We start from the raw sequence: 451647 nt of genomic DNA on the forward strand, positions 1-451647 counted from the left end.
ATCGACGCGCCGTTGGGGACGCGGCCGGAGGTGGGCGTGTTGACGGTGACGCTGGAACCGCTCTTGCCCTGGGCGGACACGCCGCCCACCACCACATTGCCCTGGGCCAAGGCGTAGATTTCACCGTTGGCCGCCTTCAGTTGGGTGAGCAGCAAGGTGCCGCCGCGCAGGCTCTTGGCGTCGCCTAGCGAGGATACGGTGACGTCTATGGTCTGGCCGCGCCCATAGCCCGGCGGCAGGCTGGCGCTAACCATCACCGCCGCCACGTTCTTGACCTTGGTATCGGTGCGTTCCGGCATTTTCAGGCCGAACTGCTTGAGCATATTGGCCACGGATTGGCCGGAGAATTTGACCTGGGAGTTGTCGCCGGTGCCGTCCAGACCCACCACGATGCCGTAGCCGATCAACTGGTTTTCGCGGATACCCTCCACCGTCACCAGATTGCGCAAGGGCTGCGCCGTCGCCAGCGTCGCCGCCAGCAGCAGCGTCCATCCCGTTATTTGCTTGATAAAACCGTGCATGATCCGCCCTGAATGATTCTGTGATTGCGCATACTCGCCCCGAGGGCCGCATACGCGAACGGCGGACGCCTGTCAGCGCCCGCCTGTTGTCCCGCCCGGACTCCTCGCCGCCCCGCCGCTCAGAACGGCATCAGCGGGCTGGCGAAGAACTTCATCAACCAGCCAGGCTCGTTGGCGTCCGACAAGGCTCCGCGCCCGGAATAGCCGATGCGGGCGTTGGCGATGCGCAGCGAGGACACGCGGTTGTCGGTGTCTATGTCTTCCACCCGCACATAGCCGGCCAGACGCAGGAATTCCTCGCCCTGGTTCAGCACCAGCTGCTTTTCGCCCTTCACCTCCAGCAGACCGTTGCCCAGCACCTTGTGCACGACTACGGTCAGTGCGCCGGACAACATGTTCTGCTGGGTGGAAGTGGACGAGCCGTTGAAGTCGCGGCCGGCGTCCACGCCCACTTGCGCGCGGAAGGTGGTATTGCCCAGCAGCGACGGCGCGATGTTGGCGCCGGATTTCTTGCCGAAGCTGGTGCCGGCCTTCTTGCTGGCCTGAGTGGTTTCTTCCAACACCACGGTCAGCACGTCGCCGGGACGGAAAGCCCGGCTGTCCGAAGTCAGCGATTGCGCGCCCGCCACGGTAAACACGCCGCCGCCCTTGCCGCGCTGCGGCTGCTGCAGCAGTTCCGGCAAAGCGAATTCCTGCGTGGTCTGCGGCGGAATCGGCTGCACGCAGCCGGCCAGCAGCAACGCGGACAAACTCAGGGCCAGCAGCTTCATCGTGCCGACTGTGCCAGGTACTGCATCATATTGTCGGCGGCGCTCAACACCTTGGTGTTCATCTCGTAAGTGCGCTGCGCGGCGATCATGTCCACCATTTCCTCCACCACTTGGACGTTGGAGCCCTCCAGCGAACCCTGCTTGAGCTTGCCCAAGGAGCCGGAGCCCGGCGCGTCGGTGGTGGCTTCGCCGCTGGCGGCTGTTTTCTGGAACAGGTTGTCGCCCAGCGCCAACAAGCCGGCCGGATTGACGAAGCTGGCCAGTTCGATCTGGCCGGCCGTTTCCAATGTGCTGCCGCTGCCGCGGGTGTAGCTGACCGCTCCGGTTTCGCTAATGGTCACCGAGGAGGCATCGGCCGGGATGGTGATGGACGGCTCCAGCGGCAGGCCCTGCGGGGTGACGATGGCGCCCTGGTCGTTGCGCTGCAGTTGGCCGGCGCGGGTGTAGCCGGTTTCGCCGTTGCTCATTTTCACTTGCAAAAAGCCCTGGCCGACGATGGCCAGATCCAAGGACTGATTGGTAGTAGTCAGCGTGCCCGAGGTAAACACTTTCTGAGTGCCCACCAAGCGGGTACCGTTACCCAACTGCACGCCCAGCGGCGCAGTGTTGTCTTGGTCGGTCTTGCCGCCCGGCTGACGGTCCACTTGGTAGAACAGGTCCTCGAACACCATGCGGTCGCGCTTGAAGCCGACGGTGTTGACGTTGGCGAGGTTGTTGGCGATGGCGGTCAGACGCGCGTCCTGCGCCTGGATGCCGGTCTTGCTCACCCACATTGCTGGATTCATGTTTCGATTCCCCGATGGTTTGCGCCGTCGGCCTTGGCCGCGACGCTGTTATTGGAATGCCGGATCAGGCGCGCACCAGACGGTTGCCCGCCTCCACCATGTCGCTGGCGGAGTTGAACAAGCGCATCTGCATTTCAAAATTGCGGTTCAGCGTCATGGTGGCCACCATCTCCTCCACCGCGGACACATTGCTGCGCTCCAGATGCTCGCCCTGCACCTTGACGGTATCGTCGGCGGCCAGCACGCCGCCCTGGCGGCTGACCACCAGGCCGTTGGCGTCCTTGGCGATGTCCTGCGGCAGCGGCTTGACCAGCTTGAGCTTGTCTATGGGCTGCATTTCGCTTTCGCCGGCTGCCAATACCGAGATCACGCCGTCGCTGCCCACATGCAACTTGACGTAGTCCGGCGGCAAGGTGATCTGCCCGCCGTCGCCCAGCACCGGATGGCCGTTGACGCTCAGCTTGCCGTCCACGTCCACCACCATGGCGCCGGCCCGGGTGTAGGCCTCGTTGCCGTCCGGCCCCTGCACGGCGAAGAAACCGTCGCCCTTCACCGCCACGTCCAGATCGCGCCCCGTCTCCACCACCGCGCCGCTGCGCACATCCACCGCATTGGCGCCGTTCTGGCTCAGATGACGGGCGTCGTAGCCGTAGCCGGGCACCGTCTGACTAGTGCTGACGCCGATGTCGGCGCGGAAACCGCCGGTTTCGGCGTTGGCGATATTGTTGGCGTGAATCTGCTGCGCCTTGAGCATGCGGTCGGCGCCGCTCATCGCGGTGTAGATCAGTGCGTCCATTTATCCTTGCTCCGCCTTACACCGCCTGCATCAGCGCCTGGATGGTTTGGTTTTCGGTGGAAATCACCTTGGTATTAGCCTGGTAATTGCGTTGCGCGGTCATCAGGTCCACCAGTTCGGAGGTCATGTCCACATTGGACTGCTCCAGGGTGAAGGCCAGCAAATTGCCGGACAGGCCTGCGCCCGGACGCGAGTACACCGCGGTGCCGGAGCCGGCGGTTTCCACCCAGCTGGTCTGCGAGGTGGCTTGCAGCGCGGATTCGTTAGGGAAGTTGGCGATGGCCAAGGTGCCCACTACCTGCTTCTGGCCGTTGCTGTAAGCCGCCACCACGTCGCCGTTGTCGTTCAGGCTGGTGCCGGTCATCGAGCCGGACGCGTAGCCGTTGCTGGCGTTCAGGGTCTGGCTACTTTCGCCGGCAAACTGGGTGGTGCCGGTGTAATCGAGGTTCACTGCCAGCGGGGATGCGCCGGGAGGCGTGCCCAGGTTCAGCGCCACCGGCGCGGTGGGGCTGGTCAGCTTGCCGTCGGTGTCGAATGTGAGCGTTGCAGTGGTGGGCTGATCCTTGCCGTCCAGCGTGTAGTGCACGGTGATGGTGTTCGGCCCGGTCTTGCAAAAGTACTGGGTCAGGTTGAGCTTGTTGCCCAGGGAGTCGTAAACCGTGGACACCGCCGAACTGTTGAAGGTGTTCTGCGACTTGTCGAACGGCATGGTCTGCACACTCCAACCGGCCGACATATTACCGACGTATTGCAGCTTGTCGCTGGCCTTGGCCGGTATGTTGCCGTTGGGGATCTTGATGTCGCCAAAGGCGCCCAGCGCGTTGCCGTCGGCCTTGCCGTAGCCCTGCACGCGACGGTTGAATCCATCCACCAGGTAACCATCCTTGTCCGCGGTGAAGATGCCGACTCGCGAATAAGCCATGCCGCCGTTCAGGTCGCGGCTGACGAAGAAGCCGCGGCCGTCGATGGCGGCGTCCAACGGGCGGCCGGTGCGCACGGTGTTGCCGTTGCGCGCCATGTTTTGACTGTGGCCGACCACTTCCACCCCCATCGGCTGCGCGCCGGCGTAGGCCGCGGAAAAACTGGTGCGGCTGGACTTGAAGCCGTAGGTGCCGGTGTTGGCGATGTTGTTACTGATATTGCCCAGTTGGTTGTTGACGGCGTTGATGCCGGACAAAGCAATGTCGAAACTCATGGTCGCTCCAAAGTTTTAGGTGTCTTGAATCGGCGCTTCAGGCCTGGGTCTTGCCCAGCAAACGAGTAATGGCGGAAACGGGGAACTCGCCCAGGCCGGCCAGCGTCAGCGTAGGCTCGCCGCCGTTGATGGGCAGGCGCACGCCGGACACGGTAGCCTGCATTTCAAGCCCGGCCTTGGACTTGGACGCGGTACGCACTTCCAGCTTGTAATCGCCTTCCACCAGGCCGTGCTTGCTTGGGTCCACGTTGAAATCGAACTCGCCGGCTGGGCGCTTGCCCAGCTCGATCACGGTCTCCTTGCCGCTGGCGTCGGTCAGCACCAGCGACACCTGCTGTTCTTCGCCGGACAGGGTCACGCGGCCGGACAAGGCGTCCTTGCCGCTCAGGTGCGCCTGATCAGCCTGCACCAGCACCTGGCGCCCCACTTGCGAGCCCAGCGACACGCCCTGCAGCTCGCGCAACATCAGCGCGTTGCCCTGCAATTGCTTGAGCATGTCGGCGGAGCTCTTCATCTGGCTCATCTGCGCCAGTTGGCTGACGAATTGCGAAGCGTCGGTGGGGTCCAGCGGGTTCTGGTTCTGAATCTGAGCCAGCAGCAGCTTCATGAACATATCGTCCATGCCGGGGTTTTGCCCGGCGGCCGGCGCCACGCCCGGAGGATTGGCGCCGTTGGAGGCGGCGGATTGGCTCTGCTGTCCGTTTTGCGCGGCGTTCACGCTCATGCGTTGTCTCCCAGTTTCAGCAGATCCTGCTGCATGCCCTTGACTCGGGCCAGCACTTCCACATTGGTCTGGAACGCGCGAGAGGCCGACAGCATGTCGGTCATCTCCTCCACCGCGTTCACATTGGAATAGAAAACATTGCCGTCGGCGTCGGCCAGCGGATTGCCCGGCTCGTGCGCCTTGCGCACCGGCTCCTGGTTCTGCACCACGTCCAACACCCCCACGCTGGCGCCTCGCCAGCCGTCGAAGCCGTCGCCGCCGCGGTACTGAGTGGCGAACACCGGCTTGCGGGAACGATATGCGGCCTGCTCGCTGCCGGCGGCGGTGTCTGCGTTGGCCAGGTTGCTGGCCACCGTGTTGAGACGCACCGTCTGCGCCGTCATGGCGGAGCCGGCGATGCGGGAAATATCGCGAAAGGACATGGCTTACTGACCTGCTATCACTTTGGCCAGCCCGCGGAACTTCATGTTCAGGAAGGCGAGGCTGGTCTGGAATTCGGAAACGTTCTGCGCGAACTCGGCCTGCTCCACGCCCAGCTCCACGGTATTGCCGTCGCGCGCGGGATGGTTGGGCAGCCGGTATTGCAATTCACCGGACGGCGAATCCAGCGGAAACGCCGCGTCGTCCGCCGAAGCGGCCAAGGCTGTTTTGAAGTCGATGTCTCGCGCCTGATAGCCGGGCGTGTTCTCGTTGGCGATGTTGGACGCCAGAATGCGGGTACGCTCCGCCCTTAACTGCAAGGCAGCAGGGTGGACGCTCAATGCCTTATCAAGGTGGAAACCCATTGCCTAGACCCATGCGGTTCTCTACCATGTTTAAACATCGGCTATCTAATTCACATTAAATGGCCGCTCGATTGAAAAGCGATACTAATAACCGCACCCTCTCGCGTATACGGGATAATTACCAAGTCATCTTTAATGGGAATTTTCACACCCTATCGGCATCAAGCCGCGCCGCTATTGGCTGCGCTGCTCATTCTGTCCAGCGTTCCGGCGCTGGCAACCCCCTATCCGGCCGCCGCCGCAGTGGAGCAGACCGCGCGCGCGCTGCTGCTGAAAAAACTGGAAAAAGCCGGCCTGGAAGCGGCCCGCGTCAACATCAAAGCGCTGCCGCCGCGCGGCTTCAACGCCCCGCCCTGCCCCGAACCGGTGCGCGTCGCCGCGCTGGATGAACGCGCGCCCAGCCGCATGCGGCTGCAGGCGCGCTGCGACGCCGCCGGCTGGGACGCGGAATTCATCGTCCGCGCAGACATCAGCGCCCGCGTGGCGGTGGCGGCGCGCGACATCCCGGCGCGCAGCCTGCTGGACGCAGGCGATTTAGAATGGCAGGAGCGCCCGGTGCTGGACCCTGCCGACATGGTAGGCGCCAAGACCAAGCTGGAGGGCTTAAGCAACCGCACCGCGCTGCGCCAGGGCCAGCCGCTGCGGCTCAAGGCGCTGGAAGCCAGCCTGCTGGTCAAGCGCGGCGAGGAAGTGCGCATCGTGGCGCGCCATAGCGGCATCGAGGTAGTCGCCGCCGGCGAGGCGCTGGGCAACGGCCGCCAGGGCGAAATCATCCGCGTGCGCAACAGCGCCACCGGCAAGGTGATCCGCGCCCGCGCCAGCCAGCCGGGCGAGGTCAACCCGGTGGACTAAATACGCAAAAAGCCCCAAACAGGGGCTTTTTCTTGCGAGGGCGAACACCCCTGGAAACGGCTTACGATCTTGCAGGAATCGTCAGCCCGCGCCGCACCGCCGGCCGCGCCAGAAAGGCTTCCAGTACGCGCGTTACCTGCGGGAAGTCCGCAATCGACACCAATGCTCCGGCCTCGTAAAAACCAATCAGATTGCGCACCCAGGGGAAGATGGCGATGTCGGCGATGCCGTACTCCTCGCCCATCACCCACTGGCGGCCGCTCAAGCGTTGATCCAGCACCGCCAGCAGGCGGCGTGCCTCGTTCACGTAACGGTCGCGCGGGCGTTTGTCTTCGTAATCCTTGCCGGCGAACTTATGGAAGAAGCCCACCTGACCGAACATCGGACCAATGCCGCCCATCTGGAACATCAGCCACTGTATGGCCTCGTAGCGCGCAGCGGGATCGGACGGCAACAGCCGGCCGCTTTTCTCCGCCAGATACAACAGGATGGCGCCGGATTCGAACAAGGCCAGCGGCTTGCCGCCTGGGCCGGACGGATCGAGAATGGCGGGAATCTTGTTATTGGGGTTCAGCGACAGGAATTCCGGCGACAACTGATCGTTGCTGTCGAAGCTGACCAGGTGCGCCTCGTACGGCAGACCGGTTTCTTCCAGCATGATGGACGCCTTGACCCCGTTGGGCGTGGTCAGCGAATACAGTTGGATGCGATCCGGATATTGCGCGGGCCATTTGCGGGTAATGGGAAAGGCGGATAGATCACTCATAAGCGCTCCATGAGTTTGCGGGTGGGTTGCGCGACCATGATAAGCCCGGTTTTTGCATTTGTCTTAAATCAGCCGCCAATCAATGGCGAGATGTTATTGACGTAATAGCTGGATACACTGTTAAGCCGTGCCCATGGCCAACGCCGCCCAGCAATAAGACATTCATTCAAAAATAAATTTCCCTTCTAAATGATGTGGAATGTATTAGTTTGAAATGAGGTTGGCGTGCTCCACTGGCACTCCTGGATGGCAATTACAATGGAGGCAGCCATGCCCTTTTTTTCCGGAAAACTCAAGGAACAGCTCAACGAGCTGACCGGCCAATTGGACGGCCTGCGCGGCATGCTGTCCGCCATCGACCGCTCGATGGCGATGATACAGTTCACTCCCGACGGCATCGTCACCAACGTCAATGAAAACTTCCTACGCACCATGGGCTACCGGCGCGAAGAAGTCATCGGCAAGCATCACCGCATCTTCTGCGATAAAAACCATGTTTCCAGCGCCGCCTACGCCGAGTTCTGGCAAAAACTGAAGCGCGGCGAGCCGGTCAACGGCCGCTTCAGCCGCTACGCCAAGAACGGCGATGAAATCTGGCTGGAAGCCAGTTACACCCCGGTACTGTCCAGCGACGGCCAGGTCTGCGGCGTGGTCAAGGTGGCATCCGACATCTCCGAGCAAGTGCATCAGGAGCAGAGCGATCAGGCCATCCGCCTGGCGATCAGCCGCTCGATGGCGCAGATCGAATTCGATCTGGACGGCAATATCCAGGACGCCAACGAAAACTTCCTCAACACCTTCGGTTATACCCTGGCCGAAATCCGCGGCAAGCATCACCGCATGCTCTGCGAGGCCGACTACGCCGCCAGCCCAGACTACGCGGAGTTCTGGCGCCAGTTGCGCCAGGGCAAGTTTTTCCAGGGCCAGTTCAAGCGCCTGAGCAAGAACGGGCAAACCATCTGGCTGGAAGCCACCTACAACCCAGTGTACGACCTGAACGGCAAGCCGGTGCGGGTGGTCAAGTTCGCCCAGGACATCAGCCGCCGGGTGCAGCAATTGCAGACCCAGGCGGAAAACGCCCAGTCGGCGGTGGAAGTCTCGGTCAATACCGAGCAGCTGTCGGTCAAGGGCAGCGCGGTGCTGGAACAGGCCGCAAGCGAAATCACCAAGGTGGCGTCCAGCGTGGAAAGCTCCTCCATCATCATCACCAAGCTGGGCGACAGCTCCGGTCAGATCGGCACCATCATCAGCACCATCAGCGAGATCGCCGACCAGACCAATCTGCTGGCGCTCAACGCGGCGATCGAGGCGGCTCGCGCAGGCGAGATGGGCCGCGGCTTCGCGGTGGTGGCCGATGAGGTGCGCAAGCTGGCCGAACGCACCAGCCAGTCCACCGGCGAGATTTCCGGCATCGTGCGCAGCATCCAGGAAGACTCCAAGTCCGCCATCTCTTCGATGCAGCAGGTGCGCGGCCTGGCCGACACCAGTTTGCAACTGTCCGAGCAGGCGCGCGACTCCATCGCCGAGATCCGCGCCGGCGCCAAGGAAGTGGTGCAAGTGGTGCGCGACGTGTCGGAGCTATTGCAGCAACGCGCTTGAACCACGTCGGCGGGCTAGGAAAGCCTTGATCCAAATCATGTCCGCGCCGGCCCCGGCGCGGCGATACTGAGACGCCCACACCTTTCCCGAGTCCGCGATGAAACACCCCCACCCCGCGGCGATGCTGGCTCAGGCGCCGCATCGCGCCGCCTTCCTGCCCGGCATGCTGTTCGCCATTCTGCTGCTGGCCGCCTGGAGCGCCGAACTCGCCAGCCGCTTGCTCGGCGTCCACGCCGCGCTGGCGGTGCCCTCTTCGCTTGCCCACGGTTTCCTGATGCTGTTCGGTTTCTTCCCACTGTTCATGACCGGCTTTCTATTCACAGCCGGCCCGCGCTGGCTGGGCGTGGAACCTCCTGGCCGCCTCATCTTTGTCGGCGTGCCGGCGTTGATGGTGACCGGACTGCTGCTGTGGCTGGCCGGACTATGGCTGGGCATCGCCTGGACGCTGACCGGCCACGCGCTGTACACCCTGGGTTTCAGCGGGCTAACGCTGACTTTCGCCTGCCTGCTGCTGGCTAGCCCGCAGCCGGACCGCCGTCACGCCTGCGCGGTGCTGGCCGCCCTACTCTGCGGCGTGCTGGCGCTGCTGGCCGGCACTTACTGGCTGATCTTTCAGGATGGCCAAGCCTGGCTGTGGATGCGCAACCTTGCCTTGTGGGGCTTTCTATTGCCCGTGTTCCTGACCGTCTGCCACCGCATGCTGCCGTTCTTCTCAGCCAACGCGCTGCCCCAGTATCAGCCCTGGCGGCCGGGCTGGCTGCTGGCCGCCATGCTAACCGGCTCGCTGGGCCATGGCCTGCTGGACGGTTTCAGCCTGCCCAGTTGGCCGCTGGACGCGGCGCTGGCCGTACTGTTCGCCTATGTCAGCTGGCGCTGGCGGCTGGCGGCCGCGCTGCGGGTGCGGCTGCTGGGCATGCTGCACCTGGCTTTCGCCTGGCTGCCAATCGGTTTCGGCCTGTACGCGCTCAACGGCTGGCTGGCTTCCCCGCGTCTGGCGCTGGCGGCGCTGCACGCCGTCACCGTAGGCTTCTTCCTGACCATGATGATCGCCTTTGTGTCGCGAGTGACGCTGGGTCACTCCGGCCAGCCTTTGCAAGCCGGCCCCGGCTTGTGGCGACTATACCTGGCCGCACACTGGCTGGCGCTGACTCGGGTAGCCACGGAAATGCTGCCCGGCGTCTGGTCCGGCTGGCTGTACGGGGCGGCGGCCATGGGCTGGCTGCTGACGCTGGCGGCCTGGGGCCGCGCTTTCATGCCCAGCTACTGGCGACGGCGAGCCGACGGCAAACCGGGTTGATCCTCTGAACTAGCCTTGTCCGCGCCGACGCAAATACTCCGGCACTTCATCGGCCGGCATCGGCCAGCCCAGCAGATAGCCTTGTACATAATCCACTCCCAGGCGCAGCATCAACTGCAAATCCGTCTCTTCTCCGATGCCTTCCGCCACAACTTGGATATTGCGATCCTTGGCCAGCCGGATGGTGGACTCGAGGATCTCTCTCGCCACGCTATCGCCGGCGGCGCCGGCCACCAGCGCGCGGTCTATCTTGATCGCGCTTACCGGCAGCTCGCGCAGGTATTCCAAACCGTTGTAACCGCAGCCCACATCATCCAAGGAAACGCGAAAGCCGGCCATTCGCAGCCGTATCACGTTTTCCAGTGCCTGATAGATGTTTTTGAGCCGCTGGGTTTCAGTCAGCTCCAGCGTCAGCAAGGCCGGCGCCATGCCCAATTCTTCCGCCGCCTCAGCCAGGCTGGACGGTAGTTCAGGGTTACAGAACTGGCTGGCGGTGAGGTTGATCGAGACCCTCAAACCGGACAAGGCCACTTGTCCGCTCCAACGGCGATAATCCTCCGCCGCGGAGCGGAAGATGGCAAAGAACAAGTCCTCGTCCAGGCCGTAATGCTCAAGGCCGGGCAAGAACGCAGACGGCTCCAGCAGGCCCAACTCGGGATGATGCCAGCGCGCTAGCGCCTCCACTCCCATGACTCTCAACAAACCCGGATCCGCCTGCGGCTGATACCAGGGCAGGATTTCTCCACGCCGCAGCGCCCGCTCCAACTCCTGCCGGTCAAACCTCGACGTAGCGCCGTCCCACGCCGGCCGTCGCGCCACCGTCTGCCACAACTTGCATAGCTGTTCCATGGACAAAGGCGTGTTCAAACTGCCTATCACCGGCAGATTGTGAAACGCCGCCACGCGATAAGCACCCATCAGCATGTCCTTGGACAGCGAACTGTTGAACACGATGGGCGGCACCGCTTGCAAGCCGGCCAGATGGCGCAGCAGCAGGATGCCGTCCATCCCCGGCATGTTGAGATCGCTGATCATCAAATCATAGCGATGCAGCTTAAGCTGTTCGAGCGCGCCGGTGCCGTCGCACGCCTCATCGATGCGCTCGATTCCCACTTGACGTAAAGCCTGGCTCAGGGCGCAGCGCTGCACATCGTGATCATCCACGATCAAGACCCGCATCGGCGCCGGGCCAGGTTTGGTGCTTATAGATTCCATGGCATGTTCTCTGTCCCAGTTGGAGCGCTATTCTCCTCAGCCGGCTCAAACTAAAGAAATAGGAAGATGCTGAATTTGCCGTGAAATTTTCAGACATCGATTTTTTACTATTATCAAAAGCGCATCAAACTTTGCCGCATGGCGCTGCGCTTTTGTTCTATATCACCATTGGGGGCCACCGAGGCGAAACTTCATCCCAATCAATCAAATAGCGCGGTAAACAACAAATTTCGCCTGGATTGACCCGAATTGAATGATCGCCACCGGCGCCGCCGGCGGACCGCTATGCCGATCCGCCTCCCGCGCCGTTTTCCGGCAAAGTCAAGCAGGAGATCCGGCAATGAGAAGCAACCTTCCCGTGGATGGCACCGAGGTGTTCTTGCTACCCCACCGCCCCATCGTCACCAAGACCGATCTAAAAGGCCAGATCACTTACGCCAATCGCGCCTTCATCGACATCAGCGGTTTCAGCGAAGAAGAACTGATTGGGCAGCCGCACAATATCGTGCGTCACCCGGACATGCCGCAAGCCGCCTTCGACGACCTTTGGAGCACCATCAAGTCGGGCCGCCCATGGAAGGGACTGGTCAAGAATCGCACCAAGCAAGGGCATTTCTACTGGGTGGAAGCCTACGTCACGCCGATCTGCGAAGGCGGCCGGCCGGTGGGTTATATGTCGGTGCGCAGCGCGCCGTCCAAACAGCAGACCGCCGACGCCGAACAACTTTATGCCCGTGTCCGCGAGCGCCGCCAAGCGTTTCCGGACACCCGTCACGCCGCCCCTCCGGCAACGGCCTGGCTTTTACTGTGCGCGCAATTGCCCGCTACGGCGCTGATCCTGGGCGGCGCGGCTAGCGACGGCGCCTTGCGCCTGACGCTGCTGGCGCTGGCGGCGACATGGGCCTTGACCGCCTCTTATCTGGCCGGGCGCTGGTTGGCGCGGCCGATAGACGCGGCGCGGCGCGCGCTGATGCGGTTGGCCGAGGGCGACTTCAGCGCCCAGATACCGGCCTCCGGCCCGCGCGAACCCCGCGCAGTGCTGGAGGAGATGGAAACCCTGCGCATCCATTTGCGCGCCATTCTCGCCGACGTCGTCGCCGGCGCGGAGGATGTCAGCGAGGCCGCCACCGCCACCCACGCCGAAGCCGAATCGTTGAACATCCGCGGCGAAACCACCTTGGAGGGCATCACCCGTGTGGCGGCCGCCTTGCAGCAGCTGTCCGTTTCGGTCAACGAGATTTCGCAGTCCACCCGCACCGGCGCCGAGTTCGCAGACCAGGCGACCGAACTGGCCAGCCAGGGCGAAGCCCAGATGAGCGACACCCGTCAGGCGGCTCAGGCGGTGGTCAGCGAGGTGTCCTGCACCCGCGACATCATCATCAAGCTGGAGCAATCGGTGGAATCGATCAATACCGTCACCGGCGTGATCAAGGACATCGCCAACCAAACCAATCTATTGGCCTTGAACGCGGCGATAGAAGCGGCGCGCGCCGGCGAGCAAGGCCGCGGTTTCGCCGTGGTGGCCGACGAAGTTCGCAAACTGGCGGAACGCACCGCCGGCAACACGCTGGAGATCGAACAATCGGTGTCCTTCCTGCGCGAACGCTCGCAGGAGGCGCTGGAGGAGGTGAAGGCGGCGGTGAACAAAGTCCACACCGCGGAGGAAACCATACAAGCGGCCGCCCAAGGGCTGGAAGCAATCCGCAACGCCAACGAAAAAGTGGCGGAATCCTCCTCCAGCGTGGCCAATATGCTGCGGCAGCAGTCGTCCGCCTCCACCGAGGTGGCCCAAAGCATGGAAACCATGAGCACGCTGACCGAACAGAACAGCCACAGCATCGCCGCCACCCTGCAGGTGGCGCAGAAGCTGCACACCACCGCCAGCGATCTGCGTCGCCTGGTCAGCCAATTCGAAAAACATATGTGACCGGCATCAACCATGCGACCGAATGGCATGTTTACGGAAAATTTCCATGCAAACAAGTTTTATTACACAAACCGTGAAAAATTAAGGAACTACTTGATACCCATTCTTTCATAACCGTTATTCGTCGCGACTCTATTGCACTGCACCATGACACCCGTCGCGACGAAGACGGCGCAGGCAGGCGGCCCATGCCGCCCGCCCGCGCTCCCTAAAAGCCTGTTCAAAGTTTCGTGAGCAAGAGCGAGACAAGGCCTTGTAACTGAAAAAACGGAATGCACATTAGGGTATATGAACATTCTAAATCGACTTTCAACGCCGCATCGCCAAAGCACAGCGGACGTTGAACAGGTCCTAAACCGTAGTCCAAACAAAACAAGGAGGTGATCGTCCAGTAAAACCGCGCCCAACGCGACGCACCGCCGCTAGAGCGGCGTCGAGTCCGGCGCAGGAACCGCCCGGCCGCAAGCCCGGCCTTCCATTCAGAGCCGCACACATGATCCAGCCCACGCCGCAACGCGGCCTCCGGGCAAAATCAACGGCTCTCAGATGCAGTGTCTCGTTCGGCGAGGCTCCTATGCAAACACAGGTCACTGATCTGACGACGTCGAGAGACGCCCAAGGTTAGGACAGGCTTTATCGGATTAAGGTATAGCCCAAAGTGACTTCCCGCATGCAGTTGGGATACGTTGCATAGTGCCAAAACTTAGACGCGGAGATAGCTTTTCTGCACTCTCTCTTCTGGTTTCCGCCCCCATTGTGACAACTGTTTGTGGTTATAAAACAGCTAACGGGGAATACCTCAAAATGTCTTTTGCAAGCATTACTCTGCCTACCGCTCAGGCAAACGAAGTCAATCTGAAAGAAACCGTCGCCTCCTACATGAGCGACTCGCTGATCACCCTCAGCCGCGACATGAAAGTCAGCGAAGCGCGCGAGCACATGCTCAAACAGCTGCGCGACGAAGACATTCCCGCCCAGATTTTCGTCATCGACGGCAGCCGCTTCCTGCATGGTCAGCTATCGGTCAAGCGCCTGCTGACCGAAACGGACCTGACTCTGCCGGTTTCCGCGCTGATGGGCCCCACCTCCTTTGTCGTCGAGCCTAATCAACAGCGCCGCGACATCGTGCCAGAACTGATAGACAAGGGCGTGGATCTCGCACCGGTTGTCAGCGGCGGCAAACTGCTGGGCGCCCTGTACGAAAAGGAAATCGCCGCACTGATCCGCGACGAAGGCACCGACGACGCTCAACGCCAGGGCGCCAGCCTGCCGCTGGAAACCTCCTATCTGGAAAGCTCCCCGTGGAGCCTGTGGAAAAAGCGCCTGCCCTGGCTGCTGCTGCTGTTCTTCGCGGAAGCCTACACCAGCACTATCCTGAAAGTGTTTGAAGAGCAGCTGGAAGCCGCCATCGCGCTGGCCTTCTTCATTCCGCTGCTGATCGGCACCGGCGGCAACAGCGGCACTCAGATCACCTCCACCCTGGTGCGCGCGATGGCGATGGGCGAAGTCAGCCTGCGCAACATCGGCACGGTATTGCGCAAAGAGGTGACCACATCCTTCATGATTGCGCTGGCCATCGGCGTGGTGGCCTGGATACGGGCCTGGATGCTGGGCGTGGGCGACGAAGTGGCCTTGGTGGTGTGTCTGACGCTGATCGCCATCACCATCTGGAGCGCCATCGTGTCCTCCATCATCCCAATGCTGCTGAAGAAAATGCGCATCGACCCGGCTGTGGTGTCGGCCCCCTTCATCGCCACCTTCATCGACGGCACCGGTCTGGTGATTTACTTCAACATCGCCATGCTGGTGATTTCCGACCTGGCCTAAGCGCCCCCTTTCCGGCGCGCCATCGCGCGCCGCCGCAAGCCGCGCCCGCCAAGCCCATCCCTGGATGCGGACTTGCCGGGCGCGCGCCACATGTGCATGGGACTTTTGAACAGGCGCTTAGGCCAGTTTGTCCTCTTCTTGGTTTTTATCACGCCGCCGCCAAGTTGTTTTCAGCGACCCGCCATGCTAATGTCCTGATAAATTTAAATAATCAAGGCATACGCCGGCACCTCCTTTCATAGCAACGCCACTTAAACGGCCTCTTTCATGACCCATTCAAACCGTAAACGCTTCGCCGCCGCGCTGGCGCTGGCTGCCGCGCTGCCGCTGACGGCCCACGCCGAAACCTTCGACCTGGGCGCCATCCTCAAGGACGGCATCAAGAAAGCTCTGCAAAAAGACCCCGCCGCGGACGGAGCCGCCGCCCCAATGGCTCCCGGCATCTACGACGGCTCCGACAAACAGTTCGAGCGCACGCTGACCATCCGCCCCAACGGCAAGTTTGAACTGGAAGTCATGCAAAAAGGCAAACCCGGCCAACTGCGCTCCGGCTCCGGCAGCGGACAGTTACAGGCCAACGGCGGGCAGTGGCGCTATAGCGAAGGCATCTGCACGATGAACATCCTGCCCCAGACCTCCGCGGTGCAAGTGCAGATGGACCGGTGCGCCAGCGCCTTCGGCGACGTGCCCTTCGACGGCGTTTATCGTCTGGCCAAGGCGGCCGGCGGCGCCCAAGCCGGCGCCGGCAAGAACAAGGCCCTGGCGGCGCAGCTGAGCTGCCACAATCTCAATCTGAGTGACAACGGCGTCGCCAAACTGCTGGCCGCCGCCACCGGCTCAACGCCCAACCAGGTATGGGAACATGAGCTGGCCTTGCCCAGCGGCTATGACTACGGCGATTTGCCGATTCGCTCTGCGCAGTTGTCCGAGGCGGACGGCGGCTTCCTGGCCTTGTTCGTGGACGGCGACGCCGCCGCCATCAAGAGCGCGATCAAGAAAACCCAGCGCAAAAGCAGCAGCGCGGCGATGTTGAGCAAGGTGGGGGAAAGCTATCCCTTCCCGGGAAAACCCAACGGCCTGCCCTATGTGCTGTGCCGGAGCAAGGCGGTTCAACACGGGCTGTATTGACGCTTGCTCCAAACGACAATGGCCCCGGCAAACGCCGGGGCCATTGTCGTCAATCAACCCGTCTAAAGCTCAACCGCAAGCGCCTACGTGACCGCAGGCGGTGCAAAACTCGCAGCCATCCTTCTTGATCAAGGCGTGATTGCCGCACTCCGGGCAGGGCTTGCCCGGCACCTGTTTCAAGGCGGCGCTGGCTTCCGGACTGAACAAATCGCTCTGCTCCGGCACCATCACCCCCATCTCTTCCAGCGGCACGCCTTCCTCGGTCAACACTCCCAGCATCGCGTAGCGGTGGATGATCAACTGCGCCAGATAGGCGACGGTGGACGGCCAGCTCTGCGACTTCTCCGCCCCGGGAATGCGGGCGAAGAAATCGCCCTGCGGCTCAGCGTAGCTCAGCAGCTTGCGCAGCTTGAGACCGATCCAGGCCGGATCTATCACCCGCATGTCCAGGCTCAGCATCTTGCACAAGCCGTCCAGCTCTCGCGGATAAGCGCCGGCCAGCCACATCGAATACGGCCGGCGCTGGCCGTTGGGCAGCACCAGTTCTTTAATGAAGAGCACGAAGTCGTCGCCGGTTTGCGGGTTGCTGACGTCCACCGACCAGCTCATGGTGCCGTCGGTTCCGGATTTAGGCTCCTTGCGCGCGAACAGCGCGTCCATCACCGGCGTCGGCTCGTTTTGATCCGCCGGCAACGCCCCTAGTTGCTCAACGCGGTGGCGCACCACCTTGCCCAGGGCCGCCGAGGCCGAGGTGGCGTAAACGGTGCGCTCGCCCAGATCGAACACATAGCGTTTGTCGCCGTTGGTGTGCGACAGCGCGTCCAGCTTGGCGGCCAGCCAGCCGTGGTCGCGGCAGCGCATGTCCATGGACAGGGTCTTGGCCACCGCGCCCAGCCCGCGCTGTTCCTCGGTAGCGTTGACCCAGCATTCAAACGGCGACACTCGACCGTTCTCCACATGACCCACCACCACGGCGAAGTCTCCGGCGTCCCCTTCCACCATGAAGGTCCAGGACGGGTTGCCTTCCTTCAGCTTGGGCCGGTTAGGCCACTTCAAGCTGGACAAGGCCGGCGTCGGCGCGGTGTTGAGCACCACGCGGCGGTCCGGATCGCCGTCGCCGCTGCCGGACAAGTCCTGCGGCGTGGCGGCGCTGGGCTTGGCCGGCTCCACCGACAACACCGACCCCAGCACGCTGTTGGGCCGGTAGGTGGTAATCCCTTTCAGTCCAGCGCGCCAGGCTTCCAGATACAGGCTTTCGAAATCGTCGAACGGATAATCGCCCGGCACGTTCACCGTCTTGGAGATGGCGGTGTCGATATAGGGCGCCACCGCCGCCACCATGCGCATATGGTCCAGCGCGCTCATTTCCAGCGCGGAGACGAAGTAGTCCGGCAGGGCGTTGGTGTCCCCGCCCTGCATCCGGTAGACGCGGTAGGCGTGGTCTTCCACCAGATATTCCTGCTGGCTGCCGTCGGCCATGCGCTTCTTGCGGGTGTAGAACCAGGAGAACGGCGGCTCAATGCCGTTGGAGGCGTTGTCTGCGAAGGCCAGCGAAATGGTTCCGGTGGGCGCGATGGACAAGAGGTGCGAGTTGCGAATGCCGTGCTTGCGGATGCGCGCCTTGATCGCCTCCGGCAAACGGCTGGCGCAATGCGGCGCGGCCAGGTAGGCGTCGGCGTCGAACAGCGGGAAACCGCCCTTCTCGATGGCGAGATCCACGGAGGCGTCGTAGGCGGCGTCGCGCATCGCCTCGGAAATGCGGCTGGCGAAGCGGCGGCCCTCCTCGCTGTCATAGCGTATCTTCAGCATGATCAGCGCGTCGCCCAGGCCGGTGAAGCCCAGGCCGACGCGGCGCTTGGCCTGGGCCTCGCGCTGCTGCTCCTCCAGCGGCCACACGGTCAAGTCCAGTACATTGTCCAGCATGCGCACCGACATGCGCACCACTTTCTCGAAGCTCTTGAAATCAAAGCTGGGCTTATCGCCAAACGGCTGGCGCACATGGCGGCACAAATTGATGGAGCCCAGGTCGCAGCAGCCGTAATCCGGCAGCGGCTGCTCGCCGCAGGGGTTGGTGGATTCAATCACCTCGCAATAGGACAGATTGTTGTCCTGGTTGATGCGGGTCATGAACAGCACGCCCGGCTCGGCGTGGTCGTAGGTGGAGGCCATGATCTGCCGCCACAGTTCACGCGCCGGCACGGCGCGGTAGACCCACAGGCCGTCCTCGCGCTGGTAGCTGCCGGGGAAGGCGTCGGACGAGGGCTCCACCGCGTGGGTCAATTCCCAGGCGGCGTCCGCTTCCACGGCGCGCATGAAGTCGTCGGACACGCCCACCGAGATGTTGAAATTGCGCAAATCGCCCTGGTCCTTGGCGTGGATGAATTCCTCCACGTCCGGGTGAGAAATATCCAGCACCCCCATCTGCGCGCCGCGACGCGCGCCGGCGGACTCCACCGTCTCGCAGCTGCGGTCGAACACCCGCATATAGGACACCGGGCCGGACGCGCGGCTGTTGGTGCCCTTGACCCGCGCGCCCTTGGGGCGGATGCGCGAGAAGTTGTAGCCGACGCCGCCGCCGCGGCGCATGGTTTCCGCGGCCTGCAGCAGCGCCTCGTAAATGCCCACCTTGCCGTTTTCGGTTTCGGACACTGAATCGCCCACCGGCTGCACAAAGCAATTGATCAAGGTGGCGCGCAAATCGGTGCCGGCGGCGGAATTGATGCGACCGCCGGGAATAAAGCCGTTTTCCAGCGCTTGATAGAATAGCGGCTCGAAACGCGCCGGGTCGCTTTCCAGCGCCGCCAGCGCCTTGGCCACGCGCAGGCGCACTTCGCTCACGCTCTGTTCGCCGTTCTTGGCGTATTTTTCCAGCAATACCTCGCGGGAGATATCCTGCTCGGTCATGGCGGCGATGTTTTCCTGCTTCATGGTTCCCGGTTCCTCTTGAATTGCGGCCTGCGGCGGCCAGGGCGGCCCCCTTCCAGCATGCAATGGACCGTGTGGGCCGCAAAAGGTTTCGACACGTCCAATACGCAATATCTGGAAAAGAAAAACGGCGTATTACACTATATGTAGTTACGCCGTTCGTTGACACATATCAAGCGCTATTCCACCTCGCCGCCGTTTTTCCCTATTGTCATGGGCAAAAACACGACGCGCGGCCGTCGCCTCACGGCGTCTTCAGTTTCACCTCCAGCGGCACGCCGTCGCGGCCGGCGGAGACCTTGACCGGCTCGCCCAACTGGATACGTTCCTGCAGCGCCGGATCGGTCTTGACCATAGCCGCGCGCGCATTGGCGGCGCGTTGCTTGGCCAATTGCTGCAGGCTGGCATCGGTGATGTTCTGCGCGGCGATCAACTCGTCCCGCAGCAGCTTGCCCAAGGCCGCTCCGGACGGTCCGCCCGGCTTCAGCGTGTGGCCCAGCAGCTTGAAGCGGCCGATCTGCTTGCCGTACACCGATTTCACCGCGGACAGGATTTCGCCGTCCTGCATGTCCGGCTGCGGCAGCGGCTCGCCGGCGCCCAGCTGATGACCGGCGGCGGCGAAGATCGCCAGATCGGTTTGCGCGCGCGCCATCTCCTTGCGGTCCGCGTTGGCATTGTAGCCGCCGCTGATCGACAGCATCAGCTTGGGTCGCTTCACCATCAGCCCGGCCACTTTGACCAGCTTCTCGCGCTCCGGCGGCGTCACATTGGCCTCGCCGGCCACGAAGCGGATATCGTCGAAACCCTCGCCGCCCAGCAAGGCGCCCAGCGCGCGGAACGGCGCGGTCACCACCTTGGTCACCACGTTGACGATGGCTTTCCAGATGATCTTGCCGTAGCTGAACTGCGGATCGTCCAGGCTGCCGGCCACCGGCAAGTCCAGATCGATGCGTTTATCGCTGTCCTCCAAAATAGCCACCGCCAGCCGCAACGGCAGCCGCGGGCCCTTGTACTCGCTGTCCGGCAGCTCGTCGCCCAATTGCAGGGAATCAATCACCACCCGGTTCTCGCCCTTGAGCTGGCGTTGCTCCAGCAGGTAGCGCAGATCCACCGACAAGCGGCCGTCCTTGACCTGCCAGCCGGCGAAGTTCATCGAATACGGGTTCAGCGTGCCCATGGATATATTGCGGAAGGCCAGCGTGATGTCGGTGTTGTCGGTGGGCGCCAGCGGCGACAGCGCGCCGCGCACCTTGACGTCGCCAAACTGGTCCACATCGCCGTCCAGCGTGATGTTGCCGCGCCGATTGGCGCGGGTGGACAGGTTCTGGATGGAGCCTCGCAGATTGTGCATATCGGTGGCGAAGTCCGGTTTCATGCCGTGGTCGGCGAACTGCACCCGGCCGCCCTGCACGTGAATGGACTTGACCTCCACCAACGGCAGCGGCCCCGGCTTAGCCTTGGGCGCGGCCGGCTTGGCGCCCCCTTGGCCGGCAAACAGCCGGGCCACGTTGAGCTCGCGTTTCTCGTCCAGCACTAGTCGCCCCGCCGGCGCTTGCAGCCGCACATCGTTAATCGCCACTTTCAGCGGCATGCCTTGGGCGCTGAGGCCGCGTACTTGCAGGTCGCGCCAGCCCAGCAAGGGCAATTTCTCGCCCGGCTCGTACACCGCCAGCCGCGCCACGCCGGCTGAGCCACCGACACGCCAGCCGCGCACGCCGACATCCAAGTTCAAATCCGCCGACAGCGCGCCGCCGCCAAAACGCAGCGGCGTGCCGCTCAAGGCGTACGGCGCCAGCGGCGCCAGTTGCACCCCGTCGGCGCGCAGCTTGCCCTTGAGCGCGCCGGCGGCGGCGTCGATATCGGCCTTGGCCGCCAACTTGCCGCCATTGAGCTTGCCGGCCAGGTCCACCGCCAGCTTCTGGCCGTCGCCCACCTCCACGGTGCCGCCCAGGCCGGACAAGGCCGCATTCACCGGCTTGGGCAGGCCGCGGTCGGTCCAGCTCAGCAGGCTGTCCCGCAACTCCATTTCCGGGTAGGAGAATTTCCAGGCCGGCGCCGTCTCCCCCTGGGCGCGCGCCGCAGCGGGGGTCGGTTTGGAACGGCCGGCGGACTCGAACAAGCGGGCCAGATTGATCTGGCCGGCGCGGTCGCGCTCCACCTTGGCCTCAAGGCCGCTCAGCGTCAGCTTGCCCGGCTCGATGCGGCGGCCTTGTTGCAACAACTGGCTGGACGCCAGTTCCGCGCTGGCCAGGCTCAAAACCGGTTCCGCGCCTTGCGCGCCCAGCTTAAGCTCGTCCAGCCGCGCCAGCATGCCCGTCAGCGCGAAGCCATGGTCCGGCGACAAGGCGAAGCGGCCAGACAACAGCGGCAGCTTGGCCTCCAGCGCCAGCGGCTGGCGGAAACCCTGATCAGCGTAACTCACGCGCCAGTTGCGCAGCTTGATCGCCTCGATGTTCACCAACCACGGCAGCGGCGCTTCCGCCGGCTGAGGCTTGGCGACGGCCGGCGCGGCCGGAATCGCCTTCTGCCAATCCACCGTTCCGTCGCTGTCGCGCCCGGCCATCGCCAGCCCCTGGTCCAGCTCGATGGACTGCACTTTCAACATTGAACGCGCCAAGTCCAGCGCGCCGCCTTCGACGCGGACTTCCGGAATCGTCAGTTCGCTGCGGCCGCCCGGCGCTTTCAACGCGAAACGCAGCAGGCTGGCGCGGAACGGCGACACCGTCAGCTCCGGCGTTTTGCCGGACATCTCAAAATGGTAGCGCGCCGACACCGACAAGCGCCCTTCCGGCGCGGCGGTGTTGAAATGCGGCTGCACATAAGGCCAGATCGAGGCCAGCGGTAGCTCCGCCATCTGCGCCTCGCCGTCGGACTTCAGCGGCTGCAGATTGATGCTGCCCTTCCAGTTGAAGCGGGTGCCGTCGGTCAAAGCCGCCTGCATCGTGTAGCTGCCGTTTTCCGGCAGCGTGGACAGGTCCACCAGCGATAGATTGAGCGGCACCATGGTAAAGCGCTCGTCGCCGCCCAGCCGGTCCGACAACTGCGCCTGGCCGTTGCGGATGTTCAAGGCCTTAATCAACAGCCGCGGCAGCTTGTCCGATCCGCCTTCGGGCTTGGCCGGCCCGGCGGCGTCGGCGACGAAACTGGCCCAGTTCCACTGACCGGCGCGGTTGCGCGCCAAGGCCAGTCGCGGTTCATCCAGAGAAAACTCCTGCGCCTGCCAGCGGCCGATCAACAGCATGGACGGGTCCAGGTTCAGATACGCCCGCTTCACCGCGAACAGAGGCCGGCCGTCGCCCTCGCTCAGCTTGAGATCCCTCACCTCCAGAGACATGTCCCAAGGCGTGATCTTCACCTCGCCCATGCTCAGCGTGCGGCCTATGCTCTGCGCCCATTTGGCGGCCGCGTCGCTGATCATGCCCGGCGCCAGCCAGCCCAGGAATCCCCAGAGCAAGCCCAGCAACACAATGGGGACCGCCGCCCAGCGCAGCCAGCGGCGGCGCGGTCTCGGCAATGGCGAGTTGGAATCTGAAGCGGGTTTTATCTGTTCGGTATCGTTTTCCATATCGTCTAATTCTAATACTCATAAAGAGGTCTTAACAGTCCCCGTGGCAGATTTCCCTGTTGCCGCAAACCAACAGCTGGCCGACATTCAGTCAATAATCATTGCGAATGTCCACACGCCGGTACTAGCATGCATTCGTTCAAAATATTGAACATTTCGAACCAAGAACGATCAATCCCATTCAAAACGGCATTGGCCGTTTTATCAAATCAGAGAGGAGCACCCGGATTGCCGATCCATCAATGGGCCCGATTCCAGCCCCGTCCCGCCTGCCCGCGCAGCCCCGGCTGCCGCACACTGGACCGTAGATTATTTTTAGTACAAGCGCAGCGGCCGCATACCTTGCGGCACGACGCCCAGCGCGACAGCAGCTCGGGCGCGCACACATGACAACAGAGGGTTTATGAATAACGCAGAACAAATCAACAAATGGTTGGACGACAATCGCATCACCGAAGTGGAATGCCTGATCCCGGACATGACCGGGCTCGCCCGCGGCAAAATCGTGCCGCGCCATAAATACAATCCGGCCGAAGGCCTGCGCCTGCCGGAAGCAGTGCTCTCCATGACCGTGACCGGGGACTACCCGGACCAGGACTTCACCTCCATCGCAGATCCCGACATGCGGCTGATTCCGGACGCCAGCACCCTGCGCCCGGTGCCGTGGAACCTGGAACCCACCGCCCAGATCATCCACGACTGCGCCTTCTTCGACGGCCGCCCGGTGGACCTGGCGCCGCGCAACGTGCTCAAGCGCATCCTCAAACTGTACGAAGACGAAGGCCTCAAGGCCGTGGTGGCGCCGGAAATGGAGTTCTATCTGGTGGAAATCCAGCCGGACGAAGACATCCCGCTGCGCCCGCCGGTAGGCCGCACCAAACGCACCGAAGCGGGCATGCAGAGTTTCTCCATCGACGCCGTCAACGAATACGACGGCATCTTCGACGTAATGTACGACTGGTGCGAGGCCCAGGGCCTGGCGCTGGACACCCTGATCCACGAAATGGGCACCGCCCAGATGGAAATCAATCTGGACCACGGCGACCCGCTGGCGCTGGCGGACCAGGTCTTCCTGTTCAAGCGCACCGTGCGCGAAGTGGCGATCCGCAACAATATGTACGCCACCTTCATGGCCAAGCCTATGCAGGGCCAGCCCGGCAGCGCCATGCACCTGCACCAGAGCGTGGTGGACAAGGACAGCGGAAAAAACATCTTCAGCCTGAAGGACGGCCAGCCCTCGCAGAAATTCTTCCATTTCATCGGCGGTCTGCAAAACTATCTACCGCCGGCCATGCCCTTCTTCGCGCCCTATGTGAACTCCTACCGCCGGCTGAGCCGCTACACCTCGGCGCCGATCAACTTGTCCTGGGGCTACGACAACCGCACCTGCGGCCTGCGCGTGCCGCACTCGGACCCTCAGGCGCGGCGGGTGGAAAACCGTCTGGCCGGCGTCGACGTCAACCCCTATCTGGCCATCGCCGCCAGCCTGGCTTGCGGTTACCTGGGCATGAAACAGGGCTTGATGCCGTCCGAACCGCTGACCGGCAGCGCCTACGAGCAGCCTCACCAACTTCCGCGCCACCTGGACGACGCCATCGACATGCTGCTCAAGTGCGAACCGCTGACCAATCTGTTCGGCGAACACTTCATCCGCACCTACAGCGCCATCAAGGAAGCCGAGTACCGGGAGTACTTCGACGTGATCAGCCCGTGGGAGCGTCGCTTCCTGCTGCTGCACGTTTGATCGGCGCTTAGCACGCTTCTTAGAGCCTGTTCTAAAGTCTCGCGAGCAAAGGCGAGACAAGGCGAAAACCGCTGAGAAAGCGGAATGGTCAAATGGTACATGAGCATTTCGAAGCGGCACTCACCGTGTCACGCCTCACGAAGCGCAGCAGATTATGAACAGACTCTTAGGCGCAGAACGCTCGCCGCCGGCCTCTCTTCCAGGCTGGCGGCTTTTCCGCCCCGGCGTCATCAAACTGTGCATTGACAATCCCCAGCCCAGAATATTCAATATGGTTAACCTAGGCCGATAGAGCATTCCATGCACCCAAGCCACCAGCCAGACCCCGTCCGCCCAGCGCCTCGCGCCGGGCTGAGCCTGAGCGAAGCCCTGCGCCAGGTTCAGCGCGACGCCTCCCCCGACAACGACCGCGACTACTGTCGCGCCTTGCACGACTTCGTGCGCGGCCATGTGCGCTTCGGCTTCACCAGCCAGTTTGAAACCGTCACGCCGGAGCGCACGCTGGCCTTGGGACGCGGCCATTGCAACGCTCAGGGCGACTTGCTGCGCGCGCTGCTGACCACCGCCGGCATCCCAGCGCGGCTGCGCTTCGTGCGGCTGGACAAGCGCATCCTCCGCCACGCCGTGCCCGCCCCGGTCTACCTGTGCCTGCCGGAACACCTGTTCCACGGCCTGGTACAAGCGCGGCTGGACGGCCGATGGCTTCACAGCGACAGCTATCTGTTCGATCCCGACGGCTTCGAGCGTCAATACGCGCGCCTGCTCGCCTCCGGCCTGCCGCGCGGCTACGGCCTGCGCCTGGGCGCGGACTACCGTTGGAACGCGGACGCCGACAGTTTCTCCCAAGCCAGCGCCGACGATCTTCACGACGACGACCCGGTCTACGACAGCCTGGCCATCGCGCTGCAGGAAGAAGCCGGCAACAACACCCTGCTGGGTCTGCATTTCAACCAATGGCTGAAACTGGCGCCGCCGCCGCTGCGCCGCCGCGGCGAGCGCTATCTGAACAGCCGGCTGCATCCCGCCGGATAAACGCCGGTGGGCTGTACAAGTCGCCAACGCCGCCTCTATGATGAGGCCCTTCCCTAACAATCAGAACCGCGCCATGATCCGTCGCCTGACTCCCCTGGTGCTCGCCGCCCTGCTCGCCCTGCCCGCCGCCAGCCAGGCGGACGGCCGCTACGACTACCGTCGGTCCCACCCGCCGCGCCAAAGCAGCGAGCACCTGAGCGACAGCGATTTCAACGCCTATAACATCGTTTGCCACCAAGCCGGCCAGGTCGTTGTCAACATCCCCGCCGCCAAGAACATTACCCTGCTGCGCGAGGACGACGATGTCCGAGAAATCCGCTACTTCCCCGGCAGCGACATCCTGAACGAGCAAAAACTGCTGGTACCGCGCAGCCTGGCCTGCCAGCTGCGCCGCAACTGAAGCCGGCCACAAGCGGCGTTCAAGCCCCCGGCTTGCTCGCCCATGTGGCGATGAAGGCCGGCAGATAGCCGTCGATGACGAAGCGCGGATTCGGCTGCATCTCCTCGTGGAAACCCGCCAACAAAAAGCCGGCCTCCAACTGGCCGCCTATCAGCTCGGCCAGGCTATGGCCGAACACCAACGCCTCGCCGCCGGCCCGCTTGGCCGCCAGCGTTTCCGGCTCCAGATCGCGCAGATCGGAATACGGCGCCGGATATCGCGGCCGGATCAGGCCCTGGCGCGCAAGCTCAGGATCGCGGTCGCCGATGAAGGCCGCCGGGTTGAAAAAGCTGCTCAGCAAGCGTCCGCCCGGGCGCAACACCCGGAAGCACTCGCGCCACACCGGACGCACGTCCGGCACGTAGAGATTGGAAATCGGGTGGAACACGCAGTCGAAGCCGGCGTCGGCGAAGCGCGACAGGTCGCGCATATCGCCCCGTTCCGTCGCCAGCGTCAGCCCTTCGCGCCGCGCCACCAGCCGGTCACGCTCCAATTGCTGCTCGGAGGCGTCGAACACCGTGACCACCGCCCCAGCCGCCGCCAATAACGGACCCTGCTGACCGCCGCCGCTGGCCAGGCACAGAATACGCCAGCCAGCCGCCTGATCCAGCCAGCCGGCCGGCAGCGGGCCAGGCGTCAGCCGCGCCTGATGATCGCCCGCGCGCGCCGCGGCGATGGCGGCGGCGTCCACCGGCTGCGACCACGGGCCGGCCTGCTCGGCCAGGCGGTCCCAGGCGGCCTGGTTATGTGAAAAAACATTGAGGGATGCATGTACCGGCATGGGGAGTCCTGTTCTGTTCAGAGAGAAGGAGACACCCAGCCAAAGCCGCGTCCATAGCGAAACGGACGGCCCCGCGAAGGGGCAAAGACGAAGCGGACGACAAAACGAAACGGCAATGCGGCAAACGGCCCAGGCTGGGCAAACGAGTGACGGGCATTACAGCTTCATTCCGGCGCGCTCCTATCGGGAAAGGGGAAGACTCGCGTCCGCAAACGGACGGGCGCCGGCATGGCCGGCGCAGCCGCCATTCTACGCCAGATCAAATTTAAATGACATAGCAATTCCGTAAACCAGGCCATTCAAGCTTTTCGCTCCCCCACTCCTCGGAGACATGATGAAAGCTTGCCTGGCACTCTGCGCCGCGCTGCTGGCCGCCCCCGCGCTCGCCGCCTATCCCGACGACCTCAAGCTGACTACCTGGAACGCCATGCTGCTGCCGCAGTCGCTCTATCCCAACTACGGCCAGGAACAACGCGCGCGTCTGATCGCCGCCGCGCCCATCCTGCAGCAGCAGGATGTGGCGGTGTTTCAGGAGCTTCAGGACAACAGCAGTTCCGAAGCGCTGCTGCAAGGCCTGAAAACGCGCTTCCCGCACCAAACCCCGGTGATAGGCCGCAGCCAAAGCGGCTGGGACGGCACCGAAGGCTGGGACGGCGCCAGGCCGGAAGACGGCGGCGTCGCCATCGTCAGCCGCTGGCCCATCGTGGAAAAGCGGCAGTATTTGTTCCGCAACGCCGGCTGCAGCTGGGATCAATACGCGCTCAAGGGCTTCGCCTACGCCAAGCTGCAAGTGGGCGGCCAGTACTATCACGTGCTGGGCACTCATCTTCAATCGGAGGACAGCGGCTGCAAAGACCACGCCGCCGTGCGCCAGGCCCAGCTGCGCGAAATTGCCGACTGGCTGCGCGCGCGGCGGCTGCCCAAGGACGAAATGGTATTGATTGCCGGCGATATGAACGTGGACCGCCGCAAGCCGGCGGAATACCGCGCGATGCTGGACATCCTGCAAGCCAATGAACCCCGCTACGCCGGCGTCAGCGACAGCTTCGACACCGCGCGCAACGGTCTGGCGCTGGAACGCTACGGCGCGCGCGGCGGCGACGTACCGGAGTACCTGGACTACGTCCTGACGCTGAAGGCCCACCGCCAGCCGGCGGCCTGGCACAATCTGGCGCTGGACGCGCCGTCGCCGCAGTGGACGGTGCAATCCGTCGGCAAGCACACCTACGCCTATACCGACTACAGCGACCACTACCCGGTGCAGGCCTTCGCCTGGGCCGACGCCGCCACGCCCACCCAGTCATTTACCGACCAGGCCGGCAGCTACCGCCAAGTGGGCTTGCAAAACCTGGGCAACGGCCAATGGCTGCAAAGCGCCGCCGCCAACGACGGCTGGCTGAAGACCGGCCCCGGCAACGCCTCCGCCGCCCGCTTCAATCTATCCAACAACTTCGCCATGCGCGACAACGGCTGCCTGCGCTCCGGCGACTATCTGCGGGTGGAGCGGGCGGACCGGCCCGGCTGGTTCTGGACCTGGTGGGGCGGCCTGGACGCCAATCAATACGCCTATTACACCAAGCAAGGCCCGCTCAATGCCTCCTCGGAGCTGCGCTTGCAGATCCAGGATCGGCCGGACGGCTGCCTGCGGGACGGCGATATTATCAGCTTCAAGGACTGGGCGAGGCAGAACGACTACTACTTGACCGCCTGGAACGGCGGCGCCCACGATGGACAACTGTATTTATGGCAGCCCAATATCGGCCCGCGAGAACGCTTCCGCGTCAGCATCACGCGCCAGCCGCAGCGGCAGGATTGGAAGGCGCAGTTGCTTTATAAAAACAGCAAGCGCTGATTGAGAACCACGGATAGCGGGCGGCTCGCGCCGCCCGCTTTTCACTGCTTACCAGGCCAGGAACAGCAAGGACGCACCCAGCAGCAGGCACAAGGGGGAATAGAAACGAGTGTCGTTGCGGGCGAAGCGGCTATCACGCACGCTCTTGAACAAGCCCACGTAGCGGAATTCGCCGATGCCGCGCAACAGCAATGCGGCCGCCAGCGCCAGCAAGCCCCAGCGCACGGTCTCCATTTGCCAGAAGCGGGTCAGATGACCATGCAGCGCAACCGCCACTGCCGACAAGGCCAGCATGCCGGCCACCGCGAAAGTGCCGCCGCGGGAAGGCTGGAACAAGGGCTTGCCGTCCACCTCGGGCACCGCCGCGCCCATTCCAACGGTGCCGCCCAGGGCCCAGTAGCAATGGATCAGACTGATAATCAGAAAAACAGTAATCAAAAACAGGCTCAGCATAAGCAGGTTCCCTTTCTAATTAAATGTTTATCGGAAGTTCAACCTCCCTTTGATTATAACACAATCCCATCTGCATTGATTTTCAGCCAAAAAACGGCAACGCCCGGCAAAATCGCGCCCATCTCACTGATGGCGCGCTGAGTGAATTCTGCAAGCCGCGATCCGGCTTTTTGACGACAGTAGCGGGGTCAAATCACTCCATGCCTTCCACTTGAAAGCCGACCCCATGCCAAACATCGCCGCCCACAGCGCCACTCGCCCTCTCGCCGCTCCCGCAGCCTTGCCGACTGCCCGCGCCGCCGCCGCTCAGCCACAATTAGGCCTGGGCCGCTGCTTGACCGGCGCCTCGAATCGCTGCGCCGCCGCGCCGGACCGCCCGCAAACCACGCAAGGGCCCGTGCCGCAGCAAGCCCGTTTCCAGTCGCTGCTGTTCCGGGTGGCCAACGGCGTGGTCAACGCCTCCCCGGCGCGCCAGGACCAAGCGGTGGCGCTCTACGGCCTGAGTCACGCTCAAATGCAGCTAGGCGATTTCGTGTGTGGCGAACTGGACATGCAAAACGTCGCCACCATCGCCACTTACAATAAGCAGCTGGACATCGTGCATTACAGCCGCGACTACACCATGTCTTACTTCTCGCCTCGCGAGCTGATCCAGGAATTCAGCCGCCACATCAGCGACGCCGCCGCCGGCAAGCTGGTCAAGCGCGCGCGGCAGCCGGCCGCCCCCATCCTCCAGGCCTGGGCCGACTATCTGGGCGCCCATCACACACGGCTAGACCCGTTTATCCGGCTCAACGCGCTACTGGCCAACGTGCCGCCGGAGGAGCGCTCCGCCGTGGCCACCCGCTTTGTGTTGAAAAACACCAGCGGCGACTGCCGCACGGAAACCACGGTCAACAACCTGTTCCATCTGGTGCATGCCTGCGGCTGCAAAAACGCCGACGACGTCGTCGCCGCGCTCGGCAAGCTCACGCTGGATCGGCACGACCTGCTGGACCTGTCCGAACTTTTCATCAAGCACTTCTTCCGCAACTCCAGCAAACTAGGCCTGGAATTCTTCGCCAAACAAGGCGCGGAAATCGCCTTTGCCTGGAACGACGCCGGCCGCGGCAAGATGGACCTCGAAGCGATACGGCAAAAACCCTGGCAAGAACAGCAGCGCCGCTTCCAGCACAGCTACGAGCCGATCACCTACTCCGAAGTCCGTTCCGTGCTGCGCCAGCCCGAACTATTCGACGGCAAAGTCTCTAAAGTGTATTTCGCCGACGACGGCGTGGAACTGGCCGGCTCCCCCGCCTCCGAGCAATGGGTGGCGCTGACGCGCCCCATCGCCGCGCAGCGCCACTAAACAAGGCCGCATAAGACAACAGCCCCCGGAGCGCAAGCGCCGGGGGCTGTTTTCAGATCAAGCGTTCTCGCCGCTTACTGCGCGTCCGCCTGGATCGCGGTCAGGGCGATGGTGTAGACGATGTCGTCCACCAGCGCGCCGCGCGACAGATCGTTGACCGGCTTGCGCAGGCCTTGCAGCATCGGGCCCACCGACACCACGCCGGCGGAGCGCTGCACCGCCTTGTAAGTGGTGTTGCCGGTGTTCAGGTCCGGGAACACGAAGACATTGGCGCGGCCGGCCACTTCGCTGTCCGGCGCCTTTTGGCGGCCCACGGATTCCACGCTGGCGGCGTCGTACTGCATCGGGCCGTCAATCATCAGATCCGGGCGCTTTTCCTTGGCGATGCGGGTGGCTTCGCGCACTTTCTCCACGTCCGAACCGCTGCCGGAAGTGCCGGTGGAGTAAGAGATCATCGCCACGCGCGGGCTCAGGCCGAAGGCGCGAGCGGAATCGGCGGACTGGATGGCGATATCCGCCAGCTGTTCCGCGTTCGGGTCCGGGTTCACCGCGCAGTCGCCGTACACCAGCACTTGATCCGGCATCAACATGAAGAAGATGCTGGACACGATGCTCGCGCCCGGCGCGGTCTTGATCAGTTGCAGCGCCGGACGGATGGTGTTGGCGGTGGTGTGCACCGCGCCGGACACCAGGCCGTCCACCTCGTTCAGGGCCAGCATCATGGTGCCGATCACCACGCTGTCTTCCAACTGTTCCGCCGCCTGCGGCGCGGTCAGGCCCTTGCTCTTGCGCATTTCCATCATCGGCGCCACATAGCGGCCGGCGGCCTCTTTCGGGGCCAGGATTTCAATGTCGGCCGGCAGGGTTACGCCCTGGGCTTCCGCCACTTGGCGGATGCGTTCCGGTTCGCCGATCAGCACGCAGCGGGCGATGCCCTTTTCATGGCAGATGGCGGCGGCCTGGATGGTGCGCGGCTCGTCGCCTTCCGGCAGTACGATGCGCTTTTGCGAGCGGCGCGCGCTCTCGATCAGACGATGACGGAAGGCCGGCGGCGGCAGGCGCACTTCGCGCGGCTCGCCGATCTTCTGCACCAGCACCGCGGTGTCGATGCGCTCGGCCACGAAGTCTATCATCGCCTGCATGCGCTCGGCGTCTTCCATCGCCACGTGACGGTCCAGATTGGCCAGCATGGTGCTGGTCTCATAGGTGTCGCGCTCGGTGGACAGAATGGTCAGGCCGGCTTGGCGCGCGGACTGGATCAGCGGCAGGATGCTGCCGGACACCGGTTCGCCGCAGGTCAGCAGCAGGCCGGCCAGCGGCACGCCGCGCAGCATGGCCAGCGAGGTGGCCAACACCACGTCGCTGCGGTCGCCCGGCGTCACCACCAGGGTGCCCGGCAGCAGGCGTTCGGCCATCTTCTCCACAGTGCGGGCCGCCACCACGGTTTCGCGCATGCGCGCTTGCTCGATCTGGCCGGCGTGTTCAATCTTCAAGCCCAGCGCGCTGACCACGTCCAACACGCGCGGCGCGTCCAGTTTGGCGTCGTAAGGCACGCAACCCAGCAGCGGCGTGGCGCAGCCCTGCGCCGCCAGCTCGGCGCGCAGGCCGGCCAGATTGCCGCACTCCGCGCCGCGGTTCAGCAGCAGGCCGGCCAGTTTGCCGTTGCCGTCTGCGCCAAACTGACGCTGCACCAGTTGCACGCATTCGGCGATGTCGCGCGCGCCGCGGCCGGCGCCGGACAGCACCAGCAACAGTTCCGCGGACAGGCTGCCGGCCATTTCCGCGTTCAGGCGGATGGCGGTTTGCGCGTCGCTGTCCGGCACCAGGCCTTCAACGATCAGCACATCGTGATTGTCCCGCGCCTGTTCCGCCAGGCGCACCACGTCTTCCATCAAGGTGGCCAGCTCGCCTTCGCGCAGCATGGCTTGAGCGCGGGCAAACGGGATGGACGCCGGCGCGTCGATATTGCACAGCTGACGGGCAAAGTGGCTGGACAGCTCGGCGCCCACGCTGGCGGGCTGCGCGATGGGCTTGACGAAGCCCACCTTGATGCCGTCGCGCTCCAGCGCGTGCACCAGGCCCAGGGTCATGGAGGTCAGCCCGGCGTCCGAACCATAGGAAGCCAGGAAAAACACTCGTTTCGGTTGTTGCGATGTCATGAGTTTTGCTTTCGACGCGCGCGCCGCCGCAAGGCGGCCCGGCGTTCAGAATCAGGCGGCGGCCGACGGAGCGCCGGCCGCGCGATACAGACGCGGCTTGCGCCGCGAGGTCCTATCAGATACCGGCCAGGTCGGCGGTATCCTTGGCGATCATCCACTCTTCGTTGGTGGCCATCACCAGCGCGGTGGTGCTGCCCGGCTGGCTGATCACGCCGGTGTTGCCGCGCACGGCGCGCTCGTTGGCGGCCGCGTCCACGGCGAAGCCCAGCACCTTCATGTGGTTCAGGGTCTTCTCGCGCAGCAGGCTGGAGTTTTCACCGATGCCGCCGGTGAACACCAGGGCGTCGATGCGGTCCAGCGAGGTGGCCAGGCCGCCCAGCAGACGGGCCAGACGGTGAGCGAACATGTCCAGCGCCAGTTGCGCGTCCACATTGCCTTCCGCCGCCGCTTCTTCCAGAGCGCGACAGTCGCTGGACACGCCGGAAATGCCCAGCAGGCCGCTCTGCTTGTTCAGCAGATTGTCGATGCCGTCCAGATCCAGGCCTTCCTTGCGGGCGATGAAGGTCACCGCGGCCGGGTCGATATCGCCGGAACGGGTGCCCATGATCAGGCCTTCCAGCGGGGTCATGCCCATGGTGGTGTCCATGCACTTGCCGTTCTTCACCGCGGAAGCGGAAGCGCCATTGCCCAGGTGGGCGATCAGGATGCCGTGGTTGGCCGGATCCAGCTTCAGCTCGGCCACGGTTTCGCCGGCGATGAAGCGGTGGCTGGTGCCGTGCATGCCGTAGCGGCGCACGCCGTATTCTTTGTAGAAGCGTTGCGGCACGGCGTACATATAGGCCGGCTTGGGCATGGTCTGATGGAAGGCAGTGTCGAACACCACAACCTGCGGCAGCTTGGGGAAGGCTTTCTGCGCGGCGCGGATGCCCACCAAGTGGCCCGGGTTGTGCAGCGGCGCCAGCGCGCAGCATTCTTCGATGCCGGCCAGCACTTCGTCGGTGATCAGCGCGGACGCCTGGAAGCGCTCGCCGCCGTGAACGATGCGGTGGCCGATGGCAACCACGCTGTCCAGCCACTCATGCTCGCCCATGAAACGGGTCAGCGCTTCCATCGCCTCGGCGTGGCTGCCGCCGTTCAGCGACTCCGTCTTCTTGCCTTCCGCGGTTTTGAAAATGATGCGCGAATCCGCCAGGCCCAGGCACTCGGCCAGGCCGGACAGCAGCGGCTCGCTGGAGCCCTTGGGCAGCAGCGCGAACTTCAGCGAGGAACTGCCGCAGTTGATCACCAGAATTTCAGAAGATTTCGTCATAATATATCAGCGATTCATGATAAATAATTCGATAAACAAGCAGCGCCGCTCCGGGCGACGCTGCCAGCCAAAAACCACAGGCCGGAAGGCGATCAAGTCACCTTCAAACCTTTACAGGAAAACAACTCGCGGGCACGTTTGACCTGCTCCGGCGTGGGAATCGGCGTATCCGCCAACTGGTATTCCATGCCCAGCTTCTGCCACTTGTCCATGCCCAACTGATGGAAGGGCAACACCTCAACCCGCTCCACCACACTGCCCAGGCCGGCGACGAAATCCGCCAGCCTGCTAATGTCCTCGTCGCCGTCGGTCAAACCCGGCACCAGCACGTAACGCACCCACATTTTCTTGCCCAGGCGTTGCAGGCGACGGGCAAAGTCCAGCGTCGGCTGCAAGGGCTGGCCGGTCAGCGCGTGATAGCGCTCCGGGTCCGAATGCTTGATGTCCAGCATCACCAGGTCCACCGCGTCGAACCACTCGTCGCTCACCCGCTCGTGCAAAAAGCCCTGAGTATCCAAAGCCGTGTGCAGGCCGAAGCGGCGCTTGGCCTCGCGGAACAGCTCGCCCACGAAACCGTCCTGCATCAGCGGCTCGCCGCCGGACACCGTCACGCCGCCGGCGAACTTCAAAAAGCGCGCGTACGGCTCCAGCTCCGCCATCGCCTGCTCCACCGTGACCTGGCGGCCGTTGTGCAGCTTCCAGGTATCCGGGTTATGGCAGTATAGGCAGCGGAACTGGCAGCCCGAGGTGAAGAAGACAAAGCGCATGCCAGGCCCGTCCACCCCGGCCCCGCTCTCCGTGGAATGCAGGTAACCCACCACGGATTCGGGAGACATGGCGTGTTCTTGCGGGACCGTGTCCACGGCGGTTTGGGTATCTGGCATGCGTTTGTGCTCCTAATGGCCAACAGAGGCCGGCCCTTAAACAGGCCGCCTTTTAAAGCATAGTGCGCGGTTCCGAACGGGGGATATCCCCAAACGCCAGAGCCGAACACAAATGTTATTTTACGAACACATTTTATATTCTAAAACGAAAATATGTGTTTGATACAGGTCAAAAGCGTACATTGTGATGTGCGCACGCCACATCGCCCCGCACACCCTACCCGGCAAACCCTTGATTTACGTGGAGTTCTAGTTAAAACAGTCGTTAGTTTTACCTTGCACTGCAATATTTCCGCTCGTTCGCGAACATCGTCATAACACGTCAACAGCATAAACCGGAACCGGCACAGGCCCATCCGCGGCTGAGCTGGATCAAGGCTGGCCGGGCATCGCCGGCAAACATGGCCCAATTTTGCAAATGTCATTTCCGGCAACTATCATGCCAAAGGGATTCCACACCCTCGGTAAACCGCCATGACCGCACTGCGCCTCGCCCTCAAAAGTGTCATCGAATATCCGCTGCCCGCCTCCAGCCAAACCCATGAAGTGGCCGCCATCGGGCCGGACTTGCTGCTGATCTCCCAGCAGCCCTCCGGCGCGCTGGTCAAAATGCGGGTGGACCCTCACAGCGGCCAGCCGCGCGCCTCCGTCTCCCACGTCATCGACAACCCGTTTTCCGGCCTGCACGGGCTAACCGTCTCCAAAACCCACCCCGGTTGCCTGTGGGTGACGCTGCAATTCCAGTCCGAGCTGTTGCTGATAGACCCGATAGCGTCTGACCTCACCGCGCCGCCAAAAATCCTCAAGCGGGTGCCGCTGCCTCAACCGGCGCGCGGCCCGCATGTGGTGGCGGAAGACGGCGATATCCTGTGGACCTCCTGCAAAGACAGCCGCCACGTTGTGCGCGTAGACAGCCTCAAGCCCGCGGACGCCACCCTCTACCCCTGCCCGCCGCGGCCCATCTTCGTCCAGCTCCACCCGGACAGCGGCGACGTTTACGCCACGCTGGACCAATCCAGCCAGCTCTACCGCATCCCGGCCAACGGCGACGCGCCGGCCGCCATTGAAATCCCCGCCGAACACGGCAACACCCCGGTGGGCATGGTGCCGGGGCCGGACGGCAACCTGTGGTTCGCGCTGCTGGGCAACGCCTCCGGCGGCAACGGCGGCTTCGGCCGCGTGCTGGCCGGTGGCGAGATCGAATGGTTCCAGCTGACCACCGCCCCGGCCGCAGGCGCCGGCTTCATCCACCTGGGTTTCCCGCCTGCCGCCGGCCCGGAGCCGCGGCTCTACCTGCTGGCCTCGTCCATGGCCAGCGCCAACGCCCTCAACGGCGTGGTGCAAGTGAAGATGAACGCGGACTACAGCCGCGTGGAAGCGCAACAAACCATCGCCTTCCCCACCCAGCACAGCATGAGCCACCGCGTGCTCAGCACCGCGCACGGCTTGTACGCCACCGAACTGGGCGCCTGCTGCCTGGCCCATCTGCGCCCGGCGGACAACCGCTATGGCGAAGGCGTCAATGAAATGGCCGACCCCTATTCGCTGTGGGGCTGCGGCATACCAGAGGGAGAAGTGCGTTATCCGGGAGCGCACCGGGAGGAATAGGGTTTGGCGGGGGCGCTTGGGTGTTGAATCCGCAGCGCGGAAGATAGGCGGGGTGAAGCGCAGTGATACCCGCCTCTGCCCGGTTTGAAAGCACACGCGGCGCAGAGTCCGCGTGGGATCGCCTACGGCCCCCCCACCCTACGCCGCCGGCCATCATGGATCAGGACTCGCTCACCAGCAGGTCTTCATAGAAAGCGCCAAACTCGCCGGACGGATCGGCAATCTGAATTTCCAGAATCCACAAACCGGTGTCTGGGCATTGAGCAAAATCGCCCAGGCTGCCGGCCTTGTAGATGGAGTGTGGAAAGTCCGATACCCGGTGGCCCTTGATGTCCAGGTTCAGCCGCCAGCCCATTGCCTCGGCGCGCTCCGCCGCGTACTGGTACAAGGCCGGGCCGGCCAACCGCTCGCGCCGCCACTTGTCCGCCACCTCCCGCCACAGCTGGCGCGCCGCCTCGGCACAGGCCTGCTTGCGCGCATTATCGCCGGTGGTGAAAGTATCGCCGGCGTCGCCCTCGTGGCCGTCCCAGACTATGCCCAGATCAATGAAGAAGATGTCGTCGTCCAGCAGCACATTGTCCGGGTCGATCTGCTGCTTGAAGATTTTCAGCGTGCTGCGGCCAAAGCGGACGATGATGCCGTGCCAGATGCGGTCCATGCCCATGCTTTCCAGCTCAGCCTTGGCCAAATCCTTGGCCTGCTGTTCGGTCATGCCGGGGCGGATCTGCCCGGCGATGCGCCGCACCGCCGCCATGGTTTTGTCGCGGGCGGCGATCATTTTGTCCAGGGAGAAAGCGCTGCCCACCGCTTCCGGAGGGAGAGAGACTGAGGTCATAAGGAATGCCCTATCTTGAGGTAAAGATAAAGAGACGAAATGGGCAGTGGATTATACTGCAACACAGTGGAATCATGACATTCAAATCACAAACCAAATCAGTCCGCCCGCCTCTGCAAAGTTGTGCACGATCTTTTGCCAGCCTTTTGGGCACAGCCCACAAACCCGAAGAAAACCACGTATCCGACGCGCCCCTACTCCCTTCAAGCCTGCCGATGGGTGGCAGGCCCGAGGTCTTAAGCGGCTGCTTGTTCGAGCGCCGCGACGTTAGCGCGGCGCGAGTTCAGCCGCGCCTCGGGCCTGACGGGACCCGGCGGGAAGCCGTAGGCCAGGCTTGCAGGGCGGCCTTTGGGGTGAAGGGGAATTTGGCCGAGCAAATTCCCCTTCCTGCCCGCCGGGCGGAACCGGCCCTAAATCATCATCCGCGCAGCGGATTCAAGCCCACGCTAGCTTGACCCTGCCACCCCACTCGGTAACAATCGCCGGGTGCTGTTATTCGCGGCACCGGGATTGGCGTCCCGTTCGAAACAGGGGGATGAAGGCGCGTCTGCGCCTTCATCCGTACCCGCTTTGCGTCTGTACTTCATGCATGACTGGCGGGTGCGTGGTGGGAGAGTGCCTAGCGCTCGCCGATTCCTTGTTTCTCGGTACGCCAATCCTGTCACGCGCCTGCCTATACCTACCCAACGACTCACAGGCAGGTGGTTTATCTTGTGTCACCGCAGGAGAAACACCATGTCGAAAACCTTTCCCATTCGCCGTCGCTACCGCCAAGCCTCAATGGAAGCGCGCGAAGCCCTGCTCCCCTTCGTGTCCCGACGCCCGGGACGGCCGCAAGCCGATTACTGGCAAATGCCGGCCGCCCATCCGGACTACGCCGCCGACTGCGCCTACGGCCGCGAATGCGGCGCTCACTTCGTCCAATGGCTGAAGGACAACCCCGGCTACCGCGGCCAAAGCCTGCTGGCGCGCATCACCCGCGACATCGACTTCCGCAAGCCGGAGCAGCTCGGCTACCGAGTGGGCTTCTTCAACTATCTGGAAGCCATGCTCACGCTGGCCGCGCGCAAGGTGGACGTGTTCGAGCATGTTGACGAACTGCACCGCCAGCAACAGGCGCAGGTCAAACGCAAAACCATGGAAAACCGCTCGGTGCGGAAGATAGAGAAGAAGTAAGGAAGGACCAAACCCCGGCTTTGGCCGGGGTTTGGTTTGAGAGTGGGGTTATTGTAGATAATGGGTGGTTAGTTCATGCTGCTTATACCCCATTTCTGACATTCCCCTCACTTGACTCACAGTTGCAAACCAGACGTTGATACTACCCAGCACGTACATTTTCTCCTCACGCCACATCTGGTCATTAAACGTTGACCATCACAACTGCCCCTTTCAAAATCCCAACTTGGGCACTCGCAGCAGGAATACCATCAACCACCTTCAAAGTATGCGGCAATGTATATTTATTCGGACCATACTGAAAAACAACAACACCATCTGATGGGAACTTCAAATCTTTCACTCGATAGTTGCCATCATCCAATTTTAGTGCACTCACTGCAGAAGCCGCACCAGTTCTGCCTTTCCCTGTGGCTGCGCCTGCTTTCTTAGCCTTATAGAACTGTTGTTTGCGCTTTTCGAAAACTTCCAACAGAGCAGCGGTCTTTTCCGGAATCATATGATCATTTATTCCGAACTTGACTTCAGACAAAGCTACAAGTGCCTCGCTCGCCGCAGCATCAAACTCTGCATTTATTCTTTCAAGGAGCTTAAGAATCGCGCCATCTGACAGCTTATCCTTCGCATTCAAACTGATTCCAAGTGCTGTTTTGACCAATAGCGCCAAATGATAAGAAAGCCGCCCCACTTTATTTTTTATCGCAATATCTTTACACTTTGCAACAATCACGTGGGATACAAAATACAACCCCGGATGGTGTGCTTCATCGAACACTAATGTTGTAGACTCACTGTTATAATCCCGAAGAATTTGTCCATAATAGAAATGGACTTTGTGTGGTTGCTCAAGAGCTACGGAAACGAAAGACTTGATAAGCAGAGGCGCGGACACCACCTCACTTCGATTAACCGTATCGTCGTCGTCATACTGATGTGGCCGGCGCTCATAAAAAAAACGGTGGCCGTATTTGTTCATCGCACGGAAGAAATCTTCTAATTGGCGATGGTAAGGTTTGATCGTCGCAAACGCCTCTCGTAAAACGATAGATTGACTGTTGGTCGCTTTGATTACGCTACTAGATAGATCAACATCGTCGGTCTCAATGAGCTTAACTGTCAGATACATATCTTGGGTTACATGGTCACGATTATTGAAGAGTACGTGGCTCGTCTGGCAACCATTCACCACTTGGAACCCCGATATCTCAAATCGATCCCCCGACGGAACCACTTTTCGGGCAACAAGAGTGACACCATTGTTTAAGACAGAAAACAGGTTTCGCTGTGATGGACTCTTGATTGTTCCCTCAATATCTTTATTAACAGAGTTTTCAGACCCTAAAAAATCGCGCACATTATCATAGAACAATCCCTTATTGATATTGCCATCTTGATTTTTGAGCAGTTCAATGTAATCTAAACAGCTCGACACCCCCAGATAAGCGGCTGTCGCAGACTCCAATTTCGGAAGCGCAACATGGCGTTGAAACATCAGACTTTTTGTAGTACGATTTAGACTCTCTTTGTAAAGGCTTGCCAGTTCAGTTGCACCGATAACCTTGCTAGTCACCTTTGAAAACCTGTAAGGCAGAGATCTGATTTGCTCTATAAGCGAATTGATCTGAGTACTTAAAAGTGAATTCACTTCACCATCACCAGTGTAGACATAGTGTAGACGCAACTCTGGTGAAGAGCGAAACTTAGCCGCCTTTGAATAAACATGCTCTTTTATTAAAAAAGCATTTTTCAACTCATCCGGCTGACTTTCCAAACTTTCAGTAAAAAACACAAAGACGGTTTGCAAAAACTTCAGATAGTCGCCCAAATCCAAACTCGACGACGTCTTTGCTTGAATAAAACTAAAGCTTGACTCAAATTGCCCCGCAGTAAGTGATTTAGCCGCCTCGGTGGAATATACTAATATATCACTTACAGCGATGGCAACCGCATCCACACCGACGCAATCTCCTGTTCCAACGGATTCAATCTCAAACGAATCATGGTAGTCGTTTGCTAATATTGAATGCGTCGTAAATTTCTCGAAGCTTAGAGACTCAGAGCCACTAAGCGAGTTTTTGTTAGAAAATTCACGAAGCATGCTTGTTAGCGTAATATTATTCAAGATTCCCCCTTAGGATTAATTTCACTATCAGCCGGTACGTAAGGTGCACCACGCAATAAAATATTGACCAGAACCAAAACACGACATCGCCCGGCAGATGTTTTGAACAGCGCACTTCGAAATAGATATGCGCAAACTTCCTGCACTAGGCGTCAGCAAAGATAAAACCTCCCAGTAACACTACTCCCTCCTCGCCTTCTCAATCCCCGCAATATCAATCTTCACCATCCCCATCATCGCGTCGAACACCCGCTTGGCGGCGGCGCGGTCTGGATCAGCCAGCGCCTCGGTCAACACGCGCGGCGTGATTTGCCAGCTTAAGCCCCATTTATCCTTGCACCAGCCGCAGGCGCTAGCCTGGCCTCCATTGCCGACAATGGCCTGCCACAGGCGGTCGGTTTCGGCCTGGTCTTCGGTGGCGACTTGAAAGGAGAAGGCTTCGCTGTGCTGGAAAGTGGAGCCGCCATTGAGCCCCAGGCAAGGGATGCCCAACACGGTGAATTCCACGGTGAGCACATCGCCTTCCTTGCCGGCCGGGTAATCGCCGGGCGCGCGCAGCACCGCGCCAACGCGGCTATCCGGGAAGGTGGCGGCATAGAAGCGCGCGGCGTCTTCGGCGTCGCCGTCGTACCACAGGCAGATAGTGTTTTTGTGCATGGTCCCCTCCTCCGGCGCGCTTAGGCTGTGCAGGCACCCAGAAAGAATGACGTATAAATGAAACCACTTTATAGCACATGGGCATTTTTTGCGGCATTGATCCAAAACAGCCGCGCATAAAAAAAGCCTCCCCTAAGGGAGGCTTGGCGCTGTGCCGGCTGGCCGTCGCGGTGGCCAGCGGCGTTGCGCTTACATGCTGCCGTGGAAGGTGCGGTTGATCACGTCCAGCTGTTGCTCGCGCGTCAGCTTGACGAAGTTCACCGCATAGCCGGACACGCGGATGGTCAGTTGCGGGTACAGCTCCGGGTGTTCCATCGCGTCCATCAGGGTTTCGCGCTTGAACACGTTGACGTTGACGTGGAAACCGCCGGCGTCGGAGAAGCCGTCCAGGCAGTTGGCCAGGTTGGCTACGCGTTCTTCTTCGCTATGGCCCAGTGCGTCCGGGGTGGCGGAGGCGGTCCAGCTGATGCCGTCCAGCGCGGCTTCATACGGCAGCTTGGCTACCGATGCGCCCGCGGCGACAAAGCCTTTCACGTCGCGGCCGTTCATCGGGTTGGCGCCCGGGGCGAACGGTTCGCCGGCGCGGCGGCCGCACGGGGTGTTGCCGGTTTTCTTGCCGTACACCACGTTGGAGGTGATGGTGAGCACGGATTGAGTCGGCATGGCGTTGCGGTAGAAGTGCGGCTGGGCCTTGATCTTCTCCATGAAGGTTTCGGTCAGCCATACCGCGATGCTGTCGGCGCGGTCGTCGTTGTTGCCGTAAGCCGGGTAGTCGCCTTCGATCTTGTAGTCCACCGCCAGGCCCGCTTCGTTGCGGATGATGTGCACTTTGGCGTATTTGATGGCGGACAGGGAGTCGGCGGCCACGGACAGGCCGGCGATGCCGCAAGCCATGGTGCGCAGAATGTCGCGGTCGTGCAGCGCCATTTCGATGCGTTCGTAGGCGTACTTGTCGTGCATGTAGTGGATGCAGTTCAGCGCCTTGACGTAAGTCGCGGCCAGCCAGTCCATCAGCAGGTCGAACTTGGGCATCAGTTCTTCGTAGGTCAGCACGTCGCTCTTGATCGGCTCGAAGCCCTTGGCCACTTGCACGCCGGATTTTTCATCCACGCCGCCGTTGATGGCGTAGAGCATGGCTTTGGCCAGGTTGGCGCGGGCGCCGAAGAACTGCATTTGCTTGCCGATGCGCATCGCGGACACGCAGCAGGCGATGCCGTAGTCGTCGCCCCAGTGCGGACGCATCAGGTCGTCGTTTTCGTACTGGATGGAGCTGGTGTCGATGGACACTTTGGCGCAGAAGTCTTTGAAGCCGCGCGGCAGCTGGGTGGACCACAACACGGTCAGGTTGGGTTCCGGCGCCGGGCCCAGGTTGTACAGGGTGTTGAGGAAGCGGAAGCTGTTCTTGCTCACCAGGGTGCGGCCGTCCTCGCCCATGCCGCCGATGGATTCGGTCACCCAAGTCGGGTCGCCAGAGAACAGTTGGTCGTATTCCGGGGTGCGCAGGAAGCGCACGATGCGCAGCTTGATCACCAGGTCGTCGATCATTTCCTGGGCTTGTTCTTCAGTCAGCGCGCCGGAGGCCAGATCGCGCTCGATGTAGACGTCCAGGAAGGTGGCGACGCGGCCGAAGGACATGGCGGCGCCGTTTTGTTCTTTCACGGCGGCCAGGTAAGCAAAGTAAGTCCACTGCACCGCTTCGCGGGCGTTGACGGCCGGGCGGCTGATGTCGAAGCCGTACTTGGCGGCCATCTGCTTCAGTTCGTCCAGCGCGCGGAATTGTTCCGACAGTTCTTCGCGCAGGCGCAGCACGTCTTCGTTGAAAACGGCGTCGTCCAGCTCATGGAATACTTTTTGGCGTTCGGCGCGCAGGAAGTCGGTGCCGTACAGGGCCACGCGGCGGTAGTCGCCGATGATGCGGCCGCGGCCGTAGGCGTCCGGCAGGCCGGTGATCACGCCGGATTTGCGCGCGGCCATGATGTCCGGGGTGTAGGTGTCGAACACGCCCTGGTTGTGGCTCTTGCGGTAGTGGGTCCACACGTCCTTGATGACCGGGTCCAGCTTGAAGCCAAAGGCTTCCAGGCCGTTCTCAACCATGCGCAGGCCGCCGTTGGGCATGATGGCGCGCTTGAGTGGCGCATCGGTTTGCAGGCCGACGATGACTTCGCTGGCTTGGTCGATGTAGCCGGCGTCATGCGCAGTGATGGAGCTGCCGCGGTCCGCGGATACATCCAGCACGCCACGGGCGCGTTCTTCTTTCAGCAACTCGCTCAGGGTGTCCCACAGCTTTTGGGTGCGCGCGGTAGCGGGCGCCAGGAAGCTGGCGTCGCCTTCATACGGCTTGTAGTTCAGCTGGATGAAGTTGCGGACATCCACCTTGCTTTGCCATTCACCACCGGTGAAATCGCGCCAGGGGTTGGCTTGAGTCGCGTCACGATTCAGAGCATCCATGTGTGCCTCCTAGTAACTATCAGTAAATGTTGAGTACTGAACATATTGTACATTCGGTTTCGAAAAAAATCGTTTGATCAAGATCAACTGCCGCAGACTAAAACGCGGTGGCCGCCACCGCCGCCCTGCTGGCAAAACCTCACAAAAAACACTTTATTTTCAATGCCATGCAAAACCAAATCAATACGCTGGCATTGTAGCCGGCGCATTACATTCGAAAACGAACATCAAACACTGGTTCCGAGCGCCGTCGCGGCCGGTTTTGCGGCTTCGCGCCGCGCCGGCAGGGTGTGGCGCTCCAGCAGGTAAACCACCAGGCCCACGCCCAGCGCGCCGCCGGCGATATTGCCCAAGGTGGCCGGAATCATATTGTGCAGGATGGCGGCGGCGTCCAGGCCTTGCATGCCGTGCAGCAGGGCCAGCGAGAAGAAGGCCATATTGGCGATGCTGTGCTCAAAGCCGGAGAAGAAGAACACGAAGACCAGCAGCAGGATCATCAGCATCTTGGCGGCGTCCCCGGCCATGCGCAGCGGCACCCACACCGCCAGACAGATCACCCAGTTGCACAGCGCGCCCTTCCAGAAGATTTCCCAGCCGCCGGCGTGCACTTTGTGCGCGGCCACGTTGAACAGCAGGTGGTCGGCCGGCAGGCTGCCCATGCCGCCTGCTCCGGCGAACACCGCGGTGAACAACAGCACACCCAGCAGATTGCCCAGGTAGACCATGGCCCAGCTGCGCAGCAGGTTGCACACGCGGCAATCGCCGCTAAGCACGCCCACGCTGAAATACATCACATTGCTGGTGAACAGTTCCAGCTTGCAGACGATGATGCTGACCAGGGCCACGCCAAAGAAGCCGGCCACGGCGATGTAGTAGCCGGGGGAGCCGACGGCGAAGAAGACCTGGCCCAGCTTGAGGCTGACGCTGAGCACGACAGCGATCAGCGCGCCGGCCATGCCGGCGCTCAATAGATAGCGTCCGGGGTGCTGGCGCAGCACGGTCTGTTTGGAGGCGGCTTCAGCCGCGACGTAGGCGAGTGTGGAGGCGTGGTTCATGTTTTTCATTTCGCGAGCTTGGGCAGAGCCGCCTGCGTGCGGGTCAACCTTATTAGGAAGCCTATCAACTGACTATGCCGTCTCTAAGGCTGCCCGGCGGAGAGGCCGGCTCAAGCCCAGTTGCTGCAATGCCTTTGTTGGCTGCCTGGGTGGTTGGTTCCCACGCGAACGGGTGCACGGATTGTTGGTTCACGAAAATTTTATGTTCGGAATGCTTCATTCTTGTTTGATAACCATCAAACCTAGGTCTTTCCGTCGCGCGCTCGGATTCACAACTTTCACACCTCATATTCGCCGCATCCGTTTTGACTACTCAGGACTCAGGTGTGATGCCGCTTTTTCCAGAAAGAGGCCGTCGCCCGCATAACAGGCGCGATAACAAACACAAAAAATACATTGAAAATCATTAGCATAGATACAAAACGAATGTTTGAAAGCCGTAGTCATGTTAGAAAACAACCAAATATTGTTCGTTTTGAAATATTTTTGTTCGTTTTCGAACATATTTTATGCCTTAAATTTCATATTTTCATACTTCCCAGAGCGCCGCCAGCTTTGCTGATATAGTGGCTCCCCTATGGAGGCACAGGCCATTCCGCTGCTTGCAAGCCCCCGCCCCCAAACCCTCCCCTCTAAGCAAAACCCCAACATACCCTTTAATAGTCAATGACTTAAATAAGAAAACACAAACACACCCCCAGTTTGAACAGACAACAGCGAGGCAGCCTACGCGCAAGAGCGGATATGCCATTCCGGTGTTCGAAAACGACAAAGCTAGCTCGAACAAGCTGTTGCAACGGCAATTTTTCGACACAGCCTGCTCGAATCCATTCAGACATGAAAAGCAAAACAACACGAAAGCAAGACAAATCGAAAATTGGCACACTTTTGAATAGATCCGTTTTTCTTGAAACAATCATTCATCAAACACGATTTTGAGCAATTTAATGCCAATAAAACCAAATTATCATGTTATTTGTAAGTCATGGGTTCTAAATAGTATTTGTTCGGATGTTCGTTTTGCTTCAAAATAAAGTTGATTAGAATCAACTGATGTTCTGAAATGTGTAACCACCGCAGTACAACTGCCTATACCATGCACATCAATGAAAGCCGGCAATCACTAATCAGCGGTTCCAGCTACTGACCAAAAGTCTAGCAAGAGATGAAAACGACGCGCCGCCGAACGACGCGCCAAAACGATTACCCCATTTGTCTTTAATGAAGGCCAATATCATGTCTCAAGCCGTTTCCACCCCCCTGCCCAAATCAGGCGCTTCGTCCTCCTGGACCAAGCAAGATACCGTCTGGATGTTGGGCCTGTACGGCACCGCCATTGGCGCCGGCACCCTGTTCCTGCCCATCAACGCCGGCATCGGCGGCCTGTGGCCGTTGATCGTCATGGCGCTGCTGGCCCTGCCGCTGACCTTTTTCGCTCACCGCGGCCTCACCCGTTTCGTGCTGTCCAGCTCCAAGCCGGGCGCGGACATCACTGAAGTAGTGGAAGAGCACTTCGGCGTGGGCGCCGGCAAGCTGATTACCCTGCTGTACTTCTTCGCCATCTACCCCATCTTGTTGGTGTACAGCGTGGCCATCACCAACACCGTGCAGTCCTTCATGGTCAACCAGTTGGGCGTATCCGCTCCGCCGCGCGCCATTCTGTCGCTGATCCTGATTCTGGGTCTGATGGCCATCGTGCGCCTGGGCGAGAAGATGATCGTCAAGGCCATGAGCGTGCTGGTTTACCCCTTTGTCGCCTGCCTGATGCTGCTGGCCCTGTACCTGGTTCCGGAATGGAACGGCGCGGCCATCCAGCAAGCCGGCAGCCTGGGAGACGCCCTGTCCCACGGCGCGTTCTACAAAACGCTGTGGCTGGCCATCCCGGTAATGGTGTTCTCCTTCAACCACTCGCCCATCATTTCTTCCTTCTCCGTTGACCAGCAGAAGCTGCATGGCGACGCCGCGGAACCGGCCGCCGGCCGCGTGCTGATCCGCGCTCACGTCATGATGGTGCTGTCCGTGATGTTCTTCGTGTTCAGCTGTGTATTCAGTCTGTCCCCGGCCGACCTGGCCGCCGCCAAAGCGCAGAACATTTCCATCCTGTCTTACCTGGCCAACCACTTCCGCAACCCGGTGATTGAATGGGTGGCTCCGCTGATCGCCATCGTCGCTATCAGCAAGTCCTTCCTGGGTCACTACCTGGGCGCGAAAGAAGGCTTCAACGGCCTGGTGATCAAGCAGCTGCGCCAGAACGGCAAGTCCATCGAGACCGCCAAGCTGGACCGCTTCACCGCCGTGTTCATGATCATCACCACCTGGGCCGTGGCCACGTTCAACCCCAGCATCCTGGGCATGATCGAAACCCTGGGCGGCCCGGTCATCGCGATGCTGCTGTTCCTGATGCCGATGTACGCCATCGCCAAAGTGCCGTCCATGAAGAAATACTCCGGCGCCGCCAGCAACATCTTCGTGGTTCTGATTGGCCTGATCGCCATCTCCGCCATCTTCTACGATCTGTTCGCCTGATCGCACTCCTCTGACAGCCCGGCCGGTCACGGCCGGCCGGGTTCCTCAGCATCAAGCCAAGAGGTAACCAATCATGTTCAGCATGACTGATATCTACAAAATCGGCGTCGGCCCCTCCAGCTCTCACACCGTCGGCCCGATGAAGGCCGGCCACCAGTTCCTGGGCTCGCTCAAGGAAACCGGCTGCTTCAACCAAGTCACCCATGTCCACGTTGATTGCTACGGCTCGCTGGCCCTGACCGGCAAGGGCCATTGCACCGACCACGCCATCATCCTGGGCCTGGCCGGCAACCTGCCGGACACCGTGGACCCGGAACAAACCCCGGCCTTGATAGCCGATGTGGAAAAAACCCACCAACTGACGCTGGGCCGCACCCATCAGCGCGTGGGCTTCGATATGGACTTCCACACCGCCAACCTGCCGATGCACGAAAACGGCATGCAGATCCACGCCTTTGTTGGCGACGAATGCGTGCTGACCAAGACTTACTATTCGATCGGCGGCGGCTTCATCGTGGACGAGGAGCATTTCAACCAAAGCTCCTGCAGCGACACGCCGGTGCCTTATCACTTCCTCAGCGCGCAGCAGATGATGGATATGTGCGAGGAAACCGGCCTGTCCATTTCCGCGCTGGTGATGGAGAACGAAAAAGCTTTCCATGAGGTCAAGGACGTTCAGCAGCATTTCTCCAAAGTGTGGGATGTGATGAAGACCAGCATTGACCGCGGCATGCGCACCGAGGGCAATCTGCCCGGCCCGATGCGGATTCCGCGCCGCGCGCCGGCGCTGCACCGCATGCTGACCAGCTCCTTGCAAGTGGCCAAGGACCCGATGAGCGTGATGGACTGGGTCAATATGTACGCGATGGCGATGTCGGAAGAAAACGCGGCCGGCGGCCGCGTGGTCACCGCGCCCACCAACGGCGCCTGCGGCATCGTGCCGGCGGTGCTGGCCTACTACAACCACTTCATCCAGCCGCTGGATGAGGACAGTTGCCTGCGCTTCTTCCTGTCTTCCGGCGCCATCGGCTGCCTGTTCAAGCTGAACGCGTCGATCTCCGGCGCGGAAGTGGGCTGTCAGGGCGAGGTGGGCGTGGCTTGTTCCATGGCCGCGGCCGGCCTGACCGAGCTGATGGGCGGCAGCCCGTCCCAAGTGTGCATGGCGGCGGAAATCGCCATGGAACACAACCTGGGCCTGACTTGCGACCCGGTGGGCGGTCAGGTGCAGATTCCCTGCATCGAGCGCAACGCCATCGCCGCGGTCAAGGCCATCAACGCCGCGCGCATGGCCATGCACCGCGTCAGCAGCCCCAAGGTGTCGCTGGACAAGGTGATCGCCGCCATGTACGAAACCGGCAAGGACATGGACGCCAAGTACCGTGAAACCTCCTGCGGCGGCCTGGCCCTGCAGATCGTGACCGAAAACAAGGTTGTGCCAACCCAGGCCATCCGCTGGGTGGACGACGCGGCCTGAGCTTAGGCCTGACGTCAAAAGACAACGCCGCCGGGGCAAACGGGCGGCGTTTTTTTACGCTGCGGCTCAGAACCTGTTTACGATCTGCTGCGCGTCGGCGGGATGGATAGAAATGGGCGTTGAAACCAAGCTCAGTGCTCATGTACCACGTGTACATTCCGCTTTTTCGCTCGTTTTCGCCTTGTCTCGTCTTAGCTCGCGAGATCGTAAACACGTTCTCAAGAAGCCCGCAACTGACGGTGCGCCGCCTCCGCCAACCGCCCCAATTCATCCCGCGCCAAGCCGGCCGACAAGGCATAGGCGAAGCGGCCGTCCCACCAATAAAACACATTCACCGGCCCCTGGCTGGCGAAGCGGAAGCCGGCGTCGCGGCGCGGCTCGGCGGTGGTGGCTACGTACAAGGTCATGCGCTGACCCGCGGCGTTGTGGTACATGAATTGGGCCACCGGCCCCTGCTCTCCCGGCAACAGCCGGCCGCCGATCAACTCATACCCTTGCGCGCTCAGCAGCGGCGGCTTCACCCGGCTTTGCAGGCGCTTGGACAGCCAGGCCACCAACTGGTCCTGATGCTCGGCGTCGATTTCCACCGGCCGTTTCACGTCCGGGCTGTACACCACATGCGCCATCGCCGCCAAGCTGGGCAGGCGCTCCTGGCTGTCCGCCGCGGCCACCCACTGCGCAGCCGGCGCTTGCTGCTGACCACGCAGCAACCAGCCGCCGCCGCCGCCCAGCGCCAGCATCAAAAGGGACGCGGCCGCGCCCTGCCACCATGGCACGCTCCACCCTCGCCGCAGCGGGGCCGGCGGCGGCAGCGCGGCGGCCAGCAGGCGCGGCGGGACGGGCTCTCGCAAGACCGGCTCGAACAAGGCGCCGATGTCGTCTTGCAAGCGACGGTAAGCCCGCAGCCGCTCCCGCGCCTCTGGATGATTTTCCAAATAGGCCTCCACCGCGGCGCGCCGCTCAAGCGGCAAGGCGTCGTCCAGATAAGCCTGCAATTCCTGTTCCGTGACCGTTTCCATCATGTTCCTCCCCCGGCAGCCGGCGCGGCGCCCGCCTCCATCAAACTGCGCAAGCGTTCGCGCCCGCGGCTTAGCCGCGACATCACCGTGCCCAACGGAATGTCCAGCGCCGTGGCGATTTGCTGATAGCTCATGTCCTCTAGCGCCAACAACAGCAGGACGGCGCGTTGCTCCTCCGGCAGCCGGGCCAGATTGGCCGCCAGTTCGCGCAGCGCCAGGCCGCGCTCCTGCGGCGCGTCCACCGTCAGCTCGGCCATGTCCTCCGCCAGCGGCTGCCGCCTGGCGCCGTAACGGCGGAAGTCGTCGATGTGCAGCCGGTGCATGATGCCGAACAGCCAGGGGCGTAAATCGCGGTCGTCCCGCCATTGCCGCCACTTGCGCCAGGCTTGCTCCAGCGTGTCCTGCACCAGATCGTCCGCCGCGCCCTGGTCAAACACCAGGGCGCGGGCATAGCGCCGCAAGCGCGGAATGCTGTCCACCAGCAAGCGGTGGAAGCGCTGTTGGGCAGCCTCGCTCATCCAGCAGCCGGGGCCAGTACCCGGACAATGGCCTTGCGCGTCAAATCCACCTCCGCAATGCCCAGGTCTTCGTTCAACACCCAGGCCTTGGCGCTGGCGCGGCTGAAGCTGATGGCCTGGCGCGGCCCGCTGAAGCCCGTGATTTCGCCCACCGCCTTGAACGCCGGCAAGGACACCACAGTGAGCGAGTTGCTCTTGAGATTGCCGGAATACAGGAAGCGCCCATCCGGCCGCAAGGCGGCGCCGTAAGGCTCCTGCCCCACTTTCACCGTCTTGATCACGGTGCGGCTGGGCACATCCACCCAGGACAGCGTATCCGCGCCGCTATTGGCGGCGAACAGGCTGCGGCCATCGCCGCTGACGGAGATGGCGCGCAGCTTGTCGAAGCCGCCCACCTCGGCGCGGGCCTCCAGCTTGGCCGCGTCCACCAGGGTGATTTTGTCGCCCAGGAAGTTGGTGACGAACACGGTGCCGCCATCCGGCGATACCTTGATGCCCTGGCGCGGCTGAGCGAAACCGGTCAGCACTTTTTCCACCCTCCATTGCGGCAGATTGACCACGGTCAGACTGCCGGCGGCCTGATTATTGACGTAGAGCCGGCTGCCGTCCCGGTTCAGCGCGGTGCCGAACGCCCCCGGCCCTATCGCCAGGCTGGCTTCCCGCGTCCAACTGCCCGCATGCCAGCGCTCCACCACGCCCTTGCTGCTGTCCGAGACGTAGAAGCGCTCCCCGTCCGGGGAAAACACGATATTGCGCGGCGTGACGAAGCCCGGCAGCTCGCGCAACAGCTTGCCGGCGCGCAAGTCATAGGCCAGCAGCGTGCCGCGGGAGCTGTTGCCGGCCAGCGCCAGCGTTTCCGCCGGGTTGACCGCCAGCGTGTTGTTGCGAATTTGAGGATCGAAAGCCGCCGGCTCCTGCGCCCAGGCCAAGGGCATCGACAGCGCCGCCAACAGCAGCGCGGCCCGCGAGTTAACGCGCCACATGCCACACCTCCTTAAAGCCGTCGCCCGCGCGCTCACCCGGCTTGCCGTCCTTGGCGAAGCGGTACAGGGGCTTGCCCTGATACGCCCACTGCGCCTGGCCGTCGTTGCGGCGGATCTGGCTGAAACCCGCCGGCGCGCTGTCGTCGGCCGCCGCCAGCAAAGGCGGCCACAGCGCCGCGCAAGCCTGATTGCACACGCTGCGGCCGCTGCCGGCCGCGTCCTTGTCGAAGACGTACAGCGTCATGCCTTGCGCGTCCACCAACGCGCCGTCGCGCATCGACGCCGCCTCGCCCGCCAACGCTCCCGCACTCAGCGCCATCAGCGCCACCGCCATCCATGTTTTCATCGCAAATCCCTCCCGTTGTAGAACACGCTGCGGCTTCCGGCCCTAATCTCAAGGCCCCGCGCCGCGGCGTTCCGTCTTGACGAAACCGCCGACCATTCGGCGTTCAGTACGGGGTATACGGATGAGCTGCGCAGTTTATTCCCGCCGCGCTGTATTTTTTTGACAGAGCATAAAAAACCGCCGGGAGACCGGCGGTTCTTAGCTGAGGCAAACGCGGATTTAGGCCGGCGCCATCCCCACCCATCCCTGCGGAATCGACTCCAACAGCTTCCGGGTATAGCTCTGCCGCGGCTCGCGGTAGATCTGGTCCGCGTCCGCCTGCTCCACCACTTCGCCCTTATTCATCACCATCACTTGGTCCGAGATGTGTTTCACCACCGCCAGGTCGTGCGAGATGAACAGATAGGACAGGCCGTATTCGTCCTGCAGGTCTTGCAACAGGTTCAGCACTTGCGCCTGCACCGACACGTCCAGCGCCGATACCGATTCGTCGCAGATCAGCACTTCCGGCTTCAAGGTCAGGCAGCGCGCGATGGCGATGCGCTGACGCTGGCCGCCGGAGAATTCGTGCGGGTATTTCTGCAGCGCCCCGGCCGGCATCCCCACCTTGTCCAGCAGTTCCTGCGCCAGCTTGCGCCGTTCGCCGCCGTCGCGGCCGATGCCGTGCAGCTGCATCGGTTCGCTCAGGATCTGCTCCACGGTGAAGCGCGGGTTCAGCGAGGCGTAGGGGTTCTGGAAGATGATCTGGATGCGCCGCTTGTAGGCGTGGAAGGCCTTGGCGTCCATGCCCAGCAGGTCCTGGCCGTGGAACAGCGCCTGGCCGCCGCTGGCCTGATGCAACCGCACCAGGGTCAGGCCGACGGTGGTCTTGCCGGAGCCGGACTCGCCGACGATGCCCAGGGTTTTGCCCTTGGCCAGTTTGAAGGACACGTCCTTGACGGCATGGAACTGACGTTTGCCGAACAGGCCTTCGCGCACGTCGAAGGATTTGCTGAGCCCGCGCACGTCCAGGATGATCTCGTCGTCCGCCTGGTAGCCGCGCTCGCGCTGCGGCGGCTCCACATAGCCGCCCGGTTGCAGGAAGTCGTCGATCACCGCCAGCCGCTGCGGCCGCCGGTCCAGGTGCGGCCGGCAGGCCAGCAGCGCCTTGGTGTAGGCGTCCTGCGGCGCGTCGAAGATTTGCTGCACGCTGCCCTGCTCGCGGATTTCGCCGTGGCGCATCACGATGACTTCGTCGGCGAACTCGCCCACCACGCCCAGGTCGTGGGTGATGAACAGCACCGCCATGTCGTGCTTCTTCTGCAGGTCCGCGATCAGTTGCAGGATCTGCTTCTGGATGGTCACGTCCAGCGCGGTGGTGGGTTCGTCGGCAATCAGCAGCTTGGGTTCGCAGGCGATGGCCATCGCGATCATCACCCGTTGCTGCTGGCCGCCGGACAGCTGGTGCGGGTAGCTGTCCACCTTGCTTTCCGGTTCCGACAGGCCCACTTCGCGCAACAGTTCGATCGCGCGCCGGCGCGCGGCGCGGCGGCCCAGCTTGGCGTGCAGCATCAGGGCTTCCATGATCTGCTCGCCCACGCTGAACACCGGGTTCAGCGAGCTCATCGGCTCCTGGAAGATCATCGCGATGTCCTTGCCGCGCAGCGCGCGCATCTCGGCGCCGCCGGCCTTGAGCAGATCGCGCCCTTGCAGCAGGATCTGGCTGTCCGGGGCGATGTGCGCGTGCTGCGGCGACAGCAGCCGCATGATGGCCATCGAGGTCACCGATTTGCCGGAGCCGGATTCGCCCACCAGCGCTACGGTGCGCTTGGCCGGGATATCGAAGCTGACGCCCTTGAGCGCCTGGAATTCGCCGCCGTTCTCCTGGCGGAACGCCACTTTGAGGTTACGCACCGACAGCAGGGTCTGGTTTTGGGTCATGGTCTGTTCTCCCCCACTCACTTCGCCGCCGCACGCGGGTCCAGCGCGTCGCGCAGCGCATCCACCAACAGGCTGAAGGCGGTGACCAGCAGCGACATGGACAAGGTAACCGCCAGCATTTGCCACCAATAGCCCTGGATCAGCTCGGTGGGCGCTTCCGCCAGCATGGAGCCCAGGCTGACCTGGCGCACGCCCACGCCGAAGCCGAGGAAGGACAAGATGGCTTCGTACTTGATCAGCGCCACGGTGAGCAAGGAAAACTGCACCAGCAACAGGTGGGAGATATTGGGCAGGATGTGGACGAACATTTTGCGGGCGTTGCCGGCGCCGATGGCGTCCGCCGCCTGCACATATTCGCGGCCCTTGAGCTTCAGGTATTCCGCGCGCACCAGGCGGAAGGTGCCGGTCCAGCTGGTCAGCGCCATCACCGCGACGATGGTGGTGATGCCGCGGCCTGAGACGGCGGCGAAGGATAGCAACAGCAGCATGTCCGGCACCGAGGTGAACACGCTGTAGAACCAGCCCAGCGCGTCATCCACCCGGCCGCCGAAGTAGCCTGCCGCCGCGCCCAGCGCGCAGCCCACCAGCAAGGCCGCCACCGCGCCGAACACGCCGACGAAGATGGAGGTGGACGTGCCTTTCAGCGTTTTCTCTATCACGTCGCGGCCGCGCAGATCGGCGCCGAAGGGCAGCGTGGCGCGCTTGGCCGGCGCGGCCTGCGCGTATTCGCCCACATGCTGCCGCGCCTGTTGCAGCTCCTGGCCTATCGGGTCTTCTTCCGGCGTCATGGTGACGATGGCGGCGGACGCCTGGGCGGGCTTGGCCGGCTCCGGCGGCAGCACGTCGTCGGCGGAGGCCTGCACCCAGCTGGGCGGCGCGTAAGGCACAGCGATTTCGTCGGTCCAGCCGCCGCCCACCAGATTGAACCAGCCGCCGACGGCCAGCAGCAGGTAGGCAGCCACGATCCACAGCGACACAAAGCCCACTTTCTTGCGTTTCAGCCTTTGCCAGCCCAGCGCCCACAAGCCGCGCGAGGGGGCGGCCGGCGCTGCGCCGGCGGTATTGTGCAATGTCGTCATCTCCAGCCCTCTCTCACTTGAGCTGCACGCGCGGGTCGATCAGCTTGTAGACCAGATCGCCCAGCAGATTGAACACCATGGTGGCGATGGCGATATAGATGGTGATGGCCTTGATCACCGGGAAATCGCTCTTGTTCACCGCCATCACCACTTCATTGCCCATGCCGGGAATGCCGAAGAAGCTTTCCAGCACCAGCGCGCCGATCAACATATAAGGCAGCGACATCATCACGCTGGTCACCACCGGGATCAGCGCGTTGCGCAGCACATGCTTGAGCATCACCGCGCGTTCGGACAGACCCTTGGCGCGCGCGGTGCGCACGTAGTCCTGGCCGATTTCCTCGACGAAGAAGCTGCGGTAGAAACGGATGTCCGGCCCCAGCGACACCATCAGGCCCATCAGCAGCGGCAGCGGCACGTAGACGAAGAGGTTGACCCAGAAGGAATCCCCCCAGCCGCGCACCGGGAACCAGCCCATTTTGAAGGCCAGGAAATACTGGCCGGCGATGATGTAGACCAGCGCGCTGACCGACATGGCCACGGTGCAGGCGATGGTGACGATGTGGTCGGTCAGGCCGCCGCGGAAATAGGCGACCAGCGCCGCCAGCGGGATGGCGATCAGCAGGTCCACCACCAGCATGGCGCCGGTCAGCGTCAGCGAGGGGCCGACGCGGCTGCCTATGATGTCGGCCACCGGCTGCTGGGTGGACCAGGAGGTGCCGAAGTCCAGCGTCAGCACCTGTTTGACGAAGATCCAGAACTGCTGCGGCAAGCTCTGATCCAGGCCCAGCTGGGCGCGGATATTGGCCAGCACGTCCGGCGTCAGGTGCTTGCCGGCCAGCACCAGCGACGGATCGCCGCCCACCAGGGTGAACAGGGTGAAAACCAGCAGCATGACGCCAAACAGGGTTGGGATCATCTGCAGGATGCGACGGATGATAAAAGCGGACATATTGTTCTCCTCGCCTGCCGCTTACTTCTGCACGTCCAGGAAACGCCAGATGTAGTTGTAGTTGGGATGCAGCTTGGCGCCGCGCACCCAGGGCTGGATCAGCGTGTTGCGGAAACGGATGTCGCTGAAAGCCCAGGGGGTGTCCGCCATCACGATCTTATTCATCGCGTCGTACAGCCGGTTGCGCTCCGGCCCGTCTTCCAGATTGCGAGACTGCTCGTACAGCCGGTCGTAGCGCGCGGACTGGTAGCAGGCGTAGTTGACGCCGCCGGTATTGGGGCCGTACAGCAGCTGAACGAAGTTTTCGCCGTCCGGGAAGTCCGCGCTCCAGGCCGCCCCGTTCATGCCGAACTTGCACTCGCGCTGCGCCTTGATCTGTTCGTTCCACTGCATCACGCGGAAGTCCACGCGCACCTTGATCAGATCAAAGGCCTTTTGCCAGTACTCGTTCCATTGCTTGTCTATGGCGGTGGGGCCGGTCAGGAAGTCCACCACCAGCGGCCCGCCGTTCGGCTGGCGACGATAGCCGTCCGCGCCCTTCTTGTAGCCGAAGCGGTCCAGCAAGGCGTTGGCCAGCGCCGGGTTGTAGGGGAAGGCGCCGCGGAAATCCGGGTTGTGGCCGGCCACATTGGGCGGCACCACGTACTGGACCTTGACCGCCTGGTTGCGGCGGATGTCGCGTATGGTTTCATCGGTATTGAAGGCCATGGTGATGGCGCGGCGCAGCGCGATCTTGTCCTTGCCGTAGCCGCCCACCACCGGGTCTTTCATGCCGAAGGCGTAGAAGGTGATTTCCTCGTCCAGGCTGCGCAGCAAGCGGACGCCCTGGCGTTGGAGGTCCGGCTTCAGTTCGGCCCGCCACGGGTTGCTCGGGTCCATGCGCAGCAGTTGCCGGATCAAGGGTTGGGGGATGCCGACCAGGTCCAGCTCCGCGCTCTTGAACGCCAGCCAGGTGGGCTGTTCCTCCTGGATCACCGACACTTCGATGCGGCCGATCTGCGGATAGCTCTTGCCGTTCATCTCGCGGGCGACGCGCTGGTCTTCCGGGTCGCCGCCCGGCTGGTAGTTGAAGGTCTGCTTGCGGAAATTGGGGTTGGCCACCAGCGAGATATGAGTGCCGGGCTGCCATTTGGCCAGCATATAGGGGCCGGTGCCCACCGGGTGGGCGTTGGTGTTGCTGCCGTAGGCTTCCACCGCCTCGCGCGCCTGGCCTTGGACGAAGGGCGCGGCCAGGATGTATTTCAACGCCGGATACGGCTGGGTCAGCTTCAGTTGCAGGGTGTAGCGATCCAGCGCGCGCACGCCGGCCACCGGCGCGTCGTAGTTGATCTTGCCGCCGGCGGGCTTGGCCCAGGCGTCCAGGCCGACGAATTTGCCGGCCACCAGATCGCTCATCGGCGAGGCCACCGCCGGATCAATCAGGCGCTTGAAGGCGTACACGTAGTCTTCCGCCGTCAGTTCGCGCTTCTTGCCCTTGAAGGCCGGATCCGGCGCGAAGTACACGCCTTTTTTCAGGGTGAAGGTATAGGTTTTGGCGTCGGCGCTGACCGTGGGCATGGCGGTAGCCACATTGGGCACCACCTTGACCGGCCGCGCCAGGTAGTCGAAGGTCAGCAGCGGGTCGAAGATGTGTTCGATGATGGCGCCGGAATAGATGTCCGAGGTTTTGGACGGGTCGAAACCGGTCTCCGGCGCGTTGAAGGCCACATGCAGCACCTTGTTCATGTCCGCGGCCTGCGCCGACATCCCTCCCCACGCCATCAGCGCCAGCAGCGCGCATCGCTTCAGGCTCATGATTTTCTCCTTTGTTGTCGCTCCGGCCTGGCGTCTTGCGCCGGCCGATTATTATGTCGCCGTTCTAGCGGCTCTTAAGAACGTGTTTACGATCTCGCGAGCTAAGGCGAGACAAGGCGAAAACGAGCGAAAAAGCGGAATGTACACGTGGTACATGAGCATTTTGAGCTCGGTTTCAACGCCCATTTCTATCCATCCCGCCGACGCGCAGCAGATCGTAAACAGGTTCTTAACACTCATGAACAAGGTGCGCCGGCCCTGCTTGTTGACAAGCGACGCCGGCGACGCCATCGTAAAAGTCTCCGTTCAAACACCACCCAAGGCGGCCGTTTTATCCACCCGCCTCCCACTTTTCAAGGAGCGCATCATGAAAACAAGGCTAGCGCTGACCCTGCTGGCGGCCAGCCTGCTGACCGGTTGCGCCACCCAGGCGGGTTACGCGCAAAAGGTCTATGGCTGGCAAGGCCGCGACGTCAACGAGATGCTGGCGCAATGGGGCGCGCCCACCAGCCAACTGACCATGCCCAACGGCAATCAGCTCTACACCTACCGCAGCGCCTACAGTCAGGAAATGCCTTATCAGGGCGGCTTCTACAACTACCCGTGGGGCTTTAGCGGCGGCGGTTCGGTGTATTACCGCTGTACCACCAACTTCGTCGCCGACCCCAAAACCCACACCATTCTGTCGGTGAGCTTTGAGGGCAATGATTGCGTGGCGCCCCCTAAAAATTAAACACCGTCCTCGCCAAAAGAAAGAGCCTGCGCAAACGCAGGCTCTCTTCGTTTCAATGTTCGGCCGCCGGCTGGTGCGCCGGCTTGCCGCCCAATAGGCGGCGCACCCGGCTGCGCAGGCCGTCCAGATAGGTGTAGACCACCGGCACCACAATCAGGGTCAGCACCGTGGAGGTCAGCAAGCCGCCGATGATGGCGTGCGCCATCGGCCGGTTGCTTTCCGAACCGTCGCCGGTGCCCAGGGCCAAAGGCAGCATGCCGAAGATCATCGCCAGGCTGGTCATCATGATGGGCCTCAAGCGCACGCGGCCGGCCTCCACGATGGCCTGGTTGCGCTCCATCCCTTCGCGCCGCGCCTGGTTGACGAAGTCCACCAGCAGAATGCCGTTCTTGGCCGCCAGGCCCATCAACATGATGATGCCGATCACCGAGAACATGTTCAGCGTGGAGCCGAACACATAAAGCGAACAGAACACGCCGACGAAAGCCAGCGGCAAAGCCATCATGATGGTGACCGGCAGCGTGAAGCTGCGGAACTGCGCGGCCAGGATCAGATAGATGAAGATCACCCCCAAGGCCAAGGCCTGCACCGCGTAGCCCAGCGATTCCTGCATATCCTTTTGCTGGCCGCCCTGCACCAGCATCACCCCCGGCGGCAGCTTCAGCCCTTCCACCAGCTGATGCACCTCGGCGGAGACGGTGCCGGCGTCGCGGCCTTCGATATTGGCCAGGATGGTGATCTCTCGCATCATGTTGACGCGCTTGATCTGGCGCGGGCTGATGCCCTGCCGGGTTTCTATCAAGGAAGACAGCGGAATCATATTGGCCGCGCCGTTGGCGTCCGGCCGCCCGGCCACGGTCAGCGCGTCCAACAGTTCCTGGCGGCGCTCGGACTTGGGCACCCGCAGCTTGACGTCGTAGTTTTCGCCGTCCGGCGCTTCCCAGGTGGTGACCGCGTTGCCGGCCAGCAGGATGGACAAGGTCTTGCCCACGCGGGCCAGGTCCACGCCCAAGCTGGTGGCGGCGTCGCGCTTGAGCACCAGGTTCAGCGCCGGATCGCCTTCGCTGAGGTTGGATTCAATATCGCGCACGCCGTGGATCTTGCCCAGCCGGCGCATCAGGTCTTCGGACACCGCCGTCAGTTCGCGCAGATCGCTGCCGCGCAAGCCCACTTTGACCGGCTTGCCCTGCTGCTGCTCGTTGGCCACCGATTTGATGGTGACGCCGGCCACCGGCAGCACTCGCGCGCGCGCGTCGGCTATCACCTGGCCCAGCGTGCGCTGGCGGCTGTTCTTGTCGCCGATGTCCACCGTCACCGAGCCGTCGTTCTTGCCGGCGCCAAAGTTGCCTTCGCCCACATTCATCGAGATCGATTTGATTTCGGGAATGCCCTTCACCGCCGCCGCCAGTTCATGGCCCTTGGTGGCGGTGTATTCCAAGGCCGAGCCGGGCGCGGTCTGGTAGCTGATGGTGAATTTACCGCTGTCTCGCTCCGGAATGAACTCGCCGCCGATGCCGGGCACCAGCGCGAAGCTGGCGACGGTCAGCAGCAAGGCCGTGCCCAGCACGGTCTTGCGGTGGCCCAGCGCCCAGCGGATCACGCCGACGTAGCGCTCCGCCAGCCGGTCCAGCGAGCTTTCGAAGGCGTCCAGCATTCGCCCCAGCGGACCGCGGTGCTTGTCGCCGTGGTGGTGCGGGTCGTGCCAGATGGAGGACAGCATCGGGTCCAGCGTGAAGCTGACCAGCATCGATATCAGCACCGCCACCGCCACGGTCAGGCCGAACTGGTGGAAGAACTTGCCGATGATGCCGCCCATGAAGCCCACCGGCAGGAACACCGCCACCACAGTCAGCGTGGTGGCCAGCACCGCCAGGCCGATTTCATTGGTGCCGTCCAGCGCCGCCTGGTAGTGGCTCTTGCCCAGGCCGGCGTGGCGGACGATGTTTTCGCGCACCACGATGGCGTCGTCGATCAACAGGCCGATGGACAGCGACAAGGCCAGCAGGGTCAGCATGTTCAGGGTGAAGCCGAACATCTGGATGGCGAACAGGGTGCCGATCAGCGACACCGGCAGAGTCAGGCCGGTGATCACCGTGCTGCGCCAGCTGCCCAGGAACAGGAAGACGATCAGCACGGTCAGGCCGGCGCCTTCCAGCAGCGTGGACTCCACATTGTGCAGCGATTTTTTCACGTCCTCGGCGGTATCGTAGGTGTAGCGCACCTTGACCCCGGCCGGCATCTGGCTCTTCAGTTCCTCCACCCTGGCCTTGACGCCCTCGGCCACCTCCACCACATTGGCGCCACGCGCGGCGCGCAGGTCCAGCGACACGCCGGGCCGGCCGTCTATCAGCGAGATGCTGGACTGCTCGGCCTCGGTGTCGGCCACGGTGGCGATGTCCTCAAGCCGGATGGGCGCGCCGTTGCGGTAGCCCACCGCCAGCTGCGAGAAGTCCTCGGCCGATTTCAACTTGCCGGCGACGCGAATCGCCCACTCCTTGCTGACCGCCGACACCGAGCCGGCGGGGAAGTCCTGATTGGCTGCGCGCAACGCGTCGGCCACGTCCTGCAAGGACAGGCCGGAGGCTTCCAGCCGCACCGGGTCCACGTCGACGCGGATCTCGCGGCGCACGCCGCCGATCAGCTTGACGTCGCCGACGCCGGCCACCATCTGCAGCCGCTTCTTCAGCACCTTGTCCACCCAGGTGGTCAGTTCGCGCGGCCGGGTCTGGTCCGAGGTCAGCACCAGGGTCAGCATGGGGTTGTCGTTGGGGTCCACCTGGGACACGGTGGGCGCGGAGATCTCGCGCCGGAACTGGCCCTGAATGGCGCCTATCTTGTCCCGCACGTTCTGCACCGCCGACACCGGGTCCACCGACAGCTCGAACTCCACCACCACGGTGGAGTTGCCTTCCATCGAGTAAGAACGGATTTCCTTGATGCCGTTGATGGTGTTGACCGCCTCTTCCACCGGTTTGGAGATTTCGCTTTCCACCACCTCCGGCGAGGCGCCGGGATAGTCGGTGGACACCAGGGCGATGGGGAAGCGGATGTCCGGCATTTCCTCCACCGCCAGCCGCTGCCAGGAAAACAAGCCCAGCACCACCAGCGTCATCATCAGCACGGCGGCGAAATAGGGATTGCGGACACTGATTCGGGTCAGCCACATGCTGCGCCCCTCCGCTTAGAGTTTGCCGCCGGGCAGGGAGACCGGATCGCCGGCCTTCACCCCCACCAGGTCCACGGCGATCACGTGCTCGCCCGGCTTGACGCCGGCCACCGCCGCCAGCCTGTCCGCCTCGGAGCGCAGCAACAGCTCCACCGGCCGCCTCTCCAGCCTGCCCTGGCGCGCCACCAGCACCCAGGGTTGGCCGTCCGGATCGTGGATGGCCGGCAGCGGCAGCACGATCTGGTCGCTGACCTGGCGCAGCACAATGCCGCCCTTGGCGAACTGCCCGGCCTTCAGCTTGTGTTCCGGGTTTTTCACGCGGATGTACAGGGTGAAGCTGCGGGTGCCAGCCACCGCCACCGGGTTGATGCGCACCACTTCGCCTCGCTGAGGCTCGGCCAGGCCGTCCACGCTGAAACCGGCCTGCATGCCGGGCTGAATCTGCGAGATCAGCCGCGCCGGCACGGTGGCGGCGATTTCCAGCACCGATAGATCCGCGATGGCGAACAGCACCGCGTTCTTGCCCGCCACTTCGCCCGGATTGATCTTGCGCTCGTACACCACGCCGTCTATCGGCGCGCGAATCTGGGTGTCCGCCAGCAGCCGGCGCGCCCGCGCCAGTTGGGTGGCCTGAGCCTTGGCCTCGCCCTCCTTCACGCGGTAGTCGCTGTCGAATTCGTCATAGGCGATCTGCGAGATGAAGCCCTTGTGCAGCAGCTCGCGCTGCTTTTCCAGCTTGACCTTGGCCAGGCGCAGCCGCGCCTCGGTATTGGCCACCTGGGCGTTCTGCTCCGCCACCGATTGTGACAGCACTTCGGCGTCCAGCACCGCCAGCACCTGGCCGCGCTTGACCGCCTCGCCCTCGCGCACGCGCACTTCCTTGACCCTGGCCTCCACCTCGGCGGCCACGGTGCCGCTGGTCAAGGCGTTCAGCGATCCGGTGAAGGCTATCGTCGCCGCCAGCACGCGCGGCTTGGCCGCCATCACGTCGGCGGTGGACAACGCCCGCGCCACCGGCGCGGAGGCCGCGGCCTTGCCGGCGGCACCCTCCTTGGGCGGCTCGGACGGTTTGGCGCCGCAAGCCGCCAGCGCCAACGACAAGAGCGGGACTATGACAAATCGTGTGTTCATCTGTGTTGTTCTTTTCTATGGTTGAGCCGCCCGCGACGCGGAGCTCGGACACGCGTGATCGGCCGCCGCGTCAGGCTCGGCGGCCGCGCATCCAGGACGATGAAACGACGCAAGACTCCCCCTTGCGCCGGCGCGGCCGGACCAGGGCCGCTTGGCATCATCCCACAGGCGTCACCGCGGGATATGCCATTGTGTGGTCGTATTGTCTTATTGTTGTGAAGCGTAGGCCGACAAGCCGCAGTCAAGCATTTGGGCGGCCTGACTGCGGCCGCCCGTTATCATGCCACAACACTATCCATTAGACATATGTCATTGCACAAACTGCTCGGATCCCACGATGCCCAGCTTGGTCACCCCCAGACGCTGCGACTCCGCCAGCACCATCGCCACCGGCTCATACCCAGCGTCCTTGTTCGGCTTGATATGAAACTCCGGCTGCGGCGCCCGCGCCGCCGCTTCCGTCAGCTTCTTCTCCAAGGCCTCCCGGTTCGCCAAGCGCTCTCCGTTCCACAAGATCCCGTTGTCCGGCCCAATGTCTATCTGCACCACCACCGGCTTCTCCATCGGCTTCGCCGGACTGCTCACCGGCATGTCCAGCTTCACCGCGTGCGTCTGGATCGGAATCGTGATGATCAGCATGATCAGCAGCACCAGCATCACGTCGATCAGCGGCGTGGTGTTCATTTCCACCATCAGGTCGTCGTCGGACGAGCCTACGTTCATTCCCATCTTCCTGCCCCTTCTAGTTCCGCGGCGGCGGTTCGGTAATAAAAGCGATCTTCACGATCCCCGCCTGCTGCACCGCCAGCACGATCCGGCCTATCGGGCTGTACTTCGCCCCCAGGTCGCCCCGAATGTGCACTTCCGGTTGCGGGTCCTTCTTCGCCTCCTTCACCAGCCGCGCCAGCAGTTCTTCCTGCGTCTTCACCGGCGTGGTGTTCCAGTAGATGGTGTTGCCGGTGTCCACCCCCAGCACGATGTTCTCCGGCTTGGTCTGCGTCGGGATGTTGCTTTCCTTCGGCAAGGCCATCTTCACCGTCTGCGTCACCACCGGCACCGTGATCAGGAAGATGATCAGCAGCACCAGCATCACGTCCACCAGCGGCGTGGTGTTGATCGCGGACATCACCGCGTCTTCGTCGCCCTTGCCGTGGCCTTGGCCGAATCTTGCGTTGCGCCCCTTCATCGTCGCCGCCTCAGCGCGCGTTCAGCAGGCTGGCGTGCAGGCGGCCGGCCACCACTCGCACCATGTCCAGCACCAGCTTGTTGCGACGCACCAGCCAGTTGTATCCCAGCACCGCCGGCACCGCCACGCCCAGGCCGATCGCGGTCATGATCAACGCTTCGCCCACCGGGCCCGCCACTTTGTCGATCGACGCCTGACCCGACATGCCGATCGCCGTCAGCGCGTGGTAGATGCCCCATACCGTGCCGAACAGGCCGACAAACGGCGCGGTGGAGCCGACGGTGGCCACTACCGACAGGCCGTTTTGCATATGGTGACTGGCGGAATCCACCGCGTCGGAGATGGCCATCGACACCCAGGTGTTGAGGTCCACGCGCCCGGCCAGTTCGCCCTTGTGCTCGGCCGCCGCTTCAATGCCGGCTGCCGCCACCGCGCTGAACATGCCTTCGTCGGCCAGTTCGCTGGCGCGCTTTTGCAGTTCCGCGCCGTGCGACGCCAGCAGTTCGCGGCCTTGCTTGAGCAGGCGGCGCTGTTCCAGCAGTTTGACGATGCCCACGTACCAGGTGGCCGCGGACATGATCAGCAGAATGATCAGGGTGCCGCGCGCGACGATGTCGCCTTGCGCCCATAGGGCGTCGATGCCGTACGGGTTGCTGGTCACGTGGGCGGTTTCGGCGGCCAGGGCGTTCAGGCTGCTCAGCAGAGCCACGGCGGTGAAGGCGATGCGGGTGATTTTGCTCATGTTCTGGTTCTCCTAAAGATTGCTTGTTCCGGTCGCGGCGCGCTCGCGCTCATTCGCCGGAATCGAGTTTGAAGCCGAATTCCTGGCTCAACAGGCTGTTGGGTTTGCAGCTGTAGCCTTGCAGCGCGGCGCTGATCGCCGACTGGAAGCCGCTGCGGTAGCGCGGCGGAATGCCGCCGTCGAACGAAATATTGGCGATGTGGCTGAAGCGGCCGTTGTCGCCCACCTGGAAGGCCACGCGCACCACGCCCTGGATCTCGTCCTGCTGCGCCTTGCTCGGGTACTCCGGCGCTTGCAGCTGGCTGCAGTTGGCCTTGGCCGACACCGGGCCCTTGGGCGCTTCCACCGCCGGGGCGGGGGTGGGCGCGGGCTGCGGCGCCGGGTCCGAGGTGGTGGACTGGATGGCGTTGGCCGTGGAGGTGACCGGCGGCGGATTGACCACCGGCGGCACATAGGCCTGCGGCTTGGGCGCGGCGGTGGGCTGCACCACTTTCTCGATCTTGGGCGGAGGGGGCGGCGGAGGCGGCGGCGGTTCGCTGATGACCGCCACTTCCACTTTTTGCTGGATCACTTTGACCACGCCCTGGGCCAGGCCCGACACCAGCGCGTAGATCAACAGTGCATGGAAAACGACCACGCCGACCAAGCCCGCGATGCGGCGCTTGGGCGGGGGACCGCCGATTCCTCTGGCTGTGATGCTCGTCATGTTTGGTACCCGTTATTCAACAACATCCGCATCTTGTAACCTGTTCACCGTCTGCGACGCATCCGGCCTTCTCCGCGGCTTTCGCCGCTTGCGAGGTTTTGAACAGGCTCTTGGACCCGCGCCGTCTTGTGAACGGTCTGGGCGTGGATCACGGACTGGTTGCCACTGTTGCCACATGGCACAAACTGCGTGCCGCTACTCTTCGCTACGACTCCTCAAGCCCGCCCCGCTCCGCTCCGGCCGCCGAAACCAGGTTCGGCCACACCGCGCGGGCCTTGAGCGGGCCCTTGCTGCCGCGGCGCCGGCGGGCTTGACGCCCGCCGGAAACCGCGTTGAATCCCGTTCGCAGCCCCTTGGACCTCACGCGGCGCGCGCGTCTTGCGCCGCGTTCGGCCGCAGGGCTTTGAACAGGTTCGTACGACATCGGCGCATCACATCTTGTAGTTGAACTTGGCGAAATAGGCTCGGCCCACCGGGTCGGTGAAGCGCGGGTCGTAGCCCTGCTGGAAGGTCTTCTGCTGATTGCTGACCGGCGGCTCCTGGTCGAACAGATTGCGCGCGCCCACGGTCAGCGTGAGCTTCTTGTCCCAGACATAGCTGCCGGACAAGTTCCAGGTGGAGTACGGCCGCACGCTGTGCGACGGGTCCTGGTCGGTGTAGCCCGATTTGTAGTCCTGAGCCAACAAGGCGCTCCAGGCCCCTTGAGCCCAGCCCAGGTTCAGGTTGTGCTGCCAGCGGAAGGTGGGCGCGGTGTCGACGAAGACGCCCAGGCTGTTGTGATAAGCCCCGCCCTTCTCTACCTGGTACTGGTACTTGGTCATATAAGTACCGTCCAGACCGATGTTGAAGCTGCCCACCGCGGTGCGCGGCGAAGCCCACGACACTTTGAGATCGATGCCGGAAGCGCTGGTGGTGCCCAGGTTCAGGGTCTGCGACGAGATGTAGTTCAAGTCGTTCTTGGCGTCGCGGCTCATCAGGCCGGCGTACTTGGCGGCGTTGGCCGGATCCAGCAGTACCGCCTCGTCCACCGTGCCTATGGTGTCGTGGATCATGGTCCACCAGAAGTCGGCGCTGGCGGTCAGGTTCTTCACCGGCTCGATCACGATGCCGAAAGACAGGGAGGACGATTTTTCCGGACTCAAACCCTTGTTGCCGCCCGTCATCAGATTGCGCTGCAAGGTGCCGTCGCAGGCCTTGGGGCCGGCGCCGGGCTGGGCCACGCCGTTGGGGCAGTAGGTCGGGTCGTAATAGCCTTGCGCGGAGTTGACCACCTGATTGGGCTGGTTCACATCGTACAGCGACGGCGCGCGGAAGCCGGTGCTGGCCGAACTGCGGAGCATCAGCTGCGGCATGGGCTGGTAACGCAAGGCCACCTTGGGGTTCACCGAACTGCCGAAGTCACTGTAGCGGTCGTAACGCACCGCCAGTTGCGCTTCCAGGTTCTTCACCACCGGAATGTCGGCTTCGGCGAACAAGGCGTTGACGTTGCGCTGGCCGGCCGCGGACTTGGCGGCGTCCAGGCCCAGGCCCACCGCGTCCTGCGACACCTCATAGTTGTAGTCGTGGCTCAGCTTCTCCTTGCGCGCCTCCACGCCGAAGGCCACCGCCATCATGCCGGCCGGCAGCTGCAACACTTCCTTGCTGACCTTGAGGTCGGCGGAATACACCGTGGCCTTGGCGGTGTCGGCGGTGCCGGTGACCGCGACGTTCTTCCAGGCGGCCTGACCAGCGACGGAAGTGTCGGTGGGATCGAAGCTGCCGCTGGTGATGCCGGACTGCAGTTTGCTATTGCTCAGATAGCCGCCCACCACCACGTTCTTGGCGTAGGACTCGGACCAACCCAGACCTGCCTTGTAATCCCAGCCGGCCACCAGACCTTCCAGGTTCAGCATCAAGCGCTGGGCGGTGCCGTCGCCCTCGTTGACGCGGTTGCCCAGCGGGATGGAGCGGCCATACAGCACGTCGCCGTTGGGATAGGTCACGTCGCCCACCGTCAACTGGGTGGGGCCGGGCTGGATGGACGAGGTGTTCTTGTTGCGGGAGATCAGGTACTGCAGGGACAGCTCGTGGTTGTCGCCAATGCGCAGCGCGCCCTTGGCGACGGCGGAGGCCTGCTCGATTTCCGGCTGGATGCCGGCGAACAGCGCGTAGTTCTCCTTGCACATGCCGCCGGAAGACACAGAGTACGGCGGGCTGCACGCCGGATAGCCGATGTTCACCATGGTGCCGTCCGGCTTCTGGATATTCACCGGATAGGCGTAGGTGCTGAGACGGGGTTTCTTGGGAATGGCGAACGAGCGGTCCACCGCGAATACGGGGTTGGCCTTGTGGTAGTTGGCCGCCACGTAGAAGTTGTAGCCGTCCTTGTTCAGATCGCCGATGCCGAAAGAGCCGTTGACCGACTTCTCGTGACCGCCGCCGTGCTTCGGGTCCAGCAGGTCGCCGCCGATGCTGAAACCGGTCAGGCTCTTCTTGGTGATGAAGTTGATCACGCCGCCGATGGCGTCCGTGCCGTAAATCGCCGAGGCGCCGTCGCGCAGCACCTCCACCCGCTCCACCGCGCTGAGCGGAATCGCGTTGAGGTCGACGGCGTAGCCGTCCATAGGCTGATTGGCCAGTCTGCGGCCATCCAGCAAGATCAGCGTGTACTGGCTGCCCAGCCCGCGCAGATTGGCGTAGGACGCGCCGCCGTTGCTGTCGCCCACCGCGGCGCTGGCGCCCTGGGTAGACTGATTGGCCGCCAGGCTGTTGACCACCTGCTCAACGGTGTTGAGGCCTTGCTTGCTCAGGTCTTCGGTTCGGATGATGGTGACGGGGGCGGCCTGCTCCTGCTTGATGGAGCGCTTGATGTTGGAGCCGGTGACTTCCACCCGGTCCAGGGTGGCGCTGTTGTCGTCGGCGTAAGCCAGAGACGCGGCGCCGACACCGAGCATGGCGAGCGCCAGCGCGATTTTCTTCTTGCGACAATTCATGATTCTCCAATCCCTTGTAAGTTCATTTGGCCACTGACCTCGTCGGGTTTATGGCTCTATCGAGAGCATCGTCGTGCTCATTTTTTGATCTGAACCGAAGGCGATCCGAGTGTGCGAATTAATCATGACCAGCGTCAATAAACTTTTCCGCGGCAACCTCCCGCCATCTTCAGAGCGAGTAGGCACTATGTTTGAAGCAATACTTCTTAACGACTCAAAACCATTATTAAACAAGCGTCTAACCGGAAATCGGAATCAATCGCCAGTCAAGACTAAATGCATATTTAGAGCAGTAACCACAAAAAAAAAGCATGCGTAAATCCCATAGTCATGTTGCTTTTTTGCAATTTCGTTAAAACCACCGCAGTGTAAATACTTCTTATTCTTTGTTTTCAATACCTGTTACATGTAAAAACCTTGCACCAGCCATGAGTTATTTGGATGTCGCTATCTAAACCCGGCCCACCCGTCGGGTTGAGCGCAAAAATGCCGAGTTCGACAAGCTACCGCGCCCCGGCCCCCGCATGAGCCAGGCTCATGCAAATCCTTCCGCCGCCCTGCCAGAGCAAGCGGCGCGGCTTAAACGCGGCAGCCGATCCGCCACAGTCCACCCCTGTCCTGATTGCCATTTTCAAAGTTTGTGATTGACCAGCTAAATGATAACGATTATCATTTCTAAAAATTCACCCAGGAGGGATGTCCAATGAATGCCATGCTTGTGGGAGCCGATACCCTCGGCAATATTCCGGATGTGCTGCGCGATTTCGGCATCAACATTCATCGTCACGTCAGCGGCCGCAACAGCTCGCACCAACGCAAGGTGGACCGCCTGCCGGCCGGCACCGACCTCTTGATCCTGTTCACCGATTTTCTCGGGCACAACGTGATGCGCCATTTCCGCGAGCTGGCCTCGGAAAACCAGATCCGCTTCATCGCCTGCCGCCGATCGGTCTGTGCGCTCAAGCAATCGCTCACCGGAGCCGGCCTCAACGACAGCCAATGCGCCGCCTGCCCGCATCAATGCGCGGCGGCCAAGAGCGGCGGCGGCAAGCGCAAGCGCTGAGTTTTTCTTACCACCCTTGAAATTAAAAGCCGGCTTTCGCCGGCTTCTTTTTATCCCGCGCCGCGGGAAAGAAAAAACCGGCCAGAAGGCCGGTTGGTCGCTGTACTTCAAATAAACGACTACTCGCCGCGCCCCGCCCTGCGCGCGGCCTCGCTCAACTGCTTGAGCTGCTGCGAGAAATTGCGGCAATTGCCGCACATGAACAGGTGCACGCGCAGACGCACGTATTCCCACTGACTCAAGGGACGGTCCTGAGAGGCCGAGATCAAACGGCTGGCCTGACGACAACTCAACTTCATACGCTAGCCTCCCGGCTCCAGCGGATCGAAAAACACTCCCGCAAGCTCATGCGGGCGCGATACAGCAATACGGAACAGTTGGTCGCGGTGATCTCCAGATTCTTACAGATCTCCGCAATCTCCATGCCCATCACCTCGCGCATCACGAACACCATCGCGGTGCGGCGCGGCATCACTTCCGAGCACTGTTCGAACACCTCCCAGAACTGGCGCGAGACCAGGGATTGCTCCGGCCCGCTCCAGGCCTTGACCGGCTCGCGCCAGTGGCCGTCGCGGCTGAACAGACCGTCAAAATCGCTATCGTCAGCCTCGTCGTCCAGCGATTCGAACAGTTTTTCCTTGCCCTTGCGGCGCAAGGCGTCAATCAGTTTGAAACGCAGGATGGAGGTCAACCAAGTGCGCAGCGTGGATTTGCCGCTGAAGGAGGCCCTGGATTCCAGCGCCGCCAGCAGCGTTTCCTGCACCGCCTCGTCCGCGGCGTCTTTTTCGCGCAGTTGCGCCAGCGCGTAGCGGAACAGGTAGGGCCGTTCCGCTTCTATGTCTCGGTCTTCTATCATTCGCCATTCGCTTTCTTGCCGCTCACTCGCGGCAGAACTCCACCGCCTGATCCAGCCGCTCCACCGCAATCACGTGCAACCCCTCAATCGGCTGGCGCGGGCGGTTGGCCTGCGGCACGATGGCGCGGGTGAATCCGAGCTTGGCCGCTTCCTTCAAGCGCTCCTGGCCGCGCGCCACCGGGCGCACCTCGCCCGCCAGGCCCACTTCGCCGAACACCACCAGCTTTTCCGGCAACGCCCGGTTGCGCAAGGAGGACACCATGGCCAGGATGATAGCCAAGTCGGCCGCCGGCTCGTTGATCTTGACCCCGCCCACCGCGTTGAGGAACACATCCTGGTCGAAGCAGGCGACGCCGCCGTGGCGGTGCAGCACGGCCAGCAGCATGGCCAGGCGGTTCTGTTCCAGACCCACGGTCAGGCGCTTGGGCTGGAAGCCGTGACAATCGTCCACCAGCGCCTGGATCTCCACCAGCAGCGGGCGGCTGCCCTCCTGGGTGACCAGCACGCAGGAGCCGGCCACGTCGTCCCGGTAGGAAGACAGAAAGATAGCGGAGGGGTTGGACACGCCCTTGAGGCCGCGGTCCGTCATCACGAACACGCCCAACTCGTTGACCGCGCCGAAACGGTTTTTGATCGCGCGTATCATCCGGTAATTGGAGTGGGAATCGCCCTCGAAATACAGCACGGTGTCCACCATATGCTCCAGCACGCGCGGGCCGGCCAGCGAACCTTCCTTGGTGACGTGTCCCACCAGCAAAATGGTGATGCCGGTCTGCTTGGCCATCCGCGTCAGTTGCGCCGCGCATTCGCGCACCTGGGACACCGAACCCGGCGCCGACGTCACTTGGTCGGTATACAGGGTCTGGATGGAGTCGATCACCGCCACTTCCGGCCGCTCGCGCTTCAGTGTTTCCAGGATGGTTTCCAGCCGGATTTCCGCCAGCAGGTTAACGCGCTCGGTGGCCACCGCCAGCCGGGTCGCGCGCAGCGCGATCTGCTGCGGCGATTCCTCTCCGGACACGTAGAGCACCTTGCGGCGCGCGCCAATCTCGGACAGCGCCTGCAGCAATAGCGTGGATTTGCCGATGCCGGGATCGCCACCGATCAAAATCACCGCGCCCCGCACCACGCCGCCGCCCAGCACCCGGTCCAGTTCGTCGATGCCGGACGGGTCCCGCGGCACTTCCTCGGTTTGCACATCGGACAGCTTCTGCACTTGAGTGGCGCTGTCGCTCCAGGACTGGAAACGGGCGTTGGCCACCGGCGCGGCCTGCACCGCCTCGGTCAAGGTGTTCCAGGCGTTGCAATGCGGGCACTGGCCCTGCCATTTGGGCGTTTGACCGCCGCACTCGGCACAACTGAAAACGGTTTTGATTTTTGCCATCAGGACAACGGAAAGAAGTGGACGGGCTCAGCCGTGCGAACCAGGCGCAGGGCTGTTCTTATTGAGTTCATTGATGATGTTGAGCAGGCGTTTCTGCTCCGGCTCCCCGCCGGAGGCCGCCTTGGATTTTTCCCCGCCTTCGCCGGCGGGCTTGTTGCGAATGGCCGCCAGCACCGCTTCCACTTGCGGATCGGTGCGCGCGGCGCGTTCGGCCTCTTCGTTGCTCAGCGGCCTGGGGCCGGAGGGCGAGATATTGGCGCTGGATTTCTCCACCGGCGCGGACGCGGCGCCGTGGCTGCTGGCGGTGGGCGCCGGCATGCCGGCGGGGGTGGACGCTTCCTTGGGCGGTTCCATGGTGTCCAGCTTGTTCTTGGCCATGTACTCGTTCATCTCGCGCCAGCCGGCGTAGATCGCCGCCTTGTCGGCTTCGGGATTGCGCAAATAGCACTCTTCCAGCGAACGGCCGGTCTGACGGCAGGCAGCGCCTATCGCCTTATTGGCGTCCTTGGTCAAGCCGGTGACGTTGCCCACCCAGTTGCAGCCGGTCAACGCCAGCAGCAGCGGCAACCATAGCCATCGCCCTATGCTCATGCCTCGCCCCTTCCCCTCAAGCGCGCCGGGCGCGCAAATCCAGTTCCACGATCTCGCCGCTTCGGCCCTGGCTGGCGGGCCCCAGCCAGTACAGCAAATGCGGCATCAGTTCGGACAGATTGCCGCGTTCGGACTTGTCCTCGCCCGGATGGGTGCGGTTGCGCTGAGGCGAATTCACCGGCCCCGGAATCAGTTGGTTGACGCGCAACTGCGGGTAAACATCCCATTCGTTGGCCGCCACCTGAGTCAGATAGTTGAGGCCGGCCTTGGACGCGCCGAAACCGCCCCAGTACGGCGCAGGGTGCAGCGCGTGGGTTTCGCCCACGAACAGCACCGCCGCGTCCGGCGACTCCTTCAACAGCGGCAGACAAGCGCGGGTCAGCGCGAACGGCGCCACGGTATTGATCCGGTACTGGTCCATCCACTCTTCCACCGTCTGATTGGACAGCGGCGACAGCGCGTAAAAATGGGAAGCGCAATGCAAGATGCCGTCCAGACGGCCCAACTCGCGCTTGATCATCATCGCCAGATTGTTGAAATCGCCCTCCGCCGCTTTCAGCAGGTCCAGCGGCACCGCCGCCGGGTCCGGCCCTCCGGCGGCCGCTATTTCATCGTAGACCTTCTCCAGGCCTTTGACGCTGCGAGCCAGCAACACCACGGTGGCGCCGTGCCGCGCCAAAGTGAGCGCGGCCTCGCGGCCTATGCCCTGGGTGGCGCCGGTGACCAGCACCACGCGGTCCTTGAATGCGTTAGAGGCGATATCTGTCGTCATTTTTTCGCTATCTTGTAATCAGGGCCATCGGCGGCGCGCCTCTGCGGCCGCCGGATGGCTCACAGTCTTCCAATCACCGCGCGGGCGGCTGCGACGCCGCTTCGGACGGCCCCCTCCAAAGTGGCAGGATAATCAGCATGCGTCCAATCTCCCGCCAAATAAAGCGATTGTACCGGGCTTGGCTGCGCCGGTCGCCTCATATCGACCAAACTGGCAAAAGTGGCCCGCCGCTCCGCCAGCACCCGGAAATCAAGCCGCCGGCCGGCGCGCGGATCAAGCCGGCGCACATCGGCCTCCACCAGAGCAGCCAGTTCCTCTTGCGAAAGCGCGTCCAGATGCTCCGGCGCGCTCATCACCGCGGCCACCCAGCCGGTTTCGCCCATCAGCGCGCCGCGGTCGAACAGCCAGTCGCCGACGCCGCCGCTGCAGGCGCACATCGGCGCCGGCAAGCGGACCGCGCCCTCAAACTGCAGATAGACGGTGTAGATGGGCCAATAACGATAAGCATTGGTCAACTGGCGCAGCGTTGGATCCGCCGTCAGTTCCGCCGCGTGATACGGCGCCACCGCCAGCACGGCGGCGTCGAAACGCTCGCCGTCCACGCTCACCCCCGTTGAATCCGCCGCCACGCCGCGCACGCGCCGGCCGGCGCGCAGATCCGCGCCGCGCTCGGCCAGCCACCGCCAGGCGGGCTCAGGGAACAAGGCGGACAAATCCACTCTGGGCAGCAAAAGATCGCTGGCGGCGCGGTCCGCGCCCAGGCTGTCGCGCAGCACCGCGGCCAGCACCCGCATCGACGCCTGTTCCGGCGGCGTGTTGAGGCCGGACAGCACCAGCGGCCGCCAGAATTCTCGGATCAGCGTTTCGGACTGCCCTTGCTGCGTCAGCCATTGCGCCACCGCGCAATCCGGCGCCACCCGCCAGCCCTGTCCTTTCAAACGCTGCAAGGCCAGCGCCAGCCTCGCCTTGTCGCGCCAGCTTATGCCGCGCGCCGTCAGCAGGCCCGCCGCCAGGTGCCAGGGCGCCGGCAGACGCGGACAGCTCAGGCTGATGCCGCCCTGGCGTCGCCAGTTCATCGGCAGGCGCAGCAAGGCCCGGCTCTCGTCCACGCCCACCGCGGCCATCAGCCGCAGGCATTCCCGGTACGCGCCAATCAGAATGTGCTGGCCATTGTCCAGCCGGCTGCCACGCACGCCGATGCGGCGCGCGCGGCCTCCCGGCTCGCGCCCGGCTTCGAACACGGTCAGCTCCGCCCGGCCGGCCAGCTCCACCGCGGCGGCAAGCCCGGCCCAGCCGGCGCCGATCACGGCAACGCGCGGCTTGCTCATCATCGGCTCACGCCCGGTAGCCGAAAGTCCAGGTTTTCCATGCCAGCCACAGTTTGCGGATGGGCGTCAGCGACAGCCGCTGATTGAGCACCTTGGCCGGACCGTCCAGCTTGATTTCCTCCAAGGTGGCGCGATAGATCGCCGCCATCAGCAAGCCGGGGCGCTGCGCCTTGCGGTCCGCGGCGGGCAGCATGTCCCAGGCCTGTCGGTAATACTGCTGCGCGCGCTCTATCTGGAACTCCATCAAGGCCTTGAACGCCGCGCTTTCCTCGTAATGCAAGATGTCCATCGCCGGGCAGTTGAAACGCTGCAGCTCCTCCATCGGCAGATAGATGCGGTCTCGGCGCGCGTCCTCGCCCACGTCGCGGATGATGTTGGTCAGTTGGAAAGCGATGCCCAGCTCGTGCGCGTACTCCAGCGTCTTCTCGTCGCTGTAGCCGAAGATGCGCGCCGCCAGTTGCCCCACCACGCCGGCCACGCGATGGCAGTACAGCAACAGGTCCTGGAAGCGTTGATAGCGCACCATGCTCAGGTCCATCGCCATGCCATCTATGATTTCCTCCAGCTCGCTCTGCGGCAGGCCGAAGGCCCGAGCGTGCGGCTGCAGCGCCTGCATCACCGGGTGTTCCGGCGCGCCCTGGTAGAGCTTGGCGACCTCGCCGCGCCACCAGGCCAGCTTGGCGCTAGCCACGTTGGGGTCGTGGCATTCGTCCACCACGTCGTCCACCTCTCGGCAGAAGGCGTACAGCGCGGTAATCGCGCGGCGGCGCGGCTCCGGCAAGAAACGGAAGCTGTAATAGAAGCTGGAGCCGCTGGCGGCTGCCTTGTCTTCGCAATACTGATCAGGCGTCACGCGCCACTCCTGTTCAAGCGGCGGCCGCGGAGGGCCGCCGTTCTCATAATATTCATCGTCACCGCGCCGCGGTTCTTACGAATGTGTTTACGATCTCGCGAGCAAGGGCGAAACAAGGCGTTGCGGCTGAAAAAGCGGAGTGTACACACGGTACATGAGCATTTTGAAGCCGTACTCACCGTGTAACGCTCCACGACGCGTAGTAGATCGTAAACAGGTTCTTATTTGGCGCGCGCCGCGCGCCACAACATATAGAGCCAGTCGCGCCAGTTCAGCACCGGGCGGCTGCGGAATACGTCGCCGCCGGAGTCGTGCAGTTTTTTCAGGATGCGCTCGCCGCCCAGAATGATCAGCCTCAGTTCCAGCCCCATCCTGCCCTTCAGCACTTTGCCCAGCGGCGCGCCGGCCTGCAACATCTTGCGCGCGCGTTCTATCTGGGCGCGCATCATCGGCTGCCACAGGCCGCCGGCGTCGCGCGCGGCGATCTGCGCCTCGGTCACCCGGAAGCGCTGCAAATCCTCCTGCGGCAGATAAACCCGGCCCTTGCGCCAGTCCAGCTCTACATCCTGTAGAAAATTGATCAGTTGCAGCGCGGTGCAGATGCCGTCCGACATCGCCTGCGAGCGCCTGTCGTTCTCGCCGTAGAGGGCCAGCATCAGCCGGCCCACCGGATTGGCGGAACGGCGGCAGTAATCCGCCAGTTCCGCGTAATCGCGGTAGCGGGTTTTTTCCACATCCTGACGGAAAGCCGCCAACAGGTCGTGAAACGGCTGCAAGTCCAGACCGTGCTCGGCGATGGCCGCCGCCAGATTGCGCATCATGGCGGTGTCCGGCGTGTGCCCGGCGCCGATGCGCTCCAGCTCCGCGCCCAGGCGGTCCAGTTCGGCCAGCCTCAGCTCGGGTGCGTCGTCGCCCTCGTCCGCCACATCGTCGGCGTAGCGCGCGAAATGGTAGATCGCATGCGCGGCGCGGCGCATCCTGCGCGGCAGTAGAATGGAGCCCACCGGGAAATTCTCGTAATGCCCAACCGACATTGGCTTGCTTCCTGTTGTATGGCTGGCGAATCCGGGATTATAACCGAGCGCCCCGGCCCCTCCTATGCCGGCGGCCGCGCCGCCGCCGGAAAATTATCCAAAAAAAATGGCGGAGGCTATTTACACGATCCTGCCGCTGCCATATACTGCGCAGCACTGTGAAACGCAGCCGGTGCGGGGGTATAGCTCAGTTGGGAGAGCGCTTGCATGGCATGCAAGAGGTCAGCGGTTCGATCCCGCTTACCTCCACCAAAAACTGCTTCACAGCAAGACGCCGCCCAGCGCGGCGCATAGCAAAAGCCGATTCCGAGGAATCGGCTTTTTGCATTGTCCCCGTCCTTTTCCCGCTTGCCTTTTTTTGTTGCGGCGCAAATAACTAAAGCAAGCTCACCCCGCCTCCCGTCGCGGAGCCTCCGTATGCCTCGTGCTCGTCTGATCTTCCTGCTGCTGTCGCTATTCGCGTTCGGCGCCGCGGCCGAACCGCGCCCCGCCAGCCTGCGGCTGTGCACCGAAGACATGGATTCCCCGCCATGGCGCAGCCAGAACGGCCCCAACCTGAGCCTGCAGCTGCTAAAGACCTCCGCCCAAAAAACCAAAATCAAGCTGGAAATCCGGGAAATGGCTTGGGTGCGCTGCCTGAGCGAGGTGCAGAACAATCAGATCGACGGCGTGTTCGAGATCAGCTTCAAGCCGGAGCGGCTGCGCATCGGCGTCTATCCGATGAAGGGCGACGCGCCAGACCCGACCTTCCGCATGCATCTGGACGGCTACAGCCTGTACCGGCTGAAAGGCTCTAAACTGGAATGGAATGGCCAGAGCCTCAGCCATCTCGACGGCGCCGTCGGCGCACAGACCGGCTTCTCGGTAATCGCCCAGCTTCAGGCGCTGGGCGCGCCGGTCGACGACAGCTCGCGCAACCCGGAACAGAATCTGAACAAGCTGCTGGCGCGCCGCATCGGCGCCCTGGCCCTGCCCACCTTGACCGGCGACAACCTGCTGGCGAACAACCCGGTCTATAGGGATAGAGTAGAAAAAGTGGGGCCGGATCTGGTCGCCAAGCCTTACTACCTGATTTTTTCCCACAACTTCGCGGATAGCCACCCCAAGCTGACCCGCCAATTCTGGGAAGCCATCGCCCAGACGCGGGAATCCCCTGAATACCGCAAAGCCCTGCAAGACGCGCTGCGCCAGCTCAACCGCTGACGCCGCCATGTTGCGTCTCCGCTATCCCAAATCGGCAAAGCGCCGCCCGCCCGCTTGCCCCTCCGCGCGAATCTTGCGAGCGTAAGCCTGGTTTACGACTCACGCCGCCGGGGGAAACATGACCGCTCGCCTGCCCGTCCATACCGCCGAGCCCGTCCGCGGCGGCCTGATCGCCCTGATCGCCTTCGCCGCCGTCGCGCCGCTAGTGCTAATGACCGCCCCGGCGCTGGCCAGCCAATTGGCCACTCAGTTTGGCCTGGGGCCGGAACGAATCGGCCTCCTGTTCTCCGTGGAGCTGGGCGCGATGAGCCTGGCGACGCTGCCGGCCTACCTATGGCTGCCGCGCGTGGACTGGCGCCGCGCCGCCGCCTGCGCCGGCGGGCTGTTCATCGCCGCCAATCTCGCCTCCTGTTTCGCCTCCACTTACGCCGAGCTTTTGCCGCTGAGGCTGCTCAGCGCGCTGGCCGGCGGCTCCTTGATGATTCTATGCCTGTCCACCGCCGCGGCCAGCCCCAATCCGGACCGCGCCTACGGCCTGTGGGTCTCCGGCCAGTTGGCGCTGGGCGCTTTGGGGCTGGTTCTGTTTCCGGGCTGGTTCGCCCGCTACGGCATCGCCGCCTGTTATCTGAGCTTGGCGGCGTTGATGGCCTTATGCCTGCCGCTGGCTCGCTGGTTTCCGCCCTCCGCGGCCAAGCCAGGCGGGCCAGGCGGCGCGAAAACGCCGCCCTGGCGCCCGGTGGTGATCGGCGCTGCCGCCACCTTATGCTTTTACATCAGCCTGAGCGGCACCTGGACCTTCATCGGCAGCATCGCAGGCCAAGCGGGGCTGACGCCCGAACAAAGCGGTGACTGGCTGGCCCTCGCCACCTTGATGGGCATCGCCGGTTCCGTCTGCGCCGCGGCGATTGGCGGGCGCGGTCAACGCCGCCGCCTGCTGATCGCCGGTTACGGGCTGATGCTGCTGGCGCTGGCGCTGCTGCTGGGCGCGCCGCGCGTCGGGCGCTTCGCGGCGGCGGCGCTCGCCTTCAAATACGCGTGGACCTTCATCCTGCCCTTTATTCTGGCCACGCTGGCCGCGCTGGATCACAGCGGCCGGCTGATGAACACCGTCAACCTGGCCATAGGCGGCGGCCTGGCGCTGGGGCCGTCGCTGGCCGGCGAATTAATGGCGGCCCACGGCCAAAACCCGCAAACCCTGCTGCTCGTCTCCATGGGGCTCGCCGCCTTGTCGCTGGCCCTGTTGCTGACGCTGCGGCCCGCAACGGCAAGGAGCCCGCAATGACCTCCCGCACCGCGTTTTTCTTCGACGAGCTCTGTCTGTGGCACAGCGTCGGTCCTCACGCGCAGATTCTGCCGGTGGGCGGCTGGGTGCAACCGCCTTCCGGCGGCGGCCACGCGGAATCCCCGGACAGCAAACGCCGGCTGAAGAACCTGATGGACGTGTCCGGCCTCAGCGCCCGGCTGCAAGTGCGCAGCGCGCCGCCGCTGGACGAAGACGATCTGCTGCGCGTGCACTCGACCGCCTATCTGCAACGCTTCAAGGCGCTCAGCGACGCCGGCGGCGGCGAGTTGGGGCCGCAAGCGCCAATCGGCCCCGGCAGCTATGAAATCGCCAAGTTGTCCGCCGGCCTGGCCTGGGCCGCGGTAAACGCCGTGCTTGCCGGAGAGGCGGACAAGGCCTATGCCTTGTCGCGTCCGCCCGGCCACCATTGTTCGGCTGACGGCGCGATGGGCTTCTGCTTTCTGGCCAACGCCGCCCTCGCCGCGGAGCTGGCCATCGCCCGCCACGGGCTGAGCCGCGTCGCCATCGTCGACTGGGACGTGCACCACGGCAACGGCACTCAGTCGATTTTTTACCAACGCGGCGACGTGTTGACCCTCTCCCTGCATCAGGACGGCTGCTACCCGCCCGGTTCCGGCGGAGCCGAGGACCGCGGCGAGGGCGACGGCCTGGACGCCAATCTGAATATTCCGCTGCTGCCCGGCGGCGGCCATCAAGCCTATCTGGACGCGATGCGCTTGCTGGTCCTGCCGGCGCTGCGGCGTTTCCGGCCCGAGCTGATCATCGTGGCCTGCGGCTACGACGCCAACGCCGTCGACCCGCTGGCCAGGATGCAAGCGCACAGCGACACCTTCCGCTCCATGACGCGGCAGCTGGCCGACTACGCCGACGCCGAGGCGAACGGACGGCTGGTCCTGCTGCATGAAGGCGGTTATTCCGAAGCCTACGTGCCCTTTTGCGGCCTGGCCGCGCTGGAGGCGCTGTCCGGCGTTCGCACCGAGGTGGAGGATCCGCTGCTGGAGCTGATCGTCGCTCAACAGCCCGGCGCGCCGATGCGCGAGCTGCAAACTCGCCTGCTGGAGACGCAAGCCGAACAACGCGGGTTTTGAGCAAGCCCAATCATCAAGGAGAAGCCCTATGTCCAACATCACCCCCGAATTCATCCAGGTCGGCGCGCTGGCCGACGGCTTCGCGCCCGACAGCCTGGCCCTGCCCCGCTGCGCCGAACTGGACGGCCAAAGCCTGCGGCTGTGCTTCGACGACGACAGCGCCGCGGATTGCCGGCTGGAGCCCGACGGAGACGCTAGCGTCGCCGTTGTCCAGCCGGGGTTGGCCTCGGCGCTGACGGACATGAACGGCTTCCACGCCAGTTCCTTGCGGCCCGGCGTCTATTTCGTCGACTTCCGCCACCAGGGCCCGGCCGCGCAGTCCCTCAGCCTGATCCTGGACTTGGCGCGCGGCCGCTTCACCTTGATCCGGGGCCGGCTGCCCGACGCCGCCGCCACTCGGATCTGCGCCTTCGACCGAGTGGAGCGCCAGCTGGAGCTGACCGGGGTGGAAGTCGAATTCCTCCACGGCGCCGTCAACCAGCCCGCCGCCGCGGTCCCGCCGCACGCGCCCAGCCGCGAACTGATCGGCATGCGCAACCGCTACCGCTACAGCCCCACCGAGTGCTACGAGCACATTTACCTGAATGACGGCCTCTACGCCTGGCACTGTCTGGAGGGCGTGGAGCGCGGCCTGGCCGACGTCGACCGCTGCCACTACTACCAAGTGGCGGAGCGGCTGTATTTATTCGTCTGGCGCGAAAAAATCATTCCCACTCTGGGCGTGATCTTGATCGACCTGGAGCAAATGCGCACCGACGGCAAGATTTTCGGCTATCAGGACGGGAATTTCGGCGCCACCCGCAACTTCCGGGTGGGCGCGCGGGCCAGCGTCGTCAACCACACTCGCGGTTAAAGGCCCGCGCCGGCCTCATTCCCTTTCTAGCCGCGCGTAAGCCAGCGTCGGCACATCCACCGCCGTCGCGCCGCCGTCGGCCGTCAGGCAAGCGCCGCTGACCATCGCGGCCTCGTCGGACAATAGAAAGCGGCAGATCGCGGCGATTTCCTCCGGCGTAGCCGGCCGCCGCAAAGGCACGTCGGCGGTCACCCGCCGATAGGCGGCATCCAGATCTTCGCCATGGGCCGCCATCAGCGGCCGCATCTCCTCGTCCGCCATCGGCGTGCGCACCCAACCCGGACACAGCGCGTTCACCCGCACCGCCGGCCCGTAGTCGCGCGCCAGCGACCGGGCCAGCCCCAGCAAGGCGTGCTTGGCCACGACATAGCCGCAGGCTTGCGGTCCGGCCGCCAGGCCGGCGATGGAGGACATCAACACCATGCCGCCGCCCTGTCGAATCAGGTCCGGCAGGCAGGCGCGGGCGCTGACGAAGGCGGTGTCCAGATTCGCGCGCATGGCGGCGCGCCAGGCTTCGTCGTCGGTCTCCAACGCCGCGCCCATGCCCAGACCGCCGGCGCAAGCCGCCAAGCCGTCCACCCGCCCCCAGCGCGCGCGGATTCGCGCGAGAAAATCATCCCAGACCGCGGAGTCCGCGGCGTCGCCCGCCAAGGCCAGGCCGCCGGTTTCCTCCGCCAGCGCCAACAAAGGCCCGGCCCGCCGCCCCACCAGGGCCACGCGCGCGCCCTCGGCGGCGAAACGCCGCGCGCAGGCCGCGCCGATGCCGGAACCCGCGCCGGTGATCACAATGGTTTTGTCTCGCAAGGACATCGCAGCCTCCTTTGGCCCAATTTGCCGTCAAGCTCGCCGGCGGGACGCGCCGGCGTCATGTTAATATATTCATTTAATCGTCAGGTCATCCCCGCCCTCTTCCCGCGACTTGAATCGAAGGAGCCGCCATGGATCCCACGCAACGCCCCTATCAATATCAATTGCCGCAACGCCTGCTGCGCGCCCGCGAAGCGGTGATGTCCTACTTTCGACCGGTGTTGACCCGCCACGGGCTGTCGGAACAACAATGGCGCGTATTGCGCCTGCTGGCTGAGCGCGGTGAAATGGAAGCCGGCGACATCGCCCAGCGCGCCGGCATCCATCCGCCCAGCCTCAGCGGCATCCTGACGCGCATGGAGCGGGACGATCTGGTGTACCGTCACCGCGCCCGAAGCGACAATCGCCGCTTGATCGTCACGCCCACGCCGCACGCCAAGGCGCTGACCCAGCGCATCATCCCGCTGTCCAACGACTGCTACCGGCGGATCGAGACGCATTTTTCCCCTGCCAAGCTGCAGACCTTGCTGGCGTTGCTGGACGAGTTGGAAAACCTGCCCGCGCCGTAAATGAGAAGCTGTTCACGATCCTGTTTACGCGGCGGGCGAGGGTCCGCCCCTCCGCGAGTCGCCATGGGTAGAGAGGATGGAACGCAGCGATGCCCGCTGATGCCTAGCTCCACCCCGCCTCCTCGGCCAGCAGGGCGCGGCGGCAAGCGGCCAGGCTGGCCAACACCGCCAGGCCTTGCACCCCGCGCAGACCGATGTAACGCCGCAACGGCGGCAGCCGGCAGGCCACCTCGCTGGCGCCGTAAGGCTCCAGATGTATCTGCCAGCCGTCCTGGCCGCCATGCAGCTCGCAACGCTTGAAGTCCAGCGGCGACAGGGCCACGCGCAAATCCGCGTCCGCGCGCAAGCGCTCCAGCAAGGGCGCCAACGCCGCGGCGTCGCCGTCCAGCAAATCAACGACGATGCCGCTGCGGCGCCAGAAGCCGCCGTGGCGCAGGCGAATGCGCGCGCGGCCCGGCGCGCCGGGCACCGACAGCCGGAACTCGCAGGCCACCACATGCGCCAGCCAACCCGCCTCCACCCGCTCCCGCGCAGAAAAGCTCCAGTCTCCGTGCGGAAACCGAAAACGCCGCTCCCCTTCTTCCTCCGCGTCCAAGCTGTCCAGCTCGGGCCAGTCCAGGCTCAACCGCGTCAGCATCGCGCCTGGACGATAGCCGCCCGGCCTGCGCCAAGCTTCAGCCAGCCGCGGCCACACGTTCCAGCTCCCGCCGCAAGGCCTCGTCCTCGTCCAAAGGCTGCGCGTTCAAAATCTGCTCCAGCGGCACCGGCCGAAAAGGGTTGACCTTCTGCACCAGCAAAGTCCACAGCAGCGCGTACACCAGGGTCAGCCCCAGCATCCAGCCAAAGGGCACGTAGATGTCGCGCGCCTGCATGCCGGGCGGGGTGATGAAACAGATGGCCAGCACGATGCCCAGCGCGGAGCCGATCTGCGGCAGCGGAAACCACGGCGAGCGGTAAGCGCGCGGAAAATCCGGCCGCGTCAGCCTCAGCCGCACCACGGACAAGGTCACCAGCAGATAGGCCACGCCCCAGGAACAGACCGCGGCCAGCACCAGGGGCATGATGCGGTCCAGATCGCCCTGAATCAGCCAGGCATGGATACAGGGAATCAGCACCGCGACCGCGATGCCGCACCACGGGGTATTGAAACGCGGATGCAGATAGGCGAAGCAGCGCGGCAAAGCGCCGTCCTGAGCCATGCCGTACAGGATGCGCGGCAGCGCCGCCATCAGGGTGTTGATCGTCGCCGCGCCGGCCAGCAGCAGGCCGACGCCCAGCCAGATTTTGCCGAACGGCCCCATCACCCGCTCGGCGAAGGCCGGCAGCGCCATCGGCGTGTCCAGCAGCCTTGGCCCGTCCGGATGGGCCGGGTCCAGCGGCGTATTGGCCACCTGCCGCACCATGGCCGCGCCGTACAACAGCATGGTGACGGCCACGCCGCTAAGCCCTATCTTCAAAGCCCGCGGAATGGCGCGCCCGGAGTCGCGCAGCTCCGGCGCCAGCGGCGTCACCAATTCCGCGCCGACAAACATGAACATCGCCATGCCCACCAGGCTAAGCAACAAGCCGGGATCGTCCAAACGCAGCGGCGCGCCGAACCAGCCGCCCAGATCCACCGCCGGCGCGCGCAGCAGGCCGGCCACGCCAAACACCGTCAGCGTCGCCCACATGCCGAAGGTCAGCGCCACCTCGGCCTTGCCGAACAGCGTCACTCCCAGCGCGTTGAGCCCGCCGAAAACGATGACCAAGCCCACGCCCACCATCCAGGCGCTGCCGCTTTTCTCCAGCATGGTGTTGAGATGGTCGAAATTCACCAGCGCCATGATGCCAGACAGAATGGTCTCGGCGGTGCCGGCGAACACATGCACCAATAGATAGGCCGACAGGGTGCCGGCGATGGCCAGGCCGCGGCCCAGGCCGGCGCTGATGTAATCGTAAACCGCGCCGGAAGTCGGCAGCATCGCCGCCGCTTCGGCGAAAGTGGTGGCCTGCGCCTGCATCATCAGGTAGGCGATCAGCATCGCCAAGGCGAAAGTGCCGCCGGCCATGCCAAAGCCGCTGGTGGCGGTCAGTATCACCGGGCTGGCCATCACTACGCCCACCGAACTGGCCAACGCCACCGGAAAGCCCACCACGCCGCGGCTCAGGCTGCGGCTCAAACGTTCGCTTACAGACATGGTTCTCCTCCCTCTCCATCCACCGTCGCGCCGGCCGCCGCTCTCTGTTTTCCTGGCGGCGTGCCGGCGCGGCCGGCTGCTCCCCGTCCGGGCCAGCCGTTCAGGCCTCGGCCAGTCCGGCCTCCAAGGCCGTCGCAATCACATCGGCGTGCTCGCGCAGCAACACCAGCGGCGGCGACAGAATGATCTTGCTGCCCACCGGCCGCACCAGCGCGCCGGACCGGCGCGCGATTTCCGCCACCTTGTCGGCGTAACCGCTTTGCGGGTCGATGGGCTCCCGGCTGGCTTTGTCCTTGACCAGGTCCAGAGCCAGCATCAGCCCCTTGCCGCGCACCTCGCCCACCGCCGGATAACGCTCGGCCAGCGGCCGCAGCCGCTCCAGCAGGTAGGCGCCGGTTTCCGCCGCCTTGGCCGGGAGGTCTTCCTCTTGCACGATGCGCAGATTGGCAAGAGCGGCGGCGCAGGCCACCGGGTGGCCGGCGTAGGTGTAGCCGTGCATGATGACGCCGCCGAAATCGCCGTTGGCGGCGAAGGCGTCCGCCACGCGCTGATTGACCACGGTGGCCCCCAGCGGCAGATAACCGGAGGAGATGCCCTTGGCCAGGCACATCATGTCCGGCTTCACCCCCCACAGCCGGCTGCCGAACATGGAACCCGAGCGGCCGAAGCCGGTGACCACCTCGTCGGCGATCAACAGCACGCCGTGGCGGTCGCACACCTCGCGCACCTTCGACCAATAGCTGGCCGGAGGCACGATGACGCCGCCGGCGCCCTGGATGGGCTCGGCGATGAAGGCCGCCACCGTGTCCGGGCTCTGGAACAGGATTTCGCGCTCCAGCATCCGCGCGCAAATCTCGGCCAGTTCCTCCGGGTCCTCTGTGAACGGGTTGCGGTAGAGCCACGGAGTCTCCACGTGGAAGCAACCGGGCAGCAGCGGCTCGTAATTGCGGCGGAACACCGTGTTGCCGTTGACCGAACCGCCGCCGAAGTGAGTGCCGTGGTAACCCTGCTTCAGCGAAATGAACTTGACCCGGTCCGGCTGGCCCTTGAGCCGCCAATACTGACGCGCCAGCTTGAGCGCGGTTTCCACCGCGTCCGAGCCGCCGGAGCTGAACACCACCCGCGCCATGTCCTCCTGCCGCAACATGTCGATCAGCAACGCGGACAGCTCCTCCGCCCGCGGATGGGAGATGCCGTCGAACAGTTGGAAATACTCCAGTTCGTCCAATTGCCGGGCGATCGCCTGCTTGATCTCGGCGCGGTTGTGGCCGACGTTGACGTTCCACAAGCCCGCTACGCCGTCCACCAGCTTGCGCCCTTGGTCGTCGAACACGTGGCAGCCGTCGCCGCGGACGATGCGGATGGGCGACCGCTCTTTCATTGCGTTGGGATGCAGCATCGGGTGCCAGAAACGGGCAGTGTCGTAAGACATGTTTTTCTCCTGAATCTCTAAAGTAGAAACGCGTCCGCGCTCAATGGGCGATGCAGACCGATTTGATCTCGGTGAAACTCTCCACCGCGCCCTTGCCGAATTCGCGGCCGAGGCCGGATTCCTTGTAACCGCCGAAGGGCATGCCCGGGTCCAGCGGAATATGGCTGTTGACCCAGACCGTGCCGGCCTGCAGCCGCGGCACAATGTCCAGCGCCGCCGACAAATCATTGGTCCACACGCTGGCTGCCAGGCCGTAGCGCGTGTCGTTGGCCAGCGCCACCGCCTCGTCCACCTCGTCGAAAGGCATCAGCGCCAGCACCGGGCCGAAAACTTCCTCGCGCGCCACCGGGTTGTCCGGCGCCAGGTCCGTCATCACCGTCGGCTGCACGAAATAGCCGGGCAGGTCGGCGGCCCCGCCGCCCGTCAACACTCGGGCGCCGGCGGCGCGGCCGCGCTCTATCAGCCGGCACACCGCCTGCTGCCGCCGCTGCGACACCAGCGGATTGACCTGAGCCTCCAGATCCATGCCCGGCCCCAAGCGCATGCCGGCCACGGCGGCGGACAGCGCCTCCGCGAACATATTGAATTTGCTGCGATGCACATACAGCCGCGAGGCGGCGGCGCAGACCTGGCCCTGATTGAGAAAACCACCCAACAAAGCGCCCCTCACCGCCTGGTCGATGTCGGCGTCGCCCAGCACCAGCATCGGATTCTTGCCGCCCAGCTCCAAAGCCAGCCGGGTCATATTGTCCAGCGCGGCGTGGCCGACGGCCTTGCCCACTTCGGTGGAGCCGGTAAAGCTGACCTTGCCGATCAGCGGGTGCCCGGCCAGCGCGCGGCCCGCCACTTCGCCGCGCCCGGTCACCACGTTGAACACGCCCGGCGGCACGCCGGCCTCCAGCGCCAGCTCCGCCAGACGCAGCGCGCTCAGCGGCGTCTCGCTGGCCGGTTTCAACACCGCGGTGCAACCGGCCGCCAAGGCCGGCACCGTTTTCCACAAGGCGATCATCAATGGGAAATTCCACGGCGCGATGCCGGCCGCCACGCCCACCGGCTCGCGCCGGGTGAAGGCGGTGAAGCGCGCGCCCGGCGGCGCCGGAATCGACACGTCCAGGGTTTCGCCGGTGATCTTGGTGGCCCAGCCCGCCATATAGCGCACGTATTCGATGGAGCCGCCCACCTCGATGGCCCGGGCCAGATGGATGGATTTGCCCTGGTTCAGCGTTTCCAGCTGCGCCAGCTCCTCGGCATGCGCCTCCAGCAAATCCGCCAGCCTCAGCAACACGCGCTCGCGCTCGGCCGGCCGCAAGCCGGACCAGACGCCCGACTCAAAGGCGCGCCGCGCGCTGGCCACCGCCGCGTCCACATCGGCGGCCTCGCCGTCCGCCACGTTGGCGATCACCGCGCCGCTGGCCGGGTTGCGCACCTCGTTGCGCCGCCCGGACAGCGCCGCTCGCGGCTTGCCGTCTATCCACAGCCCATGTTCCCGCTCTAGAAAGGCCCGCACCGACTCCAGCACCGGCACCAGGTTTTGATCCATCCGCGTCTCCTTTTCAATCAAGCTTGCCGCCGCGTGAGCGCGGCCGGCGATGGCTCAATATACCCAGCGCCGCCGACGCGGCTCATCCCAAATCGGCAAAGCGCGGACCAGCCCTTCGCGTTGCGGCGCAGCATGTCGCCAGATGGAAACATTCATTAAAAACAACGGCTAACCATCCCACGTAAGGCTGGACATTTCGATTTGAATAACATATTAATCATTTTGCGACCCAGAACATGGGACCGAAAACAGGCGGACTCCACCCCCACCCACCGGAGAAAGCAGATGATTGCCGCAGCCCGTTGTTTTGACGACGCCCACCTGCACGCCGAGGCCCTGCCCGGCTGGGAGCAGCTATACAGCCAGATCAGCGGCGGACGTTTCCGCAGCACTTTGAGCCGGGTGCGCACCGCGCGCCTGGACATCTTCCGCGAGAGCTTCAACCAGCGCGTGGTGCAGCAAGGGCGCGCGCCCGGCGGCATGATCCATTTCGCGCTGCCCATCCGCGCGCCGTCGCCGCTGAGCCTGCAAGGCGTCGCCGTGCCCGACAACGCCCTGATGGCGCTGCGCGGCGGCGAGGATTTCGTGTTCCACCTGCCGCCGGGCGCGGATTCGGTTCAGGTGTCGGTGCCCTACGAGGATTTGGCCGAATTGACGCCGGCGCTGTGCCGCCCGCTGCGCGAGGCGCGAGGCAAGACGCCGGTGTTCCCCGCCCGCCCGGCCGCGCTGGCGGCGCTGCGCGCGCTGCTGAACGGCGTGTTCGAACAGGCCTTGCTGGACCCGGCCCTGCTGTCCTACGCCGGCAACCAGAAAGTGATTCAGCATCAGTTGCTGGACCTGCTGCAAGACGCGCTGGCGGACGTTGCGCTGGGCGAGCGCCTCGGCAACCTGACCTTCGCCACTCATTGCGACATCGTCAGGCGCAGCCAGGCGCTGGCGCTGGCCAAGCCGGACGAGCCGGTGACCGTGCTGGAGCTGTGCAGCCGTCTACGCGTCAGCCGCCGCACGCTGCAAAACAGCTTTCAGCTGGTGGCGGATACCACCCCGGTTGATTATCTGCGCTCCATCCGCCTGAACGCGGTGCGCCGCATGCTGCTGAACCCCACGCAAGCCGGCCACGGCGTGCGAGACGCCGCCGGGGCCTGGGGCTTTTACCACTTGGGGCATTTCGCCGGCGATTACCGCAAGCTGTTCGGCGAAGCCCCGTCCCACACCCGCGCCCGCGCCCTGGCCCACCTGGGCGCGCCTCCCGGCGCGCGCGGTCTGGAATCAGCCCACGACGCGACGCACTAGGCCGCGCGGATTCAGGCCTGGCGGCGCGCGCGGTAGTCGCTGGGCGGGCAGCCCGCCAGGCGCTGAAAGAAGCGGGAAAAGTAAGCGGGGTCCTTGAAGCCCAATTCATAGGCGATGGCATGCACCGAGGCGGGGGAATAGATCAACAGACGCTTCGCCTCCTGCAACAGCCTGTCGTGCGCCAGCCGCTTGGACGGCAAGTCCGCCAACCGGCGGCACACGTCGTTGAGCCGCGCCTCGCTGACGCCCAGTTCGGCCGCGTAGCGGTCCAGGCTCCAGTGTTCACGGTAATGCGCCTCGATCAAGCCGTTGAAGCGATGGTAGAGCCGCCACTCGTCGCGACGCGGCCCCCGCCGCGGCCCCGGCAGGCCGGATAGCCGCAACACGTCCACCAATACCAGTTGGGCCAAGGCTTGCCGCGCCAGATCCGCGCCCGGCTCCGGGGCCTCGCTCTCCCGCTGCAACTGCGCCAGCCTCTCGGGTAGCCGCCGCGCCATATCGGCCCATTCCGCCGGCACCTCGCCCAGCTCCACGCAGAACGGCGCGCTCAAGGCATCCGGCCCCGCTTCCTCCAGCCAGCCGCGCGCCAGCTCCTGACGCAAGGTCAGCACATGGCCGTCGGCCTCCGGCCCGGTGATGAAGGCGTGCGGCACCGTGGGCGGGGTCAGAAACAAAAGCGGCGCGCGCGCCTGGTAATGATCCTCCTCCAACTGCAGCCGGATATCGCCGCTGGCAAGGTAGTGCAATTGCAAAAAACGGTCGTGCCTGTGCACCGGCATATTGCGGCCGAAAAAGGCCGCCAGCCGTCCGAAGGATTCGCAATGGATGTCGACGGACTCGTAAGGGCTGTCGTAAGCCTTGCCGATGTCGATATTGGGTATGCGCGCGCCCAGGCCGCGCGGGTTTCTGCTCATCGCCATCCCTCTCTTGTGACATTTTCGCCATAGTCGGCCGTTCTCGCCGCACGTCCTCGACAAAAGGCCGCCGCTCTGGCCTCCGCGCCGGATCGGCAAGCCCGGCCGCCGCCGCCCAAGCGCGGTTTTCCGCGGGCTTCCCCGCAACGCAACATGGATAAACATTGACAGCAGCCCGCCGTCATCGTTATAAACTTTAACATGTTAATGAATATTTGAACAACAGCAACCCGTTCAATAACAAGGAGTTAAGCATGAGCTTTGTCCTAGACGCCGCAACTGAGCGGCCGGCGGCCATCTACGGCGCGGCGCTCAACCACCGCCGTCTGCAGGCGGCGCTGGCGGCGGAGTTCGAACAGGCCCCCTACCAGCGTCCGCCGCAAGCGCCGGTGCTGTTCGTCAAGCCGCGCAACACCGTCAGCGCCTCCGGCGCGCCCATTCCCTTTCCCGCCGATGCCGACGCCGTCTACGCCGGCGGCGCGCTGGGCGTGCGCATCGCCCGCGACGCCTGCCGCGTGAGCCCGGCCGACGCCTTGTCCCATGTCGGCGGTTACGCGGTGGTCAACGAAGTCAGCCTGGCCGAAACCAGTTTCTACCGGCCGGCGATCCAGGCCAAATGCCGCGACGGCTTCTGCCCCATCGGCCCCGAGGCCGGCCCTGGCGCCATCAATCCGCAGCGGGTGCAAGTGCGCACCTACGTCAACGGCGCGCTGGCCGAAACCAACGACAGCGCCGACTGGCTGCGCGGCGTCGCCCAGTTGATCGCCGACGTCAGCCAGTTTCTCACCTTGTACGCCGGCGACCTGCTGATCGTGGCCACGCCGCCGCGCAACGTCCGGCTGCGTCCGGGCGACACCGTGGCGGTGGAAATAGACGGCATCGGCCGCCTGGAAAACATCGTCGCGGCCGAGGAGGATATCCAATGAGACACGCCCGCATCCGTTACCAGGGCCAAACCTGGCGTGCGCAGGCCGACGCCGACGGCGCCATCGTGCTGCCGGACGGCCGCCGCCTGGGCGAAACCGAGGTGGAATGGCTGCCGCCGTGCCAAGGCACGCTGTTCGCGCTGGGCCTCAACTACGCCGACCACGCCGCCGAACTGGACTTCAAACCGCCCAGCGAACCGCTGGTGTTCCTCAAGACGCCCGCCACGCTGACCGGCCACCGCCAACAATCAATGCGGCCGGATAATGTTGAATATATGCACTACGAGTGCGAACTGGTGGCGGTGATAGGCAAGACCGCGCGCAAGGTGAAGCGCGCGCAGGCGATGGACTATGTCGCCGGCTACACCATATGCAACGACTACGCGGTGCGCGACTATCTGGAAAACTACTACCGGCCCAATCTGCGGGTGAAAAACCGCGACGGCCTGACCCCTATCGGCCCATGGCTGGTGGACCGCGACGACGTCCCCGACCCGCATTGCCTGGAGCTGGCCACCTATGTCAACGGCCGCCGCGTCCAGAGCGGCAATACCCGCGACATGGTGTTCGACATCCCCTTCCTGATCGAATACCTGTCCGCCTTCATGACGCTGCAGCCGGGCGACATGATCGCCACCGGCACGCCTCAAGGTCTGTCCGACGTGCGCCCCGGCGACGAAGTCGTCGTGGAAGTCGCGGGCGTCGGCCGGCTGCTCAATCACATCATCAGCGAAACGGACTGGCTTGCGCGCCGGAACGCGGAAAAGGAAACCCCATGATCAAACACTGGATAAACGGCCGCGAAGTGGCCAGCCAAGACAGCTTCGTCAACTACAACCCGGCCACCGGCGAAGCGCTGGGCGAAGTGGCCGCGGGCGGCGCCGAAGAAATCAACCTGGCGGTGGCCGCCGCCAAGGCGGCCTTTCCCAAGTGGGCGGCCACGCCGGCCAAGGAGCGCGCGCGGCTGATGCGCAAGCTGGGCGAGCTGATTCAGCGCGAAGTGCCGCGGCTGGCGGAATTGGAAACCCTGGACACCGGCCTGCCCATCCACCAGACCCGCAATGTGCTGATCCCCCGCGCCTCGCACAACTTCGACTTTTTCGCTGAAGTCTGCACCCGCATGAACGGCCACAGCTATCCGGTGGACGAGCAGATGCTCAACTACACGCTGTACCAGCCGGTGGGCGTGTGCGCGCTGGTATCGCCGTGGAACGTGCCCTTCATGACCGCCACCTGGAAGACCGCGCCCTGCTTGGCGCTGGGCAACACCGCGGTGCTGAAGATGTCCGAACTGTCGCCGCTGACCGCCAACGAGCTGGGCCGGCTGGCGCTGGAGGCCGGCATCCCGCCCGGCGTGTTCAACGTGGTGCAGGGCTACGGCGCCAGCGCCGGCGAAGCCCTGGTCAGCCATCCGGACGTGCGCGCGGTGTCCTTCACCGGCGGCACCGCCACCGGGCGCCGCATCATGCAAAACGCCGGGCTGAAGAAGTACTCGATGGAGCTGGGCGGCAAATCGCCGGTGCTGGTCTTCGACGACGCCGACTTCGATCGCGCGCTGGACGCCGCGCTGTTCACCATCTTCTCCCTCAACGGCGAACGCTGCACCGCCGGCAGCCGCATCTTCGTCCAGAACGGCATCTACGATCGCTTCGTCGCGGAATTCTCCGCCCGCGCTCAGCGCTTGATCGTCGGCGACCCGCAGGACCCCAACACCCAAGTGGGTTCGATGATTACCCGCCAGCATTACGACAAAGTCACCGGCTATATCCGCATCGGCCTGGAGGAAGGCGCTCGGCTGACGGCCGGCGGCCTGGAGCGTCCGGCCGGCTTGCCCGAAGCGCTGGCCGCCGGTCACTTCATCCGCCCCACCGTATTCGCCGACGTCGATAACCGCATGCGCATCGCCCAAGAGGAAATCTTCGGCCCGGTGGCTTGCCTGCTGCGCTTTAGCGACGAAGCCGAGGCACTGCGGCTGGCCAACGACGTCGACTACGGCCTGGCTTCCTACATCTGGACGCAGGACATCGGCAAGGCCCACCGTCTGGCGCGCGGCATCGAGGCCGGCATGGTCTTCGTCAATAGCCAGAACGTGCGAGACCTGCGCCAGCCCTTCGGCGGCGTCAAGGCGTCCGGCGTTGGGCGCGAGGGCGGCGAATACAGCTTCGAAGCCTTCGCCGAGGTGAAAAACGTCTGCGTCTCCATGGGCAGCCACTTCATCCCGCGCTGGGGCGTGGAAACCCGCTGACACGCAAGCCAAGGCCGCCCAGACGGCCGCTTCCGCAAACGGAACGACGCGCGGGCGCAGCGCCCGCGCAACACAAAGGAGAACGCAATGGGAACCCTAGCCCTGGCGGCCAAGATCACGCACGTGCCGTCCATGTATCTGTCGGAACTGCCCGGCCCGCATCAAGGCTGCCGCCAGGCGGCCATAGACGGCCACAAGGAGATCAGCCGCCGCTGCCGCGAACTCGGCGTGGACACCATCGTGGTGTTCGACACCCACTGGCTGGTCAACTCCGGCTACCACGTCAACTGCGCGCCGGCCTTCGAAGGCGTGTACACCAGCAATGAGCTGCCGCACTTCATCAAGAACATGCCCTACGCCTACCCGGGCAATCCCGTTCTGGGCAAGCTGCTGGCCGAAGCCGCCACCGCCGCCGGGGTACATACCCGCGCCCACGACGCCACCACGCTGCCGCTGGAGTACGGCACCCTGGTGCCGATGCGCTATATGAACGCCGACCAGCACTTCAAGGTGGTATCGGTGGCCGCGCTGTGCACGGTGCACGATCTGGCCGACAGCGCGCGGCTGGGCGCGGCGATGCGCGAGGCGGTGGAGCGCGATTACGACGGCCGCGTGGCCTTCTTCGCCAGCGGCTCGCTGTCGCACCGCTTCGCCCAGAACGGCACCGCAGAGCAATACCTGCACAAGGCCTGGAGCCCCTTCCTGGAAAGCATGGACCAAGAAGTCATCTCCATGTGGTTGGACGGCGATTGGAAAACCTTCTGCGACATGCTGCCGGAGTACGCCGAAAAGTGCCACGGCGAGGGCTTCATGCACGACACCGCCATGCTGCTGGGCGCGCTGGGCTGGGACAACTACCGAGGCCGCGCGGAAATCATCACCCCCTACTTCGGCAGCTCCGGCACCGGCCAGATCAACGCGGTGCTGCCGGTGGAACCTCAGGGAGAGCGCCATGCCGCACTTCATCGCTGAGTGCACCGACAATATTCGCGAGCAGGCGGACCTGCCGGAACTGTTCCGTCAGGTGCACGACTGCCTGGCCGCCAGCGGCCTGTTTCCCCTCGCCGGCATCCGCAGCCGCGCCCATTGGCTGGACACCTGGCGCATGGCCGACGGGGAAGCCGACTACGCCTTCGTCCACTGCACCTTGCAGATAGGCAGCGGGCGCACCGAGGCGCAGCGCAGCGCCACCGCCGAGCAGGTGTTCGCGCTGATCCAACGCCACTTCGAACCGCTGTTCGCCCAGCGCTACCTGGCGCTCAGCTTCGAGCTGACCGAACTGTCCGCCACGCTCAACTTCAAGCACAACAATGTGCACCAACGTTTCCGCCAGCCCTCCTGAGGAGCCCGCATGCTGAGCCATGACCAGATCCGCGCCGCCGCGCGCCGCTTGCACGACGCCGAGCGCGAACGCAGGCAGATCCGCCAGCTCTCGCTGGAATATCCCGAGATCACCATAGAGGACGCCTACGCCATCCAGCGCTGCTGGGTGGAAATGAAGCTGGCGGAAGGCCGCAAGCTCAAAGGTCACAAGATAGGCCTGACCTCCCGCGCCATGCAGATGTCCTCGCAGATAGACGAGCCCGACTACGGCTCGCTGCTGGACGATATGTTCTTCAACGACGGCGCCGATATTCCGGTGTCCCGCTTCATTGTGCCGCGGGTGGAAGTGGAGCTGGCCTTCATCCTGGGCCGGCCGCTGTCCGGCCCCGGCGCCACGCTGTTCGACGTCTACGACGCGACCGAGTACGTGATTCCGGCGCTGGAAATCATCGACGCGCGCAGCCAGTCCATAGACCCGGACAGCCAGCGCCCGCGCAAGGTGTTCGACACCATCGCCGACAACGCCGCCAACGCCGGCGTGGTGCTGGGCGGCCGGCCCATCCGCCCGCGCGAGCTGGACCTGCGCTGGGTGGCGGCGCTGATGTACCGCAACGGCGTGATCGAGGAATCCGGCGTCGCCGCCGCGGTGCTCAATCACCCGGCCAACGGCGTGGCCTGGCTGGCCAACAAACTCTCGCCGTTCGACGTCGAACTCAAGGCCGGCCAGGTGATTCTGGCCGGCTCCTTCACCCGGCCTGTGCCGGCGCGCGCCGGCGACACCTTCCACGTCGACTACGGCCCGCTGGGCGCGATCAGTTGCCGCTTCGTCTGACACCCTCTAGAGGAACCGCCATGCAACTCCCCGCCAACCCATTCAAAGCCGCGCTGCGCGAAGGCCGCAGCCAGATCGGCCTGTGGCTGGGCCTGGCCAGCCCCTATAGCGCCGAACTGCTGGCCGGCGCCGGTTTCGACTGGTTGTTGATAGACGGCGAACACGCGCCCAATGAACTGAACGACGTGCTGCTGCAACTGCAGGCTATCGCCCCCTACCCCTGCCACCCCATTGTGCGCGCCGCCAGCAACGACCCGGTGCGCATCAAGCGCTTGCTGGACATCGGCGCGCAAACGCTGATGCTGCCCATGGTGCAAAACGCCGACGAAGCGGCGCGGGCGGTGGCGGCCACCCGCTACCCGCCGCGCGGCATTCGCGGCGTGGGCAGCGCGCTGGCGCGCGCCTCGCGCTGGAACCGCGTGCCGGATTACCTGACGCGGGCCGACAGCGAAATCTGCGTGCTGGTTCAGGTGGAAACCCGGCAGGCTCTGGCCGCGCTGGAAGGCATTGCCGCCACCGACGGCGTGGACGGCGTCTTCATCGGCCCCGCCGACCTGGCCGCCGACATGGGGCATCCGGGCCGGCCGGACCACCCGGACGTGCGCGCGGCGATGGACGACGCCATCCGCCGCATCCGCGCCCAAGGCAAGGCCGCCGGCATCCTGATGGCCGACGAGGCCGAAGCGCGCCGTCTGCTGGAACTGGGCGCCCGCTTCGTCGCCGTCGGCGTCGACACCACCTTGCTGGCGCGCCGCGCCGAAGCGCTGGCCGCGGCCTTCCGCAGCCAAACGCCCGGCCTGCCGCCGTCCCCATCCGCCTACTGACCCACGGCGGGCCGCCCGGCCCGCCACACCCAAAGCGGCGACCACACAAGAACAAGGCGCCGCCCGGAGCCGGCTCCGGCTCCGCCCCCGAGGAGAACAAAGATGAGTCACACCCCCGCTCGCTCAAGCGCGAACGCGCGCAAAGTCGCCTACGCCACCGTGATCGGCACCGCCATCGAATGGTACGACTTCTTCATCTACGCCAGCGCCGCCGGCCTGGTGTTCAATAAGCTGTTCTTCGCTCCGGCCGGCGAGCGCTCCGCCACGCTGATCGCCTTCGCCTCGGTCGGCGTCAGCTTCCTGTTCCGGCCGCTGGGCGCCTTTCTCGCCGGTCACTACGGCGACCGGCTTGGCCGGCGCGCGATGCTGGTGCTGACCCTGGTGCTGATGGGCGCCTCCACCGCGCTGATCGGCCTGCTGCCCACCTATGAGTCCGCCGGCCTGCTGGCGCCGCTCGCGCTGATCCTGCTGCGCATCCTGCAAGGCATCTCCGCCGGCGGCGAATGGGGCGGCGCGGTGTTGATGGCGGTGGAACACGCGCCGCGCGGTCAGCGCGGCCGCTACGGCGCCTTCCCGCAGATAGGCGTGCCGCTGGGCTTGCTGCTGGCTTCCGGCGTGTTCGCGCTGATGAGCGGGGTGATCTCCCCCGGCGACGCCTTCCTGGAATGGGGCTGGCGCGTGCCCTTCCTGTTCAGCGTCGTGTTGCTGTTCATCGGCCAATGGGTGCGCCGCTCGGTGGAGGAAAGCCCTGTCTTCGAGGAGATCAAGGCGCGCAAAGCCGGTTCGCGCACTCCGGTGCTGGATCTGTTCCGCCGCCACGCGTCACTGGTGCTGCTGGCCGCGCTGGTGTTCGCCGGCAACAGCGCCGTCGGTTACATGACCACAGGCGGCTTCATCCAAAACTACACCACCGACCCCGCCGGCGCGCTGCGCATGGAGCGCACCCCGGTGCTGCTGGCCGTTGCCTTCGCTTCCGCCTGCTGGATGGCCTTCACCTGGCTGGCCGGCGTCTGGTCGGACCGCATCGGCCGCCGCCGCATCTACATCATAGGCTTCGGCGTGCAGCTGGCCGGCGTGCTGATGCTGTTCCCGCTGGTCAACAGCGCCGGCTTGCCGGCGGTGCTGCTGGCGCTGTGCCTGTTGTCCGTGGGCACCGGCCTGACCTACGGCGCGCAATCGGCCTTCTACGCGGAGCTGTTCCCCGCCTCGGTGCGCTTTTCCGGCGTGTCCATCTCCTACGCGCTGGGCGCCATTCTCGGCGGCGCCTTCGCGCCGATGATAGCCAAGGCCTTGATCGCCCAAACCGGCTCCACCGCCGCGGTGACCGCTTATCTGAGCTGCATGACGCTGATCGGCCTCGCCGCCGCGTTGCTGCTGCGCGACCGTCGCGACATCCCGCTGGGACCGGAGCACGAAGCCGAACAGGCCGCCTCGCCGATACGCTGGCGCGGATCCGTCTCCGCCGCCATGCGCGCAAATACCATGAAAAGTACCTAAGACAGCTTGGAAGGTGCATTCCAGTGCGTGGCATCGCTATCCATAATGCAAATTCGCTGAAGGTATTCATTATTATCCAGCGCCACCACGCACCCAGGAGACCCGCCATGCGCCACCCCAATCCCTTGCTGGAAACTCTGCTCCCCATCCTGCCCGCCATCGCCTCCAACGCGGAGCGGGCGGAACGCGAACGCACCGTGCCGGCGGAAAACATCGCGCTCTTGAAAAGCATAGGCTTTCACCGCGCCTTCCAGCCCAAGCCTTACGGCGGCCGGGAAATCAGCCTCCCGGAATTCGCGGACTGCGTGGCGGCGCTGGCCGGCGCCTGCGCCAGCACCGCCTGGGCCGCCAGCCTGCTGGCCACCCACAGTCACCAGATCGCGCTGTTCTCCGCCCGGCTGCAAGAGGAGGTCTGGGGCGAGGACCGCGACGCCACCGCCAGTAGCAGCATCGCGCCGCTGGGCCGGGCCGAAACCGCGGACGGCGGCGTGCTGCTCAGCGGAGAAATGGGCTGGAGCAGCGGCTGCGACCACGCCGAGTGGGCGATACTGGGCTTTCGCCGCCCCGGCCCGGACGGCGAGCCGCAATACTGCTTTGGCGTGGTGCCGCGCGCCGATTACCGGATCCGCGACGACTGGCACGCCGCCGGCATGCAAGGCAGCGGCACCAAGACGCTGCTGGTGGACAAGGTCTTCGTGCCGGAACACCGGATAGAAGCGGCCAAGGACATGATGGAAGGCCGCTCCGCCGGCTTCGGCCTGTACCCGGACAGCAAGATCTTCTACGCGCCTTACCGGCCCTACTTCGCCAGCGGCTTCGCCGCCATCAGCCTGGGCGTGGCCGAGCGCATGCTGCAAGTGTTCAAGGAACGCAGCCGCAACCGCATTCGCGCCTACACCGGCGCCCAAGTGGGCGCCGCGCTGCCCGCCTATATGAGGCTGGCCGAATCCACTCACCAGGTGCTGGCCGCGCGCGCCTTGCTGGAAGCCAGCTGGCGCGATCACGCCGAGCACGGCGCGGCCAAGCGCTACCCCACGGCGGAAACGCTGGCCTTCTGGCGCACCAACCAAGCCTACGCGGTGAAGATGTGCATCCAGGCGGTGGACCGTTTGTTCGAATCCATGGGCGGCAACTGTTGGCGGTTGGAAAACGAGGCGCAGCGGCTGTTCCGCGACGCTCATATGACCGGCGCCCACGCCTACACCGACTACGACGTCTGCGCCCAGATCCTGGGACGTTCGCTGCTGGGGCTGGAGCCGGACCCCTCCATGGTCTAAGAACCTGTTCATAATCTGCTGCGCTGCGACGATACCGCGTTAAAAACCGCTTCGAAATGCTCATGTACCACTTGTACATTCCGCTTTCTCAGCCGTTTTCGCCTTGTCTCGCTTTTGCTCGCAAGATTTTGAACAGGCTCTAAGAACGTGTTTACGATCTCGCGAGCAAGACTTTGAACAGGTTCTACCGCCCCTCCCACCCGCGCCTTTCCGGCTCCGCGCCGGGCGGCCTTGAGGACACGCCATGAACGCACCCGCCCCTGCCCACGACGCGCGCGCGCTGCGCCGCGCGCTCGGCAACTTCGCCACCGGCGTCACCGTCGTCACCGCCTCCACACCGGACGGCGAACGCGCCGGCGTCACCGCCAACAGCTTCAACTCCGTCTCGCTGGACCCGCCGCTGGTGCTGTGGAGCCTGGACAAGCGCTCCGCAAGCAACGCGGTGTTCGACCAGGCCGGCCACTTCGCCGTCCACGTGCTGGCCGCCGACCAGATTGAGCTGTCCAACCGCTTCGCCCGCGCCGCCTCGGACAAATTCGCCGGCCTGAAACCGGAAACCGGCCTAGGCGGCGCGCCGCTGCTGGACGGCTGCGCCGCCCGCTTCCATTGCCGGCTACATCAGCGGCTGGACGGCGGCGACCACTGGATTCTGCTGGGTTTGGTCGAGGCCTTCGACGACTGCGGCGCCGCGCCGCTGCTCTACCATCAAGGCATGTACGCCGCCGCGCTGCCGCGCGCTCGGCCGGCCGCTGCCGCGGAACCCCAGCCCGGCTGGCTGGGCGACAACCTGCTCTATCTGCTGACCCAGGCGCTGCAGGCCTACCAGGCCAGTTACCGGCCGCGCCAACTCGCCACCGGCCTGAGCGGAGGCGAAGCACGGCTGCTGCTGGTGCTGGAACAGCAGCCGGGGCTGGATGGCTGCGCATTGCAGCGCGAGGCGGCGATGCCGCCGGAAGCGATAGAACTGGCCGAGGCCGAGTTGCGCCGCAAGGGGTTTCTGACCCGCGACGCCGCCGGCTACCGCCTCAGCGAGGCCGGCCGCGAACAAGCCGCCACGCTGTGGCGCATCGCCGGCCAGCAACAGCGGGAGATCCAGGCCGGGCTGGGCGAACAGGATCTGGCCGCCTGCAAGCGCGTGCTGCGCGCGCTGATCCGCCAAGGCTGAACCTCCCTGCCGGCGCGTCCGCGGCGGTCAAAACCGCGGGCGCGCCCGGTCAAGGCCGCCGCGCGCGGCCGCCCTATGCTGGAGCAGCCGCCCATCCTCAAACAGAAGAAGGGCGGCGCGACAACAAGGGAGACTCCATGCGCGACTACGACTACATCCTCATCGGAGCCGGCTCCGCCGGCTGCGTGCTGACCCACAGGCTGATCGAAGCCGGCAAACGCGTGCTGCTGCTGGAAGACGGCCCGCCGGACAACAGTCCCTACATCCACATGCCGGCGGCCTTCATCAAGGTGCTGGGCAGCGAACGCACCGTCACCTACCGCAGCGAGCCGCAGCCGGAAGCCGCCGGCAGGCGCATCTTCGTGCCCCAGGGACGCACTCTGGGCGGCGGCAGTTCGGTCAACGCCATGGTCTACATCCGCGGCCAGGCCGCCGACTACGACGACTGGGCCGCTCAGGGCTGCGAGGGTTGGGACTGGGCGCGGGTGCTGCCCGCCTTCAAGAAGGCGGAAAGCCATATGCGCTTGTCCGAGCCCTACCACGGCGTGGACGGGCCGCTGAAAGTCAGCGACACCCGCTACCGTCATCCGCTGAGCCTGGCCTTCGTCCAGGGCGCTCAGGAAATCGGCCTGGCCTACAACGACGACTTCAACGGCCGCGAACAGGCCGGCGTCGGCTTCTACCACACCACCACTTTCGACGGACAGCGCGGCAGCACCGCCGCCACCTATCTGGCAGCGATCCGGCAACGGTCCGAACTGGACCTGCGCACCGGTTGCCATGTGCAAAAAATCGGATTCGACGGCCGCCGAGCCTGTCAGGTGGAATGGCGCGACGCCGGCGGCCTCCAGCGCGCGCGCGCCACGGCGGAGATCGTGCTGTGCGCCGGCGCGCTGTCCAGCCCCAAACTGCTGATGCTGTCCGGCATCGGCCCCGCCGCGCAGCTGCGCGAACACGGCGTCGCCGTGCTGCGCGACGCGCCGGAAGTGGGCGCCAACTACCAGGACCATCTGGAAGTGTCGGTCTACGGCCGCGCCCGAGCGCCCATCAGCCTGCTAGGCCAGGACCGCGGCCTGGCCGCGCTGCGCCACGGCCTGCAATGGCAGTTGTTCCGCACCGGTTTGCTGAGCTCCAACGTAGTGGAATCCGGCGGTTTCGTCGACACCGGCGGCGGCGGCCGGCCGGACATTCAGTTTCATGTGCTGCCCACCCTGGTGGGCGACGTGGATCGCGAGCCGCTGCCCGGCCACGGCATTTCCATCAATCCCTGCCTGCTGCGCCCCAAATCGCGCGGCAGCGTCGCGCTGGCCAGCGTCGACGCGGCCGCGCCGCTGCGCTTCGACAGCGGCGCGCTGCGCGAGGCGGAGGATATCGCCGGCCTGCTTCGCGGCGTCAAACTGGCGCGTCGCATTCTGCGGGCGCCGTCGATGCGCCGGCTGATCGCCGAAGAACTGCTGCCCTCGCCGGCGGAGCACGCCGACGACGCGAGGCTGGAGCAGCACATCCGCCAATTCGCCAAAACCGTCTATCACCCGGCCGGCACCTGCCGCATGGGCGGCGACGCCGACGCGGTGGTGGACCCGCGGCTGCGCGTCAAGGGCGTGACCGGTCTGCGGGTTTGCGACGCCTCGGTGATGCCCTCCATCGTCTCCGGCAACACCAATGCGCCGGTGGTGATGATCGCCGAGCGCTGCGCGGAATTCATGCTCTCCGACCAGTAAGCCGCCACCGCAAGCCCCTGTTCCGACAGGGGCGGCCGGCAGCGAAGCCGCCTCCGACACAAACCGTGCTGCGCCGGCTAGATTGAGCCGTGGCTTCGCCTCCCAGACCTTGCCAAAAAATCATTAGAACCTGTTCATAATCTGCTGCGCTGCGGCGATACCGCGTTAAAAACCGCTTCGAAATGCTCATGTACCACTTGACCATTCCGCTTTCTCAGCGGTTTTCGCCTTGTCTCGCTCTTGCTCGCAAGATTTTGAACAGGCTCTTAGAACTTGTTCATGATCTATTCTGATTTCTCAGAACCTGTTTTCGCCTTGGCTCGAGAGAGCGTAAACAGGTTCTTAAGCTTCGCATAAGCTTTGCATTCCATGCTGCACGCATTACCCCATGCAAGGACATTCCTCATGCTGCGCAATACTTCTCAACGCTATGGCGCGGTTTCCCGCGCGCTGCACTGGCTAGGCGCTTTAGGCGTCATTGCCGCGCTGATTTTCATTGAAGCCAAAGGGATTTTCCCCAAGGGCACGCCGCTGCGCGACAGCGTCAAATACGCCCATATTCAGGCCGGACTACTCGTCTTGTTATTGCTGTTTCCTCGCCTGATCTGGCGTGCGGGCAATCCGTCGCCCGCCATCACCCCCCAGCCGGGCCGGCTGGCGACTTTGGCCGCCAAGGCAGGCCACTGGTTACTCTACGCTCTGATGCTGGCATTGCCGCTGCTGGGCATCGCCTTTATCCAAGCCGCCGGCAAGAATATAGACTTCTTTGGTTTTCCTCTGCCCTTGCTGCTCCCCCCCATGCCGGATATCTCGCACGATCTCAAGGAAGCTCACGAATGGCTGGGCAACGCTCTCATGTGGCTGGCCATCCTGCATGCGGCCGCGGCGTTATGGCACCACTTCATCGTCAAGGACAACACTCTGACCCGGCTAATCGGGCCACTGCGCGTCTCCAAATAAAAAGTGCCGGGCGCACGCGCCCGGCACTTCCTCCCGCATCAATCCCTTCCGCTACAAAGGCAACACCAGCTTGAGCCACAAGGCATCGCCCTCCGGCCGGTTTCGCACTTCGAACTCCTTCAGCCACCTCAGCTCCAAGCCGGCCTTGTCGAACTGATAGCGCAGCGCCGGGCCGATGGCGAAAGCCTGGCCGCGAAAGCCGTTGCCCGCCACCGCCTGACCATGCTGGGTATCATCCGTGGTCTGCTTGATGAAATAGCCGTTCAACCCCAGCCGCCAGGCCGGGCCGGCCGCGTAGCTCAGCGAGTAGTCGAAATGGAACTGCTGGCCGGACTGGTAATCGATGTCCCGGTTCTTGCCGTTGAAGGTGTAGCTGATCTTGGACGAGAGCTCCCAGCCGGACGCCGGCAGATAGGAAAAGGCGAACACCGGCCGCAGCGAGTAATGATTGGCCCCCAGGTTCAACATCCGATCGCGATCATAACTGCCGGAGGGCAGCACGATGTCGGCCGCCAGCGCCGTATGCAGCGGCCCGGCGTCGCCCCAGGCCAGCACCGGCCCCAGTACCGCGTCGCCCAGGCCGCTGCGGCGCTCATGCCCACCGCCCGCGTCCAGGCTCAAGCTGGGCAGCGGCGCCAGCGCGAAACCACCCAAACGCCCGCCCCACAGCGTCCGGTCCGACATATACAGCAGCCGCGGCACCAACACGTCGGCCTGCAGTTTGAAGCCCGGCACGGAAGCGTTGCCGGCATCGTCGTTGAAACGCTTAGCCTGATAATGGGTGTAATAGAACACGCCGTACCAACCGGCCGGCGGCAGCGCGCCGGCAAGAAAGCCCTCGGCGCCGGCGCCGATGGTGTCCGCGCCGGACTGGGTGGCCTGAGCCGTTACACAGGCCAACGCCGCCGACAGCCCGGCCAGCGTATTGATCAAAGTCTTGTGCATGATGTTCTCCGTCAGGGAGTGCGGCGTCCCGGCGCAGCGGGACGCGCAATGAGAATGGCGCTCAGGTCGGCGCCCGGTCGGCTTCCGGCACGGCTCCGCTCGGCTTCAGCCGCAGCGGCGCGGTTTCGCGCAGGCCCAAGGACAGCAACGCCGGCAACAGGGCGCCCGCCATGGCGATCCACATCACGATGGACAGGCCGTAGCGGTCCGCGGCGAAGCCGGCCACCGTGGGCGCGACAAAGCCTCCGGCCAGTTCGCCCACTCCCATGATCATGCCCAGCGCGGTGGCGATGCGCCGCGGCGACACCGTTTCCGCCGGAATCGTGGCCATGAACAGGGTGAAGCAGCCCAAGCCGGTGTAGCTGAGAAACACCAGCGGCAGCAGCCAGGCCATGCGATCCACGTTGAGCAACACCAAGGGGCAGCAGGCGGCGATCAAGGAAAACCCCACCATCGCCGGCTTGCGGCCGATGCGGTCGGAAATCGCCGGCACCAGCGCGCCCCACGCCACCCAGGCGAAGCCCAGGCTGCTCATCACCGCTCCCATCGCCTGCGGGCTCATGCCCTTGACCTGAATCAGAAAGGTGGGCGTGAAGGAGATCAGGATGATGAACCAGGTGATGTAGCTGCAGGCGATCAGCACGCACAGCAGAATGTTGCGCTCGCCCAGCAACGAGACGAAGCCGCCGCCCCGGCCTGCCGGCATCGGCGCGGGCGCCGGCTCGCGCACATGCCGCCAAACCAGCCAGGCGATCAGCAGCCCGGGCAGACAGGACAGGTAGAAGGCGGCGCGCCAGCCGTGGGTCTCGGCCAGCGCCACCAGCAGCGGCGGGCCCAGCACAGCGCCCAGCAGGCCCGGCGCCGAGCCGTTGACGATGCCCATATTGAAACCGCGCCTCGCCGGCGTGGACGCCGCCGCCAGCAGCGATTGGGAAATGGGCAGCACCGGCCCTTCCGCCACCCCCATCAGCGCGCGGAACAGCAGCAAGGACAGGAAACCGGCCACCAGGCCGGAAGCGGCGGAAAACAACGAGAACGCCAGCACCGCGGCCACCAGCATCGGCTTTTTCACGCCGCGCCGGTCCGACCAGGCCCCCAGACCCAGGCCGGACAAGGACCAGGTCAGCGCCAAGGCCGACGCCAGCATGCCCAGATGCGCGGGAGTCAAGCGCAGTTCGGCCGCCATGAAGGGAAAGAGAAAGGACAGCGCCAGCCGATCGAAAAACACGAAACCGAAGCTTAGCGCCAGGATGGCCAGCAATTTGTTTTCATAGGAGAGGCGCATGGCGGGCCTCTCTTTCGCCAGCGGCGCGCGCGCGGCCGCCCGGCGGCGAACCGCCCATTTGTGTGTGCATGATGATGTCTCCTCTTTATTAGGTAGGCGTCAGCCATGCCCGGAAGCGCGGCGGACCCGTCCACTCTAACGATGGGGAGAGCGTGAAATTTGCCTAATGAGGACAGTCTTGTTGTCTGGAAAGGACGCGCGCGGCCAAGGCTTCGGCCCGGGTCTGGCTCGGCGTTTCACCGTAGCGGCGTTTATAGCTTCGACAGAAATGGGCAATGTGGTTGAAGCCCCAACGGAAAGCCAGTTCGCTGATCGATAGGTGGCGCAAGGCCGGATCGGCCAGGTCGACCCGGCAACGTTCCAGCCGACGGCCCCACAGATGGCGCGTCACCGATTCGCCTTCCTGTTCGAAGATGCGGGCCAATTGGCGCGCGGACACCCCCACCGCGCGGCTGATGCGTTCGCAGTCCAGATCGTCCTCGGCCAGATGCCGTTCGATATAGGCCTTTGCCCGCCACAGACTGCACAAAGTGGATCGGGAAGCAGGCAAACCCTGACGCGCGCTCCACAAGGAGTGCAGCCATTCCAGCAACTGGCTGGCCAAATGCCGCCGCGCGGCCGCGCCGCCGCTAAGCAAGCGGTGGGCCGCCAAGGCGTCCATGCCTGCGGCGCGTTCAATGCGCACCAGACCGCGCTCGTTCCACACGCCCACCTGCTCCTGGAACAAGGGCCGCGGAATGTCCAGCACGGCCATCGCCATGTCGGCCGGAAAGCCGTGGCCGTAAGGGCGCGCGGTATCGTACAACACCACGTCGCCCGGGCCGTGGCGGGCGCACTCCACGCCCTGATGGCTGAAGCCCTCGCCCTGCAGCATCAGGCAGGCAAAGATGGAGTCCCGGCCGTCCCGGCTCAGGCTATGCCCGCTGCGCGTCACCGCATGCTGGTTGGCGCGTATCGTGGCCATGCGCAGCAAGCCGAAGTCCTGCCAGTCCAGCGAAGCCTCCAGCCGCTCTTCCGGGCGGCGGTCGCACTCCACCCGGACCAGTAAGCGGTCCACCTCGCTCAGCCAAAAATCCAGCTTGTCGCCGTCCGCCGCCTGGCGGGTGGAAAGGTGAATGTCTCCGGTGAAACGCGTATCCATGACAGGCCTCCTCCTAGCGGCCGCCCGGCTGGGCGGCGATGGCTGAAACGGCATCGGCAAATCATGGCACAACATTTAATACATTAAAAATCAAACCCGCGGCCCTCGGCCGGGCCGGGCGCGCCCCTGTCTCGCCTCCGCCACAGCGGCTGAAGCCAGCGCTAGGCCAAGCTGGAGCCCCGAACCACTAGCCGGCCGGTCAGCACCACTTTGCGCGTTGAGCGCTGCGGCTGCTCCAGGCGCTCCAGCAACATCGCCATCGCCGCGCGGCCGATCTCGTCCACCGGCTGCTCTATCACCGTCAGCCCCGGTCCGGCCAGCTCCGTCCAACTGTCGTTGTCGAAACCGGCCAGCGCCAGCTGCCGCGGCAGTTCCAGGCCCAGCGCGCGCACCGCGCGCATCGCGCCCAGCAGCAGCAGGCCGTTGCTGATCACCAGGGCCCGTGGCGCCTCGGCTTCGGCCAGCCAGGCGGACACCGCCTGCTGCGCCGCCTCGGCCGTGGGCGCGACGAAACGCGCCGGCGCGGCCAGCCCGGCCTCCGCCAACGCGGCGGCGAAGCCCGCGTGTCGTTCCGCTCCGGTACTGCTGGTATTGCCGAACAACCCGCCGATGCGGCTATGGCCCTGCTCGCGCAAATGGCTGACCAACAGGCCGGCGGCGGCGGCGTTGTCCAGCACCACCGCGTCGGCCGCGCCGCCGGGCGCGGCCCGGTCGATCAACACCACGGGAAAACCCAGCGCCTCGGCGTCCAGCGTCTCAGCCGTGGCGCGGGTGGCCGCGAAGATCACCCCGGTGACGCGCTCCTCCTGCATCAACCTGAGGTACATCGCCTCCTTGTCCGGGTTCTCGTCGGTGTTGCACAGAATCACCCGCATGCCGGCCTGGTAGGCCACATCCTCCACCGCGCGGCTGACCGCGGTGAAGAAGGGGTTGCGGATATCGGACACGATCAGGCCGATGGTGTCGCTGTGCCGCGAGCGCAGGCGCCGCGCCGACAGATTGGGGCGATAACCGGTGGCGGCTATAGCCGCCTCCACCTTGGCCTTCAACGCCGCGCTGACCGGGCCCTTGGCCAGAGCCCGCGACACGGTGGCCACCGACACGCCGGCCGCCTGCGCCACATCTTTGATGCTGACCGTCATATGAAATCGTTTTCTCTCGCCATAATCGGAATTACGTTTACGCAAGCATACCCCCAAAGCGTAATTTTACAACACTGTCGCTTGAGACAGCACAAAGATGTAGCGCCAGTGCTACGAGCATGTTGACAGTAAAAATGTAATCGTTTTCAATTCACTCAACACACGAACGGCCCCCCTCCGCAAAGACAGCTGGCGGGCGCGAGCCGATCCGCTATACAGAGCCTGTTCGACTCCGCGCCGGCCCCCGGCCGCGCGGCGGAACTCGAAGAGGTTACAAACACCCCGCAGCTACCTGAACCGACAGAAGAGACCGCCATGCACGACACCGGATCGCCCTCCTCCCTGATCCAGCCAGAACTGATCCGGCTGGGCTGTCAGCCCGCCGACAAAGAGGCGGCCATCCGCCTGGCCGGGCAGTTGCTGGCCGACGCCGGCTGCATAGACCCTGCCTACATCGACAGCCTGCTGCGACGCGAAGCGGTGGCCAACACCTTTCTGGGCAACGGCCTGGCCATCCCTCACGGCATGGTGGAAGACCGCCAGTTGATCCGCCGCACCGGCATCGCCATCGTGCAGATTCCGGACGGTCTGGAATGGAACCCCGGCCAGCGCACCCGGCTGCTGTTCGCCATCGCCGCCCAATCCGACGAACACATCACCCTGCTGCGCCGTTTGACCCGGCTGCTGCAAGACGAAGTCCGGCTCGAACAACTATTCAACGCAAGGGACGCCGCCCAGGTGCAGGCCTTGCTGGAAGAGACGCCGCCGGCCGCTGCCGGCGAAGCGGCCGCCGATCTGGCCGAGCGCGCGCAATGGATAGTCGACTACCCCAACGGCCTGCACGCGCGCCCTGCCGCGCAATGGGTGGAGGCCGCGCGCCGCCACGCCGCCCAGCTGCAAGTGCGCCACGGCCAGGACGCCGCCGACGCCAAGAACCTGATCAGCCTGTTGCAACTGGGCCTGCGCCACGGCGACACCGTCACCGTATCCGCCCAAGGCCCCGACGCCGCCGCCGCCCTGACCGGCCTGTTGTCCGCCATGCGAGACGCCTCTGCCCAGGAACAGACCGACGCCGCGCTCGCCGCGCAAAAAGCGCAGCTGCTGGCGGCGCAACAGGGCTGGATTCCGCCCGGCCACCCCTTGTCCATCGCCGGCGTCGCCGCCAGCCCCGGCCTCGCCATCGGCGTGGTGCGCGTGCTGCACGCCGGCCAGCTCAAAGTGCCGGACCGCCCGGTGGCGCTGGGCGAAGGCGGCGACCGCCTGCACGAGGCGCTGAGCGCCACCCGCGCCGAACTGTCCGAGCTGGCCGCGGCCACCGCCAGCAGGCTGGGCAAAACCGAAGCCGGCATTTTCCACGCCCAGGCCGAACTGTTGTCCGACACCGATCTGATCACCCTGGCCTGCCAGCTGATGGTGGGCGGCCACGGCGTGGAATGGGCCTGGCACCAAGCGGTGGAACGCATGGCGGAACGGCTGGCCGCGCTGGGCAACCCGCTGCTGGCGGCGCGCGCAGCCGACCTCCGCGACGTGGGCCGCCGCGTGCTGCGCCAGCTGGACCCGGCGCTGAACAGCGCCACCCTGGCCGACATCGACGGCGACGACTGCATTCTGCTGGCCGCCGATCTCACCCCCTCCGACACCGCCACCCTGGACACCGGCCGCATCCGCGCGCTGGCCACCGCCCAAGGCGGCCCCACTTCGCACACCGCCATCCTGGCCCGCACCCTGGGGCTGCCGGCGCTGGTGGCCGGCGGCCCGGCCTTGCTGGACATCGCCGATGGCACGCCGGCCATCCTGGACGGCGTAGGCGGCCGGCTCTACCTGAACCCCGGCGAGCAGGACCTGGCCTCGGCCCGCGATTGGCTGCAGGCCCAGCTGCGCACCCAGCAGCAACAGGCGGAACAGCGGCAGCGCCCGGCCATCACCCCGGACGGCCACCGCGTTGAAATCGCCGCCAACATCAACCGCCCTGACCAGGTGGCCGCCGCGCTGGACGCCGGCGCCGAGGGCGTGGGCCTGATGCGCACCGAATTCCTGTTTCTGGAGCGCGAACAGTCGCCAAGCGAAGACGAACAGTTTCACACCTACAGCGCCATGCTGGACGCGCTGGACGGACGGCCGCTGATCGTGCGCGCACTGGACATCGGCGGCGACAAACAGGTGGATTACCTGAAGCTGCCGGCCGAAGAAAACCCCTTCCTCGGCATGCGCGGCTCCCGTCTGCTGCTACGCCGCCGCGATCTGCTGGAACCTCAGCTGCGCGCGCTCTACCGCGCCGCCCGCGGCGGCCAGCCGCTGTCCATCATGTTCCCGATGATCACCTCGCTGAAGGAAATCACCCGGCTCAAGGGCTGGTGCGAAGGCATACGCCGCGAGCTGGACGCCCCGGCGGTGCCTCTCGGCATCATGGTGGAAGTGCCCGCCGCGGCCCTGCTGGCCGATCAACTGGCTGAATACGTGGATTTCTTCTCCATCGGCACCAACGACCTCACCCAGTACACGCTGGCGATGGACCGTCAGCACCCGGAACTGGCCGCCGAGGCCGACAGCCTGCATCCCGCCGTGCTGCGCCTGATCCAGCACACCGTGGCCGGCGCCGCCCGTCATCAACGCTGGGTGGGCGTGTGCGGCGGCATCGCCGGCGACCCTTTCGGCGCCGCGCTGCTGACCGGCCTGGGCGTGGCCGAGCTGTCGATGAGCCCGCGCGACGTGGCCGCGGTCAAGGCCAAGCTGTGCGCCAACGGCCACGATCGGCTGCGCGACCTGGCGCAGCAGGCGCTGGCCTGCGACAGCGCCGATGAAGTGCGCATGCTGGCGCGGGAGCTGACATGAGCGCCCGCGTCCACACCGTCACCCTCAATCCGGCGCTGGACCAAACCATCGCCCTGCCCCGGCTGACCCCCGGCGCGGTCAACCTGGCGCAAAGCGCCAGCGGCAACGCCGGCGGCAAGGGCGTCAACGTGGCCAGCTGCCTGGCTGACTGGGGCGCGCCGGTAAGCGTTTTCGGCCTGCTGGGCCGCAACAACAGCGAAGCCTTCGAACAATTGTTCCTGGACAAGCGCATCGCCGACCACATGCTGCGCCTGCCCGGCGACACCCGGGTGAACATCAAGCTGGCCGACCTCTCCAGCGGCGATACCACCGACATCAACCTGCCCGGCATCGCCGCCGGCGAAGCGCAGCTGGAGCAAGTGGGCGCCGAGCTAGCCGCCCGGCTGAACCCCGGCGACGTCGTGGCGCTGTGCGGCAGCTTGCCGCCCGGCCTGCCCGCCAACAGCTATCTGCGGCTGTGCCGATTGCTGCGGCCCCTGGGCGCGCGGCTGCTGCTGGACAGCAGCGGAGAAGCGCTGAGCCAGGCTCTGGACGGAGACGCGCCGCCTCACTGCGTCAAACCCAATCGCCATGAGCTGGAGCTCTGGGCCGGCCGCGCCCTGCCCGACACCGCCGCGGTGCTTGCATGCGCGCGCGAGCTGCTACAACGCGGCGTGGAACAAGTGGTGGTGTCGCTGGGCGCGGACGGCGCGCTGTTCGTCGGCCGCGACCGCTCTCTGCGGGCCTCCTTGCCTGCGCAGCAGCCGCTGAGCACCGTGGGGGCCGGCGACGCCTTGGTGGCCGGCCTGGCCGCGGCGCGGCTGGATGGACTGGAGCTTGAGGCGGAAGCCCGGCTGGCGGTTGCCTTCGCCGCCGCCAAACTGGCGCGCGTCGGCCCCCACCTGCCGCCGCCGGAACAGGTGCGCGCATTGGCGGCTCAAGTCCGGCTGCAAAGCCTGGATTAAGAGGCAGCTTACGATCCGCCTCGCGTAGGTGGATGAGCCGAGGCGACGCGGCATCAGGGGCTTTGCCCACGGCTCCAAACCAATAACACAAGGGAAACAACGCCATGAACCTAATTGCCATCATCGACGCCGGCGAGCGCAGCACCCAGGGCCGGCTGGCCGCGGAAGCGCTACGCCAGGCCGCCCAGCGGCACGGACATGCCCTTAAGCTGGAACTGAACGGCGCGCCGCCGCTGAGCGCGATCGAACTCGCCGCCGCCCAGGCCGCGCTCTTGATCGGCGCCTCCGCCGATCCGCGCCTGGACAGCCTGCCCGCGCTCCGCCTGAGCCTGGACCAGGCCTTGGCCGATCCGGCCGAGGCCGTCCGCCGGGCCGCGGCGCTGAGCGCGCCCCAAACCGACGCCTTGCGCATCGTCGCCGTCACCTCCTGCCCCACCGGCATCGCCCACACCTTCATGGCGGCGGAAGGCCTGAGCCAGGCGGCTCAGGCGCTGGGCCACGCCATCCGCGTGGAAACCCAGGGTTCGGTGGGCGCGCAAAGCGCGCTCAGCGCCGGCGAGATCGCCGAAGCCGACCTGGTGCTGATCGCCGCCGATACCCAGGTGGAACTCAGCCGCTTCAAGGGCAAACGCCTCTTCCAAAGCGGAACCAAGGCCGCCATCAACGACGGCCAGGCGCTGCTGCGCCGCGCCATCGCCGAAGCCGCGCCGCACCAGCCGGACACCGCCGACACTCCACCGGAAAAACCGGCCAGCGAGCGCAACGGCCCGTACAAGCATCTGATGACCGGCGTGTCCTTCATGCTGCCCTTCGTCACCGCCGGCGGCATCATGATCGCGCTGGCCTTCGCCCTGGGCGGCATCTACGCCTTCGACGACGCCCACAAGGGCACGCTGGCCTGGGCGCTGTTCCAGATCGGAGCCAAATCCGCCTTTGCACTGATGGTACCCATCCTCGCCGGCTACATCGCTTACTCCATCGCCAACCGTCCCGGCATCGCGCCCGGCATGGTGGGCGGCATGCTGGCCGCCAGCCTGGGCTCGGGCTTTCTTGGCGGCATCATCGCCGGCTTCATCGCCGGTTACGGCACAGACTGGCTGAATCGAAAAATCCGGCTGGGCCGTAATCTGGACGGTCTTAAACCGGTGCTGATCCTGCCGGTATTGGGGTCGCTGCTGGTGGGCCTGCTGATGATCTACGTGATCGGCGGGCCGGTGGCTGCCTTGCTGGGCATGCTGACCGAGGCGCTGAAAAGCCTGCAAGGCAGCAGCGCGTTGCTGCTGGGCGCCATCATCGGTTCGATGATGGCCTTCGACATGGGCGGCCCGGTCAACAAAGCCGCCTACGCCTTTTCCACCGGCTTGATCGCCAGCCAGGTGTATACGCCGATGGCCGCGGCCATGGCCGCCGGCATGACGCCGCCGCTGGGCATCGCGCTGGCCACCAAGCTGTTCGCCGACCGCTTCACCGCCGACGAACGCGAAGCCGGCAAGGCCGCCGGCGTCTTGGGCCTGGCCTTCATCAGCGAAGGCGCCATTCCTTTCGCCGCGCGCGACCCGCTGCGGGTGATCCCGGCGCTGATGCTGGGCTCCGCCGTGGCCGGCGCCATCTCCATGTTGGCCGGGGCGGAACTGAAGGTGCCGCACGGCGGCGTCTTCGTGCTCCCCATCCCCAACGCCGTCAGCCATCTGGGCTTCTACCTGCTGGCGCTGTTGGCCGGCACCGCCGTCACCGCGGTTGCGCTGCGCGCCTTGAAGAAACCCGCCCAGGCCACCGCGGCCTGAGCCTCTCCCGCTATCTAGCAAACAAGAGCCCCTCCCGGTCATCGCCGGGAGGGGCTTTGCAACTGGGGTTTCAATGGCGTTGCGCCAATGCAAGGCGAATCACGAACCAGCACAGAGACGCCCCCGACTGCGGACGCGCCAACCCGGCCAAAGCGCTCTACACCGAGGCCGAGGCGCGCTCGAACGCCTGATCAATGCGTAGTTCGTCCCCCGGCACCACCATCAGCAAGGCCGCCACGGGACGCTTGCCAAAACCGCCCGGCTTGCCGCCCCGCCCCGCCCCGGCTATACCGACGGAAGGCGCGACTGCGGGAGAAACCATGAGGCGTGTGTTGAGCATGCTGCTGTTTTGCGGGACGGCCTGGGCGGCCCAGCCAGAGGCTTGGCGCATTGTCGGCGACATTCAATTCGCGCCCTACAGCTACCAGAACGAAGCCAACGCCAAGCCTCAAGGGCTGGACGTGGAGATTGTCCAGGCGGTCATGGCCGAGGCCAGAATTCCCTACCAACTGCATCTCTACCCCTGGGAGCGCGTCAAGCAAATGCTGGGCAACGGGGACGTGGACATGGCTTTCCAGTTCGCAGGCACCGCCGAGCGGCGCGCCCAGTACGAACTCGCCGGCCCAATACGCACCGGCCGCACCATCTTCATGGTGTTGAAACAAAACAGCCTGCAAAACTGGAACACTCTGGCCGACCTGGCGCCGCTGACCATAGGGCAGGTCCACGGCTATGCCTACGAGTCCGCCTTCGACAAAGCGCCGCTCAAACGCGACGCCAGCGCCACCAACCCCGAACAACTGCTGCTGATGCTGCTGGCCGGCCGCATTGACCTGATCGTCGGCGACCGCGGCCAACTGCTTTACTACGCACGCCAGCTGCGCGCACTGCCGCATGTGCGCATCCTGCCCAAACCTCTGGTGGAAATGCCGCGCTTCGTCGCCTTCTCCAAAGGCGACAGCCGCGCCGCTCAATTCAACGCCGCGCTGGCCCGGCTGCAGCAAAACGGAAAGCTGCAAACGATTTACAACCACTGGCAGCAATAAGCCGCCGCCTTCGGACGTAAAAAGCCCGGCAGTCTCCCGCGGGAGACAAGCCGGGCCCGACCTTGTCTACAAGCAGCCGGCTGTGCCACCGCCCACATTCAGCCTGGCCGCCGCGTTGCCGCGCAAGGACATCACGTTATCCTTCAAGGACTGCAAGCGACGACCGTTGAACTCGTGCGCCAGCTCGCGCGCCGCGCTGCCCTCCGCCTCCTCCGCCGCCTTGGGCAGATAGGATATTTTGATGTCGGACACGTAATTGGTTTGATTGGCCAATTGCTGGCGGATCACATTGTCGCAAGATGCGCACGGCGCCTGCGAGATATAACCCACCATGCGTCCGCCGCGCGGCACCGCGCCATCCAGAATGTCCTTCTCAAAGGTTTTCAGCGCCTTGAGTTCCGCATCCGTGGCCTGCTGGCCTATGGTGGCGGACAGCTTGCCATTGGGCACGTTCACATTAGTGGCCGCTTTCTCCACGCTGCTCTGCCGCAGGAAGCCGGGATAAGCCCGATGGCCGGCAGAATTGGCCTCGTAAAGCAAATCCGCGGCGTCCTGGCCGGACATTGCGTTATAGACACGAGTGCCGCCGTTGTAGCTGTACTCGAAACGGGCTACCGTGGCCCCGCGCCATTTGGCCGCCAGGTTCTTCAACTTGGACGAGGACGGCGGGTTGGCCTTGGCCGCGCCGCTGACGCCGTTGACGTGGTACTCCATCGCGTTGACCAGTTCGCCCGGCACCAGGCTGTTCTTGTCAGTCACCTTGCTGATGTCCACTGTCGCGCCGGCCAGCGCCGCCTGGGACAGCGCCAACGCCAGAACCGTCCAGGCCGCCGCGCGCGCTTGCTTGAATATACGCATAGTCATAGTCATGTCTTCATTCCTGTTCGCATTGTTCGAACATCATGCTCAAATCCGGCAGAAGCGGCTGAGATAGCCGGACTCCGTGGCCGCGACTTCTTCTTCGGTCAAGGCCGCCTCGGCCCCCAGCTCGGACGCTTCCAAGGTGGAGAAAAACTCCGCCGCCGCCATGCCTTCCATCAGCAGGGCAATCGGCAACAGCAGTTTGGCCAGGCGTTGGAAGCCGCTGCTCTCCTGCTCGGACGGCGGATGCGGCTTCATTTGCTGCTGATAAAGCTGGCGATACCAGCCGCTCAGCTTCTGGTCGGTCATATTGGCGTAGCACAGCTTGCCGCTGCTCTCCGGGTAGAGATTCTTGCCGTCCTTGGCGCAGGGGAAATCAAACAGATAGCCCTTGCGGTCCTGGTAGGCCGCCGCCAGCCGCGCCACGCGGAACTGGGCGGCGGGCTGAAACTGACCGCTTTTGAAACCGGCGGAGTTGAAGCGGGTGCGCCGCACCTCGTTGTGCAGCAAGTTCATCAAGTAATGCTTGTCGTATTCGGACAGGCTGTTCACGCCAGTGGTGGCGCTGCTCAGGTAGCGGTCCAGCACCTCCTTGCGAATGCCGTTCTGCAACTGCTTGGCAGCCGGCACTTTCTGCGTCGCGTCGCGCAGCAACTGCGCCGCCACCGCGAACTTGGCGGCGATGGTGCTGTAGCCATAGCCGAACACATCCAGGCTCTTGTAGAAAATGTCTCCGTCCACCCCGGCCTTGAAGGCATTGGCCAGCACCAGCCTGTCCTCGTCCTGGCGGTAGCCGGCGCGACGACGATTGAGGTCCACGTCCGTGCCCGGCAAGGCTTTGTTCAGGCCCATCTCGCTGGCGAACAGTTTCACCGAATCGTCCAGCGTCAGATTGACGCGGTGGTAGCGGTTGAAATCGCTGAGCGCGTTATTCCACTCTATGGAATTGATGATGGGCGGCTGGGGATTGAGTTCGGAATAAACCGAGCCCGGCGTTTTCAGAAACGCCCCGGCGATCTTGTCGCCGCCGAGATCGGCTTGGCCATGGTTCTTGGTCTTGTGGTACAGCACCGACTTCAACAGCGTGTCGGGCACAAAGGTTTCGGCCATCGCCGGCGGCGTCAGCAGCAAGCCGGCGGCTGCCAGGCCGCATAGCCAGCGCGAACGCCGAACTGAGGTTTGGGTCATCACGGACTCCAATGAGGGTTAGAAACAGGAGGGATACATGTCGTTCTTTCAGAGCCGGTTTACGATCTGCCGCGCGTCGGCGATACGGCCGTGAAAACCGCATCGAAAATACGCGTGCCGCGTATCCGAGCCACGCTGTTGCAGAGGCGGAAACATCAGGCGCGAGCCGGGCTGCCACCCGTCCGCAAAAAATAAGAGAACAATGAAATTCTAATAGATTAGAGCCTAAGCTCAAGGTTCCCCAGTGAATTGCAAAAATCGCTCATCAAGCATAAAGCCAGCCCTCACCTCATGCCGAAGGCAATAAAAAAGCCGCCTCGCGGCGGCCATCGCTTCTCCCTCAACCTCAAACCTCGGGCGCCGCGGCGCGCCACTCCGCTTCCGACAAAAGATACAGACAGTGTCGCCGCAGCGGATGCCCGGCCTCCAAGGCGGGATGATCGAAGTCCCGGCCGCTATCGCGCATGCCCAGCCTCCGCATCACGCCTTGCGACGGCAGATTGGGCAAGGCGGTGAAGGACACGATTTCGTCCAGCCCCAAGATCTCGAAACCAAAAGCCAGCGCCCGGCGCGCCGCCTCGGTGGCGTAGCCCCGGCCCCAGGATGCTCGCCGCAGGCGCCAGCCCGCCTCCACGCAGGGCATGCACGGCAGTTCCGCGCTCGGCACCGCCAACCCGACGAAACCGACAAAGTCGCCGGACGCTTTCTCCTCCAGCGCCCAAAATCCCCAGCCGCGCGCCGCTATCAGCCCGCGTTGGCGCTCCATGCCGTCCGCGCTCTCTTCCTCGCTCAACAGCGCCGGGAAATAACGCATCACCTCAGGATCCCGCCCCATGGCGGCGAAGGGCGCCAGATCCTCGTCCCGCCATTGGCGCAGCAATAAACGCTCCGTCTCCATTTCCATCTCTTTAATCCTTCCCATACAAACTCATTCGCTCCGCGCTCGCCATTATCACGGAACCGTAACCGCCGGCTGAGTAAAATCTGCAAGGCACGCCGTCCGCGTCCCATTAGCATGCGGCGATCAACCTTCACGCGCGTCTACCCATCATGCTCATTCAAACTTCCCGCGCCGCCATCCCCCAAACGACGGCGGCGGACGAACCCGCCCGCTCCAGCGTCGCGCCAAACGCGATGTCGGCGCGGCTCAAGCAAACGGAAAACCGCGCGGACGCCCCCGCCTCCTCGCGCACCGCGCCGCGCGTCAATCCGCTGGACGGCCTCTGCGTGCAGCAGCCGCTGGAAGACCTCAACCCTGAAGCCGCCCGTCAAAGGCTCAAGGACAGCGCGCTGCTTGCCAACTTCCCCTATAGCCGGGACCTGGACAGCCTGCGCGCCACCCAGTGGAGCCCGGACGCAGAACTGGCGCGCCTGCTGGCCAAGGGCGGCAAGCTGGAGTTTCAACCACAGCAGGCGCGCTTGATGGACCCGGAAAGCGGCATGGTGGCCTATGTGTTCCGCAACAAGGCGGCGGGAGAAATCCGCCTGGTTTTCGGCGGCACCACCAGCGGCCGCGGCGTGGGCGGCTTGGCTCAACGCAACCTGAAAAACCTGGCCAGCGTGGCGCGGCAATGGCGCGCCAACATCGGCAACGCCGCTTTCGGCGGCCGCCCCGCCTGCTACGCCCAAGCCGCCCAACTCACCGCCAAGTTGCAAACGCTGGCCGCCGGCCTGCCGCTGATGCGCGGCGGCGAACCCGACTACATCGTCAGCACCGGCGGTCATTCTCTGGGCGGCGGCATGGCCGCCTACGCGGCGATGAAATTGTCCACTCCGCAACGTCCCGTCCACGCAGAATGCTTCAGCAGCGCCCAGTTCGGCCGCGGCCTGCAAAACGAACTGCTGACGCGCCACGGCAACGATCTGGAGCAAGCGCGCGCGGCCTCTGCCCATATCCGTCATTACTGCGTTCAGGGCGATCCAGTGCCGGCGTTGGACGGCCTGCTGCCCGTGCGTCACGTCGGCCAGCTTTACCTGCTGCCGGCAAACCGCCAGGCCGACGACAGCCGCCTGGGCCGCCACGACAAATTCCTGGACCATGTGCAAGACTTCGTCGCCAGCGCCTGGCAAGGACAATCGAGGTTTTACGCCTAGAGCGCCGGATCACGGCTCGGACCTGACCGGGGGATGCGACTTTGCGCCGTTGGCGGCCGATGCCGCCGCCTTGACCCCCTCATCCCCGCTAGGCACAATCGCAAACGCGCCGCCCTAACCGGCAGCGCCCAGATTGGAGTCTGGCCCCGCCGCCTCGGACCCAGCGCCGCAAACGCTTGGTCCGTGCCCTTGCACCATCCGTCATGCCTACAACGGGCAGGCCATGGTGGGAGGGTGCTCGCACCCGCCGGTCCGTGGCGCCGGAACTCCAATCCTGCCATGCGCCTGCCATGAGCCTGCCGCCTCGCCGGCAGCCTTGAATCAACAGGAGAGCGCGCATGTCCGTCAAATACCCAAGCCGTCGCCATTACCGCCCCAACCTCAAACCGGTTCCCTATCAGGAGCTGCCCTTCGCCGCGCGTTTGCCGGGCTGTCCGCGCGTGCATTGCTGGCAAGTGCCGCCAGCCGACGACTATCGCCAGGCCTATCTGCTGGGGCGCGAATACGCCGGCCACTTCATCCAATACGTGCAGGACAATCCCGATGTCCCAAGACACATGCTGCTGGCGCGCATCGCAGGCGATGTCGACTTCTCGGTGGAAGGCCCCGAGCAGGGTTACTGGGCCGGTTTCTTCGCCCTGATCGAACAAGTGCTGATCCTCCCTATCGATATCTTCGGCTACATCGACCGCATCCAGCTTAGGGAGGAAACACTGCACCGGTCGATGAGAAAACAGCCGACAGATATTGAATAACTGCATTTTTTCTCCGGCAAGCCCTGAGCCGGTTTTGGCACAAGCAAGGCCGGCACAGGCCGAATCCGGCCACGCCCCGCCAACACAATCCATTAAAATCAACAGCTTGAGCAAAAAACATCCTGGCACGCGCTTTGCCTAATAAGAACCACTACAAAGCAGCGCACCGCATCGCCGCGCCAAAAAATGCAAACGTCGTATAAATAAAAGGTCGCCGCGCCCCGCCCGGCCCCTATCCACAAAGGAGAAACACCATGCAACGCATCCGAACCTGGCTCTGTCTCGCCGCCCTGGGCGGCGGCCTCTCGCTGCCCGCCCTCGCCGCCGACGTGGTGAGACTGGGCAACCTCAAGTTCGCCCATTACGGCGCCATCAGCTACATGAAGGAAATCGCGCCCAAATACGACCTGAAGATTGAAGAACGCATGTTCGCCAAAGGCATCGACATCATGCCCGCCATCGTGGCCGGCGAAGTGGACGTCGCCGCCAGCGCGGCGGACGCGGCGGTGGCCGGCCGCGCCGGCGGCGCGCCGATTTTCGCGGTGGCCGGCTTCGCCAAGGGCGGCGCGCGCATCGTGGCGGCCAAAGACAGCGGCATCAAGAGCGTCAAGGACCTGAAGGGCAAGAAGGTGGGCGTGGCGCGCGGCGGCGCGCAGGAGTTGCTGCTGGCGGCGGAGCTGGCCAAGTACAAGCTTAGCTGGTCCGACAAGCCGGGCAAGGATGTGCAGGTGATTTACATGCCTTTCGCCGACCTGAACCAGGCTTTGATGGGCAAGCAGATCGACGCGATGAGCCAGTCCGAGCCGCAATCGTCCCAGGCCATCAACAAGGGTTTCGGCGTGGAAGTGCTAAAGCCCTACGACACCCCGCTGGGCGAGCCCATTCGCACCCTGGTGATGACGGAGAAGATGTACAAGGAACGCCGCGGCGTGGCGGAGCGCCTGATCAAATGTTTCGTGGAGGCCACCAACACCTTCATCAAAAATCCCAAGCTGGCGGAAAAATACGTGCGTGAGAACATGTTCAAGAACCAGATCAGCGCCGACGACTTCCAAGACGCCATTTCCAACTCCCCGTACAGCTACGATCTGAGCGTGGCCCACATCCAGACCACCACCGACATGATGCAGCAGTACGGCATCGGCAAGATGGTCAAGCCGCCCAAAGCGGCGGACTGGGTGAAACTGGACTTGCTGAGCAAGGCCAAGCAGGACCTCAAGGTTAATTGACGGCGGCGGGAGCAATCATGCAGCAGACTGTGTTTTCCCGGCTGGGCCAAGCCTGGTCCAGCCTGGCGGTGCCCATCGCCATCGTGTTGATCTGGCAGGCCAGTTCCAGCCTGGGTTGGATCAACCCGCAAATCCTGCCCTCGCCGCTGGCGGTGTTGCAGAAGTGGCTGGCTTACTGGCAGCCGCTGGAAGCCTACGACCCCTCGTCCGGCGCCTACTTGTCCTGGCTGCTGTCCGGCGAACTGATCCACGACGTGGCGGCCAGCCTGTGGCGTGTGGTGCTGGGCTTCGCGCTGGGCGGCGGCCTGGGCTTGCTGCTGGGGCTGTTCATGGGCGTCAGCGACCCGGTGTACCGGGCGTTCAACCCCTTGATCCAGTTCCTGCGGCCGATTCCGCCCATCGCCTGGACCCCGCTGTCCATTCTGTGGTTTGGCCTGGGCAACCCGCCGGCGGTGTTCCTCATCACTATCGGGGCTTTCTTCCCCATCCTGATGAACACCATCTCCGGCGTGCGCAATGTGGACGGCATCTATATCCGCGCCGCGCGCAACCTGGGCGCCAGCCGCGCCACCCTGTTCCGCCGGGTGATCCTGCCTGCAGCAACGCCCTTCATCTTCACCGGCGCGCGCGTGGGCATGGGCACCGCCTTCATCGTAGTGATCGTGGCGGAGATGATCGCCGTGAACAGCGGCGTCGGCTACCGCATCATGGAAGCGCGCGAGTATTTCTGGACCGACAAGGTCATCGCCGGCATGGTCACGATTGGCATTCTCGGGCTGTTGATCGACATGCTGATGCAGGGCTTGAACAACCGCTTGCTGAAGTGGCATCGCGGCATCGACCAATAAGAACCTGTTTACGATCTGCTGCGCGTCGGCGATACGGCGTTGAAAACGAGTTCAAAATGCTCATGTACCACTCGTACATTCCGCTTTTTCGCTCGTTTTCGCCTTGCCTCGCCCTAGCTCGCGGGATCGTAAACACGTTCTAAGAACCGCTAACAACACCCCTGATCCTGCGTTGCGCCTCCTTGTCGTACCACTGGTACGACCTGCGTCGGCGCGCCTTGGCCCAGGTTCGCTGCTCGGTTTTGTTAGCGGCGCCAAACACACCGCCGCGCTGCGCGGCATGGAAGGATGAAGGCATGAGCGCCCAGATCGAAGTGCAACAGGTGCAAAAAGTATTCAAGACGCCGGGCGGCGACGTGATCGCCCTGCGGGACATCCAGCTGGACATCCAGCCCGGCGAGTTCGTCTGCCTGCTGGGCCCCTCCGGCTGCGGCAAATCCACCTTGCTCAATGCCATCGCCGGCTTCGCGCCGCCCAGCGGCGGCGAGATCCTGGTGGCCGGCCAACGCGTCGCCGCGCCGGGACCGGACCGCGGCATGGTATTCCAGGAATACGCGCTGTTCCCGTGGATGACGGTGGAACAGAACATCGGCTTTGGCCTGGAAATCCAGAAGCGCGGTCCGGCCGAGATTCGCGCCGCCGTGGAGCCGCTGCTGGACAAGCTGCACCTGCGCGATTTCCGTCACCGCTTCCCCAAGGACCTGTCCGGCGGCATGCGCCAGCGGGTGGCCATCGCGCGGGTGTTGGCGCTGGATTCGCCGGTGATGCTGATGGACGAACCCTTCGGCGCGCTGGACGCGCTGACGCGGCGTTCCTTGCAGGACGAGTTGCTGCGCATCTGGCAGGAAAGCGGCAAGACCATCATCTTCGTCACCCACAGCATCGAGGAATCCATCTATCTGGCGGACCGGGTGGTGGTGATGACCTACCGCCCCGGCACCATCAAGCGCGACGTGCGGGTGGAGCTGCCGCGCCCGCGCGACCCCAGCGCGCCGGGTTTCAACGACCTGAAGCGGGAGCTGACCCGGCTGGTGATGGAGGAACATTCACGCCATGAAGCCGCGGAACTGCAAGCTGCGGTAGACTGAGGCATCGCCGATTCCCGATCCGCCGCCATGCTCGCACGCGCGTTGCGTTTCCTGCTGAAAAGCCTGCCTTCCCTCGTCTTGCTGGCCTTGGCGCTGGGCGGCGGCTGGGTCTTGGCCAGCCGCATGCTGTTGACCGAAGCGGAGCGCGAGGGCCGGCATCGGGCGGAGATGCACGCCGCCAATCTAGGCGCCACGCTGGAGCAGTACCGCTACCTACCCTATGTGCTGGCGCTGAACCAGGACATCCTCAACCTGCTGGCGGACCCGCGCAACCCGCGGCGGGTGGAGGCGCTGAACCGCTATCTGGAGCAAGTGAACCGGCAGTCGCGCACCTCGGCGCTGTTCATCGTCAACGTGGACGGCATCGCGCTGGCGTCCAGCAACTGGATGTCGCCGTACAGCTTCGTCGGCAACAGCTACGCCTTCCGCCCCTATTTCCAACAAGCGCTGGCCGGCCAGTCCGGCAGTTTTTACGGCATAGGCAGCACCAGCCGCGAGCCAGGTTATTTCCTGTCCTGGCCGGTGTTGTCCGGCCGCCGCGTCGTGGGCGTGGCGGTGGTCAAAGTCAGCTTGGCGCCGCTGGAAGAAGCCTGGCGCAAAGGCGCCGAGCCGGTTCTGGTCAGCGACCGGCACGGCGTGGCCTTTCTCAGCGCCAATCCGGACTGGAAATTCGCCACCTTGCAACCGCTGCCGCCGACAGTCCGTCGCCAGATTGACGCCACTCGTCAATACCTGGGCGCCAAACTGCATCCCTTCGCGCTGCTGCAACCCCACACAGGCTGGCGTCAGCAGGCCTGGCTGGCGCCGGACAGCGAACGCAAACTGCTGGCGGGCCGCTACCTTCAAATCCGCCAGACCTTGCCGCAAACCGGCTGGACACTGACCTTGCTGGTGGACATGCACGGCCGCAACCTCACCCTGCTGGCCATCATGAGCACGCTGCTGGCCAGCGGACTGGGCCTGCTGACGCTGTGGCACTACTGGCGGCTGAGGCTGCGCCGGCTGCGCGAGCAACTGGCGGCGCAACAGGCCCTGCAACAAGCGCACGACCAGTTGGAGCGCAAGGTGGCGGAGCGAACCCGCGACCTGGCGCTGAGCAACACTCAGTTGTCGGCGGAGATCCGCGAGCGCATCCAGACCGAAAACAGCCTGCGCATTACCCGCGGCCAGCTGGCCGAAGCCAGCAAGCTGGCCGCGCTGGGCCAAATGGCCGCCGGGGTGGCGCATGAGATCAACCAGCCTCTGGCGGCGCTGCGCGCCTTCGCCGACAACGCGGTGACCCTGCTGCAACGCGGACGCCCGGACGCCGCCAGCGATAATCTGGGTCAGATTTCCCAACTCGTGGAGCGCATCGCCCACATCACCCGGGATCTGAAAACCTTTGCCCGCCGCCACCGCGGCCCGCTGGGCCAGACCAATCCGCTCTCCGCGCTGCAAGACACGCTAACGCTGCTGCAGCCGGCGCTGCGCGAAGCCCGGGTCGCGCTGGATCTGGACCTTCCTCCGCGCTGCCCTGACATCGCCTGCGACGCCATCGGCCTGGAACAGGTGTTCACCAATCTGCTGGGCAACGCCATAGACGCGATGCGGCCCCAGCCGCAAGGCCGGCTGGAGATCAGCCTGCTGCATAAAGCGGGCATGCTGGAATTCCGTCTGCGCGACCACGGCCCCGGCATCGCCGACGCCGATTTGCCTCACCTGTTCGAGCCCTTCTACAGCACCAAGCCGCGCGGCCAGGGCCTGGGACTGGGGCTGGCCATCGTGCAGGAGATCGTCGAGCAGTCCGGCGGACGCATCGAAGCCGGCAACCATCCGGAAGGCGGCGCCTGCTTCATCATCAACTGGCCTTGCGAGTCCACGCCATGACGCCCACCCTCAGCGCCCCCGTGGGCGTGATTTATGTTGAAGACGACCCGGCCGTGCGCATGGCCACGCTGCAATCGCTGGAGTTGGCCGGCCTGCCGGTGCAATCCTTCGCCGATGCCGAAAGCGCGCTGGCCGCGCTAAGGCGGGACGAGCGCGCGGTGCTGCTCAGCGATGTCCGCCTGCCGGGACTCAGCGGCCTGGAACTGATGGAGCAGGCGCTGAGCCTGGACCGGGAACTGCCGGTCATCCTGGTCACCGGCCACGGCGACATCGCAATGGCGGTGTCGGCCACCCGCGCCGGCGCCTACGACTTCATCGAGAAGCCCTATGCGCCGGGCCGCTTGACCGAGACGGTGCAGCGCGCGCTGGACAAACGCCGGCTAACGCTGGAAAACCGCGAACTGCGCGCCAGCCTGGCGCGCAGCAGCGGGCCGGTATTGATAGGCCGCAGCCCGGCAATGCAGGCGCTGCGCGAAACGCTGGCCAATATCGCCGACACCGACGCCGATGTGCTGATTCACGGCGAAACCGGCACCGGCAAAGAAATGGTGGCGCAGGCGCTGCACGCCTGGAGCCGCCGCCGCGAGCGTCATTTCGTGCCGCTGAACTGCGCCGGCCTGCCGGAATCCATTTTCGAGAGCGAGATTTTCGGCCACGAGGCCGGGGCCTTCACCGGCGCGCTCAAGCGCCGCATCGGCAAGATAGAGTACGCCAGCGGCGGCACCCTCTTCCTCGACGAAATCGAAGGCATGCCGCTGGCCCTGCAAGCGAAACTCTTGCGGGTGCTGCAACAGCGTGTGGTGGAAAGGCTGGGCTCCAACAGCCTGATCCCGGTGGACTGCCGGGTGGTGGCCGCCACCAAGGACGATCTGGCCCTGGCCAGCCGGGAACGGCGCTTCCGCGAAGACCTTTACTACCGGCTCAACGTGGTGTCGCTGCGGCTGCCGCCGCTGCGTGAGCGGCGCGAGGACATTCCGGATTTGTTCCAGTGGTTTGTGGAGCAGGCGGCGGCGCGCTTCGACCGCCCGGCGCCAGACACGCCGCCGGCCTTATTGGGGCGCCTACAAGCACAGACTTGGCCGGGCAATGTGCGCGAGCTGCGCAACGCGGCGGAACGCTATGTGCTGGGCGTGGCGCCGGACGGCGGCAAACCGGCGGCCTACGCGCCCAGCGCGCTGGACGCGAGGGTGGACGCCTACGAGAAACAATTGATCGAACAGGCGCTGCTGCGCACCCAGGGCCAAGTGATGCAGGCGGCCGAACTACTGGGCATTCCACGCAAGACGCTGTACAACAAGTTCGCCAAGCACGGCATAGACCCGGATGGCTACCGCGCCTGAGAACGTGTTCACGATCTGCACTCCGCAGCCGCCTCACACCGCCCGCAGCAGCATGAAATGGCGCAGGCTGTAATAACCCTGTGCCGTCGGCCACGGCAGCGCGCCCAACAGGCTCAGGCCCGCTTCCCAGCGCTGATTGTCCAACAGCGCCTCGGAGACGAACTCGCCGTTCAGATTGCAGAAGAACAGCCGGGACCAATGCGCGTCGCCCCCCAGCGTTTCCGCTCGCAGCGCGGTGGTTGCCTGGCGGAACAGCGCCTCGAACAAAGACTGCTCCAGCCGCTCGGCGGTGCCGCGCAAACCGAAGTTGCCAATGTAGGCCATATATTCTCGGCCGGCGATTTCCCAGCGTCGTTCAGTGACCTGGGCCTCGTCGGCGATGCCCCATAGGCCGGCCAACAGCACGTGCAGCACGTTGGCGCTGAAGTTTTCCAGAGCGTCGTTCAGCCCTTCCTGTCCAGCGCCCAGACCCGCGAAGCTTTCCATCATGCGGATATCGTTGTCCAACAGCACATGGACATCCAGCCGACCATTGTTCTCCCCCGGCGTCCAATGAGCGCCGATAGCCGGCAACTGGCCGTGCGGCAACAACCAGCCGTTAGCTTCCTGACAAGGCAAGCCGTGAGCAGCCAATATTTGCGCCAGCAGCGGCGTAGGGTTCAGGGCGGTTTGGGCTTCCGGAGTGTGGGCAGACAAGATGATCATCCTTTTGATTCTTTGCGAGGCCGGCAGTGTACCACCGCCCGCCTCGATGCCCGCTAGCGAAAACGCGGACAGGTCCCACCTTTTGTGCGCATGAGCGTTTTGAGTGGGCTTTCAACGCCGTATCGCCGCAGCGCAGCAAACTTTGAACCGGCTCTCAAGCATCGCCGCCAGCGGCGAACTGCAAAGCCGCCAGCCGCGCGTACAAGGGAGAGCCGGCCAACAGGCTCTGATGGTTGCCCTCCGCCACGATGCGGCCCTGGTCCAGCACCACGATGCGGTCCGCCTGCTTGACCGTAGCCAGCCGGTGAGCGATCACCAGGGTGGTGCGATTTTGAGCGGCCCGTTCCAGCGCCTGTTGCACCAATTGTTCCGATTCAGCGTCCAAGGCGCTGGTGGCTTCGTCCAGCAGCAACAAAGGCGGATTCTTCAGAATGGCGCGGGCGATGGCGATGCGCTGGCGCTGGCCGCCGGACAAACGCACGCCGCGTTCGCCCAGATAGGTGTCGTAGCCCTGCGGCAGCTTTTCGATGAAGCCGTCCGCGGCGGCAGCGCGGGCCGCGGCCCGCACTTCCTCATCGCTGGCCTCCGGTTTGCCGTAGCGGATGTTCTCCAAGGCGCTGGCGCCGAAAATCACCGAATCCTGCAACACCACGCCCACATGACCGCGCAAATCGGCAAACGACAGTTCGCGCACATCCACGCCACCCAGCAATACCTGTCCCTGCTGAGGATCGTAAAACCGCAGCAAGAGCTGAAACAAGGTGGACTTGCCCGCGCCGGACGGGCCCACCAGCGCCACATGCTCGCCGGGGCGTACGCTAAGCCGGACGCCGCTGAGCGAAGGCTGACCAGGGCGGGACGGGTAGGCGAAATCGACATCGCGCAGCTTTAGGCCGGCGGGCCCGGGCGGCAGAGCCCGCGGCGCGGCCGGCTCCGTCACCGGCGAACGCAGGGACAACAGTTCCATCAGCCGCTCGGTGGCGCCGGCCGCCCGCTGCATATCCCCCCACACTTCCGCCAGCGCGCCGATGGCGCCGGCGGTGACCACCGCGTACAAGATGAATTGCCCCAGCTGGCCGGCGCTCATCGTGCCCTCAAGCACCGCGTGCGCGCCCAGCCATAGAACGAAAACAATGGCGCCGAAGATCAGGAGAATCACCGCCACGGTCAGCCAGGAGCGGGCGCGGATTCGCGCCAGCGCGGCGTCGAAGCTGGTTTCCACCGATTCCCCGAAGCGCCGGCTTTCCCGCGCCTGCTGATTGAAAGCCTGCACCGTCGGAATCGCATTCAGGGTTTCGCCGGCGATGGCGCTGGAATCCGCGATGCGGTCCTGACTGGAGCGGGACAAGGTCCGCACCCTGCGCCCGAAGACCACGATGGGCAAGACCACCAGCAAGAGCGTCACCAGGATGTAAGCGGTCAGGCTGGGGCTGGTGGCCATCAACATGGCCAGGCCGCCCAACATCAGCAAGGCGTTGCGCAGACCCATGGACAGGCTGGTGCCGATCACCGTCTGCACCAGAGTGGTGTCGGTGGTCAGCCGGGACAACACCTCGCCGGTCTGGGTGACTTCAAAGTATTCCGGGCTAACCCGGATCACATGTTGGTACACCGCTCGACGGATGTCGGCGGTGACGCGCTCGCCCAGCCAGGACACGCAATAAAAGCGCAGGGCGGTGGCCAGCGCCAACACCGTCGCCACGCCAAACAGGCCGAGGAAATAGCGGTTGATATCCGCCGCCGCGCGCTGGCTGAAGCCGTGGTCGATCAGGAAGCGAAAAGCCACCGGCAGCAGCAAGGTGGCGGCGGCGGCCACGATCAGGGCCAGCAAGGCCAGCCAGGCGCGCAGCCGGTACGGACGCAAATAGGGCAGCAAGCCGGCCAGCGGGCTCAGCCGCAGCCATGGGGAAGATGCAACGGGCATGAGGAGAGACGCTCCATGAAGCACAGCGCCCTACTCTAGCCTGCCGTTGAGCAAACCGCACCCCCGGACATGAAAAAACCGCCGCGGGCGAAGCCGGCGGCGGCGGGAAAGTCGGGCTTTCCTGGATCAGAACTTGTACTGCATCTGCACGCCCAGCAGGTGGCCGCGGATGGAGCTGTAAGAACCTTGCAGCGTGTCGCCGTTGCCCAACGGGCTCTTGGCGGTGTGATTGATCTCGCGATCGCCGACGCCCATCAGATAGGTGTAGCCGGCGTCCACGGTCAGCTGCTTGCTGGCCTTGTAGCTGGCGCCCAGGCTCAGCCAGACGCGATCGGTGTCCGGAATCAGCGGGTTGCGGTAGCTGGAGTTGCGCACCGGGCTGGTTTCATAACCCACGCCGCTGCGCAGGGTCAGCTGATCGTTGTAATTGTAGTCGGCGCCCACCGAGAACAGCCAGCTGGCCTTCCAGTGATTGTCGATGACGGTATCGGCCAGCGGATTGCCCTTGATCACCAGCTGGTCGAAGCGGCTCCAGTTGGTCCAGCGCGCGGTGGCGCTCAGCGCCCACTTACTGTTCAGGCGGCTGTAGCCGGACAGCAGCAGCGATTCCGGCGTGGTAACGTCGGCACCGCCGGCGTAAGTGCCGTCAATGCGAAACTTCGGCTGCAATGCCGGCGGAACCCCGATCAACGGGGCATTGTTGAAGCCAGATGCCTTGTAATCGCCGCGCGCCTTGTGGTTCAGCTTGGAGCGATAGGACAGGCCGACTCGGTTGTCCTGATTGAACGCGTACATCAGGCCCAGATTGTAGCCGTAGGCCCAGCTGTCGGCGTCGATCTCGCCGGTGGCGCCCTGGAAAAACGCGCCCTGCTTCAGATCGGCCTTGGCGTATTGAGCCGACACGCCGGCGCCGAAGCTCCATTTGTCGTCCAACTTGTAAGCGAAGGACGGGTTGAAGTCCACGGTCATGATGGAACTGGAAATGCCGTGGTTGCGGCCCACCCAGTTATCGTCATAGCTGGCGCCGAGGCCGAAGGGCACGGTGATGCCCAGGCCCAGGCGCGCGCGGTCGTTCAACTGATGCACCAGATAGGCGTTGGGGATCACCTCGGCCTTGGCGCGGCCGTTGTCGCTGCCCTGGCGCGCGGCCGGGAAACCGCCCTTGCCTTCGAACGGCGCGTCGATTTCGGCGTAAGTGAAACCGCCCTGCACCTGGGTGCCTTCAATCAGGGTCATGCCGGCCGGGTTGTAGAATACGGCGGACAGATCGTCGCCCACCATGCCGGCGCCGGCGTGGGCGCGGCCCAAGCCTGTCACGCTCTGCTCGGACAATTGGAAGCCGGCTGCGTGAGCCAGCGGCGCGGCGGCCAGAAGGCCTGCCGCCAGTGCGGGAATAAGGCGAACGGAGGAAGGTGCGAATGCTTTCATTTTTTTATATCTACCCCGGCGGCGGCTGCCGCCTTTGTTATTGGAAACCGCGCTTGCGCGCGGAGGTTATGCTATTTAAATAGATAGCGATCACACAATTTTTAGGGAGTGGAGTCTAAATACTATTTTTTAAAAAAACAAGAAGACCACAACACGCAAAAAGCATAAGCAGACCGCGCCATGCGCTGAATCAAAAGGCTGTGCTAATATTGGCGGCTCCTCATAACCCTGTTGAATAAAGCAACCATGAAACGAATGCTGAGCATGCTGGCGTTGAGCGCGCTGCCCGCCGTGGCCCTGGCCTCGCCGACAGTGGAAATGATCACAAACAAGGGCAATATCGAGATTGCGCTGGACTCGGTCAAAGCGCCCAAGACCGTGGAAAACTTCGTCGCCTACGCCAAGGCCGGCCACTACAACGGCACCGTGTTCCACCGCGTGATCGACGGCTTCATGATCCAGGGCGGTGGCTTCGACACCAAGCTGAATCAAAAGCCCACCCGCGCCGCCATCGCCAACGAGGCGAGCAACGGTCTGAAGAACGGCATCGGCACCATCGCCATGGCCCGCACCGCGGACCCGAATTCCGCCACCGCCCAGTTCTTCATCAACGTGGCCAACAACGACTTCCTCGACTATAAATCCCCGACGCCCCAAGGCGCCGGCTATGCCGTGTTCGGCAAGGTGACCCGCGGCATGGACGTGGTCAACCGCATCGCCAAGACCCGCACCGGCAGCATGAACGGCATGGGCGACGTGCCGTTCGAGCCCATCGTGATCCAGAAAGTCACCATCAAGCCTTAAGCTTTTCTGCCACCTATTTCATACCGGCAGGCCGCTACCCGCCCTGCCCGTCATCAAGGAAACACCATGATCAAACTGACCACCAACTTCGGCGCCATCGTACTGGAACTGTTCGCCGACAAAGCCCCGAAAACCGCCGCCAACTTTGAAGAGTACGTAAAGAGCGGCCATTACGACGGCACCATCTTCCATCGCGTGATCAACGGCTTCATGATCCAGGGCGGCGGCTTCACCGCCGACATGTCGCAAAAGCCGACCAACGCGCCAATCGAGAACGAGGCCAACAACGGCCTGTCCAACAAGACCTACACCGTGGCCATGGCCCGCACCATGGACCCGCACTCGGCATCCGCCCAGTTCTTCATTAACGTGTCCGACAACGACTTCCTGGATTTCAAATCGGAAAGCGCCCAAGGCTGGGGCTACGCCGTGTTTGGACAGGTTGTGGAAGGCCAGGACGTGGTGGACAGCATCAAGGCGGTGCGCACCGGTCGCAGCGGCCCGCATCAGGACGTGCCGGCCGAAGCCGTGGTGATCGAGAAAGCCGAAATCATTTGATTAGCAGACGCCGCGCAACGCGCGGCGCTCCCCGCCCGGCCGGCCGGGCTTCAACTCATCCGCACGCGACATGGCCATTCACTTCATTTCCGACCTGCACCTGGCGGACGACACTCCGGCGCTGAACCGCTTGTTTCTGGACACGCTGCAAGCCTGGCAAGGCCGGATCGACGCGCTCTACATCCTGGGCGATCTGTTCGAATACTGGGTGGGCGACGACGACGATTCGCCGTTTCTGGAAACGCCGCTGGCCGCGATGCGCGCCTTCGCCGCCATCACGCCGCTGTATGTGATGCATGGCAACCGCGACTTCCTGCTGGGCGAGGGCTTCTGTCAACGCAGCGGCGCGCGGCTGCTGAACGATCCCACCTTGATTGAAACCCATGGCCGTCGCTGCCTGCTCAGCCACGGCGACGCGCTGTGCACCGGCGACATCGCCTACCAGCAATTTCGGGCCGTCAGCCGCAACCCTCAGTGGCAGCAGGCGATGCTGGCTCGGCCGCTGGCCGAGCGCCACGCGATCGCTCGCCAAGCGCGTCAGCAAAGCGAAATGGCCAAACGGCAAAACGGGCTGACTGAGATTTCGGACGTCGCCGCCGACGCCGTCGAAGCGCTGCTGGCCGAGCACGACTGGCCAACGCTGATCCACGGCCACACCCACCGCCCTGCAACCCACCGGCATGGAGAGTCCGAGCGCTGGGTGATCCAGGATTGGCATGGCGATCAGGGCGGCTATCTGCGGCTGGACGATGAGGGCATCGTCAGCCTGCCGCTGAGCGCCGCCTAAAAACCTGTTCAAAGTCTGGTCCGCGTCGAGGGACAAGACATTGCAAATGCAAAACGCCCGCCTAATCGGCAGGCGTTTTTCGCATCAGCGCGGCGCCGTCGGCAGCGGCCGCCACTGCGGCCACCAGCCCGGCTCGGTGGCTAATTCAGAATCCACCGCCACGCCGGGCAGCGCCAGCACGCGCCCGTCGGCGTCGCACAGCAGCGGCCAGCGCTCGCGCAAGGGCGGCGCAATGCCGGCCTCCTGCAAAAAACTCTTCACAGGCTTGCGCCCAACTCCTGACGCCAAGCGCTCGCCGCCCTCGCGCGGCCTCAGGATCAAGCCTCGCGCCAATGTGTCCGCCGACAGGCCGCGCGGCCGCCAATCCCAACTCAGCGCCCCGCCCCACTCCGCCGACACGCGCTCCGTCGCCGGGTCCACCGGTCCAAGCGCCACGGCTCCCGGAGCCGGCAGCGCCGACAAGGCGAACAGTCCATCGCGGTAACGGTACAGCAAGCCCCGCGCCAGACTAAGCCGCGGACAACTGCCGGCGCCGGCCTCCAGCGCCTGGCGCTGAAACTCCGCCAGCGCATCCGGCTCCGGGGCCGGCCAACCCAAACCGCGCAACCAGGCCAAGAGCGTCTGGCGCTGCCTAGCCGCGGACAAAGCGCGCCAGCGAATCAAATCCAGACCACCGTCATTGCGACAAACGACCAGATCCTGCGCCGCCACCTCGTCCAACACCGCGGCGGCGTCCGACAGCAAGCCGGCCGAGCGCGTCAGATGACGACGATAATCCGGAACCGCCGCCTCCAGTTGCGGCAGCAAACGCTGGCGTAGAAAATTACGCCGCCAGCGCTCGTCCCGATTGCTCTCGTCCTCAACCCAGCTCAAGCCCTGAGCCCGGACAAAGTCCTCCAGCTGCCGCCTGCGCAAGCCCAGCAAGGGCCGCCACAACCAGGGGCCCTCCGCCTCCAGCTTGCGCAAGGCCGGCATCGCCGCCAAGGCGCGCGCGCCGCCGCCGCGCAGCAATTGCAGCAGCACGGTTTCCGCCTGGTCGTCCAGATGATGCGCCAAGACCACCACGCCGGCGGCGGAGCGCCGGTACGCTTGATAGCGGGCCTCGCGGGCCACCGCCTCCAGGCTATCGCCGCCGCTCAAGACCACACTCACCCGCTCCACCCGCAAAGGCGCGTCCAATGTCGCGCACAAGACGCGACAATGTTCGGCCCAGGCGTCTGCGTTTGGACTCAAACCATGGTGCACGTGCACCGCGCGGATCTCCAACTCGGGACGGCGCGCGCGCGCGCGGCAGAGCAAGGCCAGCAGCGCCACTGAATCCAGGCCTCCGCTCAAACCCACCTCAAAAGCACATTGGCCGGACAATTCGTCCGGCCAATGGCTTAACAGTGATTCAAGCGGGTCAGGCTGCGGCTTCCTTGAAGCGGCCATAACTCATCAGTCTGTCGAAACGGGTTTTCAGCAACTCGTCGATCGGCTTGCTGGTCAAGTCTTTCAACTCTTCCTGCAGCACTCGCTTCAGCGTCGCCATCATTTGAGCGTGATCGCGATGCGCGCCGCCCACCGGCTCGTTGACCACACGATCGATCAAACCCAAGGTCTTCAAACGCGGCGCGGTAATGCCCAGAGCCTCCGCGGCGTCGGACGCGCGTTCGGCGGTCTTCCACAAGATAGAAGCGCAGCCTTCAGGCGAAATCACCGAATAAGTAGCGTATTGCAGCATGTTGACGCAATCGCCCACCGCGATGGCCAAAGCGCCGCCCGAACCGCCCTCGCCTATCACCGTGACGATGACGGGCACGCGCAAGCGGGTCATTTCATAGAGGTTGCGGCCAATGGCTTCGGATTGGCCGCGCTCTTCCGCGCCAATGCCGGGCCACGCGCCGGTAGTGTCCACCAAGGTGATTACCGGGATGCCGAACTTCTCGGCCAGCTTCATCAGGCGCAGGGCCTTTCGATAGCCTTCCGGGTGAGGCATGCCGAAATTGCGGCGGATCTTTTCCTTGGTGTCCCGGCCTTTCTGCTGGCCGATCACCATTACCGACTGGCCGTTGAAACGAGCCAGACCGCCCACGATCGCGGCATCATCGGCAAACGCGCGGTCGCCGTGCAGCTCTTCGAAGTCGGTGAAAATACTCTCTATATAGTCGAGCGCGTAAGGGCGCTGCGGATGGCGCGCCACCATGGCAATTTGAGACGGCGTCAGCTTGGCGTAGAGCGTCTTGGTCAAGTCCTGACTCTTCTTCTGCAAGCGCGCGATCTCCTCGGAGATATCCAGCACCGAATCGTCCTGAACATAGCGAAGTTCTTCTATTTTGTTCTCGAGCTCGGCAATAGGCTGCTCAAAATCGAGAAAGGTCGGCTTCATTCTTAACGTCATCCGATAAATAGCTAATGGCGGCATGATACCTTAGCGACAAAGTCGGCGTCACCTTTCTGTCTGACAAAAACATTAAATTTTGGAGCTTTTATTCGAAATTACCGTTGCTTGCAAAAATTTGCTGACAGACCACTTGCGCAAGCTTAAACCCTGTGTTTTAATTCGCCTCCTCGCTGAAACGCAAACGCAGCAGCGAAAAGGATTCAGGGCGTTTAGCTCAGTTGGTAGAGCGTCTGCCTTACAAGCAGAATGTCGGCGGTTCGACTCCGTCAACGCCCACCAAGGTTTTACGGTTGGAGTGGTAGTTCAGTTGGTTAGAATACCGGCCTGTCACGCCGGGGGTCGCGGGTTCGAGTCCCGTCCACTCCGCCAACAGTATTGAAGCAGTACCCGGATTCGGGCGTTTAGCTCAGTTGGTAGAGCGTCTGCCTTACAAGCAGAATGTCGGCGGTTCGACTCCGTCAACGCCCACCAAGGTTTTACGGTTGGAGTGGTAGTTCAGTTGGTTAGAATACCGGCCTGTCACGCCGGGGGTCGCGGGTTCGAGTCCCGTCCACTCCGCCAGCAGCATTGAAGCAGTACCCGGATTCGGGCGTTTAGCTCAGTTGGTAGAGCGTCTGCCTTACAAGCAGAATGTCGGCGGTTCGACTCCGTCAACGCCCACCAAGGTTTTACGGTTGGAGTGGTAGTTCAGTTGGTTAGAATACCGGCCTGTCACGCCGGGGGTCGCGGGTTCGAGTCCCGTCCACTCCGCCAACAGCATTGAAGCAGTACCCGGATTCGGGCGTTTAGCTCAGTTGGTAGAGCGTCTGCCTTACAAGCAGAATGTCGGCGGTTCGACTCCGTCAACGCCCACCAAGGTTTTACGGTTGGAGTGGTAGTTCAGTTGGTTAGAATACCGGCCTGTCACGCCGGGGGTCGCGGGTTCGAGTCCCGTCCACTCCGCCAACAGCATTGAAGCAGTACCCGGATTCGGGCGTTTAGCTCAGTTGGTAGAGCGTCTGCCTTACAAGCAGAATGTCGGCGGTTCGACTCCGTCAACGCCCACCAAGGTTTTACGGTTGGAGTGGTAGTTCAGTTGGTTAGAATACCGGCCTGTCACGCCGGGGGTCGCGGGTTCGAGTCCCGTCCACTCCGCCAACAGCATTGCATAGCAGTACCCGGAAACGGTGCAACAGTTTCGGGCGGTTAGTCTCAGTTGGTAGAGCACTGCCTTCACACGGCAGGGGTCGCTGGTTCGAGTCCAGTACCGCCCACCAAATTGCTGGAGTGGTAGTTCAGTTGGTTAGAATACCGGCCTGTCACGCCGGGGGTCGCGGGTTCGAGTCCCGTCCACTCCGCCAAGCATTGCGAAGAAGCAGCCTTTAGGCTGCTTTTTTGCATTTTGCGTCGCATATTTCAAGCAAGCATTCGCTTATCTCCCAATTTAGGACAAACAACTACCATTCTATTGCTTATCAGCTTGCAATGCGTCTAGGCTACGGTGATACTTTTGGTTGACTTTCTGCATTCCATATAAAGAGATTCAACTATGCGCAATTTAATCCTGGCGACTGGCTGCTTCGCCAGCACGCTGGCTTTGGCAGGCGATCCCGCCGACAAGGCTATCTGGGAATATACGGTCAAAAACGGCGACAATCTGTGGTCGCTGGCGGCCGAGCATTTGTCGTCTCCCGCTTATGTGCCGAAGCTGCAAGCCAGAAATCGCATCGCCAATCCTTATCGGCTGATCCCCGGCAGCACCTTGCGGGTCCCCTACCCGTGGATCAAGCAAGCGCAATCCGACGCCACGCTGGAAGAAATGTCCGGAGAGTCGGCTGCTGTCGACGCCAAGGGTAAACTGTTGGAACTGGCGGTGGGCAAAAAATACCCCAAAGGCACCCGCTTCACGACCGGAAACGACGCAATGATCAAACTGCGCTTCGTCGACGGCTCTTCGCTGGTGATCAACGCCAACACGGATTTAAGCCTGCAAACCCAGGTCTACTATCCCAGCACCGGGGCAATCCAGTCTCAGATCAAGTTGAACAACGGCAGCACTGGCAATTCGGTGATTCCCAACATACTGATGCCCAGCCGCTACGAGATCCGCACCCCATCGGCGGTGACCACCGTGCGCGGCACCGAATTCCGGGTTAACGCCTCCGGCGGCGAAGATACCTTGGCGGAAGTACTCAAAGGCAGCGTGGAAGTCAAAGGCCGTCGCAGCAAGGTGGACGTGCCCGCCGGCTTCGGCACTCTGTCCAGCCGCAAAAACGGCCCCAGCCAGCCAGAGGAGCTGCCGCCTCCGCCCGACCTATCCACCGTGGCGGAAAACAGCCAATTCAACCCGCCGCCGCTGGAGTGGCAGCGCGACGAGCGCGCAATGTCCTATCGCGTCACGCTGAGCGGCAAGAAACGCTTGGCCGAGCGCCAGTTGCAAACCCCTCGCTACTATCCGCGCCTACCGGGCAACGGCGATTACGTACTGAAAGTCCGAGCCAAGAACCGCTCCGGCCTGGAAGGCTACGACAGCACGCGCAGCTTCAAGCTGCAAGCCTACCCGCTTCCGCCGCTGCTGTTCACGCGCGCGGACGGCGCGCAGCTGCGGGGCAAATCCCTACCCCTGCGGGTGGACGCCAGCCCGGAACGGCCGCTGCGGCTGCAGATTTCGCGCCAACCTGATTTCGCCCAGCCGCTGCTGGAACAGACCTTGACCGAGGCCGAGTTTAAAGCCGAATTGCCTGAGTCCGGCATCTGGTACTGGCGGCTGGCGCGACTGGACTCACAAGGCCAACCGGGACCTTTCTCCGCCGCGCAAAAAGTGGAATCCAAGGGGTGGCTTAGCCGCCTGGACAACACCACGCCGGTACTGGCGGCCCGCCCCTATCCCGTCGCGCGCGCGCGCTACACGCTGACGCTGACCCAGGCCCAAGCCGCAAACGCAAACACGCCCCCGTTCTCTCTGAGCAGCGATCGCCCACAATGGGAGCTGAAAGCGCTGGAAGCCTTGCCTGCCGGGCAATACAAAGCGACTGTCAAGGTGGAAGGTGAACACGGTTACTTGGCGACTGAGGAGCAAGAAATGCTCACTCTCCCCGGAAAACTTCCCTAGAATGGCAACATGCTAACTCACTATCGCGACAAGGTTCTGCGCTTGTTGCCTTTTTTGCTGGCCCTGCTGGCGGCTCTGCTGACCCTCTCCGGTCTTCTGCTGCGGCTGGACTTCTGGCTGTACGACGGGCTGATCCGGCTCAAGTCCAACCATAACCAGACCAGCGACATCGTCGTCGTCGCGGTGGACGAGCGCAGCCTGTCTGAACTGGGGCGCTGGCCTTGGCCGCGCGAGTATCACGCCCAACTGGTGGACAAGCTGGCGCAGGCTAAAGCCGTGGGCTTGGACATCGTCTTGGCTGAGCCCTCGCACAATATGCCGGAGTCGGATCAAGCGCTGGCCGATGCCATTCGCCGCAACGGTAAAGTCATCAGTCCGGTGTTTCCCGAAATGCAGGGCAACCGTCTGACCGAAACCCGCCCCTTGCCAGGCATCGCCGCCGCCAGCGCCGGCCTGGGCCACACCGACTACGAGCTGGACAGCGACGGCGTTATACGCCGCGTCTACCTGAAAGCGGGACTGGGCTCGCCTCATCACCCCAATTTCGCGCAGGCCGTACTGGACCTGGCTCATGGCCGACGCCAATCCGACCAGCAAAAGCTGGGGCTGCCTCACGGCAATCCTGACAGCTGGCTGCGCGAAGACCCTGTAATGGTGCCTTATCTGACAGGCTCCCCGCCATTCCAGCAGGTATCCTATATCGACGCGCTCAATCAACTGCCACCGTCCTTCTTTGCCGGCAAGATCGTCCTGGTGGGCGCCACCGCCACCGGCCTGGGCGACATCCACGCCACGCCTCTGTCGGCCAACAACCGCGGCATGCCGGGTGTGGAAATCAACGCCTTCCTGCTCTACGGCTTACAGCAGGACAACACCCCCGTGCCACTACCTCTGGGATGGAAGGCCCTTATCAACGCGCTGGCCATCTTGCTGCTAGACCTGCTGCTCTGCCGCTACAAACACCGCCAAGGCATTCTGCCGGCCTATCTGCTGGCCTCCTGTGGCGTGCTGGTGCTCAGCGTCTTGCTGCTGACGCTGGCTTCGGTTTTCTGGAGCGGCGTCACCACCGCCATCCTGCTGTGGCTGGCCGGCAGCGTCCGCTTCGTGTCGCGGCAATCCAAGCTTTTGTTGCAAGCCAACACCGACGGCCTCACCGGACTTTACAACCGCCGGCACTTCGACGAGATCCTGGCGCCGACGCTGGACAAACACCGCGCCGCCGGAAAAACCCTGGCGCTCTTGATCCTGGACGTGGACAACTTCAAAGGTTACAACGACCACTACGGCCATTACGCCGGCGATCTGATCCTGCAACGGCTGGCGCAAGAGCTGAACGCCTACTTCAGCACCCGTCGCCACATCGTGGCGCGGCTGGGCGGAGAAGAATTCGGCGTGCTGCTGGAAGAATGCGGCCAGGACCAAGCGGTGGCCGCAGCGGAAGGCTTCCGCGCACGACTGGAAGAGCTGGAGCTGCCTCATTTGAAGAGCCCCCTACGCAAAGTCACTTGCAGCATTGGCGTCGCCGCCCGGGTACCGGAAACGGATGACAACGGCCGCACTTTCTATGAAGACGCCGATAGCGCGCTCTACATCGCCAAACGCTCAGGCCGCAACGCGGTCAGCCCCGCCCCCGATACCTTGACGCCGCAGCACCTGCGCTAACCTCGCTCCGACGGCCTCGCTTCGCCATGCCCGCGGCCTATGCGCCCTCCTAGAATACGTAACGGCCGGACAGGTACAACATCCTCCCCCATAGATCGGTGGCGGGGCCGGAGTAAGCGGCCGCCCCGCCGCTGAAGCCGGCGCCGGTGGCGTAACTGGGCATCCGGTTACCCAGATTGCGTATGCCGCCACTGACGCTGAAGCCCTTGCTCGGCTTCAGGCCGAAATTGATATCCAGCGCGGTGTAGGACCCCACCCTCTCCTTCACGTCCCCGGCATTGCGGTACAGCTGGGAGTACAGGTTCTTGAAAGACGCGTAGCTGCGCGCCGTCAGCCCCAAAGAATAGCTGCCCCGGCTGTAACTCACTTCAAAGACGTTTTTCCAGCGCGGCTGCGCGCCGTAGTCGGCGTACTCCAGCATCGGATCGGTCTCGGTCTGCGATTCCCGGTAGCTGAAGATGCGGCTTTGCGCGTTGCGGAACTTGAGCTTGCCGTAAGCGCCCAGCGACCAGTCGTACTGCACATCAATGTCGACGCCGGAAGTCCGGGTCTTGCCAATATTCATGTACGGCGCGGAAATGTAGTCGATGTCCCCCCTTACGCCGGGAAGATCGACGGGCTTGCGCGCCACGAAGCCGGGAAAACGATCCGGATTGTCCAGCACGTATTGCGGGTCCAGCGACTGCACGGTGTTGGACACCTCGATCCGGTACCAATCCACGGTGGCCGACAGCGCCGGAGTCGGCTGCAGCACCAGGCCCAGCGCGTAGTTCCGCGACTCCTCCGGATTCAGCCCCGGGTTGCCGCCGCTGCGCAGCTGATTGCTGGCCAGGCCGCAGCATTCGCGGGCGATGCCGCGGTCGGCGCACTGCGCGTAGTCGTACACCGAAGTGTAGGCCTGGCGCGACGCGTACAGCTGAGGCAGCGTCGGCGCCTTGAAACCGGTGGTGACGGAGCCCCGCAGCATCGCCGGCTCCCAGGGGCGGAAGGAAAAAGCCAGCTTGGGGTTGAAGGTGTCGCCGAAATCGTTGTAGCGATCGGCGCGCAGCGCCAGCTGGACCTCCAGATTCTTCAACACCGGCAAATTGACTTCGCTGAAAGCGGACAGCACCGAGCGGCTGGCCCGCAGACTCTGCTGGACGGCGAAATTCATGATCTTGCCGGTTTGCAGCAGCGGGTCCGGCTGCGCGTCTATCGACTCATGCGACCACTGCAGACCGGCGGCGAAGCCGGCGGGGCCGGCCGGCAACCTGAACCACTCCTCATTGCTGGCCTTGAATTCAAACGCCGACAAACGCGACGAGGACGTGTTGGCGATGGTGGCCAGATACGGCCGCAGCGCGGCGGCGTCGTTATGCTGCGAGAACGGGTTATAGAGCGGCCCGCCGTCGGTGCCGTTCCGCAACATGGCGAGGAAAGCGTCGTTCAACACCACATTGTTCTGCCTCGCCTCCACCTTGTTCAAGCCCAGGTTCAACGAGCTCTCCAAGTCCCAGTCGCGCCACAAGGCGCGTCCGCCCAGCACCGCGCGATACGTGTCGCTGGTGATCTCGTTGAGCCGCCGGCCGCTCTCCGACAGATTGCGGGTGATCTGCAGATTGTCGGTGGGCTTGAAATCCGGGTAGACCGAGGCCAGGCCGCCGTCCCGCGGATACACCGCCCAGCCCGGGCCGACTATGGTCTGGACGAAGGAATAGCCGCCATCCAGCGGCGTCTCGGTGCGGTTCAGCCCCAGTTCGGCGAAGAACTCCGCGTCGCCGCTCAAACGCCGGGTGTAATGGGCCGTCAAGCCGTAACGGCTGGTGCGCGGCGACAGCTGCGTGCCCAGCTCGTCGACATCGGACACGCACAACGCAGCTCCGCTGGGCCGGGTGGTCAGCCTCCACGGCGGGCAGCCGGGCAAGGGCTTGGCCAGCGCATTGCTTCTGTCGGCGTTGGGCGTGCGGTCGTTCCAATAGCCCCATTGCGCGCCGCTGCGCAGATCCGGCCCGCCCTGAAAACGATAATCATTGCTGCGGGTGGCGTCGTGGTTGCGGCTGAACACCGGCTCGCGGTGGTAGACGTCGAAAGACAGCAGCAGGTTCTGCCCGTCCTGTTCCAGATCGCCGAAGCCGCCGCTCAGATTCAGCCCATGCTCGATGCCGTCTCCATCCAGATTGCCGCCGCCGCGCAAGGTCGCCTCGGCGCCCCGGAAGTTGCGCCGGGTCTTGAAGTTGATCACGCCAGCCACCGCGTCGGAACCGTAAATGGCCGATGCGCCGTCCCGCAGAATCTCCACCGATTCGATCATCGACAGCGGCAAGGTGTTCAGATCGACGAAAGCGTCGGTGCCGCTGATGAACATCGCGTAATTGGGCAAGCGACGGCCGTTCAGCAATACCAGCACATACTTGGAGCTCATGCCGCGCAGGCCGGCGGTGGCCGCGCCGGCGGCAAAGCTGTTGGAGTTGGTGCCGGCCAGCAAGCTGCCCACCGACGGCAGCCGGTCCAGCAACTGGATCACGGTGGACGCGCCGGTCTTGTCGATATCCTCTTTCTTGATCACCTCGACCGCCAGAGCCTTTTCCTTGCCGATGCGCTTGATATTGGAGCCGGTCACCGTCACCCGCTCCAGCGGGACGGCCTCCTCCGCCCAAGCGCCCATGCCCAAGCCCATACCCGCCGCGGCAACCGCCAGATAGCTGCGTTTCATCTCCTTCCCCCCTTAGTAGTGCGCTCGCCGGTCGCGGCGCGCGCCCCTAAGCTGCCGCAGCGGGCGCTACCAAAGAGATTGGCGGCGGTCGCCGGCCCCCTTCCCAAGGCCGGAAAACCACACATCCATTTAAAATCAACATCTTAAATAAATTTCAGCTGTGGCGATAAAAGCACAGGCGCGCCTGCCGACCGCACGATTTCCGATGTCGGCATTATTATTTACATCTTAAGCATGCAATAAGATCATGGCCCAAAGAAAAAGGCCGCCCAAGGCGGCCTTCGCTGCGCGGCAATCCGGCGTCAGGCCGATTTGCGCGCCAGCAGCCAGCCGGCAAAGCCGATCACGCCGACAAAGAACACCGCCACCCAGAACGGCATCGCCATTCCCAGGAAGGTCCAGTCCACGGAGGCGCACTCGCCGCTGCCCTTCAGCACCTTGGAAATCACCTCCGTCAACGGCGAGGACTCCATCAAGAACTCCAGGCCCGGACCGCAGGCCGGCACCTGATCCGCCGGCAGGTGTTGCAGCCACAGTTGGCGCAGCGACACCGACAGGCCGCCCAAAGCGGCCAGAATCGTCAAACCGCCCCAGGCCCTGACGCCGCAACGGCCGGGGTTGACCAAAGCCGCCACCAAGGCGACCACGCCGGCGGCGATCACGCCGATGCGCTGGAAGATGCACAGCGGGCAAGGCTCCAGGCCCAACTGGTATTGCGCGAACAATGCAAAACCCATCGCGCCGGCGCAGGCGGCGGCGATCAGCAGAAAACCTTGTCGGTTGCTCAAGCCCATATCTTCCTCAATGTTTGGCGGTAAAACGTCATGGCGCATGATTGTGCCATACAACATGGAGGATTCAGAACCGCGCCGCGGCTTAAAGTTCCAGGAAACGGCGGATAGCCTCTTTCTGATGCAAAGCATCCTTATAGCCCAAGGCGATCAACTCGCGGGTATAGCCCGGCTCAAACAGCAGATACGTGGCCAAGGCCGTGCCCCGGTGACGGGTGGCGCCGGTGCCCTTCATCAGGAAGCGCAGCAAAGGCGGAAACAGCCGAGTGTGCTTGTAGGCGATGCCCTCCAGCGATTTGCTGGGGTTGAGCATGAAGATGTCCACCTTGCGCAACTGAGTCTGGCGCGCCAGTTCCTCGTGGCTTTGCAATAGCGACACGGTATGGTTGACCCGGGTCAGCCGCTCCATGTCCACCGACATGCTGTCGATGAACACGCTGTTGAGCAGATGACCGAATATCTGCGCCGGCGACGGATAAAAACCGCTGTGGCGGCGTTCTATGGTGTCCGGCCGCTTGCTGGCCAGACCAACCACGAACAGCTTTTCCGCCCCAAGGTGCAACGCCGGCGACAAGGGCGACAACTGGCGCACCGCGCCGTCGCAGTAAAACTTCTCCCCTATGCACACCGAGGGAAAAATCAAGGGGATGGCCGAGGTGGCCATCATGTGCTCGATACCGATGCGCTCGCGCATGCCCAGCCGCTGATAGCGCTCCCACTCCTCCAGGCTGTCCGCGCCCTGGAAAAAGGTGACCGACATCCCTGTGGTGTAACACGAGGCCGTCAGCGCCAGCGCCTTGAGCGCGCCGTGGCGAACGGAATGGTCTATGCCCTCGAACACCATGACCTTGGTCAGCAGCTCGCGCAGCGGGGCGTTGTCTAGAAAGCTTTTGGGGTTGCGCCACAGCCGGCCGCCGGACATCACGGACAGGCCAAAGTGCAAAAAGGTCTTCAGGAAATAGCCGGAACTGGCGTCGTAGACATCCTGAATGTGCAGTTGCTTCCACATCTGCGCCAGCGTGGATACCGCCAGGTGAAAGTTGCCGGCGCCGGAGGCCAGCGCCACCGCGTTGATTGCCCCGGCCGACGTGCCGCAGATGATGGGAAAGGGATTGACGCGCGCATCCGGCAGCAGCCGGGAGATCCCCAGCAACACCCCCACTTGGTAAGCCGCGCGCGCGCCGCCCCCCGACAACACCAGTCCGATATCGGATTGCCTCCCCATCCCGCACCTCGCGTGGCTATGTTGGCGGCGGACCGGTCGCCGCACGGCTTCTTGTTCTATTTAGGGTAGTCAAACGCCGCGGCCAGCGCCAACTTCGCGCGGAGGAAATCCCTTGGACGCGTTCGGAAGCGGCTCAAAGTCTAACGAGCCAGGACGAGGCCAGGCGAAAACCGCCGAGAAAGCGGGATGAACTAGAGGCTCATGGGCGTTTCGAAGGAGCGCCCGCCGCGCCACGTCCCACGAAGCGCAGCGGACTTTTACAAGCCATTAATAGCCGGCCGCCGTCTGCATCGCCCACAGATGCGCCCCCACCAGCGCGCGCCACGGCGCGAAGCCTTGCAGCCACTGCTCTGTTTCGCGCGGCGACACCGCCTCGGCCCTCCCCAGCAGACGCTGCAGGCCTCGCCGCACCGCCACGTCCCCGTGCAGCGAGCCGTCCAGCCAGCCATAGCCGCGCAGCAGCGCGTAGCTGACCGTCCACGGGCCGATGCCGGGCATGGCCAGCAGCCGCGCGGCGATCTCCTCCGGCGCGCCGTCGTCCAGCCAGCCTTGCAAGGGCAGGCCGCCGTCGACCGTCTGCCGGCTCAGTTCCAGCAAGGTCCGGGTTTTGGCGCGAGAGAAGCCGGCCTGCCCCAATTGATCCGGCTCCAGCTCCGCCACCTGCTGCGGCGACGGATGGCATAGCAGGCCGCCGCTGTGACGGTTGCCGACCAACTGCATCAGCCTGCGCCGCAGCGAAATCGCGGCATGCACGCTGATCTGCTGGCCCGTGACCGCCCAAACCAGCGCCTCAAACGGGGTGGTCGTCTGCGGCACGCGCAAACCGGGACGCGCGGCGATCAGCCCCGCCAGCTGGGGATGGCCGCGATGCGCGCACTCGAAATCCGCCACCGGCTGCGCCAAGCCCAGCATGCGGCGCGCCATGGAGGTCAAGGCTGCCGCGTCGCCGGCCTGCGGCGAAACGTCCGCGTCCAGCTCCACCCGCACCGCGTCCGCAGCGAAATCCATGCTAAGGCAGGCCGGCGCGCCGCGCCACAGCAAGCCCTTGCTCAGGCTCAGCGCCGTCACCCGCTCGGATAGCTCCTGCGCGTCGCGGCGGTGGAAGGCCATGAAGTCGTCCCGGCGAAAATCCGCGGGCAAAGACAGGGATAAAGACAGCGAAACGAAATCGGCCGGTTCAGCCATGGATCAGCGCGCCTTGCGAAAAGTCAGATTGATGCGGCGCCGCCCCAGCAACGGGTGCATCCCGTCCGCCACCGGCAGCACCCCGTGGAAACGCATCCGGTCCGCCCCGCCCCACACCAACACGTCACCATGGCGCAACTCAATGCGGCCGGCACGCTCGGCGCGGCTAAGACCGCCGAACAGAAAAATCACCGGCAAACCCAGCGACACGGACACGATGGGCGCGCCAAAATCGCGCTCGTCCTTGTCCTGATGCAAGGACATCTTGGCGCCCGGCGCATAGCAATTGATCAGGCAGGCATCCGGCGCGAAGCCGGGGAAACCGGCTTCGGCCGCGGCCTCCTCGGCCAGAACCCGCAACAAGGCTGGCATCGCCGGCCAAGGCTGCCCGCTGCCGGGGTCACGCTCGGCGTAGCAGTAGCCGCGCGCATCGGACACCCAGCCGTAAGCGCCGCAGCTGGTTGTGGCGACCGACATCGCCCGTCCGCCCGGCGTCTGCATGCCGCGCGGAGGCGCTTGCCGCAGCACCGCCTCCACTTCCGCCAGCAAGGCCGCGTCGATCTCGCAGACGCGGCGATGCAATAAGGCCGCGCCAGGCGATAGGCGCTCCAGCCAGCCGCCCTCTTCCGGCGCGAACAAATCCGCCATCGCCTGCCTTAGAGCCTGTCCAAAGTCTCGCGAGCCAGAGCGAGACAAGGCGCAAACCGCTGAGAAAGCGGAATGATCAAGGGGTACATGAGCGTTTCGAAGCGGTTTTTAACGCAGTATTGCCGATGCGCAGCAGACATTGAGCGGGTTCTCAGGCCTCGCCGGCCACCATCATGCTGCGCAACAGCACCGAGCCCATCTGCCGGCCGCCGCGCTCCAGCACGTCGTTGCCCACCGCGTCTATCTGCATGAACATCTCGCGCAGATTGCCCGCAATGGTGATTTCCTCCACCGGGTGCATGATCACGCCGCGCTCCACCCAGAAGCCGGCCGCGCCGCGCGAGTAATCGCCGGTTACCGTGTTGACGCCTTGGCCCAGCAGTTCGGTCACCAACAGGCCGGTGCCCATAGTCCGCAGCAACTCCTCCAGGCTTTCGCCGGTGGAATGCACAACCAGATTATGCGCGCCGCCGGCGTTGCCGGTGGTCTGCATGCCCAGCTTGCGCGCCGAATAGCTCCCCAGCATATAACCCTGCAGCACGCCCTTGTCCACCAGCCGGCGCGCCACCGTGGCCACGCCCTCGTTGTCGAAGGCGCCGCTGGCCATGCCGCGCAGCAAGAAGGGGTCTTCGTCTATGGTGACATTGGCCGACATCACCGGCTTGCCCAGCGAGTCCAGCAGGAAGGACGATTTGCGGTACAGACTGCCGCCGCTGATGGCGGCCACCAGATGACTGAGCAACGAGGCGGCTATCGGCGCCTCGAACACCACCGGATACTGCCCGGTCTTCACCTTGCGCGCGCCCAGTCGCCGCGCCGCTCGCTGACCGGCCTTGGCGCCGATGGCTTCCGGCGCGTCCAGATCCTCGCGCCGGCGCGCCGACGAATACCAGTAATCGCGCTGCATCGCGCCGCCGTCCTCGGCCACCACCGCAGCGGAAATGCTGTGGCGGCTGCTGGCGTAGCCGGCGATGAATCCGTGGCTGTTGGCGTAAGCGAAGTGGCTGGACTGCGACGAGGCGGTGCCACCCTCGGAGTTTCGGATGCGCGGATCGGCGGCCAGCGCCGCGGCCTCGCAGGACTTGGCCAGTTCGATGGCCTCCTCCACCGGCAGCGACCACGGATGGTACAGGCTGAGGTCCGGAAACTCCGTGGCCATCAACTGGGAGTCCGCCAAGCCGGCGCACGGATCCTCGGCGGTGTAGCGCGCGATGTCCAACGCGGCGCGCACGGTGTCGGCCAAGGCCTCTTCGGAAAAATCGGAAGTGCTGGCGTGGCCTTTCTTCTGGCCCAGGTAGACGGTTACGCCCACGCCCTTGTCCTGGTTGTATTCGATGGTTTCCACCTCGGACAGGCGCACGCTCACGGTCTGGCCCAGTCCTTCGGAAACATCGGCTTCGGCGGCGCTGGCGCCTTCGGCCTTTGCCAGTTCAATGACGCGGGAGGCGATGTCCTCCAGCGCGGCCTGGCTGAAACTGAATGTCTTGTCTTCCATCTAGTGTCTTTCGCAATGGTCGAAACGGCCGGAGGCCTTTTCCGGTATCATACCAGCCTTGAGAAAACCGATTGAGAATTGCCAACGATGACCCATTACCAGAACGACAGCCCGGACGACGGCTACGTCAGCAAATCCCAGCGCAAGCGCGACATGGATGCGCTGCAAGACCTGGGCCGCGAACTGGTGGAGCTGTCCAAGGACACGCTGAAGAAAATGCAGCTGCCGGAAGACCTCCTCACCGCTATTCTGGACTATAAACGCTTTACCGCGCACGGCGCGCTGCGCCGCCAACTGCAATACATCGGCAAGCTGATGCGCGACGTGGACCCGGAGCCGATCCAGCAATACCTGCAAATTCTCAAAGGCGAATCGTCCGAGCACATCGCCTGGCAGCACCTGCTGGAACGCTGGCGCGAACGGTTGATGGAAGACGACAAGATGCTGGCCAGCTTCGTCACCGACTTCCCCGCCGCGGACCCGCAGCAGCTGCGCACGCTGATCCGCAACGCGCGCAAGGAAAAACAGGACAACAAACCGCCCAAGTCCTTCCGCCTGCTCTATCAGGCCGTCAAGGACGTGATTCCGGAACCGGGCAAGCCGCGCCTGCATCAGCAGAACCAAGAGGACGACGAGTGATGCTGAAAGTAGGCCTGGTCTCGATCTCCGACCGCGCCAGCAGCGGCGTGTACGAAGACAAGGGCATTCCGGCGCTGCAGGACTGGCTGGCCGCCGCGCTGGCCAGCCCCTTCGTCGTCGTCGCCCGTCTGATCCCGGACGAGCAGCCGCAAATCGAAGCCGCGCTCAAGACGCTGGTGGACGAGGAAGGCTGCCAACTGGTGCTGACCACCGGCGGCACCGGCCCGGCCGCCCGCGACGTCACCCCCGAGGCCACGCTGGCGGTGGCGGACCGCGAGATGCCCGGCTTCGGCGAGCAGATGCGCCAGATCAGCCTGCGCTTCGTGCCCACCGCCATCCTGTCCCGCCAGGTGGGCGTGATCCGCAAGCAGGCGCTGATTCTCAACCTGCCCGGCCAGCCCAAGGCGATCAAGGAAACGCTGGAAGGCCTGCGCGGCGCCGACGGCCAAGTGGAAACCTCTGGCATCTTCGCCGCCGTCCCCTACTGCATCGACCTGCTGGACGGTCCCTATATCGAAACCCATGAGGCGGTGGTCAAGGCCTTCCGCCCCAAATCGGCTCAGAAAAAGCCGGCCTGAGCCATGGCTTACCAGTCTCCCGCCTGGCTGCGCGGCGGCCATGCCCAAACCATCTGGCCGGCGCTGGCGATCAAGACCCCGCGCCCCGACTACCGCCGCGAGCTGTGGGACACGCCGGATGGCGCCCGCATCGCGCTGGACTTTGTCGCCGGGCGGCCCGGCGCGCCGCTGGTCGTGTTGTTTCACGGGCTGGAAGGCAGCAGCGACAGCCACTACGCGCGCGCGCTCTTGCTGGCGGTTCAGCGGCGCGGCTGGCATGGCGTGGTGCCGCACTTTCGCGGCTGCGGCGGCGTGGACAATCCTCTGCCGCGCGCCTATCACGCCGGCGACAGTGCCGAAGTGCGCTGGATTTTGAGCCGGCTGGCTCAACGCTTCCCGATCTTGGCCGCCGCCGCGGTATCGCTTGGCGGCAGCATGCTGCTCAACTACCTGGCGGACGAAGGCGCGCTGGCGCTGCCGCGCGCGGCGGCGGCGGTGTCCGCGCCGCTGGATCTGGTGGCGGCCAGCACCCAGCTGGACAGGGGCTTGGGCAAACTACTGTACACCCGCATGTTCATGGGCACGCTTAAGCCCAAAGCGCTGAAATCGCTACAGCGCCACCCCGGCCTGTTCGACGGGGGCAAACTCCGCCGCGCACGCACCTTCATTGAATTCGACGACCTGGTCACCGCGCCGATTCACGGCTTCGGCACCGCCCTCAACTACTGGCGCAGCGCCAGCGCCAAGCCTCGGCTGGGCCAGATCGCCCGCCCCACTCTGGTGTTGAACGCGCGCAACGATCCCTTCCTGCCGGAACAGGCGCTGCCGCGTCAGGCCGACGTGGCAGCCAGCGTCACGCTGGAATTCCCGCCCCACGGCGGCCATGTGGGTTTCGCCTCCGGCGCCTTTCCCGGCACACTGGATTGGCTGCCGTCTCGCTTGCTGGAATTCTTCGAGCCGCATCTGGATTGACTGCGCGGCGCTTTCTGCGCATCTTGACGGCATCCACCCATTAAGCGAGGGCGCCGCATGAGCCCAGATTCCGTCAAAACTTCCCTTCTGCGCAAAACCTATTTGCGCATTCTCGCTCCGCTGTTCATCGCCTCCGTACTGGCCTTTCTGGATCGGGTCAATGTCAGCTACGCGGCCTTAACCATGAACGCCGACCTCGGCTTCCACGCCAAAGTATACGGCCTGGCCGCCGGCATTTTCTTCGCCGGCTACGTGCTGTTCGAGGTACCCGGAGCGATTCTGGCCGAGCGCTGGAGCCCTAGCCGCTGGATCGCGCGCATCCTGTTCTCCTGGGGAGCGGTCAGCATATTGCTGAGCCTGGTGCAGAACGAATGGCAGTTCTACCTGCTGCGCTTTATGCTGGGCGTGTGCGAAGCCAGCTTCTACCCGGTGATCTACGCCTCGGTGATCCCGCGCTGGTTCGTCGCGGAAACCCGCGCCCGCGCGATTTCCATCACCTTGAGCTCCCTGCTGGTATCCGCCATCGTCGGCGCGCCGCTTGCCGGCTGGTTGGTCGGTCTTCAGCCCTTCGGCCTGAAAGGTTGGCAAAGCCTGTTCCTGCTGGAGGGCGGCGTCACCATGCTCTACGGCGGTGCTGTCTTGCTGTGGCTGCAGGACGATCCAGCCAAGGCCGCTTGGCTGAATGTGGAGGAAAAGCGCTATTTGATCGACACGCTGCAAGCGGAAAAAGCCGCCACCCGTAAACAACAGCCGGCCACGCTGCGTCAGGCCCTGGCGCAGCCGGCGGTGCTGCGGCTATGTCTGATCTACTTTCTATGGATCACCGGTTTCTGGGGCTTCAGCTTCTGGATGCCCACGGTGATCAAGAACGCCTCCGGCTGGTCGCCGCTGGCCATCGGCCTGGCCTCAGCCGTGCCCATGCTGGCGGCGCTGGCCGCCATGCTGTGGCTGGGTCATTCCTCGTCGCGCCGGGCGGAGAAACGCTGGCACGTGGCGCTGCCGCTCTTGCTCGCCGCCGCCGGTTTCCTGATTGGCGCGCTGAGCGACCATCTCGCCGTGGCGCTGCTCTCCGTCACCATCGTCGCCATCGGCGTCTACAGCCCGATGGGCGTGTGGTGGTCCATTCCCACTACTTTTCTCACCGGCACGCTGGCCGCGGGCGCCATCGGCCTGATCAATTCCGTGGGCAATATCGGCGGTTTCATCGGCCCCTATGCGCTGGGTTTGATTGAGGCCGCCACCGGCAGCCACACCCTGGCTTACCTCTGGCTAAGCGGCCCATTGCTGCTCAGCGCCCTGCTGGTGCTGGGCTTGAAGCCGCAAGCGCAAACAGCGGACAATGCAAACCAAGCCGCCGCTTCCGGCGGACGATAGGACACACTATGCTGACACGGCTCTTCACTCTCGCCTTCTGCTCTCTGCTGCTCACCGGCTGCGCCGGCATGGCCGAGCGTCTGAACGGCTCGCTGGAGCCGCCCGCCGAACGCGGCTACGCCATTCTGTCGTTGACCGGCAAATCCTCCAACCCGGACAGTGCGACGCTCGGCCTGGATATCGCCAACGCCGCTGGTCGCGTCGTGGCCGTCGACCGCGCCAGCCTGCTGACCGACACCGTTTTCGGCGAACCGGGCAAATCCATGGCGGAGGGCAAATTGATGCTGTTCACGCTGGAGCCGGGCCAGTACCGGGTGGAACAGGTCTGGGCCAACTGGCTGGAAGACGGAGCTTGGGGCGTGAGCCGCAAAATGCGCGGCTTCCGCCTGGCCGCTCCGTTTGAAGTGAAGCGCGGCGAGGCGGTCTATTTGGGCAATGTGGACGTGGAAATGAGTTTTTTGCCGGAAGCGCGGCTGCGCGACGAAACCGAACGCGATCTCGCGCACATCCGTCGCATCTGGAAGATCAAGGACGTATCCGGCATCCAGTTACGACCGCTGGGCGAGGCTCGGCCCTGAACCCGCTCACTTCTGCCACAGCTTGGACAGATAAGCCGGCTTCACCACCGCCGCCGACAACGGCGCCGCCTCCAGCACCCGGTAAGCGTTCTGCCGAGTGTCGCGCAGCAACGCGTCGGCGTAGGGCGCGCCGTCCAACTTGCGCAAGGCCGCCACTCGCGGCGCGTTGGCCTTGTCGCTGCGGTGGGTGACCACGCCGATCTCGTTGCTGGCCAATTTGACGAAGCTGCCGGGCGGGTACACGCCCAGCTCCTTTATCAGCAAAGCGGCGTGCTGCGGATCGAAATCGCCCAGCTCGCCACGATACAGGCTGCCGATCACCAGCGCCGGCAAGGCCGGCTGCGGCTGATGTATGCAGGAACACAACACGTCCACCATGTGCAGCAAGGCTGCGTCCGGGTGGATATCCTCGCCGCGCAGCCCCTGCGGGTAGCCGTCGCCGCCGCGCTGCTCCTGATGGGTCTGCACCAATAGATGCCAATGTTCGTCCACCACGCCGGCCTCGCGCAAAATGGCGGAACCGACAATGGGATGGGCGTAGAGATCGTCGCGCTGCGCGGCGTCCGGCGGCGTTTGCTGCCGCGATAGTTGATTCAACAAGCCGGTGATCGCCAAATTCATGCTCAAAGCCGCGCCCACCACTGCTTGCAAACGCGCCTCCTCCATGCCCAAGCGCCGCCCCAACACCGCCATGATCGCCGCTACATGCACGCTATGGGCGCTGCCGATGTCGCGGTAGGGCGTCAGCAGCACGCTGGCCAGCACCCCGTCCGGCTGCTTGCAAGCCAACCGGATCAACGCGTCCGCCATGTCCACCAGCCTCCCGGCCAGGCCCGGCACCGCCAGGCCATGCAAAAGCAGGCCCTCGGCGCGACGAGTCTGGAAACCCAGCTCCATGATGGGATTGGGCTGCACTTGCGCCGCGGCTTCCTTCTCGCGCTGCGCCGCGCGCTCCAGCTGCTCGCGCTCCAAGCGCGCCGCCACCTCCTCGCTGTCGCCGTGCGCCAACGTCACCAGCCGTTCGCGCTGCTCCGGCGTCAGCACGTAATGGCCTTTTTTCAGTAGCAGCAGGCCGTTCTTGGCGTACACGTCAACCGGCAGTTGCTGACCGATGCGCAAGAAGCTGGTAGGCAGCTTCACTTTGGAGGAGTCCGGCATAATCTATATACGTTTCGTTAAGTCATGCTTCAATGGCTGTGAATAATGCCGCATTCCCTCGTCCTAAGGAAGCCCCCGCAAGCCGGCGCGCGCGCCGGCTTGCCAGGCAATGTCAACGGCATTAAGCTGGTTGACCCAATCCGAATCACCTTGTTGGAGAATGCCCTTATGACAAGCAACCGACATATCGACGCTTCGCGTCGGGACTTTCTGAACAGCGCGGTGGGCGTGGGCTTCGCGCTGGCGGTGCAACCCATAGCCGCCAGCGCCATTCTCACGGACGGCGACGGCCTCAACGCCGGGGCGGTGGAAATCCCGACCGGCCCCGCCGTCATGCCGGGCTATATGGCAAAGCCCTCCGCTGCCGGCGGCCCTCTGCCGGTGGTGCTGGTGGTGCAGGAAATCTTCGGCGTGCATGAACACATCCGCGACCTGTGCCGACGGCTGGCCAAATCCGGCTACCTGGCCGTGGCCCCCGAGCTCTATTTCCGCCAGGGCGACCCTAGCAAGGTCGCCAGCATCGGCGAACTGGTCAGCGGCCTGGTCAGCAAGGTGCCGGACAACCAGGTAATGGCGGATCTGGACGCCACCCTGACCTGGGCAAGCGGCCACGGCGGCGACGTCAAGCGCGCGGCCATCACCGGCTTTTGCTGGGGCGGACGCCAGGTATGGCTGTACGCCGCGCATAATCCCGCGCTCAAAGCCGGCGCAGCCTGGTACGGGCGGCTGCAAGGAGAGGCCGGAACGAATACACCGCGCCAGCCGCTGGACATCGCCGCGCAGTTGCATGCCCCGGTGCTCGGGCTTTACGGCGGGCTGGACAAGGGTATTCCTCTGGAGTCGGTGGACAAGATGAAGGCCGCGCTGCGCGCCGCCGGCAAGCCCTCTGAAATCGTGGTTTACCCTGAAGCCGACCACGGTTTCAACGCCGACTACCGTCCAACTTACAACGCGGCCGCCGCCAACGACGGCTGGCGCCGCATGCTGCAATGGTTCAAACAACACGGCGTCTGACACCGGCTAATCTCCCGGCGGCCGTCTGGCGCAAGCCGCCAGCCGCACGCGGATCACCTGATTGAAACGCGCCAGCCAAAAGGGATCGAACTGACGCTCCGAAGCGTTGATCTCTGCGATGGCGCGCATCATCGAATGCCGCAAACCGCGATGCGAGTGCTTCAAAGTCACCGCCTCGAAGGCATCAACCAGAGCCAGAATAAGCGCGCCGCTGCAAATCTCATCGCCGTGCAGGCCATGCGGATAGCCCCTGCCATCCGGCATCTCGTGATGCTGGGCCACCATGCGCGCCGCGTCGGCCCAGGCCGGCATCCGTTCCAACAGGCCCGCCGCCCAGCCCGGGTGCTCCGCCATCTGATGGCGCTCGGACTCGCTCATCCGCCCCACTTTCAACCAGAACGACTCCGGCAGCAGCATCATGCCGATATCGTGCATATACACCGCCGCCTCCAGCTGCCTGTCGTCCACCAGCCCCGGCGCCTGGCGACTAGTCTCCAGCGCCAGTTCCAGATTGCGCTCGGTGCGGCCCTGGAACTGCGGCAAGCGCTGTTCAAACTGCAGGGCTAATATCCGGAAAAACGCCAAATCGCCCTGGCTGAGCTGCGCGGCGGCATCCGTCGGCGTATCCGATTCAATCACATGCAAGGGAATCCCGGTGATCTGCTCCACCAGTTGCTGACAACGCTGCAACAGCTCGCCAACCGGGCATTCCGCCACCTGATTCAGCGCCCGCATCAGCAGGGGCAACTGCAGATCGTCCAACAATTCGTGGTTTTCCAGAGCCTCAAGCGCCAGACCCAAACGGTCCATCACCAGCAGCATGACGTCGCCGATCGAATCCTCATAGCTCACCTCGCCGCTGCGCAGCCTCTCCAACAGGCTTTCCAGCGAATGGACGAAAGGCACCACAAAACGCACCTGGCACATGCTGGCGTCGCCCTTGATGCTGTGCAGCAAACGAAACAGCTGATCGATCTGCGCGGCGTCGGTGTCGCCGAAACCCAGTTGGCAAACCAGATGCTCAACCTGCGGCGCGTAATCGCTCATCACTTCCATGAAATCGTGGAACGCCTCAGGCTCCACGATCTCCAGCGTCAGCTCCTGCTTGCCCATGCCCTCTCCCATTTTCAATGCCCCTTCATTCCAGTATATGCAGCATGCGGCAAAGCGTGCGACAGCGCCCTTTCCAAACCATCACGCGCCGCGCATAATTTGCGCCCTCGGCGCATCGCCCGCCTATCCGCCTTAATATTCCCATGCAAAACCAACTGCAAACGCTGCAACAGCACATCGCCTTCATTATTGAAGTGGACAAACTCAAAACGGTGCTGCGCAAAACCAAGGCCGTTTATGTGGACCGCTACGAGAATTCGGCGGAGCACAGCTGGCAGATCGCCCTCTTCGCTCTCAATCTGCGCGACTTCGCCGCCGAGCCGGTGGACATCGACAAAGTCGTGCGCATGTTGTTGATTCACGACTTGGGCGAGATCGACACCGGAGACACCCTCGTCTACGACGCGGACGGCGCCGCCGAACGCGAAGCGGAAGAGCTGGCAGCGATGCGCCGCATCCTGGGTCTATTGCCCCAGCCAATCGCCGCGGACCTGCTGGCCTTGTGGCAAGAGTTCGAGGCTCGCAAAACCCCTGAAGCGCGCTTCGCCCGCGCGATAGACCGTTTGATGCCCATCTTGCTCAATCTGCAATCCGGCGGCCAGAGTTGGCGTGAAAACGGGGTCAGCAAGCAACAAGTGCTAAGCATGGCGGTGGGCAAAGTGGAGGACGGCTGTCCGCTGGCGGCGGACTGGTTGCGCGCGGAATTGGACCGCGCGGAGCAAGCCGGTTGCTTCGGAGCCTGACTCCAAACCATTAAAAACCGGCAGAAATACCAGGGTATCCTGAAAAAACAGGATAAAAACCCTTTCGGCCATGCAGAAAACGCTTGCCATGTCCCGGAACTATAGGCACTATTCCTGCCGCAGGATGCTCAAGTTGTGGATGTGTTGTTGTCGTAGTGGCATTAAGTCCGTACCTCAGTCGCCATTTCCCTTGAACTTCGTGCCTTTTATTTCAACTGCTCGTTTTGAGGAATTAACAAAATGGCAACCGGTACCGTTAAGTGGTTCAACGACTCCAAAGGTTTTGGCTTTATCACCCCGGATGAAGGCGGCGACGACGTGTTCGCTCACTTCTCCCAGATCAATGCCAAAGGCTTCCGCACCCTGGCTGAAAACCAGCGCGTTAGCTTTGACGTCGTAGACGGCCCGAAAGGCAAACAAGCCTCCAACATCCAGCCCATCTAATCCACGCGATTAGTCAGCTTGATGAAAACCCGGCCTCGTGCCGGGTTTTTTGCATTCACGCTTCAACGCAAGGAATCCCATGCCCGCCTCCGACGATCACGAACACATCATCGCCGCCACCCGCGACTGGCTGGAAAAAGCGGTGATCGGACTCAATCTGTGCCCGTTCGCCAAGAGCGTCTACGTGAAAAACCAGGTGCGCTACGTGGTCAGCGACGCCGCCCAGCCGGATCAGTTGGCGCAAGAGCTCGCCTCCGAACTGCGTCTGCTGGCTGATAGCAGCCCGGACGAAATCGATACCACCTTGCTGATCCACCCGCGCGCGCTGCAGCGTTTCCTGGATTTCAACGACTTTCTCGATATCGCCGACGCCATCGTGGAAGACATGGGGCTGGACGGCGAACTGCAAGTGGCCAGTTTCCACCCCAAGTTCCAGTTTGAAGGCACCGGCGTCAACGACATAGAGAACTTCACCAACCGCGCGCCCTATCCGACCTTGCACCTGCTGCGCGAAGCCAGCATCGGCCGGGCAGTGGAAGCCTTCCCGCAAGCGGAAGCCATCTATGAGAAAAATATCGAAACGCTGAAACAGCTGGGCCTGGACGGCTGGAAGGCGCTGTTCGCCGGCAAAACACCGTAAGCCGCGCATTGCCAAGCACGGCGCGGGCATGGTACACCAACGGGCATTCCACTTCTGGAGCTCCATTTCCATGTCGCTCAGGCCCTTGCTGCCGCTCGCCGCTTTACTTCTGAGCGCCTGCGCTTACACTCCAGTGCAAAAACCCGTCGCCGGCGACGACTTCCGGAGCAATGAACTGGGACAGAGCAGCGCCAACCGCACGGCCAATCTGGCCATGCGCGACAATCTGGCCAGCTTGCAGACCCTGCTGGAAAAGCTGTACAAGCGCAATCCCAAGGAATGGCGCAAGACCGGCGCGGCGGACTACCCGGCCGCAATGCGACAAGTCATGGGCGCAATCCGCAATAACGCCCCGCTGCCGGCCTTGGCCGGGCAGCGCTCCATCGCGGCGATGAGCGCGGCTTTCGACCCGGGTTTTGGCGGCGACCGCGCAGGCGCGCTGATCTACGGCATGGGCTCGATGCTGGTGGACGCCTACGGCGGCCGCACCGAGCTGTTTCTGGTGCACGGACTGGACGCGCAGCAACTGGCCAACGCCTCGCACAACCTGGAAGTGGCGGCCTGGATGCTGAACAACCGCCAGATCAGCGGCGCGCCGGCCTTGCTGTCCAACGAGATCGGCAACGTGCGCAATCTGTCCTTCGAGCGGGAATTCGGCAAGATGATGGCCAGGCTGGACCTGTTGGCGGAATTGTCGGACGAGAAACTGCGCCGCAGCGCCATCGACTTCGGCCAATCCCTGATCGCCGGCCCTTTCCTGCAGTTCCTGCCGGTGAGTGCCGCCGCCCAGGCCGCGGCCCCCTGAGAACTTGTTAAATGTCTGCCGCGCTTCAGCGAGAGGCGTGGAGAGGGCTGACTTAGCCTTGATTCGGACGCTTACCCACCTTGTCGCGGTAAAAGGCGCGAATGCGAGGCATATCGGCGTCGATATCGCCGCTGGGCGTGAAGATGGGACCGAAACCGGCCTCCTTGCGGCTGTAATCCAGATACGCCAAAGCCACCGGCACCTCCGCGCCGCAGGCGATGTGATAAAAGCCCGTCTTCCATTCGGACACCGCCTTGCGCGTGCCCTCCGGCGGAATCGCCACCACTAGCCGGTCCGAACGCCGGTACACCTCCACCATTTGTTGCACCAGCGAATTATTCTGATGCCGTTTGACCGGAATACCGCCCAACCAACGCATCACCGGTCCGATCGGCCCGGCGAACAGTGTGTGCTTGCCCATCCAGTAAATCTTGGCCCGCGCGGCGAAACACACCGCCAGCGTCAACGGAAAATCCCAGTTGCTGGTATGCGGCGCCCCGATCAGCACGTATTTATCCAGCTTGGGAAACTCCCCTCGCAGCTTCCAGCCGCTCAGTTTGAGCATGACGATGGACAAGCAGCGGAACAAAGGCCGGATCACGGGCGTGTCGAAAATGGTGAAATGCATGACGGTCCTGAGCAAGGGCCTTGCCGCAGAACGGAGAACAACAACCAAGGAGGCGCTGCCCAGCGTCGGAGCAAGCGCCAACCACGTGGAAAAACGCCGGAATGTACCTGATAAAACCATCCCGGTAAATCCGGATTGCGAAATACAATCAGCTCACGCAAGTCCATGAATTCAAAAAGCAAGCGCCGCGTCTTCTCACTCCGCCAAGGGCACGATGCGATATACGCAGCGCCGCCCACCCTCGTCCAGCGCGTGCTCCAGCCGCCGCACCTCCGCCCTCGGCCCCAACACCCGCTCAAACAGCGCCAGCTCGGATCGGCACAAGCCCTGGCATTGACGCGCCGCCGCGCAGATCGGGCAATGATTTTCCAGCAAGAGCCAACCGTCTCCATCTTGACGGGCCTCCGCCATATAACCTTCCTGGCTGCGTATTCGCGCCAGCGCGGCCACCCGGTCCGCCAGCGCGTCGGCGCCGGACATAGCCTGCCGGTACTCCTCCTCCGACTGCGCTTCTCGCCGTTGAATCAAACTCTCCAGACCAGCCTCGCCAAACAGCTCCCGCACCTGGGTCAGCAATTGCAGCGTCAGGTCCGCGTGCCGATCCGGAAAGCGGCCATGGCCGCGCTCGGTCAAGCGCCAAACCTGGGCCGGCCGGCCCACGCCCTGAGCCTGGGCCTCCATCCGCGCCAGCCCCTTCTGCTCCAGCGCCAGCAAGTGCTTGCGCGCGCCCATGCTGGTCAGGCCCAACTCCGCCGCCAGCGCCTGCGCCGTTTGCGGTCCCCGCGTTTTCAGCAGATACAGCAAGCGGTCCGCGCCGTTGATCGCCGCCGCCATCAGGCTTCCGCCGCCTCACGGATCACGCCTTGCAGCCAACCGGCGGCCAGGCCGCACGTCAAAGCGCCCAGGACCAGCACCAGCCGGGTGTCCAGAATGGTCAACACGCTGCCCAGCAAAGCCACCAACACATTGGCCACGCAGAAGATCGTGGTCAGCAGGCCCATCACACTGCCCTGCCCCAGGTTGGCGAAGCGCTCCGAACACCAACTGGGCAGGATGGCGTTGTAAATCGCCAGCGGCACGCCCAACAATACAATCAAGCCTATGCCCGGCCAAGGCAGATCCGCCAGCAGGCTCAAACCCAGCAGGCCCAGGGCCACCCAGGCCGCATTGATGCGCGCCAGTTCCAGCGGCGCCCGCTTATGCCCAAGCTTGCCCAGCAAAACGCTGGCCGATGTCATCAAGACGCACATCAACGCCGTCACCACCGCGATGCCGCGGCTGTCCAGCCGCGCGTACTCCACCAGCCACAAAGGGTAAAACTCGTAAAAAGCGTTGACCCCGATAGCGAACGCCAGTTGCATCCAAAACAATCGCGCCAGCAAAGGGTCCGCCGACAGCAGCCGGAAGGAGTGCTGGCCGCGCATCACCTGCAACAAGGACTGATCCTGGTGCATGCGCTCGCCGGTCTCCGGCAGGAAGGCCAGCAGCACCGCCAAGCACAGCAAGATGGCGCCGGCGGCCAGCAGGAAAGGCACCGCCTCTCCCAATGGCAAGGTCAACCCGCCAATCAGCGGCCCCACCAGCCAGCCGGTATACAGCACCGCATTGAGAATGGCGAAGGAGCGCGTGCGATCCAGCTGCGGATGCAGATCCGCGACGATGGCGCGCGCCACCGCCACATTGCCCTCGGTCAGGCCGGTGACAAAACGCGCCAGCACGAACAGCAGGTACCAGCGGCTCCATAAAGCGTAGGCCGTCAACAGATAGCCGGCGAAGGTCAGCAACAAGGTGCCTGTCAACACCCGCCGCCGCCCCAGCCGGTCCGACAACGCTCCAATCAAGGTGCTGCCCAGCAAAATGCCCAGCGGGTTGGCGGCCAAGGCCAGGCCCAGCAGCAGCTTGGGCGGCAGCCCCAGGAAGTGATTGAACGCATCCGGCGCGGAGTTCACGAAGATGGGCGCCAGGATGGGATAAGGCATGGCCACGCCGGCCGTGCTCATCAGCGCCACCAGACAGACAGTTAGCAGAATTAATTTTGGATGGAAAACATTCATGACGCATACCAATGAAACGATGGCCCATGCTAATCCCGCCGCCGCAATAAGTAAACAAATTGGTTTATTTAATATCGTGCCGCGTACTGAAAGTCATCAAGACAGCATATAGAATGCTGTACGTATGGTTACGAAAAGACGCGTAAAAATAGGAACCAGATGGCATTCAAAGCGTCTCAGACTACACAAGACCTACTTCATGTTTTTGGAGACTTCGATGACCTCGATTACCAGCAAACCCGCCGTTAAAGTCATTGCCGCCAGCCTGCTCGCCGTGAGCCTGCTGTCCGGTTGCGCCAACATGTCCAAGCGCCAGCAAAACACCGCCATCGGCGCGGCCGCCGGCGCCGTGCTCGGCTCCGTGCTCACCGGCGGCGACGCCATCGGCACTGTGGGCGGCGCCGCGGTGGGCGGCGTGGTCGGCAATCAGACCGGCAAACGCTAAGCTCGTAACCCCATTCCAAGAGCCAGCCCCGCGCTGGCTCTTTTGTTTTGCCCGCCGCGCCCATATCATCAATACAACAGCACCACGGGCCACGCCATGACCTCCTCCGCACGCATGAATTGGGAACGACTCCTCTCCACCAAACGCTTCAAAGTCATTCAGGGCCACGTCAAGGAAACCCGCACCCCGGCCACCGAAGAAGGCAGCCCGGGCTTGCGCACCGACTTCCACATTGACCACGACCGCGTGGTGTTCTCCAGCGCCTTCCGCCGGCTGGGCCGCAAAACCCAGGTGCACCCGCTGGCGCGCCACGACCATACCCACAACCGGCTAACCCACAGCGTGGAGGTGGCCAGCGTCGGCCGCAGCCTGGGCAATCGTGTCGGCATGATGATGCAGCATGCCCATCTGCTGCCGGACAACTACACTCCGCACGACATCGGCGCCGTGGTGCAAGTGGCCTGCCTGGCCCACGACATCGGCAATCCGCCCTTCGGCCACACCGGCGAATACGCGCTGCGCGACTGGTTTCGCGCCGAACGCAACGCGCACTGGCTGCACGGCCTGGCGCCCGAGGAAATCCGCGATGTGCAGACCTACGAAGGCAACGCCCATGGTCTGCGCATGCTGGCCACGCTGGAAATGTACACCGGCGAAGGCGGCATGCGCCTCACCGCCGCCGCCTTGGGCGCCTTGATCAAATACCCGTGGACCTCGGACGCCGAAGCCGCCCAGGCCCGCGACAAATTCAATATCTACCGCACCGAGCTGCCCTATTTCCAGCGCGTGGCCGCGGAGTTGGGCCTGCTGCCCAAGGGCATCCAGCAATGGAGCCGCCACCCGCTGTCCTACCTGATGGAAGCCGCCGACGACATCTGCTACGCGATTCTGGATCTGGAGGACGCGGTGGAGATCGGCATCCTTGACTTCAAGGAGTTCGAAACCCTGTTCTCCAGCTTTACCGAATACGAACGCATCTGGGACATGCAGGACGTGCGGCAGAAATGCGGCACCTTGCGCGGCATCGCCATCGGCCGCTGTGTCAGTGAAGTAGCGGAGAAATTCATGCTGCACCACGACAGCCTGCTACGCGGCGAATTCCCGGCCAAGGACCTGATCAATCTGTGCGGCGCCCAGGTACAGGACGCGTTGATCCACGCCAAGGAGCTGGCCAGCACCCGCGTCTACCGCCACCGAACCAAGCTGGTGACCGAACTGGCCTCCTACCCGTGCATGGCGGGCATTCTGGACGCGCTGATCCCCGCCGCCCACGCCTACGTCAACAAGGGCGCCGAGTGCCTGAGCCCGCGCGAGCACCTGGCCATGGGTCTGCTGGAACAGCATATCCGCAGTGACGACAGCCTGTATCAGGCCTATATGAAAGTATTGGATTTCGTCGGCGGCATGACCGACAACTACGCCGCCAACCTGGCGCGCGACATCTCCGGCGTGGGTATTTTGTAAGGTCGCCCCGCCGCATTTTCGGCAGTTAAAAAAACAGAAAGACAGGAATGCAGCACACCACCCGTTTTTGCGTCGTCCGCCATGGCGAAACCGACTGGAACCGCGAATATCGATTGCAAGGCCATACCGACATCCCCCTCAACCCCACCGGCCAGGAGCAGGCGGCAACCCTCAGCCGCGCGCTATGGCCGGGGCGCTACGCCTTCGACGCGCTCTACGTCAGCGACCTGACCCGCACCCGCCAAACCGCCGCGCCGCTGCAAACGCGGTTGAGCCTGACCCCCACCTACAGCGCCGAGCTGCGCGAGCGCCACATGGGCGTGTTCCAGGGCCTGACCTACGCCGAGGCGGAACAAACCATACGGGACGACTATCTGCAGCTGAAATCCCGCGATCCGGACTACGACCTCAAAGGAGGGGAAAGCCTCAATGTCTTCATGCGACGCATCCGCGATGGCTTCACCAGCATCGCCCGCAGCCACCTGGGCCAAACCCTGCTGGTGGTCACTCATGGCGGCGTGCTGGAAATGATGTACCGGCTGGCCACCGGCAAACCGATGTCCGAAGCCCGCGATTTCCCCATTCCCAACGCGGCGCTGAACTGGCTGAGCTATTGCGACGGGCGTTGGCAGGTCGAACAATGGGCCGACGAATCCCACTTGCCCGCCGCGCTGGACGAAATCCAATAGCAAAACCGGCCGCGGCCGGCACAAGCCGCCGCGGCCAGCGACAAGCTAAGCCAAGGCCGACAGGGTGCGCGCGATGGTTTCCGCAGACGGCAGCTCCGTCGATCGCCACGCCAGCCGGTGCTTGGCATCCACCAGCAAGACTTCCGTATGGTGCGCGCCCAAATCCGTCCGGCGCTGATTGAACGTAGCCAGCACCAAGTCCAGGGAGGCCAGCTCGGGGCTGGCTGCCCGCCAGCCTGGCTTGGGACGAAACGGCGCCAGCCATCGCCGCAGCTGCTCGGGCGTATCGTTCAATGGGTCAAGACTTAGCGACAATAGCTGCGTCCTCGCCCGCTTCGACTCCGGGATCAAATCCTGCACCTGCCTGAATGTCGCGCCCTGAATCGGGCAAACATTGGAACAGCGGGTAAAAATCAGCTGGATAGCCGTCACGCGACGCTGCAATAAGGCGTAAAACGAACGCCGCTGACCATCGCTGTCCTTCAGCAGGAAATCCGGCAGCGGCAACGGCGGGGAAATCTCCCCATGCGCCAAGGCCAGGTCCCTCGGCGACACGGTGTCGGCAAACGCGGCCGGCCCCGCCAGCCATAAGGGCGCCAGCCCCGCCAAACCCATCGCAAACCGCCTCCGCCCTTGATCCAACGGCTCGACATCTTTCCGCTGCATGCTAATGCTCCTGCAAAAAAAGCCATAAAGCCCGGCACTCCGCCGCGCTCAAGCGGTAGCGCGGCATATCCGTGCTGATCAAGATCGCGGTCGGGTCTTTTCCGGTTCGCAGCATCTCGCAAAAACTCTGCTCGGTATAAGCCCGCTCCGGTCCTCCGCGCCTGGCGCTGGGCTCCGTCAAAAATTTCGCGCCCAAATCAGGACCGAAGCGGCCTTCCGCCCGCGCCTGATCCTGTAGCCGGTGGCAGTTGACGCAACGCACGTACTCGGCGCCCAAGGGACGGTTATGGACATATAGCTGGCCGATCAAAGCGACCTGACCGTAGAACAGCCGGCCGCCGGCCGGCGCCTCCTCGCCGCCGGCCGCGCACGGGATCCCCAACAGGGCCAGCGCGCAGGCGAGCCCTCCCAAGCGCTGTTTAATTGATGGTGATGATCCGGGCCACACTGGGCACCCCCTGCGGGTTCATGGCAAACAGCATGTAGTAACCCGGCAACACCGCGCCGCTATCCGCCGGAATCTGCAGGGAATAACGCGTTTCCCCCGCCAGCGGCGTGATCTGCGACACCGACAAGGCGATGCGACGTTGGTCGTTGTTGACCGTATGGGTCACCGCGGACAGCCGCATCAAGGCGAAGCGGCTCGCCGCCTGCTGCGTTTTGACTTCGATCACGCTCCCCGGCCTGGCCTGAGCTGGCGCGGCGCTGATCACCGGCCGGGCAGCCAGGCTGCCGTCTGCATTCAGCAGATACGGAGGCGTCAATATTTCCGCGTTCAGGTGATTTTGCGGGCAAGCGGCGCCGCACAGGCCGCCGCCTCCGACAAACACGCGCCCATCCTGCAGCAAGATCGCCGTGCTATGGTAGGTGCGCGGCACCTGCATCGGTTTCAAGGGCGAAAATGTCTGCTTCGCCGCGCTCCATAACTCAGGCGTCAACACCGCGTAGGAATCCGTAAACGGCTGCGGTATCGTCTGCCCGCCCACCACCACCACATCGCCATCCGGCAAAACCACCGAATTGGCGAATGCGCGGCGATAGCTCATCCCCGGCAGCGGCTTGACCTTCACTGGAGCCTTGGGGCCGCCGCGGATATCGATCAGATAAGCCGAGTTGCTCGCGTAAGTCATACCTGTGTTCTGCTGATAAGCCGGCGCGCCGCCCAGCTTCAGGATCTGGCCGGCGTCCACCATCACCGCATTCCCGTTGATGCTGTAGGGGTCGTTGCCGCGCGTTCCCGCCGAGACGATGCTCCCGGAACCGCTGGTGCCAATCCAGTTCATCTGCGCGCTGGGTCCGGCATGAAATACCATCCCCCCGCTGCTGGCGAACAGCCACAAATGATTATCGCCGCGGTACACGCTGCCATTGGTGTCCTGCGGATCGGGCCCGATCACATTATTTTCAGGCACGCCGGCAAGAACTTTCCAATGGCCGCCCTCCCACACCTCCCCGGTGCGATTGGGCCGGCTCTTGCTGTTGTAGCCGCCGCTCCAGGAACCGCCCAAAGTCAGCACCCGTCCATCCGACAGCACGGTATTGGCCTCATAGCCCCGCGGGATATTCATATTGCCGCTGGCGCTCCAACGCTTGGCCGCCCAATCGTATATCTGTGTTTTAGGACTACTGGAGCCGCCGTTGATCAACAGATTGCCGTTGGGCAGCATCGACGTGCCCGGGCAGAACAAATTCGAGCCGGTGGTGACCACCGTCAGCGGGAGCGGCGCGTTTTTCGCCGCGTCGAACAACGCGGTATAGGTCTTGCTGTTGCCATTGCCGCTGTCTCCGCTGAAAGCGTCGGGAAAATCCGCGGACCACATCATCAGCTTGTTGTCCGGCAGATTGGCGACCCCCACGGGAGTGACCGGCAAGGGAATCACTCCGCTCCAGGCGGAGGGAAGAGCCGTGCTTTTGGAACCGGGGTAATCGAACATGAACTGGTCGTTCACCTGCGCCTTGCCCTGGCAGGGCCATTGCACCACTTTGGTTCCCTGAGTCGCGACGCCGGAAAAGATGTTCACGCACTGGCCGCTGGATGCGGACACGATATGGTAAGTGCCGACATCCACCGGCTGGATTTTCCACTGGTCATTGGTCACCGCGACGCCTTGGCATGGCCACTGAATCAGCTGAACACCCTGATTGCGACTGGAAGCCGGCACATTCAGGCACATCTGCGACTTCTGCGAGACGATGTGATAGAAACCGTTGGCCAAGGGCACGAACGTCCATTGCTCATTGCTCCCCGCCGAGCAGGGCCACTGAATGATGCCGGCCCCGGACTGGGTCGAACCGCCCCCGACATTCAAGCACTGGCCGCTATTGACCGCCACGATGCCGGTGGTGGCGGCAGCGCCCGCCTCAGAGCAAACCAGCCCTAGCAGCCCGAGCGCGCCGCTCACCAACGTCAGCAAATTGATTCGAAACCTCAACATATATCCCCTTTGGAGTCAGTCACGCTATCAAAACTCTCCCGATTCACCCGACGGCCCTCCCGCCTTTCCCCCGGCATGAACGGCAACAACAGGCACTGCCGCCACTCTGATGCCCGCTTCGAACAAACACAACAAAAATTTACAACTGATAATTTATTTTGTATCAAATGCAGCACACAGTACTGTGGGAAAGCCCTGGGGTCGACATGATATTGAAAATAGAAAGGCTATTTGGAAGTGTTTCTTTATTTTTAATAAATATATTAATTAAAGCCAGGCAACGTACTCCACATCCTTACAAACTCCAGCTCCGAATCCGTCATCCACGGGCTGCCGGCACGACTAATGAATCTGAGGCCAGGTTGGGTGACAAGAAGGCCAACACAGCATCAGGAGTTTTGTTAACAGGTCAAATATTGAGATAAGAGTCCGCACCCTTCCCCCGTCAACCCTGTCCCCGGTAAAACCTTAACGCCGGATATACCGGCAACTAGGACTCGCCCTAAAATAGGGCTAACCCTCTACACAGGAGCGCACCATGACCATGCAAAAAACCGATCAAGAATGGCAACGGCAGCTGACGCCGGAACAATACCGCGTCACCCGCCAGGCCGGCACCGAGCGTCCGTTCAGCGGCGAACACTATACCCGCACAGAGAACGGCAACTACCACTGCGTCTGCTGCGGCACCTTGCTATTCCATAGCGACGCCAAGTACGACCCCGGCTGCGGCTGGCCCAGTTTTTGGGCCGAAGCCGCCGGCGCGCGCATCGCCCGCATCGTCGACCACTCCCACGGCATGACCCGCATCGAAGTGCGCTGCTCGGAATGCGACGCTCACCTGGGCCACGTCTTCCCGGACGGCCCCGAACCCAGCGGCGAGCGCTACTGCATCAACTCGGTGGCGCTGGCGTTCACGCCCAAAGCTTAAAGCTGCCCTGGCTTTGCCGAGGATTGAAAGCCCGGCGCCCTGAGTGGACGACAAGCTCTCCGCCGGCTCCGACCGCCCTAAATCTAAAAAGCAGCGCCGCCACAACCCATGACGACACTGCCTTTTATAAACTCCAAATGCCGGCGCGCCTTGCGCCACCGCCGCTTAGAACCTGTTTCCGATCTGCTGCGTGTCGTGAAGCGTTACACGGTGAGCACGCCTTCAAAATGCCAATGTACTACGCATGCACTCCGCTTTCTCAGCCGTTTTCGCCTTGTCTCGCTCTTGCTCGCGAGATCGTAAACACGTTCTTAGCGCTTGCAGGCGGCCTCTTCGCGTCGGCGCTTGGCTTCTTCCAAGAGGTAGACCTGATAGTCGTCCAGATCGCCGTCAAAATCGCTGACGCCGCCACGCGACACCATCCAGAACTCATCGCAGACCGCGCGCAGCAGCGCGCGATCGTGGCTAACCAGCATCACCGATCCCTCGAACTCGTTCAACGCCACGCTCAAGGCCTCGCGCGTGGCCAGGTCCAGATGGTTGGTCGGTTCGTCCAGCAGCAAGAGATTGGGACGCAGCCAGACTATCATGCACAACACCAGCCGCGCCTTCTCGCCGCCGCTCATGCTGCCCACCGCCTGTTTGACCATGTCGCCGCTGAAATTGAAGGTGCCCAGGAAGTTGCGCAGGCCCTGCTCGCGGCAGTCGTTGGCCGGCGGGCGCAGCTGCGCCGGCGTTTCGCGCGCCAATCGCAGCATGTGCTGCAGCGGGTCGTCTTCCGGCCGCAACACGTCCAACTCCTGCTGCGAGAAATAGCCGATGTTCAAACCCTTGCCGCGGATGATCTCGCCGCCGGTGGCCGCCAACGCCTCGGCCACTGTTTTCACCAGCGTGGACTTGCCCTGGCCGTTGGCGCCCAGGATGCCGATGCGCTGGCCGGCCAGCACCGAGCGGTTGACGCCCTTAACGATCACGATGGGCGACGCGCCTTCCGCCGCCCCCTCCGCCGCCGGATAGCCGAAAGAGGCCTGCGACATGGTCAGCATCGGGTTGGGCAGACTGCTGGGTTCCTTGAACTCGAACTGGAAGTCGGCTTCGGTCAGCACCGGCGCGATCTTCTCCATCCGCTCCAACGCCTTGACGCGGCTTTGCGCCTGTTTGGCCTTGCTGGCCTTGGCCTTGAAGCGGTCGATGAATTTCTGCAGATGCGCCATCTTCTCCTGCTGCTTGGCCAGCACGGCCTGCTGCAGAATCAGTTGCTCGGCGCGCATATCCTCGAACTTGCTGTAATTACCGCCGTAACGCACCAGCTTGCCGTGATCGATGTGCAGGGTGACATTGGTCACCGCGTCCAGAAATTCACGATCATGGCTGATCACCACCATGGTGCCGGCGTATTGCTTGAGCCAGGCCTCCAGCCAGACCAGCGCGTCCAAATCGAGGTGGTTGGTGGGTTCGTCCAGCAGCAACAGGTCGGACGGGCACATCAGCGCGCGCGCCAGTTGCAAGCGCATGCGCCAGCCGCCGGAAAAACTGTTCACCGGCCGCTGCAGCTCGGCCACGCTAAAGCCCAGGCCCAGAATCAGCGCCTGCGCCCGCGCGGGAGCGTCGTGCTCGCCGGCGTCGTTAAGCGCGGTGTAGGCATGCGCCATGCGCATGTAGTCTTCGCCCGCCTCGGCTTCGGCCACTTCGCGCCGTGCCGCCAGCAGCGCGGTATCGCCCTCCACCACGAACTCGGTGGCGGTCTGCGAGGTTTCCGGCATGTCCTGCGCCACCTGCGCCATCCGCCACTGGCTGGGGATGGAGAAATCGCCGCTGTCTTCGTGCAGGCTGCCGTTCAATACCGCGAACAGAGAAGACTTGCCCGCGCCGTTGCGCCCTACCAGGCCCACCTTTTCACCGGGGTTGATATTGACGGTCGCGCCGTCCAGCAAAACTTTGGTGCCGCGACGCAAAGCCACGTTTTTCAGAATGATCATTGGGAATAGCAGTGTTGCAGAATTTTTAGGAAGCAAGAAAACAGCAGCCCGGCGACCACTTGCGTCCCGGCGGAATGCCATGAATGAAACGCGCCCACGGACAAATCGCCGAGGGCACGAGGGGGCAGATTATACGCGGAAGCGCTAGGCGCTGCCGTCAAGGCGCGCCCCCTGCCCGCGACTCACCGTCGCTTAGGAGCCCAGCCTCAGAGCTCCCAGTATTCCTTTTCCCGGCCCTGCGAGCCTGGGTTCAACTGCTCGCGCAGGCTGCGCAGCTTCTCCGGCTCGCCGCGCACGCGGAACCAGCTGCCCTCTTCGTCCGCGCGCTCTTCCAGCACTTGGCAGTGGCTGTAGATGTCGCCGCGCAACTGCTGCGCCGACCACGGCAACAGCAGCTCGCCCTCCTCCAGATCGCGCTGGAAGAAGGCGACGATGAGGGAGCGCAACTCGGCCACTTCCTCGGGGCGGCGCGCGCTCATCACCACGCAGTCCGGGTAGCGCTGCCTCAGTTCGTCCGTCCAGGCGGCCTGCGCCGCCTCGTCGCCGACATGGTCGATCTTGTTGAACACCCGGATGCGCGGCACCTCGTCGGCGCCGATTTCCGCCAACACCTCATCCGTGACCTCCAGCTGACGCTGGAAACCCGGATCGCTGGCGTCGATCACATGCAACAGCAAAGCGGCGTCCAGCGCTTCTTCCAAGGTGGATTTGAACGAGGCTACTAGTCCGTGAGGCAGGTTCTTGATGAAACCCACGGTATCGCTGACCAGCACCCGCGGCACGCTTTCCGGGTAGATGGCGCGCACCGTGGTGTCCAACGTGGCGAACAATTTATTGGCCACCAGCACTTCGCTGCCGGTCAAGGCGCGCATCAGCGTGGACTTGCCGGCGTTGGTATAACCCACCAAGGATACCCCGCCCAGGCCCTGGCCCTGACGCTCCAGCCGGCGCGCGCGCTGGGTCTTGCGTTCCAGTTCCATCGCGACGATTTCGCGTTGCAGTTCGGCGATGCGGTCGCGCACCTTGCGCCGGTCCAGCTCGGTATGCGATTCGCCGGCTCCCCGCCCGCCCATGCCGCTGCGTTGCCGGCCTTGCGGACCCGCCAGCTTGGCCGCCTCGCGCAAGCGCGGCGCCATATAGCCGAGACGGGCGATTTCCACTTGGGCGCGCGCTGCGCGCGAGCGGGCGTTGCGGTGGAATATCTCCAGGATGACCATGGTGCGGTCCATGACCTCGCAGCCGACGGCCAACTCCAGATTTCGCGCTTGCGACGGAGAGATTTCGTGGTCCACCAGCAAGGCGTCGATCTCCACCGTGCTAGCATCCAGCACCGGCGGCGCGTCTTCCAGCTCGTCGTTGCGAAGGCCGCGGTTGACGAACTGGCTGATTTCCTCCAGCTTGCCCACTCCCATATAGGCGGTGCGGTCGAAGCTGTTACGCTTTTGCACAAAGGTCCGCACCACTTGGAAGCCCAGGGTCTTGGCCAGTTCGCTCAGTTCGGTGAGCGAGGCCTCGAACTCGACATCGCTGACATCGGGCAACTGGACCGAGGCCACCAGGGCGTAGCGGGGTTTCTCTTTGACTTCTGTTTGCATGGGCGTATGACTTTAACTTGATAGCGAGCCCAGATAGTACTCGCAAACGGAACTTCCCGCTGCGCCACGCGCGTTGCGGCGACGCCACGCCCCGCTTGACCCGGCCGCGGTCAGCGCCGATACTCCTGCCGCTTCAAGCACCATCGCCGTCAACGCCACCCATGCCATTCACCTCTCTGGGCCTGTCGCCCGCCCTGGCCCAGGCCGCAAGCGATCAAGGCTATCCGGCCCCCACCGCCGTTCAGCTCGCCGCCGTCCCCGCCATTCTGCAAGGACACGACGTGCTGGCCACCGCGCAAACCGGTTCCGGCAAAACCGCGGCCTACTGCCTGCCGCTGTTGCAGCAATGGCTGGCGGGCCGCCAAGCCTCGCCGCGCCAGACGCAAACGCTGATCCTGCTCCCCACCCGGGAGCTGGCGGCGCAAGTGGGCGACGTCCTGCGCCAACTGGCCCAGGGCCTGCCGCGCCGGCCCAAGATCGCCGTGGTCTTCGGCGGCGTTTCCATCAATCCGCAAATGATGGCCCTGCGCGGCGGCGCCGACATCGTGGCGGCCACGCCCGGCCGGCTGCTGGACCTGCTGGCGTACAACGCGCTGCGGCTTTCCTCCGTCGACACCCTGGTGCTGGACGAGGCCGATCGCCTCCTCGATCTCGGCTTCGCCGACGAGCTGGCCGGCGTGCTGGCGCAGCTGCCCCCCTACCGGCAGAACCTGCTGTTTTCCGCCACCTTCCCGCCCGCCGTGCGCACGCTGGCGGAACGACTGCTAAACCAGCCGCAGCGCATCGACATCGCGCCCGACGACACCGCCGCGCCGGACATCCGCCAGCGCGCCATCGAAGTGGACGCCGGCCGGCGCACCATGCTGCTGCGCCATCTGCTGCAAACCCATGGCTGGGAACGGGCGCTGGTCTTCGTGGCCAGCCGGCACAGCGCCGACCGGGTGGCCGGCAAACTGCAGGCCGCCGGCATCCGCGCCGCCGCGCTGCATGGGGACTGCAGCCAGGGACAACGCGGCCAAGTGCTGGCCGATCTCAAATCCGGTCGCCTGCAAGTGCTGGTGGCCACCGACGTGGCCGCGCGCGGCATCGACATCGCCCGCCTGCCGGTGGTGATCAACTACGACCTGCCGCGCTCGCCGGTGGACTACACCCACCGCATCGGCCGCACCGGCCGCGCCGGCGCCAGCGGCGAAGCCATCAGCTTCATCAGCGCCGACTCCGCCGCGCATTTCCAATTGATAGAAAAACGCCAGCGCTTGCGGCTGCCGCGCGAGCGAATCGCCGGCTTCGAGCCCGTCGCCGCCAGCCCCGCCACGGTCTCGAATACGACGACCGACAACGGCGGCGTCAAAGGCAAGCGCAAGAGCAAGAAGGACAAGCTGCGGGAAGCCGCCGCCCAAGCGCAGACAGAACCACGCTAAGCGCGCGCGGCGCCGAGCCCAACGGAGAACTCAAACAACAGGGCCGTTCCAGCTGGAACGGCCCTGTTTTCGCCTGCGGCCTAACTTTACAAAGCTTGCGGATCAATCTCCGCCACGCTCTCGAATACATAGTCCGGCTGATAAGGGAACTGTTCCATGGACTCGCGAGACGACACCCCGGACAACACCAGCGCGGTGCCCATGCCGGCTTCGATGCCGCCAACGATATCGGTGTCCATGCGGTCGCCTATCATCACCGCCTCTTCGGGATGCACGCCCAGCTTGCGGGTGGCCAGCATCATCATCAGCGAATTGGGCTTGCCCACGATGTAAGGCTTCTTGCCGGTGGCGGCCTCGATGGCGGCCAGAAGCGTGCCGGCGGCCGGCTCGTAACCGCCGCCCTCTATCGGGTCGATCATGTCCGGGTTGGTGCCGATGAATTTGGCGCCCTGGTCGATGAAGCGCACCGCCTTCTTGATCTGCTCGAAGCTGAAGGTCTGGGACTTCGCCACCACCACGTAATCCGGGCGGGATTCGGAAATGGAAAAACCAACGTTGTACAACTCGTTGATCAGACCGGCGCCTCCCACCACGTAGGCGGTGGGCATCGCTTTGCGCGTCTGGCTGCGCAGGAACATCGCCGTGGCCATCGCGCTGGTGATGAAGTTGTCCTCCGTCACCCCGTTGATGCCCAGGCTCTCCAGCTTCAGCCTCAGGTCCAGCGGTGTCTGTTCCGCGTTATTGGTCAGGAACAGAAAAGGCGTGCCGGCCTGCGTCAGGCGGTTGACGAAATCGCGCGCGCCCGGAATCAGTTGCTTGCCCCGATAGATCACTCCATCCATGTCGGAAATGATGCTTTTGCTCATACGGTATATCCAAAACACAGGTGCCGATTCCGCCGGCACGGAGGCGGGCCGCGGCTTCATTCGCCGCAACCGCGACAGCATAGCACGGCGGCTCTATCGAGCTTGTTGAAAGTCTAGCGAGCAAGGTCGGGCGTTGCGGCAGAAAAGGCCTCGCCTGCGAAGTCACAATCTCGCGGCGCGCGGCGGGCTATGAACAGGTTCGAAGGTCGGCCGCGCCCATCCATCCCAACGAACAGGTGACATGGCACCAAGCTACCGCTAGCGCGCTCTTTAGCTGTACCATCGACGCCAGATGCACGCCTGCCCGCCGCGCCGAGTTTTCCCGGCGGGCTCCTATCGCAGCAGCGGCCGCCCCCTACGGGTGCGACCTTTTGCCATTCAGGGAGCGCAGCACGTATGAACATCGACACCATCCGCGAGCAGGCCTTCGCCATGCCGCTGACCAACCCCGCTTTCCCCCGCGGCCCCTACCGCTTCACCAACCGCGAATTCTTCATCATCACCTACCGCACCGATCCGGCCAAACTGCGCGAGGTGGTGCCGGAGCCGCTGCAGCCGGCCTCGGACCTGGTGAATTTCGAATTCATCCGCATGCCGGACTCCACCGGCTTCGGCGACTACACCGAAAGCGGCCAGGTGATCCCCGTGCTGCTGGGCGGCGTGGCCGGCAACTACACCCATGCGATGTATCTGAACGACCACCCGCCCATCGCCGGCGGCCGCGAGCTGTGGGGCTTTCCCAAGAAGCTGGCCTGCCCTCGGCTGCAAGTGCGCACCGACACCCTGGTGGGCGAACTGGACTACGGCCCGGTTCGGGTGGCCACCGCCACCATGGGCTATAAGCACCAGACGCTGGACGCCAGCGCGCTGCAGCGCTCCATGGTCAACACCCCCAACTTCCTGCTGAAGATCATTCCGCACGTGGACGGCAGCGCCCGCATTTGCGAACTGGTGCGCTTCTACCTGAAGGACGTGACCGTGCACGGTGCCTGGAGCGGGCCTGCGGCGCTGGCGCTGTTCCCGCACGCGCTGGCGCCGGTGGCGGAACTGCCGGTGCTGGAGATCGTGGAAGCGCGCCATATCATCGCCGACCTGACCCTGGGCCTGGGTGAAGTGGAATTCGATTACCTCAACTAAGAACCTGTCCAATGTCTGCTGCGCTGCGGCGATACGGCGTTAAAAACAAGCTCAAAATGCTCATGTACCACGTGTACATTCCGCTTTTTCGCTCGTTTTCGCCTTGTCTCGCCCTTGCTCGCGAGACTTTGAACAGGCTCTAAGAACCTATTTACGATCTGCTGCGCATCAGCAATACGGCGTTGAAACCCCCTTAGAAAGGGTCATGTACCGCTTGACCATTTCGCTTTCTCAGCCGTTCTCGCCTTGACTCGCGAGATCGTAAACACGTTTAAGAGCCGCTTCGCGGCTCGTCCCCACGCGACAACTCACCACAACAAGGAGAGCAGCATGCAATTGAACGGCAAAGTGGCCTTGATCACCGGCGCGGCCAGCGGCATAGGCAAAGCCATTGCGGAAACTTACGCCCGGGCTGGCGCGGCGGTGGCTATCGCCGACATCAATCTGGCCGCCGCGCAGGCGACGGCGGAGGAGATCAAGGCCGCCGGCGGCAAGGCGGTGGGCGTGGCGATGGACGTGACCAACGAGGAATCCGTCAACACCGGCACCCAAACGGCGGTGGACGCGCTGGGCGGGCTGGACATCCTGATTTCCAACGCCGGCATCCAGATCGTCAACCCGCTGGTGGACTACAAGTTTTCCGACTGGAAGAAAATGCAGGCCATCCACGTGGACGGCGCTTTTCTCACCACCAAGGCCGCGCTGCCGCATATGTACAAAGACAAGCGCGGCGGCACGGTGATCTATATGGGGTCGGTCCACTCTCACGAGGCGTCCAAGCTCAAATCCGCCTACGTCACCGCCAAGCACGCCTTGCTGGGCTTGTGCCGGGTGCTGGCCAAGGAAGGCGCGGAATACAATGTGCGCGCCCACGTGATCTGCCCCGGCTTCGTTCGCACGCCATTGGTGGAGAAACAGATTCCGGAGCAGGCCAAAGAGCTGGGCATCAGCGAGGAGGAAGTGGTCAAGCGCGTGATGCTGGGCAATACCGTGGACGGCGTGTTCACCACCGTGGACGACGTGGCCCAGACCGCGCTGTTTCTGGCCGCCTTCCCCAGCGCGGCGCTGACCGGCCAATCCGTCATCGTCAGCCACGGCTGGTATATGCAATGACGCCGCCGCACAATCCGGCCTGCCCTCAGGCCGGCGGCCTGTACCAAAGCCGCAGCCTGCCGCCCGGCCATCGCTACCAGGTGCTGGCGCTGGTGCTTCAGGGCGGCGGCGCGCTGGGCTCCTACCAGCCCGGCGTCTATCAAGGCCTGGCCGAAGCCGACCTGCATCCTAACTGGGTGGCCGGCATTTCCATAGGCGCGCTCAACGCCGCCATCATCGCCGGCAATCCGCCGGAACGGCGGGTGGAGCAACTGCGCGCCTTCTGGGACACCATCTGCCGGCCGCCGTTTCTGCCGCCCAGCCCGTTCAGCCAACTAGACACCCACCACTGGCCCGCGAGCCTCAACGGGCTGATGGCAAGCTGGGAAGCCTGGCGCGCGCTGACCGAGGGCCAGAACGGTTTCTTCCTGCCGCGCTCTCCCTGGCCGGCCGGCGCGCCCTCTCCCGCCAACTGCAGTTTCTACGACACCGCGCCGCTGAAAAGCACGCTGGAGCGCTTCGCCGATTTCGACCGCATCAACGACAGCGATCAGATGCGGGTATCGGTGGGCGCGGTCAATCTACGCAGCGGCAACTTCGTCTATTTCGACAACACCCGTCAACGTCTGCGCACCGAGCATTTCATGGCCTCCGGCGCGCTGCCTCCCGGTTTCCCGGCGGTGGAGATAGACGGCGAGTACTACTGGGACGGCGGCCTGGTGTCCAATACGCCGCTGAAGCAGATACTGAGCACCGAACCCCGCAAGAACTCCTTGGTGTTCCAGGTGGACCTGTGGAGCGCCAAGGGAAAGCCGCCCACGGACATGAAGGCGATCGCCATGCGGCAGAAGGACATCCAGTACTCCAGCCGCACCCGCCAAATCACCGATACGATGAAGCGGGAGCAGAACTACCGCGGCCTGCTGCGGCAGCTGATGGAGCTGGTGCCGGAGGCGCAGCGCGAGCACCCCGCCTACCGCCACGCCCGCGAGCTGGCCTGCGGCCGGCTGTTGAAAGTGATCCACCTGATCTATCAGGACAAGGAGTACGAGGACCACCACAAGGACTATCAGTTCGGCGCCCAGACCATGCGCGCGCACTGGACCAGCGGCTATCAGGACATCTGCCGCACGCTGAGCCATCCGGACTGGCTGGAGATGCCATCGCCGGACCGGCCCTTCGTCACCCACGACGTGCATCGTTGAGGCGGCGGGGCCTGGCCGGTGCGCGGCGCACCCGGCCGGGCGCGCTCCACCTTTTACGCCGACGCCGCCCGCCGTCCCAGCGCCAGCCAGTCCTGCACCGCCGGCCGCTGCCATTGGCGCTCGGCGTAGGCGGCCAAGCGCGGCGGCAGCACATCGTCGTATTGCAGCCGTTTCAGCATCAGCGCGAGATCGGTATCGGCCAGACACCAGGCGCCAAACAAATCGCCGCCATCGGCCGGCAGCAATGACTCGACTGCGGCGATCAGCTTGTTCGCCGCCTGGCGCGCTTCCGGCGCCAAGGTGCCGGCCGCCGGGCGCAGGAACACCACTTCCGTGTTGCGGTCTTCCCGCAAGGCCATCAGGTCGCTGCGCAGCCACGCTTGCAATTGGCGCGCGCGGGCGCGTTGACGCAGGTCCCGCGGATAAAGCCGGGGACGCTCGGGGTAAGCATCTTCAAGATACTCGGCGATGGCAGAGGATTCGCTGAGTTGAAACTCGCCGTCCTCCAGCATGGGCACGCGGGCGGTCAGCGATTGACGTTGATAAGCCGGGGCCAGATTGGCTTGCGCGGCAAGGCTCAAGGTCTCCAGTTCGAAGGTCAGCCCTTTTTCTTTCAAGGCGACGAAGGCGGACAAAGCGTAGGGGCTGAGGAAACGGGAATCGACATGCAGCAGCATAAGGGCCTCCGAGACGGGAACATAGGATCTCAGATGCTAAAGACATGCGGCGCCGGGCGCCAGCGCCAAAACGCGAACACGGCGTTCCGGCGCGCCGTCCGTCCTGGGCGCCTGCCGACGCCCAGCGGACTTTGAACGGGTTCTCAGCCGAACAGGCCGGTGGACAGATAACGATCGCCGCGGTCGCAGACGATGGAGACGATGATCGCGTTTTCCAGCTGGCTCGACAGGCGCAGCGCCACCGCCAGCGCGCCGCCGGACGAAGGCCCGGCCAGAATGCCCTCCTCGCGCGCCAGCAGCCGCGCCATATCCTCCGCCTCCTGCTGGCTGACATGCTGCAAATCGTCCAGCTGCGAGAAATCGCAGATCTTGGGCACATAGGGGTCTTCCCATTTACGGATGCCGGCAATCTGACTGCCTGGTTCCGGATGCACGCCCACGATCTGGATCGCCGGATTTTGCCGCTTCAGATAGCGGCCGGTGCCCATGATGGTGCCGGTGGTGCCCATGCTGGACACGAAATGGGTGATGCCGCCCCGGGTGTCCTGCCAGATTTCCGGCCCGGTGCTTTCATAATGGGCCAGCGGATTGTCCGGGTTGGAGAACTGGTCCAGGATGCGGCCCTGGCCGGCGGCTTCCATCTTGCGCGCCAGGTCGATGGAACCGGGCATCGACGCCTCCTTGGGCGTCAGGACCACTTCCGCGCCGTAGGCGCGCATCGCCTGCACCCGCTCGGCGCTGGAGTTCTCCGGCATGATGAGGATCATCTTGTACCCCATCATCGCCGCCGCCATCGCCAGCGCAATGCCGGTATTCCCGCTGGTGGGTTCGATCAGGGTATCGCCCGGCTTGATCTCGCCGCGTTCTTCGGCGCGACGGATCATGGATAGGGCCGGCCGGTCCTTGACCGAGCCCGCCGGGTTGTTGCCTTCCAGCTTGACCAGCACGGTGTTGCTGGTGACGCCGGGCAGGCGCTTGAGTCTGACCAGCGGGGTGTGGCCGACGAAATCTTCCAGATGCTTGTACACGACGCGTTCTCCAACGGGGAACGGTCATTATACCGATTGGCTATCAGCAAAGACGGAATCCTTATGTCTAAGCAAATAACCGTTACGCTCCCTCGCGGCGGCGAGGGAGCGGGTCTTGCGCCAGAGGGAGGCCGCCCTCCGGCGCGCGGCGGAGCCTGGGCAGTTGATCAAACCATGGGCGGCTCGATTCTGGTGAGTTCCAGGAACACATTGCGCAAGCGCAACAAGGGCTGGGCTTGTTCAGTCAAATTGGAGCTGACGGTCAGGTCGAACCACAAGCTGCCGCCTTTTTGCTCCGGTTCGTGCGCGGCGAACCAGTCCACGCAGCCCCGGGCTTGCTGGACGACGACCTCAGCCAGCGGCAGACCGCCGCCGCCCTCTTGCAAGGCCACCTCGGTAGGCGGCATCAGGTAGACCGGCAAGCGCACCTTGCTCAACGCATCGTTCAGCCGGTACTCGTAATACACCGTCAGGCTGAGAATGGCGCTGTCGCTGCCGGCATGGCCGAACAAAGCCTGATAGAACAAGCCAAGCTGGCACTCCAGCGACCGGCTCACCGGCTGGTCCGCGCCCTGGGCGTAGATGACAGCCATGTTCACCGGCTGATCCGAATCCACGGTGGGACGCAGCGGCGCGGACAAGGACACCGTAGGCGTCTGATAGACGAACGGCTCCGCCGTCGGCTTGCCCGGCACCAACTCCTCGTTGCGCCGCAGGAAGACCTGAGCGTTGGCGTCCTGGCGCTCCAGGATATCCAGGTCCGGCAATACCACCATGCGCGCGGCGATGCCCTTGCCTTCGGACGCGGCCAGATAGGCGCCGGTGCTCCGATCAAGATAAGTAAAGGAACGGCTCAGGCCTTCTCCCTCCTCCGGCTCGCACTCGTATCGCTCCGGCTCCACCTGCACGAAAGGTTGGCCGGCGCGCTCGGGCAGCGCCTGCGCCAGCGTCAGCGTCACTCGCAACGCGCTCACCTTGCCTCCATCCGGGTTGACGCGCTCCACCGCGTCCTCCTCAATGACGAAGCGTATCGGTTCCGCCTGCGCCAGCAGCCGGCTGTTCGCTTGCAACAAGCCCCCGCCGCCAGCGCTGTCCGCCAGCCACTGCACCATCTCGCCGGCGGACAGCAGCGCCGCCTCGGCGTTCTGGATCTGAGCCGGGTCCTTGCTGTTGATGTCCAGCGGCAGCAAGAAGCGGTTCAGATCCTCCACCACCTTGGGAAAGACCTGGGTCATTTCCGCCAGGTTGTCGAACAGATCCCGGCTGAGCGCCATCGCCCTCAAACCGGATTGTCCGCCCAGATTGAAATCAACCTGGCCGTTGATCGCGTCTTGCTCGAAATGGCGTTGCAGCGCATAGCGCAGCCGATAATTCCAACGACTCAGCGCGGCCAGCGGATTGTAGTCGCCGGGCCGGCTGCAAGCCGGGTCGCCGGCGGTCGTAAGCCGCGCCGCCACGACTTCATCCGCAGGCAGACGGCACGGGCAAGCGATTTCGGCATTGGCCGCCGCCTCCTGCAGGGTCAGAGCCGGCGTTTCCGGGAAGGCGCGCAGCACGATGGGCGTGCTGAAAGCGCCCAACGCCTGGCGCAGCGGCCAGCTCTCGCCGGCGGTGTCCGCCACGAAACTGAGCCAGGACGACGGCTGGTAGCCGCGGATGCCGGCCAGCGCGCCGATCTGGTGTTCAATGTTCTGTCCTTCGAACACCAGGTCCAGGTCCACTTTCTTGGCCTCCAGACCCGCACTGGAGAGCAGGAAGCTCAGCAGGCGAGTATTGCCGCCGCCGTCGCCGGCCAGCTTCAATCCCAACTTGGGCGCGGTCAGAGACAGGTTGCCGCGGCCCATGATGCCGCTGCCGCCCGGCTGGCTCGCAATATTGCCGTATAGCCGCGGCGTCAGTTCCGCGCCCGAGGGTTGGATCGCGGCATTGACCTCCGCCTGGAACTGCAGACCGGCGCGCACCGCGTAGAACTCGCTCAGCGTGCCCAGCATCCTCTGGAAGAAGGCTTCGCGAATCGCGTCCAGTTCCCTCTGGTCCGCGCTCTCGTCGCGGAACACCGGAATCATCGCGCTCTTCAAGGCTTGGGCCAGCGCTTCTTTCGCGTCCAGCAGTCCCTGCATCGCGTTGTTGCCGGTCAGGCTGCGCAAGATCTGCGCCGGCGCGACATAGGCCGGCGACAGCAATTGGTCAATGCGCGCCAACGAGGATTGCAGCCATTGATCCAGATCCACGTCGGTGAAAGCGCGCGGCTCGGCCGGGTCCTGCAGGCTGATCACCTTGCCCGTGCGGTAGGGAATGATGGCCGCGTCCAGCTTGGACGCCAATTGATTGGATACCGGCCTGGGCGCGAACTGCTTGGGTTGGCCCGGATTGAGCAGACGGTAGGAGATGCCCTGCGCGGCGTCCCGTCCCAACTGCACCGCCCACAAGGTCATGCCGGAGCCGCCGGTGAAGGCGTTGCGATCGCTGCCGGTGGCCACTTGGTAACGCGGCCCCTGCGGAGTGGACAGCGCTTGCTCGAAGCGGGCAGCAAACTGCTTGAGATCGCGCTGGGCGCTCGCCGCGGCCTGGTCGCCTTGCAGCGGGCCGGTGGACGGCGACAACAGCGTGCCCGCCTCGGCCACGCCGGACACCGCCGCCAGCGCGCCGCTGACCAACTGTGGTTTGCGGCTCAAGGTCAGGCTGGCGTCCAAGCGGAAGATCTGGTCGTCGTTGATCTGCCCGGACTGCAGCGGCGCGCTCAACTCCAACAGCGGCTGGAAGCCGGCGGCTCGCTCTTGGTGGCTGCCGCTGCTGTTGGGCAGCAAGCTGTTGAGCCAGGCGTAGATGTCCACCGCCCAATTGACCAGCGCAGCCTGCTGCGAGGGCTCCAACAACGCGGCCTCCGGGCAGACGCTGCTGCTCAGCTCGATGCCGAGGCCGTTGGGGTCTTGCAACTGATACAAGACCTTGGCGTAGATGGCGATGGCCTGTTCGATGCGCTGCCGACCGCCGGCGTCCAGCGCCTTGGCCGCGTCCAAATAGGGCTGCTGGTCAAAGGCCAGCGACACCTTGAGCCCCGCCTTGCCGTCTTGCAAGGTGGCGAACAGGTAGTCGTTGGCCACAGACGACCATTGACCGATGCCCAACACGCTGTCGGTATAGCCGGTCAGCTGCGGCGGGAAGTTGTATACGCGCGCCTCGGCCGGCGGCGCGTCCAGGTCGCTGAGGATGCGGTTGCCAAACAAATCCAGCCAGGCCAGTTCGATTTGCAACAGACCGCCCACGCCCAAGTAGGGGCTGCCGCTCACCGCAGGCGAGGCCTGGCGCTGCACCGGCGGATGCCGGTACAAACCGGGATACGGCACGGTGCGGACATAACGCCACGGTTCGTCCTCGTTCGCGGCGCGCGGCGCGCGCACTTTGTCGGCAGGGCCGTTGCCGTCGATATTGCCCGGACCGGTGGCCACGCCGAAATTGCTCTCTTTGAAATCGTCGGTCAGGCTGTTGCGGTAGCCGAGCAAATTGAACAGATTGGCCAGATAGATCCAGCCCCAATCGGCGCCGTCGGCCCTGTCCGGCACCGGCGGCGCGGCCTTGCGCTCCAGTTCGATGCCGGCCACGCCGGCCTGAGTAGTGGCCGACACATCGAACGGCCCCAACTCGACCTCAAGCGCGGTTTGGGCCGGGAACAGGCCGGGCGTGCGCGCATTGGCTGCGGCCAAGCCGGCCAAGGGCGCCTGGAAATAGGCCGAGACATCGTCCAGCGTGGAGAACACAGCGCCGTTGGCGTAGCGCCGGCCCACGGTCACATCGACCTCGGGCAGACGCAAAGCGGTATAGCTGACCAACGGGCCGCTCCAGCTGGCGCGATACGGGTTGGCCTGCTTGATCGCGTCTTCGGTGGTGAAGAAATGCTCGGCGATGCGCGCCAGGTCCCCGCCCGGGGCCGCGCCAGTCGGCGCGACTTGATAAACGCCGCCATGCACGCGCAACACGGCGCCGTCGCGCAACGGCCGCCCGGCGTTAAGCCGGGCCAGACTATCGACCCGGCTGTAATAGCCGGCGGCGACGCCGTCCAGCGTGGCCGCGTCAGCCAACGGCGCGGTCTGTTCCCGCCGCAGCACCGCGGTCGCCACCAGCGCCGCGGCGCTGGCGTCGAAGGACTCATTGGTGGCCAGCACGTTCATCCAGTTGCCCACCGCCTGCCCTTCGCCCTCGTCCGCGGCAAACAGCGCCAGCACCGCCAGTTCGGCTTCGCCGCTGTCGTTGAACACATGGTCCGGCAAACCGGACAGCGTGCCGCCGGCTTGCAAACCCTGGCTGTAGCTGAGGAAAAAGCCCCCCTGACGGGTGATACTGGCTTCCCACAACAGCCGCAGAAAATCGTCCGGCGCGCCGATCAGATTGGGGAAGGCGTTCTCGGTCAGCGCCAGCGCGCGCAAGCCGTTCTGCGCCGGAGGACGGGTCTCGGTGGACAGATTGACCTTGGCGATGCCGGCCAGGCTGGCGGCCGGGTTTTCCATCTGCCAACCGGCCACCTCGCTGCCGGTGGCGGCAGGCCGGTACAGCACCAGCAGTTGGCTCAAGCCCGCGCTCGGCCCCTGCAATTGGCTGAGCACGCGCTCCAGCAACACGATTTCCTTGTCCGGCGCGCCGATGATTTCATACAGCCGCTGGCTGCTGGGATTGTTCGCCAGCGGCTGAGTGCGACGCACACCGAAGGGGATCAGCATGCCAAAGCCATAATTGAGCAAGGGCTGCTCGCTGACGCTGCCGGTGGCGGCGTCGGTGCGCGCCAGCTGCGGCGCGAAACGCGGCAACACGCCTTGCTCCAGCGGGGTGTTGATCAGCGAGTCCGGCAGGCTCCACAAACGCGGTTCGGCCACCTCCGGCGCGCGGGCCTGGCGCGGCAGCGCCACCGGCGCCGCGCACTGCCAGGGCTGGGAGCTGGACAGCGGGAAGCGCGAGGCCTGGGCCTCGGCGTCCAGCAATGGCCGGATCGCCCGCGTATCCGTGCGCAAAGGCTGCCCGGTGGCGGTGGCGCGCACTTTCACATAGCGCAGGTAATCGTCCTGGCTCACTTCGAAACTGGCGCTGGCGCTGCCCGGCGCGCCCAGGCTGAGCCAGGTTTCGGCGGCGCCTCGGCTCAGCGTGAAGCTGAACTTCGCCCCCTGCGCCGGGTCTTGCAGCGCGGGCAGCGGGAAGGCCTGCCCAGTCAACGCGAACAGACCCAGCTGCGCCGGGTAGTCGTAGCCGCCCTGACCGTTGGGCTTGACGAACAGGCCGGGCGATTTCGCCGTCAGGCCGGCGGTGGGCAGCCGCAAACCGTTGAGGTAGTAACGCGAAGCCATCGCGCCCAGGTTCTGGAACGCCAGCGTGCGCAGCGCTTCGTCGATCAACTCGCCCACCTGGAACTGCGCCAGTTCCGGGATGTTCAGATTGGGATCGCTGTCATGATCGAACAAACCGGCGGCCGCGCCGTTGGCGCCGGCCAGCAGATCCAGGCTCACGCCCAAGCGCGCGGAAATGCCGGCCAGAGTGTCTCCAGCGGCCACCGGCTGCGAGAAGGCCGGCAACGCCAGTATCGCCAGCGACGACAACAGGTCCGCGCGCCGCAGCACGTCGCTGCCTTGCAGTAGCGCGTCCAGCGATACGCCCAGCCCGGCGGCAATGCCGGTCAGCGAATCGCCGTCCTGGGTCAGGTAGACCTTATCGCCCAACACGATGCGTTGATTGGCGGCCAGGATGCGCGCCTCGTCGGCGTTGGCCCGCGCCAGTTGCTCGCCGTTGAAGCCGCCGCCAAACAAGGACTGCGCGGCTACTTGTTCGAAGCTGAGGCCGCCCGGCGTTTGCCAGCGCATGCCCTCCACCGTCAACGGCCGGGCCCCCGCCGCCAGCGGATGCTCTTGGTTGGCGACGAACAATTGTCCGGCGCTGAAAGCGTCGTCGCCGGACAGTTGGCCGGTGGAGTTGACCCAATCGACAATCTCGGCCACCGTCTGCGCCGGCTGAATCACCAGCTTGAAGTTGCCCAGTCCATCGCGCAGCGCTTGCAAGGCCTGTCGCGCCAGCAGGCAGAAGTAATCGCCGAAGATGTAGCTGGCGATGGAGGCGCCGGTGCCGGACTGCATCCGGAGGGCCGCGGCCGTCGGCGCGCCGCCGCCTTCCACCTGTACCTGCAGTTGCTGGAAATACTGGCGCAGCAACAGCAGGTAGTCGGTCTGGCTGCTGTTGTATTGGCCGAACACGTAATCGTAGCCGGATGCGCCGGCGTAACTCGGCACATTCAGGCGCACGCCGGGAGGCGCCGGGAAGAACACGCCGTGGGCGTTGGCCGCCGCCGAAGCGGCGAAGCAGATCGTCGCCTGCCGCGCCAAGAAGGCCTCCACCTGATCGGCCGGAATCGGCAGCGGTTGATCCGGATTGGAAAAGTACTGCAGCGCCTGGTTTAGGAAGTCGGCGCTGACCACTTGCTGGTTGAGCTGGTCCGGGCTCATCGCGCCGCTCATGCCGGCGGCCAATACCCATTGCAGCACCCTCACGGCCAGGTCTTCAAAGCCGTCCTCGCCGCCATTGGCGGCCAACCTGGCGTTCAGCGCCGGGCGCTGGCGCGCGCGCGCCAGCGCGGCATGCGCCAGCCGGCCTTGCTCGGACCCGCCGTTGCGGGCCGCCGCCAAGGCGCCGCCGGCCTTGACCGGTTCCGGCGTGGCGAGGAAGAAAGCCGCCACATAGCATGGCAATTGCTCGGCCGCGGTCTTGGCCTGATCGCCGGCCACGGTCAGTACCGGCACGGTCCAACCCGTCAGTTGCAAGAGCTGCCCCGCTTGCAGATTGCCCCAGGCCGGCTGATAGCCGGCGGCGTTGGCGGCCAGCCGCGGGCCGGCTCCGCCGCTCTGCCCCAGCGCGCGGCGCAGCCGACGCGCTTCCAGTTCAGCCGCCGCGTGGCGCGCGGACAAACCGCCGGCCAAGGCCAGCGTCCGCATGCCGTTGCCAGGCAAGGTGCGGCCCCAGGGCGGATTGTTGCCGGCCGGGTTTTTCAGCACAAACGTGGCTTGCACCGAGGCCGAGAACGACAGGCCTATGGTGATGGTGAACAGGCCCAGATTGATCTTGACGTCTACGCTGACCTCCACCGAGGCGTTGGCGCTGATGGGGATGTCCTGATAGGCGATGTAGCTGAGCCGCACGTAGATCTTGATGGCGATATTGACGTCGGCGCGGATGATGGCGAAGTCTATGCTGCCGTACAAGCGGCCCTGCACCCCGGCGGTGCCGATCAGCGAGAAATAATAGCCGTCCTGCAATTGGTCGCGGCCCTGGCTGGGCGTGGCCTCGCGGTAAGGCAGCCAGCGCGCCAGCACGCCTTCGATCACACCGAACACCGTCAGGCTGAACCCGGCGCGCAAAATCCCCAGCTCTATGGATTTGCCCAGACCAAGCTGAGCGCCGAAGCCGAACACCAGCACCGGATTGAACCACCCCCGTTCCGACACCGGCACCAGATTGGTGGTGGCGCTGCTGAGCTTGCCGAAATAAAAGCCGGCCGAACCCAGCACCGGGATGCCCGGCGCCACGATCAGCTCTATGGTGAAGGAACGGGCGAAGTCCTGCCGCCACGGAAAACCGATGTCCACCTGGAAATCGCCGTTGGTGTACAGATTGATGCCAAACTCCGGCAGGGTGATCGTGGCCACCCCGATCTGGAATTTGCGCATCAGATTGGGCAAGGCGATATTGGCGGAATAGCAACCCACGGTTTCCGATACCTGGCGATAAAGTATCTGGAAATCCAGGCCGGCGAAAATCTTGGCCATCGGCCCGGCCAGCGCCACGCGCAGCGCGTACAGCGTGGGGTCGTTGAACACCATGGACAGCTGCAGCAGGTATTCGTCGGCCTCCTCGTCGGCCGCGGCCGCCTCGCGGGCGGTGATCAACTGCTGGCTGCCCTTGGCCGCCGGCGCTTCCTTGTCTTTCTGGGTTTTCAACACGCCGAAGTCGAAGGCGATGAACCAGGAGTTGTCGGGAGCGAACACCGGCTGCCCTTTGCCGCCCACCGGCACCTCCGGCGGGTTAGGCACTTCCAGGCTGCGCAGCTTGGCGATCACGCCTTGCACCGAGGTCTCCTCCACCAGGCCCGGCACGGTGACGTGCTGCCCCAGCGCCAGCAGACGCAGGTCCAGATACTTGTTGCCGCCGCCCGGAGGCGCCGGCGTGGTTTCCGGCTTGGAGGGGTCCCAGCTGAGCGCGTCGCCGGATTGCCAGACGAAACTGCCCTGCACGGTGATTTCCACCTTGGCGTCCTTGACCTGCGGGTCGTATTTCAGCGCCACGCCCTTGAGCGTGAAGAAGCCGAAATCCACCGGACCGATGCCGATATTGAAGCCCACCTGTTTCTTGCTGAAGTTGTACACCAGCTCAAGGCCGCTCAGGCTGAAGGAGTTGAGCACGTTCCAGGGCGCGGCCAGGCCGAACTCGGCGCCGGTGGCCCAAGACACGAAGGTCTCCACCATTTCGCCAATGGACTTGTTGTCCAGTTTGAAGGTGGCGACGGTGTCGCCCTGTTTGTCGGTCGTCACGGTGGCGAGCAGGGTCAGCCAGCGCAAGCTCAATTCCTGTTTGCCGGGAGCGAAGTTATAACTGACCCCCAGCTTGATGTTCCACAGGGTCAGGTCGGCGCCGATCTCGCCATAGGTGCCCGGCACCTGCGGCGGATCGTCGCCCTCGGTGTTCAGCGGAGCCAGCCCCAGCCGCTCGGCGGCCTTCTTGCCCAGATAGCCCAGTTTCAGCCGGCCGGTGACGCTGACGTCGGGCAAGGCGGAAATCGGCACCCAGGCGCTTGCGGTGGCGGCGCTGAATTCAAAGGAAGTGGCTTTCTGCTTGCCCCAGTCCAGTTGCAACGTCAGCTTGCTCACGTCCGGGAACGACAATACGGTGCGCCAATCCCGGCCCAGATACTGTTCCAGCAATTCATTAATGCTGAAAACGGTGTCGTCCTGCTGCTGGATGGAAAATGCCCAATCTCCGCCGCCGGCGTAGCTCGCGCCTATGCCCACCACCAAGGGATGGGCCATGTCCGGCAGCAAGGTGGTGTTGGCGGTGATATTGCCCTGGTTTTCCAGCTTGGCGCGGCTGACCGAGAAGCCGACGTTGTCCAGCTTGAACAGCGGCTTGCCGAAAAACTCGAAAGTCCAGGCAGGCTGGAACACAAGGTTCAGCGACACTTGCAGATTGTCGGCGGCCTGGGCGTAGTTGAACACGAAGCTGTCTATCACCGGCAACGACGGCAAGGTCAGGTCAACGCCGGGCAAGAACAGCGACAGCAGGTCCTCCATGCGGATCACGCCGGACTCCAGCGTACCGCGGAACTGCCAATCCGGATATTGCACGCCCACCGCCACCACGCCGGCCTGCTCGCCGCTGCCAATGATGAAATTGCCGTTGGCGCTGGCCCGTACCTGGCGCGTTTTGACCGGGTCGATCAGCGCCACTTGGGCCTCCACGTTGCTCAAGGCCACTTTGCCGACCAGCGGCACCGGCTTGGCGCTGTTGGCGCGGATGATGAAGCCAAGCGCGGACGCGTCCTCCTCCTTGCTGAGGTAGTACAGGTCCAGCTGACTGAGGCCGAGATCGGCCAGCACGTTCAGCGGCGGCGGCAGCACCGCCACCAGGTTGACCGTCGCCGCCATCTGGAAGGCGCGGTCTATGCTGGGATACGGCGCGTCGAACTTGACGGTGAGCAAGGCCTGTTCGCCGGCCGACGGCGCCAGCAATTGCAGCTCCGCGCCCAGCGGCTGGTAGCGGCCGCCCAGCGCGGCGGTGACCGGGATCTGGCCGTCGGAGCTGGACAGGCGCAGGAAGGGGCCGCTCATCTGTATCCACGGCACGCCGGGCAAGGACCAAGTGCCTTCGGCGGACAGTTCCAGATTCATCCGCAGCTGCTGCTCCGGCGCGTCGAAGATCACCGCGATGCGGTTGCTGATCTGCAGGCTGGCGAAGACGCCGGTCATGCCCTCCAAGCGGATGGAGGCGATGTCGTCTTCCTCGCCCTCGTGCTTGAACTGGGACACCTCCAGCCACAGGCTGGCGCTGAAGCCCTGCAACAGGGCCAGCACCGCCTCGTTGATATTGCCGCCGGCCAGGATGCCCGGCACCAAGTCCAGCCGCTTGGGCGGCTGGATCTCGCCGTCCTCGCCCAGCTTTTCCTTAAGCTCCAGATAAAGCGCGTTCAGCGGATTCTCGGCCGGTTCGTCGCCGCCCTCCTCGCCATCGGCGCGACGCGCCCGCCGCGCGGCCGCGGCTTGCAAGGCGTGCTCGGCCTGGTAAATGTTCATCAGATAGGCGACGGCGACATTGAGCTTGTCTGCGCTGGACGTGGCGTAGAACGCCTTCAGCTCGCTGAAATAACGCGGAATCGGATCGTCCGTCGCGGTCTGGGCGCACAGGCTTTGGATGAAGGCGCCGAGTTGCCGGCAGGGGTTGCCGCTCTGGTTGCCGGTGGGCCAACTGTCCAGCGAGAAATTCAGCTGGTTGGCGGCAGCCGCCAGCTCGTTGATCGGCGGCGAGGCACTGAACAGGCCTCGGTTGACGCTGGGGTACAAGGCCGGCTGCACGCCCAGGCCCTTGCGCGGCAAGGCCAGGAACGGCCGCCCCATATTGATCGCCGCCATCATACTGTTGGCGCCCTCGAACAAGGACAGGGTATTGGTCTTGAACAGGGCGTAGTAGAACAAGGGCTGCGGCACCGGCCCCAACTGGATGAACAGAACCTGATTGGGTTTGCCGACAATCGCGTTGACCGCGGCCTCCACCGCCGCCGTCGAAGTGGGATAGTTGAGCCAGCTGAAACGTTGCACCGCGTTCAGCGAAGCCATATAGCGGCGGCGCGCCTCATGCACCTGCCGCGCAGCCTGCCGCCGGCTGGCGTTTTTCGGGTCCGTGCCGGTCAGCACCACCACCTCGTCGCGGGTCATGTCCCCGCGCAGCAGGCCCGCCACCGCCTGCAACGGCGCCTCGCTTTCCGCGCTACCGAAGCGATTGAGGTTCAACACCACCACCGGCGCGGCCAGCCTGTCGTCGCCGTTGTCCTGGTAATCAAGCAGGCCGCCGCACAACACCGCCGCCGCCGCTTCCGGGCTGCTGTTCACCACGTTTTGAGCGCTGGGCATGATGGCGTAGGACACCACCAGCCGCACTTGCTTGAGCAAGGCGTCGCCGGTCAGATAACGCAGGATCGCCGCGCGCGGATTATCCGCGTAATCCGCCCAGTCCGGCGCCGCATAGCTGGATTCCGGCACATAGGACACCCGGCGGCGGAAACTGGGATTGTTCAGCTCCGGCACTTGCAGCAAATCAATGGCCGGCCGCCTGGCGCCGACGAAATCTATTTTTTCCGCGTAATTGTAGTTATAGGGCTGCAACTGCAGAAAATACTCGACGTTCAGCCCGGTGGCGTAGTTGCCTGCGCTGTCGTCCACCGCTCCGGTGAAGCCGAACAGCGCCTTGTCCGCCGGCGGCGCTTGCGGATAAGCCTTCAGCTCCACCGTGGCCTGGTTCAGCGTGCCGCTGGGCTGATGCTCCAGCTCCGGCAACAGCTCGTACAGTTTGGCCAACGTGTCCTCGCCGCCCTGGTAATAGACTTCGGCCTTGCCGGCGTAGGCGTAAGTCAGCCCCGCCGCGGTCAAGGGGTCGGTCAGCCGCCGCAACAGATTGACCGTGGCGGACTGGTTGCCGAAGCTGCCGCCGGTGCCCACCAATAGACGGATCGCGGCCTGCTGTTCCAGCAGGCTCCGGAACGCGGCGATCTGTTCCTTGTTGATCCGGGCGGAAGTATTGCGGCTGGCCGAGTTGGCATTGTCGAACAGGGAGAAAGGCCACGTCATGATCGCGCCGTCCTTCAAGATTGAGACTGGTGGGTAAGCGCCGTCGGGTCGGCATCGGGGGCGGCGGCCGGAGGCGGCTGGTCCTGGTTGTAAATCGCGTACCATCCCAGGCCGGTGGGCGTCTCCGCATCGGGGTTGCCGAACAGAAAGAACGAGGTGGCGCCGTTGGGCGGAATGCGCAGCAAGCCCAAGAACTTGAGCGCGATCTCGTTGAGCAGCAGCAAATAGCCTTTCTGCTCGGCGTTGTACAACAGCCGGATCGCACCGATGGACAGCTTGATCACGGTTTGCAGGCTGAATAGCTCGCCGCCCGGCCCCGCGCCTGGCAAAGCCATCCCGACATGAGCCTGATAACCGGCGTCGCCGTCGGCCGCGCCGCTATCGTCGGCCCAGGCCAGCAACAAGGTCGTGTTGAGATTGACCTTGGACGCCAGCGCGCCCAAGGTGCCCAGGTTGACGCGCAGCGACAGGCCGTGCCAGGCGCGTTCGGCCACGCCTTGCAGGCCGTAGCTGGTCGCCACCGCCAAAAACCCCTTGGCCGCCGGCGTGCTGTCGGCCGCGCCGGACAAGAGGCCGTTCAATTCCAGTTGGAAATCGCGATACAGCCCCTGCGCTCGCGAGCGGCTAGCCGCCGGATTGAAGGACAGCTCGTTTTCCAGCATTGAGATCACGGTGGGCCCGCCATCCGGACCGCTCAGCGGGAAGGCGATGCGCAGGCCCAGGCCGCTGAAACGCAAACCTTGGCCAGCCACGGGCTCATCGCCGTCGGCACCGAAGGAAAACAGATCGAAAGGCGGCAGTTCCCCCGCCTCGTCCTTGAGCACGGCGAACTGCATGAAACCGGACATGTCCAGCCAGGACACCGCGCTGCCGCCCGCGCTCTCATCGCGCGTGGACAAGGCCGCGGTGGCGATCTCCACACTGGTGAGCACATTGTTGCGCAGCTTGAACAAGGCCGGCTGGGCGGAAGACAAGGAGTACACCGGCGCGCCGCCGTTGGTCTGGAAACCGCCTTGCAGCAACACGGCGTTGTAGATATTGGCTTGCCCCTGATCCTCGACCATGCTATCCACCCGGCTGCCGAACAATTGATTCAGCACCACCTGGGCCACGCTTTCAAAACGCTGCACCGCGGTGTTCTGGAACAAGGCCTTCAAGGTCAGCAGGCGGAATTCATAGGTGGCGTCGGCGTCCTGCGGCGGAATCGCATGCGCCTGCGGCTCGTCTTCGTAGTCCGGATCCAGATAGTAGATCAACCCGAACAAGGAGCTGGAGTCGCTCTGGGTCACGGTCTTGCCGTCGATCTGGCTCAGTTCGACGCCGATATGATGTGCGGCGAAGGCCTCCGGCTGAGTCACCCCCGCCAACAAACCCAGCAACTCCGCCGGCACTTTCTCAATATCCACCCGCAGCAGCAAAACGCCCTGCCAGTTGGGGTCCCGGATGATGCGGCAGAAGTTCTGGAAATAGGGATTGTCCTGCTGCTTCAGCGCGCTGTCGAAGTATTCGCTCAGCCAATCGGCCAGCGGGGTCAACTGCGACGCGTCCGGCAGTCCTTCCGGCCCCAGCGGCGCGGCGAACAGATTCTTCTGCGTCCATTGCGTCGGCCGGGTCACCAATTCAAGCAAGCTGCCGGGCACGCCCTTGACCACCATCACATTGCGATAGTCGCCATAGCGGTTGCCCTTGCCCACCGCCGCCTTGAAGCGCCAGCGATCGATCTCCAACTGGTTGTAGAAGCGGGACGGGCTGGCCGGCGGATCCTCAGGCATCACGCCGCTGGCCTCAACCCCCAACTGGAGGGGATTGGCCACCGGCAGAAACAGGTTGTCGGTCTGGAACGCCGCCTGCAAGGCGCTGGACGGCGCGGTAAAGCCCAGCTGCCATTGCGGCTGCCCGCCCGCCATGATCTGCGCCAGCAGCAGACGACTCCAGCCCCGCTCCGCGACGCGGGCGATGAAGCCTGCCGGCGTGGCCGCGTTGTAGCCGGCGACGTTGCGCGCCAAGTCCAGACCCAGGCTGGCGCGCGCCGAGCGGGACGCCTGGGCGGAGGCGGCGTTGATGCGATTGCGCCGAGTGGGGCTGACGATCTGGCTCTCCAGCAACTCCATCTGGCCGGCCTGCAAATCTTGGTCCCCGGCCCCGGAGCGAAACGCCGCGAACGGCAACAGGGGGAAGCTCAGTTCACCGCTGTTGGGCAAGGCCAAGCCGGGGTCTTTGGGTTCCAGCAGATCGCCGCCGTCCGCTTTGGCCGCGTCCGGCAGGCCGAACAGATCAGCGCCCTTGGGCGCGGCAGCGTAGTGAGCGCTGGCGCCCTCGCCCTTGGCCGTCACCGTGCACCAAGAGGTGCGGAAGTCCCGATTCAGCAGCAAGGCCAACGGGTCCAAGGGCGGCCCCACCGGCGAACTGGGTTCCAGGGGAAAAACCGGCGCATAGGCCGGCTGCCCGCCGCTGGCGCGCAGGTACGCGCCGCCGCTGACGAAGCCGATGTTTTCCGAACCGGACAAACCAGCCAGCAATTGCTGCGGCTGGCCATCCTCCACGCCCTCCACTCGCAGCTCGAAATCCCCCACCGGCGCAAAGCTGTACCCCAGGTACAGCGGCGTCCTGCCGGAGCCGGGATTGACCACCAGGCCCGCCGGCCGCCCCGCCGCCGCGTCCAGCACCGGACGCAGAGCCACTGTCATGCCGTAGACGGTGCGGTAGTAAGACACCAGATCCAGGCTGGCGCCGGCGGAAAACCAAAACACGGTGGGCGTCGCCGGCAAGATATTGTTGGGATTGACAGGGTTGAACTGGGCGGTGAAGGCGAACAGGTCGGTGGGGTTAGGCTCGCCGCCGTTCACCAGCGGCAGATAAGCGCTCAAGTTCTTCACCGGCTGGTCCGAGCCGGCGCTGTCCGCCGCCGTATTGGGCACCAGCAGTTGGAAGCCGCAGGCGAAGTTGCGCGCCAAAGCCAGACGCGCGGTCTTGAAGCCAAAGCGCCAGCTGCCCAGCTCCGTGCCGGCAAAAGCCAAGCTGGCGCTGTAATCATCCTGATACAAAATGGGCGCCATGCCGCCGCTCAAGGTGGCCGCCGGCGCATTGCGGCCGGTCAGCGTCAGCGCGTCGCCGGATTCCGCGACGCTCAGTACCGCGCCGGAGGCGATGGCGACGCCGATGCTGCCGTCGCCGGTCAGGCTCAGATCCAGCCCATTGCTGGTGCGCAAAATGCCGGCAACAGAGGCGAAGGACAAGACCCAGCCCTGTTCCAGCGCTTGCTGCGGCCGCTCCGCCTGCCGTAACCACAGTAGCGCGCGCCCGCCGATGACAGTCGCCAGAATCGCATCCAGCGCCGCGATGAAGACGGCGGCCTTGTCGCCGCTCAGATCCGGCGCGACGGCGCAGTAGACAAAGCTGCCGGCCCAATCCGCATTCTCCAGCGCTTCCGTCAAGGGCACCGGGCCGGCCGGCGCTTGAGCGCCGGCGGCCAGCAGCCAGCCCCACCAGCCGGCGCCCTCCTGGTTTGCCTGATCGATATACAGCCGGCTACCCGCCAGGCGCTCGAATGCGATCATGTTTTTTCTCCTTGATAAGCGCCTATCGTGAACGTCGTCGTCGCGGCCAGCGAGGTACGCCCCTGCGGCAGCGCCTGCATGAAATAGCCGACCGCGTAGCTGGTGTTAATGGTCAGTTTCAGACCGTCCATCGCCAGGTAGCCTGAGTCGTCGTCGCGCGGCACAGGCAGGCTGCGGATAGGATCGCCGCTGTAAGGCACGGTGGAACCCTGCCAGACGCCCACCCAGTTGCCGGCGGCTTTCGGCTGATACGCCGTCAGCACCTTGTACTTGAGCTGCAATACATTGCTGTCCACGTAGACCGTCTGCAGCGACACGCTGTCATAGGCCCAGGCTTGAGGATTGTCCTGCTCGCCGGCGGGCAGGTAGACGCTGGAACACACCGCCTGCGCCGCGCCCGCCACCGCGTAGGCGATGACATAGCCTTTGGGCTCGTAATCGAAGTTCAACACCCGAGTGGAAGTGGAACTATCGCTCAGCAAAGCGGCCTGCCCGACCGGCGCCTTGTCCCATGGCACCTGATTGGCGCTGCTCTCCCAGGCGTACAAGCGGTTGTCGAATGTTTGCGGCTGATTGGCGGTATTGGTGATGTAGTTGGCCAGCACGCCATCCGGCATCGGCACGCCCACCACGGTGATGAAGACCTGGCGACCGGCATCGTTGCTCAGCAGCAGCAAATTCGACATGAGGCCCTGAATGGTGGTTGACCGGAAAAGCCTTCATCGGCCGGCGCGCCCTGTACTCGACAGGCGCGCTGGCCGCTTCAAGCGCGGGCGGATCAGGCCTTGCCGACGGTGAAAGTGGAGGTGGCGGCCAACGAGGTGCGGCCGGATATCTGGTCCACCATGAAGTAGCCGATCGAATAGGTGGTGTTGATGGTCAGCTTGACGCCGGTGAAGTTCACGGTGCCGCTGTCGCCGCCCTGGGTGACGCTGACTTTTTTCAGCGGATCGCCGCTATAAGGCACGGTGGAGCCCTGCCACAAGCCCAGCCAGTTTTTATTGGCCACCGCGTCATAGGACTGCAGCACCTGGTAGCGCGCCTGCACCAGGTTGGTGCCGACATACAGCGTTTTCACCGAGTTGTTGGCATACTGCCAGGCCTGCGGGTTATCCAGCGAACCTTGCGGCACATAGATGGTGGAGCACACCGCATTGGGCGTGGCGGCCACGGCGTAACCCAAGATGTAGCCTTTGTCCTCGAAGGGAAAGTCGACGGGCTGGGTGCTGGTGGAACTGTCGGTGTCAATGGCGGTGAAACCGTCCGGAGACTTGGCCCAAGGCACGATATTGCTGGTGGTCTGCCAAACATAAATGTGGTTGCCATATTTCTTCGGCTGATTGGCGGTATTGGTCACGTAATTGACAATCGCACCGATGGCCGACGGCTCGCCTACGAAATGGATGGTCACGGTGGAGCCATCGTTTGCGGTCAGCAGCAGTTTGGTTTCAGCGTCCTTGAGATCCTTGAGATCGCCCATGTTTTTCAACTCTCTATGGTGCAAGGCAGCCAATGCGGCGCTTGCGATTGATCGGAACCTTAGCTCGCGACCGGGCCGCCGCGCGATTGGATCGCGGGCGGTCAGGCCTGCTTCTTTTGATAGCATCCGACTCAATCCGACTCAAAAAATAAATTATTTGTCATTCATGGTGTTTTTGATCTAGAACTAAGCTGTTCTTGCCTTATCCGCTTATGACATTAAATTTAAAAACACATAAAAATCATTGCCTTAAAAAACAATAAGCAGGCACCTTCGCAACATCGGCCGCCCAAAACAAAACAGCCTCCCGTCAAAAATGACAGGAGGCTGTTTAAGTATCAAACCGCATCAAGAAGCCCGGCCGCTCCACGGCGGACCCGCAGCGTCATTGCTTGATCAGCCAATCCACGTAACGGTCCACGCCCTGCTCGACGCTAAACAATTCGGCGTCGTAGCCGGCGCTGCGCAGCTTGCCAATATCCGCTTGTGTAAAGCTCTGGTACTTACCCTTGAGCGCATCAGGGAAATCGACGTATTCGACAATACCCTGAGCCACCATCTCGTCCAGGCTCAGCCCCGGCTGGCCCTCATGGCGGCGGCAGGCGTTGACAGTGGCCACCGCAACGTCGTTGAACGGCTGCGAACGGCCGGAACCCAGGTTGAAGATGCCGCTCTTTTCCGGGTGATCCAGGAAATATAGGTTGATCTTGGCCACGTCCTCCACCGACACGAAATCGCGGCTTTGCATGCCGTTGCCCCAACCGTCCCAGCCGCCGAACAGCTTGACCTTGCCATGCTCGCGGTACTGGTTGAAATGGTGGAAGGCCACCGAGGCCATGCGGCCCTTGTGCTGCTCGCGCGGACCGTAGACGTTGAAATAACGGAAACCCACCGCCTGCGCGCTCAGACCTTCCTTCATGCGTTGGCGCAGCACTTGGTCGAACAGGAATTTGGAGTAGCCGTAGACATTGAGCGGGCCTTCGTACTGGCGCTCTTCCTTGAACACGGTGCCCTTGCCGTAGGTGGCCGCGCTGGAAGCGTAGAGGAACTGGATTTCCTCGTGCTGACAGTAGTCGAACAGGGCCAGCGTGTACTGATAGTTGTTGTCCATCATGTACTTGCCGTCGTGGTTCATGGTGTCGGAACACGCGCCCTGGTGCAGGATGGCGGACAACTCGCCCTCGAACTCGCCTTCCAGCAATAGGGCCAGGAAGTCGTGCTTGTCCATGTAATGGGCGATTTCGCAATCCACCAGATTGCGGAATTTGTCGCCGCTGGACAGATTATCCACGGCGATGATGTCGGTAACGCCGCGCTCGTTCAGCGCTTTGACCAGGTTGGAACCGATAAAACCGGCGGCGCCGGTAACGACGATAGTCATGTTTTCCTTTCCGCCGCCGGCCATCGCCCACGGCGCGAGAATAGGGGTGCGCGTTTAAAAACCGGCGCCGGGCTCAGCCAGATAGGTCCGCTCGTCCGGCGTATCCACCCGACCCAGCACGGCGTTGCGATGCGGGAAGCGCCCGAAGCGGACGATCACGTCCCGGTGACGATGCGCGTAATCAATGAAACGGGCCATGGCGGCATCCTTCGCCATGGTTTCAAACAAACGCACGGCTTCGTCCTGATCCGCCAGCGACTCGCTATGCTCAAACGGCAGATAAACAAAGGTGCGGGCGATATGGGGCAGTTGCCGGTCCAGGCCCAACGCCACCATGCGGCGGGCCCAAGCCAGCGCCAAGCCATCGGTGGCGAAGGCCTCGGCGGAGCCGCGGAACAGGTTGCGCGGGAATTGATCGGTCAGAATCAGCCAGGCCAGGCCGCGCCGGGCGTCATCGGCGTCCGGCGGCAGTTCGCCTGCGCGCGCCTGCCGCCATGTCTCCAGAAAGCGTTCGCGGATGACGCCGTCGAACACCTCGTCCTTATTGAACCAGGCGCTGCGCGGCACCGACAGGAAGCTGTCGTCGCTGCCGCCGAACCAGAACTCCAGAATGGCATCGGTATAGTTCTGCATGCGTTCTCCTTCAGGATCCAGCCTGACTGGACGGGATCACACGGCGAAAAGTTCGCGCTGGCTGCACACCGCGGTGCCCAGCTTGCCCACCACCACGCCGGCGGCGGCGTTGGCCAAGCTCATCGCCACCGGCAACGGCTGGCCGGCGGCCAGCCCCAGCCCCAGCGTGCCAATCACGGTGTCGCCGGCGCCGGATACGTCGTACACCTCGCGCGCGAAGGTGGGCTGATGCACCACGCCCTCGTCGCGGAACAAGGTCATGCCCTCCTCGCTGCGCGTCACCAGCAAGGCGTCCAGCGACAAAGCCGCGCGCAAGGCCTGCGCCTTGGCGGTCAACTCGCTCTCGGAAGCCCAGCGGCCGGCCACTTGGCGGAATTCGCTGCGGTTCGGCGTCAGCAGCGTGGCGCCGGCGTATTTGCTGTAGTCGTCGCCCTTGGGGTCGATCAACACCGACTTGCCGGCCTGGCGCGCCAGCTCGATCATCTTGCTGACGTGAGTCAGGCCGCCTTTGCCGTAGTCGGACAGAATCACCACATCATGACTGCCCAGGATCTGCTGATACTCTTCCAGCTTGCCCGCCAGGATCTCATGGCTGGGCGCGTCCTCGAAATCAAGACGGATCAGCTGTTGCTGCCTTGCCACCACGCGCAACTTGATGGTGGTGGCGATGCTCGGATCGCGCTTCAGAGAGGTGGAAATGCCGTCCGCCGCCAGCAGACGCTCCAGCGCGGAGGCGGCTTCGTCGTCGCCCACTACGGATAACAGGGTGGCCTGGCCGCCCAGGCCCGCGATATTGCGCGCCACGTTGGCGGCGCCGCCGGCGCGTTCTTCAATGCGCTCGATTTTGGCCACCGGCACCGGCGCTTCCGGCGAAATACGGGTGGCGTCGCCAAACCAGTAACGGTCCAGCATCACATCGCCCACCACCAGAACTTTCGCTTGCGCCAGTTCGGCGGCCAGTTTGGAGCTGTCCAGCCCCAGGTCTTGCATCAGGCCCATGACAATCCTCAGCGGCCGATCGCGAAGTAATCGAAACCCTGCTCGCGCATCCAGGCCGGGTCGTACATATTGCGGCCGTCGAATACCAACGGCTGCTTCAGCGCCCGCTTGACGGCGTCCAGGTCCGGTGCGCGGAACATCTTCCATTCGGTGACGATCAACAAGGCGTCCGCCTGCTGCAACGCCGTCATCATGTCGTCGGCGAAGCTCAGGCCGGCGATGTCGCCCATCACCCGCTGCGCTTCATGGGTCGCCACCGGATCGAAAGCCACCACTTCCGCGCCGCGGCGGCTCAGTTCCGCCGCGATCACGCGGCTGGGCGCTTCGCGCATATCGTCGGTGTTGGGCTTGAAGGCCAGGCCCCACATCGCAAAACGGCGGCCGCTCAGATCCTGGCCGAAACGCGCCAGCACCTTGTCCACCAGGCGCAGCTTCTGCAGATCGTTGGCTTCCTCCACCGCCGTCAGCACACGCAGCTCATGGCCGTTTTCCTTGGCGGTCTGCACCAGGGCCTTGACGTCCTTGGGGAAGCAGGAGCCGCCGTAGCCCACACCCGGATACAGGAAGTGGTAGCCGATGCGCGGATCGGAGCCCATGCCCAGCCGCACCTGCTCGATGTCTGCGCCCAGGCTCTCGGCCAGATTGGCCAGCTCGTTCATAAAGGAGATGCGCGTCGCCAGCATGGCGTTGGCCGCGTACTTGGTCAGCTCCGCGGAGCGCACGTCCATCAGCAACACGCGTTCGTGATTGCGCTGAAACGGCGCGTATAGCCGGCGCATCATCGCAGCCGCGCGTTCGTCGTCCACGCCGATCACCACGCGGTCCGGACGCATGAAGTCGTCTATGGCCGCGCCTTCCTTCAGGAACTCCGGGTTGGACACCACGCTGAATTCCAGCGCTTCGCCACGCTCGGCCAGGGTGTCCGCCACCGCGGCCTTGACCAGGTCCGCGGTGCCCACCGGCACGGTGGACTTGTCGACGATGACTTTATAATCCGTCATGTAACGGCCGATATTGCGCGCGGCGGCTAGCACGTATTGCAGATCGGCGGAGCCGTCCTCGTCCGGCGGGGTGCCGACGGCGATGAACTGCACGTCGCCAAAGGCCACAGACTCGGCGATGTCGGTGGTGAAGCTGAGCCGGCCGGCGGCCACATTGCGCCGCACCATGTCTTCAAGGCCGGGCTCGAAAATCGGAATACCGCCCTGCTTCAGGATGGCGATCTTATTGGGATCCACATCCAGGCAGCACACGTGATAGCCGGTTTCCGCCAGACACGTGCCGGTCACCAAACCGACATACCCCGTACCGATAACTGTGATTTTCATATTTTATTGAGCCTGATAGTGCTGAATGTCTTGGTTGATGGCGCGCAACACGGCCAGCGGGTCGGCGGCGCGGGTGATGGGCCGGCCGATCACAAGATAGTCGGAACCCGCCGCCAACGCGGTCGTCGGGGTCATCACCCGGCGCTGATCGTCGGCAACGCTGTCCGCCAGGCGGATGCCCGGCGTCACCAGTTTGAAATCGCGGCCCAGCGCGGCTTTCAACTCTCCGGCTTCTTGAGCCGAGCACACCACGCCGTCCAGGCCGCAGTCGCGGGTCAGCGTCGCCAGCCGCAGCACATGCTCTTGCGGTGAGGCTGCGATGCCGATTTCGGCCAGATCGGCGGCTTCCATGCTGGTCAGCACCGTCACCGCGATCAACAGCGGCCGTTGGCTGTACGGCACCAGTGCCTCGCGCGCCGCTTCCATCATCCGGCGGCCGCCGGAGGCGTGCACATTGACCATCCAGACGCCGGCTTCCGCCGCCGCCTTGCAGGCATGGGCCACCGTGTTGGGAATATCATGGAACTTCAAATCCAGGAACACCTGAAACCCCCTGGCCGCCAGGCTTTCCACCAAGCTGCGGCCGGAGGACGTGAACAACTCCTTGCCCACCTTGAGCCGGCACTCGCTCGGGTCCAGACGGCTGGCGAAGCGCAAGGCGCTATCCGCGTCGGCAAAGTCCAGGGCCACGACGACAGGCGAAGTCGGCTGCAACTCGCCGGCTGCGATCAAAGGGTTCATGCTTGCTCCATTCTTGCCGCCGACTCTTGCCGGCGGTCTGCATTCAAATCAGCGCAGCCGCTCAGGGCGGCTGCTTAATCTTAAGCCATGTATTGTTACTGCGATTCCGAGCGGTTGGCGGTGAAGCCCTCCCACTCGCCGCAAGCCGGGCAATGCCAAAAGAAGGCGCGCGAGCGGAAGTTGCAGCATTTGCAGCGATGTACGCTCAGACGCTGCGCGTGCTTGAGCACCAGCGCGCGCGCCACTTCCGCGTCCATCCGCCCTTCCGGGCTCAACTCGTCCATCTGCGCCTCGATCAGCCTGTACACGCCGGAAAGGCTGGGGCGGGCATGCACACCCTCTCGCGCCACTTCCAGCGCCTTCTCCTCGCCCTCGTAGGTGGCGATCTTCTGGTACAGCAGATCGGTCAGCTCCAATTGCGGGAAGGTCTTCTGATAGCCTCGCAGCAAGGCGATCCCTTCCAGCGGCTTGTCCATCCGCTCGTAGGCGTCGAACAAGCGCTCCGCGGCCATCGACAGGTATTCATAGTTTTGTTTCTCGATGTTCTGCCAGGCCGCGATCGCCGCTTCCACATGGCCTCCGGCGAACTCGATGTCGCCCAGGATCAGGCTGGCGCGCACGCATTTTCGGTTGGCGGCGAACGCCTCCTCCACGTAGCGGCGCGCCTGCTCGCTATTGGATTTGTACAGTTCGCCCTGAGCCAGTTCGCAATAGAACTGCGCCACTTCATGCTGGAAGGAGTGCGCGTCGCTGCGCAACTCCTTGGCGGTGGCGATGGCCTTGTGCCAATCGCGGTCCTGCTGGTAGATATCCAGCAGCTGGCGGCGCGCAGCCAGGCCCATATTGCCGTCCTGCAGCTTGATCAATATTTCTTCGGCTCGGTCCACCAGGCCGGCCTTGCGAAAATCCTGGGCCAGCTCGAAACGCACCGCGTCGCGGTGCTCGGCCGGCAGATCCGGCGCGTCCAGCATGCGCTGATGCAGGCGGATGGCGCGGTCGTTCTCGCCGCGCTTACGGTACAGTTTGCCCAAGGTGTGCTGCAACTCCAGCGCCGACCCTTGCTGGCGAGCCACTTCGGCCAGGGCCGAGGCCGCGATATCCGTCTTGTCCTCCACCAGCGCGTCCAGGCCGCGGAAAAAGCCGGTCGGCACCGCTTTCGCCTGTTTCAGCACCGTGCGCATGTCCACGCGCGCGGCAAACCAACCCAGGCCGAAAAAGGCCGGAAACAATAGCAACCACCACAAATCCAGTTCCAACAGCAATCCTTTCCGGACAAACAACAACAGCCGCTCCCGGGCGGCATCATCAAGAACGGCGAATGGAATCACAGCGGCGCCTAAACGCGGCGCCGGCTAGCTCCGCCGCTCGCGCTAGGCTTAATCGGCGATCGCGTCGCTGGGGTCGCTGATCACCTTGCTGGCGGGGGGACGGTTGCGTAATTCTTTTTTCAATTGAGACAGCTCTTTTCGGCTACGCAGATAATAGCCGAGCGTGGCGAGCAGACCCACCAGGGCGCCAACCACGAAAAACAACAGCAGAAACACAATCAGCGGCGCGGACCAGGACTGGCCGAAGAACAATTTGAATTCAACCGCATGGCTGTTTTGCACGGTGACCGCGATCAGGAATACCAACAGGGCCAATTCAACGATACGAAGCAGGTAACGCATGATCTCGCTCGATTTGTTTGCCGGAGTGCAAGTTTAAACGATAGCCCGGCGCAACCCAAGCTGGAATTTCAAGCCGCTCAAAGAAAAAGCGCCGCAAAAAGCGGCGCTTTGGATTCGCTAGACAGGGCTCATACGCCTAGGCTTCGCTCTGCTCCAACAGGGACAGGTCGACGCGTTCGCGCAATTCTTTGCCCGCCTTGAAATGCGGCACATATTTCTCAGGAACCGAGACGCTGGTGCCCGACTTGGGGTTGCGGCCAATCCGCGGCGGACGGTAGTTCAAATCGAAACTGCCGAAACCGCGGATTTCAATCCGGTTTCCCTGCGCCAGGTTATTGGCCATCGCATCCAAAATGGTTTTGACGGCCAACTCAGCGTCTTTGTAGACCAACTGAGAATTGCGCTCGGCGAGTCGTTCCGACAGCCTAGCGATCAGCTCAGATTTGGTCATGTCTCAATTACTCGTTGGAGCCGGACAGTTTTGCCTTCAGCAGGGCACCCAGATTGGTGGTGCCAGCGGAAGCGCTGTCAACGGACAGGCTCTTCAGAGCAACGTTGTCTTCCTGAGCGTCTTTAGCCTTGATGGACAGGCTGATATTGCGGGACTTGCGGTCCACGGCAATGATCACGGCTTCCACTTCCTCGCCGTCCTTCAGAACGGAGCGAGCGTCTTCCACGCGGTCGCGGGACAGTTCGGAAGCACGCAGGTAGCCTTCAACATCGGTGTCCAGAGTCACGACGGCGCCTTTGGCGTCAACGGACTTCACTGTGCCCTTAACCAGAGCGCCTTTGTCGTTCATCGCAACGAAGTTGTTGAACGGATCGCCTTCCATCTGCTTGATGCCCAGGGAGATGCGTTCTTTTTCAACGTCGATGGACAGAACAACGGCTTCAACCTCGTCGCCCTTCTTGAACTTGCGCACGGCTTCTTCGCCGGCTTCGTTCCAGGACAGGTCGGACAGGTGAACCAGGCCGTCGATGCCGCCCGGCAGGCCAACGAACACGCCGAAGTCGGTGATGGACTTGATCGCGCCCTTCAGCTTGTCGCCTTTGTGGAAGTTGTCGGCAAACTCGTTCCACGGGTTGGCCAGGCACTGCTTCATGCCCAGGGAGATACGACGACGGTCTTCGTCGATTTCCAGGATCATGACTTCCACTTCGTCGCCAACCTGAACAACCTTGGACGGGTGTACGTTCTTGTTGGTCCAGTCCATTTCGGACACGTGCACCAGGCCTTCGATGCCTTGTTCGATTTCCACGAACGCGCCGTAGTCGGTCAGGTTGGTCACCTTGCCGAACAGACGGGTGCCGGACGGGTAGCGGCGGGACAGGCCCACCCACGGATCTTCGCCCAGTTGCTTCAGACCCAGGGATACGCGGTTCTTCTCTTGGTCGAACTTCAGTACCTTGGCTTCCACTTCGTCGCCCACGGCCAGAACTTCGGACGGGTGCTTCACGCGGCGCCATGCCAGGTCGGTGATGTGCAGCAGGCCATCAATGCCGCCCAGGTCAACGAACGCACCGTAGTCGGTGATGTTCTTGACGATACCCTTGATGATGGCGCCCTCTTTCAGGGTTTCCAGCAGAGCTTTGCGCTCTTCGCCCAGGGTTTCTTCCAGCACGGAACGACGGGACACAACCACGTTGTTGCGCTTGCGATCCAGCTTGATGACCTTGAATTCGATCTGCTTGTTTTCGTACGGGGTGGTGTCTTTCACCGGACGCACGTCAACCAGGGAACCCGGCAGGAAGGCGCGGATGCCGTTGACCATAACGGTCAGGCCGCCTTTGACCTTGCCGCTGATCAGACCGGACAGGATCTTGCCGGTTTCCAGAGCCTCTTCCAGCTCCACCCAAGCGGCCAGGCGCTTGGCTTTTTCGCGGGACAGCTTGGTTTCGCCAAAGCCGTTTTCCAGCGCGTCGATGGCAACGGTAACGAAGTCGCCGATGGCCACTTCGACCACGCCTTGGTCGTTCTTGAATTCTTCAGCCGGGATCAGGGACTCGGACTTGAGGCCTGCGTTCACGGTTACAAAGTTGGAATCAACTGCCACCACTTCGGCAGTGATCACCTCGCCCACGCGCATGTCGTGAAGGGTCAGGCTTTCCTCAAACAGCTGAGCGAAGTTTTCCATGGAGAGGGTAGTCATCAAGCGTACTCTCGGTGCGCGCCTTGCGGCGTGCGGGTTAGGGTTGCACAACCGGGTTTATTGCCTTGCAGCATTTTCACCCGACAAAAAAATCATAGGCCGGAGACCTGTCTTTCCTCGAACCAACGCAGAACCTGTGCGACCGCCTGGTCGATGGTCAGCTCCGTGGTGTCGAGCAAAAAGGCGTCCGGCTCCTGGCGCAGCGGCGCTACCGCCCGGGCGGCATCGCGCGCGTCCCGATCGATAATGTCCTGCAGAATCCGTGGGAGATTAGCAGAATCTCCCTTGCCGATCAACTGCTTATAGCGGCGATCGGCCCGCTCCTCGGCGCTGGCCGTCAAAAACACCTTCAAGGCGGCGGCGGGAAACACCACCGAACCCATGTCGCGGCCGTCCGTCACCAGGCCGGGCAATTGGCAGAAATCGCGCTGGCGCTGCAACAGCGCGGCGCGCACCGCCGGCAGCGCGCCCACCTTGGAGGCACCGATGCCAATTTCCTCACTGCGGATCGCCGCGCTGGCGTCGTTGCTCTCCAGCCACACCGCCCCGTCGGCGAACTCCACCGGCAGCCCCGCGGCGGCGGCGGCCAGGCCAGGCTCGTCGTCCCAGGCTATGTTGTGGCGCTGCGCGAACAAGGCCAGCAGGCGGTAGAGCGAGCCCGAATCCAGATAATGAAAACCCAGCCGCGCGGCGACCAGGGCGGCGACGGTGCCCTTGCCCGAGGCGGACGGGCCGTCGATGGCGATGACAGGTGCGGTCATGTACAGACAATGTCCTTGCAGAAATTCTCGCAGGCCGCCGCGACGGGCAACCAGCCAAACTGGCGATTTTATCTCAAGCCGCGGGCCGGCACAGCAAGATTCTACGGCTTGCGCGCCGTAGCCGCGCGGCAACGCGGGGTTTGCGCAAAGGCCTTGCTGGCGGTTACATTGTCCGACGGGCGCCGCGGCGCCCTCCGCCAATCCCAAAGAACACAAGATCCCGAACCGCCATGGAACAACTGCACCTCGCCCCCGTCCGACGCCTGTCCGGCGCCATCAAGCTGCCCGGCTCCAAAAGCATCTCCAACCGCACCCTACTGCTGGCCGCGCTGGGCAGCGGGAGCACTTTGGTGCGCGACCTGCTGGATTCGGACGATATCCGTCACATGCTGGCGGCGCTGAAACTGCTGGGGGTGGAGATCGAGCAAATAGGCGACAGCCGCGATTTCCGCGTGCAGGGCGTGGGCGGCGAATTTCCGGTCAAAAGCGCGGACCTGTTCCTCGGCAACGCCGGCACCGCTTTCCGCCCGCTGACCGCCGCGCTGGCGCTGATGCAGGGGAATTATCAACTCAGCGGCGTGCCGCGCATGCACGAGCGGCCGATCGGCGATCTGGTGGACGCGCTGCGCGTGGCAGGCGCCCAGATCCAATATCAGGGCCAGCCCGGCTATCCGCCGCTGGCCATCTCTCCGGCGCGGCTGGAAGCCGGCCGCCCGATTCCGGTCAAGGGCAATGTGTCCAGCCAGTTCCTCACCGCCCTGTTGATGGCGCTGCCGCTGACCGGGGAAACCGCGGTCATCGAAGTCAGCGGCGAGCTGATCTCCAAGCCTTATATCGAAATCACCCTCAACCTGATGGCCCGCTTCGGCGTGCGGGTTGAGCGCGACGGCTGGCGGCGCTTCACCATCCCCGGCGGACAGACTTACATCTCCCCGGGCGAAGTTCACGTGGAAGGCGACGCTTCCAGCGCGTCCTACTTCCTCGCCGCCGGCGCGCTGGCGGGTGGCCCGGTACGAGTGGAGGGCGTGGGCGTGGACAGCATTCAGGGCGACGTCAAGTTCGCCGACGCGCTGCGTCTGATGGGCGCCGAAGTCAACATGGGCCCCAACTGGATAGAGGCCAGCGCCAGTCTCCCGCTCAAGGCGATAGACGCCGACTTCAACCACATTCCGGACGCGGCGATGACCTTGGCGGTGGCCGCGCTGGCCGCCGACGGCACCAGCACGCTGCGCAATATCGAGAGCTGGCGCGTCAAGGAAACCGACCGTCTGAGCGCGATGGCCGCCGAGCTGCGCAAAGTGGGCGCCGTAGTGGAGGAAGGCCAGGACTACATCCGCATCACCCCGCCGCCGGCGCTGACGCCCAACGCGGAAATCGACACCTACGACGATCACCGGATGGCGATGTGCTTCTCGCTGATTTCGCTGTTGGGCGCCCCCGTAACCATCAACGACCCCAAGTGCGTGGCCAAGACCTTCCCTGATTATTTTGACGCGCTGGCCGCGCTGCGCGGCCAGGAATAAACGCCGCAGCACCCTGACCCAGCCCCGCCCCAGCGGGGCTTTGTTTTGTTCGTCGCTTGCGCCACGCCCACCGATAAAACACAATATATAGACCAAAAATACAAAAAGTATCTACATCATGGAAAATTTCTTCGCTCTTCGCCGCCACTTCATGAGCCAGTTCGACATTCCCAGCCCGCAGCGACCGCAATGGCAGCCGCAACAATTGGCAATGTGGGAAACCATGCTGGACGAAGAACTGGCGGAGTTCCAACAGGCGCTGGCCGATTACAAACGCCAGGACGGCGACGAAGCGGAGCGCGCTCGGCGAATGGCGGAGTTGCTGGCCGAAGGCGTGGACGTGCTCAATGTGCTCAGCGGACTATTGATGTCGCAAGGCCTGCCGCTGGAGGACATGGCACGGGAAATCCACGCCGCCAATATGCGCAAATGCGTGGACGGCAAGATTGTGCGCCGCGAGGACGGCAAGGTGCTGAAGCCGGACGGCTGGCGGCCAGCCGACAAGGAAGGAGTGATACGCAGGGCGCTGGAGTCCTGAGAATCTGTTTACGATCTGCTGCGCGTTGGCGATACGACGTTGAAAACAACTTCGAAATGCTCATGTACCACTTGTACATTCCGCTTTCTCAGCCGTTTTCGCCTTGTCTCACCTTAGCTCGCGAGATCGTAAACAGGTTCTGAGAGCCCGATAAAGCCCGCTGCGCGTCGGCGGCAACGTCGCTCAGTGATCGCGCCGCGCGAACAACCTGGCGATGCCGTGGTAATGCGGCTGGCCATGGCCGACGTCCAGCGCATACTCCTCCTGATAAGCCAACAGGCTCAGCGCGGAAAACTGACGGCGCAGCTCTCCCGATTGGTAGTAATGCTTGACGTAGGAAGCCGTCTCGCTGGCCACCCGGCCCTGGGCGTCACAACCTGGATCGTCCACCATGAACACCGACACGAACAGATAGCCGCCCGGCTCCAACGCGGCGGTCATCTGGCGCGCCAACGCCTCGCCCTCGTCCGCGCTCAGGTGATCCAGCGAGGTATTGGCCACGATCAGCCGGTAACGCCCCGGCTCCAATTCCAGCCCGGCCAAATCCGCCACCCGCCCCCCCACGTTCAGCCTGCGCCCGTCCGCCGCCTCGCCCAGGCTCGCTATCGCTTCCGCGGAACCGTCCACCGCCGTCATCGCAAAGCCCCGCTGAGCCAGATACAAGGCGTTGCGGCCCTGACCGCAACCCAGGTCCAAGCCAGCCCCACCGCCCGCCACATGATATTTTTCCAGATACTGGACCAAAGACGGAGACGGCTTGTCCCCGTAGAAAGACGTGCTCGAACGATACACGCCGTCGAATCCCGCTGCTGTCATGATGCTGCCCCCGCTCTCGGCTGCCCGCCTGATCAGCCCATCGCGGCCCGAATCTGTCGCTCGGGCTACCTGTACGATAGGCCACCTACCCTTTTGGACAGCATAGACAATGTCCGCAGCAAGAACATCACTGTCAATTTAGTTATTCATCAGATCATTTGCGGCAGCGCATGCAGCGTTTGCGCCGGCAGCATTTCCAGCAGCAGCCAGATCGCCGTCACCGCCAGCATCGCCGCCATGCCGCAATTGAAAGCCCGCAAACGACGGGGCGAAGCCAGGAAACGGCGGGCAGCCACGCCGGAGCCCGCCCACAAGGCAATGCACGGCAGGCCGATGATGAAAGTCAGAGCCGCAAACAGCAGGCCGGCATGCCAGGCGTTCATCTTGGCCGGCAAAAACACCATCGCGATATTGAAGCCCATCAGCCACACCTTGGGATTCAACCAGTTGAACAGCACCCCGCCCCAAAAGCCCATCGGCGCGCCGCCGGCTTCCCCGCTAGCTGGCGCCGAGCGCGCCATGCCCCAAGACAGCCACAACAGGTAGAGACAACCAGCCATCGCCAGGTAAAGCTGCACCGAGGCGATGACGGAGATCAAGCTGCCCAGGAACACCGTCAACAAGCCCACCTGCACCGACAAGCCCAACGACATGCCCAGCAATGCCGGCACCGTGCGGGAAAAGCCATGATTGACCCCGGACGAGGCCAACACCAGATTGTTTGGCCCCGGCGTGATCGACATCACCAACAGATAAGTCACCAACGCAACAAAGTTCATTACGGCTCCAAGCCATAACCAGCAGCCGGACAATCCGGACGCGGTTTGTTTTCAATGGAGGCAATGATAACGCCGGGCCGGCATTGAATACAGATTCAGAAAAATTGAATTGGAACCATAACAGTTTTACAATTTTAAAACTGTTATGGTCGTTTTTACGGAAAATTGTACCGATGGCAATCTTCACATCTGTCAGCGAGGCCTTTGCATGAGCGACGAACCCCTATATCAGCAGCTAGTCAACGAGTGGATCACCCTGATCCAGACCGGCGTGGTGCAGCCCGGCGAACGGCTGCCCTCGGTACGCAAGGCCTGCGAAATGCACAAGGTCAGCCCGTCCACCATCCTGCTGACCTACCGCACCCTGGAGGACCGCGGTCTGATCGAGGCGCGGCCGCAATCCGGTTTCTACGTCAAATCCGCCGCCACCCTGCCCTTGCCGCGCATGCGTCGGCAAAGCGCCGCCCATCACGCCGGCGAAGTGGTGGACCAGATCGAAGCGGTGATGACGGCGCAAACCCGGGAAGATTTCATCGACCTGTCGCTGGCCAGCCCACGCGGCAGCGACTTCTACCCCACCACCCGCTTCAAGCACATCATGGGACGGCTGCTGCGCCAGCATCCGGAGCTGACCACCGATTACCCCTTCCCGCCCGGCTCGGAACGCTTGCGCCGCCAGATTGCCCAACGCGCGGTCGGCTGGGGCTGCGTGCTGGCCGCCGAGGACCTGGTGATCACCAACGGCTGCACCGAGGCTCTGCAACTGGCGCTGCGCGCCTGCTGCAAGCCGGGCGACACCGTGGGGCTGGAATCGCCCACCTATTTCGCGCTGCTGCCCACGCTGAAAAACCTGGGCCTGAGCGTGATCGAGATCCCCACCCATCCGGCCGACGGTCTGTCATTGGACGCGCTGGAATTGCTGTTGTCGGAGAAACGGCTGAACGCCGTCGTGGCCATGCCCACCGTGCACAACCCGCTAGGCTGCACCATGCCGGCCGAAGCCAAACAAAGGCTGGCGGCGCTGGTCAACGAACACCAAGTGCCCTTGATCGAGGACGTGCCGCACGCCGACCTGCACTACGACGGCGCCCCGGACGCGGTCAAGGCCTACGACCGCGACGGCTGGGTTTTGCTGTGCTCCAGCTACAGCAAGACGCTGGCGCCGGGCTTTCGCATCGGCTGGATCGCGCCCGGGCGCTTTTTGCGCGAAGTGACGCGACTGAAGTTCGCCAGCTCGCTGGCCCAGCCGCGGCTATTGGAGGAAACGCTGGCGGAATACCTGGAAACCGGCGGCTACGACCACCACTTGCGGCTGATCCGCCGCCATTTCATGAGCCAGATGGAAAAGCTGCGCGGCACCGTCGCCAGTTGTTTTCCGGCACAGACGAGGGCCACCTCGCCTTCCGGCGGCTGCCTGCTGTGGGTGGAATTGCCCAGCGGAGTGGACACCATGGAACTGTTCCAGACGGCGCTGGCCGAGCGCATCACCGTCGCGCCCGGCACGCTGTACTCGGCCAAGGGCCGCTACCGCAATTGCGTGCGGCTGTCCTGCTGCTATCCGTGGAACCCGGCGTACGAACGCGCCTTGCGGCGCGTCGGGGAATTAGCGGGAGAGATGGCCGACTGAATCAGGCCGGCCGACCATTGCCGCGCGGCTGAGCGCGCACGGCGGCGCGCGAGGAGGAAGGCGCCGAGGACGGAGCGACCGCCGGCGCGTGCTGCGGCGCGGACGCCGGCGGCGCGGCCTGGGTCGGCAACGGGCCGCCTGGCTCGCGGCCGGCCGGTTCACGCGCAACCTGGGTGTCGTCGGCCTTGCCCGGCGACAACCAGCGCACCGCGGACAAGTCCCCGTCCACCTTGGCCTTGGCCACATCCTTGCAAGTTAGGCACACCGGCACGCCCTTGCGCGCCTTCAAAGCTTGATCCACCCGCGCGCCGTACACCACCGAGGATTTCTGCTTCTGCCAGGCCAGCAGCGTTTCGGCCAGCATAGGGAAAGAGGGATCGTCCTGCTTGTAGTGGTTGCGGTAAGCGGTCAGCCACAGTTCGCCGGCGGCGTCCTGATTCAGCAATACGGTCTGATAAGCCACCGTGACCGCGTCGCCTCGGGTAACGGTTTTGGACAAGGACAAGGCGTCGTCGTTTTTCATACGCACGCAGCCATGGCTGCGGAAACCCGGCACCGAGCCGGGCGCGTTGGTGCCGTGGAAACCCAGGCCCAGCTTGGCCTCGCCGAAACGGATGAAGACCGGGCCCAACGGATTCTTGGGTCCCGGCGGCACCACGGTCTGCACTTCCTTGCCGCTGCGGCGCATTTCTTCCTGGATGGAGCGCGGCACATGCCAGGCCGGCGCCTTGTAAATGCCAGTAATGTCGAAGCTGCCGGTGGGGGTCTGGGTCAGCATCTTGCCCACCGCCACCGGATAGATTTTGGACAGCCTGCCGTCCTGGTACTGGAACAGCCGCGCCTGCGGCAGGTTCAGCACCAAGTGCAGGCCCGCGGGGTTGACCTGCACATCAGGCTCGGGAATCACCGCCGCGCCGACGCCCGTCGTCGCGCTCAATCCCAGCATACCCAACAGCCCAAAACATCGCTTCAACATACCGCACCATATTTGAAATCACTATTGTTCGATTCTAACAGAAAGCGGGAAAAAGCAAGATTCTGACTATTACCAAGTCCCTCGTCCCGCCTGGGTCGCCGCTGATATTGTAGGCTTTACGCCAGCATAGCCGGCTTTGACTCAAAGTTCCGGCCAGAGGCTTTCCGCAAAGGAAGGCCGCCGGGCTGGAGGAGGAAACCGGCGCGACGGCCGGCGCCGACAAAAAACCCCTGCGCGCCGCCGGATAATTTGAGAAAATCGCCGCTTTCCGTTTGATTTTCCAAGCAACACCATGACGCACAAACAGACTATCGCTCAGGTCGAATCGCTGGACCACGAAGGCCGGGGAGTCGCCCACGTCGACGGCAAGACCATCTTCATCGATGGCGCGCTGCCGTATGAAACCGTGGTCTACAGCGCCTATCGCAAGAAGTCGTCCTACGAAAACGCCAACACCAGCCAAGTGCTGAAGGAAAGCTTCCTGCGCACGCAGCCGCGCTGTCCGCATTACGGCACCTGCGGCGGCTGTTCGATGCAGCATGTGGAGTTCTCCGCCCAAGTGGCGGTCAAGCAAAGGGTGCTGGAAGACAATCTGGCCCGCATCGGCCGGGTCAAGCCGCAACAGGTGCTGACCCCCATCGCCGGCCCGGCCTGGCACTACCGCCACCGCGCGCGGATGTCGGCGCGGCTGGTGGAGAAGAAGGGCGGCGTGCTGGTGGGTTTCCACGAGAAGCGCTCCACCTACATTACCGATATGCGCGAGTGCCACATCCTGCCGCGCCACATCTCTGACCTGATCGTGCCGCTGCGCGAGATGATCTATAAACTGTCGATCAACAACCGCATGCCCCAGGTGGAGCTGGCGGTGGGCGACAAGGTGGACATCCTGGTGTTCCGCAATATGGAAGCCATCAACGACGCCGACCACGCCTTGTTGCGCGCCTTCTCCGACGCCCACGGCAGCAAGGAGCGGCCGCTGCAAATGTGGTTGCAGCCCAAGGGGCCGGACACCTGTTATCCGGTCTACCCGCTGGACGCGCCCAAGCTGACTTACACCCTGCCGGAATACCGCGTGGAAATGCCCTACTACCCCACCGAGTTCACCCAGGTGAACCCCGAAATCAATGCGGTGATGGTGGCGCGCGCGCTGAAATTCCTGGACCCGCAGCCGGGCGAGCGCATCGCCGACATGTTCTGCGGCATCGGCAACTTCACCCTGCCCATCGCCCGCTCCGGCGCCAGCGTGCACGGCATGGAGGGTAGCCAACCCCTGGTCAAGCGCGCGGTGGAAAACGCCACCCACAACGGTCTGCAGGACAAGGTCAGCTATGAAATGGCCAATTTGTTCGAAGTCACCGAGGAATCCTTCGCCGCGCTCGGCAAGTTCGACAAGATGCTGGTGGACCCGCCGCGCGACGGCGCGGTGCAGCTGTTGAAGGCCATCACCGAGGACACCGCGCCCAAGCGCATCGTCTACGTGTCCTGTAACCCGGCCACGCTGGCGCGCGACGCCAATGTGCTGGTGCACACCAAGGGTTACACGCTGAAGGCGGCCGGCATCATCAATATGTTCCCTCACACCGCCCATGTGGAATCCGTGGCCTGGTTCGAAAAGACCGGCCCGTGCAAGAGCCGCAGCGAAATCGCCGTGATCGAAGCCGCCGAGGAAGCCGAGCGCGAAGCGGTGAAGGCCGCCCAGCGCGCGGAGGCGGCGGCGGAAGCCGCCAAGAAAGAGCGGGAACTGGCGGAAAAGGCCGCGGCCAAGCAAGCGCGCCGCGATTATTATTTCGCCGAGCAAGCGCGCCGCGAAGCGGAACAGCAAGCGCAGTAGCGCGGAATGGAACAAGCCTCCGGCCATGGCCGGGGGCTTTATTTTTGCCGTCGCCGCGCAGCTTGTTTGATCAAACCGGCTGGTTTGCGATGGCGGATAAGCGCACAGTGGCGGGCGAATGCGTTTTACATGGAATCCTCAATAGCTTCATGTCAAAATTCGCCGTTCGCCTAATCAACAATACCAAGCACACACAGCGGGCACGCCCGCCAAACGTCGCCGTTCCTGCCTGAAGGACGGCCCATCAAGGCAATAGATATGCACATACTTCAATTCGTCTTCGGACTGCTGGTTGTCTTCCTGCTGACCCAAGTGGTGGCGCGCGACCGCAAAAACATCAAGATCCGCTACGTGCTGCAACTCATCGTGGTGGAGCTGGCTCTGGCCTATTTCCTGCTTCACTCCAGCTACGGCCTGACCCTGGTGGGCGGCGTGGCCGGCGTGTTCGACAAGCTGATGAGCTACGCCGGCGAAGGCACCAACTTCGTGTTTGGCGGCCTGCTCAATCAGGGCGAGTTCAGCTTCTTCCTCAAGGTGCTGATGCCCATCGTCTACATCTCGGTGCTGATCGGCATCCTGCAACACATCCGCGTGCTGCCCTGGGTGATACGCGGCATAGGCTGGGTGCTGGCCAAGATCAGCGGTATGGGCAAGATCGAATCCTTCAACGCCGTGGGCTCCATGATCGTGGGCCAATCCGAGAACTTCATCGCCTACAAGAACATCATCGGCAGCTTCTCGGAAAAGCGCATGTACACGCTGGCCGCCACCGCGATGTCCACGGTGTCGATGTCCATCGTCGGCTCCTATATGCAGATCATCCAACCGCGCTTCGTGGTCACCGCGCTGATCCTCAACCTGTTCAGCACCTTCGTCATCCTGTCGCTGATCAACCCCTACGACGCCAGCCGCGACGACGACGAGCTGATCAGCGCGGAAGCCGCCCACCGCATGTCCTTCTTCGAAATGCTGGGCGACTACATCATGGCCGGCTTCAAGATCGCCGTGATCGTCGGCGCGATGCTGATCGGCTTCATCGCGCTGATCACCACCGTCAACCACATCTTCGACGCTGTCTTCGGCGTCAACTTCCAGTACGTACTGGGCTATGTGTTCTACCCCTTCGCCTGGCTGATGGGCATCCCGGCCGCCGACATCATGCCGGCCAGCAGCATCATGGCCACCAAATTGGTGACCAATGAATTCGTGGCGATGATGGAATTGAAAAAGCTCACCGCCCAGCTGTCGGAATACACCATCGGCGTGATCTCCATCTTCCTGGTGTCCTTCGCCAACTTCAGCTCCATCGGCATCATCGCCGGCGCGGTCAAGGGCCTGGACGAGGAGCGCGGCAATATGGTGTCCCGCTTCGGCCTGAAACTGGTGTACGGCTCCACCCTGGTCAGCATTCTGTCCGCGCTGATCGGCGGCCTGGTACTGTAAACCCCTCTCCCGCCAACGGGCCCGGCCAATGCCGGGCCTTTTTCATGCAAGCGCCGCGCGAATGCAGTCCATCATGCGCTCGGCCGCCCGGCTCATGATCGCCCCCTCCCGCTCCAAAAGCATCAAGGTCAAGCCCGGCGGACTCACCTCCAAATTCAGCTCCGAGAAGCGCTGAGCGGTCAAGGTGGCTCGCATACCCAGGGAAGACATTGGCACCACCACGTCCATCGCCATCAGCAAACCGCAAAAAAGCACATTGGATGTGCAGCAAGTGATGCGCTCCGGCGGCGGCAATCCCTCCTGCGCAAACAGCGACCGGACAAAGCGCGGATACATCCCGCTGGCGTCTGCGTGCATCCATTCCGCGCCTTGCAGCTCCGACAAACGGCGCGCCTGGCTCAGCGGGCTTTCGCTGCGCACCGCGAAGGTGGTGGCAAATTCGTAAAGCGGGGAGCTCAGCACATGGACGCTCTCCGGCGGATCGACAAAAGCGCCCAGCGCGAAATCCAACTGGCCGCTGCGCAAGCCGTCCAACATTTGCACGGTGTCCAGCTCCAGGAAACTCACCTGCACATCCGGATGGAAGCGTCGAAAAGCAAGAAAGGCCGCCGGCAACAGCTCCAGCCCCGCCAATGGCGTCATCCCTATCCGCAAACTTCTCTCACGCCCAAAACGCAAGCGCTCCATCTCCTGCTGCGCCCGCTCCAGCTCTCGAATCACCAGCCGCGCATACCCCAGCAACAACTGGCCGGCGTCGGTCAGCGCCGCGCCTTGGGCGCTGCGCAGCAACAAGGGCACTCCTTGCTCCATTTCCAACTCGCGCAAGGCCTTGGTGATGGCGGGCTGACTGACGCACAAAACTCGCGCCGCCGCATTGATGCTGCCCTGGTCCGCCACGGCGGCCAAAGCTCGCAATTGATGTTGCTTCAACAGGCTCATGGCAATAACCCCTATTTATAACCATCAAGATTCGTGCTTATACACGCGAGAAAGTTTTGCTTAGGATCGAGTGCATTCCCCACTCAGGAGTTCGTCATGGCTCACGCATCCTCCCGTTTCATCCTCCCGGAAATCCTGCAACACAAAGACGCCTTCATCGACATCCGCCGTCAGATCCACGCCCATCCCGAGCTGGGCTTTGAGGAGCAACGAACCAGCGAACTGGTCGCCGCGCGGCTGCGCGAGTGGGGTTACCAAGTCACAAGCGGCATCGGCAAGACCGGCGTCGTTGGGCAATTGCGCGTTGGCGACGGCCCGCGCTCGCTGGGCATACGCGCGGACATGGATGCGCTGCCCATCCAGGAGGCCACGGGCTTGAGCTACGCCAGCCTCCATGCCGGAAAAATGCACGCCTGCGGCCACGACGGCCATACCGCCATCCTGCTGGCCGCGGCCCATTACCTGGCGCGCAGCCGCAAGTTCAACGGCACGCTAAACCTGATTTTCCAGCCGGCGGAAGAAGGCTTGGGCGGAGCGCTGGGCATGCTGGAGGACGGCCTGTTCCAACGCTTTCCCTGCGACGCCATCTTCGCGCTCCATAATGCTCCAGGCTTGCCCGTGGGCTGCTTCGCGCTGAAAGAAGGCCCCATGGCCGCGTCCTCCGACAGCGTGGACATCCGTCTTTCCGGCAAAGGCGCCCACGGCGCCATGCCTCATTTCGGCCGCGACCCCATCATTGCCGCCGCCGCCATCGCCATGGCCTTGCAAACACTGGTATCACGCGACATACCCGCCTCCGAAGCCGGGGTGGTCAGCATCGGCGCCCTGCATGCCGGCCATGCTCACAACGTGATTCCAGAGCATGCCGACCTGAAACTAAGCGTGCGGGCGCTCAGCCATGACACACGGCACATCTTGCAGCAACGCCTGCACGAGCTGGTTCAGTTGCAAGCCCAGAGTCTGGGGGTTCGCGCCGACATCGACTATCGCCGCATATCTCCGGTGCTGGTGAACACGCCGCGTGAAACCGAGATGCTGGCGGATTTGATTCGCGAGCAGGCCGGCGCGGCGAGCCTGCACCAACCGCCGCAAGGCATGATGGGCAGCGAAGACTTTGCCTGGATGCTGGAAAGAGCGCCCGGCTGCTACGTGCTGCTGGGCAACGGCGTCGACAGCCGCGGCGGCTGCATGGTGCACAACCCCGGCTATGACTTCAACGATGAAGCCTTGCCTATCGGCGCCTCGCTGTGGGCGCGGCTGACCGAAAGTTATCTGCGGGCCGGATAGTCCCCCCTCCGCCGCCGGTCCCTATCGCTCCTGACCGAAACCACCGTAGCACACCCTAACCAGGGAGAAACGCGATGCCAAGACTTCCTCTGCTGCCGGGCCTGGCGGCAAGCTTGTTCCTGCCCGTTGCCTGCGCGGAGCCCTTCCTGATGTCTCGTCTCTACGGCCTGCCTCAATATAACGGCATGCTGAAAAACGGCGGCGTGGCCATGTACGGCTCCATGGATCTGGGCATCAACTATCAGCAGGCCGGCGGCCATCGCAAGTGGCAAGTGCAAAGCGGCGGCGAATGGACCTCCAAGATCGGCATCTTCGGTCGCGAATTGCTGGGCAATGGCTGGAAGGCGGAATTCAATCTGGAGGCCGGCTTCAATGCCGGCACCGGCGAACCGCAATTACCCGGCGTGGTCTTCAACCGCGAATCCTGGCTGGGCCTGGAGGTTCCCGGCCTGGGCGCAGTGCGGCTGGGCCGGCAACTGGCCGCCGGCCTGCCGCTATTCGTCGATGTGTTTGGAGCGGTGGGCACCAATTCCGCCTACTCCTGGGCCGGCATGGGCGCGGTGCAAACCCCCGGCGGCTTGCAGTTCAATGGCGACCTTGGCGCCGGCTCCACCCAAGCGGAGCCCCGGGTCGGGAACGCCATTAAATGGATATCGCCGCGCTGGCGCGGTTTCAACATCGACGTACTGCACGCCGCCGCCGAACACAGCGACCGCCCCGCGCTCTCCAACCGCGGCATGGTGCTGTCGCACATAAGCGGCCCCCGCTATCTGGCCGCCAGTTACAACCAGACCTGGCAGCCGCTGCGCCGCGGCGGCCCGGACAACGTGCGCAACGACTTCTACGGCCTGGGCGCGGTCTACGACAGCGGCAGCCTGGTGCTGTCCAGTTCGTTCAAGCTGGACCTGCCGCGCCGCCGGGAAAACGGCATCGCCAGGGTCTACACCTTGGGCGCCATCGTGCCGTCCCAGCGTCACGTCTACCGCCTCTCCGTCGTCTACCGCGATACCTCCGGCGCGCTCAACGCGCAGCGGCAAGCGATGGACAGCTCCGCCCTAGGCCTGATGCTGGGCTACGACTACGACCTGTCCAAGCGCAGCGCGCTTTACCTGCGCGCCGGCGGCATTCGCAATTACGGCGGCTCCACCCTCATGCTCAACGGCCAGCCGCTTCCCGCCGATCCAGCCGGCAACCCCGTCACCGGCGCCAGCCCTATAGGCTTCTCCATCGGGATGTTTCACAACTACTTTTAGACACGATGTCGTCAGCACGGCCATGCGTAAGCGAATCACACGGCTTGAAAATAAAACACCAAAGGAGAGCAATAGATGAATAAAGCCGAAACCACTCACGGCGCGCCCCCCAATTCCGCCGTTTCAACGCGCGAGCGCGGTCATTCACCGCGCCGCACCATCATTGCCGTCTCGCTGGGCAACTGGCTGGAGTTGTACGACTTTACCGTCTTCAGCTTCTTCGCCGTGCTGATCGGCAAGCTGTTTTTTCCATCCAGCAGCCAGTACGGCTCCTTGCTGATGGCGCTGGCCACCTTTGGCATCGGCTTCGTGATGCGACCGCTGGGCAGCGTGGTGATCGGCCGGCTGGCGGACCGAAAAGGCCGCAAGCCGGCGTTGACATTGACCATCTGGCTCATGGCGGCCGGCACCTCGCTGATAGGCCTGGCGCCCACCTACGCCGACATCGGACCCGCCGCCCCGCTGTTGATCGTCGTCGGCCGCCTGCTGCAGGGCTTTTCCGCCGGCGGCGAAGTCGGCGCCGCCACCAGTTTCTTGATGGAGTCAGGCCCCAGCCGGCGGCGCGGCTTTATGGTGAGTTGGCAAATGGCCAGCCAGGGCGCGGCCGTGCTGGCCGGCGCGCTCAGCGGCGCACTGCTGAACCACTTTCTCAGCCAGGAGGCGTTGGAAAGCTGGGGGTGGCGCTTGCCCTTTCTGTTAGGGCTGTTGATAGCCCCGGTCGGTCTGTACATCCGCCGCCATCTGGATGAAACCCATCACCAGGACGCGGCGCCGCAACAAAGCCTGGGTTCCTTGATCCGCGCCCAGCGCCGCACGCTGCTGCTGGGCGGGCTGCTCATTCTGGGCGGAACCGCCAATATGTATATCGTGGCGCACTATATGCCGTCCTACATGATCAAGGTGCTGGGCCTGCCGCCGGCCAACGCGCTGATCGCCGGCTGCAGCGCCGGCTTAGCCCTCATGCTGCTGTCCCCTCTGGCCGGCCGCTTGGCCGACCGCTTGCGCCGACGCAAACCGCTGCTGCTTGGCGTCAACCTGCTCAGCCTGCTAGCGGTGTGGCCCTGCTTCGCCTTGATCCAGGCCCACCCCGGCCTGCCCAGCGCTCTACTCACCATCGTCCTGCTCACCAGCTTGCTGACGCTCAGCGGCCCGGCGGGCCTCCTGTTGATCATGGAAGCCTTTCCGCGCCGCAATCGGGCCACGGGGCTAGCCATCATCTACGCCAGCGGCGTCACCCTGTTCGGCGGCTTCGCCCAATTCATCGTCACCTGGCTGATCAGCGTCAGCGGCAGCGCGCTGGCGCCTTCCTGGTATCTGATGTTTTGCACCAGTATCAGTTTGCTGGCTCTGCTCGCCTTCCACGAGCATGAGCGGAGGGATTGAACGCCAGCAAAAACCCGGCTTCCACCGGGTTTTTCTCAATCACGCTCACACTTTGGGCCAAGCGATGGGCCGGTAGTCCGGCAATCCGTCCTTGAACGGCGGAATCCGCTCTCCCTCCATCAAGGGGCGCACATAATCGAGAAAGGCCGGCGTCACGCTGAAACCGTCGGCGCCGATGTACTCCGGCGGCAGCCGCTTCTCCTGATCCCCCACCACCGCCAGCGGCACCTCCTCCACATCCCAGCAATAGGGATGGTTCTGGATGCGCTTGATGCCGGCCATCACCCCGCTTTTGCCGGCCAACAGCCACTCCACCGCCCGCTCGCCCATGATATAGGCCTGGCGCACATCCATGCTGGACCCCAAGTGGCCGCCGGCTCGCTGCAAATAATCCACCTGCGCCACATGCGCGGAAATGCCGCGTTCGCGCAACAGCAGCTGGGCGATCCAGTGACCGGCGCCGCCCAATTGCTCATGGCCGTAGACCTCGGACTTCTTGGCTTCGGCGACAAAGCGGCCGTCGGCGTCGGTGATGCCCTCCGCCACAGCGATCGCGCATTGACCGAAGCGCGCCAACCTGTCGTCCACCGCGGCGAGGAAACGCTCGGCGTCGAAAGCCACCTCCGGCAGCAGCAGCAAGTGCGGCGCTTCGCGTTCGTTGCGCGCCGCCGCCGCGCAGGCCGCCGCCAGCCAGCCGGTGTGACGGCCCATGGTTTCCATGATGAACACCCGGCCCCAGCCCATGCTGGTCATATCCAGGCCCACTTCACGCATCGCGCTGGCCAGGAATTTGGCGGAGGAGCCGTAGCCGGGACTGTTGTCTGTGCCCACCAGATCGTTGTCTATGGTTTTGGGAATGCCCACCACCTTGAGCGGGTAGCCCATGTGGCGTTCAAATTCCGCCAGCCGTTCGGCGCAGCCCAACGAGCCGTTGCCGCCGTTGACCAGCAGATAATGGATGTCGTGCCGGGCCAGCACCTCGCGCAGCCGTCTCCAGTCGTCGCCGGCCTCGGCGAAGCTCCCTATCATCCGCCGGCTGACGCCGAAGCTGCCGCCGGGCATGAAGGCCAGTTGGGCGATGGCCTCGTCCGATACCGCGTCGGTATCGCACAAACGGTCCTCCAGCAAGCCGGCCAGACCGTCGAAAGCGCCGTACATCGACAGGCCGCGCTTGCGCGCGGTTTCAATCGCGCCCTGCGCGGAAGCGTTCAACACCGCAGTCGGACCGCCCGACTGCAAATATACGGCACGGGGTTTGGACATCATCGCCACCTGGAGAAATGGAGAATCAAACGGCGCGGCGCGCGGCCGGGCCGGGAATACCACAAACATACCACTGGCCGGAAAGCCCCCTCAAGCGGGACGGCGCCGCCATTCTCCATTTCCTTGACCAACGGCAAATCCACGCGCAAGTTGCCGCCGCGCTACAGACGGCGGGCAGGCCCCGCTTCCTTTGGCGCTGGAAAATTCGACTTCATAATGACTTTCAGGAACTGAATTAATTTTTCTCTTACAAAAACAACTGGATAGACTATTTTTCGGCGACCGCCGCCGACTTACGTCATGACCACCCTGCCCCCAAAGCTTATCGCCGCCATCGACGGCGTCCCCATGGAGTACATCGCCGTCGGCGACGCGACGCCGCCCATCGTGTTGATCAACGATGCCGGCGCGCCGATGGAAAGCTGGTACAAAGTGCTTCCGGGACTGGAAGCGCTCAGCGGCGTGTTCGCCTACAACCGCTGCGGCATCGGCAACAGCGGCAACACTCGCGAAGCTCAGACCAGCGCCGCGATGATGGAAACCTTGCGCGCGCTGCTGTTCAAGGCCGGCCTGACCCCGCCCTATGTGCTGGTGGCCCATGCGCTGGGCGGCCTGATCGCCAATCTGTTCGCCCGCAGCTACGCCGGCGAAGTGGCCGCCACCGTATTGCTGGACGCCGCGGCGCCGGAAGACATCAGCGCGCTGGACGCGCGCCTGGGGCGGCTGGGCCAGTTGATGCGCCGGGCCTTGGACTTGGCTCAGGACCGCGACACCCTGAACGAAACCGGGCACCTCAGACGCAGCGCGGAGCAGATCGCCGAAGCGCCGCCCTTCCCCGACATCCCCCTGTGCGTGATCAGCGGCGGCGCGCCAAGCTTGTCCTGGCTAACCCCCAGAGCGGTGCTGGACGCGCGCGCCGAAGGCCAGCGCCGGCTGGCGGCATTGTCGCCGCGCGGCCGCCACGTCATCGCCGCCCGCAGCGGCCATTTTCCACAGCTCTCCGAGCCAGAGCGGGTTGTCTCCGCGGTGCGCGACGCGCTGGCCGCCATCGCCGCAAGCTGAAAACCGCACCGTGGCCGCCTCTGAGAGCGGTCCGTCAACGCGTCACAAACACTTGAAGTAATAAGCGGTGGGATGCAGACGCCCGTCCGGGCTGACGGCGTAATCCGGGATCTCCCCGCTCTTGCTCCAGCCCAGTTTGCGGTAGACCTCTTCCGCGTCGGAGCCGGCCTCGGTATCCAATACCAACAGGCGGATGCCCTGTTTGTGTGCATGATCTTCCAGCGTCGCCATCAATTGGCGCGCCACGCCGCGGCCGCGGCAAGCGGAATGCACCAGCAGTTTCTGCACCTCGGCGCGGTGGCGGCCATTGCCGCGCTGGCAAGGCGCCAACTGCACGCAGCCCAACAACGCCTCGCCCTCCTCCGCCAGCCATAATTGCAAGCCCGCGCCCAGCAGCGCGTCCACCTGCGCCCAATACGCGGCGGCCTCCGATACCCGCAAGGGCGCGAGAAAACCCACTGAAGCGCCGCCGGCCACGCTGTCCGCCAACAAAGCGCTTAAGCGCGAGTAATCGCCGGCCGCCAGCGCCGGCGCGAGTCTGATGCGCATCATTTCGGTCTCCCATTGAATCATGGGCATGGACAAGCAGCTTTCATGCCGGCTGCGACGGCCCGTTCACATGCGCTGGAATAGATGGGCGTAGCTGCGGCTGACTTCCAGCGGCTCCGCATAGCCGCGCAATTGCAGCAACAGGCCGCGCTGGCCGTCGTCGCGCTTGATCTGTTCGATGGCGTCCACCCGCACCAGGGTGGAGCGGTGAATCTGCCAGAATTCGTCCGGGTCCAGCGCCTGCAACAGCTCCTTGATCGGCATGCGGATCAAGGCCTCGCAACCGGCGGTCTGCACCCGGGTGTATTTTTCGTCGGACTGAAAGAACAAGACCTCGCCGGTGCTGATCATGCGCAGGCTGTTGCCCACCGAGGCCTTGATCCAACGCAGATAGTCCGGCCGCGCCAGTTGGCGGCTCAGTTGCTGCAAGGACGCCTGCCAGTGCGTGGGCAGCGCCAATTGCCGCTGCTCCCAGCGCTGACGCGTGCGCAGCAGCCTCTCGTCCTCCACCGGCTTGAGCAGATAGTCCACCGCGCCTTCCTCGAAGGCCTTGATCGCGTACTGATCGTAGGCGGTGACAAACACCACCGGACACAGTCCGTCGATCTCCATCGCGGCGGCGATGCCGTTCTGCACCGGCATGGTGATATCCAGGAAGGCGAGGTCGGGCCGGTGCTCGCGCACCCGTTCCACCGCCTCGGCGCCGTCATGGGCCTCCGCCGCTATCCTCAACTCCGGCCACACTCTCTGCAAGGCCATGCGCAGCTGCTCCCGCATCAGGCGCTCGTCGTCGGCGATCACCGCGCTTAGTTTCGTCATCAATCGCTGTCCTCCGTCAGGCTAGCCGCTCACACCAGCGCGAACGGCAGGGCTATGGTGGCGCGGGTGCCGCCCTCCGGCAACACTTCCAGCTGCAATTGCGCGCGCTCGCCGTGCAGCATGGCCAGCCGTTCACGGATATTGCTCAAACCCATGCCCTGCCCCGGCTGCTCCGGAAAACCGACGCCGCTGTCGCTCACCGTCACTAATAATTCGCCGGTCAGCACCTTCGCCCCAATGACGATGTCGCCGCCCTCGGCCTTGGGCTCCAGGCCGTGCTTGATGGCGTTTTCCACCAGGGTTTGCAGCATCATCACCGGAAAGCGCGCGTCCAGCAGCGACTCCGGCACCTCCAGCCTCACCCGCAGCCGGTCCTCCATGCGCAACTGCATGATGTCCAGGTAAGCGCGCGACAGCTCCAGTTGCTGGCCAAGACTGGTTTCCGCCGGAGAATCCCGCCATTCCGGCAGCGAGGAGCGCAGGTAGCGGATCAGCGCCTTCTGCATCAGCAAGGCGCGCTCCGGCGCGGTTTCCATCAATTGGCATACCGAGGACAAAGTGTTGAACAGGAAGTGCGGCTCGATCTGCGCCTGCAGCGCTCCCATCCGCGCTTCCGCCAACTGGCGTTGCAGCGCCTCCACCTCGGCCAGTTCCTCCGCCTGCTGGCTGCGAACCACCGCCTCGTCCGCGCGCAGCTCCGCCCGACGCTTGCCGCCGGCCACGATCTTGACGACGCAGACAGCCACGCCCAGGAAAAAGGCCAGCACCGGCACTCCGATGATGCCGCCCATGATCAGCCCCAGGAAGCAGATCAGCAGCAGCCGCCCCCAGCCGACGATGGCCAGCCAATCGAAAAACAGCCACCAGTAGATGGAGGCCTTGTGGCTGACGAGGTCAATGCCCGCCAGCGCCTCCGCATGTCTTTGCCTATCCATGATACGCCCCCCGGTCTTGCTTCATTTCTTCCTCGGTCCTCTCCGTCAGCGCCGCCGGCTTCGACGGTTTCGGCGCAACGCAGGCCTTGACCAGGAAGGACATCAGTATCAAAAAAACCACGGCACCGCTCAACGCCAGCACGCCGCTTAAAATCAAGGCCAGCAGCGAGATCAGCGCCAGCCGCCCCCAGCCGAGCCCGGCCAGCCAGTCTACATAAAGCCGCCAGTAAATGGCGATCTTGTGCTTGACGCCGCTCAGTCCGTCCAAAGCTTCCGCGTGTTTTTCCCGGTCCATGTCTAGCTCCTAGTGATGCGTTGTGGTTAACGCTGCTCACTGTAGCCAGCCCCAAACGCGGCCGATAGCGGCTTGCGACGAAACGCCCAGGGCGATGGACGAAACGGCCGAACGGGCGACGAACGGGCGGCGTTTTTAACGCCGCCCGTCCGGCTTACAAACCCAACTCCCGCTCCAGCGCCCCCATCTCCCGCCGCCATTCCCGCTGCAAATGCGGCTTCTGATGCTTGGGCTTGCGTGCCAGGTCCGCGCTCAGCAGCGCCTCCAGCTGATACAAACGTTCCAGCTGCCGCTCCGCGCCGTTCGCCGCGGGCGTGTCGCCGGCCTCAAGCGGCGGCTCTACCACGGCCGTGACGGCCGACGGGGTGAACAGCTGGGCGTAGGCGCTGGCGGCGTCCGGCCACTCTCGCAGCCGGCCGTCGCTGACCACCCAGAAGCGGTTGCACGATTGCTCGATCAGCTCGCGGTCGTGCGACACCAAGAGGAAGCCGCCGGCGAAACCGGCCAGTTCTTCCGCCAGCTCGCGCTTGCCGTCCAGATCCAGATGGTTGGTCGGCTCGTCCAGCCACAACAAGTGATAGCTGGCCAGCGACAAGGCCAGGAACAGCAGCCGCGCGCGCTCGCCGCCGCTGAGGGTGGCCACGGTCTGGCCATGGCGCGCATAGGCGAAACCGGCGGAAATCAGCGCCTGCCTCCGCTCCGCGTCGCTCAGCGGCGCGAACGGATACAGCGAGTCCGGCAGCGTAGCCGCGTCGTCCAGCCGGCGCAGCGACTGGTCGTAATAAGCGATGCGCGCCGCCGGATGCGGCCGCCAACCAGCGCCGGCCTCGCCTTGCAGCCAGTCCCGCCAACACTGACGCAGCAAAGACGACTTGCCCGCGCCGTTGGCGCCGAGCAGGGCGACTTTGTCGCCGCTGCGCAAGCTCAACTCGTCGGCCTCGAACAGCGTTGGAAGGCCAGGCGCGGCGCGCACCTGCAGGCCTTCGAAGACCTGCAAGCGGTCCGCCTCCAAGGGCAGGCCTTGCAGCCGCAAGCGCCATGGGCTGCCGCGGCTGACGAAGGCTTGCTCCTCCTTCAGCCTCTCCACCCGCTTCTGCATGGACTTGGCCTTGCGCACCAGTTTTTCATTGTCGTGCTCGCGGCCCCAAACCGCCAGGCGCTTACTGCTGACGGTCAGGCGGTCGATCTCCTTCTGCTCGCCGGCATGGCGCGCGCGAGCGGCGGCATCGGCCTCCGCCAGCGCGGCCCGCGCCCGGCTGCACGGCAGCTCGAAACGGTACAGGCGCTGGTCGCGCAGAATCCAGCTGTGCGAAGTCACCGCGTCCAACAGTCGCGCGTCATGGGACACCAGGATGAAACCGCCCTGCCAGCGGCGCAGAAAGTCTTCCAGCCACAGCAAGGACGGCAGATCCAGATGGTTGCTGGGTTCGTCCAGCAACAGCAGATTGGGCTGGCGCAGCACCGCCCGCCCCAACAACAGCCGAGTATGCTGGCCGCCGCTGAGGCTGGCCGCCGGGGTATCGGCCGCGGCCGACAATTCCAGCTCGTCCAGCAGGCTGTCCACCCGCCAGTGCTGCTCCGGCTGGCGATCCACCGCCTCCAGCAGCGCCGCGCGCGCGCTTAAAGCCGCCAGCCGCGCCGGCAGATGTTGCTCCACATATTGCAGCCGGCACAGGCCGGCGTATTGCACCATGCCGGCATTGGCTTCTCGCTGGCCGGCCAACACGCCGAGCAAGCTGCTCTTGCCGCAGCCGTTATGGCCCAGCAGGCCGATGCGGTCGCCCAGTTTTACGGTAAAGGAAAGGTCCTGGAACAGCGGGCCGTGGCCGGCGTCCAGTTGCAAGGATTGCGCGGAAATCAGGGTTGTCATGCTCTTGCTCTCGTTTCTTTGGGACGTGAAAATCCCTGTCAACAGGAGCGCTGGCGACAACATGAGAGTCGGAAAAGACTCGGCGAGTAAAACTCGAAATGAAGAGTGGCTTTGCTCCGACCCGGTTATCGCAGCGCGATGGAACTCGGGCAAGAGCCGGCAAATGTGCCATACAAGCGAGCCAACATTTCTGGGCGCGCAAACTGAACCATATTTACCTCCTTTCTTTAATGATGGCGCGAAACCGTTCCACAGTCGGCGCGTTCCGCGTTGTCGCCGTCTCGCTTAGAGGGCACGGCTTCTCTTTCATCCATAGCGGATACAGGCCGGCAGTGTAAACCATGGCCGCCGGTCCGCGCCAGCCGTCCCCGCCCTCCGTCCAAAGCCATATTTCCCGCAATACGGGAATGAAAAACAAAAATCTCCAGGTAATTACCGCCATATGAGAAACCAGGCTTCTTCGGGACAGTCGCAGTAGATAAGGTTAGAAAATCCTAATAAGGACCAGACATGCCCACCCTCAGTTCTTCCTCCGATCGTCTGCTGCAAACCCTGCAACTGGTGGCGGCCTCGCCCCAGCCGCTGAGCGCCAAGGAAATGGCGCGGAGACTGGCCTTGCCGCCGTCCACGCTATACCGCCAGCTAACCCATTTGAGCCAGTGGGGACTGCTGCAGCCCGGCGAGGACGGCGCCTACCACGCCGGCCCGCTGGGCCTGCAGTTGGCGATGGGGTTTCAGCAGCACAACACGCTGGCGGCGCAGGCGCGCCCGGAGATGCAGCGGCTGGCGCGGCTGAGCAATGAAACCGTGGCCTTGATGGTGGCCACCCGCCAGCAGGTGATTTGCATCGAGATGATGGAAAGCCAGCAGGCGCTGCGCTGCGCCTTCGCCGCCGGCAAGGGGCAGCCGCTGGCGCGCGGGGCTTCGGCGCTAGCCCTGTTGGCCTTCATGCCGGCAGCGCAAAGCCAGGCCTCCCTGGACAGCATGCTGCCGCCGGAGGAACACGAAACCTTGCGCCAGGCCCTGGCCGAGGTGCGCCGCCAAGGCTACGCCACCAGCGACAGCGCCATCGACCCCGGCATCTGGGGCGTCAGCGCCCCCTTGCTGCAGGGCCGCCGCAAGCTGCTGGGCGCCTTGACGCTGATGGCGCCCTCCGGACGCGCCCAACGCCGCGCCCAGTTGGTGGAGCAAACCCGCCAGGCCGCGCGCAAGATCAGCGCTTACCTGGGCTGCGACTGAGCGGCCCGACACCGAAAGAGCAAGCATGACGCTACATACTCCTCCCGCGGCCTGGAGCGGCCGCACCGACGCCGAAGGCGAACTGGCTCGCCGCTGGCATCAACGCGTGCGCCCATGGCAACCCGGCGCCGCCGCCGGCTTCGCCCTGCTGGGCTTTGCCTGCGATGCCGGCGTGCGCCGCAACCAGGGCCGTCCGGGCGCGGCCGCCGCGCCGCGCGCCATCCGCCGGGCGCTGGCCAATCTGGCCTGGCATCAGCAGCAAACCGCCTACGACGCCGGCGACATCCATTGCTTGGACGACGAACTGGAAGCCGCTCAGGCCGAATTGGGCCGACAGGTGGCCGGCCTCTTGGACGCCGGCCAGTTCCCCATCGTGCTGGGCGGCGGCCACGAGGTGGCTTACGGCAGCTTTCTTGGGCTGGCCCGTCACCTGGAAACCGCCGGGCGCGCGCCGCGCATTGGCATCGTCAACATCGACGCTCACTTGGACCTGCGCCAAAGCCCGCGCGCCTCCTCCGGCACCCCCTTCGCCCAGATCGCCGCCGACTGCGAGCAACGCGGCTGGTCCTTCCATTACTTGTGCGCCGGCGTGGCGGAAACCGCCAATACCGCCGCGCTGTTCTCCACTGCCAGGCAATTGGACGCCCAACTGCTGTTCGACGAAGAGTTGCAACCGTGGCGGCTGGAACAGCCGCTGCAAACGCTGCGAGACTTCATCGCGCCCTGCGACGACCTGTACCTGACCATAGACCTGGACGCGCTGCCGGCGTCGCAAGCGCCCGGCGTCAGCGCGCCGGCGGCACTTGGCGTGCCCTTGGCCACGCTGGAAACGCTGATCGACGTCCTCCGCGCCAGCGGCAAATTGCGGCTGGCCGATATCGCGGAGCTGAACCCGGAGTTGGATCAGGATCAACTGACCGCCCGCACCGCGGCGCGGCTGATACACCGGCTGACGCGGCCGCTCTGAAACCGGTTCCGCAAGCTGTTTAACGCCTCGCGCGTCAGCGCGGGACTCGCCAGACGGAACAAGCCGCGGCACAGCGGCGAACCGCACTTTTGCAAAGGAGAAACCCATGCAGCAATTGAAACTGGATTTGATCGCCACCACCGCGCTGGCGGTGCTGGCCCTGCTGGCCGGCTACCGGCTCAAGCGCCATGTGCGCTTCTTCGAACGCTTTTGCATCCCCGCGCCGGTGATAGGCGGCTTCGCCGTCTCCATCGTCGTCCTGCTGCTGCGCGAGAGCGGCTTCGCCGCGGTCAGTTTCGACACCACGCTGCAAACCCCGTTCATGGTGGCCTTCTTCACCACGGTGGGCATAGGCGGCAGCCTGGCGCTGCTGCGCACCGGCGGCAGCACCTTGCTGATCTATCTGGGCATCTGTTGGGCGCTGGCGGTGTTCCAGAACGTGTTCGGCGCCGGCGCGGCCGCCCTGTTCGGCCTGGACCCGACGCTGGGCGTGATGGCGGGCGGGGTGTCGCTGGAAGGCGGCCACGGCGCGGCGGCGGCCTTCGGTCCGATGGCGGAACAACTGGGCACTCGCGGCGCCACCGCGGTGGCGCTGGCCTCCGCCACCTTCGGCCTGATCGCCGGCGGCGTGCTGGGCGGGCCGCTGGCCAGCTGGCTGATCCGCCGTTACCAATTGCCCATCCAGCCCAGCAGCGGCACCGCTCCAACGCCGGCCTATCACGATCACGAAGCCAGCGTCACCGTGAATAGCGATTCGCTGATCGCGGCCATGGGCCTGGTGCTGGCGCTGATGACCGCCGGCACGCTGCTCGCCCGGCAAGTGGAACAACGCTGGGACTTCGTGCTGCCCGCCTATGTCGGCGCCATGTTCGCCGCCATCGTGTTCCGCAATCTAAACGACCGCGCGCGGCTGCTGCGGCTCAACAGCGCCGCCATCGACGCCATCGCGGACATTTCTCTGGGCGTCTTCCTGACCATGGCGATGATGAGTTTGAAGATCTGGGAGCTGTACGACCTGGCCCTGCCGCTCCTGGGCGTGCTGTCCTTGCAGGTGGTCGCGCTGACGGCGATCAGCGTCTTCATCGCCTTCCGCCTGCTGGGCAAGAATTACGACGCGGCGGTGATGTGCGCCGGCCTGATGGGACACGGCCTGGGCGCCACGCCCAACGCGGTGGCCAATATGAGCGCGGTATGCCAGAAACACGGCGCCACCTCGTACAAGGCCTTCCTGATCATCCCGCTGTGCGGCGCGGTACTGATAGACTTGGTGGCGATTCCCTTCCACGCCTGGATCATCAACTACCTGCATTGAGGCCCGCCATGACGCTCATCCGCCTGCAAGACTGCCCGCCCAGCCCGTGGAAAAACGGCGGCGGCAGCACCCGGCAATTGCTGGTCTCCCCGGCCGGGGCCGGCCTCGACGACTTCGACTACCGCGTCAGCCTGGCCAGCGTGGCCAGCGACGGGCCGTTCTCGCGCTTCGACGGCGTGGACCGGCAGCTGCTGATCCTGCAAGGCGCGGGGCTGGAACTGAAACTGGACGGCCAAGACAGCCTGCGGCTGACGCCCGGCGACGCGCCGCTGGCCTTCGCAGGGGAAACTCCGGCGCAAAGCCGGCTGCTGGATGGCCCGCTGACCGATTTCAACGTGATGACGCGGCGCGGCCGCTACCAATCGCGACTGGACTATCTGACAGTGGACGACGTGTTGGAGCTGCGCGTCGATGCCGAACTGATCTTGCTGCTGGCGCTGGAGGACGGCGCGCAACTGCTGCAAAACGGCAATCTGATGCCACTGGCGGCCTGGGACGCCGCCGTCGCCCGCCGCGGCGAAACGCTGCGGCTGCACGCCGCGCGGCCGCTCGCACTGTTGCGAGTGGAACTGGAAGCCATCGACCCAAGCTGATGCGATCTATAATCATTTAGGCTGTTGAAATAGGCCGATAGGCTTTTTAACTCCTAAGGAGATTCTCATGGCATCACCTGTTTCCTACATCGAGATCGGCGCCGGAGACGCCCGCGCCGTCGGGGCCTTCTTCGCCGAACTGTTCGGCTGGAGCTTCCACCCCATGGGCACGGACGGCGGCGGCTGGTTTCAGGCCGGCTCGATCAAAGCCGGCCTGCACGGAGGCGAAGCCGCGCCCCGGATCGATCTGTTTTTCCAGGTACCCAATCTGGCCGCGGCCGTTGAGCGGGTGCGGGCCTTGGGCGGCCAAGTCGACGGAGAGATTGCGGAGGAGCCGGGCTTCGGCAAATTCGCTCAATGCCACGCGCCCGGCGGCCTGAGCTTCGGCCTCCATCAACCCGAGGCCTCCTCCACGGCGTCCACACGCTAAGGACGGACATCGGCGCTCCCGCGCTCTTGCGGGGCGCCGTTGGCCACGGCGGGCCCAAGCCCGCCTATTTCTGCCGCGTCACCCAGCTGCGCAGCGACACGCCGCCGGGAATGCCGCGGCACTGCGGCGCCTCGTCGGCGTGCATCAGTTCGAAGCCGCCGCCGGTCCAGGCCCAGGAGGCGCTGACATTGCAATCGTCTATGCCCCGCCCCTTGGCGTAGCTGCTGAGCACGCCCTGATTGAATTCGGCGTTCATTAAATAGGCGGCGTCGCCGTCGGCCAGCTTGGCCAGCGCCGGCCGATACGGCGGCTTGTCCCGGGCTATCCACACGCTGAAACCGCCCTGATAAGCGCCGCGGCCGCATTCGCGCAGCACCAGCACCTTGTCGGCGCTCAAGCGGTGAACGTCTATCCTCGGGTTCTCCGCGTCCGGCATGTCCTCCCAGCAGCCGCGCTCGCGCACCGCCTTGAGAATGGGCGCGGCCAGCGCGGCGTCGCCGGGCCGGGCCGCCGCCGGCACGGGTTTCAGCAAAGGCGCCGGCAAGGCCGGCGGCACCGAGGACTCCGGCTTCGCGCCCTTCCTCACCAGCGCGCCCGGCGTGCCCAGGCGGCCCTGGGCCTCGTCCATCTTCAGCAAGGCGGCCTTGAGGCCGGCCAGCGACAGCGTCCATTCCAGCTTGCCGTCGCTCAGGCCGATCTCGTCCGCGTTGAGCATGCGTGGCAGCAGCTGCGCCATCTGCGCGGCGCTCAAGCTCTGCTCGGTTTTCAAGCCGCTCAGTTTGAAATCGCCCAGCCGCAAGGTCAGCGGCCCTACCTTGCCGTCGTCGGCGTCAGCCGCGATCAACTCCCCGGTCAGCGGCGCATTGGGGCCGCCGTCGCGCTTGAGCAGCAGGCTGACCGGATTGTCGCCGTCCGCGGCCTGAGTGCCGTTGGCCTCGCAATGGCGGGTGTTGTCGCAGGCCACCGCCCAGTCCTTGTAGCTGTCCACCTTGGCCCAGGCCGCGGCGGGCAAGCTCAACGCCGCCAAGGCGGCCATGATGTGTATTCGCATGATTACCCTTAGTTTTATTTCAGGCCGGCCGCGCGGCAGCGAGGCCAGACCACCAAAGCGCCGCAGGCATGACGCAAACGCTCAATCCCGCTGGCACACCCGGATCCGGTGCCCGTCCGGGTCTTGCGCCAAGAAAGTGCGGCCGAAGACTTCGGTGCTGGGCCGCTCAGCGATACGCAGATCGGGGTCGTTCCGCCAAGCGTGGTACAGCTGGTCCACCGCCTCGCCGGATGCCAGCATGATACCGGTTTCGACGAATCTCGGAACATCGGCATAAGGTGCAGCCCCGCCGCTCCACAAGGCGAACAGCGCCTCGCCGCCGGCGCTGAAGGCGACGTAGCGCGGGCTGACGAACACCGGATCGGCGGCGAACAAACGGCGGTACAGCGCGGTGGAGCGCTGGATATCCGTCACATACAGCAATTGCAGATTGGGTTGGGGGGCCAAGGTCATGGCTTGTTCCTTTTCACTGAAATGCGGCTTGCGCCGTGGAAAAGAACCAGTCTGCCTGCCCCCTGCTGACAACGTGACGTCAGCAGGGGACGACTTTTCTGCGCGCGCGCGCCGACGCCAGCAGCGCGGCCAGCATCAGCGCCGCCGCCAGGCCGAAGGCGGCGCGCGTGCCGGCGGCCACTTGCGGCGGCGCGGCGACGGCGATGTCCGCGGCGCCGCTGGCCGCGGCGAACACCGCCCCCATCAAGGACGCGCCGCTGATCAAGCCCAGATTGCGCGACAGATTGAGCAGGCCGGACACCAGGCCGCGCTGCCGCGCCGCCGCGCCGGTCAGCGCCTGGGTGTTGTTGGCCGCCTGGAACAAGGCGTAGGCGGCAGTGATCAGCGCCAGCGGCAATAGATAGCCGGCCAGGCCCAGGCTGGACGGCAGCAGAGCCAGCGCCAGCGCGCCGGCGCCTATGCCCGCCAGACCGGCGCGCGCCATGGCTTCCGCGCCGTGGCGGTCCACCAGCCGCCCGGCCGGCACGCCGCTCAAGGCCACCACCAACGGCCCCGCCGACATCGCCAGGCCGACGCCGGCGGCGTCCAGCCCCAGGCCGCGCGCCAGGTGGAACGGGCCCACCACCAGGGTGGCCATCAGCACCGTGGACACCAGCGCATTGCAAAACAGGCCGGCGGCCAGCGCCGGATCGCACAACAAGACCAAGTTCAACATCGGCGCGGCGGCCCTGGACTCGGTCCGGACAAAAGCCGCGCAGCCGACGGCGGCCACCAGCAGCAAGACGGCGTTGAGCGCGCCGAAATGGCCGCGAGAATGGTCAAGCTTCAGGGTCACGGCCAGCGCGTAGGCGGCCAGGGTCAGCGCCAGCCAGCCGCTGCCGACAATGTCGAAACCGGCGCGCTCGGCAACGGAGCCGCGCGCCTCCGGCAACGCGCGCCAGGCCAGCGCGAAAACCAGCGCTCCCAACGGGAGCATGAGCCAGAACATCGCGCGCCAACCGAAGCCCGCGATCAGCGCGCCGCCCAGCGACGGCCCCAGCGCGGTGCCGACGGCGGACATGGCACCCAACAGTCCCATCGCCCGTCCCACTTTGTCGCTTGGCGCGATGTCGGCGACAAAAGCCATGCTCAGGGCCAGCATCAACGCCGCGCCGACGCCCTGCAAAGCGCGTCCGGCGATCAGCGCCCAAAACGCCGTGGCCGCGCCGCATCCGGCCGAGGCCGCGACGAACAGGCAGATGCCCGCCAACAACGCGCGTCGACGACCAAATTGATCTCCCAGCCGGCCTGCGTTGACGCTGGCCAGCGTGATCAGCAGCAGATAAGCCAACACTACCCATTGCGCCTGCTGGAAACTAACCCGGAAAGCAGCGGCCAGCGCCGGCAGGCCGACATTGGCGACGCTGCCGCCCAGAGACGCCAGCAGGATGGCCAGCGCCAGGCCAGCCAACGCGACGACGGAAGAAGAAGAGGATGGAGAAACAGGCATGACGGCGACTCCCAACCGCGTCCGGCCCCGAAACGCCGGGGCCGTCGACACGGACTCGACACAGGCTACGCCGCCGCCATAGCGGGCGGAAGACGCATGGTTTGCACTGAATAGTTGCGTTTGACGCCATGTATCCTTGTGCTAAGGTGAGGCCATGCCCATGCCCGACCTCAATCTGCTGATCACCCTGGACGCGCTGCTGAGCGAAGGCAGCGTGGCCCGCGCCGCGCGGCGCCTGCGGCTCAGCCCCTCCGCGATGAGCCGCGCGCTGGCGCGGCTGCGCGACGTCACCGGCGACCCGCTGCTGGTGCGCGCCGGCCGCGGCCTGACGCCGACGCCGCGCGCGTTAGAACTGCGCGAACGGGTGCACGCGCTGGTGCTGGACGCGGAAAGCGCGCTGCGCCCGGCCGGGACGCTGCGGCTGGACAGTTTGCAACGCAGCTTCACGCTGCGCTGCAGCGACGGTTTCGCCGAGAACTTCGGCCCGCGGCTATTGGAGCGGCTGCAAGGCGAGGCGCCGGGCGTGCGGCTGCACTTTCTGCCCAAGCACGACAAGGACAACGCGCCGCTGCGCGACGGCGCGGTGGATCTGGACACTGGAGTGGTGGGCCACGAAGCCGGGCCGGAGTTGCGGGTACGCATGCTGTTCCGCGACCGCTTCGTCGGCGCGGTGCGCGCCGGCCACCCGCTGGCGACCGGCGCCATCGACGCCGCCCGCTACGCCGCCGGCCGCCATGTGATGGTGGCCCGCCGCGGCGGACTGCTTGGGCCGGTGGATGAAGCGCTGAGCGCGCAAGGTCTGAGCCGCGATGTCGCGGTTACCGTGGGCGGCTTCGCCACCGCGCTGGCGCTGGCCAGCGCCAGCGACCTGATCGCCACCGTGCCGGAACGTCACACCGGCCGTCTGCGCGCCGGCCTACACAGTTTCGCGTTGCCGCTGACGGTGGCGGAGATCACCATCTCCATGATCTGGCATCCTCGGCTGGACGCGGACCCTGCGCAGCAATGGCTGCGCGCCTGCGTCAAGGCGGTGTGCGACGAGCAGTTGGCGGCGGAAGCCGCCGTGTGAAACACGCCGTGCCTAAATGTAAATCTCGCCCTTCAGATACAGCCTCGCCTGCCCCAGCAAAGCCACTTCCTCGCCTTCCACCCGACACTCCAGGCTGCCGCGGCGCGCGCCGCCCTGGCGCGCCAGCAGCCGGGTCTTGCCCAGTACCCCGGCCCAATACGGGGCTAGCCAGCAGTGCGCCGAGCCTGTAACCGGATCTTCGTCGACCCCCACGCCGGGCCCAAACCAGCGGCTGACAAAATCGCAGTCCTCGCCGCGCGCGGTAACCGCCACCCCGCGCTTGGGAAAACCACGCAGCCGCTGAAAATCCGGGCGCAGTTCCGCCAGCCTCGCCGCGTCGTCCAACACCACGATGTAGTCGTCGGCGGCCAGCACCTGGCCGGCGTCCAGGCCCAGCGCCGCCAGCAGGCCGGCCGGCTCGGCGCAGGGCCGCGGCGTCACCGCCGGGAAGCGCAGCTCGATGCGCTCGCCATCGCGCCGCGCGCTCAGCTCGCCGCTGCGGGTCTGGAAAGCGATGCGCTCGCCGCGCCAGCCCAGCTCATGGAACAAGACCCAGGCGCTGGCCAGAGTGGCGTGGCCGCACAAGTCCACCTCGGTGGCGGGCGTGAACCAGCGCAACGCCATCCGCTCGCCGTCCGCCACTAGGAAGGCGGTTTCGGACAGATTGTTTTCCATGGCGATGGCTTGCAGCGTGGCGTCCGGCAGCCAGGCCGGCAACGGGCACACCGCCGCCGGGTTGCCGTGGAATACCGCATCGCAGAACGCGTCCACCTGATAGATTGGAAGCTTCATGTCTCGTCCCCCTTCCCCGCGCCGCGAATTTCGTCCAGATAGTTGTAGATGGTGTAGCGGCTGACGCCCAAGGCCTCGGCCGCGCGCTCCACCCCGCCTTTGACGATGAACAGGCCCTGCTCCAGCATCTGCGCCACCGCCTGCTTCTTGTCCGCCTTCTTCATCCGCGCCAGCGGCTTGCCGTCCAGCGCTTGAGCGATGATGTCCCGCATCGCCTCGTCCATGGCCGGCGGCTCCGGCGCTGTCCGCGGCGGCGGCGGCGCGCGGCCCACCAGCGTCTGCAGGCAGGCCAGCGCCGCTTCCAGCTGGCTGCGATCGCTGTTCAGACACAGCGCGGCGAAGGGTTCGCCGGCGGTGGTCTTGAAAACGGCGCTGGCGGAGAGCAGCCGCCGGCCGTCGCGGCTCAGCGTGTGGTAGCCGGACACCAACGCCGGCTCGGCCCCGCCCTGACGCATGGCCTGCTCGATGGCGGCAAAGCCCCGGTCCCCGGCCGGGCCACCCAGAATGGCGTCGCCTAGCCGGCGGCCGGACACATGGCCGTTCTCGATGGAAACGATGGAACATTCCGGCCGGCTCAGATCATGCAGCACCACTTCTGTGTGCGCGTCCACCATGGTGCCCGCCAACTTGACCACGGCGCTCAGCGCACGCAACACGGCCTGTTTTTCCGCCTGGGCCGAATCGGTCTCCCGCTTCGAGTCTTCCATGCAAGCTCCCGTCAACGGTAAAGGCTGAACTTGCGCGTCAGCGCCCCCAACTCCGCCTCGGAGCCGCACAAGGCCACGCCCCAGTATTCCAGCGCGGCCGCCGGGGTGGCCGCGGTGCGGCGCAGCTGTTCTGCGCTGCCGCCCTCTCCCATGGTGTCGGTGAAATCCACGCAGGCCACGCCCGCCTCGGCCGCGGCCTGACGCAGCTGGGCCAATTTGGAGGAGTTGTCGGCGCGCAGCACAATGAAGGGGTCGGCCGAGATCGCCGGGTGCACGCCACCATCGGCGTCCACATAATCCACGTGGTTTATCGCCGCGTCGGCGCGCCGCAGCCGGCAGGCCAGGGCCAGCGCCAGATGGCCCAACACATTCATCGCCCGGCCCGGCTCCAGCCGCTTGTGGATCACCGCCACGTATTTGCGTTCCGCCTCACTCATCGCCGCCCTCCTCCGCCTCATGCTCGGCGCGCAAGATGGCGTAATTGGCCAGCGACAGATAGCGGCCGTCTTTCCATTCGCACTCGCGGCTGACGCCTTCCAGGGTAAAGCCCGCGTTTTGCAACAGCTTGCGAGAGCCCAGATTGTCCACCTCCACTTGCGCGTAAACGCGGTTGAGCGGGAAGCGACGATAGGCCAGCCCCAGAAAACCGCGCAGGGCTTCTTGCATATAGCCGCGCCCCCAGTGTTCCGGCAGCAGCCAATAACCCAGTTCGCCGCAATGGTGCTGCTCAGACCAAGAGCTGATGCCCACCGCACCCAAGAAGCGCCGGCCCTCCAGCGTTTCCAGCGCCAGCCACAAACCGCTGCCGTCGGCGCGGATATCGTCGAACCAGCGCATCTGCGCGCGGCAGTCCTCCTCGCTGGCGTAATGGATGCCGTAATGCTTGATCACCTCCGGGTGCGACAGCCCGTAAAACACATTGGGCAAATCCTCGGCGCGAAATTCACGCAGCGCCAGCCGCTCCAATTGCAACATCGTTTCCCTTTCATGCCAGCGGCCCAAGCGCGAATCTCTCCGGGCTTGGGCCGCCTAAATTCAACAATATGTTGAAATTTACATTTTTAGTTGAAACATTGCAAGAGCGGCTCCACACCGTACACCGCGTCGCGCAGACTGGCCGGGAAGCCACGATGTCGGCGGCCGATCACAGGCTGGCGCGAATGATGTCCGCCGCCCGCTCCAGCTCCCGCCGCGTCACCAGGCTGCTGCAAGTGAAGCGCAGCAGGTCCGGCTTCCAAGCCAGCGCCATCACGCCCCGCGCCGCCAGCCGCGCCGCAACGCCCTTGGCGTCCGTCGCCTCGATGAACACCATATTGGTCTCCACCGGGTATTTCAGCCGCGCCGCCTCGCCCAGCCTGCGCCCTAGCCATTCGGCATTATCATTGTCCTGCTGCGTCACTCGCTGCCAGTGCCCCATCTTGTCCAGCGCCACGCCGGCCATCAAGCCAGACTGATGCAGACAGCCGCCATGCCATTTTCGGAATACCCTGGCGGCCTCTATTTTTTCCGCCGGGCCGGCCAGGATGGAGCCGAACGGCGCGCCCACGCCCTTGGAGAAGCAAAAGTTCAGCATGTCCGCCGGCCGCACGTAGCGCGCCGGCGGCATATCCAGCCGGGTGCAGGCGTTGAGCACCCGCGCGCCGTCCAGGTACAGGCTCAGGTCCATTTCGTCGCACAGCGCGCGCATGCGCCTCATCTCTTCCACCGGATAAACAATGCCGCCGTAGCTGTTAATGCTGCTTTCTATCGCCACCACCTTGGGCGCAGCATAGAGCTTGGACCAGCGCGCCTTGGCCTGGATGGCGATGCGCGCATCGGCGGCGGTGAGAATGCCGTCCGCGCTATGGTAGGGGTTCAGCACCAGACCGCTGTTGACGCTGACCGCAGAGGATTCGAAGAAGTTGATGTGATAGCCCACCTCGGTGACGACTTCGTCTCCGGGCGCGGCCAGACAGCGCAGCCCTACCTGGTTGCTCATGGTGCCGGAGGGCATGAACAGCGCCGCCTCCTTGCCGAACAGCTCGGCGCAGTACGCCTCGAGCTCGCGCACATAGCGGTCTTCGCCGTAACAGTCGTCGCCGATCTTGGCGAAGTCCAGCGTCTCCACGTCGCTTTTGCAGATCCGCGTCAAGGTGTCGCTTCTCAAATCGATGATGTCCGGCATGTCTGGTCCCGTTCCTGAAGGTCGGTTGGAGGATGCGGCAAGGGAAGCGTCCGACAAGCGGCGGCGAGGACAAGCTTGCGCCTTGGCGTGCAGATGAAATGCGAGGCAAATGCTAGGGGCCGGCCATCAATGATTCAACACGACTTTCGATAAGGTAGCCGCCGGCCGGCGGGCTAGTTATTCGTACGGAGTGCGATTTTACGCTGGGGAACTACCATGGTAGCCACAGCGCCAGCCAACGAGGCCGCCATGAAAAACCTGAAATATCACAGCTTGTGGATAGGCCTGCTATTGCTGGACATCGCCGCGCTGTACTGGCTGCCGCGGCTGATAAAACCGCCGTTCTCCCTTTCCCAGCATGCCAGCCATTTCGTGCTGGGCCTGTTGACCACGGCTCTGGCGGCCGCGCCCTTGATACGCTTTCTGGTGATCGGCTGGGGCGCCCGCTACGAGGAGTTCCGCAACCGCCTCAACAACGGCGCGCTGATCTATTACCTGCGCCAATTCTGGCAGCCGCGCACCGACAAGCACCCGCAGTTGAACACCTGGCCGCTGCCGGAAAACGAAGAAGTGGAAGCCGCCGCCGAGCAACTGTTCGAGCAGATCTACCGCGAGCACTACGGCCGCGCCGCCTTTCTCACACCGATGGCGCTGATGCTGATCGCCATCCTTTGCATGAGCATGCTTTACCTGCTCGCCGCCAACGAACAGCTGGTCACGCCCTTCAGCACGCAGATCGTCTGCGCCGCCATCGCCGGCGCCTATCTGTTCGTGGTCAGCGACATGGTGCTGAGCGTGCGCAAGCGCAGCCTCAACGTGGCGGACGTGTACTGGTACGCGCTGCGCATGATGCTGGCCATTCCCATCGGCGCGGCCGTCAGCGCCGCAGGGTCCGCCGAGGCCGCTTCCGCCGCGCAGACCGTGTCCGCCTTCGCCGTCGGCGCCTTTCCGATGGACACCCTGTTCAAGCTGTTGCGCCGGCTGGTGACGCTGAACCTGAACGCCAAGGAACAAGCTCAGGAAAACGACCAGTTGATCCAGCTGGAAGGCGTGACCGCCAATATCTCCGCCACGCTGGCGGCCGAGGGCGTCAACTCCATAGAACAATTGGTGTGCATAGACCCGGTACTGCTCTCCATCCGCACCGGCTTTCCGTTCAAATTCGTGCTGAGGCTGGGCTCGCAGGCCATCGTCTGGCGGCACTTTGGCCAGCACGCCGCCGCCCTGTCCGCCATGGGGCTGGCGGACGCGCCCGCCATCGTCACCCTGAACGAGATGCTGAAAAAAGAACCCGGCTCGGCGCTGCGCCAGCAGGCGGACAATGTGGTCGCCGACATCGTCGCCCGGCTGCAAGCCAAGGACGGCGTCGCACTCTCTGCCGACACCGTCAAATTCAACTTCCGCCAAATAGGCAAGGAAAACTACACCCGCTTCCTGATGGCGGCGCAAAAACAGGGGGGCCACGCCCGGCCGCCGCTACGGCCGGTGCACGGTTTCCCGCATGCGGCCTGAGAACCTGTTCATGGTCTGCTGGGCGTCGGCGATACGGCGTCTCAGGCCTCAGCCTCCAGCACGCATTTGGCGATCTGCGCGTCCTGCACCGCCAGCCCGGTCAGGTCCGCCAAGGTAATCTCATCCTCGCTTTGCCGGCCCGGCCGCTCTCCGGCCAGCACCTGGCCCAGCTCCGTCAAGCGTTCGCGCTCCAGCAGGCCGGCGGCCAGCGCGTGTGACACTTCGCCGTAAGCCGCGCACTGGGCGACGGAATCCACCACCACACGGTCCGCGCCGGCCACCAGCTCCACCGCCAACTCCTGCTTGCCGACGGCGTCCGCGCCCACCGCGGTGACATGGGTGCCGGGCTTCAGCCAGCCGGCTTGCAGAATGGGCCGGGTGGACGGCGTGCAGGTGACGATCAATTGGCAGGCGCGCGCCAGCGGCTCCGCGTCCAGCGTGGTCCGCAGCCGGTAGCCCAGCGGCTCGAACTCGGCGGCGAAGGCCGCCAGCTCGGTCTCGGAACGTCCCCACACCCACACATCGCGACACGGCGTCGCCGCCTGCAAGGCGCGTAATTGCAAGCGCGCCTGCAAGCCGGTGCCGACAACCCCTATCGCCGCCACCCGGCGCGGCGCCAAAACCCGCGCCGCCAGCCTGCCGGCCAGCGCGGTGCGCCAGGCGGTGAGCCAGCCCTCGTCCCGCAACAGCGCCAGCGGCGCGCCGGTGCGGGCGCAGAAGCACAGCACCAGGCCCTGATTGCTGGGCAGGCCGCGCTTGGAATTATCGTAAAAGCCGGACGACACCTTGACCGCGAACAGGCTCTCGCCCTCCACATAGCCGGACTTCACGCAGCAATCGCCGTTGGCCTCGGCAAAAGCGAAATGCTGTACCGGCGGCAACTGCGCGCGCCCGGCGGAATAAGCGATGAAGCCCTGGCGCAGCAGCGCCTCCGCCCGCTCCAGATCCAGCCGCGCCAGAATCTCGTCCTTGTCCAGCGTCCTCATGCCGCCACCGCGCTCAGGAACTTGTCCAGCACAATATTGCGGCCGCACAGCACCACCGCCACCTTCTTGCCCTGATAACGTGGCGCCAATTGCAGCAAACCCGCCAGCGCCACCCCGGCCGCGCCCTCCACCATCCAGCGCTCGGTTTGCGCCAGCAGCCGCAGCGCCGCGCGGATATCCGCCTCGCTGACCAGCGCGCCATGGCGGATCACGGCCCGGCACAGCTCGAAAGTCACCGCGCCCGGCTCCACCCCGCCGGCGGTGCCGTCGGACAAAGTCTCGCCCTCATCCACCTCGACGATGCGGCCGGCTTGCAGGCTGGCGTGCATGGTGGCAGCCGTCTCCGGCCAGCAGCCCACCATTTCCACATCCGGCGCCAAACGACGCATGGCCGCGCCGATGCCGGAAATCAACCCGCCGCCGCCCACGGAGACGAAAACCGCGTCCAGCTCCGGGCATTGCTCCGCCAGCTCCATGCCCACCGTACCCTGGCCCGCCACCACTTCCAGATCGTTGTAGGGCGACACAAACGGCAGGCCCGCCCGCCGCGCCGCGTCCCCGGCGGCCAGCTCCGCCGCCAGCGCGTCGCCGTCCACCAGCTCCAGGTCCGCGCCCAAAGCGCGGATGGCGTCCAGCTTCACCGCGGCGGCGGACGCCGGCGCGTATACCGTCACCGGCACACCCAACAAGCGGCCGGCCAACGCCACCGCTTGGCCGTGATTGCCGGTGGACGCGGCGAGCACCCCGTCCCGCCGCGCCGCCGGGTCCAACAGCCGCAGCTTGTTGCTGGCGCCACGGAACTTGAACGAGCCGGTGCGCTGCAGATGCTCGCACTTCAGATACACCTCGCAGCCGGTCAAGGCGGACAGGGCCGGGCTGTGCTCCAACGGCGTGACCGGCGCCTGCGGGCGGATGGCCTGGTGGGCGGCGGCGATGTCGTCAAACAGGGAATCCAGTTTCATGCTTGCTCCTTTAGCTCTTTCAAATGCTTGAAAACCGTGGCGCGGCCCATGCCCAGCACGTTGGCCACATAGTTTGCGGCGTTCTTGCCGCGAAAAGCGCCCTCGTGCAGCAACGCCTCCACCAGCTCGCGCTTGTGCTCGCGGTTGAGAATGGACAGGCTGAGCTGGCGCTGTTGCAGCCAGCCGTGGATGAAGCGGTTGATGCGCTCCTGCCAGTCGTCCTCGAACAACACCGCCGGCTGCGCCACCAGCCTGCTGCCGGACAGGAACAAGTCCAGCGCCGCCCGCGCGCCCTCGAACACCGAGATATCCAGGTTCACGCACATCATTCCAAGCGCGGCCCCGGCGTCGTCGCGCAGCACCACGCTGATGGATCGCAGTTTGCGGCCATCCCAGTTCAGCTTTTCGTAAGGGCCGATCACCGTCGCGTCCGGCGTGTTTTCCAGTTCGTCCAGGCCGGAATCGTCGCCCAGCTCGCGCTTGGAAAAATTATTGGCGATATAGGCCACGGACTGGGTGGCCAGGTCGTGCAACACCACCTCGGCGTAGGGATAGAACAAGGTGGCGATGGCGTCGGCGATGGACTGGTAACGGGATAGCATGGCGGCACTCACATTGGATCAATGAATCCATCGTAGACTTTACAATCCATAATGTAAACAAAAAAGTCCACTTTGGACTAAAAAATACAAAACAAGAGCAAAATAAAAGCCGGCTCAGCCGGCTTAGGGATCAGGCGCAGGCGGTCAAACCGCCCGCCCAAACGCCTTCAGCGCCCCAATTGCAAACGCGGCGCGCCAAATGGCACCGGCTCACCGCTGGGATAGGCGTGCGGCCACACCAGCGGCGGCGTGCTCCAAGCGAAATCCTGACCCTCGAACTCAATGAAGTAAGCCTGCCAGCCCGGCAGCGAAGCGTCCGGCTTGAACTCGAAGCGACAACTGCCGCGTCGGCACTGGCCCTCAATCGGCTTGGGCTGATAACGGATGCCGGAATTGAAACGGAAATCCCGGCTCTTGGGATTATGCGCCAGCCACAACGTGGCCTTGCCCGCTTCCCGCCCCGTCACGCTGACGCGCAAGCGGCCGCTGGCCGGGTCCGCATCCACCTGGGCCTGCGGCATGGGCTTGCCGGCCAGCCAACGGCGCATGAACTGCCGCAAGGCCTTGCCGATCTGATCACCCTTCACATAGTGCGACTGGTTGGGCAGATAGCGCAGCTGCGTGGGGCCGGTGAAAGCCGGTAGATAGCTCCAGGCGGAATCCGGCACCGCGAAATCGTCGCCGGAGGCGGAAATCATGTACTTGCTCAAGCGCGCCATGCTAGCGCGGTAATTGACCACGTCTTCAAACTTCAACAAGGCGTCCAGGCCGGCCCCGCCCTGCAAAACGTCTTCGGTGATGCCGTTGCGCTGATAATCGCGCAGCGCCACCGGCCACTGCTGACCGTAGCTGTTGTAAACATGGGTGAAGTTGTCGCGCACGTTCCAGAAATCCGCCACCACCGGCACGATGGCGCCCACCCGCTTGTCGTTCAAGCCGGCCAGCCAGGTGGCCCAGCCGCGCTTGGACGCGCCGGCCACCACGAAACGCTCGCTGCCCGGCAGGCTGCGCTGCAAGGCGTCCATCGTCGCGCTCACCGCCTGCGTCATAGGCAGATGCAGGGAGCTGAAGCGTTCCGCCTGCGGCTGATCCACCGTCTTGCGCCAGGTATAGGCCACCAGCGCGTCTTCGCGGCCGGTGGGCTGCTCGTCCAGCTGCAATTCCTGATTGGGCACGAAATACAGCTCGGCCACCGGCACGCCCAGATCGCGTGCCAGCGCCTCCGCCGGCAAGCGGTCCGGCAGCTTGGGCGGCTGCGCGTGATTGCTGCCGCCGTTGACGTACAGCAACACCGGCGCGCCCGGCTTGCGCTTCAAGGGCAGGACCAGCTTGTACTGCTGCTCCCACAGCGGCGCGTTGCTGACAATGCCGCTGCCGGCTCCCGGCCATTGCTGCGACACCATCCGGTACATCCGCACCTCCACTCCGTCCTCCACCACAGAGCTGAGCAGCTCGGCCGGCTGCTGGCTGGCCTTGGCCTGTTGCAAATAGTCGGCCACTACGCTGGATGCGGGCTGAACCGGCAAGGACTTGGCCGGCGCGACAGCGGGCCATGACAAGCACAGCGCGGCGCAGGCGCGCAGCGCGAGGGGGAGAGAAATGTTCATCGGCGGAATGTATTAATTGTTAGAGAGTGGGTGCTAGATTTTGCAACAAATTAGTACAAAAACTCAAGAAAAACCACGTTCGCTCCCTCCCTTGTCGCTTGGCGAGTCGGCCGGGTCGAACTCATTGAAAATAAATCATCGCAATGCACACACGCCTCCCATTTAATTGCGGCTAACAATTCAGCCTTACATTCAAAAAAAACACATCAGCACAACCATGCAAAGACTGAGTGTCACAACCAAGTTTCTAGGCAACTAAAGTCAAAATTACGCGCCGCTCCGGATACGAAACAAGTCAGCCGAAGCAACTCCATATTGATATTTTCACCAAGCTCACCAGACTGGCATTTAGGATGGTTTTTTTGAACCTCCCTTGTAAAAATAAAACTACACCTCTAAAAACAAACAGCTGTGTAAAGCCCTCCTCTACGCAACAACTCATTCACTTTCCTTTTGGCAAGTTTTGCCATTTTAAGGAGCAGCGATATGGAACTTTTTTCTTCTTCCGGTTTTGTATATATCAATATGATTGTTGATACTGAAGCCATTATTGATCGATATAAAAACCCCAGCACGGTGGAACAAAGCCCCACCATGGTCAACGACACCTCTTTATTTTATTTTGTTGCCACCAAGGGCAACACCATAACTGGCTCCGGTACTGGAAATTTGAAAATCAGCGCCACGGTAGGAGATGGAGTACGCTGGGCCGGCGTTTCCGAATCGAACAACTTCGAAAACAGCGTGATGGTGTACAAAATTCAACACCAAAGCGGTCAAGAAGTTATGAGCGACGCTAAATTCATGGTTTACACCAAGGAAGCAGCCGTCCCAGCCAGCAATAAAGAGCCATTTCCGCCCAAAAGCAAAGACCAAGCTTATTGGTTCATGAGTGCTGAAATCATAGATAAAGGCACGGAAAACTATACAGTGCATTTTGCCGTATTCAATCGCCCTAAAAATGGACCGCAAACACTTTACGGCTACTTCAAATGGGATCCCGCCATTGAAGTTAAAGGCTAAGCTCGGCAGTCATTAAAACCAATCCGGGGGCCTACATGGCCACCCGGATTGCCGAAATCAAACCAACAACGGCCGCGAAACCCGGCGCGCCGGCCTGTTGGGGACTTCCAGAAACCTCCCGTTCTGGCATGATCTGACCTGCCCCCTGACCGAGACACACCCATGAAGAGCCTGTTCGCCGCCGAAGAACGTGAAAGCAAACTGTCCAAGCTAGGAGACCCGCTGACATCGCTGAATCAGCATGTCGACTTTGCCGGGCTGGCTGCCAGCGTCGACCGGGCATTGCCGAGGCCACACCGCTACTTTGGCGGCAGACCGCCATATCCCACTGAACTGATGATCCGGCTCCTAGTGATCCAGCAGTTGTTCAACCTGTCCGATGCCCAGCTTGAATTCCAGGTGCTCGACCGAACCAGCTTCCAGCGTTTCCTGGGTATCCGCGACAGCGGAAAGGTGCCAGATCGAAATACGGTGTGGGCCTTCCGCGAGCGGCTTGCGCAGGCGGGGTTAGGTGCAAGCCTGTTTGACGAGGTGAACCGCCAGTTGCATGCCGAAGGCTATCTGGCACGCTGCGGCCAGATCATTGATGCCACCTTGGTGCCAGTGCCGACCCAGCGCAACGGGCGGACCGAGAACGCCCAGATCAAGCAGGGGGAAACGCCGGAAGAATGGTCGGCCAAAAAGCTCGCGCACAAGGATGTCGACGCTCGCTGGACCGAGAAACATGGCAAGCAGACCTTCGGCTACAAGCTATCGGTATCGACCGACTGCCGCTACAAACTGATCCGTACCGCGCACGTCAGCCCGGCCAACGAAGGCGACCAGACCCACCTGTTGAAGGTGCTCGATTGGAACAATACCAGCCGCGCCATGTATGCCGATCGTGGCTACACGGCGCTGGATATTCTCAAGGTGTGTGGTTGGCGGCAACACATCCAGCGCCGCGCCAAGCCGAAACAGGCCCTCTCCGAAACGCAGGTCGGTCGTAACCGGCGTATTGCCAAGATCCGTGCACGCGGAGAGCACCCGTTCGCCGGTCTACGCGCCTTGGGTGGCAAATTCCTGCGCTGCGTTGGCTTGCCGCGCGCGACCTTGCAACTGCACCTCAAGGTGCTGACCTATAACCTGAAGCGGATGTGCTGGCTGAAAAGCAAAGGGGTGGGGGTATTTTGACGCCCGAGGTGCGTCCGGAGTCTGCGAAATACGGGCTCCGGGCGCAAAAACAGCAGCTTCAGCGACGCTGGCTGCGTCAAGTTGCTGAAAATTTTATCTGTGTGAGGGCATGCTTGGTTTTTGATTGCCTGAAGCAGGTTTCTGGAAGTCCCCTGTTGGCCAAGGACACCGCTTCCATCTGGCGCAAACACCATATGGACAGTTTCCTCCAGAAAACCGCCGCCTGGACCCGCGTCCGGCAGTAAGCGCCCTTTCCGCCCCTGCTTGCTCCGCCTGTCCCAAAGCGCAGGCCCTCCCCATGCCTTTTGCATTAATCTTGTACGATAAATCGCGCCGTGCCCTGTTGGCGCAATAACTTACAGCCGCCCGCTTTTAAAAAACCTTCATCGAGTCACCACACCCGACTTTTTCAGGATTCAGCCATGCCCAATCATCTCTCCCCAAACGGCTTCGGCGCCGCACTGGCGGCTCTCGCTTTATGCTTGATCTCGGCCGCGCCGGCTCAGGCGGCGGAATGCCGCGCCACCGCGGATGTGAACACCAGCGTCAAATCCATGGCGGACAACACTGCAATGGAAGGCCATATCAGCATCCACATCCGCGGTCAGCCCACCGAGGCGGGCAAATCCCAGTTTGACAGTTGGGATCAGTTTAAAGGCACCTTCACTACCTGGAAGGGCTACCCCGGCCCCAAAGGCCCAACACCGGCCAAGTGCGGCACCCGACCGGCGGAGTCCGATTGCGTGCCCGTGAGCGCCATTTATCCCGGCGGCTGGCCCGGCACGCTGCCCACCACCTGCCAGACGGTGAATGCGGCCACCAAGCTCTGCACCCAGTCCCAGCCCTTTCCCGCGGGGCAACCCATTTACCTGTCTTTCCGCTATTCGAAGAACAGCAAGGGCAAATGGATCATGAATACCGCCTACCCCAGCCTAAACTCGAATTGCTCTTGAACCGTTGTCCTTGCCGCGCTTGGTAAAACTGCCAAGCGCCGCCACGCCAGGCTGCTCCCGCTTACGGCTATGCTGAGCGCCGGACACACTCGCGCGAGGCAAGCGATGAAAAACAAGATAGCGGCATGCGCCGCGGGAATGGCGCTGCTGGGCGGCAGCGCCGCGGCGGCTAATTGGCAACTGGCATGGCAGGACGAGTTCAACGGCGCGGCGCTGGACAGCGCCAAGTGGCGGCTGGAGTCCGGCTCCGGCCCTTGGGGCCTGCACGAGCTGCAGTACTACACCGCTGGTGACAATGTGACGGTGCGCGACGGCGCCTTGCATATCACAGCGCGGCGGCAGGCTTACGGCGGCCGCGACTACACTTCCGCGCGCATGCGCAGCCAAGCCGCCTGGCGCTACGGCCGGATCGAGGCGCGCATCAAGCTGCCTTACGGCCAGGGCATGTTTCCGGCGTTCTGGATGCTGAACCGGCAATGGGATCAGCCCGAGCATTACGGCGAGATCGACATCCTGGAAATGGTGGGCAGCGAGACCGGCGCGGAAAACGCCACCGTCTGGGGCAGCGCGCACCGGCCCAAGCCCGGCGCGCCGGCCGAGACGGTACAAACGGCGTCGGCCTCCTATGTCACGCCGGACCTGGGCTGGTTCAACGACAGCTTCCACGATTTCGCCGTGGAGTGGTCGCCGGCGGCGATACGCTATTTCGTCGACGGCCGGCTCTATCAAACGGTAACGATGAAGACCGACGGCGGCGACGGCTGGCGCGCCCTGCAAGAGCCGGCCTTCATCGTGCTCAACCTGGCGGTGGGCGGCGACTGGGCCGGCGCGCCGGACGCGTCCACGCGCTGGCCGCAGGAGATGGTGGTGGATTACGTGCGGGTATACCGGGACGCGGCGACAAGCCCAACGCGCCGCGCGCCGGCATCGGCGGCCTCGCCGCTGCGTTGAGCCGTCATCCTGCTGTCACAGGCGGCGGCTATATTGGCCGGGTGGTTCGGGGAGTCCTCCCCTCCTTTGTATTTATCGACTTCCTCTTGCCGCCCCCAGGGGCGGCTTTTTGTCGTCCCGGCCGAGACGCAAAAAAGCCCGCCGATCCCGGCGGGCTTGTTCTTGCGCAGCGGCGGCGCGCTCAGCTCATATCGCTGCGGCGGTAGAGGCTGAGGCCGATGGCCAACACCGCCAGCATGCCGGCGCAGCTGCGGTTGATCCAGCCCATTACGCGGGCGGAGAAAGTGCGCATAGCGTGGCGGCCGCCGTAGGCGTAGATGAACATCATCACGCAATCCACGCTGGCGGTGACCACCGCCAGGATCATGTACTGCGTGAGCACCGGCTGGTCCTGGCGGATGAACTGCGGCAGGAAGGCGGTGAAAAACAGCAGCCCCTTGGGATTGGACAGGCCCACTACCAAGGAACGCAAAAACGTGCCGCGCCCGCTGGCCTCGCCGCTCTGCGCGCTGGCCGCCAGCGCCTGAGTGGGCGCGCGCCACATCATCCAGGCCAGATAGACCAGATAGGCGGCTCCGCCCCATTTGACGATGGAAAACAATTGTTCCGACGCTTGCAACAGCGCGCCCAGGCCGCAGCCCACGGCCGCGATCAACAGCAGATCGGACAACACCGCGCCGGCAAAGCCGTAGCTGGCGATGCGCATGCCGTGGCTGGCGCCGTTGTTGAGCGCCAGCAGCATGGACGGACCGGGGGTGATCATCACGGCGCTGACGGCGACGATATATAGCAACAAGGTGGTGAAACTCATTCAAAACTCCAGGACGGCTATCATCTATGACTTGGCGCGGCCACCCGAAAACAGTCGACGACGAAGGCGCGCGCGAAACACGACGTCTTGGCATGAAACAGGGAACTGGGTATTGCGGACAGGGGCGGCAAACAACGCAGAGCCGGCATCATAATATAAAAGCCGGCGCGGCTGTAGTGGCATATTGGCTTATGCTTATGCGCTTAAAGAAGAAGCGCTCCCTCTTTACCTGCTAGCAGCGCGCCTCCAAACGCTCGGGAGCCCGCGTATCCGGCACGCCCCCGGCCTCTTCAGGCTCGTCGCCGGAGGCGCGCCCCGCTCAGCCCTGGCTCAGCCCCCGCGCCGCTTCTCGTACACCGCATCTCCGCCCTCTGCCAAGCCGGCTTGCCGCCACCCCTGGCGCTGGTAAAAGCCGTTGGCGCGGATGGCTTCGTCGCCGTCGGTGGTCAGCCGGATCACCAAATGGCGCTGAAACAGCGCGGTCTCCGCCTGGCGCAACAGTTGCCGGCCCAGGCCCAAGCCCTCAAACTCCGGCTTGATGAACAAGGCGAACACTTCGCCGGCGTCCAAGTCAGCCATGGCGAAGCCGGCCGGCTGGCCGTCCTGCTCCGCGATCCAGGCGCAGGGCGCGGCGGCGATGGTTTCGGCGATAGTCTCCGGCGTGATGCCAAGGCTGGCCAGTTGCTCGATGGAAAGGTGGTTTTGCCGGACGCTGGTGCGGATATCGAACAGCGCGGCGATGTCGGCCCGGACGGCCGGACGGATGGTGGAACTCATACGCTTCCTTGCGGGCCGCCACCTCCCCGGATCGGCAGGCGGCTCTGGATTAAAGAACATAAGCGGGCCGGGTGGGACCGCCCGCCGGCGGCAAAGTTTCGCCGGCCGCGGCCCCGCGCCGGGAACCCGCGGCCGGCCCGCCGCTCCATATTGCTATTCCGTCCGCCTGCGCGGGCGGCCCTCTGCCAAGGAGCCGTATCGATGCGATTGATTGCGCTGCTGTTGTTTGCCCTGCTGGCCTACTGGCTGATCCGCCGGGCGCTGAGTCCTTCGCGGCCGGAGGCACCGCCGGCCAACCCCGTCTCCGAGACCGAACGCGCCTGCCAGGTGCTGCAAGTCGCCTGGCCCTGCTCCGCGGAGGAACTGAAAGCGGCTTACCGGGGGCGGATGGCGGAATACCATCCGGACAAGGTCAGCGCCTTGGGCCTGGAACTGCGTGAACTAGCGGAACGCAAAAGCAAGGAAATCAACGCCGCCTATCAACGGCTGCTGCCCCTGTGCGCCAAGCAACGCTGAGCGCGGCTCTCCAACGCCCAAGCCCCCTCCCGGTTGACTCGGCAACAAAATCTTCATCAAAACCTCTCCTGGCCGAAACATGCGCCCACTATGCTGTGCCGGATTTTTTCATGCCCGGAACATAACATCATGCGCATCCTCAGCCTGACCCTGGCCGTGACGGCCGCCATCGGCCTGGCCGCCTGCGGCAGCAGCGGCGGCCCCTCCAGCGGCTCCGCCAACAACAACCAGGGCCTCCGTCCCGCCGCCAAGAACGTGATCTTCTTCCTCGGCGACGGCATGGGCATCAACACCACCACCGCCGCCCGCATCTACTCCGTGGGCGAAGACGGCGAGCTGACCATGGACACGCTGCCGGAAAGCGGCTTCGTCAAAACCTTCTCCAACGACGCCCAGGTCACCGACAGCGCTCCGTCCATGTCCGCCTACATGACCGGCGTGAAGATGAACAACGAAGTCATCTCCATGTCCACCGATACCCAGGCCAAGTCCCCCACCGCGGACTACACCTCCAACTGCGGCGGCGGCAACGGCCAGCCGGTCAGCACCCTGCTGGAACTGGCCAAGGCCGGCGGCAAAGCCACCGGCGTGGTCACCACCACCCGCGTCACTCACGCCACTCCGGCCGCCACTTACGCCCACGTTTGCCACCGCGACGCCGAATCCGACATCGCCGCCCAACTGGTGCCGGGCGGCGCGCTATACAACGCCAAGCTGCAAGACGGCGTGGACGTGGTGTTTGGCGGCGGCCGCCAGTTCTTCCTGCCCAAGGCCGCCGGCGGCAAACGCGCCGACGGCCGCGATCTGGTGGCGGAGCTGAAAGCCAAGGGCTACGGCTACGCCGCGGACAAAACCGGCTTCAACGCGCTGGACCCGGCCAAGACCAACCGCGCCGTGGGCCTGTTCACCAGCAGCCACATGAGCTACGACCTGGACCGCGACGCCGCCAAGGAACCCAGCCTGGCCGAAATGACCGCCAAGGCCATCTCCATGCTGGCGGACCGCAAGGACAAGCAGGGCTTCTTCCTGATGGTGGAAGGCGGCCGCATCGACCACGCGCTGCATGAAACCACCGCCAAGAAAGCCTTGCAGGACACCGTGGCCTTCGACCAGGCGATCAAGACCGCCATCGACGCGATGAAACAGCGCGACCCGGAGCTGAAAAACACCCTGATCGTGGTCACCGCGGACCACGACCACACCCTGGTGCTCAACGGCTACGCCCAGCGCACCGGCAAGACCACGCCCGCCAACCCCGGCGTGCTGGGCCTGGTGAAAAACTACAGCAACGGCAGCGTGGCCACCGACGCGGACGGCATGCCCTACTCCATCATCGGCTTCGGCAACGGCGAAAACCGCGTCAACGGCAACCGCAACGCCGCCGCCGCGCTAACCGACGCCGCGGTCTCCGCCAACGACTACCACCAGGAAGCGGCGGTGCGCATGCCGGCCGGCGGCGAAACCCATGGCGGCACCGATGTCTACATCGGCGCCATCGGCCAGGGTGCGGACGCCTTCCACGGCTTCCTGGAGAACATCGACGTGTTTGGCCTGGTGAAGAAAGCCGCCGCGCTTTGAGCCGCGCCGCCCCCAAACGCTACGCAAATATCCATACAAGAGAACCGCAATGAAACCGATGATGAAACCGCTGCTCAGCGTCGCCGCGCTGGCCGCCGCCCTGCACGCGCTGCCGGCCCAGGCCGCGGGCGAAGCCAAGAACGTGATCTTCTTCCTGGGCGACGGCATGGGCCCCACCACCGTCACCGCCTCGCGCATCTACAAATACGGTGAAGCCGGCAAGCTGAACATGGAACAGCTGTCCCGCACCGCCCGCGTCAAAACCTTCTCCAACGACGCGCAAACCACCGACAGCGCGCCGTCCATGTCCGCCTATATGACCGGCGTGAAGATGAACAACGAAGTCATCTCCATGTCCGCCGACACCCGCGCCATCGACCCCAACAGCAACGGCACCGGCAACTGCGGCGTCGGCAACGGCCAAGCGGCCACCACCCTGCTGGAACTGGCCAAGGCCAAGGGCAAGGCCATAGGCGCGGTGACCACCACCCGCGTCACCCACGCCACCCCGGCCGCCACTTACGCCCACGTCTGCCACCGCGACGCCGAATCCGACATCGCCGCCCAGGCGGTGCCGGGCGGCGCCGGCTACAACGCCAAGCTGGGCGCCGGCCTGGACGTGCTGATGGGCGGCGGCGGCAAATTCTTCCTGCCCACCGCCTCCGGCGGCAAACGCCCGGACGGCCGCAACCTGCTGACCGAGATGCAAGCCAAGGGCTACACCCTGGTCAGCAGCGGCAGCGAGCTGGCCGCCTTCAATCCGCAGTCCGGCAACAAACTGCTGGGCATCTTCAACAAAGACCACATGGACTACGAGCTGGACCGGGTGAAGAACAATCTTAACCAGCCCAGCCTGGCGGATATGACCGCCAAGGCCATCGACACCCTGTCCCGCAACGGCAACGGCTATGTGCTGATGGTGGAAGGCGGCCGCATCGACCACGCGCTGCACGGCACCAACGCCAAGCGCGCGCTGGAAGACACCATCGCCTTCGACAACGCCATCAAGACCGCGCTGGCCAAGGTGGACCTCAACAACACCCTGATCGTGGTCACCGCGGACCACGACCACACCATGACCATCAACGGCTACGCCAAGCGCGGCAACCCCATTCACGACATCGTGCGCGGCTACGCCGACGGCAAGGAATCCAAGGACGCGGACGGCGCCACCTACACCGCGCTGGTATTCGGCAACGGCCCCAACCGCAAAGCCACCCGCGTATCGGTGGACTCCGCCACCGCGATGGGCGACGACTACCAACAGGAAACCGGCATCCGCCTGTCCAGCGAAACCCACGGCGGCGGCGACGTGATGCTGATGTCCGGCGGCGCCGGCTCCAAGGGATTCAAGGGCGTGATGGACAACACCAAGGTGTTTGGCCTGGTGAAAAGCGCGCTGGGCTTGTAAGAACCTGTTAACGATCTGCTACGCGTCGGCGATACGGCGTTGAAAACGAGCTCAAAATGCTCATGTACCACGTGTACATTCCGCTTTTTCACTCGTTTTCGCCTTGTCTCGCTCTAGCTCGCGAAATCGTAAACAGGCTCTAAACCCCCGCCCCCGCGCCGGCACCGCTCCAGGCCCGGCGCGGCCGTCACGGATTCACTCCATTCGGCTTGCCCTCGGGCAAGCCTCCTTTTACGAATGACGAAAGACCACGATGAAAATCCTGCTGCCGCTGGCCTTGCTGGCCCTGTCCCCGGCCCTGCGCGCCGCCGTGCCGGACCTGGTGGCCACCATCAGCTACGAAACCGTCACCGTCGGCAACGACGGCGTGGAAAAAACCATACGCTATCGGGAAAAATTGACCCGCCAAGGCAAACACGTCTGGCGCGAACGGCTGAACGCGCGCGCCGGCGGCCATGACCACGATCATGGCGCGGAAGACGGCCACGATCATATCGACTACGCCGCCGCCAGCCGCCATGTGTGGCTGGACGCCAAAGGCCAGCCGCGGCTGGAGTTCGCCCTGCCGCAACAGCGGCTGCTGGTGCAGGTGGGCCAGCGCGAATGGAGCGACGTCGGCTTCGACGGCTCCTGGACCCTGGCCAGCCAGCTGGTGGACATTGAAAAACTGAAAGGCTTTACCGTCGGCCCCGGCGCGGACGGCAGCCGCTGGTATCGCAAAACCGCCAACGGCCACAGCAAGCAATTGCAATGGAGCACGCGCTGGGCGATGCCGCTGCGAGTGGAATCGCGCTCGCAGGACGGGCGCTACCGCGAAAGCATGCGCGTGGAGATCCGCCCGCTGGCCGCCGGCCAGCCGCTGCCGTGGGCGCAAACCAGCCGGCTGCGCGGCAAGGACTATATGGATACGCTGGACTGAGCAGCCCCTCTCGCCAAACCCGACGCGGCGGCGTAAGCCGCCGTGCGCCCCCGCCTGGAAAACGGCACAGCCCCCCAAACCACACCTGACAATAAGGTCAGGCAGCGCCATTCAAGCAGCCAACATTTGATCCAGGCCCTTGTCACGTCATTGTCATGATACTTAGAATCCCCTCGCTATCTAGTCTCTTGAGCCAAAAACACCCCTCAGACACCCTCCTGCGCGAGGGTACCTCCATTTTTGCGTCAGGAAAAAAGCCCATGGACCTCAGCACCCTGCTCGCCAGCTTCGCCTCCGCCTTCAATCAAGACCAACGCCTGCTCACCCTCAGCCTGGGCGACGGCAGCGTGGCGGCCGAGCAACTGCTGCCGCTGAGCCTGGCCGGCGAGGAAGGCGTGTCCCGGCCCTACGCCTACCAGCTCGCCTGTCTATCGCCGGACGGGGCCATCGAACTCAAGACCCTGCTCGGTCTGCCGGCCCGGCTCGGCATCCTCGACGCCGCCGGCGCGGAGAGCTTGCGTTGCGGCGTGGTGTCCAAGGTGGAAAGCCTGGGCTCGGACGGCGGTTTCAGCCGTTATCAGCTCACCATCGAGCCGCCGTTCGCGCTGCTGCGGCATCGCATAAGCTCGCGGGTGTTCCAGGACCTGACGGTGCCGGACATCGTCAAACAGATTCTGGCCGAGCATCAGCAGGCCAATCCGGTGTTCGCCCGGGTGCAGACGCTGGAGTTCAAGACCGGCGTGGCGTCCCCGCGCAGCTACTGCCTGCAATACCGAGAATCCGATTACGACTTCATCGTGCGGCTGCTGCACGAAGAGGGTTATGCCTGGCGTTTCGATCACCTCGATGGCGAGGTACCACAAGTGCGGTTGGTCGCCTTCGACGACCCCTACAGCCTGCCGCCGGCCAGTGTGGAACGGGTGCGTTTCCACCGCAGCGACGCCACCGAGGCCGAGGACGGCTTGACCGAATGGAACGCCCTGCGCCAGATCGTCCCCGGCGCGGTGGCGCTGGCCAGCTTCGACTACCAACCCGTCAGCACCCAGCACAGCGGCGACGACAGCCGCATTGATCAAGGCCAGAACGGCAAGGCGCTGCAGTCTTCCTTGCACGACTACGACCCGCAATCGCTGTACTACGCCGGCGACGCCGACCAGCTCAGCCACTACGCCCAACTGCGCCAGCAGGCGCATGACCTCAAGGCCAAGCAATTCAGCGGCGGCGGCTCGGTGCGCGGCCTGGCCGCCGGCCAATGGTTCCGCCTGGACGACCACCCGGCCCACGACGGCGACAGCAGCGAACAGCGCGAATTCGTCGTCACCCGCCAAACCCTGAGCGCGCGCAACAACCTGCCGGCGGACCTCAAAGCGCTGGCAAAAGCAGAGGACGCCCAACCCTTCCGCGCCGAGTTCGACGCCCAACGCCGCGGCGTGCCGCTCACCCCGGCCTACGCCCACACCGAACTGGCCAAGCCCAAATCCCGCGGCGTGCAGACCGCCACCGTGGTGGGCCCCCAGGGCGAAGAGGTCCACACCGACCAGCACGGCCGCATCAAAGTGCAATTCCACTGGCAACGGCCGGACGAACACCCGAGCATCGGCGCCAACCTGGACGACACATCCTCCTGCTGGCTGCGGGTGGTCATGCCCAGCGCCGGCGCCGGCTGGGGCCATCAATTCATCCCGCGCATCGGCCAGGAAGTGCTGGTCGACTTCATTGAAGGCGACATCGACCGCCCGGTGATCACCGGCGTGCTCTACAACGGCAGCCACCCGCCGCCGGACTTCAGCGGCGCCGGCGCGCTGCCGGCGAATAAAACCCTGTCCGGCATCAAATCCAAGGAACACCAGGGCGGCCAGTACAACGAACTGCTGTTCGACGACACCCCCGGCGAAGTCAGAGCCAAGCTATCGAGCGAACCGGGCAAAACCCAGCTCAACCAGGGCTTCCTCACCCACCCGCGCAGTAAGGGCAAGGCCGAGCCGCGCGGCGACGGCTTCGAACTCAGAACCGACCACCACGGCGCCATCCGCGCCGGTCACGGCCTGCTGCTGAGCACCGAAGCGCAGAACGGCGCGTCCGGCAAACAACTGGCGCGCGAACAGGCGCAAAGCCAGCTGGACGCGGCCTTGAGCCTGAGTCAAAGCCTGGGCGACACCGCCACTGGCCAGCAGGCGGACACCATGGAAACCGGGCCGGAAGAAATCGGCGCGGACAACGCCAAGGCCGCCAAGAAAACCGAAGGCCACCTGCAACACCAGGCCGCCGCCATGAAAGCCTGGGAAGCCGGCTCCAACACCGACAAGGACGGCAAGACCGCCAAGGAGCAGACCGGCCGCCAGCCCTTGATCGTGCTGTCCGCCCCCGCCGGCATCGCCAGCCTGAGCCAGCAAAGCCAGACCGTGGCGGCCGGCACCAATCTGGACCTGGTGGCGCAGCGCGACACCAACCAGACCAGCGGCCGGCGCTGGCTCCATAACGTGGGCCAGCACATCAGCCTGTTCGTCGCCGGGGTCAAGGACCAGATTGCACTGAAGCTGATTGCGGCCAAGGGCAAGGTGCAGGTTCAAGCGCAGAGCGACAGCATTGAGGTCACCGCGGACAAGGATGTGACGGTGACTGCTTGCAAGGAAAGAATCACCGTGGCGGCCAAGCAGGAAATCCTGCTCAACGTCAGCGGCGGCGCTTACATCCGCATCGCCGGCGGCAATATCGAGCTGCATTGCCCCGGCAAGGTGTCGGTGAAAGGCGCCAGCCACCAGATGAGCGGGCCGGACCGGATGAATATCGCGCACCCGGCCTTCCCCAAGCACCTGCCCAAATCCCCGCTGACGGTCCAGATCGACCAGGCAGGGCAAGGCGTAAACAGCAGTTGGGCCGGCATGCCCTTCACTCTGTACGCCGACGGCGCAGAGATGAAAAAAGACGTGCTGGACGACAGCGGCTGCCTGCATATCGACCACATGGCGCCCAACCAGAAATACCGGATCGAAATGGCCAACGGGGTCAAATACGATATTCCGGTGCCCAATGAATACAGCAACCCCAGCCAGGGCGAACCGGCCAATCTGGGTTACCACGGCCACCAGGCCGGCAGCGCCGACGACGCCGGGCGCACCTCGCTGCTGGAGTCGGCGCGGGAGGATTTCCTGAGCCTGGCGAAAGGGAAAGGACGCAATCATGGCTGACGCAGGCAAGAACAAACCAATCAAAGTCCCGGTTGCGCAAAACCAGACCATGCGCTGCACCATCACCCCGCCCTGGTTTGTCGACAAATCGGAATACAACGTGCTGACCGCCAGTTTTCAACCGCTGGTCAATGGCGAGCGCGCCTTCCGCGCCGTGCATCAGGCGATTGAAGCGGCCAAGAAATCAGTCTGCATCATCTGTTGGGGCTTCCAGCCGTCGATGTATTTCATCCGCGACGGCAAATCGCCTTGCATTGGCGAACTGCTCAAACAGAAAGCCAAACAGGGGGTGAAGGTCAAAGTTCTGGGCTGGCGCATGGGACCGGCTGGCAGCAACCTGGCCCAGTACGGCCCGGAGAACAACCAGCCTGGCGGCGGATTGTTCAGCAGCAGCCCCACCGCTACGCCGGAGCAGAGAAAATACGATTATTACTGGTACGGCACCTCGCAGCACCTGATCGCCAACCCGCGCTTTGTCGGACGCGACTTCAGCCTGACCGAGCGGGCGGAAATTCTTTACCGCTCGTTGTTTGAAGCCACCGACACCCAACTGAAAAAAACCACCAGCGCGGTTCAGGCCGCCACCGTCACCCACCACCAGAAAATGGTACTGGTGGACTACGAAGACCCGCAGCGCGCGGTCGGCTTCGTGATGGGCCACAATATGTTGGACGAGTACTGGGATAAGGACGCGCACAGCTGCAAACGCTACCCGCCGCACCTGGGGCCGAATGGACACGGCCCGCGCCAGGACATTTCCAGCCGCGTGACCGGCCCCATCGTCGGCGATCTGTTCGCCAACTTCTGGCAAGCCTGGAAGAAGGAAACCGGGGAAACGCTGCCCAAGCCGGACTTCCGCGACTACCCCGCGCGCCCGGACAGCCAGAACCTGCCCATCCAGGGGCAAATCCTGCGCACCCAGGCGCAATACAATGTCCGCGACATCGAAAAGCTCTATCTGCAGGCGGTCAACAACGCCAGCACCATGATCTACATCGAGAACCAGTATTTCCGCTGGCCGCCCTTGGCGGACAAGATCAAGGCCGCGGCCCAGGCGCAAACCCGCTGCGGCCGCGACCCCGGCAAGCACGACTCGCTTTATCTCTTTGTGGTGACCAACTCCAGCGACGAAGGCATGGGCGACGGCACCGTCAAAACCTATGAAATGCTGGACAGCCTAGGCCGGGCGGAAACCATTCCCAACGTCGCCCGACTGGAGCGCGCGCAAGACCTGCAAACCCAGATGAACCGGACCGAGGTTGAAATCCGGCAAACCCAGCTGGAACGCAATATGCAGCTGATACCCAATGGCTACGCCAACAAAGCCAAGATCCAGGCGTATCAACAGCAAAAGCAGGCCTTGGAAGCCAAGCAGGCAGCGCTGGAAGCTCGCAAGCGGCAACTGGCCGCGCAAAAAGCGGCGCTAGGGAAAGCCGACGCCCCCATCCTGCCGGAAGAACGGCCGGGCCTGAAAGTGCATGTCTGCACCCTGGTGGCGCCGGATTCGGAACCCACCACGCCGGACAGCAAACGCGTCAGGATGAAATACCCGATGAGCGCGGAATCCTATACCGTGCCCGGCCGGGACTGGACACCGGTCTACATTCACAGCAAGCTGATGATCGTCAACGATACCTTCATGACGCTGGGCAGCGCCAACATCAACACCCGCAGCATGCAGGTGGATAGCGAACTGAATATCGCCCACCACCGGCCGGAGATCACCCCGGTATTGCGGCGGCAGCTGTGGAATATTCATACCAAGGGGCGCGGGGCGCAAGATAAGCCTGCAGAAGCGTTTAAAGAATGGAAAGATATAATTCGGGAGAATAAAAATGCAAAAGAAAAATGGCAATCCCCGGTTGCCTCACTAATTGAATTTTATCGCTTCAGCGCAGAACGAACTAATAAGGACTAAGTTGTGCGATGTTTTTTTCTATTAACTTTATGTCTATTTACTGCCGCTTGCGGTAACAAGGAGCGTACAGTGCCCACACTTGATCAGGTAAAAGCCAACCTGGCCTTTAGCTGTGTCTATGAAAAGGACCACTTGCCAACACTAAACTCCGATGCAGAGCAGCTCTACCTCTATGCGCGCTATGTACAAAAGAATAATCTGCTGAAGGACGATGTCAGTATCTACCCAGTACTGGAACGTTATTACCGCATGGCTACGGCTTACGGTCATTACAAGGCCAATCTGGAGTTGCGCCAAATGATAGCCAAGGGCCAAGCCTGGAGTGCCGATCCGGTAAAAGAAACCCTGGACTTGACCGAGGAGCTGATACGCCAAGGCGTGCCGGGTGGCTACTACGATATGGCCCGCTATCTTGATGCTGGCTATGGTTTAAAGAAAGACCCCGAGTTGGCCTTGCGTTATTATCGTAAGTCTGCAGACATGGGTAGTCCAGAGGGGCAATACTATGTAGCTGAGAAATTGGCTCCGCTTGATAAAGCACCCAACGTCGCACGTCAAATGAGAGAGTGTGCCGCACTTCAAGGACACTCCGAATCTGCAGGTATGCTTGGAACCGACTACAGAAGCGATAAAAAATTCAAGGAAGCTGTTGAATCTTTCCAATTAGCTGTTAAAGCTGGCGATGAAACAGCTGCATACATCTTAAGTAAAGCATTTGTAGCACAGTCTGGTAGTCGTGAGGATCTCAATTTAAAAAATGACCATGATCGAAACCAGCGTTATAAAGAAATTAGTGACATACTAGGCCGCTACTCCTATCTCCACCCCACCGTGCCTGAGTTAGACCAAATCGTCCCGCTGCCTCCGGCCAAGTTGCCGCCCTGGGATGGCAAGATTCAGTGGCTGAAAGATCACGAAGCCAATATCGCCCCGCCCAAGCCCAGCGAAGAACTGATGGAAACGCTGGCCAAGGCCAAAGGGCTGGACCCTAAAACTGGCAGACCGCTGGGTGCCGACGCTTCCTAAACGCGCAACGCTCTGGGCGCTGCTGCTCCTGTTGGCCGCCTGCGGCAACAAGCAGCGCGCCGTGCCCACGCTGGAGGGGATTGAGGCCAAGCTGGCTTTTAGCTGCGTCCATGAGAAAGAGCATCTACCAAAACTCAACCCCGATGCAGAGCGCCTCTACCTCTATGCGCGCTATGTGCAGAAGGACAATCTGTTGAAGGATGACACCAGCGTTTATCCGGCACTGGAACGCTATTACCGTATTGCCACGGCATATGGCCATTACAAGGCTAACCTGGAGTTGCGCCAGATGATAGGCAAGGGCCAAGCCTGGAGCGCAGATCCAGTAAAGGAAACCCTGGATTTGACCGAGGAGCTGATACGCCAGGACGTGCCGGGGGGCTACTACGACATGGCTCGCTATCTTGATGCAGGCTACGGGGTAAGAAAAGATTCGGAATTGGCTTTACGCTACTACCGAAAAGCGGCAGACCTTGGCAGTCCTGACGGGCAGTACTATGTAGCGGAAAAGTTAGCTCCTCTTGATAAGGCTCCAGAGGTCGCACGACAGATGCGTCGCTGTGCCGCCGAGCAAGGCCACGGTAGAGCCGCAACGATGTTAGCTGTCGATTTAAGGGATGATCAACGCTATACAGATGCACTTGCCGCTCTTCAACTTGGAGTTCAAGCAGGAGACGAAGGCGCTGCTTCGCGCCTTGAGCACGGTTTCTCTGGCCCCTCGAAAGATAATGAGCTGTATTTCATGGACTTGGCTAAAGATTCTGAACGTAGCAGTCGTTACAAAGAAATTGGCGCTATCCTCGGCCGCTATTCCTACCTCCACCCCTCTGTACCCGAGTTAGACGAAATCGTCCCGCTGCCTCCAGCCAAGCTACCGCCCTGGGACGGCAAGATTCAGTGGCTGAAAGATCACGAAGCCAATATCGCTCCGCCCAAGCCCAGCGAAGAACTGATGGAAAAGCTGGCCAAGGCCAAGGGGCTGGACCCTAAAACCGGCAGACCGCTGGGTGCCGACGCTTCCTAGAACGCGCATTTTGGCTTTGCTTCTAGGAGCTGGCAAACCGCGGAACATCCGCGCATTAGGACTAGGTGCTGGCTCGCGAATACGAGCGCTCACAGCTTGCCCCCAAGCCACGCCCTATTAATGAGGCAGGATGGTAAAAAATCCATGAGGATTGATCAGCAAGATCAACACAGCGCCCAGGGCAAAGCACCTCCACCATTGATCAATCAATATCCGCACACTTAAAACAGCCACCGTATAAAAGCCCAGCACGGTGAGAGCATAGGCAATGTAGCGATACATCATGCCATCCATCATGCAGGAACCATCACCGCATGAATAATCCATTCTCGGCAAAAAATAGGCGTAATACGAAAGCAGCAGCGTGATAAAAAACACGATAACCGCGCTCGTGGCATGTTTTCTTTGAGTCTCTGTTTGCATTTAATTTCTCGACAAGAAGATTTGATCAAACCCATCCGGATGACTGGCCTAGCCACCAAGCGGCCAGATTCTAGCTCAGCCCCCCACCCACGGTAAAAATGGAATGCCCGTTTGACCAGATAGCCTGCCGTCTGTCTATTTCATTGCGGGTAATGGGTAGAGTGCGGACCTAAGCCTATCGCTTGGCAAGCATTGCGTTTGCCACAAGCGCCCATACTCTCACGGCCAAGAGGCAGCGTCCAGATAGGCTTACTCGATGAAAATCAGGACGGCGGGCAGAGTATACCGTGGGGCGATAGCCCCTTCTTTTGAGCTAGCACAACGCGCTATAACAAGGGGAGGGAATAACAGCAAAAGAAACAACCATGACAGGTTGTTCTCATAAAACAATGCGCTTTATCGAACAATATACTTATTAAAATATTTCACATTAAAATTATTCAACAAAAAACACCAATGGCCATCCTGCTGTAGTCGGCATAGGGGTGGGTGGGACTAGCCGGGTAGTTTATAGAGGGCTGAGTCGTGCTGCTCGGGCGGGCAATAATGACTCAGCCTGTGCTAGCTCGAAAGCCGCCATTGCCCCTCGTCTTCATTGCCTGCCTTGACGTCCTAGCTATTGGAGAAAGGCTGATCCAGCGTGAAATCTTTGCAAAGCGGATGGGCGCACTCAGCCAAGCACCAGGCAGACAAGCTCCCCACTCCACCTCCCCCAGCTTGACGCCCGCCGCCAGCCTGTTTAGGCTTTGCTCCGCGCCGTGCTCAATCACGCGGCGCAGGGTTTGCAAGCCCATAAATTAGTTCTATAGCAGACAAATCAGTTCGCTTTTGGCGCTGTTACGTCTGCTGCCACGCCGTACCCATTCGGGGCGGGCCGTGGCAGGGAGCCTCTCGGGGCTACCGGTCGTTATAGAACTAGCCGGTCTTGCAACCTTGTCATGTGCCTGCCCTAGCCTCGCCTGGGCAGGTTTCCAAAGCTGACATGGAGACCGTGATGACCTTCTCTACCTTTCCCCCCGCCATGCCGCCGCCCGCCTGTCCCCACTGCGCAGGCCAAACTGTCGCACCCGCCGCTGTACCGGTGATGGAGCAGCTGCACCTTTGTTCCCAGCGCTTGCCCGCCGCCGCCGGCGATGTGACGCTGCTGGGCGAACTGGGCCAGCAGTTGAACCATTGCTATGTCGAACTGGACACCGCCCTGCTGCGCGGCGTGATGGACATGCGCGCCGCCCACACGGGCTTATTGGCCTTGATCACCCTGTTGGAACGCCGCGACGAGCCGCTGTTGTTTACCAGCGAGGACGCGCTGGCCTTGCTGGAACCGATACAGCAACGCTTGAAACAGGGCTGGAACACTTTAACGGCGTGCTGTGATGGCTATCAGGGAGAGCATTGCCATGATGAAGCTGCTGATCCAGCAAAACCAGGCTCTCAAGCGCGCCGCCCGTTTGATCATTGCTTATGAGACGCGCCTGGGGGTGATTTCTCTGGCGGAGAACAACCCAATCCATCCGGCCAACACCGAAGACATCCATCAGGAAATCAATCAGGCGTTGACGGCTTTCCACCTTTGGCGCAAATGGCGTGGCGAGTACGAGCCTGCCCGCGCCGCTTTATTGGAGATGTGGGCGTCCGGGAAATGGACCAACCGCGATACCTGTGTGCGGCAGTGTTATCGCCTGGCGGGGTTCAACAATATGGTCACTGCCCGTCAGGCGCTGGTGGGCGCGCCGCCGCCGGAGCCTTTGGCGATTCAACGGCAACGCGCCATGTGGGCGAAGCCTTAGAGCCTGTTCAATGCCCGCTGCGCGTCGTGAAGGGAGACACGGCGAGTACACCTTCGAAATGCTCATGTACCGTATGTACAGTCCGCTTTTTCGCTCGTTTTCGCCTTGTCTCGTCATAGCTCGCAAGATCGTAAACACGTTTTTACTTAGCGGCTCTACGGCAACACCCCCAGCAGGGACCACAGCCGCCGCGCCTCGGCGTCGCTGTCTATCAGCTCCGCCAGCAATTCCCGCAACGGCTTGTCTCCCCACTCCACCGCGCGGTAGATCAGATAGGGCACCGGGCTGTGCGGTTCAGTGCGCGCCAGGTAGTCGGCGATGCCGCGCAGCTGGCGGTAAGCGTCTTCCCGCCCCTGCGGCTCGCGCTGGGTGAACATCGGCGCGGCCGCAACGGGCGGCGGCGCGCTGTTGCCGGCTTCGACGGCGGCCGGCGGCGCGGCGGTTTCGGCGTGGTCGACGGCGGCGTTCTCCAGTTCCGGCGGCGGGCCGGGATGCAGCACGGCCAGCTCCTGCAAGGCCTGCGCCGCCTGCTCCAGCGCCTGGTTCAGCGGCGCGTAGGACGGCGCGTCCGCGCCCATGCGTTCGTCGCACCAGGCCTGCAGCCGCGCCAGCCATTGCCGGCTGCGCGCCAGTGCGCCGCGGCTATCTTCCAGCACAGCCGGCGGCAGCGCGCGCACCCAGTCGTTCAGCTTCTGCTGCTCGTGGCGCGCCTGCTCGCGCTCCAGCTTGCCCTCGTCGCCGCCGGCCAGCAGCCGGCGGTTCAGGTCCTGCCATTGCCGCAGGGTCAGCGGCTGCCGCTCCTGCGGCGGCGGCGCGTCCAGCAGCGGCACTTGGGCCGCCAGCGTGGCGGCGTAGGTCTTGGCCAGCCATTCCAGCGGGCCGGTGCGAAAGCTCAGATCGCCTTGCTGCGGCAAGGGATGCAGGCTGTCCCAAAACTGTTCGCAACACTGCGCGCTCAGCGCCAGCGCCGCCTCCAGGCCGGGCAAGCCCAACAGGTGCAGCCAGGATTCGCCCAGCCAGGCGGCCACCATCAAATCCTTGCTGCGCTCGGCCAAGAGCGCGGAGGCGACGCGTTCCACGCCGGGCCAGTCCGCCCGCTTCAAATCGCTTTCCCAGATGCCGGCGGGCAGGCTGGGGTCGTCCTCGCGCCGCAGTTCGCGCAGTTGGTCGTATTCCGGCGCGTAGCGCAGCGGCTCGCCGCCGGGGCTGTCCGCGGCGATGGGTTGCAATAACGCGTCCAGGCTGACGGTAGCGCTCATGGTGCGGTCCTCATGGTGATCAAAGCGCGCATCAGCTGCCCTCTATCGCGGCCAGCCGCGGATTGGCGGCGGCGCGGAACGGCGACGCCGGCGCGGTGTAAGGCAGGCCGGCCACGGCCAGACCGCTCTTGCCGCCCGGCGCTTGCAGCGTCAAGCGCAGGAACATCTGCGCATTGCCGTTGCCGATGGCAGCCGGATTGCGCACCGGCAGCGCCAGCATCAGGCTGATGTCGTTGAAGCCGTCCAGGCTGCTGGAGCGCAATGGCGAGCTGTTCTCGCGCAGCAGGCGCAATAGCGCCCATTGGCCGCCGTAGTTCCAGCTGGCCAGCCGCTCGAACACGGTGAGCCCACCTTGCGCCGGGTCTTCCACCGGCGCCTGCTGCGATTCCTTGGCCCAGCGCAGCGCCAGGGTCAGCGGCTGGCCCACGTTCCAGTGCAGGCGCTGGCCATCGCCGCCGGGGTAGCGCAGGCGCTGGCCATCGCCGCCGGGGTAGCGCAGGCGCTGGCCGCTGCTGGCCAGCGTCCATTCGATCACCTGGTCCGCCGCCTGCTCGTGTTCGCGGTCGGTGCGCCAACGCACTTCCACATCCACGCCCTGCCACGGACCGCCGTTTTCGCGGGTGAACATCGGCCCCAGCCAGCCGCGCGCCGCCTTGGCCGCGTCCAGGAAGCGCCGCGCCGCCTGGGCCTGGCCGGACTTGAGGTCCTGCAGCCCCGCGGCGGCCAGCCCGCCGCTGTCGTCCATCAGCCGCATGAATTCCGCCACCCGCTCCGGCGCGGCGTCCGGCGCGCTCAGCTTGGCGGCGAAGGGGAAGCGGTTGGCCAGGTATTGATTGAAGAAGGCGCTCAGCTTCTGGTAAGCGGCGGCCCCCGCCTGGGTGCGCAAAGCGCCGCAGCGGTCACTGGCCAGACTGACCAGGGTCTGGGCGCGTTCGGCGAAGATATTGCCGGCGGCCGGCAGTTCCACCTGGTCCAGCACGTTGCGGCAGTTGCCGACGTCCATCTCGTTGAAGTCCTTGCTGATCATGGTTTCCAGCACCGTCGGCGCGCTGTTGGCGGCTTTTTCCTTGTAGTGGCGCAGCTCGTTGCTCGCGCTTTGCCAGCGCTGCACCAGCTGCTGGTCGCCCACCGACATTTCGCTCTTGTGCGACAGCAGCCAGTTCAGCGTCGGCGCTTGCGCCTGGGACAGGGTGCCGATCAGCTCCAGCTGCGAGCCCAGGTATTGCTGCAGTTCGCGCGCGCCGCCGGCGCGGAAGGCGCGGGCGCCGGCGTTGCGCGAGCCGTCCCACCAGCGGAAGCTGCCTTGCAGCGGCTGGTACACCGCCAGCCCTTGCAGGCTGCGCTCGGCGTGGCGCAAGGATTGCAGCGCGCGCCGGTCCATTTCCGCCATCAGCTTGCCGCGCAGCGCGGTTTGGGACAGCTCGTCCATTGCCGCCAGCAAGGGGGTGGCCGCCTTGGCCTGGGCGTCGAAGGCGTTGCCCTCGTCCACCGAACCGCCGGTCTGATCGGAGGAGGGTTCCGGATGGCGGCTGCTCAGCTCGGCCCACATCGCCCGCGCCGCGCTGTCCTGCAAGGCGCGCTCCAGGCCCTTGCGGTAGGCCGGCGGCATCTGGCCGGCGCTGCCGGCCAGGTATTTCTGGTAGCCGTCGTAATGGCGCAGCGCCGCCGTCATCGCATCCGCGTTCATATTCGCCAAGTCGCCCAGACCGGCTTCCGCCTTTGCGCGCGCGCTGGCGACGAAGTCCAGCTTCAGCAAGGAGGCCAGGGTCACGTTCAACTTGAGTACCGCGTCCTGTAGCTCCAGGCCGCCGGACGGCCCTTGCGCCAGCAACGCCGAGGAGGCGCCCACGCCGCCCAGCCAGCGCTTGCGGAAGTCCTGGCGCGCCACCGCGGAGTAGTCCACCACTCGCGCCACCGCGTCGCGGCCTATCAGGCTGGAACGGCGCGCGCCGTCCAGCATCGCGCTGTAGCCGGGCACCAGGTCCTGGCCGGCGGCGCGGCTCCAGGCGCTGTTGGTGGCGTTGACCAGGCTTTGCAGCAGGCCGATGCGGGCGGCGATGCTGTCCAGGTCCGCCAAGGAGTTGCCCTGACCGGATTCCAGCATTTGCAGCTGCTTTTGCAGTTGCTGGGCGGTGAGGTCGAAGGTCTGGTTGGTGTAGAGCTGGCCGAGCCAGGCCTGCATCAGCGCGCTGAAGTGGTCTCCCACTTGCGGCCGGATCTTGGCAAGGTCGATGGGCGCGGCCACCAATCGGTCGCTGGCCAGCAGGATGCGGCGCAGATTGTCGCGCTGGGCGTTCTGCGGCGCGCGCAGGCTGAGGCCGAACAGGCCGTTGGCCAGGTCCGCCGCTTCGTCCAGCGTGGCGTTGCCGTCGTTCACCGCGTGGTTGAACTGGCTGACGCGCTGTTCCAGGCGACCGGCGTCGCCGGCCAATTGCCGCGCCAGCAGATAGGCCGGCCATTTTTCCGGCGCGGCGGTGTCGTCGCTGACGCTGTCCGATCCCGCCTCGCCCAGGCGCCGCACTTGCTCCGCGTCGCGCAGCAGCCGCTGTTGCAGCGGCTGCATCACCGCGCGCCGCAGCGCGTACTCGATGGTGTCGTCGATGCGTCCGTCCACCGGGGACATCAGCGAGGTGGGCAGCAGCAAGGTGCCGAAACGACGCGACGGCGCGTCCTTGAGCGCGCGCCAGAAGGCGACGACGCTTTGGCGCGCCGCGGCGTCGTTGCCCAGCTCCGGCCGCGGCCCGCCCCGGTCCAGTTGCAGAATGCGCAGTTGGCGGCCCAGCGCGTCGGCGTCGTCGGTGGCCGTATGCCAATACCAGCTGATGCCGGCCAGCCACAAGGCGGCGAACAGGCCCATGCCGGCCAGGGTCCAGCGGTGCCAGCGCTGGCGCAGCCGCAGGATGCGCGGCACCGGCTGGGCCAGGCCCTGCTCCGCCAGCACCCGCTGCCGCAGCAGGCGGCTGGCGAACAGAGGCAGCGCCGGCGGCGCGACGGTTTCTTCCAGATCGTCCTGCGGCGCGGCCTGGGCGCCGGTGAAGTAGATGCCGCGCAATTGCGGCGCCTCGCCCAGCGCGTTGCCGCGGAACACCGGGTCGCACAAGGCTTGCAGATTGGCGCGCGCGCCTTCAAAGCTGCGCGGCAGCAGGTAGAGGTCGGCCGAGGCCTGGCCTTGCAGCGCGCCGATCTCGGCTATGGTTTCGCTCAAGGTCAGCCGCAGCTTTTCCAGCGCCTGTTCTATCCAGTCGGATTGATAGGCGGTGCCGGAAACATAGGGCGAGGACCAGCCCAGCATCGCGTCGCGCGCTTCGCGCGGCAGCGCCTGCGCCAATTCCAGAAAGCCCGGCGTCTGCTCGGTTTCGGTCACCACCAGGTAGATGGGCAGGCTCAGGCCCAGCCGCTGCTGCAGATCGGCGAATTTCTTGCCGGCGGCCAGGCCGGCGCTCACCGCCAGATGCTCGCTCCACAGCTTGTCCGCGGACACGGTCCAGATCAACGCGTCCAGCGGCCGCGCGGCGCGGCTGCGCAGCAACACGCCCAAGAGCCGCCGCCAGGCCGACAGCGGCGCCAGCGCGCCGTCCGGGTGGCTGAACATATCGTCCGGGATTACCAACACCGCGCCGTCGCCGCCGTACCACCAGCGGCCGAACCAATTGGCCTCGCCCTCGTGTTTCAGCTGCAGCGAGGCGCACAGCGCCTCGACATTGCGCACTCGGTCCCCCACCGCCAGCACCCAGGGGGTCTGGTAGCGGTCTTCCGCGCCCAGCTCGCGCTCGAAGCGGCGCACCGAGCCGCGAAAGCTGCGCCGCGCCGGGTCCGCCTCGCGCCGCAACCACCAGATCAGCGCCGCCAGCGCCAGCGCGAACAACAGGGCCAGCAAGGCGATGCCGGCTATGGTCTGGATCGTCATTTGCTTTGCCCGTCTCCGTCCGTTCCCTGGTACAGCATCGGCTCCACCCGCGACACGATGTCATGCCAGAAGGCGTGGCCCACCACCGACATGCCCACCAGAATGGCGGCCACGCCCAGCGCCAGCCGGAAACCGTCCGGCAGCATGCGCCGCACCGTCAGCCGCTGCGGCGGCAAGGCGCTGCTGCGCTCCAGCGCCGGCGCCAGGCTGCGGAGGTCGGCGTCGCGTTGGTAGGCGAAGGCGAACAGTTCGCGCCGCCATTCCTCGTGCTGCGCCAGGCCGCCCGGCCCGCGCAGCCGGCCGTAGAAGCCCAGGCTCAGCGTTTGCAGGCAGACATTGGCCAGGTCGCGCCCGGCCGGGTCGCGCTCGCGCAACACCTGCTCGATCAAGGCCGGCACCTTGTCGCCGGCGGCGCGGCTGCCAAACAGCCGCTGCTCCAGCGGCGTGGCCTGCCACAGGCTTTGCCCCGGCCAGTCCTCGAACAGCAGCCGCTCGTCGATCAAGGCGACGAACAGATACTGCAAGGCGTCGATCTGGCTTTGCCCGGCCGCGCCCACGCGCGCGCCGGCGGCGCGGCTCAGCCGCCGCGCCAGCAAACCGCCCTGCTCGGCGGCCAGTTCGGCGGCGGTTTCGGCCTTGTGGCCGCCGCCGGCCAGTTCGCGGAACACTTGCAGCCATTCGGCGTAAGCATCCTCGAAAGCCGCGCCCAGCGGCGCTTGCGCCAGCGCGCCCAGTGGCTGCAAGGCGGCGTTATCCGGCATGGCGTTCTCCCTCGGCCTCGTCCTGCGGATCGGCGACGAAAAGCAGCGCCTCCCACGGCTCCAGCGCCGCGCCGCCTGCCGGCAGCGTCATGCGCAGCGGCAGCTCCGGCTGCAGCCAGTCTCCGCTGACCAGCAAGGCGAACAGCCGGGTGTCGTCGCCCACGCTGTAAGCCACTTGCTCCGCGCGGTCCAAGGGCTGGAAGGACAAGCCGCGCATGCGCTGGCGCGCCAGCGTGGCCACGTGCGGCTCGGAGGCGATGATGGCCTGGCTCAGCCATTGCTGGGCGGCGGACTCCGGCGCGCCGCCGGGCATGCGCAGGCCGATGATCAGCCGCTGGCTGGCCTGCGCCGCCTCCGGCAGCAGAACCCAGAAGCCATCCTCGTCGCGGTTGAACGGCAGGCTGCGGTAGCCGGCGCGCACCCGGTCCAGCGCGGCGGACAGCCAGTTCAGCAAGGGCTCGTAACAGGCCAGCAGTTCCTGGTAATTAAAGGCGGGAAACACCGGCGCGCCGGCGCCCGGGTCCAGCGCGGTCAGCGCGCCGGCCATGCCGGCCAGCAAGCCGAACAGGGCGGCGGGATGGGCGGCGCGGCTGCCCAGCGCGGCTTCCACTTCCGGCAGCCGCGCCCACAGCGCCGCCAGCTGGCGGCGGATTTCGTCGATATCGTCGTCCTTGCCTGCGTCCTTGGCCTGGCGCAGACGGCCGCTCAGGAACACGCACTTCTCGCGCGCCTTGGCGCACAGCGCCGCCACCTTGCGCCCCAGCAGGCTGTCCGGCAGCAGCCGCGGCGACGGCGGCGCGTAGGCGCGGCGGGCAAAGCCGCCGCCTTGCTGGGCGATGCGCAACAGCGGCAGGCAGATCATGTCGGCGCGTTCGGCCTCGGTGACCAGGCGGATGTCCGGCCGCCACAGCGTCAGGCTGGCCGGGTTCTCCCCGCTGCTCAAATCCGGCACCGCCTCGCTGTTTTCCGAGCGAAAACGCCCGGCGGCGGGATCCAGCCGGCCGGCGCGCCACAAGGGCGGCAGCGCCAGATAGACCGTCACCGTGCGCCCCGGCGCCTCCGCCGCGGCCGCCGTCACGTCGCAGCGGAGCTCGGCGCCGTCGCCGGCGTCGAAGCGCAGCGGCAGGCCGTCCGGCAGCACCGCCTCCAGCGCGGACACCCGCGCCACGCCGCCGGCCAGCGCCGCCTCGTCCAGCTCCAGCTCCAGCACGCCCCAATACAGCGGCTGGGCCGCCGCCGCCAGCGCCGCGGACACCCCGTCCGACCTCAGCGCCTGCCATTGAAAATGCTGGGGCAGCAACTGCATCCCCTCGTACCAACACACTGCCTGTGGCACTGCTTTCAAACCGCTCTCCCCCCGCTACGGCTCCATCAGCCGCATATTCTTGCTTTCAAAACGCAACCAGACCTTCTTGCGCGTATCCAGGCTCAGCCGGTGCATGCCCGGCCCGGCGTAGCCGGCGTACACCAGCAGGCCGGCCGCGGATTCGCCGCGTATCGGCACATCGTCGGTTTCCAGGTGCTGACCCGGCACCAGCTCCAGCTCCCACACCTTGAGATCCGCCGGGTAATCGCGCAGCAACTGCTCGCGCTGTTCAAACCACTTGGCCGCCGGCAGCCCCAGCAACAGCTTGTATAGCTCCGGATCCTTGGCGGCGACGAAATCCACCGCCAACGGCGTGTCGTCGTTGGCCATGCTGACCACGTCCAGCGTGGCCGCCTGCAATTTGACCGAAGGGCCGAAGCCCAGCGACGAGCATCCGCCCACGCCCAGCGCCAAACAGCAGAACAGCCCAGCCAGATACCCGTTGCGCATCCGCATCACCCAAACGCCATTATCCATTGCAAATAATATTGGCAAAAAAATGCCGATAGTTCTATAGGAATTGTTAAGCCATGGTCATTGAAAAATGCAAATTGCAAGCATTTGTCAGCAAATAAGGCTTCCATGCAGCGGCCATGGCCGGCTTCAATGGAAAAGAGCGACCAGGCCCGGCCGGGCAACAATGGTCTGACAATCATGCAATCACGCCAAAGCGGACCGGATACGCGGCCCGCAACCGGCGTCGTTAGCTTCCCAACCGATCGAGGTCTGTTATGGCAGAGAGCACACAGCACAAGCTGGACCGGATTCGTCCGCCGCGCGTGCAAATCACGTATGACGTGGAAATCGGCAACGCCCTGGAAAAACGGGAGCTGCCGCTGGTGGTAGGCATCATGGCGGACCTGGCCGGCAAGCAAGAGCAGCCACTGCCCAAGCTCAGCGAGCGCCGCTTCGTGGAAATCGACCGCGACAACTTCAACGCGGTGCTGGCCTCGCTGGCGCCGCGCGTCACCGCCCAGGTGGACAACGCGCTGTCCGACGACGGCAGCAAGCTGAACGTGGAGCTGAAGTTCAACCACTTCGACGACTTCGACCCGGTCAACATCGTCAAGCAAGTCACCCCGCTGCGCCGGCTGTACGAGGCGCGCCAGAAGCTGCGCGACCTGCTGACCAAGCTGGACGGCAACGACGAACTGGACAAGCTGTTGCAGGACGTGGTGGCCAACACCGAGGAACTGCAAAAGATCAAGAGCGCCCGCCCCGAGGCCCCGGCCGCCGCGGAAGCCGCGCCGGCGCCGGACGCGCCGCCGGCCGCCTGACGCCCAGTTCCCCCTACCCGACACCGGAGACATCTCATGGCTAAGACCCAAGCCGAAGCGCCCAGCGGCGACGCCGCCTCGCTGTCGCTGCTGGACCGCATCATCCAGGAAGGCCGCATGGCCCACGACGACATCCAGCAGGAATACGCCAAGGACCTGCTGTCCGAATTCGCCACCCAAGTGTTGGACGAAGGCATGGCCATCGACAAAGACACCGTGGCCATGATCAACCACCGCATCGCCATCATCGACCAATTGCTGAGCAAACAGCTCAACAACATCCTGCACCACCCGGACGTGCAGAAAATGGAAGCCTCCTGGCGCGGCCTGCACTTCCTGGTGATGAACACCGAAACCAGCAGCCGGCTGAAACTGCGCCTGCTCAACGCCACCAAGGACGAGCTGCAGAACGATCTGGAAAAGGCGGTGGAATTCGACCAGAGCGCGCTGTTCAAGAAGATTTACGAGGAAGAGTACGGCACCTTCGGTGGCCACCCCATCAGCCTGCTGATCGGCGATTACGAGTTCGGCCGCCACCCGCAGGACGTGGCGCTGCTGGAAAAGCTGTCCAATGTGGCCGCCGCCGCGCACGCGCCGCTGATCTCCGCCGCCAGCCCGCGCCTGTTCGATATGAGCAGCTTCACCGAACTGGCGGTGCCGCGCGACCTGGCCAAGGCCTTTGAAAGCGCCGAGCTGATCAAATGGCGCTCCTTCCGCGCCAGCGAAGACTCCCGCTACGTCAGCCTGGTGCTGCCGCACATCCTGCTGCGCCTGCCCTACGGCCCCGACACCAAGCCCACCGAAGGCATGAACTACGTGGAAGACGTCAACGGCACCGACCATAGCAAATACCTGTGGGGCAACGCCGCCTACGCGCTGGGCCAGCGCATCACCGACGCCTTCGCCAAATACGGCTGGTGCGCGGCCATCCGCGGCGTGGAAGGCGGCGGCGCGGTGGAAGGCCTGCCGGCCCACACCTTCGGCACCGTGTCCGGCGACATCGCGCTCAAATGCCCCACCGAGATCGCCATCACCGACCGCCGCGAGAAAGAGCTGGACGGCCTGGGCTTCATCGCGCTGTGCCACAAGAAAAACACCGATCTGGCGGTGTTCTTCGGCGGCCAGAGCGCCAACCAGCCCAAGCTCTACAACACCAACGCCGCCAACGCCAACGCTCGCATCTCCGCGATGCTGCCCTATGTGCTGGCCGCCTCGCGCTTCGCTCACTACATCAAGGTGATCATGCGCGACAAGATCGGCAGCTTCCTGACCCGCGACAACGTGGAAACCTATCTGAACAACTGGATAGCGGACTACGTGCTGGTCAACGACAACGCGCCGCAGGAAGTGAAAGCCCAGTACCCGCTGCGCGAAGCGCGAGTGGACGTGACCGAAGTGCCGGGCAAGCCCGGCGCCTACCGCGCCACCGTCTTCCTGCGCCCGCACTTCCAGCTGGAAGAGCTGACCGCGTCCATCCGCCTGGTGGCGGAGCTGCCGCCGCCGGCCGCCGCCTGACGCCACACCAAGGGCCCGCCGCGCGGCGGGCCTGAACCGATACCCTCCAAGGAGCAAGCAAAGCAATGGACGCCATCATTCTGGACCTGGGCAGCGACATCAAGGGCGAGTGCAAGCTGGAAGGCTACACCGACAAGATCGAAGTGCTGTCCTACAGCCACAACGTGGCCATGCAGGTGACCAACGACGTCAGCAACACCGAACGCACCTCCGGCAAGCCGCATATCGGCGAATTCAGCCTGACCAAGTTCACCGACAAATCCACGCCGGAACTCAACGCCTACTGCTGCCAGGGCAAGAACATCCCCGAGGTCAAGATCACCATAGGCCGCAACGCCGCCGACAGCAGCGGCAAGATCCTGCCCTACATCGTCTACACCCTGACCAACGCCATCCTGTCCAACGTCAGCGTCAGCGGCGGCACCGGCGGCAAGCCGGTGGAAAACCTCTCACTCAACTTCACCAAGATCAAGTGGGAGCTGACCACCCAGAAAGACACCGGCGCCAAGGACGGCAACGCCGCCGCGGTGTGGGACCTGGCCGCCAACAAGTACTCCAAGTAAACCATGCGCCAGCCCGCCCAGTTCCGTCCGGGTCTGTTCGAACTGCTGGCCGACGCCGAACCGCGACACAGGCTGGAGGCCGAGCCGCTGCGGCGGGTGGACCGCCGCCGGTTGCAGGAATCGGTGCGGGCGGAACTGGCGCGGCTGCTGTCCAGCCGCCGCGCCGAACAGCCCTACCTGCCCGAACTCAGCGTCATCGACTACGGCGTGGCGGACTGGAGCGCGCTGCACCCCGAGCGCGCCGAAGACCGCCAGCGCCTGGCGCGCGAGATCCGCCAGGCGATACGCAGCTTCGAACCCCGGCTGGCCGCGCCACGCGTCAGCGTGGACACCGTGCAGGGCCGCGGCCTGATCCTCAGCGTGCGCATAGACGGCGAACTCCAGGCCGAGGGCAGCCGCTGGCCGGCCGCCTTCGTCGCCGAGCTGGACCCGTCCGGCGCGCGGCTGACCGCCTGCGAGGACGCCGGCTGATGGAATCGCTGGACCCGCGCCTGCTGGACTACTACCAACGCGAACTCGCCTACCTGCGCCACGCCGGCGGCGAATTCGCCCACCGCTACCCCAAGGTGGCCCACCGCCTGCAACTGAGCGACGGCGAATGCCCGGACCCGCAAGTGGAACGGCTGCTGGAAGGCTTCGCCCTGCTGTGCGCGCGGCTGCAACGCCGGCTGGACGACGACTACTCCGAACTCACCGACGCGCTGCTGGAGCAGCTCTACCCGCACGCGCTGCGGCCCATGCCCTCCTGCGCCATCGCCCGCTTCGAGCCGGACCCGGACAAGGGCAAGCTGGACGCCGGCTACCGCATCGAACGCGGCACCCCGCTGTTCGTGGCCACCACCGCCGGCGACAGCCTGCGTTTCCGCACCAGCGCCGCCGTCACCCTGTGGCCGCTGCGGCTCGCCGCCGCCAGCCTGCTGACCGAGGACGAAGCCCAGGCCGCCAGCGGCCTGGCCCAGGCGCGCGCCGCCCTGGTGCTGCGGCTGGAGAAACTGGGGCCGGAGCCGCTGGGCGCGCTGCCGCTGCACAGCCTGCGCATCCACCTGGCCGGCTCCCCGCTCAACGCCGCCGCGCTCTACGACCTGCTGTCCGCCCACAGCCTGCAAATCAGCTGCCGGCTGCCGGAGCGGCCCGGCCTCGCGCCCTCCATCCGCCCCGGCGCGCTGCCGCGCGCCTGCGGCTTCGGCGCCGACGAAGCGCTGCTGCCGGCCGAGGACGGCGTGCACCCGGCGCACGCGCTGCTGGCCGAATACTTCGCCTGCCCGGAAAAATTCGCCTTCTTCGACCTGCCGCTGAGCCTGCCGCGCCAGGCGGAGCGGCAGCTGGAAATCGTCATCGCCTTCGAACGCGCGCCGGCCGGCCGCCTGGGCATCCAGCACGGCGACATCGCGCTGGGCTGCGCGCCGGTGATCAATCTGTTTCCGCACACCTCGGAGCCGCTGCGCCCGGACGGCAGCCGCAGCGAATACCTGCTGGTGGCCGACGCCCACCGCGACCACAGCGTGGAAATCCACTCCATCCGCCAGCTGCGCGCCGCCGGCCCGGACGGCGCGCGCCGCATCGCCCCCTATTTCGCCTGCAGCCACGGCGAGGGCGGCGACGGCCGCTACTGGCACGCGCGCCGCGTGCGCGGCCTCAACCGCCTGCGCCCCGGCAGCGACATGCTGCTGACCCTGGTGGACGCCGATTTCGACCCGCTGGCCGCCAGCGAGCTCAGCCTCACCGCCGAGCTGCTGTGCACCAACCGCCACCTGGCCGAGCAACTGCCGGCCGGCGCGCCGCTGATGTTCGAACTGCCCGGCCCGGTGGGCCAGGCGCGGCTGCTGCGCCCGCCGCGGCCGCAAACCGAAGCCGCGCTGGACGGCGCCTCGCGCTGGAAACTGGTGTCCCAGCTCAGCCTCAACCACCTGTCGCTGAGCGAAGGCCCGCAGGCGCTGGCCGCGCTGCGCGAAATGCTGGCGCTGCACAATCTGGGCGAACAGCCGGCCGCGCGCCGCCAGATCGAAGGCATCGCCGCGCTACGCAGCGAACGCATTGTCGACCACGTCGGCGCCGACGCCTGGCGCGGCTGGCGCAACGGCCTGCTGCTGACGCTGGAACTGGACCCGGCCTGCTTCGCCGGCGGCAGCCGCGTGCTGTTCGCCGCCGTGCTCGCCCACTTCTTCGCCCTCTACGCCCACGCCAACCGCTTCGTGCGCACCCGACTCGTCCACCAGCAACAGGAGATCCAGACATGGCAGCCGCCGCCCGGCCCCAGCCTGGTTCTGTAGCCGAACGGCTGCTGACGCGGCCGCAGGGCTTTGAATTCGCCCAGGCGGTGATGCTGCTGGAACGGCTGACGCCGCAAGCCGCGCCGCTGGGCCAGGGCGCGGACCCGGCGCGCGAAGCGCTGCGGCTGCGCGGCCCGCTGCTGCCCGCCTTCGCCGCCAGCGAACTGAGCGCGCTGGAACCGGGCGCGCTGGGCGGCGACGCGCGGGACGGCCAGCCGGCGCTCGATGTCGAATCCTTCGGCCTGGGCGGCCCGGACGGCCCGCTGCCCTACGCCTACCAGGAATGGCTGCAACAGCGCCGCCAGGACAAAGACCACGCGCCGGCGGAATTCCTGCAACTGTTCCAGCACCGGCTGCTGGCCCTGCTCTACCGCGCCCAGCGCAAATACCGGCTGGCGCCCAGCTTCGCCGCGCCGCGGCTCAGCCCGGCGCGGCCGCTGCTGCTCAGCCTGTGCGGCCTGCTGCCCACCGGCCTGCAACAACGCCAGGCGGTGCCGGACGCCGCGCTGCTGGCCCGCGCCGCCCTGCTGGCGGACCGCCGCCGCTCGCTGGCCGGCTTCGCCGCCTTGGCCAGCCGCCACCTGGCCGCGCCGGTGCAAGCCAGCCCCTACGCCGGCGGCTGGCGCGAAATCCCGCCGGCCAGCCGCACCCGCATCGGCCCCAACGGCCGCAACGCCACGCTGGGCCAGGGCGCGCTGGCCGGCCGCCGCGCCTGGGACGAACACGCAGGCATCCGCCTGACCGTGGGCCCGCTGGACCCGGCCGGCTACCGCGCCTTCCTGCCCGGCGGCGAACGCCACCGCGCGTTGGCCGCGCTGGCGGACTTCTACTTCGGCCCGGACCTGGACATCCAGCTCAGCCTGCTGTGGCAAGCGCCAGCCGCCGCGCTCAAGCTGCAAGCCCGCGCCGCGCCGCGGCTAAGCTGGGACAGCTGGCTGGGTGGTCCCGGCGGAGCGCGACAGCTGGACACCCGGCTGCAACGGCCGCCCCCGGCCGGCGAGGACCCGGCATGAGCGCCGAACTGTCCGAACTGGTGGCCCGCCTCAACCCCAGCTGCCGCAAGGCGCTGGAGCTGGCCGCCCAGCGCTGCCTGCAACAAAGCCACTACTACGTGGAAATCGAACACGTGCTGCTGGAGCTGCTGGAACTGCCCAACGGCGACCTGCCGCTGCTGCTGCCCAAGCTGGGCCTGAGCACAGACCAGCTGAGCGCGGAGCTGCGCCGCAGCCTGGACCAGTTCAAGCGCGGCGAAACCCGCGCCCCGGCCTTCTCCAGCCACACCGTGGCCTGGCTCAAGGAAGCGCTGCTGCTGGCCACGCTGCGCCAGCAGGCCAGCATCCGCTCCGGCCTGCTGCTGCTCACCCTGCTGGAGCGCGACGAACTGCGCAATCTGCTGCTGATCGGCGCGCCCTGCCTGCTGCGCGCGCCGCGCCAGCCGCTGAGCGAACAACTGGACGCCTGGGCCGCCGCCTCGCGCGAAGCCCCGTCCGCCGCCGAGGCGGAACCGGCCGGCGCGCTGGCGCGCTTCACCCACGACCTGGTGGCCGACGCCCGCGCCGGCCGCATCGACCCCATCGTGGGCCGCGACGGCGAAATCCGCCAATGCCTGGACATCCTGCTGCGCCGCCGCCAGAACAACCCCATCCTGGTGGGCGCGCCCGGCGTGGGCAAAACCGCGGTGGCGGAAGGCCTGGCGCTGCGCATCGCCCATGAGGAAGTGCCGCCGGCGCTGGCCGGCGTCGGCCTGCTGGCGCTGGACCTGGGCCTGCTGCAAGCCGGCGCCGGGCTCAAGGGCGAATTCGAACAAAGGCTGCAAAGCGTGATGGACGACATCCGCGCCGCCGCCCGGCCCATCATCCTGTTCATCGACGAAGCCCACACCCTGGTGGGCGCCGGCGCGGCCGAGGGCCACAGCGACGCCGCCAACCTGCTCAAGCCGGCGCTGGCGCGCGGCGAACTGCGCACCGTGGCCGCCACCACCTGGCAGGAATACAAGAAATACTTCGAGCGCGACCCGGCGCTGGCGCGGCGCTTCCAGCCGGTGCAAGTGGAAGAACCGGACGAAGACAGCGCCGTGGCCATGCTGCGCGGCGTCGCCGCCCGGCTGGAACAGCACCACGGCGTGCGCATCCTGGACGCCGCCATCCACGACGCGGTCAAACTGTCCCACCGCTACATCTCCGGCCGCCAGCTGCCGGACAAGGCCATCAGCGTGCTGGACACCGCCTGCGCCCGCGTGGCGCTGGCCCAGCACGACCAGCCGCCGCAGCTGGAAAACCTGCGCCACCGCCAGGCCATGCTGGACGAGGAACTGGAGCGGCTGCTGAACGAACAGGCCACCGGCCTGGACCACGCCGCCCGCATCGCCGCGCTGCGCCAAGACAGCGCGCGCCAGCTGCAAGCCATGCGCGAACTGACCGTGCGCTGGCAGGACGAGCTGCGCGCGGTGCGCGAAATCCTGCGCACCCGCCAGCAACTGCTGGACTTGCTGGCCAGCGAGCCCGAACTGCCGGCCGGCGAACCGCCGCTGCTGCTGGAGGAAGCCGAAGACGGGACCGCGACCGCCGACGAGGACGAAGCCGCGGACCCGGCGCTGCGGCTGGCGGAACAACTGGCGCGGCTGGAAGCCGGCCTGGACGCGCTGCGCCAGGACGACCCGCTGGTGCCGGAACACGTGGATTCCAAGGCGGTGGCCGCCGTCATCGCCGGCTGGACCGGCATCCCGGTGGGCAAGATGCTGGCCGACGAAGCCTACGCCATCCGCACCCTGGCCCAGCGCATGGGCCAGCGCGTGATCGGCCAGCCGGCCGCGCTGGGCAAGATCGCCCAACGCATCCAGGCCTACCGCGCCGGCCTCACCGACCCCGGCAAACCGGTGGGCGTGTTCCTGCTGCTCGGCCCCACCGGCGTGGGCAAGACCGAAACCGCCTACGCGCTGGCCGACGCGCTCTACGGCGGCGAACGCAATCTGATCGTGGTCAACCTGGCGGAATACCAGGAAGCCCACAGCGTCAGCCAACTCAAGGGCGCGCCGCCCGGCTACGTCGGCTACGGCCAGGGCGGCGTGCTGACCGAAGCAGTGCGACGCAAACCGTACAGCGTGGTGCTGCTCGACGAAATCGAAAAAGCCCACCCGGACGTGCTGGAAGCCTTCTACAACGTGTTCGACAAGGGCGTGATGGAAGACGGCACCGGCCTGGTGGTGGACTTCAACAACACCATCATCCTGGCCACCAGCAATGTGGGGGCGGAAGCCATCCTGGCCGCCGCGCCCGCCGCCATCGGCCACCCCGGCTTCATCGACCAACTTCGGCCGCAGCTCAACGCCGCCTTCCGCCCGGCGCTGCTGGCGCGGATGACGGTGGTGCCCTACCGAGCGCTGGACGACGCAGTACTGGCCGACATCGTGCACAGCAAGCTGGAAGTGCTGCGTCAACGCTATCAACGCGCCACCGGCAAGATGTTTGATTTTGATCCGGGGCTAATTCAAGCGGTGCTGAACCGCTGTCGCGGCGCGGGGGCGCGGGATATTGATAATGTTTTATTGACCGAGGTGGTGGGGAAATTGGCGGAGTGGGTGGTGGGGTAGACAAACCTTTTATATGAGACAAGTAGCACTTGGTATTTTTTTATTAGTATATTTTTACAAAAATGCAAACTTCGTTGACAACTTAAAAAGAGAAAACTCATGGAACCTATTATTCTCGGGCCTGCGGGTGAATTTAAAAACATACCAGATAATGAAAATAAAAATGGAAACCTAGTTTTCTCAATAACCTCTTCACTTGAACATTTTATAAAAGTACATCAAACCACCGGTGATAATGACAAAAAAATATGTCATGCACATAAAGAATCAGTAAATGACACTGAAGGCTGGAAGACTGACGCACGTCTTGCAGGCTGTCATCTAACTACTACACATGTCGTTATGAGAGACTATCAGAGAGGAGACATGCTCTACGGCACAAGCGATGCGATCACCGCCGTCACCGATTTAATCAAATTAAATAGAAAAGAATTTTCAAAATTTGATTATTCTTACTTTAGAAGAAACGGCTTAAATGGCCTACTAACGGGAGGGGAATTTGGATATAACAAAAATGATGAATCAATTCCCATTTACAACGAAGACTTAATTACTCCTTACACTAATGCGATTGCTCTGGAGAAGAGCAAATTCAACCTAAACCTACCGATTTACTATGGAAGACCCGGCAAGCCATCCAAAGAAGATGATAAACTCATCAACCAATACCCAAATGGCTATGACTCTCGGCAGTCGAATAGTAAAACCGATCCAGTTATAAGTGCGTTTGGTCGAGCAAGCAAAAAAGGCTTACTTGAGCCACAACAAAAATTCATTCAGGCATTTAAATTCAATCCTTGCAAAATATTTTATTTACTAGACGGTATAAATATTGCAGCGGTTGCAGATAAGACAGGACCCACAGCGGAGTCCATTGTAGGCTCTGAGATTAGATTTTTATTTCGCCTTATTACGCAGGATAAAATAAATTTTCCCTATCTACACTGGGTCTTAAACGGAAAATACACTTGTGCGCCATGGGACGGCCCGACAGCCCAATTATGGGAAAACTATAAGCCAAAATCACCATCTTTAACATCACAATAAGAACCGCCCTATAAAATCACCAACCACATCACTAATCACTTAAAAATATCGTTGTTTTTATATTTCCAGCCAAACCTGACCCACCTAGCCCCACCCTACCAAAAACATAGCCAATATTTTTTCACAAAAAAGTTAGTGGATTTGGCTTAATGATTTAAGCAACACTCAATACAGAATCAACACATTGGAGATCAGAAACACGGAGGCCGCATGATTACCGTAATGACCCTCAGTGGTGGCTCGGGCACCATGTTTTGCAGTTGCAAGAATGGGGATTGCCAAGACCACAGCCTCATTTCCATTACCACTCAAAACCGTGAGGTCTATCAGTTTCAATACTCCGCCGGCCATCAAAAAATGCATCTCAGAACCACCAAGGATGATATCACCCGGTTTTGGGCCAATACCAAAACCAAGGGTATCAGGGTCCGGCATGTGATTTACATCCCCAGCAAGAATGAAGTGGTGCACATTCTAAGAAGCAAGCCGCCGGAAATCGGTATCCCGCCAACAATCGCCATCGATAGGCCGCCGTCAGCCCATCAAAGCATGAGTTCGGTAGTGGATATGAAGCCACCCACCATGACCATGCGCCGCAGCGATGAGGTCTCAATTGACATTGGCGGCAGCCATGGCGATGAAAAGGCCGTCTCGCATAAGCCGCTATTAAAAAAAACGCCGACGGCGCTGGGGCTGGATCAAGACAAAATGATCCAATTCATGACAGCGAATCATGGGAAAAACCTGGGCAACTGCGCGGAGGTGGTGGCGGCGGTGCTTGAGGCCGGCCTCACCGACGCACGGGATAGGCCGCTGACCACCGGCTGCACCCTGCCCTTATGCGCTTGCATCTGCTGCTGCCATTCGCCCACCTCGGTGAGCAAGCTGGCCTTTAACATCCAGAAAAACACCCTGGCGCAACTCAGCGAACAAGGCCTACTTAATGGTGATTTGCTGGGCTACGCCCCCAATAAAATCTCCAGAACCGGGAAAAGTCAGTTTGACGAATTCGACTTGTTCGATATCGATTTTGACCTGCTGTCTTATTATCAGAGCGATGACAATTGCTGCACCTCCCTGATTAAAATCATCTGGGACACCTTATCCATGTGCACCTTCAGCACCTACTCCAGAGCGCAAAGCGGGGGCCAAGACAAGCAGCACTAAAACCGCAGTATTAATTTGGAAGTTGTTTACGATCTGCTACGCGGTCAAGATCAAAGCGACTTAGCTTACCAGCCACACTGGAAACCGCGTATTCGATGCGCCCCAGATCCCTTCAAGCCTGCCGTCGGGTGGCAGGCCCGAGGTCTTAAGCGGCTGCTTGTTCGAGCACCGCGACGTTAGCGCGGTGCGAGTTCAGCCGCGCCTCGGGCCTGACGGGGCCCGGCGGGAAGCCGTAGGCCAGGCTTGCAGGGCGGCCTTTGGGGTGAAGGGGAATTTGGCCGAGCAAATTCCCCTTCCTGCCCGCCGGGCAGCCCCGGCAATGCAAACCATCATCCGCGTAGCGGATTCAATGTATTGGGCAATACCTGAAAAGATCGTGAATAGACGTTTAAAGCCGTCAAGGAGCAAAGATGCGCGTAGCCAGCTTCAACCTGGAAAAGAACGGCGAATCCTCGCCGCTGGATAAAAAGGCGCAGGTCGAGACCTTCATCCACCAATGCTGTTCCAACGACAGCTGGGACGTTGACGTGGTGTTTCTGTGCGAAGTGCACTCCGCCAGGCTGGGCGACTATTACGATTATTTACGCAGCGTGTATCAAAACTATGATGTCCACGCCTTTGCCGGCGGCCATTCCAACGGCTACATCGTAATAACCAGAAAAGGGCTACACCTCGAAGTTGTCAGCCAGGGGCACTTGAAAGGCCTGAACCGGGACCTGATCGCGGTTTGGGCCGAAGCCGTCAACGGCTACACCGGCTTTCTGTTTCTGGCCCACTTCAAATCCGGCCAGGGCGGGCTGACCAAGAGCCAGTTGCGGGACTGCGCCAGCCTGGGCGGACACTGGGTGGCCACCGGCGATCTAAACCTGGACTACACCCGTGTAGAGGAACTGGACACCCCCGGCGTGGCCTATGAATGCTGGCAAGGACAGGCCACCCACGCAAAAGGCGGCATCCTGGATTGGGTGCTGGCCTCGGTCGACGTCACCATCACGCCTTTCGACATCAGCGGCTGGGCGGACGCGTTCGACATGAGCGGCCCAGACCATCGCCCCATCGTCTTCGACGTCGTCTGCTGATCCCCACCACCACGAGATATCCCATGCCCCGCCCCTCCGACAAAACCACCCCGCTCTCGCTCAGCGCCTCCGCGCTGAAAGAGTTGTACCCGGACAGCCTGTCCGGCGACGAGGCGCTGAACGCGCTGGGCAGCTTCACCCTGGCCGGCTTCAGCGATAGCGCGCTGACGCTGGACAAGGCGGTGGCCTCCCACCTGACGCTGAGCCTGCGCCGCGACGACAACACCCGGCCGCTGGACGGCCTGTGCGCGGCGATACGCCAGCTGCCGGGCGACGCCACCGCGGACCGCTACAGCGTGACGCTGCGGCCCTGGCTGTGGTGGCTGAGCCTGGCCGGCAACAACCGTATCTTCCAGAACCAGAGCGTGCCGGACATCGTAAAAGCGGTGTTCGCCGGCCACGGCTTCAGCGACTACCAGCTGAAACTGGACGCCACCTATCCCAAGCGCGAGTACTGCGTGCAATTTGGAGAGAGCGATCTCAATTTTGTGATGCGGCTGCTGGAAGACGCCGGCATCTTCTGGTTCTTCACCCACGCCGACGGCAAGCACACCCTGGTGCTGGCGGACGGCAACAGCCATTTCCCGGACTGCCCCAATAACGCCAAGATCCCCTATCTGGGCCAGGACCTGGGCGGGCGCGAACTGGAAGGCGTGCGCAGCGCCGGCATCAGCCGCCAGGCGGTGGCCGGCGGCTACCGCGCCGGCGATTACGAATTCACCACCGCCAGCGCCTCGCTGTACGCGCAGGCGCTGGCCAAGTCCGACCTGCCCAATCTCTACCAATACCCGGGCGGCTACGCCAAGAAGGCCGACGGCGACGCGCTGGCCAAGCAGCGCAGCGACGGCCTGCGCGCCGAGGAAGTGGAGCTGGTGGGCGACAGCGACTGCCGCTGGCTGATTCCCGGCCACTGCTTCACCCTGAGCGGCCACCCGGACCCGGCCTGCAATATCGCCTGGGTGGTGACCCGCGTCAGCCACGAGGCCGGCCAGCAGCATTACCGCAACCGCTTCGCCGCCATCCCCAAGGCCACCCCCTACCGCCCGCCGCGGCTCACCCCCAAGCCGGTGATGCACCCGCAGGTGGCCAAGGTGGTGGGCAAGGCCGGCGAGGAGATCTGGACCGATAAATACGGCCGCGTCAAAGTGCAATTCCCCTGGGACCGCGACGGCAAGGACGACGAATCCAGCTCCTGCTGGCTGCGGGTGATGCAGCCGTGGAGCGGCAAGGGCTTTGGCATGCAGTTCATCCCGCGCATCGGCCAGGAGGTGATTGTCAGCTTCATCGACGGCGACCCGGACAAGCCGCTGGTCAGCGGCTGCGTCTACAACGGCGACAACGCGCTGCCCTACGAACTGCCGGCCAAGCAGGCGCAGTCCGGCCTCAAGACCAACTCGACAAAAGGCGGCGGCGGCTTCAACGAATTGCGCTTCGACGACAGCAAAGACAAGGAGGAAGTGTTCTTCCAGGCCCAGAAGAACTACACAGTGAAAGTGCTCAACGACGTGGCCGCCGACGTGGGCCACGATGAAACCCTGGTGGTGAAGAACGAGCGCAAGCGCAGCGTCACCGAGGGCAACGACAGCCTCAGCGTGGACAAGGGCAACCGCACGGTGGAAGTGAAAACCGGCAATGAAACCCTCAACGTCAAGGGCAAGCGCACGGTCAAGGTGGAAGGCGACCAGAGCCACAGCACCGGCGGCAATCACGAACACAAGGTCAGCGGCAACTACACGCTGACCGTGGACGGCAACCTCACCATCAAGGTCAGCGGCACCCTCACCCTGCAAAGCGGCGGCGCCTTCACCGCCAAGAGCGACGCCGCCTACACCGCCCAGGCCGGCACCAGCCTGACCAACAAGGCCGGCACCGGGCTCACCAACCAGGCGGGCACCGAGCTGACCAATAAAGCCGGCACCACACTGACCAACGACGCCGGGGTGTCGTTGACCAATAAGGCCAGCGCCAGCCAGACGGTGGACGGCGGCGGCATGCTCACCCTCAAGGGCGGGCTGATCCAGCAGAACTGATGCGATGGCGGAACCGATAGACATCCAGCAAGACCAGCAGCGCTTCGTCGGCCAGCTGGGCGACGGCAAGCTGCAAGGCCCGGCGCGCATCGAGCAGGCCGGCGCGCCGCTGGCGCGCTTCCACTACCAAGACGGCCAGCTGCACGGCCCGGCCACCCTGCTTCACCCCGGCGGCCAGCCCTCGGCCCAGCTGCATTACCAGCGCGGCCAGCTGCACGGCGCCGCGCAGTATTGGTCGCCGGAGGGCGCGCTGCAACGCCAGGCCCATTACCGCCACGGCCTGCCGCACGGCGAAACCCGCACCCTGTTTCCCAACGGCCAGGCGGCGGAGCTGGCGGTCTACCGCAACGGCCTCAAACACGGCCTGCAACAGCGCTACCACCCCAACGGCGCGCTGGCGGAACGGCAGAATTTTGTCGAGGGCAAACCGCTAGGGCCGCCGGAACGCTTCGCCGACGACGGCCGGCCGCTGAACGCGGACGGCAAGCCTATGGCGCGCTGGCGCTGGTGGTGGCATAGGGTGATGGGGTGAGCGCAGGAAGCCTAAGAACCTGTTTACAATCTTTCCGAGTGATGGCTCCAAGACATGGAATCCGCTGCGCGGATGATGATTTTCATTGCCGGGGCTGCCCGGCGAGCAGGGAGGAGATATTTGCTTGGCCAAATATCCCCTCCACCCCTAAAGGCCACCCTGCAAGCCTGGCCTGCGGCTTCCCGCCGGGTCCCGTCAGGCCCGAGGCGCGGCTGAACTCGCGATTTGCTAGCGTCAAATCGCTCGAACAAGCAGCCGCTTAAGACCTCGGACCTGCCACCCGACGGCAGGCTTGAAGGGACCCAGGGCGCGTCGAATACGCGACTTCCTGTGTAGCAAACCGTGTTTCAAAGTACAGACAAAAGATCGTAAACAGGTTCTAAGAGCGGCTAACATTGTCAGTTTCACCTCTTTCGCCAATCAAGACGGCTCTACATTTCCTGGACAAACATCACCGTGTTTCCGGCTGGATCGCTGACTTGGGCAAGCTTTATGAATCCCAGGTCCTGTGTTTCGCTAGCGGCAACACCAGCGTCTTGACAAATTGCCCTCTGTATTTCGATATTGCGGACACCGCACACTACACATGATTTACCCGCCAGGCTTGGGTCTGGCGCAAGCGAAACTTGAATCCAAGCATTTTCTGCCAGCCGCCATTCGGCGACTCCCTCATAAGGGGTAACATCCGGCTTGCGCCCAAGCCATTTGGCGTACCATTCAACGGCTCCGTCGAAATCATTCACGTGAAGAACGGAGACTACGCTCGTAAAATTGTTATTCGACATGTCCTTATTCTCCTTGTTACGATTTTTTCAGTGTGTGAAATGCTGCTTAACCGCGCAGCGGATTCAATGCCTTGAGCAAGGCTGCCAGTAAGCAAAGACCATAAACAGGTCAGCGCTACACCTGCCGCCCCAGCCACACCACCCGCCCCAACACCGAGAAATCCGCCGGCGGCGCGGCCAGGTCCACCTCAAACGGCGGATAAGCCTCATTGGCGCTGGACAAGCCCAGCTTGCCGCCCGGCAGCCTCTGCGCCCGGCGCACCACCACCTCGCCGTCCAGCTCCAGCGCGTACAAGCCGCTGCCCGGCTGGGTTTCCGCCCGGTTGATCAGGGCCAGGTCGCCATCGTTCAACACGCCGTCCATCGCATCGCCCGCCACCGCAACCGCCGCCAGCTGGCCGGCCGGCAACTTGAGCCGGGATTCCAGCCAGCCCAGCGCCAGCGGCAGAGCCGCGCCGTCGCCGTAACACAGCACCTCCACATGCGCGCCTTGCGGCGCATACGGCGCCAAGGGCTCGCCGGTGCGCGGCCCCGTCGCCCCCGGCAAGGCCTCCCCTTCGCCAAACAGCAGCCAATCCAGCCGCGCGCCGGTCAGGCGTGAAAACTTGGCTACCAGCACGGCGGACGGTTTGCGCGTGCCGCCTTCGTAGTTCTGCAGCGACACCAGCGATATGCCCAGTTTCTGCGCAGTGACGTCGCGCGCTTCTTTCAGCACCGTGTCGCGGATAAACCTCAATCGTTTGCCAAGAGATTCCAATATCCACCCCCTCAGAATCGGTTCAAAGTCTGCTGCGCTTCATGGCGCCTTGTACCGCGCCGCGCCGCCATTCCGCCGCCTCAGCCGCAACGCCTTGTCCCGCTTGAGCCCCCCTGCGCCCTGAACAGGCTCTCAGCTTCAACAAGGAACGAAGCGGATAGACGGAAAAACCACATTCACGGTCACTGCAATGAGTTGATTTTATTGAATATATTTATATTTTAAAATTGCGGACCACGCTCGCATTTGCAATTAACCGCGATCGTGGTCAGATAGCGTCACGCCAATGACTCAACAGGCTAACGCCGCCAAGGCCAGCCAAACCAGTCAGCGGATAAGCCCCGCGGCCACCCGCCAGGCCGCCCTTGGGTCAAGGCGGAACCGGAGTTCCGACACGATTCGTGCATTCTAAGCCGCTCATCTCGAAATCGCGAATCCAGCCGGTCCGCCTTCCGCCCAGCGGACCACGCCCCGCGCCAGCCCATAACGGACTTCCAGGAGCTTCCATGCCGATACGCAACCTCCTCGCCCGATTCGCCAAACCGCCGCCGGCCAAACCGCCCGCCCGCCTGATCAAGACCGTCCAGCAGTTGCACGCGCAGCGCAGCGACAACCCCGCCCTCGCCGCCATCGACCTTGAACTGGCCTATCTGTCCCGCTGCTGCGAACACTACGACGACATCGCCGACGAACTGCGCCAATGCTGCGAGGCGCTGAGCGCGCTGCTGCTGATGCTGCGCCATACCGAAAACGCGCAACTGCGCGGCAAGGCGCTGTGGGCTTTGCTGGACCCCCTGCAACAACGTTTGCAGCTGGCCGCAAGCAAGCTGGAGGCGGTGACGTCCTGAACGCCCATCGGCCCGCATTGCCTGATGCTTGGGCTGCGCTGGCGCCATGGGAGATACTCGCGGCGGGCTCCCCTCACCCCTCCAATATCCGCCGCGCGCAGGCCTCGTCGGTGACCAGGCCGGACAGCCATTCGCCGCGCAGCGCCGCCAGGATGGCGGCCGCCTTGTCCTCGCCGCCGGCGAAGGCGATCACCGGTTTGGCCGGCCGCGGCCTCAAGGCCAGGCTGGTTACCCGCTCCTGCACCGTTTCGCCCACCAGCCGGCCGGCGCTGTCCATCGGCCGGCCCAGCAGCTCCGCCACCGCCTGGCGCGCCATCAGCCCGGCAATCTCGGTCTCGTCCAAAAAGCCGTCCTCCTGTAGGGGGCAGCCCGGCGCAATGGCGCCGATGCCGATGAAGGCCACGTCGGCCTCCGCGCCCAGCGCCTCCACCGCGCGGTACAGCCGGTGGTTGCACCATTGCGCGCGGTCGTCGGCGCTGTCGGCGTACAAGGGCGCCGGCAGCAGGTAGTAGCGGCTCTGGGTTTTCTGCGCCGCCGGCAAAGCCACGTCGTAGCGGTTGGAACAGCCGTCGTGGGCGATGGTGCCGATCAGCGACACCAGCCGGTGCTGCGGGCTGTGAATGTCGCCCAGTTCGTCGATCACGGCCTTGAGCGTGCGGCCGGACCCCAGGGCCGCCACCAGCGGGCGCGGCTGCTGCAAATAGCTCTCGAACACGCGCGCGCCGGCCACCGCCAGCTTCTTGCGCAATTCGGCCGGGGCGTCGCCGTCGGCCGGCACCACCTCGCACAGCTGCAGACCAAAGCGCTGGCGCAAGGCTTCCGCCAATGCCAGGCAGGCCGCCACCGGATGCGCCACCGTCACCTTGACCAGGCCCTGGTCCACCGCCGCCGCCACCAGCCGCTGCGCCACCTGGCGCGACACTTGCAACTGCTCGGCGATCTCGTTCTGGGTCTTGCCCGCCACGTAATACAGCCAGGCGGCCCGCGCCGCCTGGTCCAGCTTTTCCTGCTGTTTGGACAAAACACCCTCCTCGCTTGGTTTCCAAATCGATGGACCAGCCCTTGTCACCGCATCACAACGCCTCGGCGCAGAAAACAGCCGGGGTGACGATGCGCGCGCGGCCAATGCTGCCGCGCTGCAGCAAGCCGGCGCGACGGTCCCCCGTCACCAGGTAGTCCGCCTCTCCCGCCAAGGCCATCGCCAACAGGAAGGCGTCGTCAGGATCCGCGGCCTCTACGCCCGCCGGCAATGGCGGCAAAGCGTCCAGCACGATGGCACGCTGCAAGTTGTTGACCATCGCGCCGATGCGGTGTGCCGGCAGGATGGCTCTGAGCTTGGGATAACGGCTGGCGCGCCGCAGCTCGTCCAGTTGCGCTGTCGAGGTCAGCAGTTCAAAACGCGCCGCGCGCCAGGCGCGGTAGATGGCATCCGGCGGCCCGCCAGGCGAGATCAGCGCCCCCAGCAGCACATTGCTGTCCAGGATGACCCGCATCAGTCTTCACGCGCCCATTGCACCGCTTCATCGATCAGATCGCTCAGCTCCATTTCACTCATGCCGGCGGCAGCGCTCTTGGCCTGCTTGGCGGCGCTCTCCAATAGGTAGGCGCGCACGGCCTCCTCGATGAAACGCGACAAATCGCCCTTGCGGCCACCTCCTTGCGCGGCGATGAACATGCGCACGGACTGATCCATCTCCGGCGACACGGCGATATTCCAGCGAACAGTGTTCATGATGGCTCACTCCCCTCAAGCGTTTAAACACATAGGTGTTTATACGCCATGCGCCCTAGCGCCGCAACGGCCAGTCTTGATCCACGCCGCAAGCCATCCAACCCCCTCCTGAGAAAAGATTCTCTTTAAAAATCATGCTGCTATGCAGCACTTCTTTTTCATCCTCCGCGCTTGACAGCCTCCTGTATTTTATCGAATATTTGCCCACAACAAGAGCAAATGCTCAAAAATAGTCTTTGGAGGAGAAATCATGAAGTTGAAACACAAGGTGGCCATCGTCACCGGCGCGGCCGGCGGCATCGGGCTGGCGGTGGCGCGCCGCTACCTGGCCGAGGGCGCGCGCTGCCTGCTGGTGGACCTGCGGCTGAGCCCGGAACTGCAGGCGCTGGCCGGCGGGCCGGATGCGGACAACACGGCCTTGCTGGCCGCCGACATCGGTAAGCGCGACGATATCGAACACATCGTCCGCGCCGCGACCGAGCGCTTCGGCCGCGTGGACATCCTCTACAACAATGCGGCGCTGTTCGACCTAGCCCCGCTGCTGGAAGCCAGTTGGGACAGCTATGAGCGGCTGTTCGCCGTCAACGTCAAGGGCATGTTCTTCCTGATGCAGGCGGCGGCGCGGCAAATGGCGGCCCAGGGCGAGGGCGGCAAGATCATCAATCTGTCGTCCCAGGCCGGCCGCCGCGGCGAGGCGCTGGTGGCCCATTACTGCGCCAGCAAGGCGGCGGTGATCAGCTACACCCAGTCCGCCGCGCTGGCGCTGGCGCCGCACGGCATCAACGTCAACGCCATCGCGCCCGGCGTGGTGGACACGCCGATGTGGGATCAGGTGGACGCGCAGTTCGCCCGTTACGAGGGCCTGGGCCCCGGCGAGAAAAAACGACGGGTGGGCGCGGCGGTGCCGCTGGGCCGCATGGGCAGGCCGGAGGATTTATGCGGCGCGGCGGTGTTTCTCGCCTCCGCCGACGCCGACTACATCACCGCCCAGACGCTGAACGTGGACGGCGGCAACTGGATGAGCTGAGCCGCCGCTCCCGCGCCGGCAAGCCGCCCTGATTCACGCCTCAAGACCCGATCCAGAACCGCAGACACCGCCCCGAGCGGGTCCGAGCCGCCGCCGCATCGCGCACGGCAAGCCGGCCGCCATAAGCTTTGTCCGCAACGCTTCACGCAAGGAGAAACGCCATGACCACACCCCACAGCTTCCCGCTGGCCGCCGCCCTGCTGCTGGCCGGCTCCGCCCACGCCGCCACCCTCACCATCGCCACGCTGAACAACCCGGACATGATCACGCTGAAAAAGCTGTCCCCGGCCTTCGAGGCGCAAAACCCCGGCATCAAGCTCAACTGGGTGGTGTTGGAGGAAAACATGCTGCGCCAGCGCGTCACCACCGACATCGCCACCAAGAGCGGCAAATTCGATCTGATGACGATAGGCACCTACGAAGCGCCGATCTGGGCCAAGAAAGGCTGGTTGCAGCCCATGGATCAACTGGCGCCCGGCTATGAGCTGGCCGATGTGGTCAAGACCGCGCGCGACGCGCTGTCCTACAAGGGCCAGCTGTACGCGCTGCCCTTCTATGTGGAAAGCTCGATGACCTATTACCGCAAGGACTTGTTCGCCAAACTGGGGCTGAACATGCCGGAGCGGCCCACCTATCAGCAGATCGCCGGTTTCGCCAAAACGCTGAAGGAAAAAGGCGGGGTATACGGCATCTGTCTGCGCGGCAAGGCCGGCTGGGGCGAGAACATGGCCTATCTGTCCACCCTGGTGCACACCAACGGCGGCCGTTGGTTCGACGAGCAATGGCGGCCGACGATAGACAGCCCGGAGTGGAAGCAGTCGCTGAACTTCTACGTGGACCTGATGCGCAACTACGGCCCGCCGGGGGCCAGCACCAATGGTTTCAACGAGAACCTGACCCTGTTCGCCAGCGGCAAATGCGGTATCTGGATAGACGCCACCGTGGCCGCAGGGCTGTTGTTCAATCCCAAGGAGTCTCAGGTGGCGGATAAAGTGGGCTTCGCCCAGGCGCCGACGGGGGTGACGCCCAAGGGCTCCAGCTGGCTGTGGTCCTGGGCGCTGGCGGTACCCCAATCCTCGCGTCAGCAAGCGGCGGCCAAACAGTTTGCCCAATGGGCCACCTCCAAGGACTACATCCGGCTGGTGGCCAAGGATCAGGGCTGGACTTCGGTGCCGCCCGGCACCCGCCTGTCCACTTACCAGCAGCCGGAATACCTGAAGGCCGCGCCCTTCGCCAAGTTCGTGCTGGCGGCGATCCAGCAGGCCAATCCCAATGACCCGGCGCTGAAAAAAGTGCCCTACACCGGCATCCAGTATGTCGGCATCCCGGAATTCCAGTCTTTCGGCACCGTGGTCGGCCAGGCCGTTTCCGGCGCGCTAGCCGGTCAAAGCAGCGTGGACGCCGCGCTGAAAGCCGGCCAGGCGGCGGCGGACCGGGCGGTGCGGCAGGGCGGCTATCAAAAGCCGTAAGCATAAGAACCCAAGAGCCTGTTCCCAGCGCTTTGCCGCCCCCATCCACCCACGACCGCCGCTACGGCGATCCGGAGGAAACCCCATGCCCTCTCCCGCTCATACTTTACGCGCCGCCGCCGGCGCGGCCCCGCCTTCCAGGACGCGCCGCGGCGGCGCGCGGCGCTGGCTGCTGGCGCCGGCGGTGCTCAGCCTGTTGCTGTGGTCGCTGGTGCCGCTGGCGATGACCCTGTATTTCTCGGTCAACCGCTACAGCCTGCTGAGCCCGGACGAATCCGGCTTCGCCGGCCTGGACAATTACCGCTTCCTGTGGAGCGATCCGGCCTTTTTCCCCTCCATCGCCAACACCTTGCTGCTGACCGGCGCGGTGCTGCTGATCTCCGTCGTCGGCGGCCTGCTGATGGCGGTGCTGTTCGACCAGCCCTGCTTCGGCCGCGGCCCGGCCCGCTTGCTGGCCATCGCGCCCTTCTTCGTAATGCCCACCGTGGGCGCGCTGATCTGGAAGAACATGCTGCTGCACCCGGTCTACGGCCTGTTCGCCGCCGCCGCGCAAGCGCTGGGCCTGCCGCCGGTGGACTGGCTGGGCCAATACCCGATGTTCTCGCTCATCCTGATCGTCAGCTGGCAATGGCTGCCCTTCGCCTTCTTGATCTTGCTCACCGCAATCCAGTCGCTGGACCCGGAACAGAAAGAGGCGGCCCAGATCGACGGCACCGGCCCGCTGGCCATGTTCTTCCACATCATCCTGCCTCACCTGAGGCGGCCCATCGGCGTGGTGGTGATGATTGAAACCATCTTCCTGCTGTCGGTGTTCGCGGAAATCTACGCCACCACCGGCGGCGGCCCCGGCACCGCCACCACCACGCTGTCCTTTTTGATCTACGCGGTGGGCCTGCAACAGTTCGATGTCGGCCTGGCGTCCACCGGCGGCGTGCTGGCGGTGGTGCTGGCCAATATCGTGGCGGTGTTCCTGATCCGCATGCTGGCGCAAAACCTCAAGGAGGAAGGGCAAGCATGAACCGGAAACCGACGCTGTCCTGGCGCTACGCCGCCACCTCCGCCGCGGCCTGGCTGATCGCCCTGCTGCTGTTCTTCCCCATCCTGTGGATGCTGCTGACCGCCTTCAAGACCGAGGCCCAGGCCTATCAGCTCAGCCTGTGGTTCCAGCCCACGCTGGACAGCTTCCGCGAGGTGTTCGCCCGCAGCGACTACCTGGCTTTTGCCGGCCACTCCATCGCCGTGTCCTTCGGCGCCACCGCGCTCAGCCTGCTGCTGGCGGTGCCGGCCGCCTACAGCCTGGCCTTCCATCCCGGCGCGCGCGCGCAGTCGCTGCTGCTATGGATGCTGTCCACCAAGATGCTGCCTTCGGTGGGTGTGCTGCTGCCGGTCTATCTGCTGCTGAAACAGGGAGGCCTGCTGGATACCGTGACCGGGCTGGTGCTGGTCTACGCGCTGGCCAATCTGCCGATCGCGGTGTGGATGGCCTACACCTATTTCTGCGAAGTGCCGCGCGAAATCCTGGAAGCGGCGCGCATGGACGGCGCCGGCCTGTGGCAGGAAATCATTCATATGCTGCTGCCGATGGCCCTGCCCGGCCTGGCGTCCACCAGCTTGCTGCTGCTGATTCTGAGCTGGAACGAGGCTTTCTGGAGCATCAATCTGTCCAGCGCCCACGCCGCGCCGCTGACGGTGTTCATCGCCTCCTACTCCAGCCCGGAAGGCCTGTTCTGGGCCAAGCTATCCGCCGCCTCGCTGCTGGCGGTGGCGCCCATCCTGGCGCTGGGCTGGCTGACGCAAAAGCAGCTGGTGCGCGGTCTCACCTTCGGGGCGGTCAAATGAGCGGCGCCGTCGCCCATCTGGTCTGCGATTGCGACGGTGTGCTGCTGGACAGCGAGGCCGCCGCCCAGCACGCGCTGCAAACGCAGCTGGCGGCGCGGCTGCCCGGGGTGGACGCGGCCGCCGTGATCCAGCCGCGGCTGGGCATGACGCTGGAAGCGCTGCTGGCCGACATCGCCGGCCAGCACCCCTTGCCGCTGGCGCCGGACGAGATCGCGCGCATCCGCCGCGCGGTGGACGCCGAGGTGGCGGCGCGGCTGCGGGCCGTGCCCGGCGTGGCCGCCGCCTTGCGCGCCATCCCCCTGCCCAAGGCGGTGGCCAGCAACAGCGCCGGGGCGCGGGTGCGCGCGGCGCTGCGCCGCACCGGGCTGTGGCCCTTGTTCCAGGGCCGCGTGCATTGCGCCGACGAGGTGGGCGCGGCCAAGCCGGCGCCGGATGTCTACCTGGCGGCCTGCCGCTCGCTGCGCGCCGCGCCGGATCACTGCCTGGCGCTGGAGGACAGCGTTACCGGCGTCACCGCCGCCCGCGCCGCCGGCCTGCGCGTGCTGGGCTTCGCGGGCGCCGGCCACATCGCCGCCGGCCACGCGGAGCGGCTGCTGGCAGCCGGTGCCGGCCAGGTCTTCGACGATATGCGGCGGCTGCCGGAGCTGGTGCGCCGGCTGCAAGCCCGTCCGTTCTGAAATACGAGTAAGGAGAAAACGCATGGCAAGCGTCCAATTGCGCAATGTGGGCAAACGCTACGGCGACGGTCCGGAAGTGATGTCCAATATTCAACTGCACATCGACGATGGCGAGTTCGTCGTCTTCGTCGGCCCGTCCGGCTGCGGCAAGTCCACGCTGTTGCGCATGATCGCCGGCCTGGAGGAGATCAGCGCCGGCGAGTTGGAGATAGGCGGCGAACGCATGAACGAGGTGCCCGCGGCCAAGCGCGGCATCGCCATGGTGTTCCAGTCCTACGCGCTCTACCCGCATATGAGCTTGTACGACAATATGGCCTTCGGCCTCAAGCTGGCCGGCAAGAGCCGCGCCGAGATCGACGCAGCGGTGCGCCGCGCCGCCTCCATCCTGCACATTGACCACCTGCTGGAACGCAAGCCCAAGGCTCTGTCCGGCGGACAGCGCCAACGGGTGGCCATAGGCCGCGCCATCACCCGCCAACCCAAGGTGTTCTTGTTCGACGAGCCCTTGTCCAATCTGGACGCGGCGCTGCGGGTCAAAATGCGGCTGGAGTTCGCCCGCCTGCACCAGCAGCTGAAAACCACCATGATCTATGTGACCCACGATCAGGTGGAGGCGATGACGCTGGCGGACAAGATCGTGGTGCTGTCGGCCGGCCGCGTCGAACAGGTGGGCGCGCCGCGCGCGCTCTACCACCATCCGGCCAACCGCTTCGTCGCCGGCTTCATCGGCTCGCCGCGGATGAATTTTCTGCCGGGCCGCGTGCTGAGCATCCTGCCGGAAGGCGTGGCCGTGCGTCTGGACGGCGGCGGCGAACTGCTGACGGCGGTGGCGGCGCAAGACCTGACGCCCGGCGACGCCGTCACCGTCGGCGTCCGCCCGGAACACCTGCAGCCGGCCTCCGGGCCAGCGGCGCTGCGCGCGCGCGTGGCCGCGGTGGAGAGCCTGGGCGACTGCGCCTATCTGTACGCCGAGGCGCCGGACGCCGACGAGCCGCTGATCAGCCGGATCTCGGACGCGCAGGACTTCGCCGCCGGCGACGAAATAGGCTTCAGCGCCCTGCCGCATCACTGTCACCTGTTCCACCAAGACGGCCAGGCCCTGCCGCGCCTGCCGCATCACTGTCACCTGTTCCACCAAGACGGCCAGGCCCTGCCGCGCCTGCCGCACTGAAGCCGCCACGGAGCCCTGCGATGAAACACACTCCCTCCCCGCCGCGCTGGCTGCACATCGGCGCCGGCGCCTTCCACCGCGCCCACCAGGCCGTCTATCTGGACCAACTGGCCAGCGCCGACGCCGAGCCCTGGCGGTTGGCCGTCGGCAATATCCGCGCCGACCAGAACCCGCTGCTGGAACAATTGGCGGCGCAGCAAGGCCAGTACACGCTGGAAACCGTCAGCCCGGCCGGCGAGCGCCGCTACCGGCGCATCCGCGCCATCGACGCGGTGCTGCCCTGGGACCGCCGGCTGAGCGCGCTGATAGACGAAGGCGCGCACCCGGCCACCCGGGTGATCTCCTTCACCGTCACCGAAGCCGGCTACTACCTGAACCAGGAGCAGGCGCTGGACACCGCCAATCCGGAGCTGGCGGACGATTTGCACGGCGGGCTCAACACCCTGTACGGCGCCGTCGCCACGATTTTGCGCGCGCGCGCGGCGCGCGGCGGCGGCGCGCTCACCCTGCTCAATTGCGACAATCTGCGCCACAACGGCGAACGCTTCCGCCAGGGCCTGGAACAGTTTCTGAGCCTGCGCCAGGAAACCGAGCTGCTGGCGTGGACGCGCCGCCACAGCAGCTGCCCCAACGCCATGGTGGACCGCATCACCCCGCGGCCGCCGCCGGAACTGGCGGAACGGGTGGCCGCCGCCACCGGCTGGCGCGATCCCTGCGCGATCACCGCGGAATCCTTCACTCAATGGGTGATAGAGGATCGCTTCGCCGCCGGCCGCCCGGCGCTCGAGCGCGTCGGCGCGCAGCTGGTGGCCGACGTCCAACCCTATGAGGAAGCCAAGATTCGCATCCTCAACGCCAGCCACAGCGGCATCGCCTGGGCCGGCAGCCTGCTTGGCCTGGACTTCATCCACCAGGGCGCGGCGGACCCGGACATCCGGCGGCTGGCTTACGACTACGTCAGCCAGGACGTGATCCCCTGCCTCAGCCCCAGCCCGCTGGACTTGGCCGGCTATCGCGACAGCGTGCTGGAGCGCTTCGGCAATCCGGCGCTGGGCGACAGCAATCAGCGCGTGGCGGCGGACGGCTACGCCAAGCTGCCCGGCTTCATCGCGCCCACGCTGCGGGAATCCATCGCCGCCGGCCGCCGGCCGGACGCCTGCGCCATGCTGCCGGCGCTGTTCCTGCGCTTTTTGCAGCGCTGGCGCGCCGGCCGGCTGGGTTACGCCTACCAGGACGGCAGCATGGACATCTCCGCCTGCCATCGCATGCTGGCGGCGGCCGACCCGGTGGCCGCCTACTGCGCGGACCCGGCGCTCTGGGGCCCCTTGGCCTGCAGCCCGGCGCTGGTCGCGCCCTTGCGCGCCGCGCTGACGCGGGTGGACAGCTGGCTGGAAGGCCGCGGACGGGGATAGACTGCGCGAGAGCGCCGCCCCCCAGCCGTCCGCTACTCCATCCAAGGACAAAACCATGTATCTAGGCATTGATCTGGGCACGTCGGAAATCAAGGCCGTGCTGCTGGACGGCGACAACCGCCCGCTCGCCAGCGCTGGCGCGGCGCTGGACGTCTCGCGGCCGCGGCCGGGCTGGGCCGAACAAGACCCGGAAGACTGGTGGCGCGCCGCCTGCGCGGCGGTCGCCAAGCTGCGCGAACAGGCGCCGGCCGCGCTGGCCGCCACCCGCGCCGTCGGCCTGTCCGGCCAGATGCACGGCGCGGTGCTGCTGGACAGCCGGGACCGGGTGCTGCGGCCGGCCATCTTGTGGAACGATTTGCGCAGCGTGGCCGAATGCGCCGAGCTGACCGCCGCCGCGCCGAGGCTCCACGCCGTCGCCGGCAACCTGGCCATGCCCGGCTTCACCGCGCCCAAATTGCGCTGGCTGGCGCGGCATGAGCCGGAGAGCTTCCGCGCCGTCGCCACCGTGCTGTTGCCCAAGGACTATCTGCGCCTGCGCCTGTGCGGCGACAAGATCACCGACACCTCGGACGCCTCCGGCACCTTGTGGCTGGACGTGGGCCGCCGCGACTGGTCCGAGGAACTGCTGGATGCCGGCGGACTGTCGCGCCGTCAAATGCCGCGGCTGGTAGAGGGACTGGCGCCGGCCGGGAGGCTGAGCCCGGCCGCCGCGGCCGCCTGGGGCATCGCCCGACCGCCGCTGATCGCCGGCGGCGCTGGCGACGGCGCGGCCAGCGCCGTCGGCATCGGCGCGATCGCCCCGGGCGACGGTTTCCTGTCGCTGGGCACCTCCGGGGTGATCTTCGTCGTCGACGACCGTTTCCGCCCCAATCCGGCGCAGGCGCTGCACGCCTTCTGCCACGCGCTGCCCCGGCGCTGGAGCCTGATGAGCGTGATGCTGTCCGCCGCCAGCTGCCTGCGCTGGTTCTGCCGGCTGGCCGGCGTGGACGAGGCGACGCTGTTGACGGAAATAGAGCGGCTGAGCCCGGCGGAGCTAAGCGCCGCGCCGGTATTCCTGCCCTATTTGTCCGGCGAGCGCACTCCGCACAACGATCCTTTCGCTCCCGGCGCCTTCTGGGGCTTGAGCCAGGCGCACGGCCGCGCCGCGCTAGGCTACGCGGTGCTGGAGGGCGTCGCCTTCGGCATGGCGGACGGGCTGGACGCGCTGCGCGCCGCCGGCGCCGCGCCGCGAGCCTTGTCCCTGGTGGGCGGCGGCGCGCGCAGCCCGTTCTGGGCGCAATTGCTGGCCGACGCGCTGGACACCGAGATTCTCACCCACCTGGGCGGCGAAGCCGGCGCCGCGCTGGGCGCGGCCCGACTGGGCTGGCTGGCGGACGGCGGTGACATCGGCGCCGTCTGCGTCAAACCGTCGCCGCGAACGCTCCACGCCCCGGACCCCGCCCGGCTTCAGGCCTTGCAAGCTCGTCTGCGTCACTTTCGCGCGCTCTACCAGGCGCGCCCCCCCTCACTTGCGGAGACCCTCATATGATTCTGTGCTGCGGCGAAGCCCTGTACGATTTTTTCCTGGAACCCGGCGCGGCGGAATGGCCGCAACTGAACTACCGCGCCGTGCCCGGCGGTTCGCCGTTCAATGTGGCTCGGGGCCTGGCGCGGCTGGGCCGGCGCTCGGCCCTGCTGACGCCCTTGTCAAACGATTATCTGGGCGCACAGCTGCGGCGGCTGTTGGAACAGGAGGGAGTGGACAGCCGCTATCTGCTGCCGCGCGATCTGCCCACCACGCTGGCGATGGTGAGCGTGGACGAAGGCGGCCAGCCGCAGTACGGCTTTTACGGCGAGCGCGCGCCGGAGGCCAGCCTACGTCCTGAAGAACTGCCGACGCTGGAAGACGAAATCGCCGCCGTGCACTTCGGCTCCTACGCCTTGGTGAGCCGCCCCGGCGGCGAGGCGTTGCAAGCGCTAGCGGCACGCGAAAGCGGCCGGCGTCTGATCTCGCTGGACCCCAATCTGCGGCTGAACGTGGAGCCGGAACGAGCGCGCTGGCGGCAATGCCTGGACATCCATCGCCGCCACGCCCATCTGATCAAGGTGAGCGTCGAGGATCTGACCCTGCTGTATCCGGGGCAGGAGGTCGAAGCCTGCGCCCGCCGCTGGCTCGCCCCGCCATGCCAGTTGCTGCTGCTCACCCGCGGCGAACAAGGCGTTCGCGTGTTCAGCCGCCGTCACGGCGAATGGGAACATCCAGCCGCCGCCGTTCAGGTTGTGGACACCGTGGGCGCCGGCGATAGCTTCCAGGCCGCGCTGCTGTGCCGGCTGGCCGAGCTGGACCGGCTGAGCCCGGACGGGCTGGCGGCGCTGAGCCGGGCGGAAACCGAGGATCTGGTCCGCTTCGCAACGCGCGCAGCAGCCCTGACCTGCGCGCGGCGAGGGCCGGACCTGCCGCAACGGGAACAGCTGACGGACTAAGAACCTGTTTACGATCTCGAGAGCAAGGGCGAGACAAGGAGAAAATGGCTCAAAAAGCAAAGTGCACACACGGGGCATGAGCATTTCGAGGACATTTTCAACGCCGTACCGCCAACGCTCAGCAGATTTTGAGCAGGCTCTGAGGCGCCGCCTACTCGCAGCCGCCCTCTTTTCGCAGCCAATCGAACATACCCGCCATCGCCTCGCTACGCAGAGCGTCCCGCGGCCGGGACAACCACCATTGCGCGCCCGGCTGGCGCGGGTAACCGGCCAGTTCGCGCAGCCGGCCTTCTGCCAGCGCTTCTTCCAAGGCCATCGACGGCAGGCAGGCGATGCCGTGGCCGCGCAAGGCCGCGTCCAGCGCCAACTGCGGCGCGTCGTAGGCGGCGGCGATGCCGAAGCGCGGCAGCATGGACTGCATCGCGGCGGCGGCCGCCTCCGGCATGCTGGCTTTTTCCAGGCAGATCAAGCGCGTCAGTTGCGGATGTCGCTCGGCCGGCAGCGCCGCCAGCCGTTCCGCCAAGGCCGGCGCGGCGACAAAACGCCAGTCCTCCCGCAGCCAGGCCGCGTCTTCCCAGCCGGCCATCGCCAGCGGCTGCCGGCCGATGACGATGTCGACGTCGATCTCATCGGCCTGACCCGGTTCTTCATCCGTGGACAGCAGCGGCACGATGTCGGGGTGGGCTGCGCGCAGGCGGTCCAAGCGCCCCTGCAGCCAGCCGTGCAGCAAAAAAGCCGGCCCCACCAGCACCACCAGGCCCGGATCGGTGTACACCGCGATGCGGTCCAGCCCGCGCCGCAGCGTGTCCAGCGCGCGTCGCACGCTCTGCTGCAGCATTTCGCCGGCAAAGGTGAGTTCGATGCCGCGGCCCACGCGCTGGAACAAGGGCTGGCCGACAAAGGCTTCCAACTGTTGAATCTGGTGACTGACCGCGGACTGCGACAGGTGCAGCGCCTCGGCGGCGCGGGAGACGCTGCCCAGGCGCGCGGCGGCTTCGAAACCGGTCAGCAGCCGCAGCGACGGCAGACGGCCAAGCTCGCCGGTTGCCTGGTCTTCCCACTCGCCCGCCTTAGGCCCGCCGCTGTTACTGCCTCTATCCATCCGGATATGTCCTCTTGGTTTCCGGCCTGGGCCGGCGTGGCGGCGATATTGCCTTCTACGCCGCCCGATTAGAACATGTTTACGATCCCGCGAGCTGAGAACCTGCTCAACGTCCCACAAGCAAGAAGAAGGCGCACCGGCTGAGAAAGCGGAATGTACAGGCGGCGCATGAGCATTGTGAGCTCGTTTTCAACGCCGTATCGCCGACGCGCGGCAGCGCGTAAACGGGTTCTCAAGCCGGCTGCTGCTGGGTGGCGCAATGAATGCCGCCGCCGCCGGCTGCGATGCCGTCGATGTTCAACTGCACCACTTCGCGCTGCGGAAACAACTCGCGCAGCGCCGCCCGCGCGTTGCGGTCGGCCTTGGCGTCGCCGAACTCCGGCGCGATCACCGCCCCGTTGCAGACATAGAAATTGATGTAGCCGGCCGCCATCTCATGGCCCTCGTACTCGGGCCGCACCCGCTCGGGACCCGGCAAGACCACTACCTCCAGCTTGCGGCCGCGCGCGTCCCGCGCCTGACGCAGCAAGGCCAGGTGGCGACGGGTCACCGCGTAATCGTAGGACTGCGGATCCGTGTCCAAGCCGGCCACCACCACGCCAGGACGGACGAAACGGGCGTAGAAATCGGTATGACCGTCGGTGATGTCGCGGCCGGCGATGCCGGGCAACCAGATTACCTTGTCCACGCCCAGCAGCCGGCGCAGTTCGCGCTCGCACCGCGCCTTGTTCCAGCCGGGGTTGCGGTTGGGGTTGAGCACGCAGCTTTCCGTGATGATGGCGGTTCCCTCGCCGTCCACTTCAATGCCGCCGCCCTCCAGCACCAACGAGGTCCTCACGGCCGGCGCCCCGCTCTTTGCAGCCACCGCGGCGGCTACTTTGGCGTCCCGACGGTACGCCTGCTTGCCGCCCCAGCCGTTGAAGTTGAAATCCACCGCCGCCGGCGCTCCGCCTTCGCCCTTGACGAAAACCGGACCGCTGTCGCGTATCCACAAATCGTCCAGCGGTTGCTCCAGCAGCTCCACCTTGGGGCCGCACAGCTTGGCCGCCAGTTCCATGTCCTCGGCGCGCGCCAGCATGCGCACCGGCTCGTGGGCGGCGATGGCCTGAGCCACCCGCGCCAGATCGCGCCGCACCACCGGCAGCAAGTCATCGCCCCACACCGCCAGGCTGGGGCCGAAGGCCATCCAGGTGGCCGCGTGGCGTTCGCCCTCGTCCGGCATGCGGTAGCCGGCCGCGCTCGGCGCGCCGCTCCAGCCGCGGGCGGCCAGCAGGCTCCCCGCCGTCAACAGGCTCGCGCCCAGGAAGTGTCGTCTAGTACTCATCGCCGCGTCTCCAAGACCGGTTTCCAGCCACATGGCTGCGGTCAGCATTGTGCAAGTGGACATACATTTGAAAAAGCGATGAATTTTGCGGAAACCTATCTATTTCTATCATGTATTTGTCTCCGCTGCGCGCTGACGGCGGGAATGACATAAGCTGAAAACGAACGACCGGAGGGACCATCATGCGTCTCGCGCTTTGCCTCCTCATCGCCGCCATTGCGGCCCAAGCCTTCCCCGCGCCGGCGCAAGACCCCGAGCTGGTGATGGGCTACCGCACCAATGAGCGGCGTCCCTATATCGAGGACGAGAGCGACGACGGCATCTATAAAGCCCTGTACAGCCGCGCCTGCCAGCGCATCGGCTGCACGCTGAAAGTGGTGCGTCTGCCAAAGAAGCGGGTGTTGCAAGCGCTGGCGCAGGGCGAGGTGGACTTCTACCCCGGCTATACCTACAACGCGGAGCGCGAAGCTAGCGTCCTGTTCGTGGCCAACGGCCTGCGCGAGCGCCATGTGATCATTACCCGCGCCAAACACGCGCCCGTACGCGGCTACGCCGATCTGGACAATAGCGTGGAGCTGCGCAGCCTGGGCAACCCGGACCTGCTTCCCCCTCCCTGGCAAGCGCGCACCAAGGTGCTGCAAGTGCCGGAGCTGGACGTCGAACGCGCCTTCCGCCTGATCAGCGCCGGCAAGGCGGATTTCTACATCTATGACGAACTCACGCTGCGCTTCTACTGGGAACGGCTGCGGCCGGCCGGGCTGACGCTGCACCCGTCGCTGGAGCCCTGGCAGGCAATGCATATGGGCTTTTCCAAGCATTCGCGCTTTTACCGGGCGCTGCCCAACCCGGATTACCGCGCCGACCAGCCGCTAAGCCCGGACAACTACCCGCAACGGCTGGACCCGGCCTCTCTGGCCGGCAAGCTGAGCGCGGCCTTGCAGGCGATGAAGCAGTCCGGCGAAACCGAACGCATCGTCGAGCATTTTCTCCAGACGCCGGCCCGTTGAATAGAAGGCCGCCGGCTCCCGCCCGCATAAACAAAACCCCTGAAGCCGCCATGCGGCGCGTCAGGGGTCCATTAAGGCGTTTTCAACGCCGATCGCCAAGAGTCTGTTCAAGTCTCGCGTGCAAGGGCGAGACAAGGCGAAAACCGCTGAAAAAGCGGAGTGCACACACAGTACATGAGCATTTTGAAAGTGCACTCACCGAGCCACGTTTCACGACGCGTAGCAGATCGTAAACAGGTTCTAGGGCGTAACCCGCATATACGGCGTAGTGCTCAACGTCGCGCTAATGGAACAGCCGCCGGACAACTGGGCCGCATCCAGGCCAATCACGGTTTCGCTGCCGTTGTCGGCCACGCTGCCCACAATCTTGGTGGGGCCGCACAGGCCGCCGGCGATCGGCGATTTCACATTCACCGACACATTATCCAAAGTCAGTTGAGTGGCGGTATCCACGTGACCGGTCCACGGCGAAGCGACCGAGGCGGAGGGCTTGATCACCTTACACAGCGCGCCGCCGCTGAACGAGGCGCTGGTGATGGCCACATTGCCGTAGCCGTCCACGGTGCCGCTGAACACCGCCTTGCAGTCCAGATCGATGCCGAACTTGCCCACCTTGGCCGGCCCCACCGCGGAAAACGGCATGGCCGCGCCGCCGGGGCCCGGCGGGGTGATGGTGACGGCGAAGGCGGAAGCGGCGGCCAGACTGAGTGCAGCGGCGGCGAGACAATGGGAAAAGCTCATGAGGGCTCCTTGCTTGAGAAGGTTGATTCATGCCAATCGGCAAGAAGCCCATAAATTAAAATGCCATTTAAATTAAACGTTTGATTTTCATCAAGCCACCGTCCGTCGGCTGCCTGACCTATAGGCTGATGAACAAGCGCCAGCTGTCGGCGCCAAAATCCGGTCGCTCAAACGCAAACAGGCTTCCAGGCGGAACCTGTTCAAAGTCTCGCGAGCAAGAGCGAGACAAGGCGAAAACAAGCGAAAAAGCGGAATGTACACGTGGTACATGAGCATTTTGAGCTTGTTTTTAACGCCGTATCGCCGCAGCGCAGCAGATCGTAAACAGGTTCTCAGGGAATCATCACCGTGAACTGACCAGGCGAGTTGATCTTGATCACCCCGCCCCAGTTGCACATCAGCATGCTGTTGCTGTCCAGCGCCGGCATATTGCCAATCAGCACCGTGGGCGCGCCCGGCGTCCACGGCGCGGCGGTGACAGGGATGCAGGGCATGGGCGTCAGCACGCCCATGGCGGCGGCGGTGGCGGCCGCCACCATTGGGTTGGCCGGGCTTTGGCACATGCCGAAGGGCATGACGTTGAGCATGGGCACATGGTCCATGATGTTGGCGGCCGGCACCCCGCCGGCCATCACCCGGTTGGCGGGCAACACCACCAGACTGCTGGGGGCGACGCCGAAGCTGCATTGCAGCATCGCGCCCATGCACACTTGCGGACATCCCATGCGCGTTTCCTCACTCCGGCGGGCCAATACATGACATCGTCACGCCAAAGCGAGCCATCGTCAAGCGCGGCCGCGCCAGCCCTGGCCGCGCCGGGTCAAGACTCGCTCCAGCCCCAGCAACAACAACGACACCCCGGCCGAGCTCAGCGCGATCAGCGTGGCCATCGCCGCCGCCGCCGCGGTGTCGCCGGCGTCGTCCATGGTGACGATGGCCACCGCGGCCAGGCTATTGTCCGGACTGGCGATGAAGATCAGCGCCGACAGCGTGGTCATCGCGGACACGAACAGATAGCGCATCACGTCCAGCAGCGCCGGCAGGCACACCGGCAGCGTCACCCGCCGCAACGTCACCCAGAACGGCACTTTGAGCGAGGCGGCCACCGCTTCGAACTCGCCGTCCAGTTGCTTGAGCGCGGTGCTCATGGTCAGGTGGCCGGTGGTGTAGAAGTGGGCGATGGTGCAGGCGGCCATCAAGGTCATGCCGCCGTAGAGCCCATGCAGCGGATTGTCCGGATGGTTGAAGAAGAACACATAGCCCAGGCCCAGCACCAGGCCGGGCACCGCCATCGGCAGCATGGCGAAGAAGCGCAGCAGCGCGCGCCCCAACGGCGCGGCCGGCAGCTTCTCGCAGGCGTAGGCGCCGGCGAACACCAGCAGGCTGCCCGCGCCGGCGGTGATGCAAGCCAGTTTCAGGCTGTTGAAGTAAGCGCTCCAGCCGCCGCCGTCCACGCTGTCGAACTGATAGTGGGCCAGCGTCAGGCTTAAATCGTACGGCCAGTACTTGATGAAGGAAGCGACGACGCCGACGCCGAGCAGGGCCAGCAGCGGCAGCGAGATCGCCGCCAGCAACAGCCAGGCGGCCAGGTCGCGCCATGGCGCGCGCCCCGGCGAAAACGGCACCGCGCGCGCGCTGAGCGCCGCTTGCTGACGGCGCGCCATCCGCCGCTCGATGAAGAAGGAAAACACCGCCGGCAGCAGCAACATCAGGCCCACCACCGCGCCGCGCGGGAAGTTCTGCTGCCCCACCACCTGCTTGAAGGCCTCCACCGCCAGCACGTTGTAGTCTCCGCCCACCACCTTGGGCACGCCGAAGTCGGTGATCACCAGGGTGAACACCACCAGGCCCGCCGAGACCAGGCCGTAACGCGCGCCCGGCAGGGTGATGGTGAGGAAGCGGCGCAGCGCGCCGGCGCCCAGCGCGCGGCCGGCCTCGTACAGCCGCGCGTCCGACGCCGATAGCGCGGTCAGCAGGATCAGCAGCGCGTGCGGAAAGGTGTAGAAGGCCTCGCCCAGCACCATGCCCCAGAAGCCGTAGACGCTGCCGCCGGCGAGCCAGGACTTGAGCAGGCCCTGGTTGCCGAACAGATACACCAGCGAGATGGCCGGCATCAGCGACGGCGCCAGCAGCGGCGACAAGGCGATCTGCCGAAACACGCCGCGGCCCCAAACGCGGCTGCGGCTCAAGCCCCAGGCAAAGACAAAGGCCAGCGGCAACACCAGCGCGGTGACGGTCAGCGCCAGCCACAGGCTGTGCCGCGCGGCGCGCATCAGGCCGGGGCTGTCCAATACCTGGGCGAAGTTGGCCAGGCCGACAAAGCCGCCGTCCATGTCCAATACCGATTTGCCGAAGATGAACAGCAGCGGCAGGCCCAGCGCCAAAGCCAGCAGCGCCGTCAGCGTCCACACCAGCGCGGCGGCGGCCCGGCGCTCGCCGCAGGCCGGCGCGGCGCGCCAGCCGTTCAGCGCGCGGCTCAGCATGCGCCCTCCCCGGCATAGGCGCGCAGCAGCGCGGCCGGCAACTCCACCGGCACCACCTCGCCCGGCGTCAGCGGCTGGCGCTGCAGCATGGACGGACAGATTTCCGCGTGCAGCGCCAGGCCGGGCATGGCTTCCGGCTGCAGCCGCAGCCGGGTCATCGCGCCGCCGAAGCTGATGTCGGCCACCCGCGCCAGCAAGGTGTTGGGCGCGCCGTCCCAGCGCGCCTTGACGATGATGTCTTCCGGCCGCAGGAACAGGGTCAGCGCCTCGCTCTGCGGCAAGGGCGCGTCCAAGCGCAGCAGGCAGTTGCCGACGGCGGCCTCATGGCCGTCCAGCCGCCGCGCCGGCAGCCAGTTGGCGGCGCCGACGAATTCCGCGACGAAGCGGCTGGCGGGACGGCGGTAGATCTCGGCCGGCGTGCCGATCTGCTCGATGCCGCCTGCGTTCATCACTACCACCCGGTCCGCGATGGCCAGCGCCTCGGCCTGGTCGTGGGTCACCATCAGCGTGGTGACGCCCAAGCGTTTTTGCAGGCCCTTGAGTTCGTCGCGCAGCTTGTCGCGCACCCGCGCGTCCAGCGCGGACAGCGGCTCGTCCAGCAGCAGCAGGCCGGGCGAGGTGGCCAGCGCGCGCGCCAGCGCCACACGTTGCTGTTGGCCGCCGGACAGCTGGGCCGGGTATTTGTCCTCAGCGCCGGGCAAGCCCACTAGGTCGAGCAGCTCCCGCACGCGGCGGGCGTGGCGCGCGCCGCCGCCGCGCGGCTTGAGGCCGTAAGCGATGTTGTCCGCGACATTGAGATTGGGGAACAAGGCGTAGCTCTGGAACACGATGCCGTAGTCGCGGCGGGCCGGCGGTTCGCGGGTGATGTCGCGCTCCAGCAAATGGACGCTGCCGGCGTCCGGCTGGTCCAGCCCGGCGATCAGGCGCAACAAGGTGGTCTTGCCGCAGCCGGACGGGCCCAGCAGGCAGACAAATTCACCCTTGCGGATGGACAAGGACACCTCGTCCAAGGCGGTGAAGCCGCCAAAACGGCGGCTGAGGCCGCGGACGGACAGGTGTTCGGACAAGCCGTCCAAACTATCGGCCGGTTTCATGCGCAACTCCAGGGTGTCTTGAAATGAAACGACGCCGCCCGGCGGGCGGCGTAATGGCGGGAACCGGCTCAGCTCTTGGACTCGGCCTTGCTTTCATAGCGGCGCGACCATTCGCGCAGGATGGCCTCGCGCTGTTTGGCGGCCCAGGCGAAGTTGTTCTTGCTCAGACGCTGGGCGTAGTCGGCGGGGATGAAGGGGTTGGGTTTGGCCACGCCGGGCATGGCCAGCACCGCGTAGTTCTTTTCATACAAACGCATCGCCGGCAGGCTGACCGAGAAGTCCGCCAGCTTCTGCGCGGCGGCCAGCTTCTTGCTGCCCTTGATGATGGCGGTGGCTTCCAAGTCCCAGCCCAGGCCTTCCTTCGGGTAGATCAGGTCGATGGGCGCGCCCTTCTCTTTCAGCTGGGCGCCGCGGTATTCGAAGGAGATGCCTATCGGATACTCGCCGGCGGCGGCCATCTTGCACGGCTTGGAGCCGGAATGGACGTACTGCGCCATATTGGCGTGCAGCTTGTCCATATAATCCCAACCCTTTTTCTCGCCCATCATCTGCAACCAGGCGGACACGTCCAGATAGCCGGTGCCGGAGGACGCCGGGTGCGGCATCACGATCTGGCCCTTGTAGGCCGGCTTGGCGAGGTCGGCCCAGCTCTCGGGCTTGGGCAGATTTTTCTTGGCGGCTTCTACGGTGTTGAAACAGATGGTGGCGGCCCACACGTCCATGCCGGTCCACTTGGGCGGCTTGGCCTTGTCGACGAATTCCGGGCTCAGCTTGTCCACGCCCTTGGGCGCGTAAGGCTGCAGCATGCCCTGCTGGTCCAGAATCATCAGGCTGGTGGCGGCCAGGCCCCATACCGCGTCGGCTTGCGGATTGTTTTTCTCGGACAGCAGTTTGGCGGTGATGATGCCGGTGGATTCCCGCACGAAGCGGATTTCGATGTCCGGGTTGGCCTTTTCGAAAGCCTCTTTGTATTCCTTGACCTGATCCGCCTCCAGCGCGGTGTACACGGTCAGGGTGGTGGCGGCCTGCGCCAGCGGGGCCGTCAGGCCGGACAGGGCCAGGCCGGCGGCCAAGGCAATCAGTTGTTTCATCGACATCGCTCCAATGGGTTTAGACGTATAGACCTCATAGCCCATGCGCCGTCCTTTAATCAGCCGCCACCTTACGACGCGCCGATGACAGCGCGGTGACGGCCGGGTGAAGCTTGTCTTGCGCGGCTGGATGTCTTGCCCGCCGGCGCGCGGCCTACCAGGCCAGCGGCCCTTTCTCGCCGTTGGCGTGCTCGCCGTAATACAGCGAGGGCAATAGCCGCGCCAGGCAGCTGAACTCGTTGTAGCAGTGGCGCATCAACTCCAGGCCCAGGCGTTCCGGCACCGGTTCGCCGACGCCGTCGGCCGCGCCCAGCAAGAAGCGGCTGCGCAGCACCGCGCCGTGGGCGGTGTCCCGCGTCAGGTGCACCATCTCGCCGTCCAGCGGGTCGCCGTCGGGGCTGAGCCGCGGCTCCTCGCCAAAGGCGATTCGCGCGCACACCGCGGCCGAGGCGTCGCCTCGCGCCAGCGCGGCGCTAAGCCGGCCGGCGCCGAAGAAAGTTTCCGGCGGGTGGAATTTCAACACCGCCGGCACCGGCGGGATCTCGCCCAGCGCCTCCACCGCGCGCACGGTGGCGCCCACATAGCCGCGGCCGGGTCGGCGGCGCCCGTCCCAACCGCGCAGCTCCACATGGTCGTGCGGGTGCCACCAGCGAATGTGCCGGGTGGATTCAAAGAAAGTAAACCACCAATCGAACATGCGGCCGGCGCAGCCGGGCAGTTCGGTTCGCGCGGCCACCAGCAGCCGGCCGTCGTCCAGCCGGCGCACGCCGGTTTCCAGCATCAGCGGGCCGGGCTGCAACAGCTCGTCGTAAGATGTTTCATAGAGAGAATTCACAGTACACTCCTTGGCGTGAAGAATGACAGGGCGCGATGCGCGGCTTCCATTAATTTGGAAACGCATCACGTTTCCATAATGAGGAAGCCATATCCAGATGTCAAGCCAAGATCAGGAGCCGCGCGCGCGCGGCCGCCCCGCCATGCCGGAACGGGAGCTGCGTCAACAGGTGCTGGACGCCGCCACCGAACTCTTGCTGAGCCAGGGTTATCAAGCCGCCACCATGGCGGCGGTGGCGCAGCGGGCGGGCGTGGCCAAGAAAACGGTGTATCGCTTCGCCGACAACAGCGAACAGTTGCTGGGCGCGGTCATTCACGGCTGGACCGACGCCTTCGTCGCGCCGATGCAGGAGCCGCTGACGGCCTCCGCCCACCTGCCACAGGCGCTGGAGGCCTTGCTGAACACGGTGGCGGCCAAGGTGCTGACACGTGAGGCGATAGGGCTGTTCCGCCTGCTGATAGGGGACTTTCCCGGCCGGGAACAGGCGCTGGCGCAATACGCGGAACACGGCGTGCAACGCTGCGCCGCGCTCTTGGCCGGCTGGTTGGAACGCCAGGCGGAACAGGGCCTGATCCACTGCCCGCAACCGGCGCAAACCGCCGAACTGCTGCTGGCGATGACGATAGCCGAGCCGCTGCGCCAAATGGCCTTGGGCCTGACGCCGCCGCTGCCGGAGCATGACCCCGGCGAGCGCATCCACGCCGCGGTGGCGCTGTGCTGCGCCGGGCTGCTGCCGCGCTGAGCCGGCCCGCCGGGCCTTGGGCATACAAGGCACAAAACCTTGACTAAACTATCTTGAAGACAACCCTATTTGCCGCCATGAGCCTGCGCCGCGTCCTTGATAGTATCGTTACCCGCTTGCTGCTGCTGGCGCTGGGCATCGTAGTGGCCGGCACCGTGGCGCGCTACTACGCGGTCAGCCAGTTTCTGCGCGAAGACTTGAGCAAGGTGGTGCAAAACCAGCAGATGGCGCTGGCCAGCTATGTCGCGCGCGATGTGGACTTCAAGATCCAGCAGCGCCAAGCGCTGCTGCGCCGGCTGGCCACCGGCCTTCCCCTGGATTTGCTGCAACGCCCGGCCGAGCTGCAAGCCTGGCTGCGCCTGCATTGCGACTTCCAATGCCCGTTCTCGCAAGGCCTCTACGTGGTGACGCCGGACGGCCGCGCCGTTGCAGACTACCCGCCGATGCCGGGCCGCGCCGGCCGAAACTTTTCCGACCGCGACTACATCCGCATCGCGCTGTCCAGCCCGTCCAATCTTGACCGCATCGCCATCGGCCGGCCCGTCGTCGGCCGCGTCAGCAAAAAACCGGTGCTGCCTATGGCCGCCGCGCTGCCCTGGCGCGACGGACAGCCGCAAGGCGCGCTGGCCGGCGTCACCGCGCTGGCCGCGCCGGGCTTCATGGACTTGCTGCTGGCGTCCCACATCGGCGGGCCGAACAGCGGCTTTTTGCTGGTCTCTCCACAAGACCGGCTATTCATCGCCTCCTCCCAGCCGGACATGGTGCTCAAGCCCACGCCGCCGACGGGCATCAACCCCTTGCACGACCGGGCGATGGCCGGCTTTCGCGGCGTCGGCATCACCGTCAACGCCCAAGGGGGCGAGGAGGTGTCCGCCATCGCCTCGGTGCCCAGCACCGGCTGGTTCGTGGTAGCCCGGCTGCCCAGCAGCGAGGCCTTCGCCACCGTGGACCGGGTGCAAACCTTTTTACTGAAAACCGCGGCGCTCGCCATCCTGGTGTTCGCCCTGGCCGCGGGCGCGGGCCTGTACCTGCTGTTCCGCCCGCTGTTCCGCGCCGCCAGTCACGCGGACCGCATGACCCGAGGGGAATTGCCGCTGGAGCCGCTGCCGGTCAAGCGCAACGATGAAGTGGGCCATTTACTGGCCGCCTTCAACCGGCTGTTGAGCAAACTGAACCAACACCAGGCGGAATTGGCCCGCATGGCCCATCACGACACCCTGACCGGCCTGCCCAACCGCGCGTTGCTGGCCGACCGCCTGAACATGGCGCTGGCGCGCGCCCAGCGCCATGAAAGCCGGCTGGGCCTGCTGTTTCTGGACCTGGACGGCTTCAAGCTGATCAACGACAACTACGGCCACAAGGCCGGCGACAAGGTGTTGTGGCAGGCGGCGCAACGCCTGAGCGGCATCGTGCGCCAGACCGACACCCTGGCGCGCATCGGCGGCGACGAGTTCGTGCTGTTGATCGGCGATCTGGGCGAGGACGCCGAGGAGGTGGCGCGCATCGTGGCGACCAAGTGCATAGAGACGATGCAGACGCCGTTCGACATCGGCGGCGAACAGCGCCAGCTGGGCATTTCCGTCGGCATCGCGCTGGGCAACGGCGAGAGCAGCGCGGACAGCCTGTTGCAGGCGGCCGACCAAGCCATGTACCGGGCCAAGAAATCCGGCCTCAGCGGCTGCGAAAGCGTCACGCTGTAAGAACCTGTTTACGGTCTGCCGCGCGTCGGCTATGCCGCGTTGAAACCCGCTTCGAAATGCTCATGTACCACACGCACATTCCGCTTTCTCAGCCGTTTTCGCCTTGTCTCGCCTTAGCTCGCGAGATCGTAAACACATTCTAAGAGCCGCTAACAAAACCTCGCAGAGAACCTGAGCCAAGGCGCGCCGACGCAGGCAGTACGAGTAGTACGACAAGGAGGCGCAACACAGGATCAGGGATTTTGTTAGCGGGTCTAAGCATGCGGCGGCCCTGCCAGGCCGCCGCCGCCGTCTACACTATCTCGGGAATAGGCTCGATATAAGCCACCCGCTCGTTATTGTGCAGCACTTCCACCGCCGTATACTTGGGCGCGCCGGGCGGCAGCACCCGGTCATAGCGGGCATGCGCCACCGCCAGCACCTGCGGCCACATGCCGGGCTTCTGCACCAGATGCAAGTCCAGCATCAGGATGGCCGGGTTGATGCCCTGCGGCTCGCGCATGGTCAGCACCGCTTCCACGCCGGGATTGGCCACCACCACATCCCCCGCCACATGCAAACTCTTGGGGTGGCCCGGCATCGCGTTCAGCCAGGCATGCCAGTTTCTCGATTGCAAAGCCATGTCCATTACTCCTGCCAATGGCGGGACGACCATTGCATGCGCACCGCTCAGAACCTGTTTACGATCTGCTGCGCGTCGGCGATACAGCGTTGAAAACCACTTCGAAATGCTCATGTACCACCTGTACATTCCGCTTTCTCAGCGGTTTTCGCCTTGTCTCGCCTTAGCTCGCGAAATCGTAAACACGTTCTCCGGCGTCCCGCCAGCCGGAAGCGGCGCGCGGCTCGCCGCCGCGCTGCCGGCGAACTGCCCCGGTTATAGCAAGCGACCGCGGCCTCGCCGGCCCGGTTTTCCAGACATTAAGGACAGTGCCGGCCCAAATCCTTGCTCAGCAAACGCAGCAGCCGTTCACCGGCCTCGGCCAATTCGCCATCGTTGCGCAACACCGCCGCGCCCGGCGGCGGCGTCAGCGCGGCGGCCTCTTCCAGCCGCTGGGCCACGCGTTCGGGGGACTCGCGGCCGCGTCCGGCCAGCCGAGCCGCCAGTGCCTCCGGACTGGCGACGATCCATACCGGCCGCAGGCCGGGAAAACGCCGCGCCGCCAGCGGCAAGGCCGAACGCGAACCGTTAACCACCACGTCCAGGCCCTGATCCAGCCACAGCGCCACCTCCATCCCCAGGCCGTAAGCCAGACCGTGCCGCCGCCAGCTCAAGGCGAAACAGCCGCTGCGCTCCCGCTGCTCGAACTCCTTCAGGCTCAAGGCCACGTGGTTCTCGCCGCCGGCGTCCGCCGGCCGAGTGATGTAGCGGTGAGCGAACACCAGCCGGCCGGAAGGCGGCAGCCGCGCCCGCGCGTAGGCCAACAGGCTGTCCTTGCCGGCGCCGGATGGGCCGATCACATACCACAACGCGCCGGGTTCAGGCTTCATAGCGCGCCGCCTGGCCGTCGAAGCCGCAATGCGCCAGGTAGCGGAAGGGCTCGCCCGCCGCCGTTTCGACGAACACCGCCACGCCATCCACCCACGCGCGGGCGAAAGCGGCGAAGTGCCGGCGCGCCGCCTGCTCCAGCGCCCGCCCCTCCGCGCTGTCCGGCGTCAGCCGGCCGCTCAGCGTCAGGTGAAAGCGGTATTGCTCGAACACATAGGGGTAGCCCCAGCGCCGCTGCAGCCGCTCTTGGCGCGCGTCCAGGCCGGCGCGCACCTTCCACGGCGATTCGCGATCGGCCAGGGCTTCCAGCTCCACAACGCAGGCGGCGGCCAGTTCGGCCAGATCCGGCGGCGGCGCCATCGGTCGCAACGCCAAAAAATCCGCCAGCCAGGCCACTTCCAAACTCAGCTCAAAGGGCTGGAAACGGCGCGCCAAAACGGCCGTCCGCGCCAACAGCGCCTCCTCGTCCACCCCGGCGCGCAAGGAAAACGGCGCTTTCAGGGTGGCATGCCAGCCGTAACGGGCCGGGGCCGCGGTCAGCTCCGCCCAGGTTTCAGCGTCCAGGCCCGGCGCGTGCGGCGGCAGCACTTGCAGACCGCTGTGCGCATCCTGTCCCAACCAGCCGCTGCCGGCGCGCCAGAAGGCGCTGTCCGGCCTCGGGGCGTAATACAGCGCGTAACGCATCAGAGATCCTCCATCACCAACTGCACCAAATCACCGTTGAAACAGGTGATCCCGTACTGCACCGGCCGCCCTTGCGCGTCCACGTTCAAGGACTTCACATGCAATACCGGCCGGTTTTTGGGCAGGCCCAGGTAGTCCACCGTCTCGCTGTCCGGCAGCCGCGCGCTGACGCGGGTGAAACGCCGGGTGTAATCGTCCACGCCGAAATGCGCCAGCGCGCGCGTCACGGAGCGCTCTCTTCGATAGATCTCCGGCAAGCCGGGGAAGCGCGCCGCCGGGAAGAACAGCGTCGCCCAATCCACCACCCGCAGCTCCACCCGGCTCAGGGTTTTGATGCGCAACAGCGGCTCGCCCGCCGCCACTTGCAGCAGCTCGGCCAGCTCCGCGTTGGCCGGCACCGTGTCGCTGGCCAGGACGTCGATATCCGAACTCAGGTTCTGGCTGGCCATGTTTTGGGAAAAGCGGGTGCGCTTGCTGATCGCGTAATCAATCGCGTTGTCCTGAACGAAGGTGCCGCGGCCCTGCTCCACCCGCAGCAAGCCGCGCTCCACCAAGGTGGCCACCGCTCGCCGTATGGTGTGGCGGTTGACGCGAAAGCGCTGAGCCAATTGCAACTCGGTGGCCAATTGCTCGCCGGCGCGGATCGCCCCGCTGGCGATCTCCTCCGCCAGGCTGTTTTCTATCTGCCGCCAAACGGCGACGCCGGAACCGCGTTCAATCATCGTTCAAATCCTTTCTCCCCCAAGGCGGCCTAGGTCTAGCCCCGCCACCAAATCGTCACAAAACCTTCATCGCCGCATGCTGTTTGCGCTTTGTCGCCGGCCATTATCATGGATACGTCTATACGTTTATATGAATTTTTGTTGAAACCGCACAGGGGAATACCCGATATGGAAACCTCGACCAGACAAGACTGGCTCAGCGTGCTGGCCCACACTCCGCCGCCGCGGCTGCGCCGGCTGCTAAGCCCGCAACTGCCGCCCGCGCCGCAAGTGGAATGGCTGCGCCGCGCCGAAACCGGACTCGTCATGCTACAGGCCCGCGCCGGCGGCGGCGGCGCCCGCTTCAATCTGGGCGAAGCCAGCGTCAGCCGCGCCAGTTGCCGGATAGCAGGCCGCCTGGGCCACGGCTGGGCGCTGGGCAGCAACGGCGAACACGCCGAGTTGATCGCCCAGGCCGACGCCTTGCTGCAGGATCCGGCGCGCCAAGACCAGCTGCTGGCGTTATGGATCGCGCCCTTGCGCGCCGAACGCGCCGCGCGCCGCGACCACGCCGCGCGCGAAGCCGCCGCCAGCAAGGTGGAGTTTTTCACCCTGGTCAGGGGGGAATGAGATGCGCGCCGCCTTCGCCGATCCGGTCCACGACAGCCAGCGCTGCTTCCGCGCCGCGCTGGCCGCGCTGGCCGAACCCTTGCTGCCGCAAACGCTGCCGGCCTTGCCGCCGGAGCTGCCCGGCCTGATGCCGGCCACCGCCGCCCTGCTCTACACCCTGCTGGATCAGGACGTCGGCGTCTGGCTGCCGCCGCTGCCGGCGGACACCCTGGCCAGCCTGCGCTTCCATACCGGCCTGCGCCTGGCCGCCGCGCCGGAACAAGCCGACTTTGTGGTGCTGCCGCTGGGCGCGCCGCTGCCGCCGCTGGCCGCGCTCAAGGCCGGCGAGCCCGAATACCCTGACCGGTCCGCCACCGTGCTGCTGGAAACCGCCGGCTTCAACGCCGAGCAAGTGGAAGCCGGCGGACCGGGCTTCGCCGCGCCGCGCCGTTTCGGCATAGACGGCGCGCCGGACGGTTTCTGGCGGCAATGGCGGGACAATCACGCCCGCTTCCCGCTGGGCGTGGACATCTTGCTGATCAGCGGCGAGCGCGTGGCCGGGCTGCCGCGCAGCACCCGCGTCAAGGAGGGCTGATATGTACGTAGCCGTCAAAGGCGGAGAAACCGCCATCGCCCGCTCCTGGGACCTGCTGGCCGCCAAGCGCCGCGGCGCCGCGGCGACGCCGGAGCTGAGCCTGGCCCAGATCCGCGGCCAGTTGCGGCTGGCGCTGGCCAGAGTCATGCAGGAAGGCTCGCTGTACGACGAGGAGCTGGCGGCGCTGGCGCTGAAACAAGCGGCCGGCGACTGCGTGGAAGCCGTGTTCCTGCTGCGCGCCTTCCGCACCACCCTGCCGCGCTTCGCCGCCAGCCGGCCGCTGGACACCGTGGCGATGCGGGTGCGCCGCCGCGTGTCCGGCACCTTCAAAGACGTGCCCGGCGGCCAGGTGCTGGGCCCCACCGCCGATTACACTCAGCGGCTGCTGGACTTCGATCTGGCCCAGGCCAGCGAACCGCCCGCTCCTGCTCTGTCCGACTTGCCGCTGCCGGAACGGCTGCCCTGCGTGCTGGACGCCCTGGCGCAAGAAGGCTTGATCGAGCCGGAAACGCCGCCGCCGGGCGACCCGGAGCCCGTCGACCTGACCCGAGAGCCGCTGCTGTTCCCCGCCTGCCGCGCCGCACGGCTGCAAAACCTGGCGCGCGGCGACGAGGGCTGGCTGCTGGGCCTGGCTTACTCCACCCAGCGCGGCTACGCCGAAACCCATCCCTTCGCCGGCGAAATCCGCATGGGCGAAGTCAGCGTCTTGGTCTGCCCGGAGGAACTGGGCTTCGACATCGACATCGGCGAAATCACCCTGACCGAATGCCAGATGATCAACCAGTTCGCCGGCAGCCGCAGCGCGCCGCCGCAATTCACCCGCGGCTACGGTCTGAGCTTCGGCGAAGCCGAGCGCAAGGCAATGGCGATGGCGCTGGTGGACCGCAGCCTGCGCGCCGCGGAGCTGGGCGAACCTGCGCACGCGCCGGCTCAGCAGCCGGAATTCGCGCTGTGCCACAGCGACAACGTCGAAGCGTCCGGCTTCGTCCAGCACCTCAAGCTGCCTCATTACGTCGACTTCCAGGCCGAGCTTTCGCTGATCCGCCAACTTCGCAGCGAACACGCCGCCAAGGAGCAACAAGTATGAACACCGCCGCGCCATGGGCGTACAACTTCGGCTTCCTCGACGAAAACACCAAGCGCATGCTGCGCCGGGCCCTGCTCAAAGCCGTGGCCGTGCCCGGCTGCCAAGTGCCCTTCGGCGGCCGCGAAATGCCGCTGCCCTACGGCTGGGGCACCGGCGGCATTCAGGTGACCGCCAGCGTGATCGGCCGCGACGACGTGCTCAAGGTCATAGACCAGGGCGCCGACGACACCACGAACGCGGTCAACATCCGCCGCTTCTTCGCCCGCGTCGCCGGCGTGGCCACCACCACCCGCACCGCCGAGGCCAGCCTGATCCAGACCCGTCACCGCATTCCGGAAACCCCGCTGCGCGCCGGCCAGATCATGGTGTTCCAAGTGCCGGAACCGGAACCGCTGCGCACGCTGGAGGCCAGCGAACAGGAAACCCGAAAGCTGCACGCCCATCAGGATTACGGCCTGATGCACGTCAAGCTGTACGAGGACATCGCCCGCTACGGCCACATCGCCGCCAGCTACGACTACCCGGTCATGGTCAACGGCCGCTACCTGGCCTCGCCATCGCCGATCCCCAAGTTCGACAACCCCAAGCTGGACAAAAGCCCGGCCCTGATGCTGTTTGGCGCCGGCCGTGAAAAACGGCTGTACGCGATCCCGCCTCACACCCAAGTGGAAAGCCTGGCTTTCGACGATCACCCCTTCCAGACGCAAAGCTGGGAACAAGCCTGCGCGCTGTGCGGCGCACGCGACAGCTACCTGGACGAAATCATCACCGACGACGCCGGCGCGCGCCAATACGTCTGCTCCGACAGCGATCACTGCCGGCAACGCCGCGACACACAGGACAATCCGCAATGACCCCGCCCCTCCTCAGCGTCCGCGGCCTCGGCAAGGACTACGGCAACGGCAACGGCTGCTTCGACGTGGACTTCGACCTCTACGCCGGCGAAGTGCTCTGCGTGGTCGGCGAATCCGGCTCCGGCAAATCCACGCTGCTGGCCGCGCTGGCCGGCAAGCTGGCCGCCGACGCCGGCAGCGCGCGCTTTCGCGAACGCGACGGCCGCGAACACGAACTCACCGCCGTCGCAGAATCCGAGCGCCGCCGGCTGGCGCGCAGCGAATGGGGCTTCGTGTCCCAGCACGCCCGCGACGGCCTGCGCATGAACGTCTCCGCCGGCGCCAATATCGGCGAACGGCTAATGGCCCTGGGCCAGCGCCACTACGGCCAACTGCGCCAAACCGCCGGCGACTGGCTGGAGCGGGTGGAAATCGGCCGCGCGCGCTTGGACGACCCGCCCAGCGCCTTCTCCGGCGGCATGCAGCAGCGGCTGCAGATCGCCCGCAGCCTGGCCACCCATCCGCGGCTGGTGTTCATGGACGAGCCCACCGGCGGCCTGGACGTCTCGGTGCAAGCCCGTTTCCTGGACCTGACCCGAAGACTGGTGCGCGACAGCGGCATCGCCGTCATCATGGTCACCCACGACCTGGCCGTGGCCCGGCTGCTGGCGCAGCGCACGCTGGTGATGCAAGGCGGCCGCGTAGTGGAAGCCGGCCTCACCGATCAAATTCTGGACGACCCGCAGCATCCGTACACCCAGCTGCTGGTATCCTCCATCCTGCAGGCCTGAAGCCATGAACGTATTGATAGACGCAAGGCAAATCAGCAAAACTTTCACCCTGCACCAGCAAGGCGGCCTGACGCTGCCGGTGCTCGACGAAGTCTCGCTGCAAGCGGCCGCCGGCGAATGCGTGGCGCTGGCCGGCCCTTCCGGCGCCGGCAAGAGCACGCTGCTCAAGGCGCTGTACGCCAATTATCTGGTTGAGCGCGGCAGCATCCGCATCCGCCATCGCGGAAACTGGCTGGACATGGCCGCCGCGTTGCCGCACGAGATCGCCGACGCCCGCCGACACACCCTGGGCTACGTCAGCCAGTTCCTGCGCGCCATTCCGCGGGTGCCGGCGCTGGACATCGTCGCCGAACCGTTGTGCGAATGGGGCGTGGACGCCAACGAGGCGCGGCGCGAGGCAGGCGCTTTGCTGGCGCGCCTGAACATCCCGGAGCGGCTGTGGCGGCTGCCGCCGGCCACCTTCTCCGGCGGCGAACAACAGCGGGTCAATATCGCGCGCGGCATGATCGCGCCGCGGCCCATCCTGCTGCTGGACGAGCCCACCGCCTCGCTGGACGCGGCCAATCGCGCGGTGGTCGTCGACTTGATGCGCGAAGCGCTGGCGCGCGGCGCGGCGCTGGTGGGCATTTTCCACGACGAGGCCACCCGCGACGCCGTCGCCCACCGCGTGTTTGAAGTACCGCTGGCAAACAAACCGGAAGCCCTAGCATGAAACGGATCTTGAACAACGCCAGGCTGATCCTGGCCGACGACACTCTTGAGCGCGGCGCGCTGGAGATCGACAACGGCGTCATCGTCGCCATCCACTCGCGGCCGCTGAGCGCGCCGCCGCCGCATAGCGAGGACCTGAACGGCGACGACCTGCTGCCCGGCCTGGTGGAAGTGCATACCGACAATCTGGAGAAACACCTGATGCCGCGCAACGGCGTGCTGTGGCCCACGCTGCCGGCGGTGGTCGCCCACGACGCGCAATGCGTGGCCGCCGGCATCACCACGGTGCTGGACGCCCTGTCGGTGGGCGATCTGGAAGGCGACAGCGTGCGGCTGGACACCCTGCAAAGCGCCTTCGAGGCGATAGACGCCGGCATGCGCCAGCGCGTGTTCCGCGCCGAGCATCTGTTCCACTTGCGCTGCGAACTGGCCTATCCCCAATTGCTGGACGCTCTGTCGCCCTTGATCGGCCACCCGGCGGTGCGCCTAGTGTCCTTGATGGACCATACCCCAGGCCAGCGCCAATACCGCGACTTGGCGCAATACAAGAAGTACTACGCCAAGAAAAACGTCAGCTGGAACGACGACACCTTCCTCGCCGCGGTGGAACAGCGCAAACTCAAGCAGCGGCAATACGCCGGCCGCCACCGCCAGGCGGTGGTGGAGCTGGCCCGCGCCCGCGGCGTCGCGCTGGCCAGCCACGACGACACCGAACTCAGTCATATCGACGAGGCGGTGCGCGACGGCGTGGCCATGTCAGAGTTTCCCACCACCTTGGCCGCCGCCCGCGCCGCGCGCGACCAAGGACTGATGACGGTGATGGGAGCACCCAACATCGTCCGCGGCGGCTCCCACTCCGGCAACGTCGCCGCGTTGGAGCTGGCCGGCCACGGCCTGCTGGACATCCTGTCCTCCGACTACGTGCCAGCCAGCCTACTGCACGCCGCCTATCTGCTGGGCCGCCAGCCGGGCTGGAATCTGCACCGCGCAATAGCCACCGTCACACGCAACCCGGCGCGAGCGGTGGGCCTGGCGGACCGCGGCGCCGTCGCCCTAGGCCAGCGCGCGGATCTGGTTCAGGCGCGCGAACGGGACGGCATCCCGCTGGTGCGCCAGGTATGGAGCGCCGGCCAACGCGTATTCTGAGAACCTGTTCAAAGTCTGCTGCGCTTCGGCGATACGGCGTTGAAAACACCCTCAAAATGCTCATGTACCCTCTGTACACTCCGCTTTTTCGGCCGTTTTCGCCTTGTCTCGCTCTTGCTCGCGAGACGTTGAACAGGCTCTGAGAATCTTCAAAGTCTGCCGTGCGTTGGAGATACGGCGTTGAACAGGCTCTGAGAACCGGCTTACGATCCGCTGCGCTAGGCGACGCCGGCATGCACTGGCCGGATTCTCCTCACGCCAAAAGGGCCGCGTTATCACAACGCGGCCCTATTTCATTTCAATCCGAAAATGTCTACTTACTTACACCCGCTCCGGCAAGGCGAGAAGAAACCCGCGCCTGACTTTGCTGCCACAAACCAGGCGCAGGCGCTCACTCGCGCCGCAACGGCGCATTCAACGCTTTCTCCTTGCCAATATGCAAGAGCAGCATCAACACGCCAATGCCCAGCGCTTTCATTCCGCACCAGAACAAAGCAATGCTAAATACCCGACAACATACAAAGCCGATCAGCGACACTATTGATTTCCCAATCCAAAAATACACGCCACTACTGACCAAAAATCAAACTGAAAAGGATTCTGATTTTACCGCCCAATAAATATCCAAACGCTCTTTGCGCGTCAGATACACTTTACCGCCCACACCGCCGCCTTTTAATGCGACGCTACATATTCTCAAGGCGCGATATAAACCTGGCACCACCGCGCCCATGGCGCTGGTTTTTCTGATCAGGTTTTCTATATACACCGTCAAGCTCTCCAGATCTTGCCGCCAAATCATCTGCCGCTCCCGGGCCAAGCCCTCCAATACCTTTTCATTTCTCGCTATTAACATGGCCACTTGCCTCCCAAAAACATGAGCGGTCAGCTTAACCTCATTGATACTAAATGTCTTTATCTTAACCAGTACAATTTATTATCAGCCATTAGAAATGATTATCGTTATAGCCATCCTGAAAGAACCGGAAATGTCCAACACAGCCCCAAAGAGAGGCCCGGAACTGCCTCATCAATCATTATCATTCCTTACCACCCCTGGCAAAAAGCTTAATTCTCAAGCCTTGCGCCCCCATCCATCCAAACTGCATGCTATGATCTGCACTCTGTTCCGTGGGCGCGAAATCCGATTTCGTCAGCCTAAATGTATTGAATAACGACACAACATCATTCAGCATGCAATATAAAAACAAAGACCACGCCAACGCCGGCGCTCCGCTAATGGAGCAACTCGCCAACAGCGCGAAACTCTCCGCTCTGATCCTATGCCTGGACCAGGCCCAATTGCTGAGCGAGCAACTGTTAAACGAACTTAACAGCAGAGATAAAAGAATTAACGCGATAGAGCAAGAGCTGCTTCTGGCGCAACAAGAAATCAAACAGCTTAAATCCACTCATTGAAAAAAAGGCGGGACCGGCTTAAAAAAGCCGGCTCCGCCATTTCACTGCCCCATCTATTCCATCCAATCCTAGTTAGATAGCGCCCGCCTATCTTCATTGACGGTTTTCCGCCCCTGATTTTCAAACGCCGCGCTCGCCGGATTGGCCAATACGGACCTTTTCCGCCCCGCTACCGCGCCGGAGCGCTGTAATCGGGACGCTACAATTCCGTAGTCATCGCCCCCTACTCAGGCCTTTTGCCAAATTCATGGTTTTCGTTGCGGACAGGCCACGTCGAATACGCATCATTCCCCAGCGCCGCCATCCCGGCGGCAATGCCCAACAGGCCTGAGTTCCAGCAGATTTCGCCGCGCGCCCGCGCCCACGACCCGCGCTGCGGCGACAGCCATCCTCTTGAAAAGAAGCGGATTTTGTTGGAAAATATTTCACGTCAAACCAAGAGCGCCCCCGGCGCTCTTGTCATTTCCGCTTACCTTTCGGCTCCCCCGCAGCACCACTTGGCAAGGCCAGCTTGGCAGTTGGGTATTGCTATCTATAATCGATTTAGAGCAAATTACCTATGGGGTAATTTAAAATATCGCCGACCCCGCTATTGGCCGTAATATCAAATTTTCCAATACCGGCCTTCGCGTGGACAGAAAGATTATAAAAATGAGATTCCATATTGAAGACAAAGTCGTCTTCGACCCTGATGAAGGCAGCCTGCTGCCCTGGGATCAAGACAAGATCATCTTGAAGTACAACGAAGCGTTGCTGCTCAAGCTCTTGCTCTCCGGGCTGTTCGAAAAAAACGAGCTAATTGAAAACGTATGGGGGAAAACCATCGTCACAGACTCCAGCTATCACAAGCTGGTGTTCGATCTGCGCGCGCAGCTTGAGAAAAGCGGCCTAGACCCCAAGATCATCAAGACCATTCCAAGACGCGGCTGCCAATTCGTCGGCGCCTTCGTCTTACTGGAACCGGAGGCGGAGGCGGACGCCGACGGCCCGTCGCCGGCGACGGAAGCCGGACCGCTGGAGAGCAGCCCCGCGCCCGCGCCACACCGTCGCAAAACCCGCTGGCGTTTGCCGGCCCGCATTGATCGCCGCCAGGCAATGGCCGCGCTGGCTATCATCGCCCTAGGCCTGCTGCTGGGCTGGCATGCCTCTTGGTGGATTCCGCAAATGAATATTCATAAAATGCGCGACGGCGCGCGCAGCCTGTTCGTGGTGGGCAATGTCTACCGCGACGCGCCCAAGCTGCCGGAAAGCGGCGGCGACGCCTTCTACATCAAAAGCGGCAAGTGCACGGCGAGCTATCTGTGCGACAAGAAATACGGGAGCGATCTCAATTGCAAAAACAAAATCGTTTTCTGATCGCTCTCGGACTGTTTCTGGTCGCGCTCTACCTGGGCTATGCCAGCCGCAACTACATCATGGACAGCCGCACCATCTGCACCGCTCGCATCTCCGAGCTGCGCTTCCCGCGCCACAGCGGCGAAGTCGCCACCACCAGCGGATTCATCGACCTGGACATGAAGAACGAGACCATCCACTTCTTCCTGCATTCGCCCACCGGCGATTACATCAACCGTCTGCTGCAGTTCAAAACCAGCTACGGGTGGAACGGAGAAGCCAACGCGGTCACCATCGTTAAAAAGACCAAATCGCCGTCCGAATACGGTAGCCTGGCCAGCGAATACCACATCTTCGACATCGGCACCCGTCACCTGATCAATATGGTGCCGGTCACCAACCATGTCACCCAAGTCAATTTCGACTCGATCAGCTTTTTCTGCGAAAACCAGGAAATTCTCTAAAGAGCCTGTTTACGATCTCGCGAGCACGAGCAAGACAAGGCGAAAACCACTGAGAAAGCGGAATGATCATGTGGTACATGAGCATTTCGAAGCGGTACTCACCGTGTCGCGTCTCACGAAGCGCAGCGGATCGTAAACAGGTTCTCACGACAAACCAGGCCTCAACCCGGCGGGGTCGGCACCACCGGCCCGCCGGGTCTTGAGACTGTCTGTCAGAAGTAGGCCATCGCGTAAGTCATCGCCCCCACCAGGCTGCAAAAGATCAGGCTGTGCTTGAGGGTAAAGCGGAACAGGTCCGCCTCCTTGCCCACCAAGCCCACCGCCGCGCAGGCCACGGCGATGGATTGCGGCGAAATCATCTTGCCGGTGACGCCGCCAGTGGTGTTGGCCGCCACCAGCAGGATGTCGGACACGCCCAATTGATGCGCGGTGGACGCCTGCAAGGCCGAGAACAAGGCATTGGACGAGGTGTCGGAGCCGGTCAGGAACACCCCCAGCCATCCAAGGAAAGGCGAGAAGAAAGGAAAGGCCTTTCCGGTATTGGCCAGGCACAGCGCCAGCGTGCTGGACATGCCGGAATAATTGGCGACGAAAGCGAAGGCCAGCACCATGCCGATGGACAAGATGGGCCGCCTCAGTTCGGCCAGGGTTTCACCGAAGGCGGCGACAGCCTGCGCCGGCCGGAAACGCAGCAGCGCAATGGACAGCAATGCCGCGACGAAGATAGCGGTGCCCACCGCCGACAGCAGGTCCAGCTTGTACAGCGCCTCGTAAGGCTTGTCCACGGCCACGATCGGCGCGGTCTTGATCACCAGATTGTCCAGATGCGGCACGTGGAACTTCAACACCCAATGCTCCAGCGCGCCCCCCTTGGCGAACAGCGCCTTGAACGGCTTCAGGCTCCACAAGGTCACTAGCGCGGTCAGGATCAGGAACGGCCCCCAAGCGCGGGCGATACGTCCCAGACTAAAGCCGGAAGCCTGGCGCGGGCTGGGCGCGCGGCGGCCGGCGAAGGTGAAGATCTCGCGCGGCTGCCAGACTTTCAGGAACAGCGTCAGGCACACCAGGCTCACCAGCGCCGAAGTGATGTCCGGCAGTTCCGGCCCAATGTAATTGGAGGTGAAATACTGGGTGACGGCGAAAGAGCCCCCCGCCACCAGCACCGCCGGCCAGGTTTGGCGCACACCCTTGAGGCCGTCCATCATCATCACCAGCCAGAACGGCACCAACACCGACAAGAAGGGCAACTGATGGCCGGCCTTGGCGCCGATGGCGAAAGGGTCCAGCCCGGTCACCTGGCCGGCCACGATAATGGGGATGCCCATCGCGCCGAAAGCCACCGGCGCGGTATTAGCGATCAGACACAGGCCGGCCGCGTACAAGGGATTAAAGCCCAGTCCCACCAGCAACGCGGCGGTAATGGCCACCGGCGCGCCAAAGCCGGCGGCGCCCTCCAGAAAAGCGCCGAAGGAAAAGCCCACCAGCAGCATCTGCAGACGCTGATCCTCGGTCACCGACAACACCGAAGCGCGGATGATGTCGAACTGCCCGGTCTTGACGGTGATCTTGTACAGAAACACCGCGGCGATAATGATCCAGGCGATGGGCCACAGACCGTAGGCGAAGCCGAAACCCGCGGCCGCCAGCGCCATGTCCGCCGGCATGCCGTAGAACAGCGTGGCCACCAGCAGCGCCAGCAACACGGTCAGGCTGCCGGCGACGTGCCCCTTGAGCCGGAACACCGCCAGCGCCAGGAAAAAGAAAATAATCGGCAGTGCCGCCATCAGCGCCGACAGCGCCATGCCTCCGGACGGAAAGTAGTTTTGGGTCCAAACCATGATGTCTCCTCTGTAGTCTCTCCTTCTCCTTGCGCGCACGGGACGCCGCGCGGCGGCGGGCTAGCCGCGGCCGTGTGGACGGAATGCGCTCAGGGAAGGATGTTTACGGGCGTTTCAACTCGGAGCCGGCCGTCCTCCCGGACGGCGGCGCCAACGATGCGGCCTTCATAGCGGGCCGCTTTTAGAACCTGTTTACGATCTGCTACGCGTCGGCGATACCGCGTTGAAAACGTCTTCGAAATGCTCATGTACCATCTGTACATTCCGCTTTCTCAGCCGTTTTCGCCTCGTCTCGCCTTAGCTCGCTAGATCGCAAATACGCTCCAGGGGTGGTGCAAAAATCCAGCAGCGCCTCGATGCCGCGGTACTCGAAGCCGGCGTGTTCGCTCAGGCCGATCTGACAGGTGCGGCTCATCGACACGCCGTGGCGGCAGCCGGGGGGCAAGGCCGGCGGCAAGCGCCGCAAGCTGTGCGCGTTCAGTTCCGGCACGGTGAAGCCCTTATCTCCGGCAAAGCCGCAACAGGCGATGTCCGGCACCGTCAGCCGCTCGGCGCAGAGGCCGGCCAGCCGCGTGAGCGCCTCCGCCGCGCCCATCTCGGCGGCGCTGCAAGGAATGTGCAGCGCCAACTGCTCCAGCTTGCGCGTCACCGCCAGCCGCGGCGCGACGAAAGCCTCCAGAAATCGGGCCGCGTCGAACAGCCGAAGCCTGGCGTCCAGCCGGCCTTGACGTTGGGCGGACAGGATGCGCGCCGCGCACGGCCCGTTGTCCAGATACACCGGATGCCGGCCGTCTTCGCTGGCCGTCAGCAGCGCCCGGTTCAAGGCGTTCTGGCTGATGTCCAGCGCCTCGGCGGCATTGGACGAGACGAAAGGCTGGCCGCAGCACAGGCCGTCGTGGCCGGGCGGATAGCGGGGGTTGAAGCCGGCGCGGCGCAACAGCGCCAAGGTGGGCGCGGCCGCGTTGCCGCCGGCGGCGTCGACGGCCAGCGCTCGGTTGACGCAGCTGAGAAAGAGCACCACCGGCTCGCCGTCGCCGCCAATAGCGGCGGGCAGACGGCCGGCCGGCCGCGGCAGATGCGCCGGAATCAGGGGAATCACCTTATGGCGGCGGCGCAGCCGCAGGCTGATGCGATGCAGCCGCTCCGGACCGAATAGATGCGCCAGCGCCAGGCCGGCGCGAACGGCGGCGGCGGCGGCGCCGATGTGGCGGGCTGCAAAGCGGGCGGCGCGGGGCCGCGGCGACGGGCCTTGCAGCCGTTTCATCAGTTCGCCGGTATTGATGCCCACCGGGCAGCGCGTGGCGCACATGCCGGTGGCGGCGCAGGTATCGATGGCGCGGTAGCGGAAATCGGCGCGCAGCGCGGCCAACTCTTCCCCCGCGTCGCCGTCGCGGTTCAACTGCTGGATGCGACGCCAGGCGACGATGCGCTGGCGCGGGCTCAGCGTCAGCCCATGCGACGGGCAGGCCGCCTCGCAAAAGCCGCACTCGATGCAGCGGTCGACGACAGGATCGGCCGCCGGCAGGGGTTTGAGGTTTTCCAGGTGCAGCCGGTCGTTGTCGGTGATGATCACGCCGGGATTGAGCAGACCGTCCGGATCGAACAAGGCCTTGATGCGGCGCATGATGTTCCAGGCGGCGTCGCCCCATTCCTGACGCACAAAGGGCGCGACATTGCGGCCGGTGCCGTGCTCGGCTTTCAACGAGCCGTCGTATTCGCCGGCCACCAGCGCGCTCACGTCCTGCATGAAGGCGTCGTAGCGCGCCACCTCGCGCTCATTGTCGAAGCTGGGCGCGAACACGAAATGCAGATTGCCGTCCAGCGCGTGGCCGAACAACAGCGCCTCGTGATAGCCGTGGCGGTCGAACAAGGCGGTCAGCCTGGCCACGCCGTCGGCCAGCAGCGGAATCGGAAAAGCCACATCCTCGATCACCACGGTGCTGCCCAGCGGACGCACCGCGCCCACCGCCGGGAACAAGCCCTTGCGCAAGGCCCAATAGCTGTCGCATACCGCGGCCTCGCGGCTGAAGCCGCTGGACAAGCGCGGCCCGAAACCAGCCAGCAAACCCTCTATCTCCGCGCAATGGCGCTCCAGTTCCGCCTCGGAACCGGCCCGCGCCTCAATCAACAGACAGGCCTCGTCCGGGCCAAACGGCCGCGCCAGAAAATCCGGCAGCCCCGGCTTGCCGTGCAAGGCGCGCAGGCTGCGGCTGTCTATCAGTTCCACCGCCGCCACGCCGTGGGCGTCCGCGGCCGCGCTCAGCGCCGACACCGCGCGACAACAGGGCTCCAGCGCGTCGAACAGCAGCAGCGCCGACGCCTTGTGCGGATGCTCGACCACGCTGTGGAAGGTGATTTCGCTGATAAAGCCCAGCGTGCCCTCGGAGCCGATCAACACATGGCTGAGCATGTCCACCGGATCGTCGAAATCCAGCAAGGCGTTGATGCCGTAGCCGGTGGTGTTCTTCAGCCGGTATTTGCGGCGCACGCGCTCGGCCAGCGCCTCATCGGCGCGCAGTTCGGCGGCCAGGCCGGACAAGCCGGCCAGCAGCGCGGCGTGGGACTGGCGAAAAGCCGCCACGCTGGCGGCGTCGCCGGTGTCCAGCACGGCGCCGTCCAACAACAACAAACGCATCGCCGCCAAGGTGTGATAACTGTTGTCGCGGGTGCCGCAACACATGCCGCTGGAGTTGTTGGCGGCAATGCCGCCGATCTTGGCGCTGTTGATCGACGCCGGGTCCGGGCCGATCTTGCGGCCGTAAGGCGCCAGCAAGGCGTTGGCGTGGCTGCCTATCATCGCCGGCCCCAGCCGGACGCGCGCGCCGTCGTCCAATACCTGGCCGTGGTTGAAGCCGTCGCCCAGCAAGACCAGCACCGAATCGCTGACCGCCTGGCCGGACAAGCTGGTGCCGGCGGCGCGGAAAGTCAGCGCCACCCGGTGGCGGCGCGCCAGCGCGAGGATGGCCGCCACTTCCGACTCGCAGTCGACGCGGGCGACGATTTGCGGCCGCAGCCGGTAGAAGCTGGCGTCGGTGCCGTAAGCCAGCGTGGACAGCGGATCGGTGTGGATGCGCGCCGCCGGCATGATTTGAAGCAGATCCCGATGGAAAGCCTGATGCGCTGGACTCATGCTCATGGCCGCTCCCCGCCGCCGCGACGCGCTTCGCGTTCGCGCACCAGCTCGTGCAGGGTCTTGGGCGCCGGCGTCAGCGGCGCGTGGTTTTGGGTCCATCCCAGTTGACCGCCAAGCGCGAGCTTGCGCAGCCGGGTGGCCCCCCAGCCAAACCAGCGGTATAGCCGCGGCGAGGCGTGGACCTGCCGCCAGCCCTTCCAGGCCAGCCGCTCCGCCGCGCTCGCCGCCGCGCCCTGGCCGCGTAAGGGATGGCTGACCGCCTCGTCGGCCGGACGCTGGCTTTCTTCGCGCAGCCGCATCAGCATCTCGGGAATGGGAATCTTCACCGGGCAGACTTCGCCGCAAGCGCCGCACAGGCTGGAAGCCGTGGGCAGGTCTCGGGTGTTTTCCAGGCCCAGCAGGTGCGGCGAAATGATCTCGCCTATCGGCCCCGGATAAGTGGTGCCGTAAGCGTGGCCGCCGATGCGGGCGTAAACCGGGCAATGGTTCATGCAAGCGCCGCAGCGTATGCATTGCAGAGTCTTGCGCAACTGCGCGTCGGCGTAGGCCTGGCTGCGGCCGTTGTCCAGCAGCACCAGATGCACCTCGCGCGGGCCGTCTTTTTCGCCGGCGCGGCGCGGCCCGCTGATCATATTGAAATAGGTGGTGATGGGCTGGCCGATGGCGGAACGGGTCAGCAGGCTGTACAAGGGCGGCACGTCGGCCAGCTTCTCCACTACTTTCTCAATGCCGGTGATGGCGATGTGCAAGTCCGGCACCGTGGTGCACATGCGGCCGTTGCCCTCGTTCTCCACCAGGCACAAGGTGCCGGTTTCCGCCACCGCGAAATTGACGCCGGACAGGCCCACGTCGGCGTCCAGATAATGCCGGCGCAGCGCGCCGCGGCCTATCTGGATCAACTCGTCCACGTCCTCGGTGTACGGCGTGTCCGGCAACTTGTCGTGGAACAGCCGCGCGATGTCGGCCTTGGTCTTGTGTATCGCCGGCATGATGATGTGGGTGGGCTTTTCCCCGGCCAGCTGCACGATGTACTCGCCCATATCGCTTTCCACCGCGGCGACGCCGCGCGCTTCCAGATAATGGTTGAGTTCAATCTCCTCGCTGACCATGGACTTGCCCTTGACCATCAAGCGGCCGGAACGCGCCTCTACCAGGCCGTGGATGATGCGGTTGGCCTCGTCCGCGGTCTCAGCCCAGTGCACTTGCACGCCGTTGGCGCTCAGCCGCGCCTCCAGTTGCTCCAGCAAGTCCGGCAAGCGCGACAGGCAGCGCTGACGGATGGCCTCGCCCAAGGCGCGCAAGGCGTCCAGCTCCGCCGGGTCGTCAAAGGCCGACAAGCGCTTGGCCATCAGAAAATCCATCGCCCCGCGCAGGCTGTGGCGCAGCTCGCCGTCGGCCAGCGCCGCGCGCGCCTGCTGCTTGAATTGGCGCGATGGATAGAGTTCGATCTTGTGCTCGCTCATGGCCAGGCCTCCTCCTGCTCCAACTGCGCCGGATCGATGTGCTCCGGCAGTTGCGCCAGCACCAGCAGTTCGCGCGGCCCATGCGCGCCGTAGGCCAGCGTCAGTTGGATGTCCGCGGTCTTGGACGGCCCGGAAATCAACAAGGCGTTGGTGGGCATGCCGTCCTGCCAGTTTTCAACGCGCATCGCGCTGTAGAAGTCAGGGTAGAGCGTGGCGGTGTCGAACAAGACGATGTGCAGCGGCGGCACCAGGCTCATGGTCCGCGGCTCCTGCGCGTCCGGCCACAGCACCAGGGTGCCGGTGGCGGCGATGCCGCAACGCGCCGTGGTGAACGCGGCCTCGATCTCGAATAATTCGGCCTTCCAGCCATCCACCTCGCGGTCGAAGAAACGTAAAGCCGGCGGCGTCGGCAAGTGTTGCAGCGCCGCCTCGGCGCGGCGGCCGTGCGCGGTGTCGGACAGCAGCAAGGACGCCGGACGCCGCTGCGCGATCCATACCGCCAAGCGGGTGTGCCAATCGTCGGCGCGCACCCACAACACTTCGGTCTTCACCGCCCGCATCGCCTGCGCCCAGCCCCGCAAAGCGGCCAGGCTGTGCTGCGGCGGCGCAAAGCGCCGGAAATGCGCGTCCAGCTCCGGCCGCGGCAGTTCTTGGCGCGGCGCGGCGCGCAGCTTGGCCAGGATGGCGTCGCGGGCGCTCATGCCTTGCCTCCCACGCGCTCCAGCAGAAAACTGGCCAGGTGCCGGCCTTGAAACGCCCTGCCCTCCTTGGCCAGTTTGCCGTTGATATTGAGCAGGCAACCGCCGTCCGCGGTGATGAACTCCACCGCGCCGCTGTCCTGCAAGGCGGCGGCCTTGTCCGCCACCATCGCCCCGGCGATATCCGGGTGCTTGATCGAAAACGTGCCGCCAAAACCACAGCACTCGGACTCATGGTCGTGCGTCACCCTCTCGACATTGGCCAGACGCTCCAGCAAGGCCCAACAGGACAGATGCACATTCATCTCGCGGCGGGCGGAACAGGAGGTGTGCACCGCCACCTTCACCTTCGGCCCCAGATCTTGCGGCCGCCAGTCCAGATGGTTGAGCAGAAAGTCGCTGAACTCCACCACCCGCGCGGCCACCGCGCAGGCCTGCGCCTCATCCGGCTGGCCGGCGAACAGCTTGGGCCAATGGTGCTTGATCATGCCGCCGCAGGAACCGGACGGCACCACGATGGGCCAGTCCTCGGCAAAGCAGTCCAGCTGCGCCCTCGCCACCGCCAACGCTTTCGCCGGGTGGCCGCTGGTATAAGCCGGCTGGCCGCAACAGCTCTGACGCTGGGGAAAGTGCACCCGCAAGCCCAGCCCTTCCAGCAGGACGATGGCGTCCACGCCGGCCTGCGGCAAAAACAGGTCGAGCAGACAGGTGCCAAACAGATAGACGTTGGCAGGCTTCATCCGATTTCCTTTGTAAATTGGTAAGACCAATTATATTTATTAAAATAACTCTAGAGTGATTGCTTGACTCCGTCAATATGACGATAGCGGATTCCCCATTCGGCTGTGGTAAGCTGCACTCACTCTGGTCTGACCACTTTCGCTGAACGAACAAGCCCGGCGCCATGGCCTATCCCAAACTGAACATCCCCAAACTCTCCGACGTCATCGTCGAACAACTGGAAAAACGCATCCTGGACGGCGTGCTCAAGCCGGGGGACCGCCTGCCGCCGGAACGACAGCTGGCCGAGGAGTTCGGCGTGTCCCGTCCCTCGCTTCGCGAAGCGATACAGCAACTGGCGTCGCGCGGCCTGCTCAGCAGCCGTCAGGGCGGCGGCACCTGGGTGACGGACCGGCTGGAAACCGCGTTTTCCGACCCCTGGGAAAAGCTGCTGAACCAACATCAGGATTTGCACGGCGATTTGCTGGAATTCCGGCGAGTGCTGGAAGGCGCGGCGGCGCGCGGCGCGGCCAGCCGGGCCACGCCGGCGGACTTGCTGAGGCTGGAGCATTGCGTGAGCCAATTGCAGGACGCCTACGACGGAGGAGACCTGGCGCAACAGGCCCAGGCCGACGTGCGCTTTCACCAAGCCGTGGCGGAAGCCTCGCACAATGTGCTGTTCGCGCATTTGAGCGGCAGCCTGCTTGCCATGCTGCACCGGCACGTCAAGGACAATATCGCTGATCTGTTCGCCGTGGGGGAGGTGGCGGACGCCTTGCGCGCGCAGCATCTGGCCATCTGGGAAGCCATCCGCGACAAGCAGCCGGACGCCGCGCAGCAAGCGGTGGAGCAACATCTGGACTTTGTCGCCACCACACTGCAAAGCAGGAGGCGGCAAGCGGAACGCGATGCGCGGGCGCGCATGCGATTGGAGCATCTGGAGCCTTAACGCCAGTTCAAAGCCTGCTACGCTTAGAGCCTATTCATGGTCTGCTGCGCGGCGGCGGGATGGATAGATAACGGACGTTGAAACCGGCTTCGAAATGCTCATGTACCGCTTGACCATACCGCGTTCTCAGCCGTTTTCGCCTGGTCTCTCCCTCGCTGGCGAAACAATGAACCGCGATGAGCCCGCCGGCGCGCGCCAGCAGGGGCGCGGCGCGACAACGGCGGGCTCTCTGCCTTACTATACCTGCAACTTCTTCTGACTCTTGATCACGAAGCGCTCCCGGTCCTCCCCCCTCGCTTCAGCCTCCACCAACCAAACCGGCGGCCGGCCTCGGCCCGACCAAGTCTGATGCGGCATTGCCGGGTTCTGGTACTTTGGCGTTACACCGTTCTTGGCGTAGAGCTTGGGCAGAATCAAGCCGTAAGCCATCGCCAGCCGCTCAATTTCTTCTATCCCTTTTTGTTGACGCAGCTGAATGCGGTCGGTAAGCGTATTCAACAGAAAAACCGCCGCGTCCTTCAGCGCCTGATCCGAGCAGGAATCCAGCAACTCCTCGTTGATCAATACTTTTTTATGCATACACGCCTCCTAAAGCTTTGCCGGATTTCCACTTCCGTTACCAACTCCGGCCAACCGTTGTCTCTCAATTCTCATGTCTATGCCATCCATCATTAGCCGTCGTTCTGACCCAGGCTTTAATGCCATCCGGCATTAACTCTTTATGCCAATACGGGAGGCAAATTGTTTTTCTTTGAATATTCTATCTCCATCACCCCAATGGCTTGGAATAGGAAAAAACTGATTTTTCCTAGGAAATCACGACTTTGCCGCTCCCGGAACGGTGTAGTCAGCGAGCAGGCCGCTTCCTCCAAAACCAATGGCATGAAAGCCCGGCCTCTTCCCCCCTTTGCCTTCTTTCACCACCCACCGCCGTCTGGGAAAATATTTTTAGAAAAGCCTTGCGCAGCCTGAAAAGCCTAGGTATAGTTCGCTTCCTGTCGAGACCGACCGGGCGGATAAGCCGGGAAGGGGCAAGACAATACGTGGGGGTATAGCTCAGCTGGGAGAGCGCTTGCATGGCATGCAAGAGGTCAGCGGTTCGATCCCGCTTATCTCCACCACAATTCAGTCCCCATCGTCTAGAGGCCTAGGACATCGCCCTTTCACGGCGGTAACCGGGGTTCGAATCCCCGTGGGGACGCCAGCAATACCGGGGGTATAGCTCAGCTGGGAGAGCGCTTGCATGGCATGCAAGAGGTCAGCGGTTCGATCCCGCTTATCTCCACCAAATATAAAAGCCGAAATCGAAAGATTTCGGCTTTTATTCTTTTCGGCTCAAATATTACTCAGCCGCCATCCTGAATTCGTTTTTCCCCGCCCGCTTGGCCTCGTACATCGCCCGATCCGCCGCGTGCAGCAAACCACCCAGATCCCCGCCGTTTTCCGGAAAAAAAGCCACGCCAATGCTGGCGGACACCGAGCACTCTCCGCCATCCAAAGCCACCGGCTGCGCCAATACCGTCAACAATCGCCTCACCATGACGCCGCAAGCCCCCTCCCGATCCAGACCGGGCGCCACCACCAGAAACTCATCCCCACCCAACCTCACCACCAAATCCTCTCCGCGCACATGCTGCCTCAGACGCTCCGCCATCGCCACCAGCAACGCGTCGCCCGCCTCGTGCCCCCAGCCGTCGTTCACCGCCTTGAAACCATCCAGATCAATAAACAGCAGCGCAATGCATTCATTACGGCGCTTGGCTCTGATGATCTCCTTCTCCAGCTCCACCTGTAGAAAGTGGCGATTGCCCAGGCCGGTCAACTGATCGTGATAGGCCAGAAAGTGAATATGCGCCTCCGCCGCGCGGATCGCCGAAATATCGGAGATCGCCAGCACATAGTGGCTCACCCTTCCCTCAACGTCCCTCACCACCGACGCATGCTGCCAACAGGGAAAGACCTCATTCCGGCGACGGCACATCACCTCGCCCTGCCAAAAATACCTCTCGCCTTCCAAACGGCGGTAAAAAGCCTCTCCGTGCGGCTCCACATGCAGGCAGACGTCCGGATCCTCCCCCAAGGCCTCCTCCGCGCTCAAATCCGTCAAACGGTAAAAGGACTCGTTCGCAGACACAATGCGGCGCGCGTGGTCCAACACCAGAATGCCTTCCGCGCTGGCCTGGAACACCACACTGGCCTGCCTCAGCCTGACTTCGCTCAGATACGCCTCCGTCACGTCCCGCGCCACGCCCACCCAACGCGCCGACTCTCCCTCCGCGGCAAAGTTGCGCCCGCACAACTCAACCCACCTCACCGCGCCCTCCGCGTTGATTTTCACCGTTTTCTGCAAGGCCCGCCCCGACCCCAGATCCCGAGCCAGTTCGGCGGCCTCGGCCTCCGCCATGCCCAACAGGGCAGGCCGTCCGTTCTTCGCGACGGAGAATGGAAACGCGTCCAGAAACTCCTCCACCCACACCATCTCGCCGCGCCGACCACCCCATTCCCACACCCCCAAACGGGCCGCCTCCACCGCCATGCGCAAACGACGACGCTGCCGCTGCTCCTCCACCTCCGCCCTGCGCCGCGCCAATCCCATACGCACCGAGGCATTCAGTTCGCGCAACTGATAAGGCTTCAGCAAATAGCCGTACGGCGCGCTGACTTCCGCGTTGCGCAGCATATCGTCCTCGGCGTAAGCCGTCAGAAAGATGGATGGAATCTGAAAGCGCTCGCGTATCACGCGCGCCGCCTCGGTTCCCGGCACATCGCCGTCCAAGTGAATATCCATCAACACCAGATCCGGCTGATCCGCCTCTGCCCGTCGCACCGCGTCATCCGCATTGGCGCAAACCCCCAGCACCCGGTACCCCAAAGACTCCAGGCTGGTCTGCAAATCCAGCGCCACCACTCCCTCATCCTCAACAATCAACAAACCGTTGCCCATATTCATTCCGCGTTCTCCGGCTCGTCACTGAACACGATTTCCACACAAGCACCGCCCGCCTCGGGCCGCAACAGCCTGGCCACGCCTTTCAACTGCCCCACCAAAGTGGGAATCAGGCGAAAACCCAGCGAACTCACCTCCCCCAGCTTCACTGACTCGGGAATACCCACCCCGTCGTCCGACACCAGAATCCGGCAACGCCCGCCCTCCTCCCGCTCCAACGCCACCTCCACCGTGCCGCGCCGACCGGGAAAAGCATGCTTGAGAGCATTGGTCACCAGCTCGTTCACCAGCAAGCCACAGGGAATCGCCCGTTGCATGCCCAGGTACACCACAGCATCCATGCCGCGACAACGCAAGCGAACCCCGGCGTCCGACACGCTGCCGCTTAGCAACTGGGTCAACCTCTCCAGATAGACGCCCACGTGGATACGAGAAAAATCGCCGTGCTCATACAACAGCTGATGGATTAACGCCATTGCGCGCACATGATTCTGACACTCTGTCAGCACCGACACCGCCTCCGGCGGCGCCGAGCGCGTTTGCAGATTAAGCAGACTGGAAATGACTTGCAGATTGTTCTTAACCCGATGATGCACCTCGTTGAGCAGCGCCGTCTTTTCCTTCAACGCCCGCTCCAGACTGGCCTGCGCCGCCTTGCGCGCGCTAATGTCGGTAATGGTGGCCAATACCTGCAACTCTCCACCGTCGCGCACCGGGGTCAGACCGATTTCCGCCGGGAACTCGCCTCCATCGCGCCGCACCCCGAAAATCTCCTGCTGACGCGCCATCTCTCGCGCCTCCGGACGGCTCATGTAGCTCTCGATCAACCGTCCATGGCCATCGCGAAACCGCTCCGGCACCAGACTGGAAATCATGAGGCCCTCCATGCCAACCCCCAGATAATCGAACATCGCCTCCGCCCGATGATTGGCCATCAAGATCCGCCCGCTCTGATTTATCATCACCAGCCCGTCCAAGGCGGAGTCCACCACCATGCGCAAACGGGCCTCGCCCTCGCCGCGCAGACGTTCGGCGCGCCGCTCCGCCGCCACATCCCGAACCACGGCCACTACCCCCACCACCTCGCCCGCCGATGCGCGATACGGCAAATAGCTGATCTGCCACTCTCTCACCACACCCTCGTCGCCAAGCCCCACCTTGGAATTGACGCAGAAATCGAGCACCGGCTCTCCGCTCTCTATCACCCGCCTCATCAGCGATTCCAAATATTCGCCGATCCGTGGCAACATTTCCGCCACGCCTCGACCCAGATGAGCGGAGCGTGGCAAGCCGTTGGCTTCCGCCAAACGCTGATTAAGCATTCGATAACGCATCTGGCCGTCAATCAGAGCAAGCCCCACCGGGACCGCCTCCAGCACATCGGACAATAGCCGTTCAGCGTCATCCAGCACACCGTCTCCACCCACCAGAAATTCCGTCACCCAGCCTCCTCACGCCGCGCCGCCCAACCCCTCGCGCAACCCCAAATGGCCACGCCCAAGCGCGCCGGCAAGACAGACAACCTGCCATTAGCTTGTGTTATATGACGTATGAAATAGGAAGCAAACTGTTAAAATTGCTTAGCGCAATCAATCGGGACAGGCGCGCCGGGGCTGCGAGAAACAGGGAAAAGGTCGCGACGAACGCGCGGAAATGGAAAAAGGCCACGCATTGCGTGGCCTTTGAATTTTGGCTCCCCGAGCAGGGCTCGAACCTGCGACCTGCGGATTAACAGTCCGTCGCTCTACCAACTGAGCTATCAGGGAACATCTCTTGTGAGAGAGGAGTATATTAACCAAGCACCAAGGCAGCGTCAATACCCGGGGCGCAAAATGCCTGCGCCCCGGATCTCAAACCGCGCTCAAGGATTACGGGTTTCCACCTGCACCAGCTCCGCCGGAGCGGCCTCTTGCTGAGCCTGGCGAGTCACGTCGCGACGACGCGGCCCAGCCGGCACCACCGGCTCTTGCACAGCGGGCGCCTCGACCACCGACTTGGTGGACACCATCACCAAGCCGCCCAGGCTTACCGGTTCAGACGCGGCCACGGCGCGGGTTTCAATCACCACCGGCGCCTCGACTTCCGGCTCAGCCTGCTCCGGCTCGCTTTGTGCGGCCAGGGCAACCGGTTCCGGCGCAAGCGCCGGCTCCGCCGCGGCAAACGCTTCGACAGCCTCCACCACAACAGCCACTTCAACCGGAGCCGTCTCAACAACCGGAGCAGCCTCAGCCGCCGCGGCCGCTTCAACTATCGGCAATTCCGGTTCAGCCGCCGCAGCGGGCTCAAGCACGGGGGCCGCAGCCTCCGCTTCGAACGCTTCCCGCACCGGCTGCGCCGTTTCGACAACAACGGGCTCAACCACCGGCTCAAGCACAGGGGCTTCAGGCGCCGCGGCCGGAACCGTTTCCGCCACCGCGTCCACGGCGACTTCCGCCGCTACCGCGCCGACAACGACTGCGGCCACTGCCGCAGCCGGCGCAGCTTCCGCTGCCGGCAGAGCAGCGCCCTCTTCCTGCGGCGCAGCGGACGGATCGTCGCGACGACGATCACGACGGCTGCGACGGCGGCGACGCTCATTGCGCTCCTGCTGCTCGGCGTCGCCCTCGGCGCGAACCTCGTCGGCCGCCGGCTTGTTCAGCTCCAAAGCCTGCTCATCCGCCTGCGGCGCCTGACGACGGCGCGGCTCCTGCTGCGGACGCTCCTGCTTTTCCAACTTCTCCGGACGCTCTTGCGGCGCTTCTTCGCGCGCCGGCTGCTGACGCTGCGCGTCCTTCAGTTCGCGGGGCTCGCGGCTTTCACGACCTTCGCGGCTGTTTTCGCGCTCGCGGCGGCGACTGTTGCGCGGCTGCTCGCCGCGCTCCTGCCGCTCTTCGCGTTGCGGCTGTTCCTTGCGTTCCGGACGCTCCTGACGCTCGCCGTCCTGACGCTCGCCGCGTTCGGCGCGCTCCGGACGACGCGGCTTGGCCTCGTCGGCGCCCTGACGGCGCTGCTCGTGCTCGCGGCGCGCCTGGCCACCCGGGCGACGCTCGGCGTTACGCTGACGGTTGCCGCGCTGCTGCGGCTGCGCCCCCGGCTTTTTCTTCTCGGCCGGCTGAGCGACCGCTTCCGGCTCGGCGAACAGGCTCTTGACCCAAGCGCCCAACTTGCCGAACAGGCCAGGCTCCGGCTCAGCCGCCTTGGCCGCCACCGACGGCGCCGGCTGCTGCGGGGTAATGCCTTTGACCGCGGCTTCCTGGCGCTCCAGCTTCGGCTTTTCATGGCCGAAGTTGGTGATCACGTCTTCTTCCTGCACTTCCACCCGCTTGTAGCTCGGCGCTTCGCCGGCTTCGGCCAGATCGTCGTGGCGCACGCGCACGATCTTGTAATGCGGGGTTTCCAGATGAATGTTCGGGATCAGCACCACGTCCACGTCCAGACGCTCTTCGATCGAATGGATTTCGGAACGCTTTTCGTTGAGCAGGAAGGTGGCCACGTCCACCGGCACCTGCGCGTGAACCGCGCCGGTGTTTTCCTTCATCGCCTCTTCCTGGATGATGCGCAGGATGTGCAGAGCGGAGGACTCGGTGCCGCGGATGAAGCCGATGCCGTGACAGCGCGGGCAGGTCTCGTGGCTGGTCTCGCCCAGGCTGGGCTGCAGGCGCTGACGCGAGAGCTCCAGCAGGCCAAAACGGGACAGCTTGCCCATCTGCACGCGAGCGCGGTCGTGCTTCAACACGTCGCGCAAACGGTTTTCCACGTCGCGCTGGTTCTTGGCGCTTTCCATATCGATGAAGTCGATCACCACCAGGCCACCCAGGTCGCGCAAGCGCAGTTGGCGGGCGATTTCCTCGGCCGCTTCCAGGTTGGTCTTGACCGCGGTGTCTTCGATGTCGGCGCCCTTGGTGGCGCGCGCGGAGTTGACGTCGATGGACACCAGCGCTTCGGTGTGATCGATCACGATGGCGCCGCCAGACGGCAGCTGCACGCTGCGCGAAAAGGCGGTTTCGATCTGGTGCTCGATCTGGAAACGGGAGAACAGCGGCACATGATCCTTGTACAGCTTCACACGCGACAGCATGTTGGGCATCACATGGCTCATGAACTGACGGGCCTGATCGTAGATTTCCTCGGTGTCGATCAGCACTTCGCCGATGTCCGGATGGAAATAGTCGCGGATCGCGCGGATCACCAGGCTGCCTTCCTGCAGAATCAGGAACGGCGCGTTCTGAGCGCCGGCCGCGCCTTCAATCGCGCGCCACAGCTGCATCAGGTAACCCAGATCCCACTGCAGTTCTTCCAGATTGCGGCCAATGCCGGCGGTGCGGGCGATCAGGCTCATGCCGTGCGGCACTTCCAGCTGCGACAGCAGATCCTTCAGCTCTTGACGCTCCTCGCCCTCAATGCGACGCGATACGCCGCCGCCGCGCGGGTTGTTGGGCATCAGCACCAGGTAACGGCCGGCCAGGCTGATATAGGTGGTCAGCGCCGCACCCTTGTTGCCGCGTTCGTCCTTCTCCACCTGCACGATGACTTCCATGCCTTCGCGCAGCACGTCCTGAATGCGCGGACGGCCGCCATCATAGCCCTGGAAATAGGAACGGGACACCTCTTTAAACGGCAGGAAGCCGTGGCGTTCGGTGCCGTAATCGACAAAACAAGCCTCAAGGGAGGGCTCGATACGGGTAATCACACCCTTATAGATATTCCCCTTGCGCTGCTCTTTGCCTACAGTCTCGATATCGAGGTCGACGAGCTTCTGCCCGTCGACAATGGCAACGCGCAGCTCTTCAGCCTGCGTTGCGTTGAACAACATGCGTTTCATTTACATTCCTTGCGCGGCACTCACGCAAGGGATGCAGCCAGTATTTGACGGCCCAGTGACTATTGATGGGCGCTTTCCGAAAGAAGTGTCGATGTAAAGATCGAAAAAAACAGTTTTGACAAGCCTACTTCCTGAAAATCGATCACACGCAGACCTGACTCATGTGCGCAATTGGCGCTCCGGGATCGCCGGCCTGCCTCAAAGGGCAGGACATACAGTACAGGGGGGCTAGCATGCCGGGTCAAACTTCGCTGCAAAATTTCCTGACTGGCTTAGCATCAGGAAATGGAATACTCGTGAGTGCGTTATGCGTACAAATGCATTACCATCGCTGCTTTTCGGTGAGCGAGTTAACCTTGGCTGCAAACGTCGCGAGCGGCATCAGGTCAGGGTCTGTAAATCCCTGCCGGCCGTCTCTAACCTCTTGCAGCAGCGCCACGCAACATGCCGTGACCTTGGCTTGACATTTCGCCGTCATCTTGGTGCAACACACCTTGGGACAGCGCCAGAAGTATAAGCAATATGACAGACATTCGCAAAGATTCCGTCTCCTTCGTCCAAGTGGACGACGGCGACGCCGGCCAACGCATCGACAACTACCTGGTGCGCTTGCTCAAGGGCGTGCCCAAAAGCCATATCTACCGCATCCTGCGCTCCGGCGAGGTGAGGGTGAACAAGGGCCGCATCGACGCCGCCTACCGCGTGCAGGCCGGCGACGAATTGCGCATTCCGCCCATCCGCGTGGCCGAACGCGCGGAAAAGAACGTGCCGGCCGCCACCTTCCCGGTAGTCTACGAAGACAACGCGCTGCTGGTGATAGACAAACCGGCCGGCGTGGCGGTGCACGGCGGCAGCGGCGTGTCCTTCGGCGTGATCGAGCAACTGCGCCAGGCCCACCCGGACTGGCGCTATCTGGAGCTGGTGCATCGGCTGGACCGCGAAACCTCCGGCCTCCTGATGCTGGCCAAGAAGCGTTCGGCGCTGACCAAGCTGCACGACATGATGCGCGCCAACGTGCCGGACAAACGCTACCTGGCGCTGGGCATAGGCCAGTGGCCGGAGGACGCCCGCCAGGTCAAGCTGCCGCTGTTCAAGTTCCACACTCCGGACGGCGAACGCCGCGTGCGGGTCAGCGACGCCGAAAACGGCCAGTACGCGCACACTAATTTCGCGATCAAGGAACGCTTTGCGGAATTCACGCTGGTGGAAGCGCACCTGCGCACCGGCCGCACTCACCAGATCCGCGTGCACATGCAGGCCAACGGCTGCGCGATCGCCGGCGACGAGAAATACGGCGACTTCGCGCTGAACAAGGAACTGGCCAAGCGCGGCCTGAAACGCATGTTCCTGCACGCGCGCAGCCTGTCCCTGCCCCACCCGCTGACCGGCGAGCCGTTGAAACTGGAAGCGCCGCTGCCGCCGGAACTGGAGCGCTTCCTGAAAATCTTGAGGTCTTGAGATGAACATTCGCTTCGATCTGGTCGTTTTCGACTGGGACGGCACTTTGATGGACTCCACCGCCCACATCAGCCAGTCCATCCAGCAGGCTTGCGCCGACCTGTCACTTCCCGTTCCCAGCCGCGAACAGGCCAGCCACGTCATCGGCCTGCGCCTGGCCGAGGCGCTGCAGCAGGCCTGCCCGGCCGCCAGCGTCGAGCAGCTGCCGCGCCTGACCGAAGCCTTCCGCCATCATTACCACGCCAACCAGCATCAAGTGACCTTGTTCGACGGCGCTGTGGAGTGCCTGAACGCCGTCGCGGACAGCGGCGTTTTTCTGGCGGTGGCCACCGGCAACAGCCGCGCCGGCCTCAACCGCCTGCTGGAGCAAACCGGACTCGGCCCGCTGTTCCACGCTACCCGCACCGTGGACGAATGCCATTCCAAGCCGCACCCGGACATGCTGCTGTCGCTGACCGAGATGCTGGGCGCGGACCCTCGCCGCACGCTGATGATAGGCGACACCAGCCACGACTTGCTGATGGCCGGCAACGCCGGCTGCCATAGCGTGGGGGTCAGCTTCGGCGCCCACGACAGCGAACACCTGGAAAGCTGTGGACCGCTGGCGCTGTTCCATTCCTACCCCGAGCTGCAGACATGGCTGCTGCCGAAACTCGGGTAATCTGCCCCTCGGCTGAGCTTCAGGACGGCGGCCGCGCCTGGCGCTTCCAGATCGAACAGACGGACGGCGCGCCGCCGCTGCCCGCCTTCGCCGTGCGCTACCGCGGCAAGGTCTACGCTTACGTCAATGCCTGCCGCCACATCCCGGTGGAGCTGGATTTGCGCGATGGCGAAGTCTTCGACCTCAGCGGCCGTTATCTGGTATGCAGCATGCACGGCGCCTGCTACGAAGCACACACCGGCTATTGCGTGTCCGGCCCCTGCTGCGGCCAGCGGCTGATCGCCGTGCCCGTCTTCGAGCAGGACGGCAATATCTGCATCAATGTCATGCCGTCGTGAACTTTGCTAGACTCCTGGAATTATTCAGGGAGCACCACACATGAGCGACACCTCCAACCATTGGGAACGCCAATTGCTGGAAAAACTGGCCAGCGCCGCGCTGGTGGAACAACGCCGCGCCCGCCAGTGGAAGATTTTCTTCCGCATGATCTGGCTGATCATCATCGGCTTCGTGCTGTTCAGCCTGTTCATGCGCAACGAGGACAAGGCCGCGGCCGGTCTCTCCGGCGCCGGACACACCGCCGTCATCACGCTGGACGGCGTGATCGACAGCCAGAGCGACACCGCCAACAAGCTAAGCCAGGCGCTGACGGACGCCTACGGCGACAAGAGCACCAAGGGCATCATTATCGACGCCAACAGCCCCGGCGGCAGCCCGGTGCTGTCCGGCATGGCTTATGACGAGATCCGCCGCCAGAAGAAGCTGCATCCGGCGGTCCCGGTCTACGTGGTGGTCAGCGAGGTCTGCGCGTCCGGCTGCTATTACATCGCCTCCGCCGCCGACAAGATCTTCGTCGACAAGGCCAGCATCGTCGGCTCCATCGGCGTGCTGTCCGACGGCTTCGGCTTCACCGGCGCCATGGAAAAACTGGGTGTTGACCGCCGCCTCCGCACCTCCGGCGAGAATAAGGCGATGGGCGACCCCTTCTCCCCGGTCAACCCCAAGCAAGAAGCCATCCGTCAACAATTGCTGGACGACATCCACCAGCAGTTCATCGCGGCGGTCAAGGCCGGACGCGGCCAGCGCCTGGCCAACGATCCGCAGCTGTTCTCCGGCATGGTGTGGCTGGGCGACAAAAGCATTCCGCTGGGCCTGGCCGACGGCTTGGGCACGGTGCGCTCGGTGGCGCGCGACGTGATCAAGGCGGAGAAAACCGTCGACTATACTCAGCAAGACGACCTGTCCAGCCGCGTGGCGCGCAAGATTGGCGTGGAGTTCGCCGGCGGCGTGAAGAGTCTGTTCGACACCAAGCTGTTCTGATCAATCGGCAAGGCACACCATGGCGCGCAGAAGAAAACGGCAAGAAGAAGAACACGAGAACCATGAACGTTGGCTGGTTTCCTACGCCGACTTCATCACCCTGCTGTTCGCCTTCTTCGTGGTGATGTACGCGATCTCCTCGGTCAACGAGGGCAAATACCGCGTGCTCTCCTCCGCCATCGTGGACGCCTTCCGTTCAGGCTCCACCATCAGCGTCAACACCACCCCGCCCAGCGGCGGGGCCAACACCATGATAGAAATCCCCGAGACCAAGCCAATAGCCAAGGCGGTCAAGGGAGAACATCAGGCCGAGAAAAAAGCCAATACCGGCTCGGCCCAGGGCGATGAAAAAACCCGGCTCGCCAACCTGACACAGGATCTGGCCAAAGTCATGGACCCGCTGGTGAAGAGCGGCCAGGTCACCATCACGCACAGCAGCAAGGGCGTCACCATCGACATCCGCGACACCGCGCTCTTTCCCACGGGACAAGCGCAGCCCAATGAACAGTCTCGCCAACTGATGGCCAATATGGCGCTGCAACTGGCCAAGGTGGACAACCCGATCCGGGTGGAAGGCTTCACGGACACCGTGCCCATCCGCAACTCTTATTTCCCATCCAACTGGGAGCTGTCCGCCTCGCGCGCCGGCAGCGTGGTGCGCCTGTTCCAGGAAAACGGCATCAAGCCGGAGCGATTGGTGGCGGTGGGCCGCGGAGCCAACCTCCCGGTGGGCGACAACGCCACCGCCGACGGCCGCGCCAGCAACCGCCGCGTCGCCATCACCGTATTGGCGAGCGGGCTGAGCGACGCCGAAGTGTTGTCGCCGCAAGACGCATCCATGGCCAATGGCCGCTAACACCCCTGTTTCTCAAGAGGAGCACGATATGAGCACCCCGATTCATCATTCCGCGCTGGAACAGCTGTTCCTCAACGCCCGCACCCACAGCCACTGGCAAGACCGTCCGGTCAGCGCCGAAACGCTGCACCAGCTGTTCGACCTGCTGAAAATGGCGCCCACCAGCGCCAACTGCTCGCCGGCTCGCTTCATCTTTGTGCAAAGCGACGCCGCCAAGGCCAAGCTCAAGCCCTGCCTGGCCGAAGGCAACGTCGAAAAAACCATGGCCGCGCCGGTATGCGTGATCGTGGCCCAGGACATGCGCTTCTACGAACACCTGCCCAAACTCTACCCGCACGCCGACGCCAGAAGCTGGTTTGAAGGCAACGACGCGGCGATCCAGGCCACCGCCGCGCGCAACAGCAGCCTGCAAGGCGGCTACCTGCTGCTGGCCGCTCGCTCCTTGGGGCTGGACTGCGGCCCGATGTCCGGCTTCGACAACGCCGCGGTGGACCAGGCCTTCTTCCCGGATGGACGCTTCAAGTCCAACTTCCTGGTCAACCTGGGCTACGGCGCCGCCGACAAGCTCTACCCGCGCTCGCCGCGCTTCGAGTTCGACGAAGCCTGCCAGATTCTTTAATCCCCCTCACGCATGCCCGGTTATAATGCCGGGCATTTTGCTGCCTGGAGAATCAAGATGCTCTATTCGCTTCTGCGCCCGCTGCTGTTCCGCTTTGACGCAGAGACCGCCCATGAACAGACGCTGGCCATGCTGGACCAGGCGCACAAGCTGCGCCTGAGCGCGCTGACCTGCCAAAGCGCCGCTCGCAAACCGGTGCAAGCCATGGGCCTGACCTTCCCCAACGCGGTGGGGCTCGCCGCCGGGCTGGACAAGAATGGAGCGCATATCGACGCTTTGGCCGCGCTGGGCTTCGGCTTCATCGAAATCGGCACCGTCACCCCAAGGCCCCAGCCGGGCAACCCCAAGCCGCGGCTGTTCCGTCTGCCGGAACACCAAGCCATCATCAACCGCATGGGCTTCAACAACCTGGGCGTGGACACCCTGCTGGACAATGTGCGCCGCTGCAAATTCCAAGGCGTGCTCGGCATCAATATCGGCAAGAACGCCGCCACCCCGATAGAAAACGCCGCTGACGACTACCTGGCTTGTCTCGACAAAGTCTACGCTTACGCCAGCTACGTCGCCGTCAACATCTCCTCGCCCAATACAAAGAACCTGCGCCAATTGCAGGAGGGCGACGAACTGGGCCGACTGCTGGCGCAATTGAAGCAACGCCAGCAAGCGCTGGCCGATAAACACGGCCGCCACGTGCCGCTGGCGCTGAAAATCGCCCCGGATCTGGACGACGATCAAGTCATTGCCATCGCCCGCCTGTTGACCGAACATCGCATCGACGGCGTCATCGCCACCAACACCACGCTGTCGCGCGAGGCGGTGGCCGGCCATCCGCTGGCGGATCAAGCCGGCGGCCTGTCCGGCGCGCCGGTCAAAGACCGTTCGACAACAGTTATTCGCAAATTAGCCAAGGAACTTGACGGCGCTCTGCCTATCATAGGAGTTGGCGGCATCCTGTCCGGGCGGGACGCCGTGGAAAAACTGGATGCCGGCGCCAGCTTGGTTCAAGTCTACAGCGGCCTGATCTACCGAGGCCCGGCGCTGGTGGCCGAATGCGCGAATGCGATCGCAGCGCGCGCCAAACCCTAAACAACAGCATGCGCGGCCGCGCACGGGCGCTCCGACACCGGAAACCCGGCGACAGGCCCGCGGCGACAATCCCGGGGCAAACCGGCTCGCTTATATAAACATGGGACTCACTCTTATGAACGCCAAAAAACTGATTCGTCTTTCCGCCATCGCGCTGCTGAGCGCCGGCGTGCTCACCGGCTGCGCCACCTCCGACTCCGCGGCCGTCTATTCCAAGGGCCAGATGCGCCAGGCGCAGACCGTGCAGCTGGGCACCGTGGTGTCGGTTCAGAACGTGAAAATGGAAGGCAGCAACAATGAGCTGCTAACCCTGGGCGGCGCTGCGCTGGGCGGCTTGGCCGGCAGCAATATCGGCGGCGGCAAAGGCCAGATCGCCGGCGGCATCGTCGGCGCGCTGGCCGGCGGCTTCGGCGCACAGGCCGCTCAACGCGGCATGACCAAGAACGCCCTGGAAATCACCGTCAAGCTGGACGGCTCCGGCCGCATGATCTCTATCGTGCAGGAAGCCGACATTCCGTTCACCGCCAACCAGCGCGTGCGCGTGCTGACCGGCGGCGGCAACGACCGTGTGGTGCCGTTCTAAGCAACGGCACGAGAACCCGATGCGCGCCTGCGATACGGCGTCGAACGGGCTCTAAGGCGGACGGTGTCCGCAATAAAAAAGCCGGCGCGAGCGCCGGCTTTTTCACATGGTTTCCCTCAGAGCTTGTTCAAAGTCTCGCGAGCAAGAGCGAGGCAAGACAAAAACGAGCGAAAAGCGGAATGGTCTAGTGGTGCATGAGCATTTTGAACTCGTACTCACCGTGCAACGCTTCACGAAGCGCAGCAGACCTTGAACAGGTTCTCACTCGTCCCGCGGCCTGGGCAGCTCCACCCAGCGCCCATCCATCAAAGCTTGCAAGGGCTGATACATCGCCTTGTAGGACATCTTCTGGCATTCGCGTATCCAATAGCCCAGATACAAGTGCGGCAGCCCCAGCCGCTGTGTCAACTCCGCCTGCCACAGCACGTTGAACACGCCCAGGCTGGACTTGGCGTCGTCCGGATCGTAAAAGGTGTAGACTGCGGACAGTCCGTCGGACAGACGATCGATCAGACTGACCATCTTCAATTCCCCGTCCAGGCGAAACTCCGCCAGCATGCTGTCCACCCCGCTTTTAAGAATGAACTCCGAGTACTGCTGCGGATCGTCGTCCGACATGCCGCCGCCGGCGTGCCGCGACTGCTGATACCAGCGGTACAAGGCGTAGTGCTCGGCGTTGAACTCCAACGGCAGCAAACGCACCTGCATCGCCTCCAGCCTGCGCGCCACCTTGCGCTGAGTACGGCTGGGCGCGAAGCGCTCCACCGGAATCCGCACCGGCACGCACGCCTGGCAGCTGTCGCAATAAGGACGGTAGGTATACAGGCCGCTGCGGCGAAAACCCAGCTTCACCAGTTGGCTGTAAACCTCGCCATCGATCGCCTCCGCCGGGATCGCCACTTGCGAGCGCGCCTGACGCCCCGCCAGATAGCTGCACGGATAGGGCGCGGTGGCGTAAAAATGGATGGCCACTGTCGGGCCGGGATCACGATGGCTCATTGGTATACCGGTAGTTCCACATCGCGGCGGGCTGCGCCCGTCGGGCATTCTCTTTCAGAGTAGCAAGAAATGTCTGACGCGAAACCAGCTTGGCGCCCAAGCTCTGCAAATGACGGGTGTGCATCTGGCAATCTATCATTGTCACCCCCTGCTCGCGCAAATGACGCACCATGTGGATGAAGGCCAGTTTGGACGCGTTGCTGCGACGGGAAAACATGGATTCGCCATAGAACATCAAGCCCAGACCAATGCCGTACAGGCCGCCGGCCAGTTCGCCGTCTATCCAGGTCTCGAAGGAATGCGCGTAGCCCAAGCGGTGCAAACGGCAATACGCGTCCACCATCTCCGGCACGATCCAGGTGCCCTGCTGCTGGGTTCTGGGTTCGGCGCAGGCCGACATCACCTCGCGAAACGCGGTGTCCACGCGGATTTCATAACGCTGGTTGCGCAGCACTTTATCCATGGACCGGCTGACTTTCAGTTCGTCCGGGCACAGCACCATGCGCGGCGCCGGAGACCACCACAAGATAGGCTCGCCTTCGGAAAACCAGGGAAAGATGCCTTGGGAGTAAGCAGCCAGGATGCGCTGCGGGGATAAATCGCCTCCAGCGGCCAGCAAACCGTTGGGTTCGCGCAGAGCCAGCCGCACCGGAGGGAAAACCGGCTCAGGACCGAGCCAGGGAATCATGCCTTTTTGGCGTTGAGGCAGTCCGGGCACTCGCCGTACATGTACAGCGCGTGATCGACGATGCGGAAGCCGTGCTGCTCCGCGATGCGGTCTTGCAGCGCTTCAATCTCCGGATCGAAGAACTCGACCACCTTGCCGCAGCTGACGCACACCATATGATCATGATGGCCGCCCTGGTTCAGCTCGTACACGGCTTTGCCGGTTTCAAAATGGTGGCGCACCAAAATGCCCGCTTGCTCGAACTGCGTCAGCACGCGGTAGATGGTGGCAAGGCCGATGTCGATATTTTCCGCAAGCAGCTTGCGATAGACATCTTCCGCCGACATGTGGCCAGCGTGCTCTTCCTCAAACAGATCGAGGATTTTCAAACGCGGGCCGGTGGCCTTGAGGCCGATATCTTTAAGGTGACTGGCTTTGCTCATCGTGATATAAAGTGGGTCGATTTCAGATCATGATAAAGCCTTTTCACGGCTTTGCCTAATTACCGCCTCATAACTTTTCGGTCACGGAGTATCATGCGCGCCCTGATTTTTGCCGCCGTCATTGCCCTCTCCGGCTGCAGTTCGATGAACCCCCTGAACTGGCTCAGCCCGCACAAGATGGAAATCCAGCAGGGCAATTATGTCACAGAGGATGCCGTAGCCAAACTTAAACCGGGCATGACCCGCTCGCAGGTGCGTTTCCTGTTGGGTTCTCCGCTACTGGCCGACGCGTTTCACGCCAACCGCTGGGACTACACCTATAGCGACATCAAGCAGGGCAAGCTGGACAAAAGCAGCAACCGCCTGCTGACCGTCTACTTCAACGGCGACGTGCTGGAGCGCGTGGAAGGCCAGGCGCAGCCGGCCGAACGCCCGCCGCTGACCGCCTCCGCTCCCGCCCAGGAAGCCAAGCCATGAGCGCCAACCCGCTGAAACTGGTGATCGTCGGCGCAGGCGGCCGCATGGGCAAGACCCTGATAGAAGCGACGCTGGCCGCGCCGGGCGTGGCGCTGCACGCCGCGGTGGACCGCCCCGGTTCGGAGTTCATCGGCCAGGACGCCGGCCTGTTCATCGGCCGGCACACCGGCGTCAAGATCAGCGGCGACTTCCTCCAGGCGCTGGAAGGGGCCGACGCCGTCATCGACTTCACCCGACCGGAAGGCACGCTGGAACACCTGGCGGCCTGCGCCGAGCGCGGCGTGCGGATGATCATCGGCACCACCGGCTTCGACGAGGCCGGCAAGGCGGCGATCCGCGCCGCCGGCGACAAGATCGGTATTGTATTCGCCGCTAATTTCAGCGTGGGCGTCAACCTCACCTTCAAGCTGCTGGACATGGCGGCGCGGGTGCTGAACGATGGCTACGACATCGAAATCATCGAAGCCCACCACCGCCATAAAGTGGACGCGCCGTCCGGCACCGCCCTGCGCATGGGCGAGGTGATCGCCGACGCGCTGGGCCGCGATTTGAACGAGTGCGCCGTCTACGGCCGCGAAGGCGTGACCGGCGAACGCGACCCGCAAACCATAGGCTTCGCCACCGTGCGCGGCGGCGACGTGGTCGGCGACCACACCGCCTTGTTCGCCGCCATCGGCGAGCGCGTCGAAATCAGCCACAAGGCTTCCAGCCGCGCCACCTTCGCCAACGGCGCGGTGCGCGCCGCACGCTGGCTGGCCGACAAACCGCACGGCCTGTTCGATATGCAGGACGTGCTGGGCCTGCGCTGAGCGCCGTCGGGGAGCCCGCTCCCCGCCCCCTTCCCATGCGCCTCCTTCCGCTGACCCTGGGCCTCTCCGTCGGCCTGATCCTGCTCTCCTTGGTTTCACTGCTGCACGGCAGCGGCATGGACGCGTCCCTTTTGCTGGCCGGCCATCCTCCGCCGGAACTGGAATGGCAGCTGCTGCTGGAATTGCGCCTGCCGCGCCTGCTGGCCAGCGCCAGCGCGGGCGCTTTGCTAGCCAGCGCCGGCGCGGCGGTGCAAGCGCGTTTCCGCAATCCGCTGGCCGAGCCCGGCCTGATCGGCATCAACAGCGGCGCGGCGCTGGCCGCCGCCGCGGCGCTGAGCCTGGGCGCCGGCCTCTACGCGGTGTCCGCGTCCGCCTTTGTCGGCGGCCTGTCTTCCTTATTGCTGATCCGCATGCTGGGCCAGACTCAACAAGGCGGCAGCCGGCTGATCCTCAGCGGCCTGGCCATCAGTTCCTTGCTGGGCAGCCTGCTGACCTTGTTGATCACCACCCTGCCCGACGGCTCCTTGCGCGTGGTGATTTTCTGGCTGATGGGCAGCTTCGCCAGCGTGGACTGGCCGCAAACCCTCTTGCTGTGCGCGACCGCGCCGCTGGTCTGGCTGGCGCTGCACCGGCAATGGCGCTTTCTCAACGCGCTGCAATTGGGCGAAACCGCCGCCTTTCACTTGGGCTTTGAAGTCCGCCGCCGCGAATGGCAAGTGGTGGTTCTCGCCGCCCTGGCCGCCGGCTTGGTGGTGTCCGCCTGCGGCATGATAGGCTTCATCGGCCTGATGGGCCCTCACCTGGCTCGCCAATTGGTGGGCGGCAACGCGCGCCGGTTGCTCTGGATAGCGCCCATGCTGGGCGCGCTGCTGGCCATCGCCTCGGACTGGCTGGCGCGCAGCCTGCTGGCGCCCAGCGAGCTGCCGGTGGGCGTGATCACCAGCCTGATAGGCGCGCCGTTCTTCCTGTGGCTGCTGCGGCAAAGCGCGGAGAAGGACAGCCATGCTTGAAGCGCGCGCCGTCAGCCTCTCCCGCCAGGGCCGCCTGTTGGTGGAGTCGGTTTCCCTGCGCGTGGTGCCGGGCGAACTCAATATAGTGCTAGGCCCCAACGGGGCCGGCAAAAGCAGCTTGCTGGGCATGCTGGCCGGCTTGCACGCCCCCAGCGCCGGCGAGGTGTGGATGGCCGGGCGGCGGCTGCGCGGCCAATCCGCCGCGGAACTGGCGCGCCAACGCGCGGTGGTGGAGCAAAACCCGTTGACGCCGGCGGGCTGGAGCACGCTGGAGCTGATTCAGTCCGGCGCCTACCTGCTAGGCGATGCCGCCGACGCCTGCCGCCGGGCGATGGAACTGAGCTGTACCGAGGACCTGGCGCAACGCCAGGCGCGCACGCTGTCCGGCGGCGAACAGCAACGCGCCCACTTGGCGCGGGCGCTGTGCCAGCTGTTGGCTTCTGCGGATGCGGAACGCTATCTCCTGCTGGACGAACCCACCGCCGCGCTGGACTTCGCGATGGCGGACGCGCTGCTGGCGCAAGTGGCCCGCATCTGCCGCGAACTGAATATCGGCGCGCTGGCGGTAGTGCACGATCTGAACCTGGCGCTGCGCCACGCCGACAATGTGCTGCTGTTGAACGAAGGGCGCGCCGCAGGCTTCGGGCCCACGGCGGAGATCATGCGGCGGGAAAAACTGGAAGCGGTTTACGGCGTGCGGCTGGCGGAGTTGAGCAGCCGGGAGCACGCCTTGCGCGCCTTCGTGCCGCTGCCCCACTCCCATTAAAACCGATTCGCTAGCAGCTGAATTCAGCGATGCGGCGTCTGCTTGCACTCGCTGAGAAAACGCGCACGGTCGGCCTCGCTCACTTCTCCGGCAAAGCCCTGAGTGATCACCGCCTCCGCGCCGCGCCGGTTTTCCCCCAGCTGCAAGCACATCTGCTTGGCCTGGATCACGCAGGCCGCGCCCTTGGCCATGCCGTGCCGCACCAATGCGTCCGCCACCTCCTGGCAAATCCATTCCTGGTAATTCAAACGGTGCGAGATCACGTCGATCAAGCGCGCGATGCGGCCGAAACCGTGCAGCCGCCCGCCCGGAATGTAGGCCACGTGGGCTATGCCCTCGAACGGCACCAAGTGATGCGGACACAGGCTGTGGATGGAGATATTGCTGATAATGACCATCTCGCGGGAGTTGTCTTCAAAGCCGCAGCCCAACACCTCGCTGGGATCAGCGGCGTAGCCGTCCAGCAGGCGGTCCCGCCAGAACGCGCTGACCCGCTCCGCGGTCTTGCCCAGGTGCGGATCGCCTTGCGGCTGAAAGCCGCACGCGGTCAGCAAATCGGTCACCGCGCGCTCAAACGCCTCCTTGTCGAACGGCCGCAACCGCTCCACGCCCACTTTGGGTTCGCGCTCCGGCGCAGGATGATCGCAATGCTCATGGTCCATATCGTCTCCCTTGTGACCGCTGATTCAACGTCCGCTGCGCGCCGGCTGCGCATAGCGCAACGAAAACCGGCTCGCAAATTTGAGCCGGCTCTTGGGCGGCGGCTTCAATCGAAATAGGAATTCGAGAGCAGCCCGGAGGGAAAGTTGCATCCGCCGGCGGCATGAAAAACCCGGGGCGACGACGCCAGCCCCGGGTTTGCGACTATATCACAGGCCGCCGCCGTTACACGCGCGCGCCTTCCAGATTGGATTTCATCTCATAGCTCTGCTTGACATCGCCATTCCCGTCCACGCTCTCCAGCCTCACGTCGAAGCCCCACAGCCGGCACACGTGCTTGAGCACTTCGTTGGCGCTGTTGTCGTCCAGCGGGCGCCTGTTGTGCATGGTGTGACGCAGCACCAGGCTGCGGTCGCCGCGCACATTGACCGACCACACCTGGATATTGGGCTCGCGCGAACCCAGGTTGTACTGCTCGGCCAGCTTGCCGCGAATGTCGCGGTAGCCCATATCGTCATGAATGGCGGACACTTCCAGCTTGTCGTCGTGGTCGTCGTCGCGGATGGAGAACAGGCGGAAATCGCGAATCAGCTTGGGCGACAGATACTGCGAAATGAAGCTCTCGTCCTTGAAGTTCTTCATCGCGAACTCCAGGGACTCGCGCCACGGCGTGCCGGCCAGGTCTGGAAACCAGGCGCGGTCTTCATCGGTGGGGGCTTCACAGATGCGCTTGATGTCCTGGTACATGGAAAAGCCCAGCGCATACGGATTGATGCCGTTGTACCAACGCGCCGTCACCGGCGGCTGATACACCACATTGGTGTGGCTCTGCAAAAACTCCATCATGAAACCATCGGTGACCATGCCTTTGTCGTACAGACGATTGAGGATGGTGTAGTGCCAGAACGTGGCCCAGCCCTCGTTCATCACCTGAGTCTGACGCTGCGGGTAGAAATACTGCGCCACCTTGCGCACGATGCGCACCACCTCGCGCTGCCAGGGCTCTAGCAGCGGCGCGGATTTTTCAATGAAGTAGAGCAGGTTTTCCTGCGGCTCCGGCGGAAAGCGCGGCGGCGACTTGTCGCTGCCGTCCTTGTCGCGCTTGGGAATGGTGCGCCACAGGTCGTTAACCTGCATTTGCAGGTATTGCTCGCGCTCTTCCTGGCGCGCCTGCTCCTTGGCCAGCGACAGCTTCTGCGGCCGCTTGTAGCGGTCCACGCCGTAATTCATTAGCGCGTGGCAGCTGTCCAGCAACTCCTCCACCGCGTCGATGCCGTAGCGCTCCTCGCACTTGGTGATGTAGCTCTTGGCGAACACCAGGTAGTCGATGATGGCCGAGGCGTCGGTCCAGGCGCGGAACAGGTAGTTGCCTTTGAAGAAGCTGTTGTGGCCGTAAGCGGCGTGGGCGATCACCAGCGCCTGCATCGTCATGGAGTTTTCTTCCATCAGATAGGCGATGCAGGGGTTGGAGTTGATCACGATCTCGTAGGCCAGGCCCATCTGGCCGCGCTTATAGCTTTTCTCGGTGGCGACGAAATGCTTGCCGTAGCTCCAGTGATGGTAATTAACCGGCATGCCCACCGAGGCGTAGGCGTCCATCATCTGCTCGGCGGTGATGACTTCCAGCTGATTTGGATAGACATCCAGCTTGAATTCATCCACCGCGATGGCGCGTATCTGCCGGTCGTACTCGTCGACAAGGTCGAAGGTCCATTCGGACCCGGTAGAAATGGGTGTCATGTTGCTGTCCCCTTGGCAAGACCGCTAAGAACCTGTTTACGATCTGCTGCGCGTCGGCGATACGGCGTTGAAACCAAGCTCAAAATGCTCATGTACCACCTGTACATTCCGCTTTTTCGCTCGTTTTCGCCTTGTCTCGCCTTAGCTCGCGAGATCATAAACACATTCTCAAGCGGTGGCGGCGCGGCCATTGGCCGGCTGGCGCTTGAACAGTTCCCGGAAAACCGGGTAGATGTCGGAAGCCGAACGAATTTTCTGCATCGCGAACTGGCGGTTGCGTTCCTGCACCTTCAAGTATTCGTACCAGAGGTTTTGCGGCTCTCCTTCGGTGATCTCGATGTAGGCGAAGTACTGGCAGTAAGGCAGCAGGTCCTCCTCCATGATGCGGCCGCAGTTGGCGGAATCGCTGTCCCAGTTGTCGCCGTCGGACGCCTGGGCGGCGTAGATATTCCATTCGCTGCCGGCGTAGCGCTTCTTGACGATCTCCGCCATCAGGTTGAGCGCCGAGGACACCACGGTGCCGCCGGATTCGCGCGAGTGAAAGAAATCCTCCTCGCTCACCTCCACCGCGCTGGTGTGGTGGCGGATGAACACCACCTCGATCTTCTCGTAATTGCGCTGCAGGAACAGGTACAACAGGATGAAGAAGCGCTTGGCCATGTCCTTCTTCTGCTCGTCCATGGAGCCGGACACGTCCATGATGCAGAACATCACCGCCTGACTGGTGGGCTTGGGCTGCTTGACCCGGTTGTTGTAGCGCAGGTCGAACGGGTCTATCCACGGAATGCTGGCGATGCGCTCGCGCAGCCGGTGGATGCTCTGCCGTTTTTCGCGGATTTCCAGGGTGTTGTCCTCGTCATCCTCCATCAGGGTGTCGAGTTCCTCCTCCGCGTCGCCCAGCGTGGCCATCGTCGGCGCGGCCATCGCCACCCGCCGCGCCAGCGCGCCGCGCAGCGAACGCACGATGTTGATGTTGGCCGGCGTGCCGTCGTTGGTGTAGCCGGCGCGCACCGTCTTCATCTCCTCGATGCCCATCAGCTGGGTCTTGATCAGATTGGGCAGCGCCAAGTCGTCGAAGAACACGTTCATGAACTCTTCGCGCGACAGCTGGAACACAAAGTCGTCCTCGCCCTCGCCGTCCTGGCTGGCCTTGCTGCCGCCTCCTCCCCCGCCGCCTTGCGGCCGCGGCAAGCGGTCGCCTTTGACGAACTCCTCATTGCCGGGATGCACGTTTTCCGTCATGCCGCCCTTGCCGTGGTGGAAAACGGGTTCGGAAATATCCTTTACCGGAATCGAGACCTTCTCCCCGCTCTCGATGTCGGTAATGCTGCGCCCCTTGACCGCCTTGGCGACGGCTTCCTTGATTTGGGCCTTGAAACGGCGCAGAAACCGTTCGCGGTTAACCGCGGACTTGTTCTTGCCGTTGAGGCGCCGATCGATGATGTGGGACATAAGCACCTCGCTTTGCCTGTGCCGGCGGCGGCCGCGCGCTGGCGGCCATCGCCTGGCTTGCTGTTGTTATATTATTCACCGCCCGGCGGCGACAGCGGCCGCTGGGGCGATTGCCGGCGCCGCCTGAGCGGCGCCGGATCAGCGATGGCTTACGAGGACTTGCGCACTCGCAGATACCATTCGCACAACAGCCGCACTTGCTTGGCGGTGTAGCCTTTTTCCACCATGCGGTTGACGAAGTCCTCGTGCTTCTTCGCATCCTCGGCGCTGGCCTTGGCGTTGAAGGAGATCACCGGCAACAGCTCCTCGGTGTTGGAGAACATCTTCTTCTCTATGACCGTGCGCAGCTTCTCGTAGCTGGTCCAGGTGGGGTTCTTGCCGCCGTTGTTGGCCCGCGCCCGCAACACGAAGTTGACGATCTCGTTGCGGAAGTCTTTCGGGTTGGAAATCCCGGCCGGCTTCTCGATTTTCTCCAGCTCCGCGTTCAAGGAAGTGCGGTCGAAGATCTCGCCGGTGTCCTGATCGCGATACTCCTGATCCTGAATCCAGAAGTCCGCGAAGCTGACGTAGCGGTCGAAGATGTTCTGGCCGTACTCGGAGTAGCTTTCCAGGTAAGCGGTTTGAATCTCCTTGCCGATGAACTCCACATACTTGGGCGCCAGGTACTCCTTCAGGAAAGTCAGATACTTCTGCTCCGTTTCCGCCGGGAACTGCTCGCGCTCAACCTGCTGCTCGATCACGTACAAGAGATGGACCGGGTTGGCGGCCACTTCGCTGTGATCGAAGTTGAACACCTTGGACAGAATCTTGTAGGCGAAGCGCGTGGACAAGCCGCTCATGCCCTCGTCCACCCCGGCGTAATCGCGGTATTCCTGGATGGATTTGGCCTTGGGATCCGTGTCTTTCAGGTTGTCCCCGTCGTACACCTGCATCTTGCTGAACAGGCTGGAGTTTTCCGGCTCTTTCAGCCGCGACAGCACCGCAAACTGCGACATCATCTTCAGCGTGCCCGGCGCGCACGGCGCGCGGCCCAGCGAAGAGTTGCGGATCAGCTTGTCGTAGATCTTGATCTCGTCCGACACGCGCAGGCAATACGGCACCTTGACGATGTAGATCCGGTCGAGGAAGGCCTCGTTGTTCTTGTTGTTGCGGAACTGCTTCCACTCCGACTCGTTGGAGTGAGCCAGGATCACGCCTTCAAACGGAATCGCGCCAAAGCCCTCGGTGCCCTTGAAGTTGCCTTCCTGGGTGGCCGTCAACAGCGGGTGCAAGACCTTGATCGGCGCCTTGAACATCTCCACGAATTCCAACAAACCCTGGTTGGCCAGGCACAAGCCGCCGGAGTAGCTGTAAGCGTCCGGATCGTCCTGCGCGTATTTCTCCAGCTTGCGGATATCCACCTTGCCCACCAGAGACGAGATGTCCTGGTTGTTCTCGTCGCCCGGCTCGGTCTTGGCCACCGCGATCTGCTTGAGCACCGACGGATAGCGTTTGACCACGCGGAACTGGCCGATATCGCCGTTGAACTCATGCAGCCGCTTCACCGCCCACGGACTGGGAATGCTCTTCAGATAACGGCGCGGAATGCCGTATTCCTCTTCCAGCAGCGCCCCGTCCTCGTCGTAGTTGAACAGCGCCAGCGGAGACTCGTTGACCGGGCTGCCTTTCAGGCAATAGAACGGCACCAGCTCCATCAGCTCTTTCAGCTTCTCGGCGATGGACGATTTACCGCCGCCCACCGGGCCCAGCAAATAGAGGATCTGCTTCTTCTCTTCCAGGCCTTGCGCGGCGTGGCGGAAGTAGGACACCACCTGTTCGATCACCTCCTCGGTGCCGTAGAAATCACGGAACGCGGGATAGACCTTGATGACTTTGTTGGAAAAAATGCGGGACAGACGCGAATCATGTCGAGTGTCCACCAGCTCCGGCTCGCCAATGGCGGCCAGCATGCGCTCTGCGGCGGTGGCGTAAGCGCCGGGGTCTTTCTTGCAGAGCTCCAGGTACTCCTGGATGGTGTACTCCTCCTCACGAGTCTTGTCGTAACGAGCAGCGTAGTGACTGAAGATATCCGGGTGCATGGCTCTCTCCTGGCAGGTAGCAGAGGCGCAAACGACATGCACGCGGCATCCGCTGCTCCCCTTGCTGAATTAGAGTATTCACATTGTTTCCGGCTTTCTTTTTCTGGGTATAGCATAACGCACAGCTTGGCAGGGCAAAACCGCGCCTGCACACAAAATATGAGATCGTGAGCCAGATTCAATACAAGTATTTGAAATGGATGGTGAATTCCGCCAGCTTTTTTTTGTAACGGGAGACGAGCGGCGTGTAAGCGGGAGTAAACGGAAATCAGCTCAAAAAAAAGGCTTTGATAATCAAACGTTTCCTGAGCGGCAATCAGAAGATTTAGACCAAACCGCCGGACGAATAAAAGAGAAGGGAAAATAAAGAATGCGCCGCGTCGGCGCGGACGGCGGCGATCAGCCTTTGCGCTGCACGATGCGCACGCCGATTTCATAGATGCGGCCGCGCTGCACCTCGTTGCAGCGCTTCACCTCCACCACCGCCTCCAGCGGCTTGCCCGGCATGCCGCCCACGCCCGGCGCCAGCACAATCACGGACAAACGCTCGCCAAACTGCGGCACAAAGGACGAGCGCAGCGCCATGCCGTCCACCGACAGATCCACGCACTCGCCGTAATGGGTTTCGCCGCTGATCAAAGAACGGATGCGGGCCTTGCAGCCCATGCTGATGCGGCGCCCGCGCCGTCGATCCCGGTAAGGATCAAACGGCGACACCCGGCATCCTCCCGGCCTGATGCGCCGCCAACCAGTGCAGGCCCACGATGGACTTGCTATCGCAGATCTCCCCGCTCAGCGTCATCTCCATCGCCTGCGCCACAGGCACCGTCAGCACTTCCAGGAATTCGCCCTCGTCCAGCCGGCTGCCCTGCTGGCTCAGCCCCTCCGCCAGGTAATAACTGATGCGCTCGTTGGAATAGCCAATGCACGGATAAGCGGTGCCCAGATACGTCCAGCGCTCCGCCGCGTAGCCGGTTTCCTCCAGCAGCTCCCGCCTTGCCGTGGCCGCCGGGTCCTCGTCCGGGTCTATCTTGCCGGCGGGAATCTCCACGAACTCGCGGCCGGTCGGATAACGGTACTGGCGCTCCAGCACCAGCTTGCCGTCCGGCGTCAGCGCCAGCACCGCCACCGCGCCGGGGTGCAGAATGTATTCGCGCGTGGACGCCGCGCCGTCCGGCAGCGCCACCTCGTCTTTATGAACCTTGAGAAAACCGCCCTGATACACCAGCTCCGACGACAACTGCTTTTCAACCAGATCCACAATGACCCCTTAAAGTGTTCTGCAATGCCTGCTTTTCCAGGCGCTGATCACCGCCCAGCGCCACAGCAGCCGCGTCAACGCGTAGCCGATCACGGCAAAGGTCAGGCCCAGCGCCGGCAATCCCACCAGCAAGGGCCAGCCCAGCTCCGCCAGCCAATTCAGGCAGGCGTGCCACCAATCCGGCAAGCTCATCCGGTCCCAATTGGGCGGCGGCGTCATTGTACCCGCAGCCGGATTGCCCAGTAAAAGCTTGCCATAAGCATAAGCCAGAAAATACAGCGGCAATACGGTCAAAGGGTTAGTGTACAGCGTGAACAACACCGCCACCGGCAGGTTCACCCGCATCAGCAGCGCCAGCGTCACCGCCGTCACCTTTTGCGTGGGGCCGGGCATCAGTCCGGCGAACAAACCCACCGCCACTCCCATCGCCACCTTGCGCCGGTTCAGCGACCAATACGCCGGCCGGTCCAGATAGGGCGCCAGCCGGCGCAAGCCGGGCTTCTGGAACCAATGGTGCCGATAGGCAACCCATTTGCGTACCTTGCGTCTAAACCAAGTCATCTGGAATGTTTTGATCCTTGTGCGCACTCGTTGCCGTTAAACCACACTCGGCAGCGGGGAAAACGCGAAAAGCTTGTCAAAGCCACGTCGATAATTTAAACAAGCGTTTGAATTGTTCGCCCAAGCGCAGGGCGCATCCAAACACGACAGACCTGGCCGAATTGTCCAGGCCGCGCAAAACCAACAGGAGAGACCCATGCCTGCATACCAAGCCCCGCTGCGGGATTTCGATTTCGTGCTCCACGAGCTGATCAAGGTACAGGACATCATCCCCACCCTGCCCGGCTACGAAGAAGCCACCCAGGACATTTTCCGCTCCTATCTGGAGGCCGCCGCCCAGTTCTGTGAAAGCGAACTGGCGCCCCTGAACCGCCAGGGCGACGAAGAAGGCTGTCATTACGACAGCTCCACCAAATCCGTCACCACCCCGCCGGGCTTCAAGGAAGCCTACCAGCAATACTGTGAACTGGGCTTCCCCACGCTGGACTGCGACCCGGCCTACGGCGGCCAGGGCATGCCCAAGGCGCTGAGCTTCCCCATCATGGAAATGCAGTGCTCCAGCAACGTGGCCTGGTCCATGTACCCCGGCCTGTCCCACGGCGCGTATTCTGCCATTCATGCCCACGGAACCGAAGCGCAAAAAGCGACCTACCTGCCCAAACTGGTGGACGGCAGCTGGACCGGCACCATGTGCCTGACCGAACCGCACTGCGGCACCGACCTGGGCCTGCTCAAATCCCGCGCCGAACCCAACGGCGACGGCAGCTACAGCATTACCGGCACCAAGATCTTCATCTCCGCCGGCGAACACGACCTGTCCGACAACATCATCCACCTGGTGCTGGCCCGCCTGCCGGACTCGCCCAAGGACGTGAAGGGCATCTCCCTGTTCATCGTGCCCAAATTCCATGACGACGGCAGCCGCAACGCCGTGGCCTGCGGCAGCCTGGAACACAAGATGGGCATCAAGGCCAACGCCACCGCGGTGATCAACCTGGACGGCGCCAAGGGCTATTTGATTGGCGAAGTCAACAAAGGCCTGTCCTGCATGTTCACCATGATGAACGCCGCCCGCCTGGGCTGCGGCATGCAAGGCCTGGGCATAGGCGAAGCCTCCTTCCAGGGCGCGCTGGCCTATGCGCGCGAACGCCTGCAAATGCGCTCGCTGACCGGCGACAAATGCCCGGACAAGCCGGCGGACCCCATCATCGTCCACCCGGACGTGCGCCGCATGCTGCTGACCCAGAAAGCCTACACCGAAGCCGGCCGCGCGCTGACCACCCTGCTGGCGCTGCAACTGGACATTGAAGACAAACACCCGGACGCCGACGCCCGCCAGGACGCCGCCGACCTCGTGGCCCTGCTCACCCCGGTGGCCAAGGCCTTCATGACCGACAACGGCTACGAAGCCGCCAACCTGGGCATGCAAGTGTTCGGCGGCCACGGCTACATCCGCGAATGGGGCATGGAACAACTGGTGCGCGATTGCCGCATCTCCCAGATCTACGAAGGCACCAACGGCATCCAGGCCATCGACCTCTTGGGCCGCAAAGTGCTGATGGATCAAGGCCAGAAGCTGCGCAAGTTCACCAAGCAAATCCACAAGTTCTGCCAGGCCAATGAAGGCAACGACAAACTGGCCGACTACGTGGCCCCGCTGTCCAAGCTGCTGAAAGACGTGGGCGAAGTGACCATGGGCATCGGCATGGCCGGCATGCAGAACCGCGACGAAGCCGGTGCGGCCGCCACCGACTACCTGCGCCTGATCGGCCACCTCAGCTACGCTTGGCTGTGGGCGCAAATGGCGGAAGTGGCTCATTCCAAGCTGGGCGGCGGCGAAGACGGCTTCTACCAGGCCAAGATCCTGACCGGCCGCTTCTATATGACTAAGCTGTTCCCGGAAGTGCACAGCCTACTGGCCAAGCTCAAGGCCGGCGCCAAGCCCTTGATGGAGTTGCAGGACGAGCATTTCGCGTTCTAAAGAACCTGCTCAATGTCTGCTGCGCTTCAGCGATACGGCGTTGAAAACGAGCTCAAAATGCTCATGTACCACGAGTACATTCCGCTTTTTCGCTCGTTTTCGCCTTGTCTCGCCCTTGCTCGCGAGACTTTGAACAGGCTCTAAGCCACTTACGATAGTGAAACGAAAACGGCCCCTCGGGGCCGTTTTTCTTTTACCTCTGCCCGCCCCTCACCCGGCCGGGCTTTGAGCCATCACGATATTGATTCACAAAAAACGAATACAAAGCTAATTATATTTCACTTTTAACGAACAATAGGGCTTCGTAGAATGGCCGCCATGGATACACCGCGCCAATGGCAGCGGAACCTTCGCATTCATTCACCCCAATACCAGAGGCCCCCTCATGATTACCCTGAACGTCTTCTTCAACGTCAAAGCCGAAAGCCAACAAGACTTCCTCACCCTGCTCAACACCATGGTACGGGAATCCAATAAGGAGGCCGGCTGCAACTACTATCAGCTCTGGCAGCAAGCCGGCGAGCCGCTGCGCTACGCGCTGATCGAACTGTGGGACAGCAAGGAGCGCCTGGCCGAACACCAGAAAACACCGCACTGGATCGCCTTCAACGACCGCGTCAACGACTATCTGGATGGTCAGTATGATGAGCATCACTACTCCGAACTCGCGCGCTGACACACAGCACAAAACCAAACGGCCCCGAAGGGCCGTTTTTTCATGACCAACGCGCTCAGCGCTGGCGACCCCGGCCGCGCTTCTTGCGCCGCTGTTGCTGTTGCGTCTCCGCCAACTGCTCCAGGCACAGATATAGCTGCTGCACCGCCTCCACATGCTGGGCCAGATCCACCCGCTCCACCGCCAGATTCAGCAGCATCTCCAGATAATTGAAGAAGCCCTTGCACAGGCCGATGCGGTAGCTCTTGTCGGCAAAATCCATATCGCTGGCAATGCGGAACAACAGCCCACGCGCCGCATGCTGACGGTTGGTCTTCAACAACTGCGCCATGTGCGCCGCGTACTGACGGCCAATGGCGCAGGCCTCGAAATAATCCTGAGGCTCCGCCGGCTGCCAGTAATGCGGATAAGTGCGGTCCGGCACGCGGCGGACAAAGGGCAGACGGAGGTCTTTGGCTTCGCTGGAGGGGAAGCGGTAGCGGGAACGGCGGGGTTTAGAGAAATCAGACATGGGCAACCTCTTGCTAGAAGTGCGTGAAAACCAGCGGCTGCCGGCTAGGCAGACGCAACGCAAGTTTGGAAAACGTGCTGAAGAACAGCACCTCGCCTGCAGTCGATGGGTTCTCACGGCCCAGTGCCGGGATGAAACGGCACGGAGGGATTGTTGCTTAGAGGGGGATGGGGGTCAAGACCATACAGCCTGACTACCTTACACAGACAACACTGACGAGACGGCAAAATGCAAAATAGCAAACAATTATGACAACAACCAAATCAAAACGACCCAATGGAACTACACAATAAGCTCACCTCTTTTCTCGTGATTTCTTTTCCACCAGCCGTTCTGCAGTTTCGATATCAATACCTAAAGCCTGCCTTGCCTGCCTTGCCTTGACCTTTCTTCCACGAAGATAGCTTTTATACTCACCCACCAGCAAAGCTCCCACCATGCCCCCTCCAGAGAGAACCAACAAAATGAGCATCATATTTCCATATATCGCACTGGCATTGCCATTCAGAAAATAAGCATAACCTCGCAAACCCGCAAAAAAAGCCCCCAGCTCAGCGAATAGCAAAAAGCAGTAAATCATAGAAAAATGTAAGCCAGACATCCGTCCAATTAACCTAAAAGAAAGCACTCCCCCCATCAAAGCCACGAGCCCTACCCACGATCGCATCATAACGCTTTCAAATTTAGAGCACACCCAACCATTTCGTACGGCTGAGTAACTTTCACAATAAAGCCCGTCAGGCATATTAAGTGCCCAAGCATGAGGTATCGAAACCAATTGCCCCTGGAAAACTAAAAAAGCGAAAAACCACAAAACACCCAACAAAATTATAAAAACATTTCTTTTCATAGATCACCCAGACAAAACCATGAACCACACAAAAAAAATGAACTTCGCACTCGCTGCCAAATCATAAAAACACAAGCATCAGCACTAGCTCAAGGACACATCTGCGGATAGTTTTAGTGACAATCAACCAGTTTGCATGACACCTCAATCATCACAGCTAAGTTGATACAGCATTTATAAAAATAGTATTAACCCATAATCAAACACAGCACTCATAGCCTTACGACAACCGTCAAGCTACGCCACCGCCCTCACTGACCGGCCATCTAAGCTTCGCTCCATTGGCAGATGAACTCGCCGCGAAGTATAGGGAGGTGTAGTTCGACTAGCCACCAACTAACATCAAGGACTTCAGGTTATCCACTTCCAACACCCATCCCTTTTTGTCTCCGCAGACCACCTCCGTATAAGCATCGACCTTGCCAAATGAGATCTTGCCCACTCGGCAAGATGTTCCCACTTGAATCGTGAAGGCCGGCTTGTCTCTTGCATCGTTTACAGCCGCGTAAGCGAAGGTGTCACGGCTTGCGATAGCATCCACCATTGGATCAGAGCAGCCAGCCAGAACGGCAAGGGATACCATAAAAAGAGGTCGTTTGATCATTAGGCTTATTTCAGCTCCCGCAGCGCTTCCGGGTGCTGCACCGCTACCCGCAGCAAAGTCTGCGCCGCGCCGGTGGGCATACGCCGGCCTTACTTCCCTTAGCCACGCTATCTACGCGCCAGATATAGAGAAGGCTGCTTCTCGGCCAATGCGGTCTGCCACCCTATCTGCTGTGAGCGTCTGCTCAGGCGGCCATTTTGGGTTCGTGTGAAGGCGCACTACCGGCCAATCATAGGGCAGGATTGCCTACAAGCGCCGGGTCAGTCCAAGCAGTCATTTGATGTGACTATAAATCCCGGAGCAATTCAGGATGCGCATTACGACTTGCTCAAGCTGGCTTTCTCAATGGTCTGTCTACGATTTATCGACAGGTTTTGTTAGCCGCTCGAAGCGACACCCGGCGCATCATGGCTTACCATACCCGTACTTACTCCAAATTTTCTGCGACCCCGGATCGAACAGTTGCTCGTACAGTTTTCTGGCCGCTGGATGGTTGGCCGCAGGCGTCAGCAACGTGGCGGTCTGTTTGATCGGTGGGTAGGTCTCTGCCGGGATTTCCACCCAGTGCCCTTTGCCCAGATTGGAATACTTCAGCACTTGGGATTTTGAGACAAAACCGCCCGAGGCCTTGCCGGATGCAACCCACTCCGCTGCGTGCGCCACATCCGGCACTCGGACGAAGCGCGGCCGCAGCCGTTCGGCCAATTGATAGTGGTTCAAGCTATACAAGACGGTCTGGCCATAAATACTAGCCTCCGGATCAGGTAACACGATTGTGCCATGACCATCTCGCAGCCACTCCAGCCAATGGTCGCTGCGAAAATCCGCATCCAATGACCACAGCACCAACGATCCCAAAGCATAAATGCGCGGCTCGCTCAAACAACGGCCCAGCGCCCTCAGCCGCCGCGTGTATTCCTCGCTCGACGACAGATAAATCTCGAATTCCGCGCCGTTGGCGATTTGCGAGGCCAGCGCCACCGACGGGCCATATGTGACATCGACACCGACGCCCGTTTCCGCGGAGAAGCGCCTGATGATCTCGCCCAAAGCCGGTTCCGTATTGCTGGCGGCGGCCACCCTCACCTGCTCGGCATAGGCGATGGCAGACATGCAAACCAACAGCCACATTGCCAATATCTTCGACATCTCATGCTCCCAAGCACCAACAATTCAGCATAGGACATGCGCTGTAGACAATATGAATCGGTGACAAAACCTAGAGCCAGACGGCGCGACACTGGGTTGCTCCTGGCCTAAGGACAGTTAGATCAGACGGCTTATTCACAAGCAGCCATCAATGCCAGCGTACTTTTTATGTGACTACTCCGGCCGAGAAACGGAACTCACCTTCAAAATCATCATCCAGCCTGCGGGCTCCCCACCCCCTCAAAAAACCCCAGCGCCCGCGCATCGCCGGCATAAGCCACATTGATCCGCAGCCAATCGTTGTCCTCGCCGCCGGGCATGAAACCGCAGCCCGGCGACAGCAGGATTCCTCGCTTGGCGGCTTCCGCCTGCATTGCCTTAAAGCTGTGGCGGCCGGTGCGCGCCCAGACGAACATGCTGCGCCCGCCCTATTTCCCCGCCGGAAGCTTGCCCTTCGGCTTGGCCATCCTGCCGGCCTAGGCGGCGGTGGGGCTGGTGATCGCCTTATTGCCGTCGGTGCTGGCCGCGCACGGGCTGGCGCGCTGGTCCGGTTTCTCCACTTTCACCGTGATCAGCTGCGGCCTGCTGTTCCAGCCGCTGGCCCGCGCGATACCGCCCAGCCGCGCCGCCCGCCTGGGCATGCTGGTGCTGCCGCCCAGCTATGCGCTGCTGGCCTGGGGCGCGACCCAGGGTTCGCTGGCGGCGGTGTTGTTCGGAGCGCTGGGCGCGAGCAGCTCCTGCTACGGCTTCACTTATCTGGGCGGTTTGTCCGCGGTAAACGCGCTGGCCGGCGCGGAAAAACCGCGCGCCAGCGCCGGTTTCTTTCTGTTGGCTTATATCGGCTTCAGCCTGCCAGTGATCTTCACCGGCTTGCTAGTGGACCACCTGGGCGCGCCCATGGCCTTGCTGTTGTTTGGCTTGGCGCTGGCCGCCGGCGCGGCCGTGGTTGCCCGGGCGATTGGACGGAGCGCGGCGGCAAGCGCCGCTTTCCCCGCCTTGGCGGCGGCCGGCCGGCACGATTAAGCCATTAAGCTGGCCAGACCGCGATGCTTAGACCCACTAATACAAGCTCGCAGAGAGGCGCGCCCGTGACACGGCAAGGAGTCTCAACACAGGATCAGGGGTTGACCGGATAGGCGGTCAGCAAAACCCAACTGCCCCGCACCACATCAAAATCCAGCTGCACGCTGGAGAACTGCGAGCGGGTCTGCGCGGTGCATTTGCCCGCCGCGTCCGCAGCGGTGCAGCTATAGCCGCCTATCTTGTCTTTCTTCAGCACGCTATAGACGGTGACGCTCTGGCGGGCGTGGTTGCCGGAACACTGTACGGCCACGCCGGTGTACTTCTTGGGGTCCACGTAGTTGTTCCAGAAGCCGGTGTATTCCTCCACGCTGGTGAACAGGGTCTTGCCCACCTGGCTGGTGCCGGCCGGCGGCGTGGCTCCATAGATATGCTGGTTGAGGTGGCCGCCCGCGGCGTTGTTATTGGCGGACACACCGCTGGTCTTGACGCTGGGGATGGCCCGACATTCTACGGCGTGGGCCAGACTGGGCAGGCCGGCGGCAATCAGCAGCGCGATGGCCATGGACAAGCGGTTAAGGGGGGTTTTCTGGGCGTTTTGGCGCATGGTGAAACTCCTTGTGATGAATGGGAAGGCCGGATGGCTTTGCCGCTAGCCGCAGGGCGGCAAGGAGGCTTCCGCCAAGACCGCGCAAACATTCGTGGACTCGCTTTTGACACCGCAGCGCTGACATGTGGCGGCGTCTAAATTACTCATACAGCATTGTTTATAATTCACCTCCAATAAATGTCAAATGGGTTTTTTTACATCAATATGCCGTGCATTTAAGTTAATCACCCAGTCCATGTTCATTGCCCCGCCTCCTGCGGCGGCCAGCCTTGGCGTCTCCGTTGTTCGCCAGGTTTGGTTGGCAAAAAAATGCCATCACAAAATTGTTCACATTAAAATATTCTCCTAACAGAATATATGATCCGCCATTGTAAAATTAAATCTCAAAGCCCACACTATTTACCCGCCACCCATATTCACTGCTGATTCTTCTCACTCACAATAGCATTGCTATGTATGCATTTTGTCCTCGCTTTGTTTTTAATGTGCAGATTGGGGAAATTAATATCGAAAACCCAGACTCCAAACCGGGTCCGTCATGATTTACGCATTTGATTGCCATGCATTTTCCGCAGCAATGACACACGATGCGGCGTCAAACGCATGGGATTGACGGCAATTGGTTTTGCCCTGGTTTTTCGCTGAACATTAATGGAGGATTCCCCATGGAAGTCAAATTTGGCAAAAAGAACGAGCCCTCGTTTTTTCTGGAGAAGAGCAAGGATTTAATTGCGGTGCGCACTCGAGACAATCAGCCAATTTCCACTAAGCTCAGCGCCACAATGCCAACCGGCATCGCCAGTGGCGAGTTAGTATTGCAGTTTCCGGATGCGGGTTTGGAGGTGTACCGGGTGCCGCCGGGCCAGCAATCCGTCAATACGCGGAAAACCAGTTTGCGCGGTTTGCCCGAAGTGCGTTTCGCCGGCAGCGCGCTGGTTGACCGGCTCACTGGCGAGCCGGTGATTTACACCGAGAACATTTTCATCAAGTTTATTGATTCGCTGGATGAGCAAAGCTGCCTGGCCATCCTCCACGCCGCCGGCCTCACGGTGAAGCAGCGGCCGGCTTACGCCGCCAACGCTTATTTTGCCGCGGCCAAGGAAGGCAGCGGCACGCAGGTGTTTCAAACCGCGCTGGATTTGCTGCGACGCAAGGAGGTGGAGTATTGCCACCCTGAGCTGCTGCGCCAGCGCAAGCGGCGCGCCATTCATCCGAATCAGTGGCATCTGAAGAAAACCACGGTCAGTTATCAGGCGGAAATCGACGCCAGCGCCAATGTGGAGGCGGCGCATCGCCTGAGTCAGGGGGAAGGAGTTGTGATCGCGGTGATCGACGACGGCGTGGATATCGAGCACCCGGAATTTGCCTTGCCGGGCAAGATCGTGGCACCGGCGGATGTCAGCGATCCCGCCGCCAGCACGGACCCCCGGCCCAAGCAAGCGTGGGACAACCATGGCACGGCGGTGGCGGGCGTGGCGTGCGCCAGCGGGCGCTACGGCGCCAGCGGCGTGGCCCCCAAGGCGCGGCTGATGCCGATCCGCCTGGCCAGCGATTTGGGCTCGATGGCAGAGGCCTTCTCTTTTTTATGGGCGGCCAATCAAGGCGCCGACGTCATTTGTTGCAGTTGGGGACCGAGTGACGGCGCTTGGTTCGACCCGGCCGACCCGCTGCACCATCAGGTGGCGGCCTTGCCTGCCAGTACGCGGCTGGCGATGGATTACGCCGTCCAGCAAGGACGAGGCGGCAAGGGTTGCGTAATCTTTTTTGCGGCCGGCAATGGCAATGAAAGCGTGGATAACGATGGTTACGCCAGCTACGAAAAGGTGACGGCAGTGGCGGCTTGCAATGAGTACAGCCGGCGCAGCATCTACAGCGATTACGGGCATGCGGTCTGGTGCGCTTTTCCCAGCGCCGATATTACCCACCCGGACCAGAGCATTCGGCCGGAGCCGGAGCCAGATGGCCGGCCGCCACGCAGCCGCGGCATATGGACTTCGGATCGCAGCGGCGGGGCCGGCTACAATTCCGGCAGCATCGACAGCGGGGACCAGTGGGGCAATTACACCGATGATTTTGGCGGCACTTCCAGCGCTTGCCCCGGCGCGGCCGGCGTAGCGGCCTTGATCCTGGCGGCACATCCGGCCTTGGGTTGGCAGGAGGTGCGCAACATCATCGCGCAGAGTTGCGACAAGATTTCGCACCCCGGCGATGGCGAAGGCGGCCAGTACGATGGCAAGGGCCACAGCCGGTTTTACGGCTATGGCCGGGTGAACGCCGAAAACGCGGTACTCATCGCCAAGCGGTTGGCTCAGGCCGAGCCGCAGCCCGCGCCAGCCCTCCCCGTCGATTGATCCGTCCCAGCGGCGCGCCTTCAGCCGGCAGACGGCTTGACGGCGCGCAGCACAGCCTCCGCCAGGGTACGCAGCAGTAATTCGCATGACGCGGCCCCGGCGTCCAGCACACCAATAGAACGCGGGCCCAGGCGGGCGGCGCGTCCCAACCGGGCCTGCATCATGCGGGTGGACTCCAAGCCCTGCGCCGCCGCCGCTTGCATCGCCCGCAGACACTGCGGCCAGCCCTCCCCGCTGGCCAGCGCTTGCTGATAAGCATCCCGCGCCGGCAGCAATACGTCGACCAGGGTTTTGTCGCCGGCGCGCGCGCCGCCCATGTCCAGCACCGCCTCCGTGCCGGCGGCCATCGCCGCGCCGAAGCCGGCGGCATCCAGCCGGGGCCGCGAATCCAGCGTGTCCGCCATGGCCAGGAACAGGCTGCCGTACAGCGGCCCCATCGAGCCGCCGATGTCGTCCATCAGGCTGCGGGCCAGCAGCTGCAATGCCTGCGGCAGCGGCGGCAAAGCCGGCAAGGCGTCCAGCGCTTGCCGGCACAGGCCAAAGCCCTTGCTCATATTGACGCCGTGGTCGCCGTCGCCAATCGCGCCGTCGATTTCACTCAGGCGGTCGCGCTGGCTGCGAATGGCCTCTATCATCGCCGGCACCGCCTGGACGGTGGCGGCCCACGGCAGGCTTGCATCCGGGCTCAACATGGCAGCGCACCTACCGTCAAAGCCGGGGATTGGCAAGGGTGGTCCAGACCGGCGGCCAGTTCCGGCGTCAGCTTCATCAGGGTGACGCTGGCGCCCATCATCTCCAGCGCGGTGAAGTAATTGCCCACCAGCGGCCGGTCCACCTGGATGCCGCGCACCTGCAGTTGAGCGGACAGCTCGCCGTAGAGGATGTATTGCTCCATCAACGGGGTGGCGCCCATGCCGGACAAGAGCAAGGCCGCCCGGTCGCCCCGCTGCAAGGGCAGGTCGGCCAGCAGGGTTTCCAACATCAGTTCCGCCATTTGTCTGGCGCTGGCGGTGGGCAGCACCTGGACGCCGGGCTCGCCGTGGTGGCCAATACCTACTTCCATTTGACCGTCGGAGATGTGGAAATTGGCCTTGCCCGCCGCCGGAATGGTGCAGGCAGACAAGCCGATGCCCATGCTGCGGGTGTGAGCAATGGCCTGGCGCGCGGCGTCCGCCACCTGTTCCAGGCTGCCTCCCTGCGCGGCGTGGGCCGCGGCCACCTTCCACATCAGGATTTCGCCGGCCACGCCGCGGCGACGCTCGCGCTCTTGAGCCGGCGCGGAGGGCACGTCGTCGTTGGCCACCACCGCCTCGACTCGCACGCCAGCCTGCTCGGCCAGGCGCATCGCCATTTTCACATTCATATTGTCGCCGGCGTAGTTGCCATACAGGCAAACCACGCCCGCGCCGCCGTCGGCGGCGGCGAATGCATCGGCAAAGCTCTTGGCGCTGGGCGAGGAGAACACTTCGCCGACTGCCACGGCGTCCAGCAGGTGGCGGCCCAGATAGCCGAGAAATGCCGGCTCGTGACCGGAGCCGCCGCCGCTGACGATGCCGACGCGGCCGGGCGCGCCGGCGTAGATGGATTTGAGCACGCGCGGGTTGCCGGTGGCGGCAACACTGCCATTGTGCGCGGCCAGGAAGCCGATCAACATGTCTTCGACCATGCGATCGGGATGATTGAAGATGCGGTTCATGGTGCAGCTCCTATAAGGCGGTGTAGCCGCCATCTATCAACAGGTTCTCGCCGGTGATCATCGCGGCGTGCTCGCTGGCCAGGTAGGCCGCCAACGCGGCCACCTCGTCCGGGCGGACAAAGCGGCCCAGCGGTATCCGCCGCCGCATGTCCTCGCCCACCGCGCCGGCCCAGGCCTGGCGGCCCAACTCGGTGGCCACCACGGTGGGGGAAATGGCGTTGACGGTAATGCCGTGGGCCGCCCACTCCGCCGCCAGCACCCGGGTCAGCGCCACCAGGCCGGCCTTGCTGGCGCAGTAAGCGCTGTGGCGTTCCAGCGCCACCACGCTGGCCTGGGAGGCGATATTGACGATGCGGCCGCCGCCCTGCCCGCGCATCACACGGCCGGCGGCCTGGGCCAGCAAGAACGGGGCCTTCAGATTCAGCGCCATGGTGGCGTCCCATGCCGCTTCGCTCACGTCGTCGGCGTGGTCCAGCAGCGCAATGCCGGCGTTGTTGATCAGGATGTCCAGCCGCTTGCCCCAGCCGTGTGTCTGACGCACCACTTGCTCGGCGTTGCCGCTGACGCCGAGGTCGGCGACTATCGCCAGATGGCGCCGCGGGCCGCCGGCCAGTTGCGGCAGGCGCTCCTTCACGCCGCTGCTGATGTCCGCCAGCGCCACTGCCGCGCCCAGTTCCGCCAGCCGCTCGGCGATGGCCAGGCCGATGCCGGCGGCGGCCCCGGTCACAAGGGCCACCTTGCCGTCAAGCTTGAATCCGGCGTCCCAAGCCCGGTTTGCATGTCCTTCCATTGCGTTCTCCATCAGGCCTCTCCCGGCAACAACATGACCTTGAGCGAGCGGTCGCCGCTGCGCACCAGATCGAAACCCTCTCGAAAGCGCGCCAGCGGCAGCGCGTGGGTGACCACGCCCTGGGTGGGCAAGCTTTGGTCCAGGATGCCGTCGATCACGTGCGGATAGCAGTAAGGCCCCAGATGGGACCCCAGGATGTCCAGCTCCTTGCGGTCGCTGATGATGCTCCAGTCTTCGCACACCGGGTCCTTGAACACGCCCACTTCCACAAAACGGCCCAGCTTGCGCAGCATGGCCAGGCCCTGGCTGACGGATTTTGGATGGCCGGTAACCTCGATGTAGATGTCGCAGCCATAGCCGTCGGTCAGCAGCTTGACCTCGGCATTGACGTCGTCGCGGCGCGGGTTCAGCGTCAGATCCGCGCCAAAGCGGCGCGCCAGCTCCAAACGCTCGTCGAACAGATCAAGCGCAATCAGCTTGCCCGGCCCGGCCTTGCGCGCGGCGCCGATAATGCCCAGGCCCAGGGTGCCGGCGCCGGACACCACCACCACGTCGCCCAACTGGATCTGCGCGCGCTGCACCGCGTGGAAGGAGCAGGCATAGGGTTCGATCAGCACTGCCTGCTCCAGCGGCAGCGAGTCCGGCACTCGATAGGTAATCGCTTCCTTGGTGAACTTCATGTATTCGGCCATGCCGCCGTTGACGTTGTGCTGGAAACCGTACAGATCGTGTTTCTCGCACATCCAGTACTGGCCGCGGCGGCAAAAACGGCAGGCCCAGCACGGCACAATCTGTTCGGAGATCACCCGTTCCCCAATGGCGAACTGGGTCACGCCGGCGCCCCGCTTGACGATGCGGCCGATGAATTCGTGGCCGGGTATCATCGGCGCCTTGATGTAGGCGGGCTGGTTCTCGTCGCCCCAGAAGCTGGGCGCGCCGTCATAGGCTTTCAGGTCTCCGGCGCAAATGCCGCAGCCTTCCACCTTTACCAGAATTTCACCCGGCCCCGGCTCCGGCACCGCCACGGTTTCCAGCCGGTAATCGCCTGGGGCGTAGGCCACCACCGCCTGCATGGCGGCGGGAATGAGGGTTTCGCTTGCGCTCATGGCCGTCTCCTTCAAGCGCCGGGCTTGAGTTTGGCCAGCAGCGCGTCGGCATTGGCCGGGGTGATGGTGGTCCAGGGCACGTCGTAACGCTTGGCCGCGCCGCCGGCCCAGGGCATCGGCTTGGCGTATTCGCGCCAGATGTCGGAACGCGGTTGGTAAGCCGGCCCCTTGACCGCGCGCAGGGCCAGGTCCAACGCGCCCTGCGCCTGGGCCTTGGCGTCCTGGAAGAAGCTGACCATCAAGGTGCCATTTTTCACCGCCACAATTCCGTCACGAATGCCGTCGATGCCGGCGGCCGGCATTTTCCTGGGGTCCAGGCCCTTGCCGCGTACCGCTTCCAATCCGCCCAGCGCGATGTCGTCGTTCTGACCGATCAGGCCGTTGATCTGGCCCGGCCGCGCGGTCAGCCAGTTTTCCATCAGCGTCAGCGCCTCCGCGCGCGACCAGTTGGCCGGCTTGCGCTCCAGCACCTTGATGCCGGGATAACGCGCCAGCGCCTTCTGGTTGCCCGCGCTGCGCTCCAGCTGCGCGGACTGGCCGATGGGGCCTTCCATGATCACCACATTGCCCTTGCCCTTCAGCGCCTTGGCCACGGCCTCGGCCTGCAACTCTCCCGCCACGGTGTCGTTATTGCCGATATAGGCGGTGAGCTGGTCGCCGTTGACGCGGGTATTGGACCCTATCACCGGAATCTTGGCGCGCGCGGCTTTGGCCACCGCTTCCGCCCCGGCGGCGATGTCGATGGGCACGAACAGGATGGCGTCGTACTTCTGGGTGATCATGGTGTCGAACTGGTTGTTCTGGGTCAGCGCGTCGTAGCGGCCGTCAAACACCGTGATCTGCACCGAGCCGTCCTTCACCGCCGGATGCCGCTTCAACGCGTCCACCCACATTTGCATGAATTCGCCCTTGAGTCCGTAGACTGCCGCGCCGATGCGCAGCGGCTGGGCCGCCCAGGCAGGGAGCGCCAGTGCGCAGAGCAGCGCCGCAGCGCCGAATTTGAACCGTTGCATGCTCCATTCCTCCTTTGAGATTGCGCCGTGACTGGCGCGGCAAGGCGTTTGGCTCAGGCTTGCCTGTGACGCGAACCGTCCAGCAATACCGCCGCCACGATGATCACGCCCTTGATCAACTGCTGGTAATAAGACGACACCCCCATCAGATCGAGCCCGTTGTTGATCACGCCGATGATCAAGGCCCCCATCACGGTGCCAAGCACCGAGCCGACGCCGCCGGAAAGGCTGGCGCCGCCGATCACCACCGCGGCGATGGCGTCCAGTTCATAAGCCACGCCGGCCTGCGGCAGCGCCGCTGTGGTGCGAGCGGTGAGAATGAGGCCGGCCAACCCGGACAGGCCGCCGGCAATCAGGTAGACGCAGAAGGTGATCCAGCGGGTGCGGATGCCGCTGGTGCGCGCGCTTTTTTCATTGCCGCCCACGGCGTAGACATAGCGGCCGAACACGGTATGGGACAGCGTGAACCAGGCCAGCGCGGCCACCAGCGCGAAAATCAATACCGGCAGCGGCAGCCCGGCCCACTCGCCCTGACCAATCAGACGGAAGCCGTCCGGCAGGCTGGAAACCGGCATGCCGTCGCTGTAGATGTAGGTCAGCCCGCGCGCGGCGCTGAGCATGCCCAGGGTGGCGACGAAGGACGGCACCGCCAGCCGCGCCACCAGCAGGCCGTTGACCGCGCCCAGCGCCAGGCCGCAGCCCAGGCCGGCCAGCAGCGCCGGAGCGACGCCGGCTTCCGGCCGGATGGCCAGGCTGGCGGCCACCATGCCGGCGAAGGCCAGCACCGCGCCCACCGACAGGTCGATGCCGCGGCTGAGAATGACAAAGGTCATGCCCACCGCCAGGATGCCGTTGATCGAGGTCTGGCGCAGGATGTTGGCCCAGTTGTCCCAACTGAGGAAATACGGGCTGGCCAGGCTCAGCAGCAGACAAAGCAATAAGAGCGCGGCGACGATGCCGTAGCGCGACAGGGCGGCGCGCCAGCCGGCGCGTCCAGGCAGCCGCGCGGCGAAGGCCGACGCTTTGGGGCTCAGGGAATCGTCCATCGGTTTTCCTTTTCTGGTGATTTCTTGGTGACGGCGGCGCTCAGGAAGCCAGGTGCAGCAAACCCTGCTGGCTGGCCTCCGCCCCATCCAGCATCGCCACCAGCCGGCCGGCCTGGAACACGGCGATGCGGTCGCTCAACTCCAGGATTTCCGGCGCTTCCGACGACACCAGCAGCACGGCTCCGCCTCCGCGGACAAAGTCGTCCAGAAAGGCGTACACCTCGCGCTTGGCGCCCTCGTCGATGCCGCGGGTGGGCTCGTCGCACAACAGGCAACGCGGCTGGGCGGCCAGGCAGCGGGCCAGTACCACTTTCTGTTGATTGCCGCCGCTCATCCGCCCGGCGGGCATCGCCGGCGAGGCGGCCTTGACGCGCAAGCGCCGGCACAAATCGGTCACCAAGGCCCGCTGCGCCGCTCGCCGCACCACGCCGCCGCGCGCCAGCCGCGGCAGCACCGGATAGGCGATGTTGTCGGCCACCGAGGCAGACAGCACCAGCCCGCTGTCCTTGCGGTCCTCCGTCACCAGGGCCAAGCCGGCGCGGATGGCTCCGGCCGGGCTGGTCGGCACCTCGCGGCCTGCCAGCCGCACGCTGCCGCGCTGGCGCCGGCTCAAGCCGTACAGGCAGTTGAGCAGCTCGCTGCGGCCGGAGCCCAGCAGGCCGTAGATGCCGACGATCTCGCCGGGCCGCACCGCCAGGCTGATGTCGTGAAACTCGCCGTCCCGCCCCAGCCCTTCCACCTGCAGCAACGGCTCGGCGCTGACGGACGGGCGGCGGCTGCGCTCGCCGCGCAGCTCCCGGCCCACGATCTGGCCCACCAGATGCGGGCGGTCGATATCGGCCAGCCGGCCGCTTTCGACGAAAGCGCCGTCGCGAAACACGGTGTAGCGGTCGGCAATCTCGAAAATCTCAGACAAGCGGTGCGACACATAGATGATGCCGGCGCCGTGGGCGGCCAGGCGGCGGACCGCGGCGAACAGCGCTTCGGTCTCCCGCTCTCCCAGCGAGGACGTGGGTTCGTCCATGATCAGGATGTCGCTGTCGCGGTTAAAGGCCTTGGCGATTTCCACCAACTGAGTCTGCGCCAGGCTCAGTCGCGACATCGGCCAGCGCGGATCGAGGTCGAAATCCAGCCGCTGCAACAGCGTCTCGGCCTCGGCCAGTTGGCGGCGGCGGTCCACCAAAGCGCCCCAGAGACGCGGCTCGCGGCCCAGAGTCAGGTTTTCCGCCACGCTCATGCCCGGCACCGGCAACAGTTCCTGCGAGATCATGGCGATGCGCCGGTTCAGCGCCGCCAGCGGCGAGGCGAAATCCACCTCCCGCCCCCTCAGCCGCAAACTGCCGCCGTCTCTGCGCAACAAACCCATCACTATGCCCAGAAAGGTGGATTTGCCGGCGCCGTTGCCTCCGCACAAGGCATGCACGCTGCCCGCGCCCAGCTCCAGGCAGCCATTGCGCAGGGCCACCACGCCGTTAAAGGATTTCGCAATGCCCATCGCCTGCAGTAGCACGGTTTCCATTAGCGCCTCCGACCAGAACAAATGTTCATTAATTGAACACATGCTAAGCAGCGGATTTTGCTAACGTCAATTCAAACCAGCCATACAACAATCATGCAGCGCAAGATCATTTCCCATAAAATGCTTAATTAATTTGTTAATTCCGCAATAGGCAAGCACTACAGTGCATGCTGCAAGTGCAATAAGTGCATGGTGGCTTTTCAGCAACAACAATGAAAAACTTTCCATTAATTGAAATTACGTTCATTGTATTCACCAACAGCGCCACCCGCGCTCCACGCCACTCAGCCAAGGAGAGCCAGATGCATATCGCCATCGCTTGCGACGAGGCCGCGTTCGACCTCAAGGAAATCCTGCTGCGCCATCTGCAGGCGCAAGGCCGCCAGGTCAGCGACTGCGGGGTGTACGACCGCCAGCCGGCCTTGTACGCCGACATCGCCATTCCCATCGCCGAGCAAATCATCGCCGGCCGCTACAGCCATGCGGTTCTGTTATGCGGCACGGGCATCGGCATGGCCATCGCCGCCAACAAGGTGCCCGGCATCCGCGCCGCGCAATGCCATGACACCTACTCCGCCGAGCGGGCCAAACGCAGCAACGACGCGCAGATCATCACGCTGGGCGCGCGCGTGGTGGGGCCGGAACTGGCCAAGCGCATCGTGGACACCTGGCTGGAGGCGCGGTTTGACGGCGGGGCATCGCAGCCTAAACTGGACAGAATCAGTCAATACGAGCAGGCCTCCCCGCGCCGTGATGGTGATGGAGAGCCGAGCTGAGGCCAGACCACGCTCCGCCGATTTGGCATAAACTGGCGGCCCCGCCCCTGCCGGCGGCCTGACAAAGAGGAAGGCATGAATCAAGACGAGCTGACAGAACTGGCGACCCTTTATTACGTGGACAACCACACCCAGGAGGCGCTGGCCAAGCGCTTCGGCATTTCGCGCGCCACCGTCAGCCGCATGCTGCGCAAGGCCCAGGAAGAAGGCGTGGTGGAAATCCGCGTGCGCCAACATCCGGCTTACGCCAACGGCCTGGAACAGGAACTGCGTCAGCGCTTTGGCATCCAGCGCGCCATCATCGCCATCGATCATCAGGACGGCGACAAGCAACGCGCGTTGCTGGCGGCTCAAGTGGCCACCTATCTGGACCAGGCGCTGGACGACGGCATGGTGGTAGCCGTGGGCATGGGCCGCAATATCAGCGCGGTGTCCGACTACATTTCCACCCCCGCGCGGCGCGAGTGCGCGTTCATCTCAGCCATAGGCGGCGCGTATCGCGGCGGCGAGACCATGAACTCCGATCATATCTGCCGGCGGCTGGCGGCGCGTTTCGGCGGGGAAAGCGAAACCCTGTACGCGCCGGCGCTAATCCGGGACCCCGCATTGCGGCAAAGCCTGCTGGAAAACGATACCGTGCGCCAGACACTGGACCGCGCCCGCCGCGCCGACCTGGCGCTGATTGGCATCGGCGATTTGTCGGAGGACAGCAATATCGTGCGTATGGGCTGGTTTAGCCCAACCGAGATCGCGGAGGCCAAACGCGGCGGCACCATAGGAGATGTGATGGGCTACGACTTCTTCGACATTTACGGCCAGCCTGCCAATACCTCGCTACAGGGCCGCGTGCTGGGCCTCAACCGTAGCGACCTGGAACGTATTCCCAATGTGATCGCCATCGCCAGCGAGCAGTCCAAGGCCACGGCTCTCTTGGGAGCGCTACGCACCGGGGTGATCGACACCCTGGCCACCACCACGGTCAACGCCATGACGGTAATCAGCCTGGACGACATCACCCGCAAGACGCCAGTAACCTAAACCCCTGACGGCGTGTTCCCCCCGGCAGCAAGATGCGTGCGGATGATTTGATCTAGCCCATTCCGGCAACTATGTTTCATCAAGAAGCCGCGGCTCTGGCAGGGCGCGTCGCGGCACTATAGGCACAATATCTGTCCGGGGGAGCGCTCCATGCTGCACCAGTTGACCGTCAAGCAAAAACTGCTGGCCGGCTTCGGCCTGCTGATCATTCTGATCGCCATCATCGTGGCGGTGGCGATGATGAAGTTGAACACCATAAGCGACAAAATCCGCGATGTGACCGAGGATCGCTATCCCAAGATCATGCTGGCCAACAAGATCAGCGTCACCACGCTGGATGTGGGCCGCTCCATCCGCAACGCCATCATCGTGCAAACGCCGGAAGAAACCGAGACTCATATCAAGAAGGTGGAGGAGTTCCGCGCCGCCAACGCGTCCAATCTGGATCAGATGGAAAAACTGCTGTCCACGCCCAAGGGGAAGGAGCTGTTTGACAAGCTCAAGGCCGCCAGCACTAATCTGGGCGCTCAGTTTGAGCCCTTGTACGCCTTGGCGCGCGCCAATAAGAACGAGGAAGCCAAAACCTTTCTGATGAAAACCTTTGCACCGGCCAACAACGTGTTTTTGAAATCCTTGAAAGAGATGTCGGACTTTCAGGAAGACTTGATGCAAAAGTCTATCGAGGCCAGCAAGACCGCGCAGAGCGAGGCGGTGACGGTACTGCTTACCGTGGCGGTGATCGCCCTGATCGCCGCGGTGGCGATTGCGATGTTCATTGCCAACCTGGTGACGGTGCCGCTACAGAAATCCGCGCAGTTGGTGCGCAATATCAAGCAGGGTGATTTGTCCGGCCACGATGAGCCAATTCCGGAGGCGCGCGACGAGGCCATCGCCATGGCCAAGGATATCCAGGAGATGCGCCAGGGCTTGCGCGAGGTGGTGGCCAGCATCCAGAAAAACGCCAACGAGGTGTCCGACTCCGCTCACGAGCTGGCCAGCATGTCCGAGCAAGTAGCCCATGGCGCGCAGCGCCAGTCCGAGGCCACGTCCGAAGCCGCCGCCACCATCGAGGAGCTGACGGTCAGCATCAACCACGTGGCGGACAATTCCAACGAGGCTTCGCGCCAGGCGGCGATGGCCGGCGATTTGGCCAGCCGCGGCGGCCATGCGGTGAAGGCGTCGGTGGGCAATATCGAATCGGTGTCGTCCTCGGTGGCGGCCACTTCAGACCAGATGAAGGGCCTGACTCAGGAAGTGCAGAAGATAGGCAATATCGTCACGGTGATACGCGATGTGGCGGACCAAACCAACTTGCTGGCTTTGAACGCCGCGATCGAGGCGGCGCGCGCCGGCGAGATGGGCCGCGGCTTCGCCGTGGTGGCGGACGAGGTGCGCAAGCTGGCGGAACGCACCGCCAGTTCCGCCCAGGAAATCACTCAGATGATCGGCTCCATCCAAGGCAGCGCCAACCGGGTGGTGGGCAGCATGGAGCAGAGCCTGTCCAGCGTGGGCACGGTGTCCGACGGCGCTAGCCAGGCCACCGACTCCATGCAGGAGATAGAGGGCAGCACCCACTCCATCGTGCATTCCATCGGCAACATCACCAGCGCGCTGAGCGAGCAGCGCACCGCCAGCCTGAACCTGGCGCAGAGCATGGAGCGGGTGTCGCAGATGGCGGAGGAAAACAGCGCCACGGTGGAAGAACTGGCCACCACCTCCAGCCAGCTCAACGCGCTGGCGCAAAACCTGCAGGGCGTGACCGCGCGCTTCCGTCTCTAATCAACGGGTTTCAAACGAGGCGGGCTCGGCAAGCTCGGGCCCGCCCTTCTCCGCGCTCAGTCGTACTGAGTACCCTTCTGGATCAATTCCACCTTGTAACCGTCCGGGTCCAGCAAAAAGGCGATCACGGTGCGGCCGTGTTTCATCGGCCCCGCTTCGCGCGCCACGGTGTAGCCCAGCGCGCGCGCCTGCTCGCAGACGGCGGCGGCGTCGTCCACTTCTATCGCCACATGGCCATAGCCGTTGCCCAGCTGGTAATCGCCCTGATCCCAGTTATGGGTCAGCTCGATGGCGGCGGCCTCGGTTTCATCGCGATAACCGACAAAAGCCAGCGTGAAGCGGCCGTCCGGGAAGTCGTTGCGGCGCAGCAGGCGCATGCCCAGCGCCCGGGTGTAGAAGGCCAGCGCGGCGTCCAGATCGGCCACGCGCAACATGGTGTGCAGAATTCTCATGCGCTTGTTCCTGATGGTTGAGATGAAGAGCCTGTTCAGCGTCTTCTGCGCTTCAGCGATACGGCGTTGAACAGGTTCTAAGATCGCGCCATCTTAGCCTCGCACATAATCCATTAAAAGCGACTTATAATGCTGAAATCAATCACAAAAAGCGAAACATGAAACTCTCGCAACTGAATTTCTTCTGCGCGGTGGTGGAGCAAGGCAGCATCGCCGCCGCCGCCGAGCAATTGCACCGGGTGCCGTCCAATCTCACCGCCCGCTTGCAGGAATTGGAGGCGGAACTGGGCGTCAAGCTGTTCAGCCGCGAAAACCGCCGCCTGCTGACCACGCCGGAAGGCCATCTGCTCTATCGCCACGCCCGTGGTCTGCTGCAACAGGCCGACGAGGTGCGAGGCCTGTTCGCCGGCGCGCACGCACGCGGCCTGCTAAGAGTGGGCGCGCTGGACGGCGCTCTGGCCACCCATCTGCCCGCCCGCATCGCCCGCTACCGCCGCCAGCACGCCGAGGTGGAGCTGCATCTGCGCGCCGGCCATTCGTTGCAGTTGGAACGCCAGTTGCAGGACGGGGAACTGGACCTGATCCTCAGCGACGGGCCGGTGGAGCATCCGCTGCTGACCAGCCGGCTGGCGTTCCGGGAAAAATTGATGCTGATCGCTCCGCTGGATATCGACGCGGCGTCGGCGCAGGCCTTGGCCGGGCTGGAGCTGTACACCTTCGGCGCGGCCTGCCATTACCGCCGGCTGGTGGATCAATGGCTGCAAGCTTCCGGCGTGCGGCCGCGCGCGGTGCTGGAGATAGAATCCTATCCGGCCATCTTCGCCTGCGTCGCCGCCGGCGCCGGCTTTTCCTGTGTGCCGGAGAGCCTGTGCCGGCCGCAAGACGGCTACCGCGGCTTCGCGCTGCCGGATTTGGCTATCAGCGACATCCACTTTATCTGGCGCAAGCAGCAGGAGTCCGCATTGGTGGACGGTTTCGTCCAGTCCGTCGTCGCGAACTGAGGCCCGCCGCGCTTCGCTCAAGCCTCACGCGGCGCAGAAGGTTTCCTGCAGATGCCGCCAGCGCGGCGCCCCGGCCGCGTCGCGCTCAAACACCGCGGTGGCCAGGCGCAGGCTGCTCAGCCGGCCGCCCAGGTATTGCGCTTCGCGATACGCCACCGTCGCGCCGCCTGCGTGTTCGTCCAGCAGGGTCAGTTGATCCACTTCAATCTCCAAGCCGGGTTTGCCGCCGCCGGAGCGCGCGAACAATGCGCGCAGCGCGTCCAGATCCAGTTGCGCGCCGCTGGGCGACGCCATGGAGAAACACGGCGAGAAGCGCGCCATCAGGGCTTCCAGCTCGGCGGGGCCCGCCGGGCCGGCGAACCATTGCCGGATGGCGATATGCGCGGAGATCACTTCGTCGAAATAGGGATTGGTCTTGGTCATCGGACTTTCTCTCTTTAATGGCTGGGCCGCAGCAGGGCCAGCACAGCTGGGGTGTGGATGCGCAGCACGAAAACCGCCGGCGCCAAAGTCAGGGCGGCGGCGATGAAGAAACAGGCTTGATAGACATGGGCGGTGGCCACGGGCGCGCCGCTGTAATGAGTCAACGCGTTCAACAGCAGGCTGATCAAAGCCACGCCCAGGCCGAAGCTGAATTGGCGGTTGATGTTCCACAGCGCGCTGGCCTGCCGCAGTTCCGGTTCCGCGATGTCCAGAAAGGCCGCGCTCTGCGCCGCGCTGCTGCACAGGCTGCCGCCGAAACCCATCAAAGCGTAAGCGGCGATCAGCGGCCACGGCCGGCTGACGCCCAAAGCCAACGCGGCGATGCCGGCGCTCTGGAACAACATGCCCAAGAGCAGCAAAGGCTTGGGGCCGTCATGGTTGAAGCGGCCGCGAGTCAGGCTGATGGCCAGCCCGGAGGCCAGCGCCCAGGGCAGCATCAGGCTGCCGGCGGCTGCGGCGCTCAGCTTGAGCGATTCTTGCAGGTAGAGCATCGCCGCCAGGCTGACGCCCATGAACACGCCGGGCACAAACAGATAAACCAGCATGGCGGTGCGCAGCAAGGGATCGCGCAGCAGCGTCAGCTTCAACACCGGCTCGGCCTTGCCAGCGGCGGCGCGCGCGTAGCCGGCCAGCGCGGCGACGGCCAATAGCAGCGCGGCGACGCCGCACGGCAGGCGACCGCTTTCTCCCAGCCAGGTCAAAGCCAGCAACAGCGAGGCCATGCCGACGGCCAGCAAAGCCAGGCCGGACAGGTCTAACGCGTCGCGCTTGGCCGGCGCTTGGTCCGCCGGCAACCAGCGCGCCGCCAGCCAAAGCGTCAGCAGGGCCAGCGGCACGCTGGCCAGCAAGGCCCAACGCCAGGACAGCGCGTCCACGATCACGCCGCCCAGCGCCGGCGACAGCGCCGGCACAATCAGCGCCACGCTCATGATCCAGGCGGTGAGCCGAGCGCGCTGCGCCGGTGGATAGTGCCGGTAAACCATGGCCTGGCCCACCGGAATCAGCAGGCCTCCGCCCAGGCCCTGCAAGGCGCGCCAGCCAATCAGCGCCTCGATAGACCCGGCCGTGCCCGCCAGCGCCGCGCCGGCGAGGAACAAGCCCAGCGAGCCCAGCAGCACCCGCCGCTCGCCGTAAGCGCCGGCCAGCCACGCGCTGAGCGGAATCACCAGGGTCAGGCCCAGCATATAGGCGTTGCCCACCCAGGCCAGCTGCGCCAGCGACGCGCCCAGGCCGCGGCCAATGTCCGGATAGGCGACGCTGGCGATGAACATATTGATCAGGTCCAGCGCAAAGCCGAACAAGTACACCAAAGTCAGTTTCGAACGGGGCGACATCGGCGCTCTCCACGGTAAAGCGGCCGAGTATAGACAGGGGGCGGCGCTGGAAATACCGGCTTACGCCGGCTAGACTGTCAAATTATTTTTGACAATAGCGGGCTTTGTCGTGGTCAGTCTGGATCGTTTTGCTAGCTTCAAAGCCGTGGTGGACGCCGGCTCCTTCACCGCCGCCGCCGCCGCGCTGGGCCAAACCCGCGCCGTGGTCAGCTTCAATATCAAACGCCTGGAGCAGGAAGTCGGCGTCGCGCTGTTGATCCGCAACACCCGCAGCCTGGCGCTGACCGACGCCGGCGCGCGCTTTTACCAGCGCTGCGCCGATATGCTGGAGCAGGCGCGCTTGGCCGTAGACGACGCCCGCGCCGAGCATGGGGAGCTGAGCGGGGCGCTGCGCGTGACCGCCACGCTGGAATACGGCCTGGCCAAGATTGCGCCGGCGATCGAAGCCTTCGCCCTGCGCCATCCGACGCTGCAGGTGCAGCTGTCCACGTCCTCGCTGCATGCCGATTTGATCGCCGAGCGCTTCGACGTCGCCATCCGCCTGGGCCGCCTGCCGGAAACCGATCTGCACGCGGCGCAGCTAGCCCAGTTCGATATTTTCCCCGTGGCTGCGCCGGCTCTGCTGGTCCAAGAACCGCCCGGCGATCTGGCCGCGCTGAGCCGGCTGCCCTGGCTGGGACACAGCCGGCTCAAACACGCCCCGCCCTGGCTGGTGGACACGCCGGGCGGCGGCCAGACAGCCTGGCGCCAGCCCGGCACGGCGCGGCTGAGTTCGGACAGCGCGTCCATCCTTCGCGCCTACGCGCTGGCCGGCCTAGGCGTGGCCCTGCTGCCGGACTGGCTGGTCAACGCCGATCTGCAGGCCGGCCGGCTACGCCGGCTGCTGCCCGATCACGGCTTCCCGCAGCAAGGCGTTCACGCGCTCTACCCGCGCACCCGCCATGTGCCGGCCAAGGTACGGGCCTTCATCGATTTTTTGCGCGAGCGCGAGGCGGCGGGCTAGCGGGCCGCCCGCGATTGTCCTGGCCTTTGCCACCGGCACGTGCGTCGCGTCCACGCAGGCGTGCGCTGAACGGTGGGCAAAGCCGCGGCCTTGATGCAAAATGCCCGCTCCACCCCCAAGAAGCCACTCGAATGTCCTACCTCCGCGCCGCCTCGCTCCTGCCCGCCCTTTTGCTCTTGTCCGAATTCTGTCTGGCCGATATGGGCAGCATGGGCGCCTTCATGGTCAATCTGGCGCTGTTTGGCATCGTAGGCTGGCTGGCGCTGACTTGCTTGGTGTTCTGGAAGCTGCGCCGACACACGGCCGGAGCCCAGTTCGGCTTCACCCTATTATTTCTGCTGCTTCCCCTTTGTGGGTGGTGAGCATGGGGCGCTGATCCGCCGCCCATATCCAACAGTTTCATTAGGAAATGAGCGCCTAGAAACAGCTCACGACCCTTCCGTTTGGGCCAATTTCCAGAAACCTCGAATCCGCTTCGCGGATGATGATTTAGGGCCGGTTCCGCCCGTCAAACGGAAAGGGAGATTTGCACGGCCAAATCTCCCTTTACCCTAAAGGCCGCCCTGCAAGCCTGGCCTACGGCTTCCCGCCGGTTCCCGTCAGGCCCGAGGCGCGGCTGAACTCGCAGCGCGCTAACGTCGCGCTGCTCGAACAGGCAGCCGCTTAAAACCTCGGGCCTGCCACCCGACGGCAGGCTTGAAGGGAGTTTGGGCGCCTCGAATACGCGGTCTCCTGCGTATCAAATAGATCGTGAACAGCTTATTAGAACCCCATCGCCAACAACAGCCCCGCCGCCGCCAGCGTGCCCAGCGCCGCCACCCCATAGGTGCAGGCCTTGGCCAACGGTCCGCCGCGGATGCCGATATCGTGCAGGCTGTGGTAGATGCGGTGCGCCGCGTGCCACAGCAGCAAAGCGATCAGGCCGAACAGCAGCGCCTTGCCGATCAGGCTTTGCGCCAGCGCCTGCAGCGTGGCGTAATCGACGGCGCGCGCAGGCAGCCAGCCCAACGGCGCGGCGATGCCGGTGATGAACACCAGCATCGGCCCGAACAAGGCGGCCAGCATGCCGCCGGCGCCAAACAAGCCCCAGAAGATGGGCGCGTGAGAGCGTTTCAGTCCCGGTTTCATGCCGTCATCCCCCATACCAACATCAAGAGCGCGGCGCTGCACACCACGGCGGCGGCCAGGCCGCCGGCGGTGATGGCCAGCGCGGACACCCGCCGTCCCGCCAGCGTCAACGGCGGCAGCGTGCGCGGCATGATCTTGAACCAGGTGTAGCTGTGGTAGGCGATCATGGCCAGCGCCGCCGCGTGCAGCAACAGGGCCGGCGCGCTTTGCAGCGCGGCGACAAAGCCGTTCCAGGCCGCCTCGCCCTGGCTCAGCCGCCACAGCCCGCACAGCAGGGTCAGCGCGTAGCCGGCGACGAAGAGCGCCGTGCCTTCGTGCACCATGTACTCGATGAAGTAAGGGTTCTTGCGCCACCAGCCTCCCATCGGCCGGACATACGGTTTGCGCTTGCTCATTTGCAACCTCCTTTGGGCCGGGCGAAGCGCAGGAAGTAATCCCTGGCCACCGCCGTCTTGTTGAGGTTCACCGCATTGGCCGGGTCCACCATTTTGGGGCAGACCTCGGAGCAATAGCCCACCGCGGTGCAGTTGAACACCCCCTCCTGCGCGGCCAGCAGTTCCATCCGCTCTTCGGCCGCGCCGTCGCGTGTGTCCATGTTGTAGCGGTGCAGCAGTGCGATGGCGCCGGGCCCCAGAAACTTTTCGTCCAACCCGTATTGCGGGCAGGCGGCGTAGCACAGCAGGCAGTTGATGCAGCTGCTGAACTGGGCGTACCAATCCATCTGCGCCGGGGTTTGCAGGGTTTCGCCGTCGGACAGCGGCTTGTCTTCCTTGGGCACGATATAGGGCTGAATGCTTTCCAGCTTGGCGATGAAGTCGTCCAGCACCACCACCAGATCGCGCTCTATCGGGAAGTGGTTCAGCGCCTCGATACGCACCACGTCCGGGTAGTCGCGCAGAAAGGTCTTGCAGGCCAGCTTGGGCACGCCGTTCACCATCATGCCGCAGCTGCCGCAAATCGCCTGGCGACAGGACCAACGGAAAGCCAGGCCGCCGTCCAGGTAGTCGCGGATGTATTGCAACGCCTGCAGCACGGACATGTCGTCGCGATAAGGGACTTCAAAGTGTTGCAGCCACGGCTCGCTGTCCTGCTCCGGCCGGTAGCGCATCACGGCTATGGTCTTGGTCTGAGCGGTCATCGTGTGTCTGGTCATGGTGTGTTCGCTCATGCCTTGCCCTCCTTGGCCGCGGCTTCCGCCGCCAGGCCGGCGGCGCCGTAGGCGCGCACCGCCGGCTGCGATTTAGTGATCTTCACCGCGCCGTAGTCTATGCGTGGCGCGTCCCCGCCTTGATAGACGGCGAGGCTGTGCTTGAGGAAGTTGAGGTCGTCTCGCTGTTCGCAGCCGTCCAGCCGCTGGTGAGCGCCGCGCGATTCGCGGCGTTGCAGCGCGGAATGCGCCATCGCCTCGGCCACGTCCAGTTGGTAGCCCAGCTCGATGGCCAGCAGCCAGTCGCTGTTCCAGACGCTGGATTTGTCTTCCACGTGCACATTGCGGAAGCGCTGTTTCAGCTCCGCCAACTTGTCGCAGGTGGCCTGCATCGAGGCTTCCAAACGGTAGATGCCGCAGCCGGCTTCCATGGTTTCCGCCATTTCGCGGCGCAGTTCGGCGATGCGTTCGCCCCCTTCGCGCGCGCGCAGCGCGTGAAGGCGCGCCTCGGCGGCCTCGGCCTGCTTTTGCAGCGCTTCGCGCCGCGCGGGACGGCGCGATCGGGCGCAGCGAGCGGCTTCTTCGCCGGCCACTTTGCCGAACACCGACAGCTCCGCCAGCGAGTTGGAGCCCAGGCGGTTGGCGCCGTGGATGCCCACGCTGGAGCATTCGCCGGCGGCGAACAGGCCGGGCATGGGCGCGGCGCAGCGGCCGTCCACCAGGATGCCGCCCATGGTGTAGTGCACCGCCGGGCGCACCGGAATCGGCGCCTTGGCCGGGTCTATGCCCAGGAACTCATCCGCCAGCTCGCAGATTTGCGGCAGCCGTTCGCGCAGCTTGGCGTGGCCCAGGTGGCGCAGGTCCAGATACACCGCGGAGCCCCATGGGCCTTCCACGGTACGGCCCTGTTGCTGCTCGTACCAGAAGGCCTGGCTCAGGCGGTCGCGCGGGCCCAGTTCCATGAATTTGTTGCGCGGCTTGTCCTCCGCCGGCCCCAGGCCGTAATCCTGCAGATAGCGGTAGCCGTCCTTGTTGACCAGCAGGCCGCCTTCGCCGCGGCAGGCCTCGGTGAACAACAGGCCGGTGCCGGGCATGCAGGTGGGGTGGTATTGGACGAATTCCATATCGCGCAGCGGCACGCCGTGGCGGTAGGCCAGCGCCATGCCGTCGCCGGTGACGATGCCGCCGTTGGTGTTCTCGCGGAACACCCGGCCGGCGCCGCCGGTGGCCATCACCACCGCGCCGGCTTCGATCAGCAGGCTGTCGCCGCTGGCGATGTCGATGGCCAGCACGCCGCGCGCCTCGCCGTCCTCCACGATCAGATCCGCGCAGAAGTATTCGTCGAAGCGGCGGATGGACGGGAAGCGGATGGAGGTCTGGAACAGGGTGTGCAGCATGTGGAAGCCGGTTTTGTCGGCGGCGAACCAGGTGCGCTCTATCTTCATGCCGCCAAAGGCGCGCACATTGACGCTGCCGTCCTCCTTGCGGCTCCACGGGCAGCCCCAGTGTTCCAGCTGCACCATTTCCTCAGGGCATTGAGCCACAAAGTATTCCACCACGTCCTGCTCGCACAGCCAGTCGCCGCCGGACACGGTGTCGTTGAAATGGGCGTCGAAGCTGTCGTGCGCCTGCTTGACCCCGGCGGAGCCGCCTTCGGCCGCCACGGTGTGGCTGCGCATCGGATAGACCTTGGACACCAGCGCGATGCGCAGCTCCGGGTCCGCCTGGGCGGCGGCGATGGCGGCGCGCAAGCCCGCGCCCCCCGCTCCCACGATCACAATGTCTGCTTGGTAAGTTTCCACAAGCTTTCCTCACTTAGAAGTACAAATGCGTCAATCCGTACGCCGCCAGCGTGGACACCCCCACTCCTATCAGCCCCGGCATCATGAAGCTGTGGTTGAGCAGATACTTGCCGATGCGGGTGGTGCCGCTGCGGTCCATATTGATGGCCGCCAGGTCGCTGGGATAAAAGGCGAAGAAGAAATAGGCGTAGCAGGAGGGCATGATGGCCAGCAGCTGGTGCGGGCTCAGGCCCAGCGCCAGACCGAAGGGCACCATGATGGTGAGCGTGGCGGCCTGGCTTTTGACGAAGGCGGACACCGCGAACATCGCCAGCGCGAAGGTCCACGGCGCGTAGGCCACCATGGCCTTGATATTGGCCACCAACAGCGGCTCGTTGGCCTTGACGAAGGTATCGCTCATCCAGGCGATGCCGAAGATGGACACCACGGCGATCATGCCGGCGGTGAAGACCTCGGAGCGGGCGATGACCGCCGCCTTGGCGTTGGAACGGAACAGGATGAAGGCGCCGAAGGCCAGCATCACGAACTGCACCACCGTGGTCATGGGCACCGGCTTGCCCTGGCTCACCGGCAGCCATTGCGGAAACAACGCCAGCAGCACGATGACGAAGATGCCGGCGAAGAACAGCGCCACCGATTGCCGCGCCGCCGCCGGCAGCGTCTTGTCCAGGGTAGTGACGGATTGTTCCACCGAGGCGCGGAAGTTCGGATCTTGCATCCGAGCCAGGAATTCCGGATCGCGGTCCAGCTCCACGCCGCGGCGCAGGCTCCAGCATGCGGCGGCCAACACGCCCAGCAGGCCGGCCGGCGCGGTCACCATCAGGATTTGCCACAGGGTCAGCGGCTGGCCGCTATGGGCGGTCATCGCCAGCAGCGAGGTCACCGCCGCCGCCGCCGGGCTGGCGGTGATGCCCATTTGCGAGGCCACGCTGGCCATGGCCATCGGCCGTTCCGGGCGGATGCGGGTTTTGAGAGAAACGTCGGCGATCACCGGCAGCAGCGAATACACCGCGTGACCGGTGCCCACGCACATGGTGAGCAGGAAGGTGGACAGCGGCGCCAGAAAGGTGATTTGCTGCGGATGGCGGCGCATCAGCCGCTCCGCCTGCTGCACCAGGAAATCCAGGCCGCCGGCCACTTGCAACGTGGCCGAGGCGGTGACCACCGCCAGAATGATCAGCATCACGGTGATGGGCGGCTCCGCCGGCGCCACGCGGAACACGAAACAGAGCACCGCCACGCCCAGCCCGCCTATCATGCCCAAGGCCACGCCGCCTCGGCGTATGCCCATCAGTATCGCCGTCAGCAGCAGCGCGAATTGTATCCAGAAAACCCACATGATCTTGTCCCTATTAGCCATTGTTTTCCGCTGTTATAGGGGATTAACAGCATCGGCTAATAGACCTTGATCAAGTCCGGCCCACAACGATTCCAAAACAGACCATTGGCATTGAACGCAGCCTGTGCTTCAAAGCTTCCCGCCCGCTCTACCAACCTTGACAACGGCTAAGCAAGATAGCCCTTGAACAGATTCTTAAAGTGTTTTCTGCCCCTGCACCGCCGAAAAATGACTCACCACCTCGCTCAACTGGGCGGTGCTGCTGCGAATCTGATCAATGGAGGTACTGGCCACGCCGGCATGCTCCTCGCCCATCCGCGCCTTGACCTGCATTTCATGGATGCTCTCACTGGCGGACGAGGTGCCGTTGCGGATGTCGTCTATCATGCCGGCCACTTCCTTGGTGGAGGCGTTGGTGCGCTCGGCCAGCTTGCGCACCTCGTCCGCCACCACCGCGAAGCCGCGGCCCTGCTCGCCGGCGCGCGCCGCCTCGATCGCCGCGTTCAAGGCCAGCAGATTGGTCTGGTCGGCAATCTCGTGAATGGTGTTGACGATGGAGGTGATGCGCAAAGTCTTGGAGTCAAGATCCTCGATGATCTTGACCGAACGCTCTGCGCTGTCCGCGATCAGACTCATCTCGCCTATGGTGTCCTTGATCACCGCCAAGCCGTCGGACGAGGCCGCGTCCGACGCGGCGGACAAGCGGTGCGCCTCTTTCACCAGGTGCTGGTCGCGCTGCGCGGCCTCTTCTTCCTCCGTGATGTCCAGCGCGAACTTGATCACTTTGTAGACTTGCCCCTCGTCGTTGACGATGGGGTTGTAGCTGGCCTCCAGCCAGATGGGCCGGCCCTGCTTGTCGCGGCGTTCGAACTTGCCGGCGATGAAGATGCCCTGGTTCAATCGCTGCCACAGCTCGGCATAGGCAGGACTGTGCGCGTATTCCGGAGGGCAGAAAGCCCGGTGATGCTGCCCGATGATTTCCTGCTCGCTATAGCCCACCGTGTTCAGGAAATTGCTGTTGGCGCGCAGCACGATGCCGTCGATGGAGAACTCGATCACCGCCATCGAACGGCTGACCGCCTTCATCGTATTGCGCGCTTCCAGTTCCGCCTGCACTGACTTGGTCACGTCCAGCGCGAACTTGACCACCGCCGTCACCTGGCCGGCCTCGTCGCGCACCGGGTTGTAGCTGGCCTCCAGCCACACGATATCCCCGTTCTTGGTCACTCGCTTGAAGCGGTCGCTGACGAAATGCCCCTGCCGCAACCTACTCCAAAAGTTACCGTACTCTGGGCTGCTCACAAACTCCGCCGGACAAAACAACCGGTGATGCTGACCTATCACCTCGCTGGCGTGGTAGCCCATCACCGCTTCAAAATTGGCGTTGGCGGAACGCACCACGCCGTCCGGAGAGAACTCGATCACCGCCATCGAGCGGTCTATCGCCTGCAACACGCCCTGCTGCTTATGCAGTTCCGCCACCGTGTCCTGCAATTTGCGTTTCAACGCCATATTGAACATGCAGCAACCCTTCCGCTCGAATCTTAGTTCTTGCCGTCAGCGCTCCTCTTCCACTCTATTATTTACAAAGCCCGCCATGCCAATGTCAAACCGTAAAAACACCTACCGCGCCTCGGTGGTAGAAAGGTCGGGGCTTCACAAAAAAACAAGCCGCCTTTCGGCGGCGGCAGGAGGGAAACCAGGCGAGTCGCTCAATCCGGCGCATCCGGATCGGTAAGCAGCCGTGAGAACATCTTGAAATCGCCCGGCTCGCCTCGTACCTGACGATATGCGCGCAACAAGCCCTCGTATTGGAAACCGCAGCCGCGCAACAATTGCTCGGCGCGCCGGTTGCCGTCGCGCGTCACCGCCTGCACCCGGTACAAGCGACAGCCGGTAAACGCCCAAGCCGTAACCGCCTTGCAAGCCGCCAAGCCCAGCCCGCGCCCCCAATAGGCCGGCGCCAGGTCGAAATCGATTTCCGCGCAGCGGTCCGCCGGCCAGACGGCGTCAAAACCGATGGAGCCGGCCAAGCATCCCAGATCATCGTCCACAATGGCCAGCCGCAACGGCGCGCCCGGTTCATCGGAACGATAGGCCTGTACCAAGGGCGCCAGATCCGCCGCCGACTGCAGCACCCAGCGCAGATGCTGCGCCACCTCCGGCAGGCGCAGATAATCGTACCAGTCGGGAATATCCAGCATTTCCATTGGACGCAGGCTGAAACCCTGCAGATCGATAGACGGCGGGGGTATCACATTCATCACGAGCACCAGAAATGAGGCGACCGGCCCCACCCCGGCAAGCGAGTGGACCCGACCACGCTTTATTGTGTACAGCGAAAGACCGCACTCCATTCTAGAAGATCGCTCGCCAATAGAAAGCCGATATGCGAGCGGAGCCCCGCGACGGGCTCAGATATTCATGCCGGCAGGCGCAGGTTAAAAGTAGCCGGGATTTGCGGGCTATCGCCGGAGAAGAAGCCCTGCATTGCCTTGTGCGCATCATCAGCGAGCGACGGCGGAAGGGCTGGGGAACAGCGTTGAAACTAGCCTTTCGGCCGGCGCCTGATCAGTCAGGCTTCGCCATAATACGACAGGACAAATATTCAGCCGCCGCGCCTGCGCGCCGAGCGGCACAGGCTCGCTCTTTGATCGACCCCAATGCGAAGGAGCCTCGCCATGAATCTAAACCAAGCCGTACTGGAAGATCCTGTCATCGAAGACATCGACGATCAGATCGAAAAAGTGCTGGCCATGATGTCCACCCAGGAGTTGCAACGACTGCAAGCCAAGTTGCAACAGCGGTATCAGTTGGAGTATTCCGAAACCGACGCTCATCCGTTCAATATCAAAACCATCATCAAGGGACGCGAGATCCGCTTTTCGCGCGGGGTGTCGCCGGCCTCGCGCGCCTTCATGATCCTGCACAGCCTGGGGCATTATATTTTCATCTGCGCGGCCAAGCGCAAGAACATCAAGCGCTACGACTATATTTACGATCTGCGCGGGGTGCAGACGGCGCTGCACTATTACGAAACCGCAGGACAGGGCAGCGGCCTGGATCAGCCGCCGCCGATGACGGCGCAGAAACGCAAGGACCGGGTGTCCTTCGAGGTGGGGGCCAACCGCTTTGCCGCCGACCTGCTGGCCGACATCGGCTTTAGCCAGGCGGAGGCCCTGATTCAGCGTTATCAGGTGGGCGACATCAACTATATTCTCGACGTGTCGAGCGGCGGCAAGGCCGCCATCGTGCCCAGCGACCACGACTATCTGCGCCGCTACATTTGCGCCGGCTTGTCCATTGATCCCAACGACGCTTACGATGACGGCGTCTATGATCCGGACGCCTACCTCCGGTACGGCATAGATTGGCAATATATCGAGGATATCCGGCTTGAGATTCATTTCTTCTGATTCTTACGGGCGCGCATGGGCAGCATAAGCCGCCCCCAACTGGGCGCCTTGTTCTGCTGCATGTTCATCATCGGCTCGGCCGAAGTAGCGGCCGGCCCGATGATGGCCTTGATGGGCCGCCATTTCGGCGTGCCTTCCAGCGCCATAGCCTATCTGCCCGCCGCTTACGGGCTGTGCTACGGCGTGTTCGCGCTGGTGGCCGGCCCGCTGTCCGACCGCTTCGGCCGCAAACCGCCGTTGCAACTGGGCCTGCTCGGCTTCGCCTTGTGCTGCGCGCTGCTGCCCCTCGCGCCCAACCTGAACGCGGCCGTCGCGTTGTCCGCGCTGAGCGGCCTGTGCGCGGCGGTGATCCAACCCAACGCGCTGGCGCTGGTGGCGGACCTGGCCCCTCGCCCCCAGCTTGGCCAAAAGTTGGGCCAGGTCTTCATCGGCTTGATGCTGGCCTTCGTGCTGACCCCGGCGCTGGCCGGAAGGCTGGCGGATACAGCGGGTTGGCAGGCCAGCTATTACGCGCTGGCCGCGGCCGGCTTGCTGGCATGGGCCGCGGTGCGGCGGCTGTTCCGCGCCGACGGCGGCCGCCTGACGGCGGACGGCGGTTTTCTAGCCACCTTGGCCGGCGCCTGGCGCACGCCCGGCGCGCGGCGGCGGTTGTGCGTCAGCTATCTGTGGCTGGGCTGGGTGGCCGGCTTCGGCGCCGTAGTGGCCGAGGTGGCCGCGCGCAAACTCACCCTCAGCTCCACCGGCGGCGGTCTGCTCGCCGGCGGCTTCGGCCTGGTGGTTGTGCTGGGGAATCTATGCGGCCCCCCGCTGCAACGGCGGCTGGGCGAGGCGGCCTTGCCTGCGGCGGCGCTGGCGGCGGCGCTGGGCATCTTGTCCTTCCTGCTGCCCCTCGCCGCTTTGTGGCAGTTGGCGTTGGCCGGCAGTCTTTGGGCCTTCGGCTACGGCTGCGCCGGGCCCTTGCACCACGCGCGCCTCAGTACGCTGTCCGAACGCTATCGCGGCACCCTCAATTCTTATCACGCCAGCTTGCTGAACCTGGGCATTTTTTCAGCTTCCCTGCTGCTGGGCCTGAGCAGCGAGCCGAGACCCATCGCCTGGTTCTGCGCCGCCACCGGGCTCTTGACCCTGGCCGGCGCGCTCTTGTTGCTGCCCTTCGGACCGGGCTTGCGGCCGGCAAGCGCCAACCCTTCCTGAAAGCGGTTCAAAACCCAACCTCACACGGTAAGCGCGTCCTATCCTGCCCGGACTCTCAAGGCTTTGAACAGGTTTCAAAACTATCGCCGACATTGAGAAATACAATTTCGGCATCGGCTTGCAAATTCGCCGGCCGGACAAATCATGACAAACACAAAACAAAATGCGGTTTAACTAAGGAATTGTCATGATCGTCATTCGGGAAATTGATCATATCGTGCTGCGGGTCAGCAACCTGGCCAAGATGGAGCGTTTTTACAGCGAGGTATTGGGTTGCACCGTGGAACGCCGGCGCGAGGACTTGGGGCTGTTGCAACTGCGCGCCGGCCGTTCGCTGCTGGACCTGGTGCCGGTGGACGGGCCTCTGGGACGGGCAGGCGGCCGCGCGCCTTCCGCGGAAGGCCGCAATCTGGATCACTTCTGCTTCCGCGTGGACCCCTTCGATGAGGATGCGATACGCGCCCACTTGGCCCGGCACGGCCTGAGCGCAGGGGAAACCGCTCAGCGTTACGGCGCCGAAGGCGAGGGCCCCTCGCTATACCTGCAGGATCCGGAAGGCAATGTGGTGGAGCTGAAAGGCCCGTCCTGCCCTTAGAACCTGTTCAAAGTCTGCTGCGCTTCGTGATGCGCTGCACGGTGAGTACAAGCTCAAAATGCTCATGTACCACTTGTACATTCCGCTTTTTCGCTCGTTTTCGCCTTGTCTCGCCCTTGCTCGCCGGAGACTGATAGTTCTAGTGGAATCCATCTCCTCTTGGTGTCTCCTCGAGCATGGGCGGCGGTTTTAAATATTACTGACTTTGATTTTTTTATTTAGACATAAATACTCTAGTCTAGACCGCTTTGTTAATAGGGAATTTAATCCATCACCACTGTCCCTAATTCAAACACTCGTTTGGAGTAAATACCGAAATTCAAACTGGCATTGAATTGGTATTAAATATCGTCAGTGGCCCTTATTCGCCGCACAACCGGCCGCGCGCCGCAAATATAAAAACCCCTGAAGCAAGCGGCGCGTTCAGGGGTTTCTGTTGCGTGAGTCCGCGTTCAGGGCTGTTTGCGCGCCTGAATGCCCACCGCCACTTTCCGCAACTTGTCCGCATAGCCCGGATCCGTGGCGTAGCCGCCCTGGGCCAGCGCCTGGGCGAAAGCCTGGGCGTTGCCGCCCACGCCAAGCGCGCCGCGGTAACGCGGGTTGCCGGCCAGCAACTGCGCGTAATCGGCGAAAGCGTCCTGCAGGCCGGAATACGCGCGGAAGCTTTCAATCCGCTTCACATCGCGGCCGTCCACATGCTCGGTGGTCAAGGCGCTGGTGACTTCGCCCTGCCAGCCCTTGCCGGCCTTGATGCCGAACAGGTTGTGATTGCTGCCGCCATCGGCGCGGGTCAGCGGACGCTGACCCCAACCGGATTCCAGCGCCGCGTGCGCGGACACCAGTTCAGGCGCCACGCCCAGCTTGGCGGCGGCTTGTTGCGCGTAAGGCGCGATGCTGTCGAGAAAGGCTTGTTGATCCGCGCCGTAGGGCATGCTGCCGCCCAGCGTGGCATCCTGGACGCGCTGACGCGCCCAAGCGCCTTCCGGCGACAGGCTGGCCCAGCTGTCCGAACCGTTTTCGATGAAGTCGCGCACCTCGCCGTGCAGCTGGCTGCTCCATTGGTCGGCAAAACGCTCGCCGTCCCCGCCGCCCTGGCCCATCAGCGGCAAGGCGACGGTGTCGGCGCCGAAGTCCGGCCCGGCGCCGATGTCATTGCGCACAGTAAACATCGCTGTCTCCATTCAGCACGCGGTTCATCAGGTCCTGCTGCTGTTGCAGTAGTTGGCCGTTGCGCAGGTTTAGGGTCTGGCACAGGCGGATTTGCTCCACCAGCGCATTCCAACGCTGACGGCAGGCTTGCTCCGCGGCGGCGGGCAAGAGCTTGAGCACCGCGTCCATAGAGGCGGCGCGGCCCGCGCCCAGCAATTGGCCGGCCAGTTGCAGCCGCTGGTCGCGGCTGAGCTGCAAGGCGTCGCACTGGGCGACGATGTCCGAACCCAATTGCCGCAGTTCGTCGGCCTGGTGCGCCAGCGCGGCGGCGAACTGCTGTTCCAGCAGTTGCTCCAAGCGGCCATAGCCTTGCAGGTCCTGCCCCACAGTGGCCAGCAGTTGTTTGAAGGCTTGCTCGCGATTCATTCAGCGGCTCCGGTGATATTGCTCCACCAGGTCGGCCAGCCGGGCGGCGTCGAAGCGCACTTCGCCGCGCGCTAGCGCGGCACGCACTTCTTCCACCCGTTTCATGTCGATGTCCGGCAGCGCGCGCAGCTCCGCCACCGCCGGCGCCATGTCCTGGCTCGCGGCGGGCGCGGCGACGGACGCGGGCGCGCGGGCCGGCGTTTCCGCGGCGGCGCTCTGGCCGCCGACCGCCAGTTCGCGGCGTTGCGACGAGGTCGAGTTGATTTGCATAGTTTGAAATCCGTCTGGGTTGGCTGTGCGAGCGGCTGGGGCGCTTGATGCCGCGTTGCGCGGCCGCTCGGAGCGGGCTTTGCGGCCCGCCCTCACCCCTTCAAGGCGACAGTCTGGAAAAAAACTTAAAAATTTACCGGTAACATTTTCAGAACGACAATGCGCCGGTTTTCCAGACGGATATATCGGCCAAACACCAGTTCCTTCAGGATGCGCGCCACCATCTCGCGGGAGGAGCCGATCTGGTCCGCGATTTCCTGCTGGGTCAGCTGCTTTTTCAGCACCATCTCATCGCCGTCCTGCTCTTCCAGCATTTGATTGATCAGGATGCGCACGCGGCCGTACACGTCCATCAGCGCCAGGTTCTTGGCCTTGTTGGACATGCGGCGCACCACTTGCACCAGATGGCACATGATGCGGGTGCGGGCCTCCGGGCTGTGCGGCAGGCCGTCTTCGGTATCGAAAAGCTGCATCAGGCTGTCGCGGCTAAACACCAGCAAGTGGCTGTCCTCGTCCGCCGCGCAATTGGAACTGCGCTCGCCGCTGTCGATGAAGCCGACCATGCCGATCAGCTCGCCGGAGGCGCAGATTTGCAGAATATATTTTTTGCTGAGCCCATCCGAAACAAAGACTTGCATGCAGCCGCTGGCCAGCAGGTAGACCTCGTTGGCGCTGTCGCCTTCGTTGTACAGCACCTCGCCCTTGCTCAAGCGGCGGCTTTCGGCCAGCCCCAGCGCTTTGTCCAGCTTGTCATTGTCCAGATGTCCGAACAAATGTGTGCCTCTTAACAAGGCTTTGATATTGTGGTTTTCATTCATGACCACGTCGTCCCCGATAGTCTTGCGATTGAATCGACTTTCCCGCAGATGTTTGCCGCCTTTTGGCGTCTTTTTTTGTCAACATCATCCGAGTCTTTCGCTCGGATTTTTATTAATCAGGTGCGGATTATAATATTAGCGGTTAACAAAAGTGTGAAAAAACACACATAAAAAAAGCCTGAAACGAATCAGGCTTTTGTTTCGAACCCAAAAAAATAAAAGTTCATCGGGTAGTTAGGCCATCTTGCAGCGCGCTATCCAGATCGGATTTCTGTAGTGGCGAACTTACAACACTGGTCTCGCGATTGCCGCTCTGCCCCGGCGGCCCGAACATGGCCACCACCGCCTGCGCTTGCTTGCTGGTCATCACCAAGAGCTCGATGCGGCGGTTGTAAGCGGCCAAGGGATGCGCGGCGTCCAGCGGCGCCCGGTCCGCCATGCCCACCACTTGCAGGATGCCCGCGGCGTTCATGCCGCCTTCCAGCAAGTGCAGCCGCGCCGCCATCGCGCGGTTGCTGGACAAGCCCCAGTTCGAAAACGAACCGAAGCCGGCGGTGCGGTATTGCGCGGCGTCCGTATGTCCGACAATCAGCAATTGATTGTCGATATGGCTGAACATATCGCCCATTTCATGCAGCAGCCGCTTGAAGCGCGGCTCTACGATGGCGCTGCCGCGCTCGAACATGCCCTGGTTGTCGGTATCGTGCAGCATCACCCGCAAGCCGTAAGGCGTGACCACGGTCTGCAGATTGCTTGCCAAGCCGGCGTCCTGGCTCATTTTGGCCAGCAAGCCGGCCAGCTTTTCCAGGTCCGCCACGCTGTCCAGGCTGCGCTGACCTTGGCCGTCGAAGGTCTTTTTGGCCACCTTGTTGCTCTCCTGCAGCATGGAGTCCGCCTTGGTGGTGGTGGTGGGCTGGCCCGGAATCGGATCGCGCGGGATCAGGCTGCCCGGCGGGGTGCCGGTGTGTTCAATGCTGCGCGAGCCGCCGGCCTTCAGCGGGCTGCCGCCGCCCGCGGTCAGCAATTGCTGCAGGTTTTCCTGATCGCGCGCGGCCAGCACCCACAACACCAGGAACAAACACATCAGCGCCAGCACGAAGTCGGCGAACGCCACTTTCCAGGCGCCGCCGTGCCCTTCGGAATCCTGGCGGCGCGACACCTTCTTGATCACCGCGGCTTCATGCTCGCGATTGGGTTTATTCGCCATGCCCGCCATCCGATTAGTTCACGCCTTCCAGCGCGTTGATCCAGGTTTCCAGCTGAGAGAAGCTGGGCTTGGTGTTCAGTTGCACCAGGCGGCGGCCGGCGTCGATGGCCAGCAGCGGCGGCTTGCCGGATACGTGGGTGGTCAGCACCACTTTCACCGATTCGTAGTTGGACAGCTCCTGTTTGACCAGCTGGTGCATCATGTTGGACAGCGGGTCCAGCACGCCGTAGCAGAAGAAGATGCCGATGAAGGTGCCCACCATGGCGGCGGCCACTTTCTCGCTGATCTCGCCCGCGGTGGCGCCCTGGCTGACGCTGTTCATCGCCATCACGATGCCCAGCACCGCGGCCAGGATGCCGAAGCCCGGCATCGCCTCGGCGATCTTGTGCAGCGACTTGGACGGCTGGTTCAGTTCTTCATGAATCGCGTCCAGTTCCTGATCCAGCACGCCCTCCAATTCATGGGCGCTGATCTTGCCCATGGCCATCAAGCGGAAATTGTCCACGATGAAGGCCAGCAGCTTGGGTTCTTCCAGCACCAGCGGGTAGCGGTTGAACAAGGGGCTTTGACGCGGGGCCTCCACGTGTTCGTCCAGCGCCTTCAGGCCCTGGCTGGCGGTAATCAGCAGTTCGTACATCAGCAGCAGCAGCTGGCGCTGGAATTCCGCGTCGTACTTCTTGCGCATGCCGACGCGCTTGATCTGGCCCCCCATTTCCGTGAGCACGTGCTGCGGGTTGCCCAGCACGATGGCGCCGACGGCGGCGCCGCAAATGATCAGCAGCTCCACCGGCTGCCAGATCACCGACATGATGCCGCCATGCAGCATGAAGCCGCCAAAGACACAAACCAGCACGATCAGAATGCCGAATAATTGCTGCATGTTTTCTTTCCTCGGACTCAGGCCGCTTGTAGGCGAGCCTGCATTTTTTTGAGAGCGCTCTTGTTGATCTGGCAGACGCGGGCTTCGGTCAGCGCCAGCACCGCCGCGATCTCCTTGAGGCTCAGTTCAAATTCGTAATACAGTTGGATCACTTGCTGCTCGCGCGGGTTAAGCGCCTGCAAGGCCACGGTCAACGCGCTTTTCAGCGCCAGCCGCTGTTCAGGATTGTCTTCCGCCGCCGGCTCCAGCCCCTGGGCCATCAGTTCGTCGAAGCTGGACAGCGCTTCGGCGTTGTCCGCCAGCAGCGCTTCCTGATAGGCCTCGGCGCTGAGTCCCAGCAGCTGCATCGCCTCCGTCTCGCTGGGTTCGCGCCCCAGCTTGCGGCTGAGCAGGCGCAGGCCGTCGCGCACGCGGTGCGCTTCCTGTCGCACCGAGCGCGGCCGCCAGTCCAGCCGGCGCAGTTCGTCGAGAATGGCGCCGCGGATGCGCAAAATGGCGAAACCGGCGAACTTGTCGTCCGGCTCGCCATAGCGGCGCAGGCTCTCCAGCAAGGCCATCAGTCCCACCTGCTCCATATCTTCGCGGTCAAACACGCCGCCGGCCTGGGACGACAGCTGACGCGCCACCCGCTTGACCAGGTGGGCGTACTGGCGCAGCGCCTCGGCTTCGCCGCCGGCGCTGACCGGGGCCTCGTCGTAACAGGCGTACATAGGGGCTTACTCGATGATCAACTTGCTAACCATCACCTCGCTGAACGGCGCGTCGCGTCGCTCGCGCAGAAAACCGCCGGCATAGGCCTTGGCCAGCAAACGCTGGTAGTCGTCTATGCTCATCGCCAGCGCCTTGTCCGCCGGCAGCTCCGAGAGCGCGCGCACCGCGATGCTTTTCAGGAAGGGCAGTTGGGCCTTGACCTCCGCCTCCTGCTTTTCATTGCTGCGGAACACTAGGTCCACCGCCATGAAGCGGGTGGCGGATTCGCCGCCGCGCAGCATTACGATCACCTTGTCCATGCTGACGAAGCGCGCATCCGGCGCCGCCGCCGGCTTGGGCGCCGCCGCGGCCTGCGGCGCGCGGGCGCTCAGCCACCACCAGGCGCCGCCGCCGGCGGCCAAAGCCGCCGCGACGGCCACGATCAAAATCACTACGATGTTTCTGTTCATGCTTGTGCTTCCGCTGCTCAGCTCTGGCCCAGCCAGAAGCTTTGTCCATCACCCTGCCCCGCTTCCGCCAGCGCCCGGCCCGGCGCGCGTTGCGGCTGCTGTTGCCCCTGGCGTTCCTGACGCTGCTGGCCGTGGCCGCCCTGCCCCGGCGCGCCTTCGCGCACATCCACCGCCACCTGCGTGTATTGGCGGTTGGACAGGTCCTGGCGCAGCGCGTCGCCTATAGCTTGCAGCTGCCGCACCACTTCACCGTGCGAGGCGGTCAACTGCACTTGCAGCGCGCCGGCTTCGTGACGGATGGAAATTTCCAGCGAGCCCAGCGACGGCGGGTCCAGACGGATCAGCGCGCGGTCCATGCCGTGGCTGCTTTGCACTTGCAGACGTTCGCCCAGCGCGGCGCTGAGTTTGTCGCCCCACTTGGCCGGCTGCTCCGCCGGCAGCTTGATCGGCGCCCATTCCGGCAGCGGCGCGCCGGCCTTGTCCTGCGGCTGCGGCGCAATGGCGGCCAATAGCGGCGAAGCGGGTTGCGCCGACGTCGGGAGTTCGCGGCCGGCCTGGGCCTCGCCGGCCGGCTTGGCCGGCAGCGGCGCCAGGGTGTTGATCGCGGCGGACAAGGCGTCCGACGGCATCGCCGCCTCGGCGGTTTGACGCGACGTCGCCGCCGTGGCGACGCGCGCGGCCGCATCCACGCCGGCTTGCGCCGGCGCTCCGGCCTGAGGCGCAAGGGCCGGCGGCTGCGGCGCAGCCGGCATCAGCGGCAGAGGCTGAGCGACAAGGACGCCGGGCTGCGCGGCCGGCTTCTCCGCCTTGGCTTCGTCGCCCGCGGGGGCCTCGGCGTCGGCGTCGACCGCCGGCGCGGCGTTTTGCCCGTCCATCAGGCTGGCCAGCAAGGCGCTGGCGAAATCACCGCCGGAATCCGGCGCCGCCGCGTTCGGGTCCAGCAAGGGATCGGCCGGCGCGGCGTCGGCGGGCGTTGACGCGCCGCCAGCAAGAAGATTGGGGGGCAAGGATACGTTCATGCTTGATTCCAGTCGCTGACTTCGGCGTAGGCGATTTGCGCTTCGCGCTGATGGCTCAGCGCGGCGATTTTTTCTTGCAGTTCCGCGGAGTCCGCGCGGCAGACCTCCAGCGCGTCGCGGTAAGCGGCGCGCAAGGCGGCGCGCGCGGCCGCGTCCAGCGCCTGAGGCTGGGTGCGCAGCAGTTCCGCCAATAGTTGGTCCAGCGCGGCCAGGCGCTCCCAATCGCGCTCGGCGCAGGCGCGGCGGATGGCGGCTTCCAGCGCGGCCGGCTCAGGCGGCTTCATGCTGGTCCCGCACGCCTATCCAACCGCCCTTGAGCTTGATCAGCAGCTGTTCGGCCTCGTCCAGCGCCGCCACATCCAAGTTCACGCTGGCGTGGTAGAGCCGGTAGGCGCAGTAGTCGTAGAGCCGCGCCAGATTGGTGACCACCTCGCCGCCGGAGTCGAAGTCCAGCGCGCTGGACAGGCCGTTGAGGATGTTGATGCACTTGCTGATGCTTTCGCCCTTTTGCTCGTAGCGCTGGTTTTCCAGATGGCCGCGCGCGCGCGCCATTTCTTCCAGCAGGCCGTCGAACAGCACCAGCACCAACTGCACCGGCGAGGCGGAGTGGGTCTGCGCTTCCAGATTGACCGCGTGATAGCTGCGGTAGGCGTCGTAATCCACGTTGTCGTGCTCCTGTTCTAATCAATAGGCGGGAGGTCGTCCCTCCCGCCGAATTCAATGCGGCCAAGCTAATCCGGCGACGGATTCAGAGCCTATTCGCGATCTCGCGACGGATCGTGCGCATGCTCAGAAAGACAGCATGCCCAGAGTCTTCTGCATGTCCTCCTGCATCTTCTGCAGCTGGGTGAACTGCGTCAGGTAACGCTTGTAGCTCTGGTCGTACTGGGCTTTCAGCCGCACTTGGCGGCTGTCCAGGTCTTTCTGGATGCGGGCTTCGGAGTCCTTGCGCAGCTTGAGCAGACCGCTGCTGCCGTTCAGCCATTTGTCCAGGTAGTCGCTGCTTTGCTTGACCACGCCGTTCTTGTTGTCGCCGTTGACGAAACGGTCCAGCGCGTCCGGCTTGTCCTTCAGGGTGTCGTTCAGTTTCTTGCTGTCCAGGCTCAGGGTGCCGTCGCGGTTGGCCTTGATGCCCAGCTGGTTCAGGGTGATGCCGTCGTATTCCTGACGCAGCAAGCCGTTGATGCCGTCTTTCAGGCTGCGGATGCCGGAGTCGCTGGCGAAGGGGCCGCCGGTCTTGCCTTCCTTGCCCGGCGCGGACAGATCGGCGATAGCGCTGGCCAGCTTGTTGTAGCTGTCCACGAAGCCCTGCACATTGCTCACGGTGTCGGCCTCGTTGCGCGCGACATTGAGCTGCAACGGGGTGTCGCCCGGCTTCATCGCCTTGCTGATGGTCAGGTTGACCCCGTCTATGCTTTCGAAGGTATTGGACGCCTGCTTCATCTGCACGCCGGTATCCTTATTGCCCAGCCAGACGATGGCGTCCTGCCCCTTGGTCAGTTCCTTGGGACTGGCGAGGCCGCTCTTGAGGCCGGCGTCGCTGACCTGGCTCAGGTCCAGCGTGACGACGCCGCTTTCGCCTGTCTTGCCGGAGGACATCACCAGCTGGCTAGTGCCGCCGTTGTTCAACACCATGGCGTTGACCTTGCCGCTGTTGCCGCTGGCGCGGTTGATGGCCAAGGCCAGTTCCGACGGGGACAGATTGCCGTCGCCGTCGCGGTCAGCGCTGCTGAGGTCCACTTCAAAGCTGTCGCTGCCCTGGCGGATGGTGATCTTGTCGCCGGCCTGGGCCTTGGCGCCGGACAGGCTGCCAAAAGACATCTGGTGGGCGGTGGCCACTTGTTCGATGAACAGCGAGTAGTTGCCCGGCTGGGCGTTGCCCTTGGCGCTGACGCTGCCGAAGCCTTCCTGGCTGATGCTGGCGCTCATCGCCACCAGGCTTTTCTTGCTGGTGATGCCGGACAGCGCGCTGCGATAGTCCTGCAAGGCTTTTTGCAGCTTGTTCAGCGCGTCGCCGCGCGCCTGCGCCGCCTTGCTCTGGTTGTCCAGTTGGTTCTGGGCGTCTTGCAGGTACAGGCTGGCGGCGTTTTGGGCCAGCGCCGAAGGCGGAGTCTTGCTGAAATCGATAGCCATTTGGAATCCTTTCGCTGTGCGCGGGCCGGATCGGCGTCCGGGCGGAAGATGGATGGTAGTGACTGTTCAGTGCGACCGCCGTCCGGCTTTTCTTGAGCCGCCGTGAATAATCACGTTCCGCGCAGCCAGGCTTGCCCGGCCAGTTCATCGGTTTGTTTCTGTTCTTTCTTCAGCCGCAGACGCAGCAGGCTTTCCGCCGCCTGATCGCGCACCTGGACCATCACTTCGCGGCGCAGGCTGGCTTGCAACAGCGCGCGCTGACTGACCGCGGCGTCCGCCTCGGCCAGTTGCAGATCCTGCTGCTGCGAGGCCATCAGCCCCAGCAACGCGCCCTTGTAGTCGGCGCAATTGCGCGCCAAAGCCGGGTGGCCGGCGTCGGCGCTGGCGCCGCTCTGCCCGCACAGCTCGCCCATGCGCAAAATGTTGCGGCGATAGCGCTCCTGCAGCTGGCGCTTGCCTTCCACCTCGCTTTGCAGGCGGTCCACGTCCTGTTGCCGCAATTGGACCATCAGGCCCAGGCGGCGCACGTCTTCGGGCTGGCTCATGTCGCTATCATCTCCATCAAACCGTTCCGGCTGTCTTCATAGCTCGCGGCCTCGGCCGCGCCCTGGCGCAGGAAAGCCTCCAGCCGGGGCATCAGCCGCACCGCGCGGTCGGTGTCGGCGTCTGCGCCGGCCACATAACCGCCCAAGGGGATCAGGCTGCGGACTTCCTGGTAACGGGACCAGGCGCCGCGCGCGCCGCGCGCCGCCTCCGCGTGTTCCGCCTCGGTGAGCTGGCTCATGCAGCGGCTGACCGAGCGGCCGATGTCTATCGCCGGATAATGGCCGCGCTCGGCCAGTTCGCGCGACAGCACGATGTGGCCGTCCAGAATGGCGCGCGCGGTGTCCACCACCGGGTCTTGCTGGTCGTCGCCTTCGGCCAGCACGGTGTAGATGGCGCTCATGCTGCCGGCGCCGCCCTCGCCGTTGCCGGCGCTCTCCGCCAGCGAGGGCAAGAGGCCGAACACCGAAGGCGGATAGCCTCGCGTGGCCGGCGGTTCGCCCAGCGCCAGCGCCACTTCGCGCTGCGCCATCGCATAGCGGGTCAGCGAATCCACCAGCAGCAGCACATTGCGGCCCTGGTCGCGAAAGTGGGCGGCGATGGTGTGGGTCAGTTCGGTGGCCTTGAGCCGCATCAGCGGCGATTCGTCGGCCGGCGCCACCACCAGCACCGCCTTGGCCAGGCCGGCTTCGCCCAGCGAGTGCTCGACGAACTCCCGTACTTCGCGGCCGCGCTCGCCGATCAGTCCCACCACCACCACATCGGCCTCGGTATGGCGGGTGATCATACCCAGCAAGACGCTCTTGCCGACGCCGGAGCCGGCGAACAGGCCGACGCGCTGGCCGCGCCCAATGGTGAGCAGGCTGTTGATCGCGCGCACGCCCACGTCCAGCGGCGCGGACACCGGTTGTTTCTTCAAAGGATTGACCTGCGGCGGATGGGCGGCCAGCGGCTGTTCGCCGCCCAGGCGGCCCAGGCCGTCCAGCGGCTCGCCCAGACCGTTGACGATGCGGCCCAGCCAGGACGGGCCTATCATCAGGCCGCCGCCGTCTGCGGCCGGCAACACCCGCGCGCCGGTGGTCAGGCCCACCGGCTTCTTGAACGGCATCAGATAGGAAACTTCGCGCTTGAAGCCCACCACCTGGGCTTGCAGCCAACCGCCGCCGGTGGTTTCAATCACGCAGCGCTGGCCGGTTTCCAACGGGCAGCCTACGCTTTCCAGCAGCAGGCCGGACGCGCCCACCAGGCGGCCGCTGACGGTGGCCACCGGCACCTCCGGCAATTCCAGTCGTCCCAGCGCCTGACGCAACATGGCTTAAGCCTCCGCCTGTTCCGCCGCCGGCTCGACGGCGTCGCTTTGCAGTTGTTCGCGCACGGTGGCGATGCAGGCTTCCAGCCGCTGCTGGCAGCCGGCGTCGGCCTCGGATTCCGGCGTGCGGATTCGGCACTCTCCGTGCGGCAGTTGCGCGTCGGCCACCAAACGCCAGCGCGCGGCGCGCTCCGGCGCCAGTTCGCGGATGCGCTGGCACTCCTCGGCGTTGAGCAAGATTTCCACCTCGTCCTGCTGGTATTGGCCCGGCGGCAGCGCGGCCAGGGTTTCGTCCACCAGGTCGAGGATCTGCACCGGCTTGAGCGCCAACTCGCAGCGGATCACCTGGCGCGCCACTTTGGCCACCAGTTCCACCACTTCGTCGCGCATCGCCGCCTGGTACTCCTCGCTGACGCGGCGCAGCTCGGCCAGCGCGGCTTCCAGCGGCCGGCCCAGATCGGCCAGCTCCGCCCGGGCTTCGCGGCGCGCCGCCGCCAACCCTTCCTGGCGGCCCTGTTCCAGGCCAGCGGCGTAGCCGGCTTCACGGCCGGCGGCTTCGCCGCTGGCCAGGCCTTCGTTGTAACCGGCGTCCATGCCCTGACGGAAACCATCGGCGGCGGAGGCCTGGATCTGGGCGGAATCCTGCGCGTCCAGCGGCAGGTCCAGCGCGCTGTGGATCAGCGGCGGGAAGCGGAAGGGGCGCCAGGCCTTCACTCGACCACTTCCTCGGGGAACAGCTGCAGGTCGATTTCACCGGCCTGGGCCAGCTGTTTGACCTGGGCCATGATGTCCGCCCGCACTTCTTCCACGCGGCTGAGCGGCACCGGGCCGGAGCGGCGCATCATGGCGTCGAAGTTCTGCGCCTGACGGCGCGGCATGGTCTGGACGATGGCTTCGCGCACCGCCGGCTCCGCGCCCTTGAGCGCGATGGCCCATTGCTCCAGCGGAATGTCTTCGCTGATGCGCATCAGCACGGCTTCGGTCTGGCGCGACAGGATGAAGAAGTCGTACATGCGGGTTTCGATTTCCTCGACGATGTCCGGATCGTGGGCGCGCAGCAGTTCCATCATGCGCTGGCGGTCGCCCGGCAGGCGGTTGAGGATGTCGGCGGTCTGCTGCATGCCTTCCACCGCGGTGCTCTGGGTGTGCAGGCTTTCCAGACAGCGGTTGACCAGTTCTTCCAGCTCTTCCAAGAGCTCGCGGTCCACGTCCTTGAGCCGGGCCACGTTGACCAGCACGCTGTCGCGGCTATCCGCCGGCAGCGCGTCCACCACCTGGCCGGCCAGCGCCGGCGGCAGGAAGGCGAGGAACACCGCCTGCATGCGCACGTGTTCGCCGGCGATGCGGTCCGCCAGCCATTGCGGCGACACCCATTGCAGCCGCGCCATCTTGGGGCGGATGGCGTCGCCGTAGATGGTGTCCAGCACGCTGTTGGCGATGTCGCTGCCCAGCGCCAGGTCCAGCGAGCGCTTGAGAAAGGCGCGGCTGGCGCCGTGCACCCCGCTCTGCTCGCGGTATTCGTCGAAGAATTTCTGAATCGTGGTCTTGACCGCGTCCACCTTGATGCCGCTCATGCCGGACATCGCCTGGGTCACTTGCAGCAGTTCTTCGCGGCTCAGACAGCGCAGCACGGCGGCGGCGGGCTCTTCGCCCATGCACAACAGCAGCACGGCGGCCTGCTCGATGGTGTTCATCGCATCTGCGGCGGGCGCGGCGGCGGCCGGCGGCAGGGCCGGCGCTACGGCGTTATTGGTTTCGTCCATTTTTCTGCACCCATTGTTTGACGACTTCGGCGACGCGTTCCGGCTCTTTGGCGGCCAAGCCCTTCAGATGGTCCACCAACACATCGACGCTGGAGCCGGCCGGCGGCAGATCGTAGTTTTCCAGCAGCGGCACCACCGGGCTTCCGCCGGCGCCGGCCGCGGCGGCCAAGGCAGCCGGTTGCGGCGCGGAGGACAACTGAGCCTGGCGCGCGGCGCGCAGATCGGCGCCGTCCATCAATGGATCGGGTTTCAATTCCAGCGCTTCCGGCTGCTGGTATTCGCGCAGTTGGCGGTCGGTCAGCTGGCGCAGCATCTTCAGCAGCGGACGCGCCAGCAACAGGTAGGCCAGCAGCACACCGAAGGCGTAAACGGCCCAGCGCGCGGCTTCGAACCAGGTGTCTTGCTGCATCCAGATCGGCTCCGGCTCGGACAGCGCGGAGAAGTTGAGCGTGGACACCGCCAGGGTGTCGCCGCGCTCGGCGTGGATGCCCAGGCCGTTGCGCAGCACCTTGTCCACATTGGCCAGCTCCGCCGGCTTCCAGCCGCCCCTGGCCGGCGCGGCGGCCTGGTTCAACACCACGGCCACGCTCAGGCGGCGCAGCGTGCCGCGCGCCTTCTTGATCTGGGTGACGCTGCGGTCGTAAGCGTATTGGCGGGTGACGGCGTTCTTGCTGTTGCCGGCTTTTTCCGAGGCGGAGCCGGAGGCGTCGGTGTTGACCGGACGGTTGCTCAGCGAACCGGGCACGCCCAAGGCCATTTTCTCGGTGGAGGTTTCCTCGCGGGAGGCCTCGTTGGTGACCTTGGGCGCTTCGCCGTATTTCTCGCGGGTTTCCTCTACGCGGTCGTTGTCCACGTCGGCGGTGACGCTCACCTTGAAATTGTCCTTGCCCAACACCGGGGTCAGCAGGTCGCGAACGTTTTGCAGCGCTTCCTCGCGGAAGCGTCGCGCGGCGTCGCTCTCATTGCCCCCCAGCATGCCGTCGTCGCTCAAATCCACGCGGGAAGACAGTAGATTGCCTGCCTGGTCCACCAGAGTGACCTGAGACGGCGACAGCGTGGACACGCTGCCGGCCACCAGCTTGATCACCGCGGCCACTTGCTCATTGTTCAGTTGCTGGCCGGGCTTGAGGGTCACCACCACCGAGGCGGAGCCCTTGTCGTTGGCAGCGCCGACGAAGGACGTGGCGCGCGGCAGCGACAGATGCACGCGCGCCGCGGACACCGGCTCCAGCGCCAGAATGCTTTGCACCAGCTCGCCTTCCAGTCCGCGGCGGAAACGCACGTCCTGCACAAACTGGCTGACGCCCAGCGGGTCGTTCTTGTCCAACAACTCCAGGCCGGACGGTAGCTGCGCCACCACGCCCTTGGCCGCCAGCTGCATGCGCACGCGGCCCAGCTGGCTGTCCGGCACCAACACCTGGCCGGTTTGCGGATGGATGCGATAAGGGATTTTTTCGGCGTCGAGCACCGCCATCATGTCGGCGGCCACCACTTTTTCCTGTGCGCCGAACACTGGCTTGTAGCTGGCGTCGTCGCGCCACAGCCACAGGCTGATCATGACGGTGACGCCTATGGCCAGCGCGACGATGGGCAGCGCCAGGCGCAAGGAGTCTCCGGAAACGGGCCAACGGCCGCCCAGACGGGTTTGCACGGCCGCGACGCCGCTGCGAAAACGATTCAACACGGGCATGGTCCTCGCGGCTTACAGCTGCATCTTGATCAAGTCGTCCACGGCGCCCACTACCTTATTGCGCACTTGCATCAGCATGGAGAACGACAGGCTGGCTTCCTGGCTCATCAGCATGGCGCCGACCAGGTCGTCGCTTTTGCCGCTGTCCACGTCGGCCATTTTTTCGGAAGCCGCGCGGTTCTGCGCGTCCACGTCGCGGATGGCCGCGCCCATGGCGTCGGAGAAGCTGGCTGTGGTGGCGGGTTCTTCGCTGTGCTGCGGCGGCGCAATCGGCGCGCTGCGCGCCATCCCGGCCATTTCGCCGAGCATCTGCTTGCGGTCGGCATGAATCATCAAACCCAGGTTGGTCGCCATCGGAAATCCTTGTCGGGCGGAGCCCGTTATTATTGAGTGGCCAATCAAGGCCGGTTTCACGTCTGCGGCTCGCCGCCCGGGAGCGGCGAGCGTATCGAAGCGGCAGCCCCGAGATGAGGACTTGTAACCATGCCATCATCCTGACGCCAGGATACGAGCGGCGATTTTAAACTTTATGCTTAAACCAACAGCCGTGAATTTTCACAAAGTGTGACGTGAATTTTCCCCCTTTACCCAGCGGCGGCAGCCAGTAAGATGCACACTCCATAAGGTTTAGCCTGCCGTTTGCCTCCGTCCGCGAGCCGCGAATTTAGTACCCTCTAGTACATTTCGCATGCGGCGCCTCAGACGGCCGGCCGGCCTTGATAAGCACCAGGCCGCCGCGGTTTAAGCGCCGCGCCCCTTCCGTCGCCCGCGCGCGCCGGCCGGGCGCGCGGACGCCGGCGGCGCCACGCCCACGCCTTCACCGAGAATCGAGATGCCAAGAGCCAGAATCATTTCGCAGCATGACGGCGCCCAGTTGCCGGCTCTCGACCTGCGCACGCTGGGACGGCCGTTCCATCTGCTGCCCGTCTTCGGCAAAGCGCTGCAAGAAGAGCTGGCGGATTTCCTGCAGCAAGAACTGAACCGCCGCTACCACGCGCGTTTCCACATCCGCGCGCTGGAGCAGGCGCAGCCGGCCGCCGACGAGCGCCGCTGGCTGTGGCACGCGCTGGACGGCTGCCAGTTGGGCAGCCATATCGAACGGCCGCTGTTGCTGCGTTTGCTGGATTACCGCTTCGGCGCGCCGGCAACGCAGCCGGACGCCGACGCCGGCGCGCCGGCGGAAACCGAAACCGAGCGCCGCTTGGCGCGCAGCCTGGCCGAGCGCTTGCTGCCCCGCCTGCTGCAATGCGTATTGCGGCTGGACCGTCAGGCCGGCGGCCTGCCGCCCGGCCCCGCCGACTGCGCGCTGCTGCCCTTCGTGCCGCCCGGCACCGGGGTCTGGGAAATCCGCCTGGACATCGGCGACGGCGAACACGCCGTCGGCGCGCTGCGTCTGCAATTGGACGCCGCCTGCTTCGAACGTCTGCTGAAAAACCTGTCCGGCCGCCGCGACAGCGCCGACGCCCAAGCCGCGCCGGCGGAGACCTTCCGCGACCGGCTGCGGGTGCGCTTGCAAGCGCGCTTGCTGGACCGCGGAATGGCGCTGGGCGACATCATGGACCTGCGCCCCGGCAGCGTGCTGCCGGTGACGCTGCAGGCCAGAAGCGAAGTGCTGGTCGGCGCTTCGCGGCTGTTCGAGGCCGAGGTGGCCGAGCAGCACGGCAAGCTGTGCCTGACCGGCTTTGTCGTCAGCGAATAACTCTACAAACACAGAACAAGCAAGGATGAGCATGGACTTGAACGACGATTTCGATCTGGGCGGCGTGCTGGACGGCCTGGACGGCCAAAACGACGCGGACGCCAAGCCGACAGACGACGGCGCGGCGCGCCGGCCGCAGCGCGACATGACCCAGTTCCTGCGCAAGATCCCGGTCCGGCTGACGCTGGAAGTGGGCGGCGCCGACATCTCGCTGGCCGATCTGGTCAATATCGAGAACGGTTCGGTGGTGGAGCTGGACAAGCTGGCCGGCGAACCGCTGGACATCAAGGTCAACGGCACCGTGATCGGCCGCGGCGAGGTGGTGGTGGCCGGCGAGAACTACGGCCTGCGGGTGGTGGAGCTGAACGATCTGGAACTGGACAGCCTGACCTGATGGAAGCCTTGAAGAAATTGAGGGACCTCGAAAAACCGTCGCGAGCGGTTCGAGAGCAAGGCGCACCGCGCGCAGCGACCGAGATAGTACAAACCGTACAGCGAGGGAGCGAGCACGGAGCAACGCCGCTATCGGACCGCGCAGCAGGTTTTTCGAGGTCCCTCCACCCCAGCCTGCTCGCCGCCGGGCTGTGGGCGCTGGCCGCCGCCTGTCAGGCAGAACCGCTGAAACTGCTGTCGGCCAACGCCGGCGGCACGCCGGTGGACTTCACCATCAAGACCCAGATCCTGATCCTGATGACCCTGCTCGGGCTCTTGCCCGTGCTGGTGCTGATGATGACCAGCTTCACCCGCTTCATCATCGTGCTCTCGCTGCTGCGCCAGGCGCTGGGCCTGCAACAGGGCCTGCCCAACCGCATCGTCACCGGCGTGTCCTTGATCCTGACCCTACTGGTGATGCGGCCGGTGGGGCTGGAGGTGTGGAACCAGGCGCTGCAGCCCTTCGATCAGGACAAGATCACCATGCAGCAGGCGCTGGAGATCGCGCAGAAGCCCATCAGCCGCTTCATGCTGGCGCAAACCAGCAAAACCGCGCTGGCGCAGATCGCCAGGCTGTCCGGCGAGGAAAAGATCAGCAATCCGCAGGACCACGCCTTCGCGGTCAAGCTCGCGGCCTTCGTGCTGTCGGAATTGAAAACCGCGTTCCAGATCGGCTGCATGCTGTTCATCCCCTTCCTGGTGATAGACCTGGTGGTGTCCAGCGTGCTGATGGCGATGGGCATGATGATGCTGTCGCCGCTGGTGATTTCGCTGCCGCTCAAGCTGCTGCTGTTCGTGCTGGTGGACGGCTGGTCGCTGACGGTGAACACCCTGGTCACCTCGATACAGGCTTATTGAGCGCGCTTTTGAGAATGGACTTGCCATGCTGACCCCCGACATCGCCGTCGACATCGTCAACGACAGCCTGCGCGTCGTCGTCACCCTGGTGGTGCTGCTGATCCTGCCCAGCCTGATCGTCGGCGTCATCGTCAGCCTGATCCAGGCCGCCACCCAGATCAACGAGCAGACGCTGTCCTTTCTGCCGCGGCTGCTGGTGACCCTGCTGACCATCGCCATCGCCGGCCACTGGATCACCGGCTTCCTGATGGATTTCTGCGTGGCCATGTTCCAGCGCGCCGCCGGTTTGGTCGGATAGCCGTGACCGGCCTCTACGCCCAACTGCTGGAGTTGATCCCGGCCTTCTGGTGGCCGTTTTGCCGGCTGATGGCCGCCTTCAGCGTCGCGCCCTTCATCGGCGAGGGCATGGTGCCGGTGCGGGTGCGCATCGGCCTGGCTCTGGCGCTGTCCGCCGCCACGCTGCCGGCCACCCTGCCGCTGCCCAAGCTGGACCTGTTCTCGCTGGCCGGCGTCGCCGCCAGCATCGAACAGGCGGTGATCGGTCTCGTCTTCGGCCTCGCCTTTCAGCTGGTGCTGGCCGTGCTGGCCGTGCTCGGCTTTCTGGTGTCCTCGCAGATGGCGCTGTCCATGGCGGTGATGAACGACCCCGGCAACGGCAACTCCTCCGACGTGGTGTCCAGCCTGCTCTACCTGCTGGGCGCCATGATCTTCTTCTCGCTGGACGGTCATTTGCTGCTGATCCAGGTGGTTTACGCCAGCTTCCAGGCTTGGCCGGTGGGCGGCGGCGTGCCGGCCGCCTCGCTGTCCATGCTGGCCGGCGGCGTGGCCTGGGTGCTGTCCGCCGCCATGCTGCTGGCGCTGCCGGCGGTGTTCGCCACCTTCGTGGTGCAGGCCGGCGTCGGCATGATCAACCGGGTGGCGCCGTCGCTGAACCTGTTTTCGCTGGGCTTCCCGCTGATTACTCTGTTCGGCCTGGGCACGCTGGGCCTGGTGGCGCGCTTCATCCCGCAGCAATACCTGAACCTGAACGAACAGATGCTGCGCCTGCTGGGCGGCATGCTGAGGGCCGGTCATGGCTGAGGGGCGCGGCGGCGATAAAACCGAAAAGGCCACGCCGCACAAGCTGCGGCAGGCGCGCAAGCAAGGCCAGGTGCCGCGCTCGCGCGATCTGGCCGCCGCGCTGGGCCTGCTGTTGGCGCTGAAACTGGCTTTCTGGATGATGCCGCAGTGGCTGGACGAGTTCCGGGAACTGTTCGCCCTGGCCTTTGCCCTGCTCTCCGGCAGCGGCGCGCTGGACAACAGCTGGTCCAAGCTGTTTGCCGGCACCTTGCTGCTGCTGGTCAAGATGGTGCTGCCGCTGGCGGTGATTCCGCTGTGCGTGATCGTGGTTTCGCTCTACCCCGGCGGCTGGGTCTTCAGCTTCAACCATCTGCAGCCCAAGCTGGAGCGCTTCAACCCGCTGGCCCATTTCGGCCGCATCGCCTCGGCGCGCCACGCCAGCGAAATCGGCAAATCCATCGCCAAGGCGCTGCTGCTGGGCTGGGTGCTGTACCGGCTGAGCCAGAGCGCGCTGGAGGATTTTTTCGCCTTGCAGGGCGCGCCCTTCGCCACCGCGCTGGCCGGCAGCGCGGAGCTGCTGATCAACGCCTTGCTGACGCTGACCGCGGTGTTCATGTTGTTCGCGCTGATCGACCTGCCGCTGCAAATCCTGCTGTTCATGAAGCAGCAGAAGATGAGCAAGCAGGAGATCAAGGAAGAGTACAAAAGCACCGAGGGCCGGCCGGAGATCAAGCAGCGCATTCGCCAGATCCAGATGCAGATGGCCCAGCGCGGCGTGCGCAAGGCCGTGCCCACCGCGGACGTGGTCATCGTCAACCCGGAGCACTACGCGGTGGCGTTGAAATACGATGAGGAACGCGCGGAAGCGCCGTTCATCATCGCCAAGGGCCTGGACGAGATGGCGCTCTACATCCGTCAGGTGGCTCAGGAGCACCAAGTGGACATCGTGCCGCTGCCGCCGCTGGCGCGCGCCGTCTACCACACCACTCAGGTCAACCAGCAAATTCCCGCGCCCCTGTACCGAGCGGTGGCGCAAGTCCTGACCTATGTCATGCAACTCAAGGCCTTCCGCAACGGATCGCGCCGCAGCCAGCCGCGGCTGCCGGACGATTTGCCGATCCCGCGCGACATGGCCGATCCCAGAACCGCACCATGAACGCTTTCACCCGACTGCTGGCCGACATCGGCCGCCACAAGATCGCCGCCCCGCTGTTTTTGCTGGCCATACTGGCCATGGTGATGCTGCCGCTGCCGCCGATGGCGCTGGACATGCTGTTCACCTTCAACATCGTGCTGGCCATCATCGTCATCCTGGTCAGCGTCTCCGCCAAGCGGCCGCTGGACTTCTCCGCCTTCCCCACCATCATCCTGGCCACCACCCTGCTCAGGCTGTCGCTGAACGTGGCCTCCACCCGGGTGGTGCTGCTGCACGGCCATGAAGGCACCCACGCCGCCGGCCGGGTGATCGAGGCCTTCGGCCAGGTGGTGATAGGCGGCAACTTCGTTGTCGGCATGGTGGTGTTCGTCATCCTGATGATCATCAACTTCATGGTGGTGACCAAGGGCGCGGAACGGATCTCGGAAGTCTCCGCCCGCTTCACCCTGGACGCGCTGCCCGGCAAACAAATGGCCATCGACGCCGACCTCAACGCCGGCCTGATCAACCAGGAGCAGGCGCAGCAGCGCCGCCGCGACATCGCCACCGAGGCCGATTTCTACGGCGCGATGGACGGCGCCTCCAAGTTCGTGCGCGGCGACGCCATCGCCGGCATCCTGATCCTGATCATCAATCTCTTCGGCGGCGTGGCCATCGGCGCGCTGATGCACGGCCTGTCCGCCGGCGACGCTTTCCGCCAGTACGCGCTGATGACCATAGGCGACGGCCTGGTGGCGCAGATTCCGGCGCTGCTGCTGTCCTCCGCCGCCGCCATCATCGTCACCCGCATCAGCGACGACGGCGACATGCAGGAACAAGTGGGCAAGCAGATGCTGGCTTCCCCCACCGTGCTGATGAGCGCCGCCGGGATGATGTTGGTGCTGGCCGCCATCCCCGGCATGCCCTGGCCCACCTTCCTCGGCTTCGCGCTGCTGCTGGGCTTCGTCGCCTGGCGGCTGCACCAGCGCCAGCAGGTGCTGCCCAACCTGCCGGACCCGGCGCTGGCGAAAAGCGCGCTGGCCGGCGACGCCGACATCGAACTGGAATGGGCCGCCCTGCCCTATGTGGACACGCTGGGCGTCAACCTGGGCTACAAACTGGTGTCGCTGCTGGACAAGAGCCAGGGCGCGCCGCTGGCCAAGCGCGTGCGCGGCGTGCGTCAAAGCCTGAGCGAGAGCATGGGCGTGCTGATGCCGCAGGTGAATCTGCGCGACGATCTGCGCCTCAAGCCCTCGCAGTACGCCATCCTGCTCAGCGGCAACACCGTGGCCGAAGGCGAGGTCTACGCCGACCGGCTGATGGCCATTCCCTCGCCGGAACTGTACGGCGAAGTGGACGGCATGCCCGGCGTGGACCCGGCCTACGCCATGCCGGTGACCTGGATCCTGCCGGACGACAAAAGCAAGGCGCTGGGCCTGGGCTACCAAGTCGTGGACTGCGCCAGCGTGGTGGCCACCCATCTGAACAAGGTGATGCGCGAGCACTTGTCCGAGCTATTCCGCCACGACGACGTGGCCGCCATCAACGAGCGGCTGTCCGCGCTGGCGCCCAAGCTCGCTTCCGCGCTGAACCAAGCGTTGCCGGCGCCCTTGCAGCTCAAGGCCTACCGCCAGCTGCTGACCGACAATGTGTCGCTGAAAGACATCGCTCCCATCGCCAACGCCCTGCTGGACGCCAGCGAAAGCAGCAAGGACCCCATCATGCTGGCGGCCGAGGTGCGCTGCGCGCTGAAACGCCAGATCGTGCAATCCATCCTGGGGCCGCGCGGCGAGATGAAGGCCTTCAATCTGTCCGCCGATCTGGAAAACCTGCTGCTGGGCGCGCTGAGCCAGGCGCAGCAAACCGGCAAGCCGCAGCTGGACAGCTTCCCCATCGACCCCAATGTGCTGCAGCAGCTGCAGGCCAATATGCCGGTGGTGCGCGACCAGATGAAGCAAATGGGCCACGCTCCCATCCTGCTGGTGATGCCGCAGATCCGCCCGCTGCTGGCGCGCTACGCGCGCTTGTTCGCGCCCGGCCTGCACGTGCTGTCCTACAACGAAGTGCCGGAAACCCGAGAGGTCAGCCTCACCGGTACCCTGGGCTGATCCGCCGCCCCAAGGTCGCGGGGCGTGTGGGCACGCGTCGCCGCGCCCGCGCGCCCTTCGCATGATATGCGAAATTACAACACCCCAGCCCCTGCGCCCGCTGTCGTCCTAAATTCCCAAATACCAAAAAAACAATCAATTACTTAGTCAAAAAATTCCAAACCCAATCCGATAACGCAAAGGCATAACCCAGCCCCAATCTGTACCAAGGAACAGGTTTCAATCTGTATGACTACTTTTAAAATGAAAACCTTTTTTGCACTTTTAGCGAAATTTTTCGCAAATTTTGCAAAAACTGACTAATATCGGCTAAAACATAAACCAAAGCGTCGACATGCCCACCCCTGCCCGGAAGGCCATCCGCCTTCCGCTCGCCGCCGCCGATAATGAACAAAGACAGCAGCCATCCGCCCACGCCGACGGCAAGCTGCGGACCAGAACGACCCGATAGTCGCCCTACTCCAAAGACATGCAAATGACACAGAACAAGCCAACCACGGAAATCATCAACGCCAATATCCGCACGCACCTGGAACAGCGCGGCCTGGCGGAGTCTCAACAGGTCAGCCTGATCGAAGAAGTGCTGGGCCTGAGCGCGTCGCAAACCTACCGCAAGCTCAACGGCAGCAGCCAGTGGCAGCTGGGTCAATTGGAAAAGCTGGCGCAATATCTGGGCCTGCCCACTTCCGAACTGCTGGTGTCTCAAGACAACCGCCGGCCGGTACGGGTGCCGGACGCCGACCTGATCCCGGCCATCCTCCACCTGACCGACCACACCGAGGAAGCTCATTGCTGGATACAGCTGGGCGACGTGGTGCAGGACGATTCCATCTCGCCGCTGCTGCTGGCGCGTCGTCAGGGCGACAGCTGGCACGTGTATCCAGGCAGCCACGACCGCTGCATCAACGGCCACGAAGTCACCTATCTGGCGGTGCAGCCGCCCAAGCGCGCCAACAACAAGCGCTTGCTGGTGGCGGTGCTGGACGATATGGACGCCGACATCCTGGCCGCGGTGCTTGTGCGCCAGGGCCTGTTCGCCCTGCCCTACGAATCCCCGTCCGAACTGTTGGCCGCGCTGCCGCACGAAGAGTTCGACGCTTTCGTGCTGGACTGGGTGCTGGGCGACGAGGACTGCATGAAGGTCATCGAGACCATACGCCAGCGCTCGTCCACCGTGCCCATCATCGTGCTGACCGGCCACGCCGAGGAATACGAATCCGCGCTGCAGCAGGCCTTGCGCATCCAGGGCGTCTACTACATCGGCAAGCCGACGCCGGGCTCCATCCTGGCGCTGCAGATCACCAATGTGGTCACCGCCGCCCACGACCTGGAAGTCTGAGAACCTGTTTAAAGTTTGCTGCGCGTCGTGAAGCGTTGCGCGGTGAGTACAAGCTCAAAATGCTCATGTACCACTCGTACACTCCGCTTTCTCAGCGGTTTTCGCCTTGTCTCGCCTTGGCTCGCGAGATGTTGAATAGGCAGCGGTTCACTATCGCCGCGGCACGGCATTGAAAAAGCCCTGGAGCATCTCCAGGGCTTTTTTGCGCGACCGGGATCACGCCCGCTTGGCCACAGTCTCAAGCATTCGCCGCAGCTGGCCGGCGTCGAAGGGCTTGGCCAGGATGCCGGCGAAGCGGCTCGCGCGCGGATCGTCAAAGGCCTCCGGATAAGCGCTCATCCCGACAACGGCGGTATGCTCGGCGCGTTGGCCGTTCCAGGCCCGCTCCGCCACCTGGTAGCCGCTGTCCGCGCCCAGGTGCATGTCCAGCAGCACGGCGTCGAAATCGGCTTGCTCCAGCGCCCGTTCCGCCAAGGCCGCCGTCTCCGCGGTGGCCACCTGATAGCCGTCGCGCTGCAGCAACTCGGCCAGGGTGTCGCGAATGTCGGCGTCGTCGTCCACGATCAGAACCGACTGCGAGCCCGGCGTCTCCGCCGCCTGCACCGGTATGCGCACGGTGAAGCAGGCGCCCTTGCCCTCGGCGCTGTCCAGCGCTATGCAGCCGCCAAACAGATTGACCAGCTCCTTGACGATGGACAGACCCAGCCCGCAGCTGCCGGCCCGTCTATGCTTGCCCTGGATGAAAGGCTGAAAAATACGCTGCTGGTACTCCGGCGGAATGCCCACCCCGGTGTCGCGCACTTGCAGCACCAGCTCGTGATGGCCGGTGGCGCGCAGGCAGGACACGCTGACCGTGACCGAGCCGCTATCGGTGTAGCGGATGGCGTTGGACACCAGATTGCCCACAACCTGACGCAGCCTCACCTCGTCCAGCAGCACCGTCGCCGGCAGCGGGCCGGCCTGATAATTCAGCGCCAGCCCCTTGGCGTCGGCCAAGGGCCGCATCACGTCCATGGTGGCTTGCAGCACCTCGGCCAGCGGCATGGGCTGCGGATTCATCCGCAGCTTCATATTGCGGATGGCGCTGATGTCCATGATGTCGTGCACCTGGGCGGACAAATGCGACACGCTGGTTTTCAAGCGCTGCAAGGCCGTGCGCGCGGTTTTCTGGCCGTCCGCCACCGGCTCCAGCAATTCGATGCAAACCTGCATCGACTGCAAGGGGGAACGGATCTCGTGGCTCAGCGTGGCCAGAAAGGTGGTGCGGTCCAGCTCCATCGCCACCGTGGCCTGGTGCGCGGACTGCTCCTTCTCCAGCAAGGCCTGCTTGGCGCTGGCCAGGCGCTTGACCGAGCTGTAGCGCGACAGCAGCAGGATCACCGCGCAGATCACGCCCCACAACACCGACTGCAGATACAGCACATTGCTGCGCTGGCGGTCCAGATCCTCCAGCCGCTCGGTGCGGCTTTTCACCTCCGCCACCCTCGCCTCCACCGCGAAGGCCATCAGTTGCGGCCGCAGCAAGTCGATGCGTTCCAGCAGCGCCGGCACCGAGGCCAGCGCGGGGTGGCTGAAAGCAGGGTCGTTGAACAATTGCTGGTAATCCGCCACCAGGGTGTCGAAACCCTTCACCTGGCGCAGCAACATCTGCACCCGCACCGGCGCCGGTTCGGAAAACACATGGAAACGACTGCTGGCCACTTCCAAGCGCCGCAACAGCTCGTCTTGCGTGATGCGGCCGGCCTGGAAACCCACCAGCGCGGACTTGGCGCGCTCCATTTCCAGCTGGAATTGCGCCACCGACCAATACAAATCCTCGCTGCTGTTGGCCACTGAATTGACCTTGCCCAGCTGGCTGATGCTGTAATACATGCCGCCGGCAGCGGTGATCAGCACCAGCAGGCCCACCCACAGCATGCGCCGGCCTTCCGGCCAGCCGCCCCATCCGGAAATGAGCCGCCGCAGGCGGCCGGCCCAGCCCGGCTCCACGCCGGACGACGCTTGATTGTCCTGGTTCATCAGTTCACCACCAGACCGTCTATCTGCCAGATCAGCTTGGCGTCCAAGGCCGGCCCCTTGGCCGAGTCCGGCATCTGCTCCAGCGGATACATCAGCCACAACGGGCCGTAACGGGCCACGTTCATCGGCTGCTGGTTGAAGCGGCGCGCCAGGATGGCGCGGTACTTGACCAGCTCGCCGATAGGAATGGAATAGGTATAGTCGTTGAGCGCCACAAACTGGGCCTGATGGCCGTAGGCGCCCACTTTATTGAGGATGTCCCGCACCAGCGGCCCGCTGAAAGTCGCCTTGGGCGTCCAACTGGTGGCGGTGACCAGCGAGGTTTGCGGCAAGGCCATCAGCGCGCTTTCGCGGAATTCGTACACGCCGCGCGCCGAATCGGTGAAATGGCTGATCTTGCCCGACACCACCAGCAAAACCGGGTCGTCACCCGCCCGGCACGCTTGCGCCAGCAGGACGAAAACCAGCAAGCAAAAGACTCTCTTCATCTTGGCCAACGCTTCACTTGATTGAAAAACCATACCGCCGCACTGCTCATCAACAGTCAGACAACTATAGAGCCTGTTCAAAGCCTCGCGGGCAAGGGCGAGACAAGGCGCTGCGGCGGAAATAGCGGATTGCGCCGACGGCGCATGAGCGTTTCGAAAACACGCTCGCCGTACCGGCAACGCTCCACAGACTTTGAACAGGTTCTAAAAAAATCGGCACGCTAGTCTGGTGCCGGTTCGCCGCCGAAAACGGCGCCGCCCGCAGGCGCGCCGTTTCGGCGGCAGGGGTCGGCCGCGGCCGGCTTAGAGCCTGTTTACGATCTCGCGAGCTAAGGCGAGACAAGGCGAAAACGAGCGAAAAAGCGGAATGTACACGTGGTACATGAGCATTTTGAGCCGGTTTTCAACGCCGTATCGCCGACGCGCAGCAGATCGTAAACAGGTTCTTATTCTTCCAGCAGACGCTTCACCACGTCCACGTATTCCTGCTTGGCCTCGTCGCTGCCCTTGCCCTTCAGCTTTTCCCAGGCGTCGAACTTGGCGCGGTTGATGAAGTCCATCATGCCCGGGCGTTCGCCGGCGGCGTCGCCTTCGGTAGCCTGTTTGAACAGCGCGTACAGTTGCAACAGCGTCTGGTTGTCCGGACGCTCGGACAGGGTCTTGACATCGGCCTGGGCCTGGGTGAACAGAGTCTGCAGATCAGACATGGGAATTCCTTTGTTGAAGACCGGGACGTTGGTGCGCCCCTGATTGGAGATGTTAGCCGCCGGCAGCCAGTGCCGGAGAGCGGAATTTACCACGAACCCGCGCTGCGGTCAGCACGCAGGCCCACGCCGTCGGCGCGGTCCGGGCTACGGCGGCGAAGCGGTTCCATCGCCGGGTTCGGACTCGATCAAAATACGTTTATAGCTCTTCACCGCGATGCCGTCCTTGCGCGCCGGCGAAAACTCGGCCTGACGAAAACGCTCGAGCAAGGGCTGTTCGCTGCCGGCCGGCTGGGCGCTGACCCATTGCACCGCATCCACTTCGCCCCGCTCATTGATATAGACGCGCAATTCGATCCGGATCGCCCCCCCCGTCAAATCGGCCAGTTCAGGCAGTTCGATCGGCCGCAGCGGCACGGCCAGTTGCTCCAGTTGGCTGGCCGGATAATACAGGTCCAGACCCAGACGCTGCGGCAGTTCGTCCCCCGGCTGCGCGGCCTCCGCAAGGGGCGCCGACGCCGCGGCGGGAAGCGCGGCGACGGGCGTCGAGGCACTCGGTCTAGGCGCCGGCTCTGGCTCCGCCTCAAACACCGCCTCCGGCAGGGTCTGCTCCGCCCTCGGCGCGGTCCATGCCGGCGGCGCGGCGGCCGGCTCCAGCCGCGGCGGCGGCCTGGCCGCCGGCCTCGCCGCCGTCAGACGCACGCTCAGTCCCGCCGGCTCTCCGCGCGCGCCGCCCACCGGCCACGGCGCAAAAATCGCCAGGCCATGCACGGCCAGCGAAAACGACAGGCCCAGCAAGATGCGGTCGCCGTTGGACAGGCCGCGCCAGCTCGCGCTCCAGCCCGGCCGCGCCGTCATCGCCGCCCGCCAGGCGCGACAACGGCCTGAGCCGGCGTCGCGAGAACGCAGGAACAGGCCGTGGAAACCCGCTTAGCGGCGCATGTCTTCATGCGCTCACTTGGCGTTGAGCAGCTTCTCGATATCGTCGCCATCGATCGCGCCCGGCACCAGCTGGCCGTTGGCGAAGATCAGGCCCGGCGTGCCGGTGATGCCCAGCTTCTCGCCCAGTTGCTGAATCTTCTCCAGCGGAGTGTCGCAATTGTCCGGGCCGGTCAGCGGCTTGCCGTCGCGCATGAAGCCGGACCAGGCCGCCACTTTGTCCGGCGAGCACCAGATCTGCTTGGACTTGCGCATCGCGTCCGGGTGCAGCTGGCTCAGCGGATAGAGGAAGGTGTAGATGGTGACGTTGTCCAGATTCTTCAGGCCTTCGCGCTCCAGCTTCTTGCAGAACGGGCAGTCCGGATCGGAGAATACCGCCAGCTTGCGCTCGCCCTTGCCGCGCACTTCCTTCAGCGCGTACTCGAACGGCAGCGACTTGAAATCCACTTTGTTCAGCTCGGCCATTTTCTTCTCGGTCAGGCTTTCCTTCTTCACCGCGTCGATCAGATCGCCGACGAAGAGATAGCTGGCGTCGGCGTTGGTGTACACCACCTGCTTATTGTCCACCACCACCTCGTAAATGCCTTTCACCGGCGTGGCGGTCACCGCCTTGACCGGCTTGCCCGGGAAGCGGCCTTCAAACGCCTTTTTCACATCGCCGGCGTTGCCGCTGCCGGCGGCTTGCGAGCAAGCGGCCAGCGCCATCATCAGGGAGGCGCCCAGCGCCAGGGACTTCAGGTTCTTCTTCATCAATCTTTATCCTCAAGGGAAGGTTCAGTAACCAATTGCCTGGCGAGCGAATTGCCGCTTCAAAGGCTTCAGGCAATTGGTCAGGTTCAAGCCGGTATTGCGCAACCAAGGCAGACCCGGCGCCTTGGCCTGGAACAATTGGAACAGGCCGTCGCAGCCCAGCTGCATGGTTTTCACCGCTTCGCGCCGCTGACGCTCGTAGCGACGCAGCAACATCCAGTCTCCGGCGTCGCGCTCGCCGGCCAGCAAGGCGGCCAATTGCGCCGCGTCCTGGAAACCCAGATTCACGCCCTGGCCGGCCAAGGGGTGCACGGTGTGGGCGGCGTCGCCCACCAGCACCACGCGCTCCGCCGCCACCCGCTCCGGCTGGATCAAGCGCAGCGGAAACGCCGCAGCGGGAGTGATGACGGCCAATTCGCCCAACGCCTGTCCTCCGGCGGCGGCCACTGTCTCCGCCAATTGCTCCGGCGGCAGCTCCAGCAAGCGCGCGGGATCAGAGGTTGACCACACCATGGAAATTCGGTTCCCGGCCATGGGCAGCCAGGCCAGGATGCTGTCGCCGGTAAACCATTGCCGCGCCACGCCGCCGTGCGGGCGTTCGCAGTCGAAGTTGGCCACCACCCCGCTCTGGCCGTAAGGCTTGACGCTGGCGTCCAGGCCGGCCTGCTCGCGCACCCAGGAGTTGGCGCCGTCCGCGCCGACCAGCAGCGCGGCGCTCAGCCGGCGGCCGTCGTCCAGCGTCAACGCCGCGCCAAGCGCGTCTGCGCTCAGCGCCTGCGGCTTAAGCCCCGGCAGACAATCAACGCCGGACGCCGCCAGTCGCCGCCACAGCGCGGCCAGCAGCCAGCGGTTCTCGGCGATCCAGGCCAGCGCCGGCTCGCCGGCGTCGCTGGCGGCGAACTGAATCCGGCCGCCAGCGTCGCCGCGCACGTCCATCGCTTCGATCGCGCCCAGACGCTCGGCGCCGGGCCAGGCGTCCAGGCTCTCCAGGAAGCGGCGGTTGGCCGGGCTCACCGCGTAGATGCGCGCGTCCCAGCCCTGGTCCAGCCCCTCCAGCCGCGGCGGCCGCCCCTCGAGCAAGGCCACCCGCTTGCCGGCGCGGTCCAGCGCCAGCGCCAGGCTGGCCCCCACCAGGCCGCCGCCCACCACGATCACGTCGTACTGCAATGCCTTCACGCTCGCTCCCCCGTCAAACGCCGAACACCAGATGGCTGGCGAACTTGCGCCGCAGCGGCGGCAGCGCGTCCAGCGCGCTGAGGCCGACGCTGCGCATGGCGCTGACCACCGGATGGTGGCCGTCGAACAATTTGATCAAACCATGGGTGAAGCCCACCACCGCGTGGCTGTCCACCCGCCGCGCCGCCGCGTAGGCCGCCAGCGCGGCGGCGGCACCGGGGTCGGCCGCGCCGGCCAGCGCCGCGCTGAGGCCGGCGGCGTCGCGCAGACCCAGGTTCAGGCCCTGAGCCGCCACCGGATGCATGGTCTGCGCGGCGTTGCCTATCATCGCCACCCGGCCGCTGACCACGCGGTTGAGCTGCTTCAGCGCCAGCGGGAACGCCGCGCGCGGCCCCACGCTCAGAATACGGCCCTGACGTTCGCCGAAGGCCTGCTGCAAGGCGGCGGCCACCTCGGCGTCGTCGGCCGCCTGCAGGCGGGCGGCGTCCTCGGCGCTGCGGGTCCACACCAACATATAAGCGTCGCCGTGCGGCAGCAGGGCCAGCGGCCCGTCGTGGGCGAAGCGCTCATAGGCCACGCCCTTGGGCGGCAATTCGGTGCGCACCTCGGCCAGCACCGCGCACTGGCGGTAATCGTGGCTCAGGCGCTTGACGCCGGGCAGGCTTTCCGCCAGCGCGCCGCCTTCGGCCATCACCGCCAGCCGGCAGGTCAACACGCTCTCGCCGGCGTCGGACGTCACCGTCACCACCGCGTAATGACTGAGGCTCTTGACCGTCCGCACCCGGTGGCGCCACAGCACTCGCACGCCGGCGCGCTCCAGCGCGCCGCCCAGCGCCGCCACCAGCGCCGGATAGTCCACCACCGCGCCCAAGTGCGGCAGGCCCACATCCTCGCCTTGCAACAGGGTGCGGCCGCAAGCGCCTTGCTGCGACACGTGCACGCTGTCGATCAAGGACGCCGGCAAATCTTCCGGCCAGGCGCCGGCTTCGCGCAGCAGCTCGCGGCTGTGCCAGGACAGCGCCAGCGCGCGCGCGTCGCGCACCGCCTCGTCGCGGCCTCGGGCCTCCACCAGCGTCACCTCGCGGCCGGCGCGCGCCAGCCGCAGCGCGGCCAGCGCCCCCACCGGGCCGCCGCCTATGATCACCACGTCCGCATGTTCATTCGTCTGTTGCTGCATGTCTGCTTCCTTCCTGTTTCCTCGGGACACAGGCTCCGGATACTCAATTCTCGTTCATCAGCGCTTCGATCTGATCAATTTGCTTGGGCACACCGCCGGTATAGACCTCGCAGCCCTGCTCGGTAATCAGCACATCGTCCTCTATGCGCACGCCGATATTGTGCAAGGCCGCCGGCACGCCGTCCGCCGGGCGGATGTACAAGCCCGGCTCCACCGTCACGCACATGCCGGGCTGGTAAGCGCGCCACAGGCCGTTGCGCTTGCGCGCGCCCACATCGTGCACGTCCAGGCCGATCAAATGCCCGATGCCGTGCATATAGAACTGACGGTAAGCGCCGGATTCGATCACCCCGTCCACGCTGCCCCGCAGCAGCCCCAGGTCCAGCATGCCCTGGGCCAGCACCGCCAGCGCGGCGTCGCCGGACGCGTTCCAGGGCACCTTGGGCCCCAACGCGGCGATGGCCGCCGCCTGCGCCGCCAGCACCACTTCGTAAACGTCGCGCTGCGGGCCGCTGAAGCGGCCGTTGATCGGGAAGCTGCGGGTGATGTCTCCGGCGTAGCCTTCCAGCTCGCAGCCGGCGTCGATCAACAGCATCTCGCCATCGCGCAGCAGGCCGTTGTTGGCGCAGTAATGCAGAGTGCAGGCATTGGCGCCGCCGGCGACGATGCTCTCGTAGGAGGGCTGGCGCGCGCCGCGGCTGACGAAGGCATGCAGGATTTCCGCCTCGATCTGGTATTCATGCAGGCCGGGCCGGGTGGCGCGCATCGCCTGCACATGGCCGGCGGCGGAAATCTCGCCGGCGCGGCGCAGCAGCGCAATCTCGCTGTCGTCCTTGATCAAGCGCATCTCGTCCAGCAGCGCGTGCACGTCGCCATAGCAGCTGGGCGCGGGCGCGCCGTGGTAGGCGCGCTGGCGCAGGCTGTCCAGCCAGCCGTTGACGCGCGCGTCGAACTTGGCGTCGCGGCCCAGGCTCCAGCACAGCCGGCCGCAGCCGGACAGCAGCTCCAGCATCCGCGCGTCCAGCTCGGCGACGGGATAAGCCTCGTCGAAGCCGAAAGCCTCGGCCGCAGCCTGCGGCCCGTGGCGGAAGCCTTCCCAGATTTCCATGTCCGGATTCTTGTCGCGGCAGAACAGGATGGACTTGCCGCTGCGGCCGTCCAGGACCAGCACCGCTTCCGGTTCGGGGAAGCCGGTCAGGTACAGGAAATGGCTGTCCGGGCGATAGGGATAGAAATTATCGGCGTTGCGCACCGCTTCCGGCGCGGTGGGCAGCACCGCGACGGCGTCGCCCAGGGCGGACAGCAGGCGGGCGCGGCGGGCGGCATGAGGCGTGGGCATGGCGGAATCCAGGCAAGAGACCGGCGCGGTCGTAAATGCGGCAGTTTACACCGCCGCCCGCGCCAACCCAAGCCCCGCCGGCGTTCAAGGCCCGGTCCATGTCCGACTCAGCGCTCCAAGCCGGCGGCTCGCTGGAAAGCGGTATGTGGGCCGCGAAACCGCTTCTCCGCCTCGAACCAAACAGCAGAGCGGCTTAAGATTCCCCGATGTTCAATTCTCTTGCTCATCTTGCGGCCTAGGAGGCACCCATTCACCGCCGCGTTGGCCTATGGTTCGGTCAAGCTTTTGCGCCCACTCCACCTTGCGGCCGTTCTCGATGTCGTAGCCGTTACGTCGCTCTAATTCGCCTTTGTCGTTGTAGAAGGTCCATTTCTCGCCAGTGACAACATAGGTGGTCAACGTTGCACGATAGGCCTGGCCATCTTTTACCCAGAGTTCGATGTGACGCTTGTCTTCTAGCGCATCCAGTTCCGGGCGAGGGAAGCCGGCGCTGTTGTCGGGGAGGACGCTGAGCAGATAGCGGCCATCATTCTTGATACCGAGGACTTTAATGGGGATGTCGGCGGTGAAGGGTTCGGTTTGGACCTGATAGTCAATGGTGTGAATAGTGTTTCCTTCTCCTTGCTCAGTAAAGGTGGAAAACCAAGCGCGTTTGCGGCCCGTTGCCCAAACCCGGAAGCCCTTGATCTCCTTGAGTGAACCACTGGATTCCCAGTAATTCATCTGGGCACGTCCTATGCGGGTTCTAGTGACTTTTTCAGCTGAGCGGATCTCGGCAACAAAGATGTCGGCCTTGACGTAGGCCGGCTCTAATAGCGCTTGTTCTATGGACAGCAGCCGGTTGATCTGGCCATCCGCATCCAGACCGAAGAAGTAGATGCCATTGACCTTGATGCCGAAGCGCTCGTAGTCGATGGGGGCGGTATAGGGTTCTCGCTTTGAAATACGGCTCTGTCGATAGGCGATCTTCTGGTTTTGATTGATGGCAATCTGGGCAACGCCATCTTCTAGTTCCGCTGCCTCAAAACTCAGAATCTCACCATCGAAATAGTTGGTGGAGAAGGTGCGTGGTCCTTCATAGACGTAGTAGGGTGTATTGATGGCCAGACGCACGCCATTGCGGTCGGTGGTGTAGTTAAGGCTCATGGGGAATATCCAGTTAAATAGTTGTTGGGCGAGCGGAGTGTGATGGACTTGGTAGATGAACAGCGCCATAGGCAGCAGCAACATGAGCAGCAGAACGCCGATCAGTGAGGCTTTTTGCCAGATCGTCATAACCAGTTCCGGCGCTTCAGCTCGTCGCGCGTCATGGTGGTGTGTGCTACCAGTTGGTCAACATAGTCAGGCTTGATCAGCCGGCGTGCGGTGCTGAGGGCGGCGGCCGCACCGATGCCGGGTCCGCCGAAGACCGCGCCCTTGGCGCTTTCCTTCAGCACCAGGCCGCGCAGCTTGTCGAAGTGGGGGTCGATGTCGGCGTTGAGCAATTCCAGGTCTATCAACTGGCAGTCGTGCAACATGCGCCAGATGAAGGTGTGGCAGTTGGCTTCGCCAAAGCTGTCCAGCCGATAGCTCCAGCGGCCGCCGGATTGATCCTTGTAAGCGGCGGCGAAGGCACGGATTTCGTCTATCACCGCCGCCTCCGAGCGTTGGTCGGTCAATCCCAAGTAGAGCGGCTGGATGCTGCGGGCGTCCGGGTTGCCATGGTTGGGGTCGTAAGGGTAGGGTTTGTGACCTATACCTCGACCAGCCATGAAGTCCCTAGGATTTTCAACTCCCTCATCAGCTTGACGCCGTTCTTTGGAGTCACCATTGATGCATCCTTCAACATCCCACATGGCGCTGAGCTTATCCTTTGTCCTTTCCATACCGGTGATGTTTGCCCCCGGATACCAGCCATAGCTTTCCTTGATGCTGGGGTCGTCGTGGGTGATTTCCACCCAGTAGTGGCCGGGGGATTTTTCCCGAATGGCTCCGTCCTTATGGGTAATGCCCTTGCCCCAAAACGGAATGCGCTTGAGGCGGACGCGGCTTAGTTGGCGCGGGAAGTGGATGGCGGTATAGCTGGCCAGGCTGGCGGCCTGGGTCACGCCTTCGCCGGTAATCCAGAATTCCATGCTTATTCTCCTTGTGGCTCAAACACGATCTTGAGTTGGGATTTGGCTTAGCGACTGTTAATAGCGTTGGAATTGCTCCGGCTCTGTGATGTTGTATCCCATACCCGCATACAGTTTCCCGCAGGCGAATTTGTGGAGCTTGAAACCGGGAAAGGTTGGACCAAATGTGATAGTGGCTACGGTGCCAAAGAGGGCCTGCACATTGTCGAGGAAAGGGGAATGAGCTGAACGCAGCCGGCGCACATGGACTCGCCCAGCAAGCGGGAATGGTAATCTGATGGCGATATTGTGGCGGCATGGCGACTTCCCCGGCTGAACACGCGAAGAAGTTGAACACCTTAAGCTGAGAGACAGAGCGGCAATATAGGATTAATCCTAAATGTCATGAGCAATGCGACCCAAGACCGCCGCCATGCCATGGCGGTGCCTTGTCCGCTTATGCTTTTCGCCATGGTCATCCAAAAAAACGGCGGGGAGCACCCCGCCGCCATGCAAACACCTACCCAACAAGAAGCAGTTCAAAATCTCGCGAGCGAGTGTGAGATCGTCAACACGCTATCAAGTGGCGGCGGACAGCATCCACTCATGCGCCGGGTCGTTGTGGAAGCGCCATTCGCGGCGCGGCCCGGCCATCACGTTGAGGTAGTAGGATTCGTAGCCATGCGGCACGCACACCGGGTGGTAGCCGCGCGGCACCAGCACCACGTCGCCGTCCTCCACCGCGTGCGACTGGTCCAGGTCGCGCTCGTCGGTGTAGACGCGCTGGAACACAAAGCCCTGCGCCGGGCTTACCCGGTGGTAATAGGTTTCCTCCAGTTGGCTCTCCGCCGGCAGCGCGTCGCGGTCGTGCTTGTGCGGCGGATAGCTGGATGAATGGCCGGACGGGGTGCGCACTTCCACCACCAGCAGGCTGTCCGCCTCGGCCTGCTGCGGCAGGATGTCGGTGACGTAGCGAGTGTTGGCGCCCTGCCCGCGCACGCTCTGCGCCATGTCCTGGGGCGGGATCAGCCGCGGCGGACGGCTGAGCGGGCGGCCCGGCGCCGAGCACAACGCTACTTCGGCCGCCCCGCGGGCGACGACGCGCAGCGGGCAACCGGCGGGGATGTAGGCCGCCCATGGCGCTTGCCCGTCGAACACGTCGGCGCGCGCCCCCACGCCTGGCCAGCGCTGGTCGCCGGCGACGAGGTCGACCACGCCGGCCAGCACCACCACGCAGCATTCCCGCTCCGCTTGCAACCAGTCCTCGGCTTCGCCGTCGGCCAGGCGCAAAGCGCGGAAGCCGACATGGCGCCAGCCGGCGGAGGCCGGCGTCACGTCGGCGGCGACGCGGCCGGCCGCCGCTCTAACACGCAAATCAGGCTGATTCATGCGCAGCTCCTTTCCGACGCGCCGGCGCGGATGGCGGCCACCAGGCCGGCCAGAATGCGAAAGCCCAGCTCGGCGTAGCGGTAGCTGGGCGCCACCACCGGGTCCTGTTCCGCCTCCACCACCAGCCAGCCGCGATAGCCGTGCTCGGCCAGCATGCGCAGCAAGGCTTCGAAATCGATAACGCCGTCGCCGGGCACGGTGAACACGCCGTTGAGCACCGCTTCCAGGAAGCTCCAACCGCGGTTGCGCGCCAGCCGCGCCACCTGCGGGCGGATGTCCTTGCAATGAACGTGAACCACGCGGCCAATATGACGGCGCAGCACCGCCAACGGTTCGCCGCCGGCGAAAGCGATGTGGCCGCTGTCGAACAGCAGGCCCACTTCCGGGCCGGTGACCGCCATCAACGCGTCCACATCGTCCGGGGTTTCGACGTAAGCGCCCATATGGTGGTGGTAGGCCAGCGTCAGGCCGTGGCTTTGCAGATGGCGGCCGAAGGCGTTCAACCGCTCGCCGTAATCGCGCCATTGCCGTTCCGAGCCAAAGCGCGGGCGCTGGCTCAGCGGCCTCGGCTGGCCCTGTATCGCCTGGGCCACTTCGCCGTAGACCATCACCCGGCAGCCGCTGGCGGCCAGCAGCCGCAGATGCGGTTCCACGGCGGCGACTTCTTCATCCACGCCGCGCTCGGCCAGCCGGCCGGAATGCCAACCGGACACGCATTGCAGGCCGTGCGGCGCCAGCGCCGCCGCCAGCGCTTCCGGCTGGCGCGGAAATTTATTGCCCAGTTCGAAGCCGCGGTAGCCTATGGCCGCGCCTTCGGCCAGTGCCTGCTCCAGCGAGATCTCGCCGCCCAGCGACGGCAGGTCGTCATTGCTCCAGGAGATCGGATTGATGCCGATTTTCACGTCGAATGCATGCATTGCCTTGTTCCCCGCTATTCGTATTGACGCCGGCGCAGCCGGTCTTCGTAAGCCTGGCGCGCAGCGCGGACCTCGGCCCGTTCCGACACCTCCGGCACCGCCACCTCCCACCAGCAGCCGCCGGCCTCGGTGGTGCGCGCCGGATCGGTGTCGATCACGATCAGATAGCTGCGCTCGGCGGCGCGGGCGCGGACCAGCGCCGCCTCCAGGCCGGCGATGTCGGCCACGTGCTCGGCCTCGGCGCCCAAAGCACGAGCGTGAGCGGCGAAGTCCACTCGCGGCGCGCCGTGGCGGCCCTGGCGGCAGTCGTCCAGCAAATTGTTGAAAGGCGCGCCGCCGCAAGCTTGCTGCAAGCGGTTGATGCAGCCGTAGCCGCGGTTGTCCAGCAGCACCACGATCAGCTTCCGGTCCAGCATGACCGAGGTGGCCAATTCGCTGTTCATCATCAGATAGCTGCCGTCGCCCACCATCACGATGACTTCGCGCTCCGGCCGCGCCATCTTCACGCCCAGGCCGCCGGCGATTTCATAGCCCATGCAGGAATAGCCGTATTCCAGGTGGTAGCCGCCCGGCGTCGCCGCGCGCCACAGCTTGTGCAATTCGGCCGGCAGGGTGCCGGCGGCGCAGACCACGATGTCGTCGCGCTCGGAGCCGGGATGGCGCTGTACCGCGCCTATCACCTCGCCGTCGTAAGGCAGGCCGCGAGGCTGGCGCTGGCCGGTGACGCGCGCCGTCTCCGCGCGCCAGTCCTCGGCCAGCGCGCGCGCCTCGGCGCTCCAGCCGGCGTCGGCGCGCCAGCAGTCCAGCCGCACCGAGAGCGCGTCCAGGCACAGTGCGGCGTCGCCGGTCAAAGCCACGGCGTCGGCCTTGATCCCGTCCAGCGCGTTGACATTGACGCTGAGCAGCCCCGCCTGACGAAACAACTGCCCGGAGCCGGTGCTGAAATCCTGCAAGCGGGTGCCCAGGGCCAGCACCAGATCGGCCTGTTCCGCCAGCCGGTTGGCGGCCGGCGAGCCGGTGACGCCGATCGCGCCCAGTTGCAGCGGGTGGTCCCAGGGCAAGGCGCTCTTGCCAGCCTGGGTTTCGGCCACCGGCGCGCCGTGGCGCTCGGCGAAGGCGCGCAAGGCCGCCGCGCCGCCGGCGCTGTAGAGCACGCCGCCGCCGGCCACGATCAGCGGCCGCCGCGCGGCGGCCAGCGCCCGCGCAGCCCGCTCCAGCGCATCCGCTTCCGGCGGCGGCGCGGCGATGCGCCATAGCCGCGGCCGGAACCAATCGGCCGGATAGTCCCAAGCCATGGTCTGCACGTCCTGCGGCAGCGCCAGCGTGGCCGGCCCGCACTGCGCCGGGTCGGTCAGCACCGCCAGCGCGCGCGGCAGCGCCGTGAGCAGCTGCGCCGGGTGGACGATGCGGTCGAAATAGCGCGACACCGGCCGTAGGCAGTCGTTGACCGACAGCGTGCCGTCCTGCGGCGCTTCCAATTGCTGCAGCACCGGGTCCGGCGCGCGCGACACGAACACGTCGCCGGGCAAGAGCAGCAGCGGCAGCCGGTTGACGTGGGCCAGCGCCGCGGCGGTGACCAGGTTGGTGGCGCCGGGGCCGATGGAGCTGGTCACCGCCATCATCCGGCGGCGGAAATGAGCTTTGGCGTAGGCGATGGCGGCATGAGCCATGCCCTGCTCATTGTGGGCGCGCCAGGTGGGCAGGCTGTCGCCGGCCTGCTGCAGCGCCTCGCCCAGACCTGCGACGTTGCCGTGGCCGAAGATGGCCCACACCCCGGCGAACAGCGGCAGCTCCTCGCCGTCCAGCTCCACCCGCTGCGCGGCCAGGTAGCGCACCAGCGCCTGGGCCATGGTTAAGCGAATCGTGCTCATCGCGCGCCCTCCTCGCTGAACGCGCGGCCGGCCGTGCCGCGCTCCTCGCGCCAGACCGCCACCAGTTCAGTGAATCGGGCGCCGGCCTCGGCCACCAGGCCGGCGTCGTCGATCTCGCCCGCAAGCCAGCGCTCGGCCGGCCGCTGAAACAGGCTGCGACCCACCATGAAGCCGCGGCAACTGCGGCTGGCGCGCGCGGCGGCAAAGCCCCGGCGCAGCGCATCCAAGGGCGCGTTCAAGCCCAGCAGCACCACGCCGCGGCAATAGGGGTCGCGCTCGGCGATCAGCGCGTCCAGCGCCGGCCACTGCGCGGCGGCGGGCGGCTCCAGCTTCCACCAGTCCGGATAGATGCCCAGGTTGTACAAGCGCTTGAGCGCGCGGTAGACGGTGTCGTCGGCGCGCGGCAGATCCTTGGACGGGATGATTTCCAGCAGCAGTTCATGGCCGCTGGCCTGGGCGGCGTCGTAGAGCGCGCGGATTTGCGCCTCCTGTTCCAGCCGGTTGTCCAGCTCGTCGTCAGGGTGGTACTGGACCAGGCATTTGATCACGTGCTCGCGCGGCCAGGCGGCCAGCGCGCCGGCCATCGCGCGTCCTTGCTCGAACACCAGCGGATTGGAGCCGGGCAGCTCCACCGGCCGGCCCACCCACCAACCGCGGCCGGTGGCGGCGTACAGCGCGTCGGCACCGTAGCGCTCGTCTATCAGCACCCCCACCCGCCCGCGCAGGCCCAAGCGCTGCTCCACGCCGGCCACCGCTTGCACCAGCAGCTGTTTCAAACGCGGCAGCCGCGCCTCGTCCGCGCCCGCCGCGCGCGCCAGCTCAAAGAACTGACTGCGATGGTCGAAGGCGAACACGCACAACTCGTCCCAACGCGGCCGCGCCGCGCTGACCCGGTGCAGCCGGCTCAGGGCCGCGTCCTCGCCCGGCCGCCGCGTCGGCGCGGCGAGAAAGCGCTCCAGCTCGGCCGGGGTCGGCATCGCCGGCGCGCAGCCGTGGCGCGACACCACCAGCGCGCCGCAGGCATTGGCGCGGCGGCAGCATTCGGCGTAGTCGCCGCTGCGCAGCCAGACGGACAGGAAACCGGCCAGAAAGGCGTCGCCGGCGCCCAATACATTCATCACGTCCACTTCCGCGCCGGCCACGCTGAAGGCGTCCTCGATGCGCGCCGGCACTTCGCCGGGAATCACCGCGCAACCCAAGGGCCCCAGCTTGACCACCAGCACCGCCTGGCTCAGCGCGCGCACTCGGGCCAAGGCCGGCATCAGCTCGGCCTCGCCGCCGGCGATCAGGAACTCCTCCACAGTGCCGACGATGAGGTCGAACTCGGAGAGCAGGCTCTGCAAATGGGCGCTGACCTCGGCGCTGGCGATGTAGCGGGTTTCGCCGTCGCCGCGGCCGGCCAGGCCCCACAGAACCGGCCGATAGTCGATGTCCAGCACCGTGCGCGCGTCGTGGCGGCGCGCGTATTGCAGCGCGCGGCGGCTGGCCGCCTCCACTCCGGGACGTGACAAATGGGTGCCGGTGATCAGCAAGGCCCGGCTGCCGGCGATGAAGCCCTCGTCAATGTCATCGGCGCTGAGCGCCATGTCGGCGCAGTTTTCGCGGTAGAACAGCAAGGGAAAAGTGTCGCGGTCCTTAATGCCCAGCAGGGTCAGGCCGGTCAGCCGCTCCGGGTCCACCTTCACCTGGCTGACATCGCAGCCTTCGGCGCGCAGGGTGTTGAGCAGGAAGCGGCCCATCTGTTCGTCGCCGACGCGGGACAGCATCGCCGACTTCATGCCTAGCCGGGCCGCGCCGAAGGCGATGTTGGCGGAGGAGCCGCCCAGGTATTTGGCGAAGCTGGCCGCGTCTTCCAGCGGCGCGCCCAGTTGCTGCGCGTACAGGTCCACCGCCAGCCGGCCCAGGCAGACCAAGTCGCGGTCGCGGCCGCTGGCGAAACGGGTGGTGTTTTGCATGCTAGATCTACCTTTCAGATATGGACGCCGTCCAGCTCGGCCATCAGTTTCTGCATTTCCGCGCCGCCGGCCATCATGTCCAGCACTTCCTCCTTGCTGACCGAGTCCTTGGCGTAAGTACCCAACGAGCGGCCGCGATTGAGCAAGGTGAAGCGGTCGCCTATCGGATAAGCGTGGTTGACGTTGTGGGTGATGAAGATCACCGAGATGCCCTTCTCGCGCGCCTTGGAAATCAGCTTGAGCACATTGACGCTCTGTTTGACGCCCAGCGCGGCGGTGGGCTCGTCCAGGATCAGCACCCGCGCGCCAAAGTGGATGGCGCGGGCGATGGCCAGGCATTGCTTCTCGCCGCCGGACAGCGTGCCTATCGCCTGGTGCGGGTCGCGGATGTGGATGCCCATTTCCGCCAGCTTGTCGCTCGCCACCTCGCCGGCCAGTTCCAGGTCCAGCACCGGCAGCAGGCCCAGCCATTTCTTCATCGGCTCCCGCCCCAGGAAGAAATTGCGCGCCACCGACATCAGCGGCACCAGGGCCAGATCCTGGTAGACGGTGGCGATGCCCAAATCCAGCGCCTGGCGCGGCGATTCGAAGCGCACCGGCTGTCCGTCCACCCGGTATTCGCCGCCGCTGGGCCGGTGCACGCCGGCCAGGGTCTTGATCAGCGTGGACTTGCCGGCGCCGTTGTCGCCCAGCAGGCAATGCACCTCGCCGCGGCGCAGTTGCAGGTCCACCTTCTGCAAGGCGATCACCGAGCCGAAGGTCTTGCTGACCTGATCCAGCTCCAGGATGTAGTCGTCACGCGATTTCATATTCGACTCCTTGCGGCCGCTGGCCAGGGTTGTTCGGGGCTGCGGCCGCGGCAAGGTGCGCCGACGCGGACAGTACATTGAGTACAGCAAGGAGGCGCAACGCGGCCGCATCGTTTTGCCGGCTCGACCTCCGTCCGTCACGACCGGAAAGATTCAGCGCAGCGGCTGCGGCAAGGCGCGCCGACGCGGACAGTACATTGAGTACGGCAAGGAGGCGCAAGGCCGCCACATCGTTTTGCCGGCTCGACCTCGGTCCGTCACGATCGGAAAAATTCAGCGCAGCGGCTGCGGCAAGGCGCGCCGACGCAGACAGTACATTGAGTACGGCAAGGAGGCGCAACGCGGCCGCAGGGATTTTGCCGGTTGTGACCCAGAGCCGGCTCACGAGCTCGCGAGCTAGAGCGAGACAAGGCGAAAACGGCTGAGAAAGCGGAATGTACGGTTGGTACATGAGCATTTCGAAGCTGTTTCCAACGCCGTATCGATGACGCGCAGCGGATCGAGGGCCGGCTCTCATTTGGCCTCCGTCACGCGGCGTCTGACATAGTGATTGAACAACACCGCCATCAGCAGCATCAGGCCGAGGAAGACGCGGAACCAGTCGGAGTTGATATTGGTGTAGGTAATGCCGATCTGCACCACGCCGAAGATCAGCGCGCCGACGCAGGCGCCCACCACCGAGCCGTAGCCGCCGGTGAGCAGACAGCCGCCTATCACCGCGGCGATGATGGCCTCGAACTCCTTTTGCAGGCCGCGGTCGGCGGCGGCGGAGCCCACGTCGCACACTTGCAGCACCGCGAACAAGCAGGCGCAAAAGGCGGTGAACATGAACAGGCCTATCTTCACCTGCTTGACCGGCACCCCCACGTTCTTGGCCGCGTTGGCGTCGCCGCCGGCGGCGAAGATCCAGTTGCCGATCCGGGTGCGCGCCAGCACAAAGGCCGCAATCCCCGCCAACGCCAGCCACCACAGCAGCACCTTGGGCACGCCGGCCGCCGCCGCGCCGCCGTCCGGCAGGGAGGCGATGGCGCCGATGCCGGCCAGCCAGTGGAACAGGCCGGCGCCGACATGGCCGACGAACAGCCATTGCGCCAGCGGGTCCGCCGCCGCCAGATCGCCCACACCGCTGACGATGGTGCGGTTGGCGAACAGGATGGACAGCGCCAGCGTCAGGCCGCGCAGGATGAAGAGAAACGCCAGGGTGACGATGAAGGACGGCAACCGGGTCTTGAGCACCAGATAGCCGTTGAGCCAGCCCACCGCCAGCGAGCCGGCGAAGGCGAACAGGATGGCCAGCCAGAACGGCCAGCCGAAGTACAGCGGCGGAATCGCCACCATCATGCCGGCGAAGCCTATCATCGAGCCCAGGCTCAGATCGAACTCGCCGGCTATCATCAGCAGGCAGGCGCCGATGGCGATGATGCCGAGATAGGCCGCCACCTGCGACCAGTTGACGATGCCGTCCACCGCGAACATGCCGGAACCGCCTGCGCTCACGCCGAACACCACGAACACCAGCACCGCGCCTGCGACGGCGGCGAATTCCGGCCGGCCCATCAGCCGGTCGAACAGCGACAGCCGCCGCACTCTTTCATCGTCGCCGGGCGGCGCCATACGGATGCCCGCGGCCTTGCCCGGGCTGGCCTTGCTCATGCTCATTGCTATGCTCCCCGCCTCGGAACCGTCGCGGCGCCGGGCGTCAGATCCATCGGAAAACGGCGGCTAGCGGTACTGCCCGGCGTACTTCTCCACCTTGGCGATATTGTCCTTGGTGACGAAGCCGGGGCCGGAGTTGATGTGGCGGCCCTTGTAGAGGGGCGCCAGCCCGTACTCCTTCAGCCTGGCCTGGAACTTGGGGCTGGCCTTGAGCGCGGCTTCCACCTTGGCCGGGTCCGTGGTCTTGTCGCGTTTCATGATGGCCAAGGCCGCTACCGGGATATAGCCCTGCAGATAGGGCTGCTGGTCGATGGCGAACTTGATGGTGCCGTCCTTGATCGCCTTGGAGATGTCCTCGGACAGGTCGAAGGTGGCGAAGTAAAGCTTGCCGGCCAGGCCCATCTTCTTCACCGCCTTGATCGCGGGGCTGGCCGAGGTCGGCCCCAGCGTCAGCAACGCTTGGGTGCCGGGGTTGTTGCGCAGATAGGCGCTGACCTTGCTCTCGATGCCGGTTGGGTCGTCGCCGGCGTCCAGGGTGGATTTGCGCACATCGGCGCCGATGGCGTCGGCGAAGCCCTTGCAGCGCTCGAAAGAGGCCGGGTTGGTGGCGTAGTGGTTGACACAGAGAAAGGTCTTGATGCCCGCGGCCTTGGCCTGCTTGCCGGAATCGAAGCCGGCGTCGTATTCCGGCTGGCCGACATGCAGGGCCGCGCGCAGGCTTTCGCTTTGCTTTACGGTGCCGGAATTGATGGTAATCAGCGGGATTTTCTTGGCCACCACCTGGCCCAGCGGCCGCTTCAGCACATCGTAATCGGCGATGCTGGCGATCACGCCGTCGTAACGCCGCACCGCCGCCTGCTCGATCAGCCGCGCCATGTCGGCCAGGTCGCCGTTGGGCGGGTTGCGGTAATCCACCTGCACGTTGAAATCCTCGCCGGCCTGCTTGATGGCGTTCTTGATGGTGTTCCACCAGGCGTCGGAATCCGGCGCGTGGCTGATCAGTACCAGGCGGGCGTCGGCCGCCTGCGCGGCTTGAGCCAGCGCGCAAAGCGCCAGCGCCGCCGCGGGCAGAGCCCGCTTCCACTTGCAAGTCCAGGATCGCTGCTGCATCTCTCTCCTCCTTATTCTCCGCCGGCCCATCGTGGAGCCCGCTATGGTGTCGGCCGCGGCCGCAGTCGGCGCCGGGCGTGAAATCACCTTAAGAGCTTTCGCTCTACTCTGCAAATAATTTTCCAAAATTGTTTTTCAATAGAAAATTATTTTCGAACACAAGGACAAAACGTATACTGGCCAAAACCTTAGGAAAGCCCGCTCATGGCCAATACCGTCCCCGCGGAGGAATTGATGCAGCGCATCGCAGCCGAATACGACACGCTGAGCAAGCAGTTGAAAGTAATTGCCGCTTACGTGGAGCAGCATCGGGGCACGCTGATGCTGCAACGCATTACCGACATCGCTCAGGCTTGCGAGGTGCAGCCCTCCGCCATCGTCCGCTTCGCCCAGCGCTTCGGCTTCGCCGGCTTTTCCGACATGCAGGCGCTGTTTCGTGACGCATTTACGCCACAGGGCGCGCCGCAACCCAATTACCGGCAGCGCATCCAGAGCCTGATCGCCAACCGGGATGAGCAACGCTCCGCCGGCGGCATGACCCGCGACTTCATCGCCGCCTGCCAACAAGGGCTGCAAGAGCTGGACGCCTCGCTGGACGAGGCGCAGCTGGAAGCAGCGGTGGAGCTGCTATTGAACGCCGACAACATCTACGTGGCAGGGGTGCGGCGCATGTTTCCCATCGCCTCCTACATCGCCTACGCCTTGCAGCACACCGCCAAAAAAGTGCATTTGCTATCCGGCCTGGGCGGCATGTTTCCGCAGCAGATCCGCAGCATTGGAGAAAAAGACGTGCTGATCGCCATCAGCTTCCAGCCCTACGGCAAGGAAAGCCGCTATTGCGCGCGGGTGGCGGCGCAGCACAAGGCCAAGCAGTTGGTGATCACCGACAGCCAACTCAGCCCGCTGGCGCGCGGGGCCGACGCGGTATTGACGGTCCGGGAAGGCTCCGCCTTCGCCTTCCGTTCGCTGACCAGCACCATCTGTCTGTGCCAGGCGCTGTTCATCGCGCTGGCCTGCCGGCTGGAGCTGAACATAGAAGAAACCAAGGAGACTGGAGGATACGATGATTGACACAGCGCTGTTTGGGGCCGGCCGCATCGGCAAGATCCACGCCGCCAACCTCGCCCGCCTGCCGGACATGCGGCTCAAATACGTGGTGGACAGCCATGCGCCGGCGGCGCGGGAACTGGCCGCCGTCCATGGCGCCGAGGCCTGCTCCGCGGAACAGGCGCTGGACGATCCGGCAGTGCGCGCCGTGGTCATCGCCTCCAGCACCGACACCCACGCCGAACTGATCCTGGCCGCCGCCGCGCGCGGCAAGGCCATCTTCTGCGAAAAACCGGTGGACCTGGAACTGGAACGCGCGCGCCAGTGCGCGCGGGCGGTGGCGACGGCCGGCGTGCCCTGCCTGATCGGCTTCCAGCGCCGCTACGACCCCACGTTCGCGACGCTCAAGGCCCGGCTCGCCGCCGGCGAGATCGGCGCGCCGGAAATGCTCATCGTCACCAGCCGAGACCCCGGCGCGCCGCCGCTGGACTATATCCGCCGCTCCGGCGGCATCTTCAAGGACATGCTGATCCACGACTTCGACATCTGCCGCTGGATCCTGGACGACGAAGTCGTCAGCGTGCACGCCAGCGCCAGCGCGCTGAGCGACCCGGCCATCGCCGCCGCCGGCGACGCCGACAGCACGGCGGTGACGCTGCGCACCCGCCAGGGCCGGCTGTGCCAGATCAACACCAGCCGCCGCGCCGCCTACGGCTACGACCAGCGCTTCGAAGTGCTGGGCAGCCGCGGCATGCTGCAAGCCGGCAACCACCGCCCCACCGAGGTCACCGCCTACGGCGAGCGCGCCGTGGCCGCAGACCTGCCCGAGCCCTTCTTTCTGGAACGCTACCGCCAAGCCTACGCCGCCGAGATGGCTCACTTCCTGGAGGTGATCCGCGACGGCGCCGCGCCGCGCACCACGGTGGAAGACGGCGTGCGCGCGCTGGAGCTGGCCGACGCCGCCACCCGCTCCTGGCGGCTGGGCCGGGTTGTCGAACTGGATCAGGTCTAACTCAACCGGGGGGGCTTGTCATGTCTACATTGAACCTCGGCGTCGCCGGCCTGGGCCGGCTGGGCCGCCGCCACGCGCTCAATCTGCGCGACCGCATCGCCGGCGCGCGCGTGATCGGCGTCTGCTCGCCGCTGCGAGAGGAACTGGACTGGGCGCGGCGGGAGCTGCCCGACGCCGCCGGCCACGCCGCGCTGGAAGGCCTGCTGGCCGAACCGGAACTGGACGCGGTGCTGCTGGCCACGCCCACCGCCCTCCACGCCGAGCAGATCATCGCCTGCCTGGACGCCGGCAAACATGTGTTCTGCGAAAAACCGCTGGCGCTGAACCTGGACGATTGCCTGCGGGTGGAGCGCGCCGCCGCCCGCCACCCGGAACTCAAGGCCATGGTGGGGTTCGTCCGCCGTTTCGACCCCAGTTACCAGGACGCCGCCGCCAAACTGGCGCAAAGCCTGGTGGGCCAGCCCTATCTGGTTCGCTCGCAGACTTGCGACCTCAACGACGACAGCGGCTTCTTCGTGCAGTTCGCGCCCAGCAGCGGCGGCATTTTCATGGATTGCAGCATCCACGACATCGACCTGGCGCGCTGGCTGCTGGGCGCGCCGCGCCCGCTGCGGGTGTGGGCTAGCGGCGTCAACGCGGTGCACGGCGCGTTGGCGCAATACGGCGATGTGGACAACGGCGTGGCGATGTGCGAGTTCGAGGGCGGCAAGCTGGCTTGCTTCTACGCCTCGCGCACTCAGGCGCACGGCCACGAGACGCTGACCGAGATCTTCGCCACCCAGGGCCGGCTGAGCGTGGGCGCCAACCCGCGCGCCAACCGCGTGGAGATCAGCGACCGCCACGGCGTGCGCAACGAGTGCGTAACGGACTTTTATCAGCGTTTCGCTGAAGCCTTCGCGCTGGAGTTGCAGCATTTCGTCGATGCCGCGCGCCTGGACCAGCCGCTGGCCCTGAGCCTGGCCGACGCCCGCGAAGCCACCCGCATCGGCCTGGCCATTACCGAGGCCTTGAGGACCCGGCAGGCGGTGGAGTTGTAAGAACCTGCTCAAGGTCTGCTGCGCTTCAGCGATACGGCGTTAAAAACCGCTTGCCTCGCGGTCGCCGCAAGGGCGTGAACATCTTCAAAACTACCGCGCCGGAGGGGCTTGTCGCCGGCGCGGCGATACCCTATCGTCCTACTCCTTTTCATCAAAACAAAACCATGGCGATGCCGATGGACTGACCGGATTTCATCACGCCGACATCCGAGCATCCCATCATGGCGTCGCGCCAACGTCCGTTGCGAACTTATATATAAAGGAGAATCCATGTCATTCGCTTGCAAACCCCTGCTCGCCGCCGTCGCGCTGGCCATCGGCCTGGCCGCGTCCGCCCAGGCCGCCGACAAAATCGTCATCGCCCACCGCGGAGCCAGCGGCTACCTGCCGGAACACACGCTGCCGTCCAAGGCGCTGGCCTACGCCCAAGGGGCGGATTATCTGGAGCAAGACCTGGTAATGACCAAGGACGACAGGCTGATCGTGCTGCACGATCATTACCTGGACCGCGTCACCGACGTGGCCGAACGCTTTCCCGAGCGCGCGCGCAAGGACGGCCGCTATTACGCGATCGACTTCACCCTGGCCGAGATCAAATCGCTGCGCTTCACCGAAGGCTTCGACATCGACAAGGGCGTCAAGCGACAGACCTACCCCGGCCGCTTCCCGATGGGCAAGTCCGATTTCCGCATCCACACTTTTGAAGAGGAAATCGAATTCATCCAGGGCCTGAACCACTCCACCGGCCGCGACATCGGCCTGTACCCGGAGATCAAGGCGCCGTGGTTCCACCGCCAGGAAGGCAAGGACATCACAGTGAAGGCGCTGGAAGTGCTGAAGCGCTACGGCTACACCGGCAAGAACGACAAGGTCTATCTACAGTGCTTCGACTTCAATGAACTCAAGCGCATCAAGACCGTGTTGATGCCCAAGGCCGGCATGGACCTCAAGCTGGTGCAGCTGATCGCCTATACCGACTGGCAGGAAACCTTCGAGCAGAACGCCGCCGGCCAGTGGGTGAACTACAGCTATGACTGGATGTTCCGTCCGGAAGGCATGAAGGAAATCGCCAAGTACGCCGACGGCATCGGCCCGCAATACCCGATGCTGATAGACAAGGCCTCGACGCCGGGCAAGATCAAGCTCACCGGCATGAGCCGCGCCGCACACGCCAACGGCCTGGCGATCCACCCCTACACCCTGCGCAAGGACGCGCTGCCGGCCTACGCCAAGAATATGGACCAGTTGCTGGACGCGGTGTACAACCGCGCCCAGGTGGACGGCGCCTTCAGCGACTTCCCGGACCTGGCGGTCAATTTCCTGCGCCGTCAAAAACAGCATCGTTAAGCGGCGGCTCCGGAAGCCGGCGGCCGCCGGCTTTCAAAACCAGAATCCGCTGATCGCACACACCGAAATAAGCCTCAAGTTTCCGCCGACCGCGCCGAAAATATGGCCATACTGAGGGACTGGCATCCCTCCGCATCGTTGCGCCCATTGGCGCGACAAACAACAAGCCTGCATGGCTTCCGTGCCTACACGCCCTTTATCGCTTAGGAGCGCAACATGTCCATTAATCCCTTGAACGGCCAGAGCGGGGCCGACCTGCCGCTGAAACAAAGCGGCCAAAGCGCCGCCACAGCGCCAACAGGCAGCAGCTCCGCTACCGCGCGCAATCAATTGAACGCGCAACTGGTGGCCAATCTGGACGTTTCCACCAACACCGACGGCAAATCGCTGTCCCTGCTCTACCGCACCGCGATCGACAGCATCAATCAGATCCTCTCCGATCAACTGAACGCCGCCGGCGGCAGCGGCGGGGCCGACAACACGCAAAGCGCCCAGGGCGCTCAGCAAACGCCCAACATCCTGCAGCAGAAGTTGAGCGAGGACAATTCGCCGGAAGGCACGTCCCAGCGCATCTTGTCCGGCGCGCTCAGCTTCTTCAGCACCTACGCCAAGCAGCATCCGGAGCTGAGCCAGGAAGAGCAGGCCAAGAATTTCGTCGACATCGTGCGCGGCGGTTTCGAAAAAGGCTATGCCGAGGCCGTGGACGTCCTCAACGGCCTCAAGGTGTTCAACGGCAATATCGCCGACGAGGTCAAGAAAACCCGCGATCTGGTCAATAAAGGCTTCGACGATTTCGTCGCCAGCATGAAGCCCCAGCAACAGAGCGACTCCAACGCCGGCTGATGGATAGCGGCGTCTTAATCAATAGTTTGTTTAAACTTCGTATATTGTTAAATTAAAAATAAAGTTTCCGCCGGCCCTGCCGAAAATAAGGCATGGCCGGGGAAACGAATCAGACCCAGACTGCGTTTCCGGCCGAACGCCGCCAGCCAGACCGGCGGCATGCTCGCAAGGAGACCGTCATGCCCATCCTGCCTGTTACCCTGACCCAGGCCGGCCGTTCCGCCGGACACTCGCTCTCGCAACAGGAGCATGGCGGAAAGCAAGGCCGCCAGCGCGAGCCCGCCCCCGCCTCGGCCAATCCCGTCGCCGACAGCCGTTTTTCCGCCGACAAGCAATTTCTGGACTTATTCCACCACGCGGTAATGGACCCGCTCAGCTGCGCGCTGGACCTGCCGCTAATGGGCAAGGACCTGCTGACCGGCCTGGGGCTGGAACACAACCCCTGCTACGCGGCGGAACGGATCATGCGCGACTTCTACCAGCTGTTCGCCCTCTACCGGCAGCAACACCCCAAACAATCGCCGATGCAACAGCTGTTCATCTTCCTGGCCGTCGCGCGGCAAAGCCTGGAGTGCGGCTTCAATGAAACTCATCAGGTGCTGGAAAGCATGAATATGCTTCATGTCGCTTACCACGACCTGGTCTCGGCCAAAGAGCAGGTGACGGTGGCGCTGATCAATTTCGGTCAGCCCCCGGTCCAGAAAGAGACTTAAAAGGTGCTTACGATCTCTCGGGCTAAGGCGAGACAAGGCGAAAGCGGCTGAAAAAGCGGAGTGTGCGCACGGTGCATGAGCATTTTGAGCTTGCACTCACCATGCAACGCTTCACGAAGCGCAGCAGATCGTAAACAGGTTCTTAGGGGGTTGCTCCCCCCTGCACGCCCCACACCTTCTGCAAACACCAAGCTCCCCTCTTCCATCTTTGCCAAGCACAGCCGCGCGCCGCGTTCTTGCCCCATATCAATCTTGATTCATCTAAAAATATGCTCATTCATATTTTTTAGTAAATTATAATTTTGTTATTTACATTGAGCTGGATATGGAATTACTGATAGGCACGATAGTCACGCTGCTGGTGGGCCGGGCTATTTTCAAAGGCTACTCCGCCACCGGCGTGCTGATGCTGGGCGGCCTGGCGCTGCTGGTCGCCACCGCCTTGCAAGGCTTGCCGGTATTGCCCAAAAACGTGGCCGCCACCGGTCACGCCGCCACCGACATCGCCGAGTTCGTCAAATCCCTGCTCAGCAGCCGCGCCGCGGACCTGGGCCTGATGGTGATGGCGCTGTGCGGCTTCGCCGGCTATATGACCCATATCGGCGCCAACGACATGGTGGTCAAACTGGCCTCCAAGCCGCTCAGCCGCATCAAGTCCCCTTACGTGCTGATGGTGGCGGCTTACTTCGTCGCCTGTCTGCTGTCGCTGGCGGTGTCTTCCGCCACCGGCCTGGGCGTATTGCTGATGGCCACCTTGTTTCCGCTCATGGTGAACATGGGCATCAGCCGCGGCGCGGCCGCGGCCATCTGCGCATCGCCGGCGGCGTTGATCTTGTCGCCCACCTCCGGTGACGTGGTGATTGCCGCCCAAGCCTCGGGCATGCCGCTGATCGACTTCGCCTTCAAGACCACGCTGCCCATTTCCCTGCTGGCCATCGCCGGCATAGGCTGCGCCCACTTCTTCTGGCAGCGCTACCTGGACCGCAAGGAAAACCTGCCGCTGACGCGCCAGGACGTGCACGAAATCGTCACCGACGCGCCGGCGCTGTACTGCCTGCTGCCGTTCACGCCGATTGCCGGCGTGCTGGTGTTCAACGGCAAACTGGCTCCGGAACTGCACATCGTCACCGTATTGATCCTGTGTATCGCGCTGGCCGCGCTGGTGGAGTTCCTGCGCCATCGCCGCGCCGCGCCGGTGTTCGCCGGACTGGAAGTAGCTTACAAAGGCATGGGCGACGCCTTCAGCAGCGTGGTGATGCTGATCGTGGCCGCTGGCGTGTTCGCCCACGGCCTGTCCGCGCTGGGCTTCATCAATCAGTTGATCGGCCTGGCGCAGTCCTTCGGCTCAGGCGCCATGGTGTTGATGCTGGTGCTGGTGGCGATCACCACGCTGGCGGCGCTGACCACCGGTTCCGGCAACGCCCCCTTCTACGCCTTTGTGGAGCTGATCCCCAAGCTGGCGGCCGAAGCCGGCATCAACCCCGCCTTCCTCGCCATCCCCATGCTTCAGGCGTCCAATCTGGGCCGCACCGTGTCGCCGGTGTCCGGCGTGGTGGTGGCCTGTGCCGGCATGGGCCAGGTGTCGCCGTTCGAGATCGTCAAGCGCACCTCGGTGCCGGTGATCGTCGGCCTGGTGATTGTGGTGCTGGGCACGCTGGCGCTGGTGCCGGCCTGAGAACTTGTTCAAAGTCTGCTGCCCGTCGGCGATACGGCGTTGAAACGCCGTTAAACCCATCGCTCGACAAAGACAAGACGGCCGCCCGCGGGCGGCCGTTTCTCATTGCTCAAGGGAAAGCTTACTGCTGAGCCGGGGTGTTTTCGGCGAAGTATTCGTGGCTGTCCGCGTTGTTCAAGGCCTGGGTCGGGTTGGTTTTCGCCAGGTTCTTGGCGCCGGTCTGACCATAGACGTGATCGCTGGTGCCCGCCACCACGGTGAAGTGAGACAGCTCATGCACCAGGGTGCCGCCCTTGGAGTCGGTGCCGCTGGTCGGCGCGGTCCAGAAAGCGCCGCACAGATAGATCTTGTACGGTTGCGCAGGATAGACGTAGGCGTAAGTGCCGGCCTGGGTGCAACCGCAATCGATGCTGATCGGTTTGGTGTCCAGCGCGTCCTTGATGCTGACATAGTGGGACTTGGCGGTGTTCCAGTTGGCCAACGTGTAATTGCCGAACCATGTGGTGTAGCGCGGAGTGCCGGACGGAGAACCGGACAAATAGCTGACCGAATCGTTGGCCATATTGATGGCCGCGCTGACCCCGCCGTTGGTCTGGCTTTGCTGGGTCACCGAGCAATTGGCCGCGTAAGTGACGCTGGACGCGGCGGTCTTGCGGCTGAGAATGGACCATTCGCGCTGCGCGTCCAGCGACTGCTTCAGCAGCTTGCTGGTGCGGCCGGCCACCGACACGCTGGCGGTGTTGGAACTCAACACCTCGTCGGCCACCGCGGCGTCCGCGCCGGAGGCGATCTTGGCGTTAAGCTGCGGCGCGGGACGGTTCAGCACGCGGGAGCTGGCCGCCAGAAAGCGCACGTCGAAACGGCCGCTTTTCGACATATCGTAGTAGTCGGACACCTTGACCTTGACACTCAGCGAAGCGCCCGGCGCCAGCGCCACGGTATCCTTGATGGTGGGGACAGCGCGCTTGTAACGCGGTCCCAGATAGCTCACCGGCTTGCCGTCGCGGCTCACCTCGAAAATCTGTTCCTGCAGTTCCTGCCCCGGCACATACCACTTGTAGATGCGCAAGGTTTCCTTGCCGGTATTGCGGTAATTCAACACCACCTCGACATCCTGGTCCGCCGCCACCGAGGCCTGCTGCTTGGCCACGCTCACTTGCAGATCATGCGCCTGAACCAGGCCGCACCCCAAAGCCATCACGAACAACGGAATCGGCAACAATTTTTTCATTGATCTTCTCCTGGTGGGACCACCGGCCAGTCCCGCCGCGCTTGTGGCCCGGCAAGGCTTCCCGCACTCCCAACCCCTTTGTCATCACGTGTTTATTAAAATGGGCCGCAAACATATTTCGAATGCGAAAGTCATTAATTACATGACGAAGACATGATTTCAATCAAGAAAAGCGCCCCTGCCGACACAGAATCGGCGGCTGTCTGATTTTTGGCACGCTTCATAAAACAGCCTGTTCTAGGTTAAAGTATTGGGTTGCCCTGCTTGGTGAGACCGATCCAGGCAGGCGACATGCCGGAAGGCCCTCGCCGCGCCCGGCTCCGCAACTCAACCTTCGACTGTTTATCGAATGGCGAACACAATGAATCAGACACCTGAAAAGGCTCTGGTCGTCCTTTCCGGCGGCCAGGACTCCACTACCTGCCTGTATTGGGCCTTGCAAACCTTCGGCCATGGCAATGTCGAGGCCGTGACCTTCGACTACGGCCAGCGCCATCGCGTCGAGCTGGACTGCGCGCGCAAGATCGCCGCGCTCGCCGGCGTGCGCCAAACCGTGCTGCCCATCGACACCTTCGCCGCCATCGGCGGCAACGCGCTGACCGACGCCGACATTGCGCCGGAAGATGGCGCCCGCGACGACGACGCGCTGCCCAACACCTTCGTGCCCGGCCGCAATCTGATCTTCCTGACCTTCGCCGCCGCGCTGGCCTATACCCGCGGCGCGCGCCACCTGGTCGCCGGCGTCGCGCAGACCGATTATTCCGGCTATCCCGATTGCCGCGAAAACACCCTCAAGGCGCTGGAAGTGGCCTTGCGGCTGGGCATGGACAGCCGAGTGGAGCTGCACGCGCCACTGATGTATCTGTCCAAGGCGGAAACCGTCGCTTTGGCGCAACAAGTTGGCGCGATGGACGCATTATCCTGGAGCCACACCTGTTATAACGGACAGGTGCCGCCTTGCGGCCATTGCGCGTCTTGCGAGTTGCGCGCCAAGGGTTTCGCCGAAGCCGGCGTGCCCGACCCGCTGATCGTCCGCTGCCAAACTCGCCGGGAGGACTAAGATGCACACCTCCAACTTGATCGCCGGCGCCCGCTTCGAAGCCGCCCGGCAGGTGAACGGCGCGTCCGATCTCACCGCGCGCCCGCACGGCCACAGCTTCCGCGTCATCGCCCGCGCCGATGCCCAATACCCCGGTCACGAACAACTTCAGGCGGCTTTGGACGCCGCCGTCGCGCCGCTGGACTACGCCGACCTGAACCGCCAGCTGACCCAATGCGACGATCTGGCGCTAGCCGCCCACCTGCGCACCGCCCTGCCCTGCCCGGCGACGCTGAGCCTGCAAAGCTCGCCGCAACGCGGCGTGGCCCTGGACGGCGACACCGCTCTGAATTGGATACAGGTTCAGTTCGAAGCCGCCCATCAACTGCCCCATGTGCCGGCTGGCCACAAATGCGGCCGTCTGCACGGCCACGGCTTCGGCGTGCGCCTGGCCGCCGACGCCAGGCTAAGCGGCCACCCGCGGCTGGAAGCCGCCTGGAAGCCGTTGTTCCTGGAACTCAATCACCGCTACCTCAACGACATCGCCGGCCTGGACAACCCCACCAGCGAAGTGTTGGCGCAGTGGCTGCACCAGCGGCTGGCCGACACGCTGCCGGGTCTGGCATGGGTGGAGGTGCGCGAAACTCATAGCGCCGGCAGCCAGTTCGACGGCCAGCGCTTCCGCATCTGGAAAGAGCAGCGCTTCGAAAGCGCCAGGCCCTTCGACGACAAGGGCGCCTACACCGGCCACAGCTACCTGATCCGGCTGATGCTCAGCGGCGAACTGGACCAGGCCATGGGCTGGCTGCTGGACTTCGGCGACGTCAAGGACCGCTTCAAGCCCCTCTACCGCCAACTGGACCACAATCCGCTGGACCAGCTCAGCGGCGTGCGCGGCGGCGACAGCGCCTCGGTGGCGGAATGGGTGCACGCCCACCTGTCCCCGCTGGTGCCGGAACTGGCGCGCATCGATCTGATGGAGCAAGAGCTGCGCGGCGTGTCGCTGATGTTCCGCGATGCCATGCGCTGGCCGCTGCTGTAAGAACCTGTTTACGATCCGCTGCGCGTCGTGGAGCGTTACACGGTGAGTACGTCTTCAGAAATGCTCATGTACCGTATGTACACTCCGCTTTCTCAGCCGTTTTCGCCTTGTCTCGCCTTAGCGCGCAAGATCGTACACACGCTCAAGCCCACCTCATTCATGTAGAGAACGCACTGTGACGACTTACACGGTCAAGGAAATCTTCTATACGCTGCAGGGCGAGGGCCGCCAGGCCGGCCGCGCCGCGGTGTTCTGCCGCTTTGCCGGCTGCAATCTGTGGTCCGGCCGCGAAGAGGACCGCGCCAAGGCGGTCTGCCGATTCTGCGACACCGACTTCGTCGGCGTCGGTCCGGACGGCGGCAAGTTCAAGAGCGCGGCGGCGCTGGCCGAGCGCATCGCCTCGGAATGGCCGGCCGGCGCGGGCGGCACGCCCTATGTGGTGTGCACCGGCGGCGAGCCGCTGCTGCAGCTGGACGCCCAGCTCATCGCCGAACTACACCAGCGGGGCTTCGAAGTGGCGGTGGAAACTAACGGCACGGTGGCCGCGCCGCCGGGGCTGGACTGGATCTGCGTCAGCCCCAAGGCCGGTGCGGAACTGCTGCTGCGCAGCGGCGACGAACTCAAGCTGGTCTACCCGCAGGCGACGCAGATGCCGGAAACCGTAGAACAGCTGGACTTCGACACCTTCTATCTGCAGCCCATGGACGGTCCGAACCTTGCGGCCAACACCCGCGCCGCCATCGCCTACTGCATGACGCACCCGCGCTGGCGGCTGTCGGTTCAGACACATAAAGTTACCAATATCCGCTGAACTTGCCGGGCCCTTCGGGGCCCAATCTTTATCCGCCTCCCCCGCTCCACTTCGCTCCTCCCTCAAAAAATATCGCGTTCCGCTGTAATAAGGCCTCGCCAACATCGACTCATGGCCAGGAAGGACTGCCGACCACATCTGGCGCCGCGATAAAAAAAATCGCGACTACAGTGTAAGAAGCCGGAAACGACCCCGACTTAATGAATGTCCGGACCCGGCAAGCTTTCTCAATGCGAGAGCCCGGCAGACTGGCTCGTTTATAATCACCCCATCATGATTCGGCCTCCGGCCGTTAAACAGGAGAAACACCATGAGTACCAGCAAAACCCTGATCGCATCCGCCCTCGGCGCCGTCGTCGCCCTCGGCGCGCTGGCCTCCGCTCCGGCGGCCGCCGCCGATAAAGAGAAATGCTACGGCATCGCCCAGGCCGGCAAGAACGACTGCGCGTCCGCCACCGGCGCGCACTCCTGCGCCGGTCAGGCCAAGATGGACAAGGACCCGGGCGACTGGAAATACGTGGCCAAAGGCAGCTGCGAGAAAATGGGCGGCAGCACCGCTCCCAAGAAGTAAGCCGGATCCGTCCGGCGCGCGGCCTTCGTCGCGCGCCGGACGGAGTCTGAACGAAATCTGAAAGAACGAATTTTAAATTCATGTAGTCTCAGCGAGGTTTGCCAACCGCCGGCCTGGAAATGCGCTCCAAGGCGGGCCCGCACCTACCTCACAGGAGACTGACATGAACACCACTCGCAAACTGCTTGCCTCCGCCGTCGGCGCCGTCATCGCGCTGGGCGTCGCCGCCTCGGCCCAGGCCGAGGACGCGCCGCAGCCCACGGAAAAATGCTACGGCGTCACCCCGGCCGGCAAGAACGACTGCGCGTCCGCCGACGGAGCCCATTATTGCGCCGGCGAAGCCAAGGTCGACAATGATCCCAATGAGTGGCACAACGTGCCCAAGGGCACATGCGAGAGCCTGGGCGGCCGCACCACGCCGCCGCCCAAACAATCCTGATCGTGCCGCCGGGCTGCCACCGTGGCGGGCGACCCGAGGGGAATGATTATGGAAACAAAGCTTCCCGCGGTCTGCGGCATCGGCCTGCGCGCCCCGCACTATCGCGAAGCGCTGGACAAGCGCCCGGACCTGGGCTGGGTGGAAGTGCACAGCGAGAACTTCTTCGACGGCGGCATGCCCTGGAGCATGCTGCGCGAAGTGGCCGCCTGTTGGCCGCTGTCGCTGCACGGCGTCGGCCTGGGCCTGGGCTCGGCCGCGCGTCCGGACCCGGCCCATCTGGCCTCGCTCAAGCGGCTGGTGGACGCCGTGCAGCCGGCGGCGGTGTCGGAACACCTGTCCTTCAACCATTCCGAACGCCGCTTCGTCAACGACCTGCTGCCCATTCCCTATACCCGCGAATCGCTGGCGGTGATCGCCGGCCACGTCGCGGAAACCCAGGACGCGCTGGGCCGCCCCATCCTGCTGGAAAACCTGTCCAGCTATCTGGAATTCCCCGGCAACGAGATGCACGAGGGCGAATTCCTGGCGGAACTGGTGCGCCGCACCGGCTGCGGCATCCTGCTGGACATCAATAATCTCTACGTCAACCGCGTCAATCTGGGTGTGGACACGGACGCGGTGCTGGACGCGCTGCCGGCGGCGGCGATAGGCGAAATCCACCTTGCCGGCTATAGCGAACGCGAAGGCATGCTGGTGGACACCCACAGCCAGCCAGTGCACGACGGCGTCTGGCAACTGTACCGCGAGGCCATTGCCCGGCTGGGGCCGCGCCCCACCTTGATCGAATGGGACCTGGAGATTCCGCCGCTGGCCACCTTGCGCGGCGAGGCCGCCAAGGCTCAAGCCATCCTGGAGGCCGCGCATGAACTGGTCTGATTGGCAGGCGGAGCTGCTGGAGCGGATCGCCGATCCGTCTCTCTCGGCGGAAACCGCGCCGGCGCTGAACCCGGCCGGGCTCGCGGTTTACCGCAACAACTACCGGGTGGGCTTGATCGACACCCTGGCCTTCATCTACCCGGTCTGCCGCCAACTGGTGGGCGGGGACTTCTTCACCGGCCTGGCCCGCGTCTTCATCGGCGGCCACCCGTCGCTCAGCGGCAATCTGCACCTGTACGGCGCCGCCTTCGGCGACTTCGTCGCCGGTTTCGAACACGCGCGCGAACTGCCCTATCTGGCCGACGTCGCTCGGCTGGAATGGCGGGTTCACCGCGCCTACTACGCCGCCGACGCCGCGCCGGCCGACAGCGCCGCGCTCGCCGCCTTCCCGCAACAGCGCTGGGGCGAACTCAAGCTGCGGCCGCTGCCCGATGTCGCCGCCCTGCTCAGCCCTTGGCCGGCGGCGTCGATCTGGCTGGCCCACCAGCGCCAACCGGTGGAACTGAACGTGGACCTGCACAGCCAGCCGGAGGCGATGCTGATCTACCGCCTACAAGGCCGGGTTCAGGTCGAAATCGTCGGCGCCGGCCTGGCCGCGCTGCTACAGGCCTTTCGCGACGGCGCAACGCTGGAGGCCGCGGTGGAACAGGCGCTGGCCGCCGAAGCGGACTTCGACCTGCAGACCGGCCTGCTGCGGCTGTTCCAGCAGCGCCTGATCCAAGACGTCACACTGTAAACACGCTTAAACCCTAAGAGCCTGTTCACGATCTCGCGAGCTAGAGCGAGACAAGGCGAAAACGGCTGAGAAAGCGGAATGTACGAGTGGTACATGAGCATTTCGAAGGCGCACTCACCGTGTAACGCTCCACGCAGCGCAGCAGATCGTAAACAGGTTCTAAGCACCGAATCTCATCCAAGCTTGCGGGCATGGAGGGGATACGCACGCCCGCGGCTTGCCATGCGCCGCCGCTGAACCATACTCAACACACAGGAGACACCCGCCATGAACCCCTTGACTTGCTCCCGCCTCAGCACCCCGTACCGCTGGCTGATCCGCGGCGGCGACCTGCTGCAGCCGCTGCTCTTGCTGCTGTTCCGGCTGTGGATCGCCAATGTGTTCTTCAAGTCCGGCCTGACCAAGATAGACGACTGGGATACCACCATCCTGCTGTTCACCGAGGAATACCACGTGCCGCTGCTGCCGCCGGCCGTCGCCGCGGCCTTGGCCGCCGCAGGTGAACTGGGCCTGTCCGCGCTGCTGGCGCTGGGCCTGGGCGGGCGGTTCGCCGCCGCCGGCCTGTTCATTCTCAACGCGTTGGCCGTGATCAGCTACCCGGGACTGACCGAAGCCACGCGCGAATTCCATTACTACTGGGGCATGCTGATCGCCGTGGTGCTCGCCTTCGGCCCCGGCCTGCTGTCCGTGGACGCGCTGCTGCGGCGCTGGGCCGGACGCTGCGCGGCACGGGACTGAGCCAGCCGCCAACGCGGCGTGGCATAATGTCCGCTCCAACACGCATTGACCCGCCACGCCATGAGCCTCGCCTATACCCTGGTGATCCAAGCCGACACGCTGGACCCGCATCATCTGCATGAACTGGCCCACCTTGTCGAGGCCACCCATATGGACCATCCCAGCCCCAGCGTGGCGCG

General features: G+C 64.3%; 409 protein-coding genes, 17 tRNA genes and 1 riboswitch (2 of these 427 cut by a window edge). Of the genes, 201 read left to right on the forward strand and 225 right to left on the reverse strand.

Features of this window, described 5'->3' with window-relative positions; genetic code table 11:
* The 8 genes from GYH29_RS14195 to flgB all read right to left on the reverse strand — a co-directional run.
* On the reverse strand, positions 1 to 521 hold the start of the coding sequence (locus GYH29_RS14195) for a flagellar basal body P-ring protein FlgI (protein ID WP_019102956.1). It extends 580 nt beyond the left edge of the window; only the first 521 of its 1101 coding nucleotides appear in the window; its start codon is at positions 519 to 521; the stop codon falls past the left edge of the window.
* Positions 522 to 640: 119 nt separating this feature from the next.
* The gene (flgH, locus tag GYH29_RS14200; RefSeq protein ID WP_043594403.1) at positions 641 to 1291 is read right to left on the reverse strand and encodes a flagellar basal body L-ring protein FlgH; all 651 of its coding nucleotides are present in this window, start codon (positions 1289 to 1291) and stop codon (positions 641 to 643) included.
* The gene (gene flgG, locus GYH29_RS14205) at positions 1288 to 2076 is read right to left on the reverse strand and encodes a flagellar basal-body rod protein FlgG (protein WP_081575546.1); all 789 of its coding nucleotides are present in this window, start codon (positions 2074 to 2076) and stop codon (positions 1288 to 1290) included. The genes flgH and flgG overlap by 4 nt, the downstream gene beginning before the upstream one ends.
* A gap of 64 nt (positions 2077 to 2140) precedes the next feature.
* Positions 2141 to 2872 carry a flagellar basal body rod protein FlgF gene (locus tag GYH29_RS14210; RefSeq protein ID WP_043594399.1) on the reverse strand — a complete coding sequence of 244 codons (732 nt, stop codon included), beginning with the start codon at positions 2870 to 2872 and terminating at the stop codon, positions 2141 to 2143.
* A 16-nt stretch (positions 2873 to 2888) separates the two neighbouring features.
* Positions 2889 to 4067: a flagellar hook protein FlgE gene (locus GYH29_RS14215; protein WP_019102952.1), complete on the reverse strand. Its 1179-nt coding sequence runs from the start codon at positions 4065 to 4067 to the stop codon at positions 2889 to 2891.
* A 37-nt stretch (positions 4068 to 4104) separates the two neighbouring features.
* Positions 4105 to 4791 carry a flagellar hook capping FlgD N-terminal domain-containing protein gene (locus GYH29_RS14220; protein ID WP_161523992.1) on the reverse strand — a complete coding sequence of 229 codons (687 nt, stop codon included), beginning with the start codon at positions 4789 to 4791 and terminating at the stop codon, positions 4105 to 4107.
* Positions 4788 to 5213: a flagellar basal body rod protein FlgC gene (gene flgC / locus GYH29_RS14225; protein ID WP_019102950.1), complete on the reverse strand. Its 426-nt coding sequence runs from the start codon at positions 5211 to 5213 to the stop codon at positions 4788 to 4790. The genes GYH29_RS14220 and flgC overlap by 4 nt, the downstream gene beginning before the upstream one ends.
* A gap of 3 nt (positions 5214 to 5216) precedes the next feature.
* A complete protein-coding gene (flgB, locus tag GYH29_RS14230) occupies positions 5217 to 5576 on the reverse strand; it encodes a flagellar basal body rod protein FlgB (protein ID WP_043594397.1) in 360 nt (119 codons plus the stop codon).
* A 135-nt stretch (positions 5577 to 5711) separates the two neighbouring features.
* On the opposite strand from flgB, the gene flgA reads away from it, so the two are divergent.
* Positions 5712 to 6428, forward strand: a complete 717-nt coding sequence (gene flgA, locus GYH29_RS14235) for a flagellar basal body P-ring formation chaperone FlgA (RefSeq protein WP_052052303.1) — start codon at positions 5712 to 5714, stop codon at positions 6426 to 6428.
* Positions 6429 to 6489: 61 nt separating this feature from the next.
* On the opposite strand, the gene GYH29_RS14240 is transcribed toward flgA, so the two are convergent.
* Entirely contained in the window at positions 6490 to 7194 is a 705-nt protein-coding gene (locus GYH29_RS14240) for a glutathione S-transferase N-terminal domain-containing protein (RefSeq protein ID WP_043594395.1), read from the reverse strand.
* Positions 7195 to 7464: 270 nt separating this feature from the next.
* Between GYH29_RS14240 and GYH29_RS14245 the strand changes: the two genes are divergently transcribed.
* Positions 7465 to 8793, forward strand: coding sequence for a methyl-accepting chemotaxis protein (locus tag GYH29_RS14245; RefSeq protein ID WP_161523993.1), 1329 nt, complete (start codon positions 7465 to 7467; stop codon positions 8791 to 8793).
* A 97-nt stretch (positions 8794 to 8890) separates the two neighbouring features.
* Complete coding sequence (locus GYH29_RS14250) at positions 8891 to 10090, forward strand: NnrS family protein (RefSeq protein ID WP_043594392.1); 1200 nt, start codon at positions 8891 to 8893, stop codon at positions 10088 to 10090.
* Between the two features lie 9 nt (positions 10091 to 10099).
* Here GYH29_RS14250 and GYH29_RS14255 read toward each other — a convergent pair whose 3' ends face one another.
* Complete coding sequence (locus tag GYH29_RS14255) at positions 10100 to 11305, reverse strand: EAL domain-containing response regulator (protein WP_043594390.1); 1206 nt, start codon at positions 11303 to 11305, stop codon at positions 10100 to 10102.
* Positions 11306 to 11645: 340 nt separating this feature from the next.
* On the opposite strand from GYH29_RS14255, the gene GYH29_RS14260 reads away from it, so the two are divergent.
* The 3 genes from GYH29_RS14260 (at position 11646) to GYH29_RS14270 (ending at position 16187) form a co-directional block, all read left to right on the forward strand.
* Positions 11646 to 13232 carry a methyl-accepting chemotaxis protein gene (locus GYH29_RS14260; RefSeq protein ID WP_043594387.1) on the forward strand — a complete coding sequence of 529 codons (1587 nt, stop codon included), beginning with the start codon at positions 11646 to 11648 and terminating at the stop codon, positions 13230 to 13232.
* A gap of 548 nt (positions 13233 to 13780) precedes the next feature.
* A riboswitch (M-box (ykoK) riboswitch) is annotated at positions 13781 to 13954 on the forward strand.
* A gap of 82 nt (positions 13955 to 14036) precedes the next feature.
* A complete protein-coding gene (locus GYH29_RS14265) occupies positions 14037 to 15059 on the forward strand; it encodes a magnesium transporter (RefSeq protein ID WP_081575549.1) in 1023 nt (340 codons plus the stop codon).
* A 267-nt stretch (positions 15060 to 15326) separates the two neighbouring features.
* Positions 15327 to 16187, forward strand: a complete 861-nt coding sequence (locus GYH29_RS14270; RefSeq protein ID WP_019103799.1) for a hypothetical protein — start codon at positions 15327 to 15329, stop codon at positions 16185 to 16187.
* A gap of 69 nt (positions 16188 to 16256) precedes the next feature.
* Here the strand turns inward: GYH29_RS14270 and GYH29_RS14275 are convergent, their stop codons facing one another.
* A complete protein-coding gene (locus tag GYH29_RS14275; protein ID WP_019103798.1) occupies positions 16257 to 19115 on the reverse strand; it encodes an adenosylcobalamin-dependent ribonucleoside-diphosphate reductase in 2859 nt (952 codons plus the stop codon).
* A gap of 241 nt (positions 19116 to 19356) precedes the next feature.
* Positions 19357 to 22677 (reverse strand): DUF748 domain-containing protein, encoded by a 3321-nt coding sequence (locus tag GYH29_RS14280; protein WP_161523994.1) that lies wholly within the window; start codon positions 22675 to 22677, stop codon positions 19357 to 19359.
* Positions 22678 to 23080: 403 nt separating this feature from the next.
* Here GYH29_RS14280 and GYH29_RS14285 point away from each other — a divergent pair, with 403 nt between their 5' ends.
* The 3 genes from GYH29_RS14285 to GYH29_RS14295 all read left to right on the forward strand — a co-directional run bounded on the left by GYH29_RS14285 (position 23081) and on the right by GYH29_RS14295 (position 25853).
* Positions 23081 to 24421, forward strand: a complete 1341-nt coding sequence (locus GYH29_RS14285) for a glutamine synthetase family protein (RefSeq protein ID WP_019103796.1) — start codon at positions 23081 to 23083, stop codon at positions 24419 to 24421.
* A gap of 300 nt (positions 24422 to 24721) precedes the next feature.
* Entirely contained in the window at positions 24722 to 25453 is a 732-nt protein-coding gene (locus GYH29_RS14290) for a transglutaminase-like domain-containing protein (protein ID WP_161523995.1), read from the forward strand.
* 73 nt (positions 25454 to 25526) lie between these two features.
* Positions 25527 to 25853 (forward strand): hypothetical protein, encoded by a 327-nt coding sequence (locus tag GYH29_RS14295; RefSeq protein WP_019103794.1) that lies wholly within the window; start codon positions 25527 to 25529, stop codon positions 25851 to 25853.
* 19 nt (positions 25854 to 25872) lie between these two features.
* Here the strand turns inward: GYH29_RS14295 and GYH29_RS14300 are convergent, their stop codons facing one another.
* Positions 25873 to 26673 carry a class I SAM-dependent methyltransferase gene (locus tag GYH29_RS14300; protein ID WP_043594381.1) on the reverse strand — a complete coding sequence of 267 codons (801 nt, stop codon included), beginning with the start codon at positions 26671 to 26673 and terminating at the stop codon, positions 25873 to 25875.
* A 331-nt stretch (positions 26674 to 27004) separates the two neighbouring features.
* Here GYH29_RS14300 and sph point away from each other — a divergent pair, with 331 nt between their 5' ends.
* Positions 27005 to 28525 (forward strand): sphingomyelin phosphodiesterase, encoded by a 1521-nt coding sequence (sph, locus tag GYH29_RS14305; RefSeq protein ID WP_161523996.1) that lies wholly within the window; start codon positions 27005 to 27007, stop codon positions 28523 to 28525.
* Positions 28526 to 28573: 48 nt separating this feature from the next.
* Here the strand turns inward: sph and GYH29_RS14310 are convergent, their stop codons facing one another.
* Positions 28574 to 28978, reverse strand: a complete 405-nt coding sequence (locus tag GYH29_RS14310) for a DUF3995 domain-containing protein (RefSeq protein WP_019100685.1) — start codon at positions 28976 to 28978, stop codon at positions 28574 to 28576.
* A 226-nt stretch (positions 28979 to 29204) separates the two neighbouring features.
* Here GYH29_RS14310 and GYH29_RS14315 point away from each other — a divergent pair, with 226 nt between their 5' ends.
* Complete coding sequence (locus GYH29_RS14315; RefSeq protein WP_161523997.1) at positions 29205 to 30326, forward strand: hypothetical protein; 1122 nt, start codon at positions 29205 to 29207, stop codon at positions 30324 to 30326.
* Positions 30327 to 30400: 74 nt separating this feature from the next.
* On the opposite strand, the gene pta is transcribed toward GYH29_RS14315, so the two are convergent.
* The 3 genes from pta to pflA all read right to left on the reverse strand — a co-directional run bounded on the left by pta (position 30401) and on the right by pflA (position 34678).
* A complete protein-coding gene (gene pta / locus GYH29_RS14320) occupies positions 30401 to 32485 on the reverse strand; it encodes a phosphate acetyltransferase (protein ID WP_019100687.1) in 2085 nt (694 codons plus the stop codon).
* 115 nt (positions 32486 to 32600) lie between these two features.
* Positions 32601 to 33794, reverse strand: a complete 1194-nt coding sequence (locus GYH29_RS14325) for an acetate/propionate family kinase (RefSeq protein WP_019100688.1) — start codon at positions 33792 to 33794, stop codon at positions 32601 to 32603.
* A 92-nt stretch (positions 33795 to 33886) separates the two neighbouring features.
* On the reverse strand, positions 33887 to 34678 hold the full coding sequence (pflA, locus tag GYH29_RS14330; protein WP_019100689.1) for a pyruvate formate-lyase-activating protein: 792 nt from the start codon (positions 34676 to 34678) through the stop codon (positions 33887 to 33889).
* A 474-nt stretch (positions 34679 to 35152) separates the two neighbouring features.
* Here pflA and GYH29_RS14335 point away from each other — a divergent pair, with 474 nt between their 5' ends.
* Positions 35153 to 36286 (forward strand): Vgb family protein, encoded by a 1134-nt coding sequence (locus tag GYH29_RS14335; RefSeq protein WP_161523998.1) that lies wholly within the window; start codon positions 35153 to 35155, stop codon positions 36284 to 36286.
* A gap of 160 nt (positions 36287 to 36446) precedes the next feature.
* Here the strand turns inward: GYH29_RS14335 and GYH29_RS14340 are convergent, their stop codons facing one another.
* Positions 36447 to 37121 (reverse strand): M24 family metallopeptidase, encoded by a 675-nt coding sequence (locus GYH29_RS14340; RefSeq protein ID WP_161523999.1) that lies wholly within the window; start codon positions 37119 to 37121, stop codon positions 36447 to 36449.
* Between the two features lie 735 nt (positions 37122 to 37856).
* Here GYH29_RS14340 and GYH29_RS14345 point away from each other — a divergent pair.
* Positions 37857 to 38297, forward strand: coding sequence for a hypothetical protein (locus GYH29_RS14345; RefSeq protein ID WP_161524000.1), 441 nt, complete (start codon positions 37857 to 37859; stop codon positions 38295 to 38297).
* Positions 38298 to 38481: 184 nt separating this feature from the next.
* Here the strand turns inward: GYH29_RS14345 and GYH29_RS14350 are convergent, their stop codons facing one another.
* The 4 genes from GYH29_RS14350 to GYH29_RS14365 all read right to left on the reverse strand — a co-directional run bounded on the left by GYH29_RS14350 (position 38482) and on the right by GYH29_RS14365 (position 44579).
* On the reverse strand, positions 38482 to 40419 hold the full coding sequence (locus GYH29_RS14350; protein WP_161524001.1) for an AIPR family protein: 1938 nt from the start codon (positions 40417 to 40419) through the stop codon (positions 38482 to 38484).
* 180 nt (positions 40420 to 40599) lie between these two features.
* Positions 40600 to 41076, reverse strand: coding sequence for a VOC family protein (locus tag GYH29_RS14355; RefSeq protein WP_161524002.1), 477 nt, complete (start codon positions 41074 to 41076; stop codon positions 40600 to 40602).
* Between the two features lie 189 nt (positions 41077 to 41265).
* A complete protein-coding gene (gene pflB / locus GYH29_RS14360) occupies positions 41266 to 43524 on the reverse strand; it encodes a formate C-acetyltransferase (RefSeq protein WP_019102858.1) in 2259 nt (752 codons plus the stop codon).
* 227 nt (positions 43525 to 43751) lie between these two features.
* Positions 43752 to 44579: a formate/nitrite transporter family protein gene (locus tag GYH29_RS14365; RefSeq protein WP_019102857.1), complete on the reverse strand. Its 828-nt coding sequence runs from the start codon at positions 44577 to 44579 to the stop codon at positions 43752 to 43754.
* Positions 44580 to 45815: 1236 nt separating this feature from the next.
* Here GYH29_RS14365 and GYH29_RS14370 point away from each other — a divergent pair.
* Positions 45816 to 47105, forward strand: a complete 1290-nt coding sequence (locus GYH29_RS14370; RefSeq protein ID WP_039755723.1) for an HAAAP family serine/threonine permease — start codon at positions 45816 to 45818, stop codon at positions 47103 to 47105.
* Positions 47106 to 47178: 73 nt separating this feature from the next.
* Complete coding sequence (locus GYH29_RS14375; protein ID WP_161524003.1) at positions 47179 to 48579, forward strand: L-serine ammonia-lyase; 1401 nt, start codon at positions 47179 to 47181, stop codon at positions 48577 to 48579.
* A gap of 218 nt (positions 48580 to 48797) precedes the next feature.
* Here the strand turns inward: GYH29_RS14375 and GYH29_RS14380 are convergent, their stop codons facing one another.
* The 8 genes from GYH29_RS14380 to GYH29_RS14415 all read right to left on the reverse strand — a co-directional run bounded on the left by GYH29_RS14380 (position 48798) and on the right by GYH29_RS14415 (position 57190).
* Positions 48798 to 49601 carry an anti-sigma factor family protein gene (locus tag GYH29_RS14380; RefSeq protein WP_043594360.1) on the reverse strand — a complete coding sequence of 268 codons (804 nt, stop codon included), beginning with the start codon at positions 49599 to 49601 and terminating at the stop codon, positions 48798 to 48800.
* The gene (locus GYH29_RS14385; protein WP_052052299.1) at positions 49598 to 50116 is read right to left on the reverse strand and encodes an RNA polymerase sigma factor; all 519 of its coding nucleotides are present in this window, start codon (positions 50114 to 50116) and stop codon (positions 49598 to 49600) included. The genes GYH29_RS14380 and GYH29_RS14385 overlap by 4 nt, the downstream gene beginning before the upstream one ends.
* Positions 50113 to 51099 (reverse strand): YncE family protein, encoded by a 987-nt coding sequence (locus GYH29_RS14390; RefSeq protein ID WP_174243643.1) that lies wholly within the window; start codon positions 51097 to 51099, stop codon positions 50113 to 50115. The genes GYH29_RS14385 and GYH29_RS14390 overlap by 4 nt, the downstream gene beginning before the upstream one ends.
* Positions 51086 to 51445 (reverse strand): COG4315 family predicted lipoprotein, encoded by a 360-nt coding sequence (locus GYH29_RS14395; RefSeq protein WP_161524004.1) that lies wholly within the window; start codon positions 51443 to 51445, stop codon positions 51086 to 51088. Before GYH29_RS14395 ends, GYH29_RS14390 begins: the two co-directional genes overlap by 14 nt.
* A 219-nt stretch (positions 51446 to 51664) precedes the next feature.
* Positions 51665 to 53365 carry an ABC transporter ATP-binding protein gene (locus GYH29_RS14400; RefSeq protein ID WP_161524005.1) on the reverse strand — a complete coding sequence of 567 codons (1701 nt, stop codon included), beginning with the start codon at positions 53363 to 53365 and terminating at the stop codon, positions 51665 to 51667.
* A gap of 17 nt (positions 53366 to 53382) precedes the next feature.
* Positions 53383 to 54444, reverse strand: a complete 1062-nt coding sequence (locus GYH29_RS14405) for an ABC transporter permease (protein WP_161524006.1) — start codon at positions 54442 to 54444, stop codon at positions 53383 to 53385.
* Between the two features lie 13 nt (positions 54445 to 54457).
* A complete protein-coding gene (locus GYH29_RS14410) occupies positions 54458 to 55396 on the reverse strand; it encodes an ABC transporter permease (protein WP_081576011.1) in 939 nt (312 codons plus the stop codon).
* A 21-nt stretch (positions 55397 to 55417) separates the two neighbouring features.
* Positions 55418 to 57190: an ABC transporter substrate-binding protein gene (locus GYH29_RS14415; RefSeq protein ID WP_161524007.1), complete on the reverse strand. Its 1773-nt coding sequence runs from the start codon at positions 57188 to 57190 to the stop codon at positions 55418 to 55420.
* Positions 57191 to 57557: 367 nt separating this feature from the next.
* Between GYH29_RS14415 and GYH29_RS14420 the strand changes: the two genes are divergently transcribed.
* Entirely contained in the window at positions 57558 to 57923 is a 366-nt protein-coding gene (locus tag GYH29_RS14420; RefSeq protein ID WP_019103708.1) for a hypothetical protein, read from the forward strand.
* A gap of 52 nt (positions 57924 to 57975) precedes the next feature.
* Here GYH29_RS14420 and GYH29_RS14425 read toward each other — a convergent pair whose 3' ends face one another.
* From GYH29_RS14425 to GYH29_RS14455, 7 genes are all read right to left on the reverse strand, one after another.
* Positions 57976 to 61089, reverse strand: a complete 3114-nt coding sequence (locus GYH29_RS14425) for an efflux RND transporter permease subunit (protein ID WP_043594677.1) — start codon at positions 61087 to 61089, stop codon at positions 57976 to 57978.
* Between the two features lie 15 nt (positions 61090 to 61104).
* Positions 61105 to 62220, reverse strand: a complete 1116-nt coding sequence (locus GYH29_RS14430; protein WP_043594675.1) for an efflux RND transporter periplasmic adaptor subunit — start codon at positions 62218 to 62220, stop codon at positions 61105 to 61107.
* Between the two features lie 309 nt (positions 62221 to 62529).
* A complete protein-coding gene (locus GYH29_RS14435) occupies positions 62530 to 62949 on the reverse strand; it encodes an ExbD/TolR family protein (RefSeq protein ID WP_043592074.1) in 420 nt (139 codons plus the stop codon).
* 13 nt (positions 62950 to 62962) lie between these two features.
* Complete coding sequence (locus GYH29_RS14440; RefSeq protein ID WP_043631007.1) at positions 62963 to 63406, reverse strand: ExbD/TolR family protein; 444 nt, start codon at positions 63404 to 63406, stop codon at positions 62963 to 62965.
* Positions 63407 to 63416: 10 nt separating this feature from the next.
* Positions 63417 to 64148: a MotA/TolQ/ExbB proton channel family protein gene (locus tag GYH29_RS14445; protein WP_043594717.1), complete on the reverse strand. Its 732-nt coding sequence runs from the start codon at positions 64146 to 64148 to the stop codon at positions 63417 to 63419.
* 49 nt (positions 64149 to 64197) lie between these two features.
* The gene (locus GYH29_RS14450; protein WP_043631835.1) at positions 64198 to 64854 is read right to left on the reverse strand and encodes an energy transducer TonB; all 657 of its coding nucleotides are present in this window, start codon (positions 64852 to 64854) and stop codon (positions 64198 to 64200) included.
* Between the two features lie 431 nt (positions 64855 to 65285).
* Positions 65286 to 67826, reverse strand: coding sequence for a TonB-dependent receptor plug domain-containing protein (locus tag GYH29_RS14455; protein WP_019100425.1), 2541 nt, complete (start codon positions 67824 to 67826; stop codon positions 65286 to 65288).
* Between the two features lie 703 nt (positions 67827 to 68529).
* Here GYH29_RS14455 and GYH29_RS14460 point away from each other — a divergent pair.
* Positions 68530 to 68889, forward strand: coding sequence for a DUF2325 domain-containing protein (locus GYH29_RS14460; RefSeq protein WP_019104007.1), 360 nt, complete (start codon positions 68530 to 68532; stop codon positions 68887 to 68889).
* A gap of 119 nt (positions 68890 to 69008) precedes the next feature.
* Here GYH29_RS14460 and GYH29_RS14465 read toward each other — a convergent pair whose 3' ends face one another.
* The 8 genes from GYH29_RS14465 to hpnC all read right to left on the reverse strand — a co-directional run bounded on the left by GYH29_RS14465 (position 69009) and on the right by hpnC (position 75707).
* Positions 69009 to 69188 (reverse strand): zf-HC2 domain-containing protein, encoded by a 180-nt coding sequence (locus GYH29_RS14465; protein WP_019104008.1) that lies wholly within the window; start codon positions 69186 to 69188, stop codon positions 69009 to 69011.
* Positions 69185 to 69745 carry a sigma-70 family RNA polymerase sigma factor gene (locus GYH29_RS14470; RefSeq protein WP_161524008.1) on the reverse strand — a complete coding sequence of 187 codons (561 nt, stop codon included), beginning with the start codon at positions 69743 to 69745 and terminating at the stop codon, positions 69185 to 69187. The genes GYH29_RS14465 and GYH29_RS14470 overlap by 4 nt, the downstream gene beginning before the upstream one ends.
* A 22-nt stretch (positions 69746 to 69767) precedes the next feature.
* Positions 69768 to 71129 (reverse strand): DNA repair protein RadA, encoded by a 1362-nt coding sequence (gene radA, locus GYH29_RS14475; RefSeq protein ID WP_019104010.1) that lies wholly within the window; start codon positions 71127 to 71129, stop codon positions 69768 to 69770.
* A 27-nt stretch (positions 71130 to 71156) separates the two neighbouring features.
* Positions 71157 to 71720 (reverse strand): hypothetical protein, encoded by a 564-nt coding sequence (locus GYH29_RS14480; protein ID WP_039756482.1) that lies wholly within the window; start codon positions 71718 to 71720, stop codon positions 71157 to 71159.
* 16 nt (positions 71721 to 71736) lie between these two features.
* Positions 71737 to 72492 (reverse strand): SDR family oxidoreductase, encoded by a 756-nt coding sequence (locus GYH29_RS14485; protein ID WP_043590022.1) that lies wholly within the window; start codon positions 72490 to 72492, stop codon positions 71737 to 71739.
* Positions 72493 to 72551: 59 nt separating this feature from the next.
* Complete coding sequence (hpnE, locus tag GYH29_RS14490; RefSeq protein ID WP_232060402.1) at positions 72552 to 73823, reverse strand: hydroxysqualene dehydroxylase HpnE; 1272 nt, start codon at positions 73821 to 73823, stop codon at positions 72552 to 72554.
* Between the two features lie 4 nt (positions 73824 to 73827).
* Positions 73828 to 74673, reverse strand: a complete 846-nt coding sequence (hpnD, locus tag GYH29_RS14495; protein ID WP_107732423.1) for a presqualene diphosphate synthase HpnD — start codon at positions 74671 to 74673, stop codon at positions 73828 to 73830.
* A gap of 221 nt (positions 74674 to 74894) precedes the next feature.
* Positions 74895 to 75707: a squalene synthase HpnC gene (gene hpnC / locus GYH29_RS14500; protein ID WP_161524009.1), complete on the reverse strand. Its 813-nt coding sequence runs from the start codon at positions 75705 to 75707 to the stop codon at positions 74895 to 74897.
* Positions 75708 to 75883: 176 nt separating this feature from the next.
* On the opposite strand from hpnC, the gene GYH29_RS14505 reads away from it, so the two are divergent.
* The 5 genes from GYH29_RS14505 (at position 75884) to GYH29_RS14525 (ending at position 80154) form a co-directional block, all read left to right on the forward strand.
* A tRNA-Ala gene (locus GYH29_RS14505) sits at positions 75884 to 75959 on the forward strand.
* 165 nt (positions 75960 to 76124) lie between these two features.
* The gene (locus tag GYH29_RS14510) at positions 76125 to 76910 is read left to right on the forward strand and encodes a substrate-binding periplasmic protein (protein WP_019100817.1); all 786 of its coding nucleotides are present in this window, start codon (positions 76125 to 76127) and stop codon (positions 76908 to 76910) included.
* 118 nt (positions 76911 to 77028) lie between these two features.
* The gene (locus GYH29_RS14515; protein ID WP_043590024.1) at positions 77029 to 78192 is read left to right on the forward strand and encodes an MFS transporter; all 1164 of its coding nucleotides are present in this window, start codon (positions 77029 to 77031) and stop codon (positions 78190 to 78192) included.
* Entirely contained in the window at positions 78189 to 79301 is a 1113-nt protein-coding gene (locus tag GYH29_RS14520; protein WP_019100816.1) for a class II histone deacetylase, read from the forward strand. The genes GYH29_RS14515 and GYH29_RS14520 overlap by 4 nt, the downstream gene beginning before the upstream one ends.
* 28 nt (positions 79302 to 79329) lie before the next feature.
* Positions 79330 to 80154: a MoaF C-terminal domain-containing protein gene (locus tag GYH29_RS14525; RefSeq protein WP_019100815.1), complete on the forward strand. Its 825-nt coding sequence runs from the start codon at positions 79330 to 79332 to the stop codon at positions 80152 to 80154.
* Positions 80155 to 80169: 15 nt separating this feature from the next.
* Here the strand turns inward: GYH29_RS14525 and GYH29_RS14530 are convergent, their stop codons facing one another.
* Complete coding sequence (locus tag GYH29_RS14530) at positions 80170 to 80964, reverse strand: SDR family NAD(P)-dependent oxidoreductase (RefSeq protein WP_043590025.1); 795 nt, start codon at positions 80962 to 80964, stop codon at positions 80170 to 80172.
* A 128-nt stretch (positions 80965 to 81092) separates the two neighbouring features.
* On the opposite strand from GYH29_RS14530, the gene hpaR reads away from it, so the two are divergent.
* Positions 81093 to 81530 carry a homoprotocatechuate degradation operon regulator HpaR gene (gene hpaR, locus GYH29_RS14535; protein WP_118267999.1) on the forward strand — a complete coding sequence of 146 codons (438 nt, stop codon included), beginning with the start codon at positions 81093 to 81095 and terminating at the stop codon, positions 81528 to 81530.
* 103 nt (positions 81531 to 81633) lie between these two features.
* Here the strand turns inward: hpaR and GYH29_RS14540 are convergent, their stop codons facing one another.
* The 4 genes from GYH29_RS14540 to GYH29_RS14555 all read right to left on the reverse strand — a co-directional run bounded on the left by GYH29_RS14540 (position 81634) and on the right by GYH29_RS14555 (position 86679).
* The gene (locus tag GYH29_RS14540) at positions 81634 to 82224 is read right to left on the reverse strand and encodes a DUF3156 family protein (protein WP_161524010.1); all 591 of its coding nucleotides are present in this window, start codon (positions 82222 to 82224) and stop codon (positions 81634 to 81636) included.
* Positions 82205 to 83707, reverse strand: coding sequence for an APC family permease (locus GYH29_RS14545; RefSeq protein WP_039754208.1), 1503 nt, complete (start codon positions 83705 to 83707; stop codon positions 82205 to 82207). Before GYH29_RS14545 ends, GYH29_RS14540 begins: the two co-directional genes overlap by 20 nt.
* 100 nt (positions 83708 to 83807) lie before the next feature.
* On the reverse strand, positions 83808 to 85139 hold the full coding sequence (locus GYH29_RS14550) for an aspartate aminotransferase family protein (RefSeq protein ID WP_161524011.1): 1332 nt from the start codon (positions 85137 to 85139) through the stop codon (positions 83808 to 83810).
* Between the two features lie 40 nt (positions 85140 to 85179).
* On the reverse strand, positions 85180 to 86679 hold the full coding sequence (locus GYH29_RS14555) for an aldehyde dehydrogenase family protein (RefSeq protein WP_043590028.1): 1500 nt from the start codon (positions 86677 to 86679) through the stop codon (positions 85180 to 85182).
* Between the two features lie 285 nt (positions 86680 to 86964).
* On the opposite strand from GYH29_RS14555, the gene GYH29_RS14560 reads away from it, so the two are divergent.
* Positions 86965 to 87972, forward strand: coding sequence for a helix-turn-helix domain-containing protein (locus tag GYH29_RS14560; protein ID WP_161524012.1), 1008 nt, complete (start codon positions 86965 to 86967; stop codon positions 87970 to 87972).
* An 11-nt stretch (positions 87973 to 87983) separates the two neighbouring features.
* Here GYH29_RS14560 and hpaA read toward each other — a convergent pair whose 3' ends face one another.
* Positions 87984 to 88886 (reverse strand): 4-hydroxyphenylacetate catabolism regulatory protein HpaA, encoded by a 903-nt coding sequence (gene hpaA / locus GYH29_RS14565; RefSeq protein ID WP_114154311.1) that lies wholly within the window; start codon positions 88884 to 88886, stop codon positions 87984 to 87986.
* A 254-nt stretch (positions 88887 to 89140) separates the two neighbouring features.
* On the opposite strand from hpaA, the gene GYH29_RS14570 reads away from it, so the two are divergent.
* From GYH29_RS14570 to GYH29_RS14625, 12 genes are all read left to right on the forward strand, one after another.
* Positions 89141 to 89812 carry a fumarylacetoacetate hydrolase family protein gene (locus tag GYH29_RS14570; protein WP_019101017.1) on the forward strand — a complete coding sequence of 224 codons (672 nt, stop codon included), beginning with the start codon at positions 89141 to 89143 and terminating at the stop codon, positions 89810 to 89812.
* A complete protein-coding gene (locus GYH29_RS14575) occupies positions 89809 to 90591 on the forward strand; it encodes a fumarylacetoacetate hydrolase family protein (RefSeq protein ID WP_161524013.1) in 783 nt (260 codons plus the stop codon). The genes GYH29_RS14570 and GYH29_RS14575 overlap by 4 nt, the downstream gene beginning before the upstream one ends.
* Positions 90588 to 92057 (forward strand): 5-carboxymethyl-2-hydroxymuconate semialdehyde dehydrogenase, encoded by a 1470-nt coding sequence (hpaE, locus tag GYH29_RS14580; protein ID WP_019101019.1) that lies wholly within the window; start codon positions 90588 to 90590, stop codon positions 92055 to 92057. Before GYH29_RS14575 ends, hpaE begins: the two co-directional genes overlap by 4 nt.
* Before the next feature lie 87 nt (positions 92058 to 92144).
* Complete coding sequence (hpaD, locus tag GYH29_RS14585; RefSeq protein WP_043590029.1) at positions 92145 to 93029, forward strand: 3,4-dihydroxyphenylacetate 2,3-dioxygenase; 885 nt, start codon at positions 92145 to 92147, stop codon at positions 93027 to 93029.
* Entirely contained in the window at positions 93010 to 93399 is a 390-nt protein-coding gene (locus GYH29_RS14590; RefSeq protein ID WP_043590030.1) for a 5-carboxymethyl-2-hydroxymuconate Delta-isomerase, read from the forward strand. Before hpaD ends, GYH29_RS14590 begins: the two co-directional genes overlap by 20 nt.
* Positions 93400 to 93408: 9 nt before the next feature.
* Positions 93409 to 94212 (forward strand): 2-oxo-hept-4-ene-1,7-dioate hydratase, encoded by an 804-nt coding sequence (hpaH, locus tag GYH29_RS14595; protein ID WP_161524014.1) that lies wholly within the window; start codon positions 93409 to 93411, stop codon positions 94210 to 94212.
* Positions 94213 to 94232: 20 nt separating this feature from the next.
* A complete protein-coding gene (gene hpaI / locus GYH29_RS14600; protein WP_161524015.1) occupies positions 94233 to 95036 on the forward strand; it encodes a 4-hydroxy-2-oxoheptanedioate aldolase in 804 nt (267 codons plus the stop codon).
* A gap of 102 nt (positions 95037 to 95138) precedes the next feature.
* Positions 95139 to 96533 carry an MFS transporter gene (locus GYH29_RS14605; protein ID WP_019101024.1) on the forward strand — a complete coding sequence of 465 codons (1395 nt, stop codon included), beginning with the start codon at positions 95139 to 95141 and terminating at the stop codon, positions 96531 to 96533.
* A gap of 107 nt (positions 96534 to 96640) precedes the next feature.
* Positions 96641 to 97810, forward strand: a complete 1170-nt coding sequence (locus tag GYH29_RS14610) for a p-hydroxyphenylacetate 3-hydroxylase oxygenase component (protein ID WP_081576036.1) — start codon at positions 96641 to 96643, stop codon at positions 97808 to 97810.
* Between the two features lie 244 nt (positions 97811 to 98054).
* The gene (locus GYH29_RS14615; protein WP_161524016.1) at positions 98055 to 98975 is read left to right on the forward strand and encodes a p-hydroxyphenylacetate 3-hydroxylase reductase component; all 921 of its coding nucleotides are present in this window, start codon (positions 98055 to 98057) and stop codon (positions 98973 to 98975) included.
* 137 nt (positions 98976 to 99112) lie between these two features.
* The gene (locus tag GYH29_RS14620) at positions 99113 to 100696 is read left to right on the forward strand and encodes a GMC family oxidoreductase (RefSeq protein WP_161524017.1); all 1584 of its coding nucleotides are present in this window, start codon (positions 99113 to 99115) and stop codon (positions 100694 to 100696) included.
* Positions 100697 to 101101: 405 nt separating this feature from the next.
* Positions 101102 to 101656 carry a cytochrome b gene (locus tag GYH29_RS14625; RefSeq protein ID WP_019102688.1) on the forward strand — a complete coding sequence of 185 codons (555 nt, stop codon included), beginning with the start codon at positions 101102 to 101104 and terminating at the stop codon, positions 101654 to 101656.
* A gap of 51 nt (positions 101657 to 101707) precedes the next feature.
* Here GYH29_RS14625 and GYH29_RS14630 read toward each other — a convergent pair whose 3' ends face one another.
* From GYH29_RS14630 to GYH29_RS14645, 4 genes are all read right to left on the reverse strand, one after another.
* A complete protein-coding gene (locus GYH29_RS14630) occupies positions 101708 to 102601 on the reverse strand; it encodes a SphA family protein (RefSeq protein ID WP_161524018.1) in 894 nt (297 codons plus the stop codon).
* A gap of 61 nt (positions 102602 to 102662) precedes the next feature.
* Positions 102663 to 103886 carry an MFS transporter gene (locus GYH29_RS14635; RefSeq protein ID WP_043639585.1) on the reverse strand — a complete coding sequence of 408 codons (1224 nt, stop codon included), beginning with the start codon at positions 103884 to 103886 and terminating at the stop codon, positions 102663 to 102665.
* Positions 103887 to 104049: 163 nt separating this feature from the next.
* Entirely contained in the window at positions 104050 to 105027 is a 978-nt protein-coding gene (locus GYH29_RS14640; protein ID WP_161524019.1) for a helix-turn-helix domain-containing protein, read from the reverse strand.
* Between the two features lie 161 nt (positions 105028 to 105188).
* Positions 105189 to 106169, reverse strand: a complete 981-nt coding sequence (locus GYH29_RS14645; RefSeq protein WP_043590036.1) for a LacI family DNA-binding transcriptional regulator — start codon at positions 106167 to 106169, stop codon at positions 105189 to 105191.
* Positions 106170 to 106484: 315 nt separating this feature from the next.
* On the opposite strand from GYH29_RS14645, the gene ptsP reads away from it, so the two are divergent.
* The 3 genes from ptsP to GYH29_RS14660 all read left to right on the forward strand — a co-directional run bounded on the left by ptsP (position 106485) and on the right by GYH29_RS14660 (position 111729).
* Complete coding sequence (gene ptsP, locus GYH29_RS14650) at positions 106485 to 109001, forward strand: phosphoenolpyruvate--protein phosphotransferase (RefSeq protein WP_161524020.1); 2517 nt, start codon at positions 106485 to 106487, stop codon at positions 108999 to 109001.
* Positions 108998 to 109945 (forward strand): 1-phosphofructokinase, encoded by a 948-nt coding sequence (gene pfkB / locus GYH29_RS14655; protein WP_161524021.1) that lies wholly within the window; start codon positions 108998 to 109000, stop codon positions 109943 to 109945. Before ptsP ends, pfkB begins: the two co-directional genes overlap by 4 nt.
* 104 nt (positions 109946 to 110049) lie before the next feature.
* A complete protein-coding gene (locus tag GYH29_RS14660; RefSeq protein WP_161524022.1) occupies positions 110050 to 111729 on the forward strand; it encodes a PTS fructose transporter subunit IIC in 1680 nt (559 codons plus the stop codon).
* 157 nt (positions 111730 to 111886) lie between these two features.
* Here GYH29_RS14660 and GYH29_RS14665 read toward each other — a convergent pair whose 3' ends face one another.
* Positions 111887 to 112051 (reverse strand): hypothetical protein, encoded by a 165-nt coding sequence (locus GYH29_RS14665; protein WP_161524023.1) that lies wholly within the window; start codon positions 112049 to 112051, stop codon positions 111887 to 111889.
* Between GYH29_RS14665 and GYH29_RS14670 the strand changes: the two genes are divergently transcribed.
* A complete protein-coding gene (locus GYH29_RS14670) occupies positions 112050 to 112775 on the forward strand; it encodes a substrate-binding periplasmic protein (protein ID WP_039755210.1) in 726 nt (241 codons plus the stop codon). The genes GYH29_RS14665 and GYH29_RS14670 overlap by 2 nt on opposite strands.
* Positions 112776 to 112841: 66 nt before the next feature.
* Here the strand turns inward: GYH29_RS14670 and GYH29_RS14675 are convergent, their stop codons facing one another.
* From GYH29_RS14675 to GYH29_RS14685, 3 genes are all read right to left on the reverse strand, one after another.
* Positions 112842 to 113645 carry a hypothetical protein gene (locus GYH29_RS14675; RefSeq protein ID WP_019101994.1) on the reverse strand — a complete coding sequence of 268 codons (804 nt, stop codon included), beginning with the start codon at positions 113643 to 113645 and terminating at the stop codon, positions 112842 to 112844.
* 36 nt (positions 113646 to 113681) lie between these two features.
* Positions 113682 to 114824 carry a hypothetical protein gene (locus GYH29_RS14680; RefSeq protein WP_043590039.1) on the reverse strand — a complete coding sequence of 381 codons (1143 nt, stop codon included), beginning with the start codon at positions 114822 to 114824 and terminating at the stop codon, positions 113682 to 113684.
* Positions 114825 to 115170: 346 nt separating this feature from the next.
* Positions 115171 to 115728, reverse strand: a complete 558-nt coding sequence (locus tag GYH29_RS14685) for a GNAT family N-acetyltransferase (RefSeq protein ID WP_019100339.1) — start codon at positions 115726 to 115728, stop codon at positions 115171 to 115173.
* A 146-nt stretch (positions 115729 to 115874) separates the two neighbouring features.
* Between GYH29_RS14685 and GYH29_RS14690 the strand changes: the two genes are divergently transcribed.
* From GYH29_RS14690 to GYH29_RS14720, 7 genes are all read left to right on the forward strand, one after another.
* Positions 115875 to 116918, forward strand: a complete 1044-nt coding sequence (locus tag GYH29_RS14690) for an alpha/beta hydrolase family protein (protein WP_019100338.1) — start codon at positions 115875 to 115877, stop codon at positions 116916 to 116918.
* Between the two features lie 338 nt (positions 116919 to 117256).
* Positions 117257 to 117673: a hypothetical protein gene (locus GYH29_RS14695; protein WP_019100337.1), complete on the forward strand. Its 417-nt coding sequence runs from the start codon at positions 117257 to 117259 to the stop codon at positions 117671 to 117673.
* Between the two features lie 254 nt (positions 117674 to 117927).
* Positions 117928 to 118902 carry an ABC transporter substrate-binding protein gene (locus GYH29_RS14700; protein ID WP_081576264.1) on the forward strand — a complete coding sequence of 325 codons (975 nt, stop codon included), beginning with the start codon at positions 117928 to 117930 and terminating at the stop codon, positions 118900 to 118902.
* Positions 118903 to 118919: 17 nt separating this feature from the next.
* Complete coding sequence (locus GYH29_RS14705) at positions 118920 to 119750, forward strand: ABC transporter permease (protein WP_019101663.1); 831 nt, start codon at positions 118920 to 118922, stop codon at positions 119748 to 119750.
* Between the two features lie 296 nt (positions 119751 to 120046).
* Positions 120047 to 120838, forward strand: coding sequence for an ABC transporter ATP-binding protein (locus GYH29_RS14710; RefSeq protein ID WP_043590041.1), 792 nt, complete (start codon positions 120047 to 120049; stop codon positions 120836 to 120838).
* 27 nt (positions 120839 to 120865) lie between these two features.
* A complete protein-coding gene (locus GYH29_RS14715; protein WP_019101661.1) occupies positions 120866 to 122704 on the forward strand; it encodes an ATP-binding protein in 1839 nt (612 codons plus the stop codon).
* On the forward strand, positions 122701 to 124044 hold the full coding sequence (locus GYH29_RS14720; RefSeq protein ID WP_161524024.1) for a sigma-54-dependent transcriptional regulator: 1344 nt from the start codon (positions 122701 to 122703) through the stop codon (positions 124042 to 124044). Before GYH29_RS14715 ends, GYH29_RS14720 begins: the two co-directional genes overlap by 4 nt.
* A gap of 33 nt (positions 124045 to 124077) precedes the next feature.
* Here the strand turns inward: GYH29_RS14720 and GYH29_RS14725 are convergent, their stop codons facing one another.
* The 3 genes from GYH29_RS14725 to GYH29_RS14735 form a co-directional block, all read right to left on the reverse strand.
* Positions 124078 to 124749 (reverse strand): DUF6348 family protein, encoded by a 672-nt coding sequence (locus GYH29_RS14725; protein WP_161524025.1) that lies wholly within the window; start codon positions 124747 to 124749, stop codon positions 124078 to 124080.
* A gap of 154 nt (positions 124750 to 124903) precedes the next feature.
* Positions 124904 to 126673 (reverse strand): ABC transporter transmembrane domain-containing protein, encoded by a 1770-nt coding sequence (locus GYH29_RS14730; RefSeq protein ID WP_161524026.1) that lies wholly within the window; start codon positions 126671 to 126673, stop codon positions 124904 to 124906.
* A gap of 126 nt (positions 126674 to 126799) precedes the next feature.
* Positions 126800 to 128101 carry an OmpP1/FadL family transporter gene (locus tag GYH29_RS14735; RefSeq protein WP_161524027.1) on the reverse strand — a complete coding sequence of 434 codons (1302 nt, stop codon included), beginning with the start codon at positions 128099 to 128101 and terminating at the stop codon, positions 126800 to 126802.
* Positions 128102 to 128347: 246 nt separating this feature from the next.
* Here GYH29_RS14735 and GYH29_RS14740 point away from each other — a divergent pair, with 246 nt between their 5' ends.
* The 3 genes from GYH29_RS14740 (at position 128348) to GYH29_RS14750 (ending at position 130250) form a co-directional block, all read left to right on the forward strand.
* Positions 128348 to 128905, forward strand: coding sequence for a peptidylprolyl isomerase (locus tag GYH29_RS14740; protein WP_039755071.1), 558 nt, complete (start codon positions 128348 to 128350; stop codon positions 128903 to 128905).
* 66 nt (positions 128906 to 128971) lie between these two features.
* Entirely contained in the window at positions 128972 to 129463 is a 492-nt protein-coding gene (locus GYH29_RS14745; RefSeq protein WP_019101655.1) for a peptidylprolyl isomerase, read from the forward strand.
* Positions 129464 to 129533: 70 nt separating this feature from the next.
* Positions 129534 to 130250: a UDP-2,3-diacylglucosamine diphosphatase gene (locus tag GYH29_RS14750; RefSeq protein WP_019101654.1), complete on the forward strand. Its 717-nt coding sequence runs from the start codon at positions 129534 to 129536 to the stop codon at positions 130248 to 130250.
* An 84-nt stretch (positions 130251 to 130334) separates the two neighbouring features.
* Here GYH29_RS14750 and tilS read toward each other — a convergent pair whose 3' ends face one another.
* Together tilS and GYH29_RS14760 are read right to left on the reverse strand one after the other, a co-directional pair.
* Positions 130335 to 131591, reverse strand: a complete 1257-nt coding sequence (gene tilS, locus GYH29_RS14755) for a tRNA lysidine(34) synthetase TilS (protein ID WP_232060403.1) — start codon at positions 131589 to 131591, stop codon at positions 130335 to 130337.
* Between the two features lie 61 nt (positions 131592 to 131652).
* Positions 131653 to 132618 (reverse strand): acetyl-CoA carboxylase carboxyltransferase subunit alpha, encoded by a 966-nt coding sequence (locus GYH29_RS14760; RefSeq protein WP_019101652.1) that lies wholly within the window; start codon positions 132616 to 132618, stop codon positions 131653 to 131655.
* 218 nt (positions 132619 to 132836) lie between these two features.
* Between GYH29_RS14760 and GYH29_RS14765 the strand changes: the two genes are divergently transcribed.
* From GYH29_RS14765 to GYH29_RS14830, 14 genes are all read left to right on the forward strand, one after another.
* Positions 132837 to 132912 (forward strand) — tRNA-Val (locus GYH29_RS14765).
* A gap of 13 nt (positions 132913 to 132925) precedes the next feature.
* Positions 132926 to 133002 (forward strand) — tRNA-Asp (locus GYH29_RS14770).
* A 26-nt stretch (positions 133003 to 133028) separates the two neighbouring features.
* Positions 133029 to 133104 (forward strand) — tRNA-Val (locus GYH29_RS14775).
* A 13-nt stretch (positions 133105 to 133117) separates the two neighbouring features.
* Positions 133118 to 133194, forward strand: a tRNA-Asp gene (locus GYH29_RS14780).
* Positions 133195 to 133220: 26 nt separating this feature from the next.
* Positions 133221 to 133296: transfer RNA gene (locus tag GYH29_RS14785), tRNA-Val, on the forward strand.
* Positions 133297 to 133309: 13 nt separating this feature from the next.
* A tRNA-Asp gene (locus tag GYH29_RS14790) sits at positions 133310 to 133386 on the forward strand.
* A gap of 26 nt (positions 133387 to 133412) precedes the next feature.
* Positions 133413 to 133488, forward strand: a tRNA-Val gene (locus GYH29_RS14795).
* Positions 133489 to 133501: 13 nt separating this feature from the next.
* Positions 133502 to 133578: transfer RNA gene (locus GYH29_RS14800), tRNA-Asp, on the forward strand.
* Between the two features lie 26 nt (positions 133579 to 133604).
* Positions 133605 to 133680: transfer RNA gene (locus GYH29_RS14805), tRNA-Val, on the forward strand.
* 13 nt (positions 133681 to 133693) lie between these two features.
* Positions 133694 to 133770 (forward strand) — tRNA-Asp (locus GYH29_RS14810).
* A 42-nt stretch (positions 133771 to 133812) separates the two neighbouring features.
* Positions 133813 to 133889 (forward strand) — tRNA-Val (locus GYH29_RS14815).
* 7 nt (positions 133890 to 133896) lie between these two features.
* Positions 133897 to 133973 (forward strand) — tRNA-Asp (locus GYH29_RS14820).
* A gap of 188 nt (positions 133974 to 134161) precedes the next feature.
* Positions 134162 to 135724 carry a FecR domain-containing protein gene (locus GYH29_RS14825; protein ID WP_081576147.1) on the forward strand — a complete coding sequence of 521 codons (1563 nt, stop codon included), beginning with the start codon at positions 134162 to 134164 and terminating at the stop codon, positions 135722 to 135724.
* Between the two features lie 9 nt (positions 135725 to 135733).
* The gene (locus tag GYH29_RS14830; protein ID WP_019101666.1) at positions 135734 to 137386 is read left to right on the forward strand and encodes a CHASE2 domain-containing protein; all 1653 of its coding nucleotides are present in this window, start codon (positions 135734 to 135736) and stop codon (positions 137384 to 137386) included.
* A 49-nt stretch (positions 137387 to 137435) separates the two neighbouring features.
* Here GYH29_RS14830 and GYH29_RS14835 read toward each other — a convergent pair whose 3' ends face one another.
* The 6 genes from GYH29_RS14835 to pmbA form a co-directional block, all read right to left on the reverse strand.
* On the reverse strand, positions 137436 to 140078 hold the full coding sequence (locus GYH29_RS14835; RefSeq protein WP_161524028.1) for a TonB-dependent receptor plug domain-containing protein: 2643 nt from the start codon (positions 140076 to 140078) through the stop codon (positions 137436 to 137438).
* 302 nt (positions 140079 to 140380) lie between these two features.
* Positions 140381 to 140872: a disulfide bond formation protein B gene (locus tag GYH29_RS14840; RefSeq protein WP_019101668.1), complete on the reverse strand. Its 492-nt coding sequence runs from the start codon at positions 140870 to 140872 to the stop codon at positions 140381 to 140383.
* 82 nt (positions 140873 to 140954) lie between these two features.
* A complete protein-coding gene (locus tag GYH29_RS14845) occupies positions 140955 to 142094 on the reverse strand; it encodes a patatin-like phospholipase family protein (RefSeq protein ID WP_039755076.1) in 1140 nt (379 codons plus the stop codon).
* A gap of 267 nt (positions 142095 to 142361) precedes the next feature.
* Positions 142362 to 143279 carry a DNA-3-methyladenine glycosylase family protein gene (locus GYH29_RS14850; RefSeq protein ID WP_118268034.1) on the reverse strand — a complete coding sequence of 306 codons (918 nt, stop codon included), beginning with the start codon at positions 143277 to 143279 and terminating at the stop codon, positions 142362 to 142364.
* Positions 143280 to 143282: 3 nt separating this feature from the next.
* Positions 143283 to 143927: a DNA oxidative demethylase AlkB gene (gene alkB, locus GYH29_RS14855; RefSeq protein ID WP_161524029.1), complete on the reverse strand. Its 645-nt coding sequence runs from the start codon at positions 143925 to 143927 to the stop codon at positions 143283 to 143285.
* 151 nt (positions 143928 to 144078) lie between these two features.
* The gene (gene pmbA / locus GYH29_RS14860) at positions 144079 to 145422 is read right to left on the reverse strand and encodes a metalloprotease PmbA (RefSeq protein ID WP_161524030.1); all 1344 of its coding nucleotides are present in this window, start codon (positions 145420 to 145422) and stop codon (positions 144079 to 144081) included.
* Between the two features lie 87 nt (positions 145423 to 145509).
* On the opposite strand from pmbA, the gene yjgA reads away from it, so the two are divergent.
* Genes yjgA through GYH29_RS14885 form a run of 5 tightly spaced genes read left to right on the forward strand, consistent with a single transcriptional unit; the run spans position 145510 to position 149542 of the window.
* Positions 145510 to 146061 carry a ribosome biogenesis factor YjgA gene (yjgA, locus tag GYH29_RS14865; protein WP_161524031.1) on the forward strand — a complete coding sequence of 184 codons (552 nt, stop codon included), beginning with the start codon at positions 145510 to 145512 and terminating at the stop codon, positions 146059 to 146061.
* A complete protein-coding gene (gene mog / locus GYH29_RS14870) occupies positions 146061 to 146639 on the forward strand; it encodes a molybdopterin adenylyltransferase (RefSeq protein ID WP_043590059.1) in 579 nt (192 codons plus the stop codon). The genes yjgA and mog overlap by 1 nt, the downstream gene beginning before the upstream one ends.
* 3 nt (positions 146640 to 146642) lie before the next feature.
* Entirely contained in the window at positions 146643 to 147590 is a 948-nt protein-coding gene (locus GYH29_RS14875) for a YheT family hydrolase (protein WP_107731998.1), read from the forward strand.
* A gap of 57 nt (positions 147591 to 147647) precedes the next feature.
* Positions 147648 to 148964: an MFS transporter gene (locus GYH29_RS14880; RefSeq protein ID WP_161524032.1), complete on the forward strand. Its 1317-nt coding sequence runs from the start codon at positions 147648 to 147650 to the stop codon at positions 148962 to 148964.
* 8 nt (positions 148965 to 148972) lie between these two features.
* Positions 148973 to 149542: a hypothetical protein gene (locus GYH29_RS14885; RefSeq protein ID WP_019101677.1), complete on the forward strand. Its 570-nt coding sequence runs from the start codon at positions 148973 to 148975 to the stop codon at positions 149540 to 149542.
* A gap of 6 nt (positions 149543 to 149548) precedes the next feature.
* On the opposite strand, the gene GYH29_RS14890 is transcribed toward GYH29_RS14885, so the two are convergent.
* Positions 149549 to 150700: an HD-GYP domain-containing protein gene (locus GYH29_RS14890; protein WP_107731996.1), complete on the reverse strand. Its 1152-nt coding sequence runs from the start codon at positions 150698 to 150700 to the stop codon at positions 149549 to 149551.
* A 168-nt stretch (positions 150701 to 150868) separates the two neighbouring features.
* On the opposite strand from GYH29_RS14890, the gene GYH29_RS14895 reads away from it, so the two are divergent.
* A complete protein-coding gene (locus GYH29_RS14895; RefSeq protein WP_019101679.1) occupies positions 150869 to 151714 on the forward strand; it encodes a dienelactone hydrolase family protein in 846 nt (281 codons plus the stop codon).
* Positions 151715 to 151720: 6 nt separating this feature from the next.
* On the opposite strand, the gene GYH29_RS14900 is transcribed toward GYH29_RS14895, so the two are convergent.
* Complete coding sequence (locus GYH29_RS14900; RefSeq protein WP_019101680.1) at positions 151721 to 152827, reverse strand: HD-GYP domain-containing protein; 1107 nt, start codon at positions 152825 to 152827, stop codon at positions 151721 to 151723.
* A gap of 143 nt (positions 152828 to 152970) precedes the next feature.
* On the opposite strand from GYH29_RS14900, the gene GYH29_RS14905 reads away from it, so the two are divergent.
* From GYH29_RS14905 to GYH29_RS14920, 4 genes are all read left to right on the forward strand, one after another.
* A complete protein-coding gene (locus GYH29_RS14905; protein WP_019101681.1) occupies positions 152971 to 153570 on the forward strand; it encodes an HD domain-containing protein in 600 nt (199 codons plus the stop codon).
* A gap of 240 nt (positions 153571 to 153810) precedes the next feature.
* Positions 153811 to 154014, forward strand: coding sequence for a cold-shock protein (locus GYH29_RS14910; protein ID WP_019101682.1), 204 nt, complete (start codon positions 153811 to 153813; stop codon positions 154012 to 154014).
* A gap of 79 nt (positions 154015 to 154093) precedes the next feature.
* Complete coding sequence (locus GYH29_RS14915) at positions 154094 to 154654, forward strand: DUF1415 domain-containing protein (protein ID WP_019101683.1); 561 nt, start codon at positions 154094 to 154096, stop codon at positions 154652 to 154654.
* 70 nt (positions 154655 to 154724) lie between these two features.
* The gene (locus GYH29_RS14920) at positions 154725 to 155459 is read left to right on the forward strand and encodes a hypothetical protein (RefSeq protein ID WP_019101684.1); all 735 of its coding nucleotides are present in this window, start codon (positions 154725 to 154727) and stop codon (positions 155457 to 155459) included.
* 52 nt (positions 155460 to 155511) lie between these two features.
* Here the strand turns inward: GYH29_RS14920 and GYH29_RS14925 are convergent, their stop codons facing one another.
* From GYH29_RS14925 to GYH29_RS14935, 3 genes are all read right to left on the reverse strand, one after another.
* Positions 155512 to 156087, reverse strand: a complete 576-nt coding sequence (locus GYH29_RS14925; RefSeq protein ID WP_019101685.1) for a lysophospholipid acyltransferase family protein — start codon at positions 156085 to 156087, stop codon at positions 155512 to 155514.
* Positions 156088 to 156282: 195 nt separating this feature from the next.
* Complete coding sequence (locus GYH29_RS14930; RefSeq protein WP_019101686.1) at positions 156283 to 156921, reverse strand: helix-turn-helix transcriptional regulator; 639 nt, start codon at positions 156919 to 156921, stop codon at positions 156283 to 156285.
* A complete protein-coding gene (locus GYH29_RS14935; RefSeq protein WP_051002641.1) occupies positions 156921 to 158141 on the reverse strand; it encodes an MFS transporter in 1221 nt (406 codons plus the stop codon). The genes GYH29_RS14930 and GYH29_RS14935 overlap by 1 nt, the downstream gene beginning before the upstream one ends.
* 217 nt (positions 158142 to 158358) lie before the next feature.
* On the opposite strand from GYH29_RS14935, the gene GYH29_RS14940 reads away from it, so the two are divergent.
* The 3 genes from GYH29_RS14940 to GYH29_RS14950 all read left to right on the forward strand — a co-directional run bounded on the left by GYH29_RS14940 (position 158359) and on the right by GYH29_RS14950 (position 160739).
* Entirely contained in the window at positions 158359 to 158586 is a 228-nt protein-coding gene (locus GYH29_RS14940) for a glycine zipper 2TM domain-containing protein (RefSeq protein ID WP_019101688.1), read from the forward strand.
* A 96-nt stretch (positions 158587 to 158682) separates the two neighbouring features.
* Positions 158683 to 160050 (forward strand): deoxyguanosinetriphosphate triphosphohydrolase, encoded by a 1368-nt coding sequence (locus GYH29_RS14945; protein WP_019101689.1) that lies wholly within the window; start codon positions 158683 to 158685, stop codon positions 160048 to 160050.
* Between the two features lie 47 nt (positions 160051 to 160097).
* Positions 160098 to 160739 carry a histidine phosphatase family protein gene (locus tag GYH29_RS14950; RefSeq protein ID WP_161524033.1) on the forward strand — a complete coding sequence of 214 codons (642 nt, stop codon included), beginning with the start codon at positions 160098 to 160100 and terminating at the stop codon, positions 160737 to 160739.
* A 45-nt stretch (positions 160740 to 160784) separates the two neighbouring features.
* Here GYH29_RS14950 and GYH29_RS14955 read toward each other — a convergent pair whose 3' ends face one another.
* Both GYH29_RS14955 and GYH29_RS14960 read right to left on the reverse strand, forming a co-directional pair.
* A complete protein-coding gene (locus GYH29_RS14955; RefSeq protein ID WP_081576156.1) occupies positions 160785 to 161405 on the reverse strand; it encodes an SCO family protein in 621 nt (206 codons plus the stop codon).
* 419 nt (positions 161406 to 161824) lie between these two features.
* The gene (locus tag GYH29_RS14960) at positions 161825 to 163840 is read right to left on the reverse strand and encodes an RICIN domain-containing protein (RefSeq protein ID WP_161524034.1); all 2016 of its coding nucleotides are present in this window, start codon (positions 163838 to 163840) and stop codon (positions 161825 to 161827) included.
* 538 nt (positions 163841 to 164378) lie between these two features.
* Between GYH29_RS14960 and msrB the strand changes: the two genes are divergently transcribed.
* Entirely contained in the window at positions 164379 to 164771 is a 393-nt protein-coding gene (msrB, locus tag GYH29_RS14965) for a peptide-methionine (R)-S-oxide reductase MsrB (RefSeq protein WP_161524035.1), read from the forward strand.
* A gap of 311 nt (positions 164772 to 165082) precedes the next feature.
* On the opposite strand, the gene GYH29_RS14970 is transcribed toward msrB, so the two are convergent.
* Together GYH29_RS14970 and hflX are read right to left on the reverse strand one after the other, a co-directional pair.
* A complete protein-coding gene (locus GYH29_RS14970; RefSeq protein ID WP_019101695.1) occupies positions 165083 to 166750 on the reverse strand; it encodes an ABC-F family ATP-binding cassette domain-containing protein in 1668 nt (555 codons plus the stop codon).
* Between the two features lie 206 nt (positions 166751 to 166956).
* Positions 166957 to 168345 carry a GTPase HflX gene (gene hflX / locus GYH29_RS14975; RefSeq protein WP_019101696.1) on the reverse strand — a complete coding sequence of 463 codons (1389 nt, stop codon included), beginning with the start codon at positions 168343 to 168345 and terminating at the stop codon, positions 166957 to 166959.
* A gap of 161 nt (positions 168346 to 168506) precedes the next feature.
* Between hflX and GYH29_RS14980 the strand changes: the two genes are divergently transcribed.
* Positions 168507 to 169766 carry a DEAD/DEAH box helicase gene (locus tag GYH29_RS14980; RefSeq protein ID WP_174243644.1) on the forward strand — a complete coding sequence of 420 codons (1260 nt, stop codon included), beginning with the start codon at positions 168507 to 168509 and terminating at the stop codon, positions 169764 to 169766.
* A gap of 86 nt (positions 169767 to 169852) precedes the next feature.
* On the opposite strand, the gene GYH29_RS14985 is transcribed toward GYH29_RS14980, so the two are convergent.
* Positions 169853 to 170632 carry an HAD-IIA family hydrolase gene (locus GYH29_RS14985; protein ID WP_019101698.1) on the reverse strand — a complete coding sequence of 260 codons (780 nt, stop codon included), beginning with the start codon at positions 170630 to 170632 and terminating at the stop codon, positions 169853 to 169855.
* A 396-nt stretch (positions 170633 to 171028) separates the two neighbouring features.
* On the opposite strand from GYH29_RS14985, the gene GYH29_RS14990 reads away from it, so the two are divergent.
* The 3 genes from GYH29_RS14990 to GYH29_RS15000 all read left to right on the forward strand — a co-directional run bounded on the left by GYH29_RS14990 (position 171029) and on the right by GYH29_RS15000 (position 174066).
* Entirely contained in the window at positions 171029 to 171769 is a 741-nt protein-coding gene (locus GYH29_RS14990; protein ID WP_161524036.1) for an acetoacetate decarboxylase, read from the forward strand.
* Positions 171770 to 172099: 330 nt separating this feature from the next.
* Positions 172100 to 172882 (forward strand): 3-hydroxybutyrate dehydrogenase, encoded by a 783-nt coding sequence (locus GYH29_RS14995; RefSeq protein WP_019101700.1) that lies wholly within the window; start codon positions 172100 to 172102, stop codon positions 172880 to 172882.
* A complete protein-coding gene (locus tag GYH29_RS15000) occupies positions 172879 to 174066 on the forward strand; it encodes a DUF3734 domain-containing protein (RefSeq protein ID WP_161524037.1) in 1188 nt (395 codons plus the stop codon). The genes GYH29_RS14995 and GYH29_RS15000 overlap by 4 nt, the downstream gene beginning before the upstream one ends.
* A gap of 53 nt (positions 174067 to 174119) precedes the next feature.
* Here GYH29_RS15000 and yfcF read toward each other — a convergent pair whose 3' ends face one another.
* The 16 genes from yfcF to cmk all read right to left on the reverse strand — a co-directional run bounded on the left by yfcF (position 174120) and on the right by cmk (position 202332).
* Positions 174120 to 174743: a glutathione transferase gene (gene yfcF / locus GYH29_RS15005; RefSeq protein ID WP_118268040.1), complete on the reverse strand. Its 624-nt coding sequence runs from the start codon at positions 174741 to 174743 to the stop codon at positions 174120 to 174122.
* Positions 174744 to 174886: 143 nt separating this feature from the next.
* Entirely contained in the window at positions 174887 to 175771 is an 885-nt protein-coding gene (gene cysM, locus GYH29_RS15010; RefSeq protein WP_081575501.1) for a cysteine synthase CysM, read from the reverse strand.
* A 167-nt stretch (positions 175772 to 175938) separates the two neighbouring features.
* The gene (locus GYH29_RS15015; protein ID WP_161524038.1) at positions 175939 to 187632 is read right to left on the reverse strand and encodes a LysM peptidoglycan-binding domain-containing protein; all 11694 of its coding nucleotides are present in this window, start codon (positions 187630 to 187632) and stop codon (positions 175939 to 175941) included.
* 14 nt (positions 187633 to 187646) lie between these two features.
* Complete coding sequence (locus GYH29_RS15020; RefSeq protein WP_161524039.1) at positions 187647 to 191189, reverse strand: hypothetical protein; 3543 nt, start codon at positions 191187 to 191189, stop codon at positions 187647 to 187649.
* On the reverse strand, positions 191186 to 191875 hold the full coding sequence (locus GYH29_RS15025) for a hypothetical protein (RefSeq protein WP_107731988.1): 690 nt from the start codon (positions 191873 to 191875) through the stop codon (positions 191186 to 191188). Before GYH29_RS15025 ends, GYH29_RS15020 begins: the two co-directional genes overlap by 4 nt.
* 92 nt (positions 191876 to 191967) lie before the next feature.
* Complete coding sequence (locus tag GYH29_RS15030; protein ID WP_161524040.1) at positions 191968 to 192669, reverse strand: hypothetical protein; 702 nt, start codon at positions 192667 to 192669, stop codon at positions 191968 to 191970.
* A 385-nt stretch (positions 192670 to 193054) separates the two neighbouring features.
* Positions 193055 to 194050: an ADP-glyceromanno-heptose 6-epimerase gene (gene rfaD, locus GYH29_RS15035; RefSeq protein ID WP_081575495.1), complete on the reverse strand. Its 996-nt coding sequence runs from the start codon at positions 194048 to 194050 to the stop codon at positions 193055 to 193057.
* Between the two features lie 54 nt (positions 194051 to 194104).
* Positions 194105 to 194683, reverse strand: coding sequence for a DUF924 family protein (locus GYH29_RS15040; RefSeq protein WP_161524041.1), 579 nt, complete (start codon positions 194681 to 194683; stop codon positions 194105 to 194107).
* A gap of 36 nt (positions 194684 to 194719) precedes the next feature.
* Positions 194720 to 195682: a D-glycero-beta-D-manno-heptose-7-phosphate kinase gene (gene rfaE1, locus GYH29_RS15045; RefSeq protein ID WP_161524042.1), complete on the reverse strand. Its 963-nt coding sequence runs from the start codon at positions 195680 to 195682 to the stop codon at positions 194720 to 194722.
* Positions 195683 to 195690: 8 nt separating this feature from the next.
* Positions 195691 to 197010, reverse strand: a complete 1320-nt coding sequence (locus tag GYH29_RS15050; RefSeq protein ID WP_161524043.1) for a UDP-glucose dehydrogenase family protein — start codon at positions 197008 to 197010, stop codon at positions 195691 to 195693.
* A 3-nt stretch (positions 197011 to 197013) separates the two neighbouring features.
* Complete coding sequence (gene pyrF, locus GYH29_RS15055; protein WP_043590094.1) at positions 197014 to 197751, reverse strand: orotidine-5'-phosphate decarboxylase; 738 nt, start codon at positions 197749 to 197751, stop codon at positions 197014 to 197016.
* Between the two features lie 95 nt (positions 197752 to 197846).
* Positions 197847 to 199007: a lipopolysaccharide assembly protein LapB gene (gene lapB / locus GYH29_RS15060; protein ID WP_039756704.1), complete on the reverse strand. Its 1161-nt coding sequence runs from the start codon at positions 199005 to 199007 to the stop codon at positions 197847 to 197849.
* A gap of 120 nt (positions 199008 to 199127) precedes the next feature.
* On the reverse strand, positions 199128 to 199421 hold the full coding sequence (locus GYH29_RS15065) for a LapA family protein (protein ID WP_019104285.1): 294 nt from the start codon (positions 199419 to 199421) through the stop codon (positions 199128 to 199130).
* 136 nt (positions 199422 to 199557) lie between these two features.
* Positions 199558 to 199872 carry an integration host factor subunit beta gene (locus GYH29_RS15070; protein WP_019104286.1) on the reverse strand — a complete coding sequence of 105 codons (315 nt, stop codon included), beginning with the start codon at positions 199870 to 199872 and terminating at the stop codon, positions 199558 to 199560.
* Positions 199873 to 199879: 7 nt separating this feature from the next.
* A complete protein-coding gene (gene rpsA, locus GYH29_RS15075) occupies positions 199880 to 201571 on the reverse strand; it encodes a 30S ribosomal protein S1 (RefSeq protein WP_085951937.1) in 1692 nt (563 codons plus the stop codon).
* A 92-nt stretch (positions 201572 to 201663) separates the two neighbouring features.
* Positions 201664 to 202332 carry a (d)CMP kinase gene (gene cmk / locus GYH29_RS15080; RefSeq protein WP_019104288.1) on the reverse strand — a complete coding sequence of 223 codons (669 nt, stop codon included), beginning with the start codon at positions 202330 to 202332 and terminating at the stop codon, positions 201664 to 201666.
* A gap of 230 nt (positions 202333 to 202562) precedes the next feature.
* On the opposite strand from cmk, the gene aroA reads away from it, so the two are divergent.
* Complete coding sequence (aroA, locus tag GYH29_RS15085; protein WP_161524044.1) at positions 202563 to 203855, forward strand: 3-phosphoshikimate 1-carboxyvinyltransferase; 1293 nt, start codon at positions 202563 to 202565, stop codon at positions 203853 to 203855.
* A gap of 118 nt (positions 203856 to 203973) precedes the next feature.
* Entirely contained in the window at positions 203974 to 204393 is a 420-nt protein-coding gene (locus tag GYH29_RS15090) for a nucleoside triphosphate pyrophosphohydrolase family protein (RefSeq protein WP_039756701.1), read from the forward strand.
* A gap of 183 nt (positions 204394 to 204576) precedes the next feature.
* On the opposite strand, the gene GYH29_RS15095 is transcribed toward GYH29_RS15090, so the two are convergent.
* Positions 204577 to 205209 (reverse strand): class I SAM-dependent methyltransferase, encoded by a 633-nt coding sequence (locus tag GYH29_RS15095; protein ID WP_081575490.1) that lies wholly within the window; start codon positions 205207 to 205209, stop codon positions 204577 to 204579.
* A 149-nt stretch (positions 205210 to 205358) separates the two neighbouring features.
* Positions 205359 to 205988, reverse strand: a complete 630-nt coding sequence (locus GYH29_RS15100) for a LysE family translocator (RefSeq protein ID WP_019104292.1) — start codon at positions 205986 to 205988, stop codon at positions 205359 to 205361.
* A gap of 208 nt (positions 205989 to 206196) precedes the next feature.
* On the opposite strand from GYH29_RS15100, the gene GYH29_RS15105 reads away from it, so the two are divergent.
* Positions 206197 to 207615, forward strand: a complete 1419-nt coding sequence (locus GYH29_RS15105; RefSeq protein ID WP_043590096.1) for an aminotransferase-like domain-containing protein — start codon at positions 206197 to 206199, stop codon at positions 207613 to 207615.
* 1 nt (position 207616) lies between these two features.
* Here GYH29_RS15105 and GYH29_RS15110 read toward each other — a convergent pair whose 3' ends face one another.
* Complete coding sequence (locus tag GYH29_RS15110) at positions 207617 to 208561, reverse strand: L,D-transpeptidase (RefSeq protein WP_232060404.1); 945 nt, start codon at positions 208559 to 208561, stop codon at positions 207617 to 207619.
* Positions 208562 to 208883: 322 nt separating this feature from the next.
* Here GYH29_RS15110 and rlmD point away from each other — a divergent pair, with 322 nt between their 5' ends.
* Positions 208884 to 210422, forward strand: a complete 1539-nt coding sequence (rlmD, locus tag GYH29_RS15115) for a 23S rRNA (uracil(1939)-C(5))-methyltransferase RlmD (RefSeq protein WP_161524046.1) — start codon at positions 208884 to 208886, stop codon at positions 210420 to 210422.
* 258 nt (positions 210423 to 210680) lie between these two features.
* Entirely contained in the window at positions 210681 to 211865 is a 1185-nt protein-coding gene (locus GYH29_RS15120) for a NupC/NupG family nucleoside CNT transporter (protein WP_043590100.1), read from the forward strand.
* A 42-nt stretch (positions 211866 to 211907) separates the two neighbouring features.
* On the opposite strand, the gene GYH29_RS15125 is transcribed toward GYH29_RS15120, so the two are convergent.
* On the reverse strand, positions 211908 to 212804 hold the full coding sequence (locus GYH29_RS15125; protein WP_161524047.1) for a LysR family transcriptional regulator: 897 nt from the start codon (positions 212802 to 212804) through the stop codon (positions 211908 to 211910).
* Between the two features lie 96 nt (positions 212805 to 212900).
* Here GYH29_RS15125 and GYH29_RS15130 point away from each other — a divergent pair, with 96 nt between their 5' ends.
* From GYH29_RS15130 to GYH29_RS15140, 3 genes are all read left to right on the forward strand, one after another.
* The gene (locus GYH29_RS15130; protein WP_161524048.1) at positions 212901 to 214091 is read left to right on the forward strand and encodes a M20 aminoacylase family protein; all 1191 of its coding nucleotides are present in this window, start codon (positions 212901 to 212903) and stop codon (positions 214089 to 214091) included.
* Positions 214092 to 214165: 74 nt separating this feature from the next.
* Complete coding sequence (locus GYH29_RS15135) at positions 214166 to 215344, forward strand: porin (protein ID WP_161524049.1); 1179 nt, start codon at positions 214166 to 214168, stop codon at positions 215342 to 215344.
* A gap of 75 nt (positions 215345 to 215419) precedes the next feature.
* Positions 215420 to 216727, forward strand: a complete 1308-nt coding sequence (locus tag GYH29_RS15140) for an MFS transporter (protein WP_019103701.1) — start codon at positions 215420 to 215422, stop codon at positions 216725 to 216727.
* A 45-nt stretch (positions 216728 to 216772) separates the two neighbouring features.
* Here GYH29_RS15140 and GYH29_RS15145 read toward each other — a convergent pair whose 3' ends face one another.
* On the reverse strand, positions 216773 to 217990 hold the full coding sequence (locus GYH29_RS15145) for a 6-phosphofructokinase (protein WP_081575508.1): 1218 nt from the start codon (positions 217988 to 217990) through the stop codon (positions 216773 to 216775).
* Positions 217991 to 218290: 300 nt separating this feature from the next.
* Between GYH29_RS15145 and GYH29_RS15150 the strand changes: the two genes are divergently transcribed.
* A complete protein-coding gene (locus GYH29_RS15150; protein WP_161524050.1) occupies positions 218291 to 219052 on the forward strand; it encodes an alpha/beta fold hydrolase in 762 nt (253 codons plus the stop codon).
* A gap of 42 nt (positions 219053 to 219094) precedes the next feature.
* Here GYH29_RS15150 and GYH29_RS15155 read toward each other — a convergent pair whose 3' ends face one another.
* The 5 genes from GYH29_RS15155 to GYH29_RS15175 all read right to left on the reverse strand — a co-directional run bounded on the left by GYH29_RS15155 (position 219095) and on the right by GYH29_RS15175 (position 223520).
* The gene (locus tag GYH29_RS15155) at positions 219095 to 219604 is read right to left on the reverse strand and encodes a GNAT family N-acetyltransferase (protein WP_085951928.1); all 510 of its coding nucleotides are present in this window, start codon (positions 219602 to 219604) and stop codon (positions 219095 to 219097) included.
* 63 nt (positions 219605 to 219667) lie between these two features.
* Positions 219668 to 220420: a LytR/AlgR family response regulator transcription factor gene (locus GYH29_RS15160; protein ID WP_107731981.1), complete on the reverse strand. Its 753-nt coding sequence runs from the start codon at positions 220418 to 220420 to the stop codon at positions 219668 to 219670.
* A gap of 29 nt (positions 220421 to 220449) precedes the next feature.
* Complete coding sequence (locus GYH29_RS15165; protein WP_019103695.1) at positions 220450 to 221355, reverse strand: sensor histidine kinase; 906 nt, start codon at positions 221353 to 221355, stop codon at positions 220450 to 220452.
* Positions 221348 to 221650 carry a hypothetical protein gene (locus GYH29_RS15170; protein ID WP_019103694.1) on the reverse strand — a complete coding sequence of 101 codons (303 nt, stop codon included), beginning with the start codon at positions 221648 to 221650 and terminating at the stop codon, positions 221348 to 221350. The genes GYH29_RS15165 and GYH29_RS15170 overlap by 8 nt, the downstream gene beginning before the upstream one ends.
* A gap of 154 nt (positions 221651 to 221804) precedes the next feature.
* Positions 221805 to 223520: an ABC-F family ATP-binding cassette domain-containing protein gene (locus GYH29_RS15175; RefSeq protein WP_161524051.1), complete on the reverse strand. Its 1716-nt coding sequence runs from the start codon at positions 223518 to 223520 to the stop codon at positions 221805 to 221807.
* 510 nt (positions 223521 to 224030) lie between these two features.
* On the opposite strand from GYH29_RS15175, the gene GYH29_RS15180 reads away from it, so the two are divergent.
* The 5 genes from GYH29_RS15180 to GYH29_RS15200 all read left to right on the forward strand — a co-directional run bounded on the left by GYH29_RS15180 (position 224031) and on the right by GYH29_RS15200 (position 228061).
* Positions 224031 to 224759, forward strand: coding sequence for an IclR family transcriptional regulator (locus GYH29_RS15180; protein ID WP_161524052.1), 729 nt, complete (start codon positions 224031 to 224033; stop codon positions 224757 to 224759).
* A 25-nt stretch (positions 224760 to 224784) separates the two neighbouring features.
* Positions 224785 to 225726: a formimidoylglutamase gene (gene hutG / locus GYH29_RS15185; protein ID WP_081575479.1), complete on the forward strand. Its 942-nt coding sequence runs from the start codon at positions 224785 to 224787 to the stop codon at positions 225724 to 225726.
* 106 nt (positions 225727 to 225832) lie between these two features.
* Positions 225833 to 227038 carry a sodium/glutamate symporter gene (gene gltS / locus GYH29_RS15190; protein ID WP_161524053.1) on the forward strand — a complete coding sequence of 402 codons (1206 nt, stop codon included), beginning with the start codon at positions 225833 to 225835 and terminating at the stop codon, positions 227036 to 227038.
* A gap of 8 nt (positions 227039 to 227046) precedes the next feature.
* Positions 227047 to 227631 (forward strand): HutD/Ves family protein, encoded by a 585-nt coding sequence (locus tag GYH29_RS15195; RefSeq protein WP_161524054.1) that lies wholly within the window; start codon positions 227047 to 227049, stop codon positions 227629 to 227631.
* Positions 227632 to 227698: 67 nt separating this feature from the next.
* Positions 227699 to 228061, forward strand: coding sequence for a VOC family protein (locus GYH29_RS15200; protein WP_161524055.1), 363 nt, complete (start codon positions 227699 to 227701; stop codon positions 228059 to 228061).
* 64 nt (positions 228062 to 228125) lie between these two features.
* On the opposite strand, the gene GYH29_RS15205 is transcribed toward GYH29_RS15200, so the two are convergent.
* The 3 genes from GYH29_RS15205 to GYH29_RS15215 all read right to left on the reverse strand — a co-directional run bounded on the left by GYH29_RS15205 (position 228126) and on the right by GYH29_RS15215 (position 231054).
* On the reverse strand, positions 228126 to 229112 hold the full coding sequence (locus GYH29_RS15205; protein WP_161524056.1) for a DUF1176 domain-containing protein: 987 nt from the start codon (positions 229110 to 229112) through the stop codon (positions 228126 to 228128).
* An 81-nt stretch (positions 229113 to 229193) separates the two neighbouring features.
* Complete coding sequence (locus GYH29_RS15210) at positions 229194 to 229565, reverse strand: VOC family protein (protein WP_107731973.1); 372 nt, start codon at positions 229563 to 229565, stop codon at positions 229194 to 229196.
* Positions 229566 to 229644: 79 nt separating this feature from the next.
* Positions 229645 to 231054, reverse strand: coding sequence for an MFS transporter (locus tag GYH29_RS15215; protein WP_161524057.1), 1410 nt, complete (start codon positions 231052 to 231054; stop codon positions 229645 to 229647).
* A gap of 154 nt (positions 231055 to 231208) precedes the next feature.
* Here GYH29_RS15215 and GYH29_RS15220 point away from each other — a divergent pair, with 154 nt between their 5' ends.
* Positions 231209 to 232123 (forward strand): LysR family transcriptional regulator, encoded by a 915-nt coding sequence (locus GYH29_RS15220; RefSeq protein WP_161524058.1) that lies wholly within the window; start codon positions 231209 to 231211, stop codon positions 232121 to 232123.
* A gap of 12 nt (positions 232124 to 232135) precedes the next feature.
* Here GYH29_RS15220 and GYH29_RS15225 read toward each other — a convergent pair whose 3' ends face one another.
* The 5 genes from GYH29_RS15225 to GYH29_RS15245 all read right to left on the reverse strand — a co-directional run bounded on the left by GYH29_RS15225 (position 232136) and on the right by GYH29_RS15245 (position 235786).
* Positions 232136 to 232915: a PhzF family phenazine biosynthesis protein gene (locus tag GYH29_RS15225; RefSeq protein WP_118268056.1), complete on the reverse strand. Its 780-nt coding sequence runs from the start codon at positions 232913 to 232915 to the stop codon at positions 232136 to 232138.
* The gene (locus GYH29_RS15230; RefSeq protein ID WP_043590115.1) at positions 232912 to 233622 is read right to left on the reverse strand and encodes a helix-turn-helix transcriptional regulator; all 711 of its coding nucleotides are present in this window, start codon (positions 233620 to 233622) and stop codon (positions 232912 to 232914) included. Before GYH29_RS15230 ends, GYH29_RS15225 begins: the two co-directional genes overlap by 4 nt.
* Positions 233623 to 233633: 11 nt before the next feature.
* Positions 233634 to 234059, reverse strand: coding sequence for a DUF2000 domain-containing protein (locus GYH29_RS15235; RefSeq protein WP_019101245.1), 426 nt, complete (start codon positions 234057 to 234059; stop codon positions 233634 to 233636).
* Positions 234052 to 234597, reverse strand: a complete 546-nt coding sequence (locus tag GYH29_RS15240; RefSeq protein ID WP_019101246.1) for a GNAT family N-acetyltransferase — start codon at positions 234595 to 234597, stop codon at positions 234052 to 234054. The genes GYH29_RS15235 and GYH29_RS15240 overlap by 8 nt, the downstream gene beginning before the upstream one ends.
* A 169-nt stretch (positions 234598 to 234766) precedes the next feature.
* Positions 234767 to 235786, reverse strand: coding sequence for a threonine aldolase family protein (locus GYH29_RS15245; RefSeq protein ID WP_081575470.1), 1020 nt, complete (start codon positions 235784 to 235786; stop codon positions 234767 to 234769).
* A gap of 249 nt (positions 235787 to 236035) precedes the next feature.
* Between GYH29_RS15245 and GYH29_RS15250 the strand changes: the two genes are divergently transcribed.
* Positions 236036 to 237298, forward strand: a complete 1263-nt coding sequence (locus GYH29_RS15250; RefSeq protein WP_161524059.1) for a hypothetical protein — start codon at positions 236036 to 236038, stop codon at positions 237296 to 237298.
* A 41-nt stretch (positions 237299 to 237339) separates the two neighbouring features.
* On the opposite strand, the gene GYH29_RS15255 is transcribed toward GYH29_RS15250, so the two are convergent.
* The 4 genes from GYH29_RS15255 to GYH29_RS15270 form a co-directional block, all read right to left on the reverse strand.
* Entirely contained in the window at positions 237340 to 238284 is a 945-nt protein-coding gene (locus GYH29_RS15255) for an ornithine cyclodeaminase family protein (protein WP_161524060.1), read from the reverse strand.
* Entirely contained in the window at positions 238281 to 239246 is a 966-nt protein-coding gene (locus tag GYH29_RS15260; protein ID WP_019101250.1) for a threonine/serine dehydratase, read from the reverse strand. The genes GYH29_RS15255 and GYH29_RS15260 overlap by 4 nt, the downstream gene beginning before the upstream one ends.
* Complete coding sequence (locus GYH29_RS15265; RefSeq protein WP_019101251.1) at positions 239243 to 239848, reverse strand: helix-turn-helix transcriptional regulator; 606 nt, start codon at positions 239846 to 239848, stop codon at positions 239243 to 239245. Before GYH29_RS15265 ends, GYH29_RS15260 begins: the two co-directional genes overlap by 4 nt.
* 167 nt (positions 239849 to 240015) lie before the next feature.
* Positions 240016 to 241455 carry a PhoPQ-activated protein PqaA family protein gene (locus GYH29_RS15270; protein ID WP_161524061.1) on the reverse strand — a complete coding sequence of 480 codons (1440 nt, stop codon included), beginning with the start codon at positions 241453 to 241455 and terminating at the stop codon, positions 240016 to 240018.
* A gap of 486 nt (positions 241456 to 241941) precedes the next feature.
* On the opposite strand from GYH29_RS15270, the gene GYH29_RS15275 reads away from it, so the two are divergent.
* The 4 genes from GYH29_RS15275 (at position 241942) to GYH29_RS15290 (ending at position 245555) form a co-directional block, all read left to right on the forward strand.
* Positions 241942 to 242478: an inclusion body family protein gene (locus GYH29_RS15275; RefSeq protein WP_043590123.1), complete on the forward strand. Its 537-nt coding sequence runs from the start codon at positions 241942 to 241944 to the stop codon at positions 242476 to 242478.
* Between the two features lie 162 nt (positions 242479 to 242640).
* On the forward strand, positions 242641 to 243651 hold the full coding sequence (locus tag GYH29_RS15280; protein WP_081551377.1) for an IS5 family transposase: 1011 nt from the start codon (positions 242641 to 242643) through the stop codon (positions 243649 to 243651).
* Between the two features lie 422 nt (positions 243652 to 244073).
* The gene (locus GYH29_RS15285; protein WP_081575273.1) at positions 244074 to 244604 is read left to right on the forward strand and encodes a hypothetical protein; all 531 of its coding nucleotides are present in this window, start codon (positions 244074 to 244076) and stop codon (positions 244602 to 244604) included.
* Positions 244605 to 244709: 105 nt separating this feature from the next.
* The gene (locus GYH29_RS15290; protein WP_161524062.1) at positions 244710 to 245555 is read left to right on the forward strand and encodes a glycoside hydrolase family 16 protein; all 846 of its coding nucleotides are present in this window, start codon (positions 244710 to 244712) and stop codon (positions 245553 to 245555) included.
* A gap of 181 nt (positions 245556 to 245736) precedes the next feature.
* Here GYH29_RS15290 and GYH29_RS15295 read toward each other — a convergent pair whose 3' ends face one another.
* Together GYH29_RS15295 and GYH29_RS15300 are read right to left on the reverse strand one after the other, a co-directional pair.
* Positions 245737 to 246366, reverse strand: a complete 630-nt coding sequence (locus GYH29_RS15295) for a LysE family translocator (RefSeq protein ID WP_161524063.1) — start codon at positions 246364 to 246366, stop codon at positions 245737 to 245739.
* Positions 246367 to 246696: 330 nt separating this feature from the next.
* Positions 246697 to 247143, reverse strand: a complete 447-nt coding sequence (locus GYH29_RS15300; RefSeq protein ID WP_107731966.1) for a GNAT family N-acetyltransferase — start codon at positions 247141 to 247143, stop codon at positions 246697 to 246699.
* Positions 247144 to 247344: 201 nt separating this feature from the next.
* On the opposite strand from GYH29_RS15300, the gene GYH29_RS15305 reads away from it, so the two are divergent.
* The 8 genes from GYH29_RS15305 to GYH29_RS15340 all read left to right on the forward strand — a co-directional run bounded on the left by GYH29_RS15305 (position 247345) and on the right by GYH29_RS15340 (position 258723).
* Positions 247345 to 247659, forward strand: a complete 315-nt coding sequence (locus GYH29_RS15305) for a DnaJ domain-containing protein (protein WP_161524064.1) — start codon at positions 247345 to 247347, stop codon at positions 247657 to 247659.
* A gap of 129 nt (positions 247660 to 247788) precedes the next feature.
* Positions 247789 to 249237 carry an alkaline phosphatase gene (locus GYH29_RS15310; RefSeq protein WP_161524065.1) on the forward strand — a complete coding sequence of 483 codons (1449 nt, stop codon included), beginning with the start codon at positions 247789 to 247791 and terminating at the stop codon, positions 249235 to 249237.
* A gap of 49 nt (positions 249238 to 249286) precedes the next feature.
* Positions 249287 to 250648 (forward strand): alkaline phosphatase, encoded by a 1362-nt coding sequence (locus tag GYH29_RS15315; protein WP_232060405.1) that lies wholly within the window; start codon positions 249287 to 249289, stop codon positions 250646 to 250648.
* A gap of 253 nt (positions 250649 to 250901) precedes the next feature.
* Positions 250902 to 251567 (forward strand): hypothetical protein, encoded by a 666-nt coding sequence (locus GYH29_RS15320; RefSeq protein WP_043590127.1) that lies wholly within the window; start codon positions 250902 to 250904, stop codon positions 251565 to 251567.
* 260 nt (positions 251568 to 251827) lie between these two features.
* The gene (locus tag GYH29_RS15325; protein WP_161524066.1) at positions 251828 to 254755 is read left to right on the forward strand and encodes a type VI secretion system Vgr family protein; all 2928 of its coding nucleotides are present in this window, start codon (positions 251828 to 251830) and stop codon (positions 254753 to 254755) included.
* Complete coding sequence (locus tag GYH29_RS15330) at positions 254748 to 256673, forward strand: phospholipase D-like domain-containing protein (RefSeq protein WP_161524067.1); 1926 nt, start codon at positions 254748 to 254750, stop codon at positions 256671 to 256673. Before GYH29_RS15325 ends, GYH29_RS15330 begins: the two co-directional genes overlap by 8 nt.
* A gap of 69 nt (positions 256674 to 256742) precedes the next feature.
* Positions 256743 to 257699 (forward strand): SEL1-like repeat protein, encoded by a 957-nt coding sequence (locus tag GYH29_RS15335; protein WP_081545026.1) that lies wholly within the window; start codon positions 256743 to 256745, stop codon positions 257697 to 257699.
* Entirely contained in the window at positions 257683 to 258723 is a 1041-nt protein-coding gene (locus GYH29_RS15340; protein ID WP_161524068.1) for an SEL1-like repeat protein, read from the forward strand. The genes GYH29_RS15335 and GYH29_RS15340 overlap by 17 nt, the downstream gene beginning before the upstream one ends.
* A 117-nt stretch (positions 258724 to 258840) precedes the next feature.
* Here GYH29_RS15340 and GYH29_RS15345 read toward each other — a convergent pair whose 3' ends face one another.
* Positions 258841 to 259146 (reverse strand): hypothetical protein, encoded by a 306-nt coding sequence (locus GYH29_RS15345; protein WP_161524069.1) that lies wholly within the window; start codon positions 259144 to 259146, stop codon positions 258841 to 258843.
* A 994-nt stretch (positions 259147 to 260140) separates the two neighbouring features.
* Here GYH29_RS15345 and GYH29_RS15350 point away from each other — a divergent pair.
* Together GYH29_RS15350 and GYH29_RS15355 are read left to right on the forward strand one after the other, a co-directional pair.
* A complete protein-coding gene (locus GYH29_RS15350) occupies positions 260141 to 260611 on the forward strand; it encodes a hypothetical protein (protein WP_161524070.1) in 471 nt (156 codons plus the stop codon).
* Positions 260544 to 260933 carry a hypothetical protein gene (locus GYH29_RS15355; protein ID WP_161524071.1) on the forward strand — a complete coding sequence of 130 codons (390 nt, stop codon included), beginning with the start codon at positions 260544 to 260546 and terminating at the stop codon, positions 260931 to 260933. The genes GYH29_RS15350 and GYH29_RS15355 overlap by 68 nt, the downstream gene beginning before the upstream one ends.
* Positions 260934 to 261088: 155 nt before the next feature.
* On the opposite strand, the gene tssA is transcribed toward GYH29_RS15355, so the two are convergent.
* From tssA to GYH29_RS15380, 5 genes are read right to left on the reverse strand one after another with little or no spacing between them, the layout of a single operon-like run.
* Complete coding sequence (tssA, locus tag GYH29_RS15360; protein WP_161524072.1) at positions 261089 to 262192, reverse strand: type VI secretion system protein TssA; 1104 nt, start codon at positions 262190 to 262192, stop codon at positions 261089 to 261091.
* Between the two features lie 31 nt (positions 262193 to 262223).
* Complete coding sequence (locus GYH29_RS15365; RefSeq protein ID WP_161524073.1) at positions 262224 to 266099, reverse strand: type VI secretion protein IcmF/TssM N-terminal domain-containing protein; 3876 nt, start codon at positions 266097 to 266099, stop codon at positions 262224 to 262226.
* Positions 266096 to 266860, reverse strand: a complete 765-nt coding sequence (locus GYH29_RS15370) for a DotU family type IV/VI secretion system protein (RefSeq protein ID WP_161524074.1) — start codon at positions 266858 to 266860, stop codon at positions 266096 to 266098. The genes GYH29_RS15365 and GYH29_RS15370 overlap by 4 nt, the downstream gene beginning before the upstream one ends.
* Entirely contained in the window at positions 266850 to 268196 is a 1347-nt protein-coding gene (tssK, locus tag GYH29_RS15375) for a type VI secretion system baseplate subunit TssK (RefSeq protein WP_232060611.1), read from the reverse strand. Before tssK ends, GYH29_RS15370 begins: the two co-directional genes overlap by 11 nt.
* 24 nt (positions 268197 to 268220) lie before the next feature.
* Entirely contained in the window at positions 268221 to 268682 is a 462-nt protein-coding gene (locus GYH29_RS15380) for a type VI secretion protein (protein WP_085951923.1), read from the reverse strand.
* Between the two features lie 275 nt (positions 268683 to 268957).
* Between GYH29_RS15380 and tssB the strand changes: the two genes are divergently transcribed.
* The 12 genes from tssB (at position 268958) to GYH29_RS15440 (ending at position 283295) form a co-directional block, all read left to right on the forward strand.
* A complete protein-coding gene (tssB, locus tag GYH29_RS15385) occupies positions 268958 to 269503 on the forward strand; it encodes a type VI secretion system contractile sheath small subunit (protein ID WP_019103272.1) in 546 nt (181 codons plus the stop codon).
* 36 nt (positions 269504 to 269539) lie between these two features.
* Positions 269540 to 271018, forward strand: coding sequence for a type VI secretion system contractile sheath large subunit (tssC, locus tag GYH29_RS15390; protein ID WP_161524076.1), 1479 nt, complete (start codon positions 269540 to 269542; stop codon positions 271016 to 271018).
* A gap of 65 nt (positions 271019 to 271083) precedes the next feature.
* Entirely contained in the window at positions 271084 to 271581 is a 498-nt protein-coding gene (locus tag GYH29_RS15395; RefSeq protein ID WP_019103270.1) for an Hcp family type VI secretion system effector, read from the forward strand.
* Positions 271582 to 271584: 3 nt separating this feature from the next.
* Positions 271585 to 272052, forward strand: coding sequence for a type VI secretion system baseplate subunit TssE (gene tssE / locus GYH29_RS15400; protein WP_161524597.1), 468 nt, complete (start codon positions 271585 to 271587; stop codon positions 272050 to 272052).
* On the forward strand, positions 272052 to 273851 hold the full coding sequence (gene tssF / locus GYH29_RS15405; protein WP_198001586.1) for a type VI secretion system baseplate subunit TssF: 1800 nt from the start codon (positions 272052 to 272054) through the stop codon (positions 273849 to 273851). The genes tssE and tssF overlap by 1 nt, the downstream gene beginning before the upstream one ends.
* Positions 273815 to 274864: a type VI secretion system baseplate subunit TssG gene (gene tssG / locus GYH29_RS15410; protein WP_161524077.1), complete on the forward strand. Its 1050-nt coding sequence runs from the start codon at positions 273815 to 273817 to the stop codon at positions 274862 to 274864. Before tssF ends, tssG begins: the two co-directional genes overlap by 37 nt.
* Positions 274861 to 277440, forward strand: a complete 2580-nt coding sequence (gene tssH / locus GYH29_RS15415) for a type VI secretion system ATPase TssH (protein WP_161524078.1) — start codon at positions 274861 to 274863, stop codon at positions 277438 to 277440. Before tssG ends, tssH begins: the two co-directional genes overlap by 4 nt.
* A 99-nt stretch (positions 277441 to 277539) precedes the next feature.
* Positions 277540 to 278487, forward strand: coding sequence for a hypothetical protein (locus tag GYH29_RS15420; protein WP_161524079.1), 948 nt, complete (start codon positions 277540 to 277542; stop codon positions 278485 to 278487).
* A gap of 210 nt (positions 278488 to 278697) precedes the next feature.
* A complete protein-coding gene (locus tag GYH29_RS15425) occupies positions 278698 to 279654 on the forward strand; it encodes a hypothetical protein (protein ID WP_161524080.1) in 957 nt (318 codons plus the stop codon).
* Between the two features lie 410 nt (positions 279655 to 280064).
* Positions 280065 to 280733, forward strand: coding sequence for an endonuclease/exonuclease/phosphatase family protein (locus GYH29_RS15430; protein ID WP_161524081.1), 669 nt, complete (start codon positions 280065 to 280067; stop codon positions 280731 to 280733).
* 23 nt (positions 280734 to 280756) lie between these two features.
* On the forward strand, positions 280757 to 282763 hold the full coding sequence (locus GYH29_RS15435) for a type VI secretion system Vgr family protein (RefSeq protein WP_161524082.1): 2007 nt from the start codon (positions 280757 to 280759) through the stop codon (positions 282761 to 282763).
* A 4-nt stretch (positions 282764 to 282767) separates the two neighbouring features.
* Positions 282768 to 283295: a toxin-antitoxin system YwqK family antitoxin gene (locus GYH29_RS15440; RefSeq protein ID WP_161524083.1), complete on the forward strand. Its 528-nt coding sequence runs from the start codon at positions 282768 to 282770 to the stop codon at positions 283293 to 283295.
* Positions 283296 to 283726: 431 nt separating this feature from the next.
* Here the strand turns inward: GYH29_RS15440 and GYH29_RS15445 are convergent, their stop codons facing one another.
* Both GYH29_RS15445 and GYH29_RS15450 read right to left on the reverse strand, forming a co-directional pair.
* On the reverse strand, positions 283727 to 284080 hold the full coding sequence (locus GYH29_RS15445) for a VOC family protein (RefSeq protein ID WP_161524084.1): 354 nt from the start codon (positions 284078 to 284080) through the stop codon (positions 283727 to 283729).
* A gap of 115 nt (positions 284081 to 284195) precedes the next feature.
* Positions 284196 to 284816 carry an XRE family transcriptional regulator gene (locus GYH29_RS15450; protein WP_019102565.1) on the reverse strand — a complete coding sequence of 207 codons (621 nt, stop codon included), beginning with the start codon at positions 284814 to 284816 and terminating at the stop codon, positions 284196 to 284198.
* A gap of 527 nt (positions 284817 to 285343) precedes the next feature.
* Here GYH29_RS15450 and GYH29_RS15455 point away from each other — a divergent pair.
* On the forward strand, positions 285344 to 285685 hold the full coding sequence (locus GYH29_RS15455; protein ID WP_019102566.1) for a hypothetical protein: 342 nt from the start codon (positions 285344 to 285346) through the stop codon (positions 285683 to 285685).
* Positions 285686 to 285758: 73 nt separating this feature from the next.
* On the opposite strand, the gene GYH29_RS15460 is transcribed toward GYH29_RS15455, so the two are convergent.
* The 3 genes from GYH29_RS15460 to GYH29_RS15470 are packed head-to-tail and all read right to left on the reverse strand — an operon-like array spanning position 285759 to position 287417.
* Positions 285759 to 286706, reverse strand: coding sequence for a sugar-binding transcriptional regulator (locus tag GYH29_RS15460; RefSeq protein WP_019102567.1), 948 nt, complete (start codon positions 286704 to 286706; stop codon positions 285759 to 285761).
* 52 nt (positions 286707 to 286758) lie between these two features.
* On the reverse strand, positions 286759 to 287178 hold the full coding sequence (locus GYH29_RS15465) for a putative toxin-antitoxin system toxin component, PIN family (RefSeq protein ID WP_161524085.1): 420 nt from the start codon (positions 287176 to 287178) through the stop codon (positions 286759 to 286761).
* Positions 287178 to 287417, reverse strand: coding sequence for a ribbon-helix-helix domain-containing protein (locus GYH29_RS15470; RefSeq protein ID WP_161524086.1), 240 nt, complete (start codon positions 287415 to 287417; stop codon positions 287178 to 287180). The genes GYH29_RS15465 and GYH29_RS15470 overlap by 1 nt, the downstream gene beginning before the upstream one ends.
* 250 nt (positions 287418 to 287667) lie before the next feature.
* Between GYH29_RS15470 and GYH29_RS15475 the strand changes: the two genes are divergently transcribed.
* The 9 genes from GYH29_RS15475 (at position 287668) to GYH29_RS15515 (ending at position 297475) form a co-directional block, all read left to right on the forward strand.
* Complete coding sequence (locus tag GYH29_RS15475; protein ID WP_161524087.1) at positions 287668 to 288444, forward strand: L-iditol 2-dehydrogenase; 777 nt, start codon at positions 287668 to 287670, stop codon at positions 288442 to 288444.
* Positions 288445 to 288605: 161 nt separating this feature from the next.
* Entirely contained in the window at positions 288606 to 289913 is a 1308-nt protein-coding gene (locus GYH29_RS15480; protein WP_107731954.1) for an ABC transporter substrate-binding protein, read from the forward strand.
* 85 nt (positions 289914 to 289998) lie between these two features.
* Complete coding sequence (locus GYH29_RS15485; protein ID WP_161524088.1) at positions 289999 to 290931, forward strand: carbohydrate ABC transporter permease; 933 nt, start codon at positions 289999 to 290001, stop codon at positions 290929 to 290931.
* Positions 290928 to 291752, forward strand: a complete 825-nt coding sequence (locus GYH29_RS15490) for a carbohydrate ABC transporter permease (RefSeq protein ID WP_161524089.1) — start codon at positions 290928 to 290930, stop codon at positions 291750 to 291752. The genes GYH29_RS15485 and GYH29_RS15490 overlap by 4 nt, the downstream gene beginning before the upstream one ends.
* Positions 291749 to 292429, forward strand: coding sequence for an HAD family hydrolase (locus GYH29_RS15495; protein WP_161524090.1), 681 nt, complete (start codon positions 291749 to 291751; stop codon positions 292427 to 292429). The genes GYH29_RS15490 and GYH29_RS15495 overlap by 4 nt, the downstream gene beginning before the upstream one ends.
* Positions 292430 to 292451: 22 nt before the next feature.
* Positions 292452 to 293600, forward strand: coding sequence for an ABC transporter ATP-binding protein (locus GYH29_RS15500; protein ID WP_161524091.1), 1149 nt, complete (start codon positions 292452 to 292454; stop codon positions 293598 to 293600).
* 20 nt (positions 293601 to 293620) lie between these two features.
* Positions 293621 to 295012 (forward strand): D-arabinitol 4-dehydrogenase, encoded by a 1392-nt coding sequence (dalD, locus tag GYH29_RS15505; protein ID WP_161524092.1) that lies wholly within the window; start codon positions 293621 to 293623, stop codon positions 295010 to 295012.
* Between the two features lie 55 nt (positions 295013 to 295067).
* Positions 295068 to 296540: a xylulokinase gene (gene xylB, locus GYH29_RS15510; RefSeq protein WP_161524093.1), complete on the forward strand. Its 1473-nt coding sequence runs from the start codon at positions 295068 to 295070 to the stop codon at positions 296538 to 296540.
* The gene (locus GYH29_RS15515) at positions 296537 to 297475 is read left to right on the forward strand and encodes a carbohydrate kinase family protein (protein ID WP_019101931.1); all 939 of its coding nucleotides are present in this window, start codon (positions 296537 to 296539) and stop codon (positions 297473 to 297475) included. The genes xylB and GYH29_RS15515 overlap by 4 nt, the downstream gene beginning before the upstream one ends.
* A 151-nt stretch (positions 297476 to 297626) precedes the next feature.
* Here GYH29_RS15515 and GYH29_RS15520 read toward each other — a convergent pair whose 3' ends face one another.
* Positions 297627 to 298577, reverse strand: a complete 951-nt coding sequence (locus tag GYH29_RS15520; protein WP_019103126.1) for a LysR family transcriptional regulator — start codon at positions 298575 to 298577, stop codon at positions 297627 to 297629.
* Between the two features lie 232 nt (positions 298578 to 298809).
* Positions 298810 to 299901 carry an agmatine deiminase family protein gene (locus tag GYH29_RS15525; protein WP_107731947.1) on the reverse strand — a complete coding sequence of 364 codons (1092 nt, stop codon included), beginning with the start codon at positions 299899 to 299901 and terminating at the stop codon, positions 298810 to 298812.
* A 182-nt stretch (positions 299902 to 300083) separates the two neighbouring features.
* Between GYH29_RS15525 and GYH29_RS15530 the strand changes: the two genes are divergently transcribed.
* A complete protein-coding gene (locus tag GYH29_RS15530; RefSeq protein WP_161524094.1) occupies positions 300084 to 300908 on the forward strand; it encodes a substrate-binding periplasmic protein in 825 nt (274 codons plus the stop codon).
* Positions 300909 to 301148: 240 nt separating this feature from the next.
* Here GYH29_RS15530 and GYH29_RS15535 read toward each other — a convergent pair whose 3' ends face one another.
* The 6 genes from GYH29_RS15535 to GYH29_RS15560 form a co-directional block, all read right to left on the reverse strand.
* Positions 301149 to 301649 carry a hypothetical protein gene (locus GYH29_RS15535; protein WP_043590154.1) on the reverse strand — a complete coding sequence of 167 codons (501 nt, stop codon included), beginning with the start codon at positions 301647 to 301649 and terminating at the stop codon, positions 301149 to 301151.
* Positions 301650 to 301981: 332 nt separating this feature from the next.
* Positions 301982 to 302374: a DUF4280 domain-containing protein gene (locus GYH29_RS15540; protein ID WP_039755922.1), complete on the reverse strand. Its 393-nt coding sequence runs from the start codon at positions 302372 to 302374 to the stop codon at positions 301982 to 301984.
* Positions 302375 to 302434: 60 nt separating this feature from the next.
* Positions 302435 to 304132, reverse strand: coding sequence for a putative 2-aminoethylphosphonate ABC transporter permease subunit (locus tag GYH29_RS15545; RefSeq protein WP_161524095.1), 1698 nt, complete (start codon positions 304130 to 304132; stop codon positions 302435 to 302437).
* Positions 304126 to 305226 carry a putative 2-aminoethylphosphonate ABC transporter ATP-binding protein gene (locus GYH29_RS15550; RefSeq protein WP_107731942.1) on the reverse strand — a complete coding sequence of 367 codons (1101 nt, stop codon included), beginning with the start codon at positions 305224 to 305226 and terminating at the stop codon, positions 304126 to 304128. Before GYH29_RS15550 ends, GYH29_RS15545 begins: the two co-directional genes overlap by 7 nt.
* A 68-nt stretch (positions 305227 to 305294) precedes the next feature.
* Positions 305295 to 306317: a putative 2-aminoethylphosphonate ABC transporter substrate-binding protein gene (locus tag GYH29_RS15555; RefSeq protein WP_161524096.1), complete on the reverse strand. Its 1023-nt coding sequence runs from the start codon at positions 306315 to 306317 to the stop codon at positions 305295 to 305297.
* A gap of 154 nt (positions 306318 to 306471) precedes the next feature.
* Positions 306472 to 307152 (reverse strand): DAPG hydrolase family protein, encoded by a 681-nt coding sequence (locus GYH29_RS15560; RefSeq protein WP_019102178.1) that lies wholly within the window; start codon positions 307150 to 307152, stop codon positions 306472 to 306474.
* A 97-nt stretch (positions 307153 to 307249) separates the two neighbouring features.
* Here GYH29_RS15560 and GYH29_RS15565 point away from each other — a divergent pair, with 97 nt between their 5' ends.
* Together GYH29_RS15565 and GYH29_RS15570 are read left to right on the forward strand one after the other, a co-directional pair.
* Positions 307250 to 307894 (forward strand): TetR/AcrR family transcriptional regulator, encoded by a 645-nt coding sequence (locus tag GYH29_RS15565; protein ID WP_107731939.1) that lies wholly within the window; start codon positions 307250 to 307252, stop codon positions 307892 to 307894.
* Positions 307895 to 307947: 53 nt separating this feature from the next.
* Positions 307948 to 309594, forward strand: a complete 1647-nt coding sequence (locus GYH29_RS15570) for a diguanylate cyclase domain-containing protein (RefSeq protein WP_232060406.1) — start codon at positions 307948 to 307950, stop codon at positions 309592 to 309594.
* Between the two features lie 292 nt (positions 309595 to 309886).
* Here the strand turns inward: GYH29_RS15570 and GYH29_RS15575 are convergent, their stop codons facing one another.
* The 4 genes from GYH29_RS15575 to phnF form a co-directional block, all read right to left on the reverse strand.
* On the reverse strand, positions 309887 to 310216 hold the full coding sequence (locus GYH29_RS15575; RefSeq protein ID WP_039756159.1) for a hypothetical protein: 330 nt from the start codon (positions 310214 to 310216) through the stop codon (positions 309887 to 309889).
* Positions 310217 to 310515: 299 nt separating this feature from the next.
* Entirely contained in the window at positions 310516 to 311085 is a 570-nt protein-coding gene (phnN, locus tag GYH29_RS15580; RefSeq protein ID WP_161524097.1) for a phosphonate metabolism protein/1,5-bisphosphokinase (PRPP-forming) PhnN, read from the reverse strand.
* Positions 311075 to 311767 (reverse strand): DUF1045 domain-containing protein, encoded by a 693-nt coding sequence (locus GYH29_RS15585; RefSeq protein WP_052051937.1) that lies wholly within the window; start codon positions 311765 to 311767, stop codon positions 311075 to 311077. The genes phnN and GYH29_RS15585 overlap by 11 nt, the downstream gene beginning before the upstream one ends.
* A complete protein-coding gene (gene phnF / locus GYH29_RS15590) occupies positions 311767 to 312489 on the reverse strand; it encodes a phosphonate metabolism transcriptional regulator PhnF (protein ID WP_081575202.1) in 723 nt (240 codons plus the stop codon). Before phnF ends, GYH29_RS15585 begins: the two co-directional genes overlap by 1 nt.
* 168 nt (positions 312490 to 312657) lie before the next feature.
* Here phnF and phnG point away from each other — a divergent pair, with 168 nt between their 5' ends.
* From phnG to GYH29_RS15625, 7 genes are read left to right on the forward strand one after another with little or no spacing between them, the layout of a single operon-like run.
* Entirely contained in the window at positions 312658 to 313098 is a 441-nt protein-coding gene (phnG, locus tag GYH29_RS15595) for a phosphonate C-P lyase system protein PhnG (protein WP_019103505.1), read from the forward strand.
* A 1-nt stretch (position 313099) separates the two neighbouring features.
* Complete coding sequence (phnH, locus tag GYH29_RS15600; RefSeq protein WP_043590162.1) at positions 313100 to 313672, forward strand: phosphonate C-P lyase system protein PhnH; 573 nt, start codon at positions 313100 to 313102, stop codon at positions 313670 to 313672.
* 1 nt (position 313673) lies between these two features.
* Positions 313674 to 314759, forward strand: a complete 1086-nt coding sequence (locus GYH29_RS15605; RefSeq protein WP_161524098.1) for a carbon-phosphorus lyase complex subunit PhnI — start codon at positions 313674 to 313676, stop codon at positions 314757 to 314759.
* Complete coding sequence (locus GYH29_RS15610; RefSeq protein ID WP_161524099.1) at positions 314756 to 315613, forward strand: alpha-D-ribose 1-methylphosphonate 5-phosphate C-P-lyase PhnJ; 858 nt, start codon at positions 314756 to 314758, stop codon at positions 315611 to 315613. The genes GYH29_RS15605 and GYH29_RS15610 overlap by 4 nt, the downstream gene beginning before the upstream one ends.
* Positions 315610 to 316383, forward strand: coding sequence for a phosphonate C-P lyase system protein PhnK (gene phnK, locus GYH29_RS15615; protein WP_043590169.1), 774 nt, complete (start codon positions 315610 to 315612; stop codon positions 316381 to 316383). The genes GYH29_RS15610 and phnK overlap by 4 nt, the downstream gene beginning before the upstream one ends.
* A 4-nt stretch (positions 316384 to 316387) precedes the next feature.
* Positions 316388 to 317095, forward strand: coding sequence for a phosphonate C-P lyase system protein PhnL (phnL, locus tag GYH29_RS15620; protein WP_043590171.1), 708 nt, complete (start codon positions 316388 to 316390; stop codon positions 317093 to 317095).
* Positions 317092 to 318240 (forward strand): alpha-D-ribose 1-methylphosphonate 5-triphosphate diphosphatase, encoded by a 1149-nt coding sequence (locus GYH29_RS15625; protein ID WP_081575198.1) that lies wholly within the window; start codon positions 317092 to 317094, stop codon positions 318238 to 318240. Before phnL ends, GYH29_RS15625 begins: the two co-directional genes overlap by 4 nt.
* A gap of 391 nt (positions 318241 to 318631) precedes the next feature.
* On the opposite strand, the gene GYH29_RS15630 is transcribed toward GYH29_RS15625, so the two are convergent.
* Both GYH29_RS15630 and GYH29_RS15635 read right to left on the reverse strand, forming a co-directional pair.
* Positions 318632 to 318778, reverse strand: a complete 147-nt coding sequence (locus GYH29_RS15630; protein WP_157222177.1) for a hypothetical protein — start codon at positions 318776 to 318778, stop codon at positions 318632 to 318634.
* 45 nt (positions 318779 to 318823) lie between these two features.
* Positions 318824 to 319042: a hypothetical protein gene (locus tag GYH29_RS15635; RefSeq protein WP_157222176.1), complete on the reverse strand. Its 219-nt coding sequence runs from the start codon at positions 319040 to 319042 to the stop codon at positions 318824 to 318826.
* Positions 319043 to 319371: 329 nt separating this feature from the next.
* Between GYH29_RS15635 and GYH29_RS15640 the strand changes: the two genes are divergently transcribed.
* From GYH29_RS15640 to GYH29_RS15650, 3 genes are all read left to right on the forward strand, one after another.
* Positions 319372 to 319659 carry a hypothetical protein gene (locus tag GYH29_RS15640; protein WP_141113286.1) on the forward strand — a complete coding sequence of 96 codons (288 nt, stop codon included), beginning with the start codon at positions 319372 to 319374 and terminating at the stop codon, positions 319657 to 319659.
* Positions 319660 to 320310: 651 nt separating this feature from the next.
* A complete protein-coding gene (locus tag GYH29_RS15645; RefSeq protein ID WP_051002747.1) occupies positions 320311 to 321015 on the forward strand; it encodes a winged helix-turn-helix domain-containing protein in 705 nt (234 codons plus the stop codon).
* Positions 320991 to 321458: a hypothetical protein gene (locus GYH29_RS15650; protein ID WP_019103496.1), complete on the forward strand. Its 468-nt coding sequence runs from the start codon at positions 320991 to 320993 to the stop codon at positions 321456 to 321458. Before GYH29_RS15645 ends, GYH29_RS15650 begins: the two co-directional genes overlap by 25 nt.
* A 212-nt stretch (positions 321459 to 321670) precedes the next feature.
* Here GYH29_RS15650 and GYH29_RS15655 read toward each other — a convergent pair whose 3' ends face one another.
* The 5 genes from GYH29_RS15655 to GYH29_RS15675 form a co-directional block, all read right to left on the reverse strand.
* Positions 321671 to 323299: a lactate permease LctP family transporter gene (locus GYH29_RS15655; protein ID WP_085951925.1), complete on the reverse strand. Its 1629-nt coding sequence runs from the start codon at positions 323297 to 323299 to the stop codon at positions 321671 to 321673.
* Between the two features lie 241 nt (positions 323300 to 323540).
* Positions 323541 to 326432, reverse strand: coding sequence for an FAD-binding and (Fe-S)-binding domain-containing protein (locus GYH29_RS15660; protein WP_174243645.1), 2892 nt, complete (start codon positions 326430 to 326432; stop codon positions 323541 to 323543).
* The gene (locus tag GYH29_RS15665; RefSeq protein WP_118268083.1) at positions 326429 to 327892 is read right to left on the reverse strand and encodes a LutB/LldF family L-lactate oxidation iron-sulfur protein; all 1464 of its coding nucleotides are present in this window, start codon (positions 327890 to 327892) and stop codon (positions 326429 to 326431) included. The genes GYH29_RS15660 and GYH29_RS15665 overlap by 4 nt, the downstream gene beginning before the upstream one ends.
* Entirely contained in the window at positions 327889 to 328593 is a 705-nt protein-coding gene (locus GYH29_RS15670) for a LutC/YkgG family protein (protein ID WP_043590223.1), read from the reverse strand. Before GYH29_RS15670 ends, GYH29_RS15665 begins: the two co-directional genes overlap by 4 nt.
* Entirely contained in the window at positions 328590 to 329330 is a 741-nt protein-coding gene (locus GYH29_RS15675; protein WP_161524100.1) for a (Fe-S)-binding protein, read from the reverse strand. The genes GYH29_RS15670 and GYH29_RS15675 overlap by 4 nt, the downstream gene beginning before the upstream one ends.
* Before the next feature lie 164 nt (positions 329331 to 329494).
* Between GYH29_RS15675 and GYH29_RS15680 the strand changes: the two genes are divergently transcribed.
* Positions 329495 to 330259 (forward strand): FCD domain-containing protein, encoded by a 765-nt coding sequence (locus GYH29_RS15680; RefSeq protein WP_019101515.1) that lies wholly within the window; start codon positions 329495 to 329497, stop codon positions 330257 to 330259.
* 237 nt (positions 330260 to 330496) lie between these two features.
* On the opposite strand, the gene GYH29_RS15685 is transcribed toward GYH29_RS15680, so the two are convergent.
* On the reverse strand, positions 330497 to 330838 hold the full coding sequence (locus tag GYH29_RS15685; protein ID WP_019101516.1) for an H-NS histone family protein: 342 nt from the start codon (positions 330836 to 330838) through the stop codon (positions 330497 to 330499).
* 466 nt (positions 330839 to 331304) lie between these two features.
* Between GYH29_RS15685 and GYH29_RS15690 the strand changes: the two genes are divergently transcribed.
* The 3 genes from GYH29_RS15690 to GYH29_RS15700 all read left to right on the forward strand — a co-directional run bounded on the left by GYH29_RS15690 (position 331305) and on the right by GYH29_RS15700 (position 331547).
* Positions 331305 to 331380 (forward strand) — tRNA-Ala (locus GYH29_RS15690).
* 7 nt (positions 331381 to 331387) lie between these two features.
* Positions 331388 to 331463, forward strand: a tRNA-Glu gene (locus GYH29_RS15695).
* An 8-nt stretch (positions 331464 to 331471) separates the two neighbouring features.
* Positions 331472 to 331547 (forward strand) — tRNA-Ala (locus GYH29_RS15700).
* 54 nt (positions 331548 to 331601) lie between these two features.
* Here the strand turns inward: GYH29_RS15700 and GYH29_RS15705 are convergent.
* From GYH29_RS15705 to GYH29_RS15720, 4 genes are all read right to left on the reverse strand, one after another.
* Positions 331602 to 333209, reverse strand: coding sequence for a diguanylate cyclase domain-containing protein (locus tag GYH29_RS15705; RefSeq protein WP_161524101.1), 1608 nt, complete (start codon positions 333207 to 333209; stop codon positions 331602 to 331604).
* Positions 333206 to 334648 (reverse strand): sensor histidine kinase, encoded by a 1443-nt coding sequence (locus tag GYH29_RS15710; RefSeq protein ID WP_118268084.1) that lies wholly within the window; start codon positions 334646 to 334648, stop codon positions 333206 to 333208. Before GYH29_RS15710 ends, GYH29_RS15705 begins: the two co-directional genes overlap by 4 nt.
* A 248-nt stretch (positions 334649 to 334896) precedes the next feature.
* Positions 334897 to 334972 (reverse strand) — tRNA-Asn (locus tag GYH29_RS15715).
* Positions 334973 to 335067: 95 nt separating this feature from the next.
* Positions 335068 to 338007 carry an Rne/Rng family ribonuclease gene (locus tag GYH29_RS15720; protein WP_161524102.1) on the reverse strand — a complete coding sequence of 980 codons (2940 nt, stop codon included), beginning with the start codon at positions 338005 to 338007 and terminating at the stop codon, positions 335068 to 335070.
* Positions 338008 to 338529: 522 nt separating this feature from the next.
* Between GYH29_RS15720 and GYH29_RS15725 the strand changes: the two genes are divergently transcribed.
* The 8 genes from GYH29_RS15725 to GYH29_RS15760 all read left to right on the forward strand — a co-directional run bounded on the left by GYH29_RS15725 (position 338530) and on the right by GYH29_RS15760 (position 344590).
* Positions 338530 to 339465 (forward strand): RluA family pseudouridine synthase, encoded by a 936-nt coding sequence (locus tag GYH29_RS15725; RefSeq protein WP_019101520.1) that lies wholly within the window; start codon positions 338530 to 338532, stop codon positions 339463 to 339465.
* A 1-nt stretch (position 339466) separates the two neighbouring features.
* Positions 339467 to 340126 (forward strand): HAD-IA family hydrolase, encoded by a 660-nt coding sequence (locus GYH29_RS15730; protein WP_019101521.1) that lies wholly within the window; start codon positions 339467 to 339469, stop codon positions 340124 to 340126.
* Positions 340102 to 340464, forward strand: a complete 363-nt coding sequence (locus tag GYH29_RS15735) for a Rieske (2Fe-2S) protein (RefSeq protein ID WP_161524103.1) — start codon at positions 340102 to 340104, stop codon at positions 340462 to 340464. The genes GYH29_RS15730 and GYH29_RS15735 overlap by 25 nt, the downstream gene beginning before the upstream one ends.
* A gap of 40 nt (positions 340465 to 340504) precedes the next feature.
* Positions 340505 to 341446 (forward strand): S49 family peptidase, encoded by a 942-nt coding sequence (locus tag GYH29_RS15740; protein ID WP_019101523.1) that lies wholly within the window; start codon positions 340505 to 340507, stop codon positions 341444 to 341446.
* Between the two features lie 19 nt (positions 341447 to 341465).
* Entirely contained in the window at positions 341466 to 342302 is an 837-nt protein-coding gene (gene motD / locus GYH29_RS15745; RefSeq protein ID WP_019101524.1) for a flagellar motor protein MotD, read from the forward strand.
* A gap of 28 nt (positions 342303 to 342330) precedes the next feature.
* Complete coding sequence (locus GYH29_RS15750; RefSeq protein WP_019101525.1) at positions 342331 to 342921, forward strand: malonic semialdehyde reductase; 591 nt, start codon at positions 342331 to 342333, stop codon at positions 342919 to 342921.
* A gap of 57 nt (positions 342922 to 342978) precedes the next feature.
* Positions 342979 to 344007, forward strand: a complete 1029-nt coding sequence (locus GYH29_RS15755; protein WP_019101526.1) for a quinone-dependent dihydroorotate dehydrogenase — start codon at positions 342979 to 342981, stop codon at positions 344005 to 344007.
* 115 nt (positions 344008 to 344122) lie between these two features.
* Entirely contained in the window at positions 344123 to 344590 is a 468-nt protein-coding gene (locus GYH29_RS15760) for an outer membrane lipoprotein (RefSeq protein ID WP_019101527.1), read from the forward strand.
* Positions 344591 to 344851: 261 nt separating this feature from the next.
* Here GYH29_RS15760 and GYH29_RS15765 read toward each other — a convergent pair whose 3' ends face one another.
* Genes GYH29_RS15765 through fur form a run of 3 tightly spaced genes read right to left on the reverse strand, consistent with a single transcriptional unit; the run spans position 344852 to position 346699 of the window.
* On the reverse strand, positions 344852 to 345589 hold the full coding sequence (locus GYH29_RS15765) for an arginyltransferase (protein ID WP_039754930.1): 738 nt from the start codon (positions 345587 to 345589) through the stop codon (positions 344852 to 344854).
* Entirely contained in the window at positions 345576 to 346277 is a 702-nt protein-coding gene (gene aat, locus GYH29_RS15770) for a leucyl/phenylalanyl-tRNA--protein transferase (RefSeq protein ID WP_019101529.1), read from the reverse strand. The genes GYH29_RS15765 and aat overlap by 14 nt, the downstream gene beginning before the upstream one ends.
* A complete protein-coding gene (gene fur, locus GYH29_RS15775; RefSeq protein ID WP_019101530.1) occupies positions 346274 to 346699 on the reverse strand; it encodes a ferric iron uptake transcriptional regulator in 426 nt (141 codons plus the stop codon). Before fur ends, aat begins: the two co-directional genes overlap by 4 nt.
* Before the next feature lie 93 nt (positions 346700 to 346792).
* Between fur and GYH29_RS15780 the strand changes: the two genes are divergently transcribed.
* From GYH29_RS15780 to GYH29_RS15795, 4 genes are read left to right on the forward strand one after another with little or no spacing between them, the layout of a single operon-like run.
* Complete coding sequence (locus GYH29_RS15780; protein ID WP_019101531.1) at positions 346793 to 347176, forward strand: outer membrane protein assembly factor BamE; 384 nt, start codon at positions 346793 to 346795, stop codon at positions 347174 to 347176.
* Positions 347173 to 347985 (forward strand): 4-hydroxy-tetrahydrodipicolinate reductase, encoded by an 813-nt coding sequence (dapB, locus tag GYH29_RS15785; RefSeq protein WP_043590230.1) that lies wholly within the window; start codon positions 347173 to 347175, stop codon positions 347983 to 347985. Before GYH29_RS15780 ends, dapB begins: the two co-directional genes overlap by 4 nt.
* Before the next feature lie 35 nt (positions 347986 to 348020).
* A complete protein-coding gene (locus tag GYH29_RS15790; RefSeq protein WP_052051944.1) occupies positions 348021 to 348995 on the forward strand; it encodes a FecCD family ABC transporter permease in 975 nt (324 codons plus the stop codon).
* On the forward strand, positions 348988 to 349761 hold the full coding sequence (locus GYH29_RS15795) for an ABC transporter ATP-binding protein (protein ID WP_161524104.1): 774 nt from the start codon (positions 348988 to 348990) through the stop codon (positions 349759 to 349761). Before GYH29_RS15790 ends, GYH29_RS15795 begins: the two co-directional genes overlap by 8 nt.
* A gap of 23 nt (positions 349762 to 349784) precedes the next feature.
* On the opposite strand, the gene folE is transcribed toward GYH29_RS15795, so the two are convergent.
* From folE to GYH29_RS15815, 4 genes are all read right to left on the reverse strand, one after another.
* Positions 349785 to 350423: a GTP cyclohydrolase I FolE gene (gene folE / locus GYH29_RS15800; protein ID WP_043590232.1), complete on the reverse strand. Its 639-nt coding sequence runs from the start codon at positions 350421 to 350423 to the stop codon at positions 349785 to 349787.
* Between the two features lie 223 nt (positions 350424 to 350646).
* Positions 350647 to 352161, reverse strand: coding sequence for a SpoVR family protein (locus GYH29_RS15805; protein ID WP_043590234.1), 1515 nt, complete (start codon positions 352159 to 352161; stop codon positions 350647 to 350649).
* Positions 352162 to 352329: 168 nt separating this feature from the next.
* The gene (locus GYH29_RS15810; RefSeq protein ID WP_019100827.1) at positions 352330 to 353613 is read right to left on the reverse strand and encodes a YeaH/YhbH family protein; all 1284 of its coding nucleotides are present in this window, start codon (positions 353611 to 353613) and stop codon (positions 352330 to 352332) included.
* 149 nt (positions 353614 to 353762) lie between these two features.
* Entirely contained in the window at positions 353763 to 355691 is a 1929-nt protein-coding gene (locus GYH29_RS15815) for a PrkA family serine protein kinase (RefSeq protein WP_019100828.1), read from the reverse strand.
* 196 nt (positions 355692 to 355887) lie between these two features.
* Here GYH29_RS15815 and GYH29_RS15820 point away from each other — a divergent pair, with 196 nt between their 5' ends.
* Positions 355888 to 356058, forward strand: coding sequence for a hypothetical protein (locus tag GYH29_RS15820; RefSeq protein ID WP_161524105.1), 171 nt, complete (start codon positions 355888 to 355890; stop codon positions 356056 to 356058).
* A gap of 32 nt (positions 356059 to 356090) precedes the next feature.
* Here the strand turns inward: GYH29_RS15820 and GYH29_RS15825 are convergent, their stop codons facing one another.
* From GYH29_RS15825 to GYH29_RS15835, 3 genes are read right to left on the reverse strand one after another with little or no spacing between them, the layout of a single operon-like run.
* A complete protein-coding gene (locus GYH29_RS15825) occupies positions 356091 to 356408 on the reverse strand; it encodes a PilZ domain-containing protein (RefSeq protein WP_081545720.1) in 318 nt (105 codons plus the stop codon).
* Entirely contained in the window at positions 356395 to 356952 is a 558-nt protein-coding gene (locus GYH29_RS15830) for an NUDIX domain-containing protein (protein ID WP_161524106.1), read from the reverse strand. The genes GYH29_RS15825 and GYH29_RS15830 overlap by 14 nt, the downstream gene beginning before the upstream one ends.
* Positions 356953 to 356961: 9 nt before the next feature.
* Positions 356962 to 357513 carry a DUF2062 domain-containing protein gene (locus GYH29_RS15835; RefSeq protein WP_161524107.1) on the reverse strand — a complete coding sequence of 184 codons (552 nt, stop codon included), beginning with the start codon at positions 357511 to 357513 and terminating at the stop codon, positions 356962 to 356964.
* Positions 357514 to 357709: 196 nt separating this feature from the next.
* Here GYH29_RS15835 and GYH29_RS15840 point away from each other — a divergent pair, with 196 nt between their 5' ends.
* Entirely contained in the window at positions 357710 to 359494 is a 1785-nt protein-coding gene (locus GYH29_RS15840; protein ID WP_161524108.1) for an acyl-CoA dehydrogenase C-terminal domain-containing protein, read from the forward strand.
* Positions 359495 to 359879: 385 nt separating this feature from the next.
* Positions 359880 to 360170: a putative quinol monooxygenase gene (locus GYH29_RS15845; RefSeq protein ID WP_019104322.1), complete on the forward strand. Its 291-nt coding sequence runs from the start codon at positions 359880 to 359882 to the stop codon at positions 360168 to 360170.
* Between the two features lie 55 nt (positions 360171 to 360225).
* Here GYH29_RS15845 and GYH29_RS15850 read toward each other — a convergent pair whose 3' ends face one another.
* The 5 genes from GYH29_RS15850 to GYH29_RS15875 all read right to left on the reverse strand — a co-directional run bounded on the left by GYH29_RS15850 (position 360226) and on the right by GYH29_RS15875 (position 363700).
* Complete coding sequence (locus tag GYH29_RS15850) at positions 360226 to 360681, reverse strand: hypothetical protein (protein WP_019104323.1); 456 nt, start codon at positions 360679 to 360681, stop codon at positions 360226 to 360228.
* Between the two features lie 295 nt (positions 360682 to 360976).
* Positions 360977 to 361531, reverse strand: a complete 555-nt coding sequence (locus GYH29_RS15855; RefSeq protein ID WP_161524109.1) for a hypothetical protein — start codon at positions 361529 to 361531, stop codon at positions 360977 to 360979.
* A gap of 325 nt (positions 361532 to 361856) precedes the next feature.
* A complete protein-coding gene (locus GYH29_RS15860; RefSeq protein ID WP_161524110.1) occupies positions 361857 to 362135 on the reverse strand; it encodes a hypothetical protein in 279 nt (92 codons plus the stop codon).
* 405 nt (positions 362136 to 362540) lie between these two features.
* Positions 362541 to 363284 carry a molybdate ABC transporter substrate-binding protein gene (gene modA, locus GYH29_RS15870; protein ID WP_161524111.1) on the reverse strand — a complete coding sequence of 248 codons (744 nt, stop codon included), beginning with the start codon at positions 363282 to 363284 and terminating at the stop codon, positions 362541 to 362543.
* Between the two features lie 212 nt (positions 363285 to 363496).
* Complete coding sequence (locus GYH29_RS15875; RefSeq protein WP_161524112.1) at positions 363497 to 363700, reverse strand: hypothetical protein; 204 nt, start codon at positions 363698 to 363700, stop codon at positions 363497 to 363499.
* A gap of 79 nt (positions 363701 to 363779) precedes the next feature.
* Between GYH29_RS15875 and GYH29_RS15880 the strand changes: the two genes are divergently transcribed.
* Positions 363780 to 364307, forward strand: a complete 528-nt coding sequence (locus GYH29_RS15880) for a hypothetical protein (protein ID WP_198001587.1) — start codon at positions 363780 to 363782, stop codon at positions 364305 to 364307.
* Between the two features lie 94 nt (positions 364308 to 364401).
* On the opposite strand, the gene GYH29_RS15885 is transcribed toward GYH29_RS15880, so the two are convergent.
* Positions 364402 to 364911, reverse strand: coding sequence for a hypothetical protein (locus tag GYH29_RS15885; RefSeq protein WP_198001588.1), 510 nt, complete (start codon positions 364909 to 364911; stop codon positions 364402 to 364404).
* Between the two features lie 668 nt (positions 364912 to 365579).
* Between GYH29_RS15885 and GYH29_RS15890 the strand changes: the two genes are divergently transcribed.
* Positions 365580 to 367265 (forward strand): S8 family peptidase, encoded by a 1686-nt coding sequence (locus GYH29_RS15890; RefSeq protein WP_161524113.1) that lies wholly within the window; start codon positions 365580 to 365582, stop codon positions 367263 to 367265.
* A gap of 20 nt (positions 367266 to 367285) precedes the next feature.
* Here the strand turns inward: GYH29_RS15890 and dhaL are convergent, their stop codons facing one another.
* The 7 genes from dhaL to GYH29_RS15925 are packed head-to-tail and all read right to left on the reverse strand — an operon-like array spanning position 367286 to position 374435.
* Complete coding sequence (gene dhaL, locus GYH29_RS15895) at positions 367286 to 367957, reverse strand: dihydroxyacetone kinase subunit DhaL (RefSeq protein ID WP_161524114.1); 672 nt, start codon at positions 367955 to 367957, stop codon at positions 367286 to 367288.
* Positions 367951 to 368961 carry a dihydroxyacetone kinase subunit DhaK gene (locus GYH29_RS15900; RefSeq protein ID WP_161524115.1) on the reverse strand — a complete coding sequence of 337 codons (1011 nt, stop codon included), beginning with the start codon at positions 368959 to 368961 and terminating at the stop codon, positions 367951 to 367953. Before GYH29_RS15900 ends, dhaL begins: the two co-directional genes overlap by 7 nt.
* Before the next feature lie 10 nt (positions 368962 to 368971).
* Positions 368972 to 369751 (reverse strand): GolD/DthD family dehydrogenase, encoded by a 780-nt coding sequence (locus GYH29_RS15905; protein ID WP_161524116.1) that lies wholly within the window; start codon positions 369749 to 369751, stop codon positions 368972 to 368974.
* Between the two features lie 11 nt (positions 369752 to 369762).
* A complete protein-coding gene (locus GYH29_RS15910) occupies positions 369763 to 370857 on the reverse strand; it encodes an MDR/zinc-dependent alcohol dehydrogenase-like family protein (RefSeq protein WP_161524117.1) in 1095 nt (364 codons plus the stop codon).
* Between the two features lie 11 nt (positions 370858 to 370868).
* On the reverse strand, positions 370869 to 371870 hold the full coding sequence (locus GYH29_RS15915; protein ID WP_043590266.1) for a substrate-binding domain-containing protein: 1002 nt from the start codon (positions 371868 to 371870) through the stop codon (positions 370869 to 370871).
* 53 nt (positions 371871 to 371923) lie between these two features.
* Positions 371924 to 372916, reverse strand: coding sequence for an ABC transporter permease (locus GYH29_RS15920; protein WP_107732653.1), 993 nt, complete (start codon positions 372914 to 372916; stop codon positions 371924 to 371926).
* A gap of 40 nt (positions 372917 to 372956) precedes the next feature.
* Positions 372957 to 374435, reverse strand: a complete 1479-nt coding sequence (locus GYH29_RS15925; protein ID WP_161524118.1) for a sugar ABC transporter ATP-binding protein — start codon at positions 374433 to 374435, stop codon at positions 372957 to 372959.
* A gap of 302 nt (positions 374436 to 374737) precedes the next feature.
* On the opposite strand from GYH29_RS15925, the gene GYH29_RS15930 reads away from it, so the two are divergent.
* The 3 genes from GYH29_RS15930 (at position 374738) to GYH29_RS15940 (ending at position 378028) form a co-directional block, all read left to right on the forward strand.
* Positions 374738 to 375211 (forward strand): RpiB/LacA/LacB family sugar-phosphate isomerase, encoded by a 474-nt coding sequence (locus GYH29_RS15930; protein WP_019104336.1) that lies wholly within the window; start codon positions 374738 to 374740, stop codon positions 375209 to 375211.
* A 75-nt stretch (positions 375212 to 375286) separates the two neighbouring features.
* Positions 375287 to 376249 carry a sugar-binding transcriptional regulator gene (locus GYH29_RS15935; protein ID WP_019104337.1) on the forward strand — a complete coding sequence of 321 codons (963 nt, stop codon included), beginning with the start codon at positions 375287 to 375289 and terminating at the stop codon, positions 376247 to 376249.
* 150 nt (positions 376250 to 376399) lie between these two features.
* On the forward strand, positions 376400 to 378028 hold the full coding sequence (locus GYH29_RS15940; protein ID WP_019104338.1) for a methyl-accepting chemotaxis protein: 1629 nt from the start codon (positions 376400 to 376402) through the stop codon (positions 378026 to 378028).
* A gap of 56 nt (positions 378029 to 378084) precedes the next feature.
* Here GYH29_RS15940 and gloA read toward each other — a convergent pair whose 3' ends face one another.
* Positions 378085 to 378480, reverse strand: coding sequence for a lactoylglutathione lyase (gene gloA / locus GYH29_RS15945; protein ID WP_019104339.1), 396 nt, complete (start codon positions 378478 to 378480; stop codon positions 378085 to 378087).
* A gap of 158 nt (positions 378481 to 378638) precedes the next feature.
* Here gloA and GYH29_RS15950 point away from each other — a divergent pair, with 158 nt between their 5' ends.
* Positions 378639 to 379481, forward strand: coding sequence for a LysR family transcriptional regulator (locus tag GYH29_RS15950; protein WP_019104340.1), 843 nt, complete (start codon positions 378639 to 378641; stop codon positions 379479 to 379481).
* A 24-nt stretch (positions 379482 to 379505) separates the two neighbouring features.
* On the opposite strand, the gene GYH29_RS15955 is transcribed toward GYH29_RS15950, so the two are convergent.
* A complete protein-coding gene (locus tag GYH29_RS15955; protein ID WP_019104341.1) occupies positions 379506 to 379904 on the reverse strand; it encodes a hypothetical protein in 399 nt (132 codons plus the stop codon).
* Between the two features lie 14 nt (positions 379905 to 379918).
* A complete protein-coding gene (locus GYH29_RS15960) occupies positions 379919 to 381298 on the reverse strand; it encodes an MFS transporter (protein WP_161524119.1) in 1380 nt (459 codons plus the stop codon).
* 109 nt (positions 381299 to 381407) lie between these two features.
* Here GYH29_RS15960 and GYH29_RS15965 point away from each other — a divergent pair, with 109 nt between their 5' ends.
* Together GYH29_RS15965 and GYH29_RS15970 are read left to right on the forward strand one after the other, a co-directional pair.
* On the forward strand, positions 381408 to 382301 hold the full coding sequence (locus GYH29_RS15965; RefSeq protein WP_019104343.1) for a LysR family transcriptional regulator: 894 nt from the start codon (positions 381408 to 381410) through the stop codon (positions 382299 to 382301).
* 131 nt (positions 382302 to 382432) lie between these two features.
* Positions 382433 to 382663 (forward strand): hypothetical protein, encoded by a 231-nt coding sequence (locus GYH29_RS15970; RefSeq protein WP_161524120.1) that lies wholly within the window; start codon positions 382433 to 382435, stop codon positions 382661 to 382663.
* Between the two features lie 400 nt (positions 382664 to 383063).
* Here GYH29_RS15970 and frdD read toward each other — a convergent pair whose 3' ends face one another.
* The 7 genes from frdD to GYH29_RS16005 all read right to left on the reverse strand — a co-directional run bounded on the left by frdD (position 383064) and on the right by GYH29_RS16005 (position 389981).
* Positions 383064 to 383429, reverse strand: coding sequence for a fumarate reductase subunit FrdD (frdD, locus tag GYH29_RS15975; protein WP_161524121.1), 366 nt, complete (start codon positions 383427 to 383429; stop codon positions 383064 to 383066).
* Positions 383426 to 383824, reverse strand: a complete 399-nt coding sequence (locus tag GYH29_RS15980) for a fumarate reductase subunit C (protein WP_161524122.1) — start codon at positions 383822 to 383824, stop codon at positions 383426 to 383428. Before GYH29_RS15980 ends, frdD begins: the two co-directional genes overlap by 4 nt.
* On the reverse strand, positions 383821 to 384597 hold the full coding sequence (locus GYH29_RS15985) for a succinate dehydrogenase/fumarate reductase iron-sulfur subunit (protein WP_019104347.1): 777 nt from the start codon (positions 384595 to 384597) through the stop codon (positions 383821 to 383823). Before GYH29_RS15985 ends, GYH29_RS15980 begins: the two co-directional genes overlap by 4 nt.
* Positions 384594 to 386378 (reverse strand): fumarate reductase (quinol) flavoprotein subunit, encoded by a 1785-nt coding sequence (gene frdA / locus GYH29_RS15990; protein WP_161524123.1) that lies wholly within the window; start codon positions 386376 to 386378, stop codon positions 384594 to 384596. The genes GYH29_RS15985 and frdA overlap by 4 nt, the downstream gene beginning before the upstream one ends.
* Before the next feature lie 13 nt (positions 386379 to 386391).
* The gene (locus tag GYH29_RS15995) at positions 386392 to 387717 is read right to left on the reverse strand and encodes an anaerobic C4-dicarboxylate transporter (protein WP_043633291.1); all 1326 of its coding nucleotides are present in this window, start codon (positions 387715 to 387717) and stop codon (positions 386392 to 386394) included.
* 195 nt (positions 387718 to 387912) lie between these two features.
* Positions 387913 to 389238, reverse strand: a complete 1326-nt coding sequence (locus GYH29_RS16000; RefSeq protein WP_043590280.1) for a methyl-accepting chemotaxis protein — start codon at positions 389236 to 389238, stop codon at positions 387913 to 387915.
* A gap of 191 nt (positions 389239 to 389429) precedes the next feature.
* On the reverse strand, positions 389430 to 389981 hold the full coding sequence (locus GYH29_RS16005; RefSeq protein WP_039755377.1) for a GNAT family N-acetyltransferase: 552 nt from the start codon (positions 389979 to 389981) through the stop codon (positions 389430 to 389432).
* A gap of 417 nt (positions 389982 to 390398) precedes the next feature.
* On the opposite strand from GYH29_RS16005, the gene GYH29_RS16010 reads away from it, so the two are divergent.
* From GYH29_RS16010 to GYH29_RS16020, 3 genes are all read left to right on the forward strand, one after another.
* Entirely contained in the window at positions 390399 to 391133 is a 735-nt protein-coding gene (locus GYH29_RS16010) for a hypothetical protein (RefSeq protein ID WP_161524124.1), read from the forward strand.
* Between the two features lie 15 nt (positions 391134 to 391148).
* Positions 391149 to 392327: an MFS transporter gene (locus tag GYH29_RS16015; RefSeq protein WP_019102274.1), complete on the forward strand. Its 1179-nt coding sequence runs from the start codon at positions 391149 to 391151 to the stop codon at positions 392325 to 392327.
* A 187-nt stretch (positions 392328 to 392514) separates the two neighbouring features.
* Positions 392515 to 392922: a VOC family protein gene (locus GYH29_RS16020; protein WP_107732657.1), complete on the forward strand. Its 408-nt coding sequence runs from the start codon at positions 392515 to 392517 to the stop codon at positions 392920 to 392922.
* Positions 392923 to 393374: 452 nt separating this feature from the next.
* Here the strand turns inward: GYH29_RS16020 and GYH29_RS16025 are convergent, their stop codons facing one another.
* From GYH29_RS16025 to GYH29_RS16110, 18 genes are all read right to left on the reverse strand, one after another.
* Positions 393375 to 394091 (reverse strand): glucosaminidase domain-containing protein, encoded by a 717-nt coding sequence (locus GYH29_RS16025; RefSeq protein ID WP_232060407.1) that lies wholly within the window; start codon positions 394089 to 394091, stop codon positions 393375 to 393377.
* Positions 394072 to 394497 carry a flagellar export chaperone FlgN gene (flgN, locus tag GYH29_RS16030; protein WP_019102271.1) on the reverse strand — a complete coding sequence of 142 codons (426 nt, stop codon included), beginning with the start codon at positions 394495 to 394497 and terminating at the stop codon, positions 394072 to 394074. Before flgN ends, GYH29_RS16025 begins: the two co-directional genes overlap by 20 nt.
* On the reverse strand, positions 394498 to 394767 hold the full coding sequence (gene flgM / locus GYH29_RS16035) for a flagellar biosynthesis anti-sigma factor FlgM (RefSeq protein ID WP_019102270.1): 270 nt from the start codon (positions 394765 to 394767) through the stop codon (positions 394498 to 394500).
* Positions 394768 to 394892: 125 nt separating this feature from the next.
* The gene (locus GYH29_RS16040; protein WP_232060408.1) at positions 394893 to 395540 is read right to left on the reverse strand and encodes a Crp/Fnr family transcriptional regulator; all 648 of its coding nucleotides are present in this window, start codon (positions 395538 to 395540) and stop codon (positions 394893 to 394895) included.
* Positions 395541 to 395808: 268 nt separating this feature from the next.
* Positions 395809 to 396792, reverse strand: coding sequence for a flagellar motor protein MotB (locus tag GYH29_RS16045; RefSeq protein ID WP_081545921.1), 984 nt, complete (start codon positions 396790 to 396792; stop codon positions 395809 to 395811).
* A gap of 13 nt (positions 396793 to 396805) precedes the next feature.
* Entirely contained in the window at positions 396806 to 397672 is an 867-nt protein-coding gene (motA, locus tag GYH29_RS16050; protein WP_019102267.1) for a flagellar motor stator protein MotA, read from the reverse strand.
* A gap of 17 nt (positions 397673 to 397689) precedes the next feature.
* Positions 397690 to 398382: an RNA polymerase sigma factor FliA gene (locus GYH29_RS16055; RefSeq protein ID WP_043590289.1), complete on the reverse strand. Its 693-nt coding sequence runs from the start codon at positions 398380 to 398382 to the stop codon at positions 397690 to 397692.
* A gap of 6 nt (positions 398383 to 398388) precedes the next feature.
* Entirely contained in the window at positions 398389 to 398832 is a 444-nt protein-coding gene (locus GYH29_RS16060; RefSeq protein WP_043590290.1) for a hypothetical protein, read from the reverse strand.
* A 17-nt stretch (positions 398833 to 398849) separates the two neighbouring features.
* Positions 398850 to 399851: a flagellar hook-length control protein FliK gene (locus tag GYH29_RS16065; RefSeq protein ID WP_052051947.1), complete on the reverse strand. Its 1002-nt coding sequence runs from the start codon at positions 399849 to 399851 to the stop codon at positions 398850 to 398852.
* On the reverse strand, positions 399848 to 400135 hold the full coding sequence (locus tag GYH29_RS16070) for a hypothetical protein (RefSeq protein ID WP_019103738.1): 288 nt from the start codon (positions 400133 to 400135) through the stop codon (positions 399848 to 399850). The genes GYH29_RS16065 and GYH29_RS16070 overlap by 4 nt, the downstream gene beginning before the upstream one ends.
* Positions 400122 to 400514, reverse strand: coding sequence for a flagellar export chaperone FliS (gene fliS, locus GYH29_RS16075; RefSeq protein WP_019103737.1), 393 nt, complete (start codon positions 400512 to 400514; stop codon positions 400122 to 400124). The genes GYH29_RS16070 and fliS overlap by 14 nt, the downstream gene beginning before the upstream one ends.
* Positions 400515 to 400640: 126 nt before the next feature.
* Positions 400641 to 401984 carry a flagellar filament capping protein FliD gene (gene fliD, locus GYH29_RS16080; RefSeq protein ID WP_019103736.1) on the reverse strand — a complete coding sequence of 448 codons (1344 nt, stop codon included), beginning with the start codon at positions 401982 to 401984 and terminating at the stop codon, positions 400641 to 400643.
* A gap of 110 nt (positions 401985 to 402094) precedes the next feature.
* Complete coding sequence (gene fliJ / locus GYH29_RS16085) at positions 402095 to 402529, reverse strand: flagellar export protein FliJ (RefSeq protein WP_019103735.1); 435 nt, start codon at positions 402527 to 402529, stop codon at positions 402095 to 402097.
* Positions 402526 to 403839 (reverse strand): flagellar protein export ATPase FliI, encoded by a 1314-nt coding sequence (fliI, locus tag GYH29_RS16090; protein ID WP_019103734.1) that lies wholly within the window; start codon positions 403837 to 403839, stop codon positions 402526 to 402528. Before fliI ends, fliJ begins: the two co-directional genes overlap by 4 nt.
* 3 nt (positions 403840 to 403842) lie before the next feature.
* Complete coding sequence (gene fliH / locus GYH29_RS16095; protein ID WP_043633262.1) at positions 403843 to 404550, reverse strand: flagellar assembly protein FliH; 708 nt, start codon at positions 404548 to 404550, stop codon at positions 403843 to 403845.
* Entirely contained in the window at positions 404547 to 405599 is a 1053-nt protein-coding gene (locus GYH29_RS16100) for a flagellar motor switch protein FliG (RefSeq protein WP_019103733.1), read from the reverse strand. Before GYH29_RS16100 ends, fliH begins: the two co-directional genes overlap by 4 nt.
* Positions 405583 to 407283, reverse strand: a complete 1701-nt coding sequence (gene fliF / locus GYH29_RS16105; protein ID WP_232060409.1) for a flagellar basal-body MS-ring/collar protein FliF — start codon at positions 407281 to 407283, stop codon at positions 405583 to 405585. Before fliF ends, GYH29_RS16100 begins: the two co-directional genes overlap by 17 nt.
* Before the next feature lie 18 nt (positions 407284 to 407301).
* Positions 407302 to 407643, reverse strand: coding sequence for a flagellar hook-basal body complex protein FliE (locus GYH29_RS16110; RefSeq protein ID WP_043590300.1), 342 nt, complete (start codon positions 407641 to 407643; stop codon positions 407302 to 407304).
* Positions 407644 to 408121: 478 nt separating this feature from the next.
* Here GYH29_RS16110 and GYH29_RS16115 point away from each other — a divergent pair, with 478 nt between their 5' ends.
* The 8 genes from GYH29_RS16115 (at position 408122) to GYH29_RS16150 (ending at position 415919) form a co-directional block, all read left to right on the forward strand.
* Complete coding sequence (locus GYH29_RS16115) at positions 408122 to 408988, forward strand: FliM/FliN family flagellar motor C-terminal domain-containing protein (protein WP_161524127.1); 867 nt, start codon at positions 408122 to 408124, stop codon at positions 408986 to 408988.
* A 31-nt stretch (positions 408989 to 409019) separates the two neighbouring features.
* On the forward strand, positions 409020 to 409382 hold the full coding sequence (fliN, locus tag GYH29_RS16120) for a flagellar motor switch protein FliN (protein ID WP_019103289.1): 363 nt from the start codon (positions 409020 to 409022) through the stop codon (positions 409380 to 409382).
* Positions 409382 to 410278 (forward strand): flagellar type III secretion system pore protein FliP, encoded by an 897-nt coding sequence (gene fliP / locus GYH29_RS16125; protein WP_081950274.1) that lies wholly within the window; start codon positions 409382 to 409384, stop codon positions 410276 to 410278. The genes fliN and fliP overlap by 1 nt, the downstream gene beginning before the upstream one ends.
* A 25-nt stretch (positions 410279 to 410303) precedes the next feature.
* Positions 410304 to 410576, forward strand: coding sequence for a flagellar biosynthesis protein FliQ (gene fliQ, locus GYH29_RS16130; protein WP_043590304.1), 273 nt, complete (start codon positions 410304 to 410306; stop codon positions 410574 to 410576).
* A 2-nt stretch (positions 410577 to 410578) separates the two neighbouring features.
* Positions 410579 to 411358 carry a flagellar biosynthetic protein FliR gene (gene fliR / locus GYH29_RS16135; RefSeq protein WP_043633249.1) on the forward strand — a complete coding sequence of 260 codons (780 nt, stop codon included), beginning with the start codon at positions 410579 to 410581 and terminating at the stop codon, positions 411356 to 411358.
* Complete coding sequence (gene flhB / locus GYH29_RS16140) at positions 411351 to 412493, forward strand: flagellar type III secretion system protein FlhB (RefSeq protein ID WP_161524128.1); 1143 nt, start codon at positions 411351 to 411353, stop codon at positions 412491 to 412493. Before fliR ends, flhB begins: the two co-directional genes overlap by 8 nt.
* Positions 412490 to 414580 carry a flagellar biosynthesis protein FlhA gene (locus tag GYH29_RS16145; protein WP_019101844.1) on the forward strand — a complete coding sequence of 697 codons (2091 nt, stop codon included), beginning with the start codon at positions 412490 to 412492 and terminating at the stop codon, positions 414578 to 414580. Before flhB ends, GYH29_RS16145 begins: the two co-directional genes overlap by 4 nt.
* 475 nt (positions 414581 to 415055) lie before the next feature.
* Complete coding sequence (locus GYH29_RS16150) at positions 415056 to 415919, forward strand: helix-turn-helix domain-containing protein (RefSeq protein ID WP_019101843.1); 864 nt, start codon at positions 415056 to 415058, stop codon at positions 415917 to 415919.
* Positions 415920 to 416135: 216 nt separating this feature from the next.
* On the opposite strand, the gene GYH29_RS16155 is transcribed toward GYH29_RS16150, so the two are convergent.
* From GYH29_RS16155 to GYH29_RS16240, 18 genes are all read right to left on the reverse strand, one after another.
* On the reverse strand, positions 416136 to 417938 hold the full coding sequence (locus tag GYH29_RS16155; RefSeq protein ID WP_019101842.1) for an ATP-binding response regulator: 1803 nt from the start codon (positions 417936 to 417938) through the stop codon (positions 416136 to 416138).
* Positions 417938 to 418408, reverse strand: a complete 471-nt coding sequence (locus tag GYH29_RS16160) for a molybdopterin-dependent oxidoreductase (RefSeq protein ID WP_052051949.1) — start codon at positions 418406 to 418408, stop codon at positions 417938 to 417940. Before GYH29_RS16160 ends, GYH29_RS16155 begins: the two co-directional genes overlap by 1 nt.
* Positions 418409 to 418872: 464 nt before the next feature.
* Complete coding sequence (locus GYH29_RS16165; RefSeq protein ID WP_019101840.1) at positions 418873 to 419133, reverse strand: acyl-CoA-binding protein; 261 nt, start codon at positions 419131 to 419133, stop codon at positions 418873 to 418875.
* A 144-nt stretch (positions 419134 to 419277) separates the two neighbouring features.
* Entirely contained in the window at positions 419278 to 419988 is a 711-nt protein-coding gene (locus GYH29_RS16170) for a hypothetical protein (protein WP_118268109.1), read from the reverse strand.
* Between the two features lie 96 nt (positions 419989 to 420084).
* The gene (locus tag GYH29_RS16175; protein WP_019103618.1) at positions 420085 to 420819 is read right to left on the reverse strand and encodes a DsbC family protein; all 735 of its coding nucleotides are present in this window, start codon (positions 420817 to 420819) and stop codon (positions 420085 to 420087) included.
* 24 nt (positions 420820 to 420843) lie between these two features.
* Entirely contained in the window at positions 420844 to 421995 is a 1152-nt protein-coding gene (locus tag GYH29_RS16180; protein ID WP_118268110.1) for a UbiH/UbiF family hydroxylase, read from the reverse strand.
* 13 nt (positions 421996 to 422008) lie between these two features.
* Complete coding sequence (locus tag GYH29_RS16185) at positions 422009 to 423172, reverse strand: FAD-dependent oxidoreductase (RefSeq protein WP_118268111.1); 1164 nt, start codon at positions 423170 to 423172, stop codon at positions 422009 to 422011.
* Between the two features lie 43 nt (positions 423173 to 423215).
* Entirely contained in the window at positions 423216 to 424511 is a 1296-nt protein-coding gene (locus GYH29_RS16190; RefSeq protein ID WP_161524129.1) for an aminopeptidase P N-terminal domain-containing protein, read from the reverse strand.
* Positions 424512 to 424721: 210 nt separating this feature from the next.
* On the reverse strand, positions 424722 to 425786 hold the full coding sequence (locus GYH29_RS16195; RefSeq protein ID WP_043590318.1) for a hypothetical protein: 1065 nt from the start codon (positions 425784 to 425786) through the stop codon (positions 424722 to 424724).
* Positions 425783 to 426625: a hypothetical protein gene (locus GYH29_RS16200; RefSeq protein ID WP_043590320.1), complete on the reverse strand. Its 843-nt coding sequence runs from the start codon at positions 426623 to 426625 to the stop codon at positions 425783 to 425785. The genes GYH29_RS16195 and GYH29_RS16200 overlap by 4 nt, the downstream gene beginning before the upstream one ends.
* A 558-nt stretch (positions 426626 to 427183) precedes the next feature.
* Complete coding sequence (gene iolB, locus GYH29_RS16205) at positions 427184 to 427993, reverse strand: 5-deoxy-glucuronate isomerase (protein WP_161524130.1); 810 nt, start codon at positions 427991 to 427993, stop codon at positions 427184 to 427186.
* A complete protein-coding gene (iolE, locus tag GYH29_RS16210; protein WP_118268114.1) occupies positions 427990 to 428910 on the reverse strand; it encodes a myo-inosose-2 dehydratase in 921 nt (306 codons plus the stop codon). Before iolE ends, iolB begins: the two co-directional genes overlap by 4 nt.
* Before the next feature lie 14 nt (positions 428911 to 428924).
* Positions 428925 to 430781, reverse strand: a complete 1857-nt coding sequence (gene iolD, locus GYH29_RS16215; protein WP_161524131.1) for a 3D-(3,5/4)-trihydroxycyclohexane-1,2-dione acylhydrolase (decyclizing) — start codon at positions 430779 to 430781, stop codon at positions 428925 to 428927.
* Positions 430778 to 432736, reverse strand: a complete 1959-nt coding sequence (locus tag GYH29_RS16220; protein WP_161524132.1) for a bifunctional 5-dehydro-2-deoxygluconokinase/5-dehydro-2-deoxyphosphogluconate aldolase — start codon at positions 432734 to 432736, stop codon at positions 430778 to 430780. Before GYH29_RS16220 ends, iolD begins: the two co-directional genes overlap by 4 nt.
* Before the next feature lie 14 nt (positions 432737 to 432750).
* The gene (locus tag GYH29_RS16225; protein WP_019101469.1) at positions 432751 to 433545 is read right to left on the reverse strand and encodes an ATP-binding cassette domain-containing protein; all 795 of its coding nucleotides are present in this window, start codon (positions 433543 to 433545) and stop codon (positions 432751 to 432753) included.
* A complete protein-coding gene (locus GYH29_RS16230) occupies positions 433532 to 433996 on the reverse strand; it encodes a hypothetical protein (RefSeq protein WP_141113266.1) in 465 nt (154 codons plus the stop codon). Before GYH29_RS16230 ends, GYH29_RS16225 begins: the two co-directional genes overlap by 14 nt.
* A gap of 62 nt (positions 433997 to 434058) precedes the next feature.
* Positions 434059 to 435204 carry an ABC transporter permease gene (locus GYH29_RS16235; protein WP_081575960.1) on the reverse strand — a complete coding sequence of 382 codons (1146 nt, stop codon included), beginning with the start codon at positions 435202 to 435204 and terminating at the stop codon, positions 434059 to 434061.
* Positions 435205 to 435267: 63 nt separating this feature from the next.
* The gene (locus tag GYH29_RS16240) at positions 435268 to 436311 is read right to left on the reverse strand and encodes a sugar ABC transporter substrate-binding protein (protein ID WP_161524133.1); all 1044 of its coding nucleotides are present in this window, start codon (positions 436309 to 436311) and stop codon (positions 435268 to 435270) included.
* Between the two features lie 204 nt (positions 436312 to 436515).
* Between GYH29_RS16240 and GYH29_RS16245 the strand changes: the two genes are divergently transcribed.
* The 7 genes from GYH29_RS16245 (at position 436516) to dcuC (ending at position 443985) form a co-directional block, all read left to right on the forward strand.
* Positions 436516 to 437382, forward strand: coding sequence for a MurR/RpiR family transcriptional regulator (locus GYH29_RS16245; RefSeq protein WP_161524134.1), 867 nt, complete (start codon positions 436516 to 436518; stop codon positions 437380 to 437382).
* The gene (iolG, locus tag GYH29_RS16250; protein ID WP_019101474.1) at positions 437375 to 438370 is read left to right on the forward strand and encodes an inositol 2-dehydrogenase; all 996 of its coding nucleotides are present in this window, start codon (positions 437375 to 437377) and stop codon (positions 438368 to 438370) included. Before GYH29_RS16245 ends, iolG begins: the two co-directional genes overlap by 8 nt.
* A gap of 20 nt (positions 438371 to 438390) precedes the next feature.
* Complete coding sequence (locus GYH29_RS16255; RefSeq protein ID WP_161524135.1) at positions 438391 to 439407, forward strand: Gfo/Idh/MocA family oxidoreductase; 1017 nt, start codon at positions 438391 to 438393, stop codon at positions 439405 to 439407.
* A 270-nt stretch (positions 439408 to 439677) separates the two neighbouring features.
* Positions 439678 to 440754, forward strand: coding sequence for a glycerophosphodiester phosphodiesterase (gene glpQ / locus GYH29_RS16260; protein WP_161524136.1), 1077 nt, complete (start codon positions 439678 to 439680; stop codon positions 440752 to 440754).
* 216 nt (positions 440755 to 440970) lie between these two features.
* Positions 440971 to 441597 carry a DUF5610 domain-containing protein gene (locus tag GYH29_RS16265; protein WP_081557137.1) on the forward strand — a complete coding sequence of 209 codons (627 nt, stop codon included), beginning with the start codon at positions 440971 to 440973 and terminating at the stop codon, positions 441595 to 441597.
* A gap of 179 nt (positions 441598 to 441776) precedes the next feature.
* A complete protein-coding gene (locus GYH29_RS16270; protein WP_161524137.1) occupies positions 441777 to 442310 on the forward strand; it encodes a DUF5610 domain-containing protein in 534 nt (177 codons plus the stop codon).
* A gap of 325 nt (positions 442311 to 442635) precedes the next feature.
* Positions 442636 to 443985, forward strand: a complete 1350-nt coding sequence (gene dcuC / locus GYH29_RS16275) for an anaerobic C4-dicarboxylate transporter DcuC (protein WP_043590342.1) — start codon at positions 442636 to 442638, stop codon at positions 443983 to 443985.
* 121 nt (positions 443986 to 444106) lie between these two features.
* Here the strand turns inward: dcuC and GYH29_RS16280 are convergent, their stop codons facing one another.
* Positions 444107 to 445216 carry a M35 family metallo-endopeptidase gene (locus GYH29_RS16280; protein ID WP_161524138.1) on the reverse strand — a complete coding sequence of 370 codons (1110 nt, stop codon included), beginning with the start codon at positions 445214 to 445216 and terminating at the stop codon, positions 444107 to 444109.
* Between the two features lie 361 nt (positions 445217 to 445577).
* On the opposite strand from GYH29_RS16280, the gene queC reads away from it, so the two are divergent.
* The 9 genes from queC to serB all read left to right on the forward strand — a co-directional run.
* A complete protein-coding gene (gene queC / locus GYH29_RS16285) occupies positions 445578 to 446276 on the forward strand; it encodes a 7-cyano-7-deazaguanine synthase QueC (protein ID WP_043590351.1) in 699 nt (232 codons plus the stop codon).
* Between the two features lies 1 nt (position 446277).
* Complete coding sequence (locus GYH29_RS25210) at positions 446278 to 447297, forward strand: 6-pyruvoyl trahydropterin synthase family protein (RefSeq protein WP_161524139.1); 1020 nt, start codon at positions 446278 to 446280, stop codon at positions 447295 to 447297.
* A gap of 175 nt (positions 447298 to 447472) precedes the next feature.
* On the forward strand, positions 447473 to 448108 hold the full coding sequence (queE, locus tag GYH29_RS16295) for a 7-carboxy-7-deazaguanine synthase (protein ID WP_161524140.1): 636 nt from the start codon (positions 447473 to 447475) through the stop codon (positions 448106 to 448108).
* A gap of 310 nt (positions 448109 to 448418) precedes the next feature.
* Positions 448419 to 448679, forward strand: coding sequence for a BufA1 family periplasmic bufferin-type metallophore (locus tag GYH29_RS16300; protein ID WP_043590359.1), 261 nt, complete (start codon positions 448419 to 448421; stop codon positions 448677 to 448679).
* 163 nt (positions 448680 to 448842) lie between these two features.
* Positions 448843 to 449118: a BufA1 family periplasmic bufferin-type metallophore gene (locus tag GYH29_RS16305; protein ID WP_161524141.1), complete on the forward strand. Its 276-nt coding sequence runs from the start codon at positions 448843 to 448845 to the stop codon at positions 449116 to 449118.
* A 48-nt stretch (positions 449119 to 449166) separates the two neighbouring features.
* A complete protein-coding gene (gene bufB, locus GYH29_RS16310; protein WP_231138311.1) occupies positions 449167 to 449994 on the forward strand; it encodes an MNIO family bufferin maturase in 828 nt (275 codons plus the stop codon).
* Positions 449981 to 450730, forward strand: coding sequence for an HvfC/BufC N-terminal domain-containing protein (locus GYH29_RS16315; RefSeq protein WP_161524142.1), 750 nt, complete (start codon positions 449981 to 449983; stop codon positions 450728 to 450730). Before bufB ends, GYH29_RS16315 begins: the two co-directional genes overlap by 14 nt.
* Positions 450731 to 450997: 267 nt before the next feature.
* Entirely contained in the window at positions 450998 to 451468 is a 471-nt protein-coding gene (locus GYH29_RS16320) for a DoxX family membrane protein (RefSeq protein WP_161524143.1), read from the forward strand.
* Between the two features lie 60 nt (positions 451469 to 451528).
* On the forward strand, positions 451529 to 451647 hold the 5' portion of the coding sequence (gene serB / locus GYH29_RS16325; RefSeq protein WP_043590365.1) for a phosphoserine phosphatase SerB. Its footprint extends 730 nt past the window's final position; only the first 119 of its 849 coding nucleotides appear in the window; the start codon lies at positions 451529 to 451531; its stop codon lies beyond the right edge, outside the window.

Source organism: Chromobacterium haemolyticum (assembly GCF_009936155.1).
GTDB lineage: Bacteria > Pseudomonadota > Gammaproteobacteria > Burkholderiales > Chromobacteriaceae > Chromobacterium > Chromobacterium haemolyticum.

What these genes read in the sequence shown, in the direction of transcription:
- flgH (WP_043594403.1), bottom strand. Translation starts at nt 1,291, where the DNA reads ATGAAGCTGCTGGCCCTGAGTTTGTCCGCGTTGCTGCTGGCCGGCTGC.
- flgG (WP_081575546.1), bottom strand. Translation starts at nt 2,076, where the DNA reads ATGAATCCAGCAATGTGGGTGAGCAAGACCGGCATCCAGGCGCAGGAC.
- GYH29_RS14210 (WP_043594399.1), bottom strand. Translation starts at nt 2,872, where the DNA reads ATGGACGCACTGATCTACACCGCGATGAGCGGCGCCGACCGCATGCTC.
- GYH29_RS14215 (WP_019102952.1), bottom strand. Translation starts at nt 4,067, where the DNA reads ATGAGTTTCGACATTGCTTTGTCCGGCATCAACGCCGTCAACAACCAA.
- GYH29_RS14220 (WP_161523992.1), bottom strand. Translation starts at nt 4,791, where the DNA reads ATGAGCGTGAACGCCGCGCAAAACGGACAGCAGAGCCAATCCGCCGCC.
- flgC (WP_019102950.1), bottom strand. Translation starts at nt 5,213, where the DNA reads ATGTCCTTTCGCGATATTTCCCGCATCGCCGGCTCCGCCATGACGGCG.
- flgB (WP_043594397.1), bottom strand. Translation starts at nt 5,576, where the DNA reads ATGGGTTTCCACCTTGATAAGGCATTGAGCGTCCACCCTGCTGCCTTG.
- flgA (WP_052052303.1), top strand. Translation starts at nt 5,712, where the DNA reads ATGGGAATTTTCACACCCTATCGGCATCAAGCCGCGCCGCTATTGGCT.
- GYH29_RS14240 (WP_043594395.1), bottom strand. Translation starts at nt 7,194, where the DNA reads ATGAGTGATCTATCCGCCTTTCCCATTACCCGCAAATGGCCCGCGCAA.
- GYH29_RS14245 (WP_161523993.1), top strand. Translation starts at nt 7,465, where the DNA reads ATGCCCTTTTTTTCCGGAAAACTCAAGGAACAGCTCAACGAGCTGACC.
- GYH29_RS14250 (WP_043594392.1), top strand. Translation starts at nt 8,891, where the DNA reads ATGAAACACCCCCACCCCGCGGCGATGCTGGCTCAGGCGCCGCATCGC.
- GYH29_RS14255 (WP_043594390.1), bottom strand. Translation starts at nt 11,305, where the DNA reads ATGGAATCTATAAGCACCAAACCTGGCCCGGCGCCGATGCGGGTCTTG.
- GYH29_RS14260 (WP_043594387.1), top strand. Translation starts at nt 11,646, where the DNA reads ATGAGAAGCAACCTTCCCGTGGATGGCACCGAGGTGTTCTTGCTACCC.
- GYH29_RS14265 (WP_081575549.1), top strand. Translation starts at nt 14,037, where the DNA reads ATGTCTTTTGCAAGCATTACTCTGCCTACCGCTCAGGCAAACGAAGTC.
- GYH29_RS14270 (WP_019103799.1), top strand. Translation starts at nt 15,327, where the DNA reads ATGACCCATTCAAACCGTAAACGCTTCGCCGCCGCGCTGGCGCTGGCT.
- GYH29_RS14275 (WP_019103798.1), bottom strand. Translation starts at nt 19,115, where the DNA reads ATGAAGCAGGAAAACATCGCCGCCATGACCGAGCAGGATATCTCCCGC.
- GYH29_RS14280 (WP_161523994.1), bottom strand. Translation starts at nt 22,677, where the DNA reads ATGGAAAACGATACCGAACAGATAAAACCCGCTTCAGATTCCAACTCG.
- GYH29_RS14285 (WP_019103796.1), top strand. Translation starts at nt 23,081, where the DNA reads ATGAATAACGCAGAACAAATCAACAAATGGTTGGACGACAATCGCATC.
- GYH29_RS14290 (WP_161523995.1), top strand. Translation starts at nt 24,722, where the DNA reads ATGCACCCAAGCCACCAGCCAGACCCCGTCCGCCCAGCGCCTCGCGCC.
- GYH29_RS14295 (WP_019103794.1), top strand. Translation starts at nt 25,527, where the DNA reads ATGATCCGTCGCCTGACTCCCCTGGTGCTCGCCGCCCTGCTCGCCCTG.
- GYH29_RS14300 (WP_043594381.1), bottom strand. Translation starts at nt 26,673, where the DNA reads ATGCCGGTACATGCATCCCTCAATGTTTTTTCACATAACCAGGCCGCC.
- sph (WP_161523996.1), top strand. Translation starts at nt 27,005, where the DNA reads ATGATGAAAGCTTGCCTGGCACTCTGCGCCGCGCTGCTGGCCGCCCCC.
- GYH29_RS14310 (WP_019100685.1), bottom strand. Translation starts at nt 28,978, where the DNA reads ATGCTGAGCCTGTTTTTGATTACTGTTTTTCTGATTATCAGTCTGATC.
- GYH29_RS14315 (WP_161523997.1), top strand. Translation starts at nt 29,205, where the DNA reads ATGCCAAACATCGCCGCCCACAGCGCCACTCGCCCTCTCGCCGCTCCC.
- pta (WP_019100687.1), bottom strand. Translation starts at nt 32,485, where the DNA reads ATGACATCGCAACAACCGAAACGAGTGTTTTTCCTGGCTTCCTATGGT.
- GYH29_RS14325 (WP_019100688.1), bottom strand. Translation starts at nt 33,794, where the DNA reads ATGACGAAATCTTCTGAAATTCTGGTGATCAACTGCGGCAGTTCCTCG.
- pflA (WP_019100689.1), bottom strand. Translation starts at nt 34,678, where the DNA reads ATGCCAGATACCCAAACCGCCGTGGACACGGTCCCGCAAGAACACGCC.
- GYH29_RS14335 (WP_161523998.1), top strand. Translation starts at nt 35,153, where the DNA reads ATGACCGCACTGCGCCTCGCCCTCAAAAGTGTCATCGAATATCCGCTG.
- GYH29_RS14340 (WP_161523999.1), bottom strand. Translation starts at nt 37,121, where the DNA reads ATGACCTCAGTCTCTCTCCCTCCGGAAGCGGTGGGCAGCGCTTTCTCC.
- GYH29_RS14345 (WP_161524000.1), top strand. Translation starts at nt 37,857, where the DNA reads ATGTCGAAAACCTTTCCCATTCGCCGTCGCTACCGCCAAGCCTCAATG.
- GYH29_RS14355 (WP_161524002.1), bottom strand. Translation starts at nt 41,076, where the DNA reads ATGCACAAAAACACTATCTGCCTGTGGTACGACGGCGACGCCGAAGAC.
- pflB (WP_019102858.1), bottom strand. Translation starts at nt 43,524, where the DNA reads ATGGATGCTCTGAATCGTGACGCGACTCAAGCCAACCCCTGGCGCGAT.
- GYH29_RS14365 (WP_019102857.1), bottom strand. Translation starts at nt 44,579, where the DNA reads ATGAACCACGCCTCCACACTCGCCTACGTCGCGGCTGAAGCCGCCTCC.
- GYH29_RS14370 (WP_039755723.1), top strand. Translation starts at nt 45,816, where the DNA reads ATGTCTCAAGCCGTTTCCACCCCCCTGCCCAAATCAGGCGCTTCGTCC.
- GYH29_RS14375 (WP_161524003.1), top strand. Translation starts at nt 47,179, where the DNA reads ATGTTCAGCATGACTGATATCTACAAAATCGGCGTCGGCCCCTCCAGC.
- GYH29_RS14380 (WP_043594360.1), bottom strand. Translation starts at nt 49,601, where the DNA reads ATGATGGAAACGGTCACGGAACAGGAATTGCAGGCTTATCTGGACGAC.
- GYH29_RS14385 (WP_052052299.1), bottom strand. Translation starts at nt 50,116, where the DNA reads ATGAGCGAGGCTGCCCAACAGCGCTTCCACCGCTTGCTGGTGGACAGC.
- GYH29_RS14390 (WP_174243643.1), bottom strand. Translation starts at nt 51,099, where the DNA reads ATGTGGCGCGTTAACTCGCGGGCCGCGCTGCTGTTGGCGGCGCTGTCG.
- GYH29_RS14395 (WP_161524004.1), bottom strand. Translation starts at nt 51,445, where the DNA reads ATGAAAACATGGATGGCGGTGGCGCTGATGGCGCTGAGTGCGGGAGCG.
- GYH29_RS14400 (WP_161524005.1), bottom strand. Translation starts at nt 53,365, where the DNA reads ATGACCCAAAACCAGACCCTGCTGTCGGTGCGTAACCTCAAAGTGGCG.
- GYH29_RS14405 (WP_161524006.1), bottom strand. Translation starts at nt 54,444, where the DNA reads ATGACGACATTGCACAATACCGCCGGCGCAGCGCCGGCCGCCCCCTCG.
- GYH29_RS14410 (WP_081576011.1), bottom strand. Translation starts at nt 55,396, where the DNA reads ATGTCCGCTTTTATCATCCGTCGCATCCTGCAGATGATCCCAACCCTG.
- GYH29_RS14415 (WP_161524007.1), bottom strand. Translation starts at nt 57,190, where the DNA reads ATGAGCCTGAAGCGATGCGCGCTGCTGGCGCTGATGGCGTGGGGAGGG.
- GYH29_RS14420 (WP_019103708.1), top strand. Translation starts at nt 57,558, where the DNA reads ATGAAAACAAGGCTAGCGCTGACCCTGCTGGCGGCCAGCCTGCTGACC.
- GYH29_RS14425 (WP_043594677.1), bottom strand. Translation starts at nt 61,089, where the DNA reads ATGTGGCTGACCCGAATCAGTGTCCGCAATCCCTATTTCGCCGCCGTG.
- GYH29_RS14430 (WP_043594675.1), bottom strand. Translation starts at nt 62,220, where the DNA reads ATGAACACACGATTTGTCATAGTCCCGCTCTTGTCGTTGGCGCTGGCG.
- GYH29_RS14435 (WP_043592074.1), bottom strand. Translation starts at nt 62,949, where the DNA reads ATGGGAATGAACGTAGGCTCGTCCGACGACGACCTGATGGTGGAAATG.
- GYH29_RS14440 (WP_043631007.1), bottom strand. Translation starts at nt 63,406, where the DNA reads ATGAAGGGGCGCAACGCAAGATTCGGCCAAGGCCACGGCAAGGGCGAC.
- GYH29_RS14445 (WP_043594717.1), bottom strand. Translation starts at nt 64,148, where the DNA reads ATGAGCAAAATCACCCGCATCGCCTTCACCGCCGTGGCTCTGCTGAGC.
- GYH29_RS14450 (WP_043631835.1), bottom strand. Translation starts at nt 64,854, where the DNA reads ATGACGAGCATCACAGCCAGAGGAATCGGCGGTCCCCCGCCCAAGCGC.
- GYH29_RS14455 (WP_019100425.1), bottom strand. Translation starts at nt 67,826, where the DNA reads ATGAATTGTCGCAAGAAGAAAATCGCGCTGGCGCTCGCCATGCTCGGT.
- GYH29_RS14460 (WP_019104007.1), top strand. Translation starts at nt 68,530, where the DNA reads ATGAATGCCATGCTTGTGGGAGCCGATACCCTCGGCAATATTCCGGAT.
- GYH29_RS14465 (WP_019104008.1), bottom strand. Translation starts at nt 69,188, where the DNA reads ATGAAGTTGAGTTGTCGTCAGGCCAGCCGTTTGATCTCGGCCTCTCAG.
- GYH29_RS14470 (WP_161524008.1), bottom strand. Translation starts at nt 69,745, where the DNA reads ATGATAGAAGACCGAGACATAGAAGCGGAACGGCCCTACCTGTTCCGC.
- radA (WP_019104010.1), bottom strand. Translation starts at nt 71,129, where the DNA reads ATGGCAAAAATCAAAACCGTTTTCAGTTGTGCCGAGTGCGGCGGTCAA.
- GYH29_RS14480 (WP_039756482.1), bottom strand. Translation starts at nt 71,720, where the DNA reads ATGAGCATAGGGCGATGGCTATGGTTGCCGCTGCTGCTGGCGTTGACC.
- GYH29_RS14485 (WP_043590022.1), bottom strand. Translation starts at nt 72,492, where the DNA reads ATGACGACAGATATCGCCTCTAACGCATTCAAGGACCGCGTGGTGCTG.
- hpnE (WP_232060402.1), bottom strand. Translation starts at nt 73,823, where the DNA reads ATGATGAGCAAGCCGCGCGTTGCCGTGATCGGCGCCGGCTGGGCCGGG.
- hpnC (WP_161524009.1), bottom strand. Translation starts at nt 75,707, where the DNA reads ATGTCGGTTGGGCATTACGAGAATTTCCCGGTGGGCTCCATTCTACTG.
- GYH29_RS14510 (WP_019100817.1), top strand. Translation starts at nt 76,125, where the DNA reads ATGCCTCGTGCTCGTCTGATCTTCCTGCTGCTGTCGCTATTCGCGTTC.
- GYH29_RS14515 (WP_043590024.1), top strand. Translation starts at nt 77,029, where the DNA reads ATGACCGCTCGCCTGCCCGTCCATACCGCCGAGCCCGTCCGCGGCGGC.
- GYH29_RS14520 (WP_019100816.1), top strand. Translation starts at nt 78,189, where the DNA reads ATGACCTCCCGCACCGCGTTTTTCTTCGACGAGCTCTGTCTGTGGCAC.
- GYH29_RS14525 (WP_019100815.1), top strand. Translation starts at nt 79,330, where the DNA reads ATGTCCAACATCACCCCCGAATTCATCCAGGTCGGCGCGCTGGCCGAC.
- GYH29_RS14530 (WP_043590025.1), bottom strand. Translation starts at nt 80,964, where the DNA reads ATGTCCTTGCGAGACAAAACCATTGTGATCACCGGCGCGGGTTCCGGC.
- hpaR (WP_118267999.1), top strand. Translation starts at nt 81,093, where the DNA reads ATGGATCCCACGCAACGCCCCTATCAATATCAATTGCCGCAACGCCTG.
- GYH29_RS14545 (WP_039754208.1), bottom strand. Translation starts at nt 83,707, where the DNA reads ATGTCTGTAAGCGAACGTTTGAGCCGCAGCCTGAGCCGCGGCGTGGTG.
- GYH29_RS14550 (WP_161524011.1), bottom strand. Translation starts at nt 85,139, where the DNA reads ATGTCTTACGACACTGCCCGTTTCTGGCACCCGATGCTGCATCCCAAC.
- GYH29_RS14555 (WP_043590028.1), bottom strand. Translation starts at nt 86,679, where the DNA reads ATGGATCAAAACCTGGTGCCGGTGCTGGAGTCGGTGCGGGCCTTTCTA.
- GYH29_RS14560 (WP_161524012.1), top strand. Translation starts at nt 86,965, where the DNA reads ATGATTGCCGCAGCCCGTTGTTTTGACGACGCCCACCTGCACGCCGAG.
- hpaA (WP_114154311.1), bottom strand. Translation starts at nt 88,886, where the DNA reads ATGAGCAGAAACCCGCGCGGCCTGGGCGCGCGCATACCCAATATCGAC.
- GYH29_RS14570 (WP_019101017.1), top strand. Translation starts at nt 89,141, where the DNA reads ATGAGCTTTGTCCTAGACGCCGCAACTGAGCGGCCGGCGGCCATCTAC.
- GYH29_RS14575 (WP_161524013.1), top strand. Translation starts at nt 89,809, where the DNA reads ATGAGACACGCCCGCATCCGTTACCAGGGCCAAACCTGGCGTGCGCAG.
- hpaE (WP_019101019.1), top strand. Translation starts at nt 90,588, where the DNA reads ATGATCAAACACTGGATAAACGGCCGCGAAGTGGCCAGCCAAGACAGC.
- hpaD (WP_043590029.1), top strand. Translation starts at nt 92,145, where the DNA reads ATGGGAACCCTAGCCCTGGCGGCCAAGATCACGCACGTGCCGTCCATG.
- GYH29_RS14590 (WP_043590030.1), top strand. Translation starts at nt 93,010, where the DNA reads ATGCCGCACTTCATCGCTGAGTGCACCGACAATATTCGCGAGCAGGCG.
- hpaH (WP_161524014.1), top strand. Translation starts at nt 93,409, where the DNA reads ATGCTGAGCCATGACCAGATCCGCGCCGCCGCGCGCCGCTTGCACGAC.
- hpaI (WP_161524015.1), top strand. Translation starts at nt 94,233, where the DNA reads ATGCAACTCCCCGCCAACCCATTCAAAGCCGCGCTGCGCGAAGGCCGC.
- GYH29_RS14605 (WP_019101024.1), top strand. Translation starts at nt 95,139, where the DNA reads ATGAGTCACACCCCCGCTCGCTCAAGCGCGAACGCGCGCAAAGTCGCC.
- GYH29_RS14610 (WP_081576036.1), top strand. Translation starts at nt 96,641, where the DNA reads ATGCGCCACCCCAATCCCTTGCTGGAAACTCTGCTCCCCATCCTGCCC.
- GYH29_RS14615 (WP_161524016.1), top strand. Translation starts at nt 98,055, where the DNA reads ATGAACGCACCCGCCCCTGCCCACGACGCGCGCGCGCTGCGCCGCGCG.
- GYH29_RS14620 (WP_161524017.1), top strand. Translation starts at nt 99,113, where the DNA reads ATGCGCGACTACGACTACATCCTCATCGGAGCCGGCTCCGCCGGCTGC.
- GYH29_RS14625 (WP_019102688.1), top strand. Translation starts at nt 101,102, where the DNA reads ATGCTGCGCAATACTTCTCAACGCTATGGCGCGGTTTCCCGCGCGCTG.
- GYH29_RS14630 (WP_161524018.1), bottom strand. Translation starts at nt 102,601, where the DNA reads ATGCACAAGACTTTGATCAATACGCTGGCCGGGCTGTCGGCGGCGTTG.
- GYH29_RS14635 (WP_043639585.1), bottom strand. Translation starts at nt 103,886, where the DNA reads ATGCGCCTCTCCTATGAAAACAAATTGCTGGCCATCCTGGCGCTAAGC.
- GYH29_RS14640 (WP_161524019.1), bottom strand. Translation starts at nt 105,027, where the DNA reads ATGGATACGCGTTTCACCGGAGACATTCACCTTTCCACCCGCCAGGCG.
- GYH29_RS14645 (WP_043590036.1), bottom strand. Translation starts at nt 106,169, where the DNA reads ATGACGGTCAGCATCAAAGATGTGGCGCAGGCGGCCGGCGTGTCGGTG.
- ptsP (WP_161524020.1), top strand. Translation starts at nt 106,485, where the DNA reads ATGCACGACACCGGATCGCCCTCCTCCCTGATCCAGCCAGAACTGATC.
- pfkB (WP_161524021.1), top strand. Translation starts at nt 108,998, where the DNA reads ATGAGCGCCCGCGTCCACACCGTCACCCTCAATCCGGCGCTGGACCAA.
- GYH29_RS14660 (WP_161524022.1), top strand. Translation starts at nt 110,050, where the DNA reads ATGAACCTAATTGCCATCATCGACGCCGGCGAGCGCAGCACCCAGGGC.
- GYH29_RS14670 (WP_039755210.1), top strand. Translation starts at nt 112,050, where the DNA reads ATGAGGCGTGTGTTGAGCATGCTGCTGTTTTGCGGGACGGCCTGGGCG.
- GYH29_RS14665 (WP_161524023.1), bottom strand. Translation starts at nt 112,051, where the DNA reads ATGGTTTCTCCCGCAGTCGCGCCTTCCGTCGGTATAGCCGGGGCGGGG.
- GYH29_RS14675 (WP_019101994.1), bottom strand. Translation starts at nt 113,645, where the DNA reads ATGACTATGACTATGCGTATATTCAAGCAAGCGCGCGCGGCGGCCTGG.
- GYH29_RS14680 (WP_043590039.1), bottom strand. Translation starts at nt 114,824, where the DNA reads ATGACCCAAACCTCAGTTCGGCGTTCGCGCTGGCTATGCGGCCTGGCA.
- GYH29_RS14685 (WP_019100339.1), bottom strand. Translation starts at nt 115,728, where the DNA reads ATGGAAATGGAGACGGAGCGTTTATTGCTGCGCCAATGGCGGGACGAG.
- GYH29_RS14690 (WP_019100338.1), top strand. Translation starts at nt 115,875, where the DNA reads ATGCTCATTCAAACTTCCCGCGCCGCCATCCCCCAAACGACGGCGGCG.
- GYH29_RS14695 (WP_019100337.1), top strand. Translation starts at nt 117,257, where the DNA reads ATGTCCGTCAAATACCCAAGCCGTCGCCATTACCGCCCCAACCTCAAA.
- GYH29_RS14700 (WP_081576264.1), top strand. Translation starts at nt 117,928, where the DNA reads ATGCAACGCATCCGAACCTGGCTCTGTCTCGCCGCCCTGGGCGGCGGC.
- GYH29_RS14705 (WP_019101663.1), top strand. Translation starts at nt 118,920, where the DNA reads ATGCAGCAGACTGTGTTTTCCCGGCTGGGCCAAGCCTGGTCCAGCCTG.
- GYH29_RS14710 (WP_043590041.1), top strand. Translation starts at nt 120,047, where the DNA reads ATGAGCGCCCAGATCGAAGTGCAACAGGTGCAAAAAGTATTCAAGACG.
- GYH29_RS14715 (WP_019101661.1), top strand. Translation starts at nt 120,866, where the DNA reads ATGCTCGCACGCGCGTTGCGTTTCCTGCTGAAAAGCCTGCCTTCCCTC.
- GYH29_RS14720 (WP_161524024.1), top strand. Translation starts at nt 122,701, where the DNA reads ATGACGCCCACCCTCAGCGCCCCCGTGGGCGTGATTTATGTTGAAGAC.
- GYH29_RS14725 (WP_161524025.1), bottom strand. Translation starts at nt 124,749, where the DNA reads ATGATCATCTTGTCTGCCCACACTCCGGAAGCCCAAACCGCCCTGAAC.
- GYH29_RS14730 (WP_161524026.1), bottom strand. Translation starts at nt 126,673, where the DNA reads ATGCCCGTTGCATCTTCCCCATGGCTGCGGCTGAGCCCGCTGGCCGGC.
- GYH29_RS14735 (WP_161524027.1), bottom strand. Translation starts at nt 128,101, where the DNA reads ATGAAAGCATTCGCACCTTCCTCCGTTCGCCTTATTCCCGCACTGGCG.
- GYH29_RS14740 (WP_039755071.1), top strand. Translation starts at nt 128,348, where the DNA reads ATGAAACGAATGCTGAGCATGCTGGCGTTGAGCGCGCTGCCCGCCGTG.
- GYH29_RS14745 (WP_019101655.1), top strand. Translation starts at nt 128,972, where the DNA reads ATGATCAAACTGACCACCAACTTCGGCGCCATCGTACTGGAACTGTTC.
- GYH29_RS14750 (WP_019101654.1), top strand. Translation starts at nt 129,534, where the DNA reads ATGGCCATTCACTTCATTTCCGACCTGCACCTGGCGGACGACACTCCG.
- GYH29_RS14760 (WP_019101652.1), bottom strand. Translation starts at nt 132,618, where the DNA reads ATGAAGCCGACCTTTCTCGATTTTGAGCAGCCTATTGCCGAGCTCGAG.
- GYH29_RS14825 (WP_081576147.1), top strand. Translation starts at nt 134,162, where the DNA reads ATGCGCAATTTAATCCTGGCGACTGGCTGCTTCGCCAGCACGCTGGCT.
- GYH29_RS14830 (WP_019101666.1), top strand. Translation starts at nt 135,734, where the DNA reads ATGCTAACTCACTATCGCGACAAGGTTCTGCGCTTGTTGCCTTTTTTG.
- GYH29_RS14835 (WP_161524028.1), bottom strand. Translation starts at nt 140,078, where the DNA reads ATGAAACGCAGCTATCTGGCGGTTGCCGCGGCGGGTATGGGCTTGGGC.
- GYH29_RS14840 (WP_019101668.1), bottom strand. Translation starts at nt 140,872, where the DNA reads ATGGGCTTGAGCAACCGACAAGGTTTTCTGCTGATCGCCGCCGCCTGC.
- GYH29_RS14845 (WP_039755076.1), bottom strand. Translation starts at nt 142,094, where the DNA reads ATGGGGAGGCAATCCGATATCGGACTGGTGTTGTCGGGGGGCGGCGCG.
- GYH29_RS14850 (WP_118268034.1), bottom strand. Translation starts at nt 143,279, where the DNA reads ATGGCTGAACCGGCCGATTTCGTTTCGCTGTCTTTATCCCTGTCTTTG.
- alkB (WP_161524029.1), bottom strand. Translation starts at nt 143,927, where the DNA reads ATGGCGGATTTGTTCGCGCCGGAAGAGGGCGGCTGGCTGGAGCGCCTA.
- pmbA (WP_161524030.1), bottom strand. Translation starts at nt 145,422, where the DNA reads ATGGAAGACAAGACATTCAGTTTCAGCCAGGCCGCGCTGGAGGACATC.
- yjgA (WP_161524031.1), top strand. Translation starts at nt 145,510, where the DNA reads ATGACCCATTACCAGAACGACAGCCCGGACGACGGCTACGTCAGCAAA.
- mog (WP_043590059.1), top strand. Translation starts at nt 146,061, where the DNA reads ATGCTGAAAGTAGGCCTGGTCTCGATCTCCGACCGCGCCAGCAGCGGC.
- GYH29_RS14875 (WP_107731998.1), top strand. Translation starts at nt 146,643, where the DNA reads ATGGCTTACCAGTCTCCCGCCTGGCTGCGCGGCGGCCATGCCCAAACC.
- GYH29_RS14880 (WP_161524032.1), top strand. Translation starts at nt 147,648, where the DNA reads ATGAGCCCAGATTCCGTCAAAACTTCCCTTCTGCGCAAAACCTATTTG.
- GYH29_RS14885 (WP_019101677.1), top strand. Translation starts at nt 148,973, where the DNA reads ATGCTGACACGGCTCTTCACTCTCGCCTTCTGCTCTCTGCTGCTCACC.
- GYH29_RS14890 (WP_107731996.1), bottom strand. Translation starts at nt 150,700, where the DNA reads ATGCCGGACTCCTCCAAAGTGAAGCTGCCTACCAGCTTCTTGCGCATC.
- GYH29_RS14895 (WP_019101679.1), top strand. Translation starts at nt 150,869, where the DNA reads ATGACAAGCAACCGACATATCGACGCTTCGCGTCGGGACTTTCTGAAC.
- GYH29_RS14900 (WP_019101680.1), bottom strand. Translation starts at nt 152,827, where the DNA reads ATGGGCAAGCAGGAGCTGACGCTGGAGATCGTGGAGCCTGAGGCGTTC.
- GYH29_RS14905 (WP_019101681.1), top strand. Translation starts at nt 152,971, where the DNA reads ATGCAAAACCAACTGCAAACGCTGCAACAGCACATCGCCTTCATTATT.
- GYH29_RS14910 (WP_019101682.1), top strand. Translation starts at nt 153,811, where the DNA reads ATGGCAACCGGTACCGTTAAGTGGTTCAACGACTCCAAAGGTTTTGGC.
- GYH29_RS14915 (WP_019101683.1), top strand. Translation starts at nt 154,094, where the DNA reads ATGCCCGCCTCCGACGATCACGAACACATCATCGCCGCCACCCGCGAC.
- GYH29_RS14920 (WP_019101684.1), top strand. Translation starts at nt 154,725, where the DNA reads ATGTCGCTCAGGCCCTTGCTGCCGCTCGCCGCTTTACTTCTGAGCGCC.
- GYH29_RS14925 (WP_019101685.1), bottom strand. Translation starts at nt 156,087, where the DNA reads ATGCATTTCACCATTTTCGACACGCCCGTGATCCGGCCTTTGTTCCGC.
- GYH29_RS14930 (WP_019101686.1), bottom strand. Translation starts at nt 156,921, where the DNA reads ATGGCGGCGGCGATCAACGGCGCGGACCGCTTGCTGTATCTGCTGAAA.
- GYH29_RS14935 (WP_051002641.1), bottom strand. Translation starts at nt 158,141, where the DNA reads ATGAATGTTTTCCATCCAAAATTAATTCTGCTAACTGTCTGTCTGGTG.
- GYH29_RS14940 (WP_019101688.1), top strand. Translation starts at nt 158,359, where the DNA reads ATGACCTCGATTACCAGCAAACCCGCCGTTAAAGTCATTGCCGCCAGC.
- GYH29_RS14945 (WP_019101689.1), top strand. Translation starts at nt 158,683, where the DNA reads ATGACCTCCTCCGCACGCATGAATTGGGAACGACTCCTCTCCACCAAA.
- GYH29_RS14950 (WP_161524033.1), top strand. Translation starts at nt 160,098, where the DNA reads ATGCAGCACACCACCCGTTTTTGCGTCGTCCGCCATGGCGAAACCGAC.
- GYH29_RS14955 (WP_081576156.1), bottom strand. Translation starts at nt 161,405, where the DNA reads ATGCAGCGGAAAGATGTCGAGCCGTTGGATCAAGGGCGGAGGCGGTTT.
- GYH29_RS14960 (WP_161524034.1), bottom strand. Translation starts at nt 163,840, where the DNA reads ATGTTGAGGTTTCGAATCAATTTGCTGACGTTGGTGAGCGGCGCGCTC.
- msrB (WP_161524035.1), top strand. Translation starts at nt 164,379, where the DNA reads ATGACCATGCAAAAAACCGATCAAGAATGGCAACGGCAGCTGACGCCG.
- GYH29_RS14970 (WP_019101695.1), bottom strand. Translation starts at nt 166,750, where the DNA reads ATGATCATTCTGAAAAACGTGGCTTTGCGTCGCGGCACCAAAGTTTTG.
- hflX (WP_019101696.1), bottom strand. Translation starts at nt 168,345, where the DNA reads ATGCAAACAGAAGTCAAAGAGAAACCCCGCTACGCCCTGGTGGCCTCG.
- GYH29_RS14980 (WP_174243644.1), top strand. Translation starts at nt 168,507, where the DNA reads ATGCCATTCACCTCTCTGGGCCTGTCGCCCGCCCTGGCCCAGGCCGCA.
- GYH29_RS14985 (WP_019101698.1), bottom strand. Translation starts at nt 170,632, where the DNA reads ATGAGCAAAAGCATCATTTCCGACATGGATGGAGTGATCTATCGGGGC.
- GYH29_RS14990 (WP_161524036.1), top strand. Translation starts at nt 171,029, where the DNA reads ATGAACATCGACACCATCCGCGAGCAGGCCTTCGCCATGCCGCTGACC.
- GYH29_RS14995 (WP_019101700.1), top strand. Translation starts at nt 172,100, where the DNA reads ATGCAATTGAACGGCAAAGTGGCCTTGATCACCGGCGCGGCCAGCGGC.
- GYH29_RS15000 (WP_161524037.1), top strand. Translation starts at nt 172,879, where the DNA reads ATGACGCCGCCGCACAATCCGGCCTGCCCTCAGGCCGGCGGCCTGTAC.
- yfcF (WP_118268040.1), bottom strand. Translation starts at nt 174,743, where the DNA reads ATGCTGCTGCATGTCGATTCCCGTTTCCTCAGCCCCTACGCTTTGTCC.
- GYH29_RS15015 (WP_161524038.1), bottom strand. Translation starts at nt 187,632, where the DNA reads ATGACGTGGCCTTTCTCCCTGTTCGACAATGCCAACTCGGCCAGCCGC.
- GYH29_RS15020 (WP_161524039.1), bottom strand. Translation starts at nt 191,189, where the DNA reads ATGATCGCATTCGAGCGCCTGGCGGGTAGCCGGCTGTATATCGATCAG.
- GYH29_RS15025 (WP_107731988.1), bottom strand. Translation starts at nt 191,875, where the DNA reads ATGTCGAATTTGCTGCTGCTGAGCAACGATGCCGGTCGCCAGGTCTTC.
- GYH29_RS15030 (WP_161524040.1), bottom strand. Translation starts at nt 192,669, where the DNA reads ATGGGCGATCTCAAGGATCTCAAGGACGCTGAAACCAAACTGCTGCTG.
- rfaD (WP_081575495.1), bottom strand. Translation starts at nt 194,050, where the DNA reads ATGACTATCGTCGTTACCGGCGCCGCCGGTTTTATCGGTTCCAACCTG.
- GYH29_RS15040 (WP_161524041.1), bottom strand. Translation starts at nt 194,683, where the DNA reads ATGCAGAACTATACCGATGCCATTCTGGAGTTCTGGTTCGGCGGCAGC.
- rfaE1 (WP_161524042.1), bottom strand. Translation starts at nt 195,682, where the DNA reads ATGGGCCTGATGCAAGACCTGGGGCTGGACAGCTCCAAACTGGCCGCC.
- GYH29_RS15050 (WP_161524043.1), bottom strand. Translation starts at nt 197,010, where the DNA reads ATGAAAATCACAGTTATCGGTACGGGGTATGTCGGTTTGGTGACCGGC.
- pyrF (WP_043590094.1), bottom strand. Translation starts at nt 197,751, where the DNA reads ATGAACCCTTTGATCGCAGCCGGCGAGTTGCAGCCGACTTCGCCTGTC.
- GYH29_RS15065 (WP_019104285.1), bottom strand. Translation starts at nt 199,421, where the DNA reads ATGCGTTACCTGCTTCGTATCGTTGAATTGGCCCTGTTGGTATTCCTG.
- GYH29_RS15070 (WP_019104286.1), bottom strand. Translation starts at nt 199,872, where the DNA reads ATGACCAAATCTGAGCTGATCGCTAGGCTGTCGGAACGACTCGCCGAG.
- rpsA (WP_085951937.1), bottom strand. Translation starts at nt 201,571, where the DNA reads ATGACTACCCTCTCCATGGAAAACTTCGCTCAGCTGTTTGAGGAAAGC.
- cmk (WP_019104288.1), bottom strand. Translation starts at nt 202,332, where the DNA reads ATGACCGCACCTGTCATCGCCATCGACGGCCCGTCCGCCTCGGGCAAG.
- aroA (WP_161524044.1), top strand. Translation starts at nt 202,563, where the DNA reads ATGGAACAACTGCACCTCGCCCCCGTCCGACGCCTGTCCGGCGCCATC.
- GYH29_RS15090 (WP_039756701.1), top strand. Translation starts at nt 203,974, where the DNA reads ATGGAAAATTTCTTCGCTCTTCGCCGCCACTTCATGAGCCAGTTCGAC.
- GYH29_RS15095 (WP_081575490.1), bottom strand. Translation starts at nt 205,209, where the DNA reads ATGACAGCAGCGGGATTCGACGGCGTGTATCGTTCGAGCACGTCTTTC.
- GYH29_RS15100 (WP_019104292.1), bottom strand. Translation starts at nt 205,988, where the DNA reads ATGAACTTTGTTGCGTTGGTGACTTATCTGTTGGTGATGTCGATCACG.
- GYH29_RS15105 (WP_043590096.1), top strand. Translation starts at nt 206,197, where the DNA reads ATGAGCGACGAACCCCTATATCAGCAGCTAGTCAACGAGTGGATCACC.
- GYH29_RS15110 (WP_232060404.1), bottom strand. Translation starts at nt 208,561, where the DNA reads ATGCTGGGATTGAGCGCGACGACGGGCGTCGGCGCGGCGGTGATTCCC.
- rlmD (WP_161524046.1), top strand. Translation starts at nt 208,884, where the DNA reads ATGACGCACAAACAGACTATCGCTCAGGTCGAATCGCTGGACCACGAA.
- GYH29_RS15120 (WP_043590100.1), top strand. Translation starts at nt 210,681, where the DNA reads ATGCACATACTTCAATTCGTCTTCGGACTGCTGGTTGTCTTCCTGCTG.
- GYH29_RS15125 (WP_161524047.1), bottom strand. Translation starts at nt 212,804, where the DNA reads ATGAGCCTGTTGAAGCAACATCAATTGCGAGCTTTGGCCGCCGTGGCG.
- GYH29_RS15130 (WP_161524048.1), top strand. Translation starts at nt 212,901, where the DNA reads ATGGCTCACGCATCCTCCCGTTTCATCCTCCCGGAAATCCTGCAACAC.
- GYH29_RS15135 (WP_161524049.1), top strand. Translation starts at nt 214,166, where the DNA reads ATGCCAAGACTTCCTCTGCTGCCGGGCCTGGCGGCAAGCTTGTTCCTG.
- GYH29_RS15140 (WP_019103701.1), top strand. Translation starts at nt 215,420, where the DNA reads ATGAATAAAGCCGAAACCACTCACGGCGCGCCCCCCAATTCCGCCGTT.
- GYH29_RS15145 (WP_081575508.1), bottom strand. Translation starts at nt 217,990, where the DNA reads ATGTCCAAACCCCGTGCCGTATATTTGCAGTCGGGCGGTCCGACTGCG.
- GYH29_RS15150 (WP_161524050.1), top strand. Translation starts at nt 218,291, where the DNA reads ATGACCACCCTGCCCCCAAAGCTTATCGCCGCCATCGACGGCGTCCCC.
- GYH29_RS15155 (WP_085951928.1), bottom strand. Translation starts at nt 219,604, where the DNA reads ATGATGCGCATCAGACTCGCGCCGGCGCTGGCGGCCGGCGATTACTCG.
- GYH29_RS15160 (WP_107731981.1), bottom strand. Translation starts at nt 220,420, where the DNA reads ATGACGAAACTAAGCGCGGTGATCGCCGACGACGAGCGCCTGATGCGG.
- GYH29_RS15165 (WP_019103695.1), bottom strand. Translation starts at nt 221,355, where the DNA reads ATGGATAGGCAAAGACATGCGGAGGCGCTGGCGGGCATTGACCTCGTC.
- GYH29_RS15170 (WP_019103694.1), bottom strand. Translation starts at nt 221,650, where the DNA reads ATGGACCGGGAAAAACACGCGGAAGCTTTGGACGGACTGAGCGGCGTC.
- GYH29_RS15175 (WP_161524051.1), bottom strand. Translation starts at nt 223,520, where the DNA reads ATGACAACCCTGATTTCCGCGCAATCCTTGCAACTGGACGCCGGCCAC.
- GYH29_RS15180 (WP_161524052.1), top strand. Translation starts at nt 224,031, where the DNA reads ATGCCCACCCTCAGTTCTTCCTCCGATCGTCTGCTGCAAACCCTGCAA.
- hutG (WP_081575479.1), top strand. Translation starts at nt 224,785, where the DNA reads ATGACGCTACATACTCCTCCCGCGGCCTGGAGCGGCCGCACCGACGCC.
- gltS (WP_161524053.1), top strand. Translation starts at nt 225,833, where the DNA reads ATGCAGCAATTGAAACTGGATTTGATCGCCACCACCGCGCTGGCGGTG.
- GYH29_RS15195 (WP_161524054.1), top strand. Translation starts at nt 227,047, where the DNA reads ATGACGCTCATCCGCCTGCAAGACTGCCCGCCCAGCCCGTGGAAAAAC.
- GYH29_RS15200 (WP_161524055.1), top strand. Translation starts at nt 227,699, where the DNA reads ATGGCATCACCTGTTTCCTACATCGAGATCGGCGCCGGAGACGCCCGC.
- GYH29_RS15205 (WP_161524056.1), bottom strand. Translation starts at nt 229,112, where the DNA reads ATGCGAATACACATCATGGCCGCCTTGGCGGCGTTGAGCTTGCCCGCC.
- GYH29_RS15210 (WP_107731973.1), bottom strand. Translation starts at nt 229,565, where the DNA reads ATGACCTTGGCCCCCCAACCCAATCTGCAATTGCTGTATGTGACGGAT.
- GYH29_RS15215 (WP_161524057.1), bottom strand. Translation starts at nt 231,054, where the DNA reads ATGCCTGTTTCTCCATCCTCTTCTTCTTCCGTCGTCGCGTTGGCTGGC.
- GYH29_RS15220 (WP_161524058.1), top strand. Translation starts at nt 231,209, where the DNA reads ATGCCCATGCCCGACCTCAATCTGCTGATCACCCTGGACGCGCTGCTG.
- GYH29_RS15225 (WP_118268056.1), bottom strand. Translation starts at nt 232,915, where the DNA reads ATGAAGCTTCCAATCTATCAGGTGGACGCGTTCTGCGATGCGGTATTC.
- GYH29_RS15230 (WP_043590115.1), bottom strand. Translation starts at nt 233,622, where the DNA reads ATGGAAGACTCGAAGCGGGAGACCGATTCGGCCCAGGCGGAAAAACAG.
- GYH29_RS15235 (WP_019101245.1), bottom strand. Translation starts at nt 234,059, where the DNA reads ATGAGTGAGGCGGAACGCAAATACGTGGCGGTGATCCACAAGCGGCTG.
- GYH29_RS15240 (WP_019101246.1), bottom strand. Translation starts at nt 234,597, where the DNA reads ATGTTGCAATTGGAGCGGCTGGCGCTGCGTGAATTTCGCGCCGAGGAT.
- GYH29_RS15245 (WP_081575470.1), bottom strand. Translation starts at nt 235,786, where the DNA reads ATGCCGGACATCATCGATTTGAGAAGCGACACCTTGACGCGGATCTGC.
- GYH29_RS15250 (WP_161524059.1), top strand. Translation starts at nt 236,036, where the DNA reads ATGAAAAACCTGAAATATCACAGCTTGTGGATAGGCCTGCTATTGCTG.
- GYH29_RS15255 (WP_161524060.1), bottom strand. Translation starts at nt 238,284, where the DNA reads ATGAGGACGCTGGACAAGGACGAGATTCTGGCGCGGCTGGATCTGGAG.
- GYH29_RS15260 (WP_019101250.1), bottom strand. Translation starts at nt 239,246, where the DNA reads ATGAAACTGGATTCCCTGTTTGACGACATCGCCGCCGCCCACCAGGCC.
- GYH29_RS15265 (WP_019101251.1), bottom strand. Translation starts at nt 239,848, where the DNA reads ATGCTATCCCGTTACCAGTCCATCGCCGACGCCATCGCCACCTTGTTC.
- GYH29_RS15270 (WP_161524061.1), bottom strand. Translation starts at nt 241,455, where the DNA reads ATGAACATTTCTCTCCCCCTCGCGCTGCGCGCCTGCGCCGCGCTGTGC.
- GYH29_RS15275 (WP_043590123.1), top strand. Translation starts at nt 241,942, where the DNA reads ATGGAACTTTTTTCTTCTTCCGGTTTTGTATATATCAATATGATTGTT.
- GYH29_RS15280 (WP_081551377.1), top strand. Translation starts at nt 242,641, where the DNA reads ATGAAGAGCCTGTTCGCCGCCGAAGAACGTGAAAGCAAACTGTCCAAG.
- GYH29_RS15285 (WP_081575273.1), top strand. Translation starts at nt 244,074, where the DNA reads ATGCCCAATCATCTCTCCCCAAACGGCTTCGGCGCCGCACTGGCGGCT.
- GYH29_RS15290 (WP_161524062.1), top strand. Translation starts at nt 244,710, where the DNA reads ATGAAAAACAAGATAGCGGCATGCGCCGCGGGAATGGCGCTGCTGGGC.
- GYH29_RS15295 (WP_161524063.1), bottom strand. Translation starts at nt 246,366, where the DNA reads ATGAGTTTCACCACCTTGTTGCTATATATCGTCGCCGTCAGCGCCGTG.
- GYH29_RS15300 (WP_107731966.1), bottom strand. Translation starts at nt 247,143, where the DNA reads ATGAGTTCCACCATCCGTCCGGCCGTCCGGGCCGACATCGCCGCGCTG.
- GYH29_RS15305 (WP_161524064.1), top strand. Translation starts at nt 247,345, where the DNA reads ATGCGATTGATTGCGCTGCTGTTGTTTGCCCTGCTGGCCTACTGGCTG.
- GYH29_RS15310 (WP_161524065.1), top strand. Translation starts at nt 247,789, where the DNA reads ATGCGCATCCTCAGCCTGACCCTGGCCGTGACGGCCGCCATCGGCCTG.
- GYH29_RS15315 (WP_232060405.1), top strand. Translation starts at nt 249,287, where the DNA reads ATGAAACCGATGATGAAACCGCTGCTCAGCGTCGCCGCGCTGGCCGCC.
- GYH29_RS15320 (WP_043590127.1), top strand. Translation starts at nt 250,902, where the DNA reads ATGAAAATCCTGCTGCCGCTGGCCTTGCTGGCCCTGTCCCCGGCCCTG.
- GYH29_RS15325 (WP_161524066.1), top strand. Translation starts at nt 251,828, where the DNA reads ATGGACCTCAGCACCCTGCTCGCCAGCTTCGCCTCCGCCTTCAATCAA.
- GYH29_RS15330 (WP_161524067.1), top strand. Translation starts at nt 254,748, where the DNA reads ATGGCTGACGCAGGCAAGAACAAACCAATCAAAGTCCCGGTTGCGCAA.
- GYH29_RS15345 (WP_161524069.1), bottom strand. Translation starts at nt 259,146, where the DNA reads ATGCAAACAGAGACTCAAAGAAAACATGCCACGAGCGCGGTTATCGTG.
- GYH29_RS15350 (WP_161524070.1), top strand. Translation starts at nt 260,141, where the DNA reads ATGACCTTCTCTACCTTTCCCCCCGCCATGCCGCCGCCCGCCTGTCCC.
- GYH29_RS15355 (WP_161524071.1), top strand. Translation starts at nt 260,544, where the DNA reads ATGATGAAGCTGCTGATCCAGCAAAACCAGGCTCTCAAGCGCGCCGCC.
- tssA (WP_161524072.1), bottom strand. Translation starts at nt 262,192, where the DNA reads ATGAGCGCTACCGTCAGCCTGGACGCGTTATTGCAACCCATCGCCGCG.
- GYH29_RS15365 (WP_161524073.1), bottom strand. Translation starts at nt 266,099, where the DNA reads ATGACGATCCAGACCATAGCCGGCATCGCCTTGCTGGCCCTGTTGTTC.
- GYH29_RS15370 (WP_161524074.1), bottom strand. Translation starts at nt 266,860, where the DNA reads ATGCCGGATAACGCCGCCTTGCAGCCACTGGGCGCGCTGGCGCAAGCG.
- GYH29_RS15380 (WP_085951923.1), bottom strand. Translation starts at nt 268,682, where the DNA reads ATGCGGATGCGCAACGGGTATCTGGCTGGGCTGTTCTGCTGTTTGGCG.
- tssB (WP_019103272.1), top strand. Translation starts at nt 268,958, where the DNA reads ATGGCAGAGAGCACACAGCACAAGCTGGACCGGATTCGTCCGCCGCGC.
- tssC (WP_161524076.1), top strand. Translation starts at nt 269,540, where the DNA reads ATGGCTAAGACCCAAGCCGAAGCGCCCAGCGGCGACGCCGCCTCGCTG.
- GYH29_RS15395 (WP_019103270.1), top strand. Translation starts at nt 271,084, where the DNA reads ATGGACGCCATCATTCTGGACCTGGGCAGCGACATCAAGGGCGAGTGC.
- tssE (WP_161524597.1), top strand. Translation starts at nt 271,585, where the DNA reads ATGCGCCAGCCCGCCCAGTTCCGTCCGGGTCTGTTCGAACTGCTGGCC.
- tssF (WP_198001586.1), top strand. Translation starts at nt 272,052, where the DNA reads ATGGAATCGCTGGACCCGCGCCTGCTGGACTACTACCAACGCGAACTC.
- tssG (WP_161524077.1), top strand. Translation starts at nt 273,815, where the DNA reads ATGGCAGCCGCCGCCCGGCCCCAGCCTGGTTCTGTAGCCGAACGGCTG.
- tssH (WP_161524078.1), top strand. Translation starts at nt 274,861, where the DNA reads ATGAGCGCCGAACTGTCCGAACTGGTGGCCCGCCTCAACCCCAGCTGC.
- GYH29_RS15420 (WP_161524079.1), top strand. Translation starts at nt 277,540, where the DNA reads ATGGAACCTATTATTCTCGGGCCTGCGGGTGAATTTAAAAACATACCA.
- GYH29_RS15425 (WP_161524080.1), top strand. Translation starts at nt 278,698, where the DNA reads ATGATTACCGTAATGACCCTCAGTGGTGGCTCGGGCACCATGTTTTGC.
- GYH29_RS15430 (WP_161524081.1), top strand. Translation starts at nt 280,065, where the DNA reads ATGCGCGTAGCCAGCTTCAACCTGGAAAAGAACGGCGAATCCTCGCCG.
- GYH29_RS15435 (WP_161524082.1), top strand. Translation starts at nt 280,757, where the DNA reads ATGCCCCGCCCCTCCGACAAAACCACCCCGCTCTCGCTCAGCGCCTCC.
- GYH29_RS15440 (WP_161524083.1), top strand. Translation starts at nt 282,768, where the DNA reads ATGGCGGAACCGATAGACATCCAGCAAGACCAGCAGCGCTTCGTCGGC.
- GYH29_RS15445 (WP_161524084.1), bottom strand. Translation starts at nt 284,080, where the DNA reads ATGTCGAATAACAATTTTACGAGCGTAGTCTCCGTTCTTCACGTGAAT.
- GYH29_RS15455 (WP_019102566.1), top strand. Translation starts at nt 285,344, where the DNA reads ATGCCGATACGCAACCTCCTCGCCCGATTCGCCAAACCGCCGCCGGCC.
- GYH29_RS15465 (WP_161524085.1), bottom strand. Translation starts at nt 287,178, where the DNA reads ATGCGGGTCATCCTGGACAGCAATGTGCTGCTGGGGGCGCTGATCTCG.
- GYH29_RS15470 (WP_161524086.1), bottom strand. Translation starts at nt 287,417, where the DNA reads ATGAACACTGTTCGCTGGAATATCGCCGTGTCGCCGGAGATGGATCAG.
- GYH29_RS15475 (WP_161524087.1), top strand. Translation starts at nt 287,668, where the DNA reads ATGAAGTTGAAACACAAGGTGGCCATCGTCACCGGCGCGGCCGGCGGC.
- GYH29_RS15480 (WP_107731954.1), top strand. Translation starts at nt 288,606, where the DNA reads ATGACCACACCCCACAGCTTCCCGCTGGCCGCCGCCCTGCTGCTGGCC.
- GYH29_RS15485 (WP_161524088.1), top strand. Translation starts at nt 289,999, where the DNA reads ATGCCCTCTCCCGCTCATACTTTACGCGCCGCCGCCGGCGCGGCCCCG.
- GYH29_RS15490 (WP_161524089.1), top strand. Translation starts at nt 290,928, where the DNA reads ATGAACCGGAAACCGACGCTGTCCTGGCGCTACGCCGCCACCTCCGCC.
- GYH29_RS15495 (WP_161524090.1), top strand. Translation starts at nt 291,749, where the DNA reads ATGAGCGGCGCCGTCGCCCATCTGGTCTGCGATTGCGACGGTGTGCTG.
- GYH29_RS15500 (WP_161524091.1), top strand. Translation starts at nt 292,452, where the DNA reads ATGGCAAGCGTCCAATTGCGCAATGTGGGCAAACGCTACGGCGACGGT.
- dalD (WP_161524092.1), top strand. Translation starts at nt 293,621, where the DNA reads ATGAAACACACTCCCTCCCCGCCGCGCTGGCTGCACATCGGCGCCGGC.
- xylB (WP_161524093.1), top strand. Translation starts at nt 295,068, where the DNA reads ATGTATCTAGGCATTGATCTGGGCACGTCGGAAATCAAGGCCGTGCTG.
- GYH29_RS15515 (WP_019101931.1), top strand. Translation starts at nt 296,537, where the DNA reads ATGATTCTGTGCTGCGGCGAAGCCCTGTACGATTTTTTCCTGGAACCC.
- GYH29_RS15520 (WP_019103126.1), bottom strand. Translation starts at nt 298,577, where the DNA reads ATGGATAGAGGCAGTAACAGCGGCGGGCCTAAGGCGGGCGAGTGGGAA.
- GYH29_RS15525 (WP_107731947.1), bottom strand. Translation starts at nt 299,901, where the DNA reads ATGAGTACTAGACGACACTTCCTGGGCGCGAGCCTGTTGACGGCGGGG.
- GYH29_RS15530 (WP_161524094.1), top strand. Translation starts at nt 300,084, where the DNA reads ATGCGTCTCGCGCTTTGCCTCCTCATCGCCGCCATTGCGGCCCAAGCC.
- GYH29_RS15535 (WP_043590154.1), bottom strand. Translation starts at nt 301,649, where the DNA reads ATGAGCTTTTCCCATTGTCTCGCCGCCGCTGCACTCAGTCTGGCCGCC.
- GYH29_RS15540 (WP_039755922.1), bottom strand. Translation starts at nt 302,374, where the DNA reads ATGGGATGTCCGCAAGTGTGCATGGGCGCGATGCTGCAATGCAGCTTC.
- GYH29_RS15545 (WP_161524095.1), bottom strand. Translation starts at nt 304,132, where the DNA reads ATGCTGAGCCGCGCGCTGAACGGCTGGCGCGCCGCGCCGGCCTGCGGC.
- GYH29_RS15550 (WP_107731942.1), bottom strand. Translation starts at nt 305,226, where the DNA reads ATGAAACCGGCCGATAGTTTGGACGGCTTGTCCGAACACCTGTCCGTC.
- GYH29_RS15555 (WP_161524096.1), bottom strand. Translation starts at nt 306,317, where the DNA reads ATGAAACAACTGATTGCCTTGGCCGCCGGCCTGGCCCTGTCCGGCCTG.
- GYH29_RS15565 (WP_107731939.1), top strand. Translation starts at nt 307,250, where the DNA reads ATGTCAAGCCAAGATCAGGAGCCGCGCGCGCGCGGCCGCCCCGCCATG.
- GYH29_RS15575 (WP_039756159.1), bottom strand. Translation starts at nt 310,216, where the DNA reads ATGGCTTTGCAATCGAGAAACTGGCATGCCTGGCTGAACGCGATGCCG.
- phnN (WP_161524097.1), bottom strand. Translation starts at nt 311,085, where the DNA reads ATGAAGCCTGAACCCGGCGCGTTGTGGTATGTGATCGGCCCATCCGGC.
- GYH29_RS15585 (WP_052051937.1), bottom strand. Translation starts at nt 311,767, where the DNA reads ATGCGTTACGCGCTGTATTACGCCCCGAGGCCGGACAGCGCCTTCTGG.
- phnF (WP_081575202.1), bottom strand. Translation starts at nt 312,489, where the DNA reads ATGATTGAACGCGGTTCCGGCGTCGCCGTTTGGCGGCAGATAGAAAAC.
- phnG (WP_019103505.1), top strand. Translation starts at nt 312,658, where the DNA reads ATGGAAACCTCGACCAGACAAGACTGGCTCAGCGTGCTGGCCCACACT.
- phnH (WP_043590162.1), top strand. Translation starts at nt 313,100, where the DNA reads ATGCGCGCCGCCTTCGCCGATCCGGTCCACGACAGCCAGCGCTGCTTC.
- GYH29_RS15605 (WP_161524098.1), top strand. Translation starts at nt 313,674, where the DNA reads ATGTACGTAGCCGTCAAAGGCGGAGAAACCGCCATCGCCCGCTCCTGG.
- GYH29_RS15610 (WP_161524099.1), top strand. Translation starts at nt 314,756, where the DNA reads ATGAACACCGCCGCGCCATGGGCGTACAACTTCGGCTTCCTCGACGAA.
- phnK (WP_043590169.1), top strand. Translation starts at nt 315,610, where the DNA reads ATGACCCCGCCCCTCCTCAGCGTCCGCGGCCTCGGCAAGGACTACGGC.
- phnL (WP_043590171.1), top strand. Translation starts at nt 316,388, where the DNA reads ATGAACGTATTGATAGACGCAAGGCAAATCAGCAAAACTTTCACCCTG.
- GYH29_RS15625 (WP_081575198.1), top strand. Translation starts at nt 317,092, where the DNA reads ATGAAACGGATCTTGAACAACGCCAGGCTGATCCTGGCCGACGACACT.
- GYH29_RS15635 (WP_157222176.1), bottom strand. Translation starts at nt 319,042, where the DNA reads ATGATTTGGCGGCAAGATCTGGAGAGCTTGACGGTGTATATAGAAAAC.
- GYH29_RS15645 (WP_051002747.1), top strand. Translation starts at nt 320,311, where the DNA reads ATGAGATTCCATATTGAAGACAAAGTCGTCTTCGACCCTGATGAAGGC.
- GYH29_RS15660 (WP_174243645.1), bottom strand. Translation starts at nt 326,432, where the DNA reads ATGAGCATGAGTCCAGCGCATCAGGCTTTCCATCGGGATCTGCTTCAA.
- GYH29_RS15665 (WP_118268083.1), bottom strand. Translation starts at nt 327,892, where the DNA reads ATGAGCGAGCACAAGATCGAACTCTATCCATCGCGCCAATTCAAGCAG.
- GYH29_RS15670 (WP_043590223.1), bottom strand. Translation starts at nt 328,593, where the DNA reads ATGAGCGCCCGCGACGCCATCCTGGCCAAGCTGCGCGCCGCGCCGCGC.
- GYH29_RS15675 (WP_161524100.1), bottom strand. Translation starts at nt 329,330, where the DNA reads ATGAAGCCTGCCAACGTCTATCTGTTTGGCACCTGTCTGCTCGACCTG.
- GYH29_RS15680 (WP_019101515.1), top strand. Translation starts at nt 329,495, where the DNA reads ATGGCCTATCCCAAACTGAACATCCCCAAACTCTCCGACGTCATCGTC.
- GYH29_RS15685 (WP_019101516.1), bottom strand. Translation starts at nt 330,838, where the DNA reads ATGCATAAAAAAGTATTGATCAACGAGGAGTTGCTGGATTCCTGCTCG.
- GYH29_RS15705 (WP_161524101.1), bottom strand. Translation starts at nt 333,209, where the DNA reads ATGAATATGGGCAACGGTTTGTTGATTGTTGAGGATGAGGGAGTGGTG.
- GYH29_RS15720 (WP_161524102.1), bottom strand. Translation starts at nt 338,007, where the DNA reads ATGAAACGCATGTTGTTCAACGCAACGCAGGCTGAAGAGCTGCGCGTT.
- GYH29_RS15725 (WP_019101520.1), top strand. Translation starts at nt 338,530, where the DNA reads ATGACAGACATTCGCAAAGATTCCGTCTCCTTCGTCCAAGTGGACGAC.
- GYH29_RS15730 (WP_019101521.1), top strand. Translation starts at nt 339,467, where the DNA reads ATGAACATTCGCTTCGATCTGGTCGTTTTCGACTGGGACGGCACTTTG.
- GYH29_RS15735 (WP_161524103.1), top strand. Translation starts at nt 340,102, where the DNA reads ATGGCTGCTGCCGAAACTCGGGTAATCTGCCCCTCGGCTGAGCTTCAG.
- GYH29_RS15740 (WP_019101523.1), top strand. Translation starts at nt 340,505, where the DNA reads ATGAGCGACACCTCCAACCATTGGGAACGCCAATTGCTGGAAAAACTG.
- motD (WP_019101524.1), top strand. Translation starts at nt 341,466, where the DNA reads ATGGCGCGCAGAAGAAAACGGCAAGAAGAAGAACACGAGAACCATGAA.
- GYH29_RS15750 (WP_019101525.1), top strand. Translation starts at nt 342,331, where the DNA reads ATGAGCACCCCGATTCATCATTCCGCGCTGGAACAGCTGTTCCTCAAC.
- GYH29_RS15755 (WP_019101526.1), top strand. Translation starts at nt 342,979, where the DNA reads ATGCTCTATTCGCTTCTGCGCCCGCTGCTGTTCCGCTTTGACGCAGAG.
- GYH29_RS15760 (WP_019101527.1), top strand. Translation starts at nt 344,123, where the DNA reads ATGAACGCCAAAAAACTGATTCGTCTTTCCGCCATCGCGCTGCTGAGC.
- GYH29_RS15765 (WP_039754930.1), bottom strand. Translation starts at nt 345,589, where the DNA reads ATGAGCCATCGTGATCCCGGCCCGACAGTGGCCATCCATTTTTACGCC.
- aat (WP_019101529.1), bottom strand. Translation starts at nt 346,277, where the DNA reads ATGATTCCCTGGCTCGGTCCTGAGCCGGTTTTCCCTCCGGTGCGGCTG.
- fur (WP_019101530.1), bottom strand. Translation starts at nt 346,699, where the DNA reads ATGAGCAAAGCCAGTCACCTTAAAGATATCGGCCTCAAGGCCACCGGC.
- GYH29_RS15780 (WP_019101531.1), top strand. Translation starts at nt 346,793, where the DNA reads ATGCGCGCCCTGATTTTTGCCGCCGTCATTGCCCTCTCCGGCTGCAGT.
- dapB (WP_043590230.1), top strand. Translation starts at nt 347,173, where the DNA reads ATGAGCGCCAACCCGCTGAAACTGGTGATCGTCGGCGCAGGCGGCCGC.
- GYH29_RS15790 (WP_052051944.1), top strand. Translation starts at nt 348,021, where the DNA reads ATGCGCCTCCTTCCGCTGACCCTGGGCCTCTCCGTCGGCCTGATCCTG.
- GYH29_RS15795 (WP_161524104.1), top strand. Translation starts at nt 348,988, where the DNA reads ATGCTTGAAGCGCGCGCCGTCAGCCTCTCCCGCCAGGGCCGCCTGTTG.
- folE (WP_043590232.1), bottom strand. Translation starts at nt 350,423, where the DNA reads ATGGACCATGAGCATTGCGATCATCCTGCGCCGGAGCGCGAACCCAAA.
- GYH29_RS15805 (WP_043590234.1), bottom strand. Translation starts at nt 352,161, where the DNA reads ATGACACCCATTTCTACCGGGTCCGAATGGACCTTCGACCTTGTCGAC.
- GYH29_RS15810 (WP_019100827.1), bottom strand. Translation starts at nt 353,613, where the DNA reads ATGTCCCACATCATCGATCGGCGCCTCAACGGCAAGAACAAGTCCGCG.
- GYH29_RS15815 (WP_019100828.1), bottom strand. Translation starts at nt 355,691, where the DNA reads ATGCACCCGGATATCTTCAGTCACTACGCTGCTCGTTACGACAAGACT.
- GYH29_RS15820 (WP_161524105.1), top strand. Translation starts at nt 355,888, where the DNA reads ATGGATGGTGAATTCCGCCAGCTTTTTTTTGTAACGGGAGACGAGCGG.
- GYH29_RS15835 (WP_161524107.1), bottom strand. Translation starts at nt 357,513, where the DNA reads ATGACTTGGTTTAGACGCAAGGTACGCAAATGGGTTGCCTATCGGCAC.
- GYH29_RS15840 (WP_161524108.1), top strand. Translation starts at nt 357,710, where the DNA reads ATGCCTGCATACCAAGCCCCGCTGCGGGATTTCGATTTCGTGCTCCAC.
- GYH29_RS15845 (WP_019104322.1), top strand. Translation starts at nt 359,880, where the DNA reads ATGATTACCCTGAACGTCTTCTTCAACGTCAAAGCCGAAAGCCAACAA.
- GYH29_RS15850 (WP_019104323.1), bottom strand. Translation starts at nt 360,681, where the DNA reads ATGTCTGATTTCTCTAAACCCCGCCGTTCCCGCTACCGCTTCCCCTCC.
- GYH29_RS15855 (WP_161524109.1), bottom strand. Translation starts at nt 361,531, where the DNA reads ATGAAAAGAAATGTTTTTATAATTTTGTTGGGTGTTTTGTGGTTTTTC.
- GYH29_RS15860 (WP_161524110.1), bottom strand. Translation starts at nt 362,135, where the DNA reads ATGATCAAACGACCTCTTTTTATGGTATCCCTTGCCGTTCTGGCTGGC.
- modA (WP_161524111.1), bottom strand. Translation starts at nt 363,284, where the DNA reads ATGTCGAAGATATTGGCAATGTGGCTGTTGGTTTGCATGTCTGCCATC.
- GYH29_RS15875 (WP_161524112.1), bottom strand. Translation starts at nt 363,700, where the DNA reads ATGTTCGTCTGGGCGCGCACCGGCCGCCACAGCTTTAAGGCAATGCAG.
- GYH29_RS15885 (WP_198001588.1), bottom strand. Translation starts at nt 364,911, where the DNA reads ATGCGCCAAAACGCCCAGAAAACCCCCCTTAACCGCTTGTCCATGGCC.
- GYH29_RS15890 (WP_161524113.1), top strand. Translation starts at nt 365,580, where the DNA reads ATGGAAGTCAAATTTGGCAAAAAGAACGAGCCCTCGTTTTTTCTGGAG.
- dhaL (WP_161524114.1), bottom strand. Translation starts at nt 367,957, where the DNA reads ATGTTGAGCCCGGATGCAAGCCTGCCGTGGGCCGCCACCGTCCAGGCG.
- GYH29_RS15900 (WP_161524115.1), bottom strand. Translation starts at nt 368,961, where the DNA reads ATGAACCGCATCTTCAATCATCCCGATCGCATGGTCGAAGACATGTTG.
- GYH29_RS15905 (WP_161524116.1), bottom strand. Translation starts at nt 369,751, where the DNA reads ATGGAAGGACATGCAAACCGGGCTTGGGACGCCGGATTCAAGCTTGAC.
- GYH29_RS15910 (WP_161524117.1), bottom strand. Translation starts at nt 370,857, where the DNA reads ATGAGCGCAAGCGAAACCCTCATTCCCGCCGCCATGCAGGCGGTGGTG.
- GYH29_RS15915 (WP_043590266.1), bottom strand. Translation starts at nt 371,870, where the DNA reads ATGCAACGGTTCAAATTCGGCGCTGCGGCGCTGCTCTGCGCACTGGCG.
- GYH29_RS15920 (WP_107732653.1), bottom strand. Translation starts at nt 372,916, where the DNA reads ATGGACGATTCCCTGAGCCCCAAAGCGTCGGCCTTCGCCGCGCGGCTG.
- GYH29_RS15925 (WP_161524118.1), bottom strand. Translation starts at nt 374,435, where the DNA reads ATGGAAACCGTGCTACTGCAGGCGATGGGCATTGCGAAATCCTTTAAC.
- GYH29_RS15930 (WP_019104336.1), top strand. Translation starts at nt 374,738, where the DNA reads ATGCATATCGCCATCGCTTGCGACGAGGCCGCGTTCGACCTCAAGGAA.
- GYH29_RS15935 (WP_019104337.1), top strand. Translation starts at nt 375,287, where the DNA reads ATGAATCAAGACGAGCTGACAGAACTGGCGACCCTTTATTACGTGGAC.
- GYH29_RS15940 (WP_019104338.1), top strand. Translation starts at nt 376,400, where the DNA reads ATGCTGCACCAGTTGACCGTCAAGCAAAAACTGCTGGCCGGCTTCGGC.
- gloA (WP_019104339.1), bottom strand. Translation starts at nt 378,480, where the DNA reads ATGAGAATTCTGCACACCATGTTGCGCGTGGCCGATCTGGACGCCGCG.
- GYH29_RS15950 (WP_019104340.1), top strand. Translation starts at nt 378,639, where the DNA reads ATGAAACTCTCGCAACTGAATTTCTTCTGCGCGGTGGTGGAGCAAGGC.
- GYH29_RS15955 (WP_019104341.1), bottom strand. Translation starts at nt 379,904, where the DNA reads ATGACCAAGACCAATCCCTATTTCGACGAAGTGATCTCCGCGCATATC.
- GYH29_RS15960 (WP_161524119.1), bottom strand. Translation starts at nt 381,298, where the DNA reads ATGTCGCCCCGTTCGAAACTGACTTTGGTGTACTTGTTCGGCTTTGCG.
- GYH29_RS15970 (WP_161524120.1), top strand. Translation starts at nt 382,433, where the DNA reads ATGTCCTACCTCCGCGCCGCCTCGCTCCTGCCCGCCCTTTTGCTCTTG.
- frdD (WP_161524121.1), bottom strand. Translation starts at nt 383,429, where the DNA reads ATGAAACCGGGACTGAAACGCTCTCACGCGCCCATCTTCTGGGGCTTG.
- GYH29_RS15980 (WP_161524122.1), bottom strand. Translation starts at nt 383,824, where the DNA reads ATGAGCAAGCGCAAACCGTATGTCCGGCCGATGGGAGGCTGGTGGCGC.
- GYH29_RS15985 (WP_019104347.1), bottom strand. Translation starts at nt 384,597, where the DNA reads ATGAGCGAACACACCATGACCAGACACACGATGACCGCTCAGACCAAG.
- GYH29_RS15995 (WP_043633291.1), bottom strand. Translation starts at nt 387,717, where the DNA reads ATGTGGGTTTTCTGGATACAATTCGCGCTGCTGCTGACGGCGATACTG.
- GYH29_RS16000 (WP_043590280.1), bottom strand. Translation starts at nt 389,238, where the DNA reads ATGTTCAATATGGCGTTGAAACGCAAATTGCAGGACACGGTGGCGGAA.
- GYH29_RS16005 (WP_039755377.1), bottom strand. Translation starts at nt 389,981, where the DNA reads ATGAATGTGATACCCCCGCCGTCTATCGATCTGCAGGGTTTCAGCCTG.
- GYH29_RS16010 (WP_161524124.1), top strand. Translation starts at nt 390,399, where the DNA reads ATGAATCTAAACCAAGCCGTACTGGAAGATCCTGTCATCGAAGACATC.
- GYH29_RS16015 (WP_019102274.1), top strand. Translation starts at nt 391,149, where the DNA reads ATGGGCAGCATAAGCCGCCCCCAACTGGGCGCCTTGTTCTGCTGCATG.
- GYH29_RS16020 (WP_107732657.1), top strand. Translation starts at nt 392,515, where the DNA reads ATGATCGTCATTCGGGAAATTGATCATATCGTGCTGCGGGTCAGCAAC.
- GYH29_RS16025 (WP_232060407.1), bottom strand. Translation starts at nt 394,091, where the DNA reads ATGTTTACTGTGCGCAATGACATCGGCGCCGGGCCGGACTTCGGCGCC.
- flgN (WP_019102271.1), bottom strand. Translation starts at nt 394,497, where the DNA reads ATGAATCGCGAGCAAGCCTTCAAACAACTGCTGGCCACTGTGGGGCAG.
- flgM (WP_019102270.1), bottom strand. Translation starts at nt 394,767, where the DNA reads ATGCAAATCAACTCGACCTCGTCGCAACGCCGCGAACTGGCGGTCGGC.
- GYH29_RS16045 (WP_081545921.1), bottom strand. Translation starts at nt 396,792, where the DNA reads ATGGCGAATAAACCCAATCGCGAGCATGAAGCCGCGGTGATCAAGAAG.
- motA (WP_019102267.1), bottom strand. Translation starts at nt 397,672, where the DNA reads ATGCAGCAATTATTCGGCATTCTGATCGTGCTGGTTTGTGTCTTTGGC.
- GYH29_RS16055 (WP_043590289.1), bottom strand. Translation starts at nt 398,382, where the DNA reads ATGTACGCCTGTTACGACGAGGCCCCGGTCAGCGCCGGCGGCGAAGCC.
- GYH29_RS16060 (WP_043590290.1), bottom strand. Translation starts at nt 398,832, where the DNA reads ATGAACAGAAACATCGTAGTGATTTTGATCGTGGCCGTCGCGGCGGCT.
- GYH29_RS16065 (WP_052051947.1), bottom strand. Translation starts at nt 399,851, where the DNA reads ATGAACGTATCCTTGCCCCCCAATCTTCTTGCTGGCGGCGCGTCAACG.
- GYH29_RS16070 (WP_019103738.1), bottom strand. Translation starts at nt 400,135, where the DNA reads ATGAAGCCGCCTGAGCCGGCCGCGCTGGAAGCCGCCATCCGCCGCGCC.
- fliD (WP_019103736.1), bottom strand. Translation starts at nt 401,984, where the DNA reads ATGGCTATCGATTTCAGCAAGACTCCGCCTTCGGCGCTGGCCCAAAAC.
- fliJ (WP_019103735.1), bottom strand. Translation starts at nt 402,529, where the DNA reads ATGAGCCAGCCCGAAGACGTGCGCCGCCTGGGCCTGATGGTCCAATTG.
- fliI (WP_019103734.1), bottom strand. Translation starts at nt 403,839, where the DNA reads ATGTTGCGTCAGGCGCTGGGACGACTGGAATTGCCGGAGGTGCCGGTG.
- GYH29_RS16100 (WP_019103733.1), bottom strand. Translation starts at nt 405,599, where the DNA reads ATGGACGAAACCAATAACGCCGTAGCGCCGGCCCTGCCGCCGGCCGCC.
- GYH29_RS16110 (WP_043590300.1), bottom strand. Translation starts at nt 407,643, where the DNA reads ATGGCGACCAACCTGGGTTTGATGATTCATGCCGACCGCAAGCAGATG.
- GYH29_RS16115 (WP_161524127.1), top strand. Translation starts at nt 408,122, where the DNA reads ATGCCAAGAGCCAGAATCATTTCGCAGCATGACGGCGCCCAGTTGCCG.
- fliN (WP_019103289.1), top strand. Translation starts at nt 409,020, where the DNA reads ATGGACTTGAACGACGATTTCGATCTGGGCGGCGTGCTGGACGGCCTG.
- fliP (WP_081950274.1), top strand. Translation starts at nt 409,382, where the DNA reads ATGGAAGCCTTGAAGAAATTGAGGGACCTCGAAAAACCGTCGCGAGCG.
- fliQ (WP_043590304.1), top strand. Translation starts at nt 410,304, where the DNA reads ATGCTGACCCCCGACATCGCCGTCGACATCGTCAACGACAGCCTGCGC.
- flhB (WP_161524128.1), top strand. Translation starts at nt 411,351, where the DNA reads ATGGCTGAGGGGCGCGGCGGCGATAAAACCGAAAAGGCCACGCCGCAC.
- GYH29_RS16145 (WP_019101844.1), top strand. Translation starts at nt 412,490, where the DNA reads ATGAACGCTTTCACCCGACTGCTGGCCGACATCGGCCGCCACAAGATC.
- GYH29_RS16150 (WP_019101843.1), top strand. Translation starts at nt 415,056, where the DNA reads ATGACACAGAACAAGCCAACCACGGAAATCATCAACGCCAATATCCGC.
- GYH29_RS16155 (WP_019101842.1), bottom strand. Translation starts at nt 417,938, where the DNA reads ATGAACCAGGACAATCAAGCGTCGTCCGGCGTGGAGCCGGGCTGGGCC.
- GYH29_RS16165 (WP_019101840.1), bottom strand. Translation starts at nt 419,133, where the DNA reads ATGTCTGATCTGCAGACTCTGTTCACCCAGGCCCAGGCCGATGTCAAG.
- GYH29_RS16170 (WP_118268109.1), bottom strand. Translation starts at nt 419,988, where the DNA reads ATGACGGCGCGGCCGGGCTGGAGCGCGAGCTGGCGCGGCCTGTCCAAC.
- GYH29_RS16175 (WP_019103618.1), bottom strand. Translation starts at nt 420,819, where the DNA reads ATGAAGAAGAACCTGAAGTCCCTGGCGCTGGGCGCCTCCCTGATGATG.
- GYH29_RS16185 (WP_118268111.1), bottom strand. Translation starts at nt 423,172, where the DNA reads ATGCAGCAACAGACGAATGAACATGCGGACGTGGTGATCATAGGCGGC.
- GYH29_RS16190 (WP_161524129.1), bottom strand. Translation starts at nt 424,511, where the DNA reads ATGCCCACGCCTCATGCCGCCCGCCGCGCCCGCCTGCTGTCCGCCCTG.
- GYH29_RS16195 (WP_043590318.1), bottom strand. Translation starts at nt 425,786, where the DNA reads ATGACGATCTGGCAAAAAGCCTCACTGATCGGCGTTCTGCTGCTCATG.
- GYH29_RS16200 (WP_043590320.1), bottom strand. Translation starts at nt 426,625, where the DNA reads ATGGAATTCTGGATTACCGGCGAAGGCGTGACCCAGGCCGCCAGCCTG.
- iolB (WP_161524130.1), bottom strand. Translation starts at nt 427,993, where the DNA reads ATGAATCAGCCTGATTTGCGTGTTAGAGCGGCGGCCGGCCGCGTCGCC.
- iolE (WP_118268114.1), bottom strand. Translation starts at nt 428,910, where the DNA reads ATGCATGCATTCGACGTGAAAATCGGCATCAATCCGATCTCCTGGAGC.
- iolD (WP_161524131.1), bottom strand. Translation starts at nt 430,781, where the DNA reads ATGAGCACGATTCGCTTAACCATGGCCCAGGCGCTGGTGCGCTACCTG.
- GYH29_RS16220 (WP_161524132.1), bottom strand. Translation starts at nt 432,736, where the DNA reads ATGCAAAACACCACCCGTTTCGCCAGCGGCCGCGACCGCGACTTGGTC.
- GYH29_RS16225 (WP_019101469.1), bottom strand. Translation starts at nt 433,545, where the DNA reads ATGAAATCGCGTGACGACTACATCCTGGAGCTGGATCAGGTCAGCAAG.
- GYH29_RS16230 (WP_141113266.1), bottom strand. Translation starts at nt 433,996, where the DNA reads ATGTACCAACCGTACATTCCGCTTTCTCAGCCGTTTTCGCCTTGTCTC.
- GYH29_RS16235 (WP_081575960.1), bottom strand. Translation starts at nt 435,204, where the DNA reads ATGAGCATGAGCAAGGCCAGCCCGGGCAAGGCCGCGGGCATCCGTATG.
- GYH29_RS16240 (WP_161524133.1), bottom strand. Translation starts at nt 436,311, where the DNA reads ATGCAGCAGCGATCCTGGACTTGCAAGTGGAAGCGGGCTCTGCCCGCG.
- GYH29_RS16245 (WP_161524134.1), top strand. Translation starts at nt 436,516, where the DNA reads ATGGCCAATACCGTCCCCGCGGAGGAATTGATGCAGCGCATCGCAGCC.
- iolG (WP_019101474.1), top strand. Translation starts at nt 437,375, where the DNA reads ATGATTGACACAGCGCTGTTTGGGGCCGGCCGCATCGGCAAGATCCAC.
- GYH29_RS16255 (WP_161524135.1), top strand. Translation starts at nt 438,391, where the DNA reads ATGTCTACATTGAACCTCGGCGTCGCCGGCCTGGGCCGGCTGGGCCGC.
- glpQ (WP_161524136.1), top strand. Translation starts at nt 439,678, where the DNA reads ATGTCATTCGCTTGCAAACCCCTGCTCGCCGCCGTCGCGCTGGCCATC.
- GYH29_RS16265 (WP_081557137.1), top strand. Translation starts at nt 440,971, where the DNA reads ATGTCCATTAATCCCTTGAACGGCCAGAGCGGGGCCGACCTGCCGCTG.
- GYH29_RS16270 (WP_161524137.1), top strand. Translation starts at nt 441,777, where the DNA reads ATGCCCATCCTGCCTGTTACCCTGACCCAGGCCGGCCGTTCCGCCGGA.
- dcuC (WP_043590342.1), top strand. Translation starts at nt 442,636, where the DNA reads ATGGAATTACTGATAGGCACGATAGTCACGCTGCTGGTGGGCCGGGCT.
- GYH29_RS16280 (WP_161524138.1), bottom strand. Translation starts at nt 445,216, where the DNA reads ATGAAAAAATTGTTGCCGATTCCGTTGTTCGTGATGGCTTTGGGGTGC.
- queC (WP_043590351.1), top strand. Translation starts at nt 445,578, where the DNA reads ATGAATCAGACACCTGAAAAGGCTCTGGTCGTCCTTTCCGGCGGCCAG.
- GYH29_RS25210 (WP_161524139.1), top strand. Translation starts at nt 446,278, where the DNA reads ATGCACACCTCCAACTTGATCGCCGGCGCCCGCTTCGAAGCCGCCCGG.
- GYH29_RS16300 (WP_043590359.1), top strand. Translation starts at nt 448,419, where the DNA reads ATGAGTACCAGCAAAACCCTGATCGCATCCGCCCTCGGCGCCGTCGTC.
- GYH29_RS16305 (WP_161524141.1), top strand. Translation starts at nt 448,843, where the DNA reads ATGAACACCACTCGCAAACTGCTTGCCTCCGCCGTCGGCGCCGTCATC.
- bufB (WP_231138311.1), top strand. Translation starts at nt 449,167, where the DNA reads ATGGAAACAAAGCTTCCCGCGGTCTGCGGCATCGGCCTGCGCGCCCCG.
- GYH29_RS16315 (WP_161524142.1), top strand. Translation starts at nt 449,981, where the DNA reads ATGAACTGGTCTGATTGGCAGGCGGAGCTGCTGGAGCGGATCGCCGAT.
- GYH29_RS16320 (WP_161524143.1), top strand. Translation starts at nt 450,998, where the DNA reads ATGAACCCCTTGACTTGCTCCCGCCTCAGCACCCCGTACCGCTGGCTG.